We start from the raw sequence: 455,435 nt of genomic DNA, 5'->3' as shown, positions 1-455,435 counted from the left end.
CACTTCCCGCCGGTGGACCCGGCGGCGGACGCGTGCGCGGTGGCGGCGGAGGAGATCGCGCAACTCGCCTGGTGAGGGGTGCGCCCGCCGCGGCCGTACGCCTTGGTGCGCCTTGGTGCGCCTCCGTACGCCGCTGGGCGCGCGCGTAGTACCTGCGACGGACCCCGCAGGATCAGCATCGCTGCGGACTCCGTGCGGGCATGCGCACCCTACCGTTGCGGTGTGACCGAAACTGCCAGGAACACCCGAAGCGGGCCCGGGGCCGGGGGCTCGAACGCGTCCGAGAGCCCCGAGATGCGCGTGGCCCGCGGACTGGTCGACGGATTGCGCGAGGACCTGTTCACCGACGTCTTCGCCTACCGGCCGCTGCGCCCGCTGCGCCTCGACGGTCCTGTGTCGCGCCACGTGCCGCGCTCGCTGCGCGGCTACGCCGTGTGGACACCGCACGCCCTCGTCCTGTTCGCCGCCCTCGTCGTCCTGCTGATAGGCATGGCCGGCAGCGGCCCGCTGCGCGTGGTGACGGCGCTGCTGCCGGCCGTCGCGGTGTGCCTCACGCTGGTGCGGCCGACGCTGGCCTGGTGGGTCTCGGTCGCCGAGACGCTGGTGTTCGGCCTGGCCGGCGCCGGCACGTACGGGATGGACACCTTCCTGGCGAGCGCGCTCGCCGGCCACCTGGTCGTCATGACGGTGGTCGCCGCACGCACCCGGCCGCGCACCGCCCTGTGGATGTGGGGGCTGACGGCGGCCTACGGGATGCTCTCCTCCGCCGTCACCGGGTACTACGGCGGGATGGGCCCCATCCTGGTGCTGTCGGCGATGGCGCTGCTCGCGGTCGCGGTCGTGCAGGTACGGGCGTCCGCGCGCCACGAGGTGGCCGTGCAGCAGGGCGTGACGGCGGTGGAGCGCGGCCGGCGGACGCTGCTGGAGGAGCGCACGAACATCGCACGCGAGCTGCACGACGTGGTGGCGCACCACATGTCGGTGGTGGCGATCCAGGCGGAGGCCGCTCCCTATCGTGTGGAGAACCCGCCGCCCGAGCTCGAACAGGCGTTCGTGACGATACGGGAGAACGCGGTCGCCGCGCTGACCGAGCTGCGCCGGGTCCTCGGCGTCGTACGCGCGGCCGACTACCAGGCCCCGGACGCGCCCCAGCCGACGCTCGCGGACCTCGACGGCCTGCTGGCGAACGTGCGGGAGGCGGGCCTCGACGTGGAGAAGGCCGTCACCGGCGCGGTGCGCACGCTGCCGCAGGGCGTCGAGCTGTCGGCCTACCGGATCGTGCAGGAGGCGCTGAGCAACGCGCTGCGGCACGCGCCCGGGTCGACGGCCAGGGTGGAGATCGGGTACGTGCTCGGCGGGCTCGGCCTGCGGGTGGTGAACACGGCCCCGCAGGGCCTCGTGAAGCCGTCGCCCGGCGCGGGCCACGGGCTGACGGGGATGCGGGAGCGGGTCGCGATGCTGGACGGCGAGATGTCGACGGGCGGCACGCAGGACGGCGGCTACGAGGTGGCGGCGTTCCTGCCGGTGCCCGCGCGGGACGGGGCGGGGGAGTGACGATCCGCGTGGTCGTCGCGGACGACCAGATGATGGTCCGCGAGGGCTTCTCCGTGCTGCTGGGCGCCATGCCGGACATCGAGGTCGTCGGCGAGGCGGTGGACGGCCGCGAGGCGGTCGCGCGCGTGGCCGAACTGCGCCCGGACGTGGTCCTGATGGACATCCGCATGCCGGAGATGAACGGCATCGACGCGACGCGCGAGATCGTCGCGTCGGACGCGGACGCCAAGGTGCTCGTCCTGACGACGTTCGATCTGGACGAGTACGTCTACCAGGCGCTGCGCGCCGGCGCCTCCGGGTTCCTGCTGAAGGACGCGTCGGCCAGGCAGCTCGCGGACGCCGTCAAGGTGGTCGCGGCCGGCGAGGCGCTGCTCGCGCCGTCCGTGACCAGGCGGCTGATCACGGAGTTCGCCAAGCTCGCGAACACCCCGCGCGCCCCGACGGCGGCCCGCGTGGGCGACCTGACGGAGCGGGAGACGGAGGTCCTGGTCCTGATCGCGCAGGGCCTGTCGAACGGCGAGATCGCCGGGCACCTGGTGGTGGCGGAGTCCACGATCAAGACGCACGTGAGCCGGATCCTGGTGAAGCTGGGCCTGCGCGACAGGACACAGGCGGCGGTCTTCGCGTACGAGGCGAGGCTGGTCACCCCGGGCTGACGCCCCGTGCGCCCTAGCGGGCGCGCGGCCACTCGTACGAGTGATCGACGGGCATATGCCGGACGGGGGCATGGTGGGGGCGTCAGGCTGGTGCCCGTCTGACAGGAGGTGCACGATGACGGTCATGGCAGACCGGAGGCCGCAGATGGGCGTGGACGAGTTCGAGAGGATCGCCGCGTTCGCCGCCGCCGAAACCGAGACCGTCAGACTCGAATTCATCGACGGACGGGTCGGGGTGAAGGGCATGCCGGACGGCGACCACGGTGAGATCCTTCTGTGGCTGCAGACGGTATGCATGCAGCACCGGCCGGACCTCGGGCTCTACGTGGAGCAGGGGCTGCGGGTCGAGAGGTATCGCAAGGGGCGCGCACGGCCCGACGGCTGCTTCGCGCCGCGCGGCAGTTTCTCGGGACAGGGCGAGTGGGGCGACCCGTCGGGGGTGCTCATGACCGTCGAGGTGACGTCGTTCGACTCCGACACCGACGACCGGGACCGCAAGGAGAAGCCGCGCGCCTATGCGGGCGCCGGGATCCCGGCCCACCTGCTGGTCGACCGCGACGCGTGCACGGTCACCGTGTACAGCGACCCGCGCCCCGACGGCGACGGCTACCGGGAGACGCATACGGTGGCGTTCGGCATGCGTGTCCGGCTGCCCGACCCCGTGGGTATCGACCTGGACACCGAGGAGCTCAAGAACTACGTCCGCTGAGCCTCCCGACGGCGGCCCGGATCAGCGGTCCGCCGGGCTCACCACGCCGCCGCGTCCCCGCCCGGGCGGGCCGGGAGCGTGAGGCTCCAGGCCGCCGGGTGCAGCGTCCAGGTGCGGGTCCTGACCGGGCCCGCCACCCGCCCGTCCGCGTAGTAGCGGAAGTCCGGGCCCGAGATCGTCACCGTGCACGCCGTCGCCCGCACCGGCTCGCCGCCGTCCGGCAGCCGGACGGCGACCTCCGCGCGCCCGTCCCCCGGCGCGCTCACCGCGACGCCCGCCACCGGCCTGTCCAGGTCGCTGAGCAGCACACCGTCGGCCTCGACCCGCAGCCGGTGCGTCACCGGCGGCCCCGACGCCACCGCAGCGGGGTGCACGAGGCCGCGGACGACCGAGCGGCACGCGTCCCACACCGCGCCGCCGGGGCGCACGCCCGTGCGGCGCGACCCCGCGTCCGTACGGACGGGCGCACGGCCGGTCCCTCGGCCTGGCGCCGGGACGCGCAGGTCGCCGAGTACGACGCCGTCGCTGTCGTCCACCAGCAGGTCCATCGGGCGCGCGACCCCGTCGAGCACCGCGCGCGCCGCGGCCACCGTGCCCGCCGGCACGCCGAGCGCGCACGCGAGCGCCAGCTCGCCCGCCGTGCCCACCGGCACGAGCGACAGCGGCTCCGCCGTGAGCTCGCGCTCCCGCTGCAGCAGGGCGACGGTGCGCAGCAGCGCGGCGTCGTCGCCCACCACCACGGGCCGCCGGTGGCCGCGCCGCACGAGGGCCCGGTCGAACTCCTCCGGCGTCTCGGGCAGGCAGATCTTGGCCGGCGCGCCCGCACACAGCACGTCTTTCGCGATGCGGACGGATTCGCCGTCGCTTCTTCGCGCGAGCGGGTCGATGACCACCAGGAGCTGTTGTGGCTGCTGCCGTGTGCCGTGGGCGGCGAATTCCGGAGCCGACACCTCGGTCCTTCCTCGGGTAGCATCTTTGTGCAAGAGCCCCTTGCGCTATTGCGCCAGGGGCTTCGTCTATTCCGGGGCAACCGGTTCGACGGTTCGGGCTGTGCCGCACGCCGCCCCCTGACCTTGGACATGCCCCGCCCGGAAGGGGTGTACGCCTGTGCCCGCACTTGTGCTGCTCGGTGCTCAGTGGGGTGACGAGGGCAAGGGGAAGGCCACCGACCTGCTCGGCGGCTCCGTCGACTACGTCGTCCGCTACCAGGGCGGCAACAACGCCGGCCACACGGTCGTCGTCGGCGACCAGAAATACGCGCTGCATCTCCTCCCGTCCGGCATCCTCTCGCCGGGCTGCGTCCCCGTCATCGGCAACGGCGTCGTCATCGACCCGGCCGTCCTGTTCTCCGAGCTGAGCGCGCTGGGCGAGCGCGGTGTCGACACGTCCAAGCTGCTGGTCAGCGGGAACGCGCACCTGATCACCCCGTACCACACCACGATGGACAAGGTGACGGAACGCTTCCTCGGCTCCCGCCGCATCGGCACCACGGGCCGCGGCATCGGCCCGGCGTACGCGGACAAGATCAACCGCGTCGGCATCCGCGTCCAGGACCTGTACGACGAGTCGATCCTGACGCAGAAGGTCGAGGCGGCCCTGGACTTCAAGAACCAGCTCCTCGCGAAGCTCTACAACCGCCGCGCCATAGAGGCGGGGCGGATCGTGGAGGAACTGCTGAAGTACGCCGCCGAACTGCGGCCGTACGTCGCCGACACCACCCTCGTGCTCAACCGTGCCGTCGACGAGGGCAAGGTCGTGCTCTTCGAGGGCGGGCAGGGCACGCTGCTCGACATCGACCACGGCACCTACCCCTTCGTCACGTCCTCCAACGCGACGGCGGGCGGCGCCTGCACCGGCTCGGGCGTGGGTCCGACGAAGATCGACCGGGTCATCGGCATCCTCAAGGCATACACCACCCGCGTCGGGTCGGGACCCTTCCCGACGGAGCTGTTCGACGACGACGGCGAGGCGCTGCGCCGCATCGGCGGCGAGCGCGGCGTGACGACGGGCCGCGACCGGCGCTGCGGCTGGTTCGACGCGGTCATCGCGCGCTACGCGACGCGCGTCAACGGCCTCACGGACTTCTTCCTGACGAAGCTCGACGTGCTGACGGGCTGGGAGCGCGTGCCGGTGTGCGTCGCGTACGAGATCGACGGCAAGCGCGTCGAGGAACTGCCGTACAACCAGAGCGACTTCCACCACGCGAAGCCGGTGTACGAGTACCTGCCGGGGTGGTCGGAGGACATCACGAAGGCGAAGACGTTCGCCGACCTGCCGAAGAACGCGCAGGGCTACGTGAAGGCGCTTGAGGAGATGTCGGGCGCGCCGATCTCGGCGATCGGCGTGGGCCCCGGGCGCACGGAGACGATCGAGATCAACTCGTTCATCTGAGGCGAGCGGCACGCGGTACGCGGTCCGGTACGCGGTACACGGTCCGGTGCGTGCTCAGCCGCTCGCTCAGGCCGCGTAGGAATACGCCGGGTACGTGAGGTATCCGGCGTCGCCGCCCTGGTAGTACGTCGCCTCGTCGGCCGGCGCGATCGGCAGCCCGCCGCGCAGCCGCTCGACGAGGTCGGGGTTGGCGATGAAGGCGCGGCCGAAGCTCACGAGGTCGGCGCCGAGCCCGAGCCAGCGGTCCGCGTCGTCCCTGCCGGTCTGCTTGGCGCCCATGGGGAGCGTCGGGTTGACGACGAGCGTGCCGGGCCAGACGCGGCGCAGGGCGGTCAGCACGTCCTCGTCCGCGGTGGCCTCCAGGTGGACGTAGGCGGGTTCGAGCCGCGCCAGCTCCGTCAGCAGGGCGGTGTACAGCTCGGGCACGTCGCTCTCGCGCACGCCCCAGAACGTGGCACCCGGCGAGAGCCGGATGCCGGTACGCGCGGCGCCGATCGCGTCGACGGTCGCGGCCATCGCCTCGACGGCGAACCGGATGCGCCCGGCCACGGAGCCGCCGTAGCCGTCCGTGCGCAGGTTGGCGTTGGACGACAGGAACTGCGAGATCAGGTAGCCGTTGGCGCCGTGCAGCTCCACCCCGTCGAACCCCGCGTCGATCGCGCGGCGGGCCGCCTCGGCGTACGAGCGCGCCTGGACGGGCACCTCGGCGGCGTCAAGCGCACGCGGCGGCGGCGCGGGCTGCGGGCCGCTCGGGGTGAACACGTCGCCGACTGCGGTGACCTCGGAGGGGCCGACGGGCCGCAGCCCGGTCGTCTCGTGGTGCGAGACCCGCCCGCCGTGCATGATCTGCGCGAAGATCCGCCCGCCGGACGCGTGCACGGCGCCGGTCACCGGGCGCCAGGAGGCGACCTGCTCGTCCGTGTGCAGCCCCGGCGTGCCGGGGTTGGACTGGCCGACGACGTTGGGCTGCACGCCCTCGCTGACGATCAGCCCCGCCGTGGCGCGCTGCGCGTAGTACGCGGCCATGGACGGCGTCGCGAGACCGCCCGCGGCGGCGCGGACCCGGGTCATGGGGGCCATCACCACGCGGTTGGGCAGGGCGAGGCCGCCGAGCCGGTAGCTGTCGAAAAGGGACGTCATGTCGAGTTCCTCCGCCGTAGCCGACGTGCCCGTTTCCCGGACACGTCGGCTAACGTAGAACCTGACATTGACGTCAGAGGCAAGCATCTGTGGTGCGGATCACGGCAAGCGGATCAGGGAGACGGCATGCGAATCGGGGAGCTGGCGGCGCGTGCGGGGGTCAGCGTCCGCTCGGTGCGGTACTACGAGGAGCAGGGCCTCCTCGCGAGCAGGCGCAGTGCGGGTGGCCAGCGCCAGTACACGGAGGACCAGGTCGGGCGGATCGAGTTCATCCAGAGCCTGTACGCGGCGGGCGTGTCCAGCCGGACGATCTTCGACCTGCTGCCGTGCGCCGACGAGCCCAGCGAGAAGAACTCCGACGCGGCGCTTGAGCGCATGACGCAAGAGCGCGACCGCCTGACGGCGCACATCGCTGACCTGATGCGCACCCGGGACGCCCTCGACGCCCTCGTGGCCACGGCCCGCGCTTACCGCGAGACGCTGCGGGAGGCGGCGGCGGTCGCGGGCTGAGCACGCCATCAGCCGGTGAGATCGAGCACGCGCACCGTATGTCCGGTCCACCTGGCGGGCCGGGTCGTCGCGATCACCGCGCCATCGGGCCGCTCGGCCGTGGGGCGTGCGATGTGCTGAGCGTGCGGCAGCGCCCAGCCACGCGCCTCATCGGCGGCTACGCCGAGAGCCCCTGCCAGATCGAGTTCGACGATCGTCACGGAGGGCAGGGCCGACAGGTGTTCGGCGGTACCGGGCCGCGCCCGGTCGGCCTCGACGAGGGCACAGACCGGCGCGTACAGATGCCAGCCCGCCTCGGCGTGAGCACGGTGGATGAGCCGCGAGGCGAGGACGTTGCCCTGACCGACGGCGACCATGGCGGTGTCGTCCAGGACGACGTGAAGCGGCTCGGTCACCGGCCGACCGCGTGCGCGATGCGCCGGTCGAGCTCGGCGTCCAGGGCCTGCTCCTCGTCCCGCGTGGGCGCGTAGCCGCTCCACTCGTGGAGCGCGGCGCGCGCCTGCTCGGCGCGCTGCTCGCGTTCGGCGGGAGTGAGGAGGCCCGCGGCGAGCCGGGCGAGATAGCCGCGCAGTGACAGACCCTCTGCCTCGGCGACCTCGGCAAGCCGGTCGCGCGCCTCTTCGGGGATGCGGACGTTCGCATCGGACATGTGGATACTCCTCTTCGCGGCGTCTTCGCTGCGCACTCATGGGGAGCGTACCGGGTACGGGTACGTACCCGTACCCACATGGCGCCGACGCGCTGTCGCCGGATTCGACGAGTCAGGATCTTCAATGAGTGACGGATTCTTCCTCTGGTACCGCACCACCTGGAGCACCCAGGAGGCGGCGGGGCTGCTGACCACGCTGGAAGCGTGCGGCCTGCGGACGGCGAACCCCGCTACCGGTCGCGTCAGCCTGATCACCAGCGGCCCCGACAGCTACGGCGAGCAGGTCTTCACCACGCGGGACGAACTCCTGCGGCGGATGGCGGACACGGCGACCGACGATGCCGGCGAGGCCAACTTCCAGCTGTGGGCGGACGCTGACGCCGACGTGTTCGCCCGCGTCCGCCGGCCGGCCGGCGGGGTGACATCGCTGGAGTTCGGCCTCGACGGCCTGGACACGGACCAGTTGGAGCACACGGTCGCCGCACTGGTGCGCGCGCTCGACGCCCAACGCGACAGCGCGCTGGGCTTCGTCATCGACCGCCTCGGCGTCAGCGAGGACGTCGACTGGGACGCCGTGCTGACGGGCGGCGCGGGCCGGGCCCACCCACTGCCCGACACGCTCGGCCTGCACCGCGCGTACGTCCCGCTGTACCCGGAGGTCGCGACGCCGGAGGCGAAGCCGGTCGAGTACGGCGACCTGCTTGTCTTCAACCTGAGGTAGACCGCCGTCGCCCGCCCCCGCCGCGCCGGTTCAGCGCGCCCAGCCGAGGAAGCCCGCCCAGGCGGCCGGGGCCACGGTGAACGTCCCGCCGTCGACGTTCTTCGAGTCGCGGACGTGCACCGCGTGCGGGCAGGCGGCGACCTCGACACACTGGCCGCCGCTGTCGTCGCTGTAGCTCGACTTGCGCCAGGCATAGGCCACTTCTACGCACTGGCCGCCGCTGCCACTGCTATAGCTGGACTTGAACCACCGCAGACTGCTGGTCATCGGTCTTCTCCCGCCAATCGTTCGATGAGAGCCAGCGACTCGTCCGGGCCGAGGGCCTGGGCACGGATTTTCGCATAGCGTTGAGCATACGTGCGGACCTTTGTCGCGTCCTTGATCAGCAAGCTCTCGTCCTGCGGTTCCAGATACGCCCACCTGTCGTCCTCAGGCGTCTCGACGAGCGTGAGCGAGCCGCGGTCACCTGCGTACTCGCCGCGCAGTCCCGCCGCAAGTGGCAGGACTTGGAGGGTCACGTTGCGCAACCGCCCGGTCTCGACAAGATGGCTCAACTGGCTCCGCATGATGTCCCGGCTGCCGATCTCCCGCCGCAACGCCGATTCGTCCACGATCATTTCGACCAGTGCGGTTGGTCGGCGGGAGAACAGCGCCTTCCTGGCCATCCGCGCTTCGACCAGCTCCTCCACCTTCCCGTCGGTGGGCGGCGGAAAGCTGCTTGCGATCAGTGCTGTGGCGTACTCGGCTGTCTGGAGCAGGCCGTTGATGAGATGCGTTTCGTAGACGAAGAGCGCGACCGCCCGCTGCTCCAACGGAGCGAAGTCCTTGAACTGGCGAGGGTACTTGTCCAGCCGAACGAACTCCCGTGCCTCGTCGAAGAGCCCGAGGCCGTCGCCCAGCACCCGCTCCAGCGCCTCCAGCATCTGGTCGCTCGCGGGCTGTGCACCCGTCTCCATGGCGCTGACCGCCGAGCCCGTGAAGCCGATCTCCTTGCCCAGTTCCTCTTGCGACAGCCCTTTTTGTTTGCGGAGGATTCGCGCGATGCGCGCGACATAGCGGGTTGTGGTTCCCGCCGTTTCCTTGTTCTCCGAACGTGCCATCTCTGCTCCTGCCTTTCCGTCTCAACCGGCCTCAACCGGTCAGCAATGGTCGCCGCCCGACTTTGAGGCACCTGTGGGGACGACAGTGCTGGTCAGGAGCGTTACTACCGTGTGCGTGGCACTATGGAAAACGGTAGCCAGAAGCCGCTTGGATGTCGCCATGAATCCAGAAACCCGTCAATTAAACGCGTGGATTCCGGCAAGGGGATACGCGCTTCGGAAGGCCGGTGTGCAATTCGACGCCGTGCGCGTCGACGCGGAGGACGGGCGGCGGCTCGCGGAGGTCATGGAATCTCTGACCGGGGGAGACCCCGGCCCCATCGTGCAGCAGGCCAACGGTGCGCGGAGCACGTACTTCTTCCTGCCCGTGCACACCACGCGGCGCCGGGTGTGGCCGCCCGGCATGACGGTGTTCAACGCGGCCAGCGCCGCGACGAGTTACGTGCCCGTCCCCGCCCTCAACGGGCACACGTGGCCGTTGACGTGGTTCGCGGAGCCCACAGCGCCGGGGAGGTTCGTGCACCCGCTGCTGCTGCGGCACGCGGCGCTGGACGTCCTCGGCAGGTCGGGCCGGCCTCCCGGCGCCGTCGCGTCAGAACGACTTCAGGAACCCCGTGTCGACGGCGAAGTCGGCGCCGATCGTACTGGCCGACCGTGGTGAGGCCAGCAGCAGGATGGTGTCAGCGACCTCCTGCGGGTCGATCAGGCGACCCGTCACCTGCCCCATCATCTCGGGGGCGAGGCTGTCCATGACGGTGTCACGGTCGGAGCCGGTCATCGCGGCGAAGATGTCCGCCGCTCCGCCCTGCTCGGTCCACCAGGCCGTCCGCACCGCGCCGGGGGAGACGGTGTTGATACGGATCCCCTGCGGTCCGAACTCCTCCGCGAGCGCCTTGGTCAGGTTGGACAGGCCCGCCTTCGCGGCCCCGTACTCGATGTTGACGCTCGCGGGCCGGCGCGCCATGACGGTGGAGACGTTGACGATCGAACCGCCGCCCCGCTCGATCATCCGGGGAATTGCCGCGCGGACCATACGGACCGACGAGAACAGGTTGAACTCGAAGATGGCCCGCCACTCGGCGTCGTCCCCGGCGAAGAAACCCGTGCGGGGCATGGCGATTCCCGGCGGCGGGCCACCGGCGTTGTTGACCAGGATGTCGAGCACACCGAAGTGCTCGATCGTGCGATCGACCACCTGGCCAGGCGCGTTCGCGTCCATCAAGTCGGCCGCGACGTGGAGGAGCCCGGAACCGTCGAGCTCTTTCAGCTCCGGTGACATCCGGCGGGAGACCGCCACCACCTTCGCGCCTTCCTCCAGCAATGAGCGGGCGACGGCCAGCCCGATGCCCTTGGAAGCGCCGGTGACAACGGCAACTCGGTCGGTGAGGTTCAGGTCCACGATGGTCCCTCTCTGGGAAATCGGGCGTATGCCTGTCTGCGTTCGTGGACCAGAGTGCTGAGTTCCCGGGTGCGGTGCTGGCGAGCTTCGGACGTCACGTTGTGAGAGCGGAGACGTGCATCGAGCGCATCCGAGCACGTCCGTGCCGCCGGATGCGTCAGAAGAAATGCAGGAGTTCCGGCAGGGAGGTGATGGACGGAACGTCCGTCACCGCCGAATCCCGGCACAGCGCACGTCCTGCGTAGCCGAGTCGGATGGCCGCGGCGACCAGGTCCGGATCGTCGTCGACGAACAGGCACTGAGCGGGCGTGAGGTTCAGCGCGGCGCCGGCGTGGGCGTACATGCGAGGATCCGGTTTGCGGCAGCCGAGGACCGCGGAGATCGCATACGCCTCGAAGAAGTGGCCGATTCCGAGTCCGGCGTGGAGATCGGGAAGGCCGGGCCAGGCGTCCGAGACCACGGCCATCCGCACCCCTCGCCGGCTCAGCTCCCGCAGGGTCTCCTTCACGTCCGGAAACGTCTCCAGGATCGCGGCCGGGGGGACTTCGCGGGTCAGGTCTGCGAGGAGTTGTGTGGTCGGCTCCACGCCGAGGTGGTGGAGCACGACCCGGTGGTAATCGTCGTAGTCGGGGGTGGACGCCGATGCGGCAAAGAAGTGGTCGCCCGCGCTGATGGCCGCCGCGAACTGTTCCGGTGTGATCGACGGGGTGTGGGCGAGGACGGTCTGCTCGAAGTCCGCTCGCGGGTTCCAGCGACCACCGATCGGCTGCATCAGCACGCCGCCCGAGTCGAAGAGGACTGCGCGGAGATCGTCGGGGGCCCTTCGCTGAGTTGTCATCCGGCCAGTCTGCGTGGACATGCCGATGGTCGATTACCTCCCCGGCGGGTACATGCACTCATCTTGAGGACCTCCCGCGGGAGGCCGAGGGAGCCCTTGGCAGCCGCGAAGCCGAGCCGTCCCGTGGCGCGTCAGCGCAAGCGGCCGAGATGGATGACGCTGACGCGCACCCGCCGGTCGCTGATCTCGTACATCACGCGGTAGCGCCCGACGTGGATCCGCAGTACTTCGTCGCTGCCGAAGGCGCCATTCGGACGCGGTTCGTCAGCGAGGCGATCGACGGCGGTAAACACCTGTCGCACGCCCGCGGGGTCCTCCTTTGCAAACCGCTCGGCTTGTGCGAGGGCCTCGGGCTCCCAGATGACCTCGTAGCTCACGCCTCATCCTCGCCGAAGATACGGCGGAATGCCTCGGCGTGCGGGATGCCAACGTTCTCGCCCCGGCTTTGGCGAGCACGGTAGCCGGCCAGCGCCCGCATCTCCTGTAGTTCGAGGGCGTCGGCCGGACTGACGAGTATGGCGACGGTCTGCCCATGGTCGGTGATGGCTGCCGGTTCGCGCGTGGCGCTGACCTCACGCGCGATGGCGCCCAGCCGGGCGCGGGCTTCCACGATCGAGTAAGTCGTCTGCGTCATGCTCACTACCTTACGGAAGTGTACACATCCTGTCGACCGAGATGCGGGCGTGCCGTCTCAACCGCCTCAGCCGGCCGAGGCAACCTCAACACGGCGCCGCAGGCCCGCGTAGAGGATGAGCGCCGTCGCCGCGGCGAACAGCGCGCCCGTCGCGGCGAGCGAGCCCGTCGGCACGGTGCGGGAGCCGTTCGGCTCCGCCCAGGGGTGCAGGACACCGAACGGGTCGCGGAAGAGGACCACCCGCTGGCCAGGCGCGAACTGGCCCACGCAGTTCTGGCGTTGCGTCAGCTCCTCCGACGTGCCGTCCGCGTCCTCGACATGGCAGTGCGTGCCGGGCGTGATGTGCGCGCTGACGGTGCGTCCGAGTTGCTTCGCGTACAGCTCGTACATGGTGGGGCCCGCGAGGAACGGGAGCGTGAACACCGACGCCGCGGCGAGCGCGGCGGCGACGGGGCGGCTCCAGCCCGCGCCGGCGATGATGCCCGTCGTGGCGACGACGACGAGCGTGACGGCGATCCCGAGGTAGAACAGGCCGAACGGGTACTGGCTCAGGAAACCCGCCGCCACGGCGGCGAGCGGCAGCAATAGCGCCCACATCAGGCTGTTGAAGACGCGGAGCGGGGGACGCGTCGCGGCCACGGCGATGCCGGCCGGGGTTACCGGGTCGGCCGGTGCGGGCGGTTCTGACTGCTGCGTGCTCAACGTCGTGCGCCCCCTGACCCGGAACCCATACCGTCTGCCCCGCCCACACCCACGAGGGAGCGGACTCAACGGCCCGTCACACACTTTATCGAGCCGTCGGGGGTGGTCGTCCTCAGCCGATGAGTGCCTGGGTGATCTGCCTGGTGGTCTGCGCGGCGACCCGGGGGTTGACCGCCGCGTAGTGGCTGTAGGCGTTGAGCCCGGTGGCCAGGGCCCAACCGCGGCCCCGTGTCCACGTGGCGTCGTCCACGCCGAGGGCGGCGCGGAACAGCCGCCGGCACCGGGAAGACATCAGCGTGAAGGCGATCGTGAGATCGCAGGCCGGATCGCCGAAGCCCAGTTCGCCGAAGTCGATGACGGCGCTGAGACGGCCGGCGGCGGTCAGCAGATTGCCCGTGTGGAGATCGCCGTGGCACCAGACCGGCGGCCGGTCCCACGCAGGGGCGGCGAGTGCGGCGTCCCACAAGCCGGTCATGGCGCAGGCGTCGAAGACGTCGCTTGTCCTCGCGATGGCCTCGCGTGTGGCCCGGTCCCGGACTGCCAGCGGCGCCACGGTGAGGCCTTCACCCGAGTGGTCCGCGGCCGTGGGCACCGGTACGGCACGGTGCAGGGCGAGCAGGAAATCCGCCAGGGCCGTGGCCGCCTCGGACGAGTCCGACAGCGCGTCGGGTGTCGCCCTCTCCCCCTCCAGCCAGCGGGCCAGCGACCACGTCCACGGGTACCCGAAGCCGGGCTCGCCCACAGCCAGCGGCACGGGCACGGCAAGCGGAAGGTGGGGAGCGAGCAGCGGCAGCCACCTCAGCTCCCGCTCCGCCTGACCGACTGCCCCCGGGTGACGCGGCAGCCGGACCGCCAGTTCATCGCCCAGCCGGTGGATCACGTGGTCCGACCCTGCTGGATCGACCAGCCGCACAGGCAGCCCGGCCCACTGGGGGAACTGGTCGGCGACCAGGCGTGTGACCAGGCCGGCATCGATTGCGGGCCTGCCGTTCGCGCTGCTCTCGATGCTCAACTGCCGAGGATCCTCACGTGTGTTCGTCCGGGAGTTCGTCCGTACGGCCCTGAGGCAAGGCAAACGTTGCGAGGTGTGGGCACGGACGGAGCGCTAACCGCGTTTGTACGTCAGCGACTTGCCGCCCGCCGTCGCACGGCGCAGGGTGCCGTCCGGCTGGATGGTGAGCGTGGTCGGGGCACCAGGCGTGCAGGACGACTTCGGCCGGCCGACCTTGACCGAGGAGGGGCCGATCCGCAGCGGTGACCCCGCCGCCCCCGAGGGCCGGGCGGCCAACGGGGCCGTGAACTCGCAGTGGTAGCCGCGCTTGCCCTTCGCGGCGCCGTCCGCCGTCAGCACGAGGACCGTGTCCCCGGCCTTGCCCTGCTTGATCACCAGCCGCCTCGGGCTGTAGCCGTCCTTGGTCCGCACGCCACCGTTCCAGGTGCCCACGAAGCGCTGTGGCACGTCGCCGTTGGGCGACGGAGAGGGCGAGGACGACGCCGAAGGGGACGTGGACGAGGACGCTGTCGAGACGTTCGGGGACGGGGGCAGATCGGCGCGATCGTGGCGCGCTTGCTGCGCGCCGGGGGCTCGGCGTCGTCGTGGGCGAGGTGGTGGGCCGGGGCATCGGCGTAGGCGTCGGCGAACGAGGACGGCGGCTGGAGCGGGGGCGGGAAGCCGGAGGCAGGGGGCTGCGGCTGCTGCGCCTGGGGGAGGGGCTGGTGGTAGTTGTGGTGCTGCAACGGGTAGATGTACGGCTGCTGCTGTTGTGATTCCTGCTGTTGTGTTTCCTGCTGTTGTGCCGGCCGCTGGGGCGGTAGCGGTTGTGCGGGTCGTGGTTTCACGGCGCCCGAGAGACGGGCCGTGTGCTGCCCCAACTCGGCCAGCACGTCCGCCGGGAGCCAGGACTCGCCCGCCGTCTCCGGCCCCCCGACCCGGTCCAGGACCGCCCGCGCCGACGGCCGGCGCTCCGGGTCCTTGTGCAGGCAGTCCCGTACGAGCCGGCCCAGGCCCTCCGGCAGTCCCGACGTGTCCGGCTCCTCCTGCGTGATGCGCAGTTGCAGCGCGTGCGCGCTGCTGTCCGTGCCGCCGAACGGGAGGCGGCCCGTCGCCGCGTACGTCAGGACCGAGCCCAGGCTGAACACGTCGGACGCCGGCGTCTCCGCCTCGCCGCGTACCTGCTCGGGCGACATGAAGCCCGGCGCCCCGATCAGCGTGCCCGTCAGCCGCAGCCCGCCGTCGGTGGCCGCGTCCAGGGCCCGGGTGATGCCGAAGTCCCGGACGAGCGGGCCGTGTTCGGTGATCAGGACATTGGACGGCTTGAAGTCGCGGTGGACGAGGCCCGCGCCGTGGATGTCCGCCAGCGCGTGGGCGAGACCGGACGCGAGGACGTGTACCGAGCGCGCGGGCAGCGGGCCGTGGCCCGTACCGCCGCCGGGGACGAGCGACACGAGCGACAGGAGCGTGGGGGCCGCGACGTAGTCGCAGACCACCCAGGGCACCTCGGCCTCCGTGTCGGCGTCCAGCACCGGCACCGTCCAGGCCCCAGTGACCCGCCGCGCCGCCGCGACCACCTCGCGCAGACTCGCGCGGAACGCGGCCTGGCCCGCCAGTTCGCGGCGGACCACCCGGACAGCGACCGTGCTGCCGCCCTCCGAGCGCGCCAGGTAGACCCGGCCGAGGCCGCCGGAGCCGAGCCGTGCCAGCAGCCGGTACGCGCCGACGCTTCGAGGGTCCTGCGCTGAGAGCTTCTCCATGGCCGAGCGGTGTCCCTCCCACTAGCCGATGACGCAACCCTTCCCCCGTCCAGCGCGGGAAGGGCGCCTCCGTCCCGCGAGAGACTGCCATGCCTGCCGAGCCGCGTCCCCGGCGGGGGAAGCGCGGGCGCGGTGCAAGCGCGGTGCGGGCCTTTCCGGTGGCCACCGGGCGACACCCTGCCCAGGAAAGTGGCCCACTCCATACAGGGTGGCGATACCCCTTCCCACCTGCCCGTCCCTACGCTGGCGCCCATGACGCCTCTTCCCTCTCCCGACCCGCGGGCCGGCGCCGCCGTCAAGGCCGCTGACCGCGCGCACGTGTTCCACTCCTGGTCCGCGCAGGAACTGATCGACCCGCTCGCCGTCGCCGGCGCCGAGGGCTCGTACTTCTGGGACTACGACGGCAACCGCTACCTCGACTTCGCCAGCGGCCTCGTCTTCACGAACATCGGCTACCAGCACCCCAAGGTCGTCGCCGCGATCCAGGAGCAGGCCGGCAGGCTCGCCACCTTCGCGCCCGCCTTCGCGGTGGAGGCGCGCTCCGAGGCCGCGCGCCTGATCGCGCAGCGCACACCCGGCGACCTCGACAAGATCTTCTTCACCAACGGCGGCGCCGAGGCCGTGGAGAACGCGATCCGGATGGCGCGCGTCCACACCGGCAGGCCCAAGGTGCTCTCCGCGTACCGCTCGTACCACGGCGGGACGACGACGGCGATCAACGTGACCGGTGATCCGCGCCGCTGGGCGAACGACAGTGGCGCGGCCGGGGCCGTGCACTTCTGGGCGCCGTTCCTGTACCGGTCGCCGTTCTACTCGGCCGACGAGGCGCAGGAGTGCGCACGCGCCCTCGAACACCTGGAGTCGACGGTGCGCTTCGAGGGGCCCGGCACCATCGCGGCCGTCATCCTGGAGACCATCCCGGGCACGGCCGGGATCATGCCGCCGCCGCCCGGCTACCTCGCGGGCGTGCGCGAGATCTGCGACCGGCACGGCATCGTGTTCATCCTGGACGAGGTGATGGCCGGGTTCGGCCGCACGGGCAGGTGGTTCGCGGCCGAGCACTTCGACGTCGTGCCCGACCTGCTGACCTTCGCCAAGGGCGTGAACTCCGGCTACGTGCCGCTGGGCGGCGTCGCGATCTCCGGCGCCATCGCCGAGACCTTCGCCAAGCGGCCGTTCCCCGGCGGGCTCACGTACTCGGGGCACCCGCTGGCGTGCGCCGCCGCCGTCGCCACGATCGAGGTGATGGCCGAGGAGGGCACGGTGGAGCACGCGGCGCGCATCGGCGAGAGCGTGCTCGGGCCCGGGCTGCGCGAACTCGCCGAGCGGCACCCGTCGGTGGGCGAGGTGCGCGGCATGGGCGCCTTCTGGGCGCTGGAGCTCGTGCGGGACCGCGAGACGCACGAGCCTCTCGTGCCGTACAACGCGAAGGGCGCGGAGAACGCGCCGATGGCGGCGTTCGCGGCGGAGTGCAGGAAGAACGGCCTGTGGCCGTTCGTGAACATGAACCGTACGCACGCGGTGCCGCCCTGCAACGTCAGCGAGGCGGAGGCCGAGCAGGGCCTGGCGGCGCTGGACGCGGCGCTCGCGACGGCGGACGAGCACACGGCCGCGGCGTAGGAGTGCGGGGCAGGCCGTACTGTGTCGGAAGTCATTTCCGCGCCGCGTACGCACGAGGGGACGCACACCGACCATGCCTGACAGCGGAGCCGTCACGCGCCACACGCTGCGGCAGCAGATCGCGGACGCGCTGCGCGACGAGATACTGGCCGGCCGGCTGCTGCCGGGGCGCGAGTTCACCGTCAGGACCATCGCGGAGCAGTACGGGGTCTCCGCGACGCCCGTGCGGGAGGCCCTGGTCGACCTCTCGGCGCAGGGGCTGCTCGACTCGGACCAGCACAAGGGGTTCCGGGTGCACCGCTTCTCCCTCGCGGACTTCCGGGAGATGGTCGAGGCGCGTGCGCTGCTTGAGGACGGCGTCTTCAGGAAACTGGAGCTGACACTGGCGGCCACGGCCGACTGCCCGGTGCTTGGCCCAGCCGCCCCGAAGGCGGGCGCCCTGGTGTCCGTGCGGCGGCGGGCACAGGAGGCGGCGCGCGCGGCCCGGGCGGGCGACGTCGCGATACTGATCGGATACGACCTGCGGTTCTGGCGTGAGCTCGGCTGTCTTGGGGACAACCGTTACGTGTCGGAGTTCCTGGACCGGATGCGGGTGAAGTCATGGGTGTTCGCGGTGCCGTTCCTGCGGGAGGACGCCCAGGCGAGGCGGTGGCTGTGGAGCGGGCACGAGGAGGTGGTGGCCGCGGTTTCCGCGGGGGACGCGGCCAGGAGCAGGGCGCTTATCGGGCAGTACAACGACCATTTACTGAAGTGGGCCGACTCCCTGGTGCGGTCTTCCGCGGAGCCGAAGGGCGCGTCGGCCGGCGGGGCGGCGTGAGGCGGGCGCGCGCCGCGCTCTTCGCGTCCTGGGCGCGGCACCTTACGCTGGCCTGACGTCCACGTCCCCCGGCGGATCCCGGAGCGGGAACCGCCTGAGAGCGAGTACCCGTTGGCCTGTGACCTGTGGTTGGTGCCCCTTGTCGATGTGCTGTGCCACAGCCCCGACACCCCCTTCTCCGAGGAGATCGCCGTCTACGACAAGGCGCTGGGGGAGGCGGGGCTGCCGCCCGTGCCCGTGTTCGCGTACATGCCCGGCCTGTCGGGGGACGTCGCCCCGGCGGCCGGGTTCGACTACGACGCCCTGCACTTGCTGCGGCGCGCCTACCTGCTCCAGGTGTGCGGGCTCGAGCTGACGCCCGTCGGCGAACTGGGCAGCGACTACGAGCAGTTGCTGGAGATGTTCGAGTCGACGGCCCAGCAGTCGCACCTGGTGTGGCACTTCGACCACGCGGGTGCGTACGTGCCCGTGGACTTCCCCGCGCCCCTGTCCAACGACCAGTTGCTCGAAGGCGGCGGGCCGCTCGGCTCGACGCAGGGGCTGCTGCGGGAGCTGGAACTGGTCGCCCCGTCGATCGGTATCGACCCGAGGAACCCGCCTCCGGCGCCGCTGCCGCCCGCCGCCCCGACGACGCTTGAGGAGAGGGCGACGACGGGCGGCGGGGACGGCGGAGGCCCGTTCGAGAGGGAGAGGCACGTGTGGCTCGGCCTGCACGCGGCGGCGACGAAGAGCCTCGGCCAGGGGTCGATGATCGTCTTCAGCTGACCGCGGGCTTCGGCCGACCGCCCGCTCGGGCTGACCGCCGGCTCGGGCCGGCCACCGTCGGCTGGTCGTCAGCCGACGGTGGTCCCGCCGCCGGGCCGCTGCTCCGCCGAGTTGCCGGGCAGCGAGCCGTGTGGACCCGGGGTCAGGACCGGGTCCACACGGGGCCGCAGGATCCGCGCGGCTGCCGCCGCGACCGCGCAGAGCAGTACGGGGACGAGGAACGCCGCGTTCAGCGGCACGTAACGCGTGAGCGCGCCGATCAGGGCGGGGCCCGCGAGCATCCCGAGGTAGCCGAGGCCTGCCACGCGCGAGACGTTGGCGCCGGCGGCCTCGCGGTCCGCGTGCCCGGCCGCGCTGAACAGCTGCGGGACGGTGCCCGACAGGCCGATCCCGAAGACGGCCCAGCCGGCCAGGGCGAGCGGGATCCACGGCGAGAGCGCCACGGCGGCCAGGCCGACGGTGGCGAGCCCGGCGCCGGACCTGACGACCGCGACGGAGCCGATGCGGCCCGCGACGCGGTCGGTGAGCAGGCGTCCCACGGTCATGGCGGTGGCGAACGCGCCGTAGGCGAACGCGGCGGTGGAGGCGGGAGCGTCGAGGACGTCACGCAGGTCGAGAGCGCTCCAGTCGTTGGCGACGCCCTCGCAGAGCATGAGCATGAAGGCGAGCAGGGCGAGGGCCCAGATCCGGGGCGGCACCGGGCGCCGGCCGCGCCTGCCGGTGCCGTCCCCGCCGTCGCCGTCCGCCCGGACACCGTCCTGAGCCCCGCCGGCGCCCCGCTCGCGTGGCAGCAGCGCGGGCGCGATCACCAGCGCCACCAGCACGCCGAAGGCGCCCATGCCCGTCAGAGTGGCGGGGACGCTCCAGCCCCAGCTGATCGTGCGCGCGCCGACCAGGGACGCGAGGACGCCGCCGAGCGAGAAGACGGCATGGAAGGCGGACATGATCGGGCGCGGGTAGCGGTGCTCGACCTGCACGGCATGGGTGTTCATGGAGACGTCGAGGCAGCCGTTGCAGAAGCCGAGCACGAGCAGGGCCGCGCCGAGCGCCCACGCGCCGGTGGCGACACCGGGCAGGACGAGCGAGGCACCCAGCAGCACGCCGCTCGCCGGCACGACCGCGCGCGCCCCGAAGCGGTCGGCGAGCGGACCGGCGAGCCGCATCCCCAGGAAGGCGCCGGCGCCGAGCACGAGGAGGAGCCGGCCGAGCACGTCGTGGCTGATGCCCGCACGCTGTTCGATGGCCGGAATGTGGACGACCCACATGCCGAGCACGAACCCGTTGAGGCCGAAGTAGGCGAAAGTGGCGAGGCGGGCGAGGCGGAGGGTGCGCTGCGGGCTCGTCATGAGACGAACGTATCGCACATCTCGTGTGTTCCAAACTGGCGTTATCGAACGCCAAACGTGTTCAATGGGGGGATGGTGAACCGGCTGAGGCAGGTCGCGGACGCGGTGCGTGCGGCGGGCGAGATGAGCGTCGCCGATCTCGCGGAGCTCACGGGCGCGTCGGAGATGACGGTACGGCGCGACCTGGAGACGCTCGCCGAGCAGGGCGTGCTGGAGAGGTACAGGGGCGGGGCGCGGAGCCTGCTGCTGCGCGGCGATGAGACGCCGTTCGCCCTGCGCGCGGACGAGGGCCTCGACGTGAAGCGGCGCATCGCGGCCGAGGTGGCAGGGCTCGTGGCGGACGGCGAGGCGGTGGTGGTGGACGGCGGGACGACGTGCCGCGAGGTGGCGCGGGCGCTGCGCGGGCGGCGGCTCACGGTGATGCCGCTGTCCCTGCACACGGCGAACGCGCTGGCCGGCGCCTCGGGGCTGACGATGCTGCTGCCGGGAGGCGAGGCCCGGCCGGGTGAGCTCGGGCTCGTGGGCCCGCTGGCCGAGGCGTCGCTCGCGGCGCTGCGGTTCGACACGGCGGTCATCGGCTGCTGCGGGCTGACGGTCGCGGACGGCCTGACCGCGTACGACCTGGCGGAGGCGGCGGTCAAGCGCGCGGCGATACGGTCCGCGAGGCGGGTGATCGCGGTGGCGGACGGCGCGAAGCTGACGCGCACGGCCCTGGCCCACGTGGCGGCGGCGACGGCGCTCGACGTGGTGGTGACGGACGGGACGGCCCCGGCGCCCGAACTCACGGCCCTTGAGGCGGCGGGCACGACGGTACGCCTGGTCGACCCGTAGAACCGGCTGATGCGGGCGCCCCAGCTGGGCGCCCGCATCAGCCCCTGCGCGCTGCCTGGCCGATCACCCGTGCGCTCCCGCACAGGGCCGGCAGGTGCGCGAAGGCGACAGGCGCGCCCAGCGCGCCCCGCCTGCCGCAGCGCGGCCGGGCCGCGAGCCCCGGCGGTGCCCCGGCCGCCTCAGAAGGCGGCGAGCCCTCGCGGTACCCCGAGGCCCGTGGGACCGTCCCAGCCGCGTCCCGCCTGGCACATCCGGTCGCCGAAGTCGGTCAGCGGCTTGTGCTGTGCCGTCTCCCAGACCGCCGAGCAGTGGCCGTCGGTGCCGCTGTACACGGGAGGGATGAGGTTGGCGCCCGAGGTGATGTCGGAGATCGCGCGGGACGGCGCCCGGTAGAGGGTGTTGGGGCCGTGCACGTCGCGCAGGTGGCCGCCGGCCGCGTACATCCCCGCGATCTGCGGCGCGGACAGGCTCGTCCCCGCCATCACGAGCCAGCCGGCGTCCGCGGCGTGGTCCGCGGGCCGGTAGGAGTCGTACATGGCGATGTTCTCGGCGACCGCCGACACGTCCGTGCTCGCCCGCGAGCCCTCGCACAGCCGCGACACCGCGGCCGGCTGCCCCTCAGGGGGCTTGACGCCGGGCGTGCACCCCGAACCCGCCTGCGCCCATGCCCCCTGCGCGTAGCGGTGCCCCTGCTTGACGAGCGTGGTGCCGCCGACGGACGTCACCGTGGGCAGCGCCTGCGGCCACACCGCGGCGCTGCCGGTGAAGCCGCCCGCGGTGGTGACCGTGGCGGAGTCGCCGTTTCCGTTGAACCCGACGTCCCCGGAGCCCGCGGTGATCGCCACGCCGCGGTGGTCGAGCGCCTCGGCGATCGGGCCGTGCAGCATGCGCTCGTCGCCCGGCATGGTGTACGAGATGCTGACGGCGTCCGCCCCGGCGGCGATCGCCGAGCGCACCGCCGTGGCGAAGGCGCCGGCGTACCGCTCGTAGCCACTGGCCTTGTGGGGGTCCGTCGGGCCCTCGCCGAACGGGATCTGCACCTCGAGCAGGCGGCAGGACGGGCACGTCACGGAGACCATCTCCGCGTCGGCGGAGGTCTCGATGGCCAGGGCCTGCGCCTTCTGCTTGTCGGCGTCCGTGGCGGGCGGCGGCAGCGCGTGACCGCCGCGGTAGTCCATCTGGCGCAGGCAGCCACTGGCCGCCGTGCAGGCGGGCAGGCCGTACTGCTCGCGGTAGGTGGCGAGGTCACCGGACAGCTTGGGGTCGGGGCCCACGTTGATCATGGCGACGGTGCCGTGGTGCGGGGAGTGCGCGGGAAGGTGGTACGCGGCCCGCAGATCGTCCGCTCCCCAGCCGAGGGGCCTGCCGCCGCGCGGCACGCCGTGCGATCCGCTGCCGGTGGTGACGGTCCTGGCCTCGCAGCCGAAGGCGGCGAGCGCGCCGCTGCCGCAGACGGGTTCGCCGGCGCCGCGGGCCGCCGGCAGCGCGGACGCGGGTGTCGATGCGGACGCGGGCGAGCCCGTCAGGGCCGCCAGGGCCAGGCATGCGATGCCCGCGAGCGCGAGCGCCGGACTGCGCCGCCGCCGCGGCGAGGGGCGCACGAGAGGGTTCCTCACGGAAGGGTCCCTTCACTGAAGGCCGGTGCCGGTGGTCGCGCCGGCGTCGGCGCTCGAACGGTGAACACCAGGAAGGCTTCCGCGCCCGAGCGGCGGACACATCAGTGATTCGTCATCGGATGCCCATGACAAATGGCACGGGCCGCACTGCGGACGCGCCCCCGCGGGCCACCCGCGGGCCCCCGCGGGGCCTGCGGCGGTCGTCTGCCGGGCGGTTACCGAAGCCCGCGTATCCCGGTGGCCCGTTAAGCAAGCCGTGCGCCCGAGCGACCCGGTCGCGGCGGGCAGGGAGCACGGGTCCCGCGGGCCCGACCCCGCAGAGCCGCCGCGCCCCGCGCGGCTACCGCGGCTCCGGGGGGCGCTGGCGGGGCATGTTGGGGCGCGCCCCCGGCGTGAGCGCGCGCGGTGGCGGCGCCGGGCGCTCGCCGCGGGGCGCGGGCGCCGACTGCAGCAGCATCGCGCCCGTACCGACGCCCCCGCGGAACTCCACCATCCAGTCCGCGGTCTCGGCCCTGACCAGCTCCGTCATGTCCTCGCAGAACCGGCGCAGCACGCCGAGGCACCGCTCGGCCGCCTCGCTCGCCGTGCCCTCCGCAGGGCCGAGCACCTCGCGCACCGACTCGGCCGCCCAGTCGAACTGGAGCGTCTGGAGGCGCCGTTGCACGGCCTGCGCGGTCGCCACGTGCCGCATCCAGCCCGACGTCACGCCGAAGTACCGGTCGCACGCCAGGCACGCGCCGCCCAGCAGCAGCGCCACGCACCCCCAGCTCGCCGCGCCGGGCGCGCTGCCCGTCAGGTCGAGCAGCGGGAGCGCCACGCCCGTGACCGCGCCGAGCGCCGTGCCGCCGCGCAGCGCGCGTGCGGCGAGCCTGCGGCGCACGCGGTCCGCCAGGTACCAGCGCACCGTGCGCAGCGCCCCGCTCTCGACCCACCGGTACAGCTCGTTCAGGCGCGCCGCGGGCTCGCCCCAGTCGCCCAGCGGGAACGGCCCGCCGACCAGGTCGTCCCGCGCGCAATCCCCGGTTCCGGCGCTGCCGCCGCCCGTGCCGCCGCTGCCCGTGCCGCCGTCGCCCGCGCTGCCCGCACCGCCGGCACCGCTGTCGCTGTCGCCGGCGGCTTCCGTACCCGCGGCGTCCGTGAACTCGTCCTCCCGGCCTGACCCTCCGGGCTGCATCTCCGGCTGGCTCACCGGGGCACTCCTTTAGCGGTTCGAGGGATCCAGACGCTGGATTCCGCCTGGACTTCGTACGCGACCCGATCCCGCACGCGCCGCCCGGCGCGATCCCGCACGCGAGTACGGGATCCGCACGTCATACCGCACGTCGTGCGGTGCGCACGGGGCACGGGCGCGGTGTACGCGGGTCACGCGACGTGGCGCATCGCACTTTCCTACCGCCGAACGGAGGGCGTGGCGCACCGATTCCGGGGAACTTCCCCCGCAGGAGGCGTGTGATCAGGTAAAGGAGCGCGCCCGCTCCTGGCCGCCGTCACTCGAAAGAGTTGGTTCCCATGGGTGGAGCGAGGTGCCGTGGGAGCACGTAGGCTCGCCTCACAGGATTGTTGTCGTCGAAATGCCAGGAGTGACCGTGATTCCCGGTGGTGGTCAGCCGAACATGCAGGAGCTGCTCCAGCAGGCCCAGAAGATGCAGCAGGACCTCGCGCAGGCGCAGGAGGAGCTGGCGGCGACCGAGGTCGAGGGGCAGTCGGGCGGTGGCCTCGTGAAGGCCGTGGTCAACGGCTCCGGCGAGCTGAAGGGCCTGGTCATCGACCCGAAGGCCGTCGATCCCGAGGACACGGAGACGCTCGCCGACCTCGTGCTCGCGGCGGTCCAGGCGGCGAACGACAACGCGCACCAGCTCCAGCAGCAGAAGCTCGGGCCGCTCGCGCAGGGCCTCGGCGGGATGCCGGGTCTGTCGCTCTGACCCCCTGGCCGCGGGCCTGACGTCGGCCTTACCGGGGATTCGCCAGGGTGTACTGGCGAAGGCACGAAACAAGGCACGAAACAAGGCGCGAAACAAGGTACGAACGAAGGCGTGAAGGAAGGCATCCGTTGTACGAAGGCGTGGTTCAGGACCTCATCGACGAGCTGGGCAGGCTGCCGGGCGTCGGTCCCAAGAGCGCGCAGCGGATCGCCTTCCACATCCTCCAGGCCGAGCCGGTGGACGTGCGCCGCCTCGCCCATGCGCTCATGGAGGTCAAGGACAAGGTCAGGTTCTGCTCCGTGTGCGGCAACGTCGCGCAGGAGGAGCAGTGCGGGATCTGCCGGGACGCGCGCCGCGACCCGGCGGTGATCTGCGTGGTCGAGGAGCCGAAGGACGTCGTCGCCATCGAGCGCACCCGCGAGTTCCGCGGGAAGTACCACGTGCTCGGGGGCGCGATCAGCCCCATCGAGGGGGTCGGCCCCGACGACCTCAGGATCCGCGAGCTGCTCGCGCGCCTCGCGGACGGAGCGGTCGGCGAGCTGATCCTCGCGACCGACCCCAACCTGGAGGGCGAGGCCACGGCCACGTACCTCGCACGCATGATCAAGCCCATGGGGCTCAAGGTCACGCGCCTGGCCAGCGGTCTGCCCGTTGGGGGAGACCTGGAATACGCCGACGAGGTCACGCTCGGGCGTGCCTTCGAGGGGAGGAGACTGCTCGATGTCTGACGCAACGCTGCACGCAGGCCACCAGGACCCGGACGACTTCGCGGTCCAGATCGCCGACCAGATCGAAAGCTTCATCGTCGCGGTCACCGAGGTCGCCAAGGGCGACGAGCCGGACAGTGCGGTGCCGTTCCTGCTGCTCGAGTTCTCCCAGCTGCTGCTGGCGGGCGGCCGGCTCGGGGCGCACGAGGACATCGTCCCCGACGAGCGGTACGAGCCGGACCTCGGACCCGAGCCCGACGTGGACGAGCTGCGCGAGCGGTTCGCCGTCCTGCTCGACCCGGTCGACGTGTACTCGGAGGTCTTCGACCCGTACGAGCCGCGCAAGGCGTCCGTGCCGTCCCGCATCTCGGACGACATCGCGGGCGTCGTGACGGACCTGCGGCACGGCCTGGCGCACTACCGGGCGGGCCGCGTCACCGAGGCGCTGTGGTGGTGGCAGTTCTCGTACTTCACGAGCTGGGGCTCCACGGCCTCGGCGACGCTGCGCGCGCTGCAGTCCCTGGTCGCCCACGTCCGCATGGACCAGCCGCTGCCCGCACTCGACGGCCTGGACACCGACCAGGACCTGACGGCGGAGGACGACGCCCTGGCGGAGGAGGCGGGCCAGGTCATGGCGGAGGAGATCGCGGGCCCGCTGGGGCTGCGCGGCGCGTAGGCCGCTCGCACCGGCGCGCGGGGCGCCCGCGCGGCGCGCTCCCGCGGGGCGCGGACCCGCGCGGACCGTCCCGTTCCTGTGAAGTGGGTTACCTTCGGCGTGGCTCGGCCCATCCGGGGCATGCATCCATGCCGAGTGGCCGCCGGGGCCCTCCGGTTGATCACGTCGTGAGCGCGTCGTCTCGTCAGGTGATATGTCCGGAGTGTCGTCCAGCCGCTCGCTAGACTGAGACGACCGCACCAACGGAATGAGCGAGGAGCGCACGTGGGCCTTGTCGTGCAGAAGTACGGAGGCTCCTCCGTAGCCGATGCCGAAGGCATCAAGCGGGTCGCCAAGCGGATCGTCGATGCCAAGAAGACGGGCCACCAAGTGGTCGTCGTGGTATCGGCGATGGGCGACACCACGGACGAGTTGATCGATCTCGCCGGGCAGGTATCACCGATTCCTTCCGGGCGTGAATTCGACATGCTGCTGACCGCCGGGGAGCGGATCTCCATGGCCCTGCTGGCCATGGCGATCAAGAACCTGGGCCACGAGGCCCAGTCCTTCACCGGCAGCCAGGCGGGTGTCATCACCGACTCCGTCCACAACAAAGCGCGCATCATCGATGTCACGCCGGGGCGCATCCGTACCGCGCTCGACGAGGGCAACATCGCGATCGTCGCCGGGTTCCAGGGCGTGTCCCAGGAGAAGAAGGACATCACCACGCTGGGTCGCGGCGGCTCCGACACCACCGCCGTCGCCCTCGCCGCCGCGCTCAACGCGGAGGTCTGCGAGATCTACACGGACGTCGACGGCGTGTTCACCGCCGACCCGCGCGTGGTCAAGAAGGCCAGGAAGATCGACCGGATCTCCTTCGAGGACATGCTGGAGCTCGCCAGCTCCGGCTCCAAGGTGCTGCTGCACCGCTGCGTCGAGTACGCGCGCCGCTACAACATCCCGATCCACGTCCGCTCGTCCTTCTCCGGACTCCAGGGCACGTGGGTCAGCAACGAACCACAAGGGGACCGCACGGTGGAGCAGGCCATCATCTCCGGTGTCGCCCACGACACCTCCGAGGCGAAGATCACGGTCGTCGGCGTGCCCGACAAGCCGGGCGAGGCGGCCCAGATCTTCCGGGCGATCGCCGACAACCAGATCAACATCGACATGGTCGTGCAGAACGTGTCGGCCGCGTCCACGGGCCTGACGGACATCTCGTTCACCCTGCCCAAGGCCGAGGGCGCCAAGGCGATCGACGCGCTGGAGAAGACCAAGGCGGTCGTCGACTTCGACTCGCTGCGCTACGACGACCAGATCGCGAAGATCTCGCTGGTCGGGGCCGGCATGAAGACCAACCCCGGCGTCACGGCCGGGTTCTTCGAGGCACTGTCGGACGCGGGCGTGAACATCGAGCTCATCTCGACCTCCGAGATCCGCATCTCGGTCGTCACGCGCGCCGACGAGGTCGACCAGGCGGTGCGCGCCGTGCACACGGCGTTCGGGCTCGACACCGACTCGGACGAGGCCGTGGTGTACGGGGGCACCGGCCGATGACCGGCCGCGGCGCCTGCGCGTACGGAGACCGCGGCCGATGACCGGGCGGCCGACGCTCGCGGTCGTCGGTGCGACCGGGGGCGTCGGCGCGGTGATGCTCCAGATCCTGTCCCAGCACGCGGACGTCTGGGGCGACATCAAGCTGCTCGCGTCGCCGCGCACGGCCGGCACCAAGCTCTCCGTGCGCGGAGTGGAGACCGAGGTCGAGACGCTCACCGAGGAGGCGCTGCGCGGCGTGGACGTCGCCGTGTTCCTCGTGCCGGACGACGTGGCCGCGCGGTGGGCGCCGCTCGCCGCGGCCGGCGGCACCGTGGTCGTGGACGGCTCCGGCGCGTTCAGGGGCGACCCCGAGGTGCCGCTCGTCGTGCCCGAGGTCAACGCGCACGCCGCGCGTACGCGCCCGCGCTCCATCGTCGCGAGCCCCGGCTGCACGACGCTGTCGCTGATCGTCGCCGTCGGCGCGCTGCACGCGGAGTTCGGGCTTCGCGAACTGGTCGTCTCGTCGTACGAGGCCGTCAGCGCGGAGGGCCAGGAGGGCGTCGACGCGCTGCGCAGGCAGACGGCGCTCGTCGCGAACACGAAGCTCGGCACGCACCCCGGCGACGTACGGCGCGCGGTCGGCGACGCGACGGGCCCCTTCCCGGCGCCGCTCGCGCTCAACGTGGTGCCGTGGTCGGGCGCGCTGCGCGAGGACGGCTGGTCGTCCGAGGAGATGGGGATCAGGGCCGAGACCCGCAAGATCCTCGGCCTCGCCGACCTGCCGGTGACGGCGACGTGCGTACGCGTCCCCGTCGTCACCGCCCACTCGGCGTCGGTGCACGCGCGCTTCGAGCAGGAGATCACCGTCGAGCGTGCGCACGAGACGCTGGCGACGGCCCCCGGCGTGGTGCTGTTCGACAACCCGGCGGCGGGCGACTTCCCGACTCCGGCGGACGTGGTGGGCACGGACCCCACATGGGTGGGCCGGGTGCGGAGGTCGCTCGACGACCCGCGCGGGCTCGAACTGTTCGTCTGCGGCGACAACCTGCGCAAGGGCGCGGCACTCAACAGCGCGCAGATCGCCGAGGCGATCGCGGCGGAAGTGAGCGCCTGACGGGGCGAACCGCCCGAATCGCCCACCCGGCAAGCGAAATGCTGTGTCCAACTTGTGAACGTCCCGTGAGTAATCCCCGGTTCTGTACCCCTTGAACTGCGGCATCGCCGTGTCGGAGTATGCAGGTCCGACTTTCTGTGTGAGTCCCGCAACCGCTGGTCCTCCCCGGGACGTCTACACCGTCACCCTTGTCAGGCGACGGCCGAAACCGGGGCATCGGGGGAGAGTGGGGACGCATGGTGTCAAGTGGGACGGCGTCAGAAGCGGCGGTGTGCGCGTACAACCCTGCCGGGGGGCAGAGTGTCCAACAAGCGTGGCAGAGGTACTCGACTTCCCGGCGATCGGCCCGCTCAGGAGCGCGGCGGCACGCCCTGCCCGCAGGCCGAGAAGCGCGGCGGCCGGCGGGCTGCCGGTGATCGCGCCCATGCCCGCCGTGCCGGGGGTTCGTGGAGCGCCACGGGCGGACGGCGGCCGGACGACCGCGGCGGGCGCCGCGGGCGCCGCGGGCGAGGGCGCTGACGACGCGATGGCTGTGGGCACCACCGTCGACCACCTCACCGAGACCTACCGGGCGCACTACCGCTCGCTGCTCGGACTGGCCGCGCTCCTCCTCGACGACACGGCCTCGTGCGAGGACGTCGTGCAGGAGGCGTTCATCCGCGTGCACTCGGCGCGCAACCGGGTGCGCGAGCCGGAAAAGACGCTGGCGTACCTGCGCCAGACGGTCGTCAACCTGTCGCGTTCCGCGCTGCGGCGCCGCATCCTCGGGCTCAAGCTGCTCTCGAAGCCGATGCCCGACATGGCGAGCGCCGAGGAGGGCGCGTACGACCAGCTGGAGCGCGACGCGCTGATCAAGGCGATGCGCGGACTCCAGCGAAGGCAGCGCGAGGTGCTCGTGCTGCGCTACTTCGCGGACATGACGGAAGCCCAGGTGGCCAAGACGCTGGGGATATCCCTGGGTTCCGTGAAGGCGTACGGATCCCGGGGCATCGCGGCGCTCAGGATCGCCATGGAGGCCACGGCATGAGGCGGGGCCACGGCATGACACGGCGGGGAACGGGATCGTGAACAAGGATCCGGACAACGAGCGGAACACGTCGGGCGCGGGGCGGCCCGGCGACGGTGCGTCCCGCGAGGGCGGTGCGCCTCGCGAGGGCGGCGCGTCCCGCGAGGGCGGCGCCGACGCGCGGCACGGCGAGGCGCCGGGCGGCGACACGGGGGCCGACGGCGACCTCGACCTGCGGCGGCTGCTGCTCACCGCCGTCCAGGACCTCGAACCGTCGGACGACGCCCTCGACCACCTGCGCAAGGCGGTCCCGGAGCGCCGCGCCAGGAAGCGGCAGGCGCTGGTCGGCGTCGCCGCCGCAGTCCTGCTCCTCGGGACGGCCGTGCCGGCGTTCCTGCACGTCGCGGACGCGGCGGACGGGTCAGGACACCGAACGGTCACCGCCGGGCGCGACGAGTCCGCCCCGCCGCGCACACGCCCCGACGGAGGCCGCTCGTTCGACGCCGGCCAGGCCGGAGGGAGCGACCCGGGCGCGCGCACGCCGGGACGCGGCAGCGCCGACGCGCACCCGAAGCCGCACGGCAGCGCGGCGTCGCGCGGCAGCGGGGCGGGCGCGGGCGGCGGCTCGTCGCCGATGACCACGTTCGGCGTGAAGCTGCCGAATTGCGCGGCCGACCAGCTGGGCGTGACGGCGACCAAGAGCCGGCCCACGGCCGACGGCACCGTGTACGGGAGCTTCCACGTCGCGAACGTGTCGAACAGGAAGTGCGCCGTGGACGGCGGCGACTCCGTCGGCTTCGCGGCGTCCGGAGCCGCGGACCCCGCGAAGATCACCGTGGTCCAGCACACGCCGGGTGACCCGGCGACGCAGCTGCCTGAGACGTCGAACGACACGGCGCCCGTGGCGCTCGCGCCCGACGCCGCCTACGAGCTGAAGTTCGCGTTCGTGCCGTCGGAGACCTGCCCGTCGTCGGGCGACTCGCCGGACCCCACCCCGTCGGGCGACCCCTCGAAGGACCCGCAGTCACCGGGCGGCAGCCCGGGTTCGAAGACCGACGCGGCAGCGGACACGGGCACGGGCTCGGACGCGGGCGCGGGCGGGTCAGGACTCGGCACGCAGCTGCTCGCGGACGGCGGGGACGGCACGGGCGGCGGCACGCAGGAGGGCAGCGTGTCCGTCTCGCACGTCCCCGAACCGGGCGCGGACAAGGCCCAGACGACCATCCAGAACGCCTGTGCCGGAACGATCTACAAGACGGGCCCGGTGAACGAGCCGGCCGCCTGACCGCCGCGTCGCGGGTCGGTGCAGGTCGGTGCAGGTCGGTGCAGGTCGGTGCACGAGTGCGGCCCACGGGCCCACCCGGGCACTCGCGGCGCGGACGGGTTCCGTACCGTGGTGGTGTGTACCGGTTCCTGCTGACACCCCGCTGGTGGGGAATCAATGTCTTGGCTCTGCTGGCGATCCCCGTCTGCGTCTTCATGGGGATCTGGCAGCTGAGCCGCTTCGAGGGCCGCGTCCAGGCGCAGCACGCCGCGGACGCCAAGCCCGACCCGGCAAAGGAGGCGGCCGCACCGCTGGCCGATCTCCTGCCCGTCACGCAGCAGAGCTCCGGGCGGCAGGCGAAGGTCACCGGCCACTACGGTGAGCAGTTCCTCGTGCCCGACCGCCGGCTCGACGGCAAGAGCGGCTCCTACGTGCTCACCATGCTGCGCACGGACGGCGGCAAGGCGCTCCCGGTCGTGCGCGGCTGGCTGCCCCACGGCGCGAAGGCCCCGGCCGCGCCCGCGGGGCAGGTCGACATCGTCGGCTCGCTCCAGCCGTCGGAGACGGCGGACAGCGACGGCGCCATCACCAGCGGCGGCCTGCCCCGCGGCGAGGTCGGCATGATCAGCGCGGCGTCCCTGGTCAACATCGTCCCGTACGGCGTGTACGACGCCTGGGTGACGGCCGACAAGGCCGCGGGCGGCCTGACGCCCGTCCCGGCCGCGGCCCCGGCCAACACGGGCCTCGACCTCAAGGCGTTCCAGAACCTCGGCTACACGGGCGAGTGGTTCGTCTTCGCGGGCTTCGTCCTCTACATGTGGTTCCGCCTGGTGCGGCGAGAGGCCGAGGCCGCGAGGGACGCGGCCCTGGGCATCGAAACCGCCGCCTGACCCCGCCGCAGGCGGGGTGCCTGCGCGTCGGCCCGCCCGGCCATCCGGCCGCCCGGCCGAGCCCTGGCCCGGCGGACCGCTGCTGGGCGCATCGCGGCACCGCATCGCGCACCGTCCCCGGCGCGCACGCTCGCACCCGGCACCGGCACCCGTCCCGCCCGTCACCCGTGGTGGCCGCCCGGCTTGCGGCGACGCCGAGCCTCGCGCCGTCGCGGGTGGCCGCTGCCCGCACGACGGCATCCGCCCGCGGTGCCCACGTTCCTGCCTCGCCCGTGTGACGGCGACCGCCCACGGCCCGGGCGGACACACCGTGGGCCCCGGGCCGCGTCGCCCGGGCCGCCCGCGGCGCACACACGCGCGCGGCGCGCGCCATGCGGCGGCGCGCCGCCCAGGCGCGTACGTCCACGTGCCTGAGCGCGGCCGGCGCACCACAGATCCGCTGTCAGCCGCGCCCGGCGCCTGGGCACGCACTGACGCCTCGTCCGTATGACGGCGCTCCCCCGCACGGGCGAAGGAGCCGCGCCGGGCCGCGTCGCCCGGCCGCCTGCGGCGCAAACAGGCGCGCGGGCGCGCCCGCTCAGGCGCGCGCGGCCACGTGCCTGCGCGCGAAGTCCAGCTCCAGCCGCACCTGCTTGATGCGCTCCTCCACCACGAGCGATCCGTGCCCCGCCTCGTACCGGTACACCTCGTGCACGGCGCCCCGCGCCGCCAGGCGGTCCACGTAGTTCTCCACCTGCTTGATCGGGCAGCGCGGGTCGTTCAGCCCCGCAGAGATGTACACCGGCGCCCTCACCTCGTCGACATACGTCAGCGGCGACGACGCCGCGAACCGCTCGGGCACCTCCTCCGGCGTCCCGCCGAGCAGCGTGCGGTCCATCGCCTTCAGCGCCTCCATCTCGTCGTTGTACGCCGTCACGTAGTCGGCGACCGGCACCGCCGCCAGCCCGGCCGCCCATGCGTCCGGCTGCGTGCCGAGGCCGAGCAGCGTCAGGTAGCCGCCCCAGGAGCCGCCCGACAGCACCAGCCGGGCCGGGTCGGCAAGACCGGACGACACCGCCCACTCCCGCACCGCCGCGATGTCCTCAAGCTCGATCAGGCCGACGCGGTGCTTGAGCGCGTCCGTCCATTCGCGCCCGTACCCCGTGGAGCCCCGGTAGTTGACCCGCACCACCGCGAACCCGTGGTCCACCCACGCCGCGGGCGCCGCCGCGAACGCGTCGCTGTCGTGCCACGTGGGGCCGCCGTGGATCTCGAACACCGTGGGCAGCGGCCCCCGCGCGCCGGACGGGCGCTGTACGAGCGCGTGGACGCGGCCGCCGGGGCCCTCCACCCACGCGTCCTCCACCGGCACCGACCCGGGCGCCGTGAACCCCGGCGCGTCGAGGATCGTGCCGCCCGCGGTGGACCGCACCGACGGCGGCACGGCCGCCGACGACCACAGGTACTCCACGCTCCCGTCCGGCCGCGCCGTCGCGCCCGACACCGAGCCGGCCGGCGTCTCGACCCGCACGAGCGCGCGCTTCGCCATGTCGTAGCGCCACAGCTCGCTGCGCGCCTCGAAGCTGTGCTCGATCAGCAGCCCCGATCCGTCCGGGTACCACTCCGCGCCCAGGTCGCCGGGGAGCTCGACCGCGAGGTCGGTCTCCTCGCCCGTCAGCGGATCCCAGATCATCGGCTCCCAGCGCCCGCGCCGCTGGTGCCCCACGAGCAGCCGGCTGTCCCCCGCGACCGGCGAGAAACCGAGTACTTCAAGGCCAAGCTCGCGCGTGCCGCCCTCCGTGTCGTCGAGCTCGGCGACACGCGACCCGTCGAGCCGCACCACGCGCAGCGCCGAGTGCATCGCGTCCCCGTGCTCGGTGTGCTCGATCGCCAGCAGATCGCCGTCGTACGACAGGTCGCCCACGCTCGCCGACTCGCGGTGCCGGTAGATCTCGGCGGGCTCCCCGCCGTCCACCCGCACCACGTGGATCGTCGTGCCGTCCTCGTCGGTGGACCGGCCGACGGCCGCGAGCCCGCCGCGCCCGAGGGCGAGCCCCGCGGGGAACGACGGCGCGAGCCCGGGCACCGCGGGCTCGTCCGCCTCGCCGGCGGGCCGCCCGCCGAAGGGCTGGCGCCTCCATACGCCGAACTCGTCCCCGTCCGTATCGGAGAACCACCAGATCCACGCGCCGTCCGGCGTCAGCACGCCGTCCGTCGTGCCGTTGGGCCGGTCCGTCGCCTGCCGCCGCGCACCCGTCGCGCGATCCCACGCGTACAGCTCGTACGTGCCCGTCGCGTTGGAGACGAACAACGCGTTGTCGGGCGCATCCTCCGCCCAGTCGGGCAGGGAGACCCGAGGCGCCCGGAAGCGCTTCTCCCAGTCGGGCACATCGGCCGACGGGGAACTGGCGGAGTCGGTGATCTCAGTCATGGCTCCATTCTGCGCCAGCCCACCGACACCGCGGCGGCCTCACCCCCAGCCTGTGGACAACTCCCCGCGGCCATCCACAGGCACCCGTCCCGGCGCCGTCATCGCCGTCACACCAGCCGGGCGATCTCCTCCTCGTCCCAGTACCCGGCGGCCCCCGGGCACCCGGCCAGGTACCGCGCCACCGCCCGCGCGTCCCCGGCCCCGGCCTCCGCGAGCCCGCCCGCCAGGTGCGCGAGGTACGCGGCGGACGGCGGGTTCGCCGCGACGTCGCCCATCGACCACGGCGCGGTGAACGTCAGGACGGGCACCCCGTCGACGTCGCCCGCGTGCACGAGCGTCTCGTAGCGCCCGCCGCCGAGCCGGAGCCTTCCCCCGGGCGGCAGGGCCGCCAGCGCCGTCGGATCCATGGCGGGGCCCGTGCCCGGCTCGCGGTCCATCTCCTGGGCGACGACGTCGAAGAACTGCCCCCCGGTGATCAGGTAGGCGCGCGCCGGCACGCTGCCCGGGGCGTCCGGGTCGTAGAACGCCCTGCCGCCCGTCCAGACGTCGCTCTCCGTGGCGAAGTACAGCGCACCCGGCAGGTGCATCAGGCGGGAGTCCGCCGGCGGCCGGGGATCACGGCACCCGGCATAGGTGCGGGCGGCGCCCGACGGACGCCCGCCCGAGAGATAGGTCTCGAAGCGCGCACGCCGCATGTTGGACCCGTAGGACGCGTACCAGACGCGCTCCTCGGCCGCCGCCCGGGGCGGCCGCCGCTCGGCGCCGCGCTCGTGCCGGTACGGGGTGGTCACGCGCGTCATCGTACCGACCGTCAAAACGCTCGCCGGACCGGCGGCATCGGCCCGCGGCGGGCGGCGCCCGTACCGCGCGGACCGTCAGCTCACCCGCTTGATCCAGTCGCCGCCGCCCAGCGGGTAGTCGTAGCCGGGGCGGTCGACGTCGGCGCTGGTGCGGAACGGGGCGCGGTGGTCGGCGATGCGCAGCGTGCCACTTCGGTTGCCGCTCGACCAGTCGAGGCCGAGCTCCCAGCGCACGTCGTGCGCCTTCGTGTGGGCGGTGACGTAGAAGACCTGCGGGTGCGACTCGCTGACCTTGTACGGGAAGTCGCTCTGGCCGCCCTTGACGGTGACCGTCGGGCTGCCGGCATCCAGGTCGACGTCGAACGACCTGGTCTCGACGTTGCCACCGCAGCCGACGCCCATCGCGTAGTCGTTCCAGGCGAGCGGCGCGTCCTTGCTGAGGACGCGTACGTGCAATGCCTCAAGGACGACGGTGCCTGTGCCGGTCCCCTGGACGGTGATGGCGATCTCCTGCCCGCCCGAGGACGCCGCCCCGTACGCGGCTGCCCACCGCGGCGCGTCCTGCTCGCTCGCGGGCGGCCCGACCTGCTCGGGCTTGCTGTTGACGAGGAAGTGCTGGCTGCACGGCTGGTCGTAGACGAACGGGCGGACGGCGACCGTCGGCGCGGTGGCGCCGGTTACGCCGGCCCCCGAAGGCGCCCCGCCGCGACGCGGGCTGCCCGCCGAGGCGCCGGTGCCGCCCGTGCGGGACCGCGAGGCGGAGACGGAGGGGGACGGGGACGGCGTGCGGCCGCGTCCACGCGGCGACGTGGTGGCGGACGGGCCGGCGGCGCCGTCGGTGCCACCGTTCGTGCCGGCCCCGGCCGCCGGCCGCTCCCGCGCCACGTTCCTGCCGCCGTCCCAGGGCGGACGCACGACGAGCACCACGGCACACGCGACCGCGGCCACGGCGGCTGAGGCGATCATGCGGCGGCGGCGGCGGCGCCGGGCCGCGGGCGCCGCACCGTGCGCTGCGGACGCGGCGGAGCCGGCGTGCGTGGACGATCCGGCGCCGGCCGTCCTGCCGGCGTCCGCCGAGGGCCCGGCTCCCGCCACCGGCGCGCTGCCTGTCCACGACCCCTGCCCCTGCGCCTGCCCCTGCCCCGGATTCGGCTCCGACGGCCCGCCCGCGGCGGTGTCCGTGCTGGCTGTCGCGGTGTCCGACACCGCTCCGGCGGCCACGGCCGGGTTCGCCGGGCCCGGGTTCGCCGGGTCCGGCGCGGCGGGCGCTTCCGCCGCACCCTCCGCCGCCGCCCACTCCGCCGGTGCGGCCCGCTCGCCGCGCCGCCCGCGTGCCGCGTCCGCCAGGATCCAGTGCCGGTGCAGTTCGACGAGTTGTTCCGGCGTCGCCCGGCACACCCGCGCGAAGCGCTCCACCGGCGCGTACTCGTTCGGGACCGCGCTGCCGCTGCAGTAGCGGTGCAGCGTCGACGTGCTCATGTGGAGCCGCTTCGCGAGGGCCCCGTAACTCAGCCCGGAGCGGTCCTTGAGCTCCCGCAGCAGCGTCGCGAACTCCTCCGTCCGTCCAGCCCCTGCTGCCCCTGACACCCGTTCCTCCCTCGCACAGCGTCCCGTTCGCGCGTTCCAGGGGTGCTGTGTCCCCCCAGCTCAGAGCACGTTTCGCCGTTCCAGTGTCCCCGACTGCCCGCCGGTCATGGCGGCTGGGACGGATTACCCCACAAGCTCAGGCCATCAAAGCACCGCACTGACCTGAACAGCGAAAGAGGCACGACCGCATGTCCGGAATCCGAAACGCCCGTATCCGCAACTCCGGTGCCCTGGGCGCCCGTCCCGGAGCCCGCCTCGGCGCCGCCGCCGCGGCCGCCGTGCTCGCCGCGCTGTCCCTGAGCGCGTGCTCCGGCGGAACGGGCGTCAAGGACGAGGGCGCCTCGACCGACGCCTCCGTGACCGCCTCATCCGCCACGGGCGCCCCCGCGGCCACGCCGTCCGCCTCCCAGGCGGCCTCGGGCTCCTCCGCAGGGCGCCGGGCCGGGTCGCACCCGGCCACGCCCGACGCCTCGCGTCCGGCAGCCGAAACCGCGGCCGAGCCCCCCTCGTCCCACCGGGGCGCGGTCACCTGCCAGGGCTCCAACACCAAGACCGTCGCGTCCCCGGTGCGCAGGCCGCTGAACCACCTGCTGATCACGGTCACCAACACCGGCGACAGGCCCTGTTACCTCTACACGTACCCGTCGCTGCGCTTCGGCGACGCGCAGGCCGAGCCGCCCGCCATCGAGGACTCCATCCCCCAGGCGGTCGTCACGCTCGACCCGGGCCGGTCCGGCTACGCCGCCGCGATCCTGTCCGCCGGCGACGGCAGCGGCACGAACGGGCGCACCGAGAAGTCCCTGACCGTCTACTTCCACGGCCGCTCGGGCAACGAGAGCGTCGGTACGGGCGCGCACCCGCCGCTGCCCGCGAAGGGCGTGCACATCGACGACTCGCTCAAGACCACGTACTGGCAGCAGTCCATGGGCGACGCCCTGGACTGGTGACGCCCGCCCTTCCGGTTGCACCGACGGCACCGGGGCCCGGCTGCCCGGCCATGCCGGTTCCACCCGCAGCCGAAGCGCCGGCGCCGGGTTCCGGATGAGGGCGGACAGTTGGCTCGCGACTCCTTGACGCGATTGGCCCAGACCAACATACTGCCACCGAACAGACGGCCGTTCCGCAGGCGGGAAACCACAACTCGGCTGCACGAGCGGCTACTTACTCCCCATCGTGCAGCGCGCAGCGCACCACCCGCCGTCGGACGCGTCGTTCTCACTGTCCCCCGCGGCGGCACCCCACCCGTATCAGTGGAGCCGCTCATGAGATCGATATCCCAGCACGCCAAGAGACCCGGGAGACGTGGCGCGTTCGCAGACGCGTGCGCGTTCCTCGCCCGCCTGCGCCGTGAGACGGCGCTGGTGGCGGTGGGCCTGCTGGCCCTGCTCTTCGCCTTCCCCAGCACGGCCAACGCCGTGACCGTTCCCCCGCCGCCCTCGGGCTGGAACACCATCTTCAGCGACGACTTCTCCGGCGGCTCCGGCAGCGGCCCGTCGGGGAGCTGGAAGTACGACACAGGACCAGGATCGAGCTTCGGTACCGGCGAGATCGAGACGATGACCAACTCCCGCGGCAACGTCCACCTGGACGGCAGCGGGCACCTGGACATCACCGCACTCAAGAGCGGCAGCAGCTGGACCTCCGGACGCATCCGGACCACCAGCGCGAACGTCGGCGCCCCGGCCGGCGGCAAGCTTGAGGTCACCGCATCCATCAAGCAGCCCAGCCCCGCCAACGGCTCCGGCTACTGGCCGGCCTTCTGGATGCTGGGCGACGGGCAGTGGCCGGAGAACGGCGAGATCGACATCATGGAGGACGTCAACGCGCTCTCCGATGTCGCCGGCACCATCCACTGCGGCACGTACCCGGGCGGCGTCTGCAACGAGGGCAACGGCATCGGCAGCGGCCTGCGTGGCTGCTCCGGCTGCCAGACCGGGTACCACACGTACTCGATGATCCTCGACCGCACGAACACCTCCAACGAGTCGATCGCGTTCTACCTGGACGGCACGCAGTACTTCAGTGTGAGCGAGGGCCAGGTCGGCGCCTCGACGTGGCAGCAGGCGTTCGACCACAACCTGTCGATCATCTTCGACCTGGCGATGGGCGGCGGCTTCCCGAACGGCGCGTGCGGCTGCACCACACCGAGCTCGTCGACCACCTCGGGCGGGACGATGAGTGTGGGGTACGTGGCCGCGTACACGACGGGCGGCGGCGGCTCGACCCCGCCCCCGTCCAACGGCAAGCAGGTCACGGGCTACGGCGGCCTGTGCCTCGACGACCGCTCGTCCAGCACGGCGAACGGCAACCCGATCCAGATCTACACCTGCAACGGCACCGGCGCACAGCAGTGGACCTTCGTCCAGGCGGGCACCACACTGCACGTGCTGGGCAAGTGCATGGACATCACCGGCGGCGGCACTGCCGACGGCACACTGGTGCAGCTGTACGACTGCAACAACACCGCGGCACAGGTGTGGATACCGCAGTCGAACGGCGCACTGTACAACCCGCAGGCGAACAAGTGCCTCGACGATCCCAACTGGTCCACGACACCCGGCACCCAGTTGCAGATCTGGGACTGCACCGGCGGCACCAACCAGGTCTGGCACCTGCCTTCCTGACCCGCCCCCACCAGTCCCCGCCCTCGGCCGGGCGGGAGCCCTCCACGGCTCCCGCCCGGCCGAGGCGTGCCGGAGCCACGCGGCAGGCGCACGCCGGAAAACCGAGTGCGGCCCAACACACGCCTGGGGATACTCGAGTTCATGAGCGACGAGAGGAGGAACATGAAGCTTGCCGAAGGACTGGCCCTGCGCGCCGACGCGACGCGCCGGGTCGAGCAGCTGCGCAGCCGCATCGTCGGCAACGCGCGCTACCAGGAGGGCGAACCTGCCCCCGAGGACGCCGCCGAGCTCCTGGAGGAGGCCGGCCGGGTGCTCGACGAACTGGAGCGCCTGATCCGCGGGATCAACCGCACCAATTCCTCCTCGACGATCGGGGAGGGGATCACACTCACCGACGCACTCGCGCGCAGGGACGTACTCCGGCTGCGCCACCGGGTGGTCACGGACGCGGCCGACGCGGCGGCCGGCCGCGACCAGCGCGGCATGGGCAGGCAGCTGCGGTCCGAGCTGAAGATGCTCTCCGCGCTTCCGGTCGGGCACCTGCGTGCGCAGGCAGACGAACTCGCGCGGGAGATCCGCGAGATCGACGTACGGATCCAGCGGGCCAACTGGGAGTCGGACCTGCTGGAGTGAACCGGCAGTGACGGCGTGGAAGCAGGTAGCAGTCCGGAGGCGTGCACACACCGCGGGCCGGCGGTCAATCCGGCTCCCTCCTGGTGTGCGGCGAGCAGCGCGGGGGTTCGACTCCCCCTTGACAGAGCAGCTCAGCACAGCGCACAGGTGACGGTGCACACCACACAGCACACCACCACGTGCAGATCCGGACGGCGAGGGCGGGCACGGGGCACTCCACGCCACCAGGTCCCGCCGGGCAGCGGCCCTGGCCGCTGCCCGGCGGGACCACGTTCATCCCCGGTGGTCGTCCCAGCCGGGCACGACGTGCACCGGCACGCCCTCGCCGCGCCACAGCTCTATGACGGCCGGGTTGTCGTCCCACGCGGCCACCGGCCTGTACCGGGTGCGGATTCCGGCGAGGATGTCGCGCTTCACCTCGAAGTCCGGCCGGTAGTCGCCGCGTGCACGCATCCACATCGCGTCGGAGGGCACATCGTTGAGGGCCAGCCACATCGCGGTGTGGTTGCGCCATCGCGTTTCACGCGCGGTGACGATCAGCACGGCGAGCCCCTCGGCGTGCGCCTCACGTGCGGCCTGGACGACGTGGGGGTGGGGCGGGCAGTCCACGGAGGCGGAGTGGAACGCGGCGAACCGGCCCGGCCCGTCGAGCAGGTGCCGGATGCCGCGGACGTCGCAGAGCGTGCCGTCCATGTCGAAGAGCACGGCCTCGCGGAGCTGGTCACGCATCGGTCTTCTCCCGGGTGCAGTGCTGAGCTCGCACACGCCGCAGCCACGCCTCGACGGGGGCCTCGCCGAACGCGAAGTAGAGGTCAGGATCGTCGACGCGGATGTCGGGCCTGCCCGTGGCGTAGAGCCGGTAACCCTGGTGGCAGGGGCGACGCAGGTGCCGGGCGTGCTTGGCGGTGCGGCGGTGGACGTCCGCGGAGGAACTGCTACCGCGACGGTCGTAGAGGCGTTTGAACTGCTGCGTGGTGTACCCGAGATAGGCCGCGCATACGCGCGATGCCGACGGGAACGCAGACCGGATGCCGATCAGCTCGTCTCCGATGGAGGTGCGCACCTCGTACAACTCGTCTGACAGCCAGACGAGTTCGGGCACCGTGGGGTTGCCGCGCAGGGCGAGCCGAGCCCGCTTCGCGGCCTGGTGCACGGTGCGGTCGGGTTCGTGTGTCACATGGCTCTCCTGAGGCCGGTGCAAACCGTGCAACCCCTCGGTGGGGACGGCGAAGACGCCCAGGCGGTCGATGCCAGAACCCGGCCGGGCGAGCCCGTAGGCGGTGGAACCGACGATGCCGACAGCGGCAATGACATCCTCAGCCGCCGGACCCGCCGACGCCAGCCCTTTTCGCGGCGGCGGCCTCACCGGTTCGGCGGCGCCCGCGTGGCCCCCGGCCGGGGGCCGGCTCACGCTGTATGGACGCGACCGCCGGCTGAACAGGAGTGGCCATGCACGACTACCCGCTGCTGAATGTCTTCTGGACCATGGCGGAACTCTTCCTCTGCATCCTCTGGTTCTTCCTGCTCTTCAAGGTCATCAACGACATCTTCCGCAGCCATGACATGGGCGGCTGGGCCAAGGCCGGATGGGTGATCCTGGTCATCCTGCTGCCGCTCCTCGGGGTGCTCGTCTACGTCATCGCACGCGGCCAGTCGATGGGCCGGCGCGACATCGAGCAGGCGCGGCGCCAAGAGGCGGCGGTGAGGGACTACATCCGCGACGCGGCCGGCCACGAGCCGGGGTCGGGCGCGTCGGGCGCATCCGGGAGCATGCGCGCCCCCGGCGGCCGGGGCGTCTCGGGCGTCTCGGGTGTCTCGGGCGCGGAGCACCTCGCCAAGCTTTCCGAGCTCCGCGACCACGGCGTGATCACCGACGAGGAGTTCCGGAGGGCCAAGGACAGGCTGCCCGCCGACCGGGGCTGAGGATCAGAGACCGATGTCGGCGCCGGGCTCCGCGCCCGCGTCGTAGCGGCCGGTGAGGACCCGTTCCCTCAGATGCTCCACGTAGAGCGCGGTCTTGATCTCCAGCGGGAAGTCGGGCGGCCAGATCTGCCGCTCGTAGCGGAAGCGCCGGCCGCGGAAGGAGAAGACGGTCTCCGCGTGGGCGGAGGCCTCATCGGCCACGACGGCGAAGCGTTCCAGGTGCCCGCCCACCAGCCCCGGCGGCCGGCTCGCGGCGAAGAGTTCGTCGAGCCCTTCGCGCGCGAGGGCGCGGAAGCGCTCGACGTACTCGTCCCGGGTCTCGTTCACGTCCACGGGTGACATTCTCCGTCGTCACGCGGCGCAGTTGTGGACCGCGCTGGTGACCGAGCCGAGAACGACGTCGCCGACGCCCCCGGCCACGACCAGGTGCACGGCGTTGACCGTGATCCCCTGGGACGCCCCGGAGACCGGCTGCTGCTCGTTGATGACCAGCCGGCTGCCGCCGGGGAGGCTGATCCCGCTGTTCGGGGCGGTCGGCACGGTGACGGCCTTGCCGCCGATCGTCAGGGAGAGGTGGGCGCTGCCGGTCGCACGCTCGCAGGTGCTGGTCGCCGTGGCCGTCAGCCCCGAGACGCCGATCACGGGCAGGCCAGGAAGGCCGATGGTGGCCGTGGCGACGCGGGACCCGGCGGTCGACGTCCCGGGTGCGAGCGTGGTGGTGACCGACGGGCACAGCCCGTCCGCGGTGAGGACGAGCGCCTGGACGGCGGTGGTGCACGCCGGCGCCGTCCTGCCGGCGGAAGCCGTGCGGACGCGGCCGGTGTCGGGCTGCGGGGGCAGCGCGACCGGAGGCAGCAACGGCAGCGCCAGCTCGGCCGACAGTCCGTACGCGCGGCCCGTGTAGTACTCGAGGAGCAGCGTCGCGTTCGCACTGGACGCGAGGTAGTGGGCGTCGCCGGCGAACGCCGCACGCAGCGGGACGGTCGCCGCGTCGTTCAGCGGCTGGTCGGCCCGTCCGACGGTGCACCGGGCGGTGCCCGCCGCGTCCGTGGTCCCCTCGCAGGACTGGGCGGCCGTGCCCTCGCCGAGGACGAACCGCACGGACCGGTCGGCCACCGGCGCGCCGAGGTAGTCCTTCAGCACGCCCGAGAGCGTCACGGCCGTTCCGTTGGCGAGCCGGGTGGGGCCGGTGTACTTCAGCGTCGTCGGGGACTTGACCGCCACGGTCGCCGAGTCCGACGAGGGCTCGTACCCGTCGGCGCCTGCGAAGGCCACCGTGACCGGCACGGACGTGGGCGGCTGGTGCAGATCGGCGATGGCGCAGCGGGCCGCGCCCGAGGCGTCCGTGGCGGCGTGGCAGGCCTGGGCCGCGTCGCCCGTGCCGATACGGAAGCTCAGCGTCTGGTCGGGCACGGGGCTGCCCGCGTAGTCCTTCAGCGTCGCGGACAGCGTCAGCGGACGGCCGTTGACGGCCTGGGCGGGCCCGGTGTACTTCACCGCGGTCGGCGACTGGGGCGCCAGGGACGAGGTGGCCGACGAGGGCTTGAACCCGTCGTCGCCCGCGAACGTCACGGTGGCGGTCACCGCTCCGGACCGCTGGCGCAGCTCGCCGATGGTGCAGCGCGCGGTGCCCGCCGGGCCCGTGGTGCCCTGGCAGGACTGGGGGGTGCCGCCGCCGTCCGCACCGACGGTGAAGTCCAGGGTCTTGTGCAGGACCGGGATGCCCAGGTCGTCGACGAGGGACGCGGACAGGGTGAGGGGGCTGCCGTTGGTGCCGCGCGTGGGACCCGTGTACGTCAGCGTGGTGGGCAGCGCGGGTACGGACGGGGCGCAGTCCGGATGCACGCCGGCTGCGGACTCGGGCGCGGACGTGCGCCCGGACGCGGGCGTGTGCCCGGGCGATGGCGCGAAGCACGGGAGAATGTAGTACGCGGTGATGATGCCGAACGCGTAACTGTCACCGGACCGCGGGTCGGGCACGGGGCTGTAGACCACGAAGAGGTTCGTCTCCCCGTTCGTGCACCGGACACGGGCGTCGGCGCCGGGGATGCAGTACTCCGGGTTCGCGATGGTGGCCTGGATGTCCTGTGCGGGCGGCACGACACCGTGCTGCTGGATGTGCACCCGGCCGAACCCGTCGATCATCTGACCGCTCGGGCTCGTGTAGTCGTCCTGGCCGGTGCGCAGCGGGACGTCGTTGCCGTACTGGTCGTAAAAGAGCTTCTCCACCTTCCAGTTGATCGGATTGGGATTGGCCGGCGCCGCATACGCGGTACCGGCCGCCGCGGTCACCCCCAGCAGACCTGCGACAACGCACGCGACGACGCTGAGGACCATGACGCGCAGGCGCGCGACCGGACGCTTCATACCCGTTTCCCCCGAGCTCCCCGTAAGGCGGCGGCTCCCGCGCCCTGGTCACGGGCACCGGTCCCACCGACCGCATTTTATGGCGTACATGCCAAGTCGACAGCGTAACGCCTATGACGCCACGAGGAGTTGGGTTTGACGGCGCGCTGCCCTCGACGCGGGAAGTCGCCCGGAGTAGACAGGATGAACGCGGGGCACGCGCCGCGCGCCCGGCCGATCACGGCTGGGGACGAGGGAGGGATGGTCGACCATGAGCGGAACGAACGACACGGGACCCGAAGGCGTCGACGGGGAGGCGGACGGGCCCGAGGAGCCCGCCGTCACGGACACCGGCACGGACGCGAACGCCTCGGACGGGACGGCATCCCAGAAGCCGTCGAACGGCGAAGAGTCCGGTGCGAAGCCCGCCGGCTGGCCGGGCATCAGCTGACGCGCGGACAAGGCACCGGGGCAGCCCGCAGGGGCCCGGCCCGCTGAGCGGACCGGGCCCTGTCCGGACGGGCGGGCGGGCGGGTCAGCGCAGCCCGGCGAAGAGATCGGTCTCGGGCACCGGCGCGTCAGTGGTGTCCCTGACCCGCACGAAGGTCTCCTGGCCCATGAACTCGCCGAAGCGCTCCTTGCCCATCTTGAGGAAGAAGATGTTCTCGCCCTGACTGGCGTGTGCGGCCAGCGCGTCGAACTTCTGGCCGCTGAAGGCCGTGGCATCCACCCAGGTGGTGACTTCCTCGTCGGGAAGACCGATCTCGGCTATCGCGGCGGCCTCGGCCGGGTCCGGCTCCGGCATGTCCTCACTGAACTCGCGCATGGTCTCGCCGAACCGCCGCATCACCGAGCGGGGCATCGTCGTCCAGTACACCTTCGGCGTCAGCGCGGTCATCTCCAGCGCGGCCATCGTGATGCGGTTGGCCTGGATGTGGTCGGGGTGGCCGTAGAAGCCGTTCTCGTCGTAGGTGACGACCACATCGGGCCGGTATTGCTCCATGAGCTCCGCGAGCCGGGCGGCGCCTTCCTTCACGGGCGTCTGCCAGAAGGACCCGGGGGCGTCGTTGCTCGGCCAGCCCATCATCCCGGAGTCGGCATAGTCCAGCATCTCGAGATCGCTGATCTTCAGCGCGTCGCAGCTCGCTCTGAGTTCCTTGCGGCGCATCGCGGCGACAGCCACCGGGTCATGCCCGGGATCGCCCGGCTTGACGCCCCCCGGCCCGTCACCGCAACCGCCGTCGGTACAGGTCACGAGCACCGTGCGGACGCCCTCCGCCGCGTACCGCGCCAGGATCCCGCCGGTGCTGGTGGCCTCGTCGTCGGGGTGTGCGTGCACTGCCATGAGCGTCAAGGGTCGGTCAGTCATGCAACAGTCCTTCTGCAGAAATGCGTCGTGAATCCGTCGTGGCCCGAGCACACGGTGAACGACCTCGTGGCCCCCGTTTCCCCCGCCCGTGCGGCGCCGGGCCCTCTCCCAATGGAACCTTGCCGGCCGGACAGCTTGTTCCCGTCGCGGCAGACCGGGCCACAGGTGTACGTGGCACCTTCCCGAGATGCGGTGACCATACATATTTGCTTGGCTTTGTTGTGCAGTGCCCTGTTTCGAGGTGAGGACACCGATCATGAGCTCAGAAGAGACGTCCGCGCGACTGCGGCAGATGCGCGAGAAGGCGGGCAAACTGGCGGATGAGGCGGAGCGGACCACCGACCCGAAGGAGCGGCAGCGCCTCATGGAGAAGTCCCGCAGCCTGCGCTCCCGCTCCGAACAGGAGAGCGGCATGCGAAGCGGGGACATCTACCCACTGGAGTAGGCAGGCTCGGCGTTCGCTGTCACACCTTTTTGACGACGATCGTGTCCGGGACCAGTTTCTCCAGATCGTCGACGTCCGACGTGAAGACGGTGACCTGTCCCTTCTGCTGTCGCGCGACCACGGCGAGCACGGCGTCGATCGCGTACTTGTGGCCGTGCAACTTGGTATCGGCCAGGAGCCGGCGCGCCTGGCGGGCCTCGTCCTTCCCGATGCCGGCGACCTGGAGTCGGGACAGTACCCAGTCCCATCGTTGTTCGGTCGTTCTGCCGTCGTACGCCTCGACCAGGGTCATCGGCGATGTCACCACTTCGGCCTCCCCCCGCGCCGCGAGGTCGAGCCAGGCGATCATCTCCCGGTCACCGCGCACTGCCAGGGAGAGGGCTTCACAGTCCAAGACGAAAACACGGAGCGGCCGGCTCTTCCCATACGCACTGGCTCGCTTCTTCACGCAGCCTCTCCGGCGTTGTGCCGTCCGGAGGCGCGGCGCCGCTCGTGTTCGGCGTCGAGATCGCTCAACTCGTCGAGGACTGCCGCGCGCTCGTCCTCAGTCACGGGGCCGTGCTCTTCCTGCAGCCAGTCGACCAGTTCCAGGAGCCGGTCCCGGTCGCGTTTGAAGCGCAGTGCCTCGGAGACGTACGCCGACAGGCCCCGCTCTGCCGCGTCCGCGCGGATCTCCTCCAGGAGATCCTCGGGGATCGTCACGGTTACCTTCTTCGTCGCCATACAAGAGACCATACTCTTGGTGTGACAGTCCTTACCAGGCCGCGCGGGCGCTACTGTCGCAGTTGGACACGCAGAACGACTCAGGGCCGCCTAGGAATGTTCCTAAGCGGCCCTGACCTGGTACTTCTCTGTCGGGGTGGCGGGATTTGAACCCACGACCTCTTCGTCCCGAATGAGGTTCGGGTGGTGATCTTGCCAGCGTGGGGGCTGTTCTACCTGGTCAAAGCGTTGGGCTGTGGCGGTCTCGGGCGGATTCGAAGGGGTTTGGGGAGCGGGTCGGCTCCCGGATGGCTCCCAAGGGGCCCAGCCCTCGGGCAGTAACCAACCGGCGGTTCTGTGCGTTGTCCGCAGTTCGGCGTCGAAGCGTGTCGACGTAGTCCGTGCGGAGCCTGCGGCGGCATCGTGGACGCTTCCCTGCGTTGATGTCGGTCAAGCCTCTTGCGCTACTTTCGCCTATCTCAGGCTGAGCAGCCGGATCTTGGGTCATCCAGATCAAGACTGACCGAGATCGACCGCCCACGCCTCGGGGCCGTCGTAGCGGAAGGCGATCAGTGCGGTAACAGGCCAGTTCTCATGCACGCCACGCACCAGCCCGGCCCGGCTTGGCACGGTGAATGCCTGGATGCCCCGACCGAAGTCGATGGTTCCTGAGGCCCGGCTCTTGATCTGGGAAACGCGGCCTTGCAGGCGAGCCAGATGAGCAGGTGGCGGTTCTCCCTCTCTGCGGTTCCACTCCTTCAAGTCCTGGTGGGCGACCAGCCGACCCATCTCCTGTCCCTCCCCCAACCACTCGTAGGCGGTCGAGTGACGGTTGGCGAAGCCAGTAGTGCGATCGCGGCACCTGTTCAACTTCACGCGGTACTCCTCGATAGCCGAGTCCTGGCCGTCGAGAACTCGCAGACAGGCGAGCACGTAGTCATAAAAAAGGGCATCCCGGGTGGACTCCGTCCGAGCCCACGTGGTCACGTAATCGGCCGCGCGGTCGAGAGACGCGGGCAAGAACCGCGCCGCCTGTAGCCACTCGCGCAGACTCGTAAAGTCGCGCGGGTTGTCCACGAGGTTCGCGTTCAGAAGCTCAACCGCCTGACGCACGTCACGCGCCGGCGCCTTGCGCCACGACCCGCTGCGCTGGCGGTACGCACGGGCCAGCCGACGCCGCACGGGCGGCTTGTACACGTCGGCGCGGGAGAGGAGATTCCGCCAACCCTGCAACAGCGCCTGGTAATTGTCGTAGAGCTTCTGCAGTTCGACCTCCGCTTCCTCCGCCCGGTAGGACAGGCGGTCCGAGCCGCGAATCTCCAGCACCGCGTCGAGAGCGTTCTCGGCCTCCTCCAGCAGTGCCCGATAGGCGCCAGCACTCTGCCGGGCAAGGAACTGCGAGTAGGTGGCGGCTCCGGACTGCGAGAACCCGAACTCGATGACCTTGATACACATCTGAGCCAGGGCGATGTGGCCGTACTCGCTGGAGTCATCCAGCTCCGTGGCCTTGTCGAAGGAAGCCCGGGCGGACTCCACGAGCTCAAGAATGCGGCCCTCGCGAGTCTTCATGTCCAGGCGGGAGTAGGTCCGGTTTTCAATCACGGACCTGATCTCGTTCCGGAAGACCATGCCTCGCATGTGGTGCAGCAGCGGGTCGCTTGAAGCGAGCAAGATGGCCTTGTCCACCGCGCCCAGGGCCCCCTCGAAGTCCCTCGAGTCGTAGGACAGCAGGCGACCGAAGTGGCCCCAGTAGTGCGATTCGTTCGGGAACGCCTGTACTAGGGCATGCATCACCTGCTTGCGCCCGGGCACGGTCATCTGCTGAAGCAGCTCCGTGTAAGTGCCGGTCCGCTGGAACTCCACGGGTTCCCGGGCATCCCTCATGATGAAGAGGCGGTCCAGCAGGATCTTCATGTCGTCCGGGAGGCGGTTCAGGAAGACCCGGCCAGCTTGAGCGATGAGCGTTTCGGACCAACCCGGCAGCGCGGCTTTCCAGTCCTCTGGACCCGTGGTCGCTCCAGACGGTGCCAGCAGCTGACGCAGCACCTCCTCGGCGATCAGGCTGTGCGACAGCCGCCACATTCCGTCGTTCTCCTCGATCAGAAGTGGCAGCACTCGATCGTCGACATGCAGACGGAGATCCACGTCGTCGGCTGGCGCCACCCCGAGCAGGTCCGTGAACAAGTCCGAGGACACCGGAACACCACTGAAGCGGTGGGCCAGGGCCAGCAGTATGCAGATCTCCCGGTCGACGTCCGAGATCTGGTCGAGGAACGGGGCGACGTATCCGGGCAGCCCCTCGAACTCATTGTTGAATGCAGTCAGGGCGAAGAAGAACGGAACGCTGTGGTCGGAATCCTCCGTAACCAGCTCAAATAGGGCGTCCTCTCGGTCCGGCACTAGATCAGTGAAGTGCCGGGCCATCTTGAACCGGTCGTCCCGCTGCATCGCCCCGACCCGCAGACTGCGCTGGGTCGACGCCTGGGCGACACCGTGGCCGACAGAACTGCGGCGTGCGGTGATCAGCATGACGACCGGCACACTGCTCGCCCGCAGCAACTCGTACAAACGCTCCTGGGAGGACTCAGAGAGCAGCTCCAACAGGAGAAGGACAGGGCTTCCCGTCTCGGACGACAGGTCGGACGCCAGCTGAGAGAGGACTGCTTCGTCCTGGCTGCTGCGGGCCACGACCGTGGGGAACTCGTCCTTGAGAGTCCAGGCCGCCCGGCGGGCGATGGTCGTGCCCCCGGCGCCGGGGCTGTGGGCGAGCATCACCCGCAGGGTGTCGCGCTGTTCCAGAGCCGTGCGCACCTGGCCGATAAAGTCCTCAGTGATCGCCCGCGGCAGATCCAGGTGGAGGTCCAGCTCGAACCACGAGATGGGACGGCCCCGGTAAAAGGCACCCACCTCGTACTCGCCCGCCTCCGATTCGACCCCGACCTCGGAATGCAGCAGTACCGCCGCGTCCTCGAAGCGCGACAGCAACCCGTCGGGGACATCCACGAAGCCCTTGTCGGCCGGCACCCTCGGACGCCGACGTAGCGCCTCAACCGACGAGGGCTTAGGCAACGCGCCCAGAAGGTCCGCGGGCTCACACGCGAGGAGTTCGGCGTCGTACTCGGCAAGGCTGCCCTCGCCGGTGCCCGAGATCGAGAGAATCCTCGCCCGGTCGCCGAAGACGTCGATGCAAGCTTCGACTAGAGCTCGTTCAGCGCTGCCGCCCTCGCCGAAGCAGACGACGGTCGCTGGCCTCCCTGAGTGACGGTTGAGCGCTTCAATTGACTCCCGTACGAACGGCAGATACGTGGAGCGCCAGCGGCGCAGGGCGGTGGTTGGAGAGACCGGGTCCGCGCCGCGGATCCCTGCCGCCGCGATCCAGTTGGTGCTGTTGCGGCCGAACATCATGTCCTGATCACGCAGCTGGAGCCGGTGGATCCGGCCGCCGCCCGTGGAGGTAGCCGCTTTCCAACCGCCGTCGACATCGGTGTCCGGGTTGAGCTCCACGACCAGGTTCCAGCCGAGCCCGGCGAACTTTTGGAGATCTTCCTCCCCGAAAGCAGCTGAATCGATGACAGCAATGGTCGTACGAAGAGCGGTCCAGCGGTCGCAGTTCTCGGCAAGCCGGTCGACTGCGGCCGAGACCTGTGGAGTAGCTTCGACGGCCCGAGTGAGGGTGCATCGCGGAGCAGTCGCTGTGGGCGCGTGCAGTCCGTGCATGGAGAAGAACCGGCCCAGAGACCTGCAGGCCAACTGGAAGCACCACGCCCGCTCCTGAAGCCCAACCGTCGTGTCCCGCGTCGCGAAAAGCAGCGCGTTTCCCGCCAGCGACAGGAGGTACTGGTCCTGCCAGTCGTCCGGCATCGACAGCTGTCTCGCGTACACCTCACCGGCCTGGGCGATGTCATTTGAGAGGTTGCCCAGACCCACAACATGGAGCACGGCATCCGTGTCCGCCTCAGGATCGACCAGGAACTCAGCCAGGACGCTGCGTTGGCGTTCCGTGAGCTCCGGCAACTCTCTGAGAATGAGAGCGAGCGTCAGGTGGGTGAGGTCTCGGGAGAGCGGTGCATCAGCCCGGTATCCGGAGAGATCGATCAGCCGGTACGCGGTGGCGTCCGCGACTGGTGACATCGGCAGCAGAATGTTGTCGGCGTGAAGATCGCCGTGGGCCCGGCCGAGGATCGCGAGTACGTGGGCGCTGTCCAGGCCGTCCCAGGTGGGGCGTTCTAGCCAGGCAACAACGTTAGGTATGACCCCACCGGTTGCGAACGTGATCCATAGTGGCACTTGATCGTCCACCGGATCGTAGGCCAGCTGCTCGGCCAGCTTCGCGACCGGGCCGTCCTTATCCGTCCGGGTGCCCACATGGTCCAGAACGAAGTCTCGCACTGCCATGCGGCGGATGTCTGTCGGAGTAGGGTTCCAGTCGCTGAGGATCGAGCGCGCCACCTCCCCGACGAGTTCCGGCAGTTCACGACCACGCAGAGTGGCCGAGAGCGGCCGGACATCGCGAATGCTGCCGCCGGCGATCTCCTGGAACATCACCTTGATACCACCCGGAACGCTGACGGGTTCAACTGGCTGCCTGACCAGATGCCGCTCGGCGAATCCCTCGGGGGCTTCCTCAAGTGCCTTGGCGTGCCGACCGGGCTCCCGGCCAGTGGTCGTACCCGGAGGACACACCTTCATGACGACTTTGCCGTTGAAGACCGGGCCAGTCAGTGCGACCGCCGCCAGAACTGCCCTGCTCTTGCCAGGGGTGAGCCATCGGTCGAAGACGATCCGCGTGTCGTGTGCCTGCTGCCACTTCTCGAGCTCGGATGCGACCGCCTCGCCGACCTCGGCCTGTCTCAAGACCTCCGTCAGCGCCAACTCGTTCTTCTCTGCAGGCACTTCCGGCATGCCCCATCCTTCCGCCACACGTGTTTGTCCACATTAGTGCTTCAGCAGGAGGCAACAGGCGGCCTTCCAGAATCACCGCGTTGCGCCCATGGACTGCTGTTGACGCTCCGGACAAGGTCGGCCGGGATCAGGCGTCTGGCGGCTGTGACGGACCGGCTGAGGGACGCTGGCGATCTTCCCCAGAACCCAGCATGGCGCCGCCCCCTACGTCTGACGCGACAGGTCGTCCACCAGAAGGTCGAGAGTGGCCTCCTCATGGAGCGCGACGCCGAGGGCGGTCATGGCAGGGGCGAGATCCGGGTCCCAGTCCGCGCTGACCGGATGGCCGTCGAGCGCCAACTGAGGGATGCCCTCAGCCTGGCTGCGAGCGGCCAGATGCTCGTAATCCGCCGTGCGTCCTGACCTGCACCGGATACTGATGCCCCCATGCCCGTGAGGTTACGCGGCGCATACGGGCGCCGCCGGTGGGTGGCCGAAAATGCCACGGACGTGTGCCGGCCTGTGGCGATTCCCGTGGCAGCGGCCTGTGCGGCATGGGTGCGTCCGGCGTCCCCGGCTCACCCTGAATGGGCCCCTCGGTTTCTGTGCTACGTGGCCTCCAGGAGAATGGGGTACGTTCAGGCCGATATCGATGGGGGCGGAAGACGGAAGGAGGCACGCGGTGTCGTACGAACCCAAACTCGCCGCGGCTCTTTCCGGCGCGACTCTGCGCCAGCTGTCCCACTGGCGCCGAGCGCCCGGGCCCAAAGGCGCCGTGCTCGTCCCCGAGATCTCCAGCGAGAGGCCGATCCTCTACTCGTTCCGCGACGTTGTCGCACTCCGCATCTGCGTGCAGCTGCGCGAAGAGGCTTCGTTGCAGAAGATCCGCCGTGCGCTGAACACACTTCGAGAAGACCTCGGCGAGTGGGAGCACCTCTCCTCGTACAAACTCGTCGCGGGCCCGGTCACGATCTATCTGGCTGAACCCGACCACGCCGTAGACCTGATCAAGGGGGGCAACGTGGTCATCCACCAGATGGTGGATGTTCTCGCGCCCTTCTATAAGGACGGCCGTAGTATTTCCGCTCTGCTCACCCCCCGTGAGCACGTTGCGGTCGACGAGTCGGTCCGCGGCGGAGAACCGGTCATCCAAGGCACCAGGATCCCAGCCTCAGATGTCGCTGCCCTCGTAAGAGACGGCATCCCGCCGGACCAGATCGGTGAGTTCTACCCAGGCGTGACGGCCGAGGCCGCCCGGGACGCCGCCGACTTCAGCGAGTACGTCGACAGCTATGGCAGCAGCGAGCCCCGGCAGGTTGTCGCTTGAAACTGCTACTCGACGAGAACGTGCCCCGTCCCATGGCCGAGATCGTGCGCATCCTGCTGAAGGCACATGAAGTCGTCCACGTCCACGAGCTCAAGGGCTGGACGGGCACGAAGGACATTGAGCTGTACGCCAAGGCCAAGGCCGACGGCTTCGAGGTCGTCATCACCAACGACACCAAGTAGCTCAGCCGGCCACTCGAAGTGGCGGCCATCGCACAGTCGGGCCTGCATCGCATCGAGTACCGCCAGAACAACAAGCACGGTGGCCTGGTGGGTCTGGGCACGGCGATCGCCACTGTCTGCGCGGCCCTTCCGCACGCCTTGTCCGAGCTCGCAGCGGCTAGCGGCCAGCGTCTTGTCTATCTGACGTCGATCGACCCGACCCGGCAGAAGCGCCTCCAGATCACGGACCCGGCCGTTGCCCGGCCGAAGCACTGGCCGGGGCGCGGTTCGGCCGCTGAGTCCTGACACATCGATACACGAGGGCTCCGCCAGTACCCCATTGGAATCGATGCGGGGAATGACCTGGCATTGCTGCCTGCGCTTCGTCTCATCAAGACTCACTGCCGAGCTCTTCCTGGAGCTTGGCGATGCGTTGTTGGGTTGCTGCCGCGTTCTTCTGCTGACGGGTCAGCTTCACCTCGGCGGCTGCCAGTTCCCGGGCGAGCCGCTCCCGATCAGCTACCGCCCGCTCACGGATGGTCCCGTCATCGCGATACGCCGGCCCTACCCGCTCACTGCTCACTACGCCGCGACGCTCTCCGCACTCTGGGCAGTCGACGACGCGGGCGGAGACGCGGGTGTTCTCGCGATGCTGAATGTAAGGCACCACGTGGTCGCAACGGAGAGTGAGATCCCAACTATCGAGGTCCTTCTTGCGTTCTTCCCGTGAGGGCCAGGAAGCGAACGGTTTGGCGAGCTTCTCCAGCTGCTTCGGCCCCATCGGCGGTGGCGGGCAACAGAAACAGCAGTGCGTTACCCGAGAACCGCTGACGGCCCACCGGGCGGCCCGGCAGTCGGTGTGTCGGTCGCGGAACCTCTGGTTGGCTTCCTCGTATTCGAGCTTCTCCGCCTCGGACAACTTCAAGAGGGGTGGCCAGCTCCCCAGCTCATCCGTCATGGGCAGTCCGCAACCGCGGCAGGGCTCACCGGACACGTACTCCGCCCTGCTGAGGCGTGTACCTTCTCGCTCCCACTGCTCATCCCGCTCGCGGCGCCGCCGGTCATCGGCTTCGGCTTCGAGGGCCGAGCGCAGAGCACGCTTGGCGGCTCGTTGCCGCTTTTGATCCTCCGTGAGCTTGGCCATGGGCTTCACCCTCCGCTCGCCGGGTTCCTGTGCACGACCGCGGAATCCATGCTGGCGTGGCCGCCCCGTATGCCGACTGCCCGTGTGGTGGATGACAACTTGCGTCCGGACTCGGATCGCTAGCGGCCTTCAGGCGACTGATGTCGTCTGGTGCGGGCGGTCGGAGGTTGCTGATTTGATACGCCGTCAGCGAGCCCTCTGTAGAGGGCATGAACAGCAGGGCATATGACGCAAGGGGCAATCTTGCCAGCCCGGCACCTGTCCTGAACGGGGATCTGCGTGATGTCTGTGACTCAGCGCTACGGTTGGTCACGCTTCTAGGTCTAGGTGTCACGGGAAGTGATGCCCCCGGCTGTTTCAGCACCTGGCTGGTCCGTGAGGCCCTGGCCGAGTCCTGCCCTACCTGGGGATCGTCCGGTCTGATGCCATGGACGAAGTGCAATTTGGAGAACCATCGTTGGGGGCGACGTGGGGACATCCACGCGATGGAAGGGGCCGAACGGCGATCCGTGGAGCTCGGCTGGGAGGCGGCTGGCGCGCTGGCGGGATGACTCGCGCAACGCGGATCAGCGGCTGGAGGAGATTGCGGCGGACCACCTGAGCGCCCTGCACGAGACACTCCGTGCAGATCGATCGGCCTTCGGGTTGTACGACACGGCCTGTGCGGCTGGCGAACGGCTCGCTGCGGCTCTGGGATCGCTGGCTACAGAGGGTGTGGAGTCGGAGGACGCGCTTGTTGCACGTCTCGTATCGGAGGTCGGAGGGGACGGCGGCACACTCGCCGACGCCGCGGTGCGCAGGGGGATGGCCGCGGCGGTCCGCGATGTCCGGAGCAGACATCCCGAGCTGGACGACGCCATGGGCGGAGGCGCCGGCGGCGGTGGGTTCACCTGGGACATCCTGTGCGACCTCTATCAGGTGTTCTTCGCCGACATGGTGGGGGAGTTCCTCAGGTCTGTTGTCGCCGAGCACGTCAAGCTGGCGGTCCCGGTGCTCATCGCGACCGATCCGGAAAGCAGGATCGCTGACTGGGTCGCGGAGAAAGTGGTGGACCTGGTGCCGAATCCCTGTGAGGAGTCCGCCGAGGCGACGGATCTTGCGCAGGCTGTGGATACCGCGCAGTCGGTGGTCGGCGCTGTGCAGGATCCGGCGGCTGCACTGCCCAAGGCCGCCGAGTTGCTGGTACCGCGGGCGGTCGGAAAGGTGCTTGGCCTGATCACCGAGGAGATCGCCGGAGAGGAGGGAGCTGCGGCGTGACCGATTCCGACGACTTCTTTTGGTGGCGCGGCCCCCACGGTGACCGACCTCGTGGCGACCGCTGGACGGAGATCGGCGAGGAAACCTTCCAGGAAAAGAAGCGCCGCATCACTGGCTGGCACCATCTGCCCGGTCCCGTTCCCGACTGGGCCGAGGATCTGTTCCGCGTCGCCAGGGCTGCGTTCATCGCCGACAAGTACGTACGCCGGACCCGGGTACGGGACCGGTGGACCCGGCGTATCAGCCTCGCCGTACCCGTAACGGATCACGAGCGGTGGAGAAGCGCAGCAGTCCGTACCCACATGACTGCGCTCCTCCAAGTCCTCACCGGGGACCTATGGAATGTGGACTTCCGGCCTCTTACCGGTCATTACGTCGAAGAGGCGCTGGTCTCTCCGGACGACTCGCGCGCCTCGGAAGTCGCCTTGTTCTCCGGTGGACTGGATTCGCTCAGCTGGGCCGCCGCCCGCTCGCGCGCTGACGACTCCCGACCGCTGCTACTCGTGATGTTCCGCGAGATCGGTCTGCTGCGTCTCCAGCAGCGGGTGTACAAGGCCGTCGAACGACTGGGCGGAACACGACCCGTGCTGTTGTTGCCGATGAGCCAGACCCCGGCGGGCGACGGCTCGGGGGTACGGCTGGAGACCTCCTCCCGCACGCGTGGCCTGCTGTACGCGGCGGGCGCGATCCGCGCTGCTACTGCACACGGTGTGGGCACCGTCCACATCCCCGAGAACGGCCAGCTTGCCCTCAATCCGCCTCTGACACCCGCGCGTTCAGCTGCTTGCTCCACACGTTCCGTGCACCCGCGGACGCTAGCCAGTCTGAACGCCTTGGTAACTGCCGTGAGCGACACGGAGAGCACGGTGCAGGTGGTCAACCCCTTGGCACAGCTCACGAAAGGCGAGGTGTGCAAGGCCGGACGTACTGCGGGCCTCACCCCGTCCGACCTGGAGTCCACCCTGAGCTGCGGCAAGCCGCCAACCCGCCGAAGCGGCGGCCCTCCCATCGCCAACTGCGGCGTCTGTTTCCCTTGCCTTGTGCGTCGCTCCGGGCTACTCCACGCCGACGGCACCGACGGCACCCAGTACGAGGCACTGCCGTGGGCGAACGGCCTACCGCTTGACCGGGGTGCCGACTGGCGCGCACTGCAGCGGTGGCTGCTCGGCCGGTACACCCTTACGGACGTCCTCACCGATACCCCGCTGCCGCCAGACACGGCCCCGGCGCTGGCGTTCGATTTGATCAGGCGCGGGCGGGAAGAGTTGGCCCGGCTGCTTCAGATCGCGGATGCGACAGAGGCTGACGCGGCGTAGGTGGTGAGCGAGATCCAGCACGCACCAGGCCGCCTTGGTGGTCATGGAACGGCATCGTCGAGGTGCCCTGGGTGCAACCTTGTGCAGAGCGTCCACTGATCCGGGGCAAGGCTTTTCGCCTACCCGTTCGGGTCGTGAGTGGGGGGACCAGACGCACCCTCTCGTCGACTCGCTGTCTCAAATCCCAAACTACGTGCACTCGATGAAAGTGCTTGGACTCCGGGCGCGCGCCCTAAGAATTCCCAAACGGCGTGCACCCAGCGGTGCGTGGCCTACGTCTTCTACTGTCCTTCCTGAAGCCAGGGATCACCGGCTCACTCGTCCACTGGGAGATCCCCCGACCTCAGGAAGGAACCACGTCGTGCAGCTGAGGCTGATGTACGTGATCATCGCGGTCCTCGCAGCGCTTGTCGCCGCTCTGGTCGGCAGTGTCATGACCGTTGTCGAGGGAGGGCGTCCCACGACGGCCTTCAAGACTGGAGCATTGACCTTCGCCGGCTCCCTGACGCTCCTTATGGTGGTCATGGGGGCCCTGGGGGTGGTGGGCTCGTGAGCGACATGAGTGCCCTTGGCGGACACGTGCAGGCCGAGAGCGCCTCCTCGCTCGACGATGTGCTCGCGAAGGTGCGCCGACACCGCACGCACCTCTCGCGGCTGATGAACGCCCACGATGCGACCCGCCTCGTCCTCGGGTTGCTGTACCTGAGCCGGAAAGCGCACGCCGAGCCCGGCACCGGCGTACCGACATGGTCGTGGTTGATGGGGCAGCCCGCAGGGCGCGGCTCGGGAATCCGCGCTGCCGTGAGCAAGTGTCTGAGCCACTGGCTTCCCCTAACCGACGAACAGGGTGCTGACGCCGGCACGAGGAACCTGATGCCCGTTCCGCCCTCTGGTTCCGAAGGACACCTGCACGCTCTCGTCCAGGCCATCGGTTCCATCGAAAGGGTCGGGCCCCTGCTTGACCAGTGCCTCCGTGACCTCTCAGCGGACCAGGCTGAGGGCAACCACTACTTCACGCCGGATGACATGGCACGTCTCATCGTCGGTGCGGCCGTCCCCCGTGACAGGCACAGACTGCTGGACCCGGTCTGCGGTTCAGGAGGACTGCTCGTCGAGAGTCACCGCTACGTCCGCGAAAGCGTCGGGCTGAATCCGACCATGTCCTTGCAGGGAAAGGAGCAGCACGCCCACACCTCTCAGGTGGCCCGCATGAACTTCGCGGTACGTGGGATCACGGCTCACGTCTTCCCGCCCGGGGACAGCCTCGCGGAGCCCGAATCTGAGCCCCACGACATTATCCTGGCCAACCTTCCCTTCAACCAGCGCGACTGGGCACCGGAGGACAAGTCGGAGCAGGGCGCCCGCCGGTCGCCTACCTCAATCCCGGTCGATCCCCGGTGGCCGGAGGAGCCTCCGTCCAGAGGGTCCGCCAACTCTGCGTGGATTCAGCACATCGCGCACGCGCTGGCTCCGGCTGGACGTGCCGTCTTCCTGATGGCCGACAGCGTGGCCAACAGCAGACAGCCCGTCACCCGAAGGCTCCGCGAACGCCTCCTGCGTGACGATCTCGTCGAGTGCGTAATCGCTCTGCCACCTCGCGTGTTCGGTCACTCCAAAGCCCCCGCCTGTCTGTGGGTGCTCAACAAGGACAAGAGCGCGCGCCCCGGCTGGGGTGTCCAGAACCGCCGCCAGCAGGTGCTTTTCATCAACGCGCGGCGAGCCTTCGAACCGGTCCCGAATTCGAGAGCGCGGAGGCTGGGCGAGAAGAACACGGCATCGGTCCTGACCACCCTGGCGGCCTGGCGTGGCCTCTCCGGGAACGGTGCTGCGGCCTCGCCGTACAACGACACAGTCGGCTGGTCCCGAAGCTGCTCTACCAAGGAGATCGCCGACCGGGAGTCCAGCCTGATGCCGACCTCGTACGCCGTGGAGCCTCCTGGACCAGAGCGGGACACACGGAGCCGGGTCGAGCAGCTCAAGCTCGAACTAACCGATCAGTTCGAGCAGATGCGCGCACTAGAGCTCCAACTGTTGGACGCCTTGGAGGAGATCTGATGGAAGCCAATGCCGACCAGGTGGCCTCAGGTGAAGCGGATTGGCGGACGACCTCCATCAATCATGAGCGGATCCACGGGCGCATCTACACCACTTCCGGTTTCCTCGACGACGCGACTGGCGATCAGACTGCAGGAGCCGTCAGCTCGACGTTCGTCCAGAACGGCAGGATCCTCTCGCCCAGGACCGATGCGTATCGGCCCAGCGAATCCCCGCCCAGCCGGGCAATCCTCAGGGACGGCGACCTGGCCGTCGTACTCGTTCGACGGGTGGGCGATTCCGCACTGGTCACCGCCGAGCACGCGGGATGTACAGCAACCAGGTCAATCGGCATCATCCGCGCTGAGCCGCACATAGTGCGGTGGCTGCGTATCTGGCTACAGACACCGACGGCGAAGGCTCGTATCGACGAGGACGTGACGGCACATATCGAGCCCACCATCAGCCTCGAAACCCTCCATCGCATGCTGTTTCCACTGCCTCCGCCAGATGTCATCAACGCGTACCACCGGGCCTTCGGCCTCATCGAGGAGATGACCGCCCTCTACCAGGAGGCCGCCCGCAAGGCGGTGGAACTGGCCGACGTCCTTCATGACGAGTGGGCGTCGACGATTCCGCCGTGGGAGACACAACCACTCGCGAAAGTCGCCAAGTCGAAGACAGGCAAAGGTTCCGAACGCTCGCTTCCCCCGCTGCGCACAGAACCCACCACCGACGTAACCGATGCAGTCGCCCCTAAAGATCTCTACGACCTCCCGGTGCCCCATGTCCGGGGGTTCCGTCTGAGCAGTCCATCGAACGACGGCGAGGCATCTCCTCCCGGCACCTTGCTGCTGAGCACCCGTTCCGACGGTGCACACATCGCTGTGCTGAGCCAACCAGCAACACCGCTCAGAAGCGTCGTGGCCATACGACCTGGTGAGGACGAGGACGGTTGGTGGCTGCTCCACGAACTCAGAAGCAGGAGCAGCGACATCGCGCGGCTGGCGCAGGGCCAGAACGGGCGGGAAATCTCGGCCGGCGCCCTCAAGCGCCTGGAGGTCACCTGGCCAGACCGGTTCACGCGCACCGATTTCCACGCGGTGGCCGATCCCCTGCACGCCGCGGCGCGACTCCTCGTCGCCAAGATCGCGACGCTGCACACCCTGCGGGAGGTGCTCCTGCGCGACATCTCAGCGAAGGCCGGCGTCCTCCGGGAACCGACAACGATGGCGTGACCAGCCGAGCGCTTCAGACCCGTTGCCGCTTCGGTGGTCGATCAGTACCGATCACCTCGCTTCACCACGGGCTTATAGCTCGCAGTGTGGTGGCCGAGGTCCGACCAAGCCGAGGTCCAACAGGACCTGCTGAGCCAGTTCGAAAGGCTGGTTGCGGGGACCGTGGTTGACGGATGCGGCGGATTCGAAGCCGCGTTGTGCGGCGAGGGCTCTGGGGCCTACCAGCCCGGTGAGCCGGTAATGCCGCCAGAGGGGAATCGGCCGGCGGGCATCGACCACGATGAGGTCGGGCCGACGCCAGACGACCAGCGCCCAGGCTCCCCCGCCGGAGTCCGAGCCAGAGTCGGCCCAGGCCCCGACGAGGGGCGCATCCTCGGCGGCGCCGACTGCTTCGAGTGCCACCAGCGCGGGGTTGCTGAAGCGGCCGGTGACATGGAGCAGGAGTCGTCCGTGGCGGTGTACGTCGCGCCCCTTCTCGGCGAGGGACCATACGGCGTCAGCGAGGGGATCGTCCTGGACAACGTCCGACGCGACATCGAGCACGGCGGCCTGGTCGACGGCCGGGCCGAAGGCTGTGTCGAGCAGCGCCGTGTATTCCGCGACGTACGCGGAGTCCACTGCGGGAAGCAGGTGACCGACTGCCTGGGAGGCTTCGTTGAAGGCGAGCGTCTCAGGGGTGATCTCGTAGCGTGGGGCGTGGCTTCGGAGCACGGCCAGGGCGACTGCGGCGAGGCTGCCGACCTGCGGCTCGATCCGCTCGGGGAGATCGTTTCGGTTCAGTGCGCGAACGGCCCGGGAGAGCAGCGGCAGCCAGTCGGAGTGTGCCGGAGACCAGGCGCCTGCCGCGACGGCCCACAGGGTCAGCCGGACGACGAGCATGCGCTCCGGAGGGCCCAGCTGGGGAGCGAGGGCGACGAGGCGCTCCACCCAGCGCCGGTATCTACGGCGGACTTCCTGGTCGGCCTGCCGGAGGTCGGGCAGGGTGGCGGTGCTGCTCGCTTCGGCACTGGCTGCCTCGGGGTCATGCTCTGCTGCCACGGCCTCGGCGTCGTCATCGTCGAGGGCGGCTTCGATGTCGTCGGTGAACCGCTCGTCCCAGGAGACGGGCAGCAGGTCCTGAAAGGGCGTGCTGATGTCGGTGGGCAGGGGGAGCCCCAGCGCGAAGCGAGTGAGCGGATGCCCGACGCGCCCGGCGCATTCGTCCAGATAGCGCTCCCAGCCGTCCTCGTCGCCATCCAGCGAAGCCGTCGCGGCCGCACCGCCAGTGCTGCCGCTCGCGGATACGCCCGCTGGGGTGGGGGTCAGTCCCGCACGGAGGGTTTCCAGGTCGCCCAGGAATCGTTCGGCGAGCCGGGGATCCGCGAACAGGTCGGGAGGCCGTGTCGTGGGGGCCTGGGACTGTGCCGGGGTCATTCGACGCAGAGCGCGGTCAGGGTCGACGACGAACACGATGTTGCCGAAGCTCGGTACGCCGTCGCTGTCGACTACGACCAGGCGCACACGGCTGCCCGCATCAGCCGGAGCCGTCACCGTCAGCGTGGCCTGCCCGGGCGGGATGTCGGCGATGCGCTCCCATGCCTCCGGCGGTGCTGCCGCCTGAGACAACTCCAGGTGAGCGTTGTCGGAGAGAGGCCGGGCCACGCTGATCTCCAGGCCGTCCGATACGCGTAGGGCACCGAGCAGCAGCGGCCCACTACCGGCGATGGGGCGGGGAAGAGGCGGGGGCGTGAGCAGCCGGGCGGCGGGCTCGTCGGTGCCGTCCGGAAGGAGGGTGGCGGGAATGGGGGTGATGACGCCGAGTTCGCAGTTGCCGCCCTCGCCCTGGGAAAGCAGCAGGGCCGCGGCGGAAAGGTTCGGGCTGCCGGTCAGGGCCCACCGCTGCCCCTCGGAGACCCACTCGACGAGTTTCCCGTGGCGGTACCGCTGGTCGTTGTCGCTGATGACGCGTCCGTCGTACTCCTTCACCAGGGCGGCGACCGACGGACTGTCGAGATCGCTGAGCCCGGGCTGGTATGCGAGGGTGAACCGGCTCGGCCGGAAGCGTTCGAGCAGCCGCCGAAGTGCCATCGAGCGCCGGTCGTAGAAGGGCGCGAACACGGCCAGTTCGTCGACGGGCCCCTGCGGCAGCTGATCGATGATCGGCGAACGCAGACTGCTGACGACGCGGACTTGTGGCGCCTTGGGTGTTCTGTCGCGGTGGAGCCGGTCCAGCAGTTCTGCGACCCGACCCAGCGCCTGTGGCACTCCGGCGGAGAACCTCACCTTTTCCGGGAGGTCGCGCAGCCATGCCGAGAGCTCCGGAACCGCGGCGGGACTCTGCTGGCCGTCCACCCGCAGAACCGTCCACAGTTCGGCGTTGGCCTGCCAGCCGGCCAGTGTGGTGTTGCCGGAGCCGAGGGCGATGATGGAGTGTTCCGGTCCGGCGAGGACGATTAGCTTGGGATGGAACGCGGCACCGTGGACGTATGCCAGACCGGCGAGATAGCTCCGGCCGGCCCGCCGGACGGAGCGGGGATCGTTCCGGGCCATGGAGACGTCTCCCGCCACCGTGACGCGTGCGCCGGTGGCCTGGGTGACGCCGAGGGCGACCTCCTCGAAGAAGCCGAGATCGGCGGTGAAACTGAGGAAGAGTGCTTCTTCCAGGTTCCGCGCGCCCGTGCGCTCCTCGTCGAGGATGAGGGTCAGCGGAGAGGCGAACGCGGTTGGTGGCTCCACCACGACCGGTGCCGGTGCGGTCTCAGTCAAGGAGAGCCCTCCCGCTACTGGTCACCGACCAGTGCTGGTCGTGGTAGTGCAGTACGCCGCAGGTGGCCAGGACGGTCCCGAGCTGGTCCAGCCGTAGCCCGACGTCACCGCGCCCCTCCTGGCTTGTCCGGTAGAGCAGCCCGCCCCGTTCGTGCAGCCGGGTCGGTAACCACAGCGTGCCGTCAGCACGTCGGCGGGCCTTGGCCAGCGCAATCCGCTGCGACCGCGCTACCAGGTCGTAGGTGAGTCGGCGGGCGACATCGCGCAGTTTCATGGGCCGCGCTTCGTCAAGCCGCCGCTGGACCCATTCCGGGCCGAGCTCGACACCGCGCTGGCCAAGGAACGCGTCCCGGACCCGACCGGTGAGTTCGTCCACCCGACGGGCATTGGTGGCGAGCACCCGCAGTTCGGCGAGGGGCAAGGGATCACCCGCCCACCTCAGGTCGTGCTCGGCGGGCAACGGCGCTCCGGACGTGCTCTGCGTCGCGGGAAGGGAGGACAGGAACGCGTCCACCGTCATGTCGGGAAGCTCCGCGGCGAAGCGGTCGGCCACTTCCTCGATCGGCACCAGCTCGTCGACCTGCTCCACGAGCCAGGACCACAGGCGGCGCCAGGCTCCGACGGAGTAGTTCCGCAACACCACTCCGCGCCAGGCACAGGCCGCGTCGATGCCGCTGGTCACGGGATCGGTCATCAGGAAGTCGCCGAAAGCGAGTACATGGCCGATGTCGCGGGTGAAATATCGGACGGGATGCGTGGCGACCATACGAGCCAGAAGCTGAATCGTCTGTCGTCGTGTTGCCGAGCGGGAACCTGCTTCGGCCGGTGCACCGGGCTCGCACATGAGGTTCGCCAGCCACGCCCCGTCAGGATGCTCACCGCCCACGCACACGCACAGCCGGTCCCCGAAAGAGGCGAGATCAACCACGTTCAGCGTGTCCTCGGCGGCCAGTTCGAACAGCCCGCCCAGCCCAGCTCGTAGTGCCGCGGTCTCCAACCGCGGTCCGGGAACCGGCATAGGCCCCGCACCGAGGATGCCGAGCGCGACCTCGGATCCGGCGTACGGCGCCCAGAACCCCCACGAGTTACCCACGTATCCGTCCTTGCCCGGGCCCTCGGCCTCGGACATGGCGACCGTGCCGGCGTGCAGCCGCCGGGCCAGGGCATCGATCCCATGAGCACGCGGCAGCCACTCCAGAGCCTGCGGATGATGCGCGAACGACACGGCAGCCAAGGCCACTTCCGCCCGGCGCAGCAGCGTCTGGGCGGCCGGGACCGTCAGGTCCTCCGCGTCGGCTTGCGCCGCGATCAGCCCGTGCAGTGCGTAGTAACGCGCGTGCGGCGTCTGGGTGGTCACCCCGGGGACCAGATGATCGACCATGCGCGCCACATGCCGCTCCACCGAGAGCGGATAACGGCCCGCGGCGACGTCCAGTCCGGGGCGGCTCCAGCCCGGTCCGTCCACGAGCTCGGGTGTCTGCCCCTTCTCGCCGACGGCGGCCATGCGCTCAACCATCGGACCGAGAGCGGTTGAACGCCGCTGGCCTGTAGGTGCGCCGCGCAGTGAACCCTTTTCGGCAAGACGGACCGCGGCTGTGCTCGACCATTTCCCGCTGCCACCCCCTCAGTGCCGTTCAGTCGGGAAACTGATCCGTCATTCTGTCGCATCTCTCGGGGGAGTGGCACTTCGGATGTGAATCACCCAACTGGTCGAGTCAGCTCGATGGGGCGAGTCTCATCCAGGGTCTGATAACCGCCATTATCAAATGAAGCTGCACTCGCGTTGTCGGGGTCGGAGTATCGTCTTGTGGCGTCGGGCGGAATCTGCTGCAAGCGGAGCCGTGACGTGAGACAAGGCCCGGCCTGATGGCCGAAGCGGCTGATGTGACGATAGATGAGCGGGGGAGGGGATGCGTACCGTGGTCACTGGTCTGCCAAACCCGGCACTCCGCTCGCCAGCACCGGCGCCCCTCCTGGTGTCGATGTCCGACATTGCGACGTTCGCCCGGGTGAAGCGCCCTGTCGTGTCCACCTGGCGCCGACGCCACCCGGACTTCCCCGCCGCCATCTCCGAAAACTCAGGACGGCCGCTGTTCGACGGTGCGCAGGTGACCGACTGGCTGATCGCCTCCGGCCTTGGCAACGCCGCCCCGGAGGAGCTCCGATCCGAGCTGGCCCTTTTCGGCATCATCGCGCTGCGGGACCGTTTCACGCCGTGGCAGCTGGTCGAGACGCTGGGCAGCTTGCTGTGCCTGCGCCAGCTCGACCGCCGGCCACTGGCCGACGACTCGAACGTCTCCCCGGCCTCCCTGCCCGACGCCGAAGCAGACGAGGCACTCTGGTCCGCGCTGCTGCGCCGAGCCGAACGGATCGACGCCGAGGACGATTTCGTACTCCGCGAGCTTCGCGCGATCGACACCACGGCGGCCCCACTCGCCCGCCTCGCTGAGGACCTGGTCGAGTCCGCCTACGACGAGCGGGGCGCGTACGAGTGGCTGCTCGCCGCCCGCTCCCGGCTCGGGCTGGACTCCCTCACCGCCGACGCTGTTACCCCGGAGTTGCGGAGCCTGCTTACCCAGCTCACCGACCTCCGCGTCCGTCTTGAGCGAGGCGAGTCCCTCACTCTCGCTGATCCGCACGCCAACGCGGGCGACCTGCTCGCCGCGCTCCTCGACGACACGGAGGACCGCGACCGCGTCACCGTCCTCGCCGCCGACCCCGACGACCGGCTTACCCGCATTACCCGCCGCCGCTTCCTGCTGGCGGGCGTAAGCGAACTCGACCTGGACGTGCAGACCGGTTCCGACCTGGAGGAACGCTTCGCGGACCCGGACATCGTCGTCACACAGCTCCCGTACCGCCCCGGCGAGGACCGCTCGGTACTCGCCGCGCTGACGGAGCTCGAACGCGTCGCCTATCTCCTCCGCCCTGGCTGCACGGCCCTCGTCCTCGGACCGGCCGACGCTCTTGTCGACGAACTGAAGAGCACGGAGGCCGCCCAGCTCCGCTCGGCCCTCCTGCGCGAGAACATCGTCGAGTCGGTAATCGCGCTTCCCGGCGGGGTCCTGCCCTTCCGCCCCGGCTACCGTCCCGCGCTGTGGACGCTCACACGCGGTCCCGTCCGGGAGGCAGAGGGCATGGTCTTACTGGCTGACATTAGCTCGGAACAGCTCACGCCGGGTGTGCGCATGCGACTCGCCGAGGACGTCTTCCTTTGGCGGGCAGAAGGCTTCCGAGGACTCGACGGTCACGACCCGCGCTACGGCCGTGTGGTACCCGTCGCCGACCTGGACCGGGCCTTTGGCGGTCCCCTGACCCCACCTGCGCCGCCCGCCTCCGCGATCTGGTCCGACAAGGTCACCGAACGCCCCGCCCTGATCGCCGAGGCCGAGGCCCGCCTGGAGCGCGCGACGGCGGACACCCGCACGTACGAGGACGAGCGAGGCCCTTACCGAGGGGCCGTAATGCGCAGGGTCGGTCGCCTGCCCAGGCGCACCACCCTCGGCAAGCTGATCACCGCACGCAGGGTGACCCGCCTCCCCGGCCACCGTATCGACGAGAAGCAGCTCACCCGGGACGGCCACCACACCGTCCTGGGTTCCGAGGAGGTCACCGGCGAACAACCCGTGGGCGACCGCCGCATCGACCGCCTGCTGCTGGCGACGGCGTACGAACGGGCGGCGCTCACCGAGCCCGGTGACGTCGTCTACACCCTCGCGCCCCGCCTGGGCGTGTACGTCGACCACGACGGTTTCTCGGTCGTCGCGTTCCCTGCCCGCATTCTCCGGGTCAACGCCGACGCCACCCGCCCGCTCACCCCCCGGGTCCTCGCGGCTCTGCTCGGCGCGGCCCGTGGCACTGCCCGCAGCCCCAGCGCGGTACGCCCTGCCCGCCGTATCGAGGAGTACCAGCTCCCCGACCTCGACCCGGACGAGGTCCTGCGCTTCGACGCCCTCCTCGCCGAGACCGAACGACGGGAACGCCTGCTGCGCGCCCAGTCCGATGCCCTCGCCGAGGCCCGCCGCCTGACCATCGCGGGCCTGGCCGACGGCACCCTCACCCTCGGCGAAGCCCGAACCATCAACCGCACGTAATCCATCCACACCCACCCACCGACGAGTCGGAAGAAGGAACGATGCCACCCCGCAAGCGAGTTGTGGCAGCCGCCGGACAGGGCGAACTGCTGAGTGTCTCCAGCACCAAGGAGATCCAGGACATCCTGTGGAAGGCCGCGGACAAGCTCCGCGGCTCCATGGACGCCGCCCAGTACAAGGAGTTCGTGCTCGGCCTGGTCTTCCTGAAGTACGTCTCCGACGCCTTCACCGAACGCCGCGAGGAACTGGCCGCTGACCCCGAGCTGGCCCAGATCCCCGAGCACCGCCGGGCGGCCTTCCTGGAGGAGAAGGACGAATACACGGAGAAGAACGTCTTCTGGGTGCCGCCGACGGCCCGTTGGGACCACATCTCCGAGAACGCAGCCAGTGCGGAGGGCGGCGTCGGCAAGCTCCTCGACGAGGCCATGGACGAGGTGATGAAGGCCAACAAGACCCTCACCGGCGTACTCCCGAAGATCTTCAACCGCGACAACGTCGACCAGAAGCGCTTGAAGGAACTCGTCGACCTCATCAGCGACGCGCGCTTCACTGGGCATGGCGACCGTCCGGCGCAGGACGTGCTGGGTGAGACCTACGAGTACTTCCTGGAGAAGTTCGCGCGGGCTGAGGGCAAGCGGGCCGGCGAGTTCTACACGCCGGCGAGTGTGGTCCGTCTGCTCGTCGAGGTCCTGGAGCCGTACGAGGGCCGGGTGTACGACCCGGCATGCGGCTCGGGCGGCATGTTCGTGCAGAGCGGCAAGTTTGTCGCGAAGCGGCGCGGCAAGGACCACACGCACGACATCGCGGTCTACGGCCAAGAGGCCAACGAGCGCACGTGGCGTCTGGCCAAGATGAACCTCGCCATCCACGGCATGGACCCGAAGGGCGTCGGCGACCGCTGGGCGGACACGTTCGTGGACGACAAACTGCCAGATCTGAAGGCCGATTTCGTGATGGCCAACCCGCCCTTCAACATGTCGGACTGGGCAAGGAAGACGGACGACAGGCGGTGGCGGTACGGCACCCCGCCCCAGTCGAACGCGAACTACGCCTGGCTCCAGCACATCGTGTCGAAGCTGGGGGACCGGGGCAGCGCGGGCGTGGTTCTAGCCAACGGCTCGATGTCGTCAAAGCAGTCGGGCGAGGGCGAGATCCGTGCGGCGATGGTCGAGGCGGACCTGGTCTCCTGCATGATCGCCTTGCCGGGCAACCTCTTCCGTACGACGGCGATCCCGGCGTGCCTGTGGTTCCTGACGAAGGACAAGTCCCCGCAGGGCACGAAGGCGCTGGAGGACCGGCGGAGCCGGGTGCTGTTCATCGACGCGCGCGCGATGGGCACGATGGTCGACAAGACCGAGCGCAGGTTTACCGACCAGGACCTGGAGAAGATCTCCGACACGTATCACGCGTGGCGTGGCACCAAGTCGGCGCGGGATAAGGGCCTTACATACGAGGACGTGCCGGGGTACTGCTACAGCGCCGCTCTGGAGGAGATCGAGAAGCACGACTATGTGCTGGCTCCGGGGCGATACGTGGGAGCGGCAGAGGCCGAGGATGACCCGGACGCGGAGCCGGTGGAGGAGCGGATCGCCCGGCTGACGAAGGAGCTCTTCGAGCAGTTGGATGAGTCGGCTCGGTTGGATGCGGTCGTGCGGGAGCAGTTGGGGAGGATCGGTGGCTGAGTGGCAGCGCGTTGTTAGGGATCTCGAAGCCGACGGTGTTCTCCTAGTGCAAGACGGAAACCATGGCGAGTATCGGCCGCGGCCAGCAGAATTCGGGGACACCGGAACGGCTTTCATTCGTGCCGCAGACATGAGGGGTGGGCGCCTTCTCTTCGAGTCGGCTCAAAAGATCAACGAAATCGCAAGGGAAAGAGTTAGGAAAGGGATTGGTGCGCCCTGTGACGTAGTTCTATCTCACAAGGGAACGGTGGGTAAGGTCGCTTTCGCTCCAGCCGCCAGCCCGCCGTTCGTTTGCTCGCCTCAGACAACGTTCTGGCGTAGCCTGAACCATGAGGTAATCGATCCTCAATACCTTTATGCTTTCCTTCGGTCTGAGCCTTTCAAGGCGCAGCTTCGGGCTCGCGAAAATGAGTCTGATATGGCGGCATATGTGTCGCTCACGGAACAGCGGCGATTGAGCGTTACGGTGCCACCGTTGGCAATCCAGCGCGCGATTTCCGACGTTCTTGGGGTGCTGGATGAAAAGATCACGGTTAACGAGCGCATCGCGGGCAGAGCACTTGAACTTGCGGACGCCCAATTTGCCAGTTCTGCCCAGGGATTGGACTTCGGCCCCGACACGTTTGGTTCGACGGCGACGGTTGTCGGCGGAGGGACGCCAAGTACGAAGACAGAGGAATACTGGGGTGGAGGGATCGCTTGGACCACTCCAACGGACGTAACCGCTCTGTCTGCGCCGTATCTGTTTGAAACGGGCAGGACCGTGACAGGTGAAGGGCTGGAAAACTGTGCATCGCGGCTTTATCCAGCACAGTCCATCTTCATGACCTCTCGTGCAACCATTGGGGCTTTTGCTCTACCGCAGATGCCCGCTGCGGTAAACCAGGGCTTCATCGTCGTCCTGCCGCCAACCGAGGAGCTGCGATGGTGGCTGCTTCATGAAATGCGCTCTCGCGTGGAAGAAATGATCAGCCTGGCTAATGGGTCGACCTTCCTTGAGCTGAGTCGCAAGAATTTCAAGGCCATGACCATCCGGCTGGCGAGTGAACGGAACAGTGCCGAGTTTGCGCGGGCTGTTGCGCCACTGCATCGCAGAGCTGCTCAAGCCACGGCCGAATCGCGCACCCTAGCTGCCCTACGCGACACCCTCCTCCCCCAACTAATGGCCGGCAAGCTCCGCGTCCGTGACGCCGAGAAGATCGTGGAGGACGCCGTATGACGACCGAAAGCGGTAGCGAGCACACCCCCGCCCACCTCGACGCCAAAATGACCGAGGCCACGTGGGAGCACTTGGCCCTGGATGAACTCGTGCAACTCGCCTGGGAGAAAAGGGCTGGCAAGGACCTGGCCCCCGGCACTGGCCACCGCCGCGACTGGGACGACCTGATCCTCCACGACGAGCTCCAGGCAGCCATCGAGAAGCTGAACCCGAAGCTGACCTCCACCGCCGTCCACGAAGCCCTCCGAATCGCCACCGACCCCACCTCCCGCGAGGCGTACCCGGAGAACAAGCAGGTCCACGAGTACCTGACCACTGGCATTCGCCTCACTTATACCGACGAGTTCGGCGCCGAGCACACCCCCACCGTCCGCCTCGTCGACTTCACGGACCCCGACGCGAACAACTACCTCGCCGTCAACCAGGTCACGGTCAGGGACACCGATGGCAGCCACCGCCGCTTCGACATCGTCCTGTACGTCAACGGCCTCCCCCTCGCCGTCATCGAGCTGAAGAGCGCCTCCGACGAGAATGCGACCCTCAAGTCTGCGCACGCCCAACTCCAGACGTACGTCTCGGAGTTCCCGATCGCGTTCCGCTACAACGTCCTCTGCCTGGTCTCAGACGGCATAACCGCCAAGTACGGCACAGTGTTCACGCCGTACGAGCACTTCGCCCCCTGGAACGTTGACCACGAGGGCAAGCCCGTCGACACCAACGAGCCCGGTTACGACGGCCTCGACGCGCTGAACCTGGCCCTGCACGGACTGTTCACGCAGGACCGGTTTCTCTCCCTCGCCCGCAACTTCGTCAACTTCCCGCCGCCCAAGCCGGGCGAGACCCTTTCCGGCAAGCGCATCGCAAAGCCGCACCAGTACTTCGCAGTGAACAGCGCGGTCGACGCGGTGGTCGAGGCGTCGCGGACGAACGGCCAGGCGGGCGTCGTGTGGCACACGCAGGGCGCGGGTAAGTCGGAGGAGATGGTGGAGACGGCGGCGTTAGTCGCCCGCCACCCGGCCCTCAACAACCCCACCATTGTCGTCATCACCGACCGCAACGACCTCGACGATCAGCTCTACGACACCTTCCTCGACAGCGAGACCCTGCTCGGGCAGAAGGCCCACCGGATCGACACACGTGAGGAGTTGCGCACCGAGCTGACGCGACGCAACGTCGGGGGGATCGTCTTCACCACCCTCCAGAAGTTCGGCCTGAGCAAGGAGGAGAAGGACGCCGGCAAGTCCCACCCCCTCCTCTCCGATCGCCGCAACATCCTGGTGATCGTCGACGAGGCCCATCGCTCGCACTACGACAGCCTCAACGGCTATGCCCGTCACCTGCGGGACGCCCTGCCGTACGCCACCCTGCTCGCCTTCACCGGTACGCCGATCTCGAGGGCCGAGGCTGACACCCGTGCCGTCTTCGGCGAGTACATCGACATCTACGATCTGAAGCGCGCTGTGGACGACGGGGCCACGGTTCGCGTCTTCCACGAGCCGCGTGTCATCAAGGTCGACCTGCCCAAGGGCGTCGACCCGAACAAGCTCGACGAGCAGGCCAACACCCTCACCGAGGGCATGGACGATGCCGAGCGTCGCCACGCTATCCAGTACGCCACGACGATGAACACCGTCTACGGTGCCGAGGACCGTGTAGCGAAGCTCGCCGACGACCTGATCGCCCACTGGGAGCAGCGCCGCGAGCTGGTCAAACCCGACATCGGCGCCCCCGGCAAGGCGATGATCGTGTGCGCGACCCGCGAGATTTGCGTACGGGTCTTCGACGCTCTGGCCGAGCGACGGCCCGGCTGGGTTAGTGACGAGGTCGACAAGGGCGTCATGAAGATCGTCTTTCACGGCGACCGCTCCGACCCTAAGCGCCTGCGCAAGCATTCGCTGCGCAAGTCCCAGCAGAAGGTCGTCCAGAAGCGTGCCAAGGACCCCGACGACGAGCTGGAACTGCTCATCGTTCACTCGATGCTGCTCACCGGCTACGACGCCCCGCCCATCCACACCCTGTACATGGACCGCCCGATGCAGGGCGCCAACCTGATGCAGGCGCTCGCCCGCGTCAACCGCCGTTTCCGCGGCAAGCAGGACGGCCTGCTCGTCGGCTACGCGCCGCTCACCGACAACCTCACCAAGGCCCTGCGCGAGTACTCGGACAAGGACCGCAAGGACCAGACCCTCGGCGCGGACATCGAACGGGCAGTCACCGAGGTCAAGAATGAGCTGGCCACCATCAAGGGTCTGCTGGCCGGGAGTCGTTGGAAGGAGTGGCTGGCTGACACCGGCCGTCCCGACTCTCGCAAGCGCGCGCTGCGTCTGACCGCCGACTTCCTGCGTGACCCAAAGAACCCGGGCAACAAGGTCGAGCCCCCCGCCAAGCCGCTTTCCGTCCGCTTCAAGGACAGCGCGGCCCGGCTGGACCGTTTCTACCGAGTCTGCGCGATGAGCAAGGAGATCGCCGAGCGCTGCGAGGACCTGGACGACTGGCGTCGTGACATTTCCTTTTTCAGCGAGGTCCGGGCATGGATGATCAAGCTCGACGCTGCCCAGCGCGAGGCGAGCGGGGAGCCGCTCAGCGCCGAGATCCAGCGTTACCTGCAGGCCCTCGCGGCCTCGGTCGTAGACGCCGACGACATCACCGACCTATACGCGGAGGCCGGGATCGGCCGGCTGGACATCACCCGCCTCAACGAGGCGCAGCTGCGCAATCTGGAGAACTCGGAGACCCCGCACCTGGTCACCGAGGCCCTGCGCCGCATGATCCAGCAGAAGATGCGGGAGGTGACCAAGCACAACGTCGTCCGCAACGAGAGCTTCACCGAGCGCCTGAACGACCTGATGAAGCGGTACATGCTCCAGCAGCTCACCAGCGCCCAGGTAATCGCCGAACTCGCGGCCCTGGCAAGGGAGGTGTCCGCGGAGGCTCGCCGCGGCGAGCGGTTCGACCCGCCGCTGACCCACGCCGAGTTGGCCTTCTACGACGCCGTCGCACACCGAGACATGGCCGAGGCGATGGAGGGCGGCGACGACACCCTCGCCAAGATCGCCCGTGCCCTCGTCAAGGACATCCAGAAGAACCTCTCCGTCGACTGGCTCTCCCGCGAACCCGTCCGGGCGAAGCTCCGTACCCGAATCCGCCGCGTGCTGGCGATGTTCGATTACCCGCCGGAGGAGGAGCGCGAGGCGGTCGACCTGGTCCTCAAGCAGATGGAGATTGTGGCCGCCCTCTGGGCGCCCGCTGCGAAGTAGCAACGCATGCGGGAGGGCGCAACCAGGGCGCCCTCCCGTCATGGCCAGGTGCGCTCGACGCGGTTGTGCCGTACGGCGTAGGCCACCGGGCCGCCCTTCTCAGCGGCGGCCCGGTGGATCACCTCACGGCGTGCGACGAGACGCTCGACCATCTCGACACTGCGAAGCTGCTGGTTGTCCAGGTAGAACAGCACCGCCTCACGCTCCAGGACAGGCTGTCTCCTCATGTTCGGACCTTTGATAACCCTAGTTATCACTGAAAAAATGGGTTGAGCAACTTCTCCACCTCTAACGTCTGTTCCGTAACACCGGGCTCGCGCAAAGCGAGAGGATCACCCCTCTCGCCCACCGCACGAGCCCGGCCTCGGACCGACCACGGGAGGGCGGAGAGCACCATGACGGAACAACACCCCGCACAGAGCGAGCCGAACGCATCTGACCATGAGGTCGATCATCGCCGAGGCGCCTCCTCGACGCTCTCCCGCCTGGCCGCCCGCCTCGAAAGCTCGGCGCTCGCCGAGGAACCTCGGGCACTCCTGAGGGAGGCACTGGGCGCCACCGCGACGGAGTCCTCCGGCACCCCCGCCGCTCCGCACCCGGACCAGCGGGTGTTCCTCGGCTCCATCAGCGTCAACGGCTTTCGCGGCATCGGCCGCAATGCGCGTCTGCCGCTGACAGCGAAGCCCGGCGTCACCCTCGTAGTGGGACGTAACGGCTCGGGGAAGTCCAGCTTCGCCGAGGGAGCTGAGACGGCGCTCACGGGCCGGACCGCCCGCCTGGACAAGCAGCGGGGCGAGGTGTGGCGCCGGCACTGGCGCAACCTGCACGACGGTGCCGACCCGAAGGTCGAGGTCCGCCTCTCCATCGCGGGCGACCCCCGGCTGTCCACTCTGACGTGCACCTGGCCCGGCGACGACGTCACCGCCCCCGAAGTCGAGTTCAGACGTCCGGGCCACGGCCGTCGGTCCTTCGCCGGCATTGGTTGGGAGCGGGCCCTGAACGACTACAGCCCCTTTCTGTCGTACGCGGATCTCGACAAGGTCCTCAACGGCAGGCCCAGCGAACAGTACGACTCGGTCGCCGCCATCTTGGGACTCCGCGAACTGGCCGCCGCGGACGAGTGGCTCCAGGGCATCGAGAAGGCGCTCGACTCCGCGCTGAAGCATGCCGAGGCGGAACGGCCCGTACTCGCTGAGGCGTTGTCCGCGCTGGACGACCCGCGGGCGGTACGCGCGCTCGCGGTCGTTGGCAAGGCGGGCGACCCCGACTTGGTCGAGCTCGACGCTCTCGTGACCGAGCTGCCCGACGCGGACCAGGGCCACCTGAGGGAACTGCGTGCGATCGCCGCGTTGACCGGACCTGACCTCAGCGTGGTCGGTGCGGCCGTGGACCGGCTGCGCGAGGCCGTCGCCGTACTTGACGACGTACGTGCCTCGGGCGCTGAAGACGCCCACCAGCGCGCGGAACTGCTGGCCACGGCCCTGGAGCACAGCCGCCGGCACGGGCACGAGGACACCTGCCCGGTGTGCGGGTCCGACCGGGCGCTCGACGAGGCGTGGGCCGAGCGGGCCGCCGAGCAGATGGCCATCCTGCGGCGGGAGGCCGCGACCGCGCGGGAGGCCCGCACCGGACTGCGAGACGCGGTGGACGCCGTCCGCTACCTCGTCACGCCGGCCCCCGTGTGGCTGCCCGCCCCGCTCGTGGCCCCGTGGGAGGAGTGGCAGGCATGCCGGGCGATCGACGACGCCGAGCGGCTCGCCACCCGCGCCGAGACCGCCGCGCTCGTCCTCGCCGACGCCTGCGCCGCGCTGCGCGAGGAGGCCCTGCGGGAGCTGGAGAAGCTCGACGAGGAGTGGCGCGCCTTTGTCACCCGCCTCGCGGGCTGGCTCGACCGGGCCCGGCCCGCGTACGCCAGCAGGCTCCGGCTGGGCCAGGTCAGGGCGGCCCGTAAGTGGCTGAAGGATGCGCGTGCCGAGCTGCGCGAGGAGCGGCTGCGGCCGTTCGAGGATCACTCGCAGCGGATCTGGGAGGAACTGCGCCAGCAGAGCAACGTGGACCTGCGTTCCGTACGCCTGACCGGCAGCGAGAAGGCCACCGTGCGCAAGCTGGTGATGGACGTGTCCGTCGACGGCACCGAGGCAGCGGCCCTCGGCGTCATGAGCCAGGGCGAACTGCACTCCCTCGCGCTCTCGCTCTTCCTGCCGCGCGCCGCCGCGCCGGACAGCCCCTTCGGGTTCGTCGTCATCGACGACCCGGTGCAGTCCATGGATCCCGCCAAGATCCACGGCCTCGCGAAGGTGCTGCACGACCTCGGGCAGACCCGGCAGGTCGTGGTCTTCACCCACGACACGCGACTCCAGCGGGCCTTCACCAACCAGGAACTCCCGGTGACCGTACTGGAGGTCGAGCGGGCGGGCCGGTCCGCGGTGACCGTGAACCGGGTGACCGATCCGGTCGGTCAGGCACTGGCCGACGCACGCGCCCTCATCCGCACGCGAAACCTCCCGCCGGTCGCGATGACCCATGTCCTGCCCAGCCTCTGCCGCGCCGTCCTGGAACGGGCCTTCTCCGAGGCCGCGTGGTTGAGGCTGCACCGGGCGGGGCTGGCCGAACACGAGGCGGAGAAGACCGTCGCGGGGGCCGTCACGCTGATGGACATCGCCGCCCTGGGGCTCTTCGGAGACCCGTCGAAGAGGGGCAGTGACGTCTACTGCGAGCTGCGCAGACGGTGTGGACCCGGGACGGAGGGCCTCATCCGGCACTGCCAGGAGGGTACCCACCCTTCGGGCACCTCGATGCCGGACCCTCACCGGTTCGTGGACGACGTCGAGGCCGTCGCCCTGACGGTACGCAAGCCCCAGGAGAGGCCATGAATCAGACGATTCGCCAGCTGCTCGACACCGCCGACCTGCTGCTCACGGACACCGGCGAGCCCACCACGCCCGCTGCCACGACCGTACTCGCCTCGTCCGCCGCCGCCACGGCGAGCCGGTGCCGAGGCGCCGCCTTCGCCCTCCGTGTCGCGCTGGAGAGTGCGGTCGCCGACCGCCTTACCGCCCACCAGGCGCCGCGCGCGATCCGGGAGGGCACCCAGCGCGCCGCGTTCCTCTGGCTCCGCGGTTGCGCCGAAGCAGGAACGGCCCGCCGCGCGAAGGCTGTGTGGAGCCAGCTCTGCCTGGGATGCCACTACCACCAGTACGAGATCGGTCCCACGGAGGACCAGGTCCGCGCGTGGCACACCGAAGTCGTGGCGCTAGTCGGCCTGTTGGCCTGCTGATCCGCATTGGCGCCAGGGGAGGCACCACCGGGAGGAGACACGCATGAGAACGAAATCACCAAGGCGGTTATCGCCGCCGTCCACAAAACGCGGAACGAGGAGCAGCACCATGAGCGCCCGTACGTCCAAGCGAACCCTGTACCGACTCAGGGGTGTGCCTCCCACTGCCGACGCGATGTTCGATGCCTTGGACGCTGACCAGTTGGAAAGGGTCCACGGGGACTTCGACGTCCCCGAGAACCTCGGTGTGCCGACGGTCCTGGTCACCGGCAGCTTCGAGCAGCCCATCGCGAGCTGGTGCGACGAGATCTTCCGTACGACGGGCATCGAGGTGTCGCGGCCGGTCAATCGCTCCGCCGGACTGCTGATGCTCGCCGTCGACGGCGAGGTGTACGCCATCGGCTACGACCAGGGCTTCCGCCTGGTGCCCGACAACCTGAAGGACCACCGCTTCGGGCTGAGCTTCGCGTCCCGCCGGGTGGACCCCGGGAAGATCCGGGACCTGGTGTCGCACACCCCGGGCGGAGGGCGCACCGACATCACCCTGATCCCGAGCGGGGCCTCGGTGTGGAGCCTGGGCATCGTCGAGCACGCCCAGATCGTGCGCCGCCTCGGCGGCCACCTGGACGACATCCCACTCACCATCTCCCGGGACAACCCGGCGAAGATCTCCAGCGCTGAGGGCGGTGCCGGCCTGCGCTTGCGGCTCGGTGTGGAGGGCGCCGACCTGATTGCCGACATCCGTGCGATCGCCCGTGTACTGCGCGAGGAGAAGCCGAGCCCGGAACTGGAGTTCGTCGAGCACGTCGTGCCCGTCGACGATCCCGGTCTTCTTACCCGCCTGGAGGTCGTCCTCGACGACTTCCTGGGTCAGGAGCCCGACGGGAGCATCAGTGCCGCCGTCCCCGCTGATCACTGGGATGACTACACGAGGGCCTTGGCGTTCAGGGCCAGGATCAACAGCGACGCGGCCGGTCGGCCGACCGACGACTTCGACCTCGATTACGTCCTCTGCCGGGCCCGCATCCAGCGTGCCGGCAGACGCGTGGCCGCACTCCGGGAAGGAATCGTCACCCTCTACCGGCACAGTCGCGCCGACCGAGTCGACGAGATCTGGACGTCCAGCGCGCTCCGGTGGATCGAGGCGGAAGTATCCCTCGACTCCCACCGGTTCGTCCTGATGGACGAGCACTGGTACGAGATCGACCAGGAGTATCTGAAGACGATCCGCTCACACGCCGAACGTCTGATTACCGACTCCCCGTCCGTCGACCTCCCCCCGTGGGTCCTCGGAGAGAAGGAGCGCACCTACAACGAGTCCGTGCCGGACCAGCGGCCCGGGTACGTCTGCTTCGACCGCGACAACGTCCAGACCGCGCTGCACCGCGGGAATGGCGTGGAGATCTGCGACCTGCTGAGCCCCGACAACGCCCTGGTCATGGTGAAGCGTGCCAAGGGCTCCGACACGCTGAGCCATCTCTTCAGCCAGGCGCTCGTCGCCGTACAGACCTTGCGGAACTCCCCGGAGGGGAGGGAACGATTCGCCGAGAAGGTGGCCGCGGCCCGGCAAGGGCACGGTCTGCCGGAAGGCTTCCTGCCTTTGAAGGTCGTCTTCGCGATTCTGTTGAAGGACGGCACAGACCTTACCGCCGACACCCTGTTCCCGTTCTCGCAGATCACTTTGGTGCAGGCTGCCAGGACGCTCGAAACGTGGGGTGTCCAGGTCGAGGTCGTCGGCATCGCCTCCACTCCGGCGGCTGCCACCTCGACGTCTGGGACGGAGTCCGCCAACCCGGCGAACTGTACGAGCAACGTGCTGATCCGCTCCAGCCCGTCCTGCGGGGCGATGCCGCCCGGCTCGGCGATCAGCTCGGCCAACTCTCGCAGCCCTCGCGCGACGAGGGCCAGCAGATCGTTGCTCACCTCACGGGCGGCCTCGGCCTCGGCCAGCACCTCGTCGGCGTCCCGCAGGACGCGCTCGCCCAGCCCCGACAGCTGGTAGCGAGTGAGGGAACGCTGGTGCTCGGTGATGCTGGATGCCTTCACGGTGTGGCTGCAGCGCAGCAAGTTCCCCGCTTACCAATTGCTCCTGCCGCGCCGTGAGGGGGTCGGCGTCGAGCCCGGAGGCCGCCTCGCCTCCCTCGCGCACTCCGTCATGACATCCGGGACGGCCATGTCAGCAAGGAATGCGCGACAGAAGAGCCGCATGATCGCGAGGTACCCCAGCTGCTCCGGCGCGCTGAGGTACGTGTACGGGTCCAGCCGGCGGCTCTCGCTGTCGTCGGAAGCAGGAGGCGCGTTGTCGGATTCCGGCTGGTGCCGTGCGCGGGCGAGACGCCATGCCTGCGAGGTTACGTAGAGGTTCGACGGGCGGTGCTGAGTGGCTGGAACTGGCCGCGTACCGATTGGGCAGCCTCGCCGGGCCGGGGGGACAGAGCCAGAGGTCACTCCCGCTGTTCGTTGGTGGGACAGCCCAGGCTGAACGGGAGGGATGGCATCCGGCCACCCTCGAGCTTCGGGGGGAGCAGTGTCCGACTCGCTGACCGGCTGTCCCCCCGGCCTACCCCGAGCAGACGCGGACCGTGAAGAGCCTGGCCCTCTCCGCCGGGAAACGTGCCGCGCGGCCGGTGACGTGGTGCGAAGGATCGTGGCCGAGCGGAGACCTTGTCCAGGATGGGGTGGGCAATGCTTTACCTCTGGGGACCAGGGTCCGCACTCGGTTGAGTGAGACAGATCTGATGCCGCGACAGGGAGAAAAGGGTGTAATTTGACAAGCATCCCGTCCTCCAGCGCGCACACACTCGCGCGAGTGCCAGGAGTTCCTCGTCACGGGTCCCGACTAGCCTGATGAGTACCTTGGGGTGTGTGAAGGCTTCGGCTTCTACACGGTGCCAGCTCTGCGGTCCCCACGCTCGCCGACGCCTGCTCCACCCTCCCAGGGCGCCGGGCCACCGTGAGCCACCGAGGTGGAAGCGGTGTGGCTACGAGGGACGGGATCCGTTAGCCCGCCGGAGACAGGTAGACGGCGGCCTGCGCCTCGTCGTCGGGTCGGCGTCCGAGTAGGGCTATACAACAGGAGCGCTGATGCGAACCGATCCAGAATCTCGCCTGCCGTGGCAGGACCTCCCACCCGGAATACGCGGTGAGATCGCGGGCCGCTGCGGTGCCCAGGTGCTGCGGGCCGTGTCGCAGGAGAGCGGGTTCACGTCGGGTTTGGCTGCGAGGCTTCTGCTGGCGGATGGTCGGCGGGTGTTCGTGAAGGGCGTACCGGTGGAGCATCCGTTGGCCGGGATGTACGAAGAAGAGGCGGCGGTTGGGGCTGCTGTGCCGACCGGCTTCTCTTCGCCAGCCCTGCTGTGGTCGGGCAGGAGTGAGGGCTGGAACCTACTGCTGTTCGACGACGTCGACGGGCGCCATCCCAGCCTTGCTCCGGGCTCCGCCGATCTTCCCGCGGTCCTGGACACCGTGGCGTTGATGGAGAAGGCACTGTCCCCGTGCGCTTACGCCGGTGCGCGGCCAGTGGCCGAGGCCCTGGCCCGGGTTTCGAGCTGCTGGCGGATGCTGGCCGCCGATCGGCCTCGCGATCTCTCCCCGTGGTGCGTGGCGCATCTTGCTGACCTGGTCGAGTGGGAGACGCGCTGGATGCCTGCGGCGGAGGGTGACACGCTGCTTCACGCTGATCTTCGGCCGGACAACATGGTGCGCGAGCATGCCAGCGGGACCGTGTTCGTCGTCGACTGGGCGTTCGGGTATCGCGGGGCCGCGTGGTTCGACGCGGCATGGCTTGTCCAGTACCTGATCATGGACGGTCATACACCGGCGTCGGCGGAAGCGGCGCTGGTCCGGGTTCCCGCATGGAAGTCGGCGGACGTTGATGCGGTCACAGCGCTGGCCGTATCGGTGGCTGGGCACTGGGAGTTGGCCCGCCGTCGTCCGTCGCGGCCCGCGCTGCGGGCGTACCAGGCCGGGGAGGCCGCGGCGGCGCTGGAGTGGACGGCGTACCGAACCGGCTGGCGGTGACGGCCGGTTCTACCGGCGCGGCGGTGAGCCATCGGTGAAGGCCGGTGGTTACGGGGCGTCGAGGAGTCGGGCGAGGGCCGCGGCAAGCGGGGTGACGGCGGCCGGTCCGACCACGATCTGGAAGGTGTCCCGATCCAGTACTCCCAGCACGGCGGGATGGTCTCGCAGGGTGGCGTCGTCGACGCGGGTAAGGTCGGCGAGGGTGAGTCGTAGTCGGGTGACGCAGTGGGCGAGCGAGACGATGTTGTCAGGACCGCCCAGCAGGTCGTGCAGGGCGGCGGCTGTGCGCGTGTACTTGTCCATGGTCCTTTCCTGACTGGACGATGAGGTCACCGGGCGCCCCACAGGTACCGGTCGATGTCGATTTCCGCGTAGCGGACCTCGGGCCGGTCGTCCCAATACGCCTTGCCGACCTCGTGGGCGATCAGCGACCGCAGGCGAAGGTGGGAGTCGAGCCAGGTACCGGGCAACCGCCAACGTGACCATTCGTCCGGATCGGTTTGTTCGAGTGCGCGGTGGGACCGGGCCAGGGCGTTCCGCCACCTGTGCAGGACCTCGAAGGGCACTGCCTGGGTGTCGTGTTCGTCGGCTTGGGCGAGGAAAGCTCGTATCTCGTAGACAGCGGCGCGCAGTTCCGCCACGGTTTCAGAGGCGGTCGCCGTGTCGTCGGGAGGGACTGCCAGGGCGGTGAGGAGACGAAGGGTGTTCGCCGTGGCGGGCTCACGCGTCATACCGCCTCCGACGATCGGCCGCCCATGAGGGCCTCTTGCGGCGGGAGCCGGCGGACGAGGTCGGGTGGCAGCGCGTCGAGCAGGGTCGGCCAGCCAGAGGTGTAGGTCACGTCGAGCGTGGTGTGGGTACCGGCGGGGAGCCAGACCGGCAGGTCGTCGAGAAACTGCCGGTAAGCCGTGAGGAAGTCGAGGTCGAACCAGAGGTCGTGTCGCTTTTCGTGCGCGTGTGCGGACCGTCTGGATATCGAGGTGCCCGGGTCGGTCAGCAGGACCAGGGTGGTGAGGTCCGGGTGCGGGCCAATGAGGTCGAGATCGTGGCATAGGGCCAGGGCCTGCTCGAAGTCGCTGTACGGGGCTCGGCCGGCGGCGGCCAGCGCGTAGCGGTAGGCGAGGACCCCGATGTGGCACCTGTCCGAGGCGACGAGCAGGTCTGGGCGACTTCGCGACAGGTGTCCGGCGGTGTCGACGCGGTCTCTGGCCTCATCCAAGAGGAATCGAGCGGCCTCGGTGTCCGACGAACCGTTCTCCGGGGGCTGGGCCTCGGGGAAGACCAGCAGATGACGCGGTAACCGGGTCTGGAGCTGGTGGAGGAGGGTGGTCTTGCCGGCGCCCGGCATGCCGTCCAGGATGATCACAGCCGGGGAGTCCCTTCGGCTTCAAGGGCATCCAGAACGCCGGGTGCCAGGGCGATGACCTGATCGGCGAGCGTGGTGTCGATCTCGATGGCCCATTGCAGAACCCAACGGAAGTAACGGGCGGTGTGCCACAACAAGTGCCGGGCGTCCACGTCTGAGAGTCCGCCGAGGCGGGAGCTCTCGTCTTCGTAACCGGACAGGGCGAGGGTCGGGGAGCGGCCGTCGATCAGGCAGTTCTGGACGTACAGATTGGTGAGGTCCTCGTACACGCACCCGACGCCGCAGCCTTCGAAGTCGATCACGCCAGGTGTCAGGCCGGGGCTGAGGAGGAGGTTGCGGGCCGAGTAGTCGCCGTGGACGAAGCCCGTCACGCACGCGGTCCGCTGGTCGGGTTCGGTCTTGTCGAGGACTGCGGAGAGGCGGACCCGTACGGGGTGCGCGTCTTGGTCCAGGGGCCGGATGTTGCGGCCGAACGCCGGCAGTTCGGTGAGGGCGTCTGTGGGCAGGGAATGGAGGCGCGCGGCCACTTCGCCGAGTGCGCGCGTTTCGTCCGCGTCGTGGAGGTTGTCGGGGGCGGCGCCGTTCAGGCGGGTGGCGGCCACCCATGAGAGGGCACCTTCGACATCGTCGTGGCCGAGGACTTCGGGCACGCGCAGAGCGGGTACCTGCCCGGCGAGGCGGAGGCCGATGATCTCGCGGCGCGCGCGTTCTGCAGGGCGGTGGGTGTAGATCTTCAGGACAGCGGTCTTGGAGAGGAAGACCATGGACCGGCCGCCGTAGCCCACGATCGCCGCTTGGTCGAAGACGGTGTCGAGTGCGGATTCGGCGGCGTGGCGAGCACAGTCGATCTCGCTTGCCAGTCGTGCCAGCACCGGGTGCTCGCGGCCGTTCGTCGATGAAGGTGTCTCGCCCATGGTCAGTTCCCTCCGCGTTCGCCATTCGTGTAGCCAGTATGGTGTCTGGCCTGCGAGTTTCTGGATGTAGCCAGCCCCGACTGCGGGTGTTGTCGCCGGTCCCGGGACATCGCGTACGGATCGATAGGCGTGCGCTGCCAGTCTGGCTGCCGACGCCCAGGAGAATTCGGTCTCGATCAGTCGGCGTCCCGCCGTGCCGAGTCGTCGCCGCAGGGAGACGTCGTCCTGTAGGCGGGCCACGAGAGCGGGCATGTCGTCCATGGACGGGGCGGTGGAGACCAGTGCGAAAGCGCCTGGGGCGGGAAGTCCGGCGAATGCCTCCGCTGTGCCGACGACCGGCAGGCCGGCGGCCATGTACTGGAGCACTTTCAGCTTCATCCCGCCGCCGGAGTCCAACGGCGCCAAGCCCACTTGGGCTGTCGACAGCGCTGATGGCAGATCCGGCACCGGGCCGTGCAGCCGTACGGTGCTGCCGATGCCAAGGGCGCGCAGTGCTCGTGGGTATCGCCCGTACACGTCGACGGATCCGCCCCGGGGCGCCATCGCGGGGGCGAGCCGGGTGCGGAGGAAGGCGGCGGCGCGGGCGTTCGGCTCGTAGAAGAGGTTGCCGACGAACGCGGCCGAGCCCGGAGTCTCCTGTCCGCGAACAGGGGTCGGGCCCGGCTCCACGCCGCACGGAACGACGTGCACCTTCGTCGCACGCAGAGCGGTCGCGAGGTCCGCGTCACGGCTGGTGAAGGCCACCACAGCATCCGCCGTAGCCACGGCCGCTGCCTGGAGGACAGCGGCCTGGCGGCATTCCCACTCGGCTTTGCCTATCGTCCGGGCGACGGCGGCCTCGTCGTCGTGCATCTCGTACACCAGGGCGGCCCCTGCGGTGTCGGCGAGAGCGCGTCCGTAGCGGACGGTCAGTTGCGTGTTGGACATCACCAGCACGTCGGGGGCGAGTTCCTTCATCTGCGCGGTGAGCGGCGAGGTGTCCTCGTACACGGCTTCGTACGACAGGTAGCGGACGGGGAACGGCCAGTGTCGGGTGGGTCTGGAACGGGGGTTGAGGTCGCACAGCAGCAGCGTCACCTCCATCCCGGCCTCAGCGAGGTGCCTGTTCAGGTGCAGTGTGCGGGCGGCGGCTCCGGTCAGCGGGAGGGAGTGTTGGAAACCGGCGGTGTCGAAGAGCACCGCGACCCGAGGTTCTTCGCGGGGTTCAGGCATCGGTCTTCACCGCTACGAAGCCGCCGCTGAAGACGAGGGCGTCCAGATCGGTGCGGCAGAACGTCGCCACGGCGTGTGCCGGGGTCTCCACGATCGGTTCGGTGTCGTTGAAGGAGGTGTTCAGCACGACGGTTACGCCGGTGATGTCCCCGAACCTGGTGATCAGCCGGTGGAAGGCGGGGTGAGCGGTTCCGTCGACGGTCTGGAGGCGGGCACTGCCGTCGACGTGGGTGACCGCGGCGATCTGATCCCGGTGCCGCGCTCGGGCCTGCGAGGCGAACAGCATGTAGGGGCTGGGACGGTCGGTCTCGAACCAGGCGCCGGCGTGCTCGGCCGGCACCGCCGGGGCGAACGGCCGGAAGAACTCACGGTGTTTGACCCTGGTGTTGAGCACGTCCCGCGTGGCTCCCTTGCGGGGGTCGGCGAGGATGCTGCGTGAGCCGAGGGCGCGGGCGCCGAGTTCGCTTCCTCCGTCGAACCAGCCGATGAGCTTGCCCTGTGCGATCAGTTCGGCCGCCGCCGTGGCCGGGTCGGACTCGCGCCGGTAGGCGAACGCCCGGTGCGGGTAACGCTCCGCCAGGCCGGCGGCGGGATGCCTGCGCAGTGCCAGGTGGATTTCGGCGTCGGTGTAGACGCGGCCGAAGGAGTCCCGTCCGGGGAGCGGCATCCTGGGTATCCGGCCGGTGAGCAGGTGGACGCCGTGGAGCGCGTTACCGAGGGCCTGGCCACGGTCCGAGGCCGGCGGGGGTACGAACAGGTTCGCGCCGGTGCGGCGGCGGATCGCCTCGTTGGCGACACAGTTCATCGCGACTCCGCCCGCGAAGCAGACGTTGGTCTGGCGGTGCTCTGCCATCAGGTGGGTGACGACTTCGGCGAGAGCGTCCTCGGTCTGGGCCTGGACCCAGGCGGCCAGGTCGCGTGCCCGGGGCTCGGCCCAGGCGTACGGTCTGCCGAGATCGAGCCCGGACGCGGCGGCGAGCTCCACCAGCCCTCGGTCGTGGGTCCGCTCCAAGCGACCCTCGACCTGCGCATCGGTGACGTCGAAGAGTTGCAGGTCGATGGCCTTGGGATCGCCGTATGAGGCGAGGGCCATGGTCTTGCCGGACTCCTGCCCGTCGAAGCCGAGCCAGTTCGTCACCGCCTCGTACGTCGCGCCGATCCCTCCCGCCCGAGCCCTTCCCGTACGGTTCCCGCCCACCCGGGTCAGCCCCGTGCGGTCGGCCAGGAAATAGCTCTCGGTCTGATGGTCGTTGCCCGATCCGTCCGCGACCACGACCAGCGCCTCGTCGGCGTCGGACAGGCAGAACGCACCGTAGGCGTGAGACAGGTGGTGGTCGACGGACACGATCCTGCGTGCGTCCACGCCGTAGCGCTCAAGACCGCCGGTGAAGCCTTCGTCGAGGCGGGGGCCAACGCATGAGAACACCACGACGCCGACGTCCGCGAGGGTGAGGTCAGCCGCTTCCAGGCAGTAGGCGAGGGCGGCCTGCCAGCCGCCGCTGTACCGGGTGCGGTTCAACCGTTCCTCGGCGATCGCGACGACCCGGTTCCCGGCCACGATCGCGCATCCGCCGTCGTGCCCGAGGTTCAGCCCTACGGCTATGGGGACGTCACTCATGGGAGACCTCCTTCGTCGTCGCGGACTTCTCCGCGCTCGGGGTGTGTTCGCTTCTTCCGGCCATGGCCAGCCGGAGTCGTTCCGCCCGTAGTCCCACGACCCGCGCGACGTCGGCCGCTGCCGCACTGCGACCAGCACTGCTCCGCAGGCGCGCGGGGGCGAGCGCGTCGCGCAGTCGGTAGCTGTCGTAGATGTCCGCGCCGGGGTGGATCATCAGCAGTCGGGCCACCGAGACGCCGTGCCACAGCGCACGGCCCCGCACGGCGGATGGCGTCAGGTCGGCCGGATGGATCGCGCGATGGACCACGGCATCCGGCACGACGACCACCAGATGCCCACCGCGCTGGGCGCGTACGGTGAACTCCAACTCCTCGCAGCTCAGGTGGCGCCGACCGGCGACGCCGAGTCGGGTGTCGAACCGGGGCATCGGGTTCCGTCGTATCGCCAGGTTGCAGCCGACGACCCAGTACGGGGAGGCCAGTTCCGTAGTGGCCCGTGGCCACGTAGGAGGCACGAACAACTGGAGTACGGAGGCCGGTACTTCGCCGACGCTCCCGTCGGTGAAGTACGGGACGACTTTGCCACCCGCGCAGTACGCCCCCGTCGTCTCCAGGGCGGCGGCCATGCGCCGCGCCCAGTCGGGCTCGGGCCGTGCGTCCGGATCAGTGACCAGCACGGTCTCACCGCGCGCCCGCCGGATCCCGGTATTACGCGCACGCGAGAGCCCGGGCCGCCTCTCGTGGACGACCTGGCACGGCATGGGCCCCAGCCGGTACGGCCCCTGCGGCAGGACCGGCTCCGGATGGTTGTCCACCACGACCAGCTCAAGCTCCTCGGCCGGGTAGTCCTGGGCGCGGACCGCCCTGCCCAGGTCGCCCAATGCGCCGATATTGCCTCGCACCGCGACCACGACGCTCATTCGCACGTTCGTCCTCCGCTGTCGATGTGGCATCGGATGGTGCTGGGGTATTCGTCCTCGACGGGAGAGCGGAACCGGCACGGGGATACTCACGTACGGGGCAGACCACGGCCTGGTAGTGGACGTGGTCGCGGTCGACGATCTCGACTGACAGCCGCCTACCGGCGCGCAGGGTGAGCAGCGCCCGCCAGCGTGCCTCCTCGTCGCCGGCCCACCGGGTGGCCCGGTTGATGTCGGGTCCGGAGAGGAACCGGGCGAACGGCTCAAGCCGGGCGACGAACCACGCGACAGCCGCATCCGGGCCGGAGACGGAATCCCTGCTCAGCCAGAACATCGAGCGGATGATCGCGCTCTGGGGGCCCGGGCTCTCCAGGGTCGCGAAGGCTTCGCAGCGGAAGCGCTCGGACGGCGAGGAGCGGTGCCAGACCCGGTCGACGGTGGCGGGGGCCTGGTTCCGGCCGTCGAGCACGCCACGGTTCGCTGGACGGGAGACGATCACGATGCTTCCTCCGGCCCGGCTCCCGACAGCGGGAGCGACGCCCACACCGTCTTTCGGCCACAAGCACCAGGTCGGCATCCCCACCGGTCGGCCAGCGCCTGTACGAGGATCAGGCCCCGCCCGCCCTCGTCGTCCTCCGCGGTCCGCCGTACGGCAGGGCGCCCGCCGTTGTCGTCTTCGACCTCCAGCACAGCGTCGCCGTTCCGGATCGTCAGGATCACGGACACACTGCCCGGGTCGCCGTGGTGGATGGCGTTGACGATCAGCTCGGTAACGATCAGCCCCATGTCGTCCGCGATCTCGGGGACGCCCCACTGCCGGAGGGTGGCGACGACCGCGTGTCGTACGGGGGCTACAAGGTGAAGCTGCGGGGCGATGTCCGTGCACATGACCTGCGGGAGCCTGATGTCGACCGGCGCCGCGTCCCCGGCGGGGAAGGGCGCCGTCACCGTTGCCACCGCCCCTGCCGGGTAACGGCATCGAGGGGTCTGAACGGGGCCGGCACTCGCTGGGCGCGATGGTCCGTCTGTGCCGTTCCCGCGTTGTGTCGGTCGACCATCTCAGGCATGGCGACAAGCTTCGACGCCCCATGAGCAGAGGACCCGGACAGTTTGTCAGGGTCCTCTGTTCCCGCAGATCAGGGCAGTTGACGTCCCGTTACCCAGCGGCTTCCATGGCTCGGTCGATCGTGTCCAGCACCGCTTCCCACGGAAGGTCCCGGCCTGGGGTGGCCGCGCGTGGCTCGTGCAGCGGCCAGATGTCCGGTCCGTAGACCAGGTGAACGTCGGCCTCTCGCAGCGCGGCGATATGGCGTCGCCATGCGGGGTGGCGCGCGTGAGCGGCGTTCACCCTCGGAAAGACGACGACGGGCAGTCCGAGGGTGCCGATGGCCTCCCCCACCTGAGTCAGCGCCTGGTTGTCGGCGATACCCGTCGCGAGTTTGGCCACCGTGTTCGCGCTGGCGGGGGCGACCACGTAGCAGTCCACGCTCGGGTGCGGCCTCGCCTCTCCGGGCAGGCGTGGTTCGTCGCGTACGGGCAGGCCGGTCAGTGTCTCCAGCCGGTCGACCTCACCGTTCATCCGCAGCCACCGACCGGCCGTCGGACTGAGCGTCACGGCCACCTGCCACCCGCGCGCCAGAGCCGGTTCCACCAGTCCGGTACGCAACGCCTCGACTCCCCCGGCACTCGTGCCCACGACCCCGAGGACTCCCCGCTTCTGTGTGTTCACTCCACCGCCCTGCATCGTTGAGCCATCATGAACACCTCCGACGAACGGGCGCCGCCGGTGGCCGGGGACCGCTTGATCAGGTCGCGCAGCGTGTCCCGTACACGGGGATTGTTCCGTACGAGCTGAGGCGACACGTGCTCGGCAGTACGCAGCTCGGCGAACGCGCTGTCCCCCTGGCCTGCCAGCGACAGGGCACGGGCGTGATCGATGCGATGGGAGACACCACGCTCCGGGGGCATGTGGCCCACGTCGATCTGGCCGTGCTCCACGACGTAGGAGATGTTGTCCAGGTCCAGCTCCGCCGACAGCCTGTGCAAGACGACGTTCGTGGGCCCGAAGCTCGTCTGCCAGTGGTTCTCGTCGGAACCGAGGCGGTCGGCGAGTGCTTCCGCCCGGTTCAGGAGACTCGTCGCCGTAGCCCGGTCCTGGCGCCGGGCCGCCGCGATGGCTGCCCGCAGGAAGATCATGCCCAGCAGGCTCAGGGCGGCCGGGTCGGTCTCGTCGACCCGGGCCGACAACCACCTCGCCGCCGTGTCGCCCAGCTCCATGGCCTCGTCGTACCGGCCGTTGGCCAGCAAGGCATGTGTGCCGGACCGTGCGGCGGATGCGAGGACCAGCGGGTCGCCGGATTCGTCGGCGGCCCGCATGGCGCGTTCGGCGGCGAGCCACGAGATGTCGGACTCCCCGATCTTGGCGAGCGTCGTGGCGGCGAGGTGGTGTACCCGGGCGGAAACGGCCCAGCATTCCCGGCGCTCCGTGGCGGAACGCGCCGCACGATCCTCAAGTTCCTGGGCGGTCTGCAGGAGGCCGGGGAGCCCGGCGATCACCTTGCCGAGTCGTCCGGACTGGTAGTCGTCCCAGGTCTGTTCGGCGAGCTCCGCGGTCGGGCCGGCGTTTGGCAGTTGTGCCTCGGCCTCCGGCCCGAACAGCAGCCGGGAGAGGCGACGCGGACTCATCAACGCGTCGCGGACGGCAGGGACGTCGTCCTGCTGCCTCTCGTCCTCCATGAGTACGGGCTGGCCGACCAACTCCCCGAGCGGCACGCGCAGCACACGGGCCAGTTCGGCGAGCATGTCGATGCGCGGCGGCTTGCGCCGACCGGACTCCGCTTTCACCAGCCAGTCCGTGCTGCGGCCGACCAGCCCGGCCAGTACCTGCTGCGTGTACCCGCGGCGTCTGCGGTGGAAGGCGATCCGCTCGCCGATGCTCAGGTGATCTCCGAGACCACGCATACGTGCTGCCTCCCGTGAGGTAGGGGCGTTCCCTACGATAGCTACGCGGCAACGTGATGGAGAGGGCCCGCGTTTCCGTGGATCCCTGCGTTGCACGAGCTCAAAATGAAGGCACTGGTGCACGAAGGTACGGACGATCTGTCCGGGACTGAGCGGCCCGGGCTCGCGCCAGGAGGCTGCTGGTTCATGATGCTGGTCGCCTACTTGACGTGCCCCATCGATATCAGCCGGCCAGTGGAGTCGAGATCATGACCGCACGGGAGTGCGTTGTCGTTGTCGGGGCAGGGGTGTCCGGACTCACCACGGCCGTCGTTCTCGCCGAGGCCGGGGCTTCGGTGCGCGTGATCGCTGGGCAGGTGCCCGGTGCCACGTCACTTGCGGCCGGGGCGATGTGGGGCCCGTACGTGGTCGAGCCGAAGGACAAGGTCGACCGGTGGGGCCAGCGGTCCCTGGAGATCTTCCGCGAACTGGCCGAGGACCCTGCGACGGGCCTCCGGCTGACCAGCGGTATCGAGGCGTCCCGAACAGCCGAGGCCGCCCCTGACTGGGCCACCGCGCTGCCTGGTTTCCGCCCGTGCGGGCCCGACGAACTCCCCACCGGGTTCACTGCGGGCTACCGGTTCACCGTGCCACTCATCGATATGCCGGTCTACCTGGACTACCTCCTACGCCGACTGCGCGATGCCGGGGGTACGGTCGAGCGACGACAGCTGGGCACGCTCGCGGATGCTGGTCCAACTTCGGTGATCGTCAACTGCGCCGGCCTCGGCGCACGCGACCTGGTGCCAGACCCGGAACTCCGGCCCATCCGCGGCCAGCACGTCGTCGTCACCAACCCCGGGCTGACCGAGTTCTTCTCCGAGGACACCGGCCCCTCCTCGGACCTCTTGTGCTTCTACCCGCATGGCGACACCGTCGTCCTGGGCGGCACGGCCATTGAGGGAGAGGACGATCTCTCCACCGACGCCAAGGCTGCGGCGGGCATCCTCGCCCGCTGCGCCGAGGTCGAACCCCGCCTCGCACAGGCTCGCGTCCTGGAGCACCGGATTGGCGCCCGACCAACCCGCCCCAGAGTCCGTGTGGAGGATGAGCGGTGGGAGGACGGCACCGTGGTCGTGCACAACTACGGACATGGTGGTGCCGGCGTCACGCTGTCGTGGGGGTGCGCCGAGGAAGCTCGGGTGTTGCTCTTCGTCAAGTGATCTGAACTGGAGGAACAGTCGTTGCAGGAGATGGCGGAGAAGGCGCCGGGCGTGGCGGCAGCCATCATCGTTAGCGGTGGACGTGTACTGATGGTGCGTCGTCGTGTCAGGGAGGGGTCGCTCTCCTGGCAGTTCCCGGCCGGCAAGGTCGAACCTGGTGAGACTTGTGAAGAGGCGGCCGTGCGGGAGACGCGGGAGGAGACAGGTTTGGTCGTGGCGGCTGTGGAGCGACTCGGTGAGCGGGTTCACCCGGAGACGGGGCGGCAGATGTCCTACATCGCCTGCGAGGTACGGAGTGGCACTGCCCGTATCGCAGCACCCGACGAGGTGGCCGATCTTGCGTGGGTGGCGCAATGGTGCGGTCTCTCGCTATGTGCCGTTTGGGCTGTTCGGGCCTGTGCAGGCGTACCTCGACGCAGCCCTCTGCCGTTGAGAGCAGCCCGGAAGGCGGCGGCCCGAGGCACGCTGTCGACCGGGTACACGTCAGCGGGCGCGGGCCGAGTCAGTGAAGCGAAATGGGCGCTGAGCCAGTCCGCGATACGAGATCGTTCAGGGAGTTCCAGCGCGCTTATAGCCGACCCACAACCGGCCGCCGGCCTGCTCCAGCACCTCGTCCACAACGGTCACGAGGGGCTCCACTCTCCCGCCCAGAACCTCTTGTAGCCCGTGACGGAGGTGTGTGCCGAGCCCCGGCGCGGTCGTCCCAAGGCGCCGGGCCAGCCACTTTCCACCGCCACCCCAAGAACCGCCTATGGCCAGCGCCAGCTCACCAGTCCGTCGGACCAGTTCGGTGGCGATGAACAGACGCTCGTTCCGGTCGCCGCTTCCCGCGAGATCGTCCAGGAGGTCGGTGATCGCGTAGCGCCGGTCGTCGATCTCTTCCGCCGACAACGGGGGTGGTCCTGCGGCGGTCAGCTTCCGAGCCTCTGCGGCGATACGCGCTCCGAGCCCATCGGTGTCGAGGAGCAGCAACCCATCGGCACACATCCATAGCAGCGGTGACCGGCGCCTGTGTAGCTCCCGTTCGACGTAGGCGTGCCATGTCTCGCTGGTATGCACGAACATCTCCACCGGCCACTCGGCGTGCTGGAGACTTTCCCGGTACGGAGCCGGGGCCCCGTGGAGCAGTACCACGATGTCGAGGTCCGACGTCGCTGTGCGGCGACTTGTCAGGACGCTGCCTCCCAGGAACGCGGCACGCGCGTTCGGGTGTTGTCCATCCACGACGGCGTGTGCGGCCTCGATCGCATCCATGAGGCAACTATCAGCACGGTCGCCACCGCGCGCACATCGTTTTCCGGGGCGTGACCGGTTGCCTCCCGCTCCGTGCCGGGGTTCGCCGCAGGCAGACAGCACAGATCCACGAATGACTGGCCAACACTGCGATGGCATGTCAACGTGGACGATCTTCCCGCGAAAGCGCCAGGTCGAATAGGAGATCCCCGCGACTGCGGCAGCCCATGCCGGATTCTCCACCATCATCGCGCCTTTACTGAGGCATGAGAGGCCGCGCGGTCTGAGGCCGAGTCGCCTTCGTGACAGATCAGTTGGACTCGCGTGCTCTCCCCTGGTTGTGGACGACCCGGAGCGTGTGCGGAAGCTCGCGGTAGAGCCTGACGGCGGCCATCGCCTACGTGAAGAAGGCAGGGCGCGGGGATACCAGGTCGGCCATCCGCCCCAGGCCGACAGGAACCCAGCGCGGATTTCCTGTCCAGTGCCGCAAGAACGTCGGCGGCGATGAGAACCCTCACGAGCCCTTGGAGGCACTCCTGCATCCCGAATCCCCGTGCGGACCAACAACCCCGGCCAACATCCCACCCGCCTACTGGGTCGGTCCTCGGCACCTGGCCGGTGACGACGGGCGTCTCTACGACACCGTCGCTGATGCGCTCGCCGGCCTGGGTTGGACGAGCCTCATGATCGTTCGCGGGCGGCAGGAACGGGATGAGGCGCCGGAGGACCGTCAGGTCCTGCGCAGCACCGTCCTGCATGTCAGTCCCGACGCCTTGAGGTGGGCGCAATGGGTTTTGCCGGACGAGCCGTTCCACCTGGGGAACCAGCCGATCGCCTGGCAGGTGTCCGCTCGTTCGGACCTGAGCAGCCCGCTCGCCCGGTGGTCGGCCTACTTCACCCGTGATGTCCCCGGTGAGGTCCTTGCCGACTTCCTCACCGCGCTCGACGTCCGCGAGGAGCCCGTCCTGCCGTTCGGTGGCCACGAGCCGGTCCTCGACGCGGTTACGGCGAACGGCTGGCTGCGAGACGCCGACGGGCCCGGCGCTGCGGCGGTGGATCCGACCTTCGCCTCCCACATCCGTCTCGGTGAGATGCCGCCGCTCATTCAGGACGCCGACCCGCTGGCGTTGGTGGTTGAGGCTGACGACGCGGTCCTGGCCGGGTGGCAGGCGTGGGCTGAGCCGACGCGCGGGGCGGGCTACTTGTGGGCGGCGTCGTTCGGCGCCGGTGTGCCGCCCGACCTCGTCGCCGCCTTCGCCGACTCCCTCAGCTCCAGCGCGCCGGTGCTGCGCCGGGTGTTGCCGGAAAGCACGCGCGATCGGCTCCTGCGCGCCCCAGCCGGCTGAGAGCCGTCCAACCCGTCGAAGCCGGGCCCCATAGCGGGAGGCCCGGCTTCGATCGTCGGCTATGTGCCCTCGTCATCCGGTCAGCGTCGACGACCGGCATCGTTCGCGGTGCGCGGCGCTCGCAGGGTGCCGGCGGCCGGGGAACGCGGGTGCCGACCGCCTCCGGAGCCTGTGCCCTGGAGGCCCTCGGCGAGGGCGGGCAGGCGGGCGGTGCGTCGCAGTCGCCAGACGAGCACGTCGCTGATGGAGGCAGCGGAGTCGAGTTCGCGTCGTCGGGCAGCTTCGGTCAGCAGGGCAGCCGGGTCGTGGCCGGCTCTGTGAACGTCGTCGAGGGTGGCCGCCAGGGCGGGCCAGGCGGGTTCGGCCTGGACTCGTTGGGCCAGGTCCGGCAAGACCTGGTGGAGAAGTGCGGCGTGCCCCTGTCGAAGACGAGGGTCCAGGTGTTGGCCTCGCCGGCGGAGGAGTGTCATGGGTTGGGTTGCGGCGGCCTGGTAGGCGGCGCGCAGATGTTCGGCGGTTCGTTGGGCGGCGTCGGCCTGCTGGCTGTGGTGCTTCCTGGCGTGCCAGTTCGCTGCGGCCATGGCGAGGAAGAAGGCCATGTCGATGAGCATGGCGGTGGTGGCACCGTCTTCGCCGCGTCCCAGGGCGGTCCCACTCTGGACAAGATCGCGGGCGGCCTGGCGCAGGGCGCGGTCACGCCCATGTACGGCCCTGATGTGGGAGCGGCCGGCTCGCTCGAACGCGGAGGCCGCCTCGCGGAGTTGGTCACGGGTGTGGGTGGCGGAGGTCTGGGCGAGGGCGTCCAGGACCTCGCCCGCTGCGGCGATCTGGGCGGCTGCCGAGCCGTCGTCGCCGTGGTCGATGATCAGCAGCGCCTGCCAGGTGGCGGCGGTGGCCCTGCGCCGAGCGAACGCGGGACCAGTCACGTCCGGCAGGACGGGCTGGGCCAGTTCGGAGCCGTCGGCCGGGACGGCGGCGTCTGCCGGAAGCGCCCAGCGTTCGCGGATGCGCGGCAGGGACAGATCGGGGGCGAGCTTGGAACCGGAGTAGAAAACCGGCTCGCCGTCCTTGTTGCGATCGTCGGTGAGGGCGATCTTGTAGCCGAGAAGATCGCCGGAGGGTGCCACACGTTTGCGGATCAGCAGGCCGGCGGCGGCCAGGCGGCTGAAGAACTCCTCCTCGCTGGTGGCGCCGGCCACGGCGTGCCGCACGGTTCTCCGAAGTTCCTCGCGCGCCGTGCGGTCCCTGCCCTGCCGTTCGGCCTTGCGGCGTTCGGCGCTGGTGGGGCGCTTGGCGGCGGTGCCGTCTCCGGGTGCGACTCGGCGTAGGCGGTAGTCGGCTTCCACGCGGCGGGCTTCGTTCTGGGCGCGCCGGGCCTCGTTGTGCAGACGGGGGCGGCGGCCGTCGTCGCGGACCAGGGTGGCGATGATGTGGATGTGGTCGTCGGCGTGCCGGACGGCGGCCCATCGGCACGCGGCATCGTCGCCGTCGGGAGCGATACCGGTGGCGGTGAGCATCCGGCGGGCAATGGCCGCCCAATCCTCGTCGGGCAGGATCGGATCCTCCGGGCTGGCCCGTACGGACAGGTGCCACACGTGCTTCTTCGGGCGCCTGTCGACGGGCAGGGCGTTGACGGGCTGGTCGAGCAGTCGCTGAAGCTGCCCGCAGGTGGCCTTCGGGTCGCGGCCGGGGTCGGGGGTGAGCGGGTCGAAGGCGGCGACCAAGTGGGGGTCGGTGTGCTCCTCGTGGGTGCCCGGGCCGTACAGGTAGCGGATCAGGCCGACCGTCTTGCCGCCCCGCTTGTGGAGGCTGGGGATCACGCGGCGGTATCACCGTTTCGGTAGGCGAGCAGGGCGTCGGCGGCGTCCTCCGTACGGCGGGCCGCGCTGCGGACAGCGCGGACGGCGGCGTTGAGCTGGGGTGTGTCGGCGCCGGAGTTGATGGCCTTGGCGACCTGGTTGAACAGGCCGTGGATGCGGCCCAGGTGTCGGCGGGCGGCGAACAGTTCGTCGATGACCTCCCGTTCGGTGGCGATCTCGGCGGCGGTACGGGTCAAGTCGCGGGCGGCCTTGTCGACGGAGTAGGCGAGGAAGGCGGCGTTGGACATTTCACAATGGGCGGCTGCTTCGGTGAAGCGCTCGTACTCGGCGTCGTTCATACGGCAGCTGGGCTGGTGAACGCGCTTGTGGGATTTCGGTTGACGGGCTCGCTGGCGTCTCTTCGCGAGAAACTCGGTCTGCTGTCCTCCTCCCGGCTGCGGTCCGCCCTCGGCCGCGTCTTGACAGTCCGGTGCCTCCTGGCGCCGGACTGTTCCCGCCACCCCCGGGGCGGGAACTCCGGGAGCATTGCTCCCGGGACAACTTGCTCCGCCTGGGGCAGAGGTGGTGGCCAGGACACCTGCGGGCGAGCTGGGGTCTTCGTGGTTCGGGGCGTTCATGGAGTCTCTCGTCTCGGGGCGTGGGGATGCGCGTTGGCGTTGAAGGGGTCAGCGAGGCGAATCGCTGTCCGGGGCCGTGAGCTGCGCCTTGAAATCACGGACGATCCGCCCGACTACGTCGCTGGAGACCGCGTAGCCGGCGGTCCGCAGGGCGTCCTCCACCCGGTCGCGTCCGACGCTTCCGTTCTCCTCGTACGTGCGGCGGGTGAAGCCGAGGATGACGTCGTCGGAAGCGCGGCGCCTGTGGTCCGCGCGTCTCTTCCGGGCAGGCGGCTTCCGGCTGGGCCTGCCCGTGGCGCTGCCCGAGCCGGTGTCTGCCAGCGGTGGGGGGTCTTCGACGGCTGCCCGTGGGGACTGCCCGGTCCCGGGCAGGGGAGCCGGGGGCTCCTCACCGTCATCCGGGTCCGACGGATGCGGGCGGGCGGCGTCCTCCACCTGCCCGGCCGGTTCCGGGCGGGCAGCGTCCTCTGCCCGTGGCGTCGGCTTCGAGGCGGCCGATCGCGGTCGACTGCGCCCGGGCTCACGGGCGGTGTACGAGTCCGGGACGTGCCAGCGCGGCGGCAGCGTGATGGATGCGAGGCCGAGGCCCTGCTTGCGCGTGGCGAGTTTGCGCAGCAGTAGTGCGTCCTGCCGGGGATCGCCGTCGACATCGGCCTGCTCCAGGGCCTCGTGCAGCCGGTTGGCCAGGCGTTGTCCCTTCCTTCTGCCGCGCTGCTTGTCGGTCATCGTCTCGGCCCGGAGTATCAGGGCGACGGAATCACTCAGCGCGCGCTCGCGGATGAGCCGGGCCGCGTCGGCGTCCTGGTCCGCGATGCCGAGCCGGGCCAGCAGGTGTTCGCGCGCCTGGCGGACGAGGATGGCGGCCAGGCTGCGTGAGGTGGCGTCGGGGCTGCGGTGGCGTAGCTCGATGCCCATGGCCAGGTGCCACAGCATCGCGGCCATAACCGGTCCGATCAAGGCTCGCACGGTGCCGCCGACGGGCCCGAACTCGGCGTAGGCGGGGATGATCTGCACGGTGGTAATCACCCACACCAGGGCGGCGGGCAGGCCGGGTGCTCTTGTGGGCCCGGCGAGGTTCTGGCGGGCCATCAGCGCGGTGGCGAAGAGGGCCAGCTCGGCGGTGGCGAACATGAAGGCGCGCTCGACGGTGCTGCCCATGTCCAGGTAGTCGGCGGCGAACCGCCAGCTGGTGTCCGCGCTGTAGACGGTGCAACCTAGCGCGGCCATGGCCGCTACGGGTACCGCGATGGTTCCGCGCCGACGGTTGGCGCTGGGCGGCTGCTGGCGCTGCCGGTGGATCAGCCATCCGGCGAACAGGGCGAGCAGCACGAACAGGGCGAGGAGCACCAGGGTGGTCTCTGAGGATGTGGCCCAGTCCGGGAGGAGCCGGGTGCCGCGATCCCGGGTGGCCAGGGGCGTGAGAGTGCGAGCAGGCAGGGTGGGTCTCCAAGGTGCGGAGGGAACGGAGGCGGAGTGCGGAAACGGCGGACGCTGAGCGCGGCTCAGACGACTCGCGACGGGCGGGACAGAGCAGGCGTGAGCGCGGGCGGCGGGTGAGGCAGGGCCGAGGGCGGAAGCGCCGGTGGCGGCCGGTCAGGCGGCGGACGCTGTGCGGCGGCGTCGATCGGTGCCGTCGAGGACGACTCGGTCGGTCATCTCGGCGAGGCGGGAGGCGACGCGGTCACCGAGGGCGCTGCGTAGCTGATCGGTGGGGAGGTTGGTGGTGATGAGGGTGGGGAGCATGTGCTCGTACCGGTGGTTGATGAGCCGGTACGTCAGCTCCTCGGTCCACTCGCTGGCTTTGGCCGCCCCGAGGTCGTCCAGGAGCAGCAGCGGGCAGCGTGCCAAACTCCGCAGGTCACGTTCGGCGTCGTGGCCGACACGGGGACGCAGGCGCGCGTGGAGGTCCGCGGTGGTCGTCGCCTCCCAGCGCAGGCGGACCCCTCGGGCGAGGAGAGCTCGGATGGCGCCGTAGGCCTGGTACGTCTTGCCGGTCCCGGTGGGGCCGGCGATCAGTAGGGACGGACCTTTGGCGATGCCGGGCCCGCCGGGGCCGGGGCGCCCGGCATGGGCGATCTGGTCGGCCCAAGCGGTGACCTTCGGGCGGTCGGCCAAGGCCCGGCGGTAGCGGGCGGGGATCCTTGCGTCGGCGAGTTCGAGCGCGGTGACGGGTTCCGCATGCGCCTCCTCGGCGGCGGTAGCGAGGTCGATGCCGCGGCTGGCCAGGATGCCGTTGAGCCGGTCGGCGAGTGGACCGACCCTGTGGGGCTCGCGGGTGGCGGTGGCGTTCAGAGCTCACCTCCGTAGGCGGCTTCGATGTCGGCGGGGTTTGTCCACGCCCTGTGGACAGCCGGCGCCTTGGGGGCCGCGTTCATGGCTTCGTTCACGAAGCTCGGCAGGGTGCTGGGGTGCAGGCCCTTGGCGCGGTGCAGATCGAGCCCTGCCCGGATGTGAGCGGGCGCGATGCCCTCGTCGAGCAGCTTGCGTACTATCCGGCCGAGATGCCCCAGGACATCCGTTGGCGGACGGTGTGCGCAGGCGTCCGCGTATTCGGTGACGAGCTGCTTGGCCGAGACGGTGCTGGGCGCGGGGGCGCTTGCGCCCCCAGGGGTATCTCCTAGATCCATGATCCTAGGTCCTAGATCCGGAGCGTGAAGTGTCACCGCCCCTTCACGGAGACCTCTCTGCTCCCTCGCGGAGGACTCTGTGAAATCGCTCTGACCTGCTGGTTCATCGGCATCGATGCGATTCGCCGCGGGTTGGGGCACTTGCTGGGAGCCTTCGCGGAACGGTGCCTGAGACCGCGGTGAGGGCTCCGTGACGCTTCCTCCCGCAGGCGCTGAGACGGCGCTCTGTGCGGTGCGAGCCGACCCGTCGTGGTGCGGACAGGCAGGAAGGCGGCTCACGCTGGGTCGGTTGATCTTCTGATGCCGCCGCCAGGTGACGATGTGCAGGTAGCACTTGTCGTCCGGCCCCTTGTAGCGGCATATCAGCCCCGCGTCGGCGAGCTGGGCGAGATCCTGCTCGACGTCGGCGGGCGTCTGCTCCGGGCGCAGGACCCACAGCTGTCCGGTGATGATCGCGGCGTGGTCGCGGTGGCGCCCCTGGTCATCGGCCTGCGTGAGCAGGCCGAAGAAGGTGCGCTCGGCGGGCAGGGAGACGGTGGCCAGGGACTCGGAGACGAAGGCTTCGGGCTTGATGGTGCGGATTCGTGCCAAGAGGGCGGTCCTCACTCGGTTGCCGTCGGGTGGGCGGTGACGGCCCACCGTCGGGTGGGGTGGACGTGAAGGCAGCGGAGAGGCCCGGCTGTTCGCGCGTGAGCGCTGGGAGCCGGTCGCGTTTCCTGGGGGTGAGGTCAACATAGCCACACCCAAGGCGTGCAAGTCCAGGCCGTCGCGGCCGAATCTCTGACGGGAGAAAGGCCACCGAGAATCGGGCTGCGAGGAGCCGTGGGAAAACGGTAAGGCGTGATCGGCTTCTGACCAAAAAGTTGCTCCTGATACCGAGCCAGAAGCATCACATCGTCGAACCGTTGACCGGCTGGCGGGGAGGAAGCTACAACACAACACCGCACGCCAGGAAGCTGTTTGGCCGCCTGCGGTCATTAGGGGACTCGAACCCGTAGCGCCGATGACCTGTCCCGGCACGAGTCGTGCGCGACGCAACATAGACGACGATCGCCGGTTAACCAAAACGGCGAATGCACGCTGAACTGGAGCCATGGCAGCACGATCAGTCGAATCCGGGAGCGCGGGAATACGGGCCGCTTCACCCATCGAAATCCTCCGCGCCGAACGAGGGATCTCCAGGGCGAGTTGGCCACCTGGGTGGCTCCTTCCGCCCTCCTATGCCGAATGAAGCGTTGTCCCGGATCGAGCACCTCAGGTGCCGCGGCGATGTCGACGACCTCATCGCGACCGGAGAAGAAATCCTCGCCTCGGCCGCCCGTCCTGCTCCAAGGCCCGAGCGTCCCGCTACGAGGCCGGCTCCGCTCCCGTGACCGCATCCGCCCGCTACCGAGATAGGACCCGTCGCCCTTGCAGCGTCACTCCGCGATACCCCACGCCCTCACCCCTGGCCTCTCCGGCACTCAAGGCGAAGCCTCCCCGCCCCGCCTCTACCGACCCGAGGAGATCGCCGAGACCCTCGGCTGCTCGGCCTGGTGGGTCAAGGACCGAGCCCGGCGCCGCCTCATCCCCCACACACGAATCGGTCGCTCCTACCGCTTCACCGCCGGCCACCTCGTCGAGATCGTCCGCCTCTACGAAGAGCGTCCTCCGCAAGCACGCACAACGGCGGCTGCTCCCGCACCGGTACGGCCAGCCGCTCGAGCCGCCGAGCCACCTCCCCGGACGTCCGGCGCCTCGACGCCGGGCCTGCGCGCCCGGCCGCCTCGTCGGGCGCTGTACGACGCGGTCGTGTAGCGGGTCACCCATCAGCCACAGCGGAACAAGGAAGAGGACGGCAGGAATTGGGCTTCGCGGAGAAGCGCGCAACCTACTGGCGCGGCCGATACAAGGTCGCGCCCGGCAAGCACCTCACTGTCGTCGACGAACGCGGCAAGGCGATCAAGTTCGCCACCAAAGGCGAGGCGCAGCGCGCCGCGAGCGAGGCCGAGAACAAGTACCGACGTGGCGACTGGCGCGACCCCGCGCTGGGACAGGAGACCTTCGGCGAGTACGCGAACCGCTGGTACGCGTCCCAGGACCTGGCCGCGTCGACCATGCAGAACTACAGGCGCCACGTTGAGGAGCACCTGCTGCCCGAGTTCGAGGACAAGGCGCTCGCCGGCATCCTGCGCACGGACGTCGACCTGTGGGAGAAGAAGCAGAAGGCCGCCCGCTACGCGGCTTCCAGCGTCAAGACCTGGCGCTCGACCCTCCACCTGATCTTCGAGGACGCGATCGACGAGGGCCTGATCACCTCGAACCCGGCGGCAAGGAGACGCGGACGCGGAAAACGGGCCGGTCGTTCCCGAGACCGTGGACCCGAGAAGGTCGTCACCGACCCGCTCGGCATCCTGCTGACCGCGGAGCGGGCCGCTCTCCTGTCAGGCCGCGACGACGAGTTCGTCGCTGTCGTCCTCAAGGGGTACACCGGCATGCGCTGGGGTGAGATCGTCGGCCTGGAAACGGAGTTCGCGCGGCCCGGTGCCGTGCGCGTCGAGTGGCAGCTGTACGAACTCGACACGGGCGAGTTCGTCCGCTGCCCGCCGAAGGACGACAGCTATCGCACCATCGACGTGACGGAATGGCTGGCGGCCCTGGTCGCCAACCACGTCGCTCGTACGAAACCCGCGCCGTGCCCCTGCCACGGCAAGACCTACGTCTTCCGAGGACAAGGGGCGGCGCGTACGGGTGGTCACCAAGGCGTGAAGCTCGGCGACGTCGCTCGCCGGGCCGGCGTTTCGACAGGCACCGTGTCCAACGTCCTCAACCACTCCGAGCGCGTCACCGAAGCCACGCGAGTGAAGGTCGAGCAAGCCATCGCGGACCTCGGCTTCGTGCGTGGTGGCGTCGTGTCGGAGCACGCCGCCCACTGGCGCAGGAACGGTTTCGCGACCTGGCTGTTCACGCCGGCGGTCTCCGGCTGGTACCCGAAGAAGGCACCACAGGAGGCACGGCCGGTGCCGCTGCTCGGCGAGCCGTGGCCCGGTGTCCCGGTACGTGGGCGCGGCGCCAGCGATCGGGCTGACGCCTGCTGGCTCCCGATAGCCAAGGGCCTCACCCCCCACGGCCTACGCCACACGCATCGGACACTGATGGAGGACTTGGGCACCGAGAAGGTGCTGATGGACGAACGCATGGGCCACATCGACGGCTCGGTCTCGGCGCGCTACGCCCACGTCACCCCTGGCATGCGCAAGCGCCTCATGGGCGGCCTCACCGAGCAGTGGGCAGCAGCACTCGATACACGCCTGGTGATGTGCCCGACTTCGCCAGTGCGCGTGCTCGACGACCTGCTCCGGGCGCGTCTGGCTATGCACTGACCGAATTCCTACTGCGTGTCCTCGCCGTGGTGTCCGTGGAGGCGGTAGCCCATCTCGTCCGGATGCCGCATTACCCGAGCAAGGCGCCAGGCAGCGTCATAGGATAAACGGCTGCGCTCTCGCACACGCAGCCGCAGAGCCAACACGCCCGTGACGGGGTCGAGCACCCAGCGCAGCACAGCGCTCCTCACCGTGCCTCGCCCGCGAGGAGGGCGAGACGGTGGGCGGTGCGCTCGTCGCCGTATGCGCGCACAGCATCGGCGAGGAGGGTGAGCAGCTCTTTGCGCCCTTCCTCGGTCAGGTTGGCAACGAAGTCGTGGAGTAATTGCGCGACTGACACCCATTGCTGTCCTGGCTGCCATTGCTGGACCTCGCGCACCAAGTCGTCGAGATCGGTGCCCATCGGCGGACCGCCGAGTCGGGGCCAGTGCTTCGACGCTCCCTCCAACAGTCCGTAGAGGTGGGCAGCGGCCGGGTTAGCGAGGATCTCCTCCCGGAGGAAGGTCTCGCGGGCGCGCACCTGCCGCCGTGCCAGCTCGTCCAGCTCGTGGTCTCGCCGGATGCGCTCCTGTTGCCGCTGGTACTCCTGCCGCAGGCGCTCCGCACTGACAGCGGCCTCCCGGATGGCGTCCTCCACGGTGACGCGCACCTGCACATCAGTGACCATCACACCGTGAGCGACGAGAGGCAGCTGATCCTGGACAGCGACGGAGATGTCCTGCTCGGCTGCCATGGGACGGAGGATGTCGCAGAGCTTGGCCGTCTTCTCGATTTCCCTTCTCGCGAGGCACGATGCTGTGTGACGACTCGCTGGCACGGTGGCATCAGTGCGGCGCCAGGTCGCCCGGATCTCGGCGGTGAAGGACAGCACCGGGTCGATGCTCTTGAGGCGATCCGTGAAGACGGATGTCCAGCTGGCGTTGTCTGCTGCCACGGGGGCAGGAGCTTTGGCGATCCGGCGTCTCATGCCGCGGCTTTCGCATCGGCCTGGGGCTCGTCACCCGGGGCACCTGACGGCGGGGGCTGAGACGATACTGGTTGATTGCGCCGGGCGATGAGGTCCTGGTCGAGCAAGGCGGACAGCTCGCGCTTGAGGATTTCCTTCTCCGCGGAGTATGGACGGTCCTGTCCCTGAACCCACCACTGGGCGGAAGTGCGCAGGGTTTCGCGAAGGATCGGCCCTTCGGCACCAGGAACGTTCACGGTCTGGCGCAGGGTGTCGAAGACGATGGACTTGAGCTCGTTCCGTCCCAGGGCCGCATCAAGCCATGTGAAGACGGCCTTGTCGAGGTCTCGCTCCCCTGTCGGGCCCGCGGCTTGGCGCAACAGTGTGCGCCACCCTGTGACGAGTCCTTGCACGGTGGGGCGGAACGCGTCCTCTTCGTCGGGGCTCTCATCGACCATGGCTTGGAGGAGTGGCGGAAGGCCGGCTGCTTCGGAAGGGGCGTTGAGGGCCAGCGCGGTGAACGTGCGGTGTCCAACGGTCTGGCTGGTCGTCTCCGACTTGCACCAATCGACGACGTACCCGAACAGCATCTGCCGTACGGTGCTGTCCTCCCAGAGGACGCGTACTGCCTCGCGCAAGGTGTCGATCACGTCAGGATGACCTTGCGCGGCCACATACCTGAGCCGCCGCAGCGCCTTGGCGGTATGCCGACGGCCGAACGCGCCCGTACACACCTCTACAACGGCTCTTTGAAGGTGGGGCTGGCTCCGGTTCGACCAGGCCAGCAGCATGGAATGGATGTACGGCGCGCTGGCAGCGTGGATGGCCGCAGAATCCAAGAGTTCAACGGCCATGGGCCACAGCTCCTTGGCCGTTCCATGCTTGTACCACTCCTCGACGATCCGCTCCAGCGGCGTCTGGCGTCGATGGCGCACGGCCCATCGCAGAGCGAACTGTCCCACGCGCTCTGCCAAGGCAAGTCGACCGTCCCGACTGATGATCTCCAGCGCTTCCCTGCTCGTGCTTGTGTCGGCGACGGGCGCCCGCGCGAGCCAGTTGAGAAATGTCGTACGAGCCAGGGGACGGTCGTTCCAGAAGTACTCGATGACGGCGTCGTCCCAGTGCGGACGGTTGAAGGTGAGGGTGCCGTCCTCCTCGCGCCGTGCTTCGATGGCCCTCGTCATGGCGATGACCCCGGGTTCCCGCTGGCCGTCCACCTCAACTTTCGCGCCACAGTCGAGCTGTTCGGTCAGCTCCGCCGCCCTGGCGTAGACATGCCCGACCGGGTCGCCGCGAAGAACAGCGGCGGCCAGCAGGAAGTTGCGCTGAAAGCTGGTGCGGGAACGCTCTCCGGGTTCGTGCCAGAGGTAGAGCTCTTCTTCCCAGTTGCTGTGGGCAGCCGCAACGTAGGCCACTTGCTCCTCGAACGTCCGGCGAACAGCACCTTCTCGTTGATGCCTGAGCGCTTGGTCTGAGGGCGACGCGTCTGTCGCTGCGGACTGGCCTGCCCTGTGCTCGTCCAGCATGAGGTAAACGAGGTTGAGCACATCGGTCGGGGCTTGCCGGGCAAGGAGGGGCTTAATGTCTTCGTGATCAAGCCACTGGTCTACTGGAAAGTCAGGCTCCTGGCCGAGCAGCCACCGTTCGGCGATGTCGCGCGGGCTCACCGTGCCCAACTCCGGGGCGACTCCGCTCGGTGCCCCATGGCTGATACGCCTCCACTGCTCTGGGCGGCTGAGGACGACGAGTCGGCAGTCCCGTCGCTGGAGGCGCTCGACGAGCTTGTGCAGGTTGCCTCCGAAGGAATTGTCGACGGCGAAGTCATCTTCGTCGGGAGGGAGTTCGAGCAAGTATCCGCATTGACGGTCGTGCGGTAGACGTCTGGTCGGGAAGTGCTTGGAGCCGCCGAAGGACAGCGGGCGCACTTCGGTGATGACGCCGTCATTCAGGAGATGGGCGAACAATGCGTAGGCGGTGAAGGCCCGACTGCTGTTCGGCGGTCGGCTGATGACCAGCACAGAGCCTGCCGCACGCAGGGCTTCAAGAGCCTGCTTGAAAGGGCTGGGCGCCAGTCGATCCGCACGGCGGGGCTCGGCGTACACCTCGCGGACTACGGCAAGGTACTCGGGCGAGATCGGGGCGTGCGAGTCGAGCGTCTGCTCGTAGACGTACTTCGTGCCGATCTGCTCGCCGTAGTTGTTGAAGGCCCGTTGCAGCACGGCGGCCTGCCCGACGGCCTCCACCACGTCTCGCGTCGGTACCCCTGCTGGAGGCCGTCGCCGGAAGTGGTCGTTGGACTCATCCTTGGCGGTTCCAGGCTCGGTCGACCTTCCGAAGGCTGGTGCGATTGACGCAGGGATGCTGGGCGGCACAGGAGGTGGTGGCGGCAGCGTCGGTAAGCCGTTCGGGTCGGGACCAGAGGTCTGTGGCGTCGGCGTAGGCTGAACTTGACCTGCTGGCTGCTCGTCCCGCTGCATCTCATCTCCCCTGGATGTGGGGAAGGGCTGCGGTACTCGGTCTCCGGTACGGCTGTCATCGAAGCTCATGTTGTTGTCGCCCCGCCTCAGCCGATGCTGCCGTCTACCTCGATGCCGACCTGTTCACCTGTTTCTTCGATGGTCCGGGCGTTCTGGTCGACTCGTGCCCGACCACGTTCTGTGATGTCGCCGCCCACTCGCATGCCGACCTGCCGGCCATGAAGGGAGTCGGCCTGCTGCGAGACCTCCACCCCGGGCCGGTCTGCCTCCTTCTCGTCGCCGAAGGGCAAGCGGCGCCCGTATACCTCCTCCAAGTCCCGGCGAAGGCATCCCAGGACCCTCCGCAATTCGGTGTCATCGCCCTGGAGATACTTGGGCCGCGACAGGTAGACGCGGAGCGCGCCGTGGGCCCCAGTGATGCGTGCGACGCGCTCGTCGGTGAGTTTCGGGGCCATGACCAGCAGTGGCTGTGTCTGCCCCGGCACTTGCTCCGGCTCTTCCACCGGTACTCGACCCGCGCGCCGGTCCATCACTGCACTTGCTCGGTCGAAGAGAAACCTGACCGCCTCGGTCAGCAGCGTGCCGGCAAGTACGGGAAATGCGAACGGATCCATCTGTGTGCTTCCTCCCCCTGAGCCCGAGCCCGCACGACCGCGCATTTCCCATCGGTAGGTGCGACTGGCAATTACTCGGGTAAAAACGGGATTCACCCTACGAGAGTGATCAAGAGTGTGGATAGAGGGGAAAACGGTCGCTCGAAGATGTGGCTGAAGAGCAAGCATTGACAGTGTGTAGCAGAGTGGTTCTGCCTGAGTGATGGGCTGGCGGCTTCAAGCGCACGTCTCCGCAGCTCTCGGTCTCGGCTGGAAACGTACGATGTTCGATCTGTGTTCGCGTTGGGCAGTGTCCGGTTCAAGATGCTGGACGTCCGTGCTATCGGCGGTCGACGATGTCCATAAGGTGACTCGCGGCCGGGGTGCCCAATTAGGAGTCAGTGGGGTCCGCAGGGGCAGTCCGGTGCGCTGTGCCCGTGACGTCAGCCAGGCTGGACCGACGTTGTGGGGGAGCCTGACCACCAGACCATCCCCAGGCCCCGCCCAGCTGGAGACCCCGTTATCGCGTTTCTTGAACGTCGTGATTGCGAAAGGATCACGCGGAAGGTCGGGCAACTCCGCGAGGACGAGGACTACGACGCGTGGTGGGGGCGCGTGCTGCCAGGGCTTCTGCAGGCGCCGGTGGGGCTACCTGGACGAGGGCGAGCTGGATCGGGTTTGAGCAGAGTGGATGACCTGCCCCTCGACAGGGCTGGATGGCATTACCGATGGCTGCCAATGAGCGGTGACTGGGAGTGGCAAAGCGGGGCGGCCACGAAGGTGTTGGGCCAGGTTCCTGAACTCGGCTCCCAAACGGCTCCCAAGGCGGCCCTGGAAACCACTCAGGGGCCCGACCCGCTAAGCGGATCAGGCCCCTGACCTGGTCTTACTCTGTCGGGGTGGCGGGATTTGAACCCACGACCTCTTCGTCCCGAACGAAGCGCGCTGCCAAGCTGCGCTACACCCCGATGCCGCCGCGTCATGCTCCGGCAACGTCGTTTACTTTAGCCCACCCACGGCCCCAGGCGAAATCCGGTTTTGGCGGGGCCGCAGCTCCGGGCGGATGCGGGCCGCGAGGACGGGAAGGAGCGCCAGGGCGTGGAAGCAGAGGCCCCGGACGAGCGCGTTGCCCGGGGCTACGAGGCCCTCGCCGTCAGCGTCAGCAGCGTCGCCTCGGGTGGGCAGGCGAAGCGGACCGGCGTGTACCGGTTGGTGCCGCATCCCGCCGAGACGTGCAGGTACGAGGTGTGGCCGGCCGAGCGGTGCGTCGACAGGCCCTTCACCCGGTCCGTGTCCAGGTCGCAGTTGGTGACCAGTGCCCCGTAGAACGGCACGCACAGCTGCCCGCCGTGCGTGTGCCCGGCCAGGATCAGCGGGTAGCCGTCCGCCGTGAACGAGTCCAGTACGCGCAGGTACGGCGCGTGCACGACGCCGATCGAGACGTCGGCGTCCGCCTCGGGGCCGCCCTCCACCTGCGCGTACCTGTCACGCTTGATGTGCGGGTCGTCGAGGCCCGTGAAGGCCAGCTCGCAGCCGTCGAGCTTGAGTCGGCCGCGCGTGTTGGTCAGGTTTGTCCAGTCGGCCGCGTCGAAGGCGTCGCGCATCGGCTCCCACGGGTTGTGCAGTGCGTGCACCGCCGGGGCGTTGCCGTTGAGACCGTGCGCGCCCTGCGCCTTTTCGAACAGGTACCGGGCGGGATTGCGCAGCTTCGGTCCGTAGTAGTCGTTCGAGCCGAAGACGTAGACGCCGGGGAACTCCATCAGGGGGCCCAGCGCGTCCACCACCTCGGGGACGGCCTCCGGGTCCGAGAGGTTGTCGCCCGTGTTCACCACGAAGTCGGGCCGCAGGCCCGCCAGCGACTGGAGCCAGCGCCGCTTCTTGCGCTGACCGCGCACCATGTGGATGTCCGAGACCTGAAGGACCCGCAGGTCACGCATCCCGTGCGGCAGCACGGGCACGGTCACCCGGCGCAGCCTGAACGAGCGGACTTCGAACCCCGCGGCGTAGGCGACGCCTGCCGCGCCGGCCGCCGCGATGGACAGGGGGACTCCGTAGCGTGCGCGCATACCCCCATCGTCGCAGACCTCGCGTGAGGCCGATCACTCGCCCGGGTGTCCATCGGCGGTACGGGGCTGACCGCGGTCGCGGCCGTACTGACGCGGCCGTACTACCCGGGCCCCGGCCGTAATTCGGGGCCGCCGTTTCGGCACTCCTGCCACAATTGGCCCATGACCAGCCTCAAGTCCAAGCTGCAGGAAGACCTCACCGGCGCCATCAAGGCCCGCGACGAGCTGCGCTCCGCCACGCTCCGGCTCACCCTCTCCGCCGTCACGAAGGAGGAGGTCTCCGGCTCGTCAGCCCGCGAGCTCGACGACGACGAGGTGCAGAAGGTGATCGCCCGGGAGGCGAAGAAGCGCCGCGAGGCGGCCGACGCCTTCGCCAAGGGCGGCCGGGCCGAGCAGGCCGAGCGCGAGCGCGCCGAGGGCGAGATCCTCGCCGCCTACCTGCCGAAGCCGCTGACGGACGACGAGCTCGAGGCGATCGTCGCCGACGCCGTCGCCCAGGCGAAGGCCGGGGGCGCGGAAGGGCGCGGCGCCATGGGTGCCGTCATGAAGATCGTCACGCCGCGCGTGGACGGCCGCGCGGAGGGCGGGCGCGTCGCGGGCGTCGTCAGGCGGCTGCTCGGCCAGTGAAGCGAGGGGCCGGTGCGCGTCGGCGGCCCGGCCGGCTGACGAGGCCGGCCCGTCGCCGGGGAGTGGCCCGCTGAACCGTACGGAGAGGGGGCGCCTGCCCCGGCGTCATGCCGGGACGGGCGCCCCCTCTGCGTGCCTGCCTCGCGGCGGCCTAGCGGTCAGTGGCCTAGCGGTCAGTGGCCGTGCCGTCCGCCGCCCCCGCCGGGGAAGAAGCCACCGAACGGGTTGCCGTTGTCGTTCCCCCCGCCGCCGTTGCCGTGGTTGCCGCCGTTCTGGTCACCCGTGTTCTGGTCGGTGTTGCCGGGCTTCGTGTCGTTCTTGTGCGTGTCCTTGTTCTTGTCCTTCTTCATGTCGGGAAGCTTGATCGTCGGCAGCGACGGCGACGTCGTGCCCGCCAGCGCCCCGCTCATCGCGTCCCGCCAGATCGGGCCCGGTGTGTCCGCGCCCTGGACCTGCGTGTGGTACTGGCCGCCGATGGTGATGTTGCGCATCGAGACGTTGTGCGACGGGCCGCCGACCCAGACCGCGCCGGCCATGTCCGCGGTGTAGCCGACGAACCAGGCCGCGTAGAGCGAGTCCGTCGTACCCGTCTTACCCGCGTTGTCGCGGTCCTTCAGGCCGGCCAGCGTACCGGTACCGTCCTCGACCACGCCCTTGAGCAGCGAGTTTATGACCGTCGCGGTCTTCTCCGACATCGCCTGCCGGCACTGCGACTTCGGCACGGGGAGCGACTTGCCGGTCGTCGTGGTGATCGACTCGATCGCGACGGGGGAGCAGTAGACGCCCTTGTTGGCGAAGGTCGCGTACGCGTTGGCCATCGTCAGCGGCGAGACCAGCTGCGTGCCGAGCGTGATCGACGGCACCTGGTCGAGCTTCTTGCCGTCGGCGCGGTGCACGCCCATCTTCGTCGCCATCTGCGTCACAGGGCAGACGCCGAGCTTGCTGATGAGCTGCACGAAGTAGGTGTTGACCGACTTGGCCATCGCCTCCTTCATGTTCATCGGGCCGACCTCGGACTTCGACTCGTTCTCGACCGTCGCGGGGGACGTGGCGCTGTTCTGCCACGTGCCCTTGCAGGTCTGCACCGGCGACGGGTAGTTCATCTTGTACGGCGCCGGCTCCACCAGATTCGGGTCCGTGCCGCTGTCGATCGCGGCCGCCGCCGTGATCGGCTTGAACGTCGAACCGGACTGGAACCCGGTGCCGCCACCCATGTTGTGGTTCACGCTGAGGTTCAGCTGCGTCTCGTTCTTCCCGACGCCGTACGGGCGCGACTGGCCCATCGCGAGGATCTTGCCGGTGCCCGGCTGGACGAGCGTCACGGCCGTGGCGACCGAGTCCGACTGGTAGACGTGCTTCTTGACGGACGCCTCGACCGATTCCTGCGCCTTCGGGTCGAGCGTCGTCTTGATCGTCAGGCCGCCGGTGTTCCAGCGCGCGGCGCGCTTCTTGGCCGTCTTGCCGAACGCCGGGTCGTTGAGGAGCTCGTCGCGCACGTAGTCGCAGAAGAAGCCCGCGCCCTTGACCGCCGTGGTGCAGCCGCTCTTCGGCCGCTTCACGTGCAGCTTGATCGGCTTGGCCTCGGCCGCGGCCGCTTCGGACTGCGAGATGTCGCCGACCTGGGCCATCCGCATCAGCACGGTGTCGCGCCGCTTCTTGGCGGTCGGCGCGTCGTTGATCGGGTCGTACTTGGTGGGTGACTGGACGAGGCCGGCCAGCAGCGCCGCCTCGTCCAGGGTCAGGTCCTTGGCGTGCTTCGAGAAGTACCGCTCGGAGGCTGCCTCGACGCCGTACGCCTGCTCACCGAAGAACGTGATGTTGAGGTAGTTCTCCAGGATCTTCTTCTTGCCGAGTTCCTTCTCGAGCTGGATCGCGTACTTCAGCTCCTGGATCTTGCGGCCGATGGTCTGCTGCGTTGCCTGCGCGACCTTGGTGGGGTCGTTGCCCGCCTCCTCGATGAAGACGTTCTTCACGTACTGCTGGGTCAGCGTGGAAGCGCCCTGGGCCACGCCGCCGGACTGCGCGTTCTTGTTCAGCGCGCGCGCCACGCCCTTGAGGTCGATCGCCCCGTGCTCGTAGAAGCGCGAGTCCTCGATGGCGACGAGGGCCTTCTGCATGTACGGGGAGATGTCCTTGAGCGGTACCACCGTGCGGTCGCGCGAGTAGACGTCGGCGATCTTGTCGCCGTTCGCGTCGAGGATGGTGGTGCGCTGGCTCAGCGGCGGGGTCTTCAGATTGGCGGGGAGTTCGTCGAACCCCTTCACCGTCCCCTTGGCCGCGAGACCGAGTGACCCGAAGGCAGGCAGCGCGATGCCGGCGAGCACCGCGCCGGCGAGCACGCTGACTCCCAGGAACTTGGCGGCCTGCTGGGTCTTGGACAGACCTCCGCCCGAGCGCTTGTTTGGCATGAGTGCAGCCTACGTTCTCGTTCGCCGGACAGGGGCCGAGGCTCTGGCCTAAGCTGCACTCGACTGTCACGATTCCGCACGCCCCAGGTCGCACGTACCCACTCGGGCAGGGCACCTACGGTCCGCGATCTGAAGGTCACACTTTCGTGTGAACTTATGGGTGGTCGCGCGGGTGGGTTTCTCCGCTCGCGCTTCCGGCGCCCCGAACGCCGGGAGGGCGGCCGCGGATCTCTCCCGCGCGGGGACGGATGCCCCTGTGACGAGGGCGAACTCCCGTTGCCCACGGGACTGTTCGGCTGGTCGCGCGTTCACTCCCCTGGGTGATCTTTCGCGTACGCATAGTCCGTTCGGACCATTCAAGATTGGGCACGCAGGGGGTGTTGCGCTGTGCCCGCCGCCCGTAACGTCCTCAACTGGCAGCGGTGAATATGCCGCTTGCCGCCGTGGGGGAGCCTCGATTCGGGAGAGGACGGCGCCGGCATGGGCTGGGTAACCGACTGGAGTGCGCAGGCAGCCTGTCGCACTACCGATCCGGATGAACTGTTCGTTCAAGGTGCAGCGCAGAACAGGGCCAAGGCGGTGTGCACCGGGTGCCCGGTGCGTACGGAATGCCTGGCCGACGCGCTCGACCACCGCGTGGAATTCGGCGTGTGGGGCGGAATGACGGAGCGGGAGCGCCGCGCGCTGCTGCGGCGGCGTCCGACCGTCACGTCGTGGCGTCGCCTGCTGGAGACCGCGCGCACGGAGTACGAGCGCGACGCGGGCTTGCTGCCCACGGGGCTAGAGGGCGACGACACGAGCTTCGAGACGTACGCGGCGGTCGGCTGACCGGGAGGTTCGCCGACCGCGCCGACTGACAGGGACGGCTGGACGCGCGCCGTGCGCGGCTTCGAGACGGCCGCGTAACGCCTTGGGCGGCTGCCGCCGGCGTCGGCCGATCGCGGACGGCTTCGGCCGTTTGCCGAGGACGCGCCCCACCCGGCGCGCCGTGGTCGCTCCACGCCGCACACGTCCCGGACATCTCGCCGGGATCCCCGCGCGCCTCTGCGAAACCCATCGGACCCCGGCACGCACGCGGGGCACGGCCGGGGTGCGGCACGTCAGGAAAGAGGCCTGCCGGATGCCCGCGCCGATTGCGCCCGGCCCGGCGGCAGGCCCTGCCCGGTCGTCACGCGGGGGCGTCGCCCGTTGCCAGGCGGTCGCCCACGGACCTCAGCCCCGCCAGATCGTGCACATCGCCGGGCAGGGCGGGCACGACGACGACGGCCACCTCGGGGTGCAGCACGGTGAAGCGGTCCCGGGTGCGCTGCTCGCGCGCGATCACCTGCATGCGCTCGGCGTGCAGACGCAGCAGACCGGCCGTCAGCTGTTCCACACTTGTGACAGAACCGGATGGCGGCAGATCGGAAGTATTGGTCGTATCGGGCGAACCGGATGGGTCGGTCTCCGGGGATTCGGGGTTCCCGGAGGGCCTGGCGGCCGCGCTACGGGGAGTGGCGCCACGGACACCATGCCCGCCCGCCTGATCCACAATGCCGGCCTCTTCAAGATTTTCCGCGGCCGCCCCCGCGCGGTCCGCGGACAGCCCCCGAGCACCGCTGTCATGCACACGGTTCAGTACGAGGCCGGCGAGCGGCATCCGCTCGGCCGCCAACCTCCGTACGAAGTAGGCGGCTTCACGCAGCGCGTCCCGCTCCGGCGCCGCGACCACGAGGAATGCCGTGCCGGGAGCCTGGAGGAGCCGGTACGTGGCGTCCGCGCGCGTGCGGAAACCGCCGAACATCGTGTCCATGGCCGCGACGAACGTCTGCACGTCGCTCAGGAACTGCCCGCCCAGCAGCTTGCCGAGCGTGCCCGTCATCATCGACATGCCGACGTTGAGGAACTTCATCCCCGCACGCCCGCCGACCTTCGCCGGAGCCATCAGCAGGCGGATGAACTTCCCGTCCAGGAAGGACCCGAGGCGCCCCGGCGCATCCAGGAAGTCCAGCGCGGAACGGGACGGCGGCGTGTCCACGACGATCAGGTCCCACTCGTCGCGTGCCCGCAGCTGCCCCAGCTTCTCCATCGCCATGTACTCCTGCGTCCCGGCGAAGCCGGCCGACAGGGACTGGTAGAAGGGGTTCTCCAGGATCGCGCGCGCCCGCGCCTTGTCCGCGTGCGCCTCGACGATCTCGTCGAACGTCCGCTTCATGTCCAGCATCATCGCGTGCAGCTCACCCGGGCCCTCGACGCCCTTGACCTGGCGCGGGGTGTTGTCCAGCGAGTCGATCCCCATGGACTGCGCGAGGCGCCGCGCGGGGTCGATGGTCAGGACGACCACCTTGCGGCCCCGCTCCGCCGCCCGCACGCCGAGAGCGGCGGCGGTCGTCGTCTTGCCGACGCCGCCCGAGCCGCAGCAGACGATGATGCGCGTGGCCGGATCGTCGAGCAGCTCGTCCACGTCGAGCGCGGGCGCGGCAGGCGCGAGCGCGCCCGAGGCGAGCGCCTCGTCCGCCGCCTCCCAGGCTTCGCCCGTGTCGTCGACGGCCGCGGGGTCGTCGAACCCGTCGGCCCCGTATTCGCCGGCCCCGTATCCGCCGGTCCCGGACGCCTCTTCGGCCTCGTCGGGCCCTTCCACCTCATCGGCCCCCGCGCCCGCGGGGTCCTCGGCCCTGCTCATGCGAAAGCCCTTCCGAGCTGTCGAAGCTCTCTGGCCAGCCCGTACAACCCCGCGAGATCCATCCCCTCACCGAGCAGGGGCAGCTCGTACGTGGGCACGCCGATCCTCTCCAGCACGGCGCGCTGCTCGCGCTCGAGCTCCACGCGCTGCGCGTGCTCCGCTGCCTGGCCGAGCAGCGGGCCCACGAGCTTCGAGGGAGCGGCGAGCCCCGCCGACGTGAGCACCTTGGTGATCTCCTTGCGGCGGTCGCCGGACGCGGCCCGCACGGCCGCCTCGTCCAGCACATGCGGCCGGACCATGTTGACGATCACGTTGCCCACGGGGAGCTCGGCCGCCCGCAGCTCCGCGATGCCGTCCGCCGTCTCCTGGACGGGCATCTCCTCCAGCTGCGTCACCAGGTGCACCGCCGTCTCGCGCGACCTGAGGACGCGCATCACCGCCTGCGCCTGATTGTGTATGGGGCCGATCTTCGCCAACCCGGCCACCTCGTAGTTCACGTTGAGGAAGCGCGTGATGCGGCCCGTCGGCGGCGCGTCCATCACCACGTGGTCGTACACGAACCTGCCGGCGCGGTCACGGCGCCGCACGGCCTCGCACGCCTTGCCCGTCAGCAGCACGTCACGCACGCCGGGCGCTATGGTCGTCGCGAAGTCGATCGCGCCGAGCTTCTTGAGGGCGCGGCCCGCGCTGCCGAGCTTGTAGAACATCTGCAGGTAGTCGAGGAGGGCGCGCTCGGCGTCGATGGCCAGCGCGTACACGTCGCCGCCGCCGGACGCCACCGCGATCTTCCGCTCCTCGTACGGCAGCGGCTCGGTCTCGAAGAGCTGCGCGATGCCCTGCCTGCCCTCGACCTCGACGAGGAGCGTGCGCTTGCCCTCGGTGGCGAGGGACAGCGCGAGAGCGGCGGCCACCGTCGTCTTACCGGTACCGCCCTTGCCGCTGACGACCTGGAGCCTGCTCACGTATTCGAGCCTAACCAGTCGGGTCGCGCCGTACGCACCAGGCCGCCCCCAGGGTTTCTCGGGGTCGGTCATCAGGGTCGGTCATCGGGGTGCCGCTACAGTCGCCTCCATGACCAAGTGGGAATACGCGACCGTGCCGCTTCTCGTGCACGCGACCAAGCAGATCCTGGACAACTGGGGCGAGGACGGCTGGGAGCTTGTCCAGGTCGTGCCGGGTCCGAACAACTCCGAGCAGCTCGTGGCCTACCTGAAGCGGGAGAAGGACGCGTGAGCGGCACGGTGGAGGCCGCGATCGCCGCGCGCGGGCTGACCCTGCCCGAGGTCGTGCCGCCGATCGCCGCCTACCAGCCCGCCGTGCGCAGCGGGGCGTACGTCTTCACCGCGGGCCAGCTGCCGATGGTGGACGGCAAGCTTCCGCTCACCGGCAAGGTGGGTGCGGAGGTCACCGCCGAGGAGGCCAAGGAGCTGGCCGCCACCTGCGCGCTGAACGCCCTGGCCGCCGTGAAGTCCGTCACCGGCGACCTGGACCGCGTCGCGCGCGTGGTGAAGGTCGTCGGGTACGTGGCGTCCGCCGCGGACTTCACCGGGCAGTCCGGTGTGATCAACGGCGCGAGCGAGCTGCTCGGCGAGGTCCTGGGCGACAAGGGCGTGCACGCGCGCAGCGCGGTGGGCGTCGCCGTACTGCCGCTCGACGCGCCGGTGGAGGTCGAGATCCAGGTGGAGCTGGCGGAGGGCTGACGCCCTCGCTCACCCCGGCCGCCCCGCCGGCCCCGGCGCAGCCGGGCCGGGGACGCCGCTTCGCCGCACGACGCCCGGCCGCCTGACCGGGTCGCGCCGTGACGGGCGCCGGTCGCTCCGGCCCGTGGGACCCGTATCGATCCGGCCGCGGCCGCCGGGGCGGCATGCCGTCCGGCGCCCGGTCCGCGGCGCCTCGTGCGGCTTCCGCCCCCGGACGGCGACGGCGACGGTCTTCGCCTCGCCGCAGGCGCGTCCGCGTCGCGCGCCCGCGTCCCGCACGCGTACGGCCGGGGCCGCCTGTCGAACATTTGCTTCCCAGCGCATAGCATCCGCCCCATGCCTACAGGTCAGTGGTATCCGCCGGAGTGGCCGGAGCGGATCAGGGCGCTCGCCGCCGGCGAACTCGACGTGGCCGCGCCCCGCCGCGCCGCCACGGTCGTGCTGCTGCGGGACGGGTCGCCGGGCCCGGACGTCCACATGCTGCGGCGGCGTGCGTCCATGGCGTTCGCGGCGGGCGCGTACGTCTACCCGGGCGGCGGCGTCGACCCCCGCGACGACGACAGGCTCGTGCGCTGGGCCGGGCCCGACCGCGAGACCTGGGCGCGCAGGCTCGGCGTCGGGCCCGACGAGGCCCAGGCCATCGTCTGCGCGGCCGTGCGCGAGACGTACGAGGAGGCGGGCGTCCTGCTCGCGGGGGAGACGGGCGACACGGTCGTCGGCGACACTACGGGCGACGACTGGGAGGCCGACCGCGCCGCCCTCGCGGGCCACGAGCTCTCGTTCGCGGAGTTCCTCGGCAAGCGCCGGCTGACGCTGCGCAGCGACCTCCTGGGCGCGTGGGCGCGATGGATCACGCCGGAGTTCGAGCCGCGCAGGTACGACACGTGGTTCTTCGTCGCCGCGCTCCCCGAGGGGCAGCGCACGAGGAACGCGTCGACGGAGGCCGACCACACCGTGTGGATCAGGCCCGAGGAGGCGACGGCCGCGTACGACAGGGGCGAGCTGCTGATGATGCCGCCGACGGTCTCGACGCTGCGCGCGCTGCTCCCCTACGGCTCGGCCGCCGAGGCCCTCGCCGCCGCCGGAGGACGCGACCTTGCGCCCGTGCTGGCCACGGCCCGGATGGAGGCGGGGGAGCTCGTACTCAGCTGGCCCGGGCACGACGAGTTCACCAAGAGAGTCAGTGCCACCGCGCCCGACACGGCCGGGGGCGGGCCGGCATGACCGGCGCGTCACCCGGCGACGCGGCCCTGCCCGGCCGCCCGCGTGCCTCCGTCGTCTCCGGTCCCGCCACCGCGCGCGCGGTCAACGTACTCGCGCCGAACCCGTCGCCGATGACGCTGGACGGCACCAACACCTGGATCGTCGCCGAGCCCGCGTCCGGCCTGGCCGTCGTGATCGATCCCGGGCCCTTGGACGAGGCGCACCTGAGGGCCGTCATCGCCGCGGCCGAGCAGGCGGGCAAGCGGGTCGCGCTGACCCTCCTCACCCACCGCCACCCCGACCACGCCGAGGGTGCCGCGCGCTTCTCCGAGCTCACCCGTACCCCCGTCCGCGCCCTCGACCCGGCGCTTCGCCTGGGCGACGAGGGGCTCGCCGCCGGGGATGTCGTCACCACGGGCGGCCTCGAACTGCGGGTGGTGCCGACCCCGGGCCACACCGCCGACTCCCTGTGCTTCCACCTCCCCGCCGACCGTGCGGTGCTCACCGGGGACACGGTCCTCGGCCGCGGCACGACGGTCGTCGCCCACCCGGACGGGAGACTCGGCGACTACCTGGACTCGCTGCGCAGGCTGCGGTCCCTGACCGTGGACGACGGCGTCACCACGGTCCTGCCGGGGCACGGTCCTGTGCTCGAGGACGCCCAGGGGGCCGTCGAGTACTACCTCGCGCACCGCGCCAACCGGCTGGCGCAGGTCGAGACGGCCGTCGAGAGCGGTCTCGTGACGGCCTCGGAGGTCGTGGCCGAGGTGTACGCGAACGTGGACAGGACGCTCTGGCCGGCGGCCGAGCTCTCCGTGCGCGCGCAACTCGAGTACCTGCGGGAGCACGGCCTCACCCGCTGACGACCACGCTCCAGCCGCACTCCAGCCGCGCTCCAGCCGCGCGCGAGCGGGCGCTACGGCCGTGGCGTCCTGCGGCCGTGCACGCGTGCGTATTCGGCGGCGAGCCACGGGCCCAGATCGTCCGCGTACTCGGCGAGCACCGCCGGGTCGGTGACCGGCGCGAGGGCGACGGCGGCCGCGGCGCGCAGTTGGTCGCCGCGGGCCGGGTAGTAGCGCGCGAAGATCTCCGCCGACCGTGTGAGGTCGCTCGTCCAGCCGCCCCAGCGCGGCATCACCAGGGTGAACGCCGTACGGACGAGGTGACGGGCGTAGGCGCGGCTCAGCCGTGCCCGCTCGGCGGGGTCGCCGGCCGCCGCGGCGTTCTGCCGGCGCCAGCGCGGCAGCCGCAGGTCGAGGCTGCCGTTGGTCTCGCGCGCGAGCAGCGGGTCCGGGCGGTACCGGGGCAGGCGGGCGGCCAGGTCGTCGCCGATCAGGGGCGTGCACAGGCAGGCGACGAACCACCCCATGTCGTACCGCTCGGCCTCGGACAGCAGCGTCTCGGTGCCGTACAGCAGGATGCCGGCGCCGTCGATCACCTCGTGAGCGGCGTCGAGGTCGCTCTCCAGCGCGCGTGCGGCCTTCTCGTCGGTTTCTGTGGGACGCGCGTGCAGGGCGATCAGGAGATCGAGGTCCGAGCGGCCCGGCCGTGCCGTGCCACGCGGGATCGAGCCGTAGAGGTACGCGCTGTGCAGCCGCGCGCCGTACGCCGCCCGCACACGCCGCCGTGCGTCGTCGACGACGGGTGCGAACGGCGGCTGCACGCGGTCGAGCGAGCCCTCCCTGGCGATGCGGCCGTCGGCGTCCAGGCCCTTGCCGTCCGCGTCCCCGTCCGCGTGCCCGGCCGCGCCCGCATTCCGGTCCACGGGTCCGGCCGCGTCCGCGTGCGCGTGCGCGTCCACGGGTACGGTCACCGGCGCGTCAGCGCGAGCGCTTCGCGAGGCGCTCCACGTCAAGCAGGATCACCGCGCGCGCCTCCAGGCGCAGCCAGCCGCGCTGCGCGAAGTCGGCGAGCGCCTTGTTGACCGTCTCGCGCGAGGCGCCGACGAGCTGGGCCAGCTCCTCCTGCGTGAGGTCGTGGACGACGTGGATGCCCTCCTCCGACTGCACGCCGAAGCGGCGCGACAGGTCGAGAAGGGCGCGCGCCACGCGGCCGGGCACGTCGGAGAAGACCAGGTCGGACATCTGGTCGTTCGTCTTGCGCAGCCGGCGCGCGACGGCGCGCAGCAGCGCGGACGCGACCTCGGGGCGCACGTTCAGCCAGGGGACGAGGTCGCCGTGGCCGAGGCCGAGGAGCTTGACCTCGGTCAGGGCCGTTGCCGTCGCCGTGCGCGGTCCGGGGTCGAAGAGCGAGAGCTCACCGATCAGCTCGCCGGGGCCCAGCACCGCGAGCATGTTCTCGCGGCCGTCGGGCGAGGTCCTGTGCAGCTTGACCTTGCCCTCGGTGACCACGTACAGGCGGTCTCCGGGGTCCCCCTCGTGGAAGAGCGCTTCGCCACGCGCGAGCGTGGTCTCACTCATCGAGGCGCGGAGCTCGGCGGCCTGGTCGTCGTCGAGCGCCGCGAAGAGCGGGGCGCGCCGCAGAACGTCGTCCACGAGTTCTCTCCTTGTCGACCTGCTCGGGAAACAGTGGCGGTCCTTGCGGACAGCCGTGCTCCCCATGATGCCGTAGGTGCTGCTGGTGCCGTACGCGCAGCATCCTCTCCGTACGGAAAGTTTGACGTACAAAGGGTGTTCTGCCGTGCGCTGGGACGGAATCGGGTGACGTCGAGTCCGTATCCGCACGGATGTCAGTGCCGGGCTTTAGGCTGGCCGGGTGTCCGAATGACCGGTGGAAGACCGGCGAGAGCGCAGGCCAAGGGGGCTTGAAGAGTGTCCGCGGAACCCAGTTCCGCTGTGGGCGAACAGCCCTCGGCGAAAGCGAAGAAACAGAAGAAGGCCGCAAAACCGGAATCGCATCTGGCGATGGTCCGCAGGGCCCGGCGGATCAATCGCGAGCTCGCGGAGGTGTATCCGTACGCCCACCCGGAGCTCGACTTCCGGAACGCGTTCGAGCTCCTGGTGGCGACGGTCCTGTCCGCCCAGACGACCGACCTCAGGGTGAACCAGACCACGCCCGCCCTGTTCGCCAGGTACCCGACACCGGAGGACATGGCCGCGGCGGTGCCCGAGGAGCTGGAGGAGGCCATCAGGCCGACGGGGTTCTTCCGCGCCAAGACGAAGTCCCTGATCGGGCTGTCCGTGGCGCTACGTGACCGCTTCGGCGGCGAGGTGCCGCCCAGGATCGAGGATCTGGTGACGCTGCCGGGCGTCGGCCGCAAGACCGCCAACGTCGTCCTCGGCAACGCGTTCGGGGTGCCGGGCCTGACCGTGGACACCCACTTCGGCCGGCTGGTCCGCCGCTGGAAGTGGACCGAGCAGGAGGACCCGGAGAAGGTCGAGGCGGAGGTCGCCGCGATCTTCCCCAAGAGCGAGTGGACGATGCTCTCGCACCGGATCGTCTTCCACGGCCGTCGCGTGTGCCACTCGCGCAAGCCCGCCTGCGGCGCCTGCCCGATCGCCGAGCTGTGCCCCGCGTACGGGGAGGGCGAGACCGATCCTGAGAAGGCCAGAAAACTGCTCAAGTACGAGATGGGCGGCAAGCCGGGCCAGCGGCTCAACCCTCCCCCCGGCTACCCGGGCCGCCCCGCGCCGCCGCTCGGCAACCCGGAGAGCGGCGCGTGACCGGGCGCGGCGGGTCGGTGCGCCGACGCGTGGAGCGCCGCAGGACCGCGCGCTCCACGCCCCGCGGAACGATCGCGTGCCCGGTGCGCGTTTACCCGCGGGGGTGCCGATGACGCACACGCAAACGCAGACCGATCCGCTGGGCCGCGGATCCCGGGCCGCCGAGGACGTCGACGTGACCGTCAGCGCGGACGGTCTGCCCGGCTGGCTCAAGCCCGTCGCGCACGCCGCCGGTACCGTACGGCCGGAGCAGCTCAGCCGCTTCCTGCCGCCCGAGGACGGCGGCGGCAGGCAGTCCGCCGTCCTGATCCTGTTCGGCGAGGGCGAGCGCGGCCCCGAGCTGCTGCTGATGGAGCGTGCGAGCAGCCTCCGCTCGCACGCGGGCCAGCCGTCCTTCCCGGGCGGCGCCCTCGACCCGGAGGACGGCGATCCGTCGACGACCGGGCCGCTGCGGGCGGCGCTGCGCGAGGCCCGCGAGGAGACCGGTCTCGACCCGTCCGGTGTGCGGATCTTCGGCGTGCTGCCGAGGCTCTACATCCCGGTCAGCGGCTTCGTCGTGACGCCCGTGCTCGGCTGGTGGCACACGCCGAGCCCCATCGGCGTGGTCGACCCGGCGGAGACCGCGCGGGTCTTCACGGTGCCGGTGGCCGATCTCACGGATCCCGCGAACCGCTGCGTTGCCGTCCACCCCAGGGGCCACCACGGGCCCGCGTTCCGCTGCGGCTCTGCGCTCGTGTGGGGGTTCACGGCCGGCGTGATCGACCGCATCCTGCACCACGCGGGGTGGGAGCGGCCGTGGGACCACGACGAGCGGGTCCCCCTCGACTGGCGGGCATGACAGGCTGAGGACCCACATGCGGCCGCCGCGCGCCGACCGGGCGGGCCGAGACCCCGCGGGGGCCCCGCGCTCGGCGCGCGAGGCCCCTGGGACGACATTGCGAGGCAACTGACGGTGAACGTGCTCGACATCCTGCTGCTGGTCGCCGCGGTGTGGTTCGCGGTCATCGGGTACAGACAAGGGTTCGTCGTCGGCATTCTGTCCGTGGTGGGCTTCCTCGGCGGTGGCCTCGTGGCCGTCTACCTGCTGCCCCTGGCGTGGAAGCAGCTGACCCAGGACGCCAACGTGTCGACGACCGCGGCCATCATCGCCGTCGTCATCGTCATCGTCTGCGCCTCGGTCGGCCAGGCCTTCACCACTCACCTCGGCAACCGGCTGCGCAAGTTCATCACCTGGTCGCCCGCGCGCGCCCTGGACGCGACGGGCGGCGCGGTGGTCAACGTCGTCGCGATGCTGCTGGTCGCGTGGCTGCTCGGGTCGGCGCTCGCCGTGACGTCCCTGCCCACGATCGGTAGGGAGGTGCGCGGCTCGAAGGTGCTGCTCGGGGTCTCGAGCGTGATGCCGGACAAGGCCACCACGTGGTTCACCGACTTCTCCTCCGTCGTGTCCCAGAACGGTTTCCCCCAGGTCTTCAGCCCGTTCGCCAACGAGCCGATCACCCGGGTGAAGGCCCCGGACCCGGCGCTCGCGGGCAGCCCTGTGGCGGCCAGGGCACAGAAGTCGATCATGAAGGTCGTCGGCACGGCGTCCGGCTGCGGCAAGGTGCTGGAGGGCTCCGGCTTCGCGTTCACCAAGGACAGGGTGATCACCAACGCGCACGTCGTGGGCGGCGTGAGCGATCCGACCGTGCAGATCGGCGGCAAGGGGCGGCTGTACGACGCGAAGGTCGTGCTCTACGACTGGCAGCGCGACATCGCCGTCCTCGACGTGCCGGGGCTGCACGCGACACCGCTCAAGTTCAGCGCCACGGACGCGAGCAGCGGCGACAGCGCGATCGTCGCCGGCTTCCCCGAGAACGGTGGGTACGACGTCCGCTCGGCGCGTGTACGCGGCCGGATCGACGCCAGCGGCCCCGACATCTACCACCGGGGCAACGTCACCCGCGACGTGTACTCGCTGTATGCGACGGTGCGTCAGGGCAACTCCGGAGGACCGCTGCTGACGCCCGACGGCAAGGTGTACGGCGTGATCTTCGCGAGGTCGCTCGACGACAACAGCACCGGTTACGCGCTGACGGCGAACGAGATCAAGCCCGACGTCAAGGCGGGCAGGACGGCCGATCAGCAGGTCAGCACGCAGGGGTGCGCGCTGTAGCCGCGCTGTGGCCTGCGCGTCCGCTCACGCCTGCCGGTGCGTCAGGCGGCCGTGGCGCCGCGCGGGTGGCGCAGCCGCGCCGAGACCCAGCGGGCCCTGCGGCGGATGATGCGGGGGATGCCGAGCCCGAGCCTCGCGTCGGCCGCTGCCCGGCCGGCGTCACCCCTCGGGTGTGTGATCGGCGTGGCGGCCGATGTGTGCGTGCTGCGTGCTGCGTCACCGTAATCGTGCGTCCAGCCCATACCCGACCTGTGCCCCCGCCCCATGGTCCGTAACCGCCTGAGTGAGAGCCAATCGGCCTATGCGCCCGGCATTTGGCAGCTCATACGATAGGCGTACGGAATTCGCCCGTCCGGGCGGCCGAACGCCGTCCCACTGCCGTCCCGTTGCCGTCTCATCGGTCCTGTGTGCGGTCACCGAGCCAGGTCAGCAGCTCCGTGGAGAACGCGAGCGGGTCCTCCTCGTGCGGGAAGTGCCCCAGACCTTCGAAGAGCCGCCACCGGTACGCGCCCTCCACGTACTCGACCGAGCCCGCCGTGGAACGGGTACGCATCGCCGGGTCGGCCGACCCGTGCAGCTGCAGCGTGGGCACCCGCACCGGGCGTTTCATGCGCCGGTAGAACTGGATGCCGTCAGGACGGGCGAGCGACCGCACCATCCACCGGTACGGCTCGATCGCGCAGTGCGCCGTCGACGGGACGAGCATCGCACGCCGGTACGTCCCGATCGCCTTGTCGTCCGGCTTTGTGGGCCCCGACCAGTCCCTGATCAGGTCGCCGACCAGCTCGGCTTCGTCCGCCACCAGCCTGCGCTCGGGGATCCAGGGGCGCTGGAAGCCCCACACGTACGAGCCGGCGCGCGTCTGCGCGAAGTCGGAGAGCATGGCGGAGCGCCAGCGCCGCGGGTGCGGCATCGAGCTCACGACCAGCCGCCTGACCAGCTTCGGGCGCATCACCGCCGCCGTCCACGCGAGGTAACCGCCGAGGTCGTGCCCGACGAGCGCCGCGTCCGGCTCGCCGAGGGAGCGTATGACGCCCGTGATGTCGAGGGCCAGGTTCGCCGGGTCGTAGCCCCGGGGCGTACGGTCGCTGCCGCCCACGCCCCGCAGGTCCATGGCGACGGCGCGGTACCCGGCGTCGGCGAGCGCCACCATCTGGTGGCGCCACGTCCACCAGAACTGCGGGAAGCCGTGCAGGAGCAGCACGAGCGGCCCTTCGCCCAGCTCGGCGATGTGGAAGCGCGCACCGTTGGCGGCCACGTCGCGGTGGAGCCAGGGGCCGTCGACGCGTACGGCTGATTCAGGGGCCGTCATGCAGACGAGCGTGCCACAGACTTGGACTCCGATGTGCCGCTCGCCAGCTCCCGCGGGTGCGGCTTGGCCTTCTGCAGGACGGACGCGGTGTCCTTGGCGGCCGCGATCGACTTCTTCGGCGGCTTGATCTTCTTCAGGACGAGCGCCGCGATGCCGCCCGCGAGGGCCGCGATGACCACGAAGGCACCGGCGACGATCAGGAACGACCAGGCGAGGCCGAGGCCGAGGTTGTGGATGCCGTACGCGGCCGCGAAGCTGAACATGGGCAGCGAGAACAGGGCCATGATTCCGGCCACGCTGCCCGCGGCGCCGCCGATGGCACCCTTCTTCACGTCCTGCCGCAGCTCCGCCTTCGCGAGCGCGATCTCGTCGTGCACCAGCTCCGACATCTCGGCGGTTGCGGCGGCGACCAGCTGGCCGAGACTGCGGTCGGCGGGTACGGCTTCGACGGCGGTGCCCGTCTTCAGCGCATCGGCAACCTGCTTGTCGGGGTCGCTCATCGGTGACTCCCTCTCCTCGGCCGTAACCGTTCTCTTGTACTTCGTGTACTTCGTGCACTTCGTGTCCGAGTACTACGTGTCCGTGCGGGTCGTGTCTGTGGTCCGATCATGCCGGACCGCCGCCGTCCCCGCGCGTTGCCCCCGCGGGTCGCGCCAGCGGATCGGGCCGCCCTGCCGGGCCGCCGGTCGGGGCGGCGTTGGTCATGGGTACCCCGGATCACCCTTCGTACGTACGGAAGCGGGGGTGTCCGGCACTCCGCGTGCCGGGCACCCCCGCTTCTGCGAGTGCGCTCAGTCGTCGCTGGCGGCCGTCGGCAGCTGGCTCTGGATGAGCTCCATGACGGAGGCGTCGGTGAGCGTGGTGACGTCGCCGAGCTGACGGTTCTCCGCCACGTCGCGCAGTAGCCGCCGCATGATCTTGCCGGAGCGCGTCTTCGGCAGCTCCGCCACCGGCAGGATCCGCTTCGGCTTGGCGATCGGGCCGAGCGTGGTGCCCACGTGGTCGCGCAACTCGGCGACGAGGCCGTCGTCCACCGACGCCGTACCGCGCAGGATCACGAACGCGACGATCGCCTGGCCCGTCGTCTCGTCCGCCGCCCCGACGACGGCCGCCTCGGCGACCTTCGGGTGCGAGACGAGCGCCGACTCGACCTCGGTCGTCGAGATGTTGTGCCCGGAGATCAGCATGACGTCGTCGACCCGGCCGAGCAGCCAGATGTCGCCGTCGTCGTCCTTCTTCGCGCCGTCGCCCGCGAAGTACCTGCCCTCGAAGCGCGACCAGTACGTGTCGAGGAAGCGCTGGTCGTCGCCCCAGACCGTGCGCAGCATGGACGGCCACGGCTCGGTCAGCACCAGGTAGCCGCCGCCCCCGTTCGGTACCTCGTTGCCCTCGTCGTCCACGACGGTGGCCGAGATGCCGGGCAGCGGGCACTGCGCGGAGCCCGGCTTGGTGTCGGTCACGCCGGGCAGCGGCGAGACCATGATCGCGCCCGTCTCCGTCTGCCACCAGGTGTCGACGACCGGGGTCTTCCCCCCGCCGATCTTCTCCCGGTACCAGATCCACGCCTCGGGGTTGATCGGCTCGCCCACGGAGCCCAGCACGCGCAGGCTGGACAGGTCGAAGCGGGCGGGGATGTCGTCGCCCCACTTCATGAACGTGCGGATCGCGGTCGGCGCCGCGTAGAGCAGCGTGACGCCGTACTTCTGCACGATCTCCCAGAACCGGCCCTGGTGCGGGGTGTCGGGCGTGCCCTCGTACATCACCTGCGTGACGCCGTTGGCGAGCGGCCCGTAGACGATGTACGAGTGCCCGGTGACCCAGCCGACGTCGGCGGTGCACCAGTACACGTCGCTCTCCGGCTTCAGGTCGAAGACCGCGTCGTGCGTGTACGCCGTCTGCGTGAGGTAGCCGCCCGACGTGTGCAGGATGCCCTTCGGCTTCCCCGTCGTGCCCGACGTGTACAGGATGTACAGCGGGTGCTCGGCGTCGAACGCCTCGGGCGTGTGCTGGGTGGACTGGCGGTCCACGATGTCGTGCCACCACACGTCGCGGCTCGTGTCGAACGCCGTCTCCTGACCGGTCCTGCGGACCACCAGGACGTGCTCGACCTGCGGGCACTTGGCGACCGCGTCGTCGATCGCGGGCTTCAGCGCGTTCGGCTTGCCGCGCCGGTAGCCGCCGTCCGCCGTGATGACGAGCTTGGCGTCGGCGTCCTGGATACGGGAGGCCACGGCGTCCGCGGAGAACCCGCCGAAGACGACGGAGTGGGGGGCGCCGATCCTGGCGCAGGCCAGCATCGCGACGACGGCCTCGGGGATCATCGGCATGTAGACCGCGACCCGGTCACCCGTGCGCACGCCGAGCTCGAGGAGCGCGTTCGCGGCCTTGGAGACCTCGTCCTTCAGCTGCGCGTAGGTCAGGGACCGGCCGTCGCCCGGCTCGCCCTCGAAGTGGATGGCGACCCGGTCGCCGTTGCCGGCCTCCACATGGCGGTCCACGCAGTTGTACGCCACGTTCAGCTTGCCGTCGGCGAACCACTTGGCGAACGGCGGGTTCGACCAGTCCAGGGTCTCCGTCGGCTCGGTGGCCCAGGTCAGCCGTTTCGCCTGGTCGGCCCAGAACCCCAGCCGGTCCGTCGCGGCCCGGGCGTACGCGTCCGCCTTCACGTTGGCGTGCGCGGCCAGATCGGCGGGCGGCGCGAACCGCCGCTCTTCCTTGAGCAGATTGGCCAGGCTCTCTTTGCTCACGACATCTCCCATTCCCAGGGCGTCCTACGTTTCCCCCGCTAGCTCATCAGCCGGACGCCCACGTGACAAGAGCAAACGGGCAATTGGTTTAGACCTCTGTGCGAGCGCCGCGCCGTTCCGTGGCGGACGGCCCGTCATGGACCGCGAACGGCCCCTCGCCGCCGAGGCGGGGAGGGGCCAACACCCTCTCACGGATGGGCCCGGAGGGAGCCTCAGGCGCGCGCCGCCGCGGGGCGGACGCGGCGCCGGACGCGCAGGCGGACGGGGGACGGGATGCGCGACGGGAGGCGGGACCGGACGCGGGACGGGAGGCGGGACCGGACGCGGGGGCTGTCGTGGGGCCGTCGTGGGGCTGTCGCGGGCGAGGATGACGCGGCTTACGGCACCGCCGCCGTCTCTCCCAGGACGAAGGCGGGGTCGACCTGGGATGCCAGATCGGCGCCCGTCCTGGCGTTGCCCCAGCTCTCCGCGTTCTTCAGGTGGAAGTGCACCATCTGGCGCGTGTAGCGGGCCCAGTCACGCTGCTCGTACGACCGCAGCGCGGCGGCCTTGAGGGTGCCGAGCGCCTCCCGGTTGGCCGGTTCGAGCGTGGCGAACGGCGCGGGACGGCCCTTCTCCATGGCGCGGACCCAGTCGGAGTGGGAGAGCGTGACGAGCAGGTCGTCGCCGACCTCGTCGCGCAGGAACTCCAGGTCCGCCTCGTCCTGCACCTTGTTGCCGACGACGCGCAACGCGACGCCGAAGTCCCGGGCGTACTCCTTGTACTGCCGGTACACGGAGACGCCCTTGCGGGTCGGCTCCGCCACCAGGAACGTCATGTCGAACCGCGTGAACATCCCGGAGGCGAAGGAGTCGGAGCCGGCCGTCATGTCCACCACGACGTACTCGCCGGGGCCGTCCACGAGGTGGTTCAGGCACAGTTCGACCGCGCCCACCTTGGAGTGGTAGCAGGCGACGCCGAGGTCGGCCTCGGTGAACGGGCCGGTGGCCATCAGCCGGATCGTGCCGTCGTCCAGCCGCACCTCGCGCGCGCAGGCGTCGTACACGGGGTTGTCCTCCACGACGCGCAGCAGGCGCGAGCCCGCGCCCGGCGGCGTCGTCTTGATCATCGTCTCGGCCGACGCGATGCGGGCGTTGCCGCCGCGCAGGTACTCCTTGATCAGCGGGAGGTGCGCGCCCATCGCGGGGAGCGAGGCGGCCTGCTCGTCGGTCAGGCCGAGCGCGGCGCCGAGATGCTGGTTGATGTCGGCGTCCACCGCCATGACGGGCGTGCCGTCAGCGGCCAGGCCGCGGATGAAGAGCGAGGACAGCGTGGTCTTGCCGCTGCCGCCCTTGCCCACGAAAGCGATCTTCATGTTCACGTACCGTAGCCGACGCGATGCGGTGAGTCGCCGAGTTCCGTGAAGAACCCCACTCCCGGGTGGGTGGTGCTGTACGGGCGCGTAGCCTCCCTCCTTATGAGTACGTCCGCCTCTGACGCCTCCTCCTCGGGACCGGCCCCCTCTTCCCGTTCGGCCCCAACACGGCGGGAGGATCCGCTCGCCGCTCTGGCCTCCCTGCCGGGCGTGCCCGAAGCGGTGGAGTCCGTGCGCAAGGCCGTCGACCGCGTTTACGGCCACCGGGTGATGCGGCGCCGCAGTACGGAAGTCACCTCGGAGGCCGCCCTGCGCGCCGCGCGTGGCTCGGCCGCGCTGTCGGGCGCCGACTGGGGGCTCGAAGAGGTGCGCAGGCGCGGCGATTTCGGCGCGGAGGCCGAGGCGCGTGCGGTGGGCGCTGCGCTGCGGGTGACCGCGGAGGCGGGGCAGCTGCTTTCCGTTTGGCGCCAGTCGCCGGTGCGCGTGCTGGCCAGGCTGCACCTGGTCGCCGCCGGCAGGGCGAGCGTCGAGGACGAGCGGGTGGGGCGCCCCCGCCTCGCGGGCGAGCCCGTCGTGGAGGCGCCGGGCGCCGAGGCCCCAGGACCGGTCGCGGAGGCGCCGCTGCCCGGTCCCGACGAGGTGGCGGGGCGGCTCGACGGGCTGACGGACCTGGTGCTGGCGGGGAGCGACGCCCCGGCGCTGGTGACGGCCGCGGTCGTGCACGGCGAGCTGCTGGCCCTGCGGCCCTTCGGCTCGTACAACGGCGTGGTGGCGCGCGCGGCCGAGCGGATCGTGCTGATCAACTCCGGGCTCGACCCGAAGTCGATCTGTCCTGCCGAGGTGGGCCATGCGGAGCTGGGGCGCGCGGCGTACGCGGCCGCCTTCGAGGGCTACCTGTCCGGCACGCCGGGCGGCATGACCGCCTGGATCGCGCACTGCGGGCAGGCGGTCGAACTCGGCGTCAGGGAGTCGACCGCGGTCTGCGAGGCGCTGCAGCGCGGGGCCGCCTGACGGTCGGGGCGCCGGGCCGCCCGGCGGCGGGGCGCGTGGGGTCGTACGGGCGCCGGAGGCCGCCGGGGACGCCGAGGACAGAAATGCGGCGGCACCGTGGGTGCCGCCGCTGGCACAGTCGCCGGGTTACCAAGCGTCCTCGAATGTTTGCCCATCAGGTCGGGTGCTTCGCCCGTGACCTGGTGCGGCTGGCCCGTAATCGACGGGTCGACGTCGCGTGGGTGCTCGGTTTCCGTGCTCGGTCCGTGTGGCCTGTGCGTGTTTGAGGTGATCCTCTCGGATGTCCTTGGTCCCGCGGGCCTTGATTCCTTTCTACTCCTGTCGGCGGCGGGGCGGAACCCGTGGCCCCGCTTCTTTACCTTTAGCGGCAAAAGGGGGCAAAGGGTTCGGGCGTGAGGCGTCAGGCGGTCGCGTTTCTGCGGTTCGCCGTGTACCAGACCAGACCCGCGGTGGCGACGGCCGCGCCGACTGCGACGGCTGCCACGAGCGCGGGCCGCGGGGGCATGGAGAAGCCGGGCAGCCTCTGCTTGAGCCGGACCGGCCGGTCGAAGACGAGTACCGGCCACTCGCGTGCGGCGGCCTCGCGGCGCAGCGCCCGGTCCGGATTGACCGCGAAGGGGTGGCCCACCGACTCCAGCATCGGGACGTCCGTCGCCGAGTCGCTGTAGGCGTAGCAGCGGGGCAGGTCGTACCCCTCAGAGGCGGCGAGTGCCCGCACGGCCTCCGCCTTCGTCGGGCCGTAGGCGTAGTACTCCACCTCGCCCGTGAAGCAGCCGTCGGCACCCACTACCATCCGCGTCGCCACGACCCGGTCGGCACCCAGCAACTGGCCGATGGGCTCGACCACTTCGGCGCCCGACGTCGAGACGATCACCACGTCGCGGCCGGCGGCGTGGTGATCCTCGATGAGCGAGGCGGCCTCGTCGTAGATGATCGGATCGATCAGATCGTGCAGTGTCTCGGCGACGATCTCCCTCACCTGCTGGACGTTCCACCCCTTGCACAGCGAGGACAGGTACTGCCGCATGCGCTCCATCTGGTCGTGGTCGGCGCCGCCTGCCAGGAAGACGAACTGCGCGTACGCGGTCCGCAGCACGGCGCGGCGGTTGATCAGGCCGCTGTGGTAGAAGGACCTGCTGAAGGTCAACGTGGACGACTTGGCAATGACCGTCTTGTCCAGGTCGAAGAAGGCTGCTGTACGTGGCAAGTAGTCTTTTTCCACGCCCCGAGCATATGCGCCCACCATTCGGCGTAAGGCGCGGCGTGTGGGTTTGCTCGAGAAGGCTCTCGGGTACACCATGGAAGTCACGGATCGTTCGCGACCGTGTCCAACCCGGTCCGGCTCCTCCCCCCCCGAGTCGGCCGTGGGGACGACCCCCGCTCTCCCCCCCCCGGCGGGGGTCGTCGCATGTCCGGATGTATTTCCGCTCATTCCCGCGCTGGTGCACCGCGCCCCCGCCTCCGCTCGTCCGCTCCTGTCCGGGGGGTTCCTGCCCAACCGTGGGCGTCACGATGCGTAACCAGGGCGGTGTTCGGCGGAAGTCACCGGTTTGAGCTACCGAGTTATTCACATTCGCCGAGTTGTCCACAGTTTTCGAGCAAGATCCACATGATTTCCCGGAGCGGTGCAGCCTGATTTCGGCTGCGAAGTCCGCAGCGGCCGGAATCGCTGAAACCGGATCTTCCGGGAGTGCTCAAGGAGAGACTCCCGCGGATCCCGCGATCCCGCACGTACACGGATACGGGACAGGGGGCGATGACATGGCGGTGCCCATGGCATCCGGGAAGTCACGGGAGGCGGGCGCCCGCGGGGCGCGGCCGCTGATCCTCACGGAGGACGCCGAGTTGCTCGACGATCTGCTGCGGCTCTGCGCCGCCGCCGGCGCCGAACCGGCAGTGCACCACAAGCTCCCCGACGAACCGGGAAGTTGGGAGGCGGCGCCGCTCGTGCTCGTCGGGGACGACGCGGCGGCCAGGTGCCGTGGCGCCGTGCGCAGGCCAGGCGTCGTCCTCGTCGGGAGGCGTGAGGACGATCCGGCGGTGTGGCAGCGGGCGGTGGGGATCGGCGCGGAGTGCGTGGTGTGCCTGCCCGACGCGGAGGGATGGCTGGTCGATCGCCTCGCGGACGCGGCGGAGGGCGCCGCCGAGCACGCCGTCACCGTCGGAGTCATCGGCGGGCGCGGCGGCGCCGGAGCCTCCACGCTGGCCTGCGCGCTGGCGGTCACGGCGGCACGGGAGGGACGGCGGACGATGCTGGTCGACGCGGACCCCCTGGGCGGTGGACTCGATGTCCTGCTCGGAGCCGAGCAGGCGGACGGCAGGCGCTGGCCCGACTTCGCCGCGTCGAAGGGGCGCGTCGCGGGGGCGGCGCTCGAGGAATCACTGCCGCACCCGCACGATCTGCGCGTCCTCAGCTGGGACCGCGGAGATGCGGTGGCCGTGGGCCCCGACGCCATGCGATCGGTGCTCGCCGCTGCCCGCAGGCGTGGCGGCGTGGTGGTCGTCGACCTGCCGCGGCGGATCGACGAGCCCGCGGCCGAGGCGCTGGCGCAGCTCGACGTGGGGCTGATCGTGGTGCCCGCGGAGCTGCGGGCCGTCGCGGCGGCCGAGAGGGTGGCCTCGATGGTCCGCATGGTGCTGCGGGATCTGCGCGCCGTGGTGCGCGCGCCGTACGCGTCCGGTCTCGACGACACCTGGGTGGCAGAGGCGCTCGGCCTGCCACTCGCCGGCGAACTGCCCCCGGAGCCCGGCCTGTCCGACGCGCTCGATCGGGGCGCACCACCGGGCGCCCGAGCAAGAGGCCCCCTGGCCTCGTTCTGCGGGGCCTTCTGGGAGCGTGCGCTCGGTGCGGGCGGGAGCGTGCGGTCGTGAGCGCGACGGCGACGGGGGTCGTGGGCCAGGGCGGTGCGGGCATGCTCGACGCCGTGCGCAGGCGCCTCGCGCAGAGCGGCGCCGAGCCGACGCCCGCGCGTGTGGCGGCAGCCCTGCGTGCCCAGGGCCGCCTGCTGGGGGACGCGGAAGTACTGGGCGCCGCGGAGGAGTTGCGCAGCGAGCTGGTGGGCACGGGCCCGCTCGAACCGCTCCTCGCCGACGGTCTCGTGACAGACGTACTCGTGACGGCGCCCGACCGGGTGTGGGTGGACAGGGGCAGCGGCCTGGAGCTGACGGATGTCTCGTTCCCCGACGCGGGCTCCGTGCGGCGGCTCGCGCAGCGTCTGGCTGCCGTGGCCGGGAGACGCCTCGATGACGCGCGGCCGTGGGCGGACGCGCGCCTGCCCGACGGCACCCGGATGCATGCGGTGCTGCCGCCGATCGCGGTCGGTTCGGCCTGCCTGTCGCTTCGGGTGGTGCGCCCCAGGGCCTTCTCCCTCGCCGAGCTGGCCGCCGCGGGCACGGTTCCGCCGGGCGGCGAGCGGGTGCTGCGCGCCTTGGTGGAGGCCCGGCTGTCCTTCCTGATCAGTGGCGGCACGGGCACGGGCAAGACGACGTTGCTGTCCACGCTGCTCGGTCTGGTCGGCGCGCGGGAGCGCATCGTCCTCGCCGAGGACTCGGCGGAACTGCGTCCCGACCACCCGCATGTGGTGCGCCTGGAAGCCCGCCCGGCGAACCAGGAGGGCGCCGGCGAGGTGACGCTGAAGGACCTCGTCAGGCAGGCCTTGCGGATGCGTCCCGACCGGCTGGTGGTGGGCGAGGTCCGAGGCGCCGAAGTGACCGATCTCCTCGCCGCGTTGAACACCGGGCACGAGGGAGGCTGCGGCACGGTGCACGCCAACGCGGCGGCCGACGTGCCCGCCCGGCTCGAAGCGCTCGGTACGGCGGCCGGGCTCGACCGGGCCGCGCTGCACAGCCAGTTGGCGGCGGCCGTGTCCGCCGTGCTCCATCTCGTCCGGGACAGGGACGGACGGCGGCGCGTCGCCGAGGTGCACGTGCTGCAGCGGGACGCGGCCGGGTTCGTGGTGCCGGTGCCGGCGCTGCGCTGGGCACACGGCGGGTTCGTCCGTGAGCCGGGGTGCGCGCGGCTGACCGAACTGGTCGGCGGCGCGCTGTGACGGCCGTGTCGGCGGCCGAGTGCGCGTACGCCGCGGCCCTGTGCGGCGGGGCGGCCGTGTGGTTCGCCGTGGGCGCGGGGAGGGGGCGCCGCAGGGCCAAGGCCCTTTTCCGGTACGGCACGGCCGCGGGCGCGCCCTGGCACCGACGGTTCTTCCGATGGCTGCGGCGCCGCGCCGGCTCGCCCGGGAGGGAGTGGTTGTGCCTGCCTGCCGGCGCCCTTGTCGCCGCGATGGGCGCGTCCCTGCTGCCGCTCTGTGCCGGCGTGCTGGCGGTGCCCATCCTGCGGCGCAGGCTGCGTGCGGCGGAGCTGCGCAGGACGGCGGAGCGGAGGGCGGAGGCGGTGATCGCGCTGTGCGGCGCGACGGCCGGCGAGCTGAGGGCGGGGCTGCACCCCGCGCGGGCGCTGCCGGCCGCGTCGGCGCTGACCGGTGGCCTGGGTGATGGCGAGGCGGCGGTGGTGGCGGCCGTGCGCTTCGGCGGCGATGTGCCTGCCGCGCTCAGGCGGGCCGCCTCGGCGGCCGGTGCCGACGGCCTGGTCGGGATCGCCACGTGCTGGCAGGTGGCCGTGGACGGCGGAGCGGGACTGGCCGCGGGGCTCGACCGGCTGGAGGTGGCGCTCCGGGCGGAGCGCGACCAGCGGCAGGGGCTGCGCGCCCAGCTCGCCGGCGCCTGGTCGACGGTGACGGTGCTCGCGCTGCTGCCCGGGGTCGGCCTCGGACTCGGTTCGGCGATGGGCGCCCACCCGCTCACGATCCTGCTGCACACGCCGGCGGGGTTCGCCTGTCTCGTCGCCGGTGCGCTGCTGGAGTCCGCGGGGCTGTGGTGGGCGGGGCGGATCGTCAGGGCGGGTGAGGCCGGGTGAGCGGCGCGTTCTTCCACAGGCTGTGGGTGACGGTCTCCGTGGTGACCGCGAGCGGGTGCCTGGCCATGGCGCTGTCCGGGCGGCTCGGTGAGCGTGCTGTCCGCAGGCGCACGGCGGCCCTGTTCGGCGTGGCGCGGTCGCGAGGGCCCGTGTTCGCACGCGTGGCTCTGCCGGGCAGGGCCCGGCGCGTAGCGCCCTTGCTCGGCGCGTTCCTGGCCGGCTGGCTCCTGGTGGGCGGCGTGGCGGGCGCCCTGGTGGGCGTGGCGGCCGCTGTGGGGCTGCGGCGGTGGCTGCGCACGCGGAAGACGGGCGAGCAGGGCCGCGCGGCGGCCGATGAGGCGGTGCGCCGGCTGCCGCTCGCCGCCGACCTGCTGGCCGCCTGCACCGCGGCGGGTGCGGGACCGCGCGAGGCCGCCGAGGCCGTCGGGAGCTCCCTCGGTGGGCCGGTGGGGGACCGGCTGGCCGGTGCGGCGGCGGAGATCGGGCTCGGCGGCGAACCGGCCGCGGCGTGGGGACGGTTCGGGGAGATACCGGGCGCGGCGGGACTCGCCCGCTGCCTGGAGCGTGCCTGCGCCAGCGGCGCGCCGGCGGCCGAACCGCTGGCCCGGCTGGCCGACGGGCTCAGGGCGGAACGGTCCAGGAGGGCCACAGCAAGGGCGCAGCGGGCACAGGTGCTGATCACGGGGCCGGTGGGCCTCTGCTTCCTGCCTGCCTTCCTGGCCACGGGCGTGGCGCCCGTCGTGATCGGCCTGGCCAAGGGGCTGCTCAGCGGTGGCTGAGCAACGGACGTACGCGAAACAGATGCGACACAGGAGGGGAGAGCGTCATGAGGAAGTGGGCAAGGGCGTTGTGGCTGCGGAGGATGCGTTCGGACGCGGGCATGACGACGTCGGAGTACGCGGTGGGCACGATCGCCGCATGCGCGTTCGCGGCGGTGCTGTACAAGGTCGTCACGAGCGGGACGGTGCAGGGGGCGTTGCAGTCGCTGATCGAGCGTGCGCTCAGTGCGAAATGACGGCCGGAGCCGCCGCGGTGGGCGCGATGCGGGCTACGTCACGGCGGAGGCCGCCGTGACCATCCCCGGGCTCGTCGCCTTCGCGATGGCGCTCGTCTGGGCGCTCATGGCGGCGGCCGCGCAGATCCAGTGCGTGGACGCGGCGCGGGCAGGGGCGCGGGCCGCGGCCAGGTCGGAACCGCAAGCGGCCGCGGTCGCCGCGGCCAGGTCCGTGGCTCCGGAGGGCGCGGAGGTCACCGTGGCCAGGCGCGGCGACCTGTGGCACGTCGAGGTGGCGGCGCCGGTCCCGGGGCCGCGCGCCCTCGCGCTGAAGCTGTCCGCCGGGGCGGCAGCGGCGGCCGAGGACGCGGCTCCGGCGGGGGAAGCGGTTACTCCGGGACCGGCGGCCGGGGGCTCGGGGGCACCGGGAGGTGGCCCGTGACAGGCCGGAGGCGAGCGGCGGACGACCGCGGTTACGCCACGGTGGTGACGGCCGTGACCGCGACGGTGCTGTGCGCACTGTTCGGCGTCGTTCTCGCCCTCGGTGAGGCGGTGGTCGCCCGGCACCGGGCGGAAGCCGCGGCCGACCTCGCCGCGCTCGCGGCGGCCGACCGTGCCCCGGCGGGCCGCGCAGTCGCTTGCCGTGGCGCGCGCACGGTCGCCGAGGCCCAGGGGGCACGGGTGGTGCGGTGCGTTCTCGAGGGACAGATCGCGGAGGTGACGGCCGCCGTCAGAGCCGGGCCCTACGAGCCCACGGCCCTGGCGCGAGCGGGTCCGCGGCTCGCGGAGCCGCCCGGGACGTCCGCGGCCCCGGTGGCCGCTGCTGGGTCCTCAGCGTCCTGGGGTGCGTCCCTGAGCAGTTCCGTCAGGAGGCGCACGGCTCCGCGCTTGTGGAGGGGGTCGTTGCCGTTGCCGCACTTGGGCGACTGGATGCACGACGGGCAGCCCGCCTCGCAGTCGCAGGAGGCGATGGCCTCGCGGGTGGCGCTGAGCCAGGAGCGGGCCGTGCGGAACGCGCGCTCGGCGAAGCCCGCGCCGCCCGGATGGCCGTCGTAGACGAAGACCGTGGGCAGCAGCGTGTCCGGGTGCAGTGGCACGGAGACGCCGCCGATGTCCCAGCGGTCGCAGGTGGCGAAGAGAGGAAGGAGACCGATGGAGGCGTGTTCCGCGGCGTGCAGGGCGCCGCCGAGCTGCTCGGGGCCCACGCGCGCGGCGTCCAGTTGGTCCTCGGTGACGGTCCACCACACGGCGCGTGTGCGCAGGGTGCGCGGTGGCAGGTCCAGCTTGGTCTCGCCGAGCACCTCACCGGTGATGAGACGGCGGCTCAGGAAGGAGACGACCTGGTTGGTGACCTCGACGGATCCGTAGCACAGGCGGCCTTCGCCCCACGGTACCTCGGTCTCCGTCTCCAGGACGGAGATGGCGGTGGTGTCGCGTGCGGTCGTCGAGTAGGGCGGTGCCGCCTCCTCGACCAGCGCGACGGAGTCGCCCAGGTCCAGCCGCTTCACCAGGTACGTACGGCCCTGGTGGAGGTGGACGGCCCCGTCGTGGACGGCCGTGTGCGCGGCGGCCTCGTCGATCGTGCCGAGCAGCCGGCCGGTACCGGCCTCCACGATCTGGACGGGGCTGCCGCCCGCTCCGCGGATGTCGGCGAGGTCGGCAGCGCGCCTGCGCTGGGTCCAGTACCAGCCGGAGGAGCGGCGCCGCAGCAGTGCCGCGGCCTCGAGCTGCGGCAGCAGACCCGCCGAGGCGGGCCCGAACAGTTCCAGGTCGTCCTCCGTGAGCGGGAGCTCGGCGGCGGCCGCACACAGATGGGGGGCGAGGACGTAGGGGTTGTCCGGGTCGAGGACGGTCGACTCGACCGGCTGGTCGAACAGGGCCTCCGGATGGTGGACGAGGTAGGTGTCCAGCGGATCGTCCCTGGCGACGAGCACGGCGAGGGCTCCCTGGCCCGCCCGTCCCGCGCGGCCCGCCTGCTGCCAAAGGGAGGCGCGGGTGCCCGGATAGCCGGTGATCAGCACGGCGTCGAGCCCGGAGACGTCGATGCCCAGCTCCAGCGCGGTCGTGGCGGAAAGGCCGAGGAGTTCGCCGGAGTGCAGGGCGGACTCCAGGGCGCGCCGCTCCGCCGGCAGGTAGCCGCCGCGGTAGGCGGCGACCCTGGGCGGCAGCGAGCGGTCCACCTGGGCCAGCCGCTCCTGCGCGATGACGGAGATCAGCTCCGCGCCGCGCCGGGAGCGCACGAAAGCGACCGTGCGGACGCCCTGCACGGTCAGGTCGGTGAGGAGGTCGGCGGTCTCCGCGGTGGCGGTGCGGCGCACCGGCGCGCCCCGCTCGCCGTGGAACTCGGTGAGAGGGGGTTCCCACAGGGCGAAGACGACCTCGCCGCGCGGCGAGGCGTCGTCGGCGACCTCGCGCACGGGCAGGCCCGTGAGGCGTCCCGCCGCCACTGCGGGCTGCGCGGCGGTCGCCGATGCCAGCAGGAAGACCGGGTGCGCGCCGTAACGCGCGCAGACGCGGCGCAGCCGGCGCAGCACCTGCGCCACGTGCGAGCCGAAGACGCCGCGGTAGGTGTGGCACTCGTCGATCACGACATAGCGCAGCGCGCGCAGGAAGGAGGACCAGCGCGCATGGGAGGGGAGTATCCCGCGGTGCAGCATGTCGGGATTGGTCAGGACGTAGTTCGCGTACTGCCTGACCCATTCGCGCTCCTCGACCGGAGTGTCCCCGTCGTACACCGCGGGGCGCACGGCGGTGCCGAGCGGCGCGGCCAGGGCGCGCACCGAGCGGCGCTGGTCGGCCGCGAGGGCCTTCGTGGGGGCCAGGTAGAGAGCGGTGGCCCCGCGGCCGTTGGGCGCCTCGGAGCCGTCCAGGAGCGCGGTGAGGACGGGGGCGAGATAGGCGAGGGACTTGCCGGAGGCCGTGCCCGTCGCGATCACGACGGACTCGCCGTCGAGCGCGTGCTCGGCGGCCTCCGCCTGGTGGGCCCAGGGGTGGTCGATGCCCGCCTGCTGGACGGCGGCGATGATCTCGGTCCTGATGCGGTCGGGCCAGACTGCATGACGACCGGGTCTCGGGGGCAGGTGCTCCGTATGGGTGATGCGCGCAGCACGTCCCGCCCCTGCGGCGAGCCGTTCGAGGACGGCGTCCGGCGAGGGGTGATCGTCCCCGCTCCGGGGGAGTCCGCCGGGGCGGTGGGTCCTGGCCATCGGCATCGAGTGTGTCACTGGTCTGCGGGACAATGGCCTCAAGGCGTCGTGCATGGCTGCTGGTAAGTGATTGAATGCCATCGCGGCTGGCGATACGTCCCCTGGCTCCGTCGGGGAGACCCGAGGGGCGACCGCTCGATAGCAAGGTGCTGGAGGATCCGTGGACCTGTCCTTGTCGACTCGCAATGTGTCCGGCCCTGGTGGCGACCGTACGGTCGTCGAGGTCGGTGGCGAGATTGATGTATATACCGCGCCCAAGCTGCGCGAGCAGTTGGTGGAGTTGGTGAACGACGGCAGCTACCACCTGGTCGTCGACATGGAGGGCGTGGACTTCCTCGACTCGACCGGGCTCGGCGTGCTGGTGGGCGGCCTCAAGCGGGTGCGTGCCCATGAGGGGTCGCTGCGTCTCGTCTGCAACCAGGAGCGCATTCTCAAGATCTTCCGGATCACCGGTCTCACCAAGGTGTTCCCGATCCACACCACGGTCGACGAGGCGGTGGCCGCGACCGACTGACGTCGGAGCGGCTTTTCGGAGGATCGGGGCCGTGGAGCCGGGCGGTCACGCCCGGCTCCCGCCCCGCAGGCGTGTGGAAGTGGTGCAGAGTGCACGCTCGTATGTTCGAGGGGGATCCGTATGGCCACCGTTGAACTCCGTTTCAGCGCCCAGCCGGAGCATGTCAGGACGGCGCGCCTGGTGGCGGCTGCCGTGGCGCGGCGGGCAGGAGTCGACGAGGCCGTGCTCGACGAGGTCAGGCTCGCCGTGGGCGAGGCCTGCAGCCGCGCCGTGGGGCTGCACCGAAGCCACGGGGTCTCGTCCCCCGTGAAGGTGGCGCTGACGGAGGAGGAGAAGACCTTCTCCATCGAGGTCGGCGACGACGTGCCGGGCTCCGGCGCGTCCGCCGCGGGTGCCCCTGAGGCGCGCCCGGGCGTGGACCCGCACGACACGGACGCGGACGGGGAGGACGAGATGGGGCTCGCCGTGATCAGCGGCCTCGTCGACGACGTCAAGGTCGTCTCTGGCGCCGACGGTGGCGTGATCCGGATGAGCTGGCCCATCGCCTCGGCCGTCCCGCTTTCCTGAACCGCTGCCCTGAGCCCCGCCGGCGCGGCTCAAGCGTTGCCGCGCCGTCGGCGTGAGGTGTCTCTCGCCTCGGACAAATGGACTCAATAGGGCATCGAGCGGGTGATCGCGGCGCGGCGGCGGGCCGCCCGGCGTGTATGTTCCGGGGCCGAGAGCCTCGGAAGGGACCGATCGGTGAAGAAGAAGCTAGCGGCCACGCTGTCCGGTGGCGCTGTGGTGCTCCTGACGCTTGCCGGATGCGGCAACGACAGCAAGGTGAACGACTGGGCGAAGGGCTTCTGCGACCGGGTGCAGCCCCAGCAGCAGTCCATCGCCGACGCCAACGCGGCCATCGTGAAAGCCACCACCACCGCGAGCTCGCCCGCCGAGGTCCAGAAGGTGGACTCGTCCGCCTTCGAGACCAACGCCAAGGCCTACAAGGCGCTCGCCTCCGCCGTGAAGGCCGCCGGCGCGCCGCCCGTGGACAACGGGGCCGCGACGCAGAAGGCCGCGGTCAAGGAGCTCAACCAGACGTCCGCCGCCTACACGCAGCTCAAGGCGAAGGTCGACGCGCTCGACACGAAGGACCAGGCCAAGTTCGCGCAGGGCCTGGGCGACGTGTCCACCCAGCTCGGCAAGTTGAGCTCCGGCGGGGGCGACGCGCTGCGCAAGCTCCAGTCGGGCGACCTGGGCAAGGCCATCGCCAAGCAGCCGAGCTGCCAGAAGAAGAGCCCGTCGGGGGCCGCGTCCTCGTCCGCTTCATAGCCGGAGCCGGAGCCCCGGCGGGGCCGATGCGACGCGTCGCCGACGGGTTGTCAGTGGCAGCCGCCACAATGTGAGGGTGAGTAAGACCAGCCTTCCCGCATCCGACCGCGCCGCACGGCTCCGTGAAGCCCTGCTGGCCGCGGAGTTCACCGTAGACGGGGTGCTCGACGCGCTCGGCGCGCCCGCGTACGCCGCGCTGGCCCGCAGCGAGACCGTGCCCGCGCTGCGCGCCACCCGAGGTGCGTCGCGCCTCAAAACGCTCGTGCGGCTGTTCCTCCTGCAGTGCTCCGTCCCGGCGGACCGCGCCGGAGACGCGCTCCCGCTCGACGACGCGCTGGCCGACGGCTGGCTCGCCGGCGGGGAGTCCGCCGGCGGCGGTGTCAGCGGTGCGGCGTCCGGGTCCGTACGGGCCACGGTCGACATCCGCCCGTACGGCGGCCCCGAGGGGCAGGACTGGTTCATCGTCTCCGACCTCGGCTGCTCGGTCGGCGGCGCGGCCGGAGCGGGCGGCCGAGGCGAGGCCGTGGTGCTGGGCGTGGGCGGCGCCTCGACCACGCTCGCCGGGCTCACGGTGCGCAGGCAGGTCGCGTCCGCGCTCGACCTCGGCACGGGCTCCGGGCTCCAGGCGCTGCACGCGACGCAGCACGCGACGCGTGTAACGGCGACGGACCTCAACGCGAGGGCCCTCGACTTCACGCGCCTCACGCTCGCGCTCTCCGGCGTCGAGCAGGCGGAGCTGCTGGAGGGCTCGCTGTTCGAACCGGTGGGCGACGCGACGTACGACCTGATCGTCTCCAACCCTCCGTTCGTCATCTCCCCGGCCGCCGACGGCGCCCCCGGCGGCAGGCGCACGTACCGCGACGGCGGCATGGCGGGCGACGACCTGTGCCGCACTCTCGTCCAGCAGGCCGGGGACCACCTCAACGAGGGCGGCTTCGCCCAGTTCCTCGCCAACTGGGAGCACGTCGAGGGGGAGGAGTGGCAGGACAGACTGCGCTCCTGGGTGCCGCGCGGCTGTGACGCGTGGATCGTGCAGCGCGAGGTCCAGGACGTCACGCAGTACGCCGAGCTGTGGCTGCGTGACAGCGGCGACCACCAGGCGGTGGACGACGACCGGTACGCACGGCTGTACGACGCGTGGCTCGACGAGTTCGAGACACGGAAGACGCACGCCGTCGGCTTCGGCTGGATCACGCTGCGGAAGGCGGCACTCGGGACGGTGCGGGGTGGCCCGTCGATCGTCGTGGAGGACTGGCCGCACGCGGTCGAGCAGCCGCTCGGCGAGGCCGTGGAGGCCCATTTCCTGCGCCAGGACTACCTGCGCACGCACGACGACGCGGCGCTGCTCGCCGGCCGCTTCACCCTCGCCGCCGAGGTCGTCCAGGAGCAGGTCGGGCTGCCGGGCGCCGAGGATCCTGAGCACGTGGTGCTCCGCCAGCACCGCGGCATGCGCAGGGCCACCAAGGTGGACACGGTGGGGGCGGGGTTCGCGGGCGTCTGCGACGGCACGCTCAGCGCGGGCCGGATTCTCGACGCGATCGCGCAGCTGGTCGAGGAGGATCCGGTGCTGCTGCGCGACCGCACGCCGGAGTCGATCCGGCTGCTGGTGGGGGAGGGATACCTGGAGCCGGTCGGCGAATGACCACGGCACGGCCCCGGCCTGCCCCGCCCCGGCTTCGACTGCCCCGGCCCGGTCCGCCCGGGCCTGGATCGGCCCTCGTTCCGGCCTCGGGCCGGGCCAGGGCCGCCCTCGGCCGTCATGGGCGCCGGCGTGGTCTTCGTCGCTCCGCGTGTGCGGTCCTTCGGACGTACGTGATCCACTCGGGCATCCGCTCCCGCGCCGCCTGAACCGTCCGCACGGGGGCCCGAGCGGGCGGGCGCCGCGCGCGAGCGGAATCCTCCGGGTGATGTTGACAAGGCAGTCGCACAGGGGGCGGCGTGCCGGCCTCGTACCCGTCCCGACCTGCGGTGGACGGCTCGGACGCAGCGCCGCGGGACACGCCGGGAGGGACGCCGGCGGCAAGACGCCGGAATGCGTCCGCCTGCGCGGTGGGGCCCCGGCCGAGCGGCAAACGTCTCCTGCCGCCCGGAGGGGTCCGGCGGCAGGAACGCCATGAGTCGGGTTACCGTTCGAGGGGCCGCTGCGGGATCCCGCCGTTTGACACGGGGGCGGGTTGTACCGTCACACTCCGCAGCGGAAGAGCGTCACAAAGGGGCCACACCACGGGTCCCGTGGAGCCGCGCCGTACTGTCGGAAGTGTCGTAAGGGCCGGTCGGCCCGCACGAGCACTGACCCACACGAGGCGTCGGCCCCCGCCGAGCGTCGACCGGAGAGAGAAGAACGAAGTTGTCCCCGACCAGCGAGACCGCGAACGGCGGCCGCCGACTCGTCATCGTCGAGTCGGCGACCAAGGCCAAGACGATCGAGCGCTACCTGGGCCCTGGATACGTCGTCGAGGCGAGCGTCGGGCACATCCGCGACCTGCCGAGCGGCGCGGCCGAGGTCCCCGAGAAGTACACCGGTGAGGTGCGCAGGCTCGGCGTCGACGTCGAGCACGACTTCCAGCCCATCTACGTGGTGAACTCCGACAAGCGCTCGCAGGTCAGGAAGCTCAAGGAGCTGCTCGCCGAGTCCGACGAACTCTTCCTCGCCACCGATGAGGACCGCGAGGGCGAGGCCATCGCGTGGCACCTCCAGGAGGTACTGAAGCCGAAGGTCCCCGTCCACCGGATGGTCTTCCACGAGATCACCAAGGACGCGATCAGGGCGGCCGCGGCGAACCCGCGCGAGCTGAACACGCGCATGGTCGACGCACAGGAGACCCGCCGCATCCTCGACAGGCTCTACGGCTACGAGGTGTCGCCCGTCCTGTGGAAGAAGGTCATGCGCGGCCTTTCCGCCGGCCGCGTGCAGTCGGTGGCGACCCGCCTCGTCGTCGAGCGTGAGCGCGAGCGCATCGCCTTCCGCTCCGCCGAGTACTGGGACCTGACGGGCACGTTCTCCACCGGGCGCGCAGGGGACGCGTCGGACCCGTCCACGCTGTCCGCGCGGCTGGTCGCGGTCGACGGGCGCAGGGTCGCGCAGGGCCGCGACTTCGGCCCCGACGGCCGTCTCAAGTCCGACCAGGTGCTCCACCTCGACGAGGCGAAGGCCCGTGAGCTGGCAGCCGCGCTCGAGGCGTCGCCGTTCGCCGTGAGCTCCGTCGAGTCGAAGCCGTACCGCCGCTCGCCGTCCGCGCCCTTCCGCACGACGACGCTCCAGCAGGAGGCGTCGCGCAAGCTCGGCTTCGGCGCGAAGGCGACGATGCAGATCGCACAGAAGCTGTACGAGAACGGCTTCATCACCTATATGCGTACCGACTCCACGACGCTGTCGGACACCGCCATCACGGCGGCGCGCGCGCAGGTCACGCAGTTGTACGGCAGCGGCTACCTGCCGGACAAGCCGCGTACGTACGCCGTGAAGGTCAAGAACGCGCAGGAGGCGCACGAGGCGATCAGGCCCTCGGGCGACCGCTTCCGCACGCCCGCGGAGACGGGCCTGTCGGGCGACCGGTTCAAGCTGTACGAGCTGATCTGGAAGCGGACCGTGGCCTCCCAGATGAAGGACGCGGTCGGCAACAGCGTCACCGTCCGCATCGGCGGCAGGTCCTCCGACGGGCGCGACGCCGAGTTCTCCGCGTCCGGCAGGACCATCACGTTCCACGGCTTCATGAAGGCGTACGTGGAGGGCGCGGACGACCCGAACGCGGAGCTGGACGACCGCGAGCGCCGCCTGCCGCAGGTCGCCGAGGGCGACGCGCTGGGCGCCGAGCAGATGACCGTGGACGGCCACGCGACCAAGCCGCCGGCCAGGTACACCGAGGCCTCGCTGGTCAAGGAGCTGGAGGAGCGGGAGATCGGCCGCCCGTCGACGTACGCGTCGATCATCGGCACGATCCTCGACCGCGGCTACGTGTTCAAGAAGGGCACGGCACTCGTGCCGTCGTTCCTCTCGTTCGCCGTGGTCAACCTGCTGGAGAAGCACTTCGGACGGCTCGTCGACTACGACTTCACCGCCCGCATGGAGGACGACCTCGACCGCATCGCGCGCGGCGAGGCCCACTCGGTGCCGTGGCTGAAGCGGTTCTACTTCGGCGAGGGCGCCGAAGGTGCCGAGGGCGGCGCCGGCGGCGGGAACGCCGGCGGCGCGGGCGCGGCCGCCAGCGCCGGCAACGGCGACGGGGACCACCTCGGCGGCCTCAAGGAACTGGTCACGGACCTCGGCGCGATCGACGCGCGCGAGATCTCGTCGTTCCCCGTCGGCGACGGGATCATGCTGCGTGTCGGCCGCTACGGCCCGTACGTGGAGCGCGGCGAGAAGGACTCGGACAACCACCAGCGCGCGGACGTTCCGGAGGACCTGGCGCCCGACGAGCTGACGGCGGCCTACGCGGAGGAGCTGCTCGCCAAGCCGAGCGGCGACTTCGAGCTGGGCGTCGACCCGGACAGCGGCCGCCCGATCGTCGCGAAGGCGGGCCGCTACGGCCCGTACGTGACCGAGGTACTGCCCGACGGCACCCCGAAGACCGGGAAGAACGCGGTCAAGCCCCGCACGGCGTCGCTGTTCAAGACGATGTCGCTCGACACGATCACGCTGGCGGAGGCGCTCAAGCTGATGTCGCTGCCGCGGGTGGTCGGCAAGGACCCCGAGGGCGTCGAGATCACCGCGCAGAACGGCCGCTACGGCCCGTACCTGAAGAAGGGGACGGACTCCCGGTCGCTCCAGACGGAGGATCAGCTCTTCGACATCACGCTCGACGAGGCGCTGGCGATCTACGCGCAGCCGAAGCAGCGCGGCAGGGCCGCGGCCAAGCCGCCGCTGAAGGAACTGGGCACGGACCCGGTCAGCGAGCGGCCCGTGGTCGTCAAGGACGGCCGCTTCGGCCCGTACGTCACGGACGGCGAGACCAACGCGACGCTGCGGTCGGGTGACAGCGTCGAGGAGATCACGCCGGAGCGCGGCTACGAGCTGCTGGCCGAGAAGCGGGCCAAGGGGCCGGCGAAGAAGACGGCCAAGAAGGCGGCGACGAAGAAGGCGACCGCCAAGAAGGCCACGGCGAAAAAGGCCGCCACGAAGACCGCCGCCAAGAAGACGACGGCCAAGAAGACGACGGCCAAGAAGGCGGCCGCGAAAAAGGCCACCACGGCGTCGTCCCCGGACGGCACGGACGGCTGACTGCCCATGGCATGACGGCCGGCGTCGTGACGGCGCGTTCGTACGGGTGTCCACATCCGCACGAACGCGCCGTTTTCGTATGAACACGCCGCAGCCGTACGGGCAGGGCTCGGCGGCACGCGACCGTACGCACGCGTGTGCGGGGCGAGCGCGGGGCGCGGCGGGCCCCGTCCCCCCAACGGGGCACGGGGATTGGTTCATTTGTACGGACAGGACCTCCGGTGGGCCAACCGCTGCGGATAGGCTGGGCGGATGACGCGAGCCGAGCAGCCAACGGCCGGGAGCCCCACCTCCGGCCACGACGCACTTGCCGCAGACTCACGAGAGCGCGCGGTCCGCTCTCTGCTGCGCCTGCCGCCCCTGAGGCGGCTGTGGGGTGCGCAGTTCGCCGGCGGTATCGGTGACGTACTCGCGGTCCTCGTCCTGGTGGTGCTGACGCTCCAGGCGGCGATCGCCGACGGGTCGTTCGGACCCGGTTACCGCGGCGTCGCCTTCGCGGTGGCCGCCGTGTTCGGCGCGCGCGTCGTCGCGACACTGCTGTTCGGGTCCGTCCTCCTCGGTCCGCTGTCCGCGCTCCTCGCGCCCGGCAGCGGCAAGCCGCGCGCGAAGGCCGCGGCCACCGCGGGCTCCGGCAGCACGTCGGCGCCCGACGCCGAGGCGGGCAAGCCGGGCGCGTCGGGCGCCGCCAGGTCGAAGGGCGCCACCAGGTCGCGGGGCGCGTCCAAGCCGCCGCGCGACGGCGGCCCGCTCGACCGCCGCTGGACGATGATCGCCACCGACGCCGTACGGCTCGCGCTGCTGATCGTCGCGCCGCTCTGGATCGACTGGACCCCGGACCGCGCCCTGTGGATCCTGCTCGGCACCGTCTTCGTGGCAGGTGTCGCGGAACGTTTCTGGACGGTCGCGAAGGACAGCGCGGCGCCCGCACTGCTGCCCCCGCCGCCGCCCGAGGGCGACGCGGTCCGCCCGCTCCCCGACCACCTGGACGCGCTGCGCAGGCTGTCGCTGCGCACGACATTCCTCGCCGTGCCCGCGGCCGCGTTCGTCCTGCTCGTGGCCACCCTGGTGAGCAACCTGATCGGCACGGGCGTGCAGTGGTTCACGCTGCACCAGGTGGGTCTCGCCTCGTACGTGGCGGCCGGACTCTTCGCCGCGTCGGTGTCCACGCTGGCCTTCCTCGAACTGCCCGACGGCAGGACACCGCGCCCGCGCTCCCCGCTCGAAGGGCTGCGCCTCCCCGTCCGCGGTACCTCGGCGGACAGCGGCACCGCGGCCGACGGCAACGCCACGCGGGGCGCCGGCGCCACGCGCGGCATCCGCGGGTTCTTCGCCGGTGCCGACCGCGGGCGCAGGGGCGCGGTTCCGGTGCTCGTGCTCGCCTGCGGAGCGATCGCCGCGGCCATCACGTCGGCCGTCGCCGTCGCCGTCATGGACGCCAGGGACCTCGACGGCGGCCCGGTCGCGTTCGCGCTGCTGGTGCTGGCCCTCACGGGCGGCACCGCCGTCGGTATCAGGCGCGGTCCCAAGGTGCTGCCCGCCTTCTCCCGCAACCGTCTGATGGCCCTCGCCGTCGCGGTCACGGGCGTCGCCCTCCTGGTGATGGGCCTCGTGCCCGACACGGCGACCGTCCTGTTCATCGCGCTGCTCGCCGGTTTCTCCGCGGGCGTCGCGGCGTCCGCGGGACACACCCTCGTGGAGCTGGAGACCGAGGAGCGGCGCCGCGCCCGGGTGACCGAGCACCTTCAGGCGGTCGTACGGGTCTTCATGGCGCTGGCCGCGATCGTCGCCCCGCTCGTGGCGGCGGCCATCGGCCCGCACCACCTCGCCGGCGGCGGCTTCGTCTTCGCGCACGGCGGCGCGGCCTTCACACTCATGCTGGTCGGCGCGCTGCTGCTGCCCGTCGCCGCCGTCGTCCTCGCCAAGACGGATGACAGGTCGGGCGTGCCGCTCGGCCAGGACCTGCTCGACGCGGTACGCGGCGGCTCCGACCCCGTGCAGGCGACCACGGCGACGGGCTTCTTCATCGCCGTCGAGGGCGGCGACGGTGCGGGCAAGTCGACCCAGGTCGAGGCGCTGGCCGAGTGGATAAGGGCCAAGGGCCACGAGGTCGTCGTCACGCGCGAGCCCGGCGCGACGCCGGTCGGCAAGCGGCTGCGGACGATCCTGCTCGACGTGTCGAGCGCGGGCCTGTCCAACCGCGCGGAGGCGCTGCTGTACGCGGCGGACCGCGCCGAGCACATCGACTCCGTCGTCCGGCCCGCACTCGAACGCGGCGCCATCGTCATCTCCGACCGCTACATCGACTCCTCCGTGGCGTACCAGGGCGCGGGCCGCGACCTGTCCCCGACCGAGATCGCACGGATCTCGCGGTGGGCCACGCAGGGGCTCGTCCCGCACCTGACGGTGCTGCTCGACGTGGACCCGGCGACGGCGCGCGAGCGCTTCACCGAGGCGCCGGACCGGCTGGAGTCGGAGCCCGCGGAGTTCCACCAGCGTGTACGTACGGGATTCCTCACGCTCGCGGCGTCCGACCCCGCCCGCTACCTCGTGGTGGACGCCGGCCAGGGGCCCGAGGCCGTCACGACCGCCGTGCGCCACCGGCTCGACCAGCTGCTGCCGCTCTCCGAGGCCGAGATCAAGGCCCAGGAAGAGGCGCGGAAGGCCGCCATCGAGGAGGCCAGGCGCAGGGCGGAGGAAGAGGCCGCCCGCGAGGCCGCCAGGAAGGCGGAGGAGGAGCGCCTCGAACGCGAGCGCCAGGAGGAGCTCGCGCGGCTGCGTGCCGAGGAGGAGGAGCGCAAGCGCCGCGAGCTCGAGGAGGAGCGCAAGCGCGAGATCGCTCGCCAGGAGGAAGAGGCCAGGCGGCGCGAGGAGGAGGAGCGCCGCAAGGCCGAGGAGGCCCGTAAGCGCGCGGAGGAAGAGGAGCGCAGGCGAGCCGCGGAAGAGGCCAGGAAGGCCGAGGAGGAGCGGCTGCGCGCCGAGGAGGCCGAACGCCGGCGAGAGGAAGAGCGTGTCGCGTACGAGGCCGAGCAGGAGCGTCTGAAGCAGCGGGCCGCCGAGGAGGCGCGCCTGCGAAAGGAGGACGCTGCCCGGCGCCTGGAGAAGCAGCGCAAGGCCGAAGAGGCACTGCTGCGCGCGGAAGAGGCGCGGCGGCTGGAGGCCGAGGAGTCCGCGGCGGACAGGGAGACGAGGGAGACGGGGACGCACGCCGGGGAAGCGGGCGTGTCGCCGAACGAGACGACGCTGCGCACCCCGATCGTCCCGCAGCCCGCGCCGGACGCGGACGAGGCGAAGCCGGATCGGCCCGGCCGCGGGGAGGACGCGGGCGACGTGGGCGACGCGGAGGACGCGGGCGGCTCGGACGGCTCGGGCGGCTCGGGCGAGTCCGGCGGCTCGGACCGTGAGCAGCACGACGCAGCCGGCTCGGACAGTTCGGACAGCTCCGAGGGTCCGAACAGCCCGGACAACGAGGAGACGGCGACGCTGCCGAGGTTCACGGACGCGGACGCCACGGTTTCGGCGGCCTCGTCCGACGAGCGCGCGGCGGAGACGACGACGCTGCTGCCGCACATCGACCCGGCCGACGACACGGCAGTGCTGCCCAGGGTGCGGCAGGAGCCGGACGGCGGGCAGCCGGAGCCGTTCCCGAGCGGCGGGCCCGAGGGCGCCAACGAGCGCACCCGTGAGATGCCGCGGTACCGGCCGTACGAGCAGTGGCGTGGTGAGGACAACGGCCCCGCCGCGGAGCCGCGCCGCCGCCCCGACTGGGCGGAGGAGACACCGCTCGACGACCTGCCGACGCTGGCGGACGAGCTGCTCGGCCCGCACGAGGACGACGACGAGGCGAACGGCCGCCGCGGGGGCCGGCGCCGCTGACGCCGCGCGCCCGCAGGCCGCTCTGCGGACGTTGTCAGACCCTGCCCCCACAATGGTCGGAGACGGCGGAGACGTCGTAGGCATCGCGGAGGCGGGGAGGGCGTATGACGGTGTGGGACGACCTGGTCGGCCAGGACCGGGTCCGCGAGTCGCTGGCGGCCGCGGCCCGGGACGCGGCCGCCCTCGTCACGGCCGGGGCGGCCGGCGCGGAGCCGCCCGAGTCGTCGAGGATGACGCACGCATGGCTGTTCACGGGCCCGCCGGGAGCGGGCAGGGACACGGCGGCGCGCGCCTTCGCCGCCGCGCTCCAGTGCGTCGGCCCGGACCGCGCGCTCGGCGGCGAGCCGGGCTGCGGGTTCTGCGACGGCTGCCACACCGCGCTCGTGGGCACGCACGCCGACGTGGAGATCGTCCGCACCGACCTGCTCTCCATCGGCGTGAAGGAGACCCGCGAGCTCGTGCGGCGCGCCCAGCTCGCGCCCGCGGGCGGACGCTGGCAGGCCATCGTCCTCGAAGACGCCGACCGGCTGACCGAGGGCGCGGGCAACGTCCTGCTGAAGGGCGTGGAGGAGCCCGCGACTCGCACGGTGTGGCTGCTGTGCGCCCCGTCCGTGGAGGACGTGCTGCCGACGATCCGCTCCCGCTGCCGCCACCTCGTCCTGCGCACGCCGTCCGTGGACGCCGTGGCGGACGTGCTGATCAGGCGGGACGGCATCGAGCCCGAGGCCGCGCGTTCGGCGGCCCGTGCCACCCAGGGGCACATCGAGCGGGCGCGGCGCCTGGCCACGGACGAACGGGCGCGCGCCCGCCGCAACACGGTCCTGCGGCTGCCGCTGCGCGTGGACGATGTGGGCGGCTGCCTGAGGGCGGCGCAGGAGCTGATCGACGCGGCCGGGCAGGATGCGAAGGAGGCCGCGGAGGAGGTCGACGCCAAGGAGACGGAGGACCTGCGGGCCGCGCTCGGCGCACAGTCGGGCGGCCGGATGCCGAGGGGCACGGCGGGCGCCATGAAGGAGCTGGCCGACCGCCAGAAACGCCGGTCGACACGCACCCAGCGCGACAGCCTCGACCTGGCGCTCACGGATCTCACGGGGTTCTACCGTGACGTCCTGGCGCTGCAGCTGGGGTCGAGGGTGCAGTTGGCCAACGAGGATGTGCGCGACGCGCTGGACGGCGTCGCGGCAGGCTCGACGCCGGAGCGGACGCTGCGGCGCATGGAGGCGATCGGCGCATGCCGTGAGGCACTGGACCGCAACGTCGCCCCACTGCTCGCGGTCGAGGCGATGGCGATGGCCCTGCGGGCCGGCTGAGGACAGCTGCCGTCACCCGTACGCGTGGCGATGCCGGTGTGGGCGGCGACCTGCCGGTTAGGCTCCCCGGATGGACACCAGGCGCCTGCTGCGTACACCCGCCGTCGCTCTCGCGGCGGCGGCGCTGTTTCTGTCCGGCTGCAGTTCCTCGGACCCCGATACGGGCGCGGGCCCGGGGCCCGGGTCGAACCCGGGAGCGGCAGCGGTGGACCAGGCGGCCCTGGCCAAGTACTACGACCAGAAGCTGAACTGGCACGCGTGCGCGGCGTCCGGCTTCCAGTGCGCCACGATGAAGGCGCCGATGGACTACACGAAGCCGAACGGCACGCGGATCAAGCTGGCGGTCGCGCGCAAGAAGGCCACGGGCCCCGGCAAGCGCCTCGGCTCGCTCCTCGTCAACCCGGGCGGCCCGGGCGGCTCGGCGATCCAGTACCTGGAGAGCTACGCGGGCATCGGCTACCCGGCGCAGGTCAGGGCGCGCTACGACATGGCCGCGATGGACCCGCGGGGCGTCGCGGGCAGCGAGCCGGTCGAGTGCCTGACGGGCAAGCAGATGGACGCGTACACGGAGGTCGACCAGACACCCGACGACGCGGCGGAGGTCAAGGACCTCACGGCGTCGTTCAAGAAGTTCGCCCAGGGCTGCGAGGCGCACTCGGCGAAGCTGCTGCCGCACGTCTCGACGGTGGACGCGGCGCGTGACATGGACCTCTTCCGCGCGGTACTCGGCGACAAGAAGCTCTCGTACGTCGGCGCGTCGTACGGCACGTTCCTCGGCGCGACGTACGCCGGGCTCTTCCCGAAGAACACCGGCAGGATCGTCCTGGACGGCGCGATGGACCCGTCCCTTTCGGCACGGCAGCTCAACGAGCAGCAGACGGCCGGGTTCGAGACGGCCTTCGAATCGTTCGCGTGGGACTGCGTCAGCGGAAAGCAGTGCCCGCTGGGCTCGAAGTCGGTGCAGGACGTGGAGCACCGCCTTCAGCAGTTCTTCGACCGCCTCGACCGCAAGCCGCTGCCGACGGGCCACAGCCGCGAGCTGACCGAGTCGCTGGCCACGACGGGCGTGATCGCGGCGCTGTACGACCAGTCGGCCTGGCCACGGCTGCGCCAGGCCCTGCGCAGCGCCCTCACGGGCGACGGCGAGCTGCTCCTGGCGCTCGCCGACTCGTACTACGAGCGCGGCACCGACGGCCACTACTCGAACCTGATGTACGCGAACGCGGCGGTGAACTGCCTCGACCTCCCGCCGGCCTTCACCGGCCCGAAGCAGGTCGAGGCGGCGCTGCCGTCCTTCGAGAAGGCATCCCCGGTCTTCGGCGACGGCCTCGCCTGGGCGTCCCTGAGCTGCACGTACTGGCCGACGAAGGCCACTGGCACCGCCCACCGCATCGAGGCGAAGGGCGCGGCCCCGATCGTCGTGGTCGGCACGACCCGCGACCCGGCGACCCCGTACAAATGGGCCCGCTCCCTGGCCTCTCAGCTCGACTCCGGCAGGCTCCTGACCTACGAGGGCGACGGCCACACGGCCTACGGCCGCGGCAGCGACTGCATCGACACGGCGATCAACACCTACCTCCTCGACGGCACACCCCCCGCAAAGGGCAAGAAATGCACCTGACCAGGTCAAACGCCCCGCAGCCAGGGGTGGACGGAGCACCCCCGGAAACTGTGTAGACTTGGCGAGGCCGCTGACCGCACCATGGTGCACGCCAGCGCAAGCCGCCTTAGCTCAGTTGGCCAGAGCAACGCACTCGTAATGCGTAGGTCTCGGGTTCGAATCCCGAAGGCGGCTCCGCCAAAGCCCGGCTCGGACAGTGTCTGAGCCGGGCTTTTTTGTTCAGCGGACGCCCTCTGCGGCTCCGGGAGCGTGCCACGCGGGTGCCGGCGGTCCGAAGCGGAACTGCCACTCTGGACGCTGGATACCGTGACTTGCGGATACCCGCTGACCGACGCGTCCCCTGGCAAGGAGGAGGATCTGGCGACGTCCTGTCCGGCCGGGGCCTTCGGTGGTGTACCGGGCCTCATGGAAGGACAGATCGCAGGACGTCCGCTCGCGACGAGCGGCCAAGGGGACGAGCCCGACGGGAGAGGGGCCTGATGGCCCAGCACTGGGCCGCCGCATGGGGATGGGCAAAATCGGTGGGTAGTTACAAGTCTTTTGACTGATCTCTTCGGATCTCCGTGACCAGCCCAGCGCAGCAGCGGCATGTACGAGATGGCCTGCGACGGCTCGCCGCCGCCGTTTCGGATCAATGACCAGGGGCTCAAGCGGATCTGTGGACTCCGAATTCCTGAACCATGCAAAAAGTGGCCCGACGGGATCTATGCACCGTATTTCAGTCTTTCCGGAAATCGCTTGCATTTCTATATGAACGTGATGCGGCACCTGGTATTGACGGGGACATGTAAACCTCTATACCGTTGATGTCCGGTCAGGCATGTAAGGCATGTCCGAACACTCATGGAGGAACTATGGAGAACGTGGTTCTGGAAGAGGTCGTCATCGAGGGCGAGAACGAGACCTCCGACGACGAAGAGTTCGTGGCCATCGAAAAGGTCGAACTCGAGATGTCGACCTCCCTGGCGAAGAACAAGGTCAACGTCTGCTGATCAACCTTGCTCCCGCCCGACTGGAAGGAGTGTTTCCGTGGCATCTCGGTCCAAGTTTGTCCTGCTTGGCCGTCGGGTCTTCCAGTCGGCGGAAGGCAGGCCTGTGCGCGGGGCGTTCGACACGACGACGGCCGGCCTCTATCTCCTGCCGACGTCGGTCGCTGACGCTCTCGACAGCCCCGATGTGGCGCCGACCCCTGCACAAACGGCGGCGCTGGCGCGCGCAGGTCTGCTCACCGACATCGGCCGGGCCGACGCCTTCCTGCATGGGCTTCAGCGCGCTTCAGAGGATCTGTCGACCCGTACGTTCATCCTCATGCCTACCCCGGCCTGCAACATGGGCTGTGACTATTGTGGTCAGAACCACAACGGCCACTCGCTCAAGACGCGTTACGAAGAGCTGGTCGTACCGCGTGTCGTCGCGGTCATCCGGGATCCGGCGACCCGTGTCGTGAACATCGACTGGTTCGGCGGTGAGCCCCTCCTCGCCAAGGCCGAACTGTTCTCGATCGCATCCCGGCTGATGGCCGAGGCCCGGAAACAGGCAGTCGAGTACCGCTCCCAATTGACCACCAACGGATCCCTGTTCTCCGTTTCCCTGCTGCGGCGACTGATCGGTGAAGCGGGTGTTACCAGGGTCGATGTCACCGTGGACGGTCCGCAGCGTATTCATGACCTCTCGCGCAAAATGAAGAACGGGGCCAGCACGTACGACCGAATTCTCGACAGTGTGAGTGGGGCCCTCGCGGAGCCTTGGTCCGAGAGCTGCCAGTTCATCATCCGGACCAATGTCACCATGGAGACCCTGCCGCATGTGACGGAATATCTTCGTGACTTGGCCGCACGTGGATTGTGCGGCGACCGCGGTCCCGCCATCCAGATCGCTCCGGTTCATCAGTGGGGCATCGGGACCGACGCGTACGAAGTGGCCGTCAGCGCCTTCGCCGAGGCGGAGATCGAATGGCTCAACCTGGCCGTCGACCTCGACGTGAACTTCCTTCCCCTTCCCGACCTCGCCGATGAGCCGTGCAGCGCCGGCCATCGGGGTACGGAGACGATAGATCCACAGGGAACCGTGTACGACTGTCCGGAACTCGCGCTTCGGCCGCCGGCACCGGTCTTTGTCCCGCTCGGGCGCCGCCCGCAGGCCGGCGCGCAAGCCCGTCCGGATGGAGCGCTGATGGCCGATATGACCTGGTCCACGGTGATCGAGTCCCCGCCGTGCCGATCGTGCTCGCTCCTGCCGGTGTGCGGCGGAGCATGCGCGCTCAGCCGCGCCCAGGGACAAGCGCAGTGCCCCAGCATGAAGCACAACTTCGCGGACCGGATCGATGTCGCCGTCCGGCGGGCGCTCGCGGCGAACCGAGAGTGTGGCTGATCCTCTTGATGCTTGTGACGAAACCGGGCCTCGTGGTCACCGTGGACCCCGGCGGACTGCGCATGGAACACCCCGCATGGGGATATTCCGTACGGACCTCCTCGGTGGTCATGGACATTCTCTACCGAGCCAGGACGCCGGTGGATACCGCGGAACTGGCCGCCGAGAAGGCCGGGGCAGGCGCTGTCGACCGGTTGGTAGAGCTGGACATCCTGCAGCGCGCGACGCACGAGGGGCAGGGCTCGGCGCAACCGCTGCCCACTCCCTGGAACTATTGGGGGCCCGCCACTTGGCTGTTCCACAACCGCGCCCATCGAACCAGGTTTCTCCACGATGAAACGGATATCTGGCTCGAGAAGGTCGGTCGCCCCGAACCGAGGCCCGAGCGCACGGCCCGGTACACCGCGCACGCAAACGCCGCCGAGTTCGAGTTGGCCGGCCATCACGGCGACTCCACCGTCGCGGACCTGTTCGCCGCGCGCCGCACCCGCCGGGAGTTCACCGGTGGCCCGCTGCCATTCGCGGCTCTTGGCGAGCTCGTCAGCGAGACCTTCCGGGTCCGTGCGACGACCGACGCCGACTACTTCGGCGTTCTCCCGTTGAAGAGCTACCCGAGCTCCGGCGGCAGGCACGAGATAGACGCCTACGCCGCCGTTCGCGATGTGCCGGGCCTGCCCCGCGGCATCTACTACTACGACGACTACCGCGACACCCTTGTCGACACCGGGCTGCGCTTCGGTGACGAGGAGCTCGACGTCTGCCTGGCGCGCCAGGGCATGGTGCACGCCAGCGCGGCGATCCTTGTCGCGGTGTGTGCCACGGAGCGTCTGGCGTGGAAGTACCGCGATCCGCGGGGGTACCTGGACGCCTACACCAACGCCGGACACGCGATGCAGAACGCGGCCCTCTACGCCGAGTCACTCGGTATCGGCGCCTGGATCACCACGGCCGTGGACACCGGCGCGACGTCCTCCCTCATGAGGTTGCGCGGGGATGAGTTCCCGCTGGCCGCGATGGCCCTCGGGGAGCCTCTGACGGAGCGTGGAGGCATCGCGCCATGACGTACGCCCCCTGGACGTTCCTCACGGACGCCGACCCAGGCCCCTCCTGCTGGTCCGATCACTACGCACCGGCGCGCGAGCTGACCGCGGGCAGCGAACCACCCCCGCCACGTGCCTGGTTCACCGCGGCGAACCGTCTCGCGTTCGGACTCGTGGCGTCCGGCTCGCCCGACCGGGCCGCAGAGCTGATGGAGCTGGCCATCAGGCTGGCGAACCGGCTCGCGGCGCGGCACCCGGACAACGTGGAGTACGGGCTCGAGAGCGGTGTGAACCGCATCGAACTGCTGCGGCGACAGGACGCCGACGAGGCCGACAGTGCCTATCGGGCCTGCTACGACCTGGTGCTGGGACGCCCGGTGCGGACCCGTCACCTTTTCGGCCTCGACGTCAGACCCCTTGACCGGGCCCGCAACGAGGTGGCGCAGCGCGCGCTCGGGGTGCTGCGGTACCGCTCCCAGGCGGGGCTGCTCGGTCTTCGGGTCGACGCGACCGGCCCGGTCGGCGCGCTCGCCTTCGCGCGGGAAGTCGTCGCCGACTTCCCGCGGTCGGTGGCCGCGGGGATGCTGCACGCCGCGGAGATACTTGCGGCTGTGGACCCCCGGAACGCCTATCTGCAGCGGTTCGATCTGGCGGACCCGCGCTCCGAGGGTGATCTCGTGGTCCTGCTGCGGATCGAGGCGGCACGTACACGCGGCGCCGGGTCGATGGCCAGGCCGTGGAGTGTGCGGCGCTTCGCCGCGGCCGTCTCGGCGTTGCGGGAACGCACTTTGCTGCGCAATCCGCGCACCCCGCTCCTGTGGGCGCTCTTCCTCACTCTCGCCGGCGACTGCGAGGAGGAGGAACTGGCAGTGATGGCTCGTGAGTTGGTCGACGAGTGCTCACGATCCGGGGACCAGCGGATGTACCGTGCCGTGATCGCCGTCGTCGCGGACCGGGTCACGGTACCGCCGATGGTTCGCCCACCCGGCAGTGGGCATATGGGCGGGGTCCCTGACCTCGAGCAATTGCTCGCCGGATTCTCGGCGCTCGGCGAGGCAGTGGCGGAGAGGAAGATCGGCCGAAGGCAGCGAGAGAGAACATGAGGATGAGAGTTCCCGGCGCGGTACGGATGCCCCGCGCTTTCGGGCTGTTCTACGCGTCTTTCGCCGTATCGATGCTCGGCGACTCCTTCCGTCTTCTGGCCGTCAACGTCTGGCTGTTCGAAACGACCTCCGGCTCGATCGGCGCCCGGCTGCTCGTCGTGCTGCTCGCCACTCTGCCGGGCATGCTGCTGGGCGGGGTCTCCGGTGTCATCGCCGACCGCTACGACAAGTACTCCGTGCTCGTGGTGGCGGATCTCATCCGCTTCGCTGTCGGCCTCGGCCTGGCGGGATGTGCCGTCGCGGGGAACGCCGCGTGGGCGCTCGCCCTGGTCGCGGTGGGCAACGGCGTCGGCGTGTTCTTCTCCTCGTCCTCGTTCGCGCTCCTGCCGAGGCTCGTGCCGGAGGACCGGCTGCCGCGCGCCAACGGTTTGATGGAGACCGGCCAGTGGGTGGTGCAGATCGCCGGGCCCTCGCTGGCGGCGGTGACTCTGGCGTTCGGCGGGGCCGCTTGGGCATTCCTCATCGACAGCAGCACCTTCGCCGTGTCCGCGGTCATCCTGTGGATCCTGCGCCGGAAACTGAACCACGCCCAGGTCGGGGCCGCTGGGAACGCCGACGGGGACGGCGCCGCGGGGCCTGCCGAGGCCGCCGGCGAAGACGGGACGCCGGACGCGAAGCCCTGGGCGGCCTTCGTCGACGGTACCCGGATCATCCTGCGGAACCCGCCGATCCGCTCCCTGCTGTTCGCCTCGTACGGCGTGGCCTTCCTGACCGCCTGTACCAACTACGGGCTGATCTTCCTGATCGCCCGGAGCCTGGCCCTGGGCCCGTCCTCGCTCGGTTACATCTACTCGCTCAACGGCGCCGTCGCCGTGGTGGCGGCCCTCGCGATGACCGCGCTGGCCAAATCCACCCATCTCGGCAGGATCATGGCCCTGTCCATGCTCGGACTCTGTGTGGCCCAAGTGGTCATGGGCGCCGCTCCGAACATCTACGTACTGGGCGTCGGCGTGGCCGTGAGCGCCTTGTCCAACGCGCCCTACAACGTCGCTGTCAGCTCGCTCTACATGAGCAGGATCCCGGCCGCCTACCTCGGACGAGTCGAGGGCATCGACACGATGGTGGACAACTTCGCCAACGTGCTCGGCTTCGTCGCGGCCTCGCTGGCCGTCCTGTGGTGGAACCCGCGCGGGATCTTCCTGATATCGGCTCTGGTCGCAGCGCCGTGCGTGGCCGTCGCATTCGCCAGGGTGGCTCGGGGCAGCGTGGCCCCGGGAGCGCCGCCCAGCGGAAACGTCGAGGACATCGAGGTGAAGGTATGACGACACCCACGACCGGCCGACAGCCGTCGAAGCCCGCAGAGGGCAGGCGGATGCGGCTCCTGCTCGGCCTGACAGGCTCGGCCGGGCTCATGAGCATGAGCACATACCTTGAGGAGTTCAGGGAGCGGCTGAATCCGGAGATCCGGATCGTACTCACTGACGCGGCGGACCGGATCGTCCCCAAGAACACCTGGAGGGCGCTCGGACCCGGCGGCGTCTACAACGATGCGGACTGGGTCAGCGCGGAGCACGTGGCCCTCTCGTTGTGGCCCGACGCGATACTCGTGGCACCGTGCACCGCCAACACCCTCGCCGCGGTCGCCACCGCGCGCTGCGACAACCTGCTGACCGCGACCATCGTCTGCGCGCACGTGCCAGTCCTGCTCGCGCCGAACATGAACCCGCTGATGCTCGCCAACCCGGCGGTCCAGCGCAACATCGACATGATCAAGGCGGACGGCCACCGGATCGTGGACATGGAGCCCAGCCTGATCTACGCGTTCGGTACTCGCAGTTCCCGCGACGACCTGGGTATGGCCTCGCCCAACACTCTGGTCAAGTTGTTGGAGGAGTTGTCTCCGGCATCGGCACGCTGAAGCAGGCACTGTCGGGACCCCGGCCCGGACTACGTCCGGGCCGGGGTCCCTTGCGTCACGGGCCGCGCCGGCGGTGACGAGTGTGGGCGTGGGCCGGTGGTGCGCCCGCATCGAACCCGGAGAGCCGGGCGGCGAGTCGCCGTGGCCGGCCGGGCCCTGCCGTCAGGGCCTGATCGTGACGGTGGCCCTGTCGTTCGCCGCCGCGGTCGCCGTGACCGTGAAGCGGTGTGTTCTCGCGTCGTACTCGACCGGGCCGACGCTGCCCGTGGTGGCGCTGGCGTGCGGTTTGCGCGGCGCGTAGCCGTGCAGGGTGACCGGGCCCTCGCCCGCCGCGAACGCGATCGTGGCGTGCACGTGCCCGTCGTCGTGCAGGTGCTCGACGCGCTTGGTGCCGTGCGCGACGAACTTGCCCGCGTCGCCGAGGAAGGCGATGCCGGAGTGGCCCACGGGCGCGACGATCCAGTAGGTGCCGTCTTCGACGGTGGCGTTCACCCGGCCGCCCCCGGTGACCAGTTGGCCCGTGCCCGCGTAGTAGTCGTAGACGTACGCCCGTCCGGTCGTGCCCAGCTCCTTCAGGGTGAACGACGTCTTCTGTGACATGCCGGTCGGCACGGAGCCCCGTGTGACGCCGAGCCAGTCGATGTTGCCGCCGCTCGAACCGGTCGCCGTCGCGCGTACGGTATTGGCGCCCTCGTTCAGTGTGACGGTCGTCCCCACGACGCTCCACGACGTCCACCAGCCGGTCGACGGGAACGACAGGGTGTGTGCGTCGCCGCCGTTCACCGCGACCGCGAGCGGTCGGTCGGTGAACGACGCGTTGGCGTAGCGGAACTGGAGGGTGTAGGTGCCCGCTGCCGGCGCCTGCACCGTCCACTCCACGTAGTCGCCGTCGGCGTGCTGGTAGTCGGCGAACCCGCTGCCGGTGTAACCCGAGTTGTCCCGGCCGACGACCGCTCCCGAGAGGGTCGCGTCCTCCGCCTGGTAGGTCGTCCCGGGCGTGGTGAACTGCCGGGCGTACGAGAAGACGTAGCGGTACGTCAGGCCGGAGTGGTCCACGTGCGTGGACGCCACCATGGCGGGCATCCTCCCGGCCGCCTCGCCGACGTACGTGGCGTCGGTGGGGACGATGGGCACGTCCGGCTTGACGATGATCCCGTCGGGGCGCACCACCTGGAACAGGTGGCCCGCGTCGATCTTCCCCAGCGAGTCCCCGACGCCGACGGGGCCGGCCGAAAGGTTCGCCAGGAGCAGGTTGTTGAGTTCTCCGCTCATGAACACATCCACCCACGGCCACACCCCGAGCGAGCCCGCGAGCTGCGAGTCGTAGAGGAACATGTCCCACTTGGGACGGTCGAAGCGGTCGTCGCTGACGCGGATGGTCGTCAGGTTGGGGTAGCGGACGGACTGCAGGTAGTCGCGCGGCAGTGCCATGCAGTACTGCATGTCGAGACCGTCGCCCGCGGCGTGGTGGGCCATGTTGTCGAAGAACGCGTCCGCGTCGCCCAGGTTCTCGGCGGGCTTGGCGTTGTTGCAGAGCCAGTCCTGCTCGTAGACGACGACCCCGCTGTCGCGCAGGTAGTCCATGGTGTGCTGCCAGTACGCCGGGTCGGTGACGATGTTGTCCGACATCGCGTACTGGCCGTGGTACGGGCTCGACTTGTCCATCCACCGGGCGTGGGTGACGAGCGGCATCCCCAGCTTCTTCCGGAACGCGGACAGCCCGTCCGGGAACAGCTCCTTGTCCGCCTCGTACAGGTAGGTGCCGTCCGGCAGGTCGTTCCAGTCGGCGTTCGGGCCCTTGGGGTACCACCAGCTGTCGAGCTGCATGTAGCCCATCGGGATCTTCTGGGACGCCCACTCGTCGCGGACGGCGAGCAGTGTGCCCGTATAGCCCTTGTCCTGCTCGTACGTGTAGTAGTAGTCGGCGCCGTTGTCGGTCCAGTAGCCCAGGGTGCTGAGGACGACGCCCGCGTCGTTGGCCGGCAGCGGCTTGCCCGCGAGCCTGGTGAGCGCGGTGCCCCAGGCTCGGTGCGCGGTGCCGACGCCGTCCGAGGCCGACAGGATCGTCTGCCGGGTGTAGCCGGCCGGCAGCGTGGCGACCGAGCTGATCACGCCCGCCGCGATCGAGCCGTCCGCGCCCTGGCTGGTCTGCGCCTCCTGGAAGTGGTTCGCCGCCGAGAGCACGAAGGTGTTGCCCGACGAGTCGAAGAACACCCACGGGCTGTCCGACGCACCCGAGAAGGTGTTGAACTGGAACCGTCCGAAGCAGTCGCTGTGGCTCAACCGGTACCCGAGATCCGGGTAGCGGGTGAAGGTCGGGAACGGGTTGCCGTTGGCGCCCGGCTTGACGTACGTGTCGGTGAAGACGACGGACGACGCGTCCCGGTAGACCCGGATGCCGCCCCTGCGCGCGCCGCTCTCGAAGGTGAACGTGGTCTCGGTGTACCGGCCGAGGGCGTCGGAGCCCGCTCTGGTGGCGATGCCGGTCGCCGCCGAGCCGACGGAGCCGCCGAAGTTCCAGCCGAGTTCCCGGACGGACACCTGCCAGGCGCCGGAGGCCTTCACCGTCGCCTTCAGGGGCCGCGGCCGGCCGGGGCTCGCGCTCGCCGTCCCCGCCGCGCCGGTCAGCGGCAGGGCCAGGGCGGCGGAGCCGAGGCCCGCGGCGGTGATGAAGCCGCGTCGGTCGATTCCGGTCATGAGTGCTCCTCGTCTCGTTGCGGCGCAGCGGCAGGCGCTGCTCCGCTGACATGTCTGGGGCAGAGGCGGTACTCGTCACGGAAACGCCGGAAGGGCAGGACAGTGCTCTTCGCCCAGCGAGGGGAGACGGGCACAGTTTGCTGTCGTGTTGGTTTTGGGGTCAAGACTCAAAACAAGGAAACATTTCCAAACATCGCGAGCTTGCCGACAAGGCGCAGGCCACGGGCCGTTCGCCGCAAGCGGGGGACTGCGGTCGGCCTCGGCCGCGGGGTTGACCCGTCACCCTCGCGGCGATTACCGTCACCTCCTGTCACGGTTCACAGTGCAGTCCAGCGTTCACCTACATGACCCGCTTGTCCCTGACGCGTGATGCGCCCCTGCGAAGGGTGTCGCACGGGCACGTGCTGTCCGGGAGCGGATGACGACGCCTCACGGCAAGACGGCGGCACGCGTGCCCACCCCTGGGCCGGCTCGCGTGCCGGCCTCACGCGTCGCCGCTCAGCATCGCGGCCGTCAGGACGCTGCCGGCGACGCCCCAGCCGCCGTCGGCGACCTCGTCGACCAGGACGACGGTCGTGGCGCGGGCGCGCTCGCCGTAGATCTCCGCGTACAGGTCCGTGGTGCGCTCGACGATTTTTTTCTTGTCCTCGGCCGTGACGGTGCCGGCGGGGACCTTGAAGTTGGCGAAAGGCATGGTGCTCCTCCTCGATCGAGCGGGTGTCTCCCGCTGTTTCCTGCTCGTCGTCCACGATGCGCGCCGCCGGCCGGCTGAACCAGGGGACGCCATCCCCTGGGTCGGCGGACCGGCCCGCCGCAGAATGGCGGTATGGGTTCAACAGGAGGCATGGATTCCGCGAGCCGTGCCGAGCTGGGTGCGTTCCTGCGCTCGCGGCGTGCGCGCATCCGCCCGGCCGATGTGGGGCTGCCCCACGGGCCGCGCCGCCGGGTGCCCGGGCTGCGCCGCGACGAGGTCGCGCAACTCGCCGGGGCATCCGTCGACTACTACAACGAACTCGAACGCGGCGCGGGCCCCCAGCCCTCCGAGCAGATGCTCGCCGCGCTGGCGCGTGCCCTGCGCCTGACCGCCGACGAGCGCGACTACCTGTACCACCTGGCGGACCGCCCGGTGCCCGCGCCGGGCGGGGCGGCCTCGCACGTCCATCCCGGCATGCTCGACCTGCTCGCCCGCCTGACGTCGACGCCCGCGCAGGTCATCACCGACCTGCACGTCACCCTCGTGCAGAACCCGCCGGCGGTGGCGCTGCTCGGCGACCAGTCCGGCCTGCGGGGCGCCCGGGCCAGCTTCGTCCACCGGTGGTTCACCGAGCCCGACGCGCGGGGGCTGTACCCCGAGGCCGACCACGAGGCGCAGTCCCGCGCCTTCGTCGCCGACCTGCGGGCGGCCGCCGCCAGACGGGACGCCGGGGACCCCGAGGCACGCTCGATGATCGGTTTCCTGCTCGGGGCCTCTTCGGAGTTCGCCGCCCTGTGGGCGGAGCACGAGGTGGCTTTCCGGCGCGACGACCGCAAACGCATCAACCACCCGGCACTCGGCCTGATCGAGGTCAACTGCCTCACTCTGTTCAGCGAGGATGGCCGGCAGCGGCTGCTGTGGTTCACCCCGGCGGTGGGCACCGACAGCGCCGGCCTCCTCGACCTGCTCGCCGTCATCGGCACCCAGGACGTCACAGGACAGCGCTGACGAGCCTCAGTGTCGGCCGGCGCGCAGGTGCGCGCGCAGCAGATTGGGGTCGGTCTTCGTGGTGTACGCGGCGCTGAACACGTCCACGTCGTCGCCGTGCAGTGCGACGGAGGTGGGGTTCTGCAGGCCGTCGGAGGAGTCCAGCAGTGTGGTCGCCGTGCCGTCGGGCCTGATGCGCACGACCTTGTTGGGGCCGTTGAGCGCCGCCACGACCTGGTTGCCGCGTCCGGTGAAGGCGAAGTCGTCGAGGCCCACCAGGCCTGACGCCATGACCCGCGGCGCTCCGGCGCGGTTGCGGGAGCGGACGGGGATGCGCAGGAGCGTGCCCCGGTCGAGGTTGGTCACCCACAGCGCGCCGTTGTGGACCTTCGCGCCGTTGACTCCGAGGAACCCGGTGGAGGAGAGCTCGGGAGCGGTGGACCACGCGGTGGGTGTGCCTCCGGTGGTGGGGACGGTCCACACCGTGCCGAGCACCGAGTCGGTGATGTAGAGCTGCCTGCTGTGCGGGTCGAGTGCCAGCCCGTTGGGCAGGCCGTCGGCGGGCAGCGCGGCGATGCGCCGAGGGGCGTGCCCCGGACGTATCCGCCACAGCCCCGTCAGATCGGCGGTGCCCGTCGCGTACAGCACGTACAGGGTGCCGTCGCCGGTGCGGACGATGCCCGTGGTCAGGGCGAAACCGAGGACCGGTGTGTTGACCCCGCCGTCGGCGGGCGCGGGCAGCGTCGCCAGGATGCGCGTCGCACCATGGGGGGAGATCTGCGCGACCTGGTGGGCGCCGGCGAAGGTGACGTCGGCAGTGCCGTCGGGCAGCAGCGCGACGTTCTCCGGCATCTGGCCGGCGTCCCAGTCGAAGTGGTCGGAGATCCGCACATCGGTCAGCGGCCCGCGGGCCGCCGGCGCCGCGTCGGCCGGCGCGGCGGCGCCGAGGGCCGCCGCGGCCACGAGGACGGCCGACAGGGTGGTCATGATGGAGCGCTTGGACATGGTGTTCCTCACTGGTTTCGGGCAGGGGACAGCCCCGCGGGGCTGCTGTGGCGGATGGCGGATACGCACCGGGCGGACGGCTGTCGCCCTGCCCGGGGCTCGCGTCAGTCGGTGGCGGGGCGCTCGGCGCCGCGGCGCGGCCCGGCCGCCTCCTGCGGCGCGGTGGCGCTCGGCGCGCCGACGGCGGTGGCAGTGGCGGTGGTGGTGTGGGCGAGCAGGGCAAGGGCCGTCGCCGAGGGGGAGCCGGGGGCGGCCGTGGCCACCACCAGGGCGGGGCTGTCGCCCTGCGGGCTCTGCAGCGTCTGCTGCGTGACGGTCAGGGTGCCGACCAGGGGGTGGCGCATCTCGTAGTCGGCGGTGTCGCAGGCCTGGATCCGGTGGTCGGCCCACATCGTGGCGAACTCCGGGCTCCGCATGGTCAGTTCGCCGATCAGCGCGGCCAGCCGAGGATCGTCCGGGTACCGGCCGGCCGTCAGGCGCAGGTTGCCCACCACGGCCCCGGCCTTGGCCGGCCAGTCGGCGTAGAGGTCGCGGGTGTGCGCGTCGAGGAACACCAGCCTGGCCATGTTGGGCCGCCGGCCGGGGTCATCCGGGCTGTCCGGGTCGAGATGGCCGGCGAACAGTGCGTGGCCCTGACGGTTCCAGGCCAGGACGTCACTGCGGCGGCCCATGACGATGGCTGGCGTGCCGTCGAGTGCCGACAGCAGGACACTGGTCGCCGGGTTGATCCGTTCGGCCCTTGGCCGGCCCGCAGTCCTGCCTCCCCTCGGCGTGCGGGCCAGGGCGTGGAGATGGGCGCGCTCGGACTCGTCGAGTCGCAGGGCCGTCGCTATGGCGTCGAGCACCTCGGGGGAGGCGTTGCGCGACTGGCCCTGCTCCAGGCGGGCGTAGTAGGGGGCGCTGATGCCGGCGAGCATGGCGAGCTCCTCCCGCCGCAGCCCCGGCACGCGACGCCGCTCGCCGTAGGTCGGCAGCCCGACGTCCTCGGGCCGCAGGAGGCCCCGGCGTGCCTGGAGGAAGTCGGCGAGTAGCCCGTGCTTGTTCATGGTGTCGAGTATGCGCACCCGAGGCGATCCGTACCTCACCCTGCCGGGGTGGGGATACGCGGGCCCTGCTGGTGCGGGGGCGCGGCGGGCAGCCTGCCGTTGACGGCGCGGACCTGGCGGGGCAGGAGGAACGGGTCGACGAGCCAGCCGAGTCCGCAGATGCCTGCCGTGCCGAGGTGGAGCAGGCCGAGGCGGCTGCGGCCGAGGTAGAAGTGGTGTGCTCCGAAGAGGCCGAGGAAGAACCACCAGACGTAGGCGGTGGCCAGCGACTTCGGGCGGGGCTGGGTGTGGGCGTCCTTCTTGAGCTTGCGGGCCGGCGCAAGCGTGAGGGCGCGGTCCGCCGCCGGTGCCGCCGCAACGGCGCGGGCGGGCGCCGGAGTCGGTGCGCCCTCGATGGTGAGCCGGGGCAGGATCCGGTCGAGCCAGGCGGGCAGCCACCAGTTGGCGTTGCCGAACAGGTGCATGAGCGCCGGGACGAGGACCGTGCGCAGGACGAAGGCGTCGATGCCCACGGCTGTGGCAAGGCCGACGCCGAATTCGGCGATCGTGCGCTGCCCGCCGAAGACGAAGGCCATGAAGACGCAGATCATGATGAGGGCGGCGGCGGTGATCATGCGTCCGGTGCCGGCCTGCCCGGCGCGGACGGCGTGGTGGTTGTCCTTGGTGCGCAGCCAGTCCTCGTGCATCCGGCTGACCAGGAAGACCTGGTAGTCCATCGAGAGGCCGAAGAGGATGGCGAGCATGATCACCGGCAGGATCGATTCGACCGGGCCGGCCTTGCCCGCGCCGAGGAGCTCCGAGCCCGCGCCCCACTGGAAGACGGCGACGACGACGCCGAAGGACGCGGCGGAGGCGAGCAGGTTCATCACCGCCGCGGTCAGCGGGATGACGACGCTGCGGAACGCGATCATCAGCAGCAGGCATCCGAAGGCGAGGATGATGGTGAGGAAGAGCGGCAGCTTTCCGGTCAGGACGTGGGAGAAGTCGTCGCTCGTGGCGGTGGCGCCGCCGACGTGGACCTCCAGACCGGTGTTCTTCTCGGCGGCGGGGATGACGTCACGCCGCAGGTGGCCGAGCAGGTCGCCGGTGGCCCGGTCCTGGGGCGCGCCGGTGGGGACGACGTCGATGACGCCCAGTGTGGTCGCGGCGGTGACCGGGGCGGTCCGCACCGAAGCGACGCCGGGGGTGTGCCGGATGGTGGCGGCGAGGCCGCCGAGCGCGGCCGCGTCGGCGGGCCCGTGCAGGGGCGTGACCAGCACCAGCGGGCCGTTGGAGCCCGGTCCGAAGCCGTCGGCGAGCAGGTCGTAGGCCTGCCGCGTGGTGGTGCCCGCGGGATCGTTGCCGGCGTCGGCGGCACCCAGCCGCAGGGACAGGGCGGGCAGGGACAGCACGGCGATGACCAGGAGGGCCACGGCGCTGAGCACGGCCTTGCGGCGGGCGACGAAGTCGGCCCAGCGGCCCCAGAACCCGTCACCCGCGGGTGCCGTCCGCGGCCCGGTGGCGGCCAGGCGCCGGCGTTCCCGGCGGGTGATCAGGCGGCCGCCGAACACCCCGAGCAGGGCCGGGAGCAGGGTGACCGCGGCGAGGACGGTGAACAGCACGGTGGTGGCGGCGGCGATTCCGATCCCGGTCAGGGGTGTGATGCCGAGTACGAGCATGCCGAGGAGGGCGGCGACCACGGTGCCGCCGGCGAACAGGACGGCGCGCCCCGAGGTGTTGAGGGCCCGCACGGCGGCGTCCTGCGGGGGCAGTCCGTCCCGCAGGCCGCCGCGGTGGCGGGTGACGATGAACAGGGCGTAGTCGATGCCGACGCCGAGGCCGATGAGGGCCGCGACGGTCGGGGCGATAGTGCCGATGGTGGTGACACGGGAGAGGAGGCCGACGGTGATCATTCCGGTGCCCACGCCGGCGACCGCGACCAGCAGCGGCACGATCATCCCGAGCAGGGTGCCGAAGGCGACGAACAGGATGACGCCGGCGGCCAGGATGCCGATGTACTCGGTGCTGGGGGCCGAGGTCCCGGTCGCGTCGGTGACCGCCACGCCGCCCAGTTCCACCCGCACATCTGGGCCGGCGACGGACCGGGCGGTGCGGATCACCCGTTCGGTGTCCGCGACGGGCACCTGATCGCCCTGCGCGTCGAACGTCACCGTGGCGTAGGCGGTGGCCCCGTCGGGGCTGATCCGGGCGGCGCCGTCCGCACCGTACATGGACTGGACGGAGGCGACGGACGGCAGCGCGGCGACCTCGGTCAGCATCGGGGCCACCTTGCGGCGGACCGCGGGGTCGCGGACCGACCCGTGCCTGGTGTGGATGACGATCTGGTCGCTGTCGCCGGCCTGCGCGGGCGTGTGGGCCCGCAACAGGCTCTGGGCCTTGGTGGATTCAGTGCCGGGCAGGTCGAAGGCGTTGTTGTAGCCGGAGCCGAGCATCAGGTACGGGACGGCGACCGCGACCAGGGTCGCGATCCAGATCGTGATGACGGTGAACCGGTGCCGGAAGCACCATCGCGCGATTTCGGACATGGCAGAGCGCTCCTGGGAATCGGAGGACAGGAAGCGGGGCGGTGGGGGAGCCGGTGGCCGGACGGGGACGGGCCGGTCAGCGGGCGGCCTTCACCATGGCCTCGATCTGGGCCTCCACGAGGCCGGGGCGGTCCAGGGGGATGTCGTGGGAGCTGCGGGCCGCCGTGACGAGGGTCCGGTTGGGCGCGGCCCCGGCGAACTCGGCCTGCGCGGCGCGCCACGCCGTGGCGTCGGGCGGCGAGGTCGGGAACGGGGTCTTCGCGGAGACGACGACGGTGGCGGGGACGCTCGCGGGCCAGGCGATCCGGTGGTAGGCGCGCTGGTCCTCGACGTAGCCGTCGGCCACGGCGAGCAGCTGGCGGTCCGCCTTGGTGACGGACGTGTCCTTCTTCGCCTTGATCGCCTTGACCTGTGCCTGGGTGGCGGCGGCGACCCGGGCGATCTCGGTGTCGGTGCTGAACTGCGGCAGGCTCGCGTCGACGAGGACGGCCCCAGCGAACCGGCCGGGGTCTTTGCGGGCGGCGTAGGTGGCGATCTCCCCGGCCTCGGAGTGGGACACGAGGATCACGTCGTGGGTGGCCCCGAGCTTGTTCAGCCCTGCCTCCAGGTCCGAGACGGCGTTCTGGGCCTTCCACGGTCCTGGGACCGGGTCGCTGGCGCCCATCCCGGCACGGTCGTAGGTGATGACCTCTGAACCGGTCTTCCTGGCCAGGGCTGGGACGATGTTCTTCCAGTACGAGGAGTCGTTCCCACCGCCGGCGTCCAGGACGATCGCGGGCAGGTGTCCCGGGGTGACGTGGAAGGCGAGCTTGTGTCCGTGGTTGGTGACCATGTGCAGCCCGGACGCCGGCCGGCCCGGTGTGCTCGCGGCGGAGTGGGAGGCGGCGGAGTGTGAAGCGGCGGAGTGTGACGCGGCCGAGTGCGACGCGGCGGCCGTACCGTCGTGGCCGCAGCCCGCGAGGATCCCGGTGAGGGCCGCCGCCACGCCCACGGCGATCGTCGTGCGGCGTCCTCGGGTCGAGCGCTGTGTGTTCGCGGTCATGGTGATCTCCCAGCAGCTGTTGTTTTCCTCGGCGTGTTCGACTCTGCTGGCAGCGCCGGTCCCGTACACGGGTGGTGGAACCCCGAGTGGGGTGGACAAAACCCCACTGTGCGCGGGGGGAGGGACCGGCAGGATGAGGGCATGATTTCGAACCGCACCACGACGACGTGCACCTCATGACCGGTCATGCGCCGGATGCACCCCGGCCGCCCGGCCGCGGCCTGCGCGCGCGCCTGGCGGTGCGCCTGGAGCTGCTCGGCCGGTCGCTGGTGCTGCTGCTGGCCTCGGCGGTGGCTTTCGCCCTGCTGCTGCTGTGGGGCACGGCCGCGGGGCTGATCCTGATGGGGGGCGGGCTGCCGGTGACCCTGCTGGCGACGGTGGCGGTGCGGTGGTTCGCCGACCGGCACCGTGCGTGGGCGGGGCGGTGGACGGGCGAGCCGGTCGCCTCCCCCTACCTGCCGATCCCTCAGGGCAACTGGCTGACGCGGATCGGGGCGGTCCTCAGGGACCCGGCGACATGGCGCGACCTGCTCTGGCTCGCGGTCGACTCGGTGACCGGGTGGTTCACGGCAGGCGGTACGTTCCTGGTCTTCGCGGCCGGTGTGTTCTACCTGCTGTACCCACTGGAGTTCGCCCTGACCCCGGCGCAGGTCTTCCGCACCCCGTTCGGACCGTACGTGCACCTCGGGAGCGTCGAGGCATCGTTCCTCATGGTCCCGCTCGGCCTGGCGCTCCTCGTCCTTGGGTATGCCGTCGCGGTGCCGCTGGCGCGGCTGAACGCGTGGGTGATCCGCTCGCTGCTCGCCCCCACCGAGCAGGCGCGGCTGCGGGTGCGGGTGGCGCAGCTGGCGGCCTCGCGGGCCGAGACCGTCGACAGCCAGGCCAGTGAACTGCGCCGCATCGAACGGGATCTGCACGACGGCGCCCAGGCGCGCCTGGCGTCGCTCGGGATGAGCCTGGGACTGGCCGAGCAGTTGCTGGCGCAGGACCCGCAGGCGGTGGCGGGCCTGCTGGCCGAGGCGCGGGAATCGACGTCGGCGGCGCTGACGGAACTGCGGGACCTCGTGCGGGGCATCCATCCGCCGGTGCTGGCCGACCGCGGCCTGGACGGCGCGATCCAGGCGCTGGCACTCGGCAACCCGGTGCCGACCACGGTCGACGTGCGCATCCCCGGGCGGCTGCCGGCCGCGGTGGAGTCGGCCGCCTACTTCGCGGTCGCCGAGGCGCTGGCCAACGCGGTCAAGCACGCGCACGCACGCCGCATCGCGATCCGTCTTGAGTACGAGCGGACCTCGGGCGGCGGGGGCCGCTTGGGTATCCTCGTCAGCGATGACGGCCGCGGCGGGGCCTCGTTCGACGGCGGCACCGGGCTGCTGGGTGTCGCCCGGCGGCTGAGCGCGTTCGACGGGACCGTCGGCATCGACAGCCCGGCCGGCGGACCTACCGACGTGAGGATGTCGCTGCCATGCGAGTTGTCGTAGCCGAGGACCTGGCTCTGCTGCGCGACGGGCTGATCCGGATCCTCCAGGCCTACGGGTTCGAGGTCGTCGAGGCGGTGGACAACGGCCCGTCCCTGGCACGGGCGCTGAACACGCACCGCCCGGACGTGTCCGTCGTCGACGTGCGGCTGCCCCCGACGTTCACCGACGAGGGACTGCGCGCCGCGATCGACGCCCGTGCGCGGGTCCCCGGCCTGCCCGTGCTGATGCTCTCGCAGTACGTGGAGCAGCTCTACGCACGCGAGTTGATGTCCGACCGGGCCGGCGCGGTCGGCTACCTGCTCAAGGACCGGGTCTCGGACGTGGGCCAGTTCATCGACGCGGTGCGCCGGGTCGCCGCCGGCGGGACGGTGATGGACCCGGACGTGGTCGCGTCGCTGCTGGCCAGGCACGAGGACGACGAACCGCTGCGGGGGCTGACCCCGCGCGAGCGCGAGGTGCTGTCGCTGATGGCCGAGGGCCGCACCAACGCCGCGATCGCGGCACGCATGTTCGTGACGGAGAAGGCCGTGTCCAAGCACAGCAACAACATCTTCGCCAAGCTCGGGCTGCGCAAGTCCGAGGAGGACAACCGGCGGGTGCTGGCCGTCCTGGCCTACCTGCAGGCCTGAACCGGCCCGGGCCCGCTCCCACTCGGCCCGCCGGTGAGACGCGCTCGGGCCGTCTCCACGAACGCCGCGACCAGGCTGTCTCGTTCGCGGCTGCGGGTCGCGACCACGACGTCGCACGGCTCGATCCCACGCACGGGGACCGCCGCCAGGTCCGGCCTGGGCGGGCCGCCGCCGGCGGCCGGCGCCAGGGCGAGGGCCAGGCCGCCGGCGACGGCTTCGAGCTTGTCGGCGTGCGCACCGACCAGCGGTCCGCCGGGTGCGGGGCGTCCGTCCGGGCGGGGGTCGAGGCACCAGAAGGCGTCGTAGGCGGGGTCCGGGTAGCGGATGAGCGGCTCGTCGGCGAAGTCGTCGAGGGTGACCGACTCCCTGCCCGCGAGGCGGTGTGTCCGCGGTACGAGGAGCACCCGGCCCTCCTGGTACAGGCGCGTCACCCGCAGCCCGCCCGCCGGGAACGGCTCCCGGGAGACGACCGCGTCCACGCGGTGGTCGAGCAGCGCCGTGCGGACATCGCCCCAGTGCAGATGCAGGGTCGCGACCTCGGCACGGGGATGGCTCGCACGCAGCTCGCGCACCGCGGCGGTGATGACGAGCCCGCCCGCGTACCCGACGGTGACGGCGCCGGGCGCGGCGGCCGCGCGGGTCGTCGCCGCTGCCCGCTGCGCGGCGTGCAGCAGCGCCCGCGCCTGGGGCAGGAACGCCTCCCCGGCGGCGGTGAGCCGGCAGCCCGTGGTGGTGCGGTCGAGCAGACGGACGCCCAACCGCTTCTCCAGGCTCTGGACCTGCCGGCTCAACGAGGGCTGCGCGACGCGCAACTCGGCCGCCGCACGGCGGAAGTTGCCGTGCTCGGCCACGACCGTGAAGTACCGCACCAGGCGAAGGTCGAAGTCGACTGGTGCCACGTGGACGACGGGCACGCCCGCATCGTAGCCGTGATACCCGATCCGTATCGGGTGGTGCGGAAGCGGACTTGGACGCGGAGTCCCCGCGGTTCCTACGGTCGACGTGTCGAACCCGCCGCCTGCGGAGCCGGGCCGGGCCGGGAGCCGAGTCGAGAGTCGAGAAGGAATTCCATCGTGCGTGTATTCGTCACAGGGGCGACCGGATACGTCGGGTCGGCCATCGCCGGCGCGTTGCTCGAGGCGGGTCACGAGGTCGTGGGCCTCGCCCGTTCAGACGCCTCCGCCGGGGCCCTGGCGCGGGCCGGGGTCGCGGTCCACAGGGGAGACCTCGGGGACATCGCCGGCCTGCGCTCCGGCGCCGCGACGGCGGACGGCGTGGTCTTCGCCGCGAACCAGCACATCTCGGAAACCACCGACGCGGCCGCCCGCGCGCGTGCCGAACTGCGGGCCGTGGAGGCGATCGGCTCGGCGCTGGAGCGCACCGGCAGGCCCTTCGTGGTCACCTCGGGCGTCATCGGCCGTACGCCGGGGCGGCTGCTGACCGAGGACACCCCCGTCGTACCCGACCCCGCCGCGCCGCGCCTCCCGGTCGAGACGTCCGTCCTGGCCATGGCCGGGCGCGGGGTGCGGTCGTCGTCGGTGCGGCTGGCCCCGACCGTGCACGGCCGGGGGGACGCGCGCGGGTTCGTTCCCATGCTGATCGCCATCGCCCGCTCGTCCGGGGTGTCCGCCTTCGTCGGCGGGGGAGACAACCGCTGGCCGTCGGTGCACCGGCGTGACGCGGCGGCCCTCTTCGTGTCGGCCCTGGAGTCCGCACCGGCCGGCACGCCGGTGCACGCGGTCGCGGAGGAGGGCGTGCCGTTCCGCGACATCGCCGGAGCCATCGGCCGCCGGCTGGGCCTGCCGGCGGTGAGCCTGACGGCCGAGGAGGCGGGCCCGCACTTCGGCCTGCTCGCCCCGCTGGTGTCGCTCGACAACCCGGCGTCGAGCGCACTCACCCGCGAGCGCCTCGGCTGGGCGCCCGCGCGACCGGGGCTGATCGCCGACATCGAGGAGGGCCACTACTTCGAGGACGCCGCGTAGGACACGAACGGGGGCGCCGCGGGGCCCGCGCTCCCCGGTCCGCCGGTGCGTGGCGGGGCCGGCCGAGGTCGTCGGTGTCCGGGTGGTGCCGGGCCTCGGAAGGCGTGTTTGTGCCAGACTCACTGATCTCTGCCGGCCCCTGCTGCGCACCCGGCAGCAGGCATCCGGGGAGAACCGCGCCGGATGAAGTCCGACAGGAAGTGCAGGCATGACAGACAGTCTCGTTCCCGACAGTCATGCGGACCTGCTGGAGAGGCCGCTGTTCGGCCATCTGGCCACGATCCGCGCGGCGGGCGGGGTACAGGTGAACCCCATGTGGTTCTCCTGGGACGGGGTGTTCGTGCGCTTCACGAACACCACGACCCGCTACAAGTACCGTAACGTGACGGCCGATCCGCGTGTCGCGGTGTCCGTCAACGATCCCGAGCGGCCGTACCGCTACCTGGAGGTACGGGGCGAGGTGGTACGCATCGACGAGGACCCGTCCGGCGCCTTCTTCATGACGCTCGCGCAGCGGTACGGAATGGAGCTGGACGGGCCGCCGCCGGACGCGCCCGACCGGGTCGTCTACGTGGTGAAGCCCACGGCGGTCAGCTTCCAGTAACGCCTTCGGGCAGGACCTCTCCTGGGCCCGGCAGGCCCGGGAGGAGTCCGGAGCGGCGGTGTGGCGGCCCGTCAGGTCGCCAGTCCGTTGCGGTACGCGTAGATGACCGCCTGGACGCGGTCGCGCAGGCCGAGTTTGGCGAGGATGCGGGAGACGAAGGTCTTGACGGTCTCCTGGCTGATCAGGAGCGTCGCGGCGATCTCGCTGTTGGACAGGCCGTCCGCGATGTGGCGCAGCACCTCCAGCTCGCGCGGCGTCAGCGGGCTCTCGTGCGCCGTGGCCTCCGCGGGGCGGATGCGGGCGGCGTAGCGGCCCACGAGCTGGCGCGTGACGTCGGGGTCGAGCAGCGCGGCGCCCGCGGCCACGGTGCGGATGCCGTGCAGGAGCCGGTCCGGCGGCGCGTCCTTGAGCAGGAAGCCGCAGGCCCCCGCGCGCAGCGCCTCGTAGACGTACTCGTCCAGGTTGAACGTGGTCACCACGAGGATCTTCACGGGGTTCCGCGCCCCGGCGCCGGCCAGCAGGCGCGTCGCCCCGATGCCGTCGAGCACCGGCATGCGGATGTCCATCACCACCACGTCGGGGCGCAGCTTCTCCGCGAGGTCGACGGCGGTCCTGCCGTCCCCGCACTCGCCCGCGACCTCCAGGTCGGGCTGCGCGTCGATGATCGTCACGAGTCCGGTGCGCACCAGCATCTGGTCGTCGCAGACCAGGACCCGGGTGGGCGCGGTCACGAACCGCTCCCCGCGGGTATGCGCGCCCGCACGACGAAGCCGCCGCCCGCGCGGGCGCCCGCGCTGAACTCGCCGCCCAGGACGTCGACCCGTTCCCGCAGGCCCGCCAGGCCGCGCCCGCTCCCGCCGGTGGGCGACACCGCCCGCGGCGCGTCCTGCGAGGCGGAGACGTCCTGCGACGCGGGCGCGTCCGTCCCGACCTCCACGCTGATCTCCCTGTCGCCGTGGCGCACCTGAACCGAAGTGCGGCTGCCGTGAGCGTACTTGAGGGCGTTGGTCAGCGCCTCCTGCACGACGCGGTAGGCGACGAGGCCGGCGCTGCCGGTCGACTCGGCCGGGGTGCCCTCCTCGGTGAACTCCACCGGCTGGCCCGCCCTGCGGGTCTGCTCCACGAGGGTGAGCAGCCGGCCGGCGGCCGGCTCCCTGTCCTCGCCGGTGTGGCCGGGCGCCAGCAGGTCGAGCAGGTGCCGCAGGTCGGTGATGGCCAGCCGGCCGGTGTCGCTGACGGCCGTCAGGGCGTGGTCGAGGCGGTCGGGCGAGACGGTCAGGTACCGTGCGGCCTCGGCCTGGACGACCATCGCCGTGACGTGGTGGGTCACCACGTCGTGCAGTTCGCGGGCGATGCGGGCGCGTTCGGCGGTGCGCGTGTCCTGAGCGACGCGGCGGCGGCGTTCGGCCTCGGCGGCCCGGGTGGCGCGCAGCCACACCCCGATGCCCCACGCGAGGGCAAGGGCCAGGTAGAACGTCACGTACTCGTCCGGCGACTCGCCGGAGCCCAGCCGGGACAGCGCGAGAGCGAGCACCGCGTAGGCGGCGGTGAACAGGGCCACCGCGGCCCGCCGGTGCCGGCCGAGTGCGTACCCCGCGACGATCAGCGCGAGGGGCAGGGCGGTTCCGGCGGGCGAGTGGTAGCCGCGCAGCTGGTCGGCCGCGAAGCCGAGCGACACGAGACCGAGCGCGGCGAAGGGCCACCGGCGGCACACGGCGAGCGGGAGGCACTGCACAGCGACCACCACGACGGCCGGCGCGTCGAAGGAGTGCGTCGGCACGTCGCCGAGCCGCGTGCCGTACCCGCGGAGCTCCGGCAGCAGCGAGAGAGCGAACAGCACTACCGCGAAGGGGAGGTACCACCCGGTGGCGGCGAAGCGGCGCCACGGCCCGGGCAGCCGCGCGGGATCGATCACGGGGCAACTGTAGCGGCGGCGCCTGCCCGTTCGGCCTTGCGGCGGAGCGGCACCAGACGGCCGCGCCGGTGGGCCAGCCACAGGAACGCGGCCGTCACCAGCGCGCCGAGCAGCACCGCGTAGACGCTCGCTTCCGGGCCGAACGCGCCACCGGTCACGAGCGAGGAGCCGGAGGTCGCGGAGTCGAGCAGCCCGTGCGTGGTGCCATTGCCCGACACGTCGGTGCTGAAGATGCCCGACTCGGCGAAGTTCCAGCCGAAGTGGAGGCCGATCGGCACCCACAGGTTGCGGGTGGCGGCGTACGCGGCGGCCAGCGTGCCGCCCGCCTCAAGCGCGATGGCAATGGCTCCCCATACGGTGGCGTCCTTGTTCAGCAGGTGCGAGCAGCCGAACACCACGCCGGTCGCGGTCAGCGCGATCCATGTGCCGAAACGGCCCTCGACGATCCGGAACAGGACGCCGCGGAACAGCAGTTCCTCCGTCACGGCGGCGGCAGCCATGAAGCCGACGAGCCCCACCGCGCCCGTCACCGAGCCGATGCCGTGCACGTGGTAGTCGCCGAGCAGAGCGATGTTGGCGATGACCACCCCGAACCACACGACGCCGATCAGCACCCCCCGGCCGACCGCGCCGGCCGCGCCCTCGCGGGCCACCTCCTCCACCGTGCGGTGCTCGGTGCGCCGCACCACCCACGCGTAGACGAGCACCGAGAACACCGCCGTGGCCACACCGATCACCAGTGTGAGCCACGGGTTGTCCTGCACGACCGCAACGGCCTGGCTACCCGCCTCGGCGATCGCCGCCACGGCCAGGAGCTGCCACACCAACCTCATAGAACACTCCTCAGGAACCCGCGGCCGGAGCGCCGCGGCTGCCGGGAACGCTACGGATCGGGGAAGCTGAAATCGTCACCGCGCAGGGGGTACTTGCACGTAGCTCGCACGGGGGACGGCCACCGTCTGCCACGCCGCGCTCGGCACGCGGGTGAGCCACCGCGCCCGGAACCGGAAGGCCGGCAGCCCGCGCGCGACCACAACCCGTCCCGCTGCCGTCGGGGCGGCGCGGCCGCCGCGGCGCCCCGGCCGGCCGCTGGGAGGAGGCGGCGGGCTTCACCCTTCATCCCCGGGCATCGTCATGGTGCGGCCTGGCACTCGCATTCGGCCGCCGCACGCCTGCCGCTGCCCGAGTGGCCGCAGGCCCGAATCCGGCCCGGTGCATGCCCTTGCCGCGTAGTCTTCCCGTGACATCGGCCCCACGGCCACGACCACGGCCACGACTAGGAGCACGGGGAAGACCATGACTGCTGACACGCACCCGGCCGCCTCACGGGAAAAGGCCCTGCGGCTGCGCGCCCTGACCGAGGAGGGCGTCCTCGTCCTGGCCAACGCCTGGGACGCGGCCAGCGCCGCCGTGATCGCCGAGGCCGGCGCGCGGGCCATCGCCACCACGAGTGGCGGCGTGGCGTGGTCCCTCGGGCGCGGCGACGGAGAACACGCCGACCTGGAGCTCATGGCGGGCGCCGCCGCGCGGATCGCCGCCGCCGTCGACGTGCCCGTCACCGTCGACGCCGAGAGCGGATACGGCGACATCGCGGAGGCGGTACGCCACTTCGTCACGGCGGGCGCCGTCGGCGTCAACCTGGAGGACTCGGGCGCGCCCGGCGGCGGGCTCTACTCCGCGGGGCAGCAGGCCGCGCGCATCCGCACGGCGCGCGAGGCCGCCACCGCCGCGGGCCTGCCCGAACTGGTCATCAACGCCAGGACCGACGTGTACCTGCGCGGCGTCGGCGCACCCGAGGGGCGCCTCGACGACGTACGGGCGCGCACCGCCGCGTACGCCGAGGCCGGCGCCGACGGCATCTTCGTGCCCGGGCTGCTCGACCTCGACGCGCTGCGCGCGATCGCGGAGGGGCCGCTTCCTGTGAACGTCATGGCGGGCCCCGGCGCGCCTGCCGTCGCCGAACTCGCCGCCGCTGGGGTCCGCCGGGTCAGCATCGGCACGGGCGCCGCCCAGGCCGCCTACACCGCGGCCCGTGCCGCCGCCGTCGCACTGCTCAAGGACGGCACGTACGGGCCCCTGGAGGGCGCGCTCGACTACCCGGCGCTCAACTCCCTGTTCACGAAGTAGCCGGGCCGGAAGGCGGCTGCTCCGTCGGCACGTTGTACGACATGAGCGACGCCTGCCGGCGCCCCCCCGTCCACATCCGCAGCTCCGTCACGGCGCCGTTTCCCAGGCCGGGCAGGACGCGGCGGTAGTCGTCCAGCGGGATGGCGAGCAGGTGGCAGAGCACCAGGCGGTACAGGGTGTTGTGGGCGACGACGAGCACCCTGCCGCCGCGGTGTGCTTCAGCGACGCGCCACAGCGCCTCCGCGCCCCGGGCGGCGGCGGCAACGGGGTCGTCGCCACCGGGCAGCGGCCGGGTGGCCGGGGCGCGCACGAACTCCTCGACCGCGCCCGGGTCCCGCGACGCCACCTCGGCCAGCGTCCGGCCCTCCGCGATGCCGAAATCGAGCTCCCGCAGACCCGGTTCGAGCGTCTCGGGCAGGCCGGTCGTACGCAGCGCCGGGGCTGCCGTGCGGCGCGCGCGGGAGAGCGGGGACGCCACGACCGCGTCGAGCCGGGCCGCCGCGGCCCAGCGGCCGAGCGCCTCGGCCTGCGCCTCGCCGCGTGCGGTGAGGGCGATGTCGCTGGTGCCGGTGTACCGGTTCTCGGCGTGCCACACCGTCTCACCGTGCCGGGCGAGGAAGAGCGTGGCCGCTTCGCCGGGCTCCGTCTCTGCGGACCTCGCCGCGTCGGGTTCCGTCTCGTCGGGCCTCATCGGGGGACCGCCATCCTTCCTCATCCTTTCTCGCGCGCGTACCGTGCCGTCTCCTCGGGCAGCCAGCCGCGCCGCGCCAACTCGTCGACCAGCACGAGGAACACACCGTCGAAGCGTTCCTTCACGGCGTCCCGCGGTGTGACCTCGTCCGCGACGCGGACCATGGACCCCAGTGCCTCCGGGGGCACGCCCGCGCCCCGTGCGGCGAGTACCGCCATGCCCAGGGCGGAGCCTGCCCCTTCCGGGACGGTCGCGGGCCTGCCGAGCACGTCGGCCCGCAGCTGGTTCCAGTACGCGCTGCGCGTGGCCCCACCCGTGAAGGCGATCGGCCCGTCGACGCGCGCGCCCAACTGCCGTACGTACGCGAGGCAGAGCCGCTCCACCAGCGCCACGCCCTGGAGCAGGGACGCGTAGCGGTCGGCGTCGTCCGCCGGGGTGCCGAGCGTGAACAGCTCGGCGTCCGGGGCAAGGAACGGGAACCTCTCGCCGCGCGAGACCAGCGGGTACGTGATCGCGCCGGCCGGCTCGCGGTCCGCCGCCGCGCGGTCGAGCGCGGCCAGGTCGGCGCCGGGGAACGCCGCCGACAGGGCGCCCGCACCGGCGCTCGAAGCACCGCCGGGCAGCCAGGTGGAGTCGGGGGACAGGTGGTTGTAGAGAACGCCCGCCGGGTCGTGCAGGGGCTCGGCGGTGACGCCCTTGATGACGAGCGTCGTGCCCAGCACGGAGTTCCAGCGTCCTACCTCCCAGGCACCTGAGCCGAGTTGGGCGGCGCAGCCGTCGGTCATCCCGGCGATCACCCGGGTGGACGCGGGCAGGCCCGTCTCCTCGGCGGCCGCCGCTCCGACCGTGCCGAGCACGGTGCCGGGCAGCACGACGTCGGGGAAGGTGAGGCCCCCGAGGCCCAGCGCGTCCAGTACGTCCGTCGGCCAGGCGCGCCGCCTCGTGTCGTAGCCGGACTTGAGCGCGTGGCTGGAATCCGTCGCGACCGGCCGTCCCACGAGGCGGGAGGTGACGAAGTCGGCCTGGTGGCACACGCGCGCCCCCGTCCGCGGGCCGCTGTCGCCTGCTCCGGTGCGGCCCCCGGCGAGCCTGACCAGCTTGGCCAGGGCCCAGCTCGGCTGGATGCGCTGCCCCAGCTCCCGCCACAGCTCCTCGCCGGCCTCCTGCGCGCGGCGCGCCTCCTGGACCGCGCGCCCGTCGTCGTACATCAGCGCGGGCGACACGGGCTCGCCCTCGGCGTCCGTCAGCAGCACCGTTCCCGATGTGCCGCACACGGCGAGCGCGTCGACGGGCGCCGCCAGGCCGCGTACGGCCTGGCGCACCGCGTCGACCGTGGCCGACCACCAGTCGGCGGGCAGCTGTTCGTGCCGCTTGCCGTCGCGCGTGCCGGTCAGGGGCGCGGAGCCCCGGGCCGCTACGCGCCCGCCCGACGTGACCGCGAGCGCGCGCACGCTCTGCGTGCCCAGGTCGATGCCCAGCCATACGCCGTCGTCGTCAGCCGTTGCCACGGTCCCACCTGCTCCCACGTCGTCGGGCCACGTCGTCGGGCCACCTGGTCCGAATCGCCTCACCCTACGTTCCAGTACGCGATTGGTTTCGCCCGGCGCGCGCCGGGAGCGCCGGCCGCGCGGGCGGCGGCCGTAGTCTCTGATGCGTCCGCGCCGCAGCCCGCAGCCCGCAGCCCGCAGCCCGCAGCCCGCAGCCCGCAGCCCGCAGCCCCGACCGCCAGGGAGGCCCCGCCCGATGAGAATCCTCGCCGCAGGCGACCACTTCGTCGCCCCCGACCTCTTCGCCCGGGAGCTCGCCGCCGTACTCGGCGATGGCCACGGCCACACGGTGGCCCCGCTGACGCTGCCCTGGCCGCTCACACCCTTCGGCCCCGTCTCCGAGGTCGACGAGGCGTCGGGCGACGAGGACACGATGATCGAGGCGCTCGGCGACGCCGAGGTGTGCCTCACGCAGATGGGGCCCGTCACCGCAAAGGTGCTCGCGTCGGCGCCCTCGCTGCGCCTGGTCGTGGTCGGGCGCGGCGGACCCGTCAACGTCAACCTGGAAGCCGCTGAGGAGCACGGCGTGCGCGTGTGCAACACGCCGGGACGCAACGCCGCCGCCACCGCCGAGTACACGGTCGCGATGATGCTCGCCGCGATGCGCCGCATCCCCGAGACATCGGCCGCGCTCGGGTCCGGGCGCTGGGCCGGCGAGTTCTACACGTACGAGAACTGCGGCCCAGGACTCGACGGCGCGACCGTCGGGCTCGTCGGCTGCGGCGCGGTCGGCAGCCGGGTCGCCAGGGCCCTGACGGCCTTCGGCGCACGCGTCCTCGTGTACGACCCGTACGCGGACGCCGCCACCCTGCGCGACGCCGGCGCGACCGCCGTAGCCACCCTGGACGAACTGCTGCGTGCGAGCGACGTCGTCTCGTTGCACGCCCGGCTCACCGCGGAGACCCGCGGGCTGCTCGGCGCCCGCGAACTCGCGCTGCTGCCCGACGGAGCCGTCGTCGTCAACTGCGCGAGAGGCGCCCTGCTCGACGAGGACGCCCTGTGCGACGGCCTTGAGTCCGGGCGGCTCGCCGGCGCGGCGCTCGACGTGTTCGCCGTCGAGCCGCCGCCCGCGGACAGCCGGCTGCGCACGGCACCCCGCCTGGTCATGACGCCCCATCTGGCGGGCGCCAACACGGCGGTCGCGCACAACGCGGCGCGGATCGCGGCCGCCGAGGTGGGCCGGTACCTGCGCGGTGAGCCGCTGGCCCACCGTGTCGTCTGAGTCGTCTGAGTCGTCCGAGCCGTCCGGGATCTGAGTCGTCTGAGAGGGGCACACGGTGTTCGTCGGACTTGACATGGGAACGTCTGTCGCCAAGGCGGTGGCCTTCGCGGAGGACGGCACGGCGCTGCGCACCGAGTCGGTGCCGGTGTCGCTCGGCGGCAGCGGCGAGCGCGTCGAGCAGGACGTCGACGAGGTCGTACGCGCGGCGGTGCGTGTGATCGACGCTGTCGCGGGCGGCGGTGCGAACGGTGCCGCGGGCGGCGGAGCTGGCGGGGGCTCCGACGGCGGCCCGCCGGCACTCGTGGCGATGACCGGGCAGGGCGACGGCCTGTGGCTGGTCGACGCGGAAGGGCACCCCGTGCGGCCCGCGCTGTCGTGGATGGACGGTAGAGCGGGCGATCTCGTCGCAGGCTGGATGGCGGACGGCACGGCGCTGCGGCTCTTCCGGCACACCGGCAACGTGCTGTTCCCGGGCTCCCCCGGCGCGCTGCTCGCGTGGCTCGACCGCAACGAGCCCGCGACGCTCGACGCCGCCACGACAGCCGCGTGCTGCAAGGACGTCCTCCACCTGCGGCTGACCGGCGAGCGCTGCACCGACCTGTCCGACGCCTCGGTGCCGTTCCTCGACCCGACCACCCGCACCTACTCGCCGCAGGTCCTCGAAGCGCTCGGCATCGAGCACCGCGAAGGACTGCTGCCGCCGGTCTCTGCGACGGTCCCCTTCGGGCGGGCGCGCGGCGACGTCGACGGCACCGGCCTGCCCGAGGGCACACCCGTCAGCTCAGGGCCCTACGACCTGCCGGCCTGCGCGCTCGGCGCCGGTATCACCGAGCCGGGTGACGGGCTGCTCATCATCGGCACGACGCTGGCCTGCGAGGTCGTCGCCGAGCGCGTGGTGCGCGACGGCGACCCCGTCGGCTTCCACCTGGCCACCGACCGCGCCGACCGCAACCTGCGCGCCCTGCCCGCGATGACGGGCACGGTCGCCCTCGACTGGGTTCTGGGCATGACAGGCTCACGGCACGAGCACGTGTCGGGGATGCTGGACGAGACACCGCGCGGCGCGCGGGGAGTCGCGGCGCTGCCGTACCTGTCGCCTTCGGGCGAGCGCGTCCCGTTCGTGGACCCGCGCGCCCGCGCCGAGTTCACCGGCCTCGACCTGCGGGCCTCGCGCGCGGAGCTCGTACGGGCCATGTGCGAGGCGATCGCGTTCGCGGCCCGCCACTGCCTCGAAGCGGCGGGCCTGACGGGCGAGCTCGGCGTGTGCGGCGGCGGCGCGCGCAGCCTGCCGTGGCTGCGGGTGTTCGCGGACGTGCTCGGCCGACCGCTCAAGGTCGCCCGCGGCCCGGAGCCGGGCGCGCGCGGCGCCGTACTCGCGGCGCTCGCCGCGCGCGGCGCCGACCTGGGCCTCGCGGTGGACACGGCGCGGTGGACGGCGCCCGACCTCGTGGTCGACCCGGACCCCGAGGGCGTCGCGTACTACGAGGAGGCGTACGCGGACTACCTGTACCGGGTGGAGGCGGCCAGGTCCCGCTGGCACGGCGGCCCTTGCGCGCACACGGGCTGACGTACCTGCGGGGCGACGTACCCGCGGGCCGACGTACCTGCGGGCCGACGTACCCGCGGGCCGGCACGCCTCTTGCGGCTGCGCTCAGGCGGAGGCTCCCGAGCGGTCGGCAAGGTCCAGCAGGACCTTGCCGACCGCGCCCTGCTCCACCGCCTCGTGCGCGGCGGCGACGTCCGCGAGCGGGTACCGGTGCTCGGGCAGCGGCGTGAGCGCGCCCGCAGCCGCGACGGCGTTGACCTCCGCCACCGACTCGGCCAGGTCCGTGGCGGGCACCCCGTACAGCAGCACGAAGCGCAGCGTGACGTTCGCGGTCATCAGGGCGCGCACCGGCAGCGAGACGTCCCCCGCCGCCGCGTAGCAGGAGATGACCGTGCGCGGGCCGCTGACGGCAAGGTCGAGTTCCAGGTTCGCGCCGAGTGCCACCTCGACGATCCGGTCCACGGGGCGGCCCTCCGCGTACGCCCTGACCTGGTCGATCGCGCCCGCCTCCCGGTAGTTGACCACGTGGTCGGCGCCGGCCGCGGCCGCCTGCTCCGCCTTCTCGGGACTGCTGACGGTGGTGATCACCTTCGCGCCGGCCTGCTTGGCGAGCTGGATCGCGTAGTGGCCGACCGCGCCGGCGCCGCCCGCGACGAGGACCGTCCTGCCGTTGAGGCGTCCGTCGGCGAACAGGCACCGGTGCGCGGTGATCGCCGGCACGCCGAGGCAGGCGCCGAGCACGTCGCTCACGTTGCCGGGCAGCGGCACGGCGCGATCCGCCGGCACGACGCAGTACTCGGCGGCGCTCCCGTACCGGTTGCCGAACGCGGCGAGCCAGAGCCACACGCGCTCCCCGACCCGCGCCGCGTCCACGCCCGCACCCACGGCGTCGATCACACCGGAACCGTCCTGGTGCGGCACCTGGAAGCCGTCGATCGGGCGCGCGGTGGCGCCCTCGCGCGTCTTCACGTCCGTCGGATTGAGTCCGGACAGGGCGACACGCACCCTGACCTGCACACGGCCGGGCTCCGGACGGTCGATGTCCTCGACCAGGAGGACGTCGCGGGCGGATCCGTTGCGGTGGTACAGAGCTGCTTTCACGGTGTCGTTCCTTCTGCCGCGAGTCGGGCGGTGGCGCCGTGGGGGCGCCGGCGGCTCGATCGTACGGCGATCACCGCGGCCACTGCGATCACGCAAACCCCACGCCTTTGCATGTGTGATCAATCTCCCGCCTGGATCGCCAATTGCGGGGCATGAGGACGTGCTCGGCTCACTTATGGTGGGCCGGTTCCCCCCACGAACGAAGCGAGAACACATCGTGAGCAGCGAAAAGACCGTCCAGGACCCCGACACCCGGGGCAGCGGCGGTCAGGCCGGCGCGGAAGCGGCCGCCGGACGGGCGGACGCGGGCGACGTCGGCTACAGCAAAGACCTCAAGTCGCGCCACATCAACATGATCGCGATCGGCGGGGCCATCGGCACCGGCCTCTTCCTGGGCGCGGGAGGACGGCTCGTCTCGGCAGGCCCGGCGCTCGCGGTGGCGTACGCGGTGTGCGGGCTGTTCGCGTTCTTCGTCGTGCGGGCACTCGGCGAGCTGGTGCTGCACCGGCCTTCGTCGGGGTCCTTCGTCTCGTACGCGCGGGAGTTCCTCGGCGAGAAGGGCGCGTACACGGCCGGCTGGATGTACTTCGTCAACTGGTCGACCACCGGCATCGCCGACATCACGGCGGTCGCGCTGTACGTGCACTACTGGGGGATGTTCACCGCCGTGCCGCAGTGGCTGCTCGCCCTGATCGCGCTGGCCGTCGTGCTGTCCATCAACCTCATCTCGGTGCGGATCTTCGGCGAGATGGAGTTCTGGTTCGCGATCATCAAGATCGCGGCGCTCGTCGTCTTCCTCTGCATTGGTGTGTTCCTGCTGGTCACGCAGCATCCCGTGGGCGGCAGGACGCCCGGCTTCGACATCCTCACCAGTCACGGCGGGATCTTCCCGCAGGGGCTGTTGCCGGTGGTCGTGGTGCTCCAGGGCGTGGTCTTCGCGTACTCGGCCGTCGAGCTGATCGGCGTCACCGCCGGCGAGACGGCCGAGCCGCACAAGATCGTGCCGCGCGCGGTGAACTCGATCATGTGGCGGGTCATGGTGTTCTACGTGGGCTCCGTGGTGCTGCTCGCGCTGCTCGTCCCGTACACGGGGTTCTCCGCCTCGCAGAGCCCGTTCGTCACCGTGCTGTCGAAGATCGGCGTGCCGGCGGCGGGCGGCGTGATGAACCTCGTCGTGCTCACCGCCGCGATGTCCAGCCTGAACTCGGGCCTTTACTCGACGGGCCGCATCCTGCGCTCCATGGCCATGGCGGGCTCGGCGCCGCGCTTCACCGGCCGGATGAACCGCCACCAGGTGCCCTACGGCGGCATCCTGCTGACCGCGAGCGTCTGCGTCCTCGGCGTGGGCCTGAACTACGTGGTGCCGGGCGAGGCGTTCGAGATCGTCCTGAACATCGCGTCGCTCGGCGTGCTGACGGCCTGGGGCATGATCATGCTCTGCCATCTGGTCTTCGTGCGCAGGGCCAAGCAGGGGCGCGTGCAGCGCCCCGCGTACCGGCTGCCGGGCTCTCCGGTGGTGGAGATCGTCACGCTGGCGTTCCTCGCGGGCGTGCTCGTCCTGATGTGGTTCGACAAGCCGGTGGGCCGCAACACCATCCTGATCGTGCCGGTCATCGCGCTGGCCCTGGTCGCGGGATGGTTCCGGGTACGCGGCCGGGTCGGATCCCCTGCGAGCGGTGGCTCCGTCGCAGTCACCGGGGCCGACGCGGGCCCGAAGGCGGGCGGGCCCGGCGGGGACGCTCGCCGCTGACGCCGACGGGTGGCCGTCAGAGCCCGAGGCCGGCGTGGGCCAGCTTGGCCGCGTTCGCCCGCCACACCATCTCGTCGTTGAACCCGTCGCCGAGGTCGGGCAGCTCCGCGATGTCCGCGTCCGGCAGCACGGGCGGGGTGCCGTGCGCGTGCGCCGCCAGCGTGATCTTTGCCAGGGCGTCGAGGTTGAGGGCCCTGACGACGGCCTGCTGCACGGTCCTACCCGTCGCCACGATGCCGTGCCCGCGCAGCACGCACGCGGGACGGTCACCCAGCACGTCCGCCACCTCCCTGCCGAGTTCGGGCCGCGTGACCAGCACGCCGCGCGGATAGACGGGGATGCCGCCGAGCGCCATTCGCATCGCCGGGATGTTGTACGCCCCCACGATCGGGCGCAGCGTCAGCCCGCCCAGGTCCGCCGCCACGACCGACGGCGGGTGCACGTGCACCACCGCCCGCACGTCCGGGCGTGCCTTCAGCACCTCTTGGTGAATGGGCAGTTCGTTGGGCGCTTTCACCCCGTCCGGCAGGCCGGATGCCGGTCCCCGCAGCGCCACCCGGTGCACGTCGGCCCGCTCGGTGAACAGCAGGCCACGCTCGCGCGGCCCACGGCACCGTACGTGCAGGGCGTCGGGCGCGTCCGCGTCGCGCAGACTGATGTGGCCGAGAATGTCCTCCGCCAGCCCCTGGTAGGCGAGGATCCGGCAGCCCACGGCTATCAGTTCGGCGGGGTCGACCGAGGACGGAACGGTGTCACGAAGGCTCATGGGCGAACGATAGCCGCACCTCAACCGGCGACCGGCTTCTCCCGAACCACCTCACGCGGTCTCTTGTCCCGCCTCAGGCCCAGGAAGCGCGGATGGCGCAGCATGCCGTCCCTGGTCCACTCACTGAAGCCGACCTCCGCGACCAGCTCGGGCCGCGCCCAACGCGCCGTATGCTCGCGCACCTGGTCGTCGAACGGCCTGGTGGTGGTGGCCAGTTCGTCGAGCCGGCTGCGTATGTCGTGCAACGTGGCACGGTCGTACCCGGTCCCCACCTTGCCCGCGTACCGCAGCTGCGCGCCCTCGTAGTAGCCCAGCAGCAGCGCGCCGAAGCCCGTGCGCGAGCCGGCGGGTTCCGTGAAGCCCCCGACCACGAACTCCTGGCCCCGCTGGCACTTGAGCTTCAGCCAGTCGCCCGACCTGCGCGGCTGGTAGCCCCCCGCGGCGCGCTTCGCTATCAGCCCCTCCCAGCCCCGGGCACACGCCTGATCCAGCAGCTCCTGACCGCCGTCGTTACGGTGCGGGGTGAAACGCACCGGCGGACGGTACGACAGGGCCCTGCGAAGCAGCGCTTTCCGGGCCCGCAACGGAAGTCGGGCGAGGTCCGCGCCGTCCAACCGCAGGATGTCGAAGACGTAGTACGTGACGGCGACCTTGCTGGCGCGTGCCCGGCGCTCGTCGGTGATGCCGAGGCGCTGCTGGAGACGGGAGAAATCAGTACGCCCGTGGGAGTACGCCACGACCTCGCCGTCCAGCACGAAGTCGGTGGACCCCTGCTCCTGCAGCGCGTCCACGATCTCGGGGTACGTCGCGTTCTGACGCTGACCGGTGCGCGACAGGAGCCGCACGCCCCGCATGTCGCGCACGGCCAGAACACGGACCCCGTCGAGTTTTCGCTCGAAGATCCACCCGCCCGCGTGGAAATCCCTGCGGTCGCTCAGCGTGGCCAGCATGGGCTGCGCCGCCAACTCGGCACCCGACGGGGCGTCGGACAGCAGCCGCCGCTCATCGTCGGTCAGGGAGGCAAGCAGCTCACTCATGACGTGGTTGTCCCCTTCCCGCCTCCGGTTCCCGCCCCCTGCGACACCTGCCGCAAGGTACGGCCCGACCTCGCAGACCTGGCCCTGCGTGGGTCGGGCGTGGTGCGGCCCGAGCGGTCCGCGCCCGTGCCGGAGCGTTTGACCAGCAGCCATGCTTCCTCGCCGTCGTTCTCGCGGCCCGTGCCGCCACCACCGCGGAAGCGCGTGAGCGAGAAGCCACCCTTCAGCTTCGGTCCGTCCAGCCAGAAGCTGGCATGCCCTTTCGCCAGCGCCTTCGCGAAGGATGCCTCGTCCCCAGGGGCGCCGTCCTTGTTGAGCGGCCGGTACGTACCCGCGTCCCACACGATCACCGTTCCGGCGCCGTACTGCCCCCGGCCGATGACGCCCTCGTACTCGCGGTACTCCAGTGGGTGATCCTCGGTCGGGACCGCCAGACGCTTGTCCCCGGGATCCGTGGAAGGCCCCTTGGGGACGGCCCAGGACTTGAGTACACCATCCACCTCAAGGCGGAAGTCGAAGTGCATCGTGCTTGCATCGTGGATCTGCACGACGTACGACGCCTGGCCGCCACCCGCGCTGCCCTGCCACCCGTGCCCCTGGCCCTCTCGCGCTTCGAGGTCACCCGTGCCGCCGCTCGGTTCGCTCGTGGCGCCGAAATCGCGCTTGCCGCGGTAACGCCGCAGCGACTCTGCCTTTCCCACAGGCCCTCCTTCCGTACCGGACTCTGCCCGGGTACCCCGCGAGCGACTTCCGTCCCACCCCGCCGTCCCTCAGGCGACGCCCGTGATCGTGACGGACACGGACACGTGGCACCCGTCCACCCTCGCCGGCATCGGCCCGCCTGCCGCCGCCCGGGCGAGCACCGCGCTCGCCGCCGACTCGACGGCGGCGCGCACAGCCCTGGTCACGTCCACCGCACGGCGATCCTGTGCCGCCACCAGCTGGATCTGTATCCGCCAGTGCGCCCGGTCCGCCTCGTACCGGACACGGACCCCGCCCGTCGGCGGCGCGAGACGGGCGGCACCGCGGACGACATCCCCGAGACCTGGCCTCAGGAACGCCACGCCGTCCGTGCCACGTGCTACGGCGGCCGCCTCCTGGGCGAGCCGGGCCGCCATGTCGCGCCTGCTTACCATCGGGCACCTCGCTCGCTCTCGCCCCCGGTCACCGCGTCGACCGCCTCCTCGTCCAGGAGGTCGATCACCGAGACGTCTATCGACCGCACATCGATGCCCACCGCCTCGTCAGCGGCGGCCAACATCCGCTCGCGCACCTGGCGGGCCAGTTCGGGCATCGCCCATGACGTCGACACCGCCAACTCCACGTAGACGTCGACGGGGCGGTGCAACGGCACGTCCGGCAAGGGATCCCGGACCCCCACATCGTCTGCCGCCACCGGACGGATCCGGCAGCTGCCCGCCCGCACGCCGGGCAGAGTCTCGGCCGCCGTGCGCAGAACCTTGGCGACGGCGGCCTCCACGATCCAGGAGTCCTCCTCTGGCTCCCCGAGAGGCAGGGTGAGCCCGGGGCGGAGCTCGAGCCGGACGATGTCCATCACCCTGGCCGTCACCGACTCGGTGCGGCTCGCGATCGACTCAGTCGCGCCGTCGGCCGGGCCCGCCGCGTCGTCCGTGGCGCGGCCGACGAAGTCCTGCAAGGCGCTGAGCCGGCCCAGAGCGGCCGTGCAGTGGGGGCACTGCGCCACATGAGGGTCGGGGCGGACATCGCCGTCGTCCCACTCCTCCCACAGCCACGCGAGGGAACGACCGCACGGGAGCAGTTCGTCGTCCCCATGCACCCGGTCCCCTTCGCCGTCCTGCTCCCACGGGGGCGTGTTCGGCGGGTTCGTGTTCATCGCCATGCGACCATCGCCTCCGTCAAAGAGCGGCGTGCCCGATAGATCCTGCCGCGTACGGCCTCCTGATTGATCCCCACCACCGACGCGATGTCCTCTTACGACAGACCGTGCATCTCGCGCAGGAGCCAGCATGCCCGCTGCTCGGGGGAGAGCCGGCCGAGCGCGCTGTGGAGATCCGACACCACCGCGGAGGACTCCGCGGCACGGGACGGCGACGCGTAGTGGTCGGGTGCCTGCGGTTCCGGGACCGCGTCGAGCGTGGTCGTCGGGCGCCGGGAGCGCAGCTGGTTGAGACACCTGTTCGTCACGATGCGGTACATCCACGTCTGGAACGACGAGTCCGCCCGGAACTCGGGCAGCCGTCGCCACGCGCTCACGAACGCGTCCTGCACGGCGTCCTCCGCATCACCAGCGTCCGTGAGCAGGCGGTTCGCGAGTGCCAGCAGCACGGGGGTGTGCCGGCGGACAAGCCTTTCGAAGGCGTCCGTGTCGCCCTCGCCGGCGCGCACGGCCAACAAGGGATCGTCGGGCCAGATGCGGTGCTCCGGTGCTCTGGCGCGTCTGAGCGCCGACTCCTCAACAGGCACGAACGAACTCCTTTCCCCGTTGGCTGTACATGACCTTGGACACGGTGGGCGGCCCGATCGTCACGCCTGCCCGCCGAGAAAAAAATTTCGATCAATTCGCTTCGGGCGCGTGAGGAATGGGTCGGAGGCGGGTCCAACGTTTGTCGGCGCAAAACAGTCCGGCACACGGCGACGCTGCTCCCCGCGGGCAGCGAGCACAGACGATCCGAGGAGTACCCCATGACGACACCCACGGCTTCGACCGGCAAGACGGGCATCCCCGCGGCGCCGAACGGCTCGTCCTCGCAGAGCCCGCGCCCCGGGAGCGGACAGGGGCTCACGACAGTGGACGCGGGCCACAGGGGCACGGACGAGCCCGCCGGCACTCGCGGCAGGACGATCATCGCCACCGGCGTGGTGGAGAAGATCGCGGGCATGGCCACGCGCGAGGTCCGCGGCGTGTACGCGCTCGGGGGAGGTGGCCTCAGCCGAACGTTGGGGGCCGTGCGGGACAAGGTGCCGGGCGGCGGTGGCCGCGCCGGCCTCGGGCGGGGGGTGAAGGTCGAGGTGGGTGAGCGGCAGACGGCCGTCGACCTGGACATCGTCGTGGAGTACGGCGTCCCGATCCAGGATTGCGCAGCCGATGTCAGGGAGAACGTGATCGCAGCGCTCGAACGGATCACGGGACTGGAAGTCGTCGAGGTCAACATCGCAGTCGGCGACGTGCATCTGCCCGATGACGACGCGGAGACCGACGGCGAACTGCGCGTGCAGTAGGAGGAGTGATGAAAGGGTGGTCCGCGCTGGGCCTCGTAGTGGGAATGGCGCTCGGCTTCGCTGGCTACTTCGGCGGCTTCGGGGCGTTCCTGCTGGTGGCAGCGCTTGGAGCGGTCGGATTCTTTGTCGGCCGCATGGTCGACGGCGATCTCGACGTTCAAGACATCCTGCACCCGGACCGGCGCAGGAAGCCGTGATGACGCAGGGCCCGCCCCGGGATCCGGGGGAGCCGGCGAGCCGGGGAGCGACGGTCATCAGCGAGCGGGCGACGCGGCGGATCGCGGCACAGGCCGCAAGGGAGGCACTCGAGCCGCGCCCCCACACGGCGGCGCGCGCCGACGCCGACACACGTCGCGGCAGGACGAAGATCGCCCTTGAGGTCGACCTCCCGTATCCGGTTGACATCGACGGGGTGTGCGCGCAGGTGACGCGACATGTCGGGGCTCGCACCGCGGAGTTGACCGGTGTGCCGGTCATCTCGGTGGATGTGCTGGTGGGAAGGCTTACGCCGGTCCAGTCGCTCAATGCGGAAAGGCGGGTGTGGTCATGAGTCAGCAACCTGAAGGGCAACCGGTCGAGTTCCCGTCCGTGCCGAAGCCGCGTCGGTCGTGGTCGGCGCGGCGCGCTCCGGCCGCGGTGTGTGCGCTGCTCGGCGCGGTCGCCTGCGCAGCGGTGCTGTACGACGTGGTGTCGGTTCGGTTCGGCGGGACGCCGTCGCCCTGGCGCCATGCGCTGCTCGACCGCCTGTACGGGATGAGTGTCACGGACACCCTCGCAGTCGTAGCGGCGGCGGTGCTGGTCGTGGTGGGGCTCTGGCTGATCTGGCTCGCGATGACACCGGGCGCGCGCAAGCGTGCGCCGATGAAACCGCCCGGCGGCGACGTACGGGCGTTCCTTGACCGGTCGGCGACAGCGCTGCTGCTGCGTGACGTGGCATTGGAAGTTCCCGGTACGGACGACGCGAAAGTCCGGGTGCGGCGCCGGAAGGTGCGCGTGCGGGCGACAGTGCGCTTCGGCGACCCGACCGAGGTCGAGGCCGAGTTGACGCGCGCCCTCACGACCAAGCGTGACGCGCTGGGGCTCGCCAGGCCGCCTCGCCTCGCCATACGGGTGAGGCCGGATGGCGACTGGACACCTCCCGTCCCGGAGCAGACGGAGTCCGTCGGCAGCGCGGACACGCCCGTGGCCACGGGCGGAAAGAAATAGGCCACACGGCAGCGACGCGAGTGCGGAAAGGCGTTGAGTGGTGTGAGGAATGCGCTGAACAGGCTGCTGATCATGGTAATCGGGCTCGTTCTCCTCGGAGGGGGCGGCCGGCTCGGTGTCAACGCATTGGTCGACCGCGACGAGGTGTCCTGGCAGCTGCCCTCCTGGTGGCGCGGCCCCCGTGCGTACGATCACCTGATCGACCGTGCCGCGCTCGACAGGATGCGGGATCAGGACTGGTGGGCCCCCGTGGTCATCAGCGGTCTCGCGGTGCTTTTCCTGCTCTTCCTCGTCTGGCTGCTGGCGCAGGGGAGGTCGCGCGGGCCGGCGTCGCTCTTGCTGCGGCGGTCCGGCGCCCGGCTGCGCAAGAGCGCCCTGGAGAGTGCGATGGCCACGGAAGCGGAGACCCTGCCCGGCGTGGCCGGCGCGCGGGCCAGGCTGACCATGAAGAAACGCGGACAGCGCAAGTTCCGGGCACGGATGACCGTCGTACTGGAGCCGTACGCTGAGCCGGGTCCGGTGCTCGACGGGCTGGTGCACGGTCCGTTGAAGGACGCCGGCAGCTCCACGGGGTTCGGCATACCGGCCACCGCGGTGCGGATGCGGGCCACCGGGCACAGCGGGCGCAGGGTCCGCTGAGCGGACTCTGCCCAGACTTCGGACCCGGAGCCTGGGCAGGGGGCCCGCCCCGGGAGCAGCCTTACGCCGCATGCCTCTTGGGCGGCAGGGGAAAGAAGCCGCTGGTGCGGGCGGCGTAGGCCGCGAAACCCGGGCGGTCGGCCATGTGCTGTTCCAGCAGACGTTTTCCACTGCCGCGCGTGAGCAGCAGTGACATCACGACGGGGCTCACCACGGTCGCCGCAGCCGTCTGCCAGCTGCCGCATGCGAACAGGAACAGTCCCCACCACACGCAGAAGTCGCCGAAGTAGTTGGGGTGGCGGGTCCAGCTCCACAGGCCGCGGTCCATGATGCGGCCCTTGTTCGCGGGATCCGCCTTGAAGGCCGCGAGTTGGTGGTCGCCGACCGCCTCGAAGAACACCCCGATCAGCCACAGAGCGCAGCCTGCGTACATCGGTGCGTCCGGGCCGGCGGGCAGACAGAGGGCCGCCTGCACGGGAAGCGACACCAGTACCACCAGCGCCGCCTGCAACAGATAGACCTTCCACAACGCGTGCAGATGCGGGCTGCCCGAGCTCTTCGCCAGCATCTTCTCGTAGCGAGGATCCTCGCCCCCGCCCCAACCGCGGTGCGCCATGTGCACGGCCAGCCTCATCCCCCAGACGACGGTCAGCGCGACGGCGAGGGACTGCCGGATGCGATTGCCGTCGCTCTCCGACGCCACCACTGCAAGGGACACGACAACCCCCACCGAGAAGGCGGTTCCCCATGCGACATCCACATAGCGGTGCCTGCCGCGTGACGCGCCCAAGGCGAACGTCACGAGCATGACGGCGAGCACACCGCCTGCCGAGACACCGACCCCCGCCCCGAACCCGCCCCAGGGGAAGCCGCTCACCTCGCGCCGCCCCCGGTCCTCGCCAGCGCGATCTGCCGCACATCCAGGTAACCCGAGCGGAAACCCGCTTCCGAATACGCCAGATAGAAGGTCCACATGCGTCGGAACGTCTCGTCGAAACCCAACGCGTCAACCGCATCCACCTGTTCGGTGAACATCTCACGCCACAGCCGAAGGGTCTCGGCGTAATGGGCGCCGTAGCCGACCACGCGAACGCTCCGCAGGTCCGTCCGGCCACGGGTGATGCTCTCCACGGCGTCGAGCGAAGGGATCATCCCGCCAGGGAAGATGTACTTCTGGATCCAGGTGTGGGTGTCCTTCGTCGCGAGCACCCGGTCGTGCGTCATGGTGATGGCCTGCAGCACGACCCGCCCGCCCGGCACGACCAGCCGATCCAGGGTCCGGAAGTACTCGGGCCAGAACTCCACGCCCACTGCCTCGATCATCTCCACGCTCACCACAGCGTCGTACGTGCCCTCGACGCGCCGGTAGTCGCACAACTCGATTGTCACGGCGTCGGCATGGCCCGCGGCCCGTACACGCTCACGCGCCAGGTCCCGCTGCTCCGCCGAGAGCGTGACGCTGTGCACGCGCGCCCCGCGTGCCGCCGCCCGCACGGCGAGTTCACCCCAGCCCGTGCCGACCTCGAGCAGCCGGGTGCCCGGCCCCACGCCGGCCGCGTCCAGCAGCAGGTCGATCTTGCGGCGCTGAGCGTCGGCCAGCAGCGACATGTCGGAGGGCAGTGCGCGGAAAACGGCCGACGAGTAGGTCATGGTCTCGTCGAGGAACAGCGCGAACAGGTCGTTCGACAGGTCGTAGTGACGGTGGATGTTGTCGCGCGACCCCTCGGGAGTGTTGCGCTGACGGACGGGCTGCTTGCGCACGAACGCCTTTCGCAGCCGCTGCAGCGGCTGCGGGATCAACCGGTCCGCGTGCGTGGCGAGCACGGTCAGTACGGCGACGAGATCGGGCGCGTCCCACTCGCCGGCCATGTACGACTCGCCGAAGCCGATCAGCCCGCCGACGCCGACCCTGCGGAAGAAGGCCGCCGGATCGTGGATGTTCATCCGCGGCCCGCCGCGCCCGATCGTGTCCGGCCCCGCCTCGTGCCCGCCGAGGCGCACATAGAGAGGGAGACCGCCCAGGGAGTGGCGCACGATCCGTTCGGCGACGGCCGTCCGCAACCGGGACGACCTAGGCAGCCGGGCCACGTCGGGCCACCGGCGAGCGTCGACTGGCGCGGCGTGCGCCGCTACGGGGGAGCGGCCGGCGGACGGGTTGTGGTGCGGGTACGGGGAGAGGGTCACGGCTTACTCCACGCCTTCCTGGTGCGGGTGTCGGGGACGGGGCTGCACGGGCAGGCCGCGCAGCACCCGGAGCGCGATGCCGTGTACCCGGATGCCCACGGAGACGGCAGCCGCGGACCACGGATGGCGGACGGCCACGCCCACGAGTGCGCGGCGGGTGGCCGGGCGGCGCTCGCCCCGCACCGTGGCGGTGAAGGCGCGGCCGCCCGCCCTGTCGAGATGCACGGTCAGGGAGAGCCGGCCGGCCGGCTCCGGCAGCAGCATCGTGTAGTCGCCGTCCACGGGGAAGAACGGCGAGACGTAGAAGTCCTTGGAGGCAGTGACGCGGCCGGACTTGTCGGTGCCCAGCAGGTAGCAGTGGCGCTCGCCGTACGTGTTGTGGACCTCGGCCACCACACAGGCCATCGAGCCGTCCGGATAGTGGCACCAGTACAGGGTCAGCGGGTTGAACACATGGCCGAACACTCGGGCGTGGGCGAGCATGGCGACCTTGCCGCCTGCCAGATCGATGCCGTTGGCCGCGAGGAAGGCGTCGAGCCCCTCCCGCAGAGTGGGCCTGCTGCCGCCGAAGTGGTCCCGCGCGTCGAATCCCGCCAGTGGGCGCAGCCACCACGGCAGTTGCGGTGGCCGGTCGGGATCGATGAGCCACAGGTAGGTGCGCAGGTGGAAGGCGTACCTGCGGGGCGTGACCCGTACATGCGCGACGGTGCACGGATACAGCGCCGGGGGGACGGGAGCGGTCGGCGGCGTCACCAGTCCACCCCCAGTGCCGCGGCGGCCGTCACGCCGGATCGGCAGCCGTCCTCGTGGAAGCCCCAGCCGTGGTACGCCCCCGCGTAGGCGGTGACACCGGTGTTCAGGCCGGGCAGCCGCCGCTGGGCGGTCACCGACTCGGGCGTGTAGACGGGATGCTCGTAGTCCATGCGTGCGAGGACCTGGCCGGGGTCGACCCGGTCGGTCCCGTTGAGCGTCACGACATACCGCTCGGGGGTGTCGAGGCGCTGGAGCCGGTTCATGTCGTAACTGATCCTCACGGCCGAGGCGCCCGCGTCGCAGCCGGGCAGGAGCATGTTCCAAGAGGCGGCAGCGCCGGGCGAGCGCGGCAGCAGACCCGTGTCGGTGTGGAGCTGGGCCGGGTTGCGGGAGTACGGGAAGGCCCCGAGCACGGCGCTTTCCTCGTCCGTCGGGTCGGCGAGCAGCCCGAGTGCCTGTTCGGGGTGGACGGCGATCACCACGGCGTCGTACCGCACGGGGCGGCCGTCGTCCGCCCCGACGGTGACACCGTCCCCCTCTCTGTTCACGGAGCGCACCGGAGTGGAGGTGCGCACGGCGCTGAGCTGCTTGCCTATCCGCTCCACGTACGAGCGCGACCCGCCGGTCACGGTGCGCCAGGTGGGCGAGCCGCCGACGGAGAGCAGGCCGTGGTGGTCGAGGAAGCGGAACAGGTACCGAGCGGGGTAGCGCAGCGCGGTCCGCGCGTCGCAGGACCAGACAGCCGAGACGAGAGGGGTCATGAAGTGAGCGGTGAAGTACGGCGAGAAACCGTGCTCGGCGAGGAAGGCGCCGAGTGTGGACTCCCCGGTACGCCCAGGCGACTCCACGGCCAGCAGCCGACGGGCCGCGCGGTGGAAGCGGGGTATCTCCACCACCATCCGCAGATAGGACGGGTTGAACGCGTTGCGGCGCTGCGCGAACACGCCGCGCGGGCCCCGGGCGCCCGCGTACTCGATGCCGCATCCCTCGCACCGCACGGACATGGACATCTCGGACTCCTGGGTCCTGACGCCCAGTTCCTCGAAGAGCCGCAGCAGGAAGGGGTATGTGCGTGCGTTGTGCACGATGAAGCCGGAGTCGACGTGGTGGACGCGGCCGTCGGCGCCTGGGAGGTCGTGCGTGTGAGCGTGGCCGCCGAGGCGGTCGTCCGCCTCGTAGAGCGTCACCTCGCGACCGCCCTTGCTCAGGATGTAGGCGGCCGTCAGCCCCGCCACCCCGCTGCCCACGACGGCCGCGCTCCGCGCCGCTCCACTCATCGTGCTCCTTCCCTGCCAGGTGGTCCGGCACCACCCCTCACGCGGGTACTTCGGAGCAGGAGCCGGGAAGGACTGGTGCACCCGCGCCCCGTCATCGGGATACCGCGTGGTTCACACCACCGGGTGAACGATGCGAGAGGGACCAATCCGCTACGCGCTCCGCGCCGAATGGGCGGTGTGAGTCGAGAAGCGGATGCCACCACACCGAAGGACGGGCCAGGACGCGGCCGGGGCCGGGCGCTGCGCGTCCTGCTGGGTGCGGCGAGCGGCCTGATCGCCGGCTTCGGGGCCCTGGCCGCCGCCGAGCTGGTGTCGGCCGCGGTCCGCCCCGGGGCGAGCCCGGTCACGGTGGTGGGCGGCGCCGCGGTGGACCGCACGCCTCCCGGGCTCAAGGACTTCGCGGTACGCCACTTCGGCACCAACGACAAGGCGGTGCTGCAGCTGGGGATCGTGGTGGTCCTGGGGCTGTTCGCCATCGCCATCGGGGTGATCGCGACGCGGCACCGGCGGATCGGCGCGACCGCCGCGCTCGCGTTCGGCGCCGTGGGCGTCGCGGCCGCCGCGTCCCGCCCCGACGCGCAACCGACCGACGTGCTGCCGTCGGCCGTCGGCGGAGTGGTGGCCTTCGCGCTGCTGTACTGGCTGGCAGGCCGGGCACGCGAGCCGTACGGCGCCGCCACCGGCCGACCCGCCCCTGCGTCAGCACACGCGCCCGGGTCCGCGGCGGAACCTGCCCCGGCCGCCGCCGGCGCGGCTCCCGGCCCTGACGCGGGCGAGCGCATATCGGGCGGTGGACCGAGCGGTGGCGGTGGCGGTGCCACCGGTGGGACGTTCGACCGGCGCGGGTTCGTCGTCGCGGCAACCGCCGCCGTGGCGGCGTCCGCCGGGGCGGGCGCCCTCGGCCGCTACCTCAACGCCGACAAGGCGGCCCAGCAGGCGGCGAGCCGAGCGGACATCACGCTGCCACGCCCCGCCTCGCCGGCACGGCCCGTGCCGAGCGGCGTGCACCCCGACGTGGAGGGCCTGAGCTCGTTCTTCACCTCCAACAAGGACTTCTACCGGGTGGACACCGCCCTGTCCGTGCCTCATGTGGACGCCACGTCGTGGCGGCTGCGGCTGCACGGCAAGGGGGTGAGCAGGCCGGTGACGTTGACGTTCCAGGACCTGCTGCGGCGCGAACTCGTGGAGCGCGACATCACCCTCACCTGCGTGTCGAACGAGGTGGGCGGCCCGTACGTCGGCAACGCGCGCTGGATCGGTGTCCGTCTCGCCGATGTGCTGAGCGAGGCCGGCGTGAAGCCGCCGTCGCACGGCGGCCCGGCCGACCAGCTCGTGGCCAGGTCGGTGGACGGCATGACGATCGGCTCCCCCGTGGAGACGGTCATGGACGGCAGGGACGCGCTGCTCGCCCTCGGGATGAACGGCGAGCCGCTGCCGTTCGCACACGGCTTTCCGGTGCGGATGGTGGTGCCCGGCCTGTACGGCTATGTGTCCGCCTGCAAGTGGCTCACCGACCTCGAACTGACCACGTTCGACGACTTCGACGCGTACTGGGTGAAGCGGACCTGGTCGCGCAAGGCACCCATCAAGACCGAGTCGCGCATCGACACCCCACGCCCGTTCGCGAGCCCCGAGGCGGGCACGGTGCCGGTCGCGGGCGTCGCATGGGCCCAGCACAAGGGCATCGCCAAGGTCGAGGTGCGGGTCGACGGCGGCCCCTGGCACGAGGCGAAGCTCGGCGCGCAGGACACCAGCGACACGTGGCGGCAGTGGGTGTGGCCGTGGCAGGCCACGTCCGGCAGACACACGCTTGAGGTCCGTGCCACCGACCGCACCGGCTACACGCAGACGGACAAGCGCGTCGGCACCGTGCCGAACGGCGCGACCGGCCGCCACTCGGTGGTGGTCTCCGTGCCCTGAACCGGCCGCCCGCTCCACGAAACAACGACGTCACGCCCAACCCCAACCCCCCTCGGCGCACGAAGAGGTGCGCCGTCCAGAAGGAGAAGTGCCATGCTCGCCAAGCGATTCCAGCGCACCGCCGCCCTCGCCGCCACCGCCATCACGCTGCCTGTGGTCCTCACCGCGTGCTCGAGCGACAGCGGCAAGAGCAACAGCAGCGGTTCCGGCGCCTCCGCGGCTTCCTCGTCGTCCGCCGCCATGCCCTCCACGTCCGCGTCCAGCACGGCGATGGACCAGCCGTTCGGCCCCGCCTGTTCGTCCGTCCCGAAGTCCGGCGCGGGCAGCTTCAACGGCATGGCGAAGGACCCTGTGGCCACCGCCGCGTCGAACAACCCCGACCTGTCCACGCTGGTGACGGCCGTGAAGAAGGCCGGACTCGTCGACACGCTGAACAACGCGAAGAACATCACGGTCTTCGCGCCCACCAACGAGGCGTTCGCGAAGATCCCGAAGGCGCAGCTGGACAAGGTCCTCAGCAACAAGGCGATGCTGACGAAGATCCTCACCTACCACGTGGTGGGCCAGAAGGTCACGCCGTCGCAGCTGTCCAACGGCTCCTTCACCACCCTGGAGAAGCAGAAGGTCATGACGTCGGGCTCCGGCCAGTCGTTCAAGGTGAACAAGACGGCGAACATCGTCTGCGGCAACGTGCCGACCGCGAACGCGACCGTGTACATCATCGACAGTGTTCTGATGCCGCCGAAGAACTGAGAAACCGCAGGCGAATCGCGCCGCACCGCACCGCAATTCGCGTGCGGTGCGGTTCTCCCGCGTGATACTCCTCGCCGGTGTGGACCCACTTGTGACAGCGCGGCTCATACTGCATCCGATGACCGCCGGCGAGGCCGGGCGCGTCGTGTCGGGCGAGGTGGACGGCGGCGACCTATGGGCGCCCGGCTATCCCACCCCTGGCGATGTGATCGCCGCCAGGCGCTTCCTGGAGGCCTGCGCCGCCACCGGCGATCCGCGGCCGTTCGGCAACTACGAGATCCGCCGCAGCGAGGACGGCCGGGCGATCGGCGGCCTCGGCTTCCACGGGCCCCCGGACGGGAACGGCGGCGTCACCATCGGCTACGGCCTCGTCCCGTCGGCGCGGGGCAGGGGCTACGCCTCCGAAGCCCTGCGTGAACTGCTGCGGTTCGCGCGGGAGCACGGCGTCACGTCCGTGAAGGGCGACGCCGACCACGACAACACCCCGTCCCACCACGTCATGACGGCAGCCGGCATGCGTCCCGCGGGTGAGGACGAACGCCTGAAGTACTTCGCGATCTCCTGGACCGGTTCCTAGGTGGGACGGCCCGGCTACGCCGGGAACTTCATCAGGGCGAGCGGAGTCGTCGTCGGCGCGGGGGAGCCCCCCGCCGGTTCCACTGTGATGCCCATGGCGGACGCCTGCCCGACGTGGCCCGTCAGCAGCACCGCCTGCGAGGCGGCCGACGGGTTGAGCAGCCCGGCGGAGCGCATCGTGCCCGCGTCGTCGTACCAGAGCTGGTACGTCTTGCCGCTGGGCGGCTTCGGCAGCCCTGACGCGATGAACGCCGCTCTGTCCTGCGAGCGGGAGACGACGACCGTGCCGGTCGCGCCGTCGCTGAGCCTGCCCGCCGTGGTCTGTGCGTCAGGCGCGGACAGCACTGCTGCCAGGTCGCGCGAGTCCCGTATGGCGCTCTGCGCCTGGGCGCGGGCGTCCTGGGCCTCCTGGTGCTGCCAGACGGCCACGCCGCCGAGTGCAGCCGCCCCCGCGACGCACGCCGCGAGCGCCCACCGCGTCAACGCGCGCCGGCGCCGGCCGCCCGCGCCCGGCCGCGCCGACGTCGCCACCTCGGGCGGCAGCTGGCGCTCGGTCGCGACGCGCTGGAGCACCCGCTGCTTGAGGTGGTCGGGCGGGACGAGGGACACGGCGAGGCCGAGCCGCGTGGCGGTGGCCGACAGCTCGGCGACCTCCTGCGCGCAGGCCGGGCAGGCGAGGAGATGGCGCTCGAACTCGGCACGCTCCTCGGGGCCCAGCGCGTGCAGCGCGTAGGCACCGGTCAGGGTGTGCAGATCAGCGGTGGTCATACCGACACCCCCAGGCAGTCACGCAGTCGGATCAGGCCGTCACGCAGTCGCGTCTTGACGGTGCCGAGCGGCACCGAGAGCAGCTCGGCGACCTCCCGGTAGAGCAGTCCCTGGTAGTACGCGAGCGTTACGGACTGCCGCTGGAGTTCCGTGAGGGTGCGCAGGCAGCGCCGCACCTGCTCGCGTTCGAGCCTTGCCTCCACCTGCTCGGTGACCTCGTCGAAGGACGGCGTGCGTGCAAGCAGCGCGGCCTTCTCCTCGCGGTCGCTCGCGGCCTGCACGGACCTCACGCGGTCCACGGCACGCCGGTGCGCGAGGGTCAGCACCCACGTCATGCCGCTGCCCTTGTCGTGCCGGAACCTGGCCGCCGTGCGCCAGACCTCGAGCAGCACCTCCTGGGTGACCTCCTCGGACTGCGCCGGGTCGCGCAGCACCGAGCGCACCAGCCCGAGAACGGGCCCGCACACCATGTCGTAGACGCGTGAGAAGGCATCCTGGTCGCCGCGGGCCACGTGGCCGAGCAACTCCTCCAGATCCGGCCCCACGGGCACGGGCCCGCCGATATGAACGGCCTCTTTCACGCGGCTCTCCTCCGGATGGGGTCTTTCGCACGCGGCTTCGTCCGCAGAACGTCAATGGTTCTTCGTCGCCACGGTCGGGCGGGATTGGTCGAAGGACGTGGTGACAGAGACGCCGGGGCCGGCCTCGAGCCGCGGTGCGGCACCCCGCAGGCGGCGGCCGCTCCCGTTTCAGGTGCGGGAGCGGCCGCCCGGGGCGGTGCGCGGGCGGAGCGGGGGAGCGCTCGACCTGCGTTTCTCGCCCCCTTCCTCGTATCACAGAAACCCGCCGGTGGATCCCCGCCGGGTGGCTGGTTTACGCCGCGTGCGGTACGTCCGGGCGGGCCGGAGACCGCAGGGCGTCGACGCACACCCGGCCTGGGACGCTCCCCACTCGGCCGGTAATCGCCCGTAAATCGGGCGTCTTGTCCCCGCGCCTGTCCCGCGCCCGTCCCGCGCCTGCCGGGCGTCTCAGACCGGCGGCCGCGGGTCGTACTGGATGCCGCGCCGCACCTCGCGCGCCCGCTCGGTGGAGGCCAGCCGCGCGACGAGGTGCAGAGCCATGTCGATGCCGGCCGAGACGCCGGCCGAGGTGACGACGTCGCCGTCGTCGACGAACCGATCGTCGGCGCGCACGTCGATCGTCGGGTCGAGCTCCGCGAGCAGTTCGAGCGAGCCCCAGTGCGTGGTGGCGGGCCGCCCGGCCAGCAGCCCGGCAGCCGCGTAGACGAGCGACCCCGTGCACACGCTCGTCATCAGCGGGACCGCGCGCCGCTGCGAGCGCACCCACTCCACGTGCCGCTCGTCGCGGAGCAGCGGGCGCGTCCCCATGCCGCCGGGATGGAGCAGCACGTCCAGCGGCGGTGTGTCGGCCATCGAGTGGTGCGCCTGGACGGTGAGCCCCTTCGAGCACGTCACGGGGGCACCGTCGGCGGAGAGGCAGAACACGCGCCACCCGTCACCCGGGAAGGTACGCGTCCAGAACGCGAGTACCTCCCACGGGCCTATGGCGTCCAGCTCCTCGACGTCCGGGAACAGCAGGATCCCGATGTTCCGCGTGGCTTCTTCGCTCATACGCCGATCCAAGCAGACGCCGCCTCGCGGAACCCCGCGATCGCGCGGGCCGGGCGCCGCAGGCGCGGGCCCACGACCCGGCGGCCGAGCGGCCGCTACGTGCGGGGGAACCGCGCTTGCAGGTCCCACACCAGCACGTTGCCCGCCAGGCCCTCGTGCATGTCGGTGAGGTCGGCGATCAGGTCGTGCAGGAAGTCCCGTGCCTCGCGCCGCAGCAGGCCGTGGTTGAACGTGAGCGGCGGTTCGTCGCCCGCTGTCCAGTCGGCCTCCACGTCCACCCAGCCGAAGCGCCGCGTGAAGAGCATGCGGTCGCTCGACTCGGTGAAGTCGAGTTCCGCGTGCTGCGGGCGGGAGGCGCGGCTGCCGCGTGGGTCGCGGTCGAGCCGCTCCACGATGTCGCACAGCGCCCACGCGAAGTCGAGCACGGGCACCCATCCCCAGGCTGTGGACAGCTCCCGGTCGGCCGCGGTGTCGGCGAGGTACACATCCCCGCAGAACAGGTCGTGGCGCAGCGCGCGCGAGTCCGCCGTGCGGTAGTCCGTCTGCGGCGGGTCGGGGAAGCGGCGGGAGAGCGAGTAGCCGATGTCGAGCACTCGCCGATCGTGCCATGCCGCCCGGCCACGCCGTTGCGCCGATCGGGCGATGCCCGCGTGCGGCTGGGCGTGCGGGCCGCACGGCCCGCACATCCCGTGCGGCCGCAGCCACTGCGAAGGCGCCTGGTCCTGCTTACGATCAGCGCGTGGCCACCCGAATACGCCGGGGGCGTGCGCCCCTCACCCGCGCCGCCGCCGCGCCCCTTGCCGTCGCCCTCGTCCTGGTGGCATGCTCCGGGTCGAGCGGCGTCGGCCGCCTCCCCGGCGCGGGCGACCCGTACTTCCCCATCGGCAGCCGGGACTACGACGCCACCCACTACGCCCTCACCCTCTCGTACGCGCCGGCCACCGGCCGGCTCACCGGCACCGCCGAGATCACGGCACGCGCGAACAGGAGACTCGGCTCGCTCTCCCTCGACCTCGACGGAATGAACGTCTCGTCGGCGTCCGTGGACGGCGACCCCGCCGCCGTCACCCGGTCCGCCACGAAGCTGACGCTGCGCCCGCGCCACGCCCCGGCACCCGGCCGGTCCTTCCACGCCGTCGTGCACTACGCGGGCGTGCCGCGCCGGATCACCGACCCCGACGGCTCGCAGGAGGGGTGGCTCGCGTCCGACGGCGGACGCCGCGTCGCCGCGCTCGGCGAACCGACCGGCGCCATGGCGTGGTTCCCGTCCGACGACCGCCCGGGCGACAAGGCCACGTACGACATCAGCGTCAGCGTGCCCGAGGGGCTCACGGCGCTGTCCAACGGCGAACTGCGCGCGACGCGCCGCCACGAGGGGCGCACCACCTACACCTGGCACACGGCGCATCCGATGGCGAGCTATCTGGCGACGCTGGTGATCGGCCCGTACGCGACGCACCGCACGCGCCTCGCGCGCGCCGGCGGCGGCGGTCGCGCACTCACCGCCTTCACCGCGACCGATCCGCAGGCCGGTGCGGGCGGCAAGCGGCTGCTCGACGCCCTGCCGGGGATCGTGGCGTGGGAGGAGAAGACGTTCGGGCCCTACCCGTTCTCGTCAACCGGTGTGATCATCGGCCGCACCGGCGACTCGGGGTACGCCCTGGAGACGCAGAACCGCCCGTTCCTGCCGGGCCCCGAGGGCACGGCCACGCTCGTGCACGAGATGGCCCACCAGTGGTACGGCGACTGCGTGACCCCGGCGAGCTGGCGTGACATGTGGCTGAACGAGGGCTTCGCCACGTACGGGACGTGGCTGTGGCTCGACAGCCGCGCCGGCAAGGACCGCGTGCCGCTCGCGCGCAGCTTCGCCGACGCGTACGCGTCCGACGCGAACTGGGCGTTCCCGCCCGCCGATCCGCCCACGGCCGCCGACATCTCGCGGCCCCCGGTGTACGGGCGCGGCGCGATGGTCCTGCAGCGGCTGCGCGAGGTGGTCGGCGACGCCGCGTTCTTCCGGATCCTGCGCGGCTGGCCGCGCGCGCACCGCTACGGGAACGCGACGACGGCGGACTTCACGGCGTACGCGGAGCAGCAGGCGGGCCAGGCCGGCAAGCGGCTTGCGGCTGAGGTGTGGCGGCCGTGGCTGTACGGGCAGGGCAAGCCGGAGCCGTAGGCCGTGCCGGGCCGCTTACCGTGCCGGGCCGCATACCGTGCCGGGCCGCTTACCGTGCCGGGCCGCATACCGTGCCGGGCCGCATACCGTGCCAGGCCGCATACGCGGCCGACGCGAGGGGCCCGGTCGCAGCCGGACCCCCACGCACATGCCGAGCCGTCGCCGGGCCCCGTCGGCCCGTCGCCGGACCGTTCAGAGGTTGACGCCGAAGTCGGTCGCGATGCCGACGAGTCCGGAGGCGTAGCCCTGGCCGACGGCGCGGAACTTCCACTCGGCGCCGTTGCGGTACAGCTCGCCGAAGACCATGGCGGTCTCGGTCGCGGCGTCCTCGCTCAGGTCGTAGCGGGCGATCTCGGTGCCGCCTGCCTGGTTGACGACGCGGATGTAGGCGTTGCGCACCTGGCCGAAGTTCTGCTGGCGGTTGTCCGCGTCGTAGATGGAGACGGGGAAGACGACCTTGTCGCACTCGGCGGGCAGGGCCGCGAGGTTGACGTTGATCTGCTCGTCGTCGCCCTCGCCCTGGCCGGTGAGGTTGTCGCCGGTGTGCACGATGGACTGGTCCGGGGCGGACTTGTTGTTGAAGAAGACGAAGTGGCCGTCGGAGAGGACCTTGCCGTCGGGCTTCACCGCGATCGCCGAGGCGTCGAGGTCGAAGTCCTTGCCGGTCGTGGTGCGGACGTCCCAGCCGAGGCCGACCGTGACGGCGGTGAGGCCGGGGGCCTCCTTCGTGAGCGAGACGTTGCCGCCCTTGGACAGGCTTACAGCCATGGGAATTGTCCCTTTCGTCGTGTGCACTGGTGGCGGTACGGAAAGCTACCGCCACCCCCTACAACGCCACCAGGGCCGCGGCGGGTTCCATCCATGGTTCTCACGGCCTGTCAGAGGCCTCCCGCGCCGCCGGGCTCGCGTCCCCGTCCCTGTCCCGCGTCCCGGCCCCGCCCCCGTTCCCACTGGTCTCGCCGTGACGGCCCTTCACGCGGCACGGGAGCAGCAGCGGCGTGGCGAGGAGGATGACGCCGGCCGCCGCGATCGCGGTGCGGGCGCCGGCGACGGCCGCGAGCAGCCCCCACGCGGCGGTCATGGCCGCGATGGCGGCGCTGCTGCTGACGGACCAGGCCGACAGGGTGCGCGAGACCCGGCCGGGGTCGGTGCGGTCGAGCCGGTAGGTGGCCAGCACGGGGTTGAAGACGCCGCAGCACGTGACAAGACCGAGCTGGACGGCGATGACGAGCACCATTCCGGGGACGCCGGGCTGCACGAACGCGAGCCCCACCGGCCAGCACGCACGCAGCGCACCGCTGACGAGCAGCACCTCGCGCTGCCCGAACCGCGTCACGAGCCGGCTCGCGAGGCGCGAGCCGACGAGGCCGCCGACGCAGGGGGCCGCGAACACGAGACCGTACTGCCAGGGCGCGAACCCCAGGCGGCCGAGCAGGAGCACGGCGAGCAGCGGCTCCGAGGCCATGATCAGGCCGTTGACCACGATCGAGTTGAGGAACAGCGGGCGCAGCGTGCGGTGGGCGAGGATGTGGCGCCACCCTTCGAGCAGGTCGCCCGCTCGCAGCCGCGCCGCACCGGCCCGTGCGGGTCGTGCGGGTCGCGGCTCGCGGCCGCCGACCGCGCGGATTCCCAGCGCCGAGAGCAGATGGCTGACCGCGTCGGCCAGCACGGTCGCCACCGGCCCGAACAGCCCGATCGCGGCCCCGCCGAGCGGAGGGCCGACCACCGTCGCCGTCCAGGTCGTGGACTCGAAGCGGCCGTTCGCGACGAGCAGGTCGGCCGGCGCCACCAGCGACTTCAGGTAAGCGCCGCTGGCCGCCTTGAACGCGATGTTGGCCGCGGCGGCGACGACGGAGACGAGAAGGAGCTGGGCGAAGGTGAGCAGCCCCAGCGCGAACGCGGCCGGGACCGACGCCAGCGCCGCGAAGCGGACCAGATCCATCGCCACCATGACCGGCCGCTTGCGGCGGAACTCCACCCACGGGCCGAACGGCACCGCGACCACAGCGCCCACCGCACGGCCGGCGGCCGACAGCGCGGCCACCTGCGTCGGACCCGAGTGCAGCACGAGGATCGCGATCAGCGGAAAGGCCCCGAAACCGAGCCCCGTGCCGTACGCGCTGACCGCGTACGACGCCCACAACCACCCGAACCGCCTGCCGAGCGCCCGTCTGCCCATCATGCCGCGCCGCGCCGCCCCTCGCCGATCCGTACCCGACCCCCACTGGCCCCCGGCATCAAAGCGAGTGGAGGACGGCCGGAGCAAACAACCGGCTCGCCGGTACGCCACAACCTCCGGTTGTGCACGTACTCTCGCCGGGTGGACCTCGACGCCGTGCGCACCTTCGTGGCCATCGCGCGGACCGGGCGGTTCCGGGACGCGGCCGCGGAGCTGGCGATCACGCAGCAGGCCGTGTCCAAGCGCATGGCCGCGCTGGAGAAGGACCTCGGCGTGCGGCTGCTCACCCGCACCGCGCGAGGCGCCGAGCCGACCGTGGACGGACAGGCGCTCCTGCCGCACGCGCGCGACCTCCTGCGGTCGGAGGCGCGCGCCATCGCCTCGGTACGCCCGGGCCGGCGCGCCCTGCGCGTCGACGTGATCGGGCGGCGGCTCGCCCCGGCCGGCCTGCTGCGCGACTTCCGCCGCGCGCACCCCGAGGTCGAGCTCGACGTCGTCACCCTCTTCGACGCCGGCGCGGCCTTCGACGCCATCAGGTCGGGCACGCTCGACGCGTCCATCCGGGCCGTGGGCGCGCCCGGCGGGCGGCTCCCCGACGACCTCGCCGCGGCCAGGGCGTACGACGAGCCGATCCAGCTCCTCACCGGCCCGTTCCACGCACTCGCCGACGCCGGCGCGGTCGCGCCCGCCGAGCTCGCGGGGCGCCGGATCTGGATGCCCGGCATCGCGCCGGGCACCGAGTGGGCCGCGTACTACGACGCACTCGCCGCCGCGTTCGGACTCACCATCGAGGTCACGGGGTCCGACTTCGGTGCCGAGCCCCTGCTCGACACCCTCGCCCCGTCCCGGTCGCTCGCCACCCTCGTCGGCGAGCGGACGATCCTGTCCTGGCCCGACGGCGGCGGCCTGCGGCGCATCGCCCTGCGGGAGCCTTCGCCCTGCTACCCGCACTCGCTGGTGTGGCACCCCGACAACGCGCACCCGGCGCTCGCCGCGCTCCTCGACCACCTGTGCACGGGACGGTACGGCCACGGCGGCCCCGGCGGCCACGGCGCCCCCGGCACCTGGACTCCGGACTGGGCGCGGCTTCAGGACTCAGGCGTCAAAAGAAGGTGACGCGCGGGCGCGTGCCGCGCGACCATGGGGACCATGCCCGGGCCGCCCTACGTCATCCGAGGCTCGGTCTCCCTGCCCGAGGCCGAGCTCATGTGGCGTTTCTCCCGTTCCTCCGGCCCCGGCGGGCAGCACGTCAACACGACCGACTCGCAGGTCGAGCTGCGTTTCGACCTCGCGCGCACCAAGGCGCTGCCGCCGGTGTGGCAGGAGCGCGCTATCGAACGCCTCGCGGGCCGCCTGGTCGACGGGGTCGTCGCCGTAAGGGCCTCCGAGCACCGCTCGCAGTGGCGCAACCGGGAGACGGCCGCGGTCAGGCTGGCGTCGCTGCTCGCGGAGGCGACCGCGCCGCCGCCGAGGCCGCGCAGGGCGTCGAAGGTGCCCCGGGGGATCAACGAGCGGCGCCTGCGGGAGAAGAAGCGGCGCGGCGAGACGAAGCGCGGCCGCTCGGGCCGCGACCGCGACTGGTGAACCGCGACGGCTGACCTGCGGCGGCCGACCCGCGGCGGCTGACCCGCGGCGGCTGACCCGCGGCGGGTGAACCGCGGCGGGTGAACCGGGCCCGGCTCACTCCAGCCTGCGGTAACGCCCCTTGAAGTAAGCCAGCGGGCCGCCTTCGGCCGGCGGCAGCTCCACCGCAAGCACCCTGCCGATCACCAGCGTGTGGTCCCCGGCCGGCACCCGCTGCTCCGTCCTGCACTCCATCGTGGCGAGCGCGCCGCGCACCAGGGGCGCGTCCGTCAGCTCGCCCCTGCGGTAGGGGACGTCCTCGAACAGCAGCCGGTCGCTCAGCCGCCCCTTCATGGCGAACCGCCCGGCGATGTGGCGCTGGCTCTCGGTCAGCAGCGACGCCCCCCAGAGCGGCTGCTCGTCCAGCAGGTCGTCCATGCGGGAGCCGGTGCGCACGCTCACCAGCACCAGCGGCGGGTCGAGCGACACGGAGAGGAAGGCCGTCGCCGTCATCCCCGCGTCCTCGCCCTGCGGCCCGTCCTCGGTGAGGGGCGCCTCGCGTGCCGTCACCAGCACCACGCCCGCGGCAAGCCGGGACATGACGCCGCGGAACTCGTCGTTGCTCACCCCCTCAGCATGGGGGACGTCGCCCCGGTGGCCGGGCAGGGGGGATGCGGAGGCAGGTGTCGTCTGGTGCACGTCGGGGACGCTAACCGGAGCGGCGCGGTCACCGCATCGGGCCAGGGGACCAGCCGGGTCCTAGGACCGGCCGGGACGCACGGCCCGGTCCCGTCCCACGGCCCGCACGAAGCGGACAGTCGGCTGAACCGTGTTCAAAAACTGCATGGAGCGCTCTCCGTGGCTCGTCCCGATCGTTCATCATTTGGTGTGACTTGACTCACAGAGCTCATTAATCGTTGACCCTGTGTACCGGCGGTACAGCTCGCTGTGATTCAGTGGCGGGAACAGCGCAACGCGAGAGCCGATCAGAAATCTGGAGTTGCTGTCGAGGTCTCAGGGAGAGCGAGCGATGGAGACCGAGTCGGAGCCCTATGTCCGCCTTGCGACCATGCGGCACCTGCACCAGGTCGTCGCTGAGCTCAACACTGCCCGCAGCCTGGCGGACACCCTGCAGACCGTCGCCGACGGCGTGGTCACGGGACTCGGCTACGAGCTCGCCTGCGTCAACGTCGTCCAGGCCGACGGCGACCTCGTCGTCGCCGCCTTCGCGGGATCCGCGGCGGCCGAGGCGCTGATCGCCGGCCGCGTGGGCTCCCGCTCCTCCTGGGAGCGCCGCATCAACATGGGCGAGCGGTGGGGCGACCTGCGGTTCATACCCCACACCGAGGGCTGGATACTCCTCGACGACGACGTGCCCCAGTGGTACACCGAGGGACCCGAGCCCCAGTTCGAGGACGAGTGGCATCCGCAGGACCGCCTCTACGCACCCATGTACGCGTCAACGGGCGGCGGCTGCAGCGAACTGCTCGGCGTCATCTCCGTCGACCGCCCGCGCGGCGGGCGCAAGCCGGGCACCTGGGGCCGTGAGGCCCTCCAGATGTACGCGTCACAGGCGGCCTTCGCCATCAGCAACGCCCGGCTGCGCGCCAACATGCAGCGCGCCCTCGTACGCCTCGAACGCGAGCAGCAGGCCCTGCGTGCCAGCGAGGAGTCGTTCCGCCAGGCCTTCGAGTACGCGCCGAGCGGCATGGCCGTCGCCGAGATGGGCGGCGACCAGCGCGGCAGGCTGCTGCGGACGAACGACGCGCTGTGCCGGCTGCTCGGCAGGCCCGCGTCCGCGATGCGCCGGTACTCGTTCGCCGACCTCGTGCATCCCGAGGACATCGGCACGCTGCTGCGCACCTCGGCCGAGGGCGGCCGCGCCGAGCTGCGGCTCACCCGCCGCGACGGCAGCTACGTCTGGGTGTCGCTGCGCAACTCCGTCGTCGCCGACACGGCCGACGGCCCGCGCTTCCTGCTCACGCACGTCGAGGACATCGAGGAGCGCAAGAGCCGCGAGCTGCAGCTCGCGCACCGCGCCTCGCACGACTCGCTGACCGGCCTGCCCAACAGCGCCGAGCTGCGGGCCAGGCTCAGCGCGCGCCTGTGCGCGCGGCCCGGCGCCTCGCGTGCGGCGACGGCGGTCGAGCAGCTCGACGCGGCGTTCGGCGGTACCCCGTACGAGGGGACGGCGTACGACGCGACCCTGTACGGCGCAAACGCCCACGACGGGACCGCGTACGACGGGTATGACGGAAACGACGGCTCCGACGGGTACGACGGCTCCGACGGGTACGGATCGGGCCAGGACGCCTACGAGGAGCGCACCGGTGAGCGCGGCGGCGGCTTCGGCGGGTTCACGCCCGGCGGCAGCGCCTACGACCACCACGTCCATGTGGTCGCCCCCGGCGAGGGCGCGGAGGGCGCGAAGGGGCTCGCGGTCCTCTTCTGCGACCTGGACGGCTTCAAGTCGATCAACGACAGGTTCGGCCACAACACCGGCGACGCCGTGCTGATCGAGGTCGCCAGGCGGCTGACCACGGGCGTGCGGGACGGCGACACGGTCGCGCGCCTCGGCGGGGACGAGTTCGTGGTGCTCGCCGACGGCCTCGGCCCGGGAGACGCATCCGACCTCGCGACCCGGCTGCGGAACGCGATCCTCCCGCCGATCAGGGTGGACGGACGCGCGGTGCGGGTCGGCGCCAGCTTCGGCATCAGCTGGGCGAGCTGCGGGATGTCGGTCGAGGACGTCCTGAAGTCGGCGGACCAGCGCATGTACATCGAGAAGCGGTCCAGGAGCAGGGTGCACCGCAGGGCCGGCTGACCCGCGGCCCGAGGAAAGTCCTGGCGCTCAGCCTTACGAGGTAGGCTCGCCCGGTCGGCGACGCTGACGAGATGGTAGAGGAGTGATCCAGGGATGACGGCCGGGAACGACGGCGCGAGCACGCCCGAGGACGACGACCCCTTCGGCTATCTGTACGCCGACGGTCAGCAGTCGGGCGGTGCCCAGCAGCAGCGGCGGCAGGGCGGCTACGGCTACCCGGGCCCGACCGCGCAGCCCGGTGTGCCCAGGACGTCGTACAACCAGGTCAGGACCGTCGGCGAGCGCCAGTACGGGCAGCAGCAGGTGCCGCCGCAGGGCCAGTACGGCCAGCCCCCGCAGGCCCAGTACGGCCAGCCCCAGCAGCCGTACGGGCAGCAGGGCGGCTACGGCTCGCCCAACCCGCACTACGCGGCCCCCGAGACCCAGCCGGGCGGTCCGGTACGCCAGGACCCGCCGCCCGGGCAGCAGCGCAGGGGCGGCGGCCGGGGCCCGAACACCCGGGGCCTGCTGATCGCCGCGGTCGCCGTGGTCGCCGCCGTCGTGATCGGCATCACCGTCGCGCTGTCGACCAGCGGCGACGGGGACCCCAAGAACCAGGCCGGCGGCTCGGGCAGCTCGCCGAGCGCCGGCACCTCGCAGCAGCCTTCCACCTCGCCGTCCACGAGCCCGAGCGCCGACGCGCCGCTGCCCGAGCAGGACGCCTCGACGCTGCAGCTCGGGGCGCCGGCCGCGGCGTCGACCGACGTGCCGGGGGCGCAGGCCAAGGGCGGCGTCTACGTGTCGATGCCGAGCGTGGGGGCGTCGGCGACGTGGACGGTCAGCGTGCCGAAGAAGGGCGACTACACGCTCTTCGTGAACTACGGCGTGCCCGGCAAGGACGCGAAGATGTCGCTGTTCGTCAACGACCAGGACCGGCGCTCGATCAGCATGAAGAACTTCGCGAATGCCCCCGCGGGCGCGGCGGACAAGGGCTGGACGACCACCTACTCGTGGCTCAGCCTCGACAAGGGCTCCAACACGATCAAGATCTCCTGTGAGCAGGGCGACCAGTGCGGCGTCAACCTCGACCAGGTGAAGCTGAAGTCGGGCCACGTCACGAGCTGACCGCGGCGAGCGGTCAGGCGACCGTCTCGACGGTGACCCGCGGCAGCACTTCCTCGTACGCGGCCGCGTCGAACTCGCCGGCCGCCGGGGCCAGCACCGTCGCCATCGACAGCGCGACGGCGCGGCGCAGCCGGTCGGGCCAGGCCATGCCCTCGGCGAGGGCGGAGAGCAGGCCGGCGACGGCGGAGTCGCCCGCGCCCGTCGGGTTGCCGCGCGCCGCAGCCGGCGGACGGGCGCGCCAGGAGCCGTCGGGCGTGGTGGCGAGGATCCCGTCGGGTCCGAGGGAGGCGATGACGGAGCGTGCCCCGCGGCGCCGGGCGTCCCGGCCGGCGCGCGCCGGTTCGCGGGAGCCGGTGAGCGCGGCGAGCTCGTCGGCGTTGGGCTTCACGATGTCGGGACGCGCGGCCACGCCGCGGCGCAGCGGCTCGCCGCTGGTGTCGAGCAGGACGCTCACCCCGGCGGTGCGGGCGAGTCGCACCAGCTCGGCGTACGCGCCGACGTGCAGCCCCGGCGGCAGGCTGCCGCACAGCGCCACGGCCTGCGCGCCGTCGAGCAGCCGCTCGTACGTGGCGGTGAACGTCCCCCACTCGGCGGCCGACACGACGGGGCCCGGCTCGTTGAACTGCGTGGTGTCACCGCTCTTCTCGTCGGCGACGGCCAGGGTGCGGCGGGTCGTGCCCGCGATCCCCACGAAGGCGTCGACGGTGCGCGGTGACAGGCGCGCGAGCAGCTGCCGCACGTCGTCGCCCGTCCTGCCGCCGAGGAAACCGGTGGCGACGGTCTCGTGGCCGAGGCCGGACAGCACGCGCGCGACGTTGACGCCCTTGCCGCCGGGACGCTCGGAGACCTCGCTGACGCGGTGACTCGACCGCGGCACCAGTGAGGCGGTGCGGTAGGTGATGTCCAGGGCCGCGTTGAGGGTGACGGTGAGAATCACGCGGCCCCCACCCCCAATCCTCTTCTTCGTGCGCCGGTTCAGGCGCTGCCGATCGCCGTGTTCGATCATGCCAAACACGAGCGCCCCGGCCTAGAGGGGGAAGGGAGGCGTCCGTGGGATCCGGCCGCGCCGGCCGGCGGCACGGCTCAGGCCGCGCGCGGGTCCACCACCCACGCGCCCTTGTGCAGGACACCCTTCAGGGTGAAGTCCGCGTCGAGGATCACCGCGTCGGCGTCCTTGCCCGGTTCGAGGGAGCCCACCCGGTCGTCGAGGCCCAGCAGGCGTGCGGGGTTGGCCGAAATCGCGCGGACGACGTCCTCGACCCCGAGCCCGTCGATCGTCGCGGCCCGCTTGAAGGCGGTGTCGAGCGTGAGCGTCGAACCGGCGATCGACCCGTTCTCGACGACGCGCGCGACGCCGTCCTTCACCTCGACCTCCAGCGGGCCGAGTGCGTACGTCCCGTCGCCGAAGCCGGCCGCGTCCATCGCGTCCGTGATGAACGCGACGCGCGACGCGCCCGCGCACCGCAGCGCCACACCGAGCGCCGCCGGGTGCAGGTGGGTGCCGTCGTTGATCAGCTCCACCGTGACGCGCTCGTCGTCAAGCAGGGCCGCGATCGGCCCAGGCGTGCGGTGGCCGAGCGGCGGCATCGCGTTGAACAGGTGCGTCGCGACCGTCGCGCCCGCGTCGATCGCCTCGACGGTCTGCTCGTACGTCGCGTCCGTGTGGCCGAGCGCCGCGATCACGCCGTGGTCGGCGAGCAGCCGCACCGAGTCGAGGCCGCCCGGCAGCTCAGCGGCGAGCGTCATCATCCGCGCGGTGCCGCGAGCGGCCTTCACCAGCGTCAGGACGTCCGCCGGGTCAGGGTGGCGCAGCAGCGCCTCGCTGTGCGCGCCCTTCCTGCACGGCGAGATGAACGGCCCCTCGAAGTGGACGCCCGCCAAATCGCCCTGCTCGACCAGCTCGGACAGCACGCCCGCGCGCCGGGCGAGGAAGTCGAGCTCGCCGGTGACCGTGGAGGCGACGACCGTCGTCGTGCCGTGCTCGCGGTGCGTGCGCACGCCCTTGAGCACGTCCTCGTGCGATCCGGACGTGAAGGATGCGCCACCGCCTCCGTGGTTGTGCATGTCCACGAAGCCGGGCACGATCCAGTGCCCGCTCAGGTCGACGGTGGGTGCGCCCTCGGGGGCCGAGCCGGCGATGCGGCCGCCCTGCACGATGACCCGTCCGCCGTCGACGATGCCCGTGGGCAGGACGACGCGGCCCCCGGTCAGCACGGTGCACGTGCCGGTGCCGGTGCCGGTGCCGACGGGCGCGGTGCCGGGCGCGGTGGCTTGCGGGGCCGCGGTGCCAGGCCCGGTCGAGGACGGGGAAGCGGGCGACGTGGGTACGGCGGCCATCAGGCTCTTACCTCCGTGGCGAGTAGGTCCCAGGCGAGCAGTCCGGCGCCGAGGCACCCCGCGGTGTCGCCGAGTGCGGCCGGAACGATGGTGGGCGTTTTCTGGAAGGTGACCTTCTCCGCGACGGCCGCGCGCAGCGGCCCGAACAGCGTGTCGCCCGCCTCGGCGAGGCCGCCTCCGACGATCAGGGTGCGCGGGTCGAGCAGCGTCAGGGCCGTGACGAGCCCGGCGGCGAGCGCGTCGACCGCGTCACGCCACACCTCGGCGGCGGCGGGGTCGCCCGAGGCGACGGCCTTGGCGCAGTCCGCGGCGTCCGCGCGGGGATCGCCGCACGCCGCCGCCCATGCGCGGGTGACCGCGCGGGCCGAGCCGAGCATCTCCAGGCAGCCGTACTGCCCACAGCTGCACTGCGGCCCGTCGGGGCGCACGACGACGTGGCCGATCTCGCCGGCGACACCGTGCGCGCCCTCCTCAATGGCGCCGTTGATGCCGATGGCACCCGCGATGCCCGTGCCGATGGGCATGAACAGGAAGCGGTCCGAGCCGCGGCCCGCGCCGAGGCGGCCCTCGGCGAGGCCGCCGGTGCGTACGTCGTGTCCCAGCGCCACGGGGATTCCGCCGAGCCGCTCGCCGACCAGGGCGCGCAGCGGCACGTCCTGCCAGCCGAGGTTCGCCGCGTAGACCGCGATGCCGCGCCCGGTGTCGACGACGCCGGGTACCGCGACGCCCGCGGCGCGCGCCCCCTCGCCGAACCGCTCGGCGCCGTACGCGTACAGGTCCGCCGCGAAGCCGAGGATCGCCTCCACGACCGCGTCGGCCCCGCGCTCCCTGCCCGTGGGCCTGCGCGCCTCGTGCAGCAGCTCGCCGTCCGCCCCCACGAGGGCGGCCTTCATGCCGGTGCCGCCCACATCGAGGGCGATGACGTGTTTCACGGGGACAGTCTCGCGCGTACACCCTTGAGAGGTCTAGTCCACTCTGCGTGATCTTTCCCGCTCGTACAAGGGCAGCCCCTGCCTTCGGCGTATTTTTCCCACCCCACCGTCGTCCGCGCGGCATCGTCCGCGTACCGTCAAGTCTTCGTTTCTCCGTTCGATCGTCGGGCTTCCCTGCCCCGCGGTGGGCGAAAGGTGGGAAGAGGAGCAGTGCGCCAACGCTGTCTGGGCATCGCCACGGCCATGGTCGTCACGAGCACCGCCATGGGCGCCGCGGGGTGCGGCGGCCCGGCCGGTCCGGGCGACGTCACGCTCAAGCTCGTGGCCGCGGACTACGGCAACAGCCCGAAGACGTCGTCCAGCGTCTACTGGAAGAAGCTGGCCGCCGAGTTCGGCAAGAAGCACCCGCACATCAAGGTGGACGTGGACGTCCGCTCCTGGAAGACCGTCGACGCCGACGTGGCGGCGATGGTCAAGCGCGGCGACGCGCCCGACATGGCGCAGGTGGGCTCGTTCGCCGACTACGCCGACAAGGGCGAGCTCTACAGCGCCGACCAGATACTCAGCGTCCCGGTCCAGTCGAGCTTCGTCTCGCAGCTGGCCGAGGCGGGCAGGGTCAACCAAAAGGAGTACGGACTGCCGTTCGTCGCCTCCACGCGGCTGCTGTTCTACAACCGCGACCTCTTCGACGCGGCCGGCATCAAGGCCCCGAAGGACTGGGCCGACATCGCGAGCGACGCGCAGGCGCTGAAGAACGACGGCGTCCCCGTGCCGTTCGCCCTGCCGCTCGGCAGCGAGGAGGCCCAGGCCGAGACCATGATGTGGATGCTCAGCGGTGGCGGCGGCTACACCGACACCACGGACGGCCCGTACACCATCGACTCGGACGACAACGTCAGGACGTTCGAGTGGCTCAAGGACAACCTGGTCGGCAAGGGCCTCACAGGACCCGTCGCGCCGGGGAAGCTGGACCGCGCCGACGCCTTCAAGGAGTTCACCGAGGGCAAGGTCGGCATGCTCAACGGCCACCCGACGCTGATGAACGACGCGCGCAAGGCGGGCATCGACTTCGGCATGGTGCCGATGCCGGGCAAGGACGGCATGGCCAAGTCGTCGATGGGCGTGGCCGACTGGATGATGGCGTTCAAGCAGAACGGCCACGCCAAGCAGATCGGCGAGTTCCTCGACTACGTGTACGACGACCAGAACGTCCTGGACTTCGCGACCCAGTACGACCTGCTGCCCGTCACCTACAGCGCCAACGACGAGATGTCGGTCGACGACAGCGAGAAGGACCTGCACCAGTTCCAGAAGACGCTCAGCACCTCTGAGCTCTATCCGTTCGGCAAGAGCTCGTGGTCGCGGGTGAGCGAGCTGATCAAGAAGAACATCGGGCAGGCCGTCGAGCCGGGACACGACCCGCAGCAGGTCCTCTCGAAGATCGCCAAGGAGGCCGGGTCGGCGGACGCGGCCGCCCAGTAGCCTGGCTGACCATGCCGACCGAAGCCCCGGAACCCGCCCGTGCCGACGACTCCGGTACCCCTGCCGGCGACTCCGCCGCGGGCGACTCGGCCGCGGGTGACTGCGCCGCCGGGGGCGGACTGTCCGCGCGGGACGAGGCCGTGCTGGCGATGGAGCGGCGCCCCTGGCCGGGCCCGGGGGCGAAGGAGCGGGCGATACGCGAGCAGCTCGCGCTGTCCCCGACGCGCTACTACCAGCTCCTGAGCGCGCTGCTCGACGACCCCGCCGCCCTCGCCCACGACCCTGTCACCGTCAACCGGCTGCGCCGCGTGCGCCAGGCGTACCGGGACGCCCGCTGAGGCGCGGGCCGGTAGGGTCGGATGCCATGGGCAGCAACCGCACCCCCTCCTTGCCCCGGCCCGCCACCGCAGCGGGGGCGGCCGGCCTCGCCGCCCTCCTCGCCGCGCCGCAGAAGGCCCTCGTCGCCCTCGACTTCGACGGCACGCTCGCCGAGATCGTGCCCGACCCCGAGCAGGCGCGTGCCCACCAGGACGTCGTGCCCGCGCTCGCCGCGCTCGCCCCGCACATCGCCTCGGTCGTGGTGATCACCGGACGCCCCGCGGCGGTCGCCGTGGAGTACGGCGGGTTCGCCGGCGTCCCGGGCCTCGACGGGCTCGTGGTGCTCGGCCACTACGGCGCCGAGCGCTGGGACGCTGCGGGCGGTGCGCCGCGCACCCCGCCCCCGCACCCCGGCGTCGCCGCCGCACGCGCCGAACTCCCCGTCCTCCTCGGCCGCTTCGCCGCCGGTCAGGACGTGAAGGTCGAGGACAAGGGACACGCGTTCGCCGTCCACACCCGCAGGGCCGCATCGCCGGTGGCGGCCTTCGACGCCCTGCGCGCCCCGCTGGAAGACCTGGCGTCCCGCCACGGCCTGCTCCTCGAACCCGGCCGCATGGTCCTCGAACTGCGGCCGCCCGGCATGGACAAGGGCGTCGCGCTCACCGCGTTCGCGCGCGAGAAGGGCGCGGAGAGCGTCGTCTACGCCGGCGACGACCTCGGCGACCTCGCCGCCTACGACGCGGTGGACGCCCTGCGCTCCGAGGGCCGCGGCGGGCTGCTCGTCTCCAGCGGCACGGCCACCCCGGAGCTGACGGCGCGCGCCGACCTCGCGCTGGCCGGCCCCGCCGACCTGGCGGCGTTCCTCGCCGAGCTCGCGACCGCGCTCGGCGGCGCCGCGCGCTGACGCCGCCGCCCCGGCGGCCACGCGGCACGGGCACCCCGTGCGGGTACCTCTGCCCGAGGCCGTGCGGACACACGGCTCGGCCGCGGCAGCCGGCCAAGCACGCGCGGCTCAGCGCCGGCCGGCAGTCCAAGACGCGCGGCGCAGGGCCGGCGGCTCAGCGCCGGCCGAGAGCCCAGGACGCCCAGCGCAGGATGCGCGGCTCGGGACGCCCAGCGCAGCGCCGGCAGTCCAGGACGTGTACGGCTCAGCGCCCGCCGGATGCTCAGGACACGCAGCTCGGGATGCGCGGCTCGGGACGCGCAGTGCAGCGCCGGCAGTCCAGGACTTGTGCGGCTCAGCGAGCGCCGGATGCTCAGGACGCCCAGCTCGGGATGCGTGGCTCGGGACGCGCAATGCAGCGCCGGCAGTCCAGGACGTGCAGCACAGGGCCCGGCAGCGCCGAGGCGCTGCCGTCAGGCGCGCAGCTCCGCGAGCTGGTCGAGGAACCACCGGCTCGGCGGGAGCGCCGTGGCCGCTGCCGCCAGCCGCTTCGTGCGCTCGCCGCGTTCGCCGGCCGGCATCGCCAGCGCCTCGTGCAGTGCCTGCGCCGTAGCCGTGATGTCGTACGGGTTGACCACCAGCGCGTCCTCGCCCAGCTCCTCGTACGCGCCCGCCTCGCGCGACAGCACCAGCGCGCAGCCGCCGTCGGAGACGACCGGCACCTCCTTCGCGACGAGGTTCATGCCGTCCCTGATCGGGTTGACCAGCGCGACGTCCGCGATGCGGTACGCCGCGAGCGAGCGCGCGAAGTCGTCCTCCAGGTGCAGCAGCACCGGTGTCCAGCCGTCCGTGCCGAACTCGGCGTTGATCTCGTCGGCGAGCTGCCGCACCCGTTCCATGTAGGAGCGGTACACCGCGAGGTCCTGACGCGACGGGTACGCGAACGCCACGTGCACCACGCGCTCACGCCACTCGGGCCGCTCCGTGAGCAGGGCGCGGAACGCGAGGAGGCCGCGCACGATGTTCTTCGACAGCTCCGTGCGGTCCACCCGCACGATCGTGCGGCGCGGCGCCCCCGACGCGTCGGTGCCGATCTGCTCGCGCAGCATCCCGATCCGCTCGCCGACGTCCGCGCGGTGTGCCCGCTCCCGCAGGAAGTCCGCGTCCGCGCCGAGCCCGTGCACCCCGGTGCGCGTCTCGCCCGTGCCGCCGAGCAGCGCGTCGCAGCACGCACGGAACGCGTCCGCCCAGCGCTTGGTCAGGAAGCACGCGCGGTCGGCGCCGAGCATGCCGCGCAGCAGCTGGCGCGCGATGTCGTCCGGCAGCAGTCCGAAGTAGTCCACGGGCGCCCACGGCGTGTGCGAGAAGTGCCCGATCCGCAGGTCGGGCCGCAGCGCGCGCAGCATGCCGGGCACGAGCGCCAGGTGGTAGTCCTGCACGAGCACGGCGGCACCCTCGCGCGCGTCGTCGGCCAGCGCCTCGGCGAACGCGCGGTTGTACGCCTCGTAGGAGGCCCACTGCGCCCGGAACTCCGTGCCGAACGACGGCTCGACCGGCGTCTGGAAGAGCATGTGGTGCACGAACCACAGCACCGAGTTCGCGATGCCGTTGTACGCGTCGCCGTGCACCTCGGGCGGGATACCCAGCATCCGCACGCGCTGCCCGCCGGTGTCGCCCGGGTCGAGCCGCCCGCCCGTGCGGCGCACCGCCTCGCGGTCGCCGTCGCCGAGCGCCGCGCACACCCATACCGCGTCCGTGTCCGGCCCTGTCGCGGACAGCCCGGACACCAGGCCGCCGCCGCCGCGCCGGGCCGCCAGCGTGCCGTCGTCCTGAAGGGTGTATGAGACGGGCCCGCGGTTGGAAGCCACTAGGACGGAAGCGCCGTGCGCGTCGTGCTCGGAAGCCATATCGCGAACCTAGCCAGTCCTGGAAACGCTCAAACGTACGGACGGGGCTGGTGGGGCACCGGTGACGGCGCACATGACGGCGCATGACGGCACGGGCACGGCGCGCGCACGGGGACCGCACGGCGGCCGCGCAGCGACCGCGCGGCAGGCCCGCGTCGGGTCCATGGGTGGCCCGCGTGTGGCCTTGGACACCAGGAGCCGGTCGCAAGCACGGATCACCGGTGGACCGGAAGTGCCTGGTCAGCAGGGTCTTGACGGCTTCCGGCGCGGTCGGTTCGCCCGTGCGCGGCCACCACGTGATCCATCTCGCGTGCCGGACGGCAACTTCCGCTGTCCGGCCATTCGGCTACAGTCTTGGACAACGCGAAAGGTGCCCGCACGCCGGGTGGCCCGCCGCGGGACAAACGCGCCGGAGACTGGTTCCGGTCGCCATAGCGCTCATCCAGAGGGGCAGAGGGAACGGCCCGTTGAAGCCCCGGCAACCCTCCCGCCGACCGCGAGGTCACGGTGGGGAAGGTGCCAATTCCGTCTTGCGGCGAGACGCGTCGCAAGGAAGATGAGGAGAAAGGGCCTCGCCTCCATGGCTGTGCAGACCGTCCAGAACACCAGTGACGCCGACGACAGCACCGGCACCGTCGACCTCGGACCCGCCGCCGCGCTCTCGTGCCGCGAATGCGGCGAGCGCTTCCCCCTCGGACCGATCTTCGCCTGCGAGAGCTGTTTCGGCCCCCTCGAAGTCGCGTACGACCTGCCGTCCGACGGCCCCGAGGCGCTGAAGGAGCGGATCGCGCAGGGCCCGAACAACATCTGGCGATACGCGCCGCTGCTGCCGGTGCCCGCCGACGTCGCGGCGCACCCGAACATCAACCCCGGCTTCACCAAGCTCGTCAAGGCCGACAACCTCGCCCGCGAGCTCGGCATCACCGGGGAACTGCACGTCAAGGACGACTCCGGCAACCCGACGCACTCGTTCAAGGACCGCGTCGTCGCGATCGCCGTCGAGGCCGCGCGCGCCTTCGGGTTCACCACGCTCTCCTGCTCGTCCACGGGCAACCTCGCGGGCGCCGTCGGCGCGGCTGCGGCCAGGGCCGGCTTCCGCTCCTGCGTGTTCATCCCGCACGACCTGGAGCAGGGCAAGGTCGTGATGGCCGCCGTGTACGGCGGTGAACTCGTGGGTATCGAGGGCAACTACGACGACGTGAACCGCTTCTGCTCCGAGCTCATCGGCGACCCGCTGGGCGAGGGCTGGGGGTTCGTGAACGTCAACCTCAGGCCGTACTACGGCGAGGGCTCCAAGACGCTCGCTTACGAGATCTGCGAGCAGCTCGGCTGGCGCCTGCCCGACCAGATCGTCATCCCGATCGCGTCGGGCTCGCAGCTCACCAAGATCGACAAGGGGCTGCGCGAGCTGATCAGGCTCGGGCTCGTCGAGGACAAGCCGTACAAGATCTTCGGCGCCCAGGCCGAGGGCTGCTCGCCGGTCTCCACCGCCTTCAAGGCCGGACACGACGTGGTGCGCCCGCAGAAGCCGGACACCATCGCCAAGTCCCTGGCGATCGGCAACCCGGCCGACGGCCCGTACGTGCTCGACATCGCCCGGCGCACCGGCGGCGCGGTGGAGGACGTCAACGACGAGCAGGTCGTCGACGCGATCAAGCTGCTCGCCCGCACCGAGGGCATCTTCGCGGAGACCGCGGGCGGCGTGACGGTCGGCGTGACGAAGAAGCTGATCGAGGCGGGCCTCATCGACCCGTCGCTCACGACCGTCGTGCTGAACACCGGCGACGGCCTCAAGACGCTGGACGCTGTCGCGCCGACCACGGGCCCGACGGCCACGATCCGGCCCAGCCTCGACGCCTTCCGCGAGGCGGGGCTGGCCTAGTCCCTGGCCGCCGGCGCGCGCCCACCGGCCCCGCACACCCGAGCTTCGAGACACCCGAAAGGCAGGCACCCGCCCATGAGCGTCAACGTCCGCATCCCCACCATCCTCCGCACCTACACGGGCGGTAAGGCCGAGGTCGCCGCCGACGGCACCACCCTGTCCGACGTCATCGCGTCCCTGGAGAAGAACCACCCGGGCATCGCCGGACGCGTCCTGGACGACCAGGGCAAGCTCCGACGGTTCGTCAACGTGTACGTCAACGACGACGACGTCCGCTTCGAGCAGGGCCTTCAGACCGCCACGCCGGACGGTGCGGGCGTGTCGATCATCCCCGCGGTCGCCGGCGGCTGCTGAACCACGTCGAGTGCGCCGGGCGCCCCCTCCGCCGTCGCGGAGGGGGCGTCTTCATGTTGTTGAGCGCGGTACGATTCAACCGAGCACGCGACCGCCCATCCGCGACGCGCAGGCGACATGCGGGGCCATACCGAACGCGCACGGGAAACGCGCACGAGAACACGACAACATCGGGTCAAAATTTTGGTGCCGATCGTGCAATAAGTGCACTTTGTGCGGCCCGACTTGCCCGGGAACGCGAACGTACATCCGGTTCGCGTCTTCAGCCATGCCCAGAATTCTCGTCCGATTGACCTGTTGCAGAGGGCAGTTGGGCAGATACATTCAGCCGCGGTCGACGCGTTCCGGCGCGAAGTGCGGTCCCGAGCAGGGGCCTGTAATAGGGGAGTTAGGCATGGCTCAGGGCACCGTCAAGTGGTTCAACGCGGAGAAGGGCTACGGCTTCATCGCGGTCGACGGTGGTGCGGATGTTTTCGTCCACTACAGCGCGATCCAGATGGACGGCTACCGCACCCTTGAAGAAGGTCAGCGAGTGGAGTTCGAGATCTCGCAGGGCCAGAAGGGTCCGCAGGCGGACATGGTCAAGCTCGCCGTCTGATTCCGGCGCGATCGGCCAGACGCAGTCGTAAACAGGAGGCCTGTACCCGCCACAGCGGGAACAGGCCTCCTGCGCGCGTGCGACGGCTCTTCGAGCCGCTTGCCCCCACCCGTCGCCCGACCGCCCGCCCGTCGCCCGACCGCCGCCCCTATACGTCTTCGAGCCGCTTGCGCCCGCCCGTCGCCCGACCGCCCGCCCGTCGCCCGACCGCCACCCCTATACGTCTTCGAGCCGCTTGCACTCGGGGGGGTCGAGTGCTAATCATTGGCGTTAGCACTCTACGAGTGAGAGTGACAACTTGGACCGGGTCGGTGAGGCCCGTCGCGTGACCCCGGAAGGAACGGGCGAGCGCACTGGCCGTCCGTCGCGGGCACGGGCGCGGTCCGGAGCAATCCACCCCAGTCCGGGAGGACCACTTCACATGGCCAAGATCATCGCGTTCGACGAGGAGGCACGGCGCGGTCTCGAGCGCGGGATGAACCAGCTCGCCGACGCCGTCAAGGTCACCCTTGGCCCCAAGGGGCGCAACGTCGTCCTCGAGAAGAAGTGGGGCGCCCCCACGATCACCAACGATGGTGTCTCCATCGCCAAGGAGATCGAGCTCGAGGACCCGTACGAGAAGATCGGCGCCGAGCTGGTCAAGGAAGTCGCCAAGAAGACGGACGACGTCGCCGGTGACGGTACGACCACGGCGACCGTGCTCGCCCAGGCGCTCGTCCGCGAGGGCCTGCGCAACGTGGCGGCAGGCGCCAACCCGATGGCCCTGAAGCGCGGCATCGAGAAGGCCGTCGAGGCCGTCTCCGGCGCGCTGCTTGAGCAGGCCAAGGACGTGGAGACGAAGGAGCAGATCGCCTCCACCGCCTCCATCTCCGCCGCCGACACCCAGATCGGCGAGCTGATCGCCGAGGCCATGGACAAGGTCGGCAAGGAAGGCGTCATCACCGTCGAGGAGTCGCAGACCTTCGGGCTCGAGCTCGAGCTCACCGAGGGCATGCGCTTCGACAAGGGCTACATCTCGGCGTACTTCGCCACCGACATGGAGCGTATGGAGTCGTCCCTGGACGACCCGTACATCCTGATCGTCAACTCCAAGGTCGGCAACGTGAAGGACCTCCTTCCGCTGCTGGAGAAGGTCATGCAGTCCGGCAAGGCGCTGCTGATCATCGCCGAGGATGTCGAGGGCGAGGCCCTGTCGACGCTGGTCGTCAACAAGATCCGCGGCACCTTCAAGTCCGTCGCCGTCAAGGCCCCGGGCTTCGGCGACCGCCGCAAGGCCATGCTCGGCGACATCGCCATCCTCACGGGCGGCACGGTCATCTCCGAGGAGGTCGGCCTCAAGCTGGAGAACGCGGGCCTCGACCTGCTCGGCCGCGCCCGCAAGGTCGTCATCACCAAGGACGAGACCACGATCGTGGACGGCGCCGGTGAGAGCGACCAGGTCCAGGGTCGCGTGAACCAGATCCGTGCCGAGATCGAGAACAGCGACTCGGACTACGACCGCGAGAAGCTCCAGGAGCGCCTGGCGAAGCTGGCCGGCGGCGTGGCCGTCATCAAGGCCGGTGCTGCCACCGAGGTCGAGCTCAAGGAGCGCAAGCACCGCATCGAGGACGCGGTGCGCAACGCGAAGGCCGCCGTCGAGGAGGGCATCGTCGCCGGTGGTGGCGTCGCCCTGCTGCAGGCGTCCTCCGTCTTCGAGAAGCTGGAGCTCAACGGTGACGAGGCGACGGGCGCTCAGGCCGTCAAGCTCGCGCTGGAGGCCCCGCTGAAGCAGATCGCCGTCAACGGCGGTCTCGAGGGCGGCGTCGTCGTCGAGAAGGTGCGCAACCTCTCCGTCGGTCACGGCCTGAACGCCGCCACCGGCGAGTACGTCGACATGATTGCCGAGGGCATCCTCGACCCGGCCAAGGTGACGCGCTCCGCGCTGCAGAACGCGGCGTCCATCGCGGCGCTGTTCCTCACCACCGAGGCCGTCATCGCCGACAAGCCCGAGAAGGCCGCCCCCGCGGGCGCGCCGGGCGGCATGCCGGGCGGTGACATGGACTTCTGATCCTCTTTCCGAGGTTCGGAATCCCGCACGGATCCGAGGGCGGCACCCCTACTCCCAGGGGGTGCCGCCCTCGGCCCGTTGTACGGGCGGACGGGCGCGGCGGCCGCACCCCCGACAGGTCGCGCGCCGTCATGCTGTTGCGTTCGCTGCGGCGACGGGCTGTGCGGCGGGGCTCGTGCCCGTGTCCGCCGGCGCGTCCTCCGCGTCCGTGTTGAGCTCATCCAGCATCGTCCGCGTGAAGCCGAACCAGTACGTGGCGACGAAGCCGGACAGATACCCGACGACGAGCCCGGCCGCGTACACGGCGACCATCGTGCCCATGCCCCTGTTGCCCTGCAGCAGCGGGAACAGCGCCCAGCCCGATGGCCCGATGGCCGTGGAACCGACCGCGTCGCCCAGCTGGTTGAACAGGCCGACGAAGCCGCCGCCGAACGCGCCGCCCACGCAGGCCGTGATGAACGGGCGGCCGAGCGGCAGCGACACGCCGTAGATGAGCGGCTCCCCGACGCCCAGGAACCCGGCCGGCAGTGCCGACCTGATGGTCCTGCGGACGGAGCCGTTGCGCGGCAGCCTGACGTACACGGCCATGGCCGCGCCGACCTGGCCCGCGCCGGCCATCGCGAGGATCGGCAGGAGGACGGTGTACCCCTGCTGCTGGATCAGCGTGGTGTGGATGGGGATCAGCGCCTGGTGCAGCCCCAGCATCACCAGGGGCAGGAACAGGCCGCCGAGTACGAACCCGGCCGCCGCGCCCCCGTTGGACAGCAGCCAGTTCGCGAAGCCGCCGATGGCGGTGGCGACCTCGCCCGCCACGAACATCAGCCCGAAGAGGGTGACAAGACCGGACACCAGCACGGTCACCGTCGGCGTGACCAGCACGTCCAGCGCCTCGGGCACCCACCTGCGGCACGACTTCTCGACGAACACCGCGAGCAGCGCCGCGCCGAGCGCCCCCAGCACACCGCCCTGCCCGGCCGCCAGCTTCTGGCCGAACACGTCGATCGAGGTGACCCCGGGGAAGACGGTGATGGCCGCGACGGCGCCGCCGAGCACGGGCGTGCCGCCGAACTCCTTGGCCGTGTTGTAGCCCACGAAGACCGCGATCAGCGACATGAACCCGGACGAGATCGCGGTGAGTGCGGGGACGATCGACGGCAGCCAGTGCAGGTTGGTCAGCAAACCGTTCAGGCCCGCGATGATGCCGCAGCCGATCAGCGCGGGGATCAGCGGCACGAAGATGTTCGCGACGCGCCTGAGGAACAGCTTGAACGGGGTCGCGTTCCTCGCCTTCCTGGCCGCGCGCATCTCGGCGCCCTGCGCGGCCAGCTGCTCCGCGGTACGCGCACCGCCCGCACCGCCCGGGGCGGTCGCCACGGGCTCCGACGCCGGGATCTGTGCCGCGGCCGAACCCCCGGCCCCCTCGTCCACGAGCGACTCGAACATCGGGGTGACCCGCGCGACCGTGCCGGGGCCGAGCACGATCTGGTACGTGTCGTCCTCGACGACGCCGAGCACCGCGGGCAGCGCCTTGAGCGCCTCGTCCTGGACGAGCGACCTGTCCCTGAGGCCGAGTCGCAGCCGGGTCATGCAGTGGGTGACGGACGCGACGTTCGCCGCGCCGCCGACCAGTGGAAGGATCGCCTCCGCCGTCGCTCGGTTCTTGTCAGTCGCCATGGTGCTCGGTGCCTTGCTGTGCGAAGTGGTACGGGCGTGGGGGGTACGGAACGTGGGCGCGTGCGTGTCAGCGCGGGGCGGGCCCGGTGGGCCGGGCCGCCGTCGGCGCGGACGCCTCGAGCGCGGCGCGCAGGTGGCCACGCGCCCGGGCGAGGAGCGAGGCGGCCGTCGGGCCGTCGACGCCGCCCAGGATGACGAGGATGGCGTTCTTCACCTCGCCGTCGGTGGCGGCGAGCGCGGCCTCGATCTCGTCGTCGGACGCGCCGGTGGCCAGCGAGACGATGCGGCGCGAGCGGGCGCGCAGCTTCTCGTTGGAGGCGCGTACGTCGACCATGAGGTTCCCGTAGGTCTTGCCGAGCCGGATCATCGTGATCGTCGAGACCATGTTGAGGACCAGCTTCTGCGCCGTGCCCGCCTTGAGCCGGGTGGAGCCGGTGATCAGCTCAGGGCCCACGACGACCTCGATGCCGTGTTCGGCCGCCGCCGCGAGCGCGCTGTCCGCGTTGCACGAGAGACCGACCGTCAGGGCGCCGAGCGCACGCGCGTGCTCCACCGCGCCGATGGCGTACGGCGTCCTGCCCGACGCGGAGACGCCGACCACCGCGTCGTCGGGGCCGAGTGCCAGGGCGTCGAGGTCGGCGGCGGCCAGCTCCTTGGAGTCCTCCGCGCCCTCCACCGACGTCACCATGGCGCCGGGCCCGCCGGCGATCAGGCCCACCACCTCGCCCGGGTCGGTGTTGAACGTCGGCGGGCACTCGCTCGCGTCCAGCACGCCGAGGCGCCCGGCGGTGCCCGCGCCCGCGTAGACCAGCCGGCCGCCGCGCGCGGCGCGCTCGGCGATCGCGTCGATGGCCGCGGAGATCTCGGGCAGCTGCCGCGCGACGGCGGCGGGGACCGTGTCGTCCTCGCCGTTCATCAGGCGGGCGATCTCGGCCGTGGGCAGCCGGTCGATCTCGGCGAGATCGGTGCGGAACGCCTCGGTGGTCAGGGTCTCCAGCTGGGCGCGGAGGTCCCCGTAGGGCGCGGGTGCGGGCGTGGAGGTCATGTCTGGTGCGGCTCTTTCTGGATGCGCGGAGAAAGCGTCGGGGTGTGGGGGCGGAGCACACGGGGTGCTGACGGGTACGGCGGTGCTGACGGGTACGGCGGGCCGAGGCGGGGCACGTGTGGCGGCCGTGCTCCGCCGGCCGGGCGCCCGCGGGTTGCGCGGGGCCGCGGTGGCTGTGCGCGGACCTCAGCGGGGGGTGCGGGGGCTGTGCCGGTGGGCCAGCGCCTCGTACGAAGCGGACAGGGCGGGCGCCGCCGTCTCGTACGTGCGCTGGGCGACGCCTATGAAGACGCAGTCCACCACGAGGAGCTGGCTCGTGCGACTGGACATGGCAGCCGGACGCAGCTCGCTCTCCCGGGCGGTGGACGTCGTGAGCACGTGGTCGGCGTACTGCGTCACCGCGCTGTCGGGCCTGCCGGTGATCGCGACCGTTGTTGCCCCGTGGTCGAAGGCGGCGCGCAGCGGTTCTATGACGTCGCCCGTGGAGCCCGAGTGGGTGATCGCTATCGCCAGGTCCCCCGAGCGGAGCTGGACCGCGTTGGTCACCGCCAGGTGCGGGTCGGCGTGCGCGTACGCGATCAGGCCGATGCGCTGCAGCTTCTGGGCGAGGTCCATGCCGACGAGCGAGGAGGCGCCGGCGCCGTAGATGTCGATCCTGCGGGCGCTCACGGCGGCGGAGACCACGGCCCCGAGCTGTGTGGTGTCGAGGGAGGCGGCCGTGTCGGCGAGGGTCTGCTGCTCGTCGTAGGCCAGCTTGGTGACGACGTCGGCGATCGAGTCGTCGACGGCTATGTCGGCGGTGACCGCGGGGGATCGGCCGGACTGCTGCTGGGCGGCGAGCCCGGCGAGCGCGAGGCGCAGATCGCGGTATCCGGGGTATCCGAGTAGGCGCGACGTGCGCACGACGGTGGCCTCACTGGTGCCCGTGAGCTCGGCGAGACCCGTGACCGTCAGCGCGGCGCAGCCCGCCGGGTCGCCGGCGACGGCCTCGGCGACCAGCTGCATGGAGCGCGTCATCGAGGGCCCGAGCGTGCGCACCTTGGCGGCGAGGGCCGCGGGCGCCGGCGGACGAGCGCTGAAAATTTCCTTCAGGTCATTGGCCACACTTGAAAGGTATTTTCAGGTCGAGCGGCCCGTCAACCCCTGGCCCGCCGCAATCCCTCTCATGTGTGGTGGGCTCCGCCACGGGGCCACAATGGCGGGATGAACGAGGTGAACCCGTTGGAGCAGGCGCTGCACGCGGCCCGCGCGCTGGTCATGGCCGACCTGGCCGCCGGCGGCGTCGCGGGCGCCGAGACCGTCTCGCTCGTCGAGGAGTCCGTCGCGCACCGCAGGTGGTGGGTCGAGCAGTGGCCCGACGGGGCGCCGTTCGTGGCGGGCCTCGTAGCCCAGGACGTGCAGGACGCCCTGCTCGAACGGTACGGGCGCTGGCCCCTGTGCCCCGTGTGCGCGGCGGACGATCCCCACGCGCTCGACGTCGAGCCGGAGCTCGGCCCCGACCCGCACTGGGTGTGCGGCAGGGCGGGCACCGTCATAGCCCCGGTCGGCGCGCTGGGCGTGCGCCCGTGACCGTCTACATCGACCCGCCGATCTGGCCGGGGCACGGCCGGATGTGGTCCCACCTGGTCAGCGACGCCTCGTTCGGCGAGCTGCACGCGTTCGCCGCCGGTCTTGGCTGCCCGCCGAGGGCCTTCGAGCGCGACCACTACGACCTCCCCTCGCACCGCTACGACGACGCAGTGCGGGCCGGGGCCGTCGAGATCGGCTCGAAGGAACTCGTCCGCAGGATCACCGAGGCGGGCCTGCGACGTCCCAAGGGGCGCCCCACGGCTTGACGGCCCGTCCGGTCGATCACCACCCGGTCTACCGGGCCTCGCGGCCCGCGGCCTGCGTCGCGGCGCGCTGTCCGGACTTGCGCGAGGCGAGCGGCGAGGCCGCCACGACCCTGCCGGCCCGGCGTCCGCCGCGTGGCGTGCGCGTCCACGGGCGCATCGCCACCACGCACAGCACGACGGCGGCCAGCGCCATCGCCGCACCCGCCCAGGCCGTGGCGGCGAAGCCGAACCCGGCGTCGATGACACGGCCGCCGAGCCAGGGGCCCGCCGTGTTGCCCGCGTTGAACGACGCCGTCGCGGTGGCACCCGCCAGGGTCGGCGCCGCCGACGCGACGTCGAACATGCGGGCGTTGAGCGCCGGCGCCGTGAAGAAGGCCGAGAAGCCGATCAGGAACGTCAGCACGATCGCCGCCACCGCGTGGGAGGCGGTCAGCGCGAGCGCCGCGAGCAGCACCGTCGAGGCGATGACGCCGCTCAACTGCACGCCGAACAGGTGCGCGTCCGCGTACCTGCCGCCGACGGTCGTCCCCACGAGCGCGCCGAGGCCGAACAGCGCGAGCACGGTCGGCACCCAGCCGGAGGACAGCCCGGAGACGTCCGTGAGCAGCGGCGCCATGTAGGAGAACGCGCAGAACACGGCGCCTCCGGCGAGCGCTGTGATCATGACGGCGAGCCAGACGCGGCCCTCACGGTAGACGGCAAGCTCACGCCGCAGCTCCGGCTTGCGCTCGGGCCGCGGGATGCGGGGGATCAGCGTGACCACCCCGGCGAGCGCGATCGCGGAGGCCGCCCCCACCGCCCAGAACGCGGCGCGCCAGCCGAAGTTCTCGCCGAGGAAGGCGCCCGCCGGCACGCCGAGGACGTTGGCGATGGACAGGCCGCCGATCATGACGGCCATCGCCCTGGCCCGCGCGTTCAGCGGGACCATCGCGACCGCGACGCCGGCGCCGACGGCCCAGAAACCCGCGCAGGCGAAGGCGCTGACGACCCGTGAGGCGAACAGGAGCGCGTAGGAGGGGGCCAGCGCACCGGCGACCTGGCCGAGGCCGAACACCGAGATCAGGACGACGAGAGTGGTGCGGCGCGGCAGCCGCTGGGTGGCGACGGCGAGCAGCGGTGCGCCGATGACCATGCCGATCGCGAAGGCCGATATCAGCAGTCCCGCGGTGGGTATGGAGACGTCCATGTCGCGGGCGATGGGCGGCAGCAGGCCGGACAGCATGAATTCGCTCGTTCCGAGAGCGAAGACGGACAGTCCCAGGATGTAGACGGCGAGCGGCATGCGGGCACGTCGACCCGTTGTCTCAGGCATGACACGGTCAACGGCTCCGGGCATTCCCCGCATTCCCGCATTCCCGCATTCCCGCGGGCGTGCGGGGTGTGCTCAGCCCGCCGCCAGCAGGCGCAGCTCGGCGGCGATGTTGTGGCGGGCCTGCTCCTCCCACTCCCGCAGGCCGTACGGGGTGCGGAACAGGCTCGGCAGGGCGAGGAGCTGTTCGAGCACCTCGCCGCGGCCCGTGCGGAACAGGTCGTCGGGCACGAAGCCGTACTCGGCGCGGACGTCCGCGGCGTATGCGGCGTACGTCGCGGGCGGCGCGGCGAGGATCGCCAGGTCCGCGTCGCACAGCACGGCGCCGTTCGCGTCCCCCGGCTGCGCCGCGTGGTCCGCGGTGAGGCGCACGAGGCGCGCCACCTCGGCCGCCGCGTCGGCAGCCACGCCCGCCTCGGGCAGGGCGCGTTCGGCGAGCCGGGCGGAGCGCTCCTCGTTCTCGCTGCGGTCCGGCCGGTAGACGGCGTCGTGGAACCAGGCGGCGAGGCGTACGAGACCGGGGTCGTGCGCGTGGCCCTCCAGCGTGTCGACGTGGTCGAGCACGGCCGCGAGGTGACGGGTCGTGTGGTAGTGCCGCTGCGGCTGCGACCAGCGTGCCAGCAGGTCGTCCGCGTACGGGTAGGGGTCGGTGCCCGCCCCGCTCAGCGGCCGCAGCGCGGCGGCGAAGCGCTCCCGCAGTTCCGGGTCGGGGGCCGGCGCGTCGGCGGCGCGGTGGCCGGTCCAGGGGCCGGTGCGCCGGCCGGTGTGGTGCTCGGGCATAGGTACGACAATACGTCCGAGGTTGTGGATAACTCCCGACGTGGCCGGGGCCGGGACGCCTACGGTTTTCCGCATGACGAACCGGACCCGGCCGACCTGGCCTCAGAGGCTCTTGAACCCGCGCAGGCGCAGGGAGTTGCCCACCACGAAGACCGAGGAGAACGCCATGGCCGCGCCCGCGATCATCGGGTTGAGCAGCCCGGCTGCCGCGAGCGGCAGCGCGGCGACGTTGTACCCGAAGGCCCATACGAGGTTGCCGCGGATCGTGCCGAGTGTGCGGCGCGCCAGCCGGATCGCGTCGGCCGCGGTCCGCAGGTCCCCGCGCACGAGGGTCAGGTCCCCGGCCTCGATCGCGGCGTCGGTGCCCGTGCCCATCGCGAGACCGAGATCCGCCTGCGCCAGCGCGGCGGCGTCGTTGACGCCGTCGCCGACCATCGCGACGGACCGCCCCTCGCTCTGGAGCCGCTTGACGACGCCGAGCTTGTCCTCCGGCAGTACTTCCGCGATCACCTCGGACACGCCGATCTCGCCGGCCACGCTGTTCGCGACGGCCTTGTTGTCGCCGGTGAGCAGGACGGGCCGCAGGCCGAGGTCGCGCAGCCGGCGCACGGCCTCGGCGCTCGTGTCCTTGATCGCGTCGGCGACGCCGAGCACGGCACGCGCCTCGCCGTCCCAGGCGACGGCCACGGTCGTACGGCCCGCGGCCTCCGCTTCGAGACGTGCGCGCTCCAGGTCCTTCGGCAGGTGGATCTCCCACTGGGCGAGGAGCTTGGGCCGGCCGGCGAGCACGGCGTGCCCCTCGACGACGCCCTGCACGCCGAGGCCCGGCACGGCGGCGAAGTCCTCGGGCGAGGGCAGCGTGCCCGCGCGGCGCGCGGCCCCTTCCGCCACTGCCCGGGCCACGGGGTGCTCGGAGGCGTGCTCGACCGCCCCCGCGAGACGCAGGACGTCGTTCTCGTCGACGCCCGGCGCCACGTGCACGTCCTGCAGTTCCATCCGGCCCGTGGTGACGGTGCCGGTCTTGTCGAGCACGATCGTGTCCACGCGCCGGGTCGTCTCCAGCACCTCGGGGCCCTTGATGAGGATGCCGAGCTGGGCGCCCCGGCCCGTGCCGACGAGCAGGGCCGTCGGGGTGGCGAGCCCGAGCGCGCAGGGGCAGGCGATGATCAGGACGGCCACGGCCGCGGTGAAGGCCGCGGTCAGACCGCCGCCGAAGGCGAGCCATCCGCCGAGCGTGGCGAGCGCGAGCGCGATGACGACCGGCACGAAGACGGCGGAGATGCGGTCGGCCAGACGCTGCGCCGCGGCCTTGCCGTTCTGCGCCTCCTCGACCATGCGCGCCATCCGGGCGAGCTGGGTGTCCGAGCCGATACGCGTGGCCTCGACGACGAGCCTGCCGCCCGCGTTGAGTGTCGCGCCGGTGACGGTGTCGCCCACGGCGACCTCGACGGGCGCGGACTCGCCGGTGAGCATCGAGGCGTCCACGGCGGAGGCGCCCTCGACGACGGTGCCGTCGGTGGCGATCTTCTCGCCGGGGCGGACGACGAACCGGTCGCCGACGCCGAGCTGCGCGGTGGGCACGGTCACCTCGCGGCCGTCGCGCAGGAGCGTGACCTCCTTGGCGCCCAGTTCGAGCAGGGTGCGCAGGGCAGCGCCCGCGGTGCGCTTGGAACGGGCCTCGAAGTAGCGGCCCGCCAGGATGAACGCGGTGACGCCGGCCGCGGCTTCGAGGTAGATGTTCCCCGCGCCGTCGGAGCGGGTGACCGTCAGCGTGAAGGTGTCGTGCATGCCGGGCATCCCGGCGGTGCCGAAGAACAGCGCCCACAGCGACCACAGGAAGGCGGCGAGCGTACCGACGGAGACCAGCGTGTCCATCGTGGCGGCGCCGTGCCGCAGATTCGTCCAGGCGGCGCGGTGGAAGGGGTGGCCTGCGTACAGGACTACGGGCGCGGCGAGCGTCAGGGACAGCCACTGCCAGTTGTCGAACTGGAGCGGGGGGATCATCGCCAGGGCGATCACGGGGACCGCGAGCACGACCGCGGTCGTCAGCCGCTGCCGCAGCGTCCGCTGCTCGGCGTCCTCGGCGGGGGGCGCGCCTCTTTGGCCGGCGTCGCCACCGCTGCCGGCGGCCGCCGGGGCGGGAGGCTCCTCGGCCGTGTAGCCCGTCGCCTCCACGGTGGCGATCAGGTCGCCGACGGAGAGCTCGCCGGCGTAGCTGACCTTCGCCTTCTCGGTGGCGTAGTTGACCGTCGCCTCGACGCCCTCCATGCGGTTGAGCTTCTTCTCGATGCGTGCGGCGCAGGAGGCGCAGGTCATACCGCCGATGGCGAGCTCGACCTCGGCCGGGGCGAGGCCGGGTCCGCCATCGGATCCCGTTGTCCTGGTGGGGCTCATGAGGCGCTCCTCGACATCGACTACAGGTCCGATCCTACCCCCTGGGGGTATGAATGACTCTCCTCGGTATACCTCTAGGGGGTATGAAAAGCAAGGGTGGTGGAGCGCCAGGTCGGGGTAGTGGTGCGAGTGGGAGGGCCGGATCGTAAAGTGGGGGCGACTTTGGACTAGACCTCTTGAACGGATGGCTCATGAGCAAGCGCCCACTTCTGGAGGTGATCGCCCTCGACGGCGACGACGCGGTCGCCGCCCGCACGGGCGGGGCCGACCGGCTGGAGATCGTCTCGGACATGGCGGCGGACGGCCTGAGCCCGTCGCGCGAGACCTTCTGCCGGATCCGCGACGCCGTGGACATCCCCCTGCGCGTGATGCTGCGGCTCACGGACGGCTTCGCGGCGGGCACGCCCAGGGACGTGGACCGGCTGGTCGAGGTCGCCACCGGGTTGCGGGCCGAAGGCGCGCGGGAGTTCGTCCTCGGGTTCCTCGACACGCGCGGCCGCGCCGACCTGGTGACGGTCGAGCGGCTCGTCGCCGTGCTGGACGGCTGCCACTGGACGTTCCACCGCGCCATCGACCGCGCCGCCGACCGGGACGCGCTGCGACGGCAGCTCGCGGACATGCCGGGTCTTGACGGATTCCTCACCGCGGGTTCGCCGAAGGGCGTCGACGACGGCATGCCGACACTTCTCGCCGAGGCCGCGGCCTCCACCGTGGACGAGCCGGGGTACGAGGCGCGGATGATGGTGGGCGGCGGCCTGCGCCTCGACCACCTGCCCGTGCTGCGGGCGGCGGGCGTCGGCGCGTTCCACATCGGCGGGGCCGCCCGTCCCGACGGCTGGCAGGCCCCCGTCTCCCCGCAGGCGGTCGCCGCTTGGCGCGAGGCGCTGGACGCGTAGTCGCGTGGCGCTTGCGTGCTCGCGCGCCGGGGACGCCCGCAGTGGCCGGTGGCCCCATGCGCCACGCGCGGCGTAGCCGTCGGCGCCGGCCGCGTCGCACGGTGGTGGCCGCCCGGTGTCCCGCTCCGGCACCGGCCGGTGCCGGGCCTCCGCGCCGGCTGCCCGGCGCGTCGGTGGCCTGTCTCGCGGTCTCAGGGGTCCGCGCGCGGCGTACGAGGCACCCCGACGCCCGCCAGATCCCCCGGGCGGACGCAACCGCGGTACCTGCCCGCCGCCGCGTGGCGTGGCGGGCGTCCTTGCGGCCGGGCGCGTGGGGCACGCCCCCGGCCGGCTGCCCGGCGCGTCGGTGGCCTGTCTCGTGGTCTCAGGGGTCCGCGCGCGGCGTACGAGGCACCCCGACGCCCGCCGGATCCTTCGGGCGGCCGCAACCGCGGTACCTGCCCGCCGCCGGCGCGGCGTGGCGGGCTTCCTTGCGGCCGGGCGTGTGGGTCGCGCCCCGGGCCCGGGTGTGCCCGGCGCGCGGGTGACCTGTCTCGCGGTGCCAGGGCCCGCGCGGCGGACGGCAGCCTGGACGGTCAGTGGGCCAGCGCGGCGGGCAGCGGGGCCGCGTGCAGGACCGTCAGGCCGGAGACCGCCCTGGTGAGCGCCACGTACAGGCGGCGCAGGCCGGTGCGTTCGTCCGGCTCGCCCGCGACCACGGCGGACGGCTCGTCCAGGACCACGTAGTCGTACTCAAGGCCCTTCGCCAGCGATGCGGGCACCAGCGTCAGGCGCGACTCGGCCGTCGTCTCCTCGCCGGGAGACAGGCACGGCATCCCCGCCGCCTCCAGCGCCGCCGCGAGCCGGGGGACGCGCGCGTCCGCCGCGATCAGGCCGATGGAGCCCTCGTGCCCCAGCGACTTGCGGCAGGCGTCGAGCACCGCCGCGTCCAGCGACGTGTCCCCCTCCACCCGCCTGACCGACAGCGACCCCGGCGACTCGCGGACCGAGCGCACCTGCGCGAGCCCCGGCGAGATCGACGGCAGCAGCCGCGACGCGTACGCGATCACCTCGCGCGGCACGCGGAACCCCGCCGTCAACTCCTCCACCAGCGCGTCCGCCTTGCCCAGGTGGCGCAGCGCCTCAGGCCAGCTCGCCGTGGCCCACGGGGTGGTGCCCTGCGCCAGGTCGCCGAGTACCGTCGCCGACCCCGTCGAGCAGCGCCTGCCCACCGCCCGGTACTGCATCGGCGACAGGTCCTGCGCCTCGTCGAGTACGACGTGCCCGAGCGAGTGGGTCCGCGACACGAGGTCACTCGCCTCGTCGATCAGCACGGCGTCCGCCGCCGACCACTTCACCGACCGCACGGAGCGCGCCGGCTTCTCCCACAGGATCGTCCGCTGCTCCTCGGGCGCCAGCAGCCCCTCCGCGTGCTCGGCGAGGAACTCCGCGTCCGACAGCAGCCGCAGTACCAGCTTCGCCGGGTCCACGACCGGCCAGACCGCCTTGACCACGGCCTTCACGGCGGCGTTGCGCGCCACCGAGTCCTGGACGCGGTCGTCGGGCGCCTCGCCCGCCCGCTCCATGCGGACGAGCACCGCGTGCGCGATCCGCTGCGGCAGCGCGTCGCGCGCCGCACCGTAGCGGATGTCACGGTCGAGGAGCTCGCGCACGATCTCCTCCAGCTCGTACGCCGGGACGCGCCACCGGCGCGACCCGCGCACCACCATCAGCGGCTCCACCGGCGGCGTCACGTGCGAACGGACCGCGCGCCGCAGCACCTCGGCCATCCGCGCGTCACCCTTGACGATCGCCGTGGGCGCCGCGTCCGTGCCGCGCACCACCACCGCGTCCGACGTGACCAGCGCGTCGACCGTCGACTGCTTGACCTCCAGCTCGCCGAGCGCCGGCAGCACCTGCTCGATGTAGTGCAGGAACGACGCGTTGGGCCCGACGACGAGCGTTCCCGTGCGGGCGAGCCGCTCGCGGTGCGCGTACAGCAGGTACGCCACGCGGTGCAGGCCGACCGCGGTCTTCCCGGTGCCGGGGCCGCCCTGCACGCACACCGTCCCGCCGAGCCCCGAGCGCACGATCTCGTCCTGCTCCGGCTGGATCGTCGCGACGATGTCGCGCATCGGGCCGACGCGCGGCCGCTCGATCTCCGCCTGGAGGAGCGCGCTCGTGTGCTCGTCCTCCGCGGGGTCGGACAGGTGCTCGTCCTCGTACGCCGTGAGGTCGCCGCCCGTGTAGCCGAAGCGCCGCCGAAGGCCCACGTCCAGCGGGTTCTTCTTGGACGCCTGGTAGAAGGGCTGCGAGACGGGCGCACGCCAGTCGATCACCATCGGGTCGCCCTGCGCGTCGTGCACGTGGCGCCGCCCGATGTAGAAGGACTCGCCCGCCCCGCCCTCGGCCTCCTCCGCGCCGACCGCGCGCAGGTAGTCGAGGCGGCCGAAGAACAGCGGCGTGTGCGCGAGGTCGGCCAGCGACTTCACGCGCTCCCTGATCTGCGCGTCGAGGACGGCGGCGTTCACCCAGTTGGCGGTGACGTCGCGGATGTCGAGCGACTCCGCCTCCTCCCGCATGGCGCGCAGCGCGGCACGCGACGCCGCGAGGTGGGCGCGCTCGCGCCCCAGGGGATCGGGCGGTGCGGCGTCCGGCGCGGGCACGGTGTCGGGTTCAGGGGCGTGCGAGGGCACGGCGGGCCTCCGGTGGCGGGTGCGCGGCAACAGCGGGTGGACGTGCGCACGCCGACGGGCCGCGCACCGCCCGGCGAGGGGCGGTACGCGGTCTCCGAGCGGTGCGGATCACGTCATGGCGGCCGTCCGGTTTCCGTCCGGACGGCGGCGCTCCACGAGGGAGGCGGGCAAGAGCCGAGATTCTAGCGACCGCGGCGACGCCGGGCGAACCATTTTTTCGGAGGTGACCCGCCCGCAGGCCCACCGGGCCCCACCGAGGCCCACCGGGGCTCACCAGGGGACGGTGTCGCCCGAGCGGTCCAGGTACGCGAGGCCGGGCGTGCCCATGCGCGACAGCAGGACGTCCACCAGCAGCGGGGTGCTCTCCTCGACGGTGTAGGGCGCGTCGGGACCGCCCAGGTCGGTGCGGATCCAGCCCGGCGCCAGCAGGACGAGCGCCCGCCGCGTCCCGGCCTGCCGGGCCGCGAAGCCGCGCATGAACATGTTCAGCGCCGCCTTGCTTCCCCGGTAGACCTCGCGGCCCCCGGCCGTGTTGTTCGTGATGCTGCCCTGCCCCGACGACAGCACCGCGATGAGGCCCGTGGGGGACACGAGGTCCTTGAGCGCCTCGATGGCGCGCATCGGGCCGAGCGCGTTGGTGGTCATCACCTCGACGAAGTCCTCGGTGGAGATCGCGCCGACCGGTGTCGTCTGGTTGTTCGTGGTGCCCGCGGCGACGAGGAGCAGATCGATCCCTCGGCCCGCGAGACGCTCGCGCAGGGGCGGCAGGTGCTCAGGCTCGTTGACGTCGAGCCGCTCGACGCCGACACGGCCGCCGGCCCGGTCCGCGAGGTCGTGCAGGGGAGTCCTCGCGGTGGTGTCGCGGACCGTGCCGACGACGTCCCACCCCCGGTCGAGAAGCTCGGCCGCCATCGCGTGGCCGAGGCCGCGCGAGGCCCCGACGACGAGGGCGGTCGGCGTGCGCCGGTCTTCTGCAGTCGATGACATCGGGCGCCATCTCCGTTCTTCCGCGTGATGCGCACGGGGCGCATGGCGTCGTGGTGTGCACCGCCGAGTCTGTGCGCCGGGCCGCCGCCTCGGCGAGCCGCACGGCTCGAAACGTAGAATTCCGCCCATGGTGGTTCCCCAGATGCCTGAATCCATCACCCTGCACCCCGATGACGTGCGCATCATTCGTGCGCTGCAGATCGCTCCCCGGGGCTCCTTCGCCTCCGTCGCGGCCGCGCTCGGCCTCGCCGAGTCCACCGTCAACCGCCGCTACCGGCGGCTGCGCGCCGACGGCGTCATCCGCGTCGCAGGACTGGTCAATCCCGGGGCGCTGGGGCAGAGCAGGTGGCTGGTGCGCATCCGCTGCCGCCCCGGCAGCGTCGCCGCGATCGCCGATGCGCTCGCCCGGCGCGAGGACGTCAACTGGGTGACCCTGACCGCCGCGGGCAGCGAGGTGACCTGCGCGACCCAGTCACGCACCCGCGAACAGCGCGAGAACCTCCTCGGCAGGCGCCTCCCGCGCACCGCGGCCGTCCTCGACGTCAACGCCTACGCCATGCTCCGGCAGTTCATGGGCGGCCGCGGGCACTACTGGGCCGCGCTGCGCGGCGCGCTGTCGCCCGAGGAGGAGGCCGCGCTGGGCAGCGAAGGGCCGCCCTTCACCGAGTCCCCGGTCGTCGACCGCGACCCCGTGCGCCTCACCGCCGAGGACGAGCTGATCCTCGGCGCTCTCTCCGGGGACGGCCGCGCCGGGCTCGCCGCGCTCGCGGCGGCGGCCGACTCCACCCCGGGCCGGGTCTCGCGCCGCCTGAACGCCCTGCTCGCGCGCCGCGCCGTCCACATCGACGTCGAGATCGCCGCGGCCGCCCTCGGCTACCACGCACGCGCCAACCTGTGGCTGCGCGTGCACCCGTCGGCGGTGAAGGACGTCGGACGCGCGCTCGCCCTCCAGCCCGAGATCGCGTTCGCCGCGGCCGTCTCGGGGCCCTGCAACATCCACGCCGTCGCGCACTGCCGCGACCTGGACGAGCTGTTCGAGTTCACCTCCGACCGCATCGGGTCCCTGCCGGGTCTGCAGACCATGGAGGTCTCACCCGTGCTGCAGCACGTCAAGCAGGCCGGTACGTTGCTGTCGGGCGACCGCCTCGTGGAGCCGCCCCGCGCCCGGGCGTGACGTCCCTCTCACGGGGGATGACGAGGCGGCCCCGCATGCGCCCCGAGGCGTACGGCGCGCGCCCTCAGGACGTAGCGGCGGCGCCGCCGGGTTCAGACCACGGACCGATGTGCCGAGAATGTCCGAGTTCCATCATGGACGTATGAGCAGCCACACCATCACCCCGCCCCACGGCGCGACGGCCACCGGCGCAGGCGCCGTGCCCCGCCAGAGCTACACCGTCGGCGACGCGATGCGCGCGCTCCAGGTGTTCGTGTCCACCGCGTTCAACGTGGCCGTACTCGGCGAGTACGCGGACGAGGCCGGCGTCCAGCGCCGCCCGGTGCCCTCGCCACGAGGTCCACGAGGTCCACGAGGTCCACGCGCTCCACGCGGACCACGCGAACCGGACGGCGGCGCGGGCTGAGCCGAGGCAGGCCTCACGCCTCGCCCGCGAGCAGCTCGTCCGCGTCGACGATCCGGTACGCGTAGCCCTGCTCGGCCAGGAACCGCTGCCGGTGCGCCGCGAAGTCCTGGTCGATCGTGTCGCGCGCGACCACCGAGTAGAACCGCGCCTCGTGCCCGTCCGCCTTCGGCCGCAGCACGCGCCCGAGCCGCTGCGCCTCCTCCTGGCGCGAGCCGAACGTGCCCGACACCTGGATGGCGACCGTGGCCTCCGGCAGGTCGATGGAGAAGTTCGCGACCTTCGAGACGACCAGCACCGAGATCTCGCCCTCGCGGAACTGCCCGAAGAGCTTCTCGCGCTGCGCGTTGCTCGTCTCGCCCTTGATCACCGGCGCGCCCAGGTGCTCGCCGAGCTCGTCGAGCTGGTCGATGTACTGGCCGATCACCAGCGTCTGCTCGCCCTTGTGCTTGCGCACCAGCGCCTCGGTCACCCTCTGCTTGGTGTCCGTCGTGGCGCAGAAGCGATACTTCTCGTCGCTCTCGGCCGTCGCGTAGGCCAGCCGCTCGCTGTCGGTCAGGTTGACGCGCACCTCGACGCAGTCGGCGGGCGCGATGTAGCCCTGCGCCTCGATCTCCTTCCACGGCGCGTCGAACCGCTTCGGGCCGATCAGCGAGAAGACGTCCGACTCGCGCCCGTCCTCGCGCACCAGCGTCGCGGTCAGCCCGAGCCGCCGCCTGGCCTGAAGGTCCGCGGTGAACTTGAAGACCGGCGCCGGCAGCAGGTGCACCTCGTCGTAGACGATCAGGCCCCAGTCACGCGAGTCGAACAGCTCCAGGTGCGGGTAGACGCCCTTCCTGCGCGTCGTGAGCACCTGGTACGTGGCGATCGTGACGGGCCTGATCTCCTTCCTCGTGCCGCTGTACTCGCCGATCTCGTCCTCGGTCAGCGACGTGCGCCGCACCAGCTCGTGCTTCCACTGGCGCGCCGAGACGGTGTTCGTGACGAGGATCAGCGTCGTCGCCTTCGCCTCCGCCATCGCCCCCGCGCCGACGAGCGTCTTGCCCGCGCCGCAGGGCAGCACGACCACGCCCGAGCCGCCGTGCCAGAAGTTCTCGACCGCCTGCTTCTGGTACGGGCGCAGCGACCAGTCCTCCTCGTCCAGGTCGATGCGGTGCGCCTCGCCGTCCACGTACCCGGCCAGGTCCTCGGCGGGCCAGCCGAGCTTCAGCAGCGTCTGCTTGATCTGGCCGCGCTCCGAGGGGTGCACGGCGACGCTGTCCTCGTCGATGCGGGCGCCGACGAGCGGCTGCACCTTCTTCGAGCGCAGGATCTCTTCGAGCACGGGCCGGTCGGTGCTGGTCAGCACCAGGCCGTGGGTCGGGTGCTTGGAGAGGGTGAGGCGGCCGTAGCGCGACATCGTCTCCGCGACGTCGACGAGCAGCGCGTGCGGCACCGGGTAGCGCGAGTACTCCACGAGCGCGTCCACGACCTGCTCGGCGTCGTGACCCGCCGCGCGCGCGTTCCACAGCCCGAGGGGCGTGAGCCGGTACGTGTGGATGTGCTCCGGCGCACGCTCCAGCTCGGCGAACGGCGCGATGGCACGGCGGCACGCGTCCGTCTGCTCGTGGCCGATCTCCAGCAGCAACGTCTTGTCACTTTGGACGATGAGAGGTCCGTTCACAGCCGCGCCCTTTCCCTGCCCGTTCCCGTGCGGTACGCCAAACGTCCAGTGTCGCCCATCGGCGGAGGTCGCGCGGCGCGATCCGCGTCACGCGGCTACTGGGTCCTGGGGCGGAGCGTCTGGTTGCCGGCGTCCATGTCGAAGTCGCCGACGTACCACTTCCCGTTGATCTTGTCGGTCTTGAGCCTGGCCCTGAAGGACTTCTGGTCCACGCCGTGCGAGCCGGACAGGATGATCGCACGCAGCGGCTTGCCGTCCACGTTGATCTTGGAGGTCGGGACGACTGCCGTGTCACCGGCGGGCTCGGGGACGTCGATCTTCACCGTCGGGTCGCCCGACGCGTTCTGCGGCGTGAACGCCTTGCTCATGGACGCGAGACCGGGCGCCAGCTTCTGCAGTGTCGACGCGCCGCACATCCCCGGAGTGGTGGCCTTCGGCGACGATTCGCTGCCCGGTGCGATGGAGAGGAGGCACGCCTTCTTCGCGTCCTTCTCGATGACCGCGCTGACCCAGGCTCCGGCCGCTGCGCCCGACGTGGACTGGCCACCCGCCTGCGCTCCCGTGCCCTTGTGCCGTGAACGCCTGCCCCGCGAGGAGCCGGAGCCCTTCGACACGGAGCCCGACGAGGAGTGGCTGCTGCCGTGCGACGAGGAGGAGTGCGAGTGGGACGACGAGTGCGAGTGCGAGCTGCCCGAGCACGCCGCCATCAGCGGCGCGGCCGCCAGCAGCGTGACCGCGGTGGCCCATCCCGTGATCCTCTTGCCGGACTCTCGTCGTGCCATGGACCTGTGCTCCTTACGCGTGTGGTGTCCCCCCTCGGCCCGTTGCCGGCCGGTGGCTACGACGACCGGCCGGCAACGATCGGTTGCATGACAAGCCACAGCGCCGGCTCGCCGGCGGCCGTGGCCGCATGCGCGGGGGGCCACGGGGCACCAGCACGGCATGACCGCAGACACGGAACGCTCCCCGGCAACCGGCCCCGCCTCCGACGACGTCGTCCTGGCCCGGAGTTGGGGGCGTACGGCCTTACGGCTGCTCATCCTCGTGCTCGCGTTCGCGGCGCTCGTGGCGTTCTCCGCCCTGCTCGCCGAGTTGACGCTCACTCCGTCGCCCGCGTCGAGGAACATCGCGGGCGCCAACCTCCACCCCGGCCGCTCGCTGCGCGAGTACGTGGACGACTACACGTTCCTCGGGGCGTGCAAGCAGATCGGCGGGAACCTGCTCATCGGCGCGCCGTTCGGGGTGATCCTGCCGGTGCTGGTGGCGCGCAGGCTGCGCATGGTGCGGGTGGTGCTGCTGACGTGCGTCGTGATGGTGCTGGTCGAACTGGCGCAGGGCGCGATGGTCGAGGGCCGTGCGTTCGACGTCGACGACGTGATCCTCAATACGGCGGGCGCGCTGATCGGTTACCTGCTCGTCGGCAGGCGGATCGGGCGCAGGTACCACCGGCTGGGGGAGGCGCGCATGGTGCGCCGGAGCCGGTGGCGGTCCGCCGGGCGCGGTCCTGCGGCCGGGCCGGGTAGGGCCACTCGCAAGGCGGCCCCGAAGAAGCCCGCGGCCAAGGCGCCCGCCCGGCGCCCCGGTTGGCGCGGGGGCATCGTGGCGCTCGGTACGCGCGTCACGAAGCGGCGTGACGAACCGGCTGCGCCCAAGCCGGCCCGGCGCCGGGGCGGTGGCCGCCTGACCGGCCTGCTGCACCGCCGGTAGCGGGACGCGGCAGCGCGACGGGACGGGACGGGACGGGACGGTGCGGTCAGGCCGGGTCGTCCGCCAGTTCCGCGACGCCGGTGACGCGGTGCAGCGGGTAGGTGCGTACCTCGTCGGCGGTGTGGTCGTACGCGGTGACGAAGCCGCCCTCCACCCGTACCGGCGCGATCACGCGCTGGCTGGCCGCGCCCTCGGCGTTGACGTACCCGATCCACAGCGTGGAGCCGGTGAGGACGGCGGCCTGCATGGTGGCGAGCGTCTCCGAGGCCGTCGTGCGCGGCGGTGCGCCGGTGCCGGCCGGGTCCCGCGGCAGCGGCTTGCGCTCGACGGTCGCGGCGAGGTCGCCCGCGCGGATGGCCCGTACCGCCGCGCCGAGCAGCGCGGGCGCGGGCGCAGCGGGCCCGTCGGGCACGGGGGCGGGGGCGGTGCGTGCCGGCGTGCGGTGCGCGTGGGCGCGGGTAATGAGCACGTCGCCCTCCGCTGACTCGGCGGCCGGTGCGAATCCCATGGTGCGCAGCCCGTCGAGGAGCGTCGCGGGGTCGGCCTGGGCGGCGAGCACCGTGGGTGCGAGGCGGCGCAGCCGCAGGTTGGCCGAGCGCCTGTCGGCGAGGATCTCGTCGAGCACGGCATCGTCGTCCGAGCGCACGTACGCGGAGGCGGCGCCGACCCGCAGGTGGCCGTGGCGGCGTGCCACGTCGTCGATCAGATAGGTGAGCGGTTGCGGCACGGGCGTGCGGCTGTGGTTCTTGAGGAACGCGTGCAGGTCGGACGCGGACTGCCCGGCGTCGAGCGCCCGGCGCACCGATCCGGGCGTGAAGCGGTAGACGGTGGCGCCGCCCCTGGACTCGATGTCGGCGGCCACGGACAGCAGCGCGGCGAGCGGCCGCAGCAGCGGGCCCGGGGCGACGGCGGTCAGGTCGGCCTGGAGCAGCACGTGGTCGAGGGGCTCGGGCAGCAGTGGGGCGAGCGCGCGTGCGGCGCGCTCGGCGGGCGTGCCCGCGCCGCCGCGTGCGCGCGTGGCGCGCGGTGCGGACGGTGGCGCGGCGGCCGCCCCGGCGTCCCGCGTCCCGGTGACCCCCTGCCCGGCGGCCGCCCCGGCGTCCCCTCGCCCGGCGGCGTCGGCACCGGCCCCGGTGGCCCGGGCCCCGGCGTCTGCCACGGACCCGGTGGTCCGGGCCGCGGACCCGGGAGTCTCGGCATCGGCCGGCCCGGGCCCGGCGGCCTCGGGAAAGAGGCCATCGGCGGCGGCCCCGGGGGGCGCGCTCTCCGCGATGGGCAGCAGCGCCCTGCCCATCGCGGAGAGCGCGCCCCTGCCCGTGACGCCGAGCAGCTCCGACTCGTCCAGGACCCAGTCGGCGAGGCGGGGCCTGAGGTCCTCCGTACGGCCCGTCACCCCCGCGCCGCGCAGCGGCCGTTCCCAGCGCAGCCTGGCCTGTAGGGACTCCCGCGTCGGTGACGTGCCCTCGGGGAGCGTGGCGAGCAGGGCGAGTACGCGCCCGCGCACCTCGGGCGCGGCGCCCCTGTCCAGGTCGGGGCCGAGCGCCGAGAGCGTGCGGCCGCGGCTGTCCTGCCCGCCCACCAGGCCGGACGTGCGGGTCGCCGCCAGCCACGCCGCCGCGAGCACGGCCCACCGCTCGGGCGCCGCGAGTTCGAGCCAGTCGTCGTGGGCCGGTGTCGGCGCGTAGCGCTCGTCGGCCTCGCCGTCACCGGCGACGAGCCCCGCGGCGTAGGCGAGTTCGACCCAGAAGGCGGCGAGCGGCTCGGTCGTGTCGAGGGCGGCGGCGGTGCGTTTGAGGTCGCGCACGGACAGGCCGCCCGCGCGCAGCACGCCTGGCCCGCCCTCGTTCCACTCCTTGCCGAGCTCCTCGACGATGTCGAGTGCGGTGAACGCCTGGGCGGCCGCCGCGCTGTCCACAACCTGTGGACGGTACTCGCCGCGCGGCGCGAGCGGCGGCGGCACCGGCTCGGGGCGCCGGTGCGCGCGGCCCGCCCGCAGGTGCAGGGCCGCCTCGCGCGGCAGGACCACCGTCCGCGGCGACGCGGGCAGCAGGAGGCCGCGGTCGCGCAGCCAGCGCACGTGCGGCGCCGGGTTGGCGGTGACCTCGCCGTAGGGCGGTCCCCACACCAGCCGGTCGAGGACGGCGAGCGCCTCGCTCGGTGCCGTGTCGAGGAGGGCGGCCATGCGCCGCCGGCCGGTGAACAGCGCGGTCAGCGAGGCGACGGCGGACACCGGGTCGTGCGTGGAGGGCAGGCCCGACGCGGCCAGGATCTCCTGGAGGCGCGTGGGCGACATGCCGGTGGTCGCCTCGGCGACGGTGGGACCGAGGCCGGTGGGGGAGGGGTGCGAGGCGGTGGGCGCGAGCAGTTCGCGTGCCGTGCGCACGAGGCGCAGCCGGTCGTCGTCGCCCCAGACGAGTGCCTGGTCGCGCAGGGCGCCGAGCGCGCCGGGCAGCGCGGCCTCGACGGGCGCGTCCCCGTCGTCCCCCGCGAGCAGGGCGCGCAGCACCTCGTACGAGGCGGGTTCAGGGGCGACGGCGAGCGCCTCGGCGGCCTGGAGGGTGAAGCGGTCGAGGCGTTCGAGGGCGCGGATGACGGACGCGCGGGTGGAGGCGCGCCCGGCGAGCTGCGAGATGTCGCCCGGGACGGGGGAGAGCAGGTCGGGGCGGCCGCGGAGCAGGGCGGCGAGGGAAGCGTCGCCGCGCGAGCGCAGGGATTCGGCGAGCGTGCGGGGCGGCGCGGACGCGGGACGTGCGGAACCGCCGCCTCCGCCGCCTGCTGCATCGGGTCCTTCAGGCACGTGCGCCTCCTCGGTCTGGCCCGCTGTCCCCATCCGACCCAAGGTAGCCCGTGACGGCGCGAGGGCGGGCGCGCCGCGTACGGGCTGGACGTACGGGGAGGACTTCGACACCATCGCGTGGTGGGGATCGAGAGCGACCAGTTGGTCTTTGACTACCTCAGCCGCGTCGGCGACGTGGCCCATCAGCGGCAACTCCCCTCCGGGGACCGCATGAGACTCGTCTCCTCGCTGCGGAGCGAGATCGACCGCAGGCGGGGCACGCCGGAGGGCGACAGCCCGGCCGCGATCAAGCGGCTGCTGGGGCAGCTCGGCACGCCGGAGGCGGTCGTCGGCACGGCCGCGGGCAAGGCGGCGCAGTCCGGTCCCGCCTCGGCGGACCTGCCGCGGCAGACCGCGCACGAGCCGCTGTCATCGGCCGGGCCGTCCGCGCCGTCCGCGCCTTCGGGCCCGCACCTCGCGGGGATGGACGAGCGGGGCGCGGGCGCCGGTTCAGGCACGGACTGGTGGCGGATGCAGCCGGGCCCGGGCACGGGCGCGATGGGCCCAGGGCAGATGCGGGTGGGCGGCTTCGTCGGCGGCGTCGAGATCCCCGAGATACTGCGCCCGCCGCACGGCGGCACGGGCGAGACGGCGCCGTTGGAGAAGGCACCGGCCGCGGGCGCGGCGGCGGAGGCCGCCGTGGACGAGGCCGTCGTCGAGGAGCCCGCGCGCAAGTGGTGGCGCAGGGGCGGCGCGGTCGCCGGCGCCGGGCGCGGCCTGACGAACCCGTTCCTGCTGGTGACGGCCGCACTGCTGGTCGTGGGGGCGGTACTGGGCAACATCTGGGCGCTGCTCGCCGGTTGGGTGCTCGCCTACTTCTCGCGCACGCTGACGAGGAACGAGGCGAAGGTCGCGGTCTTCTGGCTGCCGGGCGTGTCGGTGGCGGCCGGCGTGGTCTGGCTGTGGGGCCGCTTCAACGACCGCTGGGGCAAGCCGATCCCCGACGGTGCCATGGGCCAGGCGCTGTCGGACACGTGGCCGGTGGTGGTACGGGTCGCGGCGGTGGCGTCGGCGCTGTTCCTGGTATGGAGATCACGCCGGGTGCGCTGATCCCCGCGGGGCCGTGCGGATCCCACCGCGCGCCACGGGGCACGTTCGCGCCCCGGCCGCCGGGCCCGCCCTGGACCGGCCCGGAGCCCATGGGCGGCGCGACGGGTGTGATGGCCCGGGCCCGAGGCGGTCAACGAGGTCGCGGACGGCGGCCGATGACGATGCGGGGGCCGTGCCCCGGGCGCCGGCGAGCGGCGATGTGGCCGGCGGCCCACGCCGGGATTCCTGGTCGGGTTGCGAGGCGCCCGTCCCGGCGGCGGTTGCTCCGAGCCGTGGCCCGGAGTCCCTGGGCGGCGCGACGGGTGTGATGGCCCGGGGTCCGAGGCGGTCAACGAGGTCGCGGACGGCGGCCGATGACGATGCGGGAGCCGTGCCCCGGGGCGCCGGGCGGACGGCGACGAGGCCGGCGGCACGGCCCGGCAGCTGGTCCCGGCGGTGTGGCGCGCGCCGCTGTCACGCTCCGGGGCACCGCCGTCGGCGGCCGCGCCCTCGCGCGGGGTGCGACCGGGCCGAGGTCCAGGTCCGGGCGGACGGCCCGGGAGCCGATCCTCGCGGCGCCCCCGGCTACGCGGCGCGGGCGCCCGCGTCAGCCTGGGCGCCGCTCGGGCGCGGTGGCCCCCCGTGGGGCGTACGGGGTGCTCGGGACGACCAGGGGTCCGCCCGTGACCGGGTCGTCGATGACGACCGCGTCCAGGCCGAAGACCTCGCGCACCAGCTCTGCCGTCACGACGTCCGCCGGTGCGCCCTCCGCCACGACGCTGCCCGCCTTCATGGCCACCAGGTGGTCCGCGTAGCGCGCGGCCTGGTTGAGGTCGTGCAGGACGATCACCACCGTCCTGCCGCGCTCGTGGTTGAGGCGGCGCACCAGGTCGAGTACCTCCACCTGGTGCGCGATGTCGAGGAACGTCGTCGGCTCGTCGAGCAGCAGGAGGTCCGTCTCCTGGGCCAGGGCCATCGCGATCCACACGCGCTGGCGCTGGCCGCCTGACAGCTCGTCGACGGGCCGCTCCGCCAGGTCCGTGACGTTGGTGCGCTCCATCGCCGCCGTGACCGCTAGCTCGTCCTCGTCCGACCACTGCTGCCACCACCGCTGGTGCGGCTGCCTGCCGCGCGAGACGAGGTCGGCGACCGTGATCGCCTCCGGCGCCGAAGGCGACTGCGGCAGCAGGCCGATCGAGCGCGCGATCCGCCGCGTGGGCAGGGACGCCAGTTCCTCGCCGTCCAGCAGCACCGACCCGGACCGCGGCTTGAGCAGCCGTCCGAGCGCGCGCAGTGTCGTCGACTTGCCGCACGCGTTGGGCCCGACGATCACCGTCACCTTGCCGTCCGGGACGGCGAGGCTGAGCTCGCGCACCACCGTGCGGTCGTCGTACGCGAGCGTCAGCCCGCGCGCCGCCAGCCGGACACCGGCCCCCGCGGCCGGCGCGGAACTCGCCGCACCCGCCGCGCGCGTGTCCTGGTCCGCGGCCGCTCCGCCGTCGCTCATGCCGTGCCTCCCGTCGCGCGCGTCCCCGCGCCGCTCCGCCGTATCAGCAGCCAGATCAGGTACGGCGCGCCGACCGCCGCCGTCAGGACGCCGACGGGCAGTTCCGTCGGCGAGAACAGGGTCTTCGCCAGCAGGTCGCCCGCCACCACGATCACCGCGCCCGTCAGCGCCGACGTCAGCAGCGGGATCTGCGCCGTGCCCGTCATCCGGCGGGCGATCTGCGGCGCCATCAGCGCCACGAAGTCCACCGGGCCCGCCGCGCCCGTCGCCACCGACGCGAGGATCACGCCCGTCACGACGAGCCCCAGCCGCACCCGGTTCAGCCGGATGCCGAGACTCGTCGCCGTGTCGTCGTCCATCGACACCGTCCGCTGCGCGTACGCCGCCCACGCGACCGCGGGTGCCAGCACGGCCAGGGCGATCACCACAGGTACCGCCTCGTCGTACCCGCGCCCGTTCAACGATCCCGTCATCCATACCTGCGCCTGCTGGGCGACGAGCACGTCGCCCTTCGTCATGAGCAGCGTGATGACGGACTTCAGCGCGATCGAGAACCCGATGCCGATCAGCACGAACCGCGTCGCGTGCAGCCCGCGGCGCCACGCGAAGGCGTAGACGAGCCCGGCCGCCGCGAGCCCGCCGACGATCGACAGGTACGGCAGGACGGTGTACGACGTGACCCCGAAGGTCAGCGCCCCGACCGTCAGGACGCCCGCGCCCTGGCTGATGCCGATGATGTCCGGGCTCGCCAGCGGGTTGCGCGCCACCGTCTGCACCAGCGCCCCCGCCACCCCGAACGCCGGGCCCACCAGCAGCCCGAGCACCATCCGCGGCTCGCGCAGCGTGCCGACGATCAGCTGGTCCTGCGGCCGTCCGCCGCCGAACACCACCGGCACCACGCGCGCCGGGGACACGAAGCTGTCGCCCACGCACAGGTACGCGACGCAGACCAGCGCGAGCAGCACGAGCAGCGCAGCGGCCACGAGCGCGGAGCGCCGGTGCAGCAGGAACGAACCGCGCCCCCGGCGCAGAACCCGGTAGCCCGCGGGGCGCATCAAGCGCCGCGTCCCGGCGCGGCCAGGTCCCTTCGCGTCCGCCCGTGCCGTCGTCATGGGCGCCGTCACGCCGGCACCGCCTTCCTGCGCACGAGCGCCACCAGGAACGGCACCCCGATCAGCGCCGTCATCACGCCCGCGGGCACCTCGCCCGGCGGGAAGACGATCCGCCCGATCACGTCGGACACCAGCAGCATCACGGGCCCGATCAGCGCCGCCATCGGCAGCACCCAGCGGTGATCGGTGCCCACGAAGGCACGCGCGATGTGCGGCACGGCGAGTCCGACGAACGCGATCGGCCCCGCGGCCGCGACACCCGCGCCGACCAGCAGCGTCGCGCCGATCCCGCCGACGATCCGCACCACGGCCACGTTCTGTCCGAGCCCCACCGCCATGTCGTCGCCGAGCGCCAGCGCGTCCAGGCCGCGCGCCACGTACACGACGAGCACGGTGCCCGCCACGAGGAACGGCCAGACCTCGCCCGCGACCGAGCTCCCGCGCCCGGTCAGCGAACCCACCTGCCAGAAGCGGAACTCCTCCAGCGTGGCCGCGTTCGTCGTGAGGACGGCCTGGGTGACCGCCACGAGCAGCGCGTTGATCGCCGCGCCGCCGAGCGCCAGCTTCACCGGCGTCGCGCCGCCGCGCCCGCGCGAGGCGATCGCGTACACGGCGACCGACGCCGCCCCGGCGCCCGCGAAGGCGAACCAGACGTACCCGTTCAGCGTGTGCACGCCCGCGAGCGTGATGGCCAGCACGACGGCCACCGACGAGCCCTGGCTGATGCCGAGCACGCCGGGGTCGGCGATGGGGTTGCGGGTGATGCCCTGCAGAACCGTTCCCGCGAGGGCGAGCGCCGCGCCGACCATCAGCCCGAGCACCGTGCGCGGCACCCGCAGTTGCCGCACCACCTCGGCGTCGGCGCTGTGGCCGCCGTGCAGCAGGGCGTCGACGGCGGTCGTGGGCGGCACGGCCCGCGCGCCGACAGCGAGGCTCAGGACCACCGCCGCCGCCAGCGCCACCACGGCCACCGCCGTCCACACGACCCGCCGCGCGACCGGCGCCCGCCGCCCGCCGCCCGCCGACGCGGGCGCGCGGGAGGCCTCGTCGTGGGACCCGCCCGGGGGCGCAGGGGCAACGGCAGACATCGCAACCAATCAGGACGGGCCGCCGGGACGGACGGACCAAGGGCCACGCACGGGTCGTGGTTAGGTGAGCCTAAGTCTAGCCAGCCCGATCAAGAGGCCTTCAGGCGAGCCCCGCCCAGGACCGCACCGTGGACGCCACGGCGGCCTCGCCCGTCGCACCCGCACAATGGGAACCATGGCTTCGCAGACCCACCCGCGCCCCGCGCCGCCGCTGACCGTCGGCTTCGACCTGGACATGACGCTGATCGACTCACGGCCCGGCATCCACGCCACCTACCGGGCGCTTTCCGCCGAGACCGGGGTGCACGTGGACGCCGACCTCGCCGTGACGCGGCTCGGGCCGCCGCTCGCCGAGGAGCTGGCCGAGTGGTTCCCCGCCGATCGGATCGAGGCCGTCGCCGACCGCTACAGGGAGATGTATCCCACATTCGCCATCGAGCCGACGCTCGCTATGGCGGGCGCCCGCGAGGCCATCGCCGCCGTCCAGGCGCTGGGCGGCCGGGCGATCGTGGTGACGGCGAAGCACCGGCCCAACGCGGAGCTCCACCTCGCGCACCTCGGCATCGTGCCCGACGCCGTCGTCGGATCGCTGTGGGCCGAGGCGAAGGCCGAGGCGCTGCGCGCGTACGGCGCGACGGTGTACGTGGGCGACCACACCGGCGACGTGCGCGGCGCACGCGCTGCGGGCGCGCTGTCGGTCGCCGTGGCGACGGGCCCGTGCGGCGCGGACGAACTGCGCGAGGCCGGCGCGGACGTCGTGCTCGACGGCCTCGGCGCGTTCCCCGCGTGGCTCACCGCCCACGCGGGCGGACGCGGCTACGCGGACGCGGCCGTGCCGTCGCCCGCGCCCTCACCGGAGGCCGCCGGGGACGCCGCGTCCACCCGGGCGGCGGACGCCGAAGGGACGAAGGACTTCGCCTGACGGCGCTGCGCGCCGATCGACCGCATGACCCCCGCCGCAGCGACCACGAAGCCGACCGCCATCAGCATGCAGACCAGGTAGGCGGCGGTCGGGAACGGCTTGGTGCCCAGGAAGAGCGGCGCCACCGTGACCAGCGTGGCCACGGCGCCGACGATGAAGAGGACCCCGCCGGCCCGGACGAGTCCGTCGCCGGGACCGGTGGTCGCGGATGCAGGAGTAGCAGTCACGGCACCAGGGTAGTTCCCTGCGAACGGGTGCTACGTGCGGCGTCCCGGGGCACTAGCCTTGGTCGCGGCGGGCGCGGGCCCGCCACAGTGCTCTGCGGCGCTCCTCGGAGCGTTTCCCTATTTCTTTTTCTTCCGCGCGCCAGGCGCCGCCGACCGGGCGGCACATGCCGGACACGGCCTGGCGCCCCGACGAGTTCGAGGATGAGGACAGACGTGCCCAGCGGCAAGGTCAAGTGGTACAACGGCGAGAAGGGCTTCGGCTTCCTCTCCCGCGACGACGGCGGTGACGTCTTCGTGCACTCGTCGGTGCTCCCTGCCGGGGTCGACGCCCTCAAGCCGGGGCAGCGCGTGGAGTTCGGCGTCGTCGCCGGGCAACGCGGCGACCAGGCGCTCTCGCTGACCCTGCTCGACCCCGCGCCGTCCGTGGCTGCCGCGCAGCGCCGCAGGCCCGACGAGCTGGCGTCGATCGTGCAGGACCTGACCACGCTGCTGGAGAACATCTCCCCGATGCTGGAGCGCGGCCGCTACCCCGACAAGGCCCACGGCAGGAAGATCGCGGGCCTCCTGCGCGCGGTCGCCGACCAACTGGACGTGTGAGCCCTGGACGTCTGAGCCCTGGACGTCTGAGCCGGAGCCCGCGCCGGGAGCTACACGAAGCGCAGCGCGTCCTCCGCGACCGGCGGCACGAGGCCCTCCGCCGCGGCCCGCTCAAGCAGGCCGCGGATCGCCGCGTACCCCTCGTCGCCGAGCTCCGCCGTGAACTCGTTGACGTACAGCGCGATGTGCTGGTCCGCGACGGACGGCTCCAGCTCCTGCGAGTGCTCGAGCACGTACGGCCGCGACACCTCGGGCGCGTCCCACGCCATGCGTACGGACGCGGTCGCGGCGTCGGCGAGCGCGCGCAGCGTCTCGGCGCCCAGCGACCGCTTCGCGATGATCGCGCCGAGCGGGATCGGCAGCCCGGTCGTGGACTCCCAGTGCTCGCCCATGTCCGCCAGCGAGTGCAACCCGTAGTTCTGGTACGTGAAGCGCGCCTCGTGGATCACGAGCCCCGCGTCGACCTTGCCGTCCCTGACCGCCGGCATGATCTCGTTGAACGGCATGACGACGATCTCGCCCACGCCGCCCGGCACGGTCGCGGCGGCCCACAGCCGGAAGAGCAGGTACGCCGTGGACCGCTCGCTCGGCACGGCGACGACCTTGCCCGTCAGGTCCGTGCCCGGCTCCTTCGTCAGGACCAGCGGGCCGCAGCCCCGGCCGAGCGCGCCGCCGCACGGCAGCAGCGCGTACTCGCCGAGCACCCACGGCAGCACCGCGTACGACACCTTGAGCACGTCGAACTCGCCGCGCTCGGCCATGCCGTTCGTGATGTCGATGTCCGCGAACGTGACGTCGATCTCCGGCGCGCCCGGCACGCGGCCGTGCGCCCAGGCCTCGAAGGTGAAGGTGTCGTTGGGGCAGGGGGAGTAGGCGAGCTGCAGCGGCTTGTCACGGTCGGCGGTCATCGAACGTCTCCTCGAATACGGGGTTGAGCAGCGAGAACGCGCCCTTCAACGCCGCCAGTGCGGGGCCGATGCGCCAGGCGGCGCGGTCCCGCGGGCCCACGGTGTTGGAGATCGCGCGCACCTCCGCGCACGGCAGGCGGTGCACGGCGGCCGCCTCCGCGACGCCGAAGCCCTCCATGCCCTCGGCGGCGGCGCGCGGGTGGCGCGACGCCAGTTCGACCGTACGCCGTGCCGTGCCGGTCACCGTCGACACGGTGAGGACGGGCGCGAGCAGCGAGGGGAAGTCGGGGCAGGCGGCGAGGGAGCGGGCCATCGCCGCCGCGAGCGCCGCGGGCGGGCGGTGCGTGCTGCGCCCGAAGCCGAGCTCCTCGACGGCCAGGTAGCCGTCGGGGGTGTCGGCGCCGAGGTCGGCGGCGACGATCTCGGCGGCGACGACCACCGAGCCGAGCGGCGCGTGCGGGGCGAAGCCGCCGCCGATGCCCGCGGACACCACCAGCGTGTACGGGTCGCCCGCGGCCGAGGCGCCGGCCAGGGCCGTCGCGGTGGCGGCCGCGACGGCCGCCGGGCCGACGCCGCCGGCCAGCACGTCGACGCGCGGCCTGCGGGCGGCGCCGGTAGCGCCGGCCGTTCCGGCGGCGACCGCCTCGGCCTCCACCTGTACGGCCGTCACCACGAGCACGCGCGGCACGCGGCCGCGCCCGCCCGGTGCGTCCGCCGCCGGCGCGTCCAACGCGTTCAACTCGTCAGCCGGAACGTCAGTCGGAGTTCTTCATCTTGAGCTCGAAGTGCCAGATGCCCCGGATCGACGGGTTCGTCTTGTTGCTCTCCACGATCGCGACCTGCACCGACTTCGGCGTCTGACCGGTCGTCTGGCTCGGCTGGAAGAACGACGCGGCCGGGATCGAACGGTAGGTGGCGGTGGACGGCTGTGCCTCGGCCTGCTGACCGTTGAGGAACAGCGCCCAGCCGTTGCCGTCGTCCACGAGCGCCGGTTCCACGCCGAAGCCGACCGTGTCGTCGGAGCCGACGGTGATGACCTTGTCGGCCTTCGCCGCCAGGCACTTCTGCGCCGTGCTGTTCGAGATCGCCTTGCCGTCGTTGTAGCAGGCGGCCTCCGTGTGGACCGAGCCCGAACCGACCGTCACGGTCGCGAGGGGCGTCGGCTTGTCACAGGCGGAGAGTGCGAGGAGCCCGGCGGACACCGCACCGAGGACGACGCCGGCCCTGCGGGCCTTGGCGGGAATGAGCGCAACGGTCATGGGCGAAGATTATCGGTCCACCCGGCTCACGCCGCGCGGGGGTGTGCCGCGCCGCGCCGGGCGGCCCTCAGCAGCCCTCGTACGGCGGCGACGGCACCGGCCGCCATGACGGCCGCCGCGACCGACATGCCGAGCGAGGCGTTCAGCGGCAGCGCCATCGCGATGCCGCCGCCGACGACCCAGGACATCTGCAGGACCGTCTCCGAGCGTGCGAACGCCGACGTGCGGACCTCCTCGGGCACGTCGCGCTGGATCGTCGCGTCGAGCGACAGCTTGGACAGGGCCTGCGAGAAGCCGGCGACCGCGCCGACGAGCGCGACCATCACGGCGCTGAAGAACAGCGCGGCGAGCACCGAGGCCGTCAGCGCGAGCAGCAGCATCGCGATGACGATCAGCTCCGGCGCGCGCGACCTCAGCCACGCGCCCACCGCCGTCCCGATCGCGTTGCCCGCACCGGCCGACACGCCGACGATGCCGAGGGAGATCGCCGCGCCGAGCCCCGGCAGCGGGTGGTCGCGCAGGAGGAAGGCGAGGAAGAAGGTGAGGAACCCGGAGAGCGCCCGGTGCGCCGAGTTGGCCTGGAGGCCGTGCAGCACGGACGGCCCGACCGTGCGCAGTGTGGGCCGCGGCGGCCTGTCCGTCCGCCCGGACGACCCGAACCTGCCGGTGCGCGTGCTCTTCGCGTCACGGAACCCGCCGGTGTGCGCGCGGCGCGGCTCGGGGCGGTGCCCGTACTCCACCAGGTGCGCGGTGCGCTCGCCCTTCGCGGAGTCCACCTTCGGCGACATGGAGAACGCCAGCCACGTGCCGCCGAGGAAGATGACGCACGCCCCGTACAGCGGCCACTGCACGCCGACCTGGTGCAGACCTGCTCCGATGGGGGCCGCGACGCCCGTCGCGAGCAGCCCGGCGAGCGTTACCCGGGAGTTCGCCTTGACCAGCGGGAACTGCGGTGGCAGCAGCCGCGGCACGACCGCGCTGCGCACCACCCCGTACGCCTTCGACGCGACGAGGCAGCCGAGCGCCGCCGGGTACAGCTCGATGCCGCCCGTCGCCACCGCCCCCGACATCGCGATCGCGAGGACCGCACGGGCCAGCATCGCGATCGCCATGGCGGCCCTGCGCCCGTGCGGCAGCCGGTCGAGCAGCGGGCCGATGACGGGCGCGAGGAGTGTGAAAGGCGCCATCGTGATGGCGAGGTAGAGGGCGACGCGGCCGCGCGCCTCGTCCGTCGGCACGGAGAAGAAGACGGTCGACGCGAGCGCCACGGTGATCATGACGTCGCCCGCGCCGTTGACCGCGTGCAGCTCGATCAGCCTGCCGAGCCCCGACTCGCCGGCCCCGTGGGCGTTGGAGAACTTCCTGACGCCCTTCGCGGGCCCCGTGATGGGCATGTACAGGGCATGACCGATCACCCGCGCCGTCCTGCGGAGCGGGCGGGACGCGTCGGACGACCTGACGGCTGCCACTCCGTCATAGTGCCCCACGCTCCGCGTGAGCGAACCGATCTCGTACGCGACAGCGCGGCGGGACGGGTGCGCGGAAGGGTCACGGCTGTGTTGCGACGGGGCCCGAAGTATGGGAATGACGGCGTGCAGGTGGGCCGGGGGCGAAGGAGGAGGTAGCGTGCGTAGCGCGCCACCGGCGGTTGCTCGCGGCCGCGCGCCCTGTCGTCGTCCCGCACAATGGTTGTGGACAACGTCGAGGTGCGCCCGGGAAGCCGGTCGGGCGAAGGACGTCGATGCGGCCCCCTGGTCCGCTCCGCCTTCGGCCCGCACACCGTTACCGGTCGGCGCACCCGTGCTGCTACGGCGTAGGAGAGAAGCGAGACCTGTGAGTGCTGCGACGATGCGAAGCCGTACCCCCGACCGCCTGTGCGCAGAGGCGGTGGACCTCGCGCGGTCGGTGGCCGAGGAGGTGGCCGCGCCCGGGATCGTGGGCGAGCACGTCTCGGTGGTCGCCGACGGCGACCGGGTCGTCACACACCTCTTCGAGTGCCGCGAGACGGGCTATCGGGGCTGGCGCTGGGCGGTGACAGTGGCCCGCGCGTCCCGCGCCAAGGCCGTCACCGTAGACGAGGCCGTCCTGCTCCCCGGCTCCGACGCGCTCCTCGCCCCCGAGTGGGTGCCGTGGAGCGAGCGGCTGCGCCCCGGCGACATGGGCCCCGGCGACCTGCTGCCGACCGAGGCGGACGACCTGCGGCTCGAACCCGGCTACACCGGCGAGGACGAGGAACCGCCGAACGCGCCCGGCCCCGTGGCCGTGCGCGAGGCCGTGGAGGAGGGCGAAGCGGGCCCTGGGACGACCGCGGCGCCGGAGGGCCGGGCCCCGGCCGCGGAGCTGCCGGAGCCCGCGCCCGCTCCCGCGCCCGTGATGGCGTCGGAAACGGTCGCGGAGCTCGTCGAGTCCGAGGACGCCGAGCTCAACACGCCCGATCTGCCGACGACGGTGCCGGCGCGCGCCCGCATCGCCTCGGTCGCCGAGGAGCTCGGCATGGGCAGGCCGCGTGTCCTTTCGCGATACGGGCTGCACGTGGGCGCCGACCGGTGGGAGGAGCAGTACGGCCCGAAGACCGCGATGGCGCAGGCCGCACCCGCACCCTGCGCCTCGTGCGGCTTCCTGGTGCCGCTCGGCGGGTCGCTGCGCCAGGCCTTCGGCATCTGCGCCAACGAGTTCTCGTCGGCGGACGGGCACGTGGTCTCGCTCGCGTACGGCTGCGGCGGCCATTCCGAGGCGGCCGTCATGCCGAAGCCCCCGGTCCCGGCGCCGCCGGTGCTCGACACCGTGGGCGCGGACGAGTTCCCGCTGCACCCGTCCCGCGAGGAGGGCTCCGTCGCGACGGCGGCCGAGCCCGACGACACGGAGGACCTGGGCCACAGCTGAGCCGCCCGGCCGGGGGTCGGGGCGGCCGCCCCGGCTTGGCCCCCGGACCCGGGCCCCCGGGCCTGGCGGGACCCAGTACGTGCCCGGCCTGGTGGCCTGTCGTGGTCTTCGACCCTGCCGCCCGGCCCCGAGGCGGTCTGCCGCCCGTATCGGCGCGGCGCTGCCGGTGCCCGCCCGTCGGCCTGGCGGCCGATCGGGGCCGTCCGAGTGGGATCCGTACCACCCGCCACCTCCACGACCCGCTTCGGCCGACCGGTCCGTTGGCGTCCCGTGCCTGACACGACGCCCGGGTGCCCGGCCTGCGAGGCCGTCCGTCCTCGCGGTCGCCGGGCGGCCGGCTCTCCGGCCGATGCAGTCGGTGACGTGTCTCGTCGTGCCCGGGGCCCGGCGCGGGGACGTTGCCACGGCGCGGTGCCCCGGCAGTGGGCGCGAAGGCCGGCCGGTCGGCCGGGCCTCTACTCCTGTACTCCGGCGGCAGCCGGTCGGCGGGCCCCGCCGTCGGGGGAGTGCGGCGTGTGGTCACTGGGTAGGGGCCGGTACCTTCGGGCCGCACAGCGAAGCGCGTTCTCGTCGGAGAGCCGGACACAGAGCGGAGTCACATCGTGAGCGTGAGGACCACCGAGGGGGCAGACCCGTTCGGGACCGCGCGGTTGCGGCGCGGGGTGCTCGACTCCTGGGCGGCGAGCCCCGCCAGGTTCCGCGAGGACGCCAACGCCGAGGAGGACCTCGCTCTCGGCGGCTACCGCGACCGCCTGGTCGTCGAGCTCGCCCAGAACGCCGCGGACGCCGCCGCGCGGGCCGGCGTGCCCGGCCGGCTGCGGCTGACGCTGCGGCGCGGCGACGACGACGGCGGTCCTGTCCTCGTCGCCGCCAACACCGGCGCCCCGCTCGACGCCGCGGGCGTCGAATCGCTGTCCACGCTGCGCGCCTCCGCCAAGCGGGAGGAGGCGGACACCGCCGTCGGCAGGTTCGGCGTCGGCTTCGCCGCCGTGCTCGCCGTCAGCGACGAACCCGCCGTCGTCAGCCGCACCGGCGGCGTGCGCTGGTCGCTGACCGACGCGCAGTCCATGGCCCGGCGCAGCGCCGAGCAGAGCACGGGTCTGGCCGACGAGATCAGGCGGCGCGACGGGCACGTGCCGCTGCTGCGCCTCCCGCTGCCCGCCGAGGGCGGGGCGCCCGTCGGCTACGACACCGCCGTGATCCTGCCGCTGCGCGACGGGACCGCCCTCGACCTCGTGCGGCGGCTCCTCGCGGACATCGACGACTCGCTCCTCCTCGCGCTCACCGGCCTCGACGAGATCGTGGTCGAGTCGGACGCCGACGATGCCGACGACGCCGAGCACACCGGGCGCGGCGAGCGCGTGCTGCGCCGCGTCGACGACGGCCCGTTCGTGCGGATCGAGGACGGTGCCGACGCCCGCACCTGGCGGGTCGTGCGGCGGCACGGCACGGTGGACGGGCGCCTGCTCGCCGACCGGCCCACCGAGGAGCGGCTGCGCCCGCACTGGTCGGTGACGTGGGCGGTGCCCATCCAGGACGACGACAGCGACGACGGCGATGACGGCAGCGGCGCAGGCGCGCCCGCGCGCCCCCGCACCGCGCCCGTCGTGCACGCCCCCACGCCCACCGACGAACCCCTCGGCGTGCCGGCCCTGCTCATCGCGTCGTTCCCGCTCGACACCGCGCGTCGCCACCCCGCGCCGGGCCCGCTCACCGACTTCCTCGTCGCCGAGGCCGCCGGCGCGTACGCGGAGCTGCTGGCCTCCTGGGAGCCCGTCTCGACCGGGACCATCGACCTCGTGCCGGGACCGCTCGGCAAGGGCGAGCTCGACGGCGCGCTGCGCGCGGCGATCCTTGAGCGGCTGCCGCGCGTCGCGTTCCTCGCGCCGGCCGTCGCGACGGAGGAGCTGCGTGCGCTGCGGCCGTTCGAGGCGGAGGTCGTGGAGGGCGCGGGCGCCGGCACCGTACGGGTGCTCGCGCAGGTGCTGCCGACGCTGCTGCCCGGCGGGTTCGAGCGCCGCGCCGAGCTGCGCACGCTCGGCGTCGGACGGCTGCCGCTCGGCGACGCGATCGAGCGCATCGCGGGCGCCGCACGCACCCCCGAGTGGTGGCACCGGCTATACGAGTCGCTCGCGGGCGTCGACCCGGACCGTCTTTCGGGCCTGCCCGTGCCGCTGGCGTCGGGCCGTACGACGATCGGCCCCCGCCAGGTGCTGCTGCCGCTGCCGGACACCGAGCCGTCCGCCGAACCGGCGGCCGACCTCGGTCGCCTCGGCCTGAAGGTCGCCCACCCGGACGCCGTGCACCCGCTGCTGGAGAAGCTGGGCGCGCTGCCCGCAACGCCGCGCGCCGTCCTGACGACGCCCCAGGTGCGCGCGGCGGTCGCCGCGTCCCTCGACGCGGACGACGTCTGGGACGAGGACGCCGCCGCGCCCGGCGCCGAGGAGCTGGCGGAGACCGTGCTGCGGCTGGTGCGCGACGCCCGCCTCGAACCGGGCGACGAGCCTTGGCTCGGCGCGCTCGCCCTGCCCGACGAGGACGGCGAACTCGCCCCCGCCGGTGAGCTGGTGCTGCCCGGATCCCCGTTCGCCGAGGTCATGCGCGAGGACGAACTGGCGCTCGTGGACGCCGACCTGGCCGAGCGGTGGGGCGAGCAGCCGCTCGCCGCCTGCGGCGTGCTCGCCGGCTTCGCCCTCGTACGCGCCACGGACGTCGTCCTCGACCCGGACGAACTGGAGCCGCGCAGCGGCGACTTCGCCGAGCCGGACGACGCGGGGCTGCTCGACGCCGTCGACGTGTGGTGCGAGGACGTGCTCGACCGGCTGCCCGAATCGCCGGTGCCGCCCGTCGCGACGGAGATCACCGCCGTGCGCGACCTCGACCTCGTCGACGACGACGCGTGGCCGCGTGCGCTCGCGCTGCTGGCGCGTCCGCCGCTGCGGGACGCGCTGACCCAGCGTGTCCGCGTCCTGCTGCCCGACGGCACGGTGGAGTCCGTGCGGCCGTACACGGCCTGGTGGCTGCGCGACCACCCCGTGCTCGACGGCCGGCGGCCCGCGGGGCTGCGGGCCGCGGGCGGCGACCCGCTCCTCGACGGCCTGTACGACGCCGTCGACGCGACCGGCTTCGACGACGCCGAGGTGCTGCGCGCGCTCGGCGTGCGCACGACGGCGGCCGCGCTGCTCGCGGAGCCCGGCGGCGCGGCCGAACTCCTCGGCCGCCTCGCCGACCAGGACCGCCCGGTGCGCCCGGACCGACTGCGCGCCCTCTACACGGCGCTGGCCGACCTCGACCCGGAACAGGTCACGCTGCCCGACGAGTTGCGCGCGGTGGTGGACGGCGAGGTGCGCGTTGTGGACGCGACGGAGGCGGTCGTCGCGGACGTCCCCGACCTGCTGCCGCTGGCGGGCACCACGCCCCTGCTGCCGGTGTCCCCGGCGCGCTGCGCCGACCTGGCGGAACTGTTCCAGGTGCGGCGGCTGAGCGAGTCGGTCGCGGCGGCGGGCTTCGGCGAGGTGACGTCGGAGGGCGACGAGCACGGTGTCCCCGACTCGGTCCGCGCCCTCCTCGGCCCGGCGACACCGGCGGCGTACATGGAGCACGAGGAACTCGTCGTACGCGGCCCGGCGGGCGACACGGAACTCGACTGGCGCCGCACCGCGGACGGCACCCTGCACGCGGCGACGCTGGAGGGCGTCGCGGCGGGCCTCGCCTGGGCCGCGGGCCAGTGGCCGCGCCGCTTCGAGGTGGCGGCGCTCCTCGAAGACCCGACCCGCGCGGAGGAACTGGCCCGGGCCAGGTGGTTCGACGCGTGACGCGTTCGGGGCCGTCAGCCACACCGGCTCACGGCCCCGCCCCTATCGGGCGAGGCGCCGGAGCCAATCCCGCAGGAGCGCGGTCTCGACGGGGCGGAGGGGGACGGCGTCCGGCGCCGCCCCGCCGAGGGTGGCGTCGAGTGCGAGGGCCCTGGCGGCGAGTGCGGGGTCCGTATCCGGTTCCGGGCCCGGGCCGGTGGTCAGGACGTCGACGAGCGCTTCCCTCATGCGGGGTGAGACCTCCGGATCGCGGTCGCCCTCCGGGATGCCGATCAGGGAGAGCGTCACGCCCGTGACCGCGGCCAGGAGGAGCTGGGCGGCAAGAGCGGGCGCCACCCGCAGCCGCCCGGCGGAGGCGGCGCGGCCGAGGTACACCATGAGGAGCTCCTGCGCCTCCTGCGCGGCGGGCGGGCGGCGCCCGGGGCGATCGGAGCCGTACATCAGCAGGTAGAAGGCGGGGTGCTCCAGGCCGAAGCCGACGTGCCCGTCCCATCCGCGGCGCATGCCGTCGACCGGGTCGCCGCTCGGGGCCCGGGTGCGCTTCTCGGCCAGATAGAGGTCGAAGGCGTGGACGGCCAGCGCCGACAGCAGCCCGTCCTTGTCGCCGAAGAGCTGGTACAGGGAGGCGGCCCGGATGCCCGCCGCCGCCGCGACGGCGCGGGTGGAGAGCGCCTGGGCGCCCTCTCTCTCCAGGAGGTCGGCGGCCACTTCCAGGATCCGCCGGCGGCTGCGGGCCTTCGCGTCGTCCATGTTGCAACGATACGCCAGGAGGCGTATCACTGAACGTGCAGTGATACGTGCTATGTCGTATCACTGATACAGGAGGCGGATGATGAATCGTGTGGGATATGGCGCCATGCAGCTCGCGGGCCCGAAGGTCTGGGGCTTTCCGGACGACCCCGAGGCGGCACGGCGGGTGCTGCGCCTGGCCGTAGAACTGGGCGTGACGTTCTTCGACACCGCGAACGCCTACGGGCCGCGAACGGTGAACCGCCTGATCGGGCAGGCCCTGGGCCCGATCCCCGAGGGTGTGATCGTGGGCAACAAGGTCGGCGCGGAGCGTGGCCCGGACAAGTCCTGGGTCGTCGACGGCCGCCCGGAGACCGTCAGGCGGCAGGTCCACGAGGCGCTGACCGACATGGGCACGGACGCGAGCGAGCTGACGTACCTCCGACTTGTCGGCGACACTCCCGGTGCGCACCAGGACGTGCCGCTGGAGGAGTCCCTCGGCACGCTCGTCGAACTGCGCGACCAGGGACTGATCCGCCGCATCGGCCTGTCCGGCGCATCCCCGCGGATGCTGGCCCGCGCGCAGCGGATGACCTCCGTCGCGGCAGTGCAGAACCGCTTCAACCTGCTCGACCGCAGCGGCGTCCAGGTACTCGCCGACTGCGAGGCCCAGGGCATCCTCTTCGTGCCGTACTTCCCGCTGGCCGCCGGCCGGCTGAGCGACCATCAGAATCTGCTCGGCCCGGCGGAGCGCCTGGGCGCCACACCGTCTCGGATCGCCCTGGCCTGGCTGCTGCGCCGCTCACCCTCCATGGTCGTCATCCCCGGCACGAGCAGCCCCGAGCACCTCCGGTCCAACATCGCGGCGTCCGAGATCGCGGAACAGCTGACCGAGACCGAGGTCGCGCGGCTGACCGGACTGGTCGACGAATCGAAAGCGACGCTCGACCAGTCCCCGGACCCGCTCCCCACCCGCCACTGACCGGGCGCCGAGCGGGCGGATCGCTCAGCCGGTCGGCGCGTGGCCAACGGTGCCGTGCGCGGGCATGTCGGAAGGCCAGGCCACCCGGACGACGGCTGTGAGCTTCTGAGCCGTGCACGGCTCCGGACCCCTCGTGCCGATCATGGCCACCTCGACCCTGTCGGCCTTCGAAGTGAAATGGACGCCTTCGAAGTGCGTGCAGGAGCTGACGTCCACTGTGGCGTCGAAGGGCCGGCCGCCTGTCGGTGCGGCGCCCAGGGAATGCCAGGGCAGGCTGACGCCACCGGATGCCGGCTCGTCGGAGAGCCGCTTCACGAAGGTGCTGGGCGTCGGGAGCGGGATGGTCCGTGCACCTGGACGCGATGGCGGCGGCGCGGGCGTCATGCCCGGGTGAATGGTCGTGACGCAGCCGCAGCAGCATGTCAGCAGTAAGAGCGAGAGCGTCACGGCACACACGTCGACCTTGGCTGCGCTCACCATGCCTCGTCGCCCCCGGCACGCAGTATGCCGTCCGGTCGCATGCCCAGGGAGGGTCGTGCAGGTGATCAGTCAGGAGGGGCCCGCCACCCCTGGGTTCGTACTCGCGGAAGGGGTCCGCCGTGCGACGTCGTGCGGGTCCATCGCGAAGCGCCGTCAGTGCGTGGAGTCGTCTCCGGACGGGGCGGGCGCGTCGGGCTCCGAGGCGTTCGACGCGGCCGCTGCCGCGCGCTTGATCGCCGCGTCACGCTGGCGTACGTACCAGATGCCGAAGCAGCCCAGGCCGGCGCCGGTCAGGCACGTCCAGATCCACCAGGCGTGGCCGTGGTCGCTGAACCAGCCGTAGAACGGGAGCTGGCCGAGGAACATCACGAACCAGATGATCGTGCCGATGGTGACGGTGGCGACGATCGGGCCTTCGAGGGGCGCGGGCGCCTCGCGTTGCGGCCTCGCCGCTGATCCGGTCATGGGCGTCAGTCTATGGGGGCGGCCCCGGGCGCCGAGGGGTGTGGGCCGTTCGTAGGAATCGCCGAGGCCGGTGTGTGGGCGGCTCCGGGCTTCCTGCCCTGGTAGAACGGGCATCTACGCGCGGAGATGGTGATCTTCACGTTCTTTTGTTCATACTGAAACAGTTTCCGGTCGAGCGTTGACCTGATCTGCTCGTATGAAAGTCCAAGAGAGCAGCCAGTACGACCGAACACGTCCTGCTCTCCACACTGACGACGACTGAGGTCACCCGCATGCCCCCCTCGGCCACCGCTCCGGTCGGCACCGCAGCTCAGCCCCCCACCCCCGCCGGCCCGCACAGCGGCCTCGACCGGTACTTCAAGATCACGGAGCGTGGCTCCTCGGTCGCCCGCGAGATCAGGGGCGGCTTCGCCACCTTCTTCGCGATGGCCTACATCATCGTGCTCAACCCGATCATCCTGGGCAGCGCGCACGACATGTACGGGCACCAGCTCGCCGGGGGGCAGCTCGTCACGGCCACCGTCCTGACCGCCGCGTTCACCACGCTCCTCATGGGCGTGTTCGGCAACGTGCCGATCGCGCTCGCCGCGGGGCTCGGCGTGAACTCCGTCGTCGCGCTCCAGCTCGCGCCCCGGATGAGCTGGCCCGACGCGATGGGCATGGTCGTGCTGGCCGGGTTCGTCGTTATGCTGCTGGTGGCGACCGGCCTGCGGGAGCGCGTGATGAACGCCGTGCCCGGCGGGCTGCGCAAGGGCATCGCGATCGGCATCGGCCTGTTCATCATGCTGATCGGGCTCGTCGACTCCGGGTTCGTCTCCCGCATCCCCGACGCCGCCCACACCACCGTGCCACTGGAGCTCGGCAGCACCGGCCACCTCAACGGCTGGCCGGTGCTGATCTTCGCGCTCGGCGCGATGCTCACGCTGGCGCTGCTGGTGCGCAAGGTGCCCGGCGCGATCCTGATCTCCATCGTCGCGATGACGGTGCTCGCGCTCGTCATCAACTCCGTCGCCCACGTGACGACGTGGGGCCTGACCGTGCCGAAGTGGCCCGGCAACCCCGTCGCCTCGCCCGACTTCGGCCTTGTCGGCCACATCAGCCTGTTCGGCGGCTTCCACAAGGTCGGCGTCCTGACCGGCGTCCTGTTCGTGTTCACCGTGCTGCTGTCGTCGTTCTTCGACGCGATGGGCACGGTGCTCGGAGTCGGCGACAAGGCGGGTCTGACGGACGAGCGCGGCCGGATCCCCGGCATCAACAAGATCCTCTTCATCGACGGAATCGGTGTCGCGGCCGGTGGCGCGAGCTCCTCGTCCGCGGGCACCTGCTTCGTCGAGTCGACGGCCGGCGTCGGTGAGGGCGCGCGCACGGGGCTCGCCTCCATCGTGACCGGCCTGCTCTTCACGGCGTCGCTGTTCCTGACGCCACTGGCGACGATGGTGCCCTCGCAGGCGGCCACGCCCGCGCTGGTGGCGGTCGGGTTCATGATCCTCGCCGCGTCGATCAAGGACATCGACTGGAGCGACTACTCGATCGCCATCCCCGCGTTCCTCGCGATGGTGATGATGCCGTTCACGTACTCGATCACCAACGGCATCGGCATCGGCTTCATCTCCTTCACCGTGCTCCGGCTGGCGCTCGGGCGGCCCAAGGAGGTGCCGGCGCCGATGTACGTGGTGTCGGCGGTCTTCCTCTTCTACTACCTGATGCCCGCCTTCGGCCTGGCCTGACGGGTCGGACCGGGCCTGACCGGAGGCGGGCCGGGCCCCGCCTCCGGTCAGCCTGTGGACGACCGGTAGAACTTCTCCGTCTCGTCGACCGCGGCCTTGAAGCGTTCGTCGAAGTCGTCACGCACGAGCGTTCTCACGACGTAGTCCTGCACACTCATCCCCCGTCTTTCCGCGTGGTGCCTGATCCGGTCGAGCAGCTCACCGTCGATCCGCAGGCTGAGCACTGTCGATCCCATGTCGACAAGGGTCAGGGCCCGGTACGGACCTGCGGGTCGCTTTCCGGAACACCGTCACTCGTACGAGTGAAATGTGTGCGCGAGGACACTCGCGACCCGGTGCATGGTAGTACTACTTAGCTTGAGTAATGAGTTACTCTAAATACATGCCTGTCCTGTCCCACGGCGCCGAGGACGACGCCGCCGTGAACTCCCTACGCTCCGCTGTCATGCGGCTGGGGCGCCGGCTCAAGCACCAGCGTGTGGACGAGTCGCTGACCCCTACCGAGATGTCGGTGCTCGGGACGCTGCGCCGATGCGGCTCCGCCACGCCCGGGGAGCTGGCGCGCAAGGAGCATGTCCAGCCGCCGTCGATGACCAGAATCGTGGCGCTGCTTGAGGCGAAGGGGCTGGTCAGGCTGGATCCGCACCCCGAGGACCGTCGGCAGAAGGTGATCAGCAGGACCGAGCAGGCCGAGGCGATGCTCGAAGAGAGCCGCCGCAAGCGGAACGTCTGGCTGGCGTCCCTGGCCGAGGGCCTTGACGAGGACGAGTGGGCGAAGCTGCGCGCTGCCGCCCCCGTCCTCGAGAAGCTCGCCGATCTGTGAGCACGTTTGCCGCGTGTGCCACCTGTGCCACCCGAGAACGCCGCCGTGACGGCGTCGCCGCACCATCGCGTCACCGCTGAGGAGGCGAACGCACTTTGAGTACGGGATCCGGAGCAGACTCCGCCCCCGCACCGAACTCCGCCAACGACAACGATCACGACCACGAGAACCCCGCGACACCCGGCCGCACCACCGCCGGCGATGGCGCGAACGCCGGCGCCGACGCCGGGAGTGTCGAGAAGGCCGCGGAGGGACTCGCCTCCGCAGGCCCCGGCGCCCCCGCGGCTCCCGCCCTCTCGGCGGCCGCCTCCGCGGAGAGGGCGAAGGACGCCGCCCCGCACGCCGGGAGGCTCGGGAAGAGCACCACCGGCTCGGGCAGCGCCCTGCCGGACGCGGCCGCGACCGGCAGCATGTTCTCGTCCCTGAAGATCCGCAACTACCGGCTGTTCGCGACGGGCGCCGTCGTCTCCAACATCGGTACGTGGATGTCCCGGGTCACCCAGGACTGGCTGGTCCTCAGCCTCACCCACTCCTCGGCCGCCGTCGGCATCACGACGGCACTCCAGTTCCTGCCGATGCTGCTGTTCGGCCTGTACGGCGGCGTGATCGTCGACCGCTACCCCAAGCGCAGGCTGCTGCTCGTCACCCAGGGCTCCATGGGATTCTTCGGCGTCGTCCTGGCGGCGCTGACGCTCTCGGGACACGTGCAGGTCTGGCACGTCTACCTCATCGCGTTCTTCGTCGGCGTCGTGACGGTCGTCGACAACCCCACGCGCCAGTCCTTCGTGTCCGAGATGGTCGGGCCCAAGCAGGTGCGCAACGCGGTCAGCCTGAACTCGGCCAACTTCCAGACCGCCCGCCTCGTGGGACCCGCCGTCGCCGGCGTGCTGATCACGTCGATCGGCAGCGGCTACGCCTTCCTCTTCAACGGCCTCTCCTTCATCGCGCCCCTCGTCGGCCTCACGCTGATGCGCCCCGGGGAGCTGCAGCGGGGGCACACCGTCAAGCGCGGCAAGGGCCAGCTCAGAGAGGGCCTGCGCTACGTCAAGGGCCGTCCCGAGCTGATCGCGCCGATCGTGCTCGTCGGCTTCGTCGGCACGTTCGGGTTCAACTTCCCGATCTGGCTGACGGCCTTCGCCAACACCGTCTTCCACGGCGGCGCCGGCATGTACTCGCTGTTCAACATCCTCATCGCGGCGGGCTCGCTGATCGGCGCGCTCCTCGCGGCGCGCAGGCGCTCGACGCGGCTGCGCCTGCTGATCTTCGCGGCGGCCTCCTTCGGCCTGCTCGAGGTGCTCGTCTCGTTCTCGCCGTTCGTCTGGCTGTTCTGCCTGGTCCTCGTGCCGGTCGGGATGATGGGCATGACGAACAACATCAGCGCCAACACCACCGTGCAGATGGCCGCGGAGCCCGCGATGCGCGGCCGCGTGATGAGCCTCTACATGATGGTCTTCGTCGGCGGCACCCCGATCGGCGGCCCGCTGCTCGGCTGGGTGACGGACACGTTCGGCGCGCGCGTCGGCTTCGCGGCGGGCGGCGCTGTCACGCTGATCGCGGCGCTGGTGATCGGGTGCGTGCTGGTACGGGTGATCGGAGTGCGGCCGAAGATGGGCCTGCGCAACGGGATGCCGTACGTGGAGCTCGTGCCGCGCCCCGGCAGTCGCGCGGAGGGCGAACTGGCCTCGGCGGCCTGACGGACGGCCGCGGCGCTCGCACTGACGGGCAGCGTGTGGCCGCGGGCTCGCGTCCTCTGCTTGGCTGGAGGGCGTGAGACTCTTCGTGGCCGTGCTGCCGCCCGACGACGCCGTGGCGGTCCTGGCGCGCGCCGTCACGCCGCTGCGCGAGCTGCCGGGCGCCGGCGGCCTGCGGTGGACCGGGCGCGCCTCGTGGCACTTCACGCTCGCCTTCCTCGGGGAGGTCGACGGCGGCGTGCTTCCCGCGCTCGACGAGCGGCTGGCGCGCGCGGCCGGGCGCTGCGCGCCGTTCCCGCTGCGGCGGCCGGTTCGGCGCCGCGACCCTGTGGGCGGGCGCGGCCGGCGGCATCCCCGAGCTGCGGCGGCTGGCCGAGCGCGCGTCGGCCGCTGCCCGCCGTGCCGGGGCGGCCGGGACGGGGGACGAGACGGCGGGCGGGCACCGCGCCTTCCACCCGCACGTGACGCTCGCACGGGCACGCGGCGGCCGCGGGGGAGCGGATCGAGCCGACCGGGCGGACCTGCGGCCGTACGTGGCGGCGCTCGAACCCGTCGAGAGCGCGACCTGGCAGGTGGCCGAGGTGTGCCTCGTCCGCAGCCACCTGCCGGACGGCCGGACGCCGGGCGAGGCGCGCCGGTACGAGACCCTCGCCCGGTGGGCGCTGGGACGGGGCGGTTAATCTCGAAGCGTGGACCCGAATACCCGGAACCGGATCATGGCCGGTGTGCTGCTGCTGCTCTTCGCGATCGTCGCGGTGACGGCCGCGCTGCACTGAGGGCCGACGCGACCGAGGGCCGACGCGACCGAGGGCCGAGGGCCGCCTTTTCGCGGACGATGTGGCGGACGGGGCGGGGCGGCAGCCGACAGGGCTGCCGCCCCGCCCCGTCGCCATACGCACAGGACGCGGAACGCCGTGCGCACTACCAGGCGAACGCCTCGGGCGACGGTCCCGGCCCGGGGAAGATCTCGTCCAGGCTCGCCAGGACCTCGTCGGAGAGCTTGAGGTCCACGGCGCGCAGCCCGGACTCCAGCTGCTCCATGGTGCGCGGGCCGACGATGGGTCCCGTGACCCCGGGGCGGGTCAGCAGCCACGCGAGCGCGGCCTCGCCCGGCTCGATGCCGTGCTTGCCGAGCAGGTCCTCGTACGCCTGCACCTTCTCGCGCAGGGCGGGGGAGTCCTTGAGGCGGCTCACGGAGCGGCCGCCCTCACCGCCGCGCTCGCGCTCCTTGCGGAGCACGCCGCCCAGCAGCCCGCTCTGCAGCGGCGACCACGGGATCACACCGAGGCCGTACTCGCGCGCGGCCGGGATGACCTCCATCTCGGCGCGGCGCTCGATCAGGTTGTACAGGCACTGCTCGCTGACGAGCCCGACCTTGCCGCGCTGCCTGGCGGCCTCGTTGGCCTGCGCGATCTTGTAGCCGGGGAAGTTGGACGAGCCCGCGTAGAGGATCTTGCCCTGCTGGATCAGGACCTCGATGGCCTGCCAGATCTCCTCGAACGGTGTGTTCCGGTCGACGTGGTGGAACTGGTAGATGTCGATGTGATCGGTCTGGAGCCGCTTGAGGCTCGCCTCGACCGCCCGGCGGATGTTGACGGCCGACAGCCGGTGGTGGTTCGGCCAGGGCGCGCCGGCTGCCATGTTGCCGTTGACCTTGGTCGCGAGGACGACCTTGTCCCGGCGGTCGCCGCCCTTGGCGAACCAGGTGCCGATGATCTTCTCGGTGCGGCCCTTGTTCTCGCCCCAGCCGTAGACGTTGGCCGTGTCGAAATAGTTCACGCCCGCGTCAAGGGCGGCGTCCATGATCGTGTGGCTGTCGGCCTCGTCCGTCAGGGGGCCGAAGTTCATGGTCCCGAGGACGATGCGGCTGACCTCGAGGCCCGTGCGTCCGAGCTGCGTGTACTCCATGGACCCAAGCCAACGCGTTGGAGCGGACTCAAGGCAAGAGCGCGTTCGCCCGTGTGCCGGGACGCCGGGTGGTCGTAGGCTGCGAGGGGCGGTGCCGTGCGGGCACGGGAGGACGGGGTCGTGATGGACGAGCGCGACGAGCACAGCAGGACGGCCAACAGCGGCCACGAGGACGACGGTGGCGGCGAGCCCGCCTGCATGCTGGAGCTCGTCTGCCCCGAGTGCGGGCAGGTCAGGGGCGACGCGGGCGCACAGCGGCCCTGCCAGGCGTGCGGGGCGGGAACACCGTCCGCGCCGAACCGGGGCGCGGCCCGTAAGCAGTAGACGGCGGAAAAGGACACAGGGGGGCGGGCGTGACGGACGCGGTGCTGGTCGCGGGTGGACGGGAGCGGGCGCTGCGCCGGCTGGTGGGGGACCTCGCGGGGTGGTGGGGCCGGCGGCCCGCCGTGCGTCCCGCGGACATCACGGTGGCGCACTCGTCGGCGCTGCGCACGACGGTGTTCCTGGTCGTCGGGGGCGAGCTGTTCACCGAGGGCCTGATGGACGTCTCGATGCTGCCGCCGGCCTGGCAGCCGTACCACATCGTGTGGATGGCGCTGGTCGTCGACGCGTGCGTGGCCTTCACGGCGCTCACCAAGCGCAACCCGCACCGCGTGACGCCGTCCGGCGAACTCGTCGTGCGCGCCGGGCTGTTCGACGAGATCACACTGCCGCTCGCCGCCGTCGCGTCCGTGGGCCGAGAGTGGGTGACCGCGCCGGGGCGCGGCATCCGCCCGGTGCCGGGCCGGGACGGCAGCGTGGTGTGCACGGTGGCGGGCACGGCGGACCTGGTGGTGGAGCTCGCGGAACCGGCCGAGCTGCGCAGGGCCGACGGCTCCTCGCTGACCGTGCGGCGCCTGCACCTGTCGGCGGACAGGCCCGCGGACGCACACCGCGCGCTCGCAGCCGCCGTACGGGGTGCGTGAGCGAGGCCGCCGTGACGGGACCTACGCGCTGTCCGCACCCGCCGGCAGCCCGGCCGGCGCCGCCGTGGCCCGGGGGCGGGCGCCGTGCAGGGTGTGGGCGAAGGCGGCTGCCAGCTTGCGTTCGCCCGACGGCGAGGGGTGCGTGCCGTCGTACGTGTCCCGGCCGATGTCGTACGAGACGGGCGGCGCGGTCGGCGGCGCCGCGAGGAGCAACGGGGAGCCGGGCATGGTGAGTTCGCCGAGCGTGGCGGCCAGCAGGCCGTTGAAGCGCTCTACTTCGGCCGCGAACAGGACGTCCGTCCGAGCCCGCACGTTGGGGACGACGGGCAGCACCACGGCCCGTATCCGCGCGTCGGCGGCACGCGCCTCGTCGACGAACCGCCGCACGTTCCCGATGGTCTGCGCGCTGTCCGTGTAGAAGCCCAGGTCGATCAGGCCGAGGGAGACGAGCAGGACATCCGGACCGTGGTCGCGCACGGCGGCGCGCACGCGGCCCGCCATGTGCAGCCAGCCCTCGCCCCACGCGGCGAGGTGCGGCGAGTCGCCGCACCGGGCACCCGCGCGCCGGCTCCCCGGCTCCTCGTACTGCCCGGTCCATGGGCCGACCACCTCGGCATGACCGGCACCGCCGGCGACGCACCTGCGGCAGTGCAGCAGGTGCCGGCCCATCCAGTGCCGCCAGGTGAGGTCGCGGGTGCGGCCGACGGTCATGGAGTCGCCGACGAACATGAAGCGCATCCGATCATCATCCCGTGCGCTTCCCGGCGCCGTGACCGGGGATGGCAGGCTGTGCGCATGCGCCCCCGCTGCCTGCCGCACCCGCCGCGCCCCTCGCGCCCGCCGTCCCGGTTCGGCCGCGCGGCCGCGGCCCTCGCCTCCGCCGTTGCCGCCGCCCTGCTGGCCGCCGCCACGGTCGTACTGGCCCCGGCGGCCACGGCGTTCGCGGACGGCGGCGGCGCCGACCAGAGCTTCACCATCAAGGACCCGCGCATCACGGAGTCCAGCGGACTCGCCGCGAGCCACATCCACCCCGGCATCTACTGGACGCACAACGACAGCGGCGACGGCCCGTACGTCTACGCCGTCGACTCCAGGACCGGCGAGACCGTCGCCCGGATCACCATGCGCGGCGTCGGCACCCCGCGCGACGTCGAGGCGATCTCCGTCGGCCCCGACGACGACGTGTACGTGGGCGACATCGGCGACAACCTGAACGGCGCCTGGGACCACGTGTGGATCTACCGCTTCCACGAGCCGAAGCACCTCGGGGACCAGACGGTCGACGCCACGCAGTTCACGGTGAAGTACGCGGACGGCCCGAGGAACGCCGAGTCGCTGATGGTCGACCCCGACACCGGACGCGTCTACATCGCGTCGAAGAACGAGGACGGCGGCGGGCTGTACGAGGGTCCGGCCCACCTCACCTCGTCGGGTACGAACATCTTCCGGCGGATCGGAGACGTCCCGTGGGTCACGGACGGCGCGTTCTCGCCCGACGGGAAGCAACTGGTGCTGCGGTCGTACCTCGGCGCGTACGGCTACCAGTGGCACGACGGGCACCTCGGCGCGAAGTTCTCCGTGGACGCGCCGTTCCAGGGGCAATCGGAGTCGGTGACGTACACGAGGGACGGCAAGGCCCTCATGTTCGGCTCCGAGGGGAAAGACAGCCAGGTCGAGCGGGTGGACCTCAAGGAGGCGGTGCCGAAGGGCGGGAGCTATACGCACCCTGGGCACACAAGCAGTCGCACGACGCCCGGCTCCGGCGGCATGTCGTCCAAGGGGAACGCGGTCGTGGGCGCGGCGGTGGTGCTCGTCGTGCTGCTGCTGTTCTTCGGCCTCAAGCGGCGGCGGCGCTCGTCGCCACGGAAGCACCGGCAGTAGCGGACGCGGCGGAAACGCCGAGGGCCCGGCGAAGGCGGTCCGTGGATCGCCGGTGCCGGGCCCTCGGGCGGCTCGCCGCCGTGGGTCAGAGGCGCTCGACGACGTAGTCGACGCACGCCGTCAGCGCCTCGACGTCCGCCGGGTCGACCGCAGGGAACATCGCGACGCGCAGCTGGTTGCGGCCCAGCTTGCGGTACGGCTCGGTGTCCACGATCCCGTTCGCGCGCAGCGCCTTGGCGATGGCGGCGGCGTCGATGTCGTCGGAGAAGTCGATGGTGCCGACGACCGCCGAGCGCTTCGCCGGGTCGGTGACGAACGGCGTCGCGTGCTTGGACGCCTCGGCCCAGCCGTAGAGGTTGCGGGCCGAGGCGGCGGTGCGGCGCGTCGACCAGTCCAGGCCGCCCTGGCCGTTGATCCACTTCAGCTGCTCGTTGAGCAGGAAGAGGGTCGCGAGCGCGGGGGTGTTGTACGTCTGGTTCTTCTGCGAGTTGTCGATCGCCGTGGGCAGCGAGAAGAACTCGGGCACGTGGCGCCCGGAGCCGTGCACGCGCGCGGCGCGCTCCAGGGCCGCGGGCGAGAAGACGCCCACCCACAGGCCGCCGTCGGACGCGAACGACTTCTGTGGCGCGAAGTAGTAGACGTCGGTCTGCGTGATGTCGACCGGCAGGCCGCCCGCGCCGGACGTGGCGTCCACGAGGACGAGCGAGCCGGCGTCGCCGCCCGGCACGCGCTTGATCGGCGTGGCGACGCCCGTGGACGTCTCGTTGTGGGTCAGCGCGTAGACGTCCACGCCCTGCTCGGCCGTGGGCTCGGGGTGCGTGCCCGGGTCGGCGGAGACGACGGTGGGCTCGGCCAGCCAGGGCGCGAGCTTGGCCGCCTTCGCGAACTTCGACGAGAACTCGCCGAACGTGAGGTGCTGCGACTTGTTCTCGATGAGCCCGTGGGTCGCGACGTCCCAGAAGGCGGTGGAGCCGCCGTTGCCGAGGATGACCTCGTACCCGTCGGGCAGGGAGAAGAGGCTCCTGACGCCGTCGCGCACCTCGCCGACGAGGTTCTTGACGGGGGCCTGGCGGTGGGACGTGCCGAGGAGGGACGTGCCGGTGGCGGCCAGTGCGTCGACCGCTTCCGTGCGCACCTTGGAGGGGCCCGAGCCGAATCGGCCGTCGGCGGGCTTGATGTCAGCGGGAATCTGAATGTCGGCCACGGAGCGGAGCGTAGTCCTTCGGGCGCAGGGGGGTAGATCGTGTCCGTCGGATGAGATGCGGGCAGGGTGGGCACTCGCAAGCGGCTCGAAGAGCCATCCGTGAGGGGCGGTGGTCGGGCGACGGGTGGGCGCCCGGAGCGGCGGACGGGGCGTGGCACGCCGGGGCCGGACGCGGCGGCGGAGTGTGCCGTTCCGTGGCGGAGCGTGCCGTTCCGCTGTGGTGCCGGCGGCCGGTACCGTGACGTTGTGGCCTGCCACTGACGTCACCCGACCGTGTGAGCGGCAGCGGTTCACCCCGGTGGCACCCGCAGGGTGCATACGGTGTCCTTCGGACTTGCCGCCGGGCAGTACATTGGACTCCTTGTTCAACGCAATGTACTGCCCCTGGATGGCGTCGGAGGTTTTCGGTGGATGCGTCGTCGGTCCCGGCCGGGCCCGCAGCGGCAGTCCCGGCAGCGGCCGGTCCCGCCCTGGCCGGAACGGTCTCAACCGACCCGCGCGGCGGACGCGGCGGCCGTCACCGGCAGTCGTACGGCGCGCTCGGCCTCGTGCTTTCCGGCTGCGTGTCCGTCCAGTTCGGCGCCGCGCTCGCGGTGTCCCTCATGGGCAGGACGGGCGTGCTCGGCATCGTCGCCCTGCGGCTCGTCCTCGCGGCGCTCGTGCTCCTCGCGGTGTGCCGCCCGTCCCTGCGCGGGCACTCGCGCGCCGACTGGACGACCGTGCTGGTCTTCGGCGCCGTGCTCGCCGCGATGAACGGCTGCTTCTACGAGGCCGTCGACCGCATCCCGCTCGGCGCCGGCGTGACCCTTGAGGTGCTCGGCCCGCTCGCCCTCTCCGTGATCGCGTCGCGGCGGCTCGTCAACGTGGTCTGGGCCGTCTGCGCGCTCGCCGGCGTCGTTCTGCTCAGCGGGGTCGCGGGCGGCGGCATCGGGCCGCTCGACCCCGTCGGGATCGCCTTCGGGCTGGCCGCCGCGGTCATGTGGGGCACATACATCGTCTTCAGCGCGCGCACCGGCCGCCGCTTCCCGCAGGCCGACGGGCTCGCCCTCGCCATGGCTTTCGGCGCGCTGCTCGCGCTGCCGTTCGGCATCGTCGACAGCGGCTCCGCGATGCTCTCGCCCACGACCGTCGGACTCGCGCTGGGCGTCGCCGTGATGTCGTCTGTCCTCCCGTACACCTTCGAACTGCTGGCGCTGCGGCGGCTGCCCGCCGCCACGTTCGCCATCCTGATGAGCCTCGAACCGGCCATCGCGGCGACCGCCGGCTTCCTCGTACTCCACCAGGCGGTGACCCTGGTGGACGCCGTCGCCATCGCGCTGGTGATCGGCGCGAGCGTCGGCGCGATCCGCACGCAGTTCAAGACCCTGGGGAACTGAGCGGTCACCGGGAGAAGCGGCGCGCCCGCCCCAACCCCTCTGGGAACACGGCCGGGAGGGCATACATTGTGCGTCTCCCGGCCCAGTGATCCCAAGGGTTCCGGGGCCCCGGCGCCGACCGGGGAGGCCGACCGACAGCGAAGGAAGATCACGTGGCGGGACATTCGACAGCACGGGGCACGGGCGCCGGGCCGGCGGATCCCGGCGGGCCGGCCGTCACCTCCGCACACGAGCGCGGCATCACGACGCTGACCCTCGACTCGCCCGCGAACCGCAACGCGCTGTCGGCGCGCCTGGTACGGGAGTTGGCCGACGCGCTCTCCCGGTGCGCCCAGGACCCGGCCGTACGCGCCGTGGTGCTGACGCACGCGGGGACGACGTTCAGCGCGGGCGCGGACCTCAAGAGCCCGGCCAACCCGTACACGTTCGTCGCGCTCATGCGGCAGCTCGTCGAGCTGCCGAAGCCGGTGGTGGCGCGGATCAGCGGCCACGTGCGCGCGGGCGGCATCGGCCTTGTCGGGGCGTGCGACATGGCGGTCGCCGACCGCGGCTCCGACTTCGCGTTCACGGAGGTCCGCATCGGCGTCGCGCCCGCCGTGATCTCGATGCCGCTGCTGCCGCGGGTCGATCCGCGTGCCGCGTCCCGCTACTACCTGACGGGCGAGCGGTTCGACGCGGCCGCGGCGCAGGCCGCGGGGCTGCTCACGGCGGTGGGCGACGACGTCGACGAGGTGCTCGCGCCCCTCGTCGACGGCCTGCGCCGCGCGTCGCCGCGCGGGCTCGCCGAGGCGAAGAAACTCCTCACCGCGGAGGTGCTCGAACACTTCGACCGGCACGCGGAGGACCTGGTGCAGCGGTCGGCGTCGTACTTCACGACGGCGGAGGCGAGGGAGGGGATCGCGGCGTTCATGGAACGCCGCGATCCGGCGTGGGTGCGGTAGCGGCCCGGGGCGCCGGGCCGGGGGCGCCCGCCCCTGGGCCGTGCCGGCCGGACTCCGGCCAGGCGGCCGGGGGCGCCGGCCCATCGGCTCGTGCCCGGCCGAGCTCCGGGCAGGCGGCCAGGGGGCGCGCTGCCGACCAGCCGCGCGTGTGTGGCGCGCAGGGTGCCGTGGCGGGCCGCGCCCGGCCTGCCGCCGGCCCGCGTGCCCTCGTCGCCGTCCGGCACGAGGCCGGTCCGCTCGGCCGCCGGCCGGTCTGTGCGCTGCGTCGCGATCCATCCCCGCCGCCGGACCCGGCACTCGCGCCCACGGGCTGGGGGCGCCGCGCCCCATGGGCCGTGCGGCCCGATCCCCGGGGGTCGCTGAGGGCGCCGCACTCCACGGGCCCGGCCCGGCCGAGCCGCGGCCGTGTGGCGGGAGCCATTGCGGCCACCGGGGGGGCGGGGCGTTGCCCGCACGGGTACCGGTCACCCGGGCCCGGGCTTCGCCCGGGGGCCGCAGCGCTCCGCGCTGCGGCAGGATGTCACCCGTGCCCCACGAGAATCCGGATCCCGCCGTCATGCGCGAGCACTACCGTTCCGTCCTCCTCCACGAGTCCGACCTCGCCGCCACGCCCATGGAGCAGTTCGACCGCTGGTTCGGCGACGCCGCCGACCGCGGCCTGCCCGAGCCGAACGCCATGGTCGTGTCCACCGCGGACACCGACGGGCGCCCGTCGTCCCGCACGGTGCTGATGAAGCGGTTCGACGAGCGCGGGTTCGTCTTCTACACCAACTACACGTCGCGCAAGGGCACCGAGCTCGCCGCCAACCCGCACGTCTCGCTGCTCTTCCCCTGGCACCGCATCGCGCGCCAGGTGATCGTCACGGGCACCGCGGAGCGCGTGGGGCGCGACGAGACCGCCGCGTACTTCCGCACCAGGCCGCACGGTTCGCAGCTCGGCGCGTGGGCCAGCGAGCAGTCGTCCGTGATCCCGTCGCGCGAGAAGCTGATGGAGCGCTACGAGCAGCTCGCCGAGCGCTACCCCGAGGGCGAGCAGGTGCCGGTGCCGCCGCAGTGGGGCGGCTTCCGGGTCACGCCCGTGAGCGTCGAGTTCTGGCAGGGGCACGAGAACCGGCTGCACGACCGGCTGCGCTACGTGCAGCAGGAGGAGGGCCGGGGCTGGCGCGTGGAGCGGCTCTGCCCCTGACAGCCGCTGACCCGCCCGCGCCCGCGCAACGTCGCGGGAACGCAGAAACCCGCGGGCTCGGGTCCCTCCGGAGAGGGAGCCGGCCGGACGTACCGGCGAGCCCGCGGGTCGGTGACTGCTTGGGATTTCGGCCGGCGGAGCCGGCACCGCACAGAGTGCGACGAACGGGCGCTAGCCCGCAGTCACCTCACGCGTCCGGTTGTCATACATCTGCCGAACCACCTCCCTTCTCGTGTACTGCAACCCTAGGAAACCCGGCCCCGGCCGACAAGCGTTTTTTGCCGCGGGACTGTCCACAGGCGAGCGCGATACGATTTTCGGGAACCTCGTGTGTGCCGCGTCACGTCCAGTGGAATGATCGCAGTGGATGGCTGTGATCGGTCTTGCGCGGCCGGCGGCCACAGGCGGAGACGTCCTGCAGGGGGTGCCAGGATGAGTGCTTCCCGGAGCGAGACCACGGACGCGGCAGGCCCGGACGAACCCGGGTCCGACCTGCTCGCCGCGCTGCTCGACGGCATGGACGCGGCGCTGTGCGCGTTCGACGCGGGCGGCGTCATCACCCACTGGAACCGCGAGGCCGAGCGGATACTCGGCTGGTCGGCCGCCGAGGCCGTGGGGCGGCACGGGTTCGCCGGCTGGGCGGCACGCACCGCCGACGCGGACGACGTGCTGGCCCGCCTGATGGCCGCCATGGACAGCGAGGGGCGGCACGTCCACGAGTTCGCGCTGCTGCGCAAGGACGGCGGCCGGGTCCTGCTGCGCACGCAGTCCGCGGGCGTGCGCGGCGCCGACGGCAAGCCCGCCGGCGTGTACTGCGCGTTCAGCGAGGTGCACGCCCAGATCGACCTGGAGCGATCCATCGCCCTGAGCGAGGCGCTGTTCGCCGACGCGTCGTGGGGCGTCGTCCTCGTCGACGTCGACCTGCGCCCCACGGTCGTCAACACGCACGCGGCACGCGCGCTCGGCTCCGGCCGCACCACGGTGCTCGGCAGGCCGCTGGGCGAGATGGTCGTCCAGGGCGTCGAGGAACTGGAGGCCGCGCTCCACCACGTGCTCGCGGAGGGCGCGCCGACGGGGCTCGCCGAGCTGTGGGTGACGATCCGCACGGCGGACGGCGAGCGGCGCCGCTGCTGGCGCAGCGGGTTCCTGCGCCTGGCGTCCCCGCTCGCGGAGGAGCCGGTGCCGCTCGGCGTCGGATGGCTGTTCACGGACGTGACGGAGGCGAGGCTGGCGGCGCAGGAGGCGGACCGGCTGCGGTTCCGCTCCAACCAGCTCCACCGCGCGGCCCGCGCCGCCGCCGAGTGCGAGGACGCGCGCGAGGCGGCCACCACCTACCTCGACTTCGCGCTCGCCGGCTTCGCCGACCACGCGCTGGTCGACCTCGTCGCCGACAGGCCGGGAGCCGGCCCTCCCCAGGCGCCGTCGCTCGACGCGGCGGATCCGGACGCGCCCGTACGGCTGGTGCGCGCGGCCGCGTCGCCGACCGGCGGCTCGGGGCCCGTCGTGCAGAGCGCGGGCGGCGGCATCCCGGTGCGCTACCTGGACGGCCACCCGGCGCTGCGCGCGATGGAGCGGATCGGCTCGGTGCGCACGAGCGCCCCGCCGTCGCCGCCCGCCCAGTCCCCGACATGGGCGGCGGCACGCCAGTGGCCCACCGACACGGTCCACGCGCTGTGCACGGTGCTGCGCAGCAGGGGCAGATCGCTCGGGGTGGTGACGTTCCTGCGGGGCGGCAGCAGATCCGCTTTCGAACGGTCGGACGCGGTGTACGCGGAGGACGTGACGATCAGGGTGGCCGCGGCCCTCGACCTGGCGCGCACGCTCCGCGACGACAGCTGACCCTGCGCGCCCCGCCGTCCGCTCCCGCCCCGGCTCAGTGCCAGAAGATGCGGTCGGCGTTCTCCGCGATGATCTGCCGGTTCCAGTCGGTGCCGCCGTCGATGTTGCCCGAGCGCAGCAGCGGCGGCTCGATGCCACGAGCCGCGAGGGTCTCGGCCGCGGTGGCCATGACGGCCTGCATGAGCGCGCTGGTCACGACGGTGGACGCGGGCGCGAACGGCGCGGTGACGCCCTCGGCCGTCAACTCGGCGTCGCCGACGGCGATCTTGCTGTCGAGGACGATGTCGCAGTGGTCCTTGAGGAAGGTGCCGGTGGCGCTGCGCGAAGTCGTCTCGGTCGCGTAGGTGACGGACGTGACGCCGATGACGGTCAGGCCCCGCTCGCGCGCGTGCGCGGCCATCTCGACGGGCAGGACGTTGCGCCCCGAGAGCGAGACGACCACGAGCACGTCGCCCGCGGCGGCCGGCGAGCTGTCCAGCACGGTGGTGGCGAGCCCCTCGACGCGCTCAAGCGCGGAGCCGAGCGTCGCGGGCCGCACGTCGATGCCGGTCATGCCGGGCACGGACAGCAGGTTCATCAGGGCGAGCCCGCCCGCACGGTAGACGACGTCCTGCGCGGCGAGCGACGAGTGCCCGGCGCCGAACGCGAACAGCCGCCGCCCGGCCGCCACGGCGTCCGCGATGGCCGCACCGGCGGCCGCGATGCTCGCGCCCTCCTCGTCCCGCAGGCGCTCCAGCAGCCCGATGGCGGCGCCGATGAACCGGTCTGCGGTGCTGCGGTCGTCCATGCGTGGCCCTCCTGCGGTGCCGGTCGGCACGCACCAGGACTGGCGCGTGCCGCGGATCACCTTCGGTCGGCAGCCTCCCGGTGTCAACCGGCCCCGACGCGGGCCCAGCACAATGGGAGGCGTGGCCCACGTACCGACCGCTCGCCATCTGCTGCGCGCCAGGGATCTCGCCGACGCCCGCTACGCCGATGCGCTCACGGTCGCGGACATGGCGCAAGCCGCCGCACTCTCCCGGGCCCACTTCAGCCGCGCCTTCAAGGCCGCCTTCGGGGAGTCGCCGCACCAGTACCTCCTGACCCGGCGCTTGGAGCGGGCCGCCGCCCTGCTGCTCGCGACCGACTGGACGGTGGCCGAGGTCGGCGTCGCCGTGGGCGTGCAGAGCATCAGCTCGTTCACGACGAGTTTCCGCAGGATGTACGGCATGCCCCCGCAGGCCTACCGCGCGGCGCACCCGCCCGCCGCACGGCACGTGCGCATTCCGCGCTGTGTGGCCATGGCGTACGGACGGCCGCGCAACCGCACGTTTCGAGAAGACACGCGGGCGCCGACTGCCTAGCGTCGATTCCAGGCAACCGACGCTGGGAGCAGCCATGACGAAGGTCAAGATCGCCAACGCGCAGTTCTGGGTGCACGACCAGGACGAGGCGCTCGACTTCTACACGCGCAAGCTCGGCTGGGAGGTCCGGGCGGACGTGACGATGGAGGCGTGGAACTTCCGATGGCTGTGCGTCGGCCCGCCCGGTGGGGACGGCCCCGCGCTGGTGCTGATGCCGGTACCCGGGCAGCCGATGCTGGACGACGAGAGCAGCGCCCACCTCTCGGACCTGGTGGCCAAGGGCGCCGGCGGGACGCTGTTCCTGGAGACCGACGACTGCAAGGCCGCGTACGAGGAGCTGTCCGCCCGCGGCGTCGAGTTCAACGACCCCCCGACGGCGCAGCCGTACGGGATCGACACGTCGTTCCGCGATCCGTCGGGCAACAACGTCCGCCTGACGCAGATGCTGGAGTTCGACCCGGACCGGCGGTGACCCCGGCTGCCCCGGCCCTCAGTGGGCTACGCCAACCCGCCATTGCTGGCGAGCAGTTGCCCGTTGACCCACTGGCCGCGCGGTGAGCAGAGGAAGTCCACGAGGTGGGCGGCGTCCCGGGGTGTGCCCAGCCGGGCCAGGGGCGTGCGTTCCTCGACCGTCGCACGCAGGCCCTCGTCCATCCAACCGGTGTCCACCGGCCCCGGGTTGACCACGTTGGCCGTGACGCCGAGGTGGGCGAACTCCTGGGCGGCGGCGAGCGTGATGCGGTCGAGGGCGCCCTTGCTGGCTCCGTAGGGCAGATTGTGCACGGTGTGATCGCTGGTGAGCGCGACGATGCGGCCCGTCCCGAAGTCGCCGCGGAAGCGCCGTCCGAACTCGCGGATCAGCAGCCAGGTGCCGCGCGCGTTGACCGCGAAGTGCCGGTCGAAGCTCTCCACGGTGGTATCGAGCAGGCCCGAGTCGACGGACTCGCAGTGGCACATGACCAAGGCGGTCACGCCTCCTTGCCCCTGCTCGACCGCGTCGAAGATCCGCTCGGCGCTGCCGGGATCGGCCAGGTCGGCCTCCACGGCGAGCGCGGCGCCGCCGTGTTCCGCGAGGGCGGCGGACACATCACGGACGGCGCCCGCCTCGGCGCCCCACGGCATGCGGTCGTCGTAGGGCGCCCAGTAGGTGAACGCGACGTCCCACCCGGACTCCGCGAGCCGGGTCGCGACGGCGGCACCGATGCCGACGGTCCGGCCGACCCCGGTGACGAGCGCCACGGAGCGGCGGGACGCTTTGGAAGCGGGGGCTGGCTCGTCACGGATCGCGGTCACAGCAGCCGATGGTCGGGCAGACACCAGGGAGCGCGCAACCGGGTTTGGGGCGGCGCCGATGGTGCGGAACCCGTAACTCGCTGGCGGGCGCAGCCGGCGGCGTGGTGGGGTGGCACGGTGTTCAACGACGACGATGAGGTAGCGGCCGTTCGACCTCTGACGCTGGCCTGGGCGAGCCGGTATCTGGAGCCCGGAGAGCGCATTGTCGGGGCCGAGGCGCTGCGCGGCGGCATCACCGCCGAAATGCGGAGGCTGGCCATCGGAGGCCAGGACGGTGGCACCCGGCACCTGGTGCTGCGCACCTTCGTCGATCCGTACTACGTCGAGCGCGCCGAGGACCTGCTGCACAGGGAAGTCGGCGCGCTGACACTGCTGGCCGGGACCGGCGTACCGGCTCCTGCTCTGGTCGCGGTCGATCCGGCTGCCGCACACTGCGAGTACCCGTCACTCCTCATGACGCATCTGGAGGGCCGACCGGCGCTCGACGACGAGGGGTTGGCGACGCGCGTACCGTTGCTGGCACGCCAACTTGTGGCGATCCACGCGCTGCGGCCCGTCGAGCGGCCCCGTGACTATGTGGCGCTGACGACCGCCGACACCGTCGTGGTTCCCGAGGGGGCCGACGCGCAGGCGTGGGCCGCGGCGATCGACGTGATCCGTGTGCCGGCGCCGGCCTACGAAGGGCGGTTCCTGCACCGGGACTTCCAGCCCGGCAACGTGCTGTTCGACACGGACCCCTCCGGGCCGGCGGACACGCGGATCACTGGCGTCGTCGACTGGGCAGCGACCTCCTGGGGCCCGGCGGACCTCGATGTGGCGCACTGCGCCACCACTCTCGCGCTGCTGCACGGCACGGTGTGGGGTCAGCGGTTCGCCGAAGCGTACGAGGAGGCCGGCGGGATGCTGGCCGCCGCCGCGGATGAGCGGCTGTACTGGCTGGTGCGGGACGCACTGGCAAGCTCGGAGGAGGTGTCGTCGGTGGCGCAGGCATGGCGGGAGGCAGGCAGGACGGAGCTGACGACGCGAGCCGTGGAGGAGCGGCTGGACGCCTATGTCACTGCCCTGATGGACGCGCGGGGCTGAGCACAGGGCGGGGCGCCCTGCTCACCCCGCACATCGCCGGAGTGACCCGTACCGCCGTGGCGGAGGCGGCACTCCGCTGAGCGGACCGTATGGCCGCCCTGCTCGCCGGACGCCCGGAGGGCGTGCCGGTGGTGACACCCGGGACTCAGTTCGTCGCTTGAGTCTCTAACCCGATGTGCTGAATCGAAGTGGTAAAGGAGTCTGCGATGGAGCTGATGCCGGACAGCGATTCGCTGGGCGGTATGCGTGCCGTCCTGGAGGAACCCCAGGCGATCCTGGGCTATGAGCCCCAGGATGGCTTCCCCGACCGTTGCTGGGTCCTGCACAGCCTCACCCTGAGGGGTGAACCAGTGCGGTGGAACGCTATGCTGGCGCCCGTCGGAAAGAGCCTGGAGGACTGGCAGTACACCCCGGGCTGGAGGGTTTTTGACGGGCTGGGCCTGCCCGACGATCTGCAGGGGCCTGCTCCTGGGGAAATCGACCGCCACAGCCTGACTCATCTGATCCGGGTGCTCGCTTGCCACAGCCCCGAAGGCCCTCGGACGGAGTGCTATTGGGCGCAGGCGGCGATCGAGAGCGTCGGAGACCCGATCCCGGCTCGCCGGGGGCGGCTGGACGAGGGCCTGGCTCGCCATGAGGCCTGTGTCGGACCCAATCGGACTACCAGTAAGCAGTTCCCCGCGCACTGGTGGCCCGTGGACGGGTCCTGGTTCGTCCTGACCGACTGGGACCTCAGCGCGACAGAGGTGTTCGGGCCGCCGGCTCTGATCACTGATCTTCTTGGCGACGACATGCTGGAGGCTGTACGTCACCCGAGCGTTGCCGAGGTGCAGGGCAATTCCGCGCAATGGCGCGAGTCCCAAGCGTCGTGACGGCCGCTGGCCCCTCAGCCCTGAGGCGGGGCGGCGAGCCAGCGGGCGTCCTGGAACTCGGCCGTGACTTCGTCCTCCCACGGATCGATCCCACGGCGTTCCAGTTCGTCGAACCATCGGTCCCGCTGTGATGCGGGCAGGCGTCGTCCGCACCAGGGGCAGAAATCGATAGTGGCGCCCGATGTGCCGCCGTCGTGGATGATCAGCGTTTGCAGCAGGGCAACCACCGGGTTGGGGCGGTGTGGCCACCCGAGGCTGCGGCCTGCGTGCCAGTCCGTGGTTGTTGGCTACTGTGCCGAGATGCTGCATGTAGAGATCAACGGCGCTGCTCCTTCAATAGCCGACCTGCACCGTGCCGTGGGACGTCGTTTGATGGTGGCGCCCCGCATGCCGGGACTGCGGTCGCGGCGCCCGGCATGCGAGCCGGACGCCGCTACCGCGGACGTCACGCCGACGCGGTGACGGCTCCGCCGAGGTGCCGGGCGAAGAACCGGACCGCGCTGTCGGCCTCGAACCGGGGCAGCTCCTTGTGCATGCCCGAGTTCACGTGCAACGACTTCTCCTTCGAGGCGAAGGCGTCGAACAGCGCGAGACCCTCCTCGCGCGAGATGTGCTCATCGTCCCACTGCAGATCGAACTCGATCGGGATGGTGATCTGCTTCGCCTTCTCGGCCAGAACGTCGGGCCAGTGCTGGCCGAAGACCGCGGCCGTGATCCGGGGGTCGGCTGCCACGAACGGCACGCCGATCGCGGTGCCCATGTTGATGCCCCAGTAGCCGACCGGCCCCTCGGCGCCGATCTCCGGGAGTCCCTGGAGGGCGTCCAGGGTCGCCTGGTACTCGGGCACGGACAGCTGCGCCAAGTGGTCGTTGTACCGGACGACGATCGGGCCCTCCGGCTCGCCGGCCGCCCGCGCCCGGAACAGCTCGGCGATTTCCGCCTCGTCGTGCGCGGTGCGCGGACGATCGCCATGACCGGGCGCGTCGACGACGGCGACATGGAAGCCGCAGCCCGTCACCAAGCGCTGTGCCCGTCCGGACATGGCCGGGTGCTTCTTGTGGTTGCCGCCGCCATGGCCCATCAGGACCAGGGGCGCACGATCGGAACCGGCAGCCGGTGACCAGAGAACGCCGGGGACATCACCCACGGTGAAGTCACGTTCCAGTATGCCGTGCGACGACGATTCGGCGGTGAACTGAAGAGAGGACATAGGTGTTGCCTTTCGGGAGTGCCGTGTTGTCAGGCGCTCCCGGCGACGCCTATGTCAGTCGCCAGGCCGTGACGGGAACGGGGAGCACCCACGTCGATACAGCGTTCATGGGTCTCACCTCCTCGGGCGGTGTCACGGTCGACTGGAAGCTACCGCACTGCACTTCATCCCTTCAACCCAATAAAGTCCTGCTGCGAGGCTGGCGGACCGAAACGGGGGGCGTACGCGCATGGGGGAGCGACGGGCGCAAGCGCGCGTGCTGTTGCTGGACGCCGCGCCCGGGGACCTCCTCGGCCGTGAGCTGGAGCGCCTCCTCGGGCACGGCCTGGACGTCACACTGAACCTCCGGCGCATCACCGACTCGGCTGACACACGGGCCAAGTGGGCGGGCCGGGTCGATCTCGTGGACTTCGACCTCTTCGACGAGCGGGCCACGACCGCCGAGTTCGTGCGCGACGGGCGCGGCTACGACGCGGTCAAGTCCCGCGCGGGTGCGCCTCTTCGCGCCGGGCTCATCGCCGCCGCCACCGACCCCGTGCTGGCACACCCGCTCCGCGTGATCGGCCGGGCAGGCGCGGGCACCGACCACGTCGACCTGGCCGCCGCAGCCCGCCACAGTGTGACCGTCACGCACACACCGGGCTCCAACGCCGACGCCGTGGCCGAATTCGCCCTGGCTCAGCTCCTCGCCCTGACCCGCGACCTGGCCACCCACAACGGTGCCGCACATCAGGGGCGTTGGGGCACACCGACCGTTCCCCCGCCGCAACTCGCAGAGCTGACCCTGGGCGTCGTGGGCCTCGGCCGGATCGGACGGGCACTGGCCGCGCGCGCGACCGCGCTGGGCATGGCCGTCCAGTACTTCTCGCGCAATCCGGTACCGACGCCGATCCGCCGCGCGGACACCCTGCACGACCTCCTGTCCACCAGCGACGTGGTGTCACTGCACCTGCCACTCACAGACACCACCCGTGGCCTGATCGGCCGAATGGAACTGGCGAGCATGCGCAGGGGCGCCGTCCTGCTGAATACCGCGCGCGGCGGGATCGTCGACGAGCAGGCGCTGGCCGACGCGCTCCGCGACCCGGCGCACCCGCCGGCAGCCGCCGCCGTCGACACCTTCGGCCACGAGCACGCGGCCTTCGCCTCGCCGTTGTTCGGCGTCCCCGGCGCACTGCTCACACCGCACATCGCCGGAGTGACCCGCACCGCCATGGCCGAGGCGGCGATCCGCTGCGCGGACCACATGGCAGCCCTGCTCGCCGGGCGCCCCGATGGCGTGCCGGTGGCGACACCCGCAACGGGGTGCGCAGGCGGCGCAACCAAGCCGCCCTGGCGGCCGCCCGGCTAGCTTCCTTCGGCGCCCAGCCGGCGCAGCAGGCCGCGGTTGTCCGTGCGTACCCACTCCTCGACGAGGCGTCCACGGTCGTCGAACCGGAAGATGTTGATCAGGTCGAACACGATGCGTTTGCCGTTGGGCGGCAGCGGGCCGGCCGGCGACTGGGTGAACTCGCGGACGAAGGTGCCTTCGATCCATGTCTGGCAAGCCAGGTGGTCACCTTCGGCCACCACGATGCCGCGCCGGATCGCCCGGTCGTCGAAGGCCTCGCGCACGGAGTCGAAGTAGGCGGTGAGCCCGGCGAAGTCGCTCTCGAAGCCGTCAGGCCCGTGGAAGCGGAACTTCTCCGTGTCGAAGTACGTCGCGGTCTCGGCCGGGTCCTCGCCCGACACCTCCAGCTCACCCGCACGGATCAGTCGTGCTACGAGCTCGTTTCGCGTGAATCGCTGTGTCATGTCTCCAGCCTGCCCGCCTCCAGCCATGCGGTCCAACGATGATTCCGCACGGTTTCCATGACAAACATGCATGGTAGGTTCGCGGTCATGGCTGAGTTCACCCTTGCGGGCCTCCGCGTCGTTCAGCAGGTCGCGGCCACGGGATCGTTCACTCGGGCCGCCGAGATGCTCGGCTACACGCAGTCGGCCGTCTCCCGCCAGGTCGCCGCCATGGAGGCGGCGGCAGGTGCACCGGTCTTCGACCGCCGGCGCAGAGGCGTGGCACTCACCCCGGCGGGCCAGGTGCTGATCCGCCGTGCGACGGAGATCCTCGCCGACGTCGCGGCGACCGAGATGGAGCTCGCCGGTCTGCGTGACCGGCTCGCAGGCCGCCTCACTGTCGGTGCCTACCCCACGGCCGCCATGGCGTTGGTCCCGCGGGCGATGGCACAGGTGGTGGCCGATCATCCGGGGCTCGCTGTGATCCTTTCGGAGGCCTCGACGCCCGCCCTGCTCCGGCGGCTGCGGCTCGGCCGGCTGGACGCGGCGGTCATCGGGGTCGGCCACGGCCTGCCGGACTACGACCTGAGCGAACTGCGGCAGACCACAGTGCTCCAGGGCGATCTTCTGGTGGCTGTCCCGGACACGCACCGGTTCGCCGGCCACGTCGGCATCACCGTGCCCGATCTCGCCCAGGAGCACTGGATCGCCGGGGACGGCGCCGCGGGCGAGCCGCAGTTCGGAGCCTGGCCGACCCTGCCGGATCCCCGCATCGCCCACACCGCGCGCAGCTGGTCGACCCGCCTCGGCCTGGTCGCGGCCGGCCTGGGCATCACTGTCATCCCGGACGTGGCCCTACCGGCCCTGCCGACAGGCGTACGTGCCGTGGCCGTCACCGACAGCTCCTGGGCCGGGCGCGCGACGGTCGCCGTGACCCAGCCCCGTCCTTCCACCCAGGCGCAGGCGATGGTGACGGCCCTGCAGAACCAGGCCGCCTCTCTCCGCAACGCCAACGCCTGATCCGGGGCCGTCTCGGATCTCCCGGCGGGCGGACTGGCGGTGGAACCCGTCGCGAGGCGATGAATTCGGGCGGCCGATCGGGTCTGCCCTGGTATGACTCGCATCATCGCTGACATCTCGGTCTCTCTCGACGGCTTCGTCACCGGCCCCGATCCCGGCCTCGACAACGGTCTGGGCACCGGCGGTGAGGCCCTGCACACGTGGGCGTTCTCCGACGACCCCGACGACCGCCGCATCCTGCGCGAGGGGACCGCCCGCTCCGGCGCCGTCATCCTCGGACGGCGTCTCTTCGACATCGTCGACGGGCCGAAGGGCTGGGACGACACGACCGGGTACGGCGCCGGCGAGGTCGGCAAGCCCGCGTTCGTCGTCGTGACGAGCTCGCCGCCGGAGTCGGTGCGGACAAGCGGCCTGGACTGGACGTTCGTCACCACCGGCCTGCCCGACGCCGTCGCCGCCGCGCGCGAGCGTGCCGAGGCTGCGTCGTCCGACAGCGACAAGGAGCTCGACGTCGTCCTCATGGGCGGCGGCGCCACGGTCGGCTCCGCCCTCGCCGCCGGGCTGGTCGACGTGTTGACGCTGCACCTCGCGCCCGTCGTGCTGGGCGCCGGGACGCCACTGTCCACCGCCGGAGTGCAACGCAGGCTCGTGCAGCGGAGCGTGGTCCCGACGTCGACCGCGACGCACCTGACCTACGACATCGCCCGGTGATGGCATTCTGACGTTCGCAGTGCAGTGTGCACGTACTGCGCCCACACCGTCTTGCCCGGACCGTGCCGACGCGGATACCAGCCCCACGTATCCGCCAGGCAGTCCACGATCGTGAGCCCGCGCCCCGACTCCGCGAGCGGCGCGTCCGACGCCGGGATGCGTCGCTCCGGCTCGCGTTCCGGCCGGGTGTCGGTTACCTCGACGCGTACGGTGTTGCCCGCCAGCCGCAGCAGCAGGTGGAAGTCCCGCCCGGCCACCCGCCCGTGCTGCACGGCGTTCGCGCCGAGCTCGGCCACGATCGCGAGTGCGGTCTCGTTCGCCGTCGAGTCGTAGGGCAGGCCCCAGGCGTTGAGCCGGTGGGCGGTCAGCCGCCGCGCCAGCCGGGCGCCTCGGGGAGTCGAGCTGAACCTCATGCCGAACTCGCGTTCCACCACCGGCTCCTCGATCTTCACGATTTCCTCCATCACGCCGACCACGGTCTCGTTGGTGGCGTAGCGTGACCAGTGGTGACGCACGGACATGGTGGCCTTGTAGGTGTGTGTGCGGCACGGGTACGAGGCACGCCGAGTGAGCTAAGGGGACGGGTGTGGACACCGATGAACGAGACGCCGTGATGGAGGACTTCACGACGCCGGACGGTGGAGAGGCGGGTGGTGTCGTCAGCGCCTTCGGGCGGCAACTGAAGCTGTTAAGGCAACGCGCGGGCCTCGAACGCGACGCGTTCGGCAAGCTCGTCGGCTACTCGCCCTCCAGCATCGCGTCGTTCGAGCAGGGGCGCCGCATTCCGTCGCCGCACGCGATTGACAAGGCGGACGAGGTCCTGGACGCGGGCGGCCTCCTCAAGGCGATGAAGGAGGAGGTCGCCAAGGCCCAGTACCCGGCGTTCTTCCGGGACATGGCCGTGCTTGAGGCCAAGGCCGTAGGCCTATGCGCGTATGCGGTTCAGGCTGTGCCTGGTCTGCTCCAGACCGAGGAGTACGCGCGGGCAGTCCTACAGATGCGCCGTCCGGTCCTCGGCGACGAGATGATCGAGCAGCGGGTCATGGCGCGTCTGGCTCGCCAGGAGATCTACTCCCGGCGCCAGCCTCCGCTGCTCAGCTTCCTGATCGAGGAGGCGGTGCTGCACCGGCCGATCGGTGGACAGACTGTGTTGCGCGGCCAGTTGGAGCAGATCCTTCTCCTTGCGCACCATCGCAACGTCGATGTCCAGGTCATGCCGACCGACCGGGAGGACCATGCGGGCCTGGACGGTGCGTTCACTATGATCGACACGGATTCGGGTCGCCGACTGGCGTACGCCGAGGCGCAGGGGGACAGTCGTCTCTACAGTGACCACGTGAAGGTCCACGAGCTCGGGTCGCGGTACGGGATTCTCCGAGCGCAGGCACTCACCCCGCGTGAGTCGCTGGCCCACATCGAGGGACTCCTGGGAGTGACATGACCGAGCTGGCCTGGTTCAAGAGCAGCTACAGCGGTAGCGAGGGCGGCGAATGCGTCGAGGTCGCCGCCTGCGACACCGCCTCCGCCGTGCACGTGCGTGACTCGAAGCGGACGAGCGGGCCGATACTGACCGTCGAGCCCGCCGCGTGGGAGAGGTTCGTCGTGCTCGTGCGCGACTGACGATCGCCGAGGCCGTCGTACGTCCGCGTACGGCGGCCTCCGCGCGCGTACAGCGCAGCGAAAAAGGATTGGACGGGCCCATGTCGTGGCTTGTAGTTTGCCGGGGCCAGTGACACCGCCCGAGGAGGTGAGACCCATGAACGTTGTATCGACGTGGGTGCTCCCCGTTCCCGTCACGGCCTGGCGACTGTCATAGGTGTCGCCGGGAGCGCCTGACAACACGGCACTCCCGAAAGGCACCTCCTATGGACTTCGACGTCATCATTGCCGGGTGCGGCCCGGCCGGCGCGATGCTGGCCGCCGAGCTGCGGTTGCACGGCGTACGGGTACTCGTCCTGGACGCGGAAACCGAGCCCGCGTCCTTCGTCCGCGTCGTCGGACTGCACATCCGCAGCATCGAGCTGATGGCCATGCGCGGGCTCCTCGACAGCCTCCTCGAACACGGCAGGCGCCGCCCGGCCGGTGGCTTCTTCGCCGCCATCGACAAACCCGCGCCCACCGGACTCGACACCGCGCACGCCTACCTGCTGGGCATCCCGCAGCCGGTCGTCGTCCGCCTGCTCGAAGAGCACGCGACCCGACTGGGCGCGGACGTTCGGCGCGGTTGTGCGGTGGCCGGGTTCGAGCAGGACGACGAGGGTGTGAGCGTCGAGACGAGTAATCCGGGCGAGCGGCTGCGTGCCCGCTACCTCGTCGGGTGCGACGGCGCGCGCAGCACGGTGCGCAAGCTGCTCGGCGTCGGCTTCCCCGGCGAGCCCTCGCGCAACGAGACGCTGATGGGCGAGATGGAAGTGGGCGTGCCGGGCGCTGAGGTCGCCGCCAGGGTGGCCGAGGTGCGTGAGACACACAAGGCCTTCAGTATCCGGCCCTTCCCCGGCGGGGCCCACCGCGTCGTGGTCCCCGTCCCTGGCCACGTCGGCGACAGCACGCAGCCGCCCACTCTCGAAGAGTTCAGGCGACGGCTCATCGCCGTCGCCGGTACCGACTTCGGCGTGCACTCCCCGCGCTGGCTGTCCCGCTTCGGGGACGCCACCCGTCTCGCCGAGCGCTACCGCGTCGGCCGGGTCCTGCTGGCCGGTGACGCGGCGCACATCCATCCGCCCACCGGCGGGCAGGGCCTCAACCTGGGCGTCCAGGACGCCTTCAACCTTGGCTGGAAACTCGCCGCACAGGTTCGCGGCTGGGCGCCGGAGACGCTGCTCGACACCTACCAGGCCGAACGCCACCCCGTAGCCGCGGAGGTGCTCGACAACACCCGAGCCCAGATGGAACTGCTGTCCCCGGAGCCGGGTCCGCGGGCCGTGCGCAGGCTGCTCACCGAGCTGATGGACCTCGACGAGGTGAACCGCCGCCTGATCGAGAAGATCACCGCGATCGACATCCGCTACGACTTCGGCGAGGGCCCCGGCCCCGAGCCGCTCGGTCGCCGTATGCGCGACATCGACGTGGCCCAGGGCCGCCACCTCTACGATCTGCTGCACCACGGCCGCGGCCTGCTGCTCGACCGCACCGGGCGCCTGACCGCCGCCGGCTGGTCGGACCGCGTCGACCACCTCGCGGATCCCGACGCGGCCCTGGACGTCCCCTGCGCCCTGCTGCGGCCCGACGGCCACGTCGCCTGGGTGGGCGACGACCAGCGCGACCTGGACGCGCGCCTCGCCCGCTGGTTCGGCGCGCCCGGCAGCCGTGCGTGAGCGGTCGGTCGCTTTCCGTCGGTCATGTGCTCGCGGGTTCGACGACACGGCACGGTTGTCGGTGGGATGCGTCAGAATTGAGGGCAGGGCCGCAACGAATCCACAAGGGGCACGTATGTCCGGACTGATCGACACCACGGAGATGTATCTCCGCACCATCCTCGAACTGGAAGAGGAAGGCGTTGTCCCCATGCGCGCCCGCATCGCCGAGCGGCTCGATCAGAGCGGCCCGACGGTCAGCCAGACGGTGGCGCGGATGGAGCGCGACGGCCTGGTGCAGGTCGCGGGCGACCGCCACCTTGAGCTGACGGACGAGGGCCGCATGCTCGCCACGCGCGTCATGCGCAAGCACCGGCTCGCGGAATGCCTGCTCGTGGACGTGATCGGCCTGGAGTGGGAGCAGGTGCACGCGGAGGCCTGCCGGTGGGAACACGTGATGAGCGAGGCCGTCGAGCGCCGTGTGCTCGACTTGCTGCGGCATCCGACGGAATCGCCGTACGGCAACCCGATCCCGGGCCTCGACGAGCTGGGCGAGGCGTCCGAGGTGGATCCGTTCCTGGACGCGGGGCTTGTCAGCCTCGCGGATCTCGACGCGGGCGGGGACGGCAAGACCGTCATCGTGCGGCGGATCGGGGAGCCGATCCAGACGGACGCGCAGCTCATGTACACGCTGCGGCGCGCGGGCGTGCAGCCCGGGTCCGTGGTGAGCGTGACGGAGTCGCCGGCGGGCGTGCTCGTCGGCAGTAGCGGGGAGGCGGCCGAGCTGGGGGCCGAGGTCGCCTCGCACGTGTTCGTGGCCAAGCGCTGATCCCGTCCGGCCTGAGCGGGCCGGGCGAACAGGGGGCTGGTGCGGTGGGGGGTGGGGGCGTGTGGGGCCTATCGGCGACGGCGCCGGCGGCGGGCCGCGTGGGCGGCCGCCGGCGGGTCGTGCCGCGCGCCGGCCCACCAAGAGGGCCGTGAACAGAGTGGAGGCCCCGGTGCTGAGCGGCACCGGGGCCCGTCCTCCCCTTTGCTGACCCGGAGCCCCGAGCTCCCAGGGTCAATCCCCTCGGACCGTCATCCCCGAGCGGTCCGCCTCCCGGTCAAAGATCTCCCCAGGCGTCCGACGGTCAACCCTGTGAGGTGGTCACTCGAATGAGCGATGTTCCGTGCGAGACGCGCGTGTTCGAATACGAGTTCGATAAGATCGGGCCAGAACCAACAGAGGTTCGACCGCGTCCGCGATGAGTGTGGCAGTGCCACGCACACGGCGGGGGCGAAAGCCGCGAATGCCCACCGAACGGCGCTCCGTACCTGATCCCGACCACCTCAGGACCGGCCGGCCGACGCCACAGAACCGATTCCTCCGATCCCTCCCATCGCTCCGACTGCTTCGACCAGGCAGACGGCAGGCGAGGCCGAGCAGGCCGAACAGACCGAAGACACGCAGAACCGAAGGGGGTGCCAGGTCGCATGCCGGAGCAGTACGCGCAGCACGCGGTACGGCGGACCGAAGTGACGGGCGCCGATGGCCTACGTCTCGCAGCCTGGGAGTACGGGTGCGGAAGCGGCCGCGGGGGCGGCGTTGACGGTGCGGGCGGCGTGGGAGCCCCCGCCGCCCCCGCCGCCCCCGCCGCCGGTGAGTCGGGCGTGCTGCTGCTCCACGGGCTGATGGGGCGCGCGTCCCACTGGTCGGGCACGGCGCGCTGGCTGGCCGAGGGGCACCGCGTGGTCGCCTTCGACCAGCGCGGGCACGGCGAGAGCGAGCGCCCGGCGGACGGCCTGCTGACGCGCGAGGCGTACGTGGCGGACGCCGAGGCCGTGATCGAGGCGCTCGGGCTTGCGCCGGTCACGCTGATCGGCCACGCGATGGGCGCGCTGACGGCCTGGCAGCTGGCCGCGAGGCGGCCGGATCTCGTGCGCGCCCTGGTCGTCTTCGACATGCGGGCGTCCGCGCTCGGCGCGGCGTCGCAGCGGGAGTGGGAGGACTGGTTCAGCAGCTGGCCGCTGCCGTTCCCCTCGCTCGGCGCGGCCCGACGCTGGTTCGCCGAGGAGGACGCATGGCTGGGGGGCGTCCGGGTCCCGGCGCGCGGGGACTTCCACGCGGACATGCTGCGGCGCGCCGACGACGGCTGGCGGCCGGTCTTCTCCCGCCGCCAGATGCTGCGCACGCGCGAGGCGTGGGTGCTCGACGCGCACTGGGAGGAGCTGGCGCAGGTCCGCTGCCCGACGCTGGTGGTGCGCGGGATCGACGGGGAGCTGGGGCGGGCGGAGGCGATGGAGATGGTGCGGGTGCTGCCGCACGGCGCGTACGCGGAGATCCCCGACGCGGGCCACCTGGTGCACTACGCGGACCCGGCGGCCTGGCGCGCGGCGACGGAACCGTTCCTCAACGGCGTACTCACCGCCTGACACCGCCTGACAGGGCCCGGTGGCCCTGAGTCCCGGACTGCCGGGCCGGGCCCGGCCGGGCATGTGCGGTCCGTGCGCCTTCCCGCCACGGAACGTGGACGAAGGACGGCGGCCCGGGCCGGGCGGCCCGCACGGACCGAACGGACCGCACGGACCGCACCAGGCTCAAGGCCTCAGCCCTTGCTGACCGCCGCCAGGATCTCCGGCAGCCTGTCCGCCAGCGGCCGCGCGGCCGTGCGCAGGCCCGCCCAGGCGATCAGGACCCCGTACACCGTGCCCACCGGCAGCAGCAGCCACGTCCACGCGTTGTGGCCCGCCAGGTGCAGCCACAGCGTGAGGCCGAGGACCGGGGCGCCCACGAGCGCCGCCGCCGGCATCCCGCCCAGCAGGGACATCGTCGCCAGGCTCGTCTGGCCCGGGGCGACGTTCTTGCGGCTCTCCTGCGGGATCGAGTAGGGCAGCCGGGCCGAGGTGACGGCGCCCGCGGCGACCAGCGCGCCGAGCAGCGCCCAGGACAGGCCGAGGACTTCCGGCAGCCGGTGCCACTGGTGCGTCAGGGCCGCCATCACCACGCTGACCAGCGCCGAGTAGGGCAGCGTCACGAGCAGCAGCGCCAGCGCGCGTGAGCGCAGTTCCAGGTAGGCGTCACGCCTCGACGAGATGGACATGGCCACCATCCAGAACGCGGAGCCGTCCTGGCCGAACTGGTTGTACATCATCGTGCCGAGCATGCCCGCGGCGAAGCAGCCGAAGTAGATCGTGCTCGCGCCCTCCAGCGCGTTGAACACCGGCACGATCAGCCCGATCGCCAGCGACGTCACGAGCGCCGCCTTCGTCTTCGGCTCGCGTACGAGGTAGCGCAGCGTGCGCAGCATCGCCGTGCTCGTCCTGCCCTCGGGCAGCAGCGACGCACGGCCGGCGGCGCGGCGGCGCCGCTTGGGCTCGGCCGCGGAGATCGTCGAACTGTCCGGCGCGGTCATCAGCTTCACCAGTGACCGCTGCCACATGACGAGGACCGCCACGAGCAGCGCGACCGCGAGCAGCAGCTGGCCCGCCATGGCCCCGTACGCGCCGTCGCCCGCCGACTGCACGGCGCCGAACGCGGAGGCGGGCGGGATCCAGCGCACCACGTGCGCGGTCGGGTCGAGCGAGGACAGTCCTGACGACTTGCCGATGCGCTGCAGTACGAAGTTGACGACCTGGATGCCGACCGCGATCACCAGGCCGCTGAGCACGGCGAGGTCGCGGCCCTTGCGCGACGTCAGCAGGCGGGTGTTGGCGGCGGCTATCGCCCGCGCGAGGCCGACGCACGTCAGCAGCGAGACGACGACGGCCACCACCGAGACGACCGCGGCCGCCGCGCCGTGGGCCGTCGCGACGGCGGCGCCCGCCAGGAGGCAGAGCGAGAACACCGGACCCATGCCGACGAGCGACGTGACCAGCAGCGCGCGCGTGAGCGGCCCGGGGCGCAGCGGGAGCATCGCGAGGCGTGTGGTGTCGAGCGTCTCGTCGCCGCTGGGGAAGAAGAGCGGCATCACCGCCCACGCGATGGCCAGCAGCATCGTGATGAGGACGACGGGCGCCGCCGCGTCGTCCACGCCGCGCAGCGCGGCGAGCCCGACGAGCACGCCCGCGGACAGCAGCACGACGAGCACCAGCGATGTCACCCACACCACCGTCCTGCCGGACGACTGGCGCAGGCCGTTGCGCAGGAGGGCGAGCTTGAGCCGTACGAAGGTGGGCGTGAGCGCGCCCTTGGCCACGGGCGCGTGCGTGGAGCCGGCCGGGGGCGTGTACGTGCCGGTCGTCATCGCGTGCCACCGCCGAGCCAGTCCAGCGAGTCGCCGGCGGCGCGGCCCTGCGCGCCGACCAGTTCGAGGAAGGCGTTCTGCAGGGACGGCGCGGACCCGCGCACCTCGTCCAGCGTGCCCTGGGCGCGGATCCGGCCGGCCGCCATGACCGCGACCCAGTCGCACAGCGACTCCACCAGCTCCATCACATGGCTGGAGAAGACCACCGTCGCGCCGGAACCCGTGTACCTGACCAGGACCTCGCGGATGGTCTGCGCGGAGACGGGGTCGACGCCCTCGAACGGCTCGTCGAGGAAGAGGACCTCGGGGTTGTGCAGCAGCGCGGCGGCGAGGCCGATCTTCTTGCGCATGCCCGTCGAGTAGTCGACGACGAGCTTGTCGCGCGCGCCCGTCAGGCCCAGCACGTCGATCAGCTGATCGGCGCGCTTGTCGACCTCGGCGCCCGGCAGCCCGCGCAGCCTGCCCGTGTAGGCGAGCAGTTCGCTGCCCGAGAGGCGCTCGAAGAGTCGCAGGCCCTCGGGCAGGACCCCGATGCGGGCCTTCACCTCCGCCGGGTCGCGCCACACGTCGTGCCCGGCGACCGTCACCCGGCCCTGGTCGGGCCTGAGCAGCCCGGTGATCATGGAAAGCGTCGTGGTCTTGCCCGCGCCGTTGGGCCCGACGAGGCCGATGAACTGTCCTGCGGGCAGCGTGAGGTCGACGCCGGCGACGGCGACGTGGTCGCCGAAGCGCTTCCACAGCCCCTCGACGCGCACCGCGTCCCCGCGCCCGCCCCGCGCCGCCGATGGGCGTCGGGCCTCCGGCCCCGGACCGCTCGGCCCCTGACCCGGTGCGGCGCCGTACGTCCCCGGCGACTGTGCGGCCTGCCCCTGCGTCCACGGGGCGCCTTCGGGCGCCCGCGCGCCCTGTCTCGGCGCCGCGTCATACGTCCCCGGCTGCCGCGTTTGCGCGTGCGCCCGTGCACGCGCCTGCGGCTCCGGCCGTACTCGGCCCTCGGCGGGCGGCTGCTCCGGCGGCCCGGCCGCTTCCCGCGCGCGGGGGCCGCCCTCGGGCGCCCGGTCCTGCGGTGTCCCGGGCGCCACCGAGCCCGTCGGCCGCCGAGTCTCTGGCCCGGCGCCACCCGGCCCACGGCCCGGCGCGGCGCCGTCCGCCCCCGGCGACGGCTGACCTGCCGGGCGGTCGGCCGCCTCCCGCGGCAGCGGGCCACGCGGCTGGTCGGGCCGCTGCCGCCCCTCCCGCGGACCCTCCGGGCCCCGCGGCTCTCCGCTCTCCGGCCGTGCCTGGTCCGGCATCCTGCTGCACCTCTCCCCGTGCGTCGCCCCCGTGAACGGGCCCAGCGTATGCACCGGGCACGCTCCTGGCATCGGCCCGCGGTGGGAGAAGCGGGTGGAGAGCGGGTGGAGGCGTGCCCGGTGCGCCAGGCTCGCGAACCAGGCTACGGGCGGTCTACGACATTCGTGCCTCTTGTCCACAGGCATACGCGAGCGGGCTGATCATCTCATCGGCGTCCGGCAGCCAGCGGTTGGCCCGGGTGGGCCTGCGCGCCCACTGGACCGCGCCCATCCCGCCGATCCGCGTCGGCGGCGCAGCCACGTAGTGGCCCTCGCCGCGCGACACCAGGTCGATCGCCGTCGGCGACCAGCCGAGGGCACGCACGAGTCCGGCCGCCTTCGCGGCGCCGCCGGGCAGCACGAAGAAGAGCATCCTGCGGTCGGGCGTGCGCACGACCGGGCCGAGCGGCAGCTCCATGCGCTCCATGCGCGCGAGTGCCAGGAAACCCGCCGACTCCGGCACGTCCAGCACGTCGAACGCGCGCCCCGTCGGCAGCAGCACCGAGGCCATCGGCTGCCGCGCCCAGAGCCTGCGCGCCGTGGCGCCGCTGCCGGTCGCCTCCGTCGCCCAGCCGTCGCCCGCCGGGTGCGCGCCGGGGGCAGTGCACTCCGGCTGCCCGCAGGAGCAGGTCTCCGCGCCGCCTGCCGCCTCCAGCCAGGTCCCTGGGAAAACGTCCCAGTGGCGTTCCTCCGTGTACATCACGGCGCTGTCGAGGGGGAGTTGCGTGCGCTGACCGGGGATCCTGGCGGCGTCCTTGACACCGATGCTCTCTTCCACGAACAGCACAACTCCCGCCGCCACGCCGGGTTACGGCACCGGACCGTCACGGCGTGCGCCCCCGCTCGCGAAAGGGCCGGATCCGGCATCCGGGGCGCACCGGTGCACTGCCGGGGGCGCGCGCGAGGCCGCGCCGCCGTGGCGGGTAGCCCTCTGCGGGGACTGGACGCGCGGCCGGGACGGAGGCAGCCGGGGGCGGGCGGTCCCGGGCGCACCGGTCGGCGCCAGCGTCCCAGGCGGCGCCTCCGACACACCCGGTGAACAGCGCGAACGTCATCAATAACGCTGAACTTCCGCATTCTCCGCATATCCGCAGGGCAGTGTCACGGAGATGATCACTGCGGGCACAGGAGGTATTCATTGGCAGCCAGACCTCTCGTCGCGCGCCAGCCGAACGAACGGCTTCAGGCGCTGATCCAGGAAGCGGCGTGCTCCAACGCCGGGCTCGCCCGGCGCGTCAACATGGTCGGCCACGAACGCGGCCTCGACCTGCGGTACGACAAGACGTCCGTGGCGCGGTGGCTGCGCGGCCAGCAGCCGCGGGGGCGCGCGCCCGCCATCGTCGCCGAGGCGCTCGGGCGCAAGCTCGGCCGTACGGTCACGATCGACGAGATCGGCATGGCCAACGGCAAGCACCTCGCGTCGGGCGTGGGACTGCAGTTCGCACCCACGGTCGTCGGCGCGATCGAGCAGGTCTGCGAGTTGTGGCGCAGCGATGTCGGCCGCCGCGACTTCCTGGCCGGGTCGTCCGTCGCGTCGTCGGCGCTCGTCGAGCCCAGCAGGGACTGGCTGATCACCGGCGCCGACGCGGCAGTCGAGCGGTCGTCGGGTGCGCGCGTCGGCCACGCTGACGTGGACGCGGTCGTGGCCATGACGGCGGCGCTCAACGATCTCGACCACCGTTTCGGCAGCGGACACGTGCGTCCCGTCGTCGTGCACTACCTCAACAGCGTCGTGTCGGGGCTGCTGGCGGGGTCGTATCCGGACGCGGTCGGCAGACGCCTGTTCGCGGCCGTCGCGCGCCTGACCGAACTCGCCGGGTACATGGCCGTCGACACGGGACAGCCGGGCCTCGCGCAGCGCTACTACATCCAGGCGCTGCGGCTGGCGCAGGCGTCGGGCGACCGCGGCTACGGCGGGTACGTGCTGGCGGCGTCGATGAGCCATCTCGCCGCGCAGCTCGGCAACCCGCGCGAGATCACCCAGCTCGCCAGGGCGGCGCAGGAGGGCGCACGGGGGCACGTGCCGGAGCGCGCGCTCGCGATGTTCTACGCGGCGGAGGCGAGAGGGCACGCGCTCATGGGCGACGCGCACCTCTGTCAAGAGGTCGCGAACAGGGCGCAGACCGCGCTCGACAGGGCGGGTGACGACCCGGCGGACGATCCCGACTGGATCGCCCACTTCGACCAGGCCTACCTGGCGGACGAGTTGGCGCACTGCTACCGCGACCTCGGCCGCCCCCAGGCGGCGGCGCAGCACGCGCGTGACGCGCTCGAAGGCCATCCGGAAACGCGCGCGCGGCGCAGGGCCATCGGCCTCGTGGTGCTCGCGGCGGCGCAGGTCCAGCAGCGCGAGGTGGAAGAGGCGTGCAGGACGGGCGCGCAGGCGGCCGAACTCCTCGGCACCCTGCGCTCCAGCCGCGGCACGGAGTACCTGGAGGACCTCAGGCTGCGTCTTGAGCCGTACGGGAGCGAGCCGGTGGTGCGGGAGTTCGCCGCGGAGACGGAGGTGCATGTCGCGTGAGGTGCGGGCGGCCGGGGAGGGCCGCCATCTCACCGGGGGGAGCGGCGGGGGACGTTCGTCACGTGAGGCGGAGCCCGTGGCAGAGCCCTGGATTCACCCGGTAGCGTGAGCCGACGGTTCCGAAGGTCCACACGTTCCACACGTAGGAGTCCTGGTGACGCACGGCGGGCAAGGGGATGAACGGGTCGCGCCCGGAGGCGAGCAGCCGTGGGCGCAGCCCTGGCACGCGTCCGGCGACGACCCGAACGGCCCGCAGCAGGGCCAGAGCGGCGGCCAGGGGCGGCACGGCAGGCATGCCCAGCCGTCGTACGGCGACGCCGCGGGCGGCGAACCGTACGGGGGAGGCGGCCAGTCCTTCCAGGGCAGGCTCTACGAGAGCCCGTCCTACCCGCAGGAGTCCGACGCGTCCGACCCGTCGCAGCTTTCCCAGGCGTCCTACGGGTACGGCGTTGCGCAGCCCCTGCCCGCGGAGAGCCCCGCGCCAGGGAGCGCGGACGCGACGCGGTTCCTGCCGCCCGTGCCCGGCGCCGGCGTCCCGATGCCGCCGGGCGGCGACTCGGCGGCCACGCAGTTCATACCGCCGTTCCCGCAGCAGGACCCGACCGCCCATCAGCCGATCCCCCAGCCGGGCTTCCCGCAGCCCGAGCCCCAGCAGCCGGGCCCGCAGCACCCGGACGCGCAGGCGACGCAGTTCATCGCGCCCGTGCCGCCGCAGGACCCGCACACGCCGCCGCCCGGCGGCGCCTACGGAGCGGCCCCCGGCGGCGAGGAGCCGCCCAGGCAGCCGCCCGCGGAGTTCGACAACCTCTTCCGCAACGGCAACGGCGGGCCCGCGTCCGGCGGACGCATAGGCCAGGCGAGGCAGGTCAGCCTCGCCGCACCCCAGAACACCGACGCCACGCAGCACTTGCCGCAGTTCGACGGCTACGACTCCGCGGGCGTCCAGCCCCCCGCCCACCAGCAGTCGTCCGGCTACGGATACCCCCAGCCCCCCGCCTACCAGCAGACATCCGGCTACGGCTATCCCCAGCCCTCCGGCTACGACACGCCGCCGCCCGGCGGCCAGGGCGGCTACCAGGGCGATTTCCGCGACGGCGGCGGCAGCAGACCTGGCCGCAAGAAGTCGCCCGCGATCCTCATCGGGGCAGGCGTCGCCGTGGTCGCCGTGGTGGGCTTCGGCGTCGGCGCGCTGCTGAGCGGCGGCGGCGGAGACGGGAAGAAGGGCGACGCGACGGTCGCCGCCGACTCCTCCGCGTCGGCGGGGGACGGCAAGTCGGCCCCTGCCGACCCGGCGCAGCCCCAGGCCAAGGCGCTCGACCAGCTCCTCGCCGACAGCAACGACAGCCGTGAGGCCGTGATCGGCGCCGTCGGCGACATCAAGACGTGCAAGAACCTGGACGGCGCGGCATCCGACCTGCACGACGCGGCGAAGCAGCGCCGCGGCCTGGCGGACCGGCTCGACAAGCTCGCGATCGACAAGCTCCCGAACCACGACCAGCTGGCGTCCGCCCTCAAGGCCGGGTGGAAGGCGTCGGCCGCCGCCGACGACCACTACGCGACGTGGGGCCAGCAGGCCAAGAGCCACAAGGTGTGCAAGCACGGCAGCGCGCGCAGGACCTCGGCGGAGGCCCAGGGCGACAGGTCGAGCGGCGAGGCGACGACGGCGAAGAAGCGCGCCGCCAAGCTGTGGAACGCCATCGCGACGAAGTACGGCCTCAAGCAGCGCTCGGCCGCCGACCTCTAGCGCGCAGGAGCAAGCCGGGCGCCGGCGCCCTCAGCGCTCCAGCAGACCCGACGCCCACCCGGCGACGAGCGCGCAGAGCACCGGGACCACGAACAGGGCCACACCCAGCGGCCAAGGGAACGGCCCACGCAGCCGCTTCACCTGGCGCGGCGTGAACGCCTTGTCCACCGCCGCCTTCGTCCTGCGCGTCGACAGCGGCGTGAAGGTGCTGATCAGCACGAACAGCACCTCGCGCCACCGCAGCCGCTCCTCGCCGTGCACGGGGAGCGTCCATGACGACACCCACCCTCGAAACGGCAGCAGCGCCAGCACGGCGCCCCACACGAACCCTGCGCCGCCGGCGAACGCCTCGGACCACGGGACCTGCGCACCGAACCGCAGGACCAGCACGAGCGCGGCGAGCACCGGCAGTGACAACGCCGGTATCCACCGCTCACCGCGTACGGGAAGCCAGCGCAGCAGCACGCACGTGAGCACCACGTTCGGCACCAGCGCGATGGCGACCCACAGGATGATCGGCATCTCAACCCCCCTTGCACCAAGGCCCTCAGGCCCGCTTCCGGTCAGTGGACGAGGAACGCCACGCCGACGATGACGGGCACGAGAGTGCCGAGGAAGACCCACGCGTACTTGTTGGCGTTCTCCTGTACGGCCACCGCCTTGCCCTCCTGGCGCAGGGCGATCTGCCGCCTCATCCACGGCAGGTAGATCAGTATCGTGATCGCCCCGCTGAGCATCGCCAGCGTGTACAGGTACGACGCCTCGCGTGCCGAGTCCCCCTGCGTCAGGGTGCGGCCGAGCGCGGTGGCGAGGCCGCCGAGAGGGGGCAGTACCAGCGCGTACAACCGTTTGCGCCACGTCTGGCACAGGGCGCCGATCACCGCTCCCATAGCCAGCCCGGACAGGATGGCGAATATCCACCACCCCGTGTCGGACATATCGGGTGTCAGCATGTGCCCTTCCTTGCCTGGTCCGCACGGGAACCCGCGCGGACGGGAGAGATCGATCGGGCAGTGGGGCGGGACGGCGCGCGGCCGGCCCGCCCCACTGCCCTACCCGAGTACTACCAGGTGAGCCAGCCCACGACCGAGACGACCGTGTCGTGGACGGCGCCGGAGACCTTGGCGCCGACCGTCCGGGCCGCCTCCTTGCCGGCGAGCTTGCCGATCAGCGACGACTCGCCCATGAAGATCCCGCCGATGACGAACATGCCGAGTGCCGACTGGAACTGGTTGCTGTCCCAGCCGTACCCGATCCCGTTGAGGACGGCGCTCACCCCCTGGAGGCCCCAGGACACGCGTCCCACGGTGAGCCCGATGGCCTCCGCGATCGCGTCGGCGGGCGGCGGGAGGAACAGCCCGCCGACCTCTATCGCCACCCCGATCGAGCCCAGGATCGTGGACCAGTGCCCGGTGACCGACGCCCAGTCCTTGACGCTGCCGATGTCCTCGGGCCAGATCCCCCAGTCCACGTACCAGGGCTTGTCGTTGTCCGAGGTCTGCGACGGGTCGGTGCCGTCCGCCTGGTGCTGCTTGGCCGCCTCCGCGGCCTTCCTCGCCGCCTCGGCGGCCTCGGCCTTCGCCTTCTGCGTCGCGATCTTGCGGGCGTCGCTCGCGGCGGCGGCAGCGGCCTGCGCGTCCTTGCCCGCCTGAATGGCGGAGGCGCGCGCCGAGGCGGCCGAGGACTGCGCGCTCGCCGCGTACGAGACCGCCTGCTGGGCGGAGTTGGCCGCCTGGCGCGCCGAGTAGTTCGCGGAACGGGCGGCGTGCTGGGCGACCTTCGCCGCCGCCTTGGCGGTCGCGGCGGACTGCGCCGCGTCGGCCGCCGACTTGTCCGCGGCGTCCGCGTTGTCCTTGGCCTTCTGCGCGGAGTCGGCGGCGTCCTTCGCGTAACCCTGCGCCTTCGCCGCCCAGTCGGCCGCCTCCTGGGCGGCCTGGTTGGCCTCCGCGGCGGCCTTGGACGCCAGGGCGGCGTCCTGCTGCGCCGTCGCCGCGATCTTCGCCGCGTGTGCGATGGAGGCGCGGATGGCGGCGACGTGGGTGGCGTCGTCATGGTCGAGGCGGGCGATGTCGAACTGGTCGTGGACGATGAAGTTGCGCCGCATCCGCGCGGAGCTCTCCAGCACGATCTGCGCCGCCGACTTCATGTAGGCGCCGCCGGTGCCGAGCAGCCGGAAGACCTCGACGTGGTCGTCCTTCTTGATGGCGTCAAGGAGGTCGATGGTGAGGAACTGGTGCAGCGCCTGGGCGCTCCCGTCGTCCAGCGCCGCCTCCGCGCCCGCCTTCACGGACGCGCCGGGGTCGTTGCCGAGGAGCGCGAAAATCTTGACCCGGTTGTCCGTGGCGGCGGCCTCGATCGCGCCGGTATCGAGGAAGACGCGGGCGGCGTCGGGGTCGTCGCTCGCCAGCGCGTCGGCCGCGGCGGCGGCGACGGCGGGCGGCGAGACCTTCGCGACGGCCAGCACCGTCTCGCGGTCGTCCTGCTGCTGGGCGATGAGGCGGTCGGCCTGGAGCCAGTTGGCCATGTCCTGGTCCGCGCCCGCGAGGGCGAAGGCGGCGGCCTCGCGCGTCCAGGTGCCGGTCGAGTCGAGAAGCAGGACGGCGGCCTTGCGGCCGGTCGCGGCGGCCGTGGCGGTGTCGCCCGCCTGGAGCGCGGACTCGGCGGCGGCGAGGGCGTCCGTGATGTCCTGGGAGGTCTTCTCGGCCTGCGTGCGCTGCTTGTCGGCCTTCGCCGCGTCGTCGGTCTCCTCCTGCGCGAGGACGCGCGCGGCATCGACGCCGGACTCCGTGTCCTGGGCGATGCGGTCGGCGTCGGCCGCGCGCGCCGCCGTCTCCACGTCCACTGCCTCGTTGACGGCGTTCGTGGCCGTGTCGGCGGCCTCGACGGCGGCCTTGGCGTACGCGGTCGACCGCTTGGCGTACTCGACGGCCTCGCCCGCGTGCTTCGCGGCCTCGTCCGCCGCGTCAGCGGCGGCGTCCGCGTGGTCGGCCGCACTGTTGGCGGCGTCGCGCGCGACGCGTGCCGAGGAGGCGGCCTTGTTCGCGAGGGATTGCGCGGTGCCCGCCGCCCTGGTGGCGCGTGCCGCGGCCGCGTTCGCCTCGGCGGCGGCCTGACGGGCCTCCGCGGCCTCCGACTTGGCGACGCCGGCCGAGGACGCGGCGTCGGCCGCCGCGTTGGCGGCGGCCGCGGCGTTCTGCGCGGCGCTCGCCGCGGACGCGCCGGCGGAGGATGCCTGCTGGGACGCGGTGGCCGCGGCGTCGGCCGCCTTGGCCGCGGTGCGTGCACGGCTCGCGGCGTTGCGCGCGCCCTGAGCGGCCTGGCGGGCGGCGGACGCGGCGGACGCGTCCTTGGACGCGGCGATGGCGGCGCGGTACGCGCGGGACGCGGCACTGCCCGCCGAGGCGGCGGCAGCGGCGGCGGCCTGCGCCGCCCTCGCGGCACGGCTGGACGCGGCCTGCGCGGTGCGGGAGGCGGAGATCGCGGTGGACGCGGCACCCGCGGCGCCGCGTGCCGCGCTCGCCGCCGCCCGTGCGGCCCTGGCGGACTTCTCGACGTCGTCCTTGGCGGCCGCCGCCTCGGCGGCGGCCTTCTGGGCGGCGGCCTTGGCCTCGGCGGCGGCCTTCTTCGCCTCGTCGGACGCGGCGACGGCCTGGTCCGTCTTGAGCTTCGCCCTCTTGCCCTCGCGCTCCACGATCGCGACCAGCTGGTCGATCGTGGCGGTCTCCTCGTCGCGCGCACGGGCGATGTACTGCCCGGAGACGAGGAACTGCTGGATCGCCTCGGGCGATCCGTCGTCCAGGGCGCGCTGGGCGTACTTGGCGACCTCGGGCGACGCGGTGGACAGGATCGTGAAGACCGCGAGCTTCTCGTCCTTGTCCTCTTCCGTGTACTGGGTCTCCCGCAGGAACGTGCGCAGGGCCTCCATGGTGCCGGCGTCGAGCGCCTTGTTCGCCGCGCCCTGGACGGCGGTGCCGCTGTTGTTCAGCACCGTGAAAGTGGACAGGCGCAGGTCGTTCGTGACGGGGGTGCGGTACCCGTCGGCCAGGAAGGCGGCGATCGCGCTGTCCCCCGCGCTCAGCGCCGTACTCGCCGCGGCCTGGGTCGCGGTGCCCGCGTAGGGCAGTGAGGAGATGAGGGCGAAGCGGTTGTCCGTGGCCTTCGCCGAGGGGAGTTCGCTGGTGAGGAAGGTGGATACGGCGGCAGGTGAGCCGACCAGCGCGGCGGCGGCGGCCGCGCGGACGGACTGGCCGCCTGTCTGGTAGGCGAAGACGGCCTTGCCCCGATCGGTGTCGGGCAGGCCGAGGTCCGAGTCCCCTGCGGTGCCGTCGGCCCAGGCGGGTGCGGCGGTCATGGTGGCGATGGCGGGCAGGGCCGGGAGCGCGGCTCCCGCGGCGAGGACCTTGAGCAGCTTGCGTCTGTCCCACATTGGTGCTGACAAGAGGTGACCCTTTCCGTACGGATGCGAACGGTGCGGACACGCGAGCGGCGCCTCACCGTCCAAGGGAGAAATACGGCGGAGGCGCCGTTTCGATTCAGACCATACAGACGTTGTCCAGGGGCAAGAACGTGCAATTACCGGAGGTGGGCGGATTCTTGCCGCATTACCTGTACGTGGTCGGTTATTGAATCTTTATTTGCCCTTCACGTTATCTTCGCACTCGGACTTAACCTTTCCGCCATGTGAGATTCACCATAGTCAACTTGTAGCACTTTGCCCCGACTTGCCTCATTCCATTTGACTGGACACGGACGGAACCGTGAAGGTTTGATGCGACATCAGGTCGTGGGTGCTGGGGGGTGGCGCTCGGATTTGCAGACTCCGTGAAATCACGCAGCCCCCTGGGCGGAATTCCCGTGGGGCTCATGGCCATGCCCATTTTCGAGTGGGTTCATGTGGGGATTGGTTTCAACCGGAATCGAGCGTTGGGGCTGCAATGAAGAAACGTGGCAGAAACAAGCCGGGAAGAATGCGCCTCGTGGCGCGCACGCTGGGCGCCGCCCTGGCGGCCGGCGCACTCGCCTGGCTCGGGATGACGGGCGCGGCGGCGGGCGGCGGCGCGGCGACGGCGTCCGCCCACGGCGACGGCGCGCCGGTCAAGGCGGTAGCGGCGGACGCACCCGGCTACGCGGTGGAGGACTTCAACTACCCGCAGGCCGACAAGATCCTGGCGGAGAAGGGCATCGTCCTCAAGCGCGGCGACGGCCACATCACGCTGGCCGACTGCGCGAACGACACGGGTCAGCTCCAGTTCTACTCGCTCAAGAACGACGAGGTCTGCTTCAACGTCACCGGCGACTCGGGTTGGCTGACCCTGGAGCTCCCCTCGGTCTACGGCGTCGACGGCAACGACTACACGACGCAGGTCGACATGACCACGGACGGCGACAAGAAGACCTTCGACGTGCCGGCGAACGCGTGGACCCCGATCGGCCAGAGCGCCGACCCGGACGGGCGCGACTTCATGCTCGTCGAGATCAGGGCCCACAAGTGACCCCCGGCAGCAGCCTGTTGTGCCGCAAGCGGCGTCCCGTCGCCTTCCGCAGCCGTCCCGTTCCAGGAGCCACGTCATGAAACACACCAGCCATCGCCACCACGACAGACACACCGGGCACGGCAGACGCATGCGCCTCGGCGCGGCGGCCACCGCCGTGATCGCCGCCTCGTTCGCGCTGGGCACGGCGCCCGCCTCCGCCACCACCGGCGACCCGGTCACCGACACCGCGTTCGGCTACAGCGCGCAGGTCATCGTCGGCGACCACGACCGCGGCTGCTCCGCCGCCCTGGTCGACCCCGAGTGGCTGCTGACCGCCGCCAGCTGCTTCGCCGACGACCCGGCCACGAGCATCGCCGTCCCCGCGGGCAAGCCGAAGCTGAAGACGACCGCGACGATCGGGCGCACGGACCTGACGGGCAACGCCGGCGCGGTGCGCGACGTCGTGCAGCTCGTGCCGCGCACCGACCGCGACGTGGTCCTGGCCCGCCTGAACCGGCCGGTCACCAATGTCGCCCCCGTCGCCCTCGCGACCAGCGCCCCGACCGCGGGCGAGGACTTGCAGTTCGCCGGGTACGGGCGCAGCAAGACCGAGTGGGCGCCGCTGACCCTGCACTCGGGCACGTACACGGTCGACTCGTCCGACGCCACGACCGCCACCGTCACCGGCAAGGACGGCGTGGCCGCCTGCATGGGCGACACCGGCGGCCCCGTGGTCCGCACGTCGAACGGGACGCCGCAGCTCGCGGCCCTCACCAGCCGCTCCTACCAGGGCGGTTGCTTCGGCATCGACAGCACCGAGACCCGCACGGGCGGCGTCGCGGCCCGCGTCGACGACCTGGGCTCCTGGGTGGCCTCGACGGTGGGCGCCGTCCCCGTCGCCGACTTCAACTGCGACGGCGTCGAGGACGTCGCCGTCTCCGACCCGAAGGCCACCGTCGGCGGCGACGCCGGTGCCGGCCTGATCCGGATCGTCTACGGCGGCGGCAAGGGCACCCAGGAGATCAACCAGGACCTCGACTGGGTGGCCGGCGGCGGCGAGAAGAACGACTGGTTCGGCGAGGAGCTCGCGACCGTCGACTACGACGAGGACGGCTGCACCGACCTCGTCGTCGGCACCCCCTCGGAGGACCTGGGCAGTCTGGCGGACGCGGGCATGGTCGACATCCTGCACGGCGCCCCCGGCGGCCTCGGCACGGGAGCGACGAAGGACACCCACTTCGAGCAGGGCACGGGCAGCGGCTCCATCAAGGGGTCCACGAGCGAGGCGGGCGACCGCTTCGGCCAGGCACTCGCCGCCGGAACCAACGCGGCCGGCGAGCCGTACGTGGTGATCGGCGTGCCCGGCGAGTCCCTCGGCTCCGTCGCGGGCGCGGGCATGGTGCACTACGTGCACGGCGGCACCAGTGTCGGCATCGACCAGGACAGCACCGGTGTCGGCGGCGCCGTGGAGGCGGGTGACGGGTTCGGCGGCGTGGTCGCCGCGGACGCGAACCACATCGTCGTCTCGGCCCAGCACGACACCATCAGCGGGAGCAAGGACGCGGGCAACCTGGAGGTCTTCAAGCAGACACTCAACAGCGAGCACAAGCCGACCCCGATGTACGCCCTCTCCCAGGACTCGAGCGGGATCTCCGGAGGCACCGAGGTGGGCGACCTGTTCGGCGGGTCACTCGCCATGATCCCGTACCGCAAGCAGGGCCAGGCGGCGGCCGACGACTCGATCCTGGTGGTCGGCTCGCCCGGCGAGGCCCTCACCACGAGCGACGGCGTGGCCCATGCCGAGGCCGGCATGGTCGAGACGTTCGACATCACCGCGTCGGGCGGCTACAGCCAGCTCAACGTGTACACGCAGGGCACCAATGACGACGACGTGACCGGCGCCTCGGAGAAGGGCGACCACTTCGGCAAGACCGTCGCCGCCGTCAACACCGCGCCCCGCGCGGTGAGCACCGGCGCGACGCTCAAGCTGGCCATCGGCGAGCAGGACGAGGCCATCAACGTCAACGGCACCCCGGTGACCGGCTCCGGAGCCGTCTCCACCTTCTCGCTCCTCGGCGCCCCCGGCGCCAACGACCTGTGGTTGCAGGCCGGCAGCCACGGGCTGCCCGGCGCCCCCGGCACGAAGCAGTACCTGGGCGCGAGCATCCACTACACCGGCACCGCGCTCTACGTGGGCATGCCCTACGGCCCGTCCTCGTACGGCGCCGCCTACGCGCTGCCGCTGTCCAACGTGACCGCCGGGGGCGCGACGGCCCCGGTGACGTCGTACGAGCCCGGCAAGGGCGGCCTCCCGGCCGCGGGCACGTACTTCGGTTACGTCATGAGGTAAGCAGTGCACGCGGGCCCGCCGCTCCGGGTGTTCTCTCCCGGGCGGCGGGCCCGCGCGTGCGCGCCCGTCGGGCGGGCTCGAACGCCTGTGCCGGGGCCGGACGAGCCCGACGTACGATCGACAACCGTGCAGCAAGGTACCGAGAACCCTTCCCGTCGCGCCCGCCGCTCCTCCACCATGGGGGGCATGCCGCTGAATGACATGCCATGGTGGCGCTGGCGCAGCAACGTGCGCTCGGCGCTGCACATGCTTTCCGATCCGGTCTTCCACCAGGAGTGCTGGCTCGCGGGCCGCGAGGGGTACGGCGACGTGACCGACGCCGTCTACCGGCTCGTCGAGGACACGTGGCTGGACAACTGGTCCGCCGAGAAGTACGTCGGCACCATCTTCCGCGACTCGGGCGAGGCCGCCCTCGTGGACGTGGCCGTGCTGCGCGTCCTGCGGATCATGCACCAGGTCGGGCCTGACGCCCTGGTGTCCGCGTACGTGGAGCACCACGGCTGGCCCGAGGCGGTGCGCGCCGCGCGCGAGGCGCACGTACGCCTCGCGACGAACGACGGCGAGGACCCGGACACCCCGCCGAAGTCGCTCGACGTCCTGCGGATCATCACGCACGCGGTCTGACGGCTCAGCCGGCCCGGGCGGGTGTGGGATCCTCCCGGATATGAACGAGCCGACCGCATCCGCCGCCGCGAGCGCCCCGCGCGAGCAGTACGTCCTCACGCTGTCGTGCCCCGACAAGCAGGGCATCGTGCACGCCGTGTCCAGCTACCTGTTCATGACCGGCTGCAACATCGAGGACAGCAGGCAGTTCGGCGACCGCGACACGGGCCTGTTCTTCATGCGGGTGCACTTCTCCGCGGACGACGGCGCGGAGAGCGTGGAGAAGCTGCGCGCGAGCTTCGCCGCGATCGGCGACGCCTTCCGGATGGACTGGGAGATCCACCGGGCCGACGCCCGGACGCGGATCGTGCTGATGGTGAGCAGGTTCGGCCACTGCCTCAACGACCTGCTGTTCCGTGCGAGCATCGGCGCGCTGCCCGTGGACATCGCGGCCGTCGTCTCCAACCACCCCGACTTCCGCGACCTCGCCGGCTCGTACGGTGTGCCCTTCCACCACGTGCCCGTGACCAGGGACACCAAGGCGGAGGCCGAGCAGCGGCTGCTCGGCATCGTCCGCGACGAGGGCGTCGAACTGGTCGTGCTCGCGCGGTACATGCAGGTCATCTCCGACGACCTGTGCAAGCAGCTCAACGGGCGGATCATCAACATCCACCACTCGTTCCTGCCGAGCTTCAAGGGCGCGAAGCCGTACCACCAGGCGCACGCGCGCGGCGTGAAACTGATCGGCGCGACGGCGCACTACGTGACGGCCGAGCTCGACGAGGGCCCGATCATCGAGCAGGAGGTCGAGCGCGTCGGCCACGAGGTGACGCCCGAGCAGCTGGTGGCGCTCGGCCGGGACGTCGAGTGCCAGGCGCTCGCGCGCGCGGTCAAGTGGCACGCGGAGCACCGCATCCTGCTGAACGGCTCGCGCACCGTCGTCTTCGCCTGAACGCCTCTACATCCGGCTCAGGTCCGCCGCGGCGTGCAGCACGTCGGTGACGGCGCCGCGGTCGCCGCCCCGCCCGGCCGCCGCCTCCTCCGGCTCGACGTGCCCGGCCACGAGCCGGCAGAACTCCACGCCGTCGACGGCGACGTGCGCGACGGCGCGGTCCGCCGAACCGAGCGCCGCGGGGGAGTCGAGCGGGACGTACCAGTCGCCGCCGCCCGCGCCCTCCACCTCCAGGTGCAGGGACCTCCCGGGTGCACCGGCCGCGACCAGCTCGGCGGGCGGCCCGGCACGCCCCTGCCTGCGGCGCCTGGCGAGCGCGGCGGGCAGCAGCCTGGCGGCCAGGTCGATCATGGTGCGCAGGTGCGTGCCGCCGGGAGGCGCGTACGGATAGTCGACCGCGTCGGCGATGTCGCTGCCGTGGATCCAGCACTCGAAGGCGCGGTCGACGAGCGCGTCACGCAGCGGCAGGGCGAAGCCGCCGTACGAGACGGACAACCCGGCCACGTCGGTGCCGGCGGAGTCGTCCGCCACGACCCCGGAGTCCCCGGAGTCCCCTGACGCGAAGGAGACGCGCCTGACCAGCGCGTGGTTCTGCTCCCGCCACGGCGCGTGCACGTCGCGCGCGTGCGGTCCTGCCGCCTCGCCCCAGAAGCGCTCGGTGCGCTCGTCCGGGGCGAGCGGCGCGGCGGGGAACAGGGGGTCTTCGAGGCCGAGCGCGACGCCGACGACGCCGTCCACCGCCAGGAGGTGGCCGATGACGCCCGCCACGGTGGTGGAGCGTGCGGCCGGCTTCCCGTCCTCGAACCACCTCAGCCGCACGGGCGCGTGCCAGTCGTCCTCGGCCATGTCGTGCAGCAGCGCGTCGAGCCGCGCGGTCTCCGCGTCGTACGAGGCGGCCCACCCCGGCACTGGGGTGCGGGCCGGCCTGCGGGCGAGGCACTCCGCCAGGACCTGCGAGCGCAGCGCCGGATCGAGGTCGAGGCTCCGATCGGCCTGCAGCAGCCCGACCGCGTCACGCAGCCGCAGCGCCTCATCGGCGCACGCTTCGCACTCGCTCAGATGGGCCTCGACGTAGGCGGTCTCCTCAGCCGAGCACACGGCCAGCGCCCACGCCCCGAGCAGGGACATCAGCACACTGTGCGACGGCCCGGCGGCCGGGCCGCCCGTGCCGCCGCGCCGCGCCGGCGGACTCAGCGACGCGGGCGACGGCCTGGCGGACGCGGGCCCCGACGTCTCCACCGTCCAGGCGGCCCCGCGGCCGCCGCGCGCCTGCCCGGCGGCTGCCTGGCCCACGTCCGCCTGCTCCGTGCCCGTCCGCCCCGCTGAGGCCTCACCTGGCCCGCGCCCGTCGTCTGCCGCTGGGCCGTCGGCGCCGGGCCCGGGGACCCCCGCCGCGGCCCCTCCCGCGTCGTCCCGGGCTCCGGGCGCGGGCCCGGATGCGCGCCACGAGCCCTCGCTGCCCGGGCCGGGGCCCGCGCCCGGGCCGCTCACCGCGTGCCTCCCGCGGGGCCGCCGGCCGAGGACAGGAGCTGGAGCCCCAGGCGCAGCCTGCGGCGCGCCTCGTCCTGCGTGACGTCCAGCTCGCGCGCCGTCTCGCGGTACGTGCGGCGCCTGCGGTACGCCGACTCCAGCGCCTCGCGCAGCGACGACGGCATCGACGTCACGATGAAGTCCGCACGGGCCGCCGTCGCGGCCCCGCGTATCCGCTCCTCGGACGCCCCGCCGTCCTCCCGCAGCCTCCGCACGGCACGCTCGCTCGCCAGCCCCGCCATCCAGCTGCGCAACGTGCCGCGCCCGGGGTCGAACTCCTCCGGGTGCTGCCACACGTGGGCGAAGACCTCGCGCGTCACGCCGTCGGCGGCGCGGTCGTCCTCCAGCACGCGGTGCGCCAGGCGGTGCACCGTCGGCGCGAGCCGGTCGTACAGCTCGCCGAGCGCGGCCTCCTCGCCGCGCACCAGGCGCCGGCGCATGCCGCGGTCCCAGCGGTGCGATGTCCCCGCCGCCATGTCCTCCCCCAGCTCGCTCCGTGCCGCCGCACCTCGAATGTATCCGCCGGTGACCACGGCGCACGCCCCTTTGCGCGAAGTGCGCCCCCTCCCCGGTTCCGCCTCCGCTCATATGTTTCGGACGGGGCGACCGGGGCAGGCCCGGAAGATGGACACCCGATCGGCGGGTGGCGCACAACGGGGGGCGAGGGAGGTTCGGGGCGCGTGAGTCTCAGCGTCGACGAGGCCGCACAGGGTCGCTGGACCGTGCTCCGGATAGCCGGTGAGCTCGATCTCATGACCTCCCCCGAGGTGCGCCGCAGAGTCCACGAGGCCGTCGCCGACGGGCACCGCGAGATCGTCGTCGACCTGTCGGACGTGTACTTCTGCGACTCCAGCGGGGTCGGCGTCCTTATCGCGTCGCGCCGCCTGCTGCACTCGTGCCGCGGCGCGCTCAGGGTCGTGCTGCCCGAGAGCGGCGCCACCGAGGGCTCCCACGTCAACCGCGTGCTCGCGGCGCTCGGGGTGCGACGCCTGTTCGAGGTCTTCCCCGATGCGGAGGCGGCGGCCGACGACGAGGCGCAGCCGCTGTCCGCGTAGGCATCAGGGATATCCCGCGTTCGGAGTAAGCGGGCATCGCGGAGTGCCGCGGCCGTCGTAATCTCCCGGCATGGACAGCGCACAGTACGACCGCGAGATCGCCTCCAGGTTCGCGGCCCTCGACCAGGACCACGACGGCTGCATCGACCGCGAGGAGTTCAGCGGGGCCGCTGCGGCGCTGCTCGCCGAGTTCGGCGTCACGGCCAGGTCGGACAAGGGCCAGGCGCTCTACAGCGGCGCTGAGGCGTTCTGGCAGGGCATGGCCGGCATGGCGGACGTGGACGGCGACGAGCGCGTCAGCCGCGAGGAGTTCCTGACGGGAGCGGTCAAGCGGCTGCGCGACAACCCGCGGCGGTTCGCCGAGATCGCCAGGCCTTTCCTGCACGCCGCGATCGCCGTGGCCGACGAGGACGGCAGGGGCGTCACCCGGGCGGCCCTCGTGCGCGGCCTGCGCGTGCTCGGCGTCACGCCGAAGGCGGCGGGCGAGGTGGCCGCCGCGGTGGACGGCGACGGCGACGGGCGGGTCGGCGAGGACGAACTCCTCAGCGCGTTCGCGGAGTACTACGCGACGCCGGAGCCGTAGGCCGGTCCCGTACGGCGCGACCGCGCCCGTGACCCTGCGTGGCCGATGCGGCCGGACGGTGGTCCCTGGCGGGGACTTTCCCGGCGCCGGGCCGTCACGGGCGGGAGTCGCCCCGGTGCTCCGGTACGCTCCGTGGGGTGCGAGACGGTGCGGGCGCGGGAGCCGGCACAGGCGCCGGCGAGGCGGCTGCTGCCGCCGGCCAGGCGCGCCTCGTCCGCACGTCACCGGGGCCGCGGCGGGCGCCCGTGTTCGATACCACGCTCCGGGCGTCGCACAGTATGCACCACGGGTACTCCTTCGCGCTGGAATATGCCCGAAGCGCTTGTATCAGTGACTGTACGTCAACCATGCTGCCGTACAAGGGAGTCAAGAGAGTCACGGTCCGTCACGCCGACCCTGTAGTGGTGAGGCGGGCAGAGTGCTTGTCGAGGCGCGAGGCGATGTGTCCGCCGGTTCGGATGGTGTGAACGGTGCAGGTGCTTCAGATGCAGTTGGAGATCGGCGCGGACCCGGCGGAGGTCGGCAGGGCCAGACGGTGGGCACGCGCGCGGCTCGCCGGCTCGGGGGCCGACAGTGACGAGCAACTCGCGGACACCCTCGTCCTGATCGTCTCGGAGCTCGTCACCAACGCAGTCGTGCACACCGGTTGCCCCGCGGTGCTGCGCATGCTGTTCGGCCTCGGCGCCGCCGACGCGGGCACGGTACGGGTCGAGGTGGCGGACGCGTGCGCCACGCCGCCGATGCCCCGGTACGCGGAGGGCGAGGACACCGGGGGCCGCGGCCTCGAACTGGTCGAGGGGGTCGCCGACCGGTGGGGCTGGCAGCCGGAGGGCGCGGGCAAGCGCATCTGGTGCGAGGTGGACGGGGCTCCTGCCCTGCGGGCGCTGCCCGACGTGGTCCTCGTGCCTGACGCACGCGGCGCACGCCCCGCGCCGCGGGCGCTGCCGCACCCGGCCTGAGCACGCACCCGGCCTGAGCACGCACCCGGCCTGAGCACGCACCCGGCCTGAGCGCGCACCCGCTCAGGCCGCGCCGCCGCGCGCGCGGAAGGTGCGGCGGTACGCCGTCGGGCCGACGCCCAGCGTCGCCCTGAGGTGCTGGCGCATCGACTGGGGCGTGCCGAACCCGGCCTCCCGCGCGATCCGGTCGACGGACAGGTCCGTCGACTCCAGCAACTGCCGTGCGCGTTCGACGCGCTGGAGCACCAGCCACTGTCCGAGGCTGACACCGACCTCCTCGCGGAAGCGCCGGGTGAACGTCCGTACGGACATGGACTCCCGCTCGGCCATGTCCCGCAGCGTGATGGCTTCGTCGAGGCGGGTCAGCGCCCAGGCGCGGGCGGCGGCCGTGGTGGCCTGCCGCGGCTGGGGCAGCGGACGTTCGATGTACTGCGCCTGGCCGCCGTCGCGGAACGGCGGGACGACGGTGTGGCGGGCGACCTCGTTGGCGACGGCGGCGCCGTGGTCCCGGCGCACGATGTGCAGGCACAGGTCGATCCCCGCGGCGACGCCCGCCGAGGTCAGGACGTCACCGTCGTCGACGAACAGGACGTTCGGATCGACCCTGACGCGCGGGTGCAGGCGCTGGAAGGCGTCGGCGCTGCTCCAGTGGGTGGTCGCGGGGCGGCCGTCGAGCAACCCGGCGGCGGCGAGCACGAAGCTGCCCGTGCAGATCGACACGAACCGCGTGCCGGGACGCACGCGCGCGAGGGCGGCCGCCAGGCCGCCGGTCAGCGTGCCGCGCTCGTAGACGGGGCCGAGCTCGTACGAGGCGGGGACGATCACGGTGTCGGCGCCGTCGAGGACCTCGGGGCCGTGCTCGACGACGATCGCGTAGTCCGCGCTCGTGCGCACGGGTCCCGGGGCGGCGACCGCGCAGGTGGTGACCGTGTACAGCCGCTCGCCCGCGGGCCCGCGCGCACGGTCGAAGATGCGCTGCGGGATGCCCAGCTCGAACGGGATGACACCGTCGAGCGCGAGGACGGCGACGCGGTGCGGAGTGGACATGGCCCGATCATAGCGAACCATGGCCATCGGGCCACTGGCCGCGTGGTGCCGTGGGCCGGATGCTGACTGACGTGAATCCGACAACCCAGAACGAGCACCCGCCGCAGGCGTCCCCGGACGAGACTCACGGGCCCGCCGGGACCGGCGCGTTCCCCGTCAGGCGCACTCGCCCGCACCGCGCGTGGTTCGTGGCGGCGGTCACCTTCGTGACGATCGTGGGTGCCGCCGCCTTCATGTCGCTGCCCGGCCTCCTCATCGACCCCCTGCACGCCGAGTTCGGCTGGTCGCGGGGGACGATCGGCCTCGCCGTCTCCGTCAACCTCGCCCTCTACGGGCTGACCGCGCCGTTCGCGGCCGCGCTGATGGACCGCTTCGGCATCCGGCGGGTGGTCGCGCTGGCCCTCACCGTCATCGCGGTGGGCTCCCTCCTCACGGTGTGGATGCACGCCGTGTGGCAACTGATCCTCTACTGGGGCGTGCTGGTCGGCCTCGGCAGCGGCTCGATGGCGCTGGCGTTCGCGGCGACCGTCACCAACAGGTGGTTCGTGGCACGGCGCGGCCTCGTCACCGGGGTCCTCACGGCGGCGAGCGCGTCGGGCCAACTGGTCTTCCTGCCCGTCGCGTCGTGGCTGGTCACCCACCACGGCTGGCGCCCCGCCGCGGTGACCGTGGGCCTCTCGGCCGCGGCGGTCGTGCCGCTGGTGGTGCTGCTGATGCGGGACCACCCGGCGGACGTCGGGCTCGCGCCGTACGGCGCCCGCGAGTTCGTGGCGAAGCCGCCGCCCGCTACGGGCGCGGCGCGGCGGGCCGTCGGCGTGCTGGCGTCGGCCGCGAGGACCGGTCCCTTCTGGCTGCTCGCCGGTTCGTTCGCGGTGTGCGGGGCCACGACGAACGGCCTGGTCAAGACGGACTTCGTGCCGGCGGCGCACGACCACGGGCTGCCCGTCACGGCGGCCGCGTCGCTGCTGGCGGTGATCGGTGTGTTCGACGTGGTCGGCACGGTGGCGTCCGGCTGGTTCACGGACCGCCTCGACGCGCGGCGGCTGCTGGCGGTCTACTACGCGCTGCGCGGGGTGTCGCTGCTGTTCCTGCCCGTGCTGCTCGGGCCGTCGATCCACCCCACGATGCTGTTCTTCATCGTCTTCTACGGCCTCGACTGGGTCGCGACGGTGCCGCCCACGATCGCGCTGTGCCGCGAGCACTACGGCGAGGACAGCGCGATCGTCTTCGGCTGGGTCCCGGCGGCGCACCAGGTGGGGGCGGCGGTGGTGGCCTGGGCGAGCGGCGTGGCGCGCGACGTCTTCGGAACGTACGACGTGGTCTGGTACGCGGCGGGCGCGCTGTGCGCTGTGGCGGCGCTGATGGCGTTGGTGGTGCGGCGCGCGCCGTCCACCGCGAGGGCCGCGATCCCGGCGGCGGGGTAGTCGGCGGCCGCGCGCGTCCGGCACAACACCCGGTGCCCGAAAAGGCGTTGGGCGGGCAGGAGGCGGTCGGCGGACTGTCCCGATGAACGCACAGGATCCCAAGGCCGATCTCCACTTCTCCCTGCGGCCCGCGCACGACGCCCCTGCTCGCCCTCGTCAAGCACGCGTCAGGTGCGGAGCCGGGGTACCTCGGTGAGACGTTCGGGCGGCCCGCGGAAGGGCCGCTGCCCTGGCTGGGGGCCGGTGCTCGACACCGTCGGCACGGACAAGGGCAACCGCTCCATGGCGCCGCCGGGCGACCGGGCGCGGTGGGAGAGCTACAGGTCGCGGCTGGAGCGCGTCGCCCGGGAGGCAGGGCCGGGCGCGTTGCTCCGGCCGGCGCCGGCCGGCATCCGCCACCTCACCTCGCCGTCCTGCCGCCCCTCGGTGGGCCTGAGTCCGATCGCCGTGGCGACGGCGGCCGAGGCCGGGTGGGACGGGTGGATGTGCGCGATCACGGCCGAGACCGGCTGCCCGGCCAGCCGGCCGGCCAGGCCGCGCGCCGCTTCCGTGGCGATGCCGCGGCCCTGCCACGGCGTGCCCACCACCCACGCGACCTCGGCGACGCGACCGCCCTCCGCCGGGGCGAGTGTCGCCTGGACCGTGCCCACCAGGCAGTCGTCCTCGCGCAGCCGTATCACCCAGTTCCACCAGTCGACGGCCGGATCCGGCGACCCCGCGACCAGCCGTTCGTAGCGCAGGCGCAGCGCCTCCGCACTCAGTGGCGCACCGCCGATGAAGCGGTGCAGCCCGGGGTCGGACAGCGCCGCGGCCATTTCCCCCGCGTGCTCGGCCGCGAGCGGCAGCAGGTCGAGCCTGCGGGTCGTGATGGCCTGCGGCCCGGCAGCGGTCATGTCGCGACGTCCTCCCGGGGCGGGACGGCGGCCCCACGGCACGGTACGCCAACGCGGTCAGCGCTCACGGGCTATCGCGCGCGCGATCTTCGGCGCCGTCCTCGCCAGTTCGCGCAGCATCCCGCTCAGCGGGTTCGTGTAGCCCGTGAAGTACAGCCCCGACGGCGGGCGCCCGACAGGCTTGCCCTCGGGGGTCAGGACACCCAGGTGGCCGAGGAACGGCTCAAGACCCCTGCTGTAGCCCGTCGCCGCGATCACCGCGTCCGGCGTGATCGCCGAGCCGTCCGCCAGTGTCACCTTCCCGCCGTCGAACGACTCGACGGCCGCGACCGGTTCGATGCCGCCCTCCCTGACCGCCTTCACCAGGCCCACGTCCTGCACCGGGATCGCGCCCTCGCGCGCCCGCGTCGCCAGGCCCTTCTCCGGGCGGCCGATGCCCGGGGCGTGCAGCGTCAGGCCGCGCGCCACCCGGTCCACGAGCGCCCTCGGCAGCCGGCGGCACAGGATGCCGCTCGCCTGGGCCGGCCAGCCCAGCGTCGAGCGGCGCAGGATGTGCGGCGGCGTGCGCACCGCGAGCCGCACCCGCGCCGCGCCGCCCTCCGCGAGGTCGACCGCGATCTCGGCGCCGGTGTTGCCGACGCCCACCACCAGCACGTCCATGCCCTCGTACGGCGCCGCGTTGCGGTACTCGCCCGCGTGCCGCAGCTCGCCCGGGTACGAGTCGGCGCCGGGCCACGCCGGCAGCTTCGGCGTGTGGTTGTAACCCGTCGCCACCACCACCGCGCGCGCCGCCAACTCCCGCCCGCCCGTGCCGTGCAGCAGCCAGCCGCCGTCCTCGGCGCGGTCGACGCGCGTCACCTCGACGCCCGTCACGACGTCGAGGCCGTGGAAGCGCGCGTACTTCTCCAGGTAGACGACGACCTTGTCGCGCGCCGCCCACCGCCCGAACGACCTGGGCATCCGCAGCCCTGGCAGGGACGACCAGCGCCGCGTCGTGTGCAGGTGCAGCCGGTCGTAGTGGCCGCGCCAGGAGGCGCCGACCGCGTCCGACTTCTCCAGCACCACCGCCCGCACGCCGTGCTCCCGCAGCGCCGCCGCGACGGCAAGACCGCCGGGGCCCGCACCGATCACGTAGACGGGGAGCTCCTGCTTGCCGCCCGATGCGGCGCCCGATGCGGCGGTTGATGTGGCGGTCGTGTGGTCGGACATGACAAAAAGTTCTCATCCGGGGCCCGCGCGGCAGGTATCGGTCGTGACCTGAATCGGTCTCGAAAGGATCACGTGCGCACAATGGTGCGATGACCTCTCCGTCAAGCTCCGCCGCCCGGCTCCCGCCCGCCGCCACCCTCGGCATCCGCGGCCTCGGGCTCCACCTGCGGCCGTGGCGGCCGGGCGACGCGTCCGCCGTCGTGCGCGGCGTCGCCGACCCGGAATACCGGCGGTGGAACACACCGAAGCTGCTGGTGGAGACCGAGGACGAGGCGCTGGAGTGGGTACGGGCGCGGGCGCGCGACCACGGGAACGGCACCGGCTGCGTGCTCGCGATCACCCGCGACGAGCCCGGCGCGGGCGCGACCGCCGAGGCGATCGGCAGCGTCGGCCTCGGCGTACTCGACCTGTGGATGCGGCACGGCACCATCGGCTACTGGGTCCTGCCCGAGGAACGGGGCCGCGGCGTCGCCCGGCGCGCCCTGGCCGTGTTCACGCGCTGGGCCTTCGACGAGGTCGGGCTGCACCGCCTGTCACTCGGCCACGCCGTCGGCCACGCGGCGTCCTGCCGGGTCGCCGAGCGGTGCGGCTACCGCTACGAGGGGACCATGCGCGGCAACATGTTCGAGGCCGGCGACACGAGCCGCTTCCGCGACGCGCACCTGCACGCGAGGCTTGCCACCGACCCGGAGCCGGAGCTCGAGCCGGGGCCCGTCGGATAGGCACGGGTTCAGGGCCAGAGCAGTTCCCGCCGCCACACCGCGCCGGGGTCGGCCGCGTCCGCCGCGTCCCGTACATAGCGCAGTCGTACGTGCTGCCGGTGCGCGTCGCCCTGGAAGAACTCCACCTCGTCGGGGACGACGACGTGGCCGGCCCACGTCGGGGCCTGCGCCGCCGGGTCGCGCTCGGCGCGCCGCCACGCCGACTCGTACGTGCTCCGCAACTCCTCGATCGAGCCGAGCACTTCGCTCTGCCGCCCGGCGATCGCCGCGGCCAGCGCACCCGTCGGGCGTGCGTGCAGGTCCGCGCTCGTCTCGGCGGGCGGTGCGGGGTGGACCGGGCCTCGCACGCGTACGGCCCGTGCCTGCGCGTGCCAGTAGAAGGCAAGGGCCGCGTAGGGGCGCGCGGCGAGTTGGCTTCCCTTGCGGCTGGTCGTGTGCGTGGCGAAGTGCCAGCCGCGGTCGTCCGCGTCGTGCAGCATCACCGTACGGGCGTCCGGCAGGCCGTCGGCGCCCGCGGTGGCGAGCGTCATGGTGTGGGGCTCGGGCTGCCCGGCGGCCGCGGCCCCGGCGAACCACAGGTGGAACAGCGTGAGCGGGTCTCCCGGCGCCTGTGCCGGGTCGAACGGCGGCAGGCCCGCGTCCCCGGTGTCCCATACCCGCTGCTCGCGCAGCAGCGCACGGAACGCGAAGGGGCTGGGGGATTCAGTGGGGGTCGGGGCGTCGTTCTCGCGCATCGGCATACGCCCCATTCAACGCGCAATTCAGCGGGTCGGTTTCCTGCCCGTCACTCCGAGATGGACGAGAAGGGCGAGACTCACCTTGAGATCCGCCTGTTTCACGCCCCAGCTCTGGAATCCCTTCTGGTGGGAGGCCGCCGCCGAGAGCATCACGACCAGTGAGCCCGCGATCCCCGCAGGTACGACGTCCTTGTCGACCCTGCCCTTCGCCTGGAGTTCCTTCACCGATTCCGTGACGGAGTGGGTGATCGAGTTCAGGATCTTCATGCGGATCTTGGAGAACCGTTTGTCTCCCTCCGCATCACCGAGATCGATCACGCGCAGAATCGCGTCGTGTCTGCGCCAGAAGTCGAGGAATCCATCGACGAGTTCCTCGGCCGACTGCCATCCCGCTCGGCCCGCCCAGGAGCGCCCGGAGACCAGTTCGGTCAATTCCGAGCTCTCCCTGGCCATTTCCTCCGCGAGCTCCAGTACCGCGCCTTCCACGTCAGGGAAGTACTGGTAGAACGTCGCGGGGGAGGTGCCCGCCTTCCGGGCCACGTCGATGACTTTGACGTCCCGGTACGGCGAGGAGCTGAGCATCTCGCTGAGGCAGTCGAGCAGCTTCTGCCGCGTCGCCTGGCCACGTCGACCGGCCACGCGGCCGTCGACCGTTCGTACTTGTCCTGTCATGCCGTCAGCTTACCGACGGCTGATCGGCGCGCGATTTGGCCGACTGCAAATGGGGACATGCGTGGTGTGTGCGGGGCCTATCGGGCGCCTCTTCCAGGAGCACGGTTACGTGGCACATTCCATTAGCGCGAGGCCGTGCGCGCGACCCCTATAGGGACCGGTTTTGCCCCGTGGAACCCGCCTGGGACTGCGGGGGAGCGGTTCACCCATTAGCTTTGCTCTCAGGACAACGGGAGGGCATCGGACTACCGGAAGGTTCGGGACCATGGCCGCGTTCGCCGAGGGCACTCCGTGCTGGCTGGATGTGTCGCTCCCCGACCTCGAAGCGGGCAAGCGGTTCTACGGCGCGCTCTTCGGCTGGACGTTCACGGCGGGCCCCGACCCCGCCGCGTACGCGGAGGCGCTCAGCGAGGGGGAGCGGGTGGCCGGTCTCGTCGCCAAGCGCGACGGGCGGATGCCGACCTCGTGGGGCGTGTACTTCGCGACGCGTGACGTGGCGCGGGCCCGGCAGCGCGTGCTGCGCGCGGGCGGGCTGATGGTGCGGGAGCCGGTCAGGGTGGGACGGCTCGGCATCGTCGCCCTGGCGGCCGACCCGGGCGGCGCGGTCTTCGGCCTCTGGCAGGACGAGCGGGACGACCGCCCCGAACCCGGGCCCGACTCCGCCTCCGGGATCGGCTTCGGCTTCGGGCGGCAGGGCGTGCCCGGCTCGTTCTGCTGGACCGAGGTGTACACCCGCGCTCCCGAGCCCGTCGACGCGTTCTACGAGGACGTGCTCGGCGTCACCGGCAGCGACCTGCCGCGGCTGCCGGGCGAGGAGGTCCCGTTCCGTGTGTGGTCCGTCGGCGGCGGTGAGCCCGGCGAGGACAGGGAGGTGGGCGGGCGCAGCGTGATCACGGAGGCGTTCCCCGCCGTCCTGCCCGGCCACTTCCTGAACTACTTCGCGGTACGGGACTGCGACGCGACGGCGGCGGCCGTGGTGCGCCTCGGCGGCCGGGTCCGTGAGGCGCCCTTCGACATCCCGTCCGGGCGGATGGCGGCCCTGACGGACGACCAGGGCGCGGACTTCGCGGTGCTGGCGGAGCGGCCCGCGGGCGTCGCGGCCGCGGGGGCCGCGGCGTCGCTCCCGGCGGAGCCGGACGCGACACCGCGCCACGAGACGGCGGACGCCCTTCCGGCGCACGAGCCCGCGGCCGAGGCGGCCCCCGAGCCGGGCCAGGGCCCGGCGAAGCCGGCGCCCGAGCCGAAGCCGGACGAGGAACCTCGCGACGCCCCCTGAGCCGCAGGGGCCGCACCGAGCGACACCCGAACGGGTACGAGGCACGCCCGAGGCGCCGTCGGGGCCCACCCGCGAACCGGCGCAGTGCCCGCGCCACACCTGCCCGGGGCCTCGCCCCGGTTCGGGCCGAGCAGCTGCGGGCCGTCCGGCCTGCACCGACCACCGCCCGGAACCCGCACCGCCTGTGCCGCCCCTGCCCTCGGGGGCAGCGGCCCGCCTGCGCCGAACGGCTTCGGACCGGTGCCCGGCCCGGCCCGTGCCGTGCCGTGCCGATGCTCAAGCCGCGAACCTGCGCCGTGCCGGGCCCTGAACCCCGACGGGCCGGGGCCGTGCCGGGCCGGCACGGGGACACGCCCGCGGAGCACGCGGCGCTCCCTCCGCCGGACACGGCGGCCCGGCGGCCACGCGGCACCCTGCCCGGGGCAGGGTAAGGGGCGGGCGCCGCCCGCGGGCGCGTACCTTGCGACACGCGCCCCGATACGCACCCCGGTTCGCAACGCGGCCCCCGGACAGGAACAATCGGGGGCGACGAGGCCGTACCTTTGTGGCCCGTACGGGGAGGTGGCACTCACAGTGGAGCAGCTGACACAGCACGATCCGAGGCGCATCGGCCCATTCGAGGTACTGCGCAGGCTCGGGGCCGGCGGCATGGGCCTCGTCTATCTCGCGCGGTCGGCGTCGGGGCGCCGTGTCGCGATCAAGACCGTGCGGACCGAGCTCGCCGAGGACCAGCTGTTCCGCGTCCGCTTCACGCGCGAGGTGGAGGCGGCCCGTGCCGTCAGCGGGTTCTACACCGCGGCCGTCGTGGACGCCGACCCCAGGGCCGCCGTGCCGTGGCTCGCCACCGCGTACGTGCCGGCGCCGTCCCTGGAGGAGATAGTCGGCGAGTGCGGGCCGATGCCCGTCCAGGCGGTGCGCTGGCTGGCCGCCGGCATCGCCGAGGCCCTCCAGTCGATCCATGCGGCGCACCTCGTGCACCGGGACCTGAAGCCGTCCAACGTGCTGGTCGTCGAGGACGGCCCGCGCGTCATCGACTTCGGCATCGCGTCCGGCGTCTCCAACACGCGGCTGACCATGACGAACGTGGCTGTCGGCACCCCCGCCTACATGTCGCCCGAGCAGGCACGCGACTCGCGCAGCGTGACCGGTGCCAGCGATGTCTTCTCGCTCGGCTCGACCCTCGTCTTCGCGGCGACCGGGCACGCGCCCTTCCACGGCGCGAACCCCGTCGAGACCGTTTTCATGCTGCTGCGCGAGGGCCCCGACCTGACGGGGCTGCCGGACGAGCTGCGGCCGCTGATCGAGGCGTGCATGGCGATGTCGGCCGAGGCCCGGCCGACGCCCGCCGACCTCCAGGCGCAGCTCGCGCCCTACCTGTTCGCGGTCGACGGCGACGACAGCGGTACGGTCTCGGCCTGGCTGCCCGACTCGGCCGTCGAGATGATCGCGCGGCGCGCGAACGAGGGCCACAAGCCGGGGCCGGTCTCGGCGCCGCCCCGGCCCTCGCACCCGCCCCACCAGCAGCCGGCCGCGCCCGTACACGGCGGCTCAGGCCCCCTGCCGCAGGACCGGCCGCAACCCGGCCGGCGGCACCGGCTCCCGCCTCAGGCGCAGGCGGGGGCGGGGGCGGGGGCGCAGGCCCAGGTCCAGGCCCCACCGCAGCGCGAGGAGCAGTACCTGCTGTCGGCGCCCCAGCCGGGGGCGCAGCCGCAGCCCGCGCAGCCGCCGTCGCAGGCGTTCTCGTCGTTGCCGCCGGCAGCCCCGTCGGCCGCCCCGCCGCAGGCGGTGCCCGACGGCGGCCCCGTGCACCTCGGCGCCTCGCCCGTACCGATCGGCCCAGGACCACTCGCGTCGGCGCACCACCCGGCCGCGCCGGACGCGGGCGCGGCCACCGGCTGGGTCGTGCCGCCGCCCGCGGGCCCCGGACAGCAGCCGCCCGCGCCGCGGGCCGCCGCCGTGGCCGCCCCGGCGGCTCCGCAGGCCGCGGACGGCGCCCGTCCGCACTGGCGGCCGTGGCGGTTCCGGATGTCGAACGACGTGTGGGGCACCCCGGTCGTCGACGGCGACCTGCTGTACGTCACGTCCTTCGAGGTCCACGCGCTCGACGTGGGCACGGGCCGCCGCCAGTTCAAGACGCGCGACGTCGCCTGGGCCATGGCCGTGTCGGGCGGCCGCATCCACGCCTCCGACGGGCCCACGCTGTACGCGCTCGACGCGCGGCACGGCGCCGAGCTGTGGCGGCTGCGCACCGACGACTGGGTCTACGCGCTCAAGGCCGACCGCGGCACCGTCGTCACCGCCACGCGCGGCGGCGGCGTCCAGGCGTGGGAGGCGGCGAACGGCGAGAAGCTGTGGGAGATCACCGGCGCGCAGAGCGAGTTCGAGACGCCCGAGGCGGGCCCCGTGATCCACGACGGCACGGTGTACGTGTGGAAGGACGCCAGGCTGCTGGCGCTCGACGCGCGCAGCGGCACCGAGCGCTGGTCGTACCCGGTCGGTGACGGCGCCTCGTGCGGAGGAGTGCCGGTGCGGCTGCTGCCTGGCGCCGACGGCAGGCTGTACGTGGCGGCCGGCACGCGCGTGCTGTCCGTCGACATGGCCGGCGGCCGGGTGAACTGGCACTTCGAGGCGCCCGCCGTCTTCCTCTCGGCGCCCGCGTTCGCCCCGGGACCGGCCGTCACAGGAGGCGGGGTGTACCTCGCGGACTACCTGGGCACGGTGTACGCGCTCGACGCGGCCACGGGCAAGGACCGCTGGCGCATCGCCACCGAGTCCAGGGCGTCCGTGGAGCCGGTGCTCGTCGCGGACGGCAACGTGCACGTGGGCAGCGGCAGCGCGGTCTACACGCTCGACGCGGTGACGGGCACGCCGAAGTGGCGGTTCGCCGCGGGCGGCGAGATCATCGGCGCGCCCGCGGTCGCGGAGGGCAGGCTGCACTTCGGCTCCGCCGACACGGTGCTGTACACGCTCGACGCGAGCGAGGGCCAACTGCGCTGGAAGCTCGCCACGGGTGGCGAGATCACCGGCTCGCCCGTGGTGGAGCGCGGCGTGGTCTACGCATGCAGCAAGGACCGGTGCGTGTACGCCCTCGACGCGGCGAAGGGCACGGCGACGGGACGCACCGCGCAGAGCCGCTGAGCCCCGTTGGCCAGCGGTCGCCGGCCCCGCGGCCCGGACCGCGCCAGTGGCGGCGCCGTCCCCAAGGCCCTCGCGGCAAGCGCGGGCAGCGGTCCAGCGGGGTGGAAGCGGGTTGGACGGGGCGGCCCGTCGGGATGAGCGCGGCCGGGCGAGCGCCCGCACACGGCGACCGTACGATCAGCGCGGGTAGGGGCCCTGCCCCGGGTCCGTCCTGGTGTCGGGGCCGTCGTCGTACCAGCCGTGCGGCTCCTGGTAGCCGCCACCCCCGTCCCCGTACGCGTCGTCGGGCCCCTGCGGGTACGGGCCCGGCTCGTAACGCCTGCGCCGCCCGCTCATCACGACGGCCGCGAGGAGCAGCGCGATGCCGCCGCCCAGGCTGTACGCGACGCCCTGGCCGAGGCCCGAGCCGCTGCCGTCGACGACGAGGCTGCCCGCGGCCTGGCCCTGACGGACCATCCACAGCACCGTGAAGCCGATGGTGACGAGCCCGGCGAACGCCACGAGCGCGCGCGAACGGAAGGCCAGGCCGATGAGGGTGATCAGGGCGGCGAACGCGAAGGGCGCGACCAGCGACTCCCACACGCCCGTTCCGGCGCTCGTCACGCCCCGTGCCTCGAAAAGCTCGGCCACCCGGTAGTCGCGGCCGTCCCGCCCGTCGTACCAGGAGAGGAAGGGGCCGAGCACGGCCGCCGCCGCCCCCGCGAGGGCGAGGATCCCGCCGATGACGTTGCGTACCACCGTCGGCCTCCTTCAGGGGGTTGGGCCCGTGGTCGACGCTACGCCGTGCGGTGGCGAACCGCCACGGCGTGCACGGCGTCCTTGCCAGGGCGCCCGAAGCCTCGTTGACAGGTACTGGGAAACTATGTGATCACACGAGGAACGGGGAAGAACCACTCATGCTCAAGCAGCGCCTGAAGGTCATCGCGGTGGCGGGTTTCGTCGTGGTGGCACTGACCGGGTTCTCCCGGCACGGCCATTCACACTCATCCGGCGGCGGAGGCGGCTGCTCGGGCCCCTCGCACACGAGCTCCGGTTCCACCTCGGGCGGGAGCGGCTCGTACGACTCGGACGATGATTCGTACGGCTCCACCGACGATTCCTACGGCTCCGCCGACGACAGCGGCGGCCTGCCCGCGTCGACGCCCGGGACGCGCTACGGCTACACCGACCGCCCCACGCATTACTCCGACAGCACGCCGTCGGACGGCGGCGACCCGACCGTTTCGGCCACGGCGAAGACCGTCAGCTGCGCGCACCCGGCCTCGGGCGGCCGTAAGGCGGTGACGTCCTCGAAGGTCGAGGTCACGGCCGCCAGGGGGCACGGCGGCGCGGCCCGCGTCTACGTCGACGTCCGCTTCGCGGACGCGGGAGGTAGCACGGTGGACAGAGGCAAGGCGTCGGTCACCCTGAAGCCCGGGCAGACGAAGACGGTCACGGTCGACATGAGCGCCCCGTCAGAGGTCTCCCGCGTCGCCTCGTGCGAGGCGTCGGTCGTGTAGTCCCGTGCGCCCCCGCGTCCCCCGTGCCACGACGGCCGAGACCGCGAATGCGAGCGGGCCCGCCATGAACGCGGCGAACGCGGGGATCAGCGCCACCAGCACGACGCAGAACGCGCAGCCGGTCACGACGAGCACGAGCGCCGAGGGCGCGGTGCGCGTCAGATCCGCCGCCCGGCGCACCGCGGCACCCCAGGACGCGGGCGCCCCGCCGGGCGTCCCCCCGTGGGACGCCCGGCGGTCCGCCACCGCGTCCTCGGCCCGGCAGGCGGCGGTCAGCAGCACGAAGCCGGCAGCCGCCGCGCCCAGCAGGGCCAGCGCCACCGCCTCCACCTGATAGCCCGGCATCCGCGAGCGCACCACCACGTGCACCTCGAACCAGGCCGCGGCGAGCGGCACGAGCACCGCGCACTCCGCCACGAACCCCGCCGCCAGGTTCCGTCCGACCGCGCGCGTGAAGGTGCGCAGCAGTGCCGGCTCCCGTTTCGCGTGCCACGACGCGAAGATCTCGGCGCCCGCGCACCAGGCCGCGCCCGCGGTCACCAGCGGCAGCGAGAACACCGCGAACAGGACGCCCACAGCCATGGTCTCGGCCGCCGTGCGCACCTGCTCGCCGCGCTCCGGGCTCAGCGCGAAGCGGGACGGGCGTGCCGGGCGTGAGCGCTGCGTGTGGATCTGAGTCATCGACGTATCCGTCCTCTCAGCCCTTCAGGCCGCTCGACGTGGCCCCGTCCACCAGCAGCCGCTGGAAGGCGAGGAAGAAGAGGAACACCGGCAGCAGGGCCAGCACGGACATCGCCATCATCGGCCCGTACGAGGTCATGCCCGTCTGGTCGACGAACAGCGAGAGGCCGATCGGGACGGTGAACTTGCTCTTGTCGTTGAGGTACACCAGCTGCGTGAAGAAGTCGTTCCACGTCCAGATGAAACTGAAGATCGAGCTGGTGATCAGCGCCGGGCGGGTGAGCGGCAGCAGTACCCAGAGGAACGTGCGGTACGGGCCGCAGCCGTCGATCCGCGCGGCCTCGTCGATCTCGCGCGGCACACCGCGCATGAACTGCACCATCAGGAAGATGAAGAACGCCTCGGTGGCGAGGAACTTCGGCGCCACCAGCGGCAGATCGGTGTTGATCCAGCCGAACGTCTTGAAGATCGCGTACTGCGGCACGATGAGCACGTGGTACGGCAGCAGGATCGTGGCCACCATCCCCGCGAACATCACCGACCTGCCGCGGAACGTCAGGCGGCTGAAGGCGTAGGCCGCCAGCGAGCAGGAGAACAGCGTGCCGACGACGGCGAGCACGGAGATCACGAGGGAGTTGACGAAGAACCTGCCGAAGGTGACGCCCGGGTTCGCGCTCCACCCGCTGGTGAAGTCGTGCAGCGTCCAGTGCAGCGGCCAGGGGCTGTTGGACGTGACGATCTCCGTCGCCGGCTTGAACGACGTGCCGAGCATCCAGACGACCGGGTAGATCACGATCAGCACGACGACGATCACCACGACGTGCCACAGCAGCGACCTGGTGCGCTTGGTGGTGCGGCTCAACGGTTGTCTCCGTCCCCGTAGAAGACCCAGACCCTGGAGACGCGGAACATCAGGGCCGTCAGGATCGCGACGGCGGCCAGCAGGACCCACGCCATGGCGGACGCGTATCCGAACCGGAAGTCGGTGAAGCCCCGCTGGTAGAGGTACAGCGTGTAGAAGAGCGTCGAGTCGGCGGGCCCGCCAGTGCCGTTGCTGATGATGAAGGAGGGCGTGAACGCCTGGAAGGAGTTGATGGTCTCCAGCAGCACGTTGAAGAAGATGACGGGCGACAGCAGCGGCAGTGTGATGTGCCGGAAGCGGCCCCACTTGCCGGCGCCGTCGACGTCCACCGCGTCGTACAGCTCGGTCGGTATCTGCTTGAGCCCCGCGAGGAAGATGACCATCGGCGCACCGAACTGCCAGCAGGCGAGCAGGATGATGGCGGGCAGCGCCCAGGTCGTGCTGTTGATGAAGTCGGTCTTCGGCAGGCCGATCGCCCCGAACCCGTCGCTGACCGCGCCGCCCTGCGCGAACAGTGAGCGCCACACCAGCGCCACGGCGACGCTGGTGCCCAGCAGGGACGGCAGGTAGAACAGCGAGCGGTACACACCGATGCCGCGCCGCCTGCGGTTGAGCAGCAGCGCGACGCCCAGCGCGAGCGCCAGTTTCACCGGCACGGACACCACGACGTAGACGAGGGTGACGCGCGCCGCGTGGAAGAAGCGCGGGTCGGAGGTGAACATCTCACGGAAGTTGGCGAGGCCGACCCAGTGCGGTGACTGCAGCAGGCTGTAGTCCGTGAAGGACAGGTACAGCGAGTACAGCAGGGGCCCGACGGTGAAGACGGCGAGCCCGGCGAACCACGGCAGCAGGAAGACGTAGCCGGCCGTGCGGTCGGCGAACCCCCTCCTGTTCTTCGCCCGCCCCGGCGCCCGCCCGGCGGTAGGCGGCCGGGGCGGGCGCATGTCGAGCTTGGCCGTCGAACTCAACGGCTTCCTCCCTGTCGTGCGAGGTGTGACCGGCGGGTCACTTGGCCAGGGCCTGCTTCGCCTGCGTCATGAAGTCCTTGGCGCCCGCCTTGACGCTCTCCTGGCCGAAGCTGATGGACCCGTACTCGCGCTGCATGAGCGTGATGAGCTGCCCGTCGCCCTTCGGCGGCGCCGTGGGCGTGGGGCTGAGCCCGGCCTGGTTCGCCTTCTCGAAGCCGGAGACGACCTTGTCGCCGCCCGTGGCGTCCGCCGCCTGGCTCTCGCGCGCCTTGAGGTTGGGGAACATGCCGCGGCTCGTGCCCAGGGCCTTGGCCGCCTTCGGGTCGTTGATGAGGAAGCCGAGCAGTTCGGCGGCCTCCTTCGGGTGCTTGGAACCCGCGTAGACGGACAGCAGCATCGACGGCTTGGCGTACATGCCCGTCTTGCCGTTCACCGACGGCAGTGGCAGCAGGGTGAGTCGGTCCTTGTTGGCGGCTGCGTGGCTCGCGTAGATCGAGTCGTAGTCCCACTCGGCGACGGTGGTGCCCTTGGCGAGCGGGTCCTCAGCGGGGCCGTTGGAGAAGGTCGTCGTCTGGTTGGCGGGGGTCGCGGCGCCCGACTTGCGCAGCGCGTCGCAGAAGTTCCAGAAGCCTTCGAGGTCGGCCTGGGTGAAGCCGAGCTTGCCGTCCTTCGTGTACAGGCTGGTGCCGCGCTGGTCGAGCCACGACTGGAACGCGGCCCAGGTGATGCCGGGATCGGTGATGCCCGAGACCTTGCCGTGCGACTTGTCGTGCACCGCCTTGCCGAAGGACGCCACGTCGTTCCACGTCCATCCGGGCTTCGGCACCGGCACACCGAGGGACTTGAGCTTGGTCACGTCGACGACGATGGACTGCGTGGCCTGCCCGAACGGCAGCGCGACCTGCTTGTCCCCCGACTTGCCGCTGCCGGCGAACTTCGGGTCGAGGCCGGAGAAGTCGACCTTGGCGGGCCCTGAAGAGAGGTCCATCAGGGTGTTGCTCTGCGCGTACTGGCTCTGGTTGCCCCAGTCGATCTGGATCAGGTCGGGTGCGCCGCCGCCGGCCATCTGCGTCGCCAGCTTCTGGTTGTACGGGCCGAACTGGGCGTACGTCGTACTGACCTTGATCTTCGGGTGGGCCTTCTCGAACACCTTGATGGCGGCCTCGGTGGACGCGGCCCGCGTGGAGTCCCCCCACCACGAGAAGCTGAGGTGGACCGTCCCGTCGGCCGAGTCGCCCGACCCGCCCGAGCACGCGCTGAGGCCGAGGGACGCGAGGACTGCGGTGGCGACAGCCGCGGCATGCAGCGGCCTGGTGCGGCGCACCGTGGCGACCGTGGTTTTCATGGCGTGCGTGCTCCCTTGGGACTTCGGGGTTCGGTGTGGAGAAGTCGGGTGTGCGGCAGTTCGGTGTGCTGGGGTTCGGTGCGGCGCGCAGGTCACCAGGACCGCACCGTCTCGGCCTCGATGTACGCGAGGTCGAGGCTCTCGCCGAGGCCGGGCTCCCGGTCGAGGTGGACGTACCCCTCGGCGTCGACCGGGTCGGTGGCGCGCCGCAGGTGCGGCGGCACCGCGTCGAAGTCGAAGTGCGGGTGCAGCAGGCCGCGCTCGTACCAGCGGCTGTTGGAGACGGCACCGAGGACCGCGAGTGTGCCCGCGCCGCCGCCGTGCATCTCGCAGTCCATGCCGAACGCCTCGGCGAGGTGTGCGGTCTTGAGCGCCGGTGCGATGCCGCCGGCGGTGGGCACACCGACGCGCAGGATGTCGCACGCGTGGGCGGCGATCCACTCGGCCCGTGCGTTCAGCCGCCCCGCCACGCTCTCGGGGCCGATGACGGGCGTGCCGAGCTGCTCGGCGAGCCAGCGGTAGGACTGCGTCGAGTACTCCTCCATCGGCTCCTCGTACCAGTGGAAGTCGAGGCGGTCGAGCGCGCGGCCAAGGCGCAGGGCGTCACTCCTGCTGTACCAGTGGTTGGCGTCCAGCATCAGCGGCACGCCGGGCCCCACGGCCTCGCGCACGGCCGCGCAGGCGCGGATGTCCTGCTCGACGCTGGGCGCGAACGGCACGGGCGGCATCCACGTGTGCAGCTTGACGGCGTGGTAGCCCTCGGCGACCAGCTTCTCGGCGAACGCCGCGTAGTCGTCGGGCGTCGCGAGGCCGCCGGGCGTCTCGTCGCCGCACATCGTGCTGCCGTAGGCGGGCACCTTGTCGCGCATGCCGCCGAGCAGTTTCCACACCGGCTGCCCGAGCCTGTGCCCGATCAGGTCCCACAGAGCCTGCTCGACGGCCGCGAGTGTCCGGTCGCCGAGCGTGCCCGCGCTGCCGCGCTGCCTGCGGGCCAGGAGCTGCCACAGCCGCTCCCGGTCGAAGGGGTCCTGGCCGATCAGCACCGGCCTCACGTGGCCCTGGAGTTGATCCTCACCGACGTGGGCCTCACCCGCCAGGCAGCGGCCCTGGACGCCGTCGCTGTCGGTGAGGGTGAGCAGTGCCCTGGTCACGGTGTGCGGCTCGCCCGGGTGTGCGTGCCCGTCGGAGTCGTGGACCAGCGCCGTCGTCGTACGGAAGACCCGTACGGACACGTCGCTGATCACGGGCCGGGCCGTGGCCTTGGCCATGCGTCGGACCTCCTGGAGTGTGGAGCAGGGCGAGTGGTGTGCGCGGTGCACGCGCCGCGTGAGGACCCCCGCGTTGTGAACCCTCTCGATCACTCACGTTCATGTGGGTAAATCACATTCACTCTTCTGCCCAGGAAGCTAAGTTCGCCTCAGCGCGGGTGTCAACAGGTCAGTTGAATCGATTTTCCAGCGGCCCCGCAGGATCGGGACCTGCCGGACTTGCCCGCCGCTTCACGTGGCCAACGGGGCTGCCATCACCGCACGTTCGGGTGTTTCCGCTGCTCGGAGTGGTGTTGGGGGTGAGGGTGGTGTGCTTCCGGCGCGGTCGGCGACTCGTGGTCGCGTATCGCCGCGGCCGGCTGGGGCTCGGGACAACAGCAGCGTCATGGCCGCCACGGCCAAAGTCAACAGGGGCGGCTTGAAACGACTCAGACGATCTTCGCCCCCGCAGAAGCGGGCGTCAGCCCCTTCCCTTCCGCGGGCCGACTCGCTAGCTTGTCCGTCGAAAGCGCTTACTACAACGTTTCAACCACCGCGCCGACGGCCTGGTGACACCTGCGCCACCCGTCGCGCCGCGCCCCGCCGCCACGGCCGTGCCTCCGCCTGACGCGCCTTCCCTCCGGGGACCTTCCCGATCAGCCCGATCAGCACGATCACCCGATCAGTCCGATCAGCCTTCACCCGCCGGATCGGAGCGAGGAGTTCGCCATGACCTGGGAGACCCACCAGATCGACCGCCGCACCACGCTCGGACTCATCGGCGCGGGCGCAGCGGCCACCGTCGCCGCGGGCGCCGGCAGCGCGGCCGCGGCCCCCGCCCACGACGCTCACCCCGCGCACGAAGCCGTATCCGGCGCGAGCGGCGGCCACGGCCGGGCCGTGCGCGTACTCCTCGACGGCAAACCCGCACGAACCGGCACCTACGCCTTCCCCACCGAGGTGGCCGAGATCGTCCTCGACAACGGTCTCGTGCGGTTCGCCTTCGGCCGCGACGACGCGCGGAACGGCGTCGTCACCGGCTGGGACGACGTGTCCATCACCGCCACCTCCGTCGTCGTCGACGGCAGGGAGCTCGCCCACAACCTCAACGGAGTCGACCCGCGCGACCCCGACCGGCAGCACTCCTTCTACGTCGACGCCGCCGGCGGAAAGTCACGCCTCGTCTGCACCCGGGTGAAGGTCCTGCGGATCGAGGACGACCTCGTCGAGATCGCGTTCGCCGACGTCACGAGCGTCCCGCTGCGCCACGAACACCACCTGATCATGCGTGCGGGCAAGCCCGGCCTGTACGGGTACGACATCCTCACGGCCACGGCGGCGACCTCGATCAGCGAGGTACGCATGAACACCCGCTGGGACCGCGCCGTCCTCGACCACTGCTTCAACTGGGAGCGCGGCAAGGGGCAGCAGCCGACCTACGCCTACCTCGCCACCCAGACGAAGGTGTCGGACGAGACCTGGCAGATCGACGGCGTGAACAACCCGGACCTCCCATCGCCTGACAGCAACGCGGGCGGCCTGCCCGCCGGTTACGTCTACACCAAGTACAACTGGAGCCTCTACCACCACCAGAACCCGATGTTCGGGCACTACGGCAACGGGTTCGGCGCCTGGTTCACCCCGCTGGGCGGCGTCTCCGACCGGACGCTCGCCGGCTTCTACGGCGTGGGGCCGCAGCACCAGGACCTCGCCATCCACCAGGACGCCCTCATCCTCAACTACTTCGGCCCGAACCACTACGGGCTGCCCGGCTACGCCCTCGACGCCGGCTACCGCAGGCTCTACGGCCCCTGGTTCACCTTCATCACCACCGGTGATCCCGACGACCCGGACGCGATGATCGCGGCGGCCGCCGAGACGGCGCGCGGCGAGATCGCCGAGAACCGCGGCGGCAGCGACTGGATGCACGACGCCCTCCACCCCGCGCCCGCGCGGCGCACCACCGTCTCCGGGCGCGTACGCCTCACCGACGGCAGATCACCCGCGAACCTGTGGGTCCTGCTCAGCACCCAGGACGTCGACGACGTCTACACCATCCACGAACCGACCTACTTCGTGCGGACCGACGACGACGGCTCCTTCACCATCCCGGGCGTGCCGCCCGCCTGGCGGCCCGGCACCACCGCCCCAGGCACCTACACCCTGTACGTCTTCTCGGCCGACGGCTCCGTCACCGACCAGTACAAGAAGACCGGCCTGCGCTTCGGCGGGCGCCACCACAGGCTGCCGACCATCACCTGGACCCCTGTCCAGCGCGCCACGTTCCTGTGGCAGCTGGGCACCGCGGACCGGACCGGCGGCGAGTACGCGCTCGCCACCAAGTCCCCCGCGCGGCCCTCCCCGAGGGCCTTCGAGAAGCCGGCGCGCATACCGGGCGACCTGACGTTCACCATCGGCGACAGCTGGGAGCCCGAGGACTGGTACTACGCGCATCCGAACACCGGCACCTGGACGGTCCGCTTCCCCCTCGACCGCGTGCCCGACGGCACCGCGTACCTGACGGTCTCCTCGTCCATGCAGCAGGGGACGCCGCCGGCCGTCGCCGTCAACGGCACGTCCGCCGGCATCGCGGGCGCCCTGCCGGCCCACAACGACTCCACCATCGGCCGCCAGGCGGACCGCAGCGGCTACCCGCGCCTCGCCGTGCTGACGTTCCCCGCCTCGATGCTCGTCGAGGGTGACAACACCATTTCCTTCACCAACGCCGCGCCCGCCGGGCTCCACACGCTCGCCGTCGAGCCGACGTCCCGCGGCTTCGGCTGGGACACGATCCTCCTGGAGACCGACGGCGGCGAACCCGCGAGGCCCGCCCGGCTGACCGGCCGCGTCACCGCGCGGGGGAGTGCCCACGGGACCACCACCTGGCGGATCGAGATCGCCAACCACGGGTCGGGTCCCGCGAACGACGTACGCCTCGACGGGCTGCGCTCCCGGCACGGCGCCGTGCGGACCGCGGACCGCGACCCCAACGCGTTCCCCGTGCCCGTCGCCGCCCGTATCCCCGCGGGCGGCAGGGCGAGCGTCACGGTGCGGGTCACAGGACCCCTGGCGCACGGCGCGCGCCTCACCGCCTCGTTCCACGCCAACGGCGGCCGCGCCACGGGCACGGCCACAGGACCGGCGGCCCGCTGATCGGGTGCCCCGGCCCCGTCGCGGGTGCGCGCCCTGGCCGCGAGGGGGCCGGGGCGGCTTGCTGACCCGCGGGTACCGGAGGCGCTCCCCAGCGCCCCCGGTACCCTCCCCGGCCGAAACGAGTGGTGACGAGTGGTGACGAGTGCACCGCGACCGCGACGGCATCCCCTCCGTGCCGTCGCGATCGCGCCCCCGCCGAGCGGTCGGTGTCCCCCGCCTCGGGCGGTTACGGAATGTGGCTGTCGAGCGGCTTGATGGGCGTGTCGCCGTCGGTGGCCGCGCCCTGGCCGCTCGTCTCCGCCTCCGCCGCGGGCTCCGTGCTGCCCCCGTCCGCCGGAGGAGCCGGAATGTGGCTGTCGTGAGGGGTGACTTCCTCGTCCTTCTTGGCTTCGCTCATCGCTCTGGCTCCTGTGTATGCGTCAGTGGGCAGCGCCCGCCCGGTACCTCCCCCGGTCTGGTGCCGGACGAGCGCCTCTGACCATCCGTCCATCCCCCGTGCGACGGATTGTCGTTGGGTTGAGCATGCCAGGGGGCGTTAAACGTTCGATGAACGGCTCCCGCGTCACGCCGCCAGCGGCTCGAGCAGCAGCCGGACCTCGGCGGCCTGGTCCGCGCCTGTGGCCTCGTAGAGGCTGAGCGCCTCCAGCCAGCAGGCGCGGGAGCGGCCGGGCTGCGACAGGGCGTTGAGCGCCTTGCCGAGCTCGGTCAAGATGTTCGCACGCATCCAGTCCCCGCCGATGAAGCCGGTGGACAGGGCCTGTTCGGCGAGTTGCGCCGCCTGCCCGGGCCGGCCGGTGGCGAGTTGCACCTGCGCCATCCTGAAGTACGTCGTGCCGAGCCACAACCGCTGGCGGTTCTCCTCGAAGACCTCGACGGCCTGCTGGAACTCCGCCATCGCCGCCGCGAAGCGCTCCGCGTGCGACAGCGCGATGCCGAGCGCGAAGCGGGCGTTCGCGAGCCGCAGCGTCAGCCCGAGCGCGTCGTAGAGCGCCATGCCGGCCCTGACCAGTTCGATGGCCTCCGCGGTGCGGCCCATGGCCACCAGCGCGCGCGACGCGTTGCACAGCGCGCTCGCCTCGCCCGGCTTGTTGCCGTCGGCGCGGAAGGACTCGACGGCCGCCCTGCTGAACGTCTCGCAGTCCGCGTACCGGCCCTGGCAGAAGGCGATGATGCCACGCTCGTTGGACAGGTTGGAGCGCAGCCACGCGTCGTCCCGTGAGGCGTCCTCCAGCACGGCGGCCCGCCCGGCCTCCTCGTCGGCCTCCTCGAACCGCCCGGCCTTGATGTACACCTGCGTCAGCGTGGTGCGGGCGCGGCCCTCCGCGTGGGCGTCGCCCGCCGCCTGCGCGGCGTCGCGTGCGGAGACCGTCGCCGCCTCGTACGCACGCGAGTTGGCGCCCGACTCCGAGAGGTCCTTCGCCGCGAGCAGCAGGTCGACCGCGCGCCGCAGCAGGACCGGTTGGCCGAGGGACTGCTGGACGCAGGCGAGGATCGAGGCGGCCTCCGTGAACAGCCAGTCCAGCGCCTCCGCCCCGCTGGTGAACGACAGGCCCGAGCCCCTCGCGGACTCCAGGTGGGCGACGGTGCGGTCGCCCGGGCGTTCCATGCCGTACACGCGCGCCGCGGTCGGCAGGTAGAAGTCGAGCAGGCGTTCGAGCGCCTCCAGGCGCTTGGCCGGGGGCAGCTCGTCGCGCTCGGCGCAGGCACGCGCGTAGAGCCGTACGAGGTCGTGGTAGCGGTAGCGGCCGGGGGCGCCGGATTCGAGCAGCGACGTGTCGACCAGCGTCTCCAGGAGGTCCTCCGTCACCTCGACGCTCAGGTCGAGCACGGAGGCCGCCGCGGGCAGCGAGATGTCAGGACCGTCGGCCAGGCCCAGAAGGCGGAACGCCCGGGCCTGCATGGGCTCCAACTGGCCGTAGCCGAGTTCGAACGTCGCCTTCACCGCGAGGTCGCCGGCCTGCAGCTCGTCCAGCCTGCGCCGCTCGTCGGCGAGTTTCGAGGCGAGCACCGACACCGTCCAGGTGCGCCTCGATGCGAGCCGGGACGCGGCGATGCGGATCGCGAGGGGCAGGAACCCGCAGGCTGCGACGACGTCGAGCGCCGCCTCGCGCTCGACGCGCACCCGGTGCGGTCCGACGATCTTGGTGAAGAGTTCGAGCGCCTCCTCGGGCGACATCACGTCCAGGTCGACGAGGTGCGCCCCGGCGAGGTCCACCATCCGCGTGCGGCCGGTGACAAGCGCCGCACACCCGGGGGTGCCCGGCAGCAGCGGGCGGACCTGGGCGGCGTCGCGGGCGTTGTCGAGCAGCACGAGGACCCGTCGCCCGTCGAGTGTCGAGCGGAACAGCGCGGCCCGCTCCTCCACCGTCTCGGGGATCGAGCGGTCGGGAGTGCCCAGGGCCCGCAGGAAGGAGCCGAGTACGGTCGCCGGGTCGGCGGCCGGGAACGAGGTCCCCTGGAGGTCCATGTAGAGCTGGCCGTCGGGGAAGTGGGGGCGCGCGGCGTGCGCCACGTGCACGGCGAGCGTCGTCTTGCCGACGCCGCCGATGCCGGCGAGCGCCGACACCGCCATCACGGAGGTCTCGGCCAGCGCGAGCCTCTCGCTCAGCTCCGTCACGAAGACCGCGCGGCCCGTGAAGTCCGGCACGGTCGCGGGCAGCTGGGCGGGGCGCGGCGCCGCCCTGTCGGGCACGGCCTCCACGACCGGGCGCGCGAGCTCCTCGTCGGCGTTGAGGATCGAGTGCTGCAGCTCCGTCAGCTCGGCCCGCGGGTCGACGCCCAGCTCCTCGGCGAGCAGCCTGCGGGTGTCGGTGTAGACGGCGAGCGCCTCCGCCTGGCGGCCGCTGCGGTAGAGGGCGAGCATCAGCAGCTCGCGCAGCCGCTCGCGCAGCGGGTAGGCGGCCGTCAGCGCGGTCAGCTCCGACACGGCGTCCGCGTGGCAGCCGAGCTCCAGGTCGAGGTCGAGGCGCGTCTCGATCAGGCCGAGCCGCCACTCCTCGAAGCGTGCGCGCTGCGTCTCGGCGAAGGGCCCGGGCAGGTGGGCGAGCGGTTCGCCGTCCCACAGGCCGAGTGACTGCCCGAGCAGGGTGCGCGCGCCCCTGCGATCGCCCGCGGCGCGCGCCTTCTCGGCACGCGTGGCGAGATCCTGGGCGACCTGGATGTCCAGCGAGCCGACGGGGGCGCGCATCGCGTAGCCGCCCGCCTCGCTGAGCAGCGCGCCGGGGCCGAGCACCTTGCGCAGGCGGGAGGCGTACGTACGGACAGCGGCGAGTGCGCGGGCCGGGGGCTCCTCGCCCCACAGCACGTCGATGAGCTCGGCCGCCGTCGCCGTGCGGCCCTCGCGCAGCAGGAGGGCGGCGAGCATGGCGCGCTGCTGAGGTGAACCGGGCGGCAGGGGCGCGCCGTCGCGCCAGGCGCGAACGGGGCCGAGCACGCTGAAGCGGAGCCTGTGGCTGTCGTCCGGGCCCGGGGCGTGGGGCTCTGCGGCCCGCTGCTCCGGTACGCGTGGCCCGCCGGCACGGTCCATTGGCTCTCCCTCGCGGCCCACTCGCGGTTCACTGCTCCGGACCGACAGTCTGCCTTGTCCGGGGCGGCAGCGTCAGCCGCGGGTGGCCGGTCTGCACAATGCCTCGACAGGTTCACCGGCCGTCGGGGTTGACGGCGCGCCAGGTTGGCCGGTAATGGCCGCTGGTGTGTTCCTTCGGGCTCCCTTCCGCGTTCCCCGCCTCACTTGCGGCCGCGCTCCGGGGTGCCTTGCTCCCCCGTGCCGCGCTCCGGGCACGCGTCATGCCGCGGCCGGCGCCGCGGCGGGCGGAGCCGCGGTCCTGCGCAGGTCGGCCGTGGTGAGCGCCACCGCGGCGACCGCGCCGAGGCAGAGCAGCCCGCCGCTGACGAGGGCGGCGGCCCCCGAGGTCGCGCCGGCGACGAGCCCGGCCCGCAGGTTGCCGATGTCGGGACCCGCCTGCCCGACGATCCCCTCCGCGGCGCCGACGCGGCCGAGCAGCTCGTTCGGGGTGTGCGTCTGCACGATGGTGCCGCGCGAGACGACGGAGACGGTGTCCGCCGCACCCGCCAGGGCGAGGCAGGCCAGGCCGGCCCACGGCCCTGGTGCCAGGCCGAACAGGGCGAGCGCCGCGCCCCAGCCGGCGGAGGCGCCCAGCATCACGAGACCGGGACGGGACAGCCGGGTGAAAGTTCCCGAGAAGAGTGACGCGGCGACGCCGCCGACGGCGATCGCGGTGAGGAACAGGCCGAGGGTGGCGGGATCGTCGCCGAACCGTTCGGCGTTGACCAGGGGGAACAGGCTGACCGGCATGGCCAGCACGGTGGCCGCCAGGTCGGTGAGCAGCGCCCCGCGTACGACGGGCGTGCGCGTGAGGAACGCGAGCCCGTCCAGTACGCCGCGCACGCCCGGGCGCGCGGCGGCGTCACCCGGCGCCATCCGCGGCAGGCCGAACGCGCCGTGCAGTGCGGCGCCGAAGGTGACGGCGTCGATCAGGTAGCAGCCGCCGACGCCGAGCCGGCCCACGATCAGCCCGCCGAGCGCGGGCCCCGCCAGCATCGCGCCCTGGAACGAGATGCGCCGCAACGCGAGGCCCGCGGCCAGCTGATGACGGGGCAGCAGCTGCGGGACGAAGGCGCGCGAGGCCGGGCCGCCGCCCGCCGCGAAGCACGACTGTGCGGCGACGATGCCCAGCACCCCGCCGGCGGGCAGCGGCGCGAGGAACCCCTGCAGGGCGAGCAGGAGCGAGCAGGCGGCCTGCCCCGCGGTCGTCAGCAGATAGAACTTCCTGCGGTCCACGCGGTCGGCGAGCGCCCCTGCGAACAGCCCGAGCGCGACGAGCGGGACGGCCTGCGCAAGACCCGCGGCGCCCGTCCACGTCGTGCTCCTGGTCTGCTGCCACACCTGGAACATCACGGCGACGACGGTCATCTGCCCGCCGAGCGCGGAGAGCGACTGCCCCCTCCACAGGCGGCGGAACAGCGGCGAGGACCTGAGCGGCGCCAGGTCGATCAGCGCGCCGCGCGGGATCCTCACTCCCACGACGGGTCCTCGGCCAGCTTCTCCGCGATGCGGTCGTGGAAGCTCCGGCGGGCGAGTGCCTGCTCGAGGTCGGTGACGACGCGGGAGAGCGGGTAGGGGACCTCGGCCTCCAGATCGGCGAGGGCCGCCTCGGTCGCCCGCCACTCGGCCGCCAGCCGGCCCACGACGCCGCGGGCCTTTCCGGTGAGCGCCACCTTCTTCGTGCGTGCGTCGTCGCCCTCGGCGGTCCGCACCCACCCGGCCGCGCGCATCGCGGCGACCTTCTGGCTGACGGCGGAATGGCTGAGCCGGACCGACTCGGCGAGTTCCGTGATGGTCATGGGCCCGCGTGCGTTCAGCCGCAGCAGCTCCATGACATGACTGGGCTTCAGCCCCTCGATGCGGCGTTCGGCGTAGATCCGCGCGATGTCGGCGTCCAGGGACGCCTGGAGCAGCCGCAGCGGGCGCCAGAGACTCTGCAGGGACGGGTCGTGCGCTTCCGGGTTCGCCATGGCAGAAATCGTAACAGCACTTATATAAGTGCTGTCAGATTTTCTCCGCACGGCCGGCCGCACCGCCGGACGCGTGACCCGCCGGATCGGCTGAGCGAACGGCTTCCCAGAGCCGGGCGGGTGAGCGTGGCGGCGATGCCGGGCGACGCCGCGGCGCGGCGGGTACGGGATCGGTTCGACGCGGCGTGAGGAACGGTCCCCCGCCCGGCGCAGCAGCCCGGACTACCGGAAGTGAGCCCCGATGCCCGTACGCTCCGTACCCCCCGCAGGCCCCGTGCGTCCGGGGCGGCGCCTGAGGGGGCCGCGTATCGCCGCCGCCGCACTGGCCGCCGCCGTGCTGCTCGGCGGTCTTGGCGGGTGCGGGGGCGGGCCCGTCGACGGGACCCGGCCGCCGAGCGACCGGGCGGCCGCGCCCGCCGCGGGGCCCGAGGACCAGGCCGACCGGCAGCCCGCCGAGGGCGCGGCCAGCGCCCCGGCCGCCCCGGTGCGGCAACTCCGCGTGGCGCGTGGCCCCCTGGAGGCGCGTGGCCCCCGGCTGCTCCAGCGGCTGCCCGGCCTCGGCCCCAGCACGCTGGCCGAGGTGCCGGCGGGCGCCCGCCAGATCGTCGTGGTGACGGGCAAGGGCATCGACTCCGCGCACTCCCGCCTCGCCGTCTACCGGCACACGGCGGCGGGCTGGGCCACCGACGCCGACTGGACGGCGCGCAACGCGCTCAACGGCTGGACGCGCCACCACTACGACGACGACCTGCGCTCGCCGATCGGCGTCTTCGGCCTCACCGACGCGGGCGGCAGGATGCCCGACCCGGGCACGAAGCTGCCCTACGACCAGTCGCCCGACTTCGCCACCCAGGGCATCGGGTTCGAGGGCGAGTCGCTCGCGCACTCGTTCGACTACGTCGTGGCGATCAACTACAACCGCAAGGCGGGCGTCTCGCCACTGGACCTCACCCGCCCGCTGGGCGAGGCGAGGGGCGGCGGCATCTGGTTCCACGTCGACCACGGAGGCCCGACGCACGGCTGCGTCTCCCTGTCCGAGGACCACATGAAGGCGCTGCTGCGGATGCTCGACCCACGGCTCCACCCGGTGGTCGTCATGGGCGACGCGGCGTCGCTGTCGCACTGACGCACTGAGCCGCCGGCACGCGCCGTGCGGCCGCTCGCGCGGTCACAGCCAGCCGCGGTCCTGGGCCATGCGGGCGGCGGTGTGGCGGTTCTCCGCGCCGAGCTTGGCCGCGGCCGAGGAGAGGTAGTTGCGTACGGTGCCGGGGGCGAGCGACGCACGCGCGGCGATCTCGGCGACCGGCGCGCCGTCGGCGGCGAGCGCGAGGAGCTCCGCCTCGCGCGCGGTGAGGGGCGAGTCGCCCGCGCTGATCGCGTCCGCGGCCAGCTCGGGATCGACGTACCGGGTCCCGGCATGGACCAGGCGGATGAGCTCCGCCAGCCGCTGCGCGGAGACCGTCTTCGGCAGGAAGCCGCGCACGCCCGCGGCGAGCGCCTGCTTGAGTGCGGCGGGGCGGCCGTGGCTGGTGACGATCATGACCGCGCAGCCGGGCAGCAGAGTCCGCAGCTCGGCGGCGACGGAGATCCCGTCGCGCACCGGCATGTTCAGGTCCACGACGGCGACATCGGGCCGGCGCGCCCTGGCCATGGCGAGGGCCTCGTCCCCGTCGGCGGCCTCCGCGACGACCTCCAGGTCGTCCTCCAGGGCGAGCAGCGCGGCCAGCGCGCCGCGGATGAGGTGCTCGTCATCGGCGAGCAGCACGCGCAGGGTCATCGTTCCTCCTGGCGGGGCACGGACGCGGTGAGGACGAACGTGGCGTCCTGCGCCCGGGTCGTGAGGGTGCCGCCGAGCGCGGTGAGCCGCTCCCGCAGCCCGGCGAGGCCGCTGCCCCCGGCCCCGGCCCCGGCTTCCGCTCCGGCCCCGGATGCGGGGCCGGTCCCGTCCCCGGGGGCGCGGACCCCGTTGTTCGCGACGGTGAGGACGGCCTCCTCCGACGCCACCCGCAGACGGATCTCGCAGCCGGCGGCGTCCGCGTGGCGCAGCACGTTGGTGGTGGCCTCGCGGACGACCCAGCCGAGCGCCGTCTGCACGGAGGGGGCGAGGGAGGCGGCGGCACCGTCGCCGTCCGCCCCTGCCGTGTCGATGGCGCAGTCGATGCCGGCGGACTCCAGCATGGAGCGCGCGCCGGACAGTTCGGCGGCGAGGTCCGCCTCGCGGTAGCCGCGGACGACGGCGCGGATCTCGCTCTGCGCGTCACGGGCGATGCGCTGCACCGCCTCCATCTGGTCGGCTGCGGCGTCCGTGGCGCCACGCCGGGTCAGCCGGGCCGCCAGCTCGCTCTGCAGCGCCAGGACGGACAGGTTGCGGCCCATCACGTCGTGCAGGTCGCGGGCGAAGCGCAGCCGCTCCTCGGCCACCGCGAGCCGCGCCCGGGTGTCGCGTGCGTCGAGCAGCTCCCACATGATCCCCGTCATCCAGCCGGAGATCCGGCCGAAGAGCACCATCGCCGAGGCGATCCACCACGCGCTCACGGCGTTGACGATCACCACGACCGCCGGCAGCCCGGCTGCCAGGCTCGCGGCCGCCACCACCAGGGTGGCCACCGCGACGAGACCGGCGATCCTGAGCGGAGAAAGGGCCCGTACGGTCAGTGCTGCGACGGGGATGACGACGCTGCCGACAGCGACGACGAACCCGGCGGCCCGGCTCTCGACCGGCACGCCGGACTCCCCGTGGAGCACCAGCACCAGGACCGCGGCGGCCGTCACGACCGTCGCGGTCATGACGGCCGTGGGCCGGGCACGCCGGCCCATCGCCCAGTGCAGCGCCCGCGACGCCGAAAGGCCGCCGAGCACACCGTGTGCGACGAGCAGCAGCACCACCGCGGCGACGGCCGCCGGCGCGGCGATGCCGCCCGTCACGGTGGGCACGGCCCCGCCGCTGAACCCGAGGCCGGTGACGTAGAAGCTGCAGTGGGTGAGGAGTTCGAACCGGTCGATCCCCGACCGCTCGGCCCACCGGCGCAACCCGGGCCACGAGCCCGCCGCGCGGCCGGGCCCGTGGCCCGGCGGCACACGGCCGGGCTCCGGCTCCCGTGGCGCGGTGCCCGCTTCCCGTGGTGCGCCTCCGGCCTCCGCCGCGGTCGGACCCGCTCCCGCCTCCGGCGGCGTGCGAACGGACCCGGCCCCGGGCGACGCGCGGCCGGGCTCGGGCTTCGGCGGCACGCGGCCGCCCTCCCGCGATGTACGGGCCGAGGCAGGCCCCGGCTGCGCCGGCCCCCGGCCTGCGCCGCCCGGCGTACGGTCCGGCATGGGCTCTCCCGTTCCGCGTCGCGTACCTGGCGTCAGCCGCGCGGTTCCCACCGGAACCAGCGCCGCACGGCGAACACCGACAGTACCGTCCAGGCCAGCGCCGTCCCCAGCGCGCGCAGCGCCTCGCCCGCGCCCATGCCGCCGACCCAGCCGCCGCGCACCAGGTCGGCCACCGGGGTGAGCGGCAGCGCGCGCAGCACCTGGGCGATGCCGTCGGGAAACACCTGGAGCGGTACGGCGACGCCCGAACCGATGAGCGCCACCAGGATCAGCGGCAGCGCCGTCACCTGGGCGCTCTCCACGGTCCGCGTGACGGCCGCGGTCGCGGCGGCCAGCGCCGCCGTCATGACCGTACCGAGCACCACTCCGGCCAGCATCAGGCCGGGCCGCTGCGGCAGGCGGCCGTCCCACAGGGCCGCGCCGAGCGCCACCAGCAGCGCGATCTGCACCAGGGCGATCGCCGCCGCGGGCACGGCGGTGGCGCCGAGGATCTCGGCGTCCCGCACCTCGCCGGTGCGCAGCCGCTTGAGGACCAGCTCCTCGCGCCGGCTCACGTACGCGGCGACCAGCGTCGTGTACACGACCAGTGTCAGCACCATCACGACCCCGCCCGTCAGCAGCAGCTCGCCCGGGCTGAGACCGGTCTTCGCGGCGGCGCCCGACCGGTCGAGCGAGGTCTTCGCCACGCCGATCATCGCCGGGGGCAGGGCGAGCGCGGTGAACAGTGCCGTGCGGTTGCGCACCAGCAGCGTCACCTCGGCGCGCGCGAGAGCGGCCGTACGGCTCACCGCCGTCGTGCTCCTCGTGACTGTCGTGCTCATCGGGCCGCCACCTCCGCCATGTCGCCCGGCACCGTGCCGCCATGGTGCCGGCCACCGCCGGCGATCTCCAGGAAGGCCTCTTCGAGCGAGGCCGTACGGGCGTCGAGGCCGCCGAGACGCACGTCGTGCTCGCGCGCCCACAGCAGGAGACCGGTGAGGGCGCCCTGCAGGTCGTGCGTGGCGACCCGTACGTCGCGCCCGTCGCCGCGCGCGCCGAGCTCGGCCGGGAGCTGCCAGCGCGCGGTCCCTTCCGGGAGGCGGAAACCGATCCGCGAGGGACGCTGCGCCGTCACCTCCCGAGGCGTGCCCGCAGCGGCGATCCGTCCCTCGTGCATGATGGCCAGCCGGTCGGCCAGCGCCTCGGCCTCCTCCAGGTAGTGCGTCGTCAGCAGGACGGTCGTGCCCTGCGCCAGCAGGCCGCGGACGACCTCCCAGGTCGCCCTGCGGGCCTCGGCGTCCATGCCGGTGGTGGGCTCGTCGAGGAACAGCACCCGAGGGCGGCCGAGCACCGCGAGCGCCAGGTCGAGCCGCCGGCGCTCCCCGCCGGACAGCTGCTTCACCCGCACCCCGGCGCGCCCCGCAAGGCCCACGGTCTCCAGCGCCTCCCCGACCGGACGGGCGGCGCTGGTGCAGCCGGCCCACATCCGCGCGGTCTCCTCCGCGGTCAGGTCGGAGGGGAACCCGCCCTCCTGCAGCATGATGCCGATGCGCGGGCGCACGGCGCCGCGCTCCGCGTACGGGTCCTTGCCCAGTACGCGCACGGTCCCCCGGGTGGCCCGGGCGAGGCCCTCAAGGACTTCGAGCGTGGAGGTCTTGCCCGCGCCGTTGGTGCCCAGGAGCGCGAACAACTCGCCCTCCCGCACCTCCAGGTCGAGCCCGCGCACGGCATCGAACCCGGCGTCCCCCGCGGGCCCGTACCTGCGCCACAGGCCGCTTGCACTGATAGCTGTCTCGGTCATGCCTCCAGCGTTCCGCCTGCCGGGGGCGCCGGAGCGTGCGTCCTGTCATGACCTCCGATGACATCTGTCATCGCGCCTGGCTATTCCTCCGCCGGGTCGCGCACCGCGTAGCCGGGCACCGAGGGCCAGCGGACGGTCAGCACCACCGACTCCTCCTCGGCGAACCAGGAGTGGTCGACGCCGCGCCCCCACACCACGTAGTCGCCCTGCCGGGCGAGCAGGACGGTCCGGTCCGGCAGTTCCACCCGGAAGCGGCCGCTGACGAGGACGAGGAGCGCGGTACGCTCCTCGCCGCGCACCCACCGCGCACGCCGGTCGCCGCGCGGATGGACGCCCCATTTGACCTCGACGTCCTCGCTGTGGCGCGGGTCCCCGCCGTCCTTGAAGTGGCCGAGCAGCCACCCGCGGTCGAGCGGCGCGTCCACGCCCGCGTTGCCGACGTGGACGGACGGGGCACGGGCCTCGGCGGCGGCATCACTGGTCGCACCGGCATCACTGGTCACGCGGCCGACGCTAGCTCAGCGCCCCGGCCCGGTAGCAGCCGGGCGTGGTGCCCGTGGCGCGGGCGAAGGTGCTGACGAAGGCGCTGGTCGTGGCCCATCCGCAGGCGTGCGCGGTGTCGGTGACGCCGGCGCCCTCGGCGAGCAGCACCATGGCGCTGAACAGGCGGGTGCGCGTGCGCCACTGCGGGTACGTCATGCGGAACTCGCCGCGGAACAGGCGGGAGAGAGTGCGCTCGCTCGTGTGCACGTCGCGGGCGAGTTCCGCGAGGGTGCGGGGACGGCTCAGGTCGGCCTCCACCAGGCGGCAGGCGTCGGCGAGCCGCCGCTCCCGGGGCGCGGGCAGCATGACCGGCGCTTCCGCCACGCGGCGCAGCCGGTCCCGCAGGACAGCTTCGATGCGGCGTGCCTCGGCCCGGGTGAGCTCCGGGCTCGTGAGGGCGACCAGCAGTTCGCGCACGAGCGCGTCGACGGCGATGACCACGGGCGTACGGGCGGCGAGCAGCGGCTTCGCGCCCCCGGCGGGGAAACCGGCGGTGTGGAAGCGGCTGCGGCCGTAGAAGCGGTGCTCGTGCCACGTGCCCGCCGGGATCCACAGGGCCCGGTCGTTCGAGGCGACCCAGGAGCCGTGCTCCGTGCGGATCGCCAGCACGCCGGAGCTGACGTAGATCAGCTGGTGGTTGTCGTGCCGGTGGCGGTCGATGACATCCCCGCCGGCGTGCGACCTGGTGTCCGTCGGCGCGATGGGCTGGTGGCGGATGTGCGACATCACGGCACACCGTACGGGAAACGCGCGCCACCGGCCGGGGCGTGCGCCCGGCGTCCGGCACGGCTCACGGCGGTTCGGCCGGGCCGGCCCGTGCGGGCTCCGGTCGACGGGACGGTTCGCGCAACGCGATGGACGTCGCCATCGCGGCCACCGGCAGGACGGCGAGGACCACCAGCGCGCCGCGTGGCCCGTGCCTGCCTGCCACGAGGCCCAGGAGCGGCATGAACAGGCCGCCGGCGCTCACCGCGAGACCGAGCGTCACGCCGGCGGCCGTCCCGGGCCGGCTCGGCAGGTAGTCCTGACCGAGCTTGATGAGCACGGCGAACGGGATGTTCGAGACGAGCCCGACGAGCAGGGCGAGCGGCAGGGCCCCGTACACGCTGTCGCAGGCCAGCATCGCCCACAGGGCGGGCAGCATGGCGGCGTTCCCGATCTGCACGGTGCGGACCATGCCGATGCGGTCGGCGAGGCGCCCGCCGATGAGCGTGCCCAGGACGCCGCCGCCGAGTTCCAGGGTCAGCGCCACACCGCCGAGGCCGCTTGTGGCGCCCAGGTGGCTGATCCAGTAGAGCGAGATGAAGGTGTTCAGGCCGGTCGAGATCGTGGAGCGGACGACCTCGACCGCCGTGAGCGCCGCGAACCGTTTGGGCTGGTCCCTGCCCTGGCTGAGGATCTTGGCAGTCGTGGCGCCCGCCGTGCGCGTGTGGTGGCGCAGCAGGACGAAGCCCATGAGGACGGCCGGCGGGACGAACAGCGCCGTGGCGCCGATCCCGAGGTTGTCCAGGGCAGGCGTGACCAGCGCCGGTCCCACGAAGAAGCCGACGCTTCCGCCCGCCGCGAAGTAGCTCATGGCGGTGGCGCTGCCACCGGCCGCACGGCGTGCGTCGCGTCCGGCGGGCGGATGGAACATCGCGATGCCCACGCCCGCGAGCAGCAGCAGCGCGAACACCAGGGGATAGGAGGGCGCGAGCCCCGACAGGCCCGCCCCGGCGCCGGCCAGGCTGATCCCGAGCGGCGACATCCAGCGCAGCCGGTGGCGGTCGGCGAGCAGCCCGATCGGTATCTGGGGCAGCGCGCTGCCCAGCGTCGCGGCCAGCGCGAGACCCGACGCCTCGACGTAGCTGAAGTGGCGCTCCAGCACGAAATAGGGGACGGCGGCGGGCACGAGGCCCTGGTAGAAGTCGTCGACCGCGTGGGCGGTGGCCCACACGCGCATCCGGCGCCAGTGCCCGGGCGGATCGGCGGTGCCGCCCCCGTCGGCGCCGCCGTCGCGTGGGCGGGTCGGTTCCTCGGTCGAAGTCACCTCTCCACGATGGGGAAGGGGACGCCCGGCGCGCTTCCCGTATTCCGCCGATCCGTGTCGCGAACCCGCCAGGCGTTGCCGCCGTCAGCCGCCCGTCACGGACTCCGTCTCGGCCGCGTACAGCCGCGCCGGGTCGAACCCCATGCCGGAGAACTGGCCCGCGAGTTCCAGGGAGAGCACGCCGTGCAGGCGGGTCCAGAAGGTCAGGGCCTGGCGCAGTTGCGAGGGCGTGGCGGGGTGCTCGCCGGCCCAGGCCCGGTGCTCGGCGAGGTGCTCGTCGAGCGCGGACGCCGGTAGCGGGCTCTGCCGCGCGGCGGCGCAGGCGGCGTCGAGGACCGTACCCATGATCTCCTGGCTGATCTGTGTGGTGTCCTCGGGTGCGTGGTACCCGGGCACGGGTGTGCCGTAGATGAGGAAGTAGCGCTGGGGGCCGGCGAGCGCCCACCGGCGCAGGGTCTGCGCCAGGTCGTCGAGGCCGGCGCCCGCGGCGGCGCGGGCGCGCACCGTGTCGGCGAGGTCGCGGTAGGCCTCCCTGATGAGCTCGGTGATCAGCTCGTCGCGGTTGGCGAAGTAGCGGTAGAGGGCAGGTCCGCTCATCCCCATCCGCTTGGCGATCGCGTTGAGGGACAGGGCGGCGGCCCCCGCCGCGCCGATCTGCGCCCAGGCGTGCTTCTTGACCTCGTCCCGCACCTGGGCGCGGTACCGCTCCCTAGGCGTTCCCGTGTGCGAGTCCGTCACGAGCTGCCTCCCGATCGTCCGTGGCCGGCGCCTGCGCCCCACCGCTGTCCGTTGTTGTTAGAGGCTATCACTCAAGCACTTGCCTCTCACTCCCGAAGGAGTTATAACTTCTAACGAACGCGAATTCTTCTATCGAGAAAGGTGCGGGTCATGAGTGCCGAAGGAAGCGAAGGAACCGAAGGACTCGTCAAGGTCGTGCTGCCGGGCATCGTGGCGCCGGAAGGCCTTCAGGTCGTACGGGCCGACGTACCGGACCCCGGCCCGGGGCAGATCGTGGTCGCCATGGAGGCGACCGGCGTCTCGTTCGCCGAACAGCAGATGCGCCGCGGCCGGTACTTCGACCAGCCGCCGTTCCCGTTCGTGCCCGGGTACGACCTGGTCGGCCGCGTGCTGACGACGGGCCCGGGCGTCGACCCGGGCCTGGCCGGCCGGCGGGTGGCAGCCGTGGTGAAGGTCGGCGGATGGGCAAGCCAGGTCGTGATCGACGCGGCGGACGCCGTCGAGGTCCCCGACGGCGTCACGGCGGCGGAGGCGGAGACCGTGGTGGTCAACGGCATCACCGCATGGCAGATGCTGCACCGTGACGCCCGGGTGCGGGCGGGGCAGACCATCCTGGTGCACGGCGCCAACGGCGGCGTGGGCTCCGTCCTGGTCCAGCTCGCGCGTGCGGCAGGCGTCAAGGTGATCGGCACGGCCTCGCCGCGCCACCACGACGCCCTGCGCGAGCTGGGCGTCATCCCGGTCGACTACCGCGCGGGCGACGTACCCGCCAGGGTCCGAGAGCTCGCGCCCGGCGGGGTGGACGCCGTCTTCGACCACATCGGCGGCCGCAGCGTCGTCGACTCCTGGCACCTGCTCGCGCGCGGCGGCGCGCTCATCTCCTACGGCACCGCCTCCACGCGCGACGACACCGGCTCCAAGCAGTGGCCCGTGCTGAAGATCATCGCCCGCACCACGCTGTGGAACGCCCTGCCCAACACCCGCCGCGCCAAGTTCTACAACTTCTGGGCCGGGCAGGCACGCCACGAGGACCGCTTCCGCGCCCGGCTGCGTGCCGACCTCACCGAGGTCTTCGCCGCGCTGCGCCGCGGCGACATCTCGGCCCGCATCGCCGCCGAGCTGCCGCTCGCCGACGCGTCAAAGGCGCTGAGTCTCGCGGAGTCGGGCACGGTCAGCGGCAAGGTCGTCCTCACCCCGTGACGCTCTGCCTCGCGCGGGCATGGCCGCGTGTCAGACGGTCTTGACGGAACCCCCGTCGATCAGCAAATCCGTGCCGGACATGCCGGCGGCCGCCGGTGAGGCGAGATAGGTGACGGCCGAAGCGATCTCGGCCGGCTCCAGCAGGCGGCCGATGGACATGCCCGTCGCCGCCGGGACCTGGGCGAGCAGCTGCTCCTGGGTGACCCCCATGGAGCGGGCCAGCTCCGCGCCGTAGCCGTCCGGGCTCTCCCACAGCGCGGTACGCACCGCGCCGGGCGAGATGGTGTTGACGCGCACGCCCTGCGGCCCGAACTCCTCCGCCAGTGCCTTGCCGAAGGCGGTCAGTGCCGCCTTCGCGGTGGTGTAGGGGACGGGGCCCGAGTGCGGCATCCGGGCGCCGTTGGACGAGATGTTGACCAGCGCCCCTCGGCGGCGCAGCAGGCTGGGCAGTGCCGCACGGCTGACCCGCACGGCGGCCAGGAAGTTCAGTTCGAGGGACTCCTGCCACTGCTCGTCGGTGAAGGAGAGGAAGCCGCCGGTCCGGCCCTCTCCGTCGCCGCCGCCGACGTTGTTGACGAGCAGGTCGATGTCGCCGAGCTCGGCGGTGGCCCGATCGATCAGCCGGGCGGGGGCCTCGGGGGCCAGCAGGTCCACGGGTACGGCCAGGGCGCCGGTCTCCTTCAGCCCGGGAGTGATGGTGCGGGCGGCGGCGACCACGCGGACGCCTTCGGCGGTGAGTGCCTGGACGGTGGCCAGCCCGATGCCTCGGCTCGCGCCGGTGACCACGGCGGTGGTGTTCGTCAGTTGCAGATCCATGAGTGCACTCCTGTCGTGGCAATGGAACCAGTCGCAACTGTGGCGACGCGTCAACGCTAGTAGATGCAACAGTTATGATGCAACTAACCTCAGAGTCGCATCCCGGATGTACTGTCTGGTGCATGGAGACGAAGGGGCGCGCGATGCGTGCCGATACCGAGCGGACGGTGCGCACGATCCTGGAGGCGGCGGAACGCGTGCTGGCCGCCGACCCGGCGGCGACCATGGAGCAGATCGCGGCGGCGGCCGGGGTGGCCCGCACCACCGTGCACCGCCGCTTCGCCACGCGCGAGGCGCTGGTCGAGGCGCTGGTGGCGTGGGCGACCGAGCGGTTCCACCAGGCCGTGGAGGCCGCCCGCCCGCTCACCTCGCCGCCGCTGGTCGCCCTGCACCAGGTGACCGCCAACGTCCTTCAGGTGAAGATCGGCTGGAGCTTCGCGATGAGCGGGCCCGCCGCGTCCGGCTCCGAGGCGGCCTACGAGCACGCCGACATCCTGGCCCAGTGCGATGAGCTCTTCCGCCGCGCGCGGGAGGCCGGCTTGGTGGCCGCAGGCACCGACCTGGTGTGGGCGCGGCGCGTCTACTACGCCCTGATCCACGAGGCGGCCGAAGAGGGCCGCGACCTTGTCGACGCCGGCGCTGTCGACCGGCTGGCCGCGCGTGTGGTGGACACGCTCCTGCACGGCGTCGGTGGCGGCCGCCCCCGATGACGATCACGTACGAGTGGCGCGGCGACTGCGCCTGGGACGGCGGCATGATGGCCGGCTTCGTCAACGTCGGCTGGGACGGCGGCGATCACGCCTTCGTCCTGGACGCCGTGGTGGCCCGCAGCCACCGCTCACGCGGCGTCGGGCCGCGCTCGTGGCGGCCGCGGCCGGGGGCGCCAGGGCCGCCGGCCGCGAGTGGTCCCATGTCCCCTCAATCGCCGGCGCCGCACCCGTGCGTGCCCGGGGGCCGAGGTCAGCGCTCGAAGACGCCGGTCAGCCGGCCGCGTGCGAGGACGGGTGCGGTGATGGCGGGCAGGAGGGTGCGAGGCCGTGCCCGGGCCGGTGCCGCTGTTCGGGGTGTGCTGTCCACGTGGGCCGCGAGGGCGAACAACTGGAAGGTGTAGCGGTGCGGCCCGTGGCCTTTGATGGGCCCTGGGCCGTGGTATCCGCGCCCGATGGTGGACCGCAGCAACCGCAATCCGGTGGCGGGCCGCTGTGCATCGAGGACGCCGGGCTCCAGGTGTCCGGCTGCCGGGTCGATCAGGGCGGCGCAGTGCACGGCGGGCTTGGCCAGGGGGACGTCGAGGTCCTCGACGACCAGGAGGAGTTCGACGGTGCCGTCCGGCGGCGCAGTCCAGGCCAAGTGGGGGGACAGGTTGTCGCCGCCGACGTTCTTCAGGCAGTGCTCCAGCGGAATCGAGTCTCCCTCGCCGAAGTGCCGGCTGGTGACGGTCAAGGACTCGGTGCTCTGCAAATTGGGCAGATTCCAGGCGGCGTGGGTCTCTCCTGCTCTGCGGTTGTTCAGGAGCCGGCCGAGCAGGGTCATCGTGTTGCCCCGATCATGTCGGTGATTTCAGCGGCGGTGGCGGTCTCGCCGAGCTTCGGGAAGACGCGTTCGGTGCTGTGGCGGTGGGCATCGGCATCGGGGTCGCTCATGGCGTCCGTGGCCAGGACCACGTGGTAGCCGTGGTCACAGGCCGAGCGCGCGGTCGACTCGACGCCCGCGCTGGTCGATAGGCCGGCCAGCACGATCTGGGTGACGCCCAAGTCCCGCAGGAGGGTGTCGAGGCCGGTGTCGTGGAATGCGCTGCGCCGCCGTTTGGTGATCAGGTGGTCGGTCGGCCGGACGTCGAGTTCGTCGATGAGATCGGCCCAGCCGGACGGTGGTTCGGCGTTGCTCCAGGGCCGCTTGGCCTCGGTGCGTCCCGGCGCGCGTCCGGTGACGTTGACCAGGACCACGGGCAGGCCGTGCCGCCGGAACTCGGCCGTCAGGCAGATCGCCTGTTTGACCGCGGCAGCCGTCCGGCTGTCGTTCCGGGTCGCCACGATGCCCTTTTGCAGGTCGATCACAGCGAGTGCGGGCACGGGGTCGATCGCTGTCAGTGCCATGGGTGCTTCTCCGGTGGATGTGGACTGGTTGCCGGAATCGGGGCGCGCGGCGCTCCGCCCGCGTCGTTGCCGGCAGCGGTACCGCCGACGGCCCGCGCCCCTCGCCAGGCGATCGGCCACCTCGCCGCGTGGCCCCCTCCGGCGGCACGGCGCGGGGGCGTATGTCCTGGGAGGACTCGTCATCAGTGTGCTTCCCTGGGGCCGTCGGGATCAGACGTTCTGGGCCAGCCGCTCGAGCAGCGGCGCGGCCGCCGCGAGTTGTTCCAGCTCAGTCTGGGTGAACGCGCTGTCGACCAGGGCCCGGGCGACGAGCTCGGCCCGCGCGTTGCGCTTGTCCTTCAGCGCCTGCATGCCGGCGTCGGTCACCGACAGCACCATGCGCCTGCCGTCATGCGGATCCGGCCGGCGTTCGACCAGGCCACGTGACCGCAGCGCACTGAGTGTCGCTCCCATGGCCTGGGCTGTGATCTGCGCCTGCCGGGCCAGCGCCGAGGAGGTGGCTGGGCCTGAGCGATCCAGCTGGGACAGTGCGGACCGCTCGGGCATGGTGAGTCCACCCTCGACGGGCACGTGGCGCACCCGTCGCACCAGCATGCTGAGACCGGCCAGCAGGTCCGAGGCGACTTCTTCGGGGTCCAGGCCATCGTTCATATGCCAAGGCTAGCTTATCAGGTAGACTTAGTAAATCCACGCCGAACCCGTTCCCGGGCCGCGGGCGCCGCGATGCGGCAACCGGAGAGGTCCGGCGCGCGGACGCTCATCCCGCCGATCGGCGGGGCCTGTTCGAAGCTGCGGTCCACCGGCCGCACGGGTCCGAGGTCCTCGCACCCGCTGACCGTGCGGCGTCTGGCCGGCCGGGGCTGCGAGGCTGTCGGTGAACAGCCGTACGTCGAGTTGGAGCAGGCGGCGACGATCAGCCGTTCCTTCGAAGTGCAGATCGTGCCGGGGCTGTTGCAGACGGAGGACTACGCCCGCGCCGTTCTGGCGCCTGGGCGTTCCAATCCTGACAAGGTGGACGAGCTCGTCAGCGCTCACTCGGACACCAGGCGATCTCGGGGCGCACGCGGGCGTGGACGGCTTCCGTCAAGGCCAGATCCTGGCCGAGCCGGAGCACGTCAAGGAGGCGTCCCGCACCTACGAACTGCTCTCGGCCGATGCGCTTTCCATCGGCCGGTCAGCCGAGTTGATTGCCTACATCCTGAAGGAACTCAAACGATGAAGCGCTCACGCGCCCTGGTCGATGTGGTGTGGTGTAAGTCCAGTTGCAGCGGCAACAGCGCTGGGAACCGCGTCGAGGTCAGCTTCGGCCTGCCGGGGGCGGTACCCGTGCGGGACTCGAAGCGGCGTGGCGGGGACGTCCTCGTCATCCCCGCCGCCGCCTGGGCGCGGTTCGTGCGGCAGGTGTGACCTCAGCCGCCCGCGCGGGGCGGGCGTCGCCGGATGACGGCCGACAGCACGACGGACAGCACGATGCCGCCGAAGGCGTACGCGCCGAGCACGCAGAGCGGGCCCGTCACCGCGTTCCCCGAGAAGTAGACGATGTTGCGCACCGCGTTGGTCGCCGCCCCGGTCGGGATGTACGGGCCGACGGTGCGCCAGAACGGGGGCAGCAGCGGGTACGGGTAGGCGCCGCCCGCGCTCGGATTGCCGATGACGACGAACAGCAGGATCGCCACGCCGATACCGAGGACACCCAGCAGGACCTGCAACGCCACCGTGACCGCGGCCGCCGCGAACACCGTCAGCGCGCCCACTGCCCAAAGCTGTGCGAAGTGCCCTGGCAGCGCGTGCAGTACCGGGCCCGCGATGATCGCGCCGCCCAGCCCGGACGCGACCGCGTACAGGGCCAGCGCGATCAGCCGGATCACCGTGCGGTGCAGCGTGCTCGGCCGCGCTCCCGCCACCACGGCGAGGATCGAGGCGGCGAGGTAGCCGCCGACCATCCACCCGATGACCAGGTAGAACGACGCCAGTCCTCGCGAATCCCGGCTGCTGGGCGCCCGGATGTCCCGGGTGCGCAGCCCCCGGTGCTGGGACGACTCGACCTTCCGCACGACCTGCTCGACAGCGGCGGCGACGGGCGGACCGTCCGCCGATGCGACGAGCAGGGTGTCGGTCCTGCTCCTCGGGTCGACCACGAGTGCGGCGTCCACATCGCGGCGCAGGATCTCCTGGCGCGCCTCGGCCTGCCCGGCGACGGTGCGGGCCTTCAACGGCGAACCCGGCAGCGAGTCGAGGCGGGCCGCCGTCTGCTGCGCCTTCTGCCGCGGTGCGGCCACGGCGATGGGGATCCGGTGCGGGCTCGGCGCGTGGAAGGCCCCGATGTACGAGACGATGAAAGCCAGTTGGAGGAGTAGCGCCCCGACGACGAGGAGGAATCCGCGCAGGTTGACGGAGTCGCGCACCTCCGAGACGAATCCGGGCGTGCCCGGCGGCCGGTCGGACGCGGGGGCGGAAGCGGAGGAACCCAACTCGGCCGTCCTCTCGGACCGGTCCGGGACCGCCCCCGTCCCTGGCCCGCTCTGCGCAGGGCCGGTGCCGGCGATCCGGCGGCGCTGCGTCCGCGAGTGGGACTCTTCGGCGTACGCGGGACGGTCCGCGCACCCAGCGCATCATGCCGGGAATGCCGGACATCATCCGTGCGACGCGCCGCCTGCCGGAGCCCGCCCCTTCCTCCTGGACACGGTCTTCTGATCGCCCGCGCGTTCGGCGCCCGACGTGCAGCGCGCGGCGTCCGCGTCCAGGAAGATCGGAGGGTCGGGCGGGTGGCGTCGCGGTGGCGAACACGCGAAAAGCCCGTGGCGCCCGTGCGTCCGGTGCACGCGGTGGCGTCGGCGAACCCGGCGGCTCTGCGCCGGGGAACGCGCGAATCGCTCGTAGCGCTCGCCCTCCAGCCTGCCGATGTGTCGGCTGTGCACGGGGCCTGGCCCGGCGTGGGGTCGTTGCGGCGGCCCCGCCACTGTGCCATGACCTCTGTCAGCGGCTGCCCTCGCACGGGCAAACGCGCGGATTGCCGCCGGTCCTGCCGTCCCGCCAGGACCGGCACCGACCCGCGTAGGGCGCCCGTCATCAGCACCCGCCACGCGATGCCCGTACGCCCGCGCCTGACGCCGTGCGCTGACCGTCGACGAATGAGCTCTGCGCCGCGGTGCGCGGCAGCCGTCCACCGGCCCGGGGTGCCCCGAGACACGGTGCCCCGCCCCGGCAACCGTGCGGCGGCCCGTGCCGGGGCGGGGCGCCGCCGCCCGCGCACGCGCGCCGCGCGCCGCACGCCGCCCCGTGCGTGCGGCCTGCGCGTACGTATGCTCGTCGGATGACTACGTACGCGCCCGACGGGTCAGGGGCCGATGACCGGCCCGTCGCCAACCGGCCCACCGCCAACTCCATGCGCCGTGCCCTCAAACGCGCCAGGGACGGCGTCGCGCTCGACGCCGCCGAGGCGGCCGTACTGCTGCGGGCCCGAGGCGACGACCTCACCGACCTCGCCGCGTCCGCCGCGCGCGTCCGCGACGCCGGGCTCGAGGCGGCGGGGCGCGCCGGGGTCATCACGTACTCGCGCAAGGTGTTCATCCCGCTCACCCGCCTGTGCCGTGACACGTGCCACTACTGCACCTTCGTGACCGTGCCGGGCAAGCTGCGCCGCGCGGGCCACTCGATGTTCCTCTCGCCCGACGAGGTACTCGCGATCGCCCGCGAGGGCGCGGCCCTCGGCTGCAAGGAGGCGCTGTTCACGCTCGGCGACAAGCCCGAGGCCCGCTGGCCCGAGGCGCGCGAGTGGCTGGAGGCCGAGGGGTACGACGACACGCTGGCGTACGTGCGCGCCATGGCGGTCCGCGTCCTTGAGGAGACGGGGCTGCTGCCGCACCTCAACCCGGGCGTCATGTCGTGGACGGACCTCCAGCGGCTCAAGCCGGTCGCCCCGTCCATGGGCATGATGCTGGAGACGACCGCGACCCGCCTGTGGTCCGAGCCCGGCGGCCCGCACCACGGCTCGCCCGACAAGGAGCCCGCCGTGCGGCTGCGGGTCCTTGAGGACGCCGGCCGGTCCAACGTGCCGTTCACGACGGGCCTGCTGATCGGGATCGGCGAGACGTACGAGGAGCGCGCCGACGCCCTGTTCGCGCTGCGCCGCACCGCACGCGCGTACCACGGCATCCAGGAAGTCATCGTGCAGAACTTCCGCGCCAAGCCGGACACGGCGATGCGCGGCATGCCCGACGCCGAGCTGGAGGAGCTGGCGGCCGCGATCGCCGTCGCCCGGCACATCCTCGGCCCGTCGGCGCGCATCCAGGCGCCGCCGAACCTGGTCGACGCCGAGTACGCGCTGCTGATCGGCGCGGGCATCGACGACTGGGGCGGCGTCTCGCCCCTGACACCCGACCACGTCAACCCGGAACGCCCCTGGCCGCAGATCGACGAACTGGCCGCGCGCACGGCGGAGTCCGGATTCGAGTTGCGCGAACGCCTCACCATCTACCCGGAGTTCATCAAGCGCGGCGAGCCCTGGCTCGACCCGCGCCTGCTCCCGCACGTCACCGCGCTCGCCGACCCGGAGACCGGACTCGCACGCGAGGACGCCGTGCCCGCCGGCCTGCCCTGGCAGGAGCCGGACGAGGCGTTCACCTCCAGCGGGCGCGTCGACCTGCACAGGACCATCGACACCGAGGGCCGCACCTCCGACCGCCGCGACGACTTCGACGCCGTGTACGGGGACTGGGACGCGCTGCGCGAGGCCGCGGCGCCCGGCATGGTGCCCGAGCGCATCGACACGGACGTGCGCGCCGCGCTGGGGCAGGCGGCCGACGACCCGACGCGGCTGACCGACGACGAGGCGCTCGCCCTCTTCCACGCCGACGGGCCCGCCCTCGACGCGCTCACCCGCATCGCGGACGAGCTGCGGCGCGACGTGGTCGGCGACGACGTGACGTACATCGTCACCCGCAACATCAACTTCACCAACGTCTGCTACACCGGCTGCCGTTTCTGCGCGTTCGCGCAGCGCCGCACCGACGCCGACGCCTACACGCTGTCGCTCTCGCAGGTCGCCGACCGCGCCGAACAGGCCTGGGAGGTCGGCGCGGTGGAGGTGTGCATGCAGGGCGGCATCCACCCGGACCTGCCCGGCACCGCCTACTTCGACATCGCGCGCGCCGTGAAGGAGCGGGTGCCGGGCATGCACGTGCACGCCTTCTCGCCGATGGAGATCGTCAACGGCGCCTCGCGCACCGGCCTTTCGATCCGCGAGTGGCTGACGGCGGCGAAGGAGGCCGGGCTCGGGTCGATCCCCGGGACGGCGGCGGAGATCCTCGACGACGAGGTCCGCTGGATCCTCACGAAGGGCAAGCTGCCGACGGCGACCTGGATCGAGGTCGTCAAAACAGCGCACGAGCTGGGCATCCGGTCGTCGTCGACGATGATGTACGGCCACGTCGACCAGCCGCGCCACTGGCTCGGCCACCTGCGCACGCTCGCCGCCGTCCAGCAGGAGACCGGCGGTTTCACGGAGTTCGTCACCCTGCCGTTCATCCACACCAACGCGCCGGTCTACCTGGCGGGCATCGCGCGCCCCGGCCCGACCGACCGCGACAACCGCGCGGTGACGGCGATGGCGCGGCTGCTGCTGCACCCGCACATCCCGCACATCCAGACCAGCTGGGTGAAGCTGGGTACGCAGGGCGCGGCGGAGATGCTGCGCTCGGGCGCCGACGACCTCGGCGGGACGCTGATGGAGGAGACCATCTCCCGTATGGCCGGCTCCGGTTACGGCTCCTACAAGTCCGTCAAGGACCTGACGGCCATCGCCGAGGCGGCGGGCCGGCCGGTACGGCCGCGTACGACGCTGTACGGGGAGGTGCCCGAGGAGCGCCTGCGTGCCGCGTCGGCGTCGGACGGCCACCTGCCCGAGCTGCTGCCGCTGGTGGCGGACTGAGCAGTGCGGCGAACCGGCGGCGAACCGGCGGCGAACCGGCCGCGCGGACCGGCCCGGCGGAGGTAGGTTTGCGCTTCGCGGGCGGCCCGGCGGGCCGGCGGGGTCGACGGACCGGTGTGTGTGGGGAGTGACGCGTGAGCGCGGTGTGGGGCCGGGCCGAGCAGCAGGACTTCCGCAGCCGTGTGCGCGGCTGCCTGCTGGGCGGCGCCATCGGCGACGCCCTGAGCGCCGGCGTCCCCGGCGCGGAGCCCGGCGCCCAGGCCCGTGACGAGCCGGTGCCCGGCCCGGTGACGTGGGCGACGCAGCTGACCCTCTTCACGGTGGACGGCCTGATCCGCGCGCAGGTGCGCAGGGACACCGGCCAGTGGCACCCCCCGACGGACGTGCACCGTGCACACCGCCGGTGGTTCGCGACCCAGCACGACTGGGGCCCCGACGAGCGCCGTGCCGACAACGGCTGGCTGGCCATGGAGGAGTGGCTGTACGCGCGCCGCGACCCGCCGAGGCCGCTGCTGCTCGGCCTCGGCGACGACGTGATGGGCACGCGCGACAAGCCCAAGAACCCGCGGGCACACGACGCGGGCGCCGTGCTGAGGTCGGCGCCGTTCGGGCTGCTTGTGGGGTGGGAGCCCGAGCTGGTGTCCCTGCTCGCCGGGGAGTGCGCGGTGCACACGCACGGGCATCCCGCCGCCTGCCTCGCGGCGTCCGCCTACGCGGTCATCGTGCACGGGCTCGCGCGCGGCGCGCCCCTGGCGGCCGCGGTGCAGGGCGCTCTCGCGGTGCTGGCGACCGAGCCCGGCCATGAGCCGGTGGCGCGGGCGCTGGGCGAGGCGCTGGGCAGCGTACGGCTGGGCGCCCCGGACGCCGAGCGCGTCGCGTCACTCGGCGCGGCGGGCGGGGCGGAGGACGCGCTCGCCGCCGCGGTGTACTGCGCACTCGTCGCCGAGGATGTACGGCACGGGCTGTCCCTCGCGACGTCGGGCCCGACGGCCGCGTCCGCGCCGTCGCTGTGCGGGGCACTCCTCGGCGCCTGGCACGGCGAGACGGCGCTCCCGCCTGCGTGGCTCGCCGAACTGGAGGGCAGGGCCACGATCCTCGAACTCGCGGACGACCTCGCGATGGAACTCACCCAGCCCCAGGCCCTGCACGGCGACGGCACACGGGCCGGCGCGTGGCTGCGCCGGTACCCGTGTGCCTGAACGCGTATGCCTGACAGGCGGGTTCAGGCTGTCGGCTCGCTCTCCGCGCCCTTCGACTGCTGTGAGGGAACGGCCGCGGCGCCCTGCGCCGCCGGCCCGGGCCCGTCCTCGTTGATCTTGGCGAGCAGCTCGTCGAGGCCCGGCCTGTCCTGCGGCTTGAGGAAGCCGAGGCCGATGTAGAGGATCAGCGAGACCACGAGCGGCACCGAGACCTGGTACTCCAGGCCGACCCCGCCCGAGACCGCCCAGTTGATCGGGTAGTTCACCAGCCAGAACGCCACCAGGCCCGCCGCCCAGCTCGTGATCGCCGCGAACGGTCCCGAGCGGCGGAACGTGCGCAGCATGCCGAGCATGAACGGGATCGCGATCGGGCCCATCAGGCCCGCGACCCACTTGATCACGACGGTGATGATGTCCTTGAACGTGGGCGAGTTGACCTGCGTCGCCACCGCCATCGAAAGGCCGAGGAACGCGATCGTCGACCAGCGCGCCGCGATCAGGCCCGCACGGCTCGACCACGTACGGGCCGCCTTCGACAGCACCGGCATCAGGTCGCGCGTGAACACGGCGGAGATCGCGTTCGCGTCACCCGAGCACATCGCCATCGTGTGCGAGAAGAAGCCCACCACGATCAGGCCCAGCAGGCCGTGCGGGATGAGCTGTTCGGTCATGAGCGCGTACGAGTCCGAGGCGTCCGGCTTGGTCGCGTGCACGAGCAGCGGCGAGCACCACATCGGGAAGAACAGCACCAGCGGCCAGATCAGCCAGAGCACCGAGGACAGCGTCGCCGAGCGGCGGGCCTCCCGTGGCGAGCGCGTCGCCATGTAGCGCTGCGCCTGGTTCCACATGCCGCCGTTGTACTCGAAGGTCTTGATGAAGAGGAACGCCACCAGGAAGATTCCGGTGTACGGGCCTGCCGTCGGGTCCCCGTGCCCCGAGGGCAGCTTGTCCCACACCGTCCACAGCGTGCTGAACCCGCCCAGCTTCGCCATGACCGCCACCAGCATGGCGATGCCGGCGACGAACTGGATGATGAACTGGCCCAGTTCGGTCAGCGCGTCCGCCCACAGGCCGCCCACCGTGCAGTAGAGGGCCGTGATGGCACCGGTGATCATGATGCCCTGCGTGAGGGTGAGGCCGGTGAACACCGAGAGCAGCGTGGCGATCGCGGCCCACTTGGAGGCCACGTCGACGATCTTCAGCAGCACGCCCGACCAGGCCAGCAGCTGCTGCGTCTTCACGTCGTAGCGGTCCTTGAGGTACTCGAGCGGTGACGCCACGTGGAGCCTTCCGCGCAGCCGGTTCAGCCGGGGCGCGAAGAGCCGGATGCCGATGGCGACGCCCACGGCGATCGGCAGGGACCACGTCCAGAACGACGTCACGCCGTACGTGTACGCGATGCCGGCGTACCCGGTGAACATCACCGCGCTGTAGCCGGACATGTGGTGGGAGATGCCCGAGAGCCACCAGGGCATCTTGCCGCCGGCGGTGAAGAAGTCGCTGACATTGCCCACGCGTTGGTGCGACCAGGCACCGATCGCGATCATCACGGCGAAGTACGCGATGAGCACGACCCAGTCGAGGCTGTTCATGTGCCCCCTCCAGGGGTCCGCCTTGTGAACGTCCGGTGCTCTCTGCCGGGTCACGGGCGGCGTCGGCTCTGGATGGCCGACCGGAGACAATCCCCTGCGGGTTGGGGGACTTCGGGGGATTGAACCCTCTGAGGCGGGGCGCGGTCAAGGTCCATATGGGTCAGAGATGTGAACGCCAGTCAACTAAGCGAACGATTTTGCCATCCCTTGACCAGGTAAAGAGTTGTCATGGTCGTGACGGCCCCCACACGATGGGTGGGCTCTCTGCTGGGCTCATCGAGCAGGTAAGGCAATCGGCCGGGCGGGATGCGGGTCGCGCCCGGCCGGCGCGAGGAAGGAGGGCGCGGAGGAGGCGCGGAAGTCAGGCGGGCGAACCGGAGGGGCCGCGTGTCCGGCTGCGGGCACGGCCGAGCCCCCTCGGCCAGGACGGCGGACCGGTCGAGAGGGCTCTGAAGGTGGTGCGTGTCGTGCGTGTCGGACGGACGGGTCAGAACCCGCCGCCGTTCACCTCGGTCACGAAAGACGTCCACGACGCGGGGGAGAAGGCGATCGAGGGGCCCTCGGGGGCCTTCGAGTCCCGCACGTCGACCGCCAGGACCTGGGGGGACCTGACCTCGACGCATGCGCCGTTTCCGCCGGAGTACGAGGACTTGGTCCACGTGTCCGTAGCGCCCTGAAGGATTGCCATCTTCTTCACTCCGGTTCGGCAAGTGGTGTGAAAACACGCCAACTTTCTGCTGGCAAGATCGACGCTACTCGCCTCGCCCCCCGGACGGGGGAGCCGTTCACTCATTCGAGTGGCATATACCAAGTGAGTCTTCCGGGCGAGCGGTTGCGAGGTGTACCGTGCCCGCAATCATGATCAACACCCGTCTGCGACCGGCTACTTGGCGTACTCCTTCGCGATGGCCGCGATGAAGTCCCTGGTCTGCTCGACGTTGAGCGCCTGGGCGCGCAGGTGCTCGTACATCACGCTGTAGCGCTGCACGTCGTTGGCCTTCTCCAGGTACAGGTCGCTCGTCACGCCCTCGATGTAGACGACGCTGGAGTCGGAGGCGTCCGGGAACTCGAGGATCGCGTAGTGGCCGCTGATGCCCGGGTGCGCACCCATCTCGAACGGCAGCACCTGCACGGTCACATGGGGCAGCCGGGACTGCTCGACCAGGTGCTCGAGCTGCTCGCGCATCATGTGCCGGCCGCCGACGACGCGGCGCAGCGCCGACTCGTCGACCACGGCCCACAGCCGCAACGGGCTCTCGATGTCCTTGATCCGGTCCTGCCTGCGCATGCGGACGCCGACGCGCTTGTCCACGTCCGACTTCGCGTACTCGGGCAGTGCGCCCGCGACGAGCGCCTCCGCGTACTGCGGCGTCTGCAGGAGCCCGGGCACCACCTGGGGTTCGTAGACGCGCAGCGACGCCGCATCCGTCTCCAGGCCGATGTAGACGCTGTACGGGATGTCGCCGAAGGCGTGCCACCATCCTTGCTGGCGCGAATCCTTCGCCATCTGCATCAGCGAATCCACGACGCGGCGGTCCTCGACCTCGTACACCCCGCACAGGTCGCGCACGTCCCGCTGGCTGATCGACCGGCGCCCGTTCTCCAGCCGGCTGATCTTGGACTGCGAGACCAGCAGCCGCTCCGCCACCTCCTCGGCCGTCATGCCCTTCTGCTCGCGGAGCCTGCGCAGCTCCTGGCCCAATCGGCGTCGCCTTACGGTGGGGTTGACGTTGGACGCCACGGGGACTTGCACCTCCGGGTGGTGGGGCGTGCGCGTGCAGCGGTAGCTGTACGTATCTACTGCTCAGCAGATTGCCATCGATGGGCCGGGCCGCGCTGGGAAACGGCGATACAGGACCGCCGGGCCCGCGCACCCGCGTGGACGCGCGAGGCGGGGCGTGGGCGCCCGCACGCGCGTGCGGGGCAGTCCGGATGGGTCCGGACTGCCCCGCACGTACGTCACGGCTCCTGTGCGGCCGCCAAGGGGCCGCTCAGCGGTCCTAGTGGACCACCGCACGGGCCATGCTGCCGCCCCGACGCGGCTGCGACGGCACGCCTCCCGGCCGGCCGGCCGCCGGCGTGCCCGCGGCGCTCGCGCCCTGCGCGGACGCGTGGCGCGGCTGCGCGGCGACGCCGTTCTGCACGTCCATCACGGCGTGCGCGACGAGCCCGCCCATCGGGTCGTGCCTGATGAGATCCCTGAGCCGGGAGCGCGACGAGCGCCCCTCGTTGCCGGGATAGAGGTGCTTGCCGAGACCGACCGCGTGGGCCAGCGCGGCGAGCGCCGCGGTCCGCGGGTCCGGCGGTACGCCGGTGCGGATCGCACTGTCCAGCCGGGCCCTGATCTCCCGGCTGACCGCCGTGTCCGTCGCCTGGTAGCGCGTCGTCGGCAGCACTCCGCACATCTGGCCCGCCACGGCATGCACCATGCCGCACCGCTCCAGGTGGCAGAGGTAGGTCTGGCGCAGCCCCAGCCGGGGCCCGCCGATCCAGTGGACGGCCCGTACCGGGCTGCCGCGTCTGCGCAGCAGCTCCAGTGCGGAGTCCAGCGTCGGATCTCCGGTCGGCCGCGGCATCACCACGGCGATACGATCCCCGTCAGGGGCTATCCGCCCCGCCAGAGCCAGCTCCACTAGCTGTGCTCCGGCCAGGCCTAGGTCGAGCGACTGCGGCTGCGCTGTGGTACCCGTGGCCGGGTCCAGAGCGAGCAGTAGAAGCTCCTCCGGAATTGTTCTGCGGCTCCTGCCCATCCATGCCTCCCCGCGTGGATGAATGACAGGGTGACCCCTCTCACATTGGTCTGTCGAGAGCGCCTGGGTGCTTTGTATGGGAACCGTTATGTATGTCGTTCTCGTCTAGGACATGGGCGGCGGTCCTGAACGGGAAACTGGAAGACGGTCCGGACGGCGCGGTCCGGCGCCGCAGGGCGCCGACGGCGGAGCGATACGAAGGAGACACGGTGGCGGGCGAGTCCCCCGGCAAGTCGGAACAGCAGAAGTCATCGGGGGGGACGGCTCCGGAGGCACGAGAGCGGCCCGCCGCGGCACCGCGCGAAGCGGGGGCGGACGACGCAACGGTTGCGGATGCGAACGGCGAAGCGGAGGCGGACGCGGCGATAACCGGGGCCTCCGAGGCCCCGGAAGCCCCGGACGAGCCCGCTGACGCGGCGCCGGCCGGTGCGGCCGGTGAGAACGGCAGCGCCCCCGACGAGGACGGCCCTGACGACGCGGCCGAGGCGGCGGAACCCGCGGCGGGGCAGGACAGCCTGGACGGCACCCCCGGTGCGGACGGTCCCGAGGCAGCCGACGCGACGTGGATGCGCCGGGCCGTGGTGTCCGGCGGGACGTTCCGGGCGGTGCTGCCGCTGCGGACGGTTCCGGAGATGAGGTCGAGGCGGCCGACGCGCACTCGGCTACGCGGCGTTCGTCGGATGAGGACGACGTGGACGCGCCGGGCCGTGCGGCCGGGCACGACGGCCCGGACGACACCCCCGGTGCGGACGGTTCCGAGGCGGCCGACGCGGACTCGGCGACGCGACGTTCGTCGGACGAGGACGATGTGGACGTGCCCGGCCGTGCGGCGGGGCAGGACGGCCCGGACGGTCCCGGCGACGAGGCCGAGGCGGACGACGCGGACGCGTCCCGGGTCTCCGAGCCGGGGGCGCAGCCCGAGGCAGAGCCCGTAACGGCCGATGCCGATGACGATGACGACGGGGGCGCGGACGCGGCTGCCACCGCCGGCGAGGCGGCGGGCGACGGCACGTCCGGGCGCGGCCGCGACGACGACGCCGACACCGGCGACGGGCCCGCCGGCAAGCGCCCCGCGGCGGGCTCCGGCGGGTCCGCGCCGGCCGGCGCGCCGGGCGCGACTTCCGTCCCCGCCCCCGCCAAGGCCGGCGGAGACCGCACGTCCAACCCCCGCGGCTCCGCCGCGCCCGCCGCGCCCGGCGGCCCCCGGTGGGCCAAGGGGGTCGACCAGCCCACGACCGCCATGCGTGTCGCCCCCGTGGCTGCGGAGCCGCCCGTCGACCAGCCGACCACCGCCCTGAAGGTGCCCGCCGCGCCGCCCCTGAACGGCGGCAAGGACGCCGGGCCCGCCGGGTCCACCGGGATGGCCAGGTCTGCGGGGCCCGGCGCGTCCGCCGGCAGCACTTTCGTGCCGCTCAAGCGCGACGACGCGGCCGCGCCGGCGCCCGCGGCCGCGGCCGCGCCGGCGCCCGCGGACCCCGAGCGCACCACCCAGCAGCCCGTGCCGCCCAAGGCCCCGCTCGACCTGCTGGCCGAGCTGACGAACACGCCCGACACCCCGGCCCGCACCGTCCTGCGGCGGCTGCGGATCTGGACACCGCTGGTCGTGCTGCTGGCGATCGTCTACGTCGTCGTGCAGGGGGTGCGCCCCCTCCCCGAGCCCTCGCTCGCGCTGACCGCGGACTCGACGTACCGCTTCGACGGCTCCGCGCCCCAACTGCCGTGGCCCTCCGAGGGTGAGGGCTACCTGTCCGCGCCCGGCCTCGGCACCATGGACTCCTTCGGTCAGCAGAAGTCCGTTCCGGTCGGCAGCGTCGCCAAGATCATGACCGCGTACCTCGTGCTGCAGGACCACCCGCTCAAGGTGGGCCAGAAGGGCCCGTCGATCACCATCGACAAGCAGGCCGAGCAGGAGGGCGGGCTGTCCAGCGAGGGCGAGTCGACGCTCGACACCGTGAAGGCGGGCGACAAGCTCTCGCTCAAGGACGCCCTGTCCGCGCTGATGGTGCCGTCCGCGAACAATATCGCCCGCCTGCTGGCGCGTTGGGACGGCGGCTCACAGGCCGCGTTCGTCAAGAAGATGAACGCCCAGGCCAAGGCGCTCGGCATGGACAACACCACCTACACGGACCCGTCCGGCCTGAAGGCCACCACCGTGAGCACCGCCGAGGACCAGGTCAAGCTGGCGGAGAAGGTCGTCGGGATCCCCGCGCTCATGGCCATCACGGCACTGCCGAGTTGGACGGACCCCTCCGGGCACACCTGGCGCAACTGGAACACGCTCGTGCCCTACCACGGCGCGATCGGCATCAAGACCGGCACGACCACCGCCGCCGGCGGCAACCTCGTGTTCGCCGCCAAGAAGAACGTCGACGGCAAGGACCAGCTCGTCGTCGGAGCGATCTTCGGTCAGCACAAGCCGCCGATCATCGACACGGTCAACGCCGTCAGCAAGACGGCGATGGTCGCGGCCGAGAACGTGCTGAAGCGGGCCACCGTCGTCAAGAAGGGCCAGGTCGTGGGCGAGGTCGACGACGGCATGGGCGGCACGACGCCCGTCGTCGCGACGGCGGACGCCAAGGCGGTCGGCTGGGGCGGCCTCACCGAGCAGCTGCGGCTGACGGCGGAGTCCGGCGGCATCCCGCACTCCGCGAAGGCCGGCACGCGCGTGGGCACGCTCACCGTGGGCAACGGCCTGAGCAGCACGAAGATCCCGGTCGCGCTGCAGAAGGACCTGGTGGAGCCCGGCTTCGGCGCGAAGCTCTCGCACTTCTGAGCGGGCTGTCCGAAGCGCGCTGTCCGAAGCGGTCCGTCCCAGTGGTCCGTACGAACGGGCTCGTGGGGTGAACGCCGGGCCGTCCCGGGCCCGGCGTTCACCCCGGCTCCGCCGGGGCCCCGCGTGCTAGCGTCCCGAGGCGGGTGGGGGACGGGAGTGTGCGGCAACTGTTCGGCGGGACCACGGCGTCCTTCCACGTGCCGGACGACCAAGGGGAGACGTGGAGTGCCGCAGTGACCACCGCCGAGCCGTCGCGTACGTCGCGGTCGCAGCAGACGTCGCCCACGCCGACGCGCGTGCCGAAAGCCAGGGAGCCGCTGTCCGCAGAGGGCGGCAGGGCACGTCCGTCCGGGCGGTCCGGCGTCCCGCGGCCCGCCGCGCGCCTGCGGGCGCTCGCCCTGCGCCATCCCGTACTGCTGACGGGGCTCGTCGCCGCGGCCGCCCACCTGGTCTGGTTCTTCTTCCTCGCCAACAGCGGCGGTGACATCGCCGCCCAGGACGCGTGGGCCGAGTTCGCCGGGCGCCACCCCGACTCGGCGTACAACCTCGCCTGGTACGGCGGCATGCACCCGGTGTCGTACAGCGTCGTCTCGCCGTACCTGATGTCGGTACTCGGCGTGCGGACGACGATGATGGCGGCCGGAACGGTGTCGGCGGCGCTGACCGCGCTGATCCTCGCGCGCGTCAAGGCCGTGCGCAACCCGATCGCGTGCTCCATGGCCGGGGTGTTCGCGTTCTTCTGCAACGCGATGTCCGGGCGTGTGACGTTCGGGCTGGGTGTGATGTTCGCGCTGGGCGCGGTCGCCGCCACCTTCTGCTGGCCGCGCAGCCGGCGCACGAAGCGGTGGGCGAAGGCGGCGGCCGCCGCGCCGCTCGCCGGGCTCGCGACGGCAGCCAGCCCGGTGGCCGGGCTCTTCCTGGGGATCGTCGCCGTCGCCCTGTTCATCCGCAAGCGGCGGCCGGGCGCGTACACGCTCGGCGTGCCGCCGCTCGTCGTCGAGGCGCTGTCCATCTGGCTGTTCCCGTTCTCCGGTACGCAGCCGATGTCGCTCGGCACCGCGTCTCTGCCGTTCGTCTTCGCGGTGGCCGCCGTCGTACTCGTACCGAAGGGCTGGCGCACCACGTGGACGGCAGCCGTCCTCTACGCGCTCGGCACCGTCGCCACCTGGGCCATCGACTCGCAGATCGGCTCGAACATCTCGCGGCTCGCGATGATCATGGGCGCGGTGGTGTTCCTCGCGGCCATCCCGTACACGGTGCGCGGCTCTGTGCGCTGGTGCGCGCTGCTGCTGTGCTTCGCGGGCGTCAACGTGTGGACGGGGTTCAAGGGCGTCGACGACATGGTCATCACCGCTCCTGCCGCGTCCTGGACCCGCGAACTCGCCCCGCTCGTGCACCAGCTGCAGAAGGTGGACGCGAACAAGGGCCGCGTCGAGGTGGTCCCGGCGCGCAGCCACCGCGAGGCGTCGGCGCTCTCCCCGTACGTCAACCTGGCGCGCGGCTGGAACCGGCAGGCCGACATCGAGCGCAACCCGCTCTTCTACGACGACACGCTCACCGCCGCCAACTACCGCGGCTGGCTCGACCGGTGGGCCGTCCGCTATGTCGTCCTGCCCAAGGGCAGGCCCGACGAGGGCGCGGCGCGCGAGGCGGCGCTCGTCCGGCACGGCGAGCCGTACCTGCACGAGGTGTGGGGAGACGCCAACTGGCAGCTCTACGCGGTCCAGGACCCCATGCCGATCGCCGACCCGCCCGCCACGGTGGACAGCGCTGGGGCGGGCGAGCTGACCATCCACGTGAGGAAGGCGGGCAAGGTGCTCATCCGGGTCCCGTACTCGCCGTGGCTCGGCCTCGTCGACGCGGACGGCAAGGGGGTGCCGCCGCCGCAGGAGACTCCGGCGTCGAAGGCGCGCGACGGCAAGGGGCCCAAGCAGTACACGAACCCCGCCGGCTGCCTGGCGAAGGCCAACAAGGACGAGGACGGCGACGAGTGGACGTTCCTCCTCGCGCCGAAGCCGGGCGTGTACCGGATCGCGGCCCCGTACCAACTCCCGCGCGGCACGGGCTGCCCGAAGGAACTGCGCTGACGCGCGCGGGGCGCGCCTGGCCTGCCTGCTTGGGCTCCGGGCCACGTCAGGCCCGGCGACGTCCGTGCCAGAACGTGCGGGGTGCCTCGGCGCCGCCGGAGCCGGGCGGCGCCGAGACCAGCGGCTGGGCGACGGGCCGGACCCCGCAGGGACGAGCGCCCGCGGAAACCGGGGAAGCGGGCGTCATGGGTGTCCGGCGGCCGGCGCGGCGGCCCCGGGCAGGTCCGCCTCAATCCCCGGGGAGGCGGCCCGAGTCGGCGCTGTCGTACCGGCGTGATAGAAAACGGTTTCGGGTGGGGCATCGCCCCGCCGTTCCTTCGTGAACGGGAGGCCGGCCATGGCGGCGGAAGCGGGACCGAGGCCCCAGGTGGACACGAGCAGGCCGCATCCTGCGCGGGTCTACGACTGGCTGCTCGGCGGCAAGGACAACTACCCCGTCGACCGCGAGGTCGCGAAGAGGCTGCCTGCCGAGGCCAAGGACGCCGCGCGGCAGAACCGCGCCTTCATGCACCGCGCCGTCGCATGGCTCGCGCAGCAGGGTGCCGACCAGTTCCTGGACATCGGCACGGGCATCCCCACCGAACCCAACCTCCACCAGGTCGTACAGTCCGTCCGCCCGGCGGCCCGCATCGTGTACACCGACAACGACCCCATCGTCCTGCGGCACGCGGAGGCCCTCCTCGTCAGCGGGCCCGCCGGCAGCACCGACTACATACAGTCGGACGTGCGCGCGCCCGGCACGATCCTCGAACACGCCCGCGCCGTCCTGGACTTCGACCGCCCTGTCGTGCTCTCCCTCATCGCCCTGCTGCACTTCGTGACGGACGACCAGGACCCGTACGGCATCGTCCGTACGCTGGTGGACGCCCTGCCGTCCGGCAGCCACCTCGTCATGTCGCACGCCGCGTCGGACATCGTGCCCGAACTGTCCGACCGCACGGTCCGCGAGTACGCGAAGGGCGGCATCCGGCTCGCGTTCCGAACCCGGGCGGAGTTCGGCCGCTTCTTCGACGGCCTCGAACTCCTCGACCCGGGCGTCGTGCCGCTGCCCGAGTGGTACCGGGGCGACGAGGCGCCGGAGCCGGAGATGAGCGGCATCTACGCGGCGGTCGCCCGCGTAGCCTGACGGGCGCGCCGGGGCCGGTACCCGGCCAACCGGCCCCGCGCCACGGCCGCCGTTCATACGATCCTGGCCCGGCCCCCGTCCGGCAGACCCCGTTTCAGCCGGTGCCCGCGCCGGCCCTGCCGCCGTCCGCCGCCCGCACGGACCAGCGCTCCTCGACCTTCGCAAGACGCCAGTACGCGAGCGCTGCCGCCCACACCACCACGAAGAGCCCCACGACGATGTAGCCGACGTTCCCGAGGTCCAGGCCCGCCACCCAGTTCGTCACCGAGTCCCGCAGGTCGAGCTTGTCGTGCAGGACTCCCACCAGCTCGATCGTCCCGATGACGAACGCGACCGCGATCGACAGGCCCGTGATGGCGAGGTTGTAGAAGACCTTGCGCACGGGGTTGGCGAACGCCCACTGGTAGGCGAAGTTCATGAACGTGCCGTCCAGCGTGTCGAAGAGGCTCATCCCCGCCGCGAACAGCAGAGGCAGGCTGAGGATCGCGTACCACGGCAGGCCGGCCGCCGCGCCGCTGCCCGCCATCACCATCAGCGTCACCTCGGTGGCCGTGTCGAAGCCGAGCCCGAACAGGAAGCCCAGCGGGTACATCTGCCCCGGGCGGCTGATGGACTTCGTGAAGCGGCCGAGGAAGCGGTTCATGAAGCCGCGCGAGTCGAGGTGGGCCTCCAGCTCCACCTCGTCGAAACTCCCGCGCCGCATGGCCCGGAACACCCGCATGATGCCGGCGAGCGCGACGAGGTTGAGCGCGGCGATCAGGTAGAGGAAGCCGCCGGAGACGGTCGTGCCGACCGTGCCGAGCGTCTTGTGCGCCGCCGAGTCGTCGTCCATCAGCGTGCCGGCGAGGTGCGCGCCGCCCGCGACGAGCGCCGCCATCGCGACCACCACGCTGGAGTGGCCGAGCGCGAACCAGAAGCCCACGGAGACCGGCCGCTTCCCGTCGGACATGAGCTTGCGGGTGGTGTTGTCGATGGCCGCTATGTGGTCGGCGTCGAAGGCGTGCCGCATGCCGAGCGTGTAGGCGGTGACGCCGAGGCCGATGCCGAACGCCTTGGAGCCGACCTCGTAGTCGCGCGGCACGACCAGCAGGAACAGCACGCCGAACGCGACGACGTGCAGGGCGGCGATCACGGCGAGCAGTCCGGCCGTGCGCAGGGTGTCCTCGCGCCGCCAGGCGAAGGGCCCCGAGGAGCGCGCGGACGTGGCGGCGCCGCCGGCCGATGACGGAGACGGCGATTCGGACGTGGGCAGGCTCAACTCGGTCACGCTCCAGCACCTCGTGGATCAACTCGTGAGATGCCGTGGCCGGTCTCCTGGCTTACGGGTTCGCTGACGCACGCTCTCCGTCCGGCCTTCCCGGCAGCCTTGCGGCGGCCAGTGGCCTGGTCCTACGGACGGAGGGCTTCCCCGATCACAGTGGCGAGGGCCGCTCCGGCCTCGGACCCCGTAGGGGTCCTCACCGGTCTTCCCGAGCACCACGGCTCCGCCAGCCTACGGTTACCTGCACATGGCTTGCAAGACTGCACAATTGCGCAGGTGTCTTGCCGTCGGTGTTCCATGTCACGCCAATAGGCGGTGTACGCACGGCTGCTGAGACAATCGGCGCCATGCATCTCGTACCGGCCGAGCGCGCGGACCACCGCATCATCGACGGACACCTCGTCTGCGACGCCATCGCCGCCATCGGCGAGCCCGAGGCGGTCAGGGCCGCCGCCGACCGCTTCTCGCTGCTCGCCGAGCCGGGGCGGCTCGCGCTGCTGCTCGCCCTGCGCGCCGTGGGTCCGATGGCCGTCTCGGATCTCGCCGTCGCCACCGGCATGAAGGACCCGGCCGTCTCGCAGGCGCTGCGGCTGCTGCGCTCCGCGGGCGCGGTCGCGGGCGAGAAGGACGGCCGGATCGTCCGCTACCGCCTGGTGGACGCGGCCCTGGCCACGCTGCTGGACCAGGTGCGCCGGCCGGCCTGAGCCCCCGAGAGTCCGGCGACCGGCGACCGGCTACCCGCACACCGACCGCAGCGCGGTGCGGAGCGCCTCGCGGTGCAGCGCGTCCAGGCCGTCGGCGATCGAGCCGGAGACGTCCGCCTCCGCGAGATCGGCGGTGCAGCCGGCCGACGGCTGCCGCACTCGTTCGGTCGCGACGAGTTCCCGCAGGATGTCCCGGGTGACCGCGTCCAGTTCGGTGCGGATGGCGTCCAGGCTCGGGCGCTGTGACGGGGCCGTCGCGGGGTCGGCCGCCCAGCGGGCGAGCAGGCCGCGCTGCACCACCTTGCTCGCGGCGATCTGGTCCTCGAAGAACCGCGCCGTGGACGCGGGATCGAGGCCGAGCCCGGCGGCCTGGCGCCGCACCTTCGCCAGTTCCTGCCGCTCGCGCTCGGGGTCGTCGACGGGCGCGCCCGTGCCGCGTTTCGCGGCGGCGACCTGGTCGCCGAGCCTGAGGCGGCGGATGGCCAGCGCGGTGAGCGGCCCGAGCGGTCCGAGCGCCCCGGCGACCGCGGGCGCGGCGGTCCCGTGACGCGGCTGCGGAGCGGCATCGGCGGGCGACGCGGTGAGCGCGGCGAGGGCGGCGAGGGCGGCAGCCGCGGCCGGCACCGCCGCGGCACCCACCAGCACGGGCCCGGCGCGGGACGGTCGCGGCGGCCGGGACGGAGTCGACGGGGTCGGGGCGGCAAGCAAAGAAGCGGCCTTTCGCGCGGTGAGCGGTGAAGTGCACCCGGATGATCACGTGCAGGTGCATGTTCCACCCATGAGCGACCCGAATCCCCGCACGGCGGCGACCTCTACCGAAACGGGTGACACCGGCCCGCGCCTGCTAGCCCGCACTGGCGTCGTAATACCTGATGGACCGCTCCCCGTGCAGCACGATCGCGTTCTGCCCTGCCGCGGAGGGCAGGCCGACGGCGCGGTCGAGTACGCGGCCCAGCGGACCGCACCGCCGGCTGCGGGGAACGGCGAAGGTGGTGTCCTCAAGGGCGGTGGTGCTTCCGGGGGAGGCAGGCTGCAGCACCAGGTGGACGGGCGTCGTACCGCCTCCGATGCGGCAGCCGGGCGGCAGGCCGGGGCCGGACACGGCGAACGACAGGTCGAGCTCGCCGACGCGCCGCGCGTCGCTGAGGAAGTCGAAGTGGCCGCCGTAGCGCGGCGTGAGGGTGAGCGGCGCGCGCCCCACCGGTATCGGGGCCGCGGACATCCCGCCCCACACCTGCTCGGGCCGCCCGCCCACGTCGCCCTCCGCGTGGGTCACGGTGATGGGTCCGGAGATCGGCACGTCGAGGCGGCCGATGGTGAGGTGGCCGGTTGCACTCATCACCTCGCAGCGCCACGAGGCGAGTTCGGCCCCGGCGGGCAGGGCGGAGGAGGGCGGGCAGTCGGCGAACGCGGCGGGTGCGCCGGGACCGGCGTGAGCGGCGGGCGCGGCGGGCGCGGCGGCGAGGAGGGCGGCGAGGAGGACCCCGGCGGTCCCGGTGGTTGCGGCGGTGAGGAACACGGCGACTCCAGAAGGCAGGCGATGACGACGGACGCCACCATTGCAGATTTTTGTCTGCAGAGAAAGGACTGCAGACAAAAACCCGCTCGCTGCTCCTCTGACCCCTTAGGGTGAGACGCATGCAGGAGGACGCCCGGCGAGACGCGGCAGGGCACTGCGGTCCGAAGCCGGAGCCGCCCGCACCGCGCACCACGCTGAACAGCACGAAGACGATGAAGGCGCTGGCCCACCCCCTGCGCCAGCGCATCCTGCGCCATCTGGCGACCGTGGGCCCGGCGACGTCGACGACGCTGTCAGCGGCCCTGGGGGAGAACACCGGCACGCTCAGTTACCACCTCAGAAGGCTGGAACAGGGTGGCCTGATCGAGGACGTGCCGGACCGCGCGTCCGGGCGCGAGCGTTGGTGGCGGGCGGTGCGTGGGCTGGACGTCCGGCGCCCGCCCGAGGCGGACATGACGCCGGACGACCGGGCGGCCGCGGCCGAACTCGACCGGCTGAAGGCCGCCGACGACCTGGCCCTGCTGAACCGCTTGGTCGAGCAGGAGCCCACGGGCGACGGCTGGCTGCGCGGCTCGCGCGGCACGAGCCACCTCACGAAGGAGGAGTTGGACGCGTTCCACGACGCGTACCTCGAACTCCTGGCCCGCTTCGCCCGCGGCCCCGAGGACGCGACACCGGGGACGCGCCCCGTCCTGCTGCGCTGGTTCGGCATGTCGGCGGACTGAGCGAAGCCGCGACCCCGCCGGGACGCGGCACGCCCGTCGCCGTTGGTCAGAGGGCGCCGGTCAAACCCTCGATCGCCTTCTGGGCCCACTCCTGCGTGCCCGCGGCCGTACCGGCGACGACCCCGGTCGCGACCGGGGCCAGCACCCCCTTCAACACGGCGAGGGCACGGCGGAGCGCGCCACGCTGGGGCCCGTCAGGGCGGGCGATCGTCGCGAGCACCTCTCCGGCCGCGGACTCGGCGTCCTCCCGGTCCTGGCCGGGGAGGCCTGCCCTGGGCAGCTCCCTGAGCAGGTCGGTCACCAGTGTCGCGAGCGCCTCGAAACCCGGGGCGACGGCGCCGTTGTTCTGCTGGATCTGGCTGACCGTGTCGTTGTTCCAGGCGAACTGGGAGCCCGACACCGGGGCCTTGAACACCGGCCCGTCGACATTGCCGGCCTGTGGCGGCTCGTTCTCGGGCTCGTTCTCGGGCTCGTTCTCGGGCTCGTTCTCGGGCTCGTTCTCGGGCTCGTTCTCGGGCTCATTCTCCGGATCCGTCATTCCTCGGCACCGTCCTCGCTCGTCTGCTGCTGGATGGCATTGATGTTGTTCCACGCCAACTGGGCGCCATACACCGCGGCGTTGAACTGCGGGCCCGAGTAATTGTTGATGACCGTCGTTGGACCCCCGGCCGGCTGCGCGACCCGCTTGGTGACCGGCAGCGACGTGCGGAGCGAGACGAGGCTGACGAGGCCGTTGTGCTGAACGGCGACGCCCTGCGATCCGCTCACGGAACAGCTCTCGAGCCGTCCGCCGCACTTGCCGTCGAAGAGCGCGCCCGTGAACGCGCAGTCCGCGAACTCGCTGTCCACGACGTCCACCCAGGCGGCGTTCGTCCCGTAGAGGCCGAACGCCTCCGAGCCGGTCACGGTGAGGTTCTTCGCGACGAGACGCGCCTTGCCGAACGCGGCGACCCCGCCGGCGCTCACCGCCTTGACCCGGCAGTCCTGGAGGAACAGCTGGGCCTCCTCGTCGACGCTGAAGCCGACGGGCCCGCGTTCCACCGCCACGTCCCTGAGCGTGGCCCGGGACCGGCCGACGGCCCCCACCGCGGAGATCTCGAAGTCGACGAACGTCGCGTCGGTGACGTCGACCGTGGTACCCGCGTTGCCCTGGGTCTCCAGGCCCACCGGGCAGCGCTCCACGCGGACGTGCTCGAACGTGGCGCCGGACTCGTCGTGGACCCGCAGCGCGACGCTCGTCAGGCCGGTGATCCCGACCTGCGCGAAACGGCCTCTGGCGGCGTCGACGACGGCGATGCCGACATTCCCCCCGACGATGCGGCAGCCGCGCACCTCGGGCGCCCCACCCTTGGTCGACAGCACCGCGACGTTCTTCGCGGCGTGGATCTCGCAGTTCTCGAACCGGCCGCGCCCCGAGGTCTGGACGTTGATCCCGGTGTCGTGGCACTCGCTGAGCACGCAATCGCGCACCAGCGGGTCGGCGCCGCTCGCCACCGCGACGCCGTGCTGCGCACCGGTGACGCGCGTGCCGGCGACGGAGCCGCGGGACCGCTCGACGAACATGACCGCCTCCGCGTGCACGACGTCGATCACGCAGTCGGCCACGTCCAGTTCGGCCTGCGAGTCGGCCACGACGGCCGCCCTTCCGGTGTCGGTCAGCCGGCACCCGGTGACCCGCGCCCGCGCACCGCTGACCCGCACACCGTGGATCGCACTGCCGCCTATCCAGCTGTCCTGGACCGAGACGTCGGCGCCCTTGATGGCGGCGACCGCGTTGTCGGTGGCGTCGGTGAACCTGCACCGCTCGACGAGCCCGTGGGACCCGTCGAACAACGCTCTGCCGTGCAGGACGAGGCTGTCCCGCAGGGTCACGAAGGTGTTCGGCCTCGCGTGCACGCTGACGCCGTTGTGAGCGCGGATGTCCGCGTGTTCGAGGGTGAGAGTGCCCGCATGGCACCCCACGACATCGGCGTCGCGGCCGATCAGCACGAGGCCGTGCACCCGCACGGACCCGAAGGCGTCGAGAACGGCACCTCCGGGCCGGCTCACCACCACGGACCCGGGATCGCCGAGCGCCACCAACTGGACGTCGCCCCGGACGGTGAGCGCCTCCTCGTAGAGGCCGGGCGCGACCTCGACCACCGCCGCCCGGCCCCGCCCCGCGGCAGCGGCGAGCGCGGACGCGATGTCGGGGTAGGCACGCCGGCCACCGCGCGGCGAGACGAAGTACCTGGCAGCCACACACGCCCCCATCGGCGAGCCATCGAAGCCCCCGATGCTACCGGAGCGTCCTCCGCGGCCCGCCTGCTCGGCAGCACCTTTGTCGGGCCCGCCGTGCCTGCCACGGCACGCCGGCGCACACGCCGAAGCCCTCCCGCCCACTGAGCCTGAGGCACTTCCACGGGCCGGCACGATCAGCCCTGGATGATCCGGATGGTGCCCCGAGTCAGCAGCGGTCGTCAGGCGTACGACAACCCTTGGACCCATCCATCCGGTCGCGGGTCGCGCCCTCGGGCCACACCACGTCGACGGCCACACCCGTACGCCGCGCGTAGGCGACGACATCGGCCGTCCCGCCGTACCCGCGGGCCGGCTTCCCGTCCCACACCGCGACGAGCCGGTCGACCAGGCCGACCAGGATCTCGCTCCCCGCCTGGTGAGCCTGTGACGTCGACTCGCGCATGCCGGTGCGGTGCACCTCGGACGCGCGCGCGAACAGCTCGTCGTACGTCGGGTGGTGCGACTCGGGCAGGCCGTCGCGGTACTGCACGGCAGGCACGACGACCTCGATCCGGCCGCCGCGGTCGAGCACCGCCTCGGCGAACCATGCGTCGGGCCCGTCCGCGATGCATGACACCCCGAGCAGCTCGTCGGGGTCGTACTTCCGCAGCTCGTCGTCGAGGGCGTTGCGAACCGTCCGCTCAACCTGGGCGGACAGTCCGCGGTGCCCGGTGATCCCCAAACGCACAGTCCTGACCCCTCTCCGTTACAGGAACGCGCCGAGCAGGCGGTCGTCGAAGTCGCGCACGACTCTAGGGGGCGTAGGACCGGAGTACGAGCGGCGCACGGCGCGCGCCCGTTCCACGATGCGTCCCGACTTGTAGCGCAACCCCACTTCGAGTGCCCTCGCAGCCATGGTGAATGCACCGTCAAGGCGACCGGCTGCGAGATGCCCCGAAGCCATGTCGAGCATCAGCAGCGCCCGTTGCTTGTTGTGCCCTGAGCTCATGACCGAGGCGGTTGAGTCCTGCTCACTGGTGATCCAATGGGGCAGCCCGAGCTGTGCCCCGCACGACACCCGGGTCGCTGCGACCTTGGCCTCGGTGAACGAGAACACCCACGGCCACGGTGGAACATCCTCGCGTTCGATCTGCCTCGCTCGACGAGCTGCGGCTCGTAGTGCCTCATCGGCCGAGTCCTCTGCGCCGGCCGCAGCATGGGCGAGAGCCTCGACGCCGGACAGCCACGCGTCGGCAATGGCAGGCATGTTCGGCCCGAGCTGCTTGCGCGCGGAATGGACAAGGCCGAGCCCCTGCGCTGCATTCCCTGAGTTCGCTTCGAACTGTGCAAGGCTCCCCATTTGATACGCGGCAAGCAAGGGACTGGCGGCACGTCGGGCAGCTTTGATCGATGCCCCGTACCACATGCGGGCCGACCCGTTGTCGCCCATGTCCCAGTGCAACCACCCGGCAAGGCTGGCAACTTCGCTGCCGACGGCTGCGAGTCTTGTCCGCTCGTCTCTGCTCTCGGCATCCTGCGCGATCGACTGCGTCAACTTGAGGTGCGACAGCACCGTGTCAACGAGCTGCCGCGACGGGGTTGTGCCGTCGAGGCGCCGGAAAGCGGTGGTGGCCACGCGAAGGGTGGCCGCTTGGCCAGTCTCGGCTGCGTGCGCCTGCTGCGTGGGCGCCGCGGAGAGCACCGGCGCTGCCGCGACCGCCGCGAATCCACTGAGGAAGCTGCGCCGTTCCACATCGGTTCCGTTTCCATCCCTCCGCACGACGATTGCCGCTGTGTGGTCAGCCAAGCCGACCAGGTGCGGGGGAATCTGAAGCTGGCTTGCCACCCGCGACAGTTGAGCCGTTTCGTACGACCCCGCGCCCCTCCCCTCAAGGCGCGAAATCGCGGACTGGCTCATCCCGCAGGCTTCCCCTAGCTGCCCCTGCGAAAGGGCGGCTCCGGCCCGGGCGAGTTTCACCACCCGGCCGTAGTCGCCTGCTCGTGCAGCATCGCGGATAGCTTGCGCGGACCAATTCACGGGATTTGTTCTCCCCCTCTTGCTACGCGGCATGGGACCGGAGTGCGGTACCGCTATGCGCTGCGCGAATCGTCGTATGCAGTCTGCGGGTGGTTCGTGGCCTCTACAGGATGCCCCGAGGTTGAGTGACCGCACTACCCGTAACCGGGAGGACACGCATGGTCGACAAGGGACAGGACGCGCGGCAACTTACTCCGAGGCCCGATCAGCCGCGAGAGTTGGTGTTGGCAGGCGAGCCGCAATCGGCGAGCACGGCACGGGAGTTCGTCCGTGAGTACGTGATGAAGAGCGAGCGGGCTGTGTGCGAGGACTACGTCGACGCGATCGTGTTGGTCACAAGTGAGCTTGTCACCAACAGCATTCGCTACGGGACCGAACCCGGCGACTCCCTCATGCTCAGGCTCCACACCCACCACGGCCGTACGCGGGTCGAGGTGCGCGACCCGGTACGTCGGCGTCCGCAGCAGCGGCCCGAGTCTCACAAGCGGGACCGCGGGCGCGGGCTGCTCATCGTCGATGGGTTGTGCCACTGGGGCGTTGACGACGCCGCGTTCGGGAAAGTTGTGTGGGCCGAGGTGATTGCGAAGTGATGACCCCGCAGCCACTCACCCCGGCGTGCCGACATCCGGCGGGCTCGCGTCCCTGTCCGTCCGACCATGGGTGGACAGCATCGGCGACCAGGGATTCGCGCCTGATGCTCATCACGCATCCCGAGCCGCGCCGCAACGCAGCCGCGGCCGCGATCGAGTCCCGCATGCTGAGCGTCGCACACGCCCTCGGCGCGGCCCCGTCGCACAAGAGGCTGCCCGACGCGGGCAAGTGGGTCGCCGTGCACACCCGGGCGGCAGGCACCGACGGCCGCGCACGCTGCGCCCCGTCCCCTGATCCCCGCCCTGCCGTAAACGGACATCCGGCAGGGGCGGTGCTCCATCGCACGATCCTACCGAACGCCAACGAGAGGAACATCCAGCGATGTTCAACCATGCCGAACGCATCCCCACGGGAACCCCGATCCCGCAGGGGCACCTCACCGCACAGCCGTGGGGACTGCGCCGCCTCACCGAGTACCCGCCCGCCGACGCACCGCAGCACACTCGCGTCGAACTAGACCCCGAGACGCAGACCAGCCGCTACTTCAACGCCTCCGGTGCCCCGGTCATGGCGCCGGGGCACGGCACGAGCAGCGGCACCAACCCGCCCACCGGCACCTCACCCGACGGCCACGGCGGCGGCGACACGGACACGGGTAACGACACCGACCAGTGACACGAGACGACGTTCGACCGGTCGTGGTCGTCACGAACGATGACGACCCGACCGCGGACATGGTGATTGGCGAGCTGTACGGCCGGGGCGTCCCGGTCGTGCGGCTCGACTCCGGTCACTTCCCCGCCTCCCTGTCGTGCTCCGCCCACATCGGCGGCGGCACGGCACGGTGGCGGGGGAGTTTCGCGACCCCGACCCGCGTCGCCGAGCTCGACGGCGTGCGGGCCCTTTACTACCGGCGCCCGTCCGGGTTCGCCTTCCCGCACCTCGACGAGCAAGACGCGCGGTTCGCTGCGGCACAGGCCCGATACGGGCTCGGCGGCGTGCTCGTCTCGCTGCCCGACTGCCTGTACGTCAACCACCCGAACCGCATCGGCGACGCCGAGTACAAGCCGGCCGGACTCGTCGCCGCGGCCGAGGCCGGGTTCACCCTGCCGCCGACACTGATCACGAACAGACCCGACGACGCCCGCCCGTTCGTCAAGGAACACGGGCACGTGATCTACAAGCCGTTGGCGGTGCCGTTGTACCTCGTGGATGGGCGGGCGCAGACCGTTCTCGTCGACGAGGTCGCCGAGGACGAGATCGACGACGGTATCGCCGGGACCATGCACCTGTTGCAGGCCCGCGTCGACAAGGTCGCCGACGTCCGCGTGACCGTGATCGGCGAGCGGGTGTTCGCGGTGCGGATCGACTCGGGGCTGCTCGACTGGCGCACCGACTACCGCACGCACACCTATACCCCGGTCGAGGCCCCGCCCGACGTCGAGCGCGCGCTGTTCGCGTACCTGCGGCACTTCGGGCTCGTCTTCGGCGCGTTCGACTTCACCCTGTCCGACGACGGCGCGTGGACGTTCATCGAGTGCAACCCGTCGGGTCAGTGGGCATGGATGGAACCCCCGACCGGGCTGCCCATGACCGCCGCGCTCGCTGATCTCTTGGAACGAGGCACCAACCCATGACCGAACTCGATCTCGACAGGACGGCCGCCGGGCTGCGGCACGAGCTCGTCGAACACCTCGCCGCCGAGGGGCAGGTGACCGACCCCGAATGGCGTGCTGCCGTACAGGACGTGCCCCGGCACGAGTTCGCGCCGCGGTTCTACGTCATGACCGACGCCCCCGGCATGACGACGTACGTACCGATCTCGCCCGAACTCGTCGGCACCGAGGCGTGGCTGCGGAAGGTCTACAGCGACGAGACGCTGATCACGCAGTTCGACGGATGCGAAATCGACTGGTCGGACCCGCAGCCGATCAGAGGCGCTTCGCCGACCTCGTCCTCGACGCTGCCCTCGCTGGTGGTGCAGATGCTCGAAGCGCTCGACGCCGACGCCGAGGCGACCGTGACGGAGTACGGCACGGGCACCGGCTACTCGTCCGCGCTCATGTGTCACCGGTTCGGCGCCGGGCAAGTCACCTCGGTCGAGACCGACCCGGGTGTCGCCGCCCGCGCCCGGGCCGCTCTCGAACGCTGCGGCTACACCCCGCGGCTGGTCGTCGGCAATGGACTCGCCGGCGCCGATCGCACCGACCGGGCCGCGCGCACGATTGCCACCATGGGCGTGCGCGGCATCCCGTGGGCGTGGCTCCGTGAGACGCAGCCTGGCGGGCTCATTGTGGCGACGCTGCGCGGGTGGCTGCGGTCGCTCGGGCTCGTGCGTCTGGTCGTCGAGGACGGGCAGCGCGCGACGGGTCGGTTCCTCGCCGGCTCGGCGTTCATGATGGCCCGGCAGCAAGAGGCCCCGGCGAACCTCGGCATGCTGCCGGGCGACGACGACGGCAAGGTGCGCGAGACGCCTCACGGGCCCGAGGTGCTGCGCATGCCCGACAGCGGGTTCGTAGCGCAGCTCGCGATGCCGAACGCCCGCACCTTCGACATGCCGGCCGACGACGGCGCACTGCGTACGTACGTCCTCGATGCGGCGAACGAGTCCTTCGCGATCCTCTCGCGGGACGGCGACGGCTGGACGGTCCGCGAAGGCGGCCCGGTGTCGCTGTGGGGCGAGGTCGAGCGGTCTCTCGCGCTGTGGCACGCAGCCGGGGCGCCGACCCCAACCAAGTTCGGGGTCAGCGTAGAGCCGGACCGTCAACGAATCTGGCTTGAAGACGCCGCCGACGGGCCCAGTTGGTGGCTGCCGGTCGTCCCTGGTGCGTGAGAACCGACGACTGCCCCGGGCTCGCGTGTGGGTGGTATCGGTGTCTGCTGGAGGGGACACGCGTCCGTCCGAGCCGAGGCGCCGCCCCACGCTGAGACTGAGCGAACCGTCCCGCCCCGTACCGGGAGCGGGACGGTTTCCATGATCAATGGGGGATGTGGAATCTATGCGCACCCCTGCAGCAGTGAGGCCCCTGTTCGAATGAACGAGGGGCCTCGTACCTGCTCTGACCTGCTATGCAGTCAGTTCCCCCGGCAGGATTCGAACCTGCGACACTCGCTTTAAGGAGTTCTACCGTTCCAAGGTTTCACCAGCTACTGAGACGACGTTGCTGTTGCCCAAGTGCCTTGGGCAACAGCCGTGATCCGTGCTTAGCCGTTGGCGTTGCCGTCAGAGAGCGCCGTCAGACACCGAGAAGGGTGCCTTCAAGACCGTCCGTCTCCGGCACGCCGCCAAGGATGCGGTCTGCGACCAAAGCCACGCCGTCCGCCATGTAGGTCCGGGGTTCCAATATCCAGCGCACATTGCTGGCTTCCGCGTTGGACGTAGCACCTCTCAAGCCGTTTGATGACAGTTGTCCCGCGGTCGGGCCGTGCGAGCGATACTGCTATGAGGCGGGCGCCCGAGGGACGTGGCGCGGGGACCGGGCAGGGGACTGGCGCATGGGGGAGACGAGGCGACGGCGTAGCCGCTCGCGGGGGGAGTTGATTCGCGAGCGGGCCCAGGCGCAGTTCGCTGGTCGGCGCGAGCAGGTGACACAGTTCGCGGAGAATCTCCACACAGACCCCGAGTCGCAGGCTCAATTCCTCTTCCACGTGCGAGGGGTGGGCGGCGTCGGTAAGTCGACGCTGCTACGACACTGGCAGGAGCTGGCGCGTGCAGCCAGCGCGGTGACCGCGGTGGTGGACGAGGGTGACGTCCACGACGTGCCCCAGGCCCTGAGCGAGTTGGCGCGGCAGATGGCCGGGCAGACAGGCTCATTCAAGGAGTTCGACCGGGCTGCCGAGCAATACCGTCGGGAGCTGGAGGCCGCCAATCCTGTCGCGCTCGCTGGGGAGACTGGTGCGTATGGCGGTGAGGCATCCACGTCGAGCCGTGTGGTGGCGCAGGCCGCACTCGGGGCGGCTTCGCTTATCCCGGTGGCTGGTGGGGTGGTGTCTGCGGTGACGAACCCGGACTCTGCGGCCCTGGGTCTCGATAGGCTGCGGGCTGGTGCACGGGCCAGGCACCGACGGGCGGATGCGGCTGAAGTGAGCCGGGCGTTCGTCGCCGAGCTGCAACGGCTGTGCGAGCACTACCCGTGGGTAGTCCTGTGCTTCGATACATGGGAGCAGACTGGCCGCTACCTGGGCGGTTGGCTACGGGATCTTCTGTGGGAGGGCGCGTTCGGTAGCGTGCCGGCCAACGTGATAGTGGTGCTGGCCGGGCGCGACGAGCTTTCCGAGCGGGATTGGGCGCCGCTGCGCTCCCAGGTGGCCGACGTACCGCTGGACGTGTTCACCGAGGCCGAGACCCGGGACATGCTGGCGCGACGCGGCGTGACGGAATCCACGGTCGTAGAGACGATTTGGCATCTGTCCATGGGGCTGCCCCTGATCGTTGAGCTTCTCGCGCTCACTCGGCCCGAATCCGCCGGGGACGTGACGGACGGCGGGAACGCGGTGGACTCAGCGGTCGAACGGTTCGTGCAGTGGATCACCAATCCGCTACAGCGTGAGACCGCCCTGGCATGCGCCTTGGCGCCGCAGCTCAACGAGGACGTCTTTGCCGCCGTCGCGCCGCGCGAGGCTCGGCATCTGTGGGCCTGGCTGTGCGAACAGCCGTTTGTCACAAGCCGCGGCAACTTCAAGCAGTACCATGCAGTCGTACGGGCCAGTATGCTGCGCCAGCAGCGCGCCCGCTCCCCCCAACGGTGGAACGAGGCGCACATCCGGCTGGCGGAGATCCACGGATCCTGGTGCGCCGCCGCTGAGCGGGCCCTTGCGCCAGACAAGCGATGGGATGATCCTTGGTGGCGCCAAAGCCGCCTGGGCGAGATCTACCACCTGCTCTGCGCGGAGCCCACGGTCGGCATTGCGTTCGCGCTGGAACAGGGCGTCCAAGCTGCGGGAGCGGTAACCGCGGTCCTGCGACAGTGGACGGACACGTTGCAGCAAGCGGCGAATGACACCGCTGAACCCGTGCTCCTAGTCTGGGCTCAACGCTTGCAAGATGCCGTCGCGGGCGAGGAACCGGCCGTTGCTGCCCTGACTGCGTTGCTGGCGCACGGTGGCCTGGATTCGGTTACTCAGGCCTGGGCCCACACGTACCGTGGCTATCACCTCTACCTCGCCGATCAGAACGAAGAAGCCATCACAGAACTGGGCCGAGCCATCGCCACCGACCCCGGCAACTCCCGCGCCTGGGCCTACCGAGGTAACGTTCACCTGTGGCTCAACCACTTCGACCGTGCGGCCGAGGATCTGACTACCGCCCTCGAGCTCGCCCCGGATGACGCTCGTATCCTCGGGTGCCGCGGTGACTGCCACCGTCAGGCCGGGAATTACGCCGAGGCCATTGACGATCTTACTGCAGCACTCGACATCGACCCTGCACTTCACTTGGCGCGGGTAACGCGCGGTATCACCCACCGGATGGCTGGTCGGGACGACCAAGCAAGGGAGGATCTGACCACCGTCGTCAAAATTGACCCGACGAACGAGTGGGCTCTCGTTAATCGTGGTGTAGTCCACCAAAAGGCGGGTCGCTACGAAGACGCCGTTGCCGACTTTACCGCCGCCCTCGAAATCAAACCCACCGACGCATTGGCCCTTCTCAATCGTGGCAAAGTCTACCAAAAGATGGGCCGTTACAAAGACGCCGTCGCCGACTTCACCGCCACCCTTGGAATCGCTCCACCGACACCCTAGCTCTTATGGGACGCGGCCTGGGCCATGAAGTGGCTGGTCGGCACGAGGATACTATTGCTGACTCCATCACTGTTGTCGAAAAAGTCCTGAACGTTTTCTCTCACCTTGTCGAACAAATCCGCGGCGTTCGGAAAAGCGATCGAAGTGAGGAAAGAAATATCGATCTGAATTCTCGTTCAGAGTAGACTCGACCGGGTGTCCATGAGTATATAGGAGAAGGCGGTAAAATATGCGGTTGGATGGGAGGTGAATTACAGACTGCTGGCCCGATCCGACGAGACCTACACCGACCTATATGGAGCGTCAAGGATGCACGGCGGCCGCCCGGGTCCGTCCAAAAAATGAATTCCAGAGGAGAGCGGAAGGCGCCTCGGGCCCGAACGGGTCGGCTGCGCCCCCTGCACTGGTCGGACATGGATTTCGACAACCGGGTGCTGCACGTCCGGCACCAGACGGAGCGCCGCCGGGGAACGCTCTACGACGATTATCCCAAGAGCCGCCGGAGCGGAGTCATCCCGATGCCCGCGCTGTGCATCGCACCGCTGCGCTGGCATCGACCGAGGCAACGCGAGACCTTCGCGGCCTCGGGCGTCGCCTGGTCTGAGGGCGGGTACATCTTCGCCACGGGAGACGGCTGGCCCGTGCAGTCTCGCAACGTCTACAGGTCGTTCACTCGGGATGCCTCGGCTGCCGGTCTGCGAGTGGTCCGATTGCACGACGCCCGGCACGGCTGCGCGACACTGCTCACCGCGGCTGGAGTCGCTCCCGGGTCAGTATGGAGATCCTCGCGCACAGTCAGACCAGCATCACGACGGACGTCTAGACAGGCGTCGTGCATGACACCCAACGTGAAGCGATCAGCCACATGGACCGGTTGCTCAAGCGGCCTCTGCCGGGCGTCTGAGGGCCGACTGTCTCAAACGCTGCCGTCAAAGGCCCCGGACCATGATCGGTCCGGGGCCTTTCCCTGGTGCCCCCGGCAGGATTCGAACCTGCGACACCCGCTTTAGGAGAGCGGTGCTCTATCCCCTGAGCTACGAAGGCGCAGCTACAGGGTAGCGGATGTGGGGTGGTGGGGGCGCTCGGGTTGATCCCGGGGCTCAGTGCCTGGCCTTCACCCCCGACAGGCTCTCGCGGAGCCTTGCGATCCGGTGCGTCGCCGCGTCGAACGAGCTGCTGGTGATGGTGGAGCCGGCCAGCGCGTCCACCAGGCCGCTCACCGCGTCGCGCCCCTGGTCCACGTCGCGCGCCGAGCACAGCAGCAGGTCCATCCCCGCCTGCGCGGCCAGCACGGCCCGCTGGGCCGTCGTGTACGAGGAGCTGATCGCCTTCGCCTCCAGGGCGTCCGTCACGGTGACGCCCCTGAAGCCGAGTCGGCCCCGCAGCTCGCGCTGGATGATCTTCGAGGACAGGCCTGCGGGGTGGTCGGCGTCGACTGCCGGATAGACCGCCCAGGACAGCATCACGAGCCGCACGTGCGCGTCGAGTGCGGCCCTGTACGGTGCCTCGTCCACGGACCGGAGTTCGGAGAGCGACTGACGGAGCGTCACCGGGCCGAGGTCCGTGTTCTCGTCCGTGGCGGCGGCGCCGAGGCCGGGGAAGTGCTTGGCCGTCGCCGCGACGCCCGTCTTCTGCTGGGCCCTGACGAACGCGCTGCCCAGCGTGGCCACCTCGGCCGGGTCCGACGAGTAGGACCGCTGGTAGCGGTCGGCGAAGTCGCCCGGCTCCCGGAACACGTCGAGTACGGGGGACAGGTTGACGTTCATCCCGACGCCCGCGAGATTGCGCCCGGCGCCCGTGCCCGCTTCGGTGGCGGCGGCCTCCGGGTCGCTCGCCTCGCCGACCTGCTTCTCCGACAGCGCCGGCGCGCCCGGCAGCCGCCGTACCTTGCCGCCCTCCTGGTCCGTCATGAGCAGGAGCGGGGCCTTCACGGGGCTGTGGTCGTTGGCCGCGTTCAACTGGCCGATGACGGAGGCGATCTGGGACTCGCTTGAGATGTTCTCGCCGAAGAAGATCACGCCCGCCACCTCCCCGCCGCTGATCGCCGTCAGCAGGCTCTCCGGCGGTGTCGGGCCCGGGTAGGAGTAGATCACCCGCTGCCCGGCGCGTTGCCTGGCCGTCAGCTTGGCGGCGGGCAGCGGCCTGGGCCTCGGGCCCGGGTTCCTGCCGCGGACGGTGGGGGAGGTGGCGGCCTCGGCGGCGCCCCCGCCGAGCGCCAGGGAGGCGACAGCCGCGCCCGCGGCGGCGAGCACGGTGCGGCGCGGAGTGGGTGGCTGCTTGGGGATGTCCATGGGTGCAGGGTGAAGGATTCCTTCACTCGATCACAAGAGTCTGAAAGTTATTTTCTGACGTGTCGCCGTCACGCGCTGTGATACCCGCATGTACGGAATGCCGCCTCGGGCCATTGTGTGCCCGAAGTAGTTACGGCCAGTTGATAAGCCTATTGTTACTAAATATGGAAGAAGACTTGTCCGTCTCGGCGGCGGACGACGCCGCCCAGGCCGCGGCCGCGCTGCGGCTCGCCGTCGCCCGGATCGCCAGGCGACTGCGGCAGACCCACGCCGTCGGCGACGTCACGCTCTCGGAGGTTTCCGTCCTGGCGAGGCTGAAACGGGACGGCGCGGACTCGCCGGGATCGCTGGCCGAGTTCGAGCGCGTACGGCCGCAGGCGATGGCCACGACGCTCGCGGCCCTTGAGGAGCGCGGGCTGGTGCGGCGTGCGCAGCACGCGGCCGACGGGCGGCGTGCGGTCATGACCGTCACGGACGAGGGGCGGAGAGTGCTGATGAACCGGCGTTCCGAGTCGGTGCGGCGGCTGACCGACGTGCTCGACCAGGAGTTCTTGCCCGAGGAGCGGCGCGCGCTCGTCGGCGTGCTGCCCCTGCTCGACCGACTGGCGGAGCGGCTGTGAGCGCGCGGCGCACGCGGGACTCGCCCGTCCCCGCCAACTACAAGTGGATCGCCCTCTCCAACACCACGCTCGGCGTGCTGATCGCCACGATGGACGCGTCCATCGTGATCATCTCGCTGCCGGCGATCTTCCGCGGGATCGGACTCGACCCCCTCGCGCCGGGCAACATCGGCTACCTGCTGTGGATGATCCTCGGCTACCTCCTCGTCTCGGCCGTCCTTGTCGTCGTGCTCGGCAGGCTCGGCGACATGTTCGGCCGGGTCAAGATCTACAACCTGGGCTTCCTGATCTTCGCCTGCGCGTCCGTCGCGCTCTCGCTCGATCCCATGATGGGCGGTGGGGGCGCCCTCTGGCTGATCCTGTGGAGAATCGTTCAGGCATTCGGCGGCTCCATGCTCACCGCCAACTCGGCCGCCATCCTCACCGACGCGTTCCCGTCCCGGCAGCGCGGCATGGCACTCGGCATCAACCAGATCACCGCCCTCGCGGGCCAGTTCCTCGGCCTGCTCGCGGGCGGGCTGCTCGCCGTCATCGACTGGCGCGCCGTGTTCTGGGTCAGCGTCCCGATCAGCGTCACCGGCACGATCTGGTCGTACCTGAGCCTGCGCGAGACCGCGACCGGCAGGCGCGGCAGGATCGACTGGTGGGGCAACCTCACCTTCGCCGCGGGCGCCGGGATCCTGCTGGCCGGCATCACGTACGGGATCCAGCCCTACGGCGGCGACGCCACGGGCTGGGGCAACCCGATGGTGCTGGCGGGCCTGTTCGGCGGGGCCTTCCTCCTCGCGCTCTTCTGCTTCATCGAGACGCGCGTGAAAGACCCCATGTTCAAGCTCTCCCTCTTCCGCGTGCGGGCGTTCGCCGCCGGAAACCTCGCCGCCCTGCTGACCGCCATCGCGCGCGGCGGGCTGCAGTTCATGCTGATCATCTGGCTTCAGGGCATCTGGCTGCCACTGCACGGCTACGAGTTCGAGAACACGCCCCTGTGGGCGGGCATCTTCATGCTGCCGCTGACCTGCGGCTTCCTGATCGCCGGGCCGATATCCGGCTACTTGTCCGACCGGTTCGGCGCCCGCTTCTTCTCCACGGCCGGCGTGCTCATCGTCGGGGCGGCCTTCATCGGCCTGCTCACGCTGCCGGTGAACTTCAACTACTACCTGTTCGCGCTGCTGCTGCTGTTCAACGGCCTCGGCCAGGGGATGTTCTCGTCCCCCAACACCTCGTCGATCATGGGCAGCGTGCCGGCGGAGTACCGCGGTGTCGCCTCGGGCATGCGCTCCACCTTCCAGAACTCCGGCACCGCCCTGTCCATCGGCGTCTTCTTCTCGCTGATGGTCTCAGGACTCGCGTCCAAGCTGCCGGCCACGCTCAGCAGCGGCCTGCAGAGCCAGGGCGTCCCGGCCGGTACCGCCCACCAGGTCGCGTCGCTGCCCCCGGTCAGCACGCTGTTCGCGACCTTCCTCGGCAACAACCCGATCCAGCACCTGCTCGCCCCGACGGGCACGCTGCGGCAGCTGACCAGCGACCAGCGGCACACCCTGACCGGGCACAGCTTCTTCCCGCAGCTGGTCTCGGGACCCTTCCACCACGGCCTCGTCATCGTGTTCGGCGTCGCCGCGGGCATGGCGTTCGTCTCCGCGATCGCCTCGGTGCTGCGCGGGCGCCACGAGCGCGACGACGACCTGCCCGCGCCCGGCAAGGACGGGAAGGGAAAGCCGGCACGGCGGGAGGCGCCCTCCGCGTAGAGCGTCTCCCGCCGTGAGGCGCCCTACGCGTGAGGGACGCGCGGCGGGGCGCCGGCCCTACGAGCGCGTCACGCGCACCGTGTACGCGCCGCCCGCGTCCTTGGAGACCACGGAGACCGTGATGCCGGCGCCCTTGTCGGTGAAGGTCTGGCCCGGCTTGTACGTCGCGTCCGACAGCTCGGCCTCGACGTTCGGCTGCCGGGTGCACCCCCCGCTGTGCTTCGTGCTGTCGGAGACCGAGATGGGACCGCGCCCCGTGTCGACGGACGCGTCGACGTGGTAGATCAGCACACCGGGTCGGCACACCGCGTCGTCGTTGCCCGCGTGCGTGCGTACCTCCACGGCGTACCCGGCGTTGTGGGACACCGGGATGAAGATCAGCTTGCGGCCGCCCGGTGTCTCGAGCGGCTTCAGCTCGCGCTCCATCGTCCCCGTCGACGAGGCGCAGCTGACCTGGTTGTCGTCGAGCCAGCCCAGCTTCCACTTGTGCCAGCCGAGCAGGTCGTTGTCGGCCCCCCAGTCCTCGGACATGATGTCCCAGTGCCCGACCGAGCCGCCGCCCCGCGTGGTGTAGAGGTCGGGCAGCCCGAAGGTGTGCCCGTTCTCGTGCGGAAGCACCCGGTAGCCGGTGTGCTTGTACGAGCCCGAGCCGTCGTCCTGGCGGCTGTAGACGAAGGACGTGTTCGACAGGGGCACGCCGTCCGCGTGCGGGGCGTCCTTGTTGCCGGAGAACGTCACCGACAGCACCGTGTCGAGTGCCGACGGGCCCGCGTTGGGCGTCACCAGGATGTTGATCAGGTCGTACTTGCTGAAGTCCACCTGCGGATCGGCGGTCGCGACGATGTCGTTCACGAGCCGGTGGTAGCCGGGCTCGTAGGGGGAGCCGCGGTTGATCCCGTAGGCCTTGAACGGTTTCGGCATGCGCAGCCAGTGCTTGATGGGCGCTTCGGGGTGGTAGTCGAGACGGCCGTACGAAGCGGTCTTGAACCACCGGGTGGTCTGCGGGAAGAACTCGTGGAAGCGGTCCATCGCCGTGCCCTCGCCCGGCGCGTCCGGGAAGTCGATCATCAGGTTGAGCGTGTGGATCTCGCCGGTGGAGTGCGCGTACCCGGAGCTGGTGGGCACTCCTTCGGACAACTGCACCGTGCTGGAGCGGCCCGCGCTGATGCGGCACGGGCCGAGCACGGCGTCGCTGCGGGCGGATATGGAGCCGGCTGACGCGCGGCTGGCAACGGGCGTTCCGCTCGCGGTGGTCAGGCCGGCGAAGGCGAGCGCGGCGAAACCGGCGAGCACGCCGACGCGGCGGCGACGGGTCAGGCGGTGCGCCCCGCGGCGCCCGGCCGGACGGTGGCCGCCCTGGGATCCTTGCCGGCGGCCGTGGGGTTCCTGCCGGCCGCCGCGGGGTCCTGGCTGGTCAGGGGGGAGGATTTCCCCGTTGGCTGTGCGCGGTCTACGTATCCGGCTCCTTCGCTGCATGCGGTCGCCCTTCGGGTCCGCGGCAGTCGGCCGTCCTGACTGCTCCCTTTCGATCACCCTCGGCCCGTCGGCGTGTCGCCGCTCGTTGAGTACGCCGATCGTGGGCTTCTCGATGGTGTGACCCAGTTCACAACCGACTGGCGAAATAACTGGGGAGGTCTTCCCCGTTTGCACCCGTGTCCGGAGAAACCGGGGAGGCTATCCCCGTTTACGGACCGAGTACAGAGAGTGATCACCGAGCGGTGGCCACGGACACCTGACTCCGGCGCGAGCGCCGGAACCGACGAGGAAGGCCGGCATGAAGACCGCAACCCGAACCGGCACGGAGACCGAGGCACGGCGCGCCACGCGTCCGCGCGCGGACGCTCTGCGCAACAGGGAGCGGATCGTGGCGGCTGCCCGCGAGATGTTCGTGGAGTACGGGCCCGAGGCCCCGCTCGACGAGATCGCCCGCCGGGCGAGCATCGGCAACGCCACGCTCTACCGGCACTTCCCCGACAGGTCCGCTCTGCTCGTGGAGGTCGTGCGCAGTGTCCTGTCGCGCGCGGCCGACACGGCCGAACGGGTGGACGCGGAGGAACCGGACGCGTTCGTCGCGCTGTGCCGATTCGTGCACGAGGCGGCGGACGAGCGCATCGGCGCCCTGTGTCCCCTGCTGTCCGGGGCCTTCGACGCCCAACGCGCCGACCTTGACGCCGAGCGCGTGCGCCTGGTCGGCACGATCGAGGAGATGATGGCACGCGCCCGGCAGGCCGGAAGGCTCAGGCCGGACGTGGGACACGGCGATCTGATGATGGCGCTCTCACAACTCAGCCGCCCGCTGCCCGGCACGGGCTGCACGGACACAGACCGGTACACCCACCGGCACCTGCAGCTCTTCCTGGACGGCCTCGAAGCTCCTGCCCGGTCCGCTCTGCCCGGCAGGTCCGCGACTCTGGAGGATCTGCGCCGCGCCACCCCCTGACGCGCCCTGACCCAGGCACACAGCGAACGAAAGACGCGAACCGAACCGGCCCGACCGGGGTCGTACCAGCTACTTCTGCCCTGCACGGGACTGCCAGGCGCAGGCCCGCACGACCACCTCAGTACGCACATCGCGGCGGACGGCCCGCAGCCGTCCCACCCTCACGGTCCGAATCCGTGCCGGTGGACCCGCCCGCGCACCGGCCACGAGGGCCGTACGCGTACCGAGACCTCGTCGCCCCGTGACCGGGGGCGGCGGCCCACACACCACACCTCTCGTAAGCGCGGCAGCGTCGCCAGTACTTACGTGCGCTCCCGCCCTTCCGCACCCTTAGGTGGATACCTCCATGTCAACAACACTCGAAAGCGGGTCCTCGCGGTCCGCTTCTCCCGACCGGGGAGCTTCCAACCGCTGGAAAGCGCTCATCTTCATCGCGCTCGCCCAGCTGATGGTCGTGCTGGACGCGACGATCGTGAACATCGCGCTCCCGCACGCCCAGGTGGACCTGCACATATCCGACGCGAACAAGCAGTGGGTCATCACGGCGTACGCGCTCGCGTTCGGCGGGCTGCTGCTGTTCGGCGGACGCCTCGGCGACCTGCTGGGCCGCAAGCGCATGTTCGTCACCGGCCTGTTCGGCTTCGCCGCCGCCTCCGCGGTCGGCGGTGCCGCCGCCAACGAGGCGATGCTGCTCAGCTCCCGCGCCGCGCAGGGCATCTTCGGCGCGATGCTGGCGCCGGCCGCCCTCTCGCTGCTGGCGACGACCTTCATCGACCCGAAGGAGCGCGCCAAGGCGTTCGGCATCTTCGGTGCGATCGCCGGTGGCGGCGGCGCCGTCGGCCTGCTGCTCGGCGGCTTCCTCACCGAGTACCTGGACTGGCGCTGGACGTTCTTCGTGAACATCCCGTTCGCGATCATCGCCGCGCTCGGCGCGTTCTTCGTGATCAGGGAGCCCGCGGGCGGCCGCAACCGCAACCCGCTGGACATCCCCGGCGTCGTCCTGGCCACGCTCGGCCTGGTGTCGCTCGTCTACGGCTTCACCCGCGCCGAGTCCGACGGCTGGACCGACACGATCACGATCGGCCTGTTCGTGGCGACCGTCGTCCTGCTGGCCGCGTTCGCGTTCGTCGAGTCGCGGGTCAAGGCGCCGCTGCTGCCGCTGCGGGTGGTGACGGACCGCAACCGCGCGGGCGTCTACTCCTCGCTGGGCCTCGCCATCATCGGCATGTTCGGCCTGTTCCTCTTCCTGACCTACTACCTCCAGGTCGTGCAGGGGTACTCCGCCGTCAAGACCGGCTTCGCGTTCCTGCCCATGGTCGCCGCCATGATCACCGGATCGACGCAGATCGGCGCCCGGCTGATGAACAGGGTGCCCGCACGCCTGCTGATGGGCCCGGGTTTCGTACTCGGCGCCATCGGCATGCTGCTGCTGACGCGCCTGGAGGTCGGCTCCTCGTACGCGGGCGTCGTCCTGCCCGGCATGGTCCTGCTCGGCCTCGGTATGGGTACGGCCTTCATGCCGGCGATGTCCCTGGCCACGTACGGCATCGAGCCGCGTGACGCGGGCGTCGCCTCCGCGATGGTCAACACGTCGCAGCAGGTCGGCGGCGCCATCGGCACCGCGCTGCTGAACACGATCGCGGCCTCCGCGACCGGCACCTACCTCGCCTCGCACCACGCGGCCGCGGCCGCGGGAGCGGCGGGCCAGAAGCTGGTCCAGGCGCAGGGTCTCGTGCACGGGTACACCACCGCCATCTGGGTCGCCGTCGGCATCCTCTCCGTCGCCGCCGCGATCGCGCTGACCGCGATCAACGCGGGGCGCCCCGGCGCCGTGACGGTCGGCTCGTCCGACGCGTCCGGCACGTCGGGCACCAGGAAGGCGGAGGGCGAGACCGAGGACGAGGCGCAGCTGCCGGTCTCGATGCACTGAACCAGGACGGCGGAACCACCTGTCCGCCGCAAGGCCTCCGCCCCGGCACCGCACGAACGCGGCGCCGGGGCGGACGTCGTGCGCGCGGCGCACACCGGCGGCTTCGTGCCGCTAGCGTCCGCCGCCGAGCGGCTTCTCGTACCAGGCGACGTCCCAGTACGTGCCGAACTTCCTGCCCACTTCCTCGTACGTCCCGACGTGGCGGAAACCGAAGCGCGCGTGCAGCCGCGAGGACGCCTCGTTGGGCTGCGCGACGCCGGCGTACGCACGGCGCAGGTCCTCACCCGCGAGCGCGTCGAAGAGCGCCGCGTACAGCAGCGTGCCGATGCCCCGCCCCGTCGCGTCCTGCGCGCAGTACACGCTCACCTCGACGGAGGTGGAGTACGCGGGCTTCGCCCTGAAGGGACTGCTCGTCGCGTAACCGAGCACACGGGCGGACAGGGCGTCCTGAGCAACCAAGAGGCGGTGCGGGCCGTCTTCAGGGTGGGAGTGCAGCCACTCCATGCGCCCTTCGGGGGTGAACGGGACGGTGTCGAAGGTGATGGCCGTCTCACGCACGTAGTGGTTGTAGATGCCCACGAGCGCCGCCATGTCGGCCTCCGCCCCGGGCCTGACGTGCACCTCCGGTGTCGCGGACGGCATGGTTCCCCTCCCCTGGGGTATGTGCGGCCGACAGGGTACTGCATGATCACGAAAATCGTGGAGGAGATGGGAATTCTGTCCGGATTCCAGGCGTTCTTACCGGTGGAAGCAGGGCACCCGAACGGGTGTCGCGTCCCACTCAGTCCAGCAAGGGAGCTCGCATGGCAACCCGTGCCGTCGCCCGTCGCACTGCCACGCGCGGAACGACAGAGGCGAACAGTGTTCGCGCTACTGGCGGGGAGATCGCCGACCGCGACCTGGTCGGCATGTACCTCGACGAGATCGCGCGGACCCCGCTGCTCGACGCCGCAAGGGAGGTCGAGCTGTCCCAGACCATCGAGGCAGGAGTCTACGCCCGTCAGATCCTCGACGGCGAGGTGACGAGCGAGAGCGCCGGCGCGTCGCACGAGGAGCTCGAGGCACTGGTGGCCGAGGGCGAGCGTGCCAAGGACATCTTCATCCGCTCCAACCTCCGCCTCGTGGTCGCGGTGGCCAGGCGCTACCCGCGCAGCGGTCTCCCGCTGCTCGACCTCATCCAGGAGGGCAACGCGGGCCTGGTACGCGCGGTCGAGAAGTTCGACTACGCGAAGGGCTTCAAGTTCTCCACGTATGCCACGTGGTGGATCAGGCAGGCCATCACGCGCTCCATCGCCGACCAGTCCCGCACGATCCGCCTGCCCGTCCACCTGGTGGAGGAGCTCGGCCGGATCCGCCGGGTGCAGCGCGAGTTCAACCGGGAGAACGGCCGGGACCCGGAGCCCGAAGAGGTGGCGGCGGAGCTGAACTCCACCCCGGAGCGTGTCGTCGACGTGCTGGACTGGGCGCGCGACCCGGTCAGCCTGAACATGTCCGTGGACGACGAGGGCGACACGCAGTTCGGCGACCTGCTGGAGGACACCTCGGCGGTCTCGCCCGAGCAGTCCGTCCTGACGCTCCTGCGCAGTGAGGAGCTGGACGACCTGATAGGCAGGCTAGACCAGCGCACGGCGTCCATCATCAAGATGCGGTACGGCATCGAGGACGGCCGCGAGCGCACTCTGACCGAGGTCGGCAAGGAGCACGGGCTCACGCGCGAGCGGATCCGCCAGATCGAGAAGCACGCGCTCCTGGAGCTGAAGAAGATGGCGAGGGACACGGGCTTCGACGCGGCGGCGTGACGTGCGCGCCCGATACCCGTAGGGTCGACCACACAACGGCGGTTCGCCGCCGTCCCAGAACGAGCCCCGGTGCCAACCCCCCCAGGCGCCGGGGCTCTCTCATGCCGCCTCCGCGCCGGGCCCGTGGCCGCTCTCCTTGCCCGCCCGGCTCAGCGGACGCGGGTCCTGAGGTCCAGCGCGGTCCTGGCGGCCGGCTCGTCCGCGTACACCTCACACATGTGGCGTCCGTCGGGCGTCGCGGTGTGCTCGACCTCCCAGAGGCTCGTCTCCGTCCCGTCGATCAGGAGGAACGCGTGCTCGTACAGCATGAACCCGGCGTTCCGTTCGGCCGGATGGCACCAGTGGCCGAAGACCTGGGCGATGTGGTGGGCGAAGGCCGTGCGCAGCCTGCGGGCCGTCTCCTCACCCGGCCGGTCGGCGTTCTCCGCGCGCCGCAGCACACGGCGCGCGTGGTCGGGGGAGTCGTCGCTGACGTAGAGCCTGGGCAGGGCGGCGGCGGACGCCGCGAGCACCTCACCCGGTGAGATCCGGACGCCGAAGTCGGGTCCGTCGAAGTCGATCCGCCCGGACCGGCCCTGTCCCTCTAACAGCCTGGTGGACGCCTCCCGCGCGTCCGTCTCGGCCGCGAACAGCTCGTACAGCGGCGTGCCGTCGTGGCCGGTGGTGTGGACCACCTCCCACAGGGTCAGCGCGCTGCCGTCCGAGAGCAGGAACGTGTGCCGGTACGTCTCACGGTGACGGCCCTTGCTGTGGTACGCGGAGGACAGCGAACTGGCGTGCGCCAGAGCGGAGTCCAGCCGCCCGACCAGCGCGGCGGGCAGCGCGAAGGAGTTGAGCGAGCGCTCCAGCAGCCGCTGGATGTGCGCCTCGGTCGTCTCGTACGGACCGTTCAAGAGGGATCTCCCCGACATCGCCAGGTGTCACGTCGTGAACGCATACCGTAGCCCCTTGGGGTGAGATCCTGTCCACAGTTTGGGAAAACAAGGCGCGATTCGGTGAGTTTCAATCCGATCTCGTCAAGGAACCTCCACTCCATCGGTCAGGACCGTACAGCTCCCGGTACGAGGGGAACACGCCCCCCGGCCCGTGGACGCTCTCCGCCGCGAGCACCGCCCGGACGATCGCACGCGTGACCACGTCGGCCGCCGCCGACAGGATCTCGTTCACCGCCGACATGTCCTCACGCAGCGGGAGGACACCGGTGGCCAGGCCGAAGACGGTGTCGCCGTCATTGAGAAGATGGACCGGCCTGACGGCACGCGCGATGCCGTCGTGGGCGGTGCCTGCCATCTTCTGAGCCTGGGACCGGCTCATGTCCGCGTCCGTGGCCACCACGGCGAGCGTGGTGTTCAGCGGCGCCGGGTCCGCGCCCTCCCGCAGGGCCTCGAGCCGCACCCGCGCCGCTTCGTGCACCTCCGCCGGCGGGTAGGCGACGCGGCCCTCGTAGTAGCGGCCGTACAGCGCCCCGGTGAGCGGATCGACCGCGGAGCCCGCCGCGTTGGCCACGACCAGCGCCGCCACGGTGACGCCCGAAGCGCCGAGGACAGTACTGGCCGTGCCGACCCCGCCCTTCAGCGGGCCGACCGCGGCACCTCTGCCCGCCCCGACCGAACCCTCCGCGACCGGCGCCCGCTCCCGCGACGCGGCCGCCGCCTCCACGGCCGCCCGCCCGGTGGCGGCATCCGGCCTGATCCCCCAGGCGCCGCCCCGCCCCAGATCGAACACGGCCGCGGCAGGCACCACCGGCACCACGTGCCGGCGGTCGGGGATCCGCACGCCGCGCCCCTGCTCCTCCAGCCAGGCCACCACACCGGAAGCCGCGTCGAGGCCGTACGCACTGCCGCCCGTCAGGACGACGGCCTCCACCCGGTCCACCAGGTTGCGCGGATCCAGCGCATCCGTCTCGCGCGTCGCCGGACCGCCGCCCCGCACGTCAACGGCAGCCGCCACCCCGCCGTCAGGCGCGAGCACCACCGTCGTACCCGTCAGCGCCCGCTCCCCTGCGACCTCCGCATGCCCGACCCGCAGACCGGCCACATCGGTCAACGAGCCGCCCCGTGCCGCATCACTCACCGCGCGCCTCCTCCGCACCCCGGGCGACGTCGCCCGACGGCTGCCCCTCCGGCGTCTCCACGGGGCCGCCGGCCACCGCCGACCTGGCGGACAGCAGCACCCCGGCCGTCACCGTCGCCGCCGAGACGAGCCCCGCCGCCAGCACGGCCCACTCCCCGGCGAACACGCAGCAGACGACCGCGACCGCCGCGGCGGGCAGCAGGGACTGCTGCGCCCAGCCTCGCTTGAAGTGGCGTGCATGCAGCAGCCACACGGTGAACAGGAACACGGCCGCGGGGACCACCACGGCGGCCCCCGCCGCCCGCGCCGAGATGTGCGCTGCCCCGACCGCGTATTCGACCGCGACCTCAAGGCCCGCCCCGATCGCGGCCGCCGATGCGAAGATCACGAAGTGCCCGTAGCCCCAGGGGATCGCCTGCCGGTCGCTCACCAGCCGCTCGTGCACCGGAGCCGCGAAGTAGATCCACCACGCCGTGAACACGATGAGCACCCCACCGCCCGCGACGGGCAGCAGCCGCCCCAGGGCCTCGTGCTCGTCGAGCGCGGACTGCACGGCCACGGTCGCCGCCGACATCGTCTCGCCGAGAACGATCAGCGTGAACAGCCCGTACCGCTCCTCGATGTGGTGCGGATGCCAGGGCGTCTCCTGGCTGCGCTCCGCCACCACAGGCACCAGCATCTCCGCGACCATCACGACGAGGAACAGCCACCGCCGGGTGTCCGAAGGCGCGGCCAGCAGCGCCACCCAGGCCGCCTGGCACACCGCCACGCCCACCGCGTACCGCACGGCGGTCCGCCTCGCCGCGCTGCCGGCCTCCTCGGTGACCGCCGCCCGCAGCCACTGCCCCGTCAGCGCCAGCCTCATCACGAGGTAGCCGATGACGGCGACCGTCCAGTCGTTCGCCGTGAACGCCCGCGGCACACCCGCGGCGTAGATCAGGACCCCGCTGATCTGGACGAGCGTCGCGACCCGGTACGGAACGTCGTCGCAGTCGTAGGCCGAGGCGAACCAGGTGAAGTTCATCCAGGCCCACCAGATGCCCCAGAAGACGAACAGGTAGCCGATGATCCCGGTGCCCGGATGCCCCTCCGCCAGAGCGTGCACGAGCCTGGCGCCCGCCTGCGCCACGGCCACCACGAAACACAGATCGAAGAAGAGCTCCAACGGTGTGGAGGCCCGGTGCTCCTCGTCCCGCCTCCGTGCGGTCATACGCCGCACCACACCTGCCGTCCTGGCCACCGCGCTCGTCGAGGTCATGCGACAAGGACATCAGACCCGGCGCGCCACAGGGGCCCGGACGCGCCTCCCGCAGGGGCCGGGCGCCAGGAGAGGCGCCGTACGCTGGAGGCATGAGTAGCGCCCCCGACCCGGAACGCGAGCCCGCCGCCGTCGAGACCGGACCGCCCACGCCGGTCCCCCCGTCGCCCAGGCCGTCCGCGCATCCGGGGCTCGTCTTCGACGACCCCCTCGACCAGCGGTCGGCCGATGACACGGACGACGGCTGGGGCGAGCGTCCCGCCGTCAAGCCCGGCAGCGCGGCCGACCTGGCCCGGTTCCTCGACGAGAAGCCGCCCCACCACATCTGAACGGCAGGGCGGCCACTCCGCGCTACCGGCCCTGGCGCACCACGGTGCCGTCGCTGGGCCCGCGCTGGCTGACCAGGGTGTCCCTGATCTCCTTCAGCACGTCCAGCTCGCTGTCCTCCACGACCGTCTCCACCGGCTCCTGCTCCTTCGCCGCCTGGAGCCTGGCGCGCCTGGCGAGGTACCTGGACATCGGGAGGACCATCAGGAAGTACACGACGGCCGCGGTGATCAGGAAGTTCAGTGTGGAGCTGAGCACCGTGCCCCACATGATCTCGATGCCGTGCGTCGCCTGCCCCGCCTTGTCGACCGTGCACGGTGCTTGCAGGCAGTACGTGTACTGCTCCAGGTCCTGCGTGCCGAACGCGCCCACCACCGGGTTGATGATGCCCTTGACGACCGAGTTCACGATGCTGGTGAAGGCAGCGCCGATGACGACAGCGACCGCGAGATCGATCACGTTGCCGCGCATCAGGAAGGCTTTGAAGCCCGCCAGCACGCTTTCCTTTTCCTTCTCCTTGCTCACCAGAGGGCCTTTCTTCGCCTGTGCCGTAGAGATGGCAATCCGCCACGCAACTTACGTCAGTGCGTGCCCTCGCTGTCCAATCCATCGGCGTGGGCGGTTGACATCTCCTCGTTCGATGCCGCGCTGTCACCGACCTGCTCAGCACAGTGTCACCGTCAGTTGCGACACGGACGCCGCCCCGGCGAGAGCCGTCGCCGTCGCCCGTGGCACGGACAGCACCAGCAGTGCGCCGCCCTCGACGGCCGAGTCCTCACCGGCCTCGGGGATCTGCGCCACGCGTGCTCTCGCCGCCACCACACGGGCCTTCGGTGCGGGGCGTTCGCCTGCCACCGTGCCCGCCGGCGAGACGGGGGTCGCGATCACATCGACATGGTCGCCCGTCCGCAGCAACCGCACCGTCGCCGCGTCGGCGATGCGCACCGGTGCCGATACCCACTCGGAGCGGCCCGTATCCTGCTTGTGTGAACCTGCCGGTGCGCCGCCGGCCGGCGGCTTCGAGTGTGGTGTGCCCGCCTCGGGCCGCGCGGGACGGGGATCGGCGGAGCCCGGGGCCCCGCCGGCGCCCGTGGCTGCCAGGGCCGCGGCCGTCACCGCAAGGCCGGCCGCCACGACGCGCCGCTTGCGCGACACCGCTCTGCGCAGGCGCTCCCGCTGCCCCCGTACGCGCACGGGATCGAACGACGGAATGCCACGCGGCGCGGGGGCCGACGGACCGGGCGCCGGCCGGTGCCGCGCGCACAGGGAGACCGCGGACACCGGCGCGTGCCCGGAAGCGGCAGCCGGCACTGGGGCCGGGGCCTGAGCCGGGTCGTGCTGGAAGGTACGGGACATGGCGAACCACCGCCTGGTGTGAGGGTGCGCGGCCGCTTCGATGCGGTCGCCGCCCACTCACCTTGCCTGGCCCCGCAAGATCCTGCTGCGGCCTGTGGACAACTACGGCGGTGTGGACAACTCGCTCACTCACAAGGGTGGTTGTGGCATTGGTGGCCCTGGACTCCTTGACCCGCCGAGGGTCACGGGAGTGGAATTCCTGTATCGAGTCCGTCCAGGGCATGCGTGCAGAGGCAGTCCCGGTTCTCGCTCGACTGCAGTTCGCCCACTGCGTCGAAGAGCACGGTACGCAGCCGGTCCACGTTTTCGGCGAAGACCTTCAGCACCTCGTCATGGGAGACGCCCTCACCCGTCTCGGCTCCCGCGTCAAGGTCGGTCACGAGCGTCATGGACGTGTAGCAGAGACCAAGTTCACGTGCGAGTGCGGCCTCGGGGTGACCGGTCATTCCGACGACCGACCAGCCCATGGCCGCGTGCCACCGGGATTCGGCCCTGGTGGAGAACCGCGGCCCCTCGATCACGACAAGAGTGCCGTCCTCGACGGGCTCCCAGCCGCGCCCGCGTGCCGCGGCGAGCGCAGCCTTTCGCCCTTCCGGGCAATAAGGGTCGGCCAGCGAGATGTGCACGACGTTGGACGCGCTGCCGTCGGGCAGCGGAACGCCGTCGTAGAAGGTCCCTGTCCGGGACTTCGTACGGTCGACCAACTGGTCGGGCACGAGGAGGGTGCCGGGTCCGTACTCCGGGCGCAACCCGCCCACGGCGCACGGCGCGAGCACCTGACGGACGCCGACGGAGCGCAGCGCCCAGAGGTTGGCGCGGTAGTTGATGCGGTGCGGAGGCAGGTGGTGGCCGCGCCCGTGGCGGGGCAGGAAGGCCACTCGCCTGCCCGCGATCTCGCCGAGGAAGAGTGAGTCGCTCGGTTGCCCGTAGGGCGTCTCCACCTGGAGCTCGGTCACGTCCTCAAGGAAGGAGTAGAAGCCGGACCCACCGATCACACCGATCTCTGCGTTCGCCATGGCGGTCAGCCTAACGGCGCAGCGGATCGGGTGGTCGACACGCGAAGGACCCCGGCCTCGGAGACGGCCGGAGGCTCTCGCCGGCTCAGGCCGCGGAGCTGCCGCTCTTGGTGCTCGACGAGCCCGCACCGGATGAGGAGGACGAGGAGGATGAAGAAGTCGACGCCGAGGCCGCCGTGGTCTTGGCGTCCTTGGAGGAGTCCTTCGAGCTCTTCGAGTCCTTCGACTCGGAGGTCGACGAGGACGACTTCGCACCGGGCGTGCTGCTCGACGACGAGCTGCGGCTGTCGTTGCGGTAGAAGCCGGAGCCCTTGAAGACGATGCCGACCGCGGAGAACACCTTCTTCAGGCGTCCCTGGCAGTTGGGGCACACGGTCAGGGCGTCATCGGTGAACTTCTGCACCGCTTCGAGGCCCTCGCCGCATTCGGTGCACTGGTACTGGTAGGTCGGCACTTGCTCCTCCTGGCACTCTCACTCAGTGAGTGCTAACGACGATCCATAGTGACGTATTCCGCGCCGTCAGTCCACTGCCGCCGTCTCGCGGTGACGCATCGCACGTACGGTGCCCCGCCCCGAGCCCCGTGGAAGGAGCCGTGACTGGAGGGAGAGGAGCACCGAGAGCGCCAGCACGGTGCCTGCCAGCGGGACGACGAACCCGGCGCGTGCGCCATGCGCGTCGGTGAGCCGGCCGGCCACTGTCACGGCAGCAGCCTGGCCGAGCGCGACGGCACCCGTCAGCCAGGTGAACGCCTCGGTCCTGGCCGAGGGCTCGACGAGCCCGTCGACCAGGGTGTAGCCGCTGATCAGGGCGGGGGCGATGCACAGCCCGGCCAGCAGGCCGAGCACGGCGAACAGGGGGACGGAGTGGACTGACCACAGCGTGGCCGAAACCAGGGTCAGGCCGGTGTAACCGAGTACGAGCCTGCGCCGTGGGCCGGTCTTCCACGTGACGGCGCCGAACACGAGCCCGGAGATCATGTTCCCGGCGGCGAAGACGCCGTACAGCGGGCCGTTCACGCCGGGGCTGCCGATCTCCTCGGCGAACGCGGTCAGGGAGACCTGCATACCGCCGAAGACGGCGCCGACGCCGAGGAAGGCGACGGCGAGGACGCGCACACCGGGGACGGCGAGCGCCGAGGCGGCACCGCCCGCCTCGCGGCCCCGCGCCGGGCGCCCGGTGGGCCGGGGCTGGGTGGCGCGGCGCGCGGCGAAGAGCAGGCCGCCCACCAGGGTGAGCGCTGCTTCGGCCGCGAGCCCGGCCGCCGGGTGGACGCCGGTGCACAGGGCCGTGGCGAGCACGGGGCCGATGACGAAGGTGAACTCGTCGGTCACGGACTCGAAGGCCGCGGCGGTCGGCAGCAGCGCCGAGGTCCCGGGCGTGCGGGTGAGAGCGGTCGCCCAGCGCGAGCGGACCATGGGGCCGACCTGGGGCACCGACGCGCCCGTCGGTACGGCGGCGGCGAACAGCGCCCAGAGCGGGGCGTCCGCCAGCGCCAGCGTGATGAGGGCGGCGACGGACATGGCGTGCACCAGCACGCCGGGGAGCAGCACCGTGGCCTGGCCGAAGCGGTCCGCGAGCTTGCCGCTCTGCGGAGCGAACAGTGCCATGGCCACGCCGGTCACGGCGGCGACGGCGCCTGCCGCCCCGTACGAACCGGTCGTGTGCTGGACGAGCAGGACGATGCCGATGGTGAGCATCGCGAACGGCTGGCGGGCCGCGAAGCCCGGCAGCAGGAAGGTCCAGGCGCCGGGGGTTCTCAGGAGCTGCCCGTATCCGGGGCGCGGGGGTTCGGCGGCCGCTTCGGGGGCGCTCTCGGTGTCGACCGTGTGGGACACGGTCCTTGCCTTTCTGCCGCCTGGCGACGCGCCCCGGCGGCGGGGCGGGCCGAGGGCTGTCCGCTGTGCGCGGCGTCACAGCCGCACCAGCCCTGCATCAGACGAGGTCGCGAGCGGTCGGGAACGACCGTCGGAGGTAGTCGGGAGGAACCTGGCCATGGCCGTCGTGGCGGCAGCTGCCGGAACGCGACCACGGCGCGCCAATCGTACAGGCACGGAGCGACCGTGCTTTCGGAACGAAGGAGAGGGGGAGGGGTGTCCTTGATTTGCGAGGCGATCGGTCGGCGAGGGCTGCGTACCGCCGGGCCCGGTAAGGGCTCGCGTGGCGGGGGTTCGCGCCGAGCGGCGACGTGGCCGCGGCGCCAGGCGGACGCGCGACGGCGCCCGGCCCGCGGCCCGCGGTGGCCGCGGCGCCCGGGGCGCTCGTCACCGCCCGTCGGCGGGGCCCAGCCAGCTCGCGAGTTTGCCGCCCTGGCCGACCGCGCGCAGGCGTTCCTCCACCGCGTCGCGCACCGGATCCGTGGCCACGACGAGGAGTTCGTCGCCACGCTGCAGGAGCGTCGACGGCTGGGGCACGAAGCTGCGTTCGTTGCGCACCACGAGGGTGACGGCCGCGCCCTGGGGGAGACGCAGCTCGCCGACCTCGACGCCGTGCATCTTCGACCGCCGGGGGATGGCCACGGACAGCAGGTGTCCGCGCAGCCGTTCCAGCGGGGCGGATTCGATGCCGAGGTCGGAGGTGTCCGAGGAGCTGCTGAGCCGCAGGGCCTTCGCCAGCCAGGGCAGGGTCGGCCCCTGCACCAGCGTGTACACGACGACGAGCACGAAGACGATGTTGAAGATCCGGCGGCTGCCGTCGATGCCGGACACCATCGGAATGGTCGCCAGGATGATGGGCACGGCGCCGCGCAGGCCGGCCCAGGACACCAGGATCTGTTCCGCCCGTGGGATGCGGAAGGGCGCGAGGCTGACGAGCACGGACAGCGGTCTCGCGACGACGGTGAGGACGAGGCCGACCATCACGGCGGCCCAGAAGTCGTCGCCCAGTTCGTGCGGCGTGACGAGGAGCCCGAGCAGGACGAACATGCCGATCTGCGCGATCCAGCCGAGGCCCTCGGCGAAGCCCCGGTTGGCCGGGGCGTGGGGGAGGCGCGCGTTCCCGAGGATCATCGAGGCGAGGTACACGCTGAGGAAGCCGCTGCCGTGGGCGGTCGCACCGAGGGCGTAGGCGGAGACCGCGATGGCCATGACGGCGATCGGATAGAGACCGGAGGCCGGGAGGGCCACGCGCCGCAGCCCGAAGGCGCCCACGTAGCCGACGGCGATGCCGACACAGGCGCCGATCAGCAACTCCAGCAGGATCTCCCCGACGAGGACGTACCAGCTGGACACGTGCCCGGTGGCGGAGAGGGCGACCACGATGATCACCACGGGGGCGTCGTTGAAGCCCGATTCCGCCTCGAGGACGCTGGTGACCCGGGTGGGAAGGGGCACGCGCCGGAGCACCGAGAAGACCGCCGCGGCGTCGGTGGAGGAGACGACCGCGCCGATGATCAGCGCTTGGCGCCAGTCGAGGCCGACGAGATAGTGCGCGGCGGCGGCGGTCACGCCGATGCTGATGCCGACGCCCAGCGTCGACAGGGTGATGCCGACGGGCAACGAGGACTTGATGTCCTTCCACTTCGTGCCGAGTCCGCCCTCGGCGAGGATCACGACAAGCGCGGCGTAGCCGATGACCTGTGTCAGTTCGGCGTTGTCGAAGCGCACGTGGAACAAGCCGTCCTGTCCCATCGCGACGCCGATCCCCAGGTAGATCAGCAGGCTGGGCAGCCCGCTCCGGGACGAGATGCGTACGGCGGCGACCGAGACGAGCAGGACGAGGGAGCAGATGAGCAACAGGACATTGAGCTGGTGGACAGTCAGGGGCCGATCCTTCCTCGCACGCGTGCCGGATCGTTCCTCCGGCCCCGGTCTCCGGTGGACCGGTACTTTGTTACCTTACCTAATCTTTAACGCTTTCTTGATGCGTTCGAGCGTGCGTGCGATCACTGGAACGGCCCAAGCTGACTCCGCGTCCGAGTGACCTGACGAGTGCGCCTATGGTTGCTGCAGCGTTTTCTGGACCACCCTGCCCCGCGAAGGACAGCGATGCCCGCCAACACGGCTTCCCCTCACGCCAAGAAGAAGGGGCGACGCGCCCGTCTGCTCGTGCTCGTCCTGGTAGTGGCGCTGGTCGCGGGGATCGGGTATGGCGCGTACTGGGGTGTCGGCACGGTCCGCGCCTCACTGCCGCAGACCACGGGCTCGATACAGCTCAAGGGGCTCGACGGCCCCGTGGACGTGGAGCGCGACAGCTACGGCATCCCGCAGATCTACGCCAACAGCGACGCGGACCTGTTCCGCGCGCAGGGGTACGTGCAGGCCCAGGACCGCTTCTACGAGATGGACGTCCGGCGCCACATGACCTCAGGCCGGCTGTCCGAGATGTTCGGCAAGAGCCAGGTGGACACGGACGCCTTCCTGCGCACGCTCGGCTGGCACCGGGTGGCCCAGGAGGAGTACGACCACAAGCTCTCCCCGGAGACGAAGAAGAACCTGCGGGCGTACTCGGACGGCGTCAACGCCTACCTGAAGGGCCGGTCGGCGAAGGACATCTCCGTCGAGTACGCCGCGCTCAACCTCACCGGCGACTACACCCCCGCCAAGTGGACGCCCGTCGACTCGGTGGCCTGGCTCAAGGCGATGGCCTGGGACCTGCGCGGCAACATGCAGGACGAGATCGACCGCTCGCTGCTGACCAGCAGGCTCAGCATGAAGCAGATCGACCAGCTCTACCCGCCGTACCCCACCGCCAAGAACAAGCCGATCGTCCAGGGCGGCGCCGTCACCGACGGAACGTTCGACCCCAAGGCGACCTCGGGCGACCAGTCGGGCGGCACGAGCACGGCGGGCGGCACCACGGGCGGAACGGGCACGAGCACCGGCACGCAGGGCCTCTCGACGAACGGGTCAGCCGCCTCGTACAGGAACGACGCGAGCACGGCGTCCGGCGCGACCGAGGCGCTCGACTCGCAACTGGGCTCGCTCTCCGACTCCATCGACGCGATCCCGCAGCTGTTCGGCCCGAGCGGCAGCGGAAGCGGCGTCGGCTCGAACTCCTGGGTCGTCTCCGGCAAGCTCACGACCACCGGCAAGCCGCTGCTGGCGAACGACCCCCACCTGTCGCCGAGCCTGCCGTCCATCTGGTACCAGATGGGTCTGCACTGCCGCACGATCTCGCCGTCCTGCCAGTACAACGTGTCCGGCTACACGTTCTCCGGCATGCCTGGCGTGATCATCGGCCACAACGCGGACATCGCCTGGGGGATGACCAACCTCGGCGCCGACGTGACGGACCTCTACCTGGAGAAGGTCGACGGGGACTCCTACCAGTACGGCAACGAGCGCAAGAAGTTCACCACCCGCAAGGAGACGATCAAGGTCGCCGGCGGGCACAGCAAGACCATCGTGGTCCGCTCCACCATCCACGGCCCCGTGGTCTCCGACCGTGACGCGGAGTTGGCGAAGGTCGGTCAGCAGGCACCCGTGGCCAACCTCGCCCCCGACCGCGGCAGCGGCTACGCGGTCTCGCTGGAGTGGACGGCGCTGACCCCCGGCAAGACGATGGACGCCGTCTTCGAACTCGACAAGGCGCAGAACTTCTCGCAGTTCCGCTCGGCCGCACGCGACTTCGAGGTCCCCTCGCAGAACCTCGTCTACGCGGACACCGACGGCAACATCGGCTACCAGGCGCCCGGCAAGGTCCCCGTCCGCGCCCAGGGCGACGGCTCCATGCCCGCCCCCGGCTGGGATCCGGCGTACCACTGGAAGAAGAAGCCGATCCCCTTCGACGCCATGCCGTACGAGTACAACCCCAAGCGCGGCTTCATCGTCACCGCGAACCAGGCGGTCGTCGACGCCAAGAAGTACCCGTACCTGCTGACGACGGACTGGGACTACGGCACCCGCAGCCAGCGCATCACCGACCTGATCGAGTCGAAGACCAAGGACGGCGGCAAGATCTCGACGGACGACATGCAGACCCTGCAGATGGACAACACCAGCGAGATCGCCAAGCAGCTGGTGCCCTACCTGCTCAAGGACGACCTGGCGAAGAACGGCGTGACCGACCCGTCCGTGCGCCAGGGCCAGAAGCTGCTGGAGAACTGGGACTACACCCAGGACGCGGACTCGGCGGCGGCCGCGTACTTCAACGCGGTCTGGCGCAACATCCTGATGCTCGCGTTCGGCGACAAGCTCCCCAAGGAGGTGCGTGTCAAGGGCCAGTGCCTCGAGGTGCACCCCGCGGACAGCACGGGACCGCCCGACGCCGACAAGCTCGTGCGCGAGTGCGGCGAGCGGTCCGCGGACACGGCGCAGCCGGACGGCGGCGACCGCTGGTTCGAGGTCGTCGAGAACATCCTCAAGGACGACCACAACAGCTGGTGGTCCTCGGAGGGCGACCGCCTCGACAAGGCCACCACGACGCGCGACCAGCTGTTCGCCCGCGCCATGAAGGACGCCCGCTGGGAACTCACGGCGAAGCTGGGCAAGGACATGTCCACGTGGAGCTGGGGCCGGTTGCACACGCTCACACTGAAGAACAGCACGCTCGGCACCAGCGGCCCCGGCATAGTGAAGTCGCTGCTCAACCGCGGCCCGTACAAGCTGTCCGGTGGTGGATCCGCCGTCGACGCGACGAGCTGGAACGCGGCGGCCGGGTACGAGGTGACGACCGTCCCGTCGATGAGGATGGTGGTCAACGTCGGCGACTGGGACAAGTCCCGGTGGATCAACCTGACGGGAGCGTCGGGGCACGCCTACAGCGCGCACTACACCGACCAGACGAAGAAGTGGGAGGACGGCGACCTGCTGCCCTGGGCCTTCGGCATCGACGCCGTGAACAAGGCGACGAAGGACAAGCTGACGCTCAAGCCGTAAGCGCCGTCCGCGAAACCGCCTACGGCTCCTGGCCCGCCGCCCCGGCGAAGCGGCGCACGCCTGCGGGCGTCACCGCCGCGTCGACGGGGCGGTCGTGCCGTTCCGCCGGGACGCGCTCGATCACCTCGCCCTCGTACAGCAGCACCGCGAGCGCCGGTCGCGCGCCCGCGCGTGCGAGCCGCGCCAGCACGCGGTCGTACGAACCGCCGCCGCGCCCCAGCCGCATCCCGCGGCCGTCCACGGCGAGGCCGGGGACGAGCACCACCTGCGCGCCGAGCACGGCGTCGCCGCCGAGCCGGTCGCCCACCGGTTCGAGCAGGCCCCGCGCCGCCCGCGCCAGCCCCTCCGCCCCCTCGTACGCTGCCCAGTCGAGGTCGTTGTCGTGCATCAGGACGGGCAGCAGCACGCGCACGCCCCGGGCGCGAAGCGCGTCAAGGAGCGCGCGCGTGCCCGGCTCGCGCCCCACCGAGACATAAGCGGCGACCGTCCGCGCGGAGGCCAGCTCCGGCAGGTCAAGGGCGCGCACGGCGAGCGCGGACGCGGCGGCGGCTCTCTCGCCGGCCGGCATGAGGGCGCGTGCGTCGAGCAGTTCGCGCCGCAGTGCGGCCTTGTCCTCGCCGCCCGTCCCGCCCGTCCCGCCGGTTCCGGTGGGCCCGTGGTCCTCCGCGTCGCGCATCGCGTGCAAAACCCCTCGTGTCCTCGTGCGAAGTCCCACGGCGCAGGCCGCGCGACGGCTTCCTCCGTGCCATTGTCAGACTCGCATGCGAACGTGAAAGCAGGGCCCGGGAAGCCGGACCCTGCTCCGCAGGTACGTCAGATGTCAGCGAGGAGATGTGGCCACCTTGAGCAGCACGGCAGAGTCGGCACCGGCAGGCCGGAGCGAGCAGTTGTGGACGGTCGAGGAACATGCGGCCGACATCCTGGCCGCGATCCGCCCACTCGCCCCCATCGACCTTCCCCTGGCCGACGCGCAGGGCTGCGTCCTCGTGGAGGACGTCGTCGTACAGGCGTCCCTACCGCCGTTCGACAACAGCTCCATGGACGGGTACGCGGTGCGCGTGGCCGATCTCAGCGGTGCCACGGAGGAGTTCCCCGCCGTGCTGACCGTCGTCGGCGATGTCGCCGCGGGCAGCGCCGAGTTGCCCGAGGTCGGTCCGGGGCAGGCCGCGAGGATCATGACGGGTGCCCCGCTGCCGCCCGGCGCCGAGGCGGTCGTCCCCGTGGAGTGGACCGACGGCGGCGCGGGCGGCGGCGCCGTCGTCTCCATGCTCCCCGCAGGCACGGCACCGGGCGGCGACTCGGGCGAGGTGCGCGTCTACCGCTCGGCCGAGGCGCGCGCGCACGTGCGGGCGGCGGGCAGCGCCGTACAGGCGGGAGAGCTGGCGCTGGAGGCCGGCACGGTGCTCGGCCCGCCGCAGATCGGCCTGCTGGCGGCCGTCGGGCGTGGCACGGTCCGGGTGCGCCCCCGTCCCCGCGTCGTCGTGCTGTCCACCGGCAGTGAACTGGTCCAGCCCGGTGAGCAGTTGGCGCACGGACAGATCCACGACTCGAACAGCTTCGCCCTCGCGGCCGCCGCGCGTGACGCGGGCGCGCTCGCGTACCGGGTCGGCGCCGTGGCCGATGACGCGGACACGCTCCGCTCCACGATCGAGGACCAGTTGGTGCGCGCGGACCTCCTGGTGACCACGGGCGGTGTCAGCGTCGGTGCCTACGACGTCGTCAAGGAAGCGCTGTCCTCCGTGGGCGACGAGGACGAGCCGGGCAGCGGGATCGACTTCCGCAAGCTGGCGATGCAGCCGGGCAAGCCGCAGGGGTTCGGCTCGATCGGCGTCGAGCACACGCCTCTGCTGGCGCTGCCCGGCAACCCGGTCTCCTCGTACGTCTCCTTCGAGCTGTTCGTGCGGCCCGCGATCCGCGCGATGATGGGCGTGCCCGAGGTCCACCGCCCGGTGGTGCGCGCGAAGCTGGCCTACGACGAGCCGCTGTCGTCGCCCAGGGGGCGCCGCCAGTTCCTGCGGGCCAAGTACGACGCAAAGGCGGGCGAGGCCGCGCCCGTGGGGGGTGCCGGGTCACACCTCGTGGCCGCGCTCGCGCATGCGGACTGCCTGGTCGTCGTGGACGAGGACACGGTGACGGTGCAGCCCGGCACGGAACTCGACGTGGTGCTGCTGGGCTGACGCAGAGGCGGACATATGGGCCGTGGGCGGGGCGTCCGCCCACGCCAGGGGGCTCCTAGCCCGGCGGCGGGCGTGCCGTGGCGGTACCGTTGGCTGCCCACACAGGCCTACGGAGGGCCTGCGGCACGGGCCAGGACCGGGAGCGTCACACCGTATGACCGCGATTCCGCCGGGGGACAGCCCCGGACGCCAGGGACCCGAAGGCCCCCGGCACACCGCCCCGCCAGGGGGCGTCCTGACGCACGTCGACGAGACGGGCGCGGCCCGCATGGTGGACGTGTCGGCGAAGGACGTCACCGCGCGCATCGCGCGTGCCTCGGGCAGGGTGCTCGTCTCGCCGGACGTCGTCGCCCTGCTGCGCGGCGGGGGAGTGCCGAAGGGCGACGCCCTCGCCGTCGCCCGGATCGCGGGCATCATGGGCGCCAAGCGCACGCCGGACCTCGTTCCCCTGTGCCACCCGCTCGCGGTCTCGGGCGTCAAGGTCGACCTGACCGTCGCGGACGACGCCGTGGAGATCGCGGCCACCGTGAAGACCACGGACCGCACGGGCGTCGAGATGGAGGCGCTGACGGCGGTGTCGGTCGCCGCGCTCACCGTGGTCGACATGGTCAAGGCCGTCGACAAGGGGGCCGTGATCACGGACGTGCGGGTCGAGGAGAAGAGCGGCGGCAAATCGGGCACGTGGTCGCGCGGCAGCACCCCCGGGAACCCCGCGAGCGCGCGCCCCGCGACCGCGCCGGACGCCGGAGGCGCCGCGTGAGCGCAGGGACGACGACGCCCGCCCAGCGGGCCGAGGGCTACCGGGCGGCCGTGGTCACGGCCTCCAACCGGGCGGCAGCGGGCGTCTACGAGGACACCGGCGGCCCGCTGATCGTCACCGCCCTCACGGGCCTCGGCTTCGCCGTCGACGGCCCGCGCGTGGTGCCGGACGGAGACCCCGTCGAGCGCGAGCTGCGGGACGCGGTCGCCGCCGGTTACGACGTCGTCGTCACCACCGGCGGCACGGGCATCTCGCCGACGGACCGCACGCCGGAGGCCACCCGGCGGGTACTGGACCACGAGGTGCCGGGCATCGCGGAGGCCATCCGCGCGCGCGGTGTCGCCAAGGTGCCGACGGCGGCGCTCTCGCGCGGCCTCGCCGGCGTGGCGGGCCGCACCCTGATCGTCAACCTGCCGGGCTCGACGGGCGGGGTGCGCGACGGTCTCGCCGTACTCGGTGAGTTGCTGTCGCACGCGGTGGACCAGCTCCGCGGCGCCGATCACCCCCGTACCGGCGGATGAACCCCGCCTGGCCGGTGGTCCTGGTGGACGGCGACGTCGTCCTCCGCCCGATAAGGCTGCGCGACCAGCGCGGCTGGCGTGAGGTGAACCGCCGCAACAGGGACTGGCTGCGTCCCTGGGAGGCGACGATCCCGCCCTCGTCGCCCGGCGCACCGCCCGCGCAGCGGCCGACGTACCGTCAGATGGTGCGCCACCTCAGGAAGGAGGCGCACGCGGGCCGGATGCTGCCGTTCGTGATCGAGTACCAGGGGCGGCTCGTCGGTCAGCTGACCGTCGCGGGCATCACGTGGGGCTCGATGTGCTCGGGCCATGTCGGCTACTGGATCGACCGTGAGGTCGCCGGCCGGGGTGTGATGCCGATGGCGGTCGCGCTGGCGATCGACCACTGCTTCCAGGCGCTCGGGCTGCACCGTCTCGAAGTCTGCATCCGGCCGGAGAACGGGCCGAGCCGGAGGGTCGTCGAGAAGCTCGGCTTCCGCGAGGAGGGGACGCGGCCGCGCTACCTCCACATCGACGGTGCGTGGCGCGACCATCTCGTCTTCGCGGTGACCGCGGAGGAAGTCCCCGAGGGGCTGGTGCGACGCTGGCGCCAGGCGCAACGCAGGAGGACGCCGGGGGAATGAGCCGGCCCAGGCACCTGTCCGGCCGCCATCCCTTTGTTCGAAATATGTTCGAATATTGCGAGCCGATTAGCCCTCCGTCGCCTCCGACCATCTAATAAAATAAACGTTCGATATTGAGCAGGGCATCGACGTCGCCTGACGTCAGTCCGGCCATCAGTCGATCGGGAAATCACAAAAAAGTTCAGTGATATCAGGCAGATCGTGCGACACACCGCATGAATTGGCTGATGGGGTCCCGCGAATCCCTCTACGGTGTGAAGCGTGAGCAGCAGCGGCCTCATCTACGCAGTCATCGTCGGGGCCTGGGCCGCCTATTTGGTCCCGATGTGGCTCCGCAGGCAGGACGAGCTCAACGAGGCCCGTCCCACGGAACGCTTCAGCACCGCCATCCGGCTGCTGTCCGGACGGGCGGCCATGGAGCGTCGCTACGCGAAGGACCTGCGGGAACGCACCGGCGAGCAGGCGCAGGCCCCCTCCGTCGTGCCCGCCGGACACGACGCACCGGCGGCGGAGCGCGACGGCCTCGACGACCCGGAGGGTCCCGGCGCCCGGCAGGAGTCCATCAGCTCGGTCGACGTGCGCGGCTACTCCGCGCCCCCCGCGCTGACGGAGGCACGCATCGAGGTGCGCCAGGACGAGGCGCCGCCGTCGCGCCACGCCCACGCACCCGCCCGCGACGACCGTTCGGCCCGCGACGACGGCTCCACCCCCCGGCGAAGGCCCGCGCCTGCCGCGCCCTCCGCGTCCGCCGCGCGCCGCCGCCCCGCCGAGCCCGACCGCGCCACGCGCGCGCGCCGCTCCAAGGTCCTGGCGCGCCGCCGCCGTACGACGGTGCTGCTCTTCCTCGCCTTCACGGCGGGCGCGGTCGCCGCAGCCGTCGGCGGTCTCCGCCTGCTGTGGGCGCCCGCCGTACCGGCGGTGCTGCTCAGCGTCTACATCGCGCATCTGCGGGTGAAGGAACGCCGGCGCTTCGCTTTCACGATGGACCGCCGCAGGGCCGAGGAGGCCGCGCTGCGGCTGCGCGAGACGCGCGGCGGCCGCCGCCCGGCCACGGCCGGCGGCGACGGAGCCGACGGCCTGCCCGCACCGCAGCCCGCGCCGAGGGTCTCGCCGCACGAGGCGGGGCGCCGCGCGCTCGTCGAGCAGACGGACCACGCGGAGTGGCTCGACCAGCAGCGTGAGCGCCGCCCCGGCCGCGGCGACAGCTGGGAGCCCGTCCCCGTGCCCCTCCCGACGTACGTCACGGCCCCCGTCGCGCCGCGCGCCACCAGCGGCGTGGACGTGAGCGACCCGGAGACGTGGAGCGCGGCCCGCTCCTCCACGGCCGACCCCACGCCCCCGCCCGCACAGCAGGCACCGCAGCCCGCACCGCCGCGCCGCGCGGCCCGCGATCGCGGCAGGACCCCCCTGTTCGACCAGTACGACGAGGCGGACCGCCCCCGCGCGGCCAACGAGTGACCGCACCCGACGACCGCCCGGTGACCAGCGGACAACGGATTTCCGGGCACCCGGACGGGGATGCTAGAGTCTCACTCGTCGCAAGGGCCTGTGGCGCAGTCCGGTAGCGCACCTCGTTCGCATCGAGGGGGTCAGGGGTTCGAATCCCCTCAGGTCCACAGACATGAGATCCCGTCCGATCTGGTTGATCGGACGGGGTTTCGGCGTTTCATGGACTGCCGCGCAGGAGCCCCGTGTCGCTGAGCACCGCGCGGACGTCGTGTGTGAAGCCGGCCGTGTCGTCGAGGCCGAACGCCGCGTGCTGCAGGACGAAACCGTGCAGCAGGGCCACCACCACCCGTGCCCCGCGTTCGGGGTCCAACTCCGCCGGGACGGTCCCCGCCCGCTGCCCGCCCCGCAGTGCGTCCGCGATGCGCCCGCGTACGTGCTCGAAGCCCGATGCGGCCTGCTGCCGCAGCCCTTCGTTGCGCAGCAGTTCGCCCCACGCCTGGACAGCGCAGCGCAGGAGTTCGTCGACGGGCACGTCGTGGCCCGTCCCGTCGACGGCGACGTCACCGCTCACCGGCTCGACCGCCGCCGCGACCAGGTCGGCGACCGTCACATCGCCGGTCGCGTCGACGAGGCGCTCGACGGGATCGAACATCACGCGGAACGCGTCCCCCGCGATCTCGACGATGATCTCCTCCTTGCCGGCGAAGTAGCGGTAGGGGGCGCCGACCGAGACGCCCGCCTCGGTCGCGATATCGGGCATCGAGGTCTGGTGGAAGCCGTCGCGCGAGAAGCAGCGACGGGCTGCCGCGACGATCGCCGACCTGTTCGCCGCGCGTCGTTCGGCGGTGATGCGTGGCACGGGGACTCCTTCTATGAATGAACGATCATTCGCCTTGACAACTGCGTGCTCCTGACGTCATTCTAAACGTGAAAGGTCGTTCACGGAAGCAGTCGCGAGGGGAACGGAGTCCCGCAATGACCGATCTGAAGCTCAGGGTGGGCATGTACCGCTACGAGCACACCGAGCCGCTGTTCGACGGGCGGGTCGCGATCGACGGAGTCGACGCCACCCTGGACACCTCGCCGCTGGTCTCCGACGTGTTCCACCGCATGGCCACCGGTCGACTGGACGTCGCCGAGTTCGGGCTGACCTACTTCCTGCGCATGTTCGACCTGGACGATTCGCCCTTCCTGGCCCTGCCGATCTTCCCCAACCGCAACTTCCGCCACTCCGCGCTGTTCGTGAACGCCGACAGCGGGATCGAGAAACCGGAGGACCTCGCGGGCAGGACCGTCGGGGAGTTCGGCATGTGGGGGCACGACCCCGGTGTCTGGATGAAGGGCGTTCTGGCCGACGAGTACGGCGTCACACCTGACCGGATGCGCTGGGTGATCGGCGGCACCAACCACCCGATCCCCGCCTTCGACTGGATCCCGCAGCCCGTACCGGACGGCGTGGACGTCCGCCGCGCCGAGGGCGATCGGACGCTGGCCGCGATGCTCGAAGCGGGCGAGATCGACGCCCTGCTGTCGATCGACGTTCCGCAGGCCCTCGCCGACGGCTCGACCAAGAAGATCCGGCGCCTGTTCCCCGACTACGAGTCGGTCGAGCGCGACTACTACCGCCGCACCGGCATCTTCCCGATGATGCACGTCGTGGCGATCCGCCGGGAACTGGCCGAGGTGCCCGGCCTCGTGCGGTCGGTCTACCGGGCGTTCGAAGAGGCCAAGGGCATCGTGCAGGAGCGGTACCGCGACAATGCGCTCAAGCAGCACATGTCCGTGATCACCCCGTGGTTCAGCGAGCTGTTCGCCAAGAACCGCGCGCTGCTGGGCGAGGACTGGTGGCCCTACGGCCTCGACGCCAACCGCAAGGCCGTCGACACCTTCCTGCGCTACCACTACGAGCAGGGCCTCTCCAAGCGACTGCCCACCTCCGAGGACATCTTCGTCCCCGGCCTCCTCGACACCTGAACCCGCCGTGCGGGAAAGGAGCACGCCATGAGCGATCCGACACTGCGCGTGGGCACCATGCCCTACGACACCACGGAGGCGCTTGTCGACGGAAGCGTCACCTTCGACGGGGTCCAGGCGACGGTCGCCACGGCCGACCTTGCGTCCGACATCTTCCGCCGCACGGTCATCGGCCGGGAGTTCGACGTCTCGGAGCTGGGCCTGACCGTCCACGCGCGGATGCTGGACGCGGACGAACCGCCGTTCGTCGCGATACCCGCGTTTCCCGCACGCGTCTTCCGGCACTCCTGCGTCTTCGTCAACACGGCAAGCGGAATCACCCGCCCCGAGGACCTCGCGGGCAAGACCGTCGGCGAATTCGGCATGTACGGGCAGGACTCGGGGATCTGGGTCAAAGGCATCCTGTCCGACGACCACGGCGTCACCCCGAGTCAGTGCCGCTGGGTGATCGGAGGCCTTGACCGTCCGATGGCGCCCTTCGACTTCGTGCCCCAACGCCATCCGGCGGACGTCCACGTGGAGCACGCTCCTCCCGGGCGCTCTCTCAGCGAGATGCTCGAGTCCGGCGAGATCGACGCACTCGTCTCGTCCAACGTCCCGCGGTGTGTGATGGACGGATCCCCCGACGTCGCCCGGTTGTTCCCCGACTACGAGTCGGTCGAGCGCGACTACTACCGCCGCACCGGAATCTTCCCGATCATGCACACCGTCGTGCTGCCCAGGGCACTGGTCGCGGAACGCCCGGGTCTGGCCCGGGCCGTCTACGACGGGTACCTCGCCGCCAAGAACGCCGGCATGGACCGGTACCGCAGGGGCCGCAAGATCTACCAGGTCGGCACCATGCTCCCGTGGGCGAACGCCCTGTTCGAGCGCGACACCGACCTGTTCCCGGCCGACTGGTGGCCCTACGGACTGGCCGCGAACCGCACCACGCTCGACACCTTCCTCAGGTACCACTTCGAGCAAGGGCTGTCGGCCCGGCGCCTGACCTGCGAGGAGCTGTTCGTCCCCGAGCTCCTCGACACGTGAACCCGACCGTGACCGGTCGTGACCGGCCGTGACCACGACTGATCGCGGTCACGGCCGGCGGGCGCGGCCCTCAGGCCCGGCGGCCGCCGTCGACCGACAGGGCCGTGCCCGTGATGTACGACGCGGCGTCCGAGCAGAGCCAGGCCGCCGCCGCGGCGGCCTCGTGCGGGGCGGCCAGGCGGCCGAGCGGTGTGATCGCCTCCTGCCGCGCGATCATGTCGGTGCCGGCGGCCACGCCCTCGAACCCGGGGGTGAGCGTCGGCCCCGGGCACAGGGCGTTGACGCGGATGGAGTGCGGCGCGTAGTCCACCGCGGCGACCTTCGTGAGGCCGACGATGCCGTGCTTGGCGGCCACATACGCGGGCGCCGTCGGGATCGCGTACAGGCCGCCGTTGGACGCGACGTTGACGATCGCGCCGCCCCCGCGGCCGCGCAGCAGCGGCAGCTCGTGCTTCATGCACAGGAAGGTCCCGGCGAGGTTGACGCGGACGACGCGCTCGAACTCGTCCAAGGACATCGCGTCGAGCTGCCGGTGGTGCGAGGCCATGCCGGCGTTGTTGACGGCCCAGTCGAGGCCGCCGTACGCGGTGACCGTGCGCTCGATCGCCGTGTGTACCGAGTCCTCGTCGGCGATGTCGACGTGGACGGCCAGCGCTTGGCCGCCGTCCTGCGAAATCGTCTCGGCGGTCTCGGCGGCCGTGGACTCGTCGATGTCCAGCACCGCCACCGCGGCGCCGGCGCGGGCGAACTCGATCGCCGTCGCGCGGCCGATCCCGCTGCCGGCGCCGGTGACCAGGGCGACCTTCCCTGCCGCGCCGCTTGTGCCGGCCGGGCCGCTCATGACAGCGGCTCGTGGTTCGCCCAGGCGACCTTGTACGGGTGGCGCGACTGCCATCGGCCGATGACCTCGTGCAGGGCGGGCGCGGCGAACGCCTTCGCCAGGGTGTCCGTGTCGGCGACGGCGACCCGCACGATCACGGTCGCGATCAGCGCGGGGATGGCCTCCTCGCCCGGGACGGCGACGTGGCGCCGGGCCGTGACCGACTGCACGAGGCCCGTGTCGAGCATGGTCCGTTCGATATCCGTGAGGTACTGGTCGAGGTCGGCTTCCGGCGGGGTCTGATCGAAGGAGACGATCATCGTGTGGTGAATCATGTGGCAATTCTCGGCAGAGAGGTGCGACGGAGTCCAAGATCTATTCGCTATTCGGCGATAACCTGGAGGCATGGTCGAACTGGAGAGCCGCGAGCTCGAGTACTTCCTCGCCGTCGCCGACGAGCTGCACTTCGGCCGGGCCGCCGTCCGGCTCTCGATCGCCCAGCCCGCGCTGTCGAAGGCGATCAGGCGCGTCGAGAACCGGCTCGGCGCCACGCTGTTCGTCCGCAACAGCCGGCATGTGGCGCTGACGCCCTCGGGAGAAGCGCTGCGGGAGCACGGCCGGCACGCGCTGAACGCGATCACCGCCGCCGCTCAGGCGGCCAGGCGCGCCGGTGACACGCACGACCAGCTGCGCCTCGTGCTCAAGCCCGGTGGCGACGCCGGGCTGCTTTCCGGGATCCTGGCCGAGTACGCGCACCGGCCCGACGCGCGCCGGGTGGACATCCTGTTCAGCGGACCCGCCGATCGCACCGACTTCCTGCTCGACGGCCGGGCCGACGCCGGCCTGCTCTACGCGCCGTACGACGACCTCGGCGGCCTGGCCCACGAGACGCTGCACACCGAGGACCGCGTGGTCGTCGTCCCGTCAGGGCACCGGCTCGCCGGGCGCGTGTCGGTGCGCGTGTCCGACCTGGAGGGGGAGACGCTGCCGCGCTGGAAGGGCGTTCCTGGCGCTCCCGATGCCGACGGGAACGGCACGGGACCGGAGGTCGCGGACGTGGTGCAGATGCTCAACATGATCGCGGTGGGCCGGATGATCGGGGTGCTGCCGCGCTCGCTTGTCGAGCCGGTGGCGTCCGGACTGGTCTGCGTCCCGGTCGCCGACGCGCCGCGGAGCCGCCTCGTGCTCGCCTGGAAGGAGGAGGACCGCAGGCCGCTGCTCGCGGCGTTCGTGGCCGCCGCGCTGAGATCGTGCGGCGGCCCGCACGCGTGAGGGCACGCCACCCGCGTGGGGTGGCGGGCCGGCCGGGCAGGCCTCGCGTCACACCGCGAAGACCTGCGAGTCGTCGGCGAACGCCTTGAACTCCAGGGCGTTGCCGGCCGGGTCGAGCAGGAACATCGTCCACTGCTCGCCCTTCTCGCCCGCGAAGCGCTGGTAGGGCTCGATGACGAACGCGGTGTCCGCCTCGCGCAGCCGCCGCGCCAGGTCGTGGAACTCGTCCACCGACAGCAGGAGTCCGAAGTGCGGCACGGGGACCTCGTGCCCGTCCACCGCGTTGTGCGCGCGCTCGGCGGGGCGCGGCGCGAGGTGCGTGACGAACTGGTGGCCGTGCAGGTTCCAGTCGACCCACCTCTCGGCACTGCGTCCCTCGGCGAGGCCGAGCACGCCGCCGTAGAAGCGGCGCGCGGCGGCCAGGTCGTCCACCGGCACGGCCAGGTGGAAGCGGGGCAGCGGGGACTCGTGCGTCGTCATGTGGGTGTGCCACCTCTCGTCGTCGCGCGTGCGTACGGGCCCGACGCTACGCGCCCGCCCACCGCGCGTGTCGGGCGACGGTGCCGCATCGCGCGATGACCGAGCCGCCGAACTGGAAGTCCCCGAACTCGTTGCCCGGCGAGGCGCGTGCCCTCCACCGCGGTCATGTTCACGGACGCGACGTGGGACATGCCGACCGACTCCGCACATCTTCGTGCGGGGGAAGCACCGATCCAGGACCACCGGGCCACGGCCGTACCAGGCGGCCTTGTACTCCGGCATGGAACGCAACTCCGACCATGGCGCGGACGGACAAGTTCTCGATCACGATCGTCTGGCCCGATCGCGGCTTTCGTGCCTGGGGTTGGCGATCTTCTCCTCGGTCGAGAGAGTGACCAGCGAGGTGATACCGGCGTCCGGCCGCGTCCCGCGACACTGCCACCGTGGTCGGTGCGACCCCTACCGGCGGTGGACGCGACCGCACGATGTCCAGCGGTGCGGACATCTTCGCCGGGCACGCTTGGCGAAGAAGCTCGCGAACGCGCTCCGCAGGTGCCGCAAAGCCTGCTGCGAGGGCACGGATGACACCTCGGCGAGGAACGCCGACTCGGTGGTCCTCTGCCACGCCGTCAGCGCGGCAGAGGACTCGACGTAGGAGATCCGGCGCCGCTCGAACCGCGGCATTTGAATGCCCGATAAACCGATTGCGCCGCACTTGACACTTTCTCAGGTCTTCGGCGGGCGCTCTCCGGAGCCTCTGTCATTTTTATGATGAAATGAACACGAGGAATTTCAACCCGTCCTGGCCATCGGGTAACCGGAATTGACGCTGCCGCCCTCGGTACTGCGCCGCTTCCGTGCAGGTCAGCCCGGTTTTTTCGATATCATTCCGGATTGCCACGTGGAAAGCGCACGTGTGATCTCGCCAGGGGATATAGCATCCCTCCAATGTCTGGCCTCAACAATGCGTGGAGCGAGCGTAGTTGTCGTGTCGCGAAATGCACTCGGCCGAGGGATTGACGTCGATCCATCAGGCTCTGCCGGACCGGTGCCGTCCGCTCGGGCGTGGTGGTTTCCCGGGGCCGGCTCACAGACGACGCGAAGGTTTTCCATGGCCCGTACTCCCGTGTCTGCCGTCCCCGCCCGCAGGACACGCCCCTGGCCGGTCGTCCTCGGCCTCGCGTCCCTGGCGCTCGCCGGGGGCCTCGTCGCCATGCAGCGAGCCGCCGGAGCGGGCGCTGTCGTGGCCTACGGGATCGCCGCGGTCGTGCTGCTCGGCTGGCTCGAGTCGTTCCGCAGGGCCCAGCGCGACCTGACGCACGACCTGATCAAGCTGCGCGGGGACGTGCGGGAGCGCGAGGCGGAGATCATGCGCCGCGAGGCGCAGTGGCGCGCCTACGCCGACGACCGGGAGGCGCGGGTGCGCGAGGAGGCCGAGTTCACCGTCGCCGAGCGCCTGCCCGCTGCCCTCGCGCGCACCGAGGTGCCGCCCGCCCTGCACGGCGGGTCGAAGCCGGGCGAGGAACTCGCCGGCTTCTTCGACCGGCTGCTCGGCGAGATCTCCGGCGCCATGGACGACCGCGAGGAGTCCCAGCGCCTCTCCCTCGTCGAGCTGGCCAACCGGATCCAGACGTCCGCGCACCGCATCCAGGCCAGGGCCACCGGAATCGCGGACCGCTACCCGGGTGACACCGACCTGCTCGACCTCACCATGCAGGTCGACCACGCGGCCACCCAGCAGGCACGGCACGCGCAGAGCCTCAAGGTGCTGTGCGACGAGTGGCCGGGGCAGCAGTGGCAGGACCCGCTCGCGCTGGTGGACGTCGTGCGTGCCGCGTCCGGCCGCATCATGTCGTACCGGCGGGTGGAGGTCAGCGGCGACCAGGACGTGGGCATCACCGCGATCATCGTGGAACCGCTGATCCACCTCGTCGCGGAGCTGCTGGCGAACGCCACCGAGTACTCCCCGCCGCGCACCACCGTGCCCGTCACCGTCCGCACCGTGCAGCGCGGCGCGGTGATTGAGGTGGACGACGGCGGGCTCGGCCTCGACGACTACCGCCTCGCCGAGGCGCGCGAGGTCGTGTCGGGCCGCAAGGTGCTCGGCGTCGGCGACGTGGGCGAGATCCCGCAGACAGGCTTCGCGGTCATCGGGCGCTTCGCCAGACGGCACGGGTTCGGCGTCGACCTCGGCCCCTCACCGTACGGCGGGATCCGCGCGGTCGTCCTCGTGCCGCTAGAGATGCTGGAGACCCTGGCGCCGCCCGGCTCCGGCGTCAAGCGCCGCGTGCCCGCCGCCGAGGCGGAGCCGGAACCCGGGCAGCGGCCGAACCCGGCGCACGCTCCGGGCGGCGTGCCCGCGGACGCCGCCGGCGCCGCGGCCCCCGCGCCGGAACCGCTCGTACCTGGCCACCCCGCTCCTACCGGGCCCGTGGCGCCCGGCCCCCACGCCCCCCACACCCCTGGACCGCTCGTGCCAGAGCCGCGCCCCGGCGCCGCAGCCGACCCGCAGGGCGGTGCGCGGCGACTGCCCCGCCGCAGGTCCGCCCGCGGAGACCAGTCCCTGCGCGTGCAGGCGGAGCCGTCGAGCACGACGCCGCCCCCCTGCACACCCGAGGAGGCGGGCGAGTGGATGGCCGCGTTCTTCGAGGGCGGCGAGGAGCGGCAGGACCCGCCGCACCCACGGCCCGCGGGCGACGACGGCACGCCCCCGGCCGCCCCGTGACCGGGCGGGGCAGCCGTGCGGGCACGTCCGCCGCCCCGCCCTCCCCCCGACATCCTGATCCCACAGAAGGACGGACCTGACTATGAGTTACGTGGCTCAGCCGGAGCAGCGGAGTTGGATGATCGCCGAGGTCGCCGCCGTCCCGGGGGTGCGGCAGGTGATCGTCTTCAGCGCCGACGGACTCCTCCTGACCAGCTCGGAGGGGATGGAGCGGGACGCGGCCGACCGGCTCGCCGCCAACTGCTCGGGGCTGCTCTCCCTCGGCCGCAGCCTCGGGCGGGACTTCGGCAAGGACGGCGGCCTCGTGCACCAGCAGATGGTCGAGTTCAACGGCGGCTTCCTCTTCATGCGCAGCGCGCACGGCGCCCACCTCGCCGTGGTCACCGGGCCTGTCGTGGACCCGAAGCTCGTGGCCCGGCAGATGCAGGCGCAGGTCATGAAGATCGGCGCCACGCATCTGAGCAGTCCGCCGCGGCAGGGCACTGCGTGAGCGGGTCCGCGGGGGCCGGAGCGGGGGAGGCGCACGCCGGGCACGGCCCGGATGCGGGGTGCGCCGCGCTCCGGCCGTACGTCATCACCAAGGGCCGCACGCGCCCCACCCGCAACACGGTCGGCGTCGAGACCCTGCTGGTCGCCACCGGGGCGGAGGCGCCCCTGCCGGTTTCCGCGACCAGGGAGGAGCGCGCCCTCGTGCGGATGTGCGAGCGGCTGCTGTCCCTGGTCGAGGCCGCCGCCCACCTCGAACTGCCCGTGAGCCTGGTGAAGGTGGTGGCGTCCGACCTGGTCGACAGCGGTCACCTCATCGCGCGCTCCGGCGTGCCGCAGGCCGTACTGCCCGACCCGCAACTGCTCCAGGAGGTACTGGATGGTCTCCGTAGGCTCCGCTGACCGCTACCTGCCCGACACTGTCCAGCAGGCCGTCAAGATCCCCGTCGTCGGCGCGTTCGGCGTCGGCAAGACCACCCTGGTGGGCTCCGTCAGCGAGATCACGCCGCTGCGCACCGAGGAGGTGATGACGCAGGCGAGCGTCGGCGTGGACGACCTGGCCGGGATGGACTCGAAGACGACGACCACCGTCGCGATGGACTTCGGCAGGGTGACGCTCAGCCCGCGCATCGTCCTCTACTTGTTCGGCACACCGGGCCAGCGGCGGTTCTGGGATCTGTGGGAGGGGCTGCTCGAAGGCGCGCTCGGGGTGCTCGTCCTGATCGACACCCGCAGGCTGGAGGACAGCTTCGACGTGCTGGAACAACTGGAGATCCGCAACATCCCGTTCGCGGTCGCGGTCAACACCTTCCCCGACAGCCAGGCCTACGCGACCGAGGAGTTGCGCGAGGCGCTCGACCTCCTTGAGGAGACACCGATCGTGACGTGCGACGCGCGGGACCGCGGATCGGCGGCGGGTGTGCTGATCACCCTCGTCGAACACGTGCTGGACAGCGAGCCGGTCACCGCTGCCCTCTCCACCGCCGTTCCCACCCCCCTCTCCACACCGGGAGCCGCCCTGTGAGCACGCAAGGAACGGGCGCGGACGGCCCCGGCAGGGACGGTGCGGGCGGGTACGGGCGCAACGCGCCGGCCCCCCGCGGCGGCGACACGGGCGGTGGCGAGGTGGGCAGGCAGGGCGCGGGCGGCCCAGGCGCGTACGGCGACGGCAGGGGTACGCGCGGGGGGAGCCGGCGGGGCACCGCCACGGACAGCGCGCACGGCGGCGGGACCCGCGACGACGCGGGTCGCGGCAGCGCGAGGGCGGACGACGGCGGCGCGGGCGCCCACGGCCCCGGTCCGCAGGCGACGGGCCCGCACCCGGCGATGCCCGCCTGCCCCGTCGCGCACGGCGGCGCGTCCGAAGGGCTCGGCGCGACCGCGCGGCCCGTCCCGCTGACCTCCGTCGTCTCGTCGTCCGACCCGCACGAGGTCTACCGCGAGCTGCGGACGCGCCACGGGGCGCTGGCGCCCGTCGAGTTGGAACCCGGCCTGTCGGCCTGGCTGGTGATGGGCTACCCCGAACTCCTCGTCGTGACACGCATGGAGCAGCTGTTCTCCCGCGACCCGCGCAACTGGCACGCCATCAGGGAGCAGCGGATCTCGCCCGACTCCCCGCTGATGCCGATGATGCGCTACCACCCCGTCTGCTACCACGAGGACGGCGCCGAGCACCGGCGCATGCGCGCGCCCTTCGACGAGGGGGTGGGGCGCCTCAACGAACGCGCGGCGCGGCGCCAGATCGAGAGCCGCTGCCACGGCCTCGTCGCGAAGTTCGCCCCGGCGGGCCGCGCCGACCTGGTGAGCCAGTACGCGGCACTCGCCCCGATGATGTCCCTCGCGGGGCTCTTCGGCCTCGACACCGCGCGCAGCGAGGAGCTCGTGCGGACGGTGTACGGCGTCATCGGCTCGGGACCCGACTCGGAGACCGCGTACCAGACGCAGCACCGCATCATCGGCGACATGCTCAGCCGGCCGAGGCGAGCCCCCGAACAGGACCTGACCTGGACGTTCGCGCACCATCCGAACCTCAGGACCGACGAGGAACGGTTCGCGGCGATGCACCTGACGCTGATCGCGGCCAACATGCCGGCGATCTCCTGGATCGCGCACACGCTGCGGATGATGATCACGGACCCCAGGTTCGCCGCGCAGGTGAGGGGCGGACGCCTCGGGGTGGACGACGCCCTGGACGAGGCGCTCTGGCGCGAACCGCCGATGCACGCGATGCCGGCCAGGTACGTGCTGCACGACACCACGCTCGGCGGCCGGCGGCTGCGCCGCGGCGACTGCCTGGTCATGGGGATCGCCGCCGCCAACGACGACCCGCGGATCCGCCCCGACGAGAGCGAGGACTGGGGCAACCGCGCCCATCTCGCGTTCTCCGCGGGCCCGCACCGCTGCCCCGCGCAGCTGCCCGCGCGGCTGATCGCGCGTACCGCGGTGCGCACCGTGCTCAACCTGCTGCCGGACATCGAACTCACCGTGCCCGCCGCCGATCTGGCGCCCAGCCCGTCGCCCTGGACCCGCGTGCCCGCCCATCTGCCCGTCTCGTTCACACCCGTGGCGCTGTGACGGCGAGCGGCTGCGCGGGCATCACCCGGTCGAGTGAAACGGGTTCACGAGGCGAGCCCAAAGGCGGCTAATGTGCCGGAATATGACTACTGGAAACACCGCTTCGTACGTTCCCCTCATGGGTACGCTCTCGGTGATCCCCTGGACCAGCGACCCCGCCGAGGGTGAGCGCAACGCGCCCTTCCTGCTGGCCTATTCGCTCGGTGACGGGCGCGAGGGCCCGGCCGCGGGCGAGGAGACCCTGCGCACGGTGCTCGGCGAGATCGGCCTGCGCGCCGGCGAGGAGGTCGTGGACCTCGCGGACAAGCCGTCGACCGCCATCACCCTCCTCGTCGAGGCGGGGCGCGCGGTACTGACGATGCCGTACCTGAACGCGCAGTGCCCCGTGCCCCCCGAGTGGGAGGAGGACGCGCGCAGGGTCGGGCACGTGTACTTCATCGTGGCCACCAAGCCGTGGACGGACGCGGTGCCCGGGCGGCCGGTCACCGAGGAGCGGCTGCGCGCCTTCGTCGGTGACGACGAGGTGCTGCTCAGCGCGGCACACTGCCTCGTCCCGGTCCGCAGCCTGACGGGCTGACGGGCCGGCGGGGCCGGCCCGCAAGGGTGGCGCCCCGCCGGTCGCGGCGTCAGCGTGCGGCGGGGAAGCGGAACCCCGAGCCGGTCGTGGTGGGTCTCGCGGGGACGGTGCGTCCTGCGGCCCCCCACTCGCGCACGAGCGCGTTGTAGATGGGTGTGGGCGTGCGGCCGCGCGCAGGCTCGGCGCGTGCGGCGGTCCGGGTGTCCTGCGTGCTTTCACGGCGCTGGGCGTGGAGGGTCTCCATGCACGGACAACGCGGCGCGGCGCACGGGAGTCACTGCCTTGAGGGGTGGGACGGGGTACGGGTGAAACGCTTCTTCGAGCGCGTGTCTCATCTGATTTTCCTGCCGGTCCAGCCTCCCTCGTTCCAGTGAAACCACCGCTGCCACGCCGGGCGTTGATCCCGGCGGGCATAGCGTCGTCCGTATGGCAACGGCAGTCGCCGGCAGGGAATCCGCCGGCAGTGAGAGCAACGGCAGGGCGGCACGCGCGCGCGGCGCGGATCCCGGGGGCGGTGCGGCCGGGTACGGCGGCAGCCGGGGGTTCGGTGCGCTCCTGGTGGTGTCGGGTTTCATGGGCCTGCTGGCCGCCTGGGTCATCACACTCGACGAGTTCAAGCTCCTCAAGGACCCCGGTTTCACACCGGGTTGCAGCCTGAATCCGGTGGTGTCCTGCGGCAGTGTGATGAAGAGCGCCCAGGCGTGGGTCTTCGGGTTCCCCAACCCGATGCTCGGCCTCGCGACGTACCCGGTGGTGATCGCCATCGGCATGGGCGTCCTGGCGGGCGCGCGATACGGCCGCTGGTACTGGCTCGGGCTGCAGGGCGGCACGCTGTTCGGCGTCGGCTTCTGCTCGTGGCTCCAGGTGCAGTCGCTGTACGACATCAACGCGCTGTGCCTGTGGTGCTGCCTGGCCTGGACGGGCACGACGCTGATGTTCTGCTACGTCACCGTGCACAACGTCCGCAACAGGATCATCCCCGCACCCGCCTGGCTGCGCTCGGCGCTGACCGAGTTCCACTGGATGCCGCCGCTGCTCTGGCTCGGCGGCATCGGGATGCTCGTACTGACCCGCTGGTGGGACTTCTGGACGAGCTGAGTCCCGGACGGGGCGTCAGGAAAAAGCCGGAGCGGCTGCGTGGAGCCCCAACTCCACACAGCCGCTCCGTCGTGTTCCCGAGGGGGAGAACAAGCCGTTCCTGCGAGGTAGGTCGCGAACCGATCAGCGGTTGACGCAACCGTTGCCGAACGCGGGGTTCAGCAGGCCGATCACACTCACGGTGTTGCCGCAGGCGTTGACCGGGATGTGGATCGGGACCTGGACGACGTTGCCGGACAGGACACCCGGGGAACCGGCGGCCACGGCGCCCGCACCCGCGTCGGCGGCGGCGGTGCCGGCTGCCGCGAACGCGGCGATTCCGGCGGTCGCGACGACCACGGCCGCCTTCTTGATGCCGTTCATGCGATGTACCTTTCTTCGGTGGTTTTTTCACTTTATGTGCCGAATCGCCCCCCTGAGGGGAGCGACCCGGTCACCCGCCGAAACTCCATCGCCTGGCGTAACGCCGGCACCTGCCGCCGGACGGCGTGTGTCAGCCGCCGAGCGGGAGACCGCCGAGGAGGGAACCGACGCCCTGGCCGGCGTCTGACCCCTTGGCCTGCCCGCTCTTGCCCTGCCCGCTCTTGCCCTGCTTCTGGCCCGGCTTCGACTTGCCCAGGCTCTGCGCCGTGTCACTGACCGCGTTGACCAGCGAGCCCTTGTTCTCCGTGTCCAGCGCGTTGGTGTTGATCGGCGAGCCGCTGCGCAGCCCGTTGGCGGCGATCTCGTCGATCCCGCCGTTCAGGCTCGAGGGGGTGAGGCCGTTGGCGAAGGCCGGGGCCGCCCCACCCAGCGCGACCAGGGAACCGGTGACGATCGCGGCAACCTTCATGGACTTCATGTGCGTGAACCTTCTTTCGCGTCGGACTGCGTCATCCCTAACGAGCCCGCGCCACCGGGGGAAACTGCGAGACGGCCGAATTCCGCCGGTGCCACTCTTACGCCTGGCACCGGTGTGCCGCGCGTATCGAATGCGGGGCGCGGTCGTTGGGGCGCATGGGCCGGACACGACGCGGCGGCCCGGGTCCGGCGGTGTGCCGGCTCCGGGCCGCTCGGTGTACGACGGTGTCTCAGGCGTGCGGGTTCAGCGGTAGAGGCCGGCCATCCCCGGCACCGCGGGCGCGGGCAGCGTCGAGACCGCCGGCACGTCGGCCGGGAGTGTCGTCGTCGCCGGCCGGTCGGACGACGGCAGCGTGGACGTCGACGGCAGTGTGGTGGACGTCGCGGGCATGGTCGGCAGGTCGGGCAGGCCAGGCAGGTCGGGCTTCGGCAGGCCGCCGGCGAGCACGTCCGCGACCAGCACGTTGACGAGCTTCGTCACGGCGTCCGACGTTCCCGTTCTGGCCTTCGTCGCGTTGCCCGCCTTCGCCGCCGTGACAAGGGCGTCCACGGACTTCTGCAGGCCGTCGAGCGCCTGGGTGACGGTGGCCTTCGGCTTGGCCGCGGCGTCCGGCCGGGTGCCCGTGGCGGCGGCCTTCGGCTTCGCCGCGGTGATGGCGTGGGTCGCGGCGTCGCCGAGCCTGTTCGCCTCCGCGGCCGGCACCTTGCCGTCCTTCGCCGCGGCCACGGTCCTCAGCAGGTCGGTGACGGGCGTCAGCACGCCGCCCGCGTCCCTGAGCGTGTTGATCTGGCGGGCCAGCGTGGCGGCGTCGGGCAGCGGGGCGCGGGGGAGGGGCTGGTGGGCGGCGGGGGCGGCGTGGCCGGCGCCGTGCGGGGTGTGGACGGCGGCGGCCGCGGGGCCGGCGGTGCCGAGAGCGAGTGCGGTGCAGGCGGCGGCGGCCGCGGCGGTCAGGGGGAGCTGGGGGCGCATCGTGCGGGGGTCCTTTCGGGACACGGGGAACGGTCACTTCACGGTCCGTTCCGCCGGTGTGTCCCGCAACGCGCCCCGGTCCGAACGGGTGGCTGACACGTCCTCATCCGTACCAATGGCACTGGCGCCGGCGCCGCACATGGAGAGGAGCCGCCACGCCTGGACGGCGGGACGGCTCCTCGGGCGCCTCAGGGCGTAATGCCTCAGGCGTTGACGCAGGTGTTGCCGAACGCGGGGTTCAGCAGACCGATCACGTTGACGGTGTTGCCGCAGACGTTGACCGGCACGTGGACCGGGACCTGCACGACGTTGCCGGAGATGACGCCGGGGGAGCCGATGGCAGCGGCACCCGCGCCGGCGTCGGCGAACGCGGCACCGGACGCGCCGGCGACAGCGGCGACCGCCGTGGTGGACAGAACAACAGCCTTCGCGATACGCGACATGGGGATGAGGCTCCTCGGTGTGACAGACAAAACGAACGCCGGGCGCGAATGCCCGACGTACCGATCAACGCGGCTGCACCCGATCGGTTGCTGCCCCGAATGAGTGAAGCCTGAGCTCTTCTGCCTGGCCGCGACCCTGGCAGCCCGGTGCGTCCGCGTGCCTCCGTCACATTCAGGGCCCGCTCTGTAAAGGTGCCTATCGGTCCGGATGGGACTCTTTCGGGCTATTTGCGCGACCTCCGGAGGGTGGGGTTCCCGTGGCGTTGAGCGGATCAAGAGACAAACCTTTTATGCGAACAACCGTGGCCACGACTCAGGTGTGTTCGACCCGGAGACCGCTCTGACCGCCGGTGAGGGGCGACTTGGCGTTCGATCCGGCACCGGGCGTGACCCCCTGGGGTCCGGTGCGTTCTTCGTACAGGCGGGGGCCGGGGACTGACCGGGGACCCTCCGACGCGTGGGGGCCCGGCCGGCGCCTCCTCCTCCAGCAGCGGAAAGAAGTGGGACGAAGTGCGCGTGACGTCCGGTAGTTCCGGGGCCGACACCGGCTTCACCGCCCTGCACCTCGTCCAGCCCATCGAAGGCGGTGTGCCGCGCGTCGTCGCCGACCTCGTCGCCGCACAGGCCGCGGCCGGGTTGCGCGTCGTCGTCGGCTGCCCGCCCGAGGGCTTCCTCGCCGCCGCGGCCGTACGCGCGGGAGCCGAGGTCAGGCCGTGGCGGGCCACCCGGCAGCCGGGACCGGCGCTGCCCGGCGAGGTCCGCTCGGCCGCCCGCATCATCGACGCGGTGCGCCCCGGTGTCCTGCACGCCCACAGCGCGAAGGCGGGGCTCGCCGGCCGGCTCGCCGCGCGGGGCCGTGTGCCCACCGTCTTCCAGCCGCACGCATGGTCCTTCGAGGCCGTCGGCGGCCCGATGGCGGCCGCCGCTCGCGGCTGGGAGCGGTGGGCGGCGCGCTGGAGCGACCGCATCGTGTGCGTCAGCGACGCGGAGCGCGCGACCGGGGTGCGCGCCGGTGTGCGCGCCACCTTCCGTGTCGTGCGCAACGGAGTCGATACCGGGCGCTTCACGCCCTCCGCGTCGCAGGACACCGGGTCCGGGGACGGCGGCGCGCCGCTGCCGCTCGCCGGCCTCGGCAGGGACGGGCTCGACCTCGACGCGGGGCCCGACACGGAGGCGGCCCCCGTCGTCGTGTGCGTCGGCAGGCTGTGCCGGCAGAAGGGGCAGGACGTCCTGCTGCGCGCGTGGGAGTGCGTCGCGCGCGAGGTGCCGGGCGCGCGCCTCGTCCTCGTCGGAGACGGTCCTGACGCCGCGTCACTGCGCGCCGCGGCACCACCGTCCGTGCTGTTCGCGGGTGCGGTCGCCGACACCGCGCGCTGGTACCGCGCGGCCGACCTGGCCGTCCTGCCGTCCCGCTGGGAGGGCATGGCGCTCTCCCCGCTCGAAGCCATGGCCTGCGGCCGGCCCGTCGTCCTGACCGATGTGGACGGCTCGCGCGAGTCCCTGCCGCCAGGGCACGCGGAACGCTGCCTCGTACCGGCCGGGGACCCCGCGGCGCTCGCCGCGGCCGTCGCCGCGCTGCTGCGCGACGGTCCTGGCCGCGCGGCACTCGGCCGCCAGGCGCACGACCACGTTCTGAGCACCTTCGACGTGCGGCTGACCGCCGCGGCCATCGCGGACGTCTACCGCGAGGTCGCGGACGCGCCGCACCCCGAGCGCAGGGAGCCGATCCACCAGTGACCACGGAAAGCACCGGTCTCCCCTCCCCCTCGGGGGCCCCGAGCAGCGCCGGGCAGAGCACGGGCCGCATCACGATCGCCGCGCCGCCGCGTGAGCGCGCGCGCGACCACGCGCCGCGCGGCCTCGAACCGTTCGACCGCGTCGCGGCGCCCGCGCGCGTGCGCAGGCCGGCCCGCCGGACGCTGCCGCTCCTCGCCGCCGACGCGGCGGGCGTGCTCGCGGCGATGGCCGTCCTGCGGGTCGGCAGCCAGGTGGCGGCGGGGCCCGCCGGGATCACGCTGGCCGCGCTGCTCGTCGCGTGCGTCACCGGACTCAACGCGTACGGCGGCCTGTACGGGACGGCGGTGAACCCGTCGGTGCTCGACCGGCTGCCCGCGTTCGCTGTCCGCGTCGGTATCGCGTGGTGCGTGGCGGCGGCCGTGTGCGACGCCCTGTTCTCCGTCGCGGACGTGTGCGCCCTGTCCACGCTCGCCGGGGGCGTGGGCGCGCAGCTCGCCGTCGCCTGCGGGCTGCGGGCCGCGGTGAACGTGCGCGCACGCGCGGCGGCGCGCGCCGCGGGGCGCCCCGCCCTCGTCGTGGGCGGCGGCGCGCAGGCGCGGGCGGTGGCGGCACTGCTGGCGCGCCACCCGGAGTACGGGCTGCTGCCCGTGGGCCTTGTGGACTGCTGCGCCGACGCGCCGTCAGGCGCCGCGTCCGCCGCCTCCGCTGTCGGCACCGACGGGCAGGACATGCGCGCGGTGCCGCCGGTGCTCGCGTCCGTCGAGGACGTCCAGCGTGCCGTCGTCCTGGGCGGCGTGTCCGAGGCGGTGTTCGTCGGCGTCGGCGCTGATTCTTTCAGTGCGGCGGATGGCGCCGGCACGGGCGAGCTCGTCGCGCTGCTGCGCGCGTACGGGTGCGGCGTGCTGTTCGTCGGCGACGCCCGGGACGCGGCGGGCCCGCGCCCGAGCATGCCCGAGCACCTCTGGGGCTTCGCCTGCCGCCGCGTGGACGCACCGGAGCCGCGCCGGCGCGGCAGACGGGCGAAACGCTGCCTCGACATGGCCGTCGCGGCGCCCGCGCTGCTCGCCGTCTCGCCGGTCCTGCTCGGCTGCGCGCTCGCCGTGCGGCTGTGCGACGGCCCCGGCGTGCTGTTCCGGCAGGAGCGTGTCGGGCAGGACGGCCGCCTGTTCACCCTGCTGAAGTTCCGCACCCTGCGCCCCGCCGACGAGCACGAGTCCGCCACCCGCTGGAACATCGCGGGCGACCACCGCATGAGTACCGTCGGCAGGCTGCTGCGCCGCACCTCGCTCGACGAGCTTCCGCAGCTGTGGAACGTGCTGCGCGGCGACATGAGCCTCGTCGGGCCGCGCCCCGAACGCCCGCACTTCGTCGCGAACTTCAGCAAGACCCTGCCCGGGTACGCGGCACGCCACCGGATGCCCGTCGGCATCACCGGCCTCGCGCAGGTGCACGGGCTGCGCGGCGACACGTCCATCGAGGACCGCTCGCGCTTCGACAACCACTACATCGACCACTGGTCGCTCTGGCAGGACGTGTGCATCCTGCTGCGCACGGCGGCCTCGCTCGTCCGGCCGGCGGGCAGCTGATGACCGCGCCCGCGCCCGTGTCCGCACCTGTCGTGGTGATGCCCGCGGCCCCCTCGCCCGCTCCCGCGGTGGCGGAGCGGGAACCCGCCAACGCCCTCGTGCGACTGACCCGTTGGCGGTACGCGCACCTGCTGCCCGTCCTGGCCGTACTCGCCCTGCTCGCCGTGCCCGCGCCGCCGGGCGGCAGCGCGTCCGAGGGCACGGGCACGGTCGCCGACGCCGCCTCGGGGGTCCTCGTGCTGTTCTGCGCGGGGCGGCTGCTGCGCCTGCGAGAGCGGCCGCTGAGCCGGACGGCCGCTGTGGTGCTCGGCGCCCCCGTGGTGGGCGTGTCCGTCGCCGCGATCGCCTCGCACGACCCCGCGTTCAGCCTCGCCGGGGTGCCGCGCTACCTGCAGATCTTCGTGCTCGTGCCCGCCGCGCTCGTCCTGCTGGTGCGCGGCAGGCGCGACTTCGCGGTCGTGGCCGGCGGGCTGGTCGCGCTGGCGCTCGTCGAGGGCGGCGTCGGCGTCGTCCAGAACCTGACCGCCACCGGGGCGTCGTACGAGGGCAAGGACATCAGGGCGGTCGGCACGTTCGGCCCGACGGACGTGATGGGCATGGCCACGGTCGTGTCGTACGGCCTGATCGTCGCGGCGGGTTACGCGCTCGACCGGCGCGCGGCCCCGCGCGTCCGGGCCTGCGCCGCGGTGTGTGCCGGGCTGCTCGTGGTGCCGCTCGTGCTGTCGTTCAGCCGCGGCGCCTGGATCGCGACGGCCGCCGCGCTCGCCGCGATGCTCGTGGCGACGGGGGTACGGCGCGCGGTCGTCGTGGCGCTTGCCGCGGGCGCGCTCGGGGTGGTGCTGATCGGCGGGTTCGGCGTCGGCTCCCAGCTCGTCGGGCAGCGGCTCGACTCGATCACGCGGGTCGCGGGCGACCCCGACCAGTCCGTGACCGACCGGTACACCATGTGGGCGGCCGCGGTCGACATGTGGCGCGAGGACCCCGTGTCCGGCGTCGGGCTCAAGGGCTTCCCCGCGTACCGCGATGCGCACGCCTCGCTCGCACTGTCCTCGGGCAGCGACACCGACGGCGCGGGCGCGGGCTTCCAGCGCGAGCCGCTGCTCTCCCCGCACAACATGTACCTGCTGATCCTCAGCGAGCAGGGGGTGATCGGGGTGCTCGCGCTGGTGGGCAGCTGGCTGGCGATCCTGGTGTGCGCCGTGCGCCGGCTGCCCCGCGCGCTGCGCGAGCGCCGGGACGCGGGCATCGCGGCCATGGTGTGCGCGCTGCTGGTGTGGCAGCTCATCGACTTCGCGTACGCGGACATCGGCGGCCCGTCGACGGTCCTCACCGCGCTGATGCTCGGCCTCGCGGCGGCATGGTCACTCGGCACGGTGGGACACCTCCGCGCCCCGGGTCGGGCGCGGCAGCGGTGACCCCCACCGGCGGCACGCCCGCGCCGCGCGCCGGCGGGCACGAGGCGCCGGGCGCGGGCGCCGCGCTCTCCGGCGCCGGTGCACCGGTGGCCGCAACGGCGGTCCGGGTGGACGGCGACGGACCGGCTGCCGTGGTGGCCACGAGCGGCGCCTCGCAGGGCCCCGTCGCGTCGAACATGCCGGCCGTGCAGACAGCCGCCGCCATACCCGCACCTGACGCGCCGTCCGCGGCGGCGGTGCGGGTGGACGGCGCCGGGGCGGCGCCGCGGTCTGGCGGTCCCCGGCCCGCACCTGCGGGCCCGGCGCCCCGGCCCGCAGGTGGGGCGGAAGGCGACGGCGGTGCAGCGGGCGCGGGTCCTGAGCCCCGTCCTGCTGACGCGGCGTCCGGTGCGGGCGGTGGGGCGGCGCCCGCCTCCGTGGGATCGGGTGCGGCGGTGCCGGAGGCGGACGTGGGTGCTGGTGCGCCGGGGCCGGGCGGCTCGGCCGGTGCCGGTGTCGCGCCCGGAGCCGGCGCGTCCAGCGCCGAGGGCGGGCCTGCCGGGCGGGGCGGGGTGCGGTTCGGGCGGGCCGCGCTCGTCACCGCCGTGCTCACCGCGCTCGGTGCGCTGCTCGGGCTCGTGCGTGACCAGGTCATCGCCCACCTCTTCGGCGCCGGCGCCGAGAGCGACGCGTTCCTCGTGTCGTGGACCGTTCCCGAGGTGTCCTCCACCCTGCTCATCGAGGACGCCATGGCGCTCATCCTGGTACCCGCGTTCAGCCTCGCCGTCGCCCAGCACTCCGTGCGCGCCCTGCTGCGCCGCACGCTGACGCCGCTGTGCTGCGTCCTCGGCGGTGTGGCGCTGCTGCTGATCGCCGGGGCGCCGTGGGTCGTGGACGCGCTCGCGCCCGGGCTGCCCGACCACCGGCTCGCCGTCGACTGCACGCGCGCCACCGCGACGTGCGTGTTCACCTTCGGGCTCGTCGGCTGCTTCAGCGCCGCCCTGCGCGCGCACTCCCGCTTCTTCGCACCAGCCGCGATCTACGTCGCCTACAACGCCGGCATCATCGCCACGATGGTCGTGCTGCCGGGCCGCCTCGGAGTGCGGGCCGCCGCGCTCGGGGTCGCGTTCGGCGGGGTGTGCATGGTGCTCGTGCAGGCGCCCTCGCTGTGGCGGCGCGTGCGGGCCGCGATCCCCACGCCCGCCACCGCCGTACCCGGCATCGGGGTCGCGCTCGTCGCCCCCGTGATCGTCTTCGCGCTGAGCAGGCAGGCGCAGGTGCTCGTCGAGCGTTTCCTCGCCGCGCCGCTGGCGTCGGGCGCCATCTCTCACCTCAACTACGCGCAGAAGGTGGCGCAGCTGCCGATGACGCTGTCGCTCATGCTGTGCACCGTCACCTTCCCCGCCGTCGCCCGCGCCATGGCCGCGGGCGACACGGCCGCCGCGCGCAGGCGCGTCGAACGCGACCTCGCGACGGCCGCCGTCGTCGTGCTCCTCGGCACCGCGCTCGTCGTGGCCTGCGCCCCGCAGCTCGTGCACGTCCTCTTCCAGCGCGGCGAGTTCGACGCGGCCGACACCGCGGCCACCGCGTCCGTCATGCGCGTCTACGCGCTCGGGCTGCTCGGGCAGACCCTCGTCGGCGCGCTCGCGCGCTGCTACTTCTCGGCCGCGCGCCCCCTGTGGTACCCGGCGCTCACCATGCTCGGCGGGCTCGCGCTGACCACCGCGTCGGGCGTCGTGCTCGTCGGCCCCTGGGGCGTGCTCGGCATCGCGGCGGCCAACGCGCTCGGCATCGGCCTCACAGCCGTGCTGCTACTCGCCGGGCTGCGCCGGCGCAGCGTCCCCGTGCGCGTCCCGTACGTCGCCGCCGCCCTCGCCAAGCTCGCGACCGCCGCCGCCGCGGCGACCGGCGCGGGGGCGGCGTGCGCCGCCGTGAGTGCCGACCCGTACCTCGCGCTCGCCGCGGCGTGCCCCGCGATCGCCGCCGCCTTCCTCGCCGTGGCGGGCGTCCTGCGGGCGCCCGGGACCGGCGCCCTCCTCGCGGCGGCCGTCCGCGTGCCCCCGCTCGCCCGTACCATCCGCACCGTCACACGAAGGCCAACCGATGCCCGCTGACACCCCGTCCGCAGGTCCCCTGCGGGCAGCCATGTACCACTCGGTCGCCGACACGGCCGACGACCCCTACCGCGTCACCGTCCCGCCCGCCCGCCTCGGCAAGCAGCTGCGCCTGATGCGCCGGTGCGGCCTGACGGGCGTGTCCATGGAGCGGCTGCTGCGCGCCCGCGCCGAGGGCAAGGCCGCCGGGCTCGTCGGCCTCACCTTCGACGACGGGTACGCCGACTTCGCCGAGCACGCCGTGCCGGCGCTGCTGCGCCACGGCTGTACCGCGACCGTCTACGTCCTGCCGGGACGACTCGGCGGCAGCAACGAATGGGATCCGCGCGGCCCGCGCAAGCCGCTCCTGACGGAGGACGGCATCCGGGCCGCCGCCGACGCGGGCATGGAGATCGGCTCGCACGGCCTGCTGCACACGGACCTCACCGACCACGACGCCGTCGGCCCGGAGCTGCTCGCCGCGGAGACCGCGCGCAGCCGCGAACTGCTGTCCGCCGTCACCGGGAGCGAGGTGACCGGCTTCTGCTACCCGTACGGCAACGTCGACGCACGCGCCGTCGACGCCGTGCGCGCCGCCGGGTACCGGTACGCCGTCGCCATCGACCCGGGGCCGCTCACCGGCCTCTTCGCCCTCCCGCGCGTGCACGTCGGCAGGCAGGACACCGCCGCGCGGCTGCTCCTCAAGTACGCGCTGCACGGCAGGCGCCGCGCCCCCGTCCCGTACGGCCCCTACCCCGAGGTGCACGAGTCCGAGCTGCCGTGCGTGCAGGAGGCGCCCGCGCCATGAGAGTCCTCCACGTCATCACCGGCCTCGGCATCGGCGGCGCCGAGCAGCAGCTCAGGCTCCTGCTGCGGCACCTCCCCACGGACCACGACGTCGTCACCCTCAGCAACCCGGGCGCCGTCGCCGCAGGCATCACCGCGGACGGCGTGTCCGTGGCCCACCTCGGCATGGCGGGCAACCGCGACCTGGCCGCACTGCCCCGTCTCGCCGGCATGATCAGGCGCGGGAGGTACGACCTCGTCCACACGCACCTCTACCGCGCCTGCGTGTACGGGCGGTTCGCGGCGCGGCTCGCCGGGGTGCGTGCCGTGGTCGCGACCGAGCACTCACTCGGCGCACGCCAGATCGAGGGACGCCCGCTGTCCACCGGTGCCCGCGCGCTCTACCTCGCGGGCGAACGCCTCGGCTCGGCCACCGTCGCCGTGTCCGACACCGTGGCGCGCCGCCTGGAGCGCTGGGGCGTGCCCCACCACCGCATCCACGTCGTCCCCAACGGCATCGAGGCGGGACGCTTCCGGTACGACGGGCCGGCCCGGCGCGCCACCCGCGAGCGGCTCGGCCTGCCGGCCGGCGCGTTCGTCGTCGGCGGCGTCGGCCGGCTCACCCGCGGCAAGCGCTTCGACACCCTCGTGCGCGCCGTGGCCGACCTGCCGGACGCCCGCCTGCTGCTCGTCGGCGGCGGGCCGGAGCGCGACGCGCTGCTCTCCGTCGCGCGGCGGCGCGGCGCCGCCGACCGCGTCCTGCTCACCGGCGAGTGCGAGGACCCGCCGTCCCACACCGGCGCCCCTTCGCTGCCCGCACTGCTGTCCGCCATGGACGTGTTCGTCTCGCCCTCGCCCGACGAGGCGTTCGGCCTCGCCGTCGTCGAGGCGCTCGCCGCCGGGCTCCCGGTGCTGCACGTCACCTGCCCCGCCCTGCACGACCTGCCGCCCGAAGCGGCACCCGGCGCGCGCCAGGTATCGGGGGCCGCCCCCGAGCTGACCGACGAACTGCGCACGTACCAGCAGCGGTTCACCGCCGGGCCGTGGGAGCGGCTGCCCACGCCGCGGGCCGCGCACCACTACGACATCGCGCGCAGCGCCGAGCGGCTGATGGCCGTCTACACGATCGCTACACGAGGAGCCAGTGACCGACGATGACCACGAAGACAGCGGATCAGAAGACAGCGGATCAGAAGACGGAACGGAAGGCAGCGGACGACACCTCACCCGACGGTGCGTCAGCGGGGACACCGGCCCGCCCGAAGAACGCGGCCCGCCGCGCACGCTCCTCCGCCCGCGCCCTGCTGAAGCGGCTGCCCACCTGGACCATCGTCCCCGCGGCGGCCGTCGCCGGGGTCGCCGCGGGCGGTGTGTACGGCGCCGTCAGCACGCCCGAGTACAGCGCGACGAGCTATGTGCTCGTCGTGCCCACCGGCAAGTCCGACCCGGCGTCCGCGCTCGGCTTCGCCACCGCGTACGGCCGCGTCGCCTCGCAGGTCGCGGTACTCGGCGACGCCCAGGTGTGGGCGGGTGTGCCCGTGGAGAAGCTCAAGGCCCAGGTGACGACGGCGACTTCGCCCGACGCGCCGATGATCTCCGTCACCGCCACCGACGCGAACCCCGCCACCGCCGTCGACATGGCGGACGGCGTCGCCCGCGCGCTGGTCAGCAACGGCACGCACCTGCAGACCGACACCAACGTGAAGGTCCTCCAGTTCTCCCGGGCGATCAAGCCGGTCTCGCCGACGTCGCCCTCCACCCCGCTCGCCGCACTCGTCGGCGGCTGCGCGGGCGGCCTGCTGGGTGCGCTGGCCCTGCTCGTACGGCCGAGGCGGCGGCGCGAGAGCGAGCCGTACCCGTCCGCGACCGTGCCCGGCCCCGCGACGGCACACGCCGATGGCCTCGGGGCCCAGCAGGAAACGGTGTCATGACCGCACAGCCGACCGCACGACCCGCCACCGGCGCCGCTCCCGCGCACAAGGCCGAGCACGTGCCCACGCACGAGGCCCCGCACGACCAGGGCGCCCTCACCACGCACGTGTACCGCGACCCGGCGGACTTCGCGTCGCTCGCCGGCGAGTGGGACGCGCTGTTCGCGCGCTGCCGCGCGGCCACGCCGTTCCAGAGCCACGCCTGGCTGCACTCGTGGTGGCGCTCCTACGGCACGCCGGGACGGCTGCGCATCGCGGCCGTGCGCGGCGGCGGCGACGGCCGGCTGCTCGCCGTGGCGCCGCTGACGCTCGCGTACCGGCCCTTCCCTGTCCTCGTCCCGCTCGGCGGCGCCATCACCGACTTCTGCGACGTGCTGCTCGACGACGCGTGGACGGGCCCCGCGGGCGCCGCGCTCACCGACGTGCTCACCGCGCTGGCCCGTACCGCCGTCATCGACCTGCGCGAGGTGCGGCCGGGCGCCGCGGCCGAGGAGCTCTTCGCGCACTGGCAGGGCCCGCGCAGGCAGCTCACCGACTCGCTCTGCCTCGAACTGCCGGGGATGCCCGTCGCCGGCCTCATCGGCCGGCTGCCCTCGCAGACCGGCCAGCGGCTGCGCGCCAAGCTCCGCAAGATCGACAAACTCGCCATCGAGACGCGCGCCGTCCCCGAGCACGAGGTGCCAGCCGCCGTCGGACGCCTGATCGACCTGCACCGCCGCCAGTGGGCCGGGCGCGGCGTCAACCCCGAGCACCTGTCGGCACGGTTCGGCGAGCACCTGGCGTGCTCCGTCAGCGCCATGACGGCGAGCGGGCAGGCGCGGATGACGGAGTTCTCCCTCGGCGGCGTCCTGGTGGCGTCCGACCTGACGCTCCTCTCGCCGCGCCTGGCCGGCGGCTACCTGTACGGCGCGTCGCCCGTGCTCAGGCAGCGCAAGGTGGACATCGCCGCGCTCCTGCTGCGGCACAGCGCCGGGCACTTCGGCCCGGACTCGCCGCCCGGCGCCGCGCTGAGCATGCTGCGCGGCGCCGAGGCGTACAAGAGCCACTGGCGTCCGGAGGCCGTGCGCAACAAGCGGCTGCTGCTCGCCCGTCCCGCGCTGCTGCCCGCGCTGCTCGTGCTGGTGGCGCGGGCGTCGGCGCGCCGCACCGCGGCCGGCTGGGTGAAGCGGTGGCGCGCCAGGGGCGCCGCGCCCGCGGGCGCCGCCGCCGCGCACGCGAGCCGCCGCGCGGGATGACGCCGCAGGCGCCCACGCGGGTGGGCGTCAGCGGCGCGCCCTGGCGCCCGCGGTCAGTACCACTTCTGCCACCAGCTCATCGGGATGCACACGGAGCCGCCGAACCACGAGTCGAGCCAGTCGCCGAGCGACAGCGGCGTGCAGTCCCGTCCACCGGTGGGCGGCTTCGTCGGCTCGGTCGGCTTCGTCGGTTCTGCGGGTGGTCCTGTGGGCCGCGAGGGCGGCCGGACGGGGTGCTCGCCGCGCCCGTACAGCGCGTCCCTGAAGACCTGCGCCGACTGCGGGTTCCGTTTGCACTGCCACACGCCGTGCGGGCAGTAGTCGGTCAGCGTGTTGTAGACGGGCTTGTAGGTGTCGATCCACTTGAGCATCGCCCGCATGTACGCGGGGTTGTCGCCGTTGCGGAACAGCCCCCACTCCGGGTACGAGATCGGCTTGCCGTGCGCGGCCGCGAAGTCGACGTGGTCCTGCAGCCCGTAGGGCTGCTTCACCTCCTGCTCGAACGTGCTGCCGGGGGGCTGGTCGTAGGAGTCCATGCCGACGATGTCCACGACGTGGTCGCCCGGGTAGCACTGGGTCCAGGGCACGGCGTCCCGGCCGCGGCTCGGCGCGAAGTCGAAGCGGAACTTCTGCCCCGGCACCGACCGCATCGCGCCGACGATCCGCTTCCAGTACGCCTTCCACGACGCCGGGTCGGGGCCGCACCTGCCGGTGTACGTGGTGCCGTTCATCTCCCAGCCCAGCACGATCACCGTGTCCGGCACGCCGATGTCCACGAGGCGCTGCGCGAGCGTCTTGTAGTGGGCGTCGAACTGCCCGGCCGCGCCCTGGCGCAGTTCGGCGCGCACCTGGTCGTCGGGCACGTGCCCCTCGTTGTCGTCCAGCATCGGCACGTTGAGGACGAACAGCCGCCCCGCGCGCGCCTGCTTCCACTGGGCCCAGGGCTGCAGGAAGTCCACCTGCCCCTCGATGTCCGACCACGAACCGCCTGGCAGATAGGTGTGGCCCACCCGCAGGTCGGTGCCGCCGAGCCACTGCTGGGTACGGGCGATGGCCTGCACGCCCCGCGCGCCCGAATCGGTGAACGTGCCGAACGCCGGGTTCGCGGCGGGCGGCGGTTTCGCCGCACCACTCGTCCCCGTGCCGCCCGTCCCGCCCCGCTCGCTCGCGAACCCGGGGGCGGGCACGGCGGCGGCCGCCGCGAGGAAGGCGGCCAGGACGGTACCCGTGCAGGTGACGGCGAGTCGGCGATGCGAAGTGGCCATGAGTGCTCCTCGGCTGCGGGATCGTTTCCCGTGGCCGTGTGCGGTCCGTGGCCACGCACTCACAAAAGTATTTCTATTGCGCCGAACGGGACGGTGGTCCAGCGTGCAAGTAGTCCGTTCGTGCAATTCCTCCCTCTGATGGGTCATCGGAAACGGCCTGCCCCGCCGGCAAGCGTGTCCGGACGCGGCGAAGGCCGGGAGAGCCGGGCGGACTCTCCCGGCCTTGCCTGCCGGGATGGAAGGGCGCTGAGGACCGGTCAGCGGCGGGCGCGTGCCGCCGCGGTGCTGCGGCGGTAGAGGATGCCGCCGCCGAGCATCAGTCCCGCGCTCATCGCCGCGGCCGCGAGCAGGTGCGAGTCCGCGCCGGTGTGCGCGAGCTGCTCGACGTGCGGTGCCTGCGGCACGAACGCGGCGGGAACCGCCGGGTGTTCGGGTGCCGGGTGGTGCACGGCCGGGACGGGCGGTGTGTCGTTGTGGGGCGCCGGCGGCTGCGCCTCGTGGTGCGGCGGCGTGGGGACGTGCGCCGGGGCGGGCGCGTTGGCGCAGCTGTTGCCGAACACCGGGTTGAGCAGGCCGACCACGTCGACGCTGTTGCCGCAGGCATTGACCGGGATGTCCAGCGGGGCCTGCGTCAGGTTGCCCGACAGCAGCCCGGGGGAGCCCTGCGCGACCCCGGACGCCTGCGCGCCGCCGCCCGATGCCGCGTGCTCGTCGCCCGCCGTGGCGCCGGTGGGCCGATGGTGCGTGGCCTGGTGCGCGTGGTGGTCGGCGTGCTCCTGGGGCCGCGTGTGCTGCTGCGGCGCGGCCTCGGGCCCCGGAATGCCGTGCGTGTCGGGGCGCGGCATGGGCTTGTGCGCGGGTGCCGGCAGCGTGTGCGGCTGCGGGGCCGCGGCGCGGTCCGAGCCCGGCCCGGCGGCGTGCGAGGCGTGGTCGCCCCGGGCGTCATGGCCGCCCTGGTACGCCGGGTGGTAGTCGTGGCGGGCGTGCACGTTGGCGCAGGTGTTGCCGAACGCGGGGTTGAGCACGCCGATCGGGTCGACGGTGTTCCCGCAGGCGTTCACCGGGATCTCCACCGGCACCTGCACGTCGTTGCCGGACAGCACCCCGGGGGAGCCGGCGGCTGCTCCCTGCGCGTCCGACGCGTACGCGTATCCGCCGCCGAGGGACAGCACGCTCGTCGCGGCCGCGGCCGTGAGCAGCCCTTTGCTGATGAGGTCTCGCATCTGGTCTTTTCTCTCCTGCTGACAGGGTCCGGCGGCGCGGGCCGCCGAGTGTGCCGCGCCGTGCGGCCGGGGCCGGGACCCCGCGCACGGTCGGACGCGCGCGGGGTCCCGCGAGGGAAGAACGTCAGTCGGCGTTGACGCAGGTGTTGCCGAACGCGGGGTTCAGCAGCGCGATGATGTCGATGGAGTTGCCGCAGGCGTTCACAGGAATGTGGATGGGGATCTGGACCACATTGCCGGACAGCACGCCCGGGGAGCCGGCGGCGAGGGCACCGGCACCGGCGTCGGCCATCGCGGGGGCCGCGGCGCCGACCGCCATGAGCAGCCCGGCGGCGACCGAGGCGGCCTTCATGCACTTCATGTTGAGCCCTTTCCGCAGCGGGAACGCGTCCGCACGACTCTCGTGGTCCGCGGGCTTCGGTTTTTTCCTTCGCCCGTGCAGCCGCTGCGGGAACTCCAACGATCGGAAAGTGGCGAGGAAACTACTCCGCTTTATCACTTGCCTTCCGTTCACCCGATTGCCGCGTCACGGGTTTTCGTTTTCCGCGTGTGACCGGGCGCGAAAACGCGCGACGGCCCGGAGGGTGTCCGGGCCGCCGCGCGCGGCGCCGCGCCGGTCGCCGGCCGTCAGCCGTTGGCCGCGCCGTTGCCGGACAGGACCGGGACCTGGTCGACGAGGTGCGAGAGGTCCTCGTCGCCCTTGGCCTGGGTGGAGTTGTCGGCGCACTGCTGGTTCTGCGGGTTGGACAGGACGTCGACGTCCTGCACCGCGACGGGCACGAGCAGGCCCACCAGGGAGCCGACGTTGGCCTTGACCGGGGCGCCCACGCAGAGGTTGTTGAGCGAGCCCTGCACGAGGGCGCCCTGCAGGGACTCGTCGCCCTTGGTCGAGGCGTTGCCGAACGCCTCCTTCGCTCCGTTGCCGCTGGCCGAGGTGGTGCCCTGGTTGTTGCCGACGGCCATCGCCTGGGGAGCGAGCGCGGCGGAGGCGCCGACCACGGAGGCGGCGATCGCGGCGCCGGCCATCATCTTCTTGATCACGGTTGGCTGTTTCCTTTTCTCAGAAATGCGAAGGGGTGCGCCCTGTAACAACAGTGGACCTCCCTGTTGGTTCCGTTTCTTCACCCGTTCGGCTTGCCGCGTCACATGAAATGGACCGCTGGGCCATTGGAGTGAATGCACGGAACCAAACACCGGGTCGGCAGTTGCTCAGGGGGCCCGCGAGTCTGGACTGTCCAGGGTCTGGGCGATCCACCAGAAGGGGACTCATCGTGATCAAGAAGATTGTGGCGGGCGCCGCCGTCGCGGCCTCCGTCGTCGGCGCGTCCGCCGCGCTCGCTCCGCAGGCGATGGCCGCGGGCGACAGCCACGGCACCACCTCGCTCAGTGGCAACGGCGCCGCGCAGTACTACGGCAACTCCGCCACCTACGGCAACATGAGCCCGCAGATCGCGCTCATCCAGGGTTCGCTGAACAAGCCCTGCGTCGGCCTGCCGCTCAAGGGCAATGTCGGTTCGCTCGTCGGCCTCGTGCCGATCTCGGTCCAGGACATCGACGTCCTGTCGAGCCCGCAGAACCAGCAGTGCACCGAGAACTCGACGCAGACCAAGGGTGACGAGGCGCTGTCGCACATCCTCGACCGCATCCCGGTGCTGTCCTCCAACGGCACGGCCAACCACTGAGCCGTCGGCCCCGACCCATCGCGTGGGCCATACGGGGGACTGGCCGCAACCAAACCCCGCACGGCCGAGTTGTACGAAACGGATTCCTCCGATGGAAATCCGACTTTCCGGAAAGGTATTGACATGAAGAAGCTGTGGGCAACCGCTGCCGTCGCCGTCTCGATCGTCGGCGGCACGGCCGCCGCGGCCGCTCCGGCCATGGCCACGGGCAACAGCGGCGGCACGACTTCCGCAAGCGGCAACGGCGCGGAGCAGGCCTTCGGCAACTCCTCGACCCAGGGTGACATGAGCCCCCAGCTGAGCCTGGTCCAGGGTTCGCTGAACAAGCCCTGCATCGGCCTGCCGGCCAAGGCCAACGTCGGCTCGCTCGTCGGCGTCGTGCCGGTCGCGGTCCAGGACATCGACGTCCTGTCCAACCCGCAGAACCAGCAGTGCACCGAGAACTCCACCCAGGCCAAGGGCGACGAGCCGCTGTCGCACATCCTGGACCAGATCCCGGTCCTGTCGGCGAACGGTGTGGGCAACCACTGACACCCCAGGCAGCCAAGCAGCAGGGTCCGGCTCCGCGCATGCCGCGGGCCGGGCCCTCTCGCATGCCGTGGGTCCGGTACGCCGTGTGTAGTGTGCTCGGGTGCTGACCGTGACCTCCGTGAACGTGAACGGTCTGCGCGCCGCGGCGAAGAAGGGCTTCACCGAGTGGCTCGCGCAGACTGACGCAGATGTGGTGTGCCTCCAGGAGGTGCGGGCCGAGCCCGGGCAGCTGCCTGAGCACGTCAGGGCCCCCGAGGGTTGGCACACGCTGCACGCGCCGGCCGCGGCGAAGGGCAGGGCGGGCGTCTCGCTCTACTCGCGCCGCGAACCCGACCGGATGCGGATCGGCTTCGGCAGCGGGGAGTTCGACGCGAGCGGCCGGTACGCGGAGATCGACCTGCCGGGCGTGACGGTCGCCAGCCTGTACCTGCCGTCGGGCGAGGTGGGCACGGAGCGCCAGGAGGAGAAGACGCGCTTCATGGAGGAGTTCGGCACCTACCTCGCCGACCTGCGCGAGCGGGCGGCGGCGGACGGTCGCGAGGTGCTGGTCTGCGGCGACTGGAACATCGCCCACCGCGAGGCCGACCTCAAGAACTGGCGGAACAACCGGAAGAACTCCGGCTTCCTGCCCGAGGAACGCGCCTGGCTGTCGGGCGTCTACGAGGCGGGGTACGTGGACGTGGTCCGCGCGCTCCACCCGGACCAGGAGGGCCCGTACTCGTGGTGGTCGTACCGGGGCCGCGCCTTCGACAACGACGCGGGCTGGCGCATCGACCTGATCTGCGCGTCACCCGGCATCGCGGCCCGCGCGGTGAAGGCCCACGTGGAACGTGCCGCGAGCCACGACGAACGGTGGAGCGACCACGCTCCCGTCACGGCCGTGTTCGAGGGCGGTCTCTAGGATCGGCCCATGAAACGGGTAGATGATCCGCTGGGCCCTGTCGCAACCGCGTACGCCACCGTGTTCGAGCAACTCGCCGCCGTCACCACCGGGCGTGTCCGGCGGGGCCGGGACGGGACGGTGCTGGCCATATCAGGGGCGCCCGTCGCCACGCTGAACGCCATCATCAGTCCCAGCCCGGAGCCGAACGCGGACGAGATCGCGTCGCTGGCGGCTGCCGAGAGCCCGTGGGACGTGCCCTGGAGCATTCACGTACGCGGGGTGCCCGGGCCGGACGTCGCCGAGGTGGCGGCGGGTTACGGGCTTACGCGGTCCACCCCTGAACCGCTCATGGTGAGAGGCCCCGAGCAGGGGCTGCCGGCGGTTCCCGCGGTCGACTCGCTGCGCATACGTGCGGTGCCGGTCGACGAGTTCGGCCTGTACGGCAGGACCGTCGCGGACGGCTTCGAGGTGCCGCGCGAGATCTTCCGGGTCCTCACAGGACCGTCCCTGGACACGATCGACGGACTGACGTTCTACCTGGCGGAGCTCGACGGTGTGCCGGTGGGCACGGGCATGGCGGCCGTGTCGGGCGGGCTGACGGGCATCTTCAACGTGGCGACACTCCCGTCCTACCGGCGGCGGGGCTACGGGCGCGCCGTCACCCTGGAGATGGTCCGTGCCGGCTACGCCGCCGGCGCCACCACCGCCTACCTCTCATCGAGCAGGATGGGCGAATCCGTCTACGAGTCGTGCGGCTTCCGTGCCCGGGAGGACGTCACGGTGATCACCGCTCCCTGACGGAGGCGGACGGCGACGCGGCCAGGCCGCGGAGTTTCGCAAGGCGGCGGTACGAGTCGTACAGCGCCGCCCGGTCGTACGTGCTCGTGGTGACGAGGAACTCGTCGGCGCCGGTGCGTGCCAGCAGCCCGGCGAGCGCGGGGCCGACCTCCTCGGACGTGCCGTACAGGTGGCCGCTCATGGCCTCGTCGAACAGCTCGCGCTGCCGGGCCGTCATGGTGCCGGGGCCGATGTCGTCCGCCGGCCTCAACGGGGGGAAGTCGCCCCGCGTGCGGGAGTACGCCGTCGACCACGCCTCCGGAACGAGGATGCGGCGCGCCTCCTCGGTGGTGGCGGCGATCGCGATGGTGCCCGAGACGATGACATGGGGGCGGGTGCCCCAGGCCGAGGGCCTGAACCGCGCACGGTAGGCGTCGATGGAGCGGAGCATCGCCTCCTCTCCCCGTACCGCCGCGATCACCAGCGGCGCACCCGCCCGCGCCGCGACCTCCGCGCCGCGCCCGGTGGCGAGGACGAACGCCGGGACGCGCAGCCCCTCGGCGGGCCTGGCGTGCACCTGCGGGTAGCGTGCCTGCTCGCCGGTCATCCAGCCCAGCAGCTCCTCCAGCAGTCCGGGGAAGTCGTCTGCGTCCGCCTTGCCGTGGCCGAGCGCCTTGCGGATGCCCTCCGTGAAGCCGACGGACCGGCCGAGGCCCATGTCGATGCGGCCGGGGAAGAGGGACTCCAGCACGCCGAACTGCTCCGCGACCACCATCGGCCGGTGGTTCGGCAGCATCACACCGCCGGTGCCGACGCGGATCGTCGTCGTGGACGCGGCCACCGCCGCCGCGAGTACGGTCGGCGCGGACCCGGCGACGCCCGGCACGCTGTGGTGTTCCGAGACCCAGAAGCGGTGGTAGCCGAGCGCTTCGGCCTCGCGCGCGAAGTCCACCGTGTCCCGCAGCGCCCGCCCGGCGTCCTGGCCCTCGCGCGTGCGGGAGCGGTCGAGGACGGAGAACGGGATCCGCGTCGACGGGGCGGGGCGGGCGGTATCGGTGTTCACACCCCTGCCAACATCGCGGCCGGTGCCGATGTTTCCCGGGCCTCCCGGCGCGCGGACTCAGGAGGCCGCGGCGTCCTCGCCGGCCGCGAGGTGGTGGTCGAGTGCCAGCGACAGCTCCGCCTCCACCACACTGCTGGCGAGCGGGCGCAGTTCGCCGGGTGCGGTGTCCGGCGTGTACGTGCGGAGCAGGCCCGCGAACAGGGCCGCCAGGGCGTCGGCGTGCGCGCGCACCTCGCGCCCGGCCGCCAGCACGGCGGAGAGCGGGACGCCCCGGTGGACCAGGGCCGACGAGGCGTCCAGCAGGCGGCGGCTCATGTGGACGAGGTTGTCGCCGTCCGTTGCGAGGTAGCCGATCGCGAGGGCCTGGGAGAGGTTCTCCGGCGTGGCCTCCGACTCGAAGTAGTCGGCCAGCTCCTCGGGCGTCAGGCGCACCAGCGTCTCCTCCGTCGGCGCGGCGACGCCGAGTACGTCGCTGATCTCCCGGCCGCTCTCCAGGGCCGTCGCCAGGTCGGCGATCCCGTTGAGCGTGTGGCCGCGTTCGAGCAGAGCCGCGATGGTGCGCAGCCGTGCCAGGTGGTGCTCGTCGTACCAGCCGATGCGGCCCTCGCGGCGCGGTGGGGGGAGCAGTCCGCGTTCCCGGTAGTAGCGCACGGTACGCACGGGCAGGCGGGCCGCTTCCGCAAGCTCCTCCACGCGGTACTCGCGCGTGCCGCCTGTCCCGCTCCGCCCGTCGTCGCACGGTTCACGGGGGCTTCGCTGATCGCCTGGCATACGGGCCAGCCTATGCCGTGTCCCTCAGGCTGATCGTATGAGCGGGCGCGGGCTTCTCGGCCTGGCGGACGTGGTCATCGGCCGCGCTCGCCGCCCGCCCCGTGGTGCAGCCGGTAGTGCTGGGCCAGAAGGTCGTGCCCGTAGTCGTTGCCGTTCGGAGCCCGCACGATGGTGTGGACGTGATACCGGGCCGGTTCGGGGTTCGCGAGGAAGACCCCGGGGTGGTTGTCGTACTCGATCAGCACGACAGGCGAGTGGATGCGGTAGTAGAAAGCGCTTTCGTCATCGTGGCCGCCTCGCCAGGCGAAGTGCGTCCGGTCGAGGTGTTCGCGGATCAGCGCCAGGTCTCGTGCGGCTCGAGCCGGCGGCAGACGGTCGAGGTAGACCCGTATCAGGTCGAGCAGGCCGTCGAGCTGATCCGCCGGGAGGCTCGCCGCCACGATCCCCTCGGGCGGCAGCACGAGGTTGTCCCTGCCCGCGCCCGTACGGAGCCGCCCGGTGTACGGATCCGCCAGCTCCGGCGGTAGGTCCGCCGCGCGCAGCGACGGCCCCAGGAGGAATTCCCCGGCGCGGTCCGCGTCCAGGGTACGGCGGAAGGCCAGCGCCGTCTCGGTCTCGTCTCGGAGCGCTTGGACGCCCGCGAACCGCCCGGTCCCGGTCGTGGGTTCGGCGCCGAGGAACACCGGGGAGAGCACCGTGTTCCCGGCCACGAACACGCAGTGCAGATCCACGTGGTGGCCCATCAGCTGCCAGCCCCAGGGGGAGGTGGCGGAGGGCGTGCCGAAGACGGTGAACCAGTAGGCGAACTCGGTGAGGGTGTCCCGGTAGTCGTCGATGAGTTCGCCCAGGTTCGCGTTGAGCGCCATGGCCGCCCGTACCCCGGCGTAGCCGGCCGGGCTCAGGCTCGCCTCGACCACGGCGAGCGCACGATCGCGGTCTGCCCGGGCCAGCCGCTCCAGCCGCATGCCCTTGGGATGCCAGGTGGGGATGGCGTTGGTCCACAAACGCCATTCGGTCGCGTTCATCGGCAGGTTTCCGACCGCTCTCTGGTGGGGCATCAGCCCTGCGAGGTACGTCTCGGCCGCCGTGACGGCGGCCTTGGGCGGTGTCGCGGCATCGTCGAGGTGGTACAGGCCCTGCCGTACCGTGCCGTCGTCCGTGACGCCGACGTACGGCTCCAGGTGCCTGCGGAAGACGGCAGTCACTTCGGACGCGGCCTCCGGGGGAATCAGGTCGGTGAACAGGTGGGAGTCGGCGATCGGCAGGGTGCCCTTCGCGGAGGGCAGGGGGAAGCGCTGTGCGGCCATGGATGTCCCGACTTGGTTCACTCGGTGGGAAGTGGGGTGGGCGTCGCACGGCAGCGGTGGGCAGTGCCTCGATCTGGTTCTGCCCACCGGTTGATTGATCCGGGCGACTGGGAGACCGCGCCGTTGGCGTCGGCTCAGTACGCCAGGTTGACGTGATCCCGGTGGTGGTCCCGCTTCTCGATCAGGTCGACGAAACCGAGTGCGTAGTCCGGGCCCGAGATGGCACCGCCACCCTCGGGCTGGAGGGCGACGTCGTTCCCGACGCGGTACTCGCCCAGCCGCTCGCCGGGCGCGAATGACCCGAACTTGCCCGCCGGGCTCACAAACACCCAGTCGAGCGTCTCGGGGGTGGCGGGCAGATCGTCGGTGACGAGCGCCGACACGGTGACGAGTTCATCGTGGAACTCCGCCGGGGCGTGGCTGAGGTCCTCGACGAAGCGCGGGGCTCCCGCCGCCGGTCGCAGCGACGAGAAGCCACCGACGACGAAGAGCGGAACGCCCTCCGCGTCTGTGAGGCGCGCGATCGCGCGGTACACATCACGGAACGAGCCGGCGAGCCCGCCCCGTGGAGCGAGCGCGCCGACCACGACCTCGGCGCCGGAGATGACGGATGCCAGCGCTGCTTCCCGCGTGGCATCACCCTGGACGTAGTGCACGCCCTCGACGGGTTCAGCGGGTAGTGAGCGGCTGAACGCGGTGACCTCGTGACCACGGGACGCCGCTTCCGCGACGATGGCGGATCCTGCGTAGCCGGAGCCGCCGACAACGGTGATGCGGGACATGGGATTACCTGCTTTCCGGGTTGCACGGCCACGCTCGGGCCGCAGTGGTTACCGTAAGGGAGTAGGTACCCCATCGAAAGAAGGCACTTTTTGGTAACCACCGAGCAGGCGGCCGCCGCGCCGGGCGGCGACCCGTACCAATCCGACTGTGCGACGCGCCGCATCCTCGACCGCATAGGCGACCGCTGGACGGTCCTGGTCATCGGCGTCCTGGGGGAAGGCGACGCCCGCTTCTCGGAGCTTCGGCGGCGTATCGAGGGCGTCTCGCAGAAGATGCTGACCCAGACCCTGCGGGGACTCGAGCGCGACGGGCTCGTGCGCCGCACCGTCCATCCGCAAGTACCGGTGCGCGTCGACTACGCGCTCACCGACGCCGGTACGACACTTCTGGAACCGCTCCGGGCGCTCCAGCAGTGGTCGATCGCGCACCTCGGCGACGTGTCGGCATCGCAGGAGGCATACGACCGCAGCAAATGATCCCCGCCCGTAAGGAGCGCCGCTACGTGCTCAAGAGCTGCCCCCCCGTGTGGGCAGTTTGTGGATACCGTCGGTAACTCTGTAGTGCGCGACCCCTACCCATCGGTACGGGTGTGCTCTACCCTCCCAATCGTGCCAGTGATTGCTGGCGCGGTTGGGAGGAGAGAATGGGACAGCACAAGCACGTGCGCGTCGCCGTGATCGGGTCCGGGTTCGCCGGGATCGGCGCGGCAGTGCGGCTGCGGCGCGAGGGGATCACCGACTTCGTCGTGCTGGAGCGCGCCGACTCCGTCGGCGGCACCTGGCGCGACAACGAATACCCGGGGTGCGCCTGCGACGTGCCGTCGCACCTCTACTCGTTCTCGTTCGCGCCCAACCCCGACTGGCCGCGCACCTTCTCGGGGCAGCCCTACATCAGGGCGTACCTGGAGGACGTCGTCGACACCTTCGGCATCGGGTCTCACCTGCGGCTGGGCCGCGAGGTCCTCTCGGCGCGGTGGGACACGGCGGAGCTGCACTGGGTCGTCGAGACCGGCGGCCGGGGCCCGGGCCCCACCACGTACACCGCCGATGTCGTCGTCTCGGCGGGCGGGCCGCTGTCCGACCCGAAGACGCCGGACATCCCGGGGCTCGCTGACTTCCCCGGACCCGTCTTCCACACGGCGCGCTGGGACCACGACGTGGACCTGCGCGGCAAGCGCGTCGCCGTCATCGGCACGGGCGCCTCCGCCATCCAGGTCGTGCCGGCGATCCAGCCCGAGGTGGGGCACCTCACCCTCTTCCAGCGCACGCCCCCCTGGGTGATGCCGAGGCACGACCGTGACATCACACGCTTCGAGCGCGCGGCGCACCGCGCCGTGCCCGCGACGGGCGCACTGCGCAGGCGCGGGCTGTGGACCATCAGGGAGCTCCAGGTCCAGGCCTTCACCCGGCACCCGGGCGAACTCGGCGTCGTGGAGGCCATCGCAAGGCGCCACCTCGCCAAGGCCATCGGCGACCCGGACCTGCGGGCCCGGCTGACGCCCTCGTACCGCATCGGCTGCAAGCGCATCCTGCTGTCCAACACGTACTACCCGGCGCTCGCGCGGCCCAACGTCGACGTCGTCACCTCCGGGCTCGCCGAGGTGCGCGGCAGCGAACTCGTCGGCGCGGACGGGTCGACGGCCGAGGTCGACGCGATCGTCCTCGGCACCGGCTTCCACGTCACGGACATGCCCATCGCCGAGCGCGTCACCGGCGCGGCCGGCCGCACGCTCGCCGAGACGTGGCGCGGCAGCGGCATGCGGTCGCTGCGCGGCGCGACCGTCGACGGCTTCCCCAACTGGATGACGATCATCGGGCCCAACACCGGGCTCGGCAACTCCTCGATGATCCTCATGATCGAGGCGCAACTCGACTACCTGGCCGACTACCTGCGCAAGCTCGGCTCCCTCGACCGCGGCGGCAAGGGGCGCCGCGCCGCGCTCGACGCGCGCCCCGGCGCCGTGCGCGCCTGGAACGACCACGTGCAGGACCGGATGGCACGCACGGTGTGGAACACCGGCGGCTGCACCAGCTGGTACATGGACTCATCGGGCCGCAACACCACCATCTGGCCCGGCACGACCGCCGAGTTCAGGCGGGCGACCCTGCGCGTCGACCCCGCCGAGTACGACATCGTCAGGCAGGAGCCGGCTGCCGCGCCCGCCCCGGCCCACGCGCCGGCCGCGAAGGAGGCCGTACGGTGACCGCGCTGCCCACCCCCGCCCGCACGCTCGACGCCGTCTCCGCCGACGGTTCGCGCATCCACGTCGAGGTGTACGGAGCCGACGACGCGCCGCCCGTCGTCCTCTCGCACGGCTGGACCTGCTCCATCCGCTTCTGGGCCGCGCAGATCGCCGACCTCGCCGCCGACCACCGCGTCATCGCCTACGACCAGCGCGGCCACGGCGCCACCCCGCTCGCCGCGGCCGACGGGTACTCCACTCAGGCGCTCGCCGACGACCTGGAGGCGGTGCTCGACGCGACCCTCGCACCCGGCGAACAGGCCGTGCTCGCCGGGCACTCCATGGGCGGCATGACGATGATGGCCGCCTCGGCGCGCCCCGCGTTCCGCGAGCACGCGGCCGCCGTCCTGCTGTGCAGCACCGGGGCGTCGCGGCTGGTCGCGGAGTCGCTGGTGGTGCCGATGCGCGCCGGGCGGATACGCACCGGCATCACCCGGCGCATCCTCGGCGCGCGCGCACCGCTCGGCCCCGTCACACCGCTGTCCGTACGCGCCCTGCAGTACGGGACGATGGGGCCCGCCACCCCGAAGGGCCGGGTACGGGAGTGCGTGGAGATCGTGCACGCCTGCCCGCGCGCGTCACGCGTCGCCTGGTCGCAGGTGCTCGACTCGCTCGACCTGGAGTTCGGGGTGCGGGAGCTCGACGTGCCCACCGTCGTCCTCGTCGGCGACGCCGACCGGCTCACGCCACCGGTGCACGCGCGCCGGCTGGCGGCCGAACTGCCGGACTGCGCCGAGCTGATCACCGTGGCGGGGGCCGGGCACATGACCCCCGTCGAGGCCCCGGAACGCGTCAACGCGGCGCTGCGCGAACTGGCCGCGGCGCACCTGCGGCGGGTAGGCAACGACGTGACGGCGATCGGCACGAAGGAGGACGTCGGATGAGCGGCATGGCAGGACAGCGGCCCGGACGGCCCGCACGGCCCGTGCTCCAGGGAAAGGTCGCGGTGGTCACGGGCGCGGCGCGCGGTGTGGGCGAACTGATCGCCCGCAAGCTGTCGGCGCGCGGCGCCACGGTGGCGCTGGTCGGTCTTGAGGAGGAGCAACTCAAGCAGGTCGGGGAGCGGCTGCACGGCGAGAGCGCCCACTGGTACGCGGACGTCACCGACCACGAGGCCATGGGCCGGGTCGCGCGCGAGGTCTCGCAGCGGTTCGGCCGCGTCGACATCGTCGTCGCCAACGCCGGTGTCGCGAGCGGCGGTCCGTTCGTGCAGAGCGACCCGGAGACCTGGCGGCGCGTGATCGAGGTCAACCTCATCGGCGGCGCCAACACGGGGCGCGCGTTCCTGCCGGCGCTGCTGGCGAGCCGAGGCTACTTCCTGCAGATCGCCTCGCTCGCCGCGATCGCCCCGGCGCCGATGATGACCGCTTACTGCGCGTCCAAGTCGGGCGTCGAGGCGTTCGCGCACGGGCTGCGGTGCGAGGTCGGGCACCGGGGCGTGGGCGTGGGCGTCGCCTACCTGTCGTGGACGGACACCGACATGGTGCGCGGCGCCGACCGTGACGAGGTGATGCGCGAGATGCGGCAGAAGCTGCCGTGGCCCTCGAACCTCACCTACCCGCTCGGCCCCGCCGTGGACCGTATCGTCGCCGGCATCGAACGCCGGGCTCCGCACGTGTACGGGCAGTGGTGGCTGCGCGGGATGCAGGGCGTACGCGGGTACCTGCCCGGCCTGCTGGCGACGGCCGGCAAGCGCGAGATCCGCCGCATGGAACCCCGGCTCGCGAACGTCGGCCGGGGCCTCGTGGGCGCCGGCGGCGAGGCCGACGAGGCGGGGCGCACGCAGCGTCACTGATCGAAATGCGCCCGCTGCCGGCCCGTGCAACTCTGGTCGGGCCCCCGGTCGGGGGTGACCCCCACACCCCTTCCAGGAGTGAGTTCGATGGGCATGAAGGACCAGTTCCAGGACAAGGCCGAGCGCATGAAGGACGAGGCCGGCAAG

The 455,435-nt window shown here is 72.0% G+C and carries 415 protein-coding genes, 4 tRNA genes, 9 pseudogenes and 2 riboswitches (2 of these 430 only partly in view); of the genes and pseudogenes, 217 read left to right on the top strand and 211 right to left on the bottom strand.

The window, feature by feature from the left end; all coding sequences use genetic code 11:
* From IH48_RS0103130 to IH48_RS0103115, 4 genes are all read left to right on the top strand, one after another.
* A protein-coding gene (locus tag IH48_RS0103130) for an alpha/beta hydrolase family protein (protein WP_030898709.1) crosses the window boundary here: on the top strand, positions 1–75 show its 3' portion. It extends 891 nt beyond the left edge of the window; only the last 75 of its 966 coding nucleotides appear in the window; its start codon lies off the left edge, out of view; the stop codon is at positions 73–75.
* Positions 76–294: 219 nt separating this feature from the next.
* Complete coding sequence (locus IH48_RS0103125; protein ID WP_030898707.1) at positions 295–1,554, top strand: sensor histidine kinase; 1,260 nt, start codon at positions 295–297, stop codon at positions 1,552–1,554.
* Positions 1,551–2,210, top strand: a complete 660-nt coding sequence (locus IH48_RS0103120) for a response regulator (protein ID WP_030898705.1) — start codon at positions 1,551–1,553, stop codon at positions 2,208–2,210. Before IH48_RS0103125 ends, IH48_RS0103120 begins: the two co-directional genes overlap by 4 nt.
* A gap of 115 nt (positions 2,211–2,325) precedes the next feature.
* A complete protein-coding gene (locus IH48_RS0103115) occupies positions 2,326–2,919 on the top strand; it encodes a Uma2 family endonuclease (RefSeq protein WP_030898704.1) in 594 nt (197 codons plus the stop codon).
* 38 nt (positions 2,920–2,957) lie between these two features.
* On the opposite strand, the gene IH48_RS0103110 is transcribed toward IH48_RS0103115, so the two are convergent.
* Positions 2,958–3,869 carry a hypothetical protein gene (locus IH48_RS0103110; RefSeq protein WP_051839009.1) on the bottom strand — a complete coding sequence of 304 codons (912 nt, stop codon included), beginning with the start codon at positions 3,867–3,869 and terminating at the stop codon, positions 2,958–2,960.
* A 157-nt stretch (positions 3,870–4,026) separates the two neighbouring features.
* Here IH48_RS0103110 and IH48_RS0103105 point away from each other — a divergent pair, with 157 nt between their 5' ends.
* On the top strand, positions 4,027–5,310 hold the full coding sequence (locus IH48_RS0103105) for an adenylosuccinate synthase (protein ID WP_030898699.1): 1,284 nt from the start codon (positions 4,027–4,029) through the stop codon (positions 5,308–5,310).
* Positions 5,311–5,376: 66 nt separating this feature from the next.
* On the opposite strand, the gene IH48_RS0103100 is transcribed toward IH48_RS0103105, so the two are convergent.
* Positions 5,377–6,450: an alkene reductase gene (locus IH48_RS0103100; protein WP_030898698.1), complete on the bottom strand. Its 1,074-nt coding sequence runs from the start codon at positions 6,448–6,450 to the stop codon at positions 5,377–5,379.
* A gap of 126 nt (positions 6,451–6,576) precedes the next feature.
* Here IH48_RS0103100 and IH48_RS0103095 point away from each other — a divergent pair, with 126 nt between their 5' ends.
* Entirely contained in the window at positions 6,577–6,960 is a 384-nt protein-coding gene (locus IH48_RS0103095; protein ID WP_030898695.1) for a MerR family transcriptional regulator, read from the top strand.
* A gap of 8 nt (positions 6,961–6,968) precedes the next feature.
* Here the strand turns inward: IH48_RS0103095 and IH48_RS0103090 are convergent, their stop codons facing one another.
* A complete protein-coding gene (locus IH48_RS0103090; RefSeq protein WP_030898694.1) occupies positions 6,969–7,355 on the bottom strand; it encodes a hypothetical protein in 387 nt (128 codons plus the stop codon).
* A complete protein-coding gene (locus IH48_RS0103085; RefSeq protein WP_030898691.1) occupies positions 7,352–7,609 on the bottom strand; it encodes an Arc family DNA-binding protein in 258 nt (85 codons plus the stop codon). Before IH48_RS0103085 ends, IH48_RS0103090 begins: the two co-directional genes overlap by 4 nt.
* 124 nt (positions 7,610–7,733) lie before the next feature.
* Here IH48_RS0103085 and IH48_RS0103080 point away from each other — a divergent pair, with 124 nt between their 5' ends.
* A complete protein-coding gene (locus IH48_RS0103080) occupies positions 7,734–8,330 on the top strand; it encodes a hypothetical protein (protein WP_051839007.1) in 597 nt (198 codons plus the stop codon).
* Positions 8,331–8,360: 30 nt separating this feature from the next.
* Here the strand turns inward: IH48_RS0103080 and IH48_RS0103075 are convergent, their stop codons facing one another.
* Together IH48_RS0103075 and IH48_RS0103070 are read right to left on the bottom strand one after the other, a co-directional pair.
* Positions 8,361–8,597 carry a DUF397 domain-containing protein gene (locus tag IH48_RS0103075; RefSeq protein ID WP_030898687.1) on the bottom strand — a complete coding sequence of 79 codons (237 nt, stop codon included), beginning with the start codon at positions 8,595–8,597 and terminating at the stop codon, positions 8,361–8,363.
* Positions 8,594–9,430 (bottom strand): helix-turn-helix domain-containing protein, encoded by an 837-nt coding sequence (locus tag IH48_RS0103070; protein WP_030898684.1) that lies wholly within the window; start codon positions 9,428–9,430, stop codon positions 8,594–8,596. Before IH48_RS0103070 ends, IH48_RS0103075 begins: the two co-directional genes overlap by 4 nt.
* Positions 9,431–9,659: 229 nt before the next feature.
* Between IH48_RS0103070 and IH48_RS0103065 the strand changes: the two genes are divergently transcribed.
* A complete protein-coding gene (locus IH48_RS0103065; RefSeq protein WP_324604279.1) occupies positions 9,660–10,091 on the top strand; it encodes a hypothetical protein in 432 nt (143 codons plus the stop codon).
* On the opposite strand, the gene IH48_RS0103060 is transcribed toward IH48_RS0103065, so the two are convergent.
* From IH48_RS0103060 to IH48_RS32945, 8 genes are all read right to left on the bottom strand, one after another.
* On the bottom strand, positions 10,023–10,829 hold the full coding sequence (locus IH48_RS0103060) for an SDR family NAD(P)-dependent oxidoreductase (RefSeq protein ID WP_030898679.1): 807 nt from the start codon (positions 10,827–10,829) through the stop codon (positions 10,023–10,025). The genes IH48_RS0103065 and IH48_RS0103060 overlap by 69 nt on opposite strands.
* Positions 10,830–10,986: 157 nt before the next feature.
* A complete protein-coding gene (locus IH48_RS0103055) occupies positions 10,987–11,667 on the bottom strand; it encodes an HAD family hydrolase (protein ID WP_030898678.1) in 681 nt (226 codons plus the stop codon).
* Positions 11,668–11,798: 131 nt separating this feature from the next.
* Positions 11,799–12,044 carry a type II toxin-antitoxin system RelE family toxin gene (locus tag IH48_RS0103050; protein WP_030898677.1) on the bottom strand — a complete coding sequence of 82 codons (246 nt, stop codon included), beginning with the start codon at positions 12,042–12,044 and terminating at the stop codon, positions 11,799–11,801.
* A complete protein-coding gene (locus IH48_RS0103045) occupies positions 12,041–12,301 on the bottom strand; it encodes a type II toxin-antitoxin system Phd/YefM family antitoxin (RefSeq protein WP_030898675.1) in 261 nt (86 codons plus the stop codon). Before IH48_RS0103045 ends, IH48_RS0103050 begins: the two co-directional genes overlap by 4 nt.
* Before the next feature lie 66 nt (positions 12,302–12,367).
* Positions 12,368–13,003: a hypothetical protein gene (locus tag IH48_RS0103040; protein WP_158710233.1), complete on the bottom strand. Its 636-nt coding sequence runs from the start codon at positions 13,001–13,003 to the stop codon at positions 12,368–12,370.
* 112 nt (positions 13,004–13,115) lie between these two features.
* Positions 13,116–14,015, bottom strand: a complete 900-nt coding sequence (locus IH48_RS0103035) for an aminoglycoside phosphotransferase family protein (RefSeq protein ID WP_030898672.1) — start codon at positions 14,013–14,015, stop codon at positions 13,116–13,118.
* 93 nt (positions 14,016–14,108) lie between these two features.
* Positions 14,109–14,426, bottom strand: coding sequence for a hypothetical protein (locus tag IH48_RS37445; protein WP_324604278.1), 318 nt, complete (start codon positions 14,424–14,426; stop codon positions 14,109–14,111).
* Positions 14,387–15,754, bottom strand: coding sequence for a serine/threonine-protein kinase (locus IH48_RS32945; RefSeq protein WP_324604277.1), 1,368 nt, complete (start codon positions 15,752–15,754; stop codon positions 14,387–14,389). The genes IH48_RS37445 and IH48_RS32945 overlap by 40 nt, the downstream gene beginning before the upstream one ends.
* A 252-nt stretch (positions 15,755–16,006) precedes the next feature.
* On the opposite strand from IH48_RS32945, the gene IH48_RS0103025 reads away from it, so the two are divergent.
* From IH48_RS0103025 to IH48_RS0103015, 3 genes are all read left to right on the top strand, one after another.
* Positions 16,007–17,374, top strand: coding sequence for an aspartate aminotransferase family protein (locus IH48_RS0103025; protein ID WP_030898671.1), 1,368 nt, complete (start codon positions 16,007–16,009; stop codon positions 17,372–17,374).
* A 73-nt stretch (positions 17,375–17,447) separates the two neighbouring features.
* Positions 17,448–18,191 (top strand): GntR family transcriptional regulator, encoded by a 744-nt coding sequence (locus IH48_RS0103020; RefSeq protein WP_030898670.1) that lies wholly within the window; start codon positions 17,448–17,450, stop codon positions 18,189–18,191.
* A 111-nt stretch (positions 18,192–18,302) separates the two neighbouring features.
* Positions 18,303–18,956, top strand: a complete 654-nt coding sequence (locus tag IH48_RS0103015; protein ID WP_030898669.1) for a hypothetical protein — start codon at positions 18,303–18,305, stop codon at positions 18,954–18,956.
* Positions 18,957–19,024: 68 nt separating this feature from the next.
* Here the strand turns inward: IH48_RS0103015 and IH48_RS0103010 are convergent, their stop codons facing one another.
* Entirely contained in the window at positions 19,025–20,302 is a 1,278-nt protein-coding gene (locus IH48_RS0103010) for an MFS transporter (RefSeq protein ID WP_078849423.1), read from the bottom strand.
* Between the two features lie 72 nt (positions 20,303–20,374).
* Between IH48_RS0103010 and IH48_RS0103005 the strand changes: the two genes are divergently transcribed.
* Positions 20,375–21,133: a DeoR/GlpR family DNA-binding transcription regulator gene (locus tag IH48_RS0103005; RefSeq protein ID WP_030898665.1), complete on the top strand. Its 759-nt coding sequence runs from the start codon at positions 20,375–20,377 to the stop codon at positions 21,131–21,133.
* Positions 21,134–21,312: 179 nt separating this feature from the next.
* On the opposite strand, the gene IH48_RS0103000 is transcribed toward IH48_RS0103005, so the two are convergent.
* Positions 21,313–22,749 carry a S8 family serine peptidase gene (locus IH48_RS0103000; protein WP_158710232.1) on the bottom strand — a complete coding sequence of 479 codons (1,437 nt, stop codon included), beginning with the start codon at positions 22,747–22,749 and terminating at the stop codon, positions 21,313–21,315.
* A gap of 340 nt (positions 22,750–23,089) precedes the next feature.
* Positions 23,090–23,938, bottom strand: a complete 849-nt coding sequence (locus tag IH48_RS0102995; protein WP_078849422.1) for an SLATT domain-containing protein — start codon at positions 23,936–23,938, stop codon at positions 23,090–23,092.
* A gap of 397 nt (positions 23,939–24,335) precedes the next feature.
* On the opposite strand from IH48_RS0102995, the gene IH48_RS0102990 reads away from it, so the two are divergent.
* The 8 genes from IH48_RS0102990 (at position 24,336) to IH48_RS0102955 (ending at position 31,843) form a co-directional block, all read left to right on the top strand.
* On the top strand, positions 24,336–24,671 hold the full coding sequence (locus IH48_RS0102990) for a YbaB/EbfC family nucleoid-associated protein (RefSeq protein WP_078849467.1): 336 nt from the start codon (positions 24,336–24,338) through the stop codon (positions 24,669–24,671).
* Between the two features lie 128 nt (positions 24,672–24,799).
* The gene (recR, locus tag IH48_RS0102985) at positions 24,800–25,399 is read left to right on the top strand and encodes a recombination mediator RecR (RefSeq protein ID WP_030898659.1); all 600 of its coding nucleotides are present in this window, start codon (positions 24,800–24,802) and stop codon (positions 25,397–25,399) included.
* Positions 25,392–26,054: a DUF5063 domain-containing protein gene (locus IH48_RS0102980; protein WP_030898657.1), complete on the top strand. Its 663-nt coding sequence runs from the start codon at positions 25,392–25,394 to the stop codon at positions 26,052–26,054. Before recR ends, IH48_RS0102980 begins: the two co-directional genes overlap by 8 nt.
* 264 nt (positions 26,055–26,318) lie before the next feature.
* Complete coding sequence (locus IH48_RS0102975; RefSeq protein WP_030898655.1) at positions 26,319–27,590, top strand: aspartate kinase; 1,272 nt, start codon at positions 26,319–26,321, stop codon at positions 27,588–27,590.
* A 37-nt stretch (positions 27,591–27,627) separates the two neighbouring features.
* Positions 27,628–28,683, top strand: a complete 1,056-nt coding sequence (locus IH48_RS0102970) for an aspartate-semialdehyde dehydrogenase (RefSeq protein WP_030898653.1) — start codon at positions 27,628–27,630, stop codon at positions 28,681–28,683.
* A gap of 313 nt (positions 28,684–28,996) precedes the next feature.
* On the top strand, positions 28,997–29,710 hold the full coding sequence (locus IH48_RS0102965) for a SigE family RNA polymerase sigma factor (RefSeq protein ID WP_078849421.1): 714 nt from the start codon (positions 28,997–28,999) through the stop codon (positions 29,708–29,710).
* A 37-nt stretch (positions 29,711–29,747) separates the two neighbouring features.
* Positions 29,748–30,974 (top strand): hypothetical protein, encoded by a 1,227-nt coding sequence (locus IH48_RS0102960; RefSeq protein WP_051839006.1) that lies wholly within the window; start codon positions 29,748–29,750, stop codon positions 30,972–30,974.
* 116 nt (positions 30,975–31,090) lie between these two features.
* Entirely contained in the window at positions 31,091–31,843 is a 753-nt protein-coding gene (locus tag IH48_RS0102955; RefSeq protein ID WP_030898649.1) for an SURF1 family protein, read from the top strand.
* A 577-nt stretch (positions 31,844–32,420) separates the two neighbouring features.
* Here IH48_RS0102955 and IH48_RS0102950 read toward each other — a convergent pair.
* The 3 genes from IH48_RS0102950 to IH48_RS0102940 form a co-directional block, all read right to left on the bottom strand.
* On the bottom strand, positions 32,421–34,253 hold the full coding sequence (locus tag IH48_RS0102950) for a S9 family peptidase (protein WP_030898648.1): 1,833 nt from the start codon (positions 34,251–34,253) through the stop codon (positions 32,421–32,423).
* 107 nt (positions 34,254–34,360) lie between these two features.
* Positions 34,361–35,053, bottom strand: coding sequence for a hypothetical protein (locus IH48_RS0102945; RefSeq protein ID WP_051839004.1), 693 nt, complete (start codon positions 35,051–35,053; stop codon positions 34,361–34,363).
* A gap of 75 nt (positions 35,054–35,128) precedes the next feature.
* A complete protein-coding gene (locus tag IH48_RS0102940; RefSeq protein WP_030898644.1) occupies positions 35,129–36,640 on the bottom strand; it encodes a helix-turn-helix domain-containing protein in 1,512 nt (503 codons plus the stop codon).
* Between the two features lie 188 nt (positions 36,641–36,828).
* Here IH48_RS0102940 and IH48_RS0102935 point away from each other — a divergent pair, with 188 nt between their 5' ends.
* The 3 genes from IH48_RS0102935 to IH48_RS0102925 all read left to right on the top strand — a co-directional run bounded on the left by IH48_RS0102935 (position 36,829) and on the right by IH48_RS0102925 (position 39,897).
* On the top strand, positions 36,829–37,587 hold the full coding sequence (locus IH48_RS0102935) for a DUF4232 domain-containing protein (protein ID WP_030898642.1): 759 nt from the start codon (positions 36,829–36,831) through the stop codon (positions 37,585–37,587).
* Positions 37,588–37,902: 315 nt separating this feature from the next.
* Positions 37,903–39,264, top strand: a complete 1,362-nt coding sequence (locus tag IH48_RS34775) for a ricin-type beta-trefoil lectin domain protein (protein WP_078849420.1) — start codon at positions 37,903–37,905, stop codon at positions 39,262–39,264.
* 162 nt (positions 39,265–39,426) lie between these two features.
* Positions 39,427–39,897 (top strand): DIP1984 family protein, encoded by a 471-nt coding sequence (locus tag IH48_RS0102925; RefSeq protein WP_030898638.1) that lies wholly within the window; start codon positions 39,427–39,429, stop codon positions 39,895–39,897.
* A gap of 273 nt (positions 39,898–40,170) precedes the next feature.
* Here the strand turns inward: IH48_RS0102925 and IH48_RS0102920 are convergent, their stop codons facing one another.
* Together IH48_RS0102920 and IH48_RS0102915 are read right to left on the bottom strand one after the other, a co-directional pair.
* Positions 40,171–40,626, bottom strand: a complete 456-nt coding sequence (locus IH48_RS0102920; protein WP_030898635.1) for a hypothetical protein — start codon at positions 40,624–40,626, stop codon at positions 40,171–40,173.
* Complete coding sequence (locus IH48_RS0102915) at positions 40,619–41,263, bottom strand: DNA polymerase beta superfamily protein (RefSeq protein WP_234434127.1); 645 nt, start codon at positions 41,261–41,263, stop codon at positions 40,619–40,621. Before IH48_RS0102915 ends, IH48_RS0102920 begins: the two co-directional genes overlap by 8 nt.
* 83 nt (positions 41,264–41,346) lie before the next feature.
* On the opposite strand from IH48_RS0102915, the gene IH48_RS0102910 reads away from it, so the two are divergent.
* On the top strand, positions 41,347–41,820 hold the full coding sequence (locus IH48_RS0102910; RefSeq protein WP_030898630.1) for an SHOCT domain-containing protein: 474 nt from the start codon (positions 41,347–41,349) through the stop codon (positions 41,818–41,820).
* 3 nt (positions 41,821–41,823) lie between these two features.
* Here the strand turns inward: IH48_RS0102910 and IH48_RS0102905 are convergent, their stop codons facing one another.
* Together IH48_RS0102905 and IH48_RS34230 are read right to left on the bottom strand one after the other, a co-directional pair.
* Positions 41,824–42,153, bottom strand: coding sequence for a hypothetical protein (locus IH48_RS0102905; protein ID WP_030898629.1), 330 nt, complete (start codon positions 42,151–42,153; stop codon positions 41,824–41,826).
* 18 nt (positions 42,154–42,171) lie between these two features.
* The gene (locus IH48_RS34230; RefSeq protein WP_051839002.1) at positions 42,172–44,187 is read right to left on the bottom strand and encodes a choice-of-anchor P family protein; all 2,016 of its coding nucleotides are present in this window, start codon (positions 44,185–44,187) and stop codon (positions 42,172–42,174) included.
* A 250-nt stretch (positions 44,188–44,437) separates the two neighbouring features.
* Between IH48_RS34230 and IH48_RS0102895 the strand changes: the two genes are divergently transcribed.
* Positions 44,438–44,617 (top strand): hypothetical protein, encoded by a 180-nt coding sequence (locus IH48_RS0102895; RefSeq protein WP_030898624.1) that lies wholly within the window; start codon positions 44,438–44,440, stop codon positions 44,615–44,617.
* A gap of 84 nt (positions 44,618–44,701) precedes the next feature.
* Here the strand turns inward: IH48_RS0102895 and IH48_RS0102890 are convergent, their stop codons facing one another.
* A complete protein-coding gene (locus IH48_RS0102890; RefSeq protein ID WP_030898622.1) occupies positions 44,702–45,535 on the bottom strand; it encodes a PIG-L family deacetylase in 834 nt (277 codons plus the stop codon).
* Positions 45,536–45,791: 256 nt separating this feature from the next.
* On the opposite strand from IH48_RS0102890, the gene IH48_RS0102885 reads away from it, so the two are divergent.
* Complete coding sequence (locus IH48_RS0102885; protein WP_030898619.1) at positions 45,792–45,980, top strand: DUF6381 family protein; 189 nt, start codon at positions 45,792–45,794, stop codon at positions 45,978–45,980.
* A gap of 19 nt (positions 45,981–45,999) precedes the next feature.
* Here the strand turns inward: IH48_RS0102885 and IH48_RS0102880 are convergent, their stop codons facing one another.
* The 4 genes from IH48_RS0102880 to IH48_RS37320 form a co-directional block, all read right to left on the bottom strand.
* The gene (locus tag IH48_RS0102880) at positions 46,000–46,374 is read right to left on the bottom strand and encodes a hypothetical protein (RefSeq protein WP_420705437.1); all 375 of its coding nucleotides are present in this window, start codon (positions 46,372–46,374) and stop codon (positions 46,000–46,002) included.
* Positions 46,375–46,424: 50 nt separating this feature from the next.
* Entirely contained in the window at positions 46,425–46,703 is a 279-nt protein-coding gene (locus IH48_RS0102875; RefSeq protein WP_030898616.1) for a CopG family transcriptional regulator, read from the bottom strand.
* Between the two features lie 492 nt (positions 46,704–47,195).
* Positions 47,196–51,584, bottom strand: a complete 4,389-nt coding sequence (locus tag IH48_RS0102870) for a hypothetical protein (protein ID WP_030898614.1) — start codon at positions 51,582–51,584, stop codon at positions 47,196–47,198.
* 204 nt (positions 51,585–51,788) lie between these two features.
* Positions 51,789–51,998, bottom strand: coding sequence for a DUF2399 domain-containing protein (locus tag IH48_RS37320; RefSeq protein WP_267885301.1), 210 nt, complete (start codon positions 51,996–51,998; stop codon positions 51,789–51,791).
* 247 nt (positions 51,999–52,245) lie between these two features.
* On the opposite strand from IH48_RS37320, the gene IH48_RS0102860 reads away from it, so the two are divergent.
* From IH48_RS0102860 to IH48_RS36800, 3 genes are read left to right on the top strand one after another with little or no spacing between them, the layout of a single operon-like run.
* Positions 52,246–52,890, top strand: coding sequence for a DUF433 domain-containing protein (locus IH48_RS0102860; RefSeq protein WP_030898610.1), 645 nt, complete (start codon positions 52,246–52,248; stop codon positions 52,888–52,890).
* Complete coding sequence (locus IH48_RS36805) at positions 52,887–53,072, top strand: DUF5615 family PIN-like protein (RefSeq protein ID WP_234434100.1); 186 nt, start codon at positions 52,887–52,889, stop codon at positions 53,070–53,072. Before IH48_RS0102860 ends, IH48_RS36805 begins: the two co-directional genes overlap by 4 nt.
* Positions 53,073–53,090: 18 nt before the next feature.
* On the top strand, positions 53,091–53,357 hold the full coding sequence (locus IH48_RS36800; RefSeq protein ID WP_234434099.1) for a hypothetical protein: 267 nt from the start codon (positions 53,091–53,093) through the stop codon (positions 53,355–53,357).
* 85 nt (positions 53,358–53,442) lie between these two features.
* Here IH48_RS36800 and IH48_RS36130 read toward each other — a convergent pair whose 3' ends face one another.
* Positions 53,443–54,195 (bottom strand): hypothetical protein, encoded by a 753-nt coding sequence (locus IH48_RS36130; RefSeq protein WP_158710231.1) that lies wholly within the window; start codon positions 54,193–54,195, stop codon positions 53,443–53,445.
* 468 nt (positions 54,196–54,663) lie between these two features.
* Between IH48_RS36130 and IH48_RS0102845 the strand changes: the two genes are divergently transcribed.
* The 5 genes from IH48_RS0102845 to IH48_RS0102825 all read left to right on the top strand — a co-directional run bounded on the left by IH48_RS0102845 (position 54,664) and on the right by IH48_RS0102825 (position 60,040).
* Complete coding sequence (locus tag IH48_RS0102845; protein WP_030898606.1) at positions 54,664–55,452, top strand: hypothetical protein; 789 nt, start codon at positions 54,664–54,666, stop codon at positions 55,450–55,452.
* A complete protein-coding gene (locus IH48_RS0102840) occupies positions 55,449–56,768 on the top strand; it encodes a 7-cyano-7-deazaguanine synthase (protein ID WP_030898602.1) in 1,320 nt (439 codons plus the stop codon). Before IH48_RS0102845 ends, IH48_RS0102840 begins: the two co-directional genes overlap by 4 nt.
* A gap of 361 nt (positions 56,769–57,129) precedes the next feature.
* Positions 57,130–57,321 carry a hypothetical protein gene (locus tag IH48_RS0102835; protein WP_030898600.1) on the top strand — a complete coding sequence of 64 codons (192 nt, stop codon included), beginning with the start codon at positions 57,130–57,132 and terminating at the stop codon, positions 57,319–57,321.
* Positions 57,322–57,326: 5 nt separating this feature from the next.
* Positions 57,327–58,823 carry an N-6 DNA methylase gene (locus IH48_RS0102830; protein ID WP_234434126.1) on the top strand — a complete coding sequence of 499 codons (1,497 nt, stop codon included), beginning with the start codon at positions 57,327–57,329 and terminating at the stop codon, positions 58,821–58,823.
* Positions 58,823–60,040: a hypothetical protein gene (locus tag IH48_RS0102825; protein WP_030898594.1), complete on the top strand. Its 1,218-nt coding sequence runs from the start codon at positions 58,823–58,825 to the stop codon at positions 60,038–60,040. Before IH48_RS0102830 ends, IH48_RS0102825 begins: the two co-directional genes overlap by 1 nt.
* Positions 60,041–60,112: 72 nt before the next feature.
* Here IH48_RS0102825 and IH48_RS0102820 read toward each other — a convergent pair whose 3' ends face one another.
* A complete protein-coding gene (locus IH48_RS0102820; protein WP_158710230.1) occupies positions 60,113–62,785 on the bottom strand; it encodes a hypothetical protein in 2,673 nt (890 codons plus the stop codon).
* The gene (locus IH48_RS0102815; protein WP_030898589.1) at positions 62,778–64,289 is read right to left on the bottom strand and encodes a hypothetical protein; all 1,512 of its coding nucleotides are present in this window, start codon (positions 64,287–64,289) and stop codon (positions 62,778–62,780) included. The genes IH48_RS0102820 and IH48_RS0102815 overlap by 8 nt, the downstream gene beginning before the upstream one ends.
* A gap of 478 nt (positions 64,290–64,767) precedes the next feature.
* On the opposite strand from IH48_RS0102815, the gene IH48_RS0102810 reads away from it, so the two are divergent.
* From IH48_RS0102810 to IH48_RS0102795, 4 genes are read left to right on the top strand one after another with little or no spacing between them, the layout of a single operon-like run.
* On the top strand, positions 64,768–66,879 hold the full coding sequence (locus IH48_RS0102810; RefSeq protein ID WP_037840803.1) for a hypothetical protein: 2,112 nt from the start codon (positions 64,768–64,770) through the stop codon (positions 66,877–66,879).
* A gap of 41 nt (positions 66,880–66,920) precedes the next feature.
* The gene (locus tag IH48_RS0102805; RefSeq protein ID WP_030898585.1) at positions 66,921–68,561 is read left to right on the top strand and encodes a type I restriction-modification system subunit M; all 1,641 of its coding nucleotides are present in this window, start codon (positions 66,921–66,923) and stop codon (positions 68,559–68,561) included.
* Positions 68,503–69,780 carry a restriction endonuclease subunit S gene (locus tag IH48_RS34765; protein ID WP_078849419.1) on the top strand — a complete coding sequence of 426 codons (1,278 nt, stop codon included), beginning with the start codon at positions 68,503–68,505 and terminating at the stop codon, positions 69,778–69,780. Before IH48_RS0102805 ends, IH48_RS34765 begins: the two co-directional genes overlap by 59 nt.
* Positions 69,777–73,037, top strand: coding sequence for a type I restriction endonuclease subunit R (locus IH48_RS0102795; RefSeq protein ID WP_030898582.1), 3,261 nt, complete (start codon positions 69,777–69,779; stop codon positions 73,035–73,037). The genes IH48_RS34765 and IH48_RS0102795 overlap by 4 nt, the downstream gene beginning before the upstream one ends.
* A 38-nt stretch (positions 73,038–73,075) precedes the next feature.
* Here the strand turns inward: IH48_RS0102795 and IH48_RS34760 are convergent, their stop codons facing one another.
* Positions 73,076–73,264, bottom strand: coding sequence for a hypothetical protein (locus IH48_RS34760; protein WP_199809871.1), 189 nt, complete (start codon positions 73,262–73,264; stop codon positions 73,076–73,078).
* Between the two features lie 168 nt (positions 73,265–73,432).
* Between IH48_RS34760 and IH48_RS34220 the strand changes: the two genes are divergently transcribed.
* The 3 genes and pseudogenes from IH48_RS34220 to IH48_RS35650 form a co-directional block, all read left to right on the top strand.
* Positions 73,433–75,910 (top strand): AAA family ATPase, encoded by a 2,478-nt coding sequence (locus IH48_RS34220; RefSeq protein ID WP_030898580.1) that lies wholly within the window; start codon positions 73,433–73,435, stop codon positions 75,908–75,910.
* Positions 75,907–76,314 carry a hypothetical protein gene (locus IH48_RS0102780; RefSeq protein WP_030898577.1) on the top strand — a complete coding sequence of 136 codons (408 nt, stop codon included), beginning with the start codon at positions 75,907–75,909 and terminating at the stop codon, positions 76,312–76,314. The genes IH48_RS34220 and IH48_RS0102780 overlap by 4 nt, the downstream gene beginning before the upstream one ends.
* Before the next feature lie 43 nt (positions 76,315–76,357).
* A pseudogene (locus IH48_RS35650) lies at positions 76,358–78,043 on the top strand (TIGR04141 family sporadically distributed protein); the annotation flags it as partial.
* A 107-nt stretch (positions 78,044–78,150) separates the two neighbouring features.
* On the opposite strand, the pseudogene IH48_RS36795 reads toward IH48_RS35650, so the two are convergent.
* Positions 78,151–78,360, bottom strand: a pseudogene (locus IH48_RS36795) (DUF2397 family protein); the annotation flags it as partial.
* Between the two features lie 1,038 nt (positions 78,361–79,398).
* Here IH48_RS36795 and IH48_RS0102765 point away from each other — a divergent pair.
* Positions 79,399–80,334 carry a phosphotransferase family protein gene (locus tag IH48_RS0102765; RefSeq protein ID WP_030898572.1) on the top strand — a complete coding sequence of 312 codons (936 nt, stop codon included), beginning with the start codon at positions 79,399–79,401 and terminating at the stop codon, positions 80,332–80,334.
* Positions 80,335–80,382: 48 nt separating this feature from the next.
* Here IH48_RS0102765 and IH48_RS0102760 read toward each other — a convergent pair whose 3' ends face one another.
* The 9 genes from IH48_RS0102760 to IH48_RS0102720 all read right to left on the bottom strand — a co-directional run bounded on the left by IH48_RS0102760 (position 80,383) and on the right by IH48_RS0102720 (position 89,324).
* A complete protein-coding gene (locus tag IH48_RS0102760; RefSeq protein ID WP_030898571.1) occupies positions 80,383–80,637 on the bottom strand; it encodes a PTS glucose/sucrose transporter subunit IIB in 255 nt (84 codons plus the stop codon).
* A 26-nt stretch (positions 80,638–80,663) separates the two neighbouring features.
* Positions 80,664–81,065 carry a hypothetical protein gene (locus IH48_RS0102755; RefSeq protein ID WP_030898570.1) on the bottom strand — a complete coding sequence of 134 codons (402 nt, stop codon included), beginning with the start codon at positions 81,063–81,065 and terminating at the stop codon, positions 80,664–80,666.
* Entirely contained in the window at positions 81,062–81,700 is a 639-nt protein-coding gene (locus IH48_RS0102750; protein ID WP_030898569.1) for a hypothetical protein, read from the bottom strand. Before IH48_RS0102750 ends, IH48_RS0102755 begins: the two co-directional genes overlap by 4 nt.
* On the bottom strand, positions 81,697–83,826 hold the full coding sequence (locus IH48_RS0102745; protein WP_078849416.1) for a phosphotransferase: 2,130 nt from the start codon (positions 83,824–83,826) through the stop codon (positions 81,697–81,699). Before IH48_RS0102745 ends, IH48_RS0102750 begins: the two co-directional genes overlap by 4 nt.
* Positions 83,819–85,444, bottom strand: a complete 1,626-nt coding sequence (locus tag IH48_RS0102740; protein WP_051838999.1) for a carbamoyltransferase — start codon at positions 85,442–85,444, stop codon at positions 83,819–83,821. Before IH48_RS0102740 ends, IH48_RS0102745 begins: the two co-directional genes overlap by 8 nt.
* On the bottom strand, positions 85,437–86,363 hold the full coding sequence (locus IH48_RS0102735) for a glycosyltransferase (protein ID WP_030898564.1): 927 nt from the start codon (positions 86,361–86,363) through the stop codon (positions 85,437–85,439). Before IH48_RS0102735 ends, IH48_RS0102740 begins: the two co-directional genes overlap by 8 nt.
* A 495-nt stretch (positions 86,364–86,858) precedes the next feature.
* Positions 86,859–87,311, bottom strand: coding sequence for an ATP-binding protein (locus IH48_RS0102730; RefSeq protein ID WP_051838995.1), 453 nt, complete (start codon positions 87,309–87,311; stop codon positions 86,859–86,861).
* Positions 87,312–87,519: 208 nt separating this feature from the next.
* Positions 87,520–88,092, bottom strand: a complete 573-nt coding sequence (locus tag IH48_RS0102725) for a flavoprotein (protein ID WP_030898560.1) — start codon at positions 88,090–88,092, stop codon at positions 87,520–87,522.
* Positions 88,089–89,324, bottom strand: a complete 1,236-nt coding sequence (locus IH48_RS0102720) for a helix-turn-helix domain-containing protein (protein ID WP_030898559.1) — start codon at positions 89,322–89,324, stop codon at positions 88,089–88,091. Before IH48_RS0102720 ends, IH48_RS0102725 begins: the two co-directional genes overlap by 4 nt.
* A 248-nt stretch (positions 89,325–89,572) precedes the next feature.
* Here IH48_RS0102720 and IH48_RS0102715 point away from each other — a divergent pair, with 248 nt between their 5' ends.
* Both IH48_RS0102715 and IH48_RS34740 read left to right on the top strand, forming a co-directional pair.
* Entirely contained in the window at positions 89,573–90,526 is a 954-nt protein-coding gene (locus IH48_RS0102715) for an FAD-dependent oxidoreductase (protein WP_030898557.1), read from the top strand.
* 30 nt (positions 90,527–90,556) lie between these two features.
* Positions 90,557–90,959, top strand: a pseudogene (locus IH48_RS34740) (NUDIX hydrolase).
* Positions 90,960–91,075: 116 nt separating this feature from the next.
* Here the strand turns inward: IH48_RS34740 and IH48_RS0102710 are convergent.
* The gene (locus IH48_RS0102710) at positions 91,076–91,780 is read right to left on the bottom strand and encodes a nucleotidyltransferase domain-containing protein (protein ID WP_030898554.1); all 705 of its coding nucleotides are present in this window, start codon (positions 91,778–91,780) and stop codon (positions 91,076–91,078) included.
* A gap of 503 nt (positions 91,781–92,283) precedes the next feature.
* On the opposite strand from IH48_RS0102710, the gene IH48_RS0102705 reads away from it, so the two are divergent.
* Complete coding sequence (locus tag IH48_RS0102705) at positions 92,284–93,105, top strand: DUF317 domain-containing protein (protein WP_030898551.1); 822 nt, start codon at positions 92,284–92,286, stop codon at positions 93,103–93,105.
* A gap of 80 nt (positions 93,106–93,185) precedes the next feature.
* Here IH48_RS0102705 and IH48_RS0102700 read toward each other — a convergent pair whose 3' ends face one another.
* The 5 genes from IH48_RS0102700 to IH48_RS0102680 form a co-directional block, all read right to left on the bottom strand.
* Positions 93,186–94,925 (bottom strand): relaxase/mobilization nuclease domain-containing protein, encoded by a 1,740-nt coding sequence (locus IH48_RS0102700; protein WP_030898549.1) that lies wholly within the window; start codon positions 94,923–94,925, stop codon positions 93,186–93,188.
* Positions 94,922–95,263, bottom strand: a complete 342-nt coding sequence (locus IH48_RS0102695) for a hypothetical protein (RefSeq protein ID WP_030898547.1) — start codon at positions 95,261–95,263, stop codon at positions 94,922–94,924. Before IH48_RS0102695 ends, IH48_RS0102700 begins: the two co-directional genes overlap by 4 nt.
* 327 nt (positions 95,264–95,590) lie before the next feature.
* A complete protein-coding gene (locus IH48_RS0102690; RefSeq protein ID WP_030898544.1) occupies positions 95,591–96,892 on the bottom strand; it encodes a hypothetical protein in 1,302 nt (433 codons plus the stop codon).
* Positions 96,893–97,135: 243 nt separating this feature from the next.
* Complete coding sequence (locus IH48_RS0102685; RefSeq protein WP_030898542.1) at positions 97,136–97,834, bottom strand: ATP-binding protein; 699 nt, start codon at positions 97,832–97,834, stop codon at positions 97,136–97,138.
* On the bottom strand, positions 97,831–98,760 hold the full coding sequence (locus IH48_RS0102680) for a hypothetical protein (protein ID WP_030898540.1): 930 nt from the start codon (positions 98,758–98,760) through the stop codon (positions 97,831–97,833). The genes IH48_RS0102685 and IH48_RS0102680 overlap by 4 nt, the downstream gene beginning before the upstream one ends.
* A gap of 837 nt (positions 98,761–99,597) precedes the next feature.
* Between IH48_RS0102680 and IH48_RS36790 the strand changes: the two genes are divergently transcribed.
* Both IH48_RS36790 and IH48_RS0102675 read left to right on the top strand, forming a co-directional pair.
* On the top strand, positions 99,598–99,966 hold the full coding sequence (locus IH48_RS36790) for a helix-turn-helix domain-containing protein (protein ID WP_078849466.1): 369 nt from the start codon (positions 99,598–99,600) through the stop codon (positions 99,964–99,966).
* 47 nt (positions 99,967–100,013) lie between these two features.
* Complete coding sequence (locus tag IH48_RS0102675) at positions 100,014–101,531, top strand: LacI family DNA-binding transcriptional regulator (RefSeq protein WP_030898536.1); 1,518 nt, start codon at positions 100,014–100,016, stop codon at positions 101,529–101,531.
* Positions 101,532–101,718: 187 nt separating this feature from the next.
* Here the strand turns inward: IH48_RS0102675 and IH48_RS36510 are convergent, their stop codons facing one another.
* The 5 genes from IH48_RS36510 to IH48_RS0102645 form a co-directional block, all read right to left on the bottom strand.
* Entirely contained in the window at positions 101,719–102,465 is a 747-nt protein-coding gene (locus IH48_RS36510; protein WP_051838992.1) for a hypothetical protein, read from the bottom strand.
* 29 nt (positions 102,466–102,494) lie between these two features.
* Complete coding sequence (locus IH48_RS0102660; RefSeq protein WP_234434097.1) at positions 102,495–104,723, bottom strand: hypothetical protein; 2,229 nt, start codon at positions 104,721–104,723, stop codon at positions 102,495–102,497.
* 317 nt (positions 104,724–105,040) lie between these two features.
* The gene (locus tag IH48_RS0102655) at positions 105,041–105,568 is read right to left on the bottom strand and encodes a hypothetical protein (protein ID WP_030898527.1); all 528 of its coding nucleotides are present in this window, start codon (positions 105,566–105,568) and stop codon (positions 105,041–105,043) included.
* Positions 105,569–106,441: 873 nt separating this feature from the next.
* Positions 106,442–106,515 (bottom strand) — tRNA-Pro (locus IH48_RS0102650).
* Positions 106,516–106,683: 168 nt separating this feature from the next.
* The gene (locus tag IH48_RS0102645; protein WP_030898526.1) at positions 106,684–107,613 is read right to left on the bottom strand and encodes a metallophosphoesterase; all 930 of its coding nucleotides are present in this window, start codon (positions 107,611–107,613) and stop codon (positions 106,684–106,686) included.
* Positions 107,614–107,775: 162 nt separating this feature from the next.
* Between IH48_RS0102645 and IH48_RS0102640 the strand changes: the two genes are divergently transcribed.
* Complete coding sequence (locus tag IH48_RS0102640; protein WP_030898523.1) at positions 107,776–108,240, top strand: GatB/YqeY domain-containing protein; 465 nt, start codon at positions 107,776–107,778, stop codon at positions 108,238–108,240.
* Positions 108,241–108,413: 173 nt separating this feature from the next.
* Here the strand turns inward: IH48_RS0102640 and IH48_RS0102635 are convergent, their stop codons facing one another.
* A complete protein-coding gene (locus IH48_RS0102635; RefSeq protein WP_030898520.1) occupies positions 108,414–110,648 on the bottom strand; it encodes a transglycosylase domain-containing protein in 2,235 nt (744 codons plus the stop codon).
* Positions 110,649–111,128: 480 nt separating this feature from the next.
* Here IH48_RS0102635 and IH48_RS0102630 point away from each other — a divergent pair, with 480 nt between their 5' ends.
* Positions 111,129–111,476, top strand: coding sequence for a WhiB family transcriptional regulator (locus IH48_RS0102630; protein WP_030898517.1), 348 nt, complete (start codon positions 111,129–111,131; stop codon positions 111,474–111,476).
* A gap of 340 nt (positions 111,477–111,816) precedes the next feature.
* Here IH48_RS0102630 and IH48_RS0102625 read toward each other — a convergent pair whose 3' ends face one another.
* Together IH48_RS0102625 and IH48_RS0102620 are read right to left on the bottom strand one after the other, a co-directional pair.
* Complete coding sequence (locus IH48_RS0102625) at positions 111,817–113,310, bottom strand: ArsA family ATPase (protein WP_234434096.1); 1,494 nt, start codon at positions 113,308–113,310, stop codon at positions 111,817–111,819.
* The gene (locus IH48_RS0102620; RefSeq protein ID WP_030898511.1) at positions 113,307–114,272 is read right to left on the bottom strand and encodes an ArsA family ATPase; all 966 of its coding nucleotides are present in this window, start codon (positions 114,270–114,272) and stop codon (positions 113,307–113,309) included. The genes IH48_RS0102625 and IH48_RS0102620 overlap by 4 nt, the downstream gene beginning before the upstream one ends.
* A 109-nt stretch (positions 114,273–114,381) precedes the next feature.
* Here IH48_RS0102620 and IH48_RS35630 point away from each other — a divergent pair, with 109 nt between their 5' ends.
* The 4 genes from IH48_RS35630 to IH48_RS0102600 all read left to right on the top strand — a co-directional run bounded on the left by IH48_RS35630 (position 114,382) and on the right by IH48_RS0102600 (position 117,076).
* The gene (locus tag IH48_RS35630) at positions 114,382–114,543 is read left to right on the top strand and encodes a DUF4177 domain-containing protein (protein WP_107059203.1); all 162 of its coding nucleotides are present in this window, start codon (positions 114,382–114,384) and stop codon (positions 114,541–114,543) included.
* Positions 114,540–115,010 (top strand): RidA family protein, encoded by a 471-nt coding sequence (locus IH48_RS0102610; RefSeq protein ID WP_030898508.1) that lies wholly within the window; start codon positions 114,540–114,542, stop codon positions 115,008–115,010. The genes IH48_RS35630 and IH48_RS0102610 overlap by 4 nt, the downstream gene beginning before the upstream one ends.
* A 336-nt stretch (positions 115,011–115,346) precedes the next feature.
* On the top strand, positions 115,347–116,234 hold the full coding sequence (locus IH48_RS0102605) for an NUDIX hydrolase (RefSeq protein WP_030898504.1): 888 nt from the start codon (positions 115,347–115,349) through the stop codon (positions 116,232–116,234).
* Positions 116,231–117,076 carry an MBL fold metallo-hydrolase gene (locus tag IH48_RS0102600; RefSeq protein ID WP_030898502.1) on the top strand — a complete coding sequence of 282 codons (846 nt, stop codon included), beginning with the start codon at positions 116,231–116,233 and terminating at the stop codon, positions 117,074–117,076. Before IH48_RS0102605 ends, IH48_RS0102600 begins: the two co-directional genes overlap by 4 nt.
* Before the next feature lie 53 nt (positions 117,077–117,129).
* Here the strand turns inward: IH48_RS0102600 and IH48_RS0102595 are convergent, their stop codons facing one another.
* Both IH48_RS0102595 and IH48_RS0102590 read right to left on the bottom strand, forming a co-directional pair.
* Positions 117,130–117,978, bottom strand: coding sequence for a nucleotidyltransferase domain-containing protein (locus IH48_RS0102595; protein WP_051839110.1), 849 nt, complete (start codon positions 117,976–117,978; stop codon positions 117,130–117,132).
* Between the two features lie 55 nt (positions 117,979–118,033).
* Entirely contained in the window at positions 118,034–118,708 is a 675-nt protein-coding gene (locus tag IH48_RS0102590; RefSeq protein WP_030898497.1) for a Crp/Fnr family transcriptional regulator, read from the bottom strand.
* Positions 118,709–118,984: 276 nt separating this feature from the next.
* Between IH48_RS0102590 and nth the strand changes: the two genes are divergently transcribed.
* The 3 genes from nth to IH48_RS0102575 all read left to right on the top strand — a co-directional run bounded on the left by nth (position 118,985) and on the right by IH48_RS0102575 (position 121,988).
* The gene (gene nth / locus IH48_RS0102585) at positions 118,985–119,836 is read left to right on the top strand and encodes an endonuclease III (protein WP_051838990.1); all 852 of its coding nucleotides are present in this window, start codon (positions 118,985–118,987) and stop codon (positions 119,834–119,836) included.
* 109 nt (positions 119,837–119,945) lie between these two features.
* Positions 119,946–120,674, top strand: coding sequence for an NUDIX hydrolase (locus IH48_RS0102580; protein ID WP_030898493.1), 729 nt, complete (start codon positions 119,946–119,948; stop codon positions 120,672–120,674).
* A gap of 114 nt (positions 120,675–120,788) precedes the next feature.
* Positions 120,789–121,988 (top strand): MarP family serine protease, encoded by a 1,200-nt coding sequence (locus IH48_RS0102575; protein WP_030898490.1) that lies wholly within the window; start codon positions 120,789–120,791, stop codon positions 121,986–121,988.
* Between the two features lie 41 nt (positions 121,989–122,029).
* Here the strand turns inward: IH48_RS0102575 and IH48_RS36785 are convergent, their stop codons facing one another.
* The 5 genes from IH48_RS36785 to IH48_RS0102550 all read right to left on the bottom strand — a co-directional run bounded on the left by IH48_RS36785 (position 122,030) and on the right by IH48_RS0102550 (position 127,402).
* Positions 122,030–122,230: a hypothetical protein gene (locus tag IH48_RS36785; RefSeq protein WP_030898488.1), complete on the bottom strand. Its 201-nt coding sequence runs from the start codon at positions 122,228–122,230 to the stop codon at positions 122,030–122,032.
* A 152-nt stretch (positions 122,231–122,382) separates the two neighbouring features.
* Complete coding sequence (locus IH48_RS0102565; RefSeq protein WP_030898486.1) at positions 122,383–123,300, bottom strand: alpha/beta fold hydrolase; 918 nt, start codon at positions 123,298–123,300, stop codon at positions 122,383–122,385.
* Positions 123,297–123,800, bottom strand: coding sequence for a phage holin family protein (locus tag IH48_RS0102560; RefSeq protein ID WP_030898483.1), 504 nt, complete (start codon positions 123,798–123,800; stop codon positions 123,297–123,299). Before IH48_RS0102560 ends, IH48_RS0102565 begins: the two co-directional genes overlap by 4 nt.
* A 291-nt stretch (positions 123,801–124,091) precedes the next feature.
* On the bottom strand, positions 124,092–126,047 hold the full coding sequence (acs, locus tag IH48_RS0102555) for an acetate--CoA ligase (RefSeq protein ID WP_030898482.1): 1,956 nt from the start codon (positions 126,045–126,047) through the stop codon (positions 124,092–124,094).
* Between the two features lie 377 nt (positions 126,048–126,424).
* Positions 126,425–127,402, bottom strand: a complete 978-nt coding sequence (locus IH48_RS0102550) for an ATP-binding protein (RefSeq protein ID WP_030898479.1) — start codon at positions 127,400–127,402, stop codon at positions 126,425–126,427.
* A gap of 102 nt (positions 127,403–127,504) precedes the next feature.
* On the opposite strand from IH48_RS0102550, the gene IH48_RS0102545 reads away from it, so the two are divergent.
* Positions 127,505–128,413 (top strand): oxidoreductase, encoded by a 909-nt coding sequence (locus IH48_RS0102545; RefSeq protein WP_234434095.1) that lies wholly within the window; start codon positions 127,505–127,507, stop codon positions 128,411–128,413.
* Positions 128,414–128,813: 400 nt separating this feature from the next.
* On the opposite strand, the gene IH48_RS0102540 is transcribed toward IH48_RS0102545, so the two are convergent.
* The gene (locus IH48_RS0102540) at positions 128,814–129,659 is read right to left on the bottom strand and encodes an HAD-IB family hydrolase (protein ID WP_030898474.1); all 846 of its coding nucleotides are present in this window, start codon (positions 129,657–129,659) and stop codon (positions 128,814–128,816) included.
* 527 nt (positions 129,660–130,186) lie between these two features.
* Here IH48_RS0102540 and ssd point away from each other — a divergent pair.
* The 7 genes and pseudogenes from ssd to IH48_RS34715 form a co-directional block, all read left to right on the top strand.
* On the top strand, positions 130,187–131,284 hold the full coding sequence (gene ssd / locus IH48_RS0102535) for a septum site-determining protein Ssd (protein ID WP_234434094.1): 1,098 nt from the start codon (positions 130,187–130,189) through the stop codon (positions 131,282–131,284).
* Positions 131,285–131,325: 41 nt separating this feature from the next.
* Positions 131,326–132,462 carry a TadA family conjugal transfer-associated ATPase gene (locus IH48_RS0102530; RefSeq protein WP_030898469.1) on the top strand — a complete coding sequence of 379 codons (1,137 nt, stop codon included), beginning with the start codon at positions 131,326–131,328 and terminating at the stop codon, positions 132,460–132,462.
* Positions 132,459–133,325 carry a type II secretion system F family protein gene (locus IH48_RS0102525; RefSeq protein ID WP_030898466.1) on the top strand — a complete coding sequence of 289 codons (867 nt, stop codon included), beginning with the start codon at positions 132,459–132,461 and terminating at the stop codon, positions 133,323–133,325. Before IH48_RS0102530 ends, IH48_RS0102525 begins: the two co-directional genes overlap by 4 nt.
* Positions 133,322–134,104 (top strand): type II secretion system F family protein, encoded by a 783-nt coding sequence (locus IH48_RS0102520; RefSeq protein WP_234434093.1) that lies wholly within the window; start codon positions 133,322–133,324, stop codon positions 134,102–134,104. The genes IH48_RS0102525 and IH48_RS0102520 overlap by 4 nt, the downstream gene beginning before the upstream one ends.
* A 47-nt stretch (positions 134,105–134,151) precedes the next feature.
* Positions 134,152–134,340: a DUF4244 domain-containing protein gene (locus tag IH48_RS0102515; RefSeq protein WP_030898461.1), complete on the top strand. Its 189-nt coding sequence runs from the start codon at positions 134,152–134,154 to the stop codon at positions 134,338–134,340.
* Positions 134,341–134,395: 55 nt separating this feature from the next.
* A complete protein-coding gene (locus IH48_RS0102510) occupies positions 134,396–134,761 on the top strand; it encodes a TadE family type IV pilus minor pilin (protein ID WP_030898459.1) in 366 nt (121 codons plus the stop codon).
* Positions 134,758–135,036: pseudogene (locus IH48_RS34715) on the top strand (Rv3654c family TadE-like protein); the annotation flags it as partial. The gene IH48_RS0102510 and the pseudogene IH48_RS34715, both read left to right, overlap by 4 nt.
* 26 nt (positions 135,037–135,062) lie before the next feature.
* Here the strand turns inward: IH48_RS34715 and IH48_RS0102505 are convergent.
* Positions 135,063–137,606, bottom strand: a complete 2,544-nt coding sequence (locus IH48_RS0102505; protein WP_078849411.1) for a DEAD/DEAH box helicase — start codon at positions 137,604–137,606, stop codon at positions 135,063–135,065.
* A gap of 79 nt (positions 137,607–137,685) precedes the next feature.
* On the opposite strand from IH48_RS0102505, the gene IH48_RS0102500 reads away from it, so the two are divergent.
* From IH48_RS0102500 to IH48_RS34210, 15 genes are all read left to right on the top strand, one after another.
* Positions 137,686–138,039, top strand: coding sequence for an STAS domain-containing protein (locus IH48_RS0102500; RefSeq protein WP_003967428.1), 354 nt, complete (start codon positions 137,686–137,688; stop codon positions 138,037–138,039).
* A 120-nt stretch (positions 138,040–138,159) separates the two neighbouring features.
* A complete protein-coding gene (locus IH48_RS0102495; protein ID WP_030898454.1) occupies positions 138,160–138,606 on the top strand; it encodes an ATP-binding protein in 447 nt (148 codons plus the stop codon).
* Between the two features lie 174 nt (positions 138,607–138,780).
* On the top strand, positions 138,781–139,350 hold the full coding sequence (locus tag IH48_RS0102490) for a hypothetical protein (RefSeq protein WP_030898451.1): 570 nt from the start codon (positions 138,781–138,783) through the stop codon (positions 139,348–139,350).
* Positions 139,351–139,426: 76 nt separating this feature from the next.
* Positions 139,427–140,992 (top strand): DUF7059 domain-containing protein, encoded by a 1,566-nt coding sequence (locus IH48_RS0102485; protein ID WP_030898449.1) that lies wholly within the window; start codon positions 139,427–139,429, stop codon positions 140,990–140,992.
* Positions 140,993–141,697: 705 nt separating this feature from the next.
* Entirely contained in the window at positions 141,698–144,568 is a 2,871-nt protein-coding gene (topA, locus tag IH48_RS0102480) for a type I DNA topoisomerase (RefSeq protein WP_030898447.1), read from the top strand.
* Positions 144,569–144,820: 252 nt separating this feature from the next.
* Positions 144,821–148,441 carry a dTMP kinase gene (gene tmk / locus IH48_RS0102475; protein WP_037840799.1) on the top strand — a complete coding sequence of 1,207 codons (3,621 nt, stop codon included), beginning with the start codon at positions 144,821–144,823 and terminating at the stop codon, positions 148,439–148,441.
* Positions 148,442–148,545: 104 nt separating this feature from the next.
* Complete coding sequence (locus IH48_RS0102470) at positions 148,546–149,751, top strand: DNA polymerase III subunit delta' (protein ID WP_030898441.1); 1,206 nt, start codon at positions 148,546–148,548, stop codon at positions 149,749–149,751.
* Between the two features lie 70 nt (positions 149,752–149,821).
* On the top strand, positions 149,822–151,372 hold the full coding sequence (locus tag IH48_RS0102465; RefSeq protein WP_030898438.1) for an alpha/beta hydrolase: 1,551 nt from the start codon (positions 149,822–149,824) through the stop codon (positions 151,370–151,372).
* Positions 151,373–151,472: 100 nt separating this feature from the next.
* Positions 151,473–151,546 (top strand) — tRNA-Thr (locus IH48_RS0102460).
* A 680-nt stretch (positions 151,547–152,226) separates the two neighbouring features.
* Positions 152,227–152,364 carry a hypothetical protein gene (locus IH48_RS36125; RefSeq protein WP_158710228.1) on the top strand — a complete coding sequence of 46 codons (138 nt, stop codon included), beginning with the start codon at positions 152,227–152,229 and terminating at the stop codon, positions 152,362–152,364.
* Between the two features lie 37 nt (positions 152,365–152,401).
* Positions 152,402–153,742, top strand: coding sequence for a radical SAM/SPASM domain-containing protein (locus IH48_RS0102450; RefSeq protein ID WP_030898434.1), 1,341 nt, complete (start codon positions 152,402–152,404; stop codon positions 153,740–153,742).
* Between the two features lie 110 nt (positions 153,743–153,852).
* Positions 153,853–154,803, top strand: coding sequence for a SagB/ThcOx family dehydrogenase (locus IH48_RS0102445; RefSeq protein ID WP_158710227.1), 951 nt, complete (start codon positions 153,853–153,855; stop codon positions 154,801–154,803).
* Positions 154,800–155,885: a hypothetical protein gene (locus tag IH48_RS0102440; RefSeq protein WP_030898428.1), complete on the top strand. Its 1,086-nt coding sequence runs from the start codon at positions 154,800–154,802 to the stop codon at positions 155,883–155,885. The genes IH48_RS0102445 and IH48_RS0102440 overlap by 4 nt, the downstream gene beginning before the upstream one ends.
* Positions 155,882–157,207: an MFS transporter gene (locus tag IH48_RS0102435; protein WP_037840796.1), complete on the top strand. Its 1,326-nt coding sequence runs from the start codon at positions 155,882–155,884 to the stop codon at positions 157,205–157,207. Before IH48_RS0102440 ends, IH48_RS0102435 begins: the two co-directional genes overlap by 4 nt.
* Positions 157,204–157,803 (top strand): flavoprotein, encoded by a 600-nt coding sequence (locus IH48_RS34210; RefSeq protein WP_030898422.1) that lies wholly within the window; start codon positions 157,204–157,206, stop codon positions 157,801–157,803. The genes IH48_RS0102435 and IH48_RS34210 overlap by 4 nt, the downstream gene beginning before the upstream one ends.
* Before the next feature lie 162 nt (positions 157,804–157,965).
* Here the strand turns inward: IH48_RS34210 and IH48_RS0102425 are convergent, their stop codons facing one another.
* Together IH48_RS0102425 and IH48_RS0102420 are read right to left on the bottom strand one after the other, a co-directional pair.
* A complete protein-coding gene (locus IH48_RS0102425; RefSeq protein WP_030898419.1) occupies positions 157,966–160,500 on the bottom strand; it encodes a carbohydrate-binding protein in 2,535 nt (844 codons plus the stop codon).
* A gap of 484 nt (positions 160,501–160,984) precedes the next feature.
* Complete coding sequence (locus IH48_RS0102420) at positions 160,985–161,194, bottom strand: 4-oxalocrotonate tautomerase family protein (protein ID WP_030898417.1); 210 nt, start codon at positions 161,192–161,194, stop codon at positions 160,985–160,987.
* Between the two features lie 150 nt (positions 161,195–161,344).
* On the opposite strand from IH48_RS0102420, the gene IH48_RS0102415 reads away from it, so the two are divergent.
* Complete coding sequence (locus IH48_RS0102415) at positions 161,345–162,202, top strand: helix-turn-helix transcriptional regulator (RefSeq protein ID WP_030898415.1); 858 nt, start codon at positions 161,345–161,347, stop codon at positions 162,200–162,202.
* Between the two features lie 6 nt (positions 162,203–162,208).
* Here the strand turns inward: IH48_RS0102415 and IH48_RS0102410 are convergent, their stop codons facing one another.
* From IH48_RS0102410 to IH48_RS0102395, 4 genes are all read right to left on the bottom strand, one after another.
* Positions 162,209–163,186 (bottom strand): hypothetical protein, encoded by a 978-nt coding sequence (locus IH48_RS0102410; RefSeq protein ID WP_030898412.1) that lies wholly within the window; start codon positions 163,184–163,186, stop codon positions 162,209–162,211.
* 104 nt (positions 163,187–163,290) lie between these two features.
* Positions 163,291–164,232, bottom strand: a complete 942-nt coding sequence (locus IH48_RS0102405; protein ID WP_030898410.1) for a helix-turn-helix domain-containing protein — start codon at positions 164,230–164,232, stop codon at positions 163,291–163,293.
* A 35-nt stretch (positions 164,233–164,267) separates the two neighbouring features.
* A complete protein-coding gene (locus tag IH48_RS0102400; protein WP_158710226.1) occupies positions 164,268–166,757 on the bottom strand; it encodes an MMPL family transporter in 2,490 nt (829 codons plus the stop codon).
* Positions 166,758–166,833: 76 nt separating this feature from the next.
* Positions 166,834–167,799 carry an alpha/beta fold hydrolase gene (locus IH48_RS0102395; protein ID WP_030898404.1) on the bottom strand — a complete coding sequence of 322 codons (966 nt, stop codon included), beginning with the start codon at positions 167,797–167,799 and terminating at the stop codon, positions 166,834–166,836.
* A gap of 176 nt (positions 167,800–167,975) precedes the next feature.
* Between IH48_RS0102395 and IH48_RS0102390 the strand changes: the two genes are divergently transcribed.
* Together IH48_RS0102390 and IH48_RS0102385 are read left to right on the top strand one after the other, a co-directional pair.
* Complete coding sequence (locus IH48_RS0102390; protein ID WP_078849464.1) at positions 167,976–169,280, top strand: sensor histidine kinase; 1,305 nt, start codon at positions 167,976–167,978, stop codon at positions 169,278–169,280.
* Positions 169,265–169,909 (top strand): LuxR C-terminal-related transcriptional regulator, encoded by a 645-nt coding sequence (locus IH48_RS0102385; protein ID WP_030898398.1) that lies wholly within the window; start codon positions 169,265–169,267, stop codon positions 169,907–169,909. The genes IH48_RS0102390 and IH48_RS0102385 overlap by 16 nt, the downstream gene beginning before the upstream one ends.
* Here IH48_RS0102385 and IH48_RS0102380 read toward each other — a convergent pair.
* The gene (locus tag IH48_RS0102380; protein WP_037840791.1) at positions 169,894–170,823 is read right to left on the bottom strand and encodes a LysR family transcriptional regulator; all 930 of its coding nucleotides are present in this window, start codon (positions 170,821–170,823) and stop codon (positions 169,894–169,896) included. The two genes, IH48_RS0102385 and IH48_RS0102380, sit on opposite strands and share 16 nt — an antisense overlap.
* 159 nt (positions 170,824–170,982) lie before the next feature.
* Between IH48_RS0102380 and IH48_RS0102375 the strand changes: the two genes are divergently transcribed.
* Together IH48_RS0102375 and IH48_RS0102370 are read left to right on the top strand one after the other, a co-directional pair.
* Positions 170,983–171,891, top strand: coding sequence for an SDR family oxidoreductase (locus tag IH48_RS0102375; protein WP_030898395.1), 909 nt, complete (start codon positions 170,983–170,985; stop codon positions 171,889–171,891).
* Positions 171,892–172,099: 208 nt separating this feature from the next.
* A complete protein-coding gene (locus IH48_RS0102370) occupies positions 172,100–172,495 on the top strand; it encodes a PPOX class F420-dependent oxidoreductase (RefSeq protein ID WP_030898393.1) in 396 nt (131 codons plus the stop codon).
* Between the two features lie 71 nt (positions 172,496–172,566).
* Here the strand turns inward: IH48_RS0102370 and IH48_RS0102365 are convergent, their stop codons facing one another.
* Genes IH48_RS0102365 through IH48_RS0102355 form a run of 3 tightly spaced genes read right to left on the bottom strand, consistent with a single transcriptional unit; the run spans position 172,567 to position 175,243 of the window.
* Positions 172,567–173,226 (bottom strand): response regulator, encoded by a 660-nt coding sequence (locus tag IH48_RS0102365; RefSeq protein WP_030898391.1) that lies wholly within the window; start codon positions 173,224–173,226, stop codon positions 172,567–172,569.
* Positions 173,223–174,410: a sensor histidine kinase gene (locus IH48_RS0102360; RefSeq protein WP_030898389.1), complete on the bottom strand. Its 1,188-nt coding sequence runs from the start codon at positions 174,408–174,410 to the stop codon at positions 173,223–173,225. Before IH48_RS0102360 ends, IH48_RS0102365 begins: the two co-directional genes overlap by 4 nt.
* On the bottom strand, positions 174,407–175,243 hold the full coding sequence (locus IH48_RS0102355) for a CPBP family intramembrane glutamic endopeptidase (RefSeq protein WP_030898388.1): 837 nt from the start codon (positions 175,241–175,243) through the stop codon (positions 174,407–174,409). Before IH48_RS0102355 ends, IH48_RS0102360 begins: the two co-directional genes overlap by 4 nt.
* A 463-nt stretch (positions 175,244–175,706) precedes the next feature.
* On the opposite strand from IH48_RS0102355, the gene IH48_RS0102350 reads away from it, so the two are divergent.
* Complete coding sequence (locus tag IH48_RS0102350; protein ID WP_030898386.1) at positions 175,707–176,537, top strand: isocitrate lyase/PEP mutase family protein; 831 nt, start codon at positions 175,707–175,709, stop codon at positions 176,535–176,537.
* On the opposite strand, the gene IH48_RS0102345 is transcribed toward IH48_RS0102350, so the two are convergent.
* Entirely contained in the window at positions 176,527–177,228 is a 702-nt protein-coding gene (locus tag IH48_RS0102345) for a histidine phosphatase family protein (RefSeq protein WP_051838988.1), read from the bottom strand. The genes IH48_RS0102350 and IH48_RS0102345 overlap by 11 nt on opposite strands.
* 20 nt (positions 177,229–177,248) lie before the next feature.
* The gene (locus IH48_RS0102340) at positions 177,249–178,736 is read right to left on the bottom strand and encodes an FGGY-family carbohydrate kinase (RefSeq protein WP_030898383.1); all 1,488 of its coding nucleotides are present in this window, start codon (positions 178,734–178,736) and stop codon (positions 177,249–177,251) included.
* A gap of 235 nt (positions 178,737–178,971) precedes the next feature.
* Here IH48_RS0102340 and IH48_RS0102335 point away from each other — a divergent pair, with 235 nt between their 5' ends.
* Entirely contained in the window at positions 178,972–179,997 is a 1,026-nt protein-coding gene (locus tag IH48_RS0102335; protein ID WP_030898382.1) for a 2-hydroxyacid dehydrogenase, read from the top strand.
* Between the two features lie 55 nt (positions 179,998–180,052).
* Positions 180,053–181,564, top strand: coding sequence for an FGGY-family carbohydrate kinase (locus IH48_RS0102330; protein ID WP_030898381.1), 1,512 nt, complete (start codon positions 180,053–180,055; stop codon positions 181,562–181,564).
* 84 nt (positions 181,565–181,648) lie between these two features.
* Here IH48_RS0102330 and IH48_RS0102325 read toward each other — a convergent pair whose 3' ends face one another.
* Positions 181,649–182,644, bottom strand: coding sequence for an NADPH:quinone reductase (locus tag IH48_RS0102325; RefSeq protein ID WP_030898379.1), 996 nt, complete (start codon positions 182,642–182,644; stop codon positions 181,649–181,651).
* Positions 182,645–182,861: 217 nt separating this feature from the next.
* Here IH48_RS0102325 and IH48_RS0102320 point away from each other — a divergent pair, with 217 nt between their 5' ends.
* Positions 182,862–184,394, top strand: a complete 1,533-nt coding sequence (locus IH48_RS0102320) for an amino acid permease (protein WP_051838986.1) — start codon at positions 182,862–182,864, stop codon at positions 184,392–184,394.
* Positions 184,395–184,410: 16 nt separating this feature from the next.
* Here the strand turns inward: IH48_RS0102320 and IH48_RS0102315 are convergent, their stop codons facing one another.
* The 6 genes and pseudogenes from IH48_RS0102315 to IH48_RS32910 form a co-directional block, all read right to left on the bottom strand.
* Positions 184,411–185,160 (bottom strand): class II aldolase/adducin family protein, encoded by a 750-nt coding sequence (locus IH48_RS0102315; protein ID WP_030898374.1) that lies wholly within the window; start codon positions 185,158–185,160, stop codon positions 184,411–184,413.
* A gap of 20 nt (positions 185,161–185,180) precedes the next feature.
* A complete protein-coding gene (gene ligD / locus IH48_RS0102310; RefSeq protein ID WP_030898370.1) occupies positions 185,181–186,197 on the bottom strand; it encodes a non-homologous end-joining DNA ligase in 1,017 nt (338 codons plus the stop codon).
* Positions 186,194–186,898 (bottom strand): DNA polymerase ligase N-terminal domain-containing protein, encoded by a 705-nt coding sequence (locus tag IH48_RS0102305; RefSeq protein ID WP_030898367.1) that lies wholly within the window; start codon positions 186,896–186,898, stop codon positions 186,194–186,196. The genes ligD and IH48_RS0102305 overlap by 4 nt, the downstream gene beginning before the upstream one ends.
* A 69-nt stretch (positions 186,899–186,967) precedes the next feature.
* Positions 186,968–187,333, bottom strand: coding sequence for a hypothetical protein (locus tag IH48_RS32915; RefSeq protein WP_037840789.1), 366 nt, complete (start codon positions 187,331–187,333; stop codon positions 186,968–186,970).
* A complete protein-coding gene (locus IH48_RS0102295; protein ID WP_030898361.1) occupies positions 187,327–188,058 on the bottom strand; it encodes a hypothetical protein in 732 nt (243 codons plus the stop codon). The genes IH48_RS32915 and IH48_RS0102295 overlap by 7 nt, the downstream gene beginning before the upstream one ends.
* A pseudogene (locus IH48_RS32910) lies at positions 188,049–188,591 on the bottom strand (RNA polymerase sigma factor). The gene IH48_RS0102295 and the pseudogene IH48_RS32910 overlap by 10 nt, the downstream one beginning before the upstream one ends.
* Before the next feature lie 270 nt (positions 188,592–188,861).
* Here IH48_RS32910 and IH48_RS0102285 point away from each other — a divergent pair.
* The 5 genes from IH48_RS0102285 to IH48_RS0102265 all read left to right on the top strand — a co-directional run bounded on the left by IH48_RS0102285 (position 188,862) and on the right by IH48_RS0102265 (position 191,243).
* Positions 188,862–189,398, top strand: a complete 537-nt coding sequence (locus IH48_RS0102285) for an Asp23/Gls24 family envelope stress response protein (RefSeq protein ID WP_030898360.1) — start codon at positions 188,862–188,864, stop codon at positions 189,396–189,398.
* Positions 189,399–189,406: 8 nt separating this feature from the next.
* The gene (locus IH48_RS0102280; protein WP_030898356.1) at positions 189,407–189,595 is read left to right on the top strand and encodes a hypothetical protein; all 189 of its coding nucleotides are present in this window, start codon (positions 189,407–189,409) and stop codon (positions 189,593–189,595) included.
* Positions 189,595–189,948 (top strand): hypothetical protein, encoded by a 354-nt coding sequence (locus IH48_RS0102275; RefSeq protein WP_030898352.1) that lies wholly within the window; start codon positions 189,595–189,597, stop codon positions 189,946–189,948. Before IH48_RS0102280 ends, IH48_RS0102275 begins: the two co-directional genes overlap by 1 nt.
* Positions 189,945–190,604, top strand: a complete 660-nt coding sequence (locus tag IH48_RS0102270) for a DUF6286 domain-containing protein (protein ID WP_158710225.1) — start codon at positions 189,945–189,947, stop codon at positions 190,602–190,604. Before IH48_RS0102275 ends, IH48_RS0102270 begins: the two co-directional genes overlap by 4 nt.
* Positions 190,605–190,676: 72 nt before the next feature.
* A complete protein-coding gene (locus tag IH48_RS0102265) occupies positions 190,677–191,243 on the top strand; it encodes an alkaline shock response membrane anchor protein AmaP (protein ID WP_158710224.1) in 567 nt (188 codons plus the stop codon).
* A 61-nt stretch (positions 191,244–191,304) separates the two neighbouring features.
* On the opposite strand, the gene IH48_RS0102260 is transcribed toward IH48_RS0102265, so the two are convergent.
* Genes IH48_RS0102260 through IH48_RS0102245 form a run of 4 tightly spaced genes read right to left on the bottom strand, consistent with a single transcriptional unit; the run spans position 191,305 to position 195,457 of the window.
* Positions 191,305–192,120: a DUF1295 domain-containing protein gene (locus tag IH48_RS0102260; RefSeq protein WP_030898345.1), complete on the bottom strand. Its 816-nt coding sequence runs from the start codon at positions 192,118–192,120 to the stop codon at positions 191,305–191,307.
* On the bottom strand, positions 192,117–193,427 hold the full coding sequence (locus tag IH48_RS0102255) for an SAM-dependent methyltransferase (RefSeq protein ID WP_051838979.1): 1,311 nt from the start codon (positions 193,425–193,427) through the stop codon (positions 192,117–192,119). Before IH48_RS0102255 ends, IH48_RS0102260 begins: the two co-directional genes overlap by 4 nt.
* A 3-nt stretch (positions 193,428–193,430) precedes the next feature.
* Positions 193,431–194,183, bottom strand: a complete 753-nt coding sequence (locus IH48_RS0102250) for a DUF1365 domain-containing protein (protein ID WP_420705440.1) — start codon at positions 194,181–194,183, stop codon at positions 193,431–193,433.
* On the bottom strand, positions 194,177–195,457 hold the full coding sequence (locus tag IH48_RS0102245) for an NAD(P)/FAD-dependent oxidoreductase (RefSeq protein WP_030898331.1): 1,281 nt from the start codon (positions 195,455–195,457) through the stop codon (positions 194,177–194,179). The genes IH48_RS0102250 and IH48_RS0102245 overlap by 7 nt, the downstream gene beginning before the upstream one ends.
* A gap of 168 nt (positions 195,458–195,625) precedes the next feature.
* Here IH48_RS0102245 and IH48_RS0102240 point away from each other — a divergent pair, with 168 nt between their 5' ends.
* The 3 genes from IH48_RS0102240 to IH48_RS0102230 all read left to right on the top strand — a co-directional run bounded on the left by IH48_RS0102240 (position 195,626) and on the right by IH48_RS0102230 (position 198,707).
* Positions 195,626–197,377: a molybdopterin-dependent oxidoreductase gene (locus IH48_RS0102240; protein ID WP_078849405.1), complete on the top strand. Its 1,752-nt coding sequence runs from the start codon at positions 195,626–195,628 to the stop codon at positions 197,375–197,377.
* 93 nt (positions 197,378–197,470) lie between these two features.
* On the top strand, positions 197,471–198,130 hold the full coding sequence (locus IH48_RS0102235; protein WP_030898326.1) for a fasciclin domain-containing protein: 660 nt from the start codon (positions 197,471–197,473) through the stop codon (positions 198,128–198,130).
* A 79-nt stretch (positions 198,131–198,209) separates the two neighbouring features.
* Positions 198,210–198,707 (top strand): GNAT family N-acetyltransferase, encoded by a 498-nt coding sequence (locus IH48_RS0102230; protein WP_107059226.1) that lies wholly within the window; start codon positions 198,210–198,212, stop codon positions 198,705–198,707.
* A gap of 14 nt (positions 198,708–198,721) precedes the next feature.
* Here the strand turns inward: IH48_RS0102230 and IH48_RS0102225 are convergent, their stop codons facing one another.
* From IH48_RS0102225 to IH48_RS0102210, 4 genes are all read right to left on the bottom strand, one after another.
* Positions 198,722–199,474, bottom strand: a complete 753-nt coding sequence (locus tag IH48_RS0102225) for an anti-sigma factor (protein WP_030898321.1) — start codon at positions 199,472–199,474, stop codon at positions 198,722–198,724.
* A complete protein-coding gene (locus IH48_RS0102220) occupies positions 199,471–200,055 on the bottom strand; it encodes a sigma-70 family RNA polymerase sigma factor (RefSeq protein ID WP_030898317.1) in 585 nt (194 codons plus the stop codon). Before IH48_RS0102220 ends, IH48_RS0102225 begins: the two co-directional genes overlap by 4 nt.
* A gap of 447 nt (positions 200,056–200,502) precedes the next feature.
* Positions 200,503–201,105 carry a DJ-1/PfpI family protein gene (locus IH48_RS0102215; protein ID WP_030898314.1) on the bottom strand — a complete coding sequence of 201 codons (603 nt, stop codon included), beginning with the start codon at positions 201,103–201,105 and terminating at the stop codon, positions 200,503–200,505.
* A 95-nt stretch (positions 201,106–201,200) separates the two neighbouring features.
* A complete protein-coding gene (locus tag IH48_RS0102210) occupies positions 201,201–201,698 on the bottom strand; it encodes a hypothetical protein (protein WP_030898312.1) in 498 nt (165 codons plus the stop codon).
* 14 nt (positions 201,699–201,712) lie between these two features.
* Here IH48_RS0102210 and IH48_RS0102205 point away from each other — a divergent pair, with 14 nt between their 5' ends.
* Positions 201,713–203,278 (top strand): M1 family metallopeptidase, encoded by a 1,566-nt coding sequence (locus tag IH48_RS0102205; protein ID WP_078849404.1) that lies wholly within the window; start codon positions 201,713–201,715, stop codon positions 203,276–203,278.
* Between the two features lie 192 nt (positions 203,279–203,470).
* Here IH48_RS0102205 and IH48_RS0102200 read toward each other — a convergent pair whose 3' ends face one another.
* Positions 203,471–204,046, bottom strand: coding sequence for a TerD family protein (locus IH48_RS0102200; RefSeq protein ID WP_030898306.1), 576 nt, complete (start codon positions 204,044–204,046; stop codon positions 203,471–203,473).
* A 100-nt stretch (positions 204,047–204,146) separates the two neighbouring features.
* Positions 204,147–205,460, bottom strand: a complete 1,314-nt coding sequence (locus tag IH48_RS0102195) for an MFS transporter (protein WP_078849403.1) — start codon at positions 205,458–205,460, stop codon at positions 204,147–204,149.
* Between the two features lie 138 nt (positions 205,461–205,598).
* On the opposite strand from IH48_RS0102195, the gene IH48_RS0102190 reads away from it, so the two are divergent.
* Positions 205,599–206,573 carry a LysR family transcriptional regulator gene (locus IH48_RS0102190; protein WP_030898300.1) on the top strand — a complete coding sequence of 325 codons (975 nt, stop codon included), beginning with the start codon at positions 205,599–205,601 and terminating at the stop codon, positions 206,571–206,573.
* A gap of 33 nt (positions 206,574–206,606) precedes the next feature.
* Complete coding sequence (arfB, locus tag IH48_RS0102185) at positions 206,607–207,041, top strand: alternative ribosome rescue aminoacyl-tRNA hydrolase ArfB (RefSeq protein WP_030898298.1); 435 nt, start codon at positions 206,607–206,609, stop codon at positions 207,039–207,041.
* Positions 207,042–207,137: 96 nt separating this feature from the next.
* Here arfB and IH48_RS0102180 read toward each other — a convergent pair whose 3' ends face one another.
* The gene (locus tag IH48_RS0102180) at positions 207,138–207,620 is read right to left on the bottom strand and encodes a flavin reductase family protein (RefSeq protein WP_107059225.1); all 483 of its coding nucleotides are present in this window, start codon (positions 207,618–207,620) and stop codon (positions 207,138–207,140) included.
* Between the two features lie 430 nt (positions 207,621–208,050).
* Between IH48_RS0102180 and cdgB the strand changes: the two genes are divergently transcribed.
* Both cdgB and IH48_RS0102170 read left to right on the top strand, forming a co-directional pair.
* Complete coding sequence (cdgB, locus tag IH48_RS0102175; protein ID WP_030898293.1) at positions 208,051–209,844, top strand: diguanylate cyclase CdgB; 1,794 nt, start codon at positions 208,051–208,053, stop codon at positions 209,842–209,844.
* A gap of 93 nt (positions 209,845–209,937) precedes the next feature.
* Positions 209,938–210,948: a carbohydrate-binding protein gene (locus IH48_RS0102170; protein WP_030898289.1), complete on the top strand. Its 1,011-nt coding sequence runs from the start codon at positions 209,938–209,940 to the stop codon at positions 210,946–210,948.
* Between the two features lie 13 nt (positions 210,949–210,961).
* On the opposite strand, the gene IH48_RS0102165 is transcribed toward IH48_RS0102170, so the two are convergent.
* The 3 genes from IH48_RS0102165 to IH48_RS0102155 form a co-directional block, all read right to left on the bottom strand.
* Positions 210,962–211,885, bottom strand: a complete 924-nt coding sequence (locus IH48_RS0102165; RefSeq protein WP_030898288.1) for a 1-phosphofructokinase family hexose kinase — start codon at positions 211,883–211,885, stop codon at positions 210,962–210,964.
* A gap of 146 nt (positions 211,886–212,031) precedes the next feature.
* Positions 212,032–213,285 carry an N-acetylglucosamine-6-phosphate deacetylase gene (gene nagA, locus IH48_RS0102160; RefSeq protein ID WP_078849401.1) on the bottom strand — a complete coding sequence of 418 codons (1,254 nt, stop codon included), beginning with the start codon at positions 213,283–213,285 and terminating at the stop codon, positions 212,032–212,034.
* Positions 213,285–214,217 carry an ROK family protein gene (locus tag IH48_RS0102155; RefSeq protein WP_030898283.1) on the bottom strand — a complete coding sequence of 311 codons (933 nt, stop codon included), beginning with the start codon at positions 214,215–214,217 and terminating at the stop codon, positions 213,285–213,287. Before IH48_RS0102155 ends, nagA begins: the two co-directional genes overlap by 1 nt.
* 243 nt (positions 214,218–214,460) lie before the next feature.
* Here IH48_RS0102155 and IH48_RS0102150 point away from each other — a divergent pair, with 243 nt between their 5' ends.
* From IH48_RS0102150 to otsB, 3 genes are read left to right on the top strand one after another with little or no spacing between them, the layout of a single operon-like run.
* Positions 214,461–215,699, top strand: a complete 1,239-nt coding sequence (locus IH48_RS0102150; protein WP_051839102.1) for an extracellular solute-binding protein — start codon at positions 214,461–214,463, stop codon at positions 215,697–215,699.
* An 11-nt stretch (positions 215,700–215,710) separates the two neighbouring features.
* Positions 215,711–216,037 (top strand): DUF3263 domain-containing protein, encoded by a 327-nt coding sequence (locus IH48_RS34710; RefSeq protein ID WP_078849400.1) that lies wholly within the window; start codon positions 215,711–215,713, stop codon positions 216,035–216,037.
* A 26-nt stretch (positions 216,038–216,063) separates the two neighbouring features.
* Entirely contained in the window at positions 216,064–216,921 is an 858-nt protein-coding gene (otsB, locus tag IH48_RS0102140; RefSeq protein ID WP_030898278.1) for a trehalose-phosphatase, read from the top strand.
* Between the two features lie 452 nt (positions 216,922–217,373).
* On the opposite strand, the gene IH48_RS0102130 is transcribed toward otsB, so the two are convergent.
* Positions 217,374–218,807 (bottom strand): alpha,alpha-trehalose-phosphate synthase (UDP-forming), encoded by a 1,434-nt coding sequence (locus IH48_RS0102130; RefSeq protein ID WP_030898276.1) that lies wholly within the window; start codon positions 218,805–218,807, stop codon positions 217,374–217,376.
* A gap of 435 nt (positions 218,808–219,242) precedes the next feature.
* Positions 219,243–219,370, top strand: a riboswitch (SAM riboswitch).
* 17 nt (positions 219,371–219,387) lie between these two features.
* On the opposite strand from IH48_RS0102130, the gene thrC reads away from it, so the two are divergent.
* The 4 genes from thrC (at position 219,388) to groL (ending at position 223,688) form a co-directional block, all read left to right on the top strand.
* Positions 219,388–220,689 carry a threonine synthase gene (gene thrC, locus IH48_RS0102125; protein ID WP_030898275.1) on the top strand — a complete coding sequence of 434 codons (1,302 nt, stop codon included), beginning with the start codon at positions 219,388–219,390 and terminating at the stop codon, positions 220,687–220,689.
* Positions 220,690–220,764: 75 nt separating this feature from the next.
* Positions 220,765–221,043 carry a ubiquitin-like small modifier protein 1 gene (locus tag IH48_RS0102120; RefSeq protein ID WP_030898273.1) on the top strand — a complete coding sequence of 93 codons (279 nt, stop codon included), beginning with the start codon at positions 220,765–220,767 and terminating at the stop codon, positions 221,041–221,043.
* A gap of 394 nt (positions 221,044–221,437) precedes the next feature.
* A complete protein-coding gene (locus IH48_RS0102115; RefSeq protein WP_005315736.1) occupies positions 221,438–221,641 on the top strand; it encodes a cold-shock protein in 204 nt (67 codons plus the stop codon).
* A gap of 421 nt (positions 221,642–222,062) precedes the next feature.
* A complete protein-coding gene (gene groL, locus IH48_RS0102110; RefSeq protein WP_030898271.1) occupies positions 222,063–223,688 on the top strand; it encodes a chaperonin GroEL in 1,626 nt (541 codons plus the stop codon).
* 129 nt (positions 223,689–223,817) lie between these two features.
* On the opposite strand, the gene IH48_RS0102105 is transcribed toward groL, so the two are convergent.
* The 3 genes from IH48_RS0102105 to IH48_RS0102095 all read right to left on the bottom strand — a co-directional run bounded on the left by IH48_RS0102105 (position 223,818) and on the right by IH48_RS0102095 (position 227,511).
* Complete coding sequence (locus IH48_RS0102105; RefSeq protein WP_030898270.1) at positions 223,818–225,362, bottom strand: PTS transporter subunit EIIC; 1,545 nt, start codon at positions 225,360–225,362, stop codon at positions 223,818–223,820.
* A 67-nt stretch (positions 225,363–225,429) separates the two neighbouring features.
* Positions 225,430–226,407: an N-acetylmuramic acid 6-phosphate etherase gene (gene murQ / locus IH48_RS0102100; RefSeq protein ID WP_037840781.1), complete on the bottom strand. Its 978-nt coding sequence runs from the start codon at positions 226,405–226,407 to the stop codon at positions 225,430–225,432.
* Between the two features lie 186 nt (positions 226,408–226,593).
* Positions 226,594–227,511 carry a MurR/RpiR family transcriptional regulator gene (locus IH48_RS0102095; RefSeq protein WP_030898266.1) on the bottom strand — a complete coding sequence of 306 codons (918 nt, stop codon included), beginning with the start codon at positions 227,509–227,511 and terminating at the stop codon, positions 226,594–226,596.
* A 99-nt stretch (positions 227,512–227,610) separates the two neighbouring features.
* Between IH48_RS0102095 and IH48_RS0102090 the strand changes: the two genes are divergently transcribed.
* Together IH48_RS0102090 and IH48_RS0102085 are read left to right on the top strand one after the other, a co-directional pair.
* Positions 227,611–227,976, top strand: coding sequence for a hypothetical protein (locus IH48_RS0102090; protein ID WP_030898265.1), 366 nt, complete (start codon positions 227,611–227,613; stop codon positions 227,974–227,976).
* Entirely contained in the window at positions 227,973–228,242 is a 270-nt protein-coding gene (locus tag IH48_RS0102085) for a DUF4031 domain-containing protein (RefSeq protein WP_030898263.1), read from the top strand. The genes IH48_RS0102090 and IH48_RS0102085 overlap by 4 nt, the downstream gene beginning before the upstream one ends.
* A 28-nt stretch (positions 228,243–228,270) precedes the next feature.
* On the opposite strand, the gene IH48_RS0102080 is transcribed toward IH48_RS0102085, so the two are convergent.
* The 3 genes from IH48_RS0102080 to IH48_RS0102070 form a co-directional block, all read right to left on the bottom strand.
* A complete protein-coding gene (locus tag IH48_RS0102080) occupies positions 228,271–229,524 on the bottom strand; it encodes a Cmx/CmrA family chloramphenicol efflux MFS transporter (RefSeq protein ID WP_078849399.1) in 1,254 nt (417 codons plus the stop codon).
* 102 nt (positions 229,525–229,626) lie between these two features.
* A complete protein-coding gene (locus IH48_RS0102075) occupies positions 229,627–230,331 on the bottom strand; it encodes a hypothetical protein (protein ID WP_234434091.1) in 705 nt (234 codons plus the stop codon).
* Between the two features lie 102 nt (positions 230,332–230,433).
* Positions 230,434–232,725 carry a heavy metal translocating P-type ATPase gene (locus IH48_RS0102070; RefSeq protein ID WP_030898256.1) on the bottom strand — a complete coding sequence of 764 codons (2,292 nt, stop codon included), beginning with the start codon at positions 232,723–232,725 and terminating at the stop codon, positions 230,434–230,436.
* A 191-nt stretch (positions 232,726–232,916) separates the two neighbouring features.
* Between IH48_RS0102070 and IH48_RS0102065 the strand changes: the two genes are divergently transcribed.
* The gene (locus tag IH48_RS0102065) at positions 232,917–233,621 is read left to right on the top strand and encodes a copper homeostasis protein CutC (protein WP_030898253.1); all 705 of its coding nucleotides are present in this window, start codon (positions 232,917–232,919) and stop codon (positions 233,619–233,621) included.
* Between the two features lie 575 nt (positions 233,622–234,196).
* Here the strand turns inward: IH48_RS0102065 and IH48_RS0102060 are convergent.
* Positions 234,197–236,296, bottom strand: coding sequence for a HelD family protein (locus tag IH48_RS0102060; RefSeq protein WP_051838975.1), 2,100 nt, complete (start codon positions 236,294–236,296; stop codon positions 234,197–234,199).
* 270 nt (positions 236,297–236,566) lie between these two features.
* Entirely contained in the window at positions 236,567–237,283 is a 717-nt protein-coding gene (locus IH48_RS0102055) for an SDR family NAD(P)-dependent oxidoreductase (RefSeq protein ID WP_030898248.1), read from the bottom strand.
* Positions 237,284–237,410: 127 nt separating this feature from the next.
* Between IH48_RS0102055 and IH48_RS0102050 the strand changes: the two genes are divergently transcribed.
* Together IH48_RS0102050 and IH48_RS32895 are read left to right on the top strand one after the other, a co-directional pair.
* Complete coding sequence (locus IH48_RS0102050; protein WP_030898245.1) at positions 237,411–238,457, top strand: Lrp/AsnC family transcriptional regulator; 1,047 nt, start codon at positions 237,411–237,413, stop codon at positions 238,455–238,457.
* Positions 238,458–238,599: 142 nt separating this feature from the next.
* The gene (locus IH48_RS32895) at positions 238,600–238,863 is read left to right on the top strand and encodes a hypothetical protein (protein ID WP_037840778.1); all 264 of its coding nucleotides are present in this window, start codon (positions 238,600–238,602) and stop codon (positions 238,861–238,863) included.
* 13 nt (positions 238,864–238,876) lie between these two features.
* Here the strand turns inward: IH48_RS32895 and IH48_RS0102040 are convergent, their stop codons facing one another.
* Both IH48_RS0102040 and IH48_RS0102035 read right to left on the bottom strand, forming a co-directional pair.
* Positions 238,877–240,523, bottom strand: a complete 1,647-nt coding sequence (locus IH48_RS0102040) for a DNA repair helicase XPB (protein ID WP_030898240.1) — start codon at positions 240,521–240,523, stop codon at positions 238,877–238,879.
* A 95-nt stretch (positions 240,524–240,618) separates the two neighbouring features.
* Positions 240,619–241,305: a hypothetical protein gene (locus IH48_RS0102035; protein ID WP_030898237.1), complete on the bottom strand. Its 687-nt coding sequence runs from the start codon at positions 241,303–241,305 to the stop codon at positions 240,619–240,621.
* A 160-nt stretch (positions 241,306–241,465) separates the two neighbouring features.
* Between IH48_RS0102035 and IH48_RS34705 the strand changes: the two genes are divergently transcribed.
* The gene (locus tag IH48_RS34705; protein ID WP_078849398.1) at positions 241,466–242,230 is read left to right on the top strand and encodes a VanZ family protein; all 765 of its coding nucleotides are present in this window, start codon (positions 241,466–241,468) and stop codon (positions 242,228–242,230) included.
* 46 nt (positions 242,231–242,276) lie between these two features.
* Here the strand turns inward: IH48_RS34705 and IH48_RS0102025 are convergent, their stop codons facing one another.
* Positions 242,277–245,060 carry a helicase-associated domain-containing protein gene (locus IH48_RS0102025; protein ID WP_051838973.1) on the bottom strand — a complete coding sequence of 928 codons (2,784 nt, stop codon included), beginning with the start codon at positions 245,058–245,060 and terminating at the stop codon, positions 242,277–242,279.
* Positions 245,061–245,147: 87 nt separating this feature from the next.
* On the opposite strand from IH48_RS0102025, the gene IH48_RS0102020 reads away from it, so the two are divergent.
* Positions 245,148–246,116, top strand: coding sequence for a hypothetical protein (locus IH48_RS0102020; protein WP_030898230.1), 969 nt, complete (start codon positions 245,148–245,150; stop codon positions 246,114–246,116).
* 586 nt (positions 246,117–246,702) lie between these two features.
* On the opposite strand, the gene IH48_RS0102015 is transcribed toward IH48_RS0102020, so the two are convergent.
* Genes IH48_RS0102015 through IH48_RS0102005 form a run of 3 tightly spaced genes read right to left on the bottom strand, consistent with a single transcriptional unit; the run spans position 246,703 to position 249,802 of the window.
* A complete protein-coding gene (locus IH48_RS0102015; protein ID WP_078849397.1) occupies positions 246,703–247,602 on the bottom strand; it encodes an ABC transporter ATP-binding protein in 900 nt (299 codons plus the stop codon).
* On the bottom strand, positions 247,599–248,714 hold the full coding sequence (locus tag IH48_RS0102010; protein ID WP_037840923.1) for an iron ABC transporter permease: 1,116 nt from the start codon (positions 248,712–248,714) through the stop codon (positions 247,599–247,601). Before IH48_RS0102010 ends, IH48_RS0102015 begins: the two co-directional genes overlap by 4 nt.
* A gap of 8 nt (positions 248,715–248,722) precedes the next feature.
* Positions 248,723–249,802 (bottom strand): FecCD family ABC transporter permease, encoded by a 1,080-nt coding sequence (locus IH48_RS0102005; RefSeq protein WP_078849396.1) that lies wholly within the window; start codon positions 249,800–249,802, stop codon positions 248,723–248,725.
* A gap of 175 nt (positions 249,803–249,977) precedes the next feature.
* Here IH48_RS0102005 and IH48_RS0102000 point away from each other — a divergent pair, with 175 nt between their 5' ends.
* Positions 249,978–250,724 carry an HAD family hydrolase gene (locus tag IH48_RS0102000; RefSeq protein ID WP_078849395.1) on the top strand — a complete coding sequence of 249 codons (747 nt, stop codon included), beginning with the start codon at positions 249,978–249,980 and terminating at the stop codon, positions 250,722–250,724.
* Here IH48_RS0102000 and IH48_RS0101995 read toward each other — a convergent pair.
* Positions 250,619–250,951, bottom strand: a complete 333-nt coding sequence (locus IH48_RS0101995; protein ID WP_030898217.1) for a hypothetical protein — start codon at positions 250,949–250,951, stop codon at positions 250,619–250,621. The two genes, IH48_RS0102000 and IH48_RS0101995, sit on opposite strands and share 106 nt — an antisense overlap.
* Before the next feature lie 213 nt (positions 250,952–251,164).
* On the opposite strand from IH48_RS0101995, the gene IH48_RS0101990 reads away from it, so the two are divergent.
* Positions 251,165–251,548: a cold-shock protein gene (locus IH48_RS0101990; protein ID WP_030898214.1), complete on the top strand. Its 384-nt coding sequence runs from the start codon at positions 251,165–251,167 to the stop codon at positions 251,546–251,548.
* Positions 251,549–251,598: 50 nt separating this feature from the next.
* Here the strand turns inward: IH48_RS0101990 and IH48_RS0101985 are convergent, their stop codons facing one another.
* From IH48_RS0101985 to IH48_RS0101970, 4 genes are read right to left on the bottom strand one after another with little or no spacing between them, the layout of a single operon-like run.
* Positions 251,599–252,456 (bottom strand): 1,4-dihydroxy-6-naphthoate synthase, encoded by an 858-nt coding sequence (locus tag IH48_RS0101985; RefSeq protein WP_030898211.1) that lies wholly within the window; start codon positions 252,454–252,456, stop codon positions 251,599–251,601.
* Positions 252,440–253,186: a futalosine hydrolase gene (locus IH48_RS0101980; RefSeq protein ID WP_234434122.1), complete on the bottom strand. Its 747-nt coding sequence runs from the start codon at positions 253,184–253,186 to the stop codon at positions 252,440–252,442. The genes IH48_RS0101985 and IH48_RS0101980 overlap by 17 nt, the downstream gene beginning before the upstream one ends.
* 25 nt (positions 253,187–253,211) lie before the next feature.
* Complete coding sequence (locus IH48_RS0101975) at positions 253,212–253,715, bottom strand: hypothetical protein (protein WP_030898208.1); 504 nt, start codon at positions 253,713–253,715, stop codon at positions 253,212–253,214.
* Positions 253,716–253,741: 26 nt separating this feature from the next.
* On the bottom strand, positions 253,742–255,184 hold the full coding sequence (locus tag IH48_RS0101970) for an MFS transporter (RefSeq protein ID WP_030898206.1): 1,443 nt from the start codon (positions 255,182–255,184) through the stop codon (positions 253,742–253,744).
* A 364-nt stretch (positions 255,185–255,548) separates the two neighbouring features.
* Between IH48_RS0101970 and IH48_RS0101965 the strand changes: the two genes are divergently transcribed.
* Positions 255,549–256,598 (top strand): DUF3027 domain-containing protein, encoded by a 1,050-nt coding sequence (locus IH48_RS0101965; protein ID WP_030898203.1) that lies wholly within the window; start codon positions 255,549–255,551, stop codon positions 256,596–256,598.
* A 602-nt stretch (positions 256,599–257,200) separates the two neighbouring features.
* Complete coding sequence (locus IH48_RS0101960; RefSeq protein WP_030898201.1) at positions 257,201–260,413, top strand: sacsin N-terminal ATP-binding-like domain-containing protein; 3,213 nt, start codon at positions 257,201–257,203, stop codon at positions 260,411–260,413.
* 42 nt (positions 260,414–260,455) lie between these two features.
* Here IH48_RS0101960 and IH48_RS0101955 read toward each other — a convergent pair whose 3' ends face one another.
* A complete protein-coding gene (locus IH48_RS0101955; protein ID WP_030898199.1) occupies positions 260,456–261,163 on the bottom strand; it encodes a TetR/AcrR family transcriptional regulator in 708 nt (235 codons plus the stop codon).
* A gap of 82 nt (positions 261,164–261,245) precedes the next feature.
* On the opposite strand from IH48_RS0101955, the gene IH48_RS0101950 reads away from it, so the two are divergent.
* Complete coding sequence (locus IH48_RS0101950; protein ID WP_030898197.1) at positions 261,246–262,124, top strand: aldo/keto reductase; 879 nt, start codon at positions 261,246–261,248, stop codon at positions 262,122–262,124.
* A 24-nt stretch (positions 262,125–262,148) separates the two neighbouring features.
* Here the strand turns inward: IH48_RS0101950 and IH48_RS36120 are convergent, their stop codons facing one another.
* Together IH48_RS36120 and IH48_RS0101940 are read right to left on the bottom strand one after the other, a co-directional pair.
* Positions 262,149–262,604, bottom strand: coding sequence for a hypothetical protein (locus IH48_RS36120; protein WP_158710223.1), 456 nt, complete (start codon positions 262,602–262,604; stop codon positions 262,149–262,151).
* Positions 262,605–262,757: 153 nt separating this feature from the next.
* Positions 262,758–263,069 (bottom strand): DUF2530 domain-containing protein, encoded by a 312-nt coding sequence (locus tag IH48_RS0101940; protein ID WP_030898193.1) that lies wholly within the window; start codon positions 263,067–263,069, stop codon positions 262,758–262,760.
* Positions 263,070–263,341: 272 nt separating this feature from the next.
* On the opposite strand from IH48_RS0101940, the gene IH48_RS0101935 reads away from it, so the two are divergent.
* Positions 263,342–264,796 (top strand): NCS2 family permease, encoded by a 1,455-nt coding sequence (locus IH48_RS0101935; protein ID WP_030898190.1) that lies wholly within the window; start codon positions 263,342–263,344, stop codon positions 264,794–264,796.
* 47 nt (positions 264,797–264,843) lie between these two features.
* Here the strand turns inward: IH48_RS0101935 and IH48_RS0101930 are convergent, their stop codons facing one another.
* Positions 264,844–265,032 (bottom strand): hypothetical protein, encoded by a 189-nt coding sequence (locus IH48_RS0101930; protein ID WP_030898187.1) that lies wholly within the window; start codon positions 265,030–265,032, stop codon positions 264,844–264,846.
* Between the two features lie 146 nt (positions 265,033–265,178).
* Between IH48_RS0101930 and IH48_RS0101925 the strand changes: the two genes are divergently transcribed.
* From IH48_RS0101925 to thpR, 3 genes and pseudogenes are all read left to right on the top strand, one after another.
* Positions 265,179–265,619, top strand: coding sequence for a MarR family winged helix-turn-helix transcriptional regulator (locus tag IH48_RS0101925; RefSeq protein WP_030898185.1), 441 nt, complete (start codon positions 265,179–265,181; stop codon positions 265,617–265,619).
* 410 nt (positions 265,620–266,029) lie between these two features.
* Positions 266,030–267,313 (top strand): MFS transporter, encoded by a 1,284-nt coding sequence (locus IH48_RS0101920; RefSeq protein ID WP_051839099.1) that lies wholly within the window; start codon positions 266,030–266,032, stop codon positions 267,311–267,313.
* Positions 267,314–267,386: 73 nt separating this feature from the next.
* Positions 267,387–267,990, top strand: a pseudogene (thpR, locus tag IH48_RS32885) (RNA 2',3'-cyclic phosphodiesterase).
* Between the two features lie 241 nt (positions 267,991–268,231).
* Here thpR and IH48_RS0101905 read toward each other — a convergent pair.
* Positions 268,232–269,218: an aldo/keto reductase gene (locus IH48_RS0101905; RefSeq protein ID WP_030898182.1), complete on the bottom strand. Its 987-nt coding sequence runs from the start codon at positions 269,216–269,218 to the stop codon at positions 268,232–268,234.
* 96 nt (positions 269,219–269,314) lie between these two features.
* Here IH48_RS0101905 and IH48_RS0101900 point away from each other — a divergent pair, with 96 nt between their 5' ends.
* Together IH48_RS0101900 and IH48_RS0101895 are read left to right on the top strand one after the other, a co-directional pair.
* Positions 269,315–269,542 carry a hypothetical protein gene (locus tag IH48_RS0101900; RefSeq protein WP_158710222.1) on the top strand — a complete coding sequence of 76 codons (228 nt, stop codon included), beginning with the start codon at positions 269,315–269,317 and terminating at the stop codon, positions 269,540–269,542.
* Positions 269,543–269,571: 29 nt separating this feature from the next.
* Entirely contained in the window at positions 269,572–270,183 is a 612-nt protein-coding gene (locus IH48_RS0101895) for a hypothetical protein (RefSeq protein ID WP_030898179.1), read from the top strand.
* A gap of 21 nt (positions 270,184–270,204) precedes the next feature.
* Here IH48_RS0101895 and IH48_RS0101890 read toward each other — a convergent pair whose 3' ends face one another.
* Complete coding sequence (locus IH48_RS0101890; RefSeq protein ID WP_030898177.1) at positions 270,205–270,921, bottom strand: GDSL-type esterase/lipase family protein; 717 nt, start codon at positions 270,919–270,921, stop codon at positions 270,205–270,207.
* 57 nt (positions 270,922–270,978) lie between these two features.
* Here IH48_RS0101890 and IH48_RS0101885 point away from each other — a divergent pair, with 57 nt between their 5' ends.
* Entirely contained in the window at positions 270,979–272,064 is a 1,086-nt protein-coding gene (locus IH48_RS0101885; RefSeq protein ID WP_234434089.1) for a WD40 repeat domain-containing protein, read from the top strand.
* 85 nt (positions 272,065–272,149) lie between these two features.
* Here the strand turns inward: IH48_RS0101885 and serC are convergent, their stop codons facing one another.
* Positions 272,150–273,268, bottom strand: coding sequence for a phosphoserine transaminase (gene serC, locus IH48_RS0101880; RefSeq protein WP_030898174.1), 1,119 nt, complete (start codon positions 273,266–273,268; stop codon positions 272,150–272,152).
* A 407-nt stretch (positions 273,269–273,675) separates the two neighbouring features.
* On the opposite strand from serC, the gene IH48_RS0101875 reads away from it, so the two are divergent.
* The 4 genes from IH48_RS0101875 to IH48_RS0101860 all read left to right on the top strand — a co-directional run bounded on the left by IH48_RS0101875 (position 273,676) and on the right by IH48_RS0101860 (position 278,610).
* Positions 273,676–274,644, top strand: coding sequence for an EamA family transporter (locus IH48_RS0101875; RefSeq protein WP_030898172.1), 969 nt, complete (start codon positions 273,676–273,678; stop codon positions 274,642–274,644).
* A 152-nt stretch (positions 274,645–274,796) separates the two neighbouring features.
* Positions 274,797–275,585 (top strand): enoyl-CoA hydratase family protein, encoded by a 789-nt coding sequence (locus IH48_RS0101870; RefSeq protein ID WP_078849393.1) that lies wholly within the window; start codon positions 274,797–274,799, stop codon positions 275,583–275,585.
* A 517-nt stretch (positions 275,586–276,102) separates the two neighbouring features.
* Positions 276,103–276,771, top strand: coding sequence for a pyridoxamine 5'-phosphate oxidase (gene pdxH / locus IH48_RS0101865; protein ID WP_030898168.1), 669 nt, complete (start codon positions 276,103–276,105; stop codon positions 276,769–276,771).
* Between the two features lie 432 nt (positions 276,772–277,203).
* Positions 277,204–278,610, top strand: a complete 1,407-nt coding sequence (locus IH48_RS0101860) for a PAS domain-containing protein (RefSeq protein WP_030898165.1) — start codon at positions 277,204–277,206, stop codon at positions 278,608–278,610.
* 34 nt (positions 278,611–278,644) lie between these two features.
* Here IH48_RS0101860 and IH48_RS0101855 read toward each other — a convergent pair whose 3' ends face one another.
* Complete coding sequence (locus IH48_RS0101855) at positions 278,645–279,397, bottom strand: SIS domain-containing protein (protein ID WP_030898163.1); 753 nt, start codon at positions 279,395–279,397, stop codon at positions 278,645–278,647.
* A gap of 121 nt (positions 279,398–279,518) precedes the next feature.
* On the opposite strand from IH48_RS0101855, the gene IH48_RS0101850 reads away from it, so the two are divergent.
* Positions 279,519–279,953 (top strand): helix-turn-helix domain-containing protein, encoded by a 435-nt coding sequence (locus IH48_RS0101850; protein ID WP_420705433.1) that lies wholly within the window; start codon positions 279,519–279,521, stop codon positions 279,951–279,953.
* A 34-nt stretch (positions 279,954–279,987) separates the two neighbouring features.
* Positions 279,988–280,425, top strand: coding sequence for a VOC family protein (locus tag IH48_RS0101845; protein WP_030898160.1), 438 nt, complete (start codon positions 279,988–279,990; stop codon positions 280,423–280,425).
* Between the two features lie 26 nt (positions 280,426–280,451).
* Here IH48_RS0101845 and IH48_RS0101840 read toward each other — a convergent pair whose 3' ends face one another.
* The gene (locus IH48_RS0101840; protein WP_199809870.1) at positions 280,452–281,246 is read right to left on the bottom strand and encodes an SDR family oxidoreductase; all 795 of its coding nucleotides are present in this window, start codon (positions 281,244–281,246) and stop codon (positions 280,452–280,454) included.
* A gap of 117 nt (positions 281,247–281,363) precedes the next feature.
* On the opposite strand from IH48_RS0101840, the gene IH48_RS0101835 reads away from it, so the two are divergent.
* A complete protein-coding gene (locus IH48_RS0101835) occupies positions 281,364–282,329 on the top strand; it encodes a phosphotransferase family protein (protein WP_030898156.1) in 966 nt (321 codons plus the stop codon).
* 206 nt (positions 282,330–282,535) lie between these two features.
* A complete protein-coding gene (locus tag IH48_RS0101830; RefSeq protein ID WP_030898154.1) occupies positions 282,536–283,201 on the top strand; it encodes a hypothetical protein in 666 nt (221 codons plus the stop codon).
* A gap of 14 nt (positions 283,202–283,215) precedes the next feature.
* Here IH48_RS0101830 and IH48_RS34700 read toward each other — a convergent pair whose 3' ends face one another.
* Together IH48_RS34700 and IH48_RS0101825 are read right to left on the bottom strand one after the other, a co-directional pair.
* Positions 283,216–283,428 (bottom strand): DUF6980 family protein, encoded by a 213-nt coding sequence (locus IH48_RS34700; RefSeq protein ID WP_420705432.1) that lies wholly within the window; start codon positions 283,426–283,428, stop codon positions 283,216–283,218.
* Between the two features lie 218 nt (positions 283,429–283,646).
* A complete protein-coding gene (locus IH48_RS0101825; RefSeq protein WP_030898151.1) occupies positions 283,647–284,411 on the bottom strand; it encodes an alpha/beta hydrolase in 765 nt (254 codons plus the stop codon).
* Between the two features lie 229 nt (positions 284,412–284,640).
* Between IH48_RS0101825 and IH48_RS0101820 the strand changes: the two genes are divergently transcribed.
* Positions 284,641–285,762 (top strand): NAD(P)-dependent oxidoreductase, encoded by a 1,122-nt coding sequence (locus IH48_RS0101820; RefSeq protein ID WP_051838971.1) that lies wholly within the window; start codon positions 284,641–284,643, stop codon positions 285,760–285,762.
* Here IH48_RS0101820 and IH48_RS0101815 read toward each other — a convergent pair.
* Entirely contained in the window at positions 285,759–286,205 is a 447-nt protein-coding gene (locus IH48_RS0101815) for an ester cyclase (protein ID WP_234434088.1), read from the bottom strand. The two genes, IH48_RS0101820 and IH48_RS0101815, sit on opposite strands and share 4 nt — an antisense overlap.
* A gap of 87 nt (positions 286,206–286,292) precedes the next feature.
* On the opposite strand from IH48_RS0101815, the gene IH48_RS0101810 reads away from it, so the two are divergent.
* Positions 286,293–287,204: a LysR family transcriptional regulator gene (locus tag IH48_RS0101810; RefSeq protein ID WP_030898141.1), complete on the top strand. Its 912-nt coding sequence runs from the start codon at positions 286,293–286,295 to the stop codon at positions 287,202–287,204.
* A 93-nt stretch (positions 287,205–287,297) separates the two neighbouring features.
* Positions 287,298–287,915: a dihydrofolate reductase family protein gene (locus IH48_RS0101805; protein ID WP_030898140.1), complete on the top strand. Its 618-nt coding sequence runs from the start codon at positions 287,298–287,300 to the stop codon at positions 287,913–287,915.
* Here the strand turns inward: IH48_RS0101805 and IH48_RS0101800 are convergent.
* Positions 287,897–288,379, bottom strand: coding sequence for an ATP-binding protein (locus IH48_RS0101800; RefSeq protein ID WP_078849460.1), 483 nt, complete (start codon positions 288,377–288,379; stop codon positions 287,897–287,899). The genes IH48_RS0101805 and IH48_RS0101800 overlap by 19 nt on opposite strands.
* A gap of 149 nt (positions 288,380–288,528) precedes the next feature.
* On the opposite strand from IH48_RS0101800, the gene IH48_RS0101795 reads away from it, so the two are divergent.
* The 5 genes from IH48_RS0101795 (at position 288,529) to IH48_RS0101775 (ending at position 293,620) form a co-directional block, all read left to right on the top strand.
* Positions 288,529–289,356 carry a helix-turn-helix domain-containing protein gene (locus tag IH48_RS0101795; protein WP_030898134.1) on the top strand — a complete coding sequence of 276 codons (828 nt, stop codon included), beginning with the start codon at positions 288,529–288,531 and terminating at the stop codon, positions 289,354–289,356.
* Positions 289,353–289,535 (top strand): DUF397 domain-containing protein, encoded by a 183-nt coding sequence (locus tag IH48_RS0101790; RefSeq protein ID WP_030898132.1) that lies wholly within the window; start codon positions 289,353–289,355, stop codon positions 289,533–289,535. Before IH48_RS0101795 ends, IH48_RS0101790 begins: the two co-directional genes overlap by 4 nt.
* A gap of 245 nt (positions 289,536–289,780) precedes the next feature.
* The gene (gene rox / locus IH48_RS0101785; protein ID WP_037840775.1) at positions 289,781–291,229 is read left to right on the top strand and encodes a rifampin monooxygenase; all 1,449 of its coding nucleotides are present in this window, start codon (positions 289,781–289,783) and stop codon (positions 291,227–291,229) included.
* A gap of 115 nt (positions 291,230–291,344) precedes the next feature.
* Complete coding sequence (locus IH48_RS0101780) at positions 291,345–292,037, top strand: metal-dependent transcriptional regulator (RefSeq protein ID WP_030898127.1); 693 nt, start codon at positions 291,345–291,347, stop codon at positions 292,035–292,037.
* Between the two features lie 644 nt (positions 292,038–292,681).
* Positions 292,682–293,620 (top strand): alpha/beta fold hydrolase, encoded by a 939-nt coding sequence (locus IH48_RS0101775; protein WP_030898124.1) that lies wholly within the window; start codon positions 292,682–292,684, stop codon positions 293,618–293,620.
* Between the two features lie 173 nt (positions 293,621–293,793).
* Here the strand turns inward: IH48_RS0101775 and IH48_RS0101770 are convergent, their stop codons facing one another.
* The 3 genes from IH48_RS0101770 to IH48_RS0101760 form a co-directional block, all read right to left on the bottom strand.
* Entirely contained in the window at positions 293,794–295,431 is a 1,638-nt protein-coding gene (locus tag IH48_RS0101770) for a hypothetical protein (RefSeq protein ID WP_030898121.1), read from the bottom strand.
* Positions 295,428–296,186: an ABC transporter ATP-binding protein gene (locus IH48_RS0101765; RefSeq protein WP_030898118.1), complete on the bottom strand. Its 759-nt coding sequence runs from the start codon at positions 296,184–296,186 to the stop codon at positions 295,428–295,430. Before IH48_RS0101765 ends, IH48_RS0101770 begins: the two co-directional genes overlap by 4 nt.
* 691 nt (positions 296,187–296,877) lie before the next feature.
* The gene (locus IH48_RS0101760) at positions 296,878–297,549 is read right to left on the bottom strand and encodes a bifunctional DNA primase/polymerase (RefSeq protein ID WP_030898116.1); all 672 of its coding nucleotides are present in this window, start codon (positions 297,547–297,549) and stop codon (positions 296,878–296,880) included.
* Between the two features lie 351 nt (positions 297,550–297,900).
* Between IH48_RS0101760 and IH48_RS0101755 the strand changes: the two genes are divergently transcribed.
* Together IH48_RS0101755 and IH48_RS0101750 are read left to right on the top strand one after the other, a co-directional pair.
* Entirely contained in the window at positions 297,901–299,283 is a 1,383-nt protein-coding gene (locus IH48_RS0101755; RefSeq protein WP_030898113.1) for a hypothetical protein, read from the top strand.
* Between the two features lie 154 nt (positions 299,284–299,437).
* Positions 299,438–301,027: a hypothetical protein gene (locus tag IH48_RS0101750; RefSeq protein WP_051838968.1), complete on the top strand. Its 1,590-nt coding sequence runs from the start codon at positions 299,438–299,440 to the stop codon at positions 301,025–301,027.
* Positions 301,028–301,057: 30 nt separating this feature from the next.
* Here the strand turns inward: IH48_RS0101750 and IH48_RS0101745 are convergent, their stop codons facing one another.
* The 3 genes from IH48_RS0101745 to IH48_RS0101735 form a co-directional block, all read right to left on the bottom strand.
* A complete protein-coding gene (locus IH48_RS0101745; RefSeq protein WP_030898109.1) occupies positions 301,058–301,549 on the bottom strand; it encodes a hypothetical protein in 492 nt (163 codons plus the stop codon).
* Positions 301,550–301,590: 41 nt separating this feature from the next.
* Complete coding sequence (locus IH48_RS0101740; RefSeq protein ID WP_158710221.1) at positions 301,591–301,980, bottom strand: hypothetical protein; 390 nt, start codon at positions 301,978–301,980, stop codon at positions 301,591–301,593.
* 110 nt (positions 301,981–302,090) lie between these two features.
* Positions 302,091–305,465 (bottom strand): ALF repeat-containing protein, encoded by a 3,375-nt coding sequence (locus tag IH48_RS0101735; RefSeq protein ID WP_234434087.1) that lies wholly within the window; start codon positions 305,463–305,465, stop codon positions 302,091–302,093.
* 529 nt (positions 305,466–305,994) lie between these two features.
* Here IH48_RS0101735 and IH48_RS0101730 point away from each other — a divergent pair.
* From IH48_RS0101730 to purU, 4 genes are all read left to right on the top strand, one after another.
* The gene (locus IH48_RS0101730) at positions 305,995–306,519 is read left to right on the top strand and encodes a hypothetical protein (RefSeq protein WP_030898100.1); all 525 of its coding nucleotides are present in this window, start codon (positions 305,995–305,997) and stop codon (positions 306,517–306,519) included.
* A 76-nt stretch (positions 306,520–306,595) separates the two neighbouring features.
* Entirely contained in the window at positions 306,596–308,851 is a 2,256-nt protein-coding gene (locus tag IH48_RS0101725) for a trypsin-like serine protease (RefSeq protein WP_420705431.1), read from the top strand.
* Between the two features lie 177 nt (positions 308,852–309,028).
* The gene (locus IH48_RS0101720; RefSeq protein WP_030898097.1) at positions 309,029–309,475 is read left to right on the top strand and encodes an SCO4402 family protein; all 447 of its coding nucleotides are present in this window, start codon (positions 309,029–309,031) and stop codon (positions 309,473–309,475) included.
* 40 nt (positions 309,476–309,515) lie between these two features.
* Positions 309,516–310,406, top strand: a complete 891-nt coding sequence (gene purU, locus IH48_RS0101715) for a formyltetrahydrofolate deformylase (RefSeq protein WP_030898094.1) — start codon at positions 309,516–309,518, stop codon at positions 310,404–310,406.
* 6 nt (positions 310,407–310,412) lie between these two features.
* Here purU and IH48_RS36505 read toward each other — a convergent pair whose 3' ends face one another.
* Positions 310,413–311,897, bottom strand: coding sequence for a zf-HC2 domain-containing protein (locus IH48_RS36505; RefSeq protein WP_234434086.1), 1,485 nt, complete (start codon positions 311,895–311,897; stop codon positions 310,413–310,415).
* Positions 311,894–312,412 carry a sigma factor gene (locus IH48_RS36780; RefSeq protein WP_030898089.1) on the bottom strand — a complete coding sequence of 173 codons (519 nt, stop codon included), beginning with the start codon at positions 312,410–312,412 and terminating at the stop codon, positions 311,894–311,896. Before IH48_RS36780 ends, IH48_RS36505 begins: the two co-directional genes overlap by 4 nt.
* 204 nt (positions 312,413–312,616) lie before the next feature.
* Here IH48_RS36780 and IH48_RS0101700 point away from each other — a divergent pair, with 204 nt between their 5' ends.
* The 3 genes from IH48_RS0101700 to IH48_RS0101690 all read left to right on the top strand — a co-directional run bounded on the left by IH48_RS0101700 (position 312,617) and on the right by IH48_RS0101690 (position 314,533).
* Positions 312,617–312,991 carry an STAS domain-containing protein gene (locus IH48_RS0101700; RefSeq protein ID WP_030898088.1) on the top strand — a complete coding sequence of 125 codons (375 nt, stop codon included), beginning with the start codon at positions 312,617–312,619 and terminating at the stop codon, positions 312,989–312,991.
* Positions 312,992–313,061: 70 nt separating this feature from the next.
* Positions 313,062–313,574, top strand: a complete 513-nt coding sequence (locus IH48_RS0101695; protein ID WP_030898085.1) for an EF-hand domain-containing protein — start codon at positions 313,062–313,064, stop codon at positions 313,572–313,574.
* Between the two features lie 470 nt (positions 313,575–314,044).
* Positions 314,045–314,533 (top strand): ATP-binding protein, encoded by a 489-nt coding sequence (locus tag IH48_RS0101690; RefSeq protein WP_199809868.1) that lies wholly within the window; start codon positions 314,045–314,047, stop codon positions 314,531–314,533.
* Positions 314,534–314,596: 63 nt separating this feature from the next.
* Here the strand turns inward: IH48_RS0101690 and IH48_RS0101685 are convergent, their stop codons facing one another.
* Positions 314,597–315,580: a GlxA family transcriptional regulator gene (locus tag IH48_RS0101685; RefSeq protein ID WP_030898080.1), complete on the bottom strand. Its 984-nt coding sequence runs from the start codon at positions 315,578–315,580 to the stop codon at positions 314,597–314,599.
* 59 nt (positions 315,581–315,639) lie between these two features.
* On the opposite strand from IH48_RS0101685, the gene IH48_RS0101680 reads away from it, so the two are divergent.
* Complete coding sequence (locus IH48_RS0101680) at positions 315,640–317,004, top strand: MFS transporter (protein WP_037840918.1); 1,365 nt, start codon at positions 315,640–315,642, stop codon at positions 317,002–317,004.
* Positions 317,005–317,321: 317 nt separating this feature from the next.
* Here the strand turns inward: IH48_RS0101680 and IH48_RS0101675 are convergent, their stop codons facing one another.
* Both IH48_RS0101675 and IH48_RS0101670 read right to left on the bottom strand, forming a co-directional pair.
* The gene (locus IH48_RS0101675) at positions 317,322–317,897 is read right to left on the bottom strand and encodes a GNAT family N-acetyltransferase (protein WP_078849391.1); all 576 of its coding nucleotides are present in this window, start codon (positions 317,895–317,897) and stop codon (positions 317,322–317,324) included.
* 57 nt (positions 317,898–317,954) lie between these two features.
* Positions 317,955–319,106, bottom strand: coding sequence for a flavin-containing monooxygenase (locus tag IH48_RS0101670; protein WP_030898070.1), 1,152 nt, complete (start codon positions 319,104–319,106; stop codon positions 317,955–317,957).
* Between the two features lie 89 nt (positions 319,107–319,195).
* Between IH48_RS0101670 and IH48_RS0101665 the strand changes: the two genes are divergently transcribed.
* On the top strand, positions 319,196–319,828 hold the full coding sequence (locus IH48_RS0101665; protein WP_037840754.1) for a GNAT family N-acetyltransferase: 633 nt from the start codon (positions 319,196–319,198) through the stop codon (positions 319,826–319,828).
* 8 nt (positions 319,829–319,836) lie between these two features.
* Here the strand turns inward: IH48_RS0101665 and IH48_RS0101660 are convergent, their stop codons facing one another.
* Together IH48_RS0101660 and IH48_RS0101655 are read right to left on the bottom strand one after the other, a co-directional pair.
* Entirely contained in the window at positions 319,837–320,562 is a 726-nt protein-coding gene (locus IH48_RS0101660) for a pyridoxine/pyridoxamine 5'-phosphate oxidase (RefSeq protein ID WP_030898064.1), read from the bottom strand.
* Positions 320,563–320,589: 27 nt separating this feature from the next.
* On the bottom strand, positions 320,590–321,237 hold the full coding sequence (locus IH48_RS0101655) for a TetR family transcriptional regulator (protein WP_030898061.1): 648 nt from the start codon (positions 321,235–321,237) through the stop codon (positions 320,590–320,592).
* Positions 321,238–321,502: 265 nt separating this feature from the next.
* Between IH48_RS0101655 and IH48_RS0101650 the strand changes: the two genes are divergently transcribed.
* Both IH48_RS0101650 and IH48_RS0101645 read left to right on the top strand, forming a co-directional pair.
* Positions 321,503–322,513 (top strand): VOC family protein, encoded by a 1,011-nt coding sequence (locus IH48_RS0101650; RefSeq protein WP_078849390.1) that lies wholly within the window; start codon positions 321,503–321,505, stop codon positions 322,511–322,513.
* A 573-nt stretch (positions 322,514–323,086) separates the two neighbouring features.
* Positions 323,087–325,651 carry a PQQ-binding-like beta-propeller repeat protein gene (locus tag IH48_RS0101645; protein WP_030898055.1) on the top strand — a complete coding sequence of 855 codons (2,565 nt, stop codon included), beginning with the start codon at positions 323,087–323,089 and terminating at the stop codon, positions 325,649–325,651.
* 177 nt (positions 325,652–325,828) lie between these two features.
* Here IH48_RS0101645 and IH48_RS0101640 read toward each other — a convergent pair whose 3' ends face one another.
* Positions 325,829–326,389 carry a hypothetical protein gene (locus tag IH48_RS0101640; protein ID WP_030898052.1) on the bottom strand — a complete coding sequence of 187 codons (561 nt, stop codon included), beginning with the start codon at positions 326,387–326,389 and terminating at the stop codon, positions 325,829–325,831.
* 158 nt (positions 326,390–326,547) lie between these two features.
* Between IH48_RS0101640 and IH48_RS34205 the strand changes: the two genes are divergently transcribed.
* Positions 326,548–327,150, top strand: coding sequence for a hypothetical protein (locus IH48_RS34205; protein WP_051838966.1), 603 nt, complete (start codon positions 326,548–326,550; stop codon positions 327,148–327,150).
* On the opposite strand, the gene IH48_RS0101630 is transcribed toward IH48_RS34205, so the two are convergent.
* From IH48_RS0101630 to IH48_RS0101610, 5 genes are all read right to left on the bottom strand, one after another.
* Positions 327,106–327,831 (bottom strand): hypothetical protein, encoded by a 726-nt coding sequence (locus IH48_RS0101630; protein WP_030898045.1) that lies wholly within the window; start codon positions 327,829–327,831, stop codon positions 327,106–327,108. The genes IH48_RS34205 and IH48_RS0101630 overlap by 45 nt on opposite strands.
* 16 nt (positions 327,832–327,847) lie before the next feature.
* The gene (locus tag IH48_RS0101625; protein ID WP_037840752.1) at positions 327,848–328,693 is read right to left on the bottom strand and encodes a carbohydrate ABC transporter permease; all 846 of its coding nucleotides are present in this window, start codon (positions 328,691–328,693) and stop codon (positions 327,848–327,850) included.
* Positions 328,690–329,637, bottom strand: a complete 948-nt coding sequence (locus IH48_RS0101620) for a carbohydrate ABC transporter permease (protein ID WP_030898027.1) — start codon at positions 329,635–329,637, stop codon at positions 328,690–328,692. Before IH48_RS0101620 ends, IH48_RS0101625 begins: the two co-directional genes overlap by 4 nt.
* A 61-nt stretch (positions 329,638–329,698) precedes the next feature.
* A complete protein-coding gene (locus tag IH48_RS0101615; RefSeq protein WP_030898024.1) occupies positions 329,699–331,006 on the bottom strand; it encodes an ABC transporter substrate-binding protein in 1,308 nt (435 codons plus the stop codon).
* A 92-nt stretch (positions 331,007–331,098) separates the two neighbouring features.
* On the bottom strand, positions 331,099–332,274 hold the full coding sequence (locus tag IH48_RS0101610) for an enolase C-terminal domain-like protein (RefSeq protein WP_030898019.1): 1,176 nt from the start codon (positions 332,272–332,274) through the stop codon (positions 331,099–331,101).
* Positions 332,275–332,982: 708 nt separating this feature from the next.
* Here IH48_RS0101610 and IH48_RS37315 point away from each other — a divergent pair.
* Complete coding sequence (locus IH48_RS37315; RefSeq protein WP_030898016.1) at positions 332,983–335,406, top strand: polysaccharide lyase family 4 protein; 2,424 nt, start codon at positions 332,983–332,985, stop codon at positions 335,404–335,406.
* A 226-nt stretch (positions 335,407–335,632) separates the two neighbouring features.
* On the opposite strand, the gene IH48_RS36115 is transcribed toward IH48_RS37315, so the two are convergent.
* The 4 genes from IH48_RS36115 to IH48_RS0101585 form a co-directional block, all read right to left on the bottom strand.
* Positions 335,633–335,803 carry a hypothetical protein gene (locus IH48_RS36115; RefSeq protein ID WP_158710220.1) on the bottom strand — a complete coding sequence of 57 codons (171 nt, stop codon included), beginning with the start codon at positions 335,801–335,803 and terminating at the stop codon, positions 335,633–335,635.
* Positions 335,804–335,968: 165 nt separating this feature from the next.
* Complete coding sequence (locus IH48_RS0101595) at positions 335,969–338,932, bottom strand: AfsR/SARP family transcriptional regulator (RefSeq protein WP_030898013.1); 2,964 nt, start codon at positions 338,930–338,932, stop codon at positions 335,969–335,971.
* A 258-nt stretch (positions 338,933–339,190) separates the two neighbouring features.
* A complete protein-coding gene (locus IH48_RS0101590) occupies positions 339,191–340,444 on the bottom strand; it encodes an MFS transporter (protein ID WP_107059200.1) in 1,254 nt (417 codons plus the stop codon).
* Positions 340,441–340,941 (bottom strand): MarR family winged helix-turn-helix transcriptional regulator, encoded by a 501-nt coding sequence (locus IH48_RS0101585; RefSeq protein WP_030898009.1) that lies wholly within the window; start codon positions 340,939–340,941, stop codon positions 340,441–340,443. Before IH48_RS0101585 ends, IH48_RS0101590 begins: the two co-directional genes overlap by 4 nt.
* Positions 340,942–341,182: 241 nt before the next feature.
* On the opposite strand from IH48_RS0101585, the gene IH48_RS0101580 reads away from it, so the two are divergent.
* Entirely contained in the window at positions 341,183–342,067 is an 885-nt protein-coding gene (locus IH48_RS0101580) for a L,D-transpeptidase family protein (protein WP_107059199.1), read from the top strand.
* A 42-nt stretch (positions 342,068–342,109) separates the two neighbouring features.
* Here IH48_RS0101580 and IH48_RS0101575 read toward each other — a convergent pair whose 3' ends face one another.
* The 8 genes from IH48_RS0101575 to IH48_RS0101540 all read right to left on the bottom strand — a co-directional run bounded on the left by IH48_RS0101575 (position 342,110) and on the right by IH48_RS0101540 (position 349,346).
* On the bottom strand, positions 342,110–342,718 hold the full coding sequence (locus IH48_RS0101575) for a response regulator transcription factor (RefSeq protein ID WP_030898005.1): 609 nt from the start codon (positions 342,716–342,718) through the stop codon (positions 342,110–342,112).
* Positions 342,715–344,019: a sensor histidine kinase gene (locus tag IH48_RS0101570; protein WP_051838964.1), complete on the bottom strand. Its 1,305-nt coding sequence runs from the start codon at positions 344,017–344,019 to the stop codon at positions 342,715–342,717. Before IH48_RS0101570 ends, IH48_RS0101575 begins: the two co-directional genes overlap by 4 nt.
* A 269-nt stretch (positions 344,020–344,288) precedes the next feature.
* A complete protein-coding gene (locus IH48_RS0101565) occupies positions 344,289–345,077 on the bottom strand; it encodes an ABC transporter permease (protein ID WP_030898000.1) in 789 nt (262 codons plus the stop codon).
* Positions 345,074–346,036, bottom strand: coding sequence for an ABC transporter ATP-binding protein (locus IH48_RS0101560; protein ID WP_051838962.1), 963 nt, complete (start codon positions 346,034–346,036; stop codon positions 345,074–345,076). Before IH48_RS0101560 ends, IH48_RS0101565 begins: the two co-directional genes overlap by 4 nt.
* A gap of 80 nt (positions 346,037–346,116) precedes the next feature.
* Positions 346,117–346,539: a hypothetical protein gene (locus tag IH48_RS0101555; protein WP_051838960.1), complete on the bottom strand. Its 423-nt coding sequence runs from the start codon at positions 346,537–346,539 to the stop codon at positions 346,117–346,119.
* A 10-nt stretch (positions 346,540–346,549) separates the two neighbouring features.
* Positions 346,550–347,305 (bottom strand): AraC family transcriptional regulator, encoded by a 756-nt coding sequence (locus tag IH48_RS0101550; protein WP_030897996.1) that lies wholly within the window; start codon positions 347,303–347,305, stop codon positions 346,550–346,552.
* 64 nt (positions 347,306–347,369) lie between these two features.
* Positions 347,370–348,521 (bottom strand): MFS transporter, encoded by a 1,152-nt coding sequence (locus tag IH48_RS0101545; RefSeq protein ID WP_037840910.1) that lies wholly within the window; start codon positions 348,519–348,521, stop codon positions 347,370–347,372.
* 171 nt (positions 348,522–348,692) lie between these two features.
* Positions 348,693–349,346 carry a TetR/AcrR family transcriptional regulator gene (locus tag IH48_RS0101540; RefSeq protein ID WP_030897992.1) on the bottom strand — a complete coding sequence of 218 codons (654 nt, stop codon included), beginning with the start codon at positions 349,344–349,346 and terminating at the stop codon, positions 348,693–348,695.
* A 150-nt stretch (positions 349,347–349,496) separates the two neighbouring features.
* Here IH48_RS0101540 and IH48_RS0101535 point away from each other — a divergent pair, with 150 nt between their 5' ends.
* Positions 349,497–350,546: a medium chain dehydrogenase/reductase family protein gene (locus tag IH48_RS0101535; RefSeq protein WP_030897990.1), complete on the top strand. Its 1,050-nt coding sequence runs from the start codon at positions 349,497–349,499 to the stop codon at positions 350,544–350,546.
* 30 nt (positions 350,547–350,576) lie between these two features.
* On the opposite strand, the gene IH48_RS0101530 is transcribed toward IH48_RS0101535, so the two are convergent.
* Entirely contained in the window at positions 350,577–351,362 is a 786-nt protein-coding gene (locus tag IH48_RS0101530) for an SDR family NAD(P)-dependent oxidoreductase (RefSeq protein WP_030897987.1), read from the bottom strand.
* A 122-nt stretch (positions 351,363–351,484) separates the two neighbouring features.
* On the opposite strand from IH48_RS0101530, the gene IH48_RS0101525 reads away from it, so the two are divergent.
* Entirely contained in the window at positions 351,485–352,072 is a 588-nt protein-coding gene (locus IH48_RS0101525; RefSeq protein WP_030897984.1) for a TetR/AcrR family transcriptional regulator, read from the top strand.
* Between the two features lie 250 nt (positions 352,073–352,322).
* On the opposite strand, the gene IH48_RS0101520 is transcribed toward IH48_RS0101525, so the two are convergent.
* The 3 genes from IH48_RS0101520 to IH48_RS0101510 all read right to left on the bottom strand — a co-directional run bounded on the left by IH48_RS0101520 (position 352,323) and on the right by IH48_RS0101510 (position 354,109).
* Complete coding sequence (locus tag IH48_RS0101520) at positions 352,323–352,823, bottom strand: YbhB/YbcL family Raf kinase inhibitor-like protein (protein WP_234434083.1); 501 nt, start codon at positions 352,821–352,823, stop codon at positions 352,323–352,325.
* Positions 352,824–352,891: 68 nt separating this feature from the next.
* A complete protein-coding gene (locus tag IH48_RS0101515; protein ID WP_030897979.1) occupies positions 352,892–353,458 on the bottom strand; it encodes an isochorismatase family cysteine hydrolase in 567 nt (188 codons plus the stop codon).
* 210 nt (positions 353,459–353,668) lie between these two features.
* Positions 353,669–354,109 (bottom strand): MarR family winged helix-turn-helix transcriptional regulator, encoded by a 441-nt coding sequence (locus IH48_RS0101510; RefSeq protein ID WP_030897978.1) that lies wholly within the window; start codon positions 354,107–354,109, stop codon positions 353,669–353,671.
* On the opposite strand from IH48_RS0101510, the pseudogene IH48_RS37580 reads away from it, so the two are divergent.
* From IH48_RS37580 to IH48_RS0101500, 3 genes and pseudogenes are all read left to right on the top strand, one after another.
* Positions 354,110–354,436 (top strand): annotated as a pseudogene (locus IH48_RS37580) (Scr1 family TA system antitoxin-like transcriptional regulator); the annotation flags it as partial.
* A 91-nt stretch (positions 354,437–354,527) separates the two neighbouring features.
* The gene (locus IH48_RS36110; RefSeq protein ID WP_158710219.1) at positions 354,528–354,677 is read left to right on the top strand and encodes a hypothetical protein; all 150 of its coding nucleotides are present in this window, start codon (positions 354,528–354,530) and stop codon (positions 354,675–354,677) included.
* Positions 354,674–354,865, top strand: a complete 192-nt coding sequence (locus tag IH48_RS0101500; RefSeq protein ID WP_030897976.1) for a DUF397 domain-containing protein — start codon at positions 354,674–354,676, stop codon at positions 354,863–354,865. Before IH48_RS36110 ends, IH48_RS0101500 begins: the two co-directional genes overlap by 4 nt.
* Positions 354,866–354,867: 2 nt before the next feature.
* On the opposite strand, the gene IH48_RS0101495 is transcribed toward IH48_RS0101500, so the two are convergent.
* Complete coding sequence (locus IH48_RS0101495) at positions 354,868–355,929, bottom strand: membrane protein (protein ID WP_030897974.1); 1,062 nt, start codon at positions 355,927–355,929, stop codon at positions 354,868–354,870.
* 842 nt (positions 355,930–356,771) lie between these two features.
* On the opposite strand from IH48_RS0101495, the gene IH48_RS0101490 reads away from it, so the two are divergent.
* Positions 356,772–359,387: a bifunctional FO biosynthesis protein CofGH gene (locus tag IH48_RS0101490; RefSeq protein ID WP_078849388.1), complete on the top strand. Its 2,616-nt coding sequence runs from the start codon at positions 356,772–356,774 to the stop codon at positions 359,385–359,387.
* A gap of 134 nt (positions 359,388–359,521) precedes the next feature.
* Positions 359,522–360,586 carry an ADP-ribosylglycohydrolase family protein gene (locus IH48_RS0101485; protein ID WP_030897971.1) on the top strand — a complete coding sequence of 355 codons (1,065 nt, stop codon included), beginning with the start codon at positions 359,522–359,524 and terminating at the stop codon, positions 360,584–360,586.
* A gap of 23 nt (positions 360,587–360,609) precedes the next feature.
* Here IH48_RS0101485 and IH48_RS0101480 read toward each other — a convergent pair whose 3' ends face one another.
* From IH48_RS0101480 to IH48_RS0101465, 4 genes are all read right to left on the bottom strand, one after another.
* Positions 360,610–362,178 carry a sodium:solute symporter family protein gene (locus IH48_RS0101480; protein WP_030897969.1) on the bottom strand — a complete coding sequence of 523 codons (1,569 nt, stop codon included), beginning with the start codon at positions 362,176–362,178 and terminating at the stop codon, positions 360,610–360,612.
* A gap of 487 nt (positions 362,179–362,665) precedes the next feature.
* Complete coding sequence (locus tag IH48_RS0101475; RefSeq protein ID WP_030897967.1) at positions 362,666–362,866, bottom strand: DUF397 domain-containing protein; 201 nt, start codon at positions 362,864–362,866, stop codon at positions 362,666–362,668.
* Between the two features lie 195 nt (positions 362,867–363,061).
* Positions 363,062–363,919 carry a helix-turn-helix domain-containing protein gene (locus tag IH48_RS0101470; protein ID WP_030897966.1) on the bottom strand — a complete coding sequence of 286 codons (858 nt, stop codon included), beginning with the start codon at positions 363,917–363,919 and terminating at the stop codon, positions 363,062–363,064.
* 259 nt (positions 363,920–364,178) lie between these two features.
* Positions 364,179–364,928 carry a GOLPH3/VPS74 family protein gene (locus tag IH48_RS0101465; protein WP_030897964.1) on the bottom strand — a complete coding sequence of 250 codons (750 nt, stop codon included), beginning with the start codon at positions 364,926–364,928 and terminating at the stop codon, positions 364,179–364,181.
* A gap of 691 nt (positions 364,929–365,619) precedes the next feature.
* On the opposite strand from IH48_RS0101465, the gene IH48_RS0101460 reads away from it, so the two are divergent.
* The 3 genes from IH48_RS0101460 to IH48_RS0101450 all read left to right on the top strand — a co-directional run bounded on the left by IH48_RS0101460 (position 365,620) and on the right by IH48_RS0101450 (position 370,914).
* The gene (locus tag IH48_RS0101460) at positions 365,620–367,701 is read left to right on the top strand and encodes a serine hydrolase (RefSeq protein WP_051838958.1); all 2,082 of its coding nucleotides are present in this window, start codon (positions 365,620–365,622) and stop codon (positions 367,699–367,701) included.
* Positions 367,702–367,934: 233 nt separating this feature from the next.
* Positions 367,935–369,788: a hypothetical protein gene (locus tag IH48_RS0101455; protein WP_078849455.1), complete on the top strand. Its 1,854-nt coding sequence runs from the start codon at positions 367,935–367,937 to the stop codon at positions 369,786–369,788.
* 337 nt (positions 369,789–370,125) lie between these two features.
* Entirely contained in the window at positions 370,126–370,914 is a 789-nt protein-coding gene (locus IH48_RS0101450) for an SAM-dependent methyltransferase (protein WP_030897956.1), read from the top strand.
* A gap of 94 nt (positions 370,915–371,008) precedes the next feature.
* On the opposite strand, the gene IH48_RS0101445 is transcribed toward IH48_RS0101450, so the two are convergent.
* Positions 371,009–372,172, bottom strand: a complete 1,164-nt coding sequence (locus tag IH48_RS0101445) for a HoxN/HupN/NixA family nickel/cobalt transporter (protein WP_030897954.1) — start codon at positions 372,170–372,172, stop codon at positions 371,009–371,011.
* A gap of 28 nt (positions 372,173–372,200) precedes the next feature.
* A riboswitch (cobalamin riboswitch) is annotated at positions 372,201–372,410 on the bottom strand.
* A 112-nt stretch (positions 372,411–372,522) separates the two neighbouring features.
* On the opposite strand from IH48_RS0101445, the gene IH48_RS0101440 reads away from it, so the two are divergent.
* Entirely contained in the window at positions 372,523–372,879 is a 357-nt protein-coding gene (locus IH48_RS0101440; protein WP_030897951.1) for an ArsR/SmtB family transcription factor, read from the top strand.
* Positions 372,880–372,909: 30 nt separating this feature from the next.
* On the opposite strand, the gene aroQ is transcribed toward IH48_RS0101440, so the two are convergent.
* Positions 372,910–373,524 (bottom strand): gamma subclass chorismate mutase AroQ, encoded by a 615-nt coding sequence (gene aroQ, locus IH48_RS0101435; protein WP_030897948.1) that lies wholly within the window; start codon positions 373,522–373,524, stop codon positions 372,910–372,912.
* A 199-nt stretch (positions 373,525–373,723) separates the two neighbouring features.
* Positions 373,724–374,398, bottom strand: coding sequence for a hypothetical protein (locus IH48_RS0101430; RefSeq protein WP_051838956.1), 675 nt, complete (start codon positions 374,396–374,398; stop codon positions 373,724–373,726).
* A 119-nt stretch (positions 374,399–374,517) separates the two neighbouring features.
* On the opposite strand from IH48_RS0101430, the gene IH48_RS0101425 reads away from it, so the two are divergent.
* Positions 374,518–375,123 carry an ArsR/SmtB family transcription factor gene (locus IH48_RS0101425; protein ID WP_078849387.1) on the top strand — a complete coding sequence of 202 codons (606 nt, stop codon included), beginning with the start codon at positions 374,518–374,520 and terminating at the stop codon, positions 375,121–375,123.
* Positions 375,124–375,169: 46 nt separating this feature from the next.
* On the opposite strand, the gene IH48_RS0101420 is transcribed toward IH48_RS0101425, so the two are convergent.
* The 4 genes from IH48_RS0101420 to IH48_RS32880 form a co-directional block, all read right to left on the bottom strand.
* Positions 375,170–375,661 (bottom strand): hypothetical protein, encoded by a 492-nt coding sequence (locus tag IH48_RS0101420; protein WP_234434082.1) that lies wholly within the window; start codon positions 375,659–375,661, stop codon positions 375,170–375,172.
* Positions 375,658–377,364, bottom strand: a complete 1,707-nt coding sequence (locus IH48_RS0101415; protein ID WP_030897939.1) for a right-handed parallel beta-helix repeat-containing protein — start codon at positions 377,362–377,364, stop codon at positions 375,658–375,660. The genes IH48_RS0101420 and IH48_RS0101415 overlap by 4 nt, the downstream gene beginning before the upstream one ends.
* Positions 377,365–377,569: 205 nt before the next feature.
* Positions 377,570–378,091, bottom strand: a complete 522-nt coding sequence (locus IH48_RS0101410; RefSeq protein ID WP_199809867.1) for a hypothetical protein — start codon at positions 378,089–378,091, stop codon at positions 377,570–377,572.
* Positions 378,092–378,109: 18 nt separating this feature from the next.
* Positions 378,110–379,189 (bottom strand): hypothetical protein, encoded by a 1,080-nt coding sequence (locus tag IH48_RS32880; protein ID WP_234434081.1) that lies wholly within the window; start codon positions 379,187–379,189, stop codon positions 378,110–378,112.
* 350 nt (positions 379,190–379,539) lie between these two features.
* On the opposite strand from IH48_RS32880, the gene IH48_RS0101400 reads away from it, so the two are divergent.
* The 6 genes and pseudogenes from IH48_RS0101400 to IH48_RS34680 form a co-directional block, all read left to right on the top strand.
* Positions 379,540–379,971 carry an ATP-binding protein gene (locus tag IH48_RS0101400; RefSeq protein ID WP_030897932.1) on the top strand — a complete coding sequence of 144 codons (432 nt, stop codon included), beginning with the start codon at positions 379,540–379,542 and terminating at the stop codon, positions 379,969–379,971.
* Positions 379,972–380,353: 382 nt separating this feature from the next.
* The gene (gene tgmA / locus IH48_RS0101395) at positions 380,354–380,647 is read left to right on the top strand and encodes a putative ATP-grasp-modified RiPP (protein ID WP_030897930.1); all 294 of its coding nucleotides are present in this window, start codon (positions 380,354–380,356) and stop codon (positions 380,645–380,647) included.
* Entirely contained in the window at positions 380,644–381,609 is a 966-nt protein-coding gene (gene tgmB, locus IH48_RS0101390) for an ATP-grasp ribosomal peptide maturase (RefSeq protein ID WP_030897928.1), read from the top strand. The genes tgmA and tgmB overlap by 4 nt, the downstream gene beginning before the upstream one ends.
* Entirely contained in the window at positions 381,606–382,805 is a 1,200-nt protein-coding gene (gene tgmC / locus IH48_RS0101385) for an ATP-grasp peptide maturase system methyltransferase (RefSeq protein WP_030897925.1), read from the top strand. Before tgmB ends, tgmC begins: the two co-directional genes overlap by 4 nt.
* Positions 382,806–383,509: 704 nt before the next feature.
* Positions 383,510–385,714 carry a tetratricopeptide repeat protein gene (locus tag IH48_RS32875; RefSeq protein ID WP_234434080.1) on the top strand — a complete coding sequence of 735 codons (2,205 nt, stop codon included), beginning with the start codon at positions 383,510–383,512 and terminating at the stop codon, positions 385,712–385,714.
* Between the two features lie 377 nt (positions 385,715–386,091).
* A pseudogene (locus IH48_RS34680) lies at positions 386,092–386,618 on the top strand (tyrosine-type recombinase/integrase); the annotation flags it as partial.
* A gap of 64 nt (positions 386,619–386,682) precedes the next feature.
* Here the strand turns inward: IH48_RS34680 and IH48_RS0101375 are convergent.
* Both IH48_RS0101375 and IH48_RS0101370 read right to left on the bottom strand, forming a co-directional pair.
* Positions 386,683–386,758: transfer RNA gene (locus IH48_RS0101375), tRNA-Arg, on the bottom strand.
* 56 nt (positions 386,759–386,814) lie between these two features.
* On the bottom strand, positions 386,815–388,005 hold the full coding sequence (locus tag IH48_RS0101370; protein WP_030897922.1) for a glycoside hydrolase family 3 N-terminal domain-containing protein: 1,191 nt from the start codon (positions 388,003–388,005) through the stop codon (positions 386,815–386,817).
* A 164-nt stretch (positions 388,006–388,169) separates the two neighbouring features.
* Between IH48_RS0101370 and IH48_RS0101365 the strand changes: the two genes are divergently transcribed.
* Together IH48_RS0101365 and IH48_RS0101360 are read left to right on the top strand one after the other, a co-directional pair.
* Positions 388,170–388,625, top strand: coding sequence for a MarR family winged helix-turn-helix transcriptional regulator (locus tag IH48_RS0101365; RefSeq protein WP_037840751.1), 456 nt, complete (start codon positions 388,170–388,172; stop codon positions 388,623–388,625).
* Entirely contained in the window at positions 388,622–390,370 is a 1,749-nt protein-coding gene (locus IH48_RS0101360; RefSeq protein WP_030897917.1) for an MFS transporter, read from the top strand. The genes IH48_RS0101365 and IH48_RS0101360 overlap by 4 nt, the downstream gene beginning before the upstream one ends.
* 57 nt (positions 390,371–390,427) lie before the next feature.
* On the opposite strand, the gene IH48_RS0101355 is transcribed toward IH48_RS0101360, so the two are convergent.
* Complete coding sequence (locus tag IH48_RS0101355; protein WP_234434079.1) at positions 390,428–391,663, bottom strand: M6 family metalloprotease domain-containing protein; 1,236 nt, start codon at positions 391,661–391,663, stop codon at positions 390,428–390,430.
* Positions 391,664–392,144: 481 nt separating this feature from the next.
* On the opposite strand from IH48_RS0101355, the gene IH48_RS0101350 reads away from it, so the two are divergent.
* Positions 392,145–392,810: a TetR/AcrR family transcriptional regulator gene (locus IH48_RS0101350; protein WP_030897910.1), complete on the top strand. Its 666-nt coding sequence runs from the start codon at positions 392,145–392,147 to the stop codon at positions 392,808–392,810.
* Positions 392,811–393,156: 346 nt separating this feature from the next.
* Positions 393,157–394,740, top strand: a complete 1,584-nt coding sequence (locus tag IH48_RS0101345) for a DHA2 family efflux MFS transporter permease subunit (RefSeq protein WP_030897908.1) — start codon at positions 393,157–393,159, stop codon at positions 394,738–394,740.
* A gap of 111 nt (positions 394,741–394,851) precedes the next feature.
* Here the strand turns inward: IH48_RS0101345 and IH48_RS0101340 are convergent, their stop codons facing one another.
* Entirely contained in the window at positions 394,852–395,382 is a 531-nt protein-coding gene (locus tag IH48_RS0101340) for a GNAT family N-acetyltransferase (RefSeq protein ID WP_030897905.1), read from the bottom strand.
* Positions 395,383–395,543: 161 nt separating this feature from the next.
* Between IH48_RS0101340 and IH48_RS0101335 the strand changes: the two genes are divergently transcribed.
* Positions 395,544–396,539: a sigma-70 family RNA polymerase sigma factor gene (locus tag IH48_RS0101335; protein ID WP_030897902.1), complete on the top strand. Its 996-nt coding sequence runs from the start codon at positions 395,544–395,546 to the stop codon at positions 396,537–396,539.
* 149 nt (positions 396,540–396,688) lie between these two features.
* On the opposite strand, the gene IH48_RS0101330 is transcribed toward IH48_RS0101335, so the two are convergent.
* From IH48_RS0101330 to IH48_RS0101320, 3 genes are all read right to left on the bottom strand, one after another.
* Positions 396,689–397,432 carry a DUF6227 family protein gene (locus tag IH48_RS0101330; RefSeq protein WP_030897899.1) on the bottom strand — a complete coding sequence of 248 codons (744 nt, stop codon included), beginning with the start codon at positions 397,430–397,432 and terminating at the stop codon, positions 396,689–396,691.
* Between the two features lie 109 nt (positions 397,433–397,541).
* The gene (locus IH48_RS0101325) at positions 397,542–398,612 is read right to left on the bottom strand and encodes a P1 family peptidase (RefSeq protein ID WP_234434078.1); all 1,071 of its coding nucleotides are present in this window, start codon (positions 398,610–398,612) and stop codon (positions 397,542–397,544) included.
* Complete coding sequence (locus IH48_RS0101320; RefSeq protein ID WP_051838950.1) at positions 398,605–399,870, bottom strand: low temperature requirement protein A; 1,266 nt, start codon at positions 399,868–399,870, stop codon at positions 398,605–398,607. The genes IH48_RS0101325 and IH48_RS0101320 overlap by 8 nt, the downstream gene beginning before the upstream one ends.
* 92 nt (positions 399,871–399,962) lie before the next feature.
* Here IH48_RS0101320 and IH48_RS0101315 point away from each other — a divergent pair, with 92 nt between their 5' ends.
* Complete coding sequence (locus tag IH48_RS0101315; protein WP_030897891.1) at positions 399,963–400,199, top strand: hypothetical protein; 237 nt, start codon at positions 399,963–399,965, stop codon at positions 400,197–400,199.
* Between the two features lie 22 nt (positions 400,200–400,221).
* Here IH48_RS0101315 and IH48_RS0101310 read toward each other — a convergent pair whose 3' ends face one another.
* The 6 genes from IH48_RS0101310 to IH48_RS0101285 all read right to left on the bottom strand — a co-directional run bounded on the left by IH48_RS0101310 (position 400,222) and on the right by IH48_RS0101285 (position 406,302).
* Positions 400,222–400,668, bottom strand: coding sequence for an MscL family protein (locus tag IH48_RS0101310; RefSeq protein WP_051839086.1), 447 nt, complete (start codon positions 400,666–400,668; stop codon positions 400,222–400,224).
* Between the two features lie 192 nt (positions 400,669–400,860).
* Positions 400,861–401,142 carry an RcpC/CpaB family pilus assembly protein gene (locus tag IH48_RS37440; RefSeq protein WP_324604273.1) on the bottom strand — a complete coding sequence of 94 codons (282 nt, stop codon included), beginning with the start codon at positions 401,140–401,142 and terminating at the stop codon, positions 400,861–400,863.
* Between the two features lie 593 nt (positions 401,143–401,735).
* On the bottom strand, positions 401,736–402,569 hold the full coding sequence (locus tag IH48_RS0101300) for an S-methyl-5'-thioadenosine phosphorylase (protein ID WP_030897882.1): 834 nt from the start codon (positions 402,567–402,569) through the stop codon (positions 401,736–401,738).
* Positions 402,570–402,654: 85 nt separating this feature from the next.
* Positions 402,655–403,023 (bottom strand): FmdB family zinc ribbon protein, encoded by a 369-nt coding sequence (locus IH48_RS0101295; protein ID WP_030897879.1) that lies wholly within the window; start codon positions 403,021–403,023, stop codon positions 402,655–402,657.
* Positions 403,024–403,089: 66 nt separating this feature from the next.
* Positions 403,090–404,406, bottom strand: a complete 1,317-nt coding sequence (locus IH48_RS0101290) for an MFS transporter (protein WP_051838949.1) — start codon at positions 404,404–404,406, stop codon at positions 403,090–403,092.
* A 426-nt stretch (positions 404,407–404,832) separates the two neighbouring features.
* Complete coding sequence (locus IH48_RS0101285) at positions 404,833–406,302, bottom strand: potassium/proton antiporter (RefSeq protein WP_420705430.1); 1,470 nt, start codon at positions 406,300–406,302, stop codon at positions 404,833–404,835.
* 252 nt (positions 406,303–406,554) lie between these two features.
* Between IH48_RS0101285 and IH48_RS0101280 the strand changes: the two genes are divergently transcribed.
* On the top strand, positions 406,555–409,386 hold the full coding sequence (locus tag IH48_RS0101280; RefSeq protein ID WP_030897871.1) for a penicillin acylase family protein: 2,832 nt from the start codon (positions 406,555–406,557) through the stop codon (positions 409,384–409,386).
* A 19-nt stretch (positions 409,387–409,405) separates the two neighbouring features.
* Here IH48_RS0101280 and IH48_RS0101275 read toward each other — a convergent pair whose 3' ends face one another.
* Positions 409,406–410,062, bottom strand: coding sequence for a 5-formyltetrahydrofolate cyclo-ligase (locus IH48_RS0101275; RefSeq protein ID WP_078849385.1), 657 nt, complete (start codon positions 410,060–410,062; stop codon positions 409,406–409,408).
* Between the two features lie 166 nt (positions 410,063–410,228).
* On the opposite strand from IH48_RS0101275, the gene glp reads away from it, so the two are divergent.
* The 6 genes from glp to IH48_RS0101245 all read left to right on the top strand — a co-directional run bounded on the left by glp (position 410,229) and on the right by IH48_RS0101245 (position 415,083).
* Positions 410,229–411,563, top strand: a complete 1,335-nt coding sequence (glp, locus tag IH48_RS0101270) for a gephyrin-like molybdotransferase Glp (RefSeq protein ID WP_051838945.1) — start codon at positions 410,229–410,231, stop codon at positions 411,561–411,563.
* Positions 411,564–411,717: 154 nt separating this feature from the next.
* Positions 411,718–412,323 (top strand): cyclic pyranopterin monophosphate synthase MoaC, encoded by a 606-nt coding sequence (gene moaC / locus IH48_RS0101265; RefSeq protein ID WP_051838943.1) that lies wholly within the window; start codon positions 411,718–411,720, stop codon positions 412,321–412,323.
* On the top strand, positions 412,320–412,844 hold the full coding sequence (locus IH48_RS0101260; RefSeq protein ID WP_030897859.1) for a MogA/MoaB family molybdenum cofactor biosynthesis protein: 525 nt from the start codon (positions 412,320–412,322) through the stop codon (positions 412,842–412,844). Before moaC ends, IH48_RS0101260 begins: the two co-directional genes overlap by 4 nt.
* Entirely contained in the window at positions 412,841–413,467 is a 627-nt protein-coding gene (locus IH48_RS0101255) for a GNAT family N-acetyltransferase (protein ID WP_030897856.1), read from the top strand. The genes IH48_RS0101260 and IH48_RS0101255 overlap by 4 nt, the downstream gene beginning before the upstream one ends.
* Positions 413,468–413,728: 261 nt before the next feature.
* Positions 413,729–414,925, top strand: coding sequence for a gephyrin-like molybdotransferase receptor GlpR (gene glpR, locus IH48_RS0101250; RefSeq protein ID WP_030897853.1), 1,197 nt, complete (start codon positions 413,729–413,731; stop codon positions 414,923–414,925).
* 84 nt (positions 414,926–415,009) lie between these two features.
* Positions 415,010–415,083 (top strand) — tRNA-Ala (locus IH48_RS0101245).
* Between the two features lie 50 nt (positions 415,084–415,133).
* Here IH48_RS0101245 and IH48_RS0101240 read toward each other — a convergent pair.
* Positions 415,134–415,775: a TetR/AcrR family transcriptional regulator gene (locus tag IH48_RS0101240; RefSeq protein WP_030897850.1), complete on the bottom strand. Its 642-nt coding sequence runs from the start codon at positions 415,773–415,775 to the stop codon at positions 415,134–415,136.
* Between the two features lie 116 nt (positions 415,776–415,891).
* Between IH48_RS0101240 and IH48_RS0101235 the strand changes: the two genes are divergently transcribed.
* Together IH48_RS0101235 and IH48_RS0101230 are read left to right on the top strand one after the other, a co-directional pair.
* Positions 415,892–416,890: an ABC transporter substrate-binding protein gene (locus IH48_RS0101235; protein WP_030897847.1), complete on the top strand. Its 999-nt coding sequence runs from the start codon at positions 415,892–415,894 to the stop codon at positions 416,888–416,890.
* A 27-nt stretch (positions 416,891–416,917) separates the two neighbouring features.
* Positions 416,918–417,919: a 4,5-dihydroxyphthalate decarboxylase gene (locus tag IH48_RS0101230; protein WP_030897846.1), complete on the top strand. Its 1,002-nt coding sequence runs from the start codon at positions 416,918–416,920 to the stop codon at positions 417,917–417,919.
* A gap of 70 nt (positions 417,920–417,989) precedes the next feature.
* Here IH48_RS0101230 and IH48_RS0101225 read toward each other — a convergent pair whose 3' ends face one another.
* Positions 417,990–418,760, bottom strand: coding sequence for an SDR family NAD(P)-dependent oxidoreductase (locus tag IH48_RS0101225; RefSeq protein WP_030897842.1), 771 nt, complete (start codon positions 418,758–418,760; stop codon positions 417,990–417,992).
* The gene (locus IH48_RS0101220) at positions 418,757–419,074 is read right to left on the bottom strand and encodes a hypothetical protein (protein WP_030897840.1); all 318 of its coding nucleotides are present in this window, start codon (positions 419,072–419,074) and stop codon (positions 418,757–418,759) included. The genes IH48_RS0101225 and IH48_RS0101220 overlap by 4 nt, the downstream gene beginning before the upstream one ends.
* A 70-nt stretch (positions 419,075–419,144) precedes the next feature.
* Here IH48_RS0101220 and IH48_RS0101215 point away from each other — a divergent pair, with 70 nt between their 5' ends.
* A complete protein-coding gene (locus tag IH48_RS0101215; protein ID WP_030897838.1) occupies positions 419,145–420,011 on the top strand; it encodes a LysR family transcriptional regulator in 867 nt (288 codons plus the stop codon).
* Between the two features lie 48 nt (positions 420,012–420,059).
* On the opposite strand, the gene IH48_RS0101210 is transcribed toward IH48_RS0101215, so the two are convergent.
* Together IH48_RS0101210 and IH48_RS36760 are read right to left on the bottom strand one after the other, a co-directional pair.
* On the bottom strand, positions 420,060–420,491 hold the full coding sequence (locus IH48_RS0101210; protein ID WP_030897836.1) for a VOC family protein: 432 nt from the start codon (positions 420,489–420,491) through the stop codon (positions 420,060–420,062).
* A gap of 105 nt (positions 420,492–420,596) precedes the next feature.
* Positions 420,597–421,163, bottom strand: a pseudogene (locus IH48_RS36760) (hypothetical protein); the annotation flags it as partial.
* Between the two features lie 439 nt (positions 421,164–421,602).
* On the opposite strand from IH48_RS36760, the gene IH48_RS36755 reads away from it, so the two are divergent.
* From IH48_RS36755 to IH48_RS0101175, 6 genes are all read left to right on the top strand, one after another.
* A complete protein-coding gene (locus IH48_RS36755; protein WP_030897834.1) occupies positions 421,603–423,216 on the top strand; it encodes an ATP-binding protein in 1,614 nt (537 codons plus the stop codon).
* Positions 423,217–423,298: 82 nt separating this feature from the next.
* The gene (locus tag IH48_RS0101195; protein ID WP_030897831.1) at positions 423,299–423,706 is read left to right on the top strand and encodes a roadblock/LC7 domain-containing protein; all 408 of its coding nucleotides are present in this window, start codon (positions 423,299–423,301) and stop codon (positions 423,704–423,706) included.
* An 83-nt stretch (positions 423,707–423,789) separates the two neighbouring features.
* Positions 423,790–424,104, top strand: coding sequence for a DUF742 domain-containing protein (locus IH48_RS0101190; protein WP_030897828.1), 315 nt, complete (start codon positions 423,790–423,792; stop codon positions 424,102–424,104).
* Positions 424,082–424,726 (top strand): GTP-binding protein, encoded by a 645-nt coding sequence (locus tag IH48_RS0101185; protein ID WP_051838940.1) that lies wholly within the window; start codon positions 424,082–424,084, stop codon positions 424,724–424,726. The genes IH48_RS0101190 and IH48_RS0101185 overlap by 23 nt, the downstream gene beginning before the upstream one ends.
* Positions 424,723–426,276, top strand: coding sequence for a cytochrome P450 (locus IH48_RS0101180; protein WP_234434076.1), 1,554 nt, complete (start codon positions 424,723–424,725; stop codon positions 426,274–426,276). Before IH48_RS0101185 ends, IH48_RS0101180 begins: the two co-directional genes overlap by 4 nt.
* A gap of 82 nt (positions 426,277–426,358) precedes the next feature.
* Positions 426,359–426,853, top strand: coding sequence for a DUF5949 family protein (locus tag IH48_RS0101175; protein ID WP_030897821.1), 495 nt, complete (start codon positions 426,359–426,361; stop codon positions 426,851–426,853).
* A gap of 49 nt (positions 426,854–426,902) precedes the next feature.
* On the opposite strand, the gene IH48_RS0101170 is transcribed toward IH48_RS0101175, so the two are convergent.
* Positions 426,903–427,097 (bottom strand): hypothetical protein, encoded by a 195-nt coding sequence (locus tag IH48_RS0101170; RefSeq protein WP_030897818.1) that lies wholly within the window; start codon positions 427,095–427,097, stop codon positions 426,903–426,905.
* A 182-nt stretch (positions 427,098–427,279) separates the two neighbouring features.
* On the opposite strand from IH48_RS0101170, the gene IH48_RS0101165 reads away from it, so the two are divergent.
* Positions 427,280–427,951 carry a vitamin K epoxide reductase family protein gene (locus IH48_RS0101165; RefSeq protein WP_051838937.1) on the top strand — a complete coding sequence of 224 codons (672 nt, stop codon included), beginning with the start codon at positions 427,280–427,282 and terminating at the stop codon, positions 427,949–427,951.
* A 123-nt stretch (positions 427,952–428,074) separates the two neighbouring features.
* Here the strand turns inward: IH48_RS0101165 and IH48_RS0101160 are convergent, their stop codons facing one another.
* The 4 genes from IH48_RS0101160 to IH48_RS0101140 all read right to left on the bottom strand — a co-directional run bounded on the left by IH48_RS0101160 (position 428,075) and on the right by IH48_RS0101140 (position 430,204).
* On the bottom strand, positions 428,075–428,314 hold the full coding sequence (locus IH48_RS0101160; RefSeq protein WP_030897813.1) for a chaplin: 240 nt from the start codon (positions 428,312–428,314) through the stop codon (positions 428,075–428,077).
* 130 nt (positions 428,315–428,444) lie between these two features.
* Positions 428,445–428,792, bottom strand: a complete 348-nt coding sequence (locus tag IH48_RS0101155) for a hypothetical protein (RefSeq protein ID WP_030897810.1) — start codon at positions 428,790–428,792, stop codon at positions 428,445–428,447.
* Between the two features lie 243 nt (positions 428,793–429,035).
* Positions 429,036–429,761 (bottom strand): hypothetical protein, encoded by a 726-nt coding sequence (locus IH48_RS0101150; RefSeq protein ID WP_051838935.1) that lies wholly within the window; start codon positions 429,759–429,761, stop codon positions 429,036–429,038.
* A gap of 203 nt (positions 429,762–429,964) precedes the next feature.
* Positions 429,965–430,204 carry a chaplin gene (locus tag IH48_RS0101140; RefSeq protein ID WP_030897800.1) on the bottom strand — a complete coding sequence of 80 codons (240 nt, stop codon included), beginning with the start codon at positions 430,202–430,204 and terminating at the stop codon, positions 429,965–429,967.
* A 516-nt stretch (positions 430,205–430,720) separates the two neighbouring features.
* Here IH48_RS0101140 and IH48_RS0101135 point away from each other — a divergent pair.
* The 8 genes from IH48_RS0101135 to IH48_RS0101100 are packed head-to-tail and all read left to right on the top strand — an operon-like array spanning position 430,721 to position 440,966.
* The gene (locus IH48_RS0101135) at positions 430,721–431,941 is read left to right on the top strand and encodes a glycosyltransferase (protein WP_051838933.1); all 1,221 of its coding nucleotides are present in this window, start codon (positions 430,721–430,723) and stop codon (positions 431,939–431,941) included.
* Complete coding sequence (locus tag IH48_RS0101130) at positions 431,938–433,527, top strand: exopolysaccharide biosynthesis polyprenyl glycosylphosphotransferase (protein WP_030897797.1); 1,590 nt, start codon at positions 431,938–431,940, stop codon at positions 433,525–433,527. The genes IH48_RS0101135 and IH48_RS0101130 overlap by 4 nt, the downstream gene beginning before the upstream one ends.
* 38 nt (positions 433,528–433,565) lie before the next feature.
* Entirely contained in the window at positions 433,566–434,942 is a 1,377-nt protein-coding gene (locus tag IH48_RS0101125) for an O-antigen ligase family protein (protein ID WP_030897795.1), read from the top strand.
* Positions 434,939–437,035: a lipid II flippase MurJ gene (locus IH48_RS0101120; RefSeq protein ID WP_234434073.1), complete on the top strand. Its 2,097-nt coding sequence runs from the start codon at positions 434,939–434,941 to the stop codon at positions 437,033–437,035. The genes IH48_RS0101125 and IH48_RS0101120 overlap by 4 nt, the downstream gene beginning before the upstream one ends.
* Entirely contained in the window at positions 437,025–437,822 is a 798-nt protein-coding gene (locus tag IH48_RS0101115; RefSeq protein WP_234434072.1) for a polysaccharide deacetylase family protein, read from the top strand. The genes IH48_RS0101120 and IH48_RS0101115 overlap by 11 nt, the downstream gene beginning before the upstream one ends.
* Complete coding sequence (locus tag IH48_RS0101110; protein WP_030897789.1) at positions 437,819–438,958, top strand: glycosyltransferase; 1,140 nt, start codon at positions 437,819–437,821, stop codon at positions 438,956–438,958. The genes IH48_RS0101115 and IH48_RS0101110 overlap by 4 nt, the downstream gene beginning before the upstream one ends.
* Positions 438,955–439,731, top strand: a complete 777-nt coding sequence (locus tag IH48_RS0101105) for a lipopolysaccharide biosynthesis protein (protein WP_324604272.1) — start codon at positions 438,955–438,957, stop codon at positions 439,729–439,731. The genes IH48_RS0101110 and IH48_RS0101105 overlap by 4 nt, the downstream gene beginning before the upstream one ends.
* Positions 439,728–440,966, top strand: a complete 1,239-nt coding sequence (locus IH48_RS0101100; protein WP_107059196.1) for a GNAT family N-acetyltransferase — start codon at positions 439,728–439,730, stop codon at positions 440,964–440,966. Before IH48_RS0101105 ends, IH48_RS0101100 begins: the two co-directional genes overlap by 4 nt.
* A gap of 53 nt (positions 440,967–441,019) precedes the next feature.
* On the opposite strand, the gene IH48_RS0101095 is transcribed toward IH48_RS0101100, so the two are convergent.
* The 4 genes from IH48_RS0101095 to IH48_RS0101080 all read right to left on the bottom strand — a co-directional run bounded on the left by IH48_RS0101095 (position 441,020) and on the right by IH48_RS0101080 (position 444,492).
* Positions 441,020–442,231, bottom strand: a complete 1,212-nt coding sequence (locus tag IH48_RS0101095) for a glycoside hydrolase family 26 protein (protein WP_051838928.1) — start codon at positions 442,229–442,231, stop codon at positions 441,020–441,022.
* 257 nt (positions 442,232–442,488) lie between these two features.
* The gene (locus IH48_RS37435) at positions 442,489–443,454 is read right to left on the bottom strand and encodes a chaplin (RefSeq protein ID WP_030897779.1); all 966 of its coding nucleotides are present in this window, start codon (positions 443,452–443,454) and stop codon (positions 442,489–442,491) included.
* 124 nt (positions 443,455–443,578) lie between these two features.
* Positions 443,579–443,815, bottom strand: coding sequence for a chaplin (locus IH48_RS0101085; RefSeq protein WP_030897777.1), 237 nt, complete (start codon positions 443,813–443,815; stop codon positions 443,579–443,581).
* Positions 443,816–444,081: 266 nt separating this feature from the next.
* Complete coding sequence (locus IH48_RS0101080; RefSeq protein WP_030897774.1) at positions 444,082–444,492, bottom strand: rodlin; 411 nt, start codon at positions 444,490–444,492, stop codon at positions 444,082–444,084.
* Positions 444,493–444,725: 233 nt separating this feature from the next.
* Between IH48_RS0101080 and IH48_RS0101075 the strand changes: the two genes are divergently transcribed.
* The 4 genes from IH48_RS0101075 (at position 444,726) to IH48_RS0101060 (ending at position 447,348) form a co-directional block, all read left to right on the top strand.
* Positions 444,726–445,136, top strand: coding sequence for a rodlin (locus IH48_RS0101075; RefSeq protein ID WP_030897771.1), 411 nt, complete (start codon positions 444,726–444,728; stop codon positions 445,134–445,136).
* A gap of 123 nt (positions 445,137–445,259) precedes the next feature.
* On the top strand, positions 445,260–445,667 hold the full coding sequence (locus IH48_RS0101070; RefSeq protein WP_030897768.1) for a rodlin: 408 nt from the start codon (positions 445,260–445,262) through the stop codon (positions 445,665–445,667).
* A gap of 100 nt (positions 445,668–445,767) precedes the next feature.
* Complete coding sequence (locus IH48_RS0101065; protein ID WP_030897767.1) at positions 445,768–446,568, top strand: exodeoxyribonuclease III; 801 nt, start codon at positions 445,768–445,770, stop codon at positions 446,566–446,568.
* A 9-nt stretch (positions 446,569–446,577) separates the two neighbouring features.
* Positions 446,578–447,348: a GNAT family N-acetyltransferase gene (locus tag IH48_RS0101060; protein ID WP_030897764.1), complete on the top strand. Its 771-nt coding sequence runs from the start codon at positions 446,578–446,580 to the stop codon at positions 447,346–447,348.
* Here IH48_RS0101060 and IH48_RS0101055 read toward each other — a convergent pair.
* The 4 genes from IH48_RS0101055 to IH48_RS0101040 form a co-directional block, all read right to left on the bottom strand.
* Positions 447,335–448,390, bottom strand: a complete 1,056-nt coding sequence (locus IH48_RS0101055; protein ID WP_030897762.1) for an MsnO8 family LLM class oxidoreductase — start codon at positions 448,388–448,390, stop codon at positions 447,335–447,337. The two genes, IH48_RS0101060 and IH48_RS0101055, sit on opposite strands and share 14 nt — an antisense overlap.
* Before the next feature lie 57 nt (positions 448,391–448,447).
* The gene (locus IH48_RS0101050) at positions 448,448–449,161 is read right to left on the bottom strand and encodes a MerR family transcriptional regulator (RefSeq protein ID WP_078849380.1); all 714 of its coding nucleotides are present in this window, start codon (positions 449,159–449,161) and stop codon (positions 448,448–448,450) included.
* A gap of 74 nt (positions 449,162–449,235) precedes the next feature.
* A complete protein-coding gene (locus tag IH48_RS0101045) occupies positions 449,236–450,468 on the bottom strand; it encodes a DUF3500 domain-containing protein (protein WP_051838924.1) in 1,233 nt (410 codons plus the stop codon).
* A 134-nt stretch (positions 450,469–450,602) separates the two neighbouring features.
* Positions 450,603–451,250, bottom strand: a complete 648-nt coding sequence (locus tag IH48_RS0101040; protein ID WP_030897755.1) for an NAD(P)-dependent oxidoreductase — start codon at positions 451,248–451,250, stop codon at positions 450,603–450,605.
* Positions 451,251–451,340: 90 nt separating this feature from the next.
* Here IH48_RS0101040 and IH48_RS0101035 point away from each other — a divergent pair, with 90 nt between their 5' ends.
* From IH48_RS0101035 to IH48_RS0101015, 5 genes are all read left to right on the top strand, one after another.
* Entirely contained in the window at positions 451,341–451,727 is a 387-nt protein-coding gene (locus IH48_RS0101035) for a winged helix-turn-helix transcriptional regulator (protein WP_030897752.1), read from the top strand.
* Between the two features lie 167 nt (positions 451,728–451,894).
* Complete coding sequence (locus IH48_RS0101030; RefSeq protein ID WP_030897749.1) at positions 451,895–453,454, top strand: flavin-containing monooxygenase; 1,560 nt, start codon at positions 451,895–451,897, stop codon at positions 453,452–453,454.
* The gene (locus IH48_RS0101025) at positions 453,451–454,377 is read left to right on the top strand and encodes an alpha/beta fold hydrolase (protein ID WP_030897746.1); all 927 of its coding nucleotides are present in this window, start codon (positions 453,451–453,453) and stop codon (positions 454,375–454,377) included. Before IH48_RS0101030 ends, IH48_RS0101025 begins: the two co-directional genes overlap by 4 nt.
* Entirely contained in the window at positions 454,374–455,288 is a 915-nt protein-coding gene (locus tag IH48_RS0101020; RefSeq protein ID WP_234434071.1) for an SDR family oxidoreductase, read from the top strand. The genes IH48_RS0101025 and IH48_RS0101020 overlap by 4 nt, the downstream gene beginning before the upstream one ends.
* A gap of 87 nt (positions 455,289–455,375) precedes the next feature.
* A protein-coding gene (locus IH48_RS0101015) for a hypothetical protein (protein WP_030897742.1) crosses the window boundary here: on the top strand, positions 455,376–455,435 show its beginning. 150 nt of this gene lie beyond the right edge of the window; only the first 60 of its 210 coding nucleotides appear in the window; it begins with the start codon at positions 455,376–455,378; the stop codon falls past the right edge of the window.

Origin of the sequence: Streptomyces sp. NRRL F-5126 (genome assembly GCF_000721265.1) — a bacterium.
In the GTDB taxonomy this organism is placed as follows: domain Bacteria; phylum Actinomycetota; class Actinomycetes; order Streptomycetales; family Streptomycetaceae; genus Streptomyces.
Note: the sequence above shows the minus strand (reverse complement) of the source record. Positions and strands in the feature narration are given on the sequence as shown.

Bases quoted from the DNA above. Each gene is read 5' to 3' on its own strand.
- IH48_RS0101820 (WP_051838971.1), top strand. From the start codon at position 284,641: ATGGGGGAGCGACGGGCGCAAGCGCGCGTGCTGTTGCTGGACGCCGCG.
- IH48_RS0102605 (WP_030898504.1), top strand. From the start codon at position 115,347: ATGCCTACAGGTCAGTGGTATCCGCCGGAGTGGCCGGAGCGGATCAGG.
- IH48_RS0101350 (WP_030897910.1), top strand. From the start codon at position 392,145: ATGAAGACCGCAACCCGAACCGGCACGGAGACCGAGGCACGGCGCGCC.
- IH48_RS0103005 (WP_030898665.1), top strand. From the start codon at position 20,375: ATGGTGAACCGGCTGAGGCAGGTCGCGGACGCGGTGCGTGCGGCGGGC.
- IH48_RS0101400 (WP_030897932.1), top strand. From the start codon at position 379,540: ATGGTCGACAAGGGACAGGACGCGCGGCAACTTACTCCGAGGCCCGAT.
- IH48_RS0101315 (WP_030897891.1), top strand. From the start codon at position 399,963: ATGAGTAGCGCCCCCGACCCGGAACGCGAGCCCGCCGCCGTCGAGACC.
- IH48_RS0101675 (WP_078849391.1), bottom strand. From the start codon at position 317,897: ATGACCGCTGCCGGGCCGCAGGCCATCACGACCCGCAGGCTCGACCTG.
- IH48_RS0101060 (WP_030897764.1), top strand. From the start codon at position 446,578: ATGAAACGGGTAGATGATCCGCTGGGCCCTGTCGCAACCGCGTACGCC.
- ligD (WP_030898370.1), bottom strand. From the start codon at position 186,197: ATGAGTGAGCTGCTTGCCTCCCTGACCGACGATGAGCGGCGGCTGCTG.
- IH48_RS0102150 (WP_051839102.1), top strand. From the start codon at position 214,461: ATGGTCGTCACGAGCACCGCCATGGGCGCCGCGGGGTGCGGCGGCCCG.
- IH48_RS0102980 (WP_030898657.1), top strand. From the start codon at position 25,392: ATGTCTGACGCAACGCTGCACGCAGGCCACCAGGACCCGGACGACTTC.
- IH48_RS0101320 (WP_051838950.1), bottom strand. From the start codon at position 399,870: ATGACCTCGACGAGCGCGGTGGCCAGGACGGCAGGTGTGGTGCGGCGT.
- IH48_RS0103095 (WP_030898695.1), top strand. From the start codon at position 6,577: ATGCGAATCGGGGAGCTGGCGGCGCGTGCGGGGGTCAGCGTCCGCTCG.
- IH48_RS0101150 (WP_051838935.1), bottom strand. From the start codon at position 429,761: ATGCGCCCCCAGCTCCCCCTGACCGCCGCGGCCGCCGCCGCCTGCACC.
- IH48_RS34210 (WP_030898422.1), top strand. From the start codon at position 157,204: ATGACGACACCCACGACCGGCCGACAGCCGTCGAAGCCCGCAGAGGGC.
- otsB (WP_030898278.1), top strand. From the start codon at position 216,064: ATGGGCAGCAACCGCACCCCCTCCTTGCCCCGGCCCGCCACCGCAGCG.
- IH48_RS0102080 (WP_078849399.1), bottom strand. From the start codon at position 229,524: ATGCCGCTCGCCGTCTACATCCTGGGACTGTCCGTCTTCGCTCTCGGA.
- IH48_RS0101745 (WP_030898109.1), bottom strand. From the start codon at position 301,549: ATGCCGATCATCCTGTGGGTCGCCATCGCGCTGGTGCCGAACGTGGTG.
- IH48_RS0102755 (WP_030898570.1), bottom strand. From the start codon at position 81,065: ATGACGCGTGAGCCCGCCACGGCGAACACCCTTCGTCTCCTCACCGCC.
- IH48_RS0101740 (WP_158710221.1), bottom strand. From the start codon at position 301,980: ATGCTGACACCCGATATGTCCGACACGGGGTGGTGGATATTCGCCATC.
- IH48_RS0101280 (WP_030897871.1), top strand. From the start codon at position 406,555: ATGCCCGCCAACACGGCTTCCCCTCACGCCAAGAAGAAGGGGCGACGC.
- IH48_RS0102265 (WP_158710224.1), top strand. From the start codon at position 190,677: ATGGTAATCGGGCTCGTTCTCCTCGGAGGGGGCGGCCGGCTCGGTGTC.
- IH48_RS34775 (WP_078849420.1), top strand. From the start codon at position 37,903: ATGAGATCGATATCCCAGCACGCCAAGAGACCCGGGAGACGTGGCGCG.
- IH48_RS0101685 (WP_030898080.1), bottom strand. From the start codon at position 315,580: ATGTCCACTCCGCACCGCGTCGCCGTCCTCGCGCTCGACGGTGTCATC.
- IH48_RS0101860 (WP_030898165.1), top strand. From the start codon at position 277,204: ATGAGTGCTTCCCGGAGCGAGACCACGGACGCGGCAGGCCCGGACGAA.
- IH48_RS37315 (WP_030898016.1), top strand. From the start codon at position 332,983: ATGACCTGGGAGACCCACCAGATCGACCGCCGCACCACGCTCGGACTC.
- IH48_RS0102170 (WP_030898289.1), top strand. From the start codon at position 209,938: ATGACGGCCGGGAACGACGGCGCGAGCACGCCCGAGGACGACGACCCC.
- IH48_RS0101525 (WP_030897984.1), top strand. From the start codon at position 351,485: ATGGAGACGAAGGGGCGCGCGATGCGTGCCGATACCGAGCGGACGGTG.
- IH48_RS0101845 (WP_030898160.1), top strand. From the start codon at position 279,988: ATGACGAAGGTCAAGATCGCCAACGCGCAGTTCTGGGTGCACGACCAG.
- IH48_RS0101275 (WP_078849385.1), bottom strand. From the start codon at position 410,062: ATGCGCGACGCGGAGGACCACGGGCCCACCGGAACCGGCGGGACGGGC.
- IH48_RS0102440 (WP_030898428.1), top strand. From the start codon at position 154,800: ATGACGTACGCCCCCTGGACGTTCCTCACGGACGCCGACCCAGGCCCC.
- IH48_RS0102000 (WP_078849395.1), top strand. From the start codon at position 249,978: ATGGCTTCGCAGACCCACCCGCGCCCCGCGCCGCCGCTGACCGTCGGC.
- IH48_RS0102830 (WP_234434126.1), top strand. From the start codon at position 57,327: ATGAGTGCCCTTGGCGGACACGTGCAGGCCGAGAGCGCCTCCTCGCTC.
- IH48_RS0101535 (WP_030897990.1), top strand. From the start codon at position 349,497: ATGAGTGCCGAAGGAAGCGAAGGAACCGAAGGACTCGTCAAGGTCGTG.
- IH48_RS0102200 (WP_030898306.1), bottom strand. From the start codon at position 204,046: ATGGCTGTAAGCCTGTCCAAGGGCGGCAACGTCTCGCTCACGAAGGAG.
- IH48_RS36780 (WP_030898089.1), bottom strand. From the start codon at position 312,412: ATGGCGGCGGGGACATCGCACCGCTGGGACCGCGGCATGCGCCGGCGC.
- IH48_RS0102465 (WP_030898438.1), top strand. From the start codon at position 149,822: ATGGACACCAGGCGCCTGCTGCGTACACCCGCCGTCGCTCTCGCGGCG.
- IH48_RS0102870 (WP_030898614.1), bottom strand. From the start codon at position 51,584: ATGCCGGAAGTGCCTGCAGAGAAGAACGAGTTGGCGCTGACGGAGGTC.
- IH48_RS0101475 (WP_030897967.1), bottom strand. From the start codon at position 362,866: ATGGCAATCCTTCAGGGCGCTACGGACACGTGGACCAAGTCCTCGTAC.
- IH48_RS0102025 (WP_051838973.1), bottom strand. From the start codon at position 245,060: ATGGGGACAGCGGGCCAGACCGAGGAGGCGCACGTGCCTGAAGGACCC.
- IH48_RS0102945 (WP_051839004.1), bottom strand. From the start codon at position 35,053: ATGACGCGCGTGACCACCCCGTACCGGCACGAGCGCGGCGCCGAGCGG.
- IH48_RS0102445 (WP_158710227.1), top strand. From the start codon at position 153,853: ATGGACATTCTCTACCGAGCCAGGACGCCGGTGGATACCGCGGAACTG.
- IH48_RS0101125 (WP_030897795.1), top strand. From the start codon at position 433,566: ATGCCCGCGGCCCCCTCGCCCGCTCCCGCGGTGGCGGAGCGGGAACCC.
- IH48_RS0101550 (WP_030897996.1), bottom strand. From the start codon at position 347,305: ATGTCGCACATCCGCCACCAGCCCATCGCGCCGACGGACACCAGGTCG.
- IH48_RS0101045 (WP_051838924.1), bottom strand. From the start codon at position 450,468: ATGGCCGCACAGCGCTTCCCCCTGCCCTCCGCGAAGGGCACCCTGCCG.
- IH48_RS0102545 (WP_234434095.1), top strand. From the start codon at position 127,505: ATGAGTACGTCCGCCTCTGACGCCTCCTCCTCGGGACCGGCCCCCTCT.
- IH48_RS0102635 (WP_030898520.1), bottom strand. From the start codon at position 110,648: ATGCCAAACAAGCGCTCGGGCGGAGGTCTGTCCAAGACCCAGCAGGCC.
- IH48_RS0101420 (WP_234434082.1), bottom strand. From the start codon at position 375,661: ATGACGGATCCGGAGAATGAGCCCGAGAACGAGCCCGAGAACGAGCCC.
- tmk (WP_037840799.1), top strand. From the start codon at position 144,821: ATGACGCGAGCCGAGCAGCCAACGGCCGGGAGCCCCACCTCCGGCCAC.
- IH48_RS0101225 (WP_030897842.1), bottom strand. From the start codon at position 418,760: ATGAGCGGCCCGGCCGGCACAAGCGGCGCGGCAGGGAAGGTCGCCCTG.
- IH48_RS0102630 (WP_030898517.1), top strand. From the start codon at position 111,129: ATGGGCTGGGTAACCGACTGGAGTGCGCAGGCAGCCTGTCGCACTACC.
- IH48_RS0102065 (WP_030898253.1), top strand. From the start codon at position 232,917: ATGAGCAAGCGCCCACTTCTGGAGGTGATCGCCCTCGACGGCGACGAC.
- IH48_RS0101425 (WP_078849387.1), top strand. From the start codon at position 374,518: ATGCAGGAGGACGCCCGGCGAGACGCGGCAGGGCACTGCGGTCCGAAG.
- IH48_RS0101340 (WP_030897905.1), bottom strand. From the start codon at position 395,382: ATGCCGTCCGCGACACCGGAGGTGCACGTCAGGCCCGGGGCGGAGGCC.
- IH48_RS0101175 (WP_030897821.1), top strand. From the start codon at position 426,359: ATGACTACTGGAAACACCGCTTCGTACGTTCCCCTCATGGGTACGCTC.
- IH48_RS0102760 (WP_030898571.1), bottom strand. From the start codon at position 80,637: ATGGACAAGTACACGCGCACAGCCGCCGCCCTGCACGACCTGCTGGGC.
- IH48_RS0101140 (WP_030897800.1), bottom strand. From the start codon at position 430,204: ATGTCGCGTATCGCGAAGGCTGTTGTTCTGTCCACCACGGCGGTCGCC.
- IH48_RS0101155 (WP_030897810.1), bottom strand. From the start codon at position 428,792: ATGAAGTCCATGAAGGTTGCCGCGATCGTCACCGGTTCCCTGGTCGCG.
- IH48_RS0101805 (WP_030898140.1), top strand. From the start codon at position 287,298: ATGACTCGCATCATCGCTGACATCTCGGTCTCTCTCGACGGCTTCGTC.
- IH48_RS0101210 (WP_030897836.1), bottom strand. From the start codon at position 420,491: ATGACGACGCACGAGTCCCCGCTGCCCCGCTTCCACCTGGCCGTGCCG.
- IH48_RS0101170 (WP_030897818.1), bottom strand. From the start codon at position 427,097: ATGGAGACCCTCCACGCCCAGCGCCGTGAAAGCACGCAGGACACCCGG.
- IH48_RS0101465 (WP_030897964.1), bottom strand. From the start codon at position 364,928: ATGGGCAGGAGCCGCAGAACAATTCCGGAGGAGCTTCTACTGCTCGCT.
- IH48_RS32915 (WP_037840789.1), bottom strand. From the start codon at position 187,333: ATGGTAAGCAGGCGCGACATGGCGGCCCGGCTCGCCCAGGAGGCGGCC.
- IH48_RS0102425 (WP_030898419.1), bottom strand. From the start codon at position 160,500: ATGACCGGAATCGACCGACGCGGCTTCATCACCGCCGCGGGCCTCGGC.
- IH48_RS0101160 (WP_030897813.1), bottom strand. From the start codon at position 428,314: ATGAACGGCATCAAGAAGGCGGCCGTGGTCGTCGCGACCGCCGGAATC.
- IH48_RS32895 (WP_037840778.1), top strand. From the start codon at position 238,600: ATGAGCAGCCACACCATCACCCCGCCCCACGGCGCGACGGCCACCGGC.
- IH48_RS0102540 (WP_030898474.1), bottom strand. From the start codon at position 129,659: ATGGTGGGCGCATATGCTCGGGGCGTGGAAAAAGACTACTTGCCACGT.
- IH48_RS0102115 (WP_005315736.1), top strand. From the start codon at position 221,438: ATGGCTCAGGGCACCGTCAAGTGGTTCAACGCGGAGAAGGGCTACGGC.
- IH48_RS0102005 (WP_078849396.1), bottom strand. From the start codon at position 249,802: ATGTCTGCCGTTGCCCCTGCGCCCCCGGGCGGGTCCCACGACGAGGCC.
- IH48_RS0102240 (WP_078849405.1), top strand. From the start codon at position 195,626: ATGGGCGGTGTGAGTCGAGAAGCGGATGCCACCACACCGAAGGACGGG.
- IH48_RS0101095 (WP_051838928.1), bottom strand. From the start codon at position 442,231: ATGGCCACTTCGCATCGCCGACTCGCCGTCACCTGCACGGGTACCGTC.
- IH48_RS0103045 (WP_030898675.1), bottom strand. From the start codon at position 12,301: ATGACGCAGACGACTTACTCGATCGTGGAAGCCCGCGCCCGGCTGGGC.
- IH48_RS0101770 (WP_030898121.1), bottom strand. From the start codon at position 295,431: ATGACGACCGGCACGTACACGCCCCCGGCCGGCTCCACGCACGCGCCC.
- IH48_RS0103085 (WP_030898691.1), bottom strand. From the start codon at position 7,609: ATGTCCGATGCGAACGTCCGCATCCCCGAAGAGGCGCGCGACCGGCTT.
- IH48_RS0103025 (WP_030898671.1), top strand. From the start codon at position 16,007: ATGACGCCTCTTCCCTCTCCCGACCCGCGGGCCGGCGCCGCCGTCAAG.
- IH48_RS0101595 (WP_030898013.1), bottom strand. From the start codon at position 338,932: ATGGACCGTGCCGGCGGGCCACGCGTACCGGAGCAGCGGGCCGCAGAG.
- IH48_RS0102390 (WP_078849464.1), top strand. From the start codon at position 167,976: ATGACCGGTCATGCGCCGGATGCACCCCGGCCGCCCGGCCGCGGCCTG.
- IH48_RS0102720 (WP_030898559.1), bottom strand. From the start codon at position 89,324: ATGCGTGGTCTCGGAGATCACCTGAGCATCGGCGAGCGGATCGCCTTC.
- IH48_RS0101220 (WP_030897840.1), bottom strand. From the start codon at position 419,074: ATGATTCACCACACGATGATCGTCTCCTTCGATCAGACCCCGCCGGAA.
- IH48_RS0101490 (WP_078849388.1), top strand. From the start codon at position 356,772: ATGACTACGTACGCGCCCGACGGGTCAGGGGCCGATGACCGGCCCGTC.
- IH48_RS0101925 (WP_030898185.1), top strand. From the start codon at position 265,179: ATGCCTGTCCTGTCCCACGGCGCCGAGGACGACGCCGCCGTGAACTCC.
- IH48_RS0103055 (WP_030898678.1), bottom strand. From the start codon at position 11,667: ATGACAACTCAGCGAAGGGCCCCCGACGATCTCCGCGCAGTCCTCTTC.
- IH48_RS0102205 (WP_078849404.1), top strand. From the start codon at position 201,713: ATGCCGCCCGGCCACGCCGTTGCGCCGATCGGGCGATGCCCGCGTGCG.
- groL (WP_030898271.1), top strand. From the start codon at position 222,063: ATGGCCAAGATCATCGCGTTCGACGAGGAGGCACGGCGCGGTCTCGAG.
- IH48_RS0101665 (WP_037840754.1), top strand. From the start codon at position 319,196: ATGACCTCTCCGTCAAGCTCCGCCGCCCGGCTCCCGCCCGCCGCCACC.
- IH48_RS0102780 (WP_030898577.1), top strand. From the start codon at position 75,907: ATGAATCAGACGATTCGCCAGCTGCTCGACACCGCCGACCTGCTGCTC.
- IH48_RS0101725 (WP_420705431.1), top strand. From the start codon at position 306,596: ATGAAACACACCAGCCATCGCCACCACGACAGACACACCGGGCACGGC.
- IH48_RS0101500 (WP_030897976.1), top strand. From the start codon at position 354,674: ATGAAGCGCTCACGCGCCCTGGTCGATGTGGTGTGGTGTAAGTCCAGT.
- IH48_RS0102565 (WP_030898486.1), bottom strand. From the start codon at position 123,300: ATGACGGCCCCTGAATCAGCCGTACGCGTCGACGGCCCCTGGCTCCAC.
- IH48_RS0102875 (WP_030898616.1), bottom strand. From the start codon at position 46,703: ATGGCGACGAAGAAGGTAACCGTGACGATCCCCGAGGATCTCCTGGAG.
- IH48_RS0102495 (WP_030898454.1), top strand. From the start codon at position 138,160: ATGGCCACCGTTGAACTCCGTTTCAGCGCCCAGCCGGAGCATGTCAGG.
- IH48_RS0101855 (WP_030898163.1), bottom strand. From the start codon at position 279,397: ATGGACGACCGCAGCACCGCAGACCGGTTCATCGGCGCCGCCATCGGG.
- IH48_RS0102385 (WP_030898398.1), top strand. From the start codon at position 169,265: ATGCGAGTTGTCGTAGCCGAGGACCTGGCTCTGCTGCGCGACGGGCTG.
- IH48_RS0101650 (WP_078849390.1), top strand. From the start codon at position 321,503: ATGGCCGCGTTCGCCGAGGGCACTCCGTGCTGGCTGGATGTGTCGCTC.
- IH48_RS0102550 (WP_030898479.1), bottom strand. From the start codon at position 127,402: ATGAAGATCGCTTTCGTGGGCAAGGGCGGCAGCGGCAAGACCACGCTG.
- IH48_RS0101510 (WP_030897978.1), bottom strand. From the start codon at position 354,109: ATGAACGATGGCCTGGACCCCGAAGAAGTCGCCTCGGACCTGCTGGCC.
- IH48_RS0101920 (WP_051839099.1), top strand. From the start codon at position 266,030: ATGTTCTCGTCCCTGAAGATCCGCAACTACCGGCTGTTCGCGACGGGC.
- IH48_RS0102420 (WP_030898417.1), bottom strand. From the start codon at position 161,194: ATGCCTTTCGCCAACTTCAAGGTCCCCGCCGGCACCGTCACGGCCGAG.
- IH48_RS0101730 (WP_030898100.1), top strand. From the start codon at position 305,995: ATGCGCCTCGTGGCGCGCACGCTGGGCGCCGCCCTGGCGGCCGGCGCA.
- IH48_RS0102400 (WP_158710226.1), bottom strand. From the start codon at position 166,757: ATGTCCGAAATCGCGCGATGGTGCTTCCGGCACCGGTTCACCGTCATC.
- IH48_RS0101695 (WP_030898085.1), top strand. From the start codon at position 313,062: ATGGACAGCGCACAGTACGACCGCGAGATCGCCTCCAGGTTCGCGGCC.
- IH48_RS0101230 (WP_030897846.1), top strand. From the start codon at position 416,918: ATGAGCGATCCGACACTGCGCGTGGGCACCATGCCCTACGACACCACG.
- arfB (WP_030898298.1), top strand. From the start codon at position 206,607: ATGCCCGGGCCGCCCTACGTCATCCGAGGCTCGGTCTCCCTGCCCGAG.
- IH48_RS0101610 (WP_030898019.1), bottom strand. From the start codon at position 332,274: ATGGCCAAGGCCACGGCCCGGCCCGTGATCAGCGACGTGTCCGTACGG.
- IH48_RS0102295 (WP_030898361.1), bottom strand. From the start codon at position 188,058: ATGGCGATGAACACGAACCCGCCGAACACGCCCCCGTGGGAGCAGGAC.
- IH48_RS0101815 (WP_234434088.1), bottom strand. From the start codon at position 286,205: ATGACACAGCGATTCACGCGAAACGAGCTCGTAGCACGACTGATCCGT.
- IH48_RS0102885 (WP_030898619.1), top strand. From the start codon at position 45,792: ATGAGCTCAGAAGAGACGTCCGCGCGACTGCGGCAGATGCGCGAGAAG.
- IH48_RS0102105 (WP_030898270.1), bottom strand. From the start codon at position 225,362: ATGGCGACTGACAAGAACCGAGCGACGGCGGAGGCGATCCTTCCACTG.
- IH48_RS0101560 (WP_051838962.1), bottom strand. From the start codon at position 346,036: ATGACCGAGACAGCTATCAGTGCAAGCGGCCTGTGGCGCAGGTACGGG.
- IH48_RS0103080 (WP_051839007.1), top strand. From the start codon at position 7,734: ATGAGTGACGGATTCTTCCTCTGGTACCGCACCACCTGGAGCACCCAG.
- IH48_RS0102130 (WP_030898276.1), bottom strand. From the start codon at position 218,807: ATGGCTTCCGAGCACGACGCGCACGGCGCTTCCGTCCTAGTGGCTTCC.
- IH48_RS36125 (WP_158710228.1), top strand. From the start codon at position 152,227: ATGGAGAACGTGGTTCTGGAAGAGGTCGTCATCGAGGGCGAGAACGAG.
- IH48_RS0101030 (WP_030897749.1), top strand. From the start codon at position 451,895: ATGGGACAGCACAAGCACGTGCGCGTCGCCGTGATCGGGTCCGGGTTC.
- IH48_RS0102275 (WP_030898352.1), top strand. From the start codon at position 189,595: ATGACGCAGGGCCCGCCCCGGGATCCGGGGGAGCCGGCGAGCCGGGGA.
- IH48_RS0103100 (WP_030898698.1), bottom strand. From the start codon at position 6,450: ATGACGTCCCTTTTCGACAGCTACCGGCTCGGCGGCCTCGCCCTGCCC.
- nagA (WP_078849401.1), bottom strand. From the start codon at position 213,285: ATGGCCGCCGTACCCACGTCGCCCGCTTCCCCGTCCTCGACCGGGCCT.
- IH48_RS0102935 (WP_030898642.1), top strand. From the start codon at position 36,829: ATGTCCGGAATCCGAAACGCCCGTATCCGCAACTCCGGTGCCCTGGGC.
- IH48_RS0101480 (WP_030897969.1), bottom strand. From the start codon at position 362,178: ATGAACAGCCTCGACTGGGTCGTGCTCATCGCGTACTTCGCCGTGATG.
- IH48_RS0102345 (WP_051838988.1), bottom strand. From the start codon at position 177,228: ATGAGGCCCGACGAGACGGAACCCGACGCGGCGAGGTCCGCAGAGACG.
- IH48_RS0103020 (WP_030898670.1), top strand. From the start codon at position 17,448: ATGCCTGACAGCGGAGCCGTCACGCGCCACACGCTGCGGCAGCAGATC.
- IH48_RS0101800 (WP_078849460.1), bottom strand. From the start codon at position 288,379: ATGGAGGAAATCGTGAAGATCGAGGAGCCGGTGGTGGAACGCGAGTTC.
- IH48_RS0102315 (WP_030898374.1), bottom strand. From the start codon at position 185,160: ATGAGCCTTCGTGACACCGTTCCGTCCTCGGTCGACCCCGCCGAACTG.
- IH48_RS0101195 (WP_030897831.1), top strand. From the start codon at position 423,299: ATGAGTTACGTGGCTCAGCCGGAGCAGCGGAGTTGGATGATCGCCGAG.
- rox (WP_037840775.1), top strand. From the start codon at position 289,781: ATGGACTTCGACGTCATCATTGCCGGGTGCGGCCCGGCCGGCGCGATG.
- IH48_RS0102795 (WP_030898582.1), top strand. From the start codon at position 69,777: ATGACGACCGAAAGCGGTAGCGAGCACACCCCCGCCCACCTCGACGCC.
- tgmC (WP_030897925.1), top strand. From the start codon at position 381,606: ATGACCGAACTCGATCTCGACAGGACGGCCGCCGGGCTGCGGCACGAG.
- IH48_RS0101660 (WP_030898064.1), bottom strand. From the start codon at position 320,562: ATGCGCGAGAACGACGCCCCGACCCCCACTGAATCCCCCAGCCCCTTC.
- IH48_RS0101215 (WP_030897838.1), top strand. From the start codon at position 419,145: ATGGTCGAACTGGAGAGCCGCGAGCTCGAGTACTTCCTCGCCGTCGCC.
- IH48_RS0102745 (WP_078849416.1), bottom strand. From the start codon at position 83,826: ATGCCTGAACCCCGCGAAGAACCTCGGGTCGCGGTGCTCTTCGACACC.
- IH48_RS0101890 (WP_030898177.1), bottom strand. From the start codon at position 270,921: ATGCGCTTCATGTTCGTCGGCGACTCCATGACCGTCGGCCGCACCCGC.
- IH48_RS0101310 (WP_051839086.1), bottom strand. From the start codon at position 400,668: ATGCGCGGCAACGTGATCGATCTCGCGGTCGCTGTCGTCATCGGCGCT.
- purU (WP_030898094.1), top strand. From the start codon at position 309,516: ATGAACGAGCCGACCGCATCCGCCGCCGCGAGCGCCCCGCGCGAGCAG.
- IH48_RS0102435 (WP_037840796.1), top strand. From the start codon at position 155,882: ATGAGGATGAGAGTTCCCGGCGCGGTACGGATGCCCCGCGCTTTCGGG.
- IH48_RS0101050 (WP_078849380.1), bottom strand. From the start codon at position 449,161: ATGCCAGGCGATCAGCGAAGCCCCCGTGAACCGTGCGACGACGGGCGG.
- IH48_RS0101335 (WP_030897902.1), top strand. From the start codon at position 395,544: ATGGCAACCCGTGCCGTCGCCCGTCGCACTGCCACGCGCGGAACGACA.
- IH48_RS0102215 (WP_030898314.1), bottom strand. From the start codon at position 201,105: ATGAGCGAAGAAGCCACGCGGAACATCGGGATCCTGCTGTTCCCGGAC.
- IH48_RS0102560 (WP_030898483.1), bottom strand. From the start codon at position 123,800: ATGAGCGACCCCGACAAGCAGGTTGCCGATGCGCTGAAGACGGGCACC.
- IH48_RS0102765 (WP_030898572.1), top strand. From the start codon at position 79,399: ATGCGAACCGATCCAGAATCTCGCCTGCCGTGGCAGGACCTCCCACCC.
- IH48_RS0101105 (WP_324604272.1), top strand. From the start codon at position 438,955: ATGACCACGAAGACAGCGGATCAGAAGACAGCGGATCAGAAGACGGAA.
- IH48_RS0102625 (WP_234434096.1), bottom strand. From the start codon at position 113,310: ATGAGCAGGGCCGAGGACCCCGCGGGCGCGGGGGCCGATGAGGTGGAA.
- IH48_RS0102075 (WP_234434091.1), bottom strand. From the start codon at position 230,331: ATGCCCGAGCACCACACCGGCCGGCGCACCGGCCCCTGGACCGGCCAC.
- IH48_RS0101780 (WP_030898127.1), top strand. From the start codon at position 291,345: ATGTCCGGACTGATCGACACCACGGAGATGTATCTCCGCACCATCCTC.
- pdxH (WP_030898168.1), top strand. From the start codon at position 276,103: ATGTCACCCGTGCCCCACGAGAATCCGGATCCCGCCGTCATGCGCGAG.
- IH48_RS0102600 (WP_030898502.1), top strand. From the start codon at position 116,231: ATGACCGGCGCGTCACCCGGCGACGCGGCCCTGCCCGGCCGCCCGCGT.
- IH48_RS0101935 (WP_030898190.1), top strand. From the start codon at position 263,342: ATGCCCCCCTCGGCCACCGCTCCGGTCGGCACCGCAGCTCAGCCCCCC.
- IH48_RS0102950 (WP_030898648.1), bottom strand. From the start codon at position 34,253: ATGACTGAGATCACCGACTCCGCCAGTTCCCCGTCGGCCGATGTGCCC.
- IH48_RS0102890 (WP_030898622.1), bottom strand. From the start codon at position 45,535: ATGACTGACCGACCCTTGACGCTCATGGCAGTGCACGCACACCCCGAC.
- IH48_RS34230 (WP_051839002.1), bottom strand. From the start codon at position 44,187: ATGAAGCGTCCGGTCGCGCGCCTGCGCGTCATGGTCCTCAGCGTCGTC.
- IH48_RS0102715 (WP_030898557.1), top strand. From the start codon at position 89,573: ATGACCGCACGGGAGTGCGTTGTCGTTGTCGGGGCAGGGGTGTCCGGA.
- IH48_RS34220 (WP_030898580.1), top strand. From the start codon at position 73,433: ATGACGGAACAACACCCCGCACAGAGCGAGCCGAACGCATCTGACCAT.
- IH48_RS0102530 (WP_030898469.1), top strand. From the start codon at position 131,326: ATGCTCGACGCCGTGCGCAGGCGCCTCGCGCAGAGCGGCGCCGAGCCG.
- IH48_RS0102235 (WP_030898326.1), top strand. From the start codon at position 197,471: ATGCTCGCCAAGCGATTCCAGCGCACCGCCGCCCTCGCCGCCACCGCC.
- IH48_RS0101515 (WP_030897979.1), bottom strand. From the start codon at position 353,458: ATGGCACTGACAGCGATCGACCCCGTGCCCGCACTCGCTGTGATCGAC.
- IH48_RS0101545 (WP_037840910.1), bottom strand. From the start codon at position 348,521: ATGCGCGTGTGGGCCACCGCCCACGCGGTCGACGACTTCTACCAGGGC.
- IH48_RS0101575 (WP_030898005.1), bottom strand. From the start codon at position 342,718: ATGACCCTGCGCGTGCTGCTCGCCGATGACGAGCACCTCATCCGCGGC.
- IH48_RS0102825 (WP_030898594.1), top strand. From the start codon at position 58,823: ATGGAAGCCAATGCCGACCAGGTGGCCTCAGGTGAAGCGGATTGGCGG.
- IH48_RS0102120 (WP_030898273.1), top strand. From the start codon at position 220,765: ATGAGCGTCAACGTCCGCATCCCCACCATCCTCCGCACCTACACGGGC.
- IH48_RS0101185 (WP_051838940.1), top strand. From the start codon at position 424,082: ATGGTCTCCGTAGGCTCCGCTGACCGCTACCTGCCCGACACTGTCCAG.
- IH48_RS0102370 (WP_030898393.1), top strand. From the start codon at position 172,100: ATGACAGACAGTCTCGTTCCCGACAGTCATGCGGACCTGCTGGAGAGG.
- IH48_RS36755 (WP_030897834.1), top strand. From the start codon at position 421,603: ATGGCCCGTACTCCCGTGTCTGCCGTCCCCGCCCGCAGGACACGCCCC.
- IH48_RS0101985 (WP_030898211.1), bottom strand. From the start codon at position 252,456: ATGACCGCCGACCGTGACAAGCCGCTGCAGCTCGCCTACTCCCCCTGC.
- IH48_RS0101040 (WP_030897755.1), bottom strand. From the start codon at position 451,250: ATGTCCCGCATCACCGTTGTCGGCGGCTCCGGCTACGCAGGATCCGCC.
- IH48_RS0101825 (WP_030898151.1), bottom strand. From the start codon at position 284,411: ATGTCCTCTCTTCAGTTCACCGCCGAATCGTCGTCGCACGGCATACTG.
- IH48_RS0101165 (WP_051838937.1), top strand. From the start codon at position 427,280: ATGGCAACGGCAGTCGCCGGCAGGGAATCCGCCGGCAGTGAGAGCAAC.
- IH48_RS0101795 (WP_030898134.1), top strand. From the start codon at position 288,529: ATGGAGGACTTCACGACGCCGGACGGTGGAGAGGCGGGTGGTGTCGTC.
- IH48_RS0101530 (WP_030897987.1), bottom strand. From the start codon at position 351,362: ATGGATCTGCAACTGACGAACACCACCGCCGTGGTCACCGGCGCGAGC.
- IH48_RS0102580 (WP_030898493.1), top strand. From the start codon at position 119,946: ATGACGCACACGCAAACGCAGACCGATCCGCTGGGCCGCGGATCCCGG.
- IH48_RS34205 (WP_051838966.1), top strand. From the start codon at position 326,548: ATGCTCAAGCAGCGCCTGAAGGTCATCGCGGTGGCGGGTTTCGTCGTG.
- IH48_RS0102810 (WP_037840803.1), top strand. From the start codon at position 64,768: ATGTCCGACATTGCGACGTTCGCCCGGGTGAAGCGCCCTGTCGTGTCC.
- IH48_RS0101450 (WP_030897956.1), top strand. From the start codon at position 370,126: ATGGCGGCGGAAGCGGGACCGAGGCCCCAGGTGGACACGAGCAGGCCG.
- IH48_RS34705 (WP_078849398.1), top strand. From the start codon at position 241,466: ATGACCGCAGACACGGAACGCTCCCCGGCAACCGGCCCCGCCTCCGAC.
- IH48_RS0101975 (WP_030898208.1), bottom strand. From the start codon at position 253,715: ATGACCGTTGCGCTCATTCCCGCCAAGGCCCGCAGGGCCGGCGTCGTC.
- IH48_RS0101085 (WP_030897777.1), bottom strand. From the start codon at position 443,815: ATGAAGTGCATGAAGGCCGCCTCGGTCGCCGCCGGGCTGCTCATGGCG.
- IH48_RS34765 (WP_078849419.1), top strand. From the start codon at position 68,503: ATGAGTCGGCTCGGTTGGATGCGGTCGTGCGGGAGCAGTTGGGGAGGA.
- IH48_RS0103070 (WP_030898684.1), bottom strand. From the start codon at position 9,430: ATGGCACGTTCGGAGAACAAGGAAACGGCGGGAACCACAACCCGCTAT.
- IH48_RS36785 (WP_030898488.1), bottom strand. From the start codon at position 122,230: ATGGGCTGGACGCACGATTACGGTGACGCAGCACGCAGCACGCACACA.
- IH48_RS0101070 (WP_030897768.1), top strand. From the start codon at position 445,260: ATGAAGAAGCTGTGGGCAACCGCTGCCGTCGCCGTCTCGATCGTCGGC.
- moaC (WP_051838943.1), top strand. From the start codon at position 411,718: ATGACCGCGATTCCGCCGGGGGACAGCCCCGGACGCCAGGGACCCGAA.
- IH48_RS0101020 (WP_234434071.1), top strand. From the start codon at position 454,374: ATGAGCGGCATGGCAGGACAGCGGCCCGGACGGCCCGCACGGCCCGTG.
- IH48_RS36115 (WP_158710220.1), bottom strand. From the start codon at position 335,803: ATGAGCGAAGCCAAGAAGGACGAGGAAGTCACCCCTCACGACAGCCAC.
- IH48_RS0102335 (WP_030898382.1), top strand. From the start codon at position 178,972: ATGAGAATCCTCGCCGCAGGCGACCACTTCGTCGCCCCCGACCTCTTC.
- IH48_RS0101110 (WP_030897789.1), top strand. From the start codon at position 437,819: ATGAGAGTCCTCCACGTCATCACCGGCCTCGGCATCGGCGGCGCCGAG.
- IH48_RS0101680 (WP_037840918.1), top strand. From the start codon at position 315,640: ATGCTGACTGACGTGAATCCGACAACCCAGAACGAGCACCCGCCGCAG.
- IH48_RS0102055 (WP_030898248.1), bottom strand. From the start codon at position 237,283: ATGTCATCGACTGCAGAAGACCGGCGCACGCCGACCGCCCTCGTCGTC.
- IH48_RS0103115 (WP_030898704.1), top strand. From the start codon at position 2,326: ATGACGGTCATGGCAGACCGGAGGCCGCAGATGGGCGTGGACGAGTTC.
- IH48_RS0102195 (WP_078849403.1), bottom strand. From the start codon at position 205,460: ATGATGGGCAGACGGGCGCTCGGCAGGCGGTTCGGGTGGTTGTGGGCG.
- cdgB (WP_030898293.1), top strand. From the start codon at position 208,051: ATGGAGACCGAGTCGGAGCCCTATGTCCGCCTTGCGACCATGCGGCAC.
- IH48_RS0101775 (WP_030898124.1), top strand. From the start codon at position 292,682: ATGCCGGAGCAGTACGCGCAGCACGCGGTACGGCGGACCGAAGTGACG.
- IH48_RS0102710 (WP_030898554.1), bottom strand. From the start codon at position 91,780: ATGGATGCGATCGAGGCCGCACACGCCGTCGTGGATGGACAACACCCG.
- IH48_RS0101720 (WP_030898097.1), top strand. From the start codon at position 309,029: ATGGGGGGCATGCCGCTGAATGACATGCCATGGTGGCGCTGGCGCAGC.
- IH48_RS0101790 (WP_030898132.1), top strand. From the start codon at position 289,353: ATGACCGAGCTGGCCTGGTTCAAGAGCAGCTACAGCGGTAGCGAGGGC.
- IH48_RS0102695 (WP_030898547.1), bottom strand. From the start codon at position 95,263: ATGAACGACGCCGAGTACGAGCGCTTCACCGAAGCAGCCGCCCATTGT.
- IH48_RS36130 (WP_158710231.1), bottom strand. From the start codon at position 54,195: ATGGCCAAGCTCACGGAGGATCAAAAGCGGCAACGAGCCGCCAAGCGT.
- IH48_RS0102405 (WP_030898410.1), bottom strand. From the start codon at position 164,232: ATGAACAAGCACGGGCTACTCGCCGACTTCCTCCAGGCACGCCGGGGC.
- IH48_RS0102970 (WP_030898653.1), top strand. From the start codon at position 27,628: ATGACCGGGCGGCCGACGCTCGCGGTCGTCGGTGCGACCGGGGGCGTC.
- IH48_RS0102920 (WP_030898635.1), bottom strand. From the start codon at position 40,626: ATGCGTGACCAGCTCCGCGAGGCCGTGCTCTTCGACATGGACGGCACG.
- IH48_RS0103010 (WP_078849423.1), bottom strand. From the start codon at position 20,302: ATGACGAGCCCGCAGCGCACCCTCCGCCTCGCCCGCCTCGCCACTTTC.
- IH48_RS0102225 (WP_030898321.1), bottom strand. From the start codon at position 199,474: ATGACCACCGCTGATCTGCACACCCTGACCGGTGCCTACGCGCTGCAC.
- IH48_RS0103125 (WP_030898707.1), top strand. From the start codon at position 295: ATGCGCGTGGCCCGCGGACTGGTCGACGGATTGCGCGAGGACCTGTTC.
- IH48_RS32945 (WP_324604277.1), bottom strand. From the start codon at position 15,754: ATGGAGAAGCTCTCAGCGCAGGACCCTCGAAGCGTCGGCGCGTACCGG.
- IH48_RS0101580 (WP_107059199.1), top strand. From the start codon at position 341,183: ATGCCCGTACGCTCCGTACCCCCCGCAGGCCCCGTGCGTCCGGGGCGG.
- IH48_RS0102645 (WP_030898526.1), bottom strand. From the start codon at position 107,613: ATGCGCGCACGCTACGGAGTCCCCCTGTCCATCGCGGCGGCCGGCGCG.
- IH48_RS0102505 (WP_078849411.1), bottom strand. From the start codon at position 137,606: ATGGCATTCAATCACTTACCAGCAGCCATGCACGACGCCTTGAGGCCA.
- IH48_RS0102015 (WP_078849397.1), bottom strand. From the start codon at position 247,602: ATGAGCGACGGCGGAGCGGCCGCGGACCAGGACACGCGCGCGGCGGGT.
- IH48_RS0102070 (WP_030898256.1), bottom strand. From the start codon at position 232,725: ATGAGCCCCACCAGGACAACGGGATCCGATGGCGGACCCGGCCTCGCC.
- IH48_RS0101115 (WP_234434072.1), top strand. From the start codon at position 437,025: ATGCCCGCTGACACCCCGTCCGCAGGTCCCCTGCGGGCAGCCATGTAC.
- ssd (WP_234434094.1), top strand. From the start codon at position 130,187: ATGGCATCCGGGAAGTCACGGGAGGCGGGCGCCCGCGGGGCGCGGCCG.
- IH48_RS0102090 (WP_030898265.1), top strand. From the start codon at position 227,611: ATGAACGAGGTGAACCCGTTGGAGCAGGCGCTGCACGCGGCCCGCGCG.
- IH48_RS0101655 (WP_030898061.1), bottom strand. From the start codon at position 321,237: ATGACAGGACAAGTACGAACGGTCGACGGCCGCGTGGCCGGTCGACGT.
- IH48_RS0102515 (WP_030898461.1), top strand. From the start codon at position 134,152: ATGAGGAAGTGGGCAAGGGCGTTGTGGCTGCGGAGGATGCGTTCGGAC.
- thrC (WP_030898275.1), top strand. From the start codon at position 219,388: ATGGCTGTGCAGACCGTCCAGAACACCAGTGACGCCGACGACAGCACC.
- IH48_RS0101370 (WP_030897922.1), bottom strand. From the start codon at position 388,005: ATGGACATCCCCAAGCAGCCACCCACTCCGCGCCGCACCGTGCTCGCC.
- IH48_RS0102415 (WP_030898415.1), top strand. From the start codon at position 161,345: ATGGATTCCGCGAGCCGTGCCGAGCTGGGTGCGTTCCTGCGCTCGCGG.
- IH48_RS0102895 (WP_030898624.1), top strand. From the start codon at position 44,438: ATGAGCGGAACGAACGACACGGGACCCGAAGGCGTCGACGGGGAGGCG.
- IH48_RS0102805 (WP_030898585.1), top strand. From the start codon at position 66,921: ATGCCACCCCGCAAGCGAGTTGTGGCAGCCGCCGGACAGGGCGAACTG.
- IH48_RS0101885 (WP_234434089.1), top strand. From the start codon at position 270,979: ATGCGCCCCCGCTGCCTGCCGCACCCGCCGCGCCCCTCGCGCCCGCCG.
- IH48_RS0101630 (WP_030898045.1), bottom strand. From the start codon at position 327,831: ATGACTCAGATCCACACGCAGCGCTCACGCCCGGCACGCCCGTCCCGC.
- IH48_RS0102740 (WP_051838999.1), bottom strand. From the start codon at position 85,444: ATGAGTGACGTCCCCATAGCCGTAGGGCTGAACCTCGGGCACGACGGC.
- IH48_RS0102925 (WP_030898638.1), top strand. From the start codon at position 39,427: ATGAAGCTTGCCGAAGGACTGGCCCTGCGCGCCGACGCGACGCGCCGG.
- IH48_RS0101930 (WP_030898187.1), bottom strand. From the start codon at position 265,032: ATGGGATCGACAGTGCTCAGCCTGCGGATCGACGGTGAGCTGCTCGAC.
- IH48_RS0102395 (WP_030898404.1), bottom strand. From the start codon at position 167,799: ATGACCGCGAACACACAGCGCTCGACCCGAGGACGCCGCACGACGATC.
- IH48_RS0101950 (WP_030898197.1), top strand. From the start codon at position 261,246: ATGAATCGTGTGGGATATGGCGCCATGCAGCTCGCGGGCCCGAAGGTC.
- IH48_RS0101365 (WP_037840751.1), top strand. From the start codon at position 388,170: ATGGAAGAAGACTTGTCCGTCTCGGCGGCGGACGACGCCGCCCAGGCC.
- IH48_RS0102655 (WP_030898527.1), bottom strand. From the start codon at position 105,568: ATGGATCCGTTCGCATTTCCCGTACTTGCCGGCACGCTGCTGACCGAG.
- IH48_RS0101940 (WP_030898193.1), bottom strand. From the start codon at position 263,069: ATGACCGGATCAGCGGCGAGGCCGCAACGCGAGGCGCCCGCGCCCCTC.
- IH48_RS34760 (WP_199809871.1), bottom strand. From the start codon at position 73,264: ATGAGGAGACAGCCTGTCCTGGAGCGTGAGGCGGTGCTGTTCTACCTG.
- tgmA (WP_030897930.1), top strand. From the start codon at position 380,354: ATGTTCAACCATGCCGAACGCATCCCCACGGGAACCCCGATCCCGCAG.
- IH48_RS0101300 (WP_030897882.1), bottom strand. From the start codon at position 402,569: ATGGCGAACGCAGAGATCGGTGTGATCGGTGGGTCCGGCTTCTACTCC.
- IH48_RS34710 (WP_078849400.1), top strand. From the start codon at position 215,711: ATGCCGACCGAAGCCCCGGAACCCGCCCGTGCCGACGACTCCGGTACC.
- IH48_RS0103075 (WP_030898687.1), bottom strand. From the start codon at position 8,597: ATGACCAGCAGTCTGCGGTGGTTCAAGTCCAGCTATAGCAGTGGCAGC.
- IH48_RS0101440 (WP_030897951.1), top strand. From the start codon at position 372,523: ATGCATCTCGTACCGGCCGAGCGCGCGGACCACCGCATCATCGACGGA.
- IH48_RS0101620 (WP_030898027.1), bottom strand. From the start codon at position 329,637: ATGCGCCCGCCCCGGCCGCCTACCGCCGGGCGGGCGCCGGGGCGGGCG.
- IH48_RS0101955 (WP_030898199.1), bottom strand. From the start codon at position 261,163: ATGGACGACGCGAAGGCCCGCAGCCGCCGGCGGATCCTGGAAGTGGCC.
- IH48_RS0102285 (WP_030898360.1), top strand. From the start codon at position 188,862: ATGACGACACCCACGGCTTCGACCGGCAAGACGGGCATCCCCGCGGCG.
- IH48_RS0102355 (WP_030898388.1), bottom strand. From the start codon at position 175,243: ATGAGGTTGGTGTGGCAGCTCCTGGCCGTGGCGGCGATCGCCGAGGCG.
- IH48_RS35630 (WP_107059203.1), top strand. From the start codon at position 114,382: ATGACCAAGTGGGAATACGCGACCGTGCCGCTTCTCGTGCACGCGACC.
- IH48_RS0101565 (WP_030898000.1), bottom strand. From the start codon at position 345,077: ATGAGCACGACAGTCACGAGGAGCACGACGGCGGTGAGCCGTACGGCC.
- IH48_RS0101345 (WP_030897908.1), top strand. From the start codon at position 393,157: ATGTCAACAACACTCGAAAGCGGGTCCTCGCGGTCCGCTTCTCCCGAC.
- IH48_RS0101100 (WP_107059196.1), top strand. From the start codon at position 439,728: ATGACCGCACAGCCGACCGCACGACCCGCCACCGGCGCCGCTCCCGCG.
- IH48_RS0101255 (WP_030897856.1), top strand. From the start codon at position 412,841: ATGAACCCCGCCTGGCCGGTGGTCCTGGTGGACGGCGACGTCGTCCTC.
- IH48_RS0102815 (WP_030898589.1), bottom strand. From the start codon at position 64,289: ATGGCCGCCGTCGGCGAGAAGGGGCAGACACCCGAGCTCGTGGACGGA.
- IH48_RS0102050 (WP_030898245.1), top strand. From the start codon at position 237,411: ATGGTGGTTCCCCAGATGCCTGAATCCATCACCCTGCACCCCGATGAC.
- IH48_RS0101670 (WP_030898070.1), bottom strand. From the start codon at position 319,106: ATGTCCGACCACACGACCGCCACATCAACCGCCGCATCGGGCGCCGCA.
- IH48_RS0102010 (WP_037840923.1), bottom strand. From the start codon at position 248,714: ATGACGACGGCACGGGCGGACGCGAAGGGACCTGGCCGCGCCGGGACG.
- IH48_RS0101235 (WP_030897847.1), top strand. From the start codon at position 415,892: ATGACCGATCTGAAGCTCAGGGTGGGCATGTACCGCTACGAGCACACC.
- murQ (WP_037840781.1), bottom strand. From the start codon at position 226,407: ATGACCTCCACGCCCGCACCCGCGCCCTACGGGGACCTCCGCGCCCAG.
- IH48_RS0102180 (WP_107059225.1), bottom strand. From the start codon at position 207,620: ATGTCCCGGCTTGCCGCGGGCGTGGTGCTGGTGACGGCACGCGAGGCG.
- IH48_RS0102280 (WP_030898356.1), top strand. From the start codon at position 189,407: ATGAAAGGGTGGTCCGCGCTGGGCCTCGTAGTGGGAATGGCGCTCGGC.
- IH48_RS0102245 (WP_030898331.1), bottom strand. From the start codon at position 195,457: ATGAGTGGAGCGGCGCGGAGCGCGGCCGTCGTGGGCAGCGGGGTGGCG.
- IH48_RS37435 (WP_030897779.1), bottom strand. From the start codon at position 443,454: ATGCGAGACCTCATCAGCAAAGGGCTGCTCACGGCCGCGGCCGCGACG.
- IH48_RS0102410 (WP_030898412.1), bottom strand. From the start codon at position 163,186: ATGTCCAAGCGCTCCATCATGACCACCCTGTCGGCCGTCCTCGTGGCC.
- IH48_RS0102350 (WP_030898386.1), top strand. From the start codon at position 175,707: ATGACTGCTGACACGCACCCGGCCGCCTCACGGGAAAAGGCCCTGCGG.
- IH48_RS0102035 (WP_030898237.1), bottom strand. From the start codon at position 241,305: ATGGCACGACGAGAGTCCGGCAAGAGGATCACGGGATGGGCCACCGCG.
- IH48_RS0101830 (WP_030898154.1), top strand. From the start codon at position 282,536: ATGGAGCTGATGCCGGACAGCGATTCGCTGGGCGGTATGCGTGCCGTC.
- IH48_RS0101585 (WP_030898009.1), bottom strand. From the start codon at position 340,941: ATGGCGAACCCGGAAGCGCACGACCCGTCCCTGCAGAGTCTCTGGCGC.
- IH48_RS0101810 (WP_030898141.1), top strand. From the start codon at position 286,293: ATGGCTGAGTTCACCCTTGCGGGCCTCCGCGTCGTTCAGCAGGTCGCG.
- IH48_RS0102735 (WP_030898564.1), bottom strand. From the start codon at position 86,363: ATGAGCGTCGTGGTCGCGGTGCGAGGCAATATCGGCGCATTGGGCGAC.
- IH48_RS36120 (WP_158710223.1), bottom strand. From the start codon at position 262,604: ATGGTGAGCGCAGCCAAGGTCGACGTGTGTGCCGTGACGCTCTCGCTC.
- IH48_RS0101905 (WP_030898182.1), bottom strand. From the start codon at position 269,218: ATGGAGTACACGCAGCTCGGACGCACGGGCCTCGAGGTCAGCCGCATC.
- IH48_RS0102640 (WP_030898523.1), top strand. From the start codon at position 107,776: ATGACCAGCCTCAAGTCCAAGCTGCAGGAAGACCTCACCGGCGCCATC.
- IH48_RS0101615 (WP_030898024.1), bottom strand. From the start codon at position 331,006: ATGAAAACCACGGTCGCCACGGTGCGCCGCACCAGGCCGCTGCATGCC.
- IH48_RS0102470 (WP_030898441.1), top strand. From the start codon at position 148,546: ATGACGGTGTGGGACGACCTGGTCGGCCAGGACCGGGTCCGCGAGTCG.
- IH48_RS0102270 (WP_158710225.1), top strand. From the start codon at position 189,945: ATGAGTCAGCAACCTGAAGGGCAACCGGTCGAGTTCCCGTCCGTGCCG.
- IH48_RS0102910 (WP_030898630.1), top strand. From the start codon at position 41,347: ATGCACGACTACCCGCTGCTGAATGTCTTCTGGACCATGGCGGAACTC.